Annotated in this window: 401 protein-coding genes, 7 tRNA genes, 3 rRNA genes and 7 pseudogenes (2 of these 418 cut by a window edge); 171 read left to right on the top strand and 247 right to left on the bottom strand. The window is 65.3% G+C overall.

Features of this window, described 5'->3' with window-relative positions; genetic code table 11:
• From WT26_RS14055 to WT26_RS14120, 14 genes are all read right to left on the bottom strand, one after another.
• On the bottom strand, window positions 1-261 hold the beginning of the coding sequence (locus WT26_RS14055; RefSeq protein WP_059731055.1) for an ABC transporter ATP-binding protein. 1,362 nt of this gene lie to the left of the window's left edge; 261 of the gene's 1,623 nt are visible here — the first part of the coding sequence; the start codon lies at window positions 259-261; its stop codon lies beyond the left edge, outside the window.
• Window positions 258-1,355, bottom strand: coding sequence for an ABC transporter permease (locus WT26_RS14060; protein ID WP_059532184.1), 1,098 nt, complete (start codon window positions 1,353-1,355; stop codon window positions 258-260). The genes WT26_RS14055 and WT26_RS14060 overlap by 4 nt, the downstream gene beginning before the upstream one ends.
• Window positions 1,356-1,403: 48 nt before the next feature.
• Entirely contained in the window at window positions 1,404-2,447 is a 1,044-nt protein-coding gene (locus WT26_RS14065; RefSeq protein WP_059532181.1) for a microcin C ABC transporter permease YejB, read from the bottom strand.
• A 48-nt stretch (window positions 2,448-2,495) separates the two neighbouring features.
• On the bottom strand, window positions 2,496-4,370 hold the full coding sequence (locus tag WT26_RS14070; RefSeq protein WP_069273131.1) for an extracellular solute-binding protein: 1,875 nt from the start codon (window positions 4,368-4,370) through the stop codon (window positions 2,496-2,498).
• A gap of 188 nt (window positions 4,371-4,558) precedes the next feature.
• Entirely contained in the window at window positions 4,559-4,918 is a 360-nt protein-coding gene (locus WT26_RS14075; RefSeq protein ID WP_069273132.1) for a hypothetical protein, read from the bottom strand.
• A 252-nt stretch (window positions 4,919-5,170) separates the two neighbouring features.
• Window positions 5,171-5,503 carry a cytochrome o ubiquinol oxidase subunit IV gene (cyoD, locus tag WT26_RS14080; RefSeq protein WP_069273133.1) on the bottom strand — a complete coding sequence of 111 codons (333 nt, stop codon included), beginning with the start codon at window positions 5,501-5,503 and terminating at the stop codon, window positions 5,171-5,173.
• Window positions 5,504-6,112: a cytochrome o ubiquinol oxidase subunit III gene (gene cyoC, locus WT26_RS14085; RefSeq protein WP_059532169.1), complete on the bottom strand. Its 609-nt coding sequence runs from the start codon at window positions 6,110-6,112 to the stop codon at window positions 5,504-5,506. It lies immediately after the preceding gene.
• On the bottom strand, window positions 6,112-8,118 hold the full coding sequence (cyoB, locus tag WT26_RS14090; protein WP_069273134.1) for a cytochrome o ubiquinol oxidase subunit I: 2,007 nt from the start codon (window positions 8,116-8,118) through the stop codon (window positions 6,112-6,114). Before cyoB ends, cyoC begins: the two co-directional genes overlap by 1 nt.
• Window positions 8,119-8,121: 3 nt before the next feature.
• Complete coding sequence (gene cyoA / locus WT26_RS14095; protein ID WP_069273135.1) at window positions 8,122-9,009, bottom strand: ubiquinol oxidase subunit II; 888 nt, start codon at window positions 9,007-9,009, stop codon at window positions 8,122-8,124.
• 201 nt (window positions 9,010-9,210) lie between these two features.
• A complete protein-coding gene (locus WT26_RS14100; RefSeq protein ID WP_069273136.1) occupies window positions 9,211-10,740 on the bottom strand; it encodes a complex I subunit 4 family protein in 1,530 nt (509 codons plus the stop codon).
• A gap of 495 nt (window positions 10,741-11,235) precedes the next feature.
• Window positions 11,236-12,288: a FecCD family ABC transporter permease gene (locus WT26_RS14105; protein ID WP_069273137.1), complete on the bottom strand. Its 1,053-nt coding sequence runs from the start codon at window positions 12,286-12,288 to the stop codon at window positions 11,236-11,238.
• On the bottom strand, window positions 12,285-13,259 hold the full coding sequence (locus WT26_RS14110; protein ID WP_231130451.1) for an ABC transporter substrate-binding protein: 975 nt from the start codon (window positions 13,257-13,259) through the stop codon (window positions 12,285-12,287). Before WT26_RS14110 ends, WT26_RS14105 begins: the two co-directional genes overlap by 4 nt.
• 5 nt (window positions 13,260-13,264) lie before the next feature.
• Window positions 13,265-14,056, bottom strand: a complete 792-nt coding sequence (locus WT26_RS14115) for an ABC transporter ATP-binding protein (protein ID WP_069273139.1) — start codon at window positions 14,054-14,056, stop codon at window positions 13,265-13,267.
• Window positions 14,057-14,058: 2 nt separating this feature from the next.
• Window positions 14,059-16,254, bottom strand: a complete 2,196-nt coding sequence (locus WT26_RS14120; protein WP_420480924.1) for a TonB-dependent receptor — start codon at window positions 16,252-16,254, stop codon at window positions 14,059-14,061.
• Between the two features lie 465 nt (window positions 16,255-16,719).
• Between WT26_RS14120 and WT26_RS14125 the strand changes: the two genes are divergently transcribed.
• Window positions 16,720-17,958 (top strand): tyrosine-type recombinase/integrase, encoded by a 1,239-nt coding sequence (locus tag WT26_RS14125; protein WP_069270302.1) that lies wholly within the window; start codon window positions 16,720-16,722, stop codon window positions 17,956-17,958.
• A gap of 79 nt (window positions 17,959-18,037) precedes the next feature.
• On the opposite strand, the gene WT26_RS14130 is transcribed toward WT26_RS14125, so the two are convergent.
• The 5 genes from WT26_RS14130 to WT26_RS14150 form a co-directional block, all read right to left on the bottom strand.
• The gene (locus WT26_RS14130) at window positions 18,038-19,120 is read right to left on the bottom strand and encodes a type VI immunity family protein (protein ID WP_069270303.1); all 1,083 of its coding nucleotides are present in this window, start codon (window positions 19,118-19,120) and stop codon (window positions 18,038-18,040) included.
• Between the two features lie 5 nt (window positions 19,121-19,125).
• Complete coding sequence (locus tag WT26_RS14135) at window positions 19,126-19,857, bottom strand: VRR-NUC domain-containing protein (RefSeq protein ID WP_069270304.1); 732 nt, start codon at window positions 19,855-19,857, stop codon at window positions 19,126-19,128.
• Entirely contained in the window at window positions 19,854-20,375 is a 522-nt protein-coding gene (locus WT26_RS14140; RefSeq protein WP_069270305.1) for a PAAR domain-containing protein, read from the bottom strand. Before WT26_RS14140 ends, WT26_RS14135 begins: the two co-directional genes overlap by 4 nt.
• A 605-nt stretch (window positions 20,376-20,980) precedes the next feature.
• Window positions 20,981-22,654: a hypothetical protein gene (locus tag WT26_RS14145; RefSeq protein ID WP_069270306.1), complete on the bottom strand. Its 1,674-nt coding sequence runs from the start codon at window positions 22,652-22,654 to the stop codon at window positions 20,981-20,983.
• Window positions 22,651-23,850, bottom strand: coding sequence for a hypothetical protein (locus tag WT26_RS14150; protein WP_069270307.1), 1,200 nt, complete (start codon window positions 23,848-23,850; stop codon window positions 22,651-22,653). Before WT26_RS14150 ends, WT26_RS14145 begins: the two co-directional genes overlap by 4 nt.
• A gap of 1,077 nt (window positions 23,851-24,927) precedes the next feature.
• Here WT26_RS14150 and WT26_RS14155 point away from each other — a divergent pair.
• The 10 genes from WT26_RS14155 (at window position 24,928) to WT26_RS14200 (ending at window position 37,400) form a co-directional block, all read left to right on the top strand.
• Complete coding sequence (locus WT26_RS14155; protein ID WP_015601714.1) at window positions 24,928-25,155, top strand: helix-turn-helix transcriptional regulator; 228 nt, start codon at window positions 24,928-24,930, stop codon at window positions 25,153-25,155.
• A gap of 23 nt (window positions 25,156-25,178) precedes the next feature.
• The gene (locus tag WT26_RS14160; RefSeq protein ID WP_069270308.1) at window positions 25,179-26,051 is read left to right on the top strand and encodes a ParA family protein; all 873 of its coding nucleotides are present in this window, start codon (window positions 25,179-25,181) and stop codon (window positions 26,049-26,051) included.
• Between the two features lie 5 nt (window positions 26,052-26,056).
• Complete coding sequence (locus WT26_RS14165; RefSeq protein ID WP_069270309.1) at window positions 26,057-27,748, top strand: ParB family protein; 1,692 nt, start codon at window positions 26,057-26,059, stop codon at window positions 27,746-27,748.
• Window positions 27,748-28,308 (top strand): DUF2857 domain-containing protein, encoded by a 561-nt coding sequence (locus WT26_RS14170; RefSeq protein WP_069270310.1) that lies wholly within the window; start codon window positions 27,748-27,750, stop codon window positions 28,306-28,308. Before WT26_RS14165 ends, WT26_RS14170 begins: the two co-directional genes overlap by 1 nt.
• 3 nt (window positions 28,309-28,311) lie before the next feature.
• On the top strand, window positions 28,312-29,466 hold the full coding sequence (locus tag WT26_RS14175) for an STY4528 family pathogenicity island replication protein (RefSeq protein ID WP_069270311.1): 1,155 nt from the start codon (window positions 28,312-28,314) through the stop codon (window positions 29,464-29,466).
• Between the two features lie 388 nt (window positions 29,467-29,854).
• Entirely contained in the window at window positions 29,855-33,256 is a 3,402-nt protein-coding gene (locus WT26_RS14180; RefSeq protein WP_069270312.1) for an AAA domain-containing protein, read from the top strand.
• A 174-nt stretch (window positions 33,257-33,430) separates the two neighbouring features.
• Window positions 33,431-34,231, top strand: a complete 801-nt coding sequence (locus tag WT26_RS14185) for a PFL_4669 family integrating conjugative element protein (RefSeq protein WP_069270313.1) — start codon at window positions 33,431-33,433, stop codon at window positions 34,229-34,231.
• A 5-nt stretch (window positions 34,232-34,236) separates the two neighbouring features.
• Window positions 34,237-34,767, top strand: coding sequence for a DUF3158 family protein (locus WT26_RS14190; protein ID WP_069270314.1), 531 nt, complete (start codon window positions 34,237-34,239; stop codon window positions 34,765-34,767).
• A complete protein-coding gene (locus WT26_RS14195; protein ID WP_015601755.1) occupies window positions 34,764-35,177 on the top strand; it encodes a single-stranded DNA-binding protein in 414 nt (137 codons plus the stop codon). The genes WT26_RS14190 and WT26_RS14195 overlap by 4 nt, the downstream gene beginning before the upstream one ends.
• Window positions 35,178-35,369: 192 nt before the next feature.
• Entirely contained in the window at window positions 35,370-37,400 is a 2,031-nt protein-coding gene (locus tag WT26_RS14200) for a DNA topoisomerase III (protein ID WP_069270315.1), read from the top strand.
• A 434-nt stretch (window positions 37,401-37,834) separates the two neighbouring features.
• On the opposite strand, the gene WT26_RS14205 is transcribed toward WT26_RS14200, so the two are convergent.
• Complete coding sequence (locus tag WT26_RS14205) at window positions 37,835-39,247, bottom strand: hypothetical protein (RefSeq protein ID WP_230461568.1); 1,413 nt, start codon at window positions 39,245-39,247, stop codon at window positions 37,835-37,837.
• A gap of 223 nt (window positions 39,248-39,470) precedes the next feature.
• On the opposite strand from WT26_RS14205, the gene WT26_RS14210 reads away from it, so the two are divergent.
• The 5 genes from WT26_RS14210 (at window position 39,471) to WT26_RS14230 (ending at window position 42,358) form a co-directional block, all read left to right on the top strand.
• Window positions 39,471-39,716 carry a hypothetical protein gene (locus tag WT26_RS14210; RefSeq protein WP_004538148.1) on the top strand — a complete coding sequence of 82 codons (246 nt, stop codon included), beginning with the start codon at window positions 39,471-39,473 and terminating at the stop codon, window positions 39,714-39,716.
• Between the two features lie 19 nt (window positions 39,717-39,735).
• Window positions 39,736-40,125 carry a hypothetical protein gene (locus WT26_RS14215; RefSeq protein WP_069270316.1) on the top strand — a complete coding sequence of 130 codons (390 nt, stop codon included), beginning with the start codon at window positions 39,736-39,738 and terminating at the stop codon, window positions 40,123-40,125.
• 138 nt (window positions 40,126-40,263) lie between these two features.
• A complete protein-coding gene (locus tag WT26_RS14220; protein ID WP_069270317.1) occupies window positions 40,264-40,977 on the top strand; it encodes an ABC transporter substrate-binding protein in 714 nt (237 codons plus the stop codon).
• A 114-nt stretch (window positions 40,978-41,091) separates the two neighbouring features.
• Entirely contained in the window at window positions 41,092-41,886 is a 795-nt protein-coding gene (locus WT26_RS14225; RefSeq protein WP_069270318.1) for a GTPase, read from the top strand.
• 112 nt (window positions 41,887-41,998) lie between these two features.
• The gene (locus WT26_RS14230) at window positions 41,999-42,358 is read left to right on the top strand and encodes a DUF3085 domain-containing protein (RefSeq protein ID WP_069270319.1); all 360 of its coding nucleotides are present in this window, start codon (window positions 41,999-42,001) and stop codon (window positions 42,356-42,358) included.
• Between the two features lie 98 nt (window positions 42,359-42,456).
• Here WT26_RS14230 and WT26_RS14235 read toward each other — a convergent pair whose 3' ends face one another.
• Entirely contained in the window at window positions 42,457-42,684 is a 228-nt protein-coding gene (locus WT26_RS14235) for a hypothetical protein (protein ID WP_069270701.1), read from the bottom strand.
• A gap of 475 nt (window positions 42,685-43,159) precedes the next feature.
• Here WT26_RS14235 and WT26_RS14240 point away from each other — a divergent pair, with 475 nt between their 5' ends.
• The 29 genes from WT26_RS14240 to WT26_RS14380 all read left to right on the top strand — a co-directional run bounded on the left by WT26_RS14240 (window position 43,160) and on the right by WT26_RS14380 (window position 72,256).
• Window positions 43,160-43,675, top strand: coding sequence for an STY4534 family ICE replication protein (locus WT26_RS14240; RefSeq protein WP_069270320.1), 516 nt, complete (start codon window positions 43,160-43,162; stop codon window positions 43,673-43,675).
• A 93-nt stretch (window positions 43,676-43,768) separates the two neighbouring features.
• Window positions 43,769-44,371, top strand: coding sequence for a DUF3275 family protein (locus WT26_RS14245; protein ID WP_015601026.1), 603 nt, complete (start codon window positions 43,769-43,771; stop codon window positions 44,369-44,371).
• A gap of 96 nt (window positions 44,372-44,467) precedes the next feature.
• Window positions 44,468-45,118, top strand: coding sequence for a hypothetical protein (locus WT26_RS14250; RefSeq protein ID WP_069270321.1), 651 nt, complete (start codon window positions 44,468-44,470; stop codon window positions 45,116-45,118).
• Window positions 45,119-45,179: 61 nt separating this feature from the next.
• On the top strand, window positions 45,180-46,289 hold the full coding sequence (locus WT26_RS14255; RefSeq protein WP_069270322.1) for a DUF6094 domain-containing protein: 1,110 nt from the start codon (window positions 45,180-45,182) through the stop codon (window positions 46,287-46,289).
• A gap of 96 nt (window positions 46,290-46,385) precedes the next feature.
• The gene (locus WT26_RS14260; RefSeq protein WP_069270323.1) at window positions 46,386-46,679 is read left to right on the top strand and encodes a hypothetical protein; all 294 of its coding nucleotides are present in this window, start codon (window positions 46,386-46,388) and stop codon (window positions 46,677-46,679) included.
• A gap of 81 nt (window positions 46,680-46,760) precedes the next feature.
• Window positions 46,761-49,028 (top strand): DEAD/DEAH box helicase, encoded by a 2,268-nt coding sequence (locus WT26_RS14265; RefSeq protein WP_069270324.1) that lies wholly within the window; start codon window positions 46,761-46,763, stop codon window positions 49,026-49,028.
• Window positions 49,029-49,314: 286 nt separating this feature from the next.
• On the top strand, window positions 49,315-50,988 hold the full coding sequence (locus tag WT26_RS14270) for a HEPN domain-containing protein (protein WP_069270325.1): 1,674 nt from the start codon (window positions 49,315-49,317) through the stop codon (window positions 50,986-50,988).
• A 267-nt stretch (window positions 50,989-51,255) separates the two neighbouring features.
• Window positions 51,256-51,495, top strand: coding sequence for a carbon storage regulator CsrA (csrA, locus tag WT26_RS35710; protein WP_069270326.1), 240 nt, complete (start codon window positions 51,256-51,258; stop codon window positions 51,493-51,495).
• Between the two features lie 135 nt (window positions 51,496-51,630).
• Window positions 51,631-52,233 (top strand): PilL N-terminal domain-containing protein, encoded by a 603-nt coding sequence (locus WT26_RS14280; protein ID WP_015601627.1) that lies wholly within the window; start codon window positions 51,631-51,633, stop codon window positions 52,231-52,233.
• On the top strand, window positions 52,230-52,862 hold the full coding sequence (locus tag WT26_RS14285) for a hypothetical protein (RefSeq protein ID WP_069270327.1): 633 nt from the start codon (window positions 52,230-52,232) through the stop codon (window positions 52,860-52,862). The genes WT26_RS14280 and WT26_RS14285 overlap by 4 nt, the downstream gene beginning before the upstream one ends.
• A 9-nt stretch (window positions 52,863-52,871) precedes the next feature.
• Window positions 52,872-53,603 carry a TIGR03759 family integrating conjugative element protein gene (locus tag WT26_RS14290; protein WP_015602028.1) on the top strand — a complete coding sequence of 244 codons (732 nt, stop codon included), beginning with the start codon at window positions 52,872-52,874 and terminating at the stop codon, window positions 53,601-53,603.
• Window positions 53,600-54,157, top strand: coding sequence for a transglycosylase SLT domain-containing protein (locus WT26_RS14295; protein ID WP_080485657.1), 558 nt, complete (start codon window positions 53,600-53,602; stop codon window positions 54,155-54,157). Before WT26_RS14290 ends, WT26_RS14295 begins: the two co-directional genes overlap by 4 nt.
• Window positions 54,141-54,692 carry an integrating conjugative element protein gene (locus tag WT26_RS14300; protein WP_015600312.1) on the top strand — a complete coding sequence of 184 codons (552 nt, stop codon included), beginning with the start codon at window positions 54,141-54,143 and terminating at the stop codon, window positions 54,690-54,692. Before WT26_RS14295 ends, WT26_RS14300 begins: the two co-directional genes overlap by 17 nt.
• Window position 54,693: 1 nt before the next feature.
• Window positions 54,694-56,853 (top strand): type IV conjugative transfer system coupling protein TraD, encoded by a 2,160-nt coding sequence (gene traD, locus WT26_RS14305; RefSeq protein ID WP_069270329.1) that lies wholly within the window; start codon window positions 54,694-54,696, stop codon window positions 56,851-56,853.
• Between the two features lie 19 nt (window positions 56,854-56,872).
• A complete protein-coding gene (locus tag WT26_RS14310; RefSeq protein WP_069270330.1) occupies window positions 56,873-57,619 on the top strand; it encodes a TIGR03747 family integrating conjugative element membrane protein in 747 nt (248 codons plus the stop codon).
• A gap of 180 nt (window positions 57,620-57,799) precedes the next feature.
• The gene (locus WT26_RS14315; protein WP_069270331.1) at window positions 57,800-59,488 is read left to right on the top strand and encodes an ATP-binding protein; all 1,689 of its coding nucleotides are present in this window, start codon (window positions 57,800-57,802) and stop codon (window positions 59,486-59,488) included.
• Window positions 59,482-60,321: a hypothetical protein gene (locus tag WT26_RS35715; protein WP_015602372.1), complete on the top strand. Its 840-nt coding sequence runs from the start codon at window positions 59,482-59,484 to the stop codon at window positions 60,319-60,321. The genes WT26_RS14315 and WT26_RS35715 overlap by 7 nt, the downstream gene beginning before the upstream one ends.
• Before the next feature lie 343 nt (window positions 60,322-60,664).
• Window positions 60,665-60,934, top strand: a complete 270-nt coding sequence (locus WT26_RS14325) for an RAQPRD family integrative conjugative element protein (RefSeq protein ID WP_231130452.1) — start codon at window positions 60,665-60,667, stop codon at window positions 60,932-60,934.
• Window positions 60,931-61,170, top strand: coding sequence for a TIGR03758 family integrating conjugative element protein (locus tag WT26_RS14330; protein ID WP_042583892.1), 240 nt, complete (start codon window positions 60,931-60,933; stop codon window positions 61,168-61,170). Before WT26_RS14325 ends, WT26_RS14330 begins: the two co-directional genes overlap by 4 nt.
• Window positions 61,171-61,186: 16 nt before the next feature.
• The gene (locus tag WT26_RS14335; RefSeq protein WP_069270333.1) at window positions 61,187-61,561 is read left to right on the top strand and encodes a TIGR03745 family integrating conjugative element membrane protein; all 375 of its coding nucleotides are present in this window, start codon (window positions 61,187-61,189) and stop codon (window positions 61,559-61,561) included.
• A 7-nt stretch (window positions 61,562-61,568) separates the two neighbouring features.
• On the top strand, window positions 61,569-61,988 hold the full coding sequence (locus WT26_RS14340) for a TIGR03750 family conjugal transfer protein (protein WP_069270334.1): 420 nt from the start codon (window positions 61,569-61,571) through the stop codon (window positions 61,986-61,988).
• The gene (locus tag WT26_RS14345) at window positions 61,985-62,662 is read left to right on the top strand and encodes a PFL_4703 family integrating conjugative element protein (protein ID WP_069270335.1); all 678 of its coding nucleotides are present in this window, start codon (window positions 61,985-61,987) and stop codon (window positions 62,660-62,662) included. Before WT26_RS14340 ends, WT26_RS14345 begins: the two co-directional genes overlap by 4 nt.
• Window positions 62,663-62,715: 53 nt before the next feature.
• A complete protein-coding gene (locus WT26_RS14350; RefSeq protein ID WP_418220258.1) occupies window positions 62,716-63,546 on the top strand; it encodes a TIGR03749 family integrating conjugative element protein in 831 nt (276 codons plus the stop codon).
• Window positions 63,536-65,002 carry a TIGR03752 family integrating conjugative element protein gene (locus WT26_RS14355; RefSeq protein ID WP_069270336.1) on the top strand — a complete coding sequence of 489 codons (1,467 nt, stop codon included), beginning with the start codon at window positions 63,536-63,538 and terminating at the stop codon, window positions 65,000-65,002. The genes WT26_RS14350 and WT26_RS14355 overlap by 11 nt, the downstream gene beginning before the upstream one ends.
• Window positions 64,983-65,411: a TIGR03751 family conjugal transfer lipoprotein gene (locus tag WT26_RS14360; RefSeq protein ID WP_069270337.1), complete on the top strand. Its 429-nt coding sequence runs from the start codon at window positions 64,983-64,985 to the stop codon at window positions 65,409-65,411. The genes WT26_RS14355 and WT26_RS14360 overlap by 20 nt, the downstream gene beginning before the upstream one ends.
• Entirely contained in the window at window positions 65,411-68,299 is a 2,889-nt protein-coding gene (locus tag WT26_RS14365; RefSeq protein ID WP_230461571.1) for a conjugative transfer ATPase, read from the top strand. Before WT26_RS14360 ends, WT26_RS14365 begins: the two co-directional genes overlap by 1 nt.
• Window positions 68,296-69,036, top strand: coding sequence for a DsbA family protein (locus WT26_RS14370; RefSeq protein WP_069270338.1), 741 nt, complete (start codon window positions 68,296-68,298; stop codon window positions 69,034-69,036). The genes WT26_RS14365 and WT26_RS14370 overlap by 4 nt, the downstream gene beginning before the upstream one ends.
• Window positions 69,037-69,239: 203 nt before the next feature.
• Window positions 69,240-69,737, top strand: coding sequence for a JAB domain-containing protein (locus WT26_RS14375; RefSeq protein ID WP_080485659.1), 498 nt, complete (start codon window positions 69,240-69,242; stop codon window positions 69,735-69,737).
• Window positions 69,738-70,219: 482 nt separating this feature from the next.
• The gene (locus WT26_RS14380) at window positions 70,220-72,256 is read left to right on the top strand and encodes a beta strand repeat-containing protein (protein WP_230461572.1); all 2,037 of its coding nucleotides are present in this window, start codon (window positions 70,220-70,222) and stop codon (window positions 72,254-72,256) included.
• A gap of 117 nt (window positions 72,257-72,373) precedes the next feature.
• On the opposite strand, the gene WT26_RS37320 is transcribed toward WT26_RS14380, so the two are convergent.
• The 4 genes from WT26_RS37320 to WT26_RS14390 form a co-directional block, all read right to left on the bottom strand.
• Window positions 72,374-72,838 carry a hypothetical protein gene (locus WT26_RS37320; protein ID WP_155123110.1) on the bottom strand — a complete coding sequence of 155 codons (465 nt, stop codon included), beginning with the start codon at window positions 72,836-72,838 and terminating at the stop codon, window positions 72,374-72,376.
• A 145-nt stretch (window positions 72,839-72,983) separates the two neighbouring features.
• Window positions 72,984-73,475: a hypothetical protein gene (locus WT26_RS37325; protein ID WP_155123111.1), complete on the bottom strand. Its 492-nt coding sequence runs from the start codon at window positions 73,473-73,475 to the stop codon at window positions 72,984-72,986.
• Between the two features lies 1 nt (window position 73,476).
• Window positions 73,477-78,663 (bottom strand): RHS repeat-associated core domain-containing protein, encoded by a 5,187-nt coding sequence (locus WT26_RS14385; RefSeq protein WP_080485695.1) that lies wholly within the window; start codon window positions 78,661-78,663, stop codon window positions 73,477-73,479.
• A gap of 69 nt (window positions 78,664-78,732) precedes the next feature.
• Window positions 78,733-82,104 carry a beta strand repeat-containing protein gene (locus WT26_RS14390; RefSeq protein ID WP_069270340.1) on the bottom strand — a complete coding sequence of 1,124 codons (3,372 nt, stop codon included), beginning with the start codon at window positions 82,102-82,104 and terminating at the stop codon, window positions 78,733-78,735.
• Window positions 82,105-82,348: 244 nt separating this feature from the next.
• On the opposite strand from WT26_RS14390, the gene WT26_RS38435 reads away from it, so the two are divergent.
• Complete coding sequence (locus WT26_RS38435) at window positions 82,349-82,849, top strand: hypothetical protein (protein ID WP_069270341.1); 501 nt, start codon at window positions 82,349-82,351, stop codon at window positions 82,847-82,849.
• A 30-nt stretch (window positions 82,850-82,879) separates the two neighbouring features.
• Window positions 82,880-83,923, top strand: a complete 1,044-nt coding sequence (locus WT26_RS14400; RefSeq protein WP_069270342.1) for a cytochrome-c peroxidase — start codon at window positions 82,880-82,882, stop codon at window positions 83,921-83,923.
• A 24-nt stretch (window positions 83,924-83,947) separates the two neighbouring features.
• Here the strand turns inward: WT26_RS14400 and WT26_RS14405 are convergent, their stop codons facing one another.
• Together WT26_RS14405 and WT26_RS14410 are read right to left on the bottom strand one after the other, a co-directional pair.
• Window positions 83,948-84,550, bottom strand: a complete 603-nt coding sequence (locus WT26_RS14405; protein ID WP_069270343.1) for a TetR/AcrR family transcriptional regulator — start codon at window positions 84,548-84,550, stop codon at window positions 83,948-83,950.
• A complete protein-coding gene (locus WT26_RS14410; RefSeq protein ID WP_080485660.1) occupies window positions 84,486-85,646 on the bottom strand; it encodes an iron-containing redox enzyme family protein in 1,161 nt (386 codons plus the stop codon). Before WT26_RS14410 ends, WT26_RS14405 begins: the two co-directional genes overlap by 65 nt.
• 296 nt (window positions 85,647-85,942) lie before the next feature.
• On the opposite strand from WT26_RS14410, the gene WT26_RS14415 reads away from it, so the two are divergent.
• The gene (locus WT26_RS14415) at window positions 85,943-87,043 is read left to right on the top strand and encodes a saccharopine dehydrogenase NADP-binding domain-containing protein (protein ID WP_069270344.1); all 1,101 of its coding nucleotides are present in this window, start codon (window positions 85,943-85,945) and stop codon (window positions 87,041-87,043) included.
• A 32-nt stretch (window positions 87,044-87,075) separates the two neighbouring features.
• Here the strand turns inward: WT26_RS14415 and WT26_RS14420 are convergent, their stop codons facing one another.
• The 8 genes from WT26_RS14420 to WT26_RS14455 all read right to left on the bottom strand — a co-directional run bounded on the left by WT26_RS14420 (window position 87,076) and on the right by WT26_RS14455 (window position 95,159).
• The gene (locus WT26_RS14420; protein WP_069270345.1) at window positions 87,076-88,266 is read right to left on the bottom strand and encodes a porin; all 1,191 of its coding nucleotides are present in this window, start codon (window positions 88,264-88,266) and stop codon (window positions 87,076-87,078) included.
• A gap of 141 nt (window positions 88,267-88,407) precedes the next feature.
• Complete coding sequence (locus WT26_RS14425) at window positions 88,408-89,586, bottom strand: NAD(P)/FAD-dependent oxidoreductase (protein ID WP_069270346.1); 1,179 nt, start codon at window positions 89,584-89,586, stop codon at window positions 88,408-88,410.
• Entirely contained in the window at window positions 89,583-90,974 is a 1,392-nt protein-coding gene (locus WT26_RS14430) for an NAD(P)/FAD-dependent oxidoreductase (RefSeq protein ID WP_069270347.1), read from the bottom strand. The genes WT26_RS14425 and WT26_RS14430 overlap by 4 nt, the downstream gene beginning before the upstream one ends.
• Window positions 90,961-91,263, bottom strand: a complete 303-nt coding sequence (locus WT26_RS14435) for a (2Fe-2S)-binding protein (RefSeq protein ID WP_060166342.1) — start codon at window positions 91,261-91,263, stop codon at window positions 90,961-90,963. Before WT26_RS14435 ends, WT26_RS14430 begins: the two co-directional genes overlap by 14 nt.
• Window positions 91,260-92,054, bottom strand: coding sequence for an ABC transporter permease (locus WT26_RS14440; RefSeq protein WP_069270348.1), 795 nt, complete (start codon window positions 92,052-92,054; stop codon window positions 91,260-91,262). Before WT26_RS14440 ends, WT26_RS14435 begins: the two co-directional genes overlap by 4 nt.
• Window positions 92,051-92,947: an ABC transporter permease gene (locus WT26_RS14445; RefSeq protein WP_069270349.1), complete on the bottom strand. Its 897-nt coding sequence runs from the start codon at window positions 92,945-92,947 to the stop codon at window positions 92,051-92,053. The genes WT26_RS14440 and WT26_RS14445 overlap by 4 nt, the downstream gene beginning before the upstream one ends.
• Entirely contained in the window at window positions 92,940-94,010 is a 1,071-nt protein-coding gene (locus tag WT26_RS14450) for an ABC transporter ATP-binding protein (RefSeq protein WP_069273142.1), read from the bottom strand. The genes WT26_RS14445 and WT26_RS14450 overlap by 8 nt, the downstream gene beginning before the upstream one ends.
• 75 nt (window positions 94,011-94,085) lie before the next feature.
• On the bottom strand, window positions 94,086-95,159 hold the full coding sequence (locus WT26_RS14455; RefSeq protein WP_069270351.1) for an ABC transporter substrate-binding protein: 1,074 nt from the start codon (window positions 95,157-95,159) through the stop codon (window positions 94,086-94,088).
• A 108-nt stretch (window positions 95,160-95,267) separates the two neighbouring features.
• Here WT26_RS14455 and WT26_RS14460 point away from each other — a divergent pair, with 108 nt between their 5' ends.
• The 9 genes from WT26_RS14460 (at window position 95,268) to WT26_RS14500 (ending at window position 106,847) form a co-directional block, all read left to right on the top strand.
• A complete protein-coding gene (locus WT26_RS14460; protein WP_069270352.1) occupies window positions 95,268-96,188 on the top strand; it encodes a LysR substrate-binding domain-containing protein in 921 nt (306 codons plus the stop codon).
• 70 nt (window positions 96,189-96,258) lie between these two features.
• Window positions 96,259-96,651 carry a hypothetical protein gene (locus WT26_RS14465; RefSeq protein ID WP_080485661.1) on the top strand — a complete coding sequence of 131 codons (393 nt, stop codon included), beginning with the start codon at window positions 96,259-96,261 and terminating at the stop codon, window positions 96,649-96,651.
• 188 nt (window positions 96,652-96,839) lie between these two features.
• Window positions 96,840-101,171, top strand: a complete 4,332-nt coding sequence (locus WT26_RS14470; protein ID WP_069273143.1) for a hypothetical protein — start codon at window positions 96,840-96,842, stop codon at window positions 101,169-101,171.
• 98 nt (window positions 101,172-101,269) lie between these two features.
• A complete protein-coding gene (locus tag WT26_RS14475) occupies window positions 101,270-102,049 on the top strand; it encodes a hypothetical protein (protein WP_069273144.1) in 780 nt (259 codons plus the stop codon).
• Window positions 102,050-102,218: 169 nt separating this feature from the next.
• Window positions 102,219-102,623 carry a TIGR03757 family integrating conjugative element protein gene (locus WT26_RS14480; protein WP_069270706.1) on the top strand — a complete coding sequence of 135 codons (405 nt, stop codon included), beginning with the start codon at window positions 102,219-102,221 and terminating at the stop codon, window positions 102,621-102,623.
• Window positions 102,620-103,561 (top strand): TIGR03756 family integrating conjugative element protein, encoded by a 942-nt coding sequence (locus WT26_RS14485; protein WP_069270355.1) that lies wholly within the window; start codon window positions 102,620-102,622, stop codon window positions 103,559-103,561. Before WT26_RS14480 ends, WT26_RS14485 begins: the two co-directional genes overlap by 4 nt.
• 86 nt (window positions 103,562-103,647) lie before the next feature.
• Complete coding sequence (locus WT26_RS14490; RefSeq protein ID WP_069270356.1) at window positions 103,648-104,985, top strand: integrating conjugative element protein; 1,338 nt, start codon at window positions 103,648-103,650, stop codon at window positions 104,983-104,985.
• A 2-nt stretch (window positions 104,986-104,987) separates the two neighbouring features.
• Complete coding sequence (locus WT26_RS14495) at window positions 104,988-105,329, top strand: hypothetical protein (RefSeq protein ID WP_069270357.1); 342 nt, start codon at window positions 104,988-104,990, stop codon at window positions 105,327-105,329.
• Window positions 105,330-105,341: 12 nt separating this feature from the next.
• The gene (locus tag WT26_RS14500; protein WP_069270358.1) at window positions 105,342-106,847 is read left to right on the top strand and encodes a conjugal transfer protein TraG N-terminal domain-containing protein; all 1,506 of its coding nucleotides are present in this window, start codon (window positions 105,342-105,344) and stop codon (window positions 106,845-106,847) included.
• Window positions 106,848-106,856: 9 nt separating this feature from the next.
• Here WT26_RS14500 and WT26_RS14505 read toward each other — a convergent pair whose 3' ends face one another.
• A complete protein-coding gene (locus WT26_RS14505) occupies window positions 106,857-107,276 on the bottom strand; it encodes a DUF3742 family protein (RefSeq protein ID WP_335622450.1) in 420 nt (139 codons plus the stop codon).
• A gap of 142 nt (window positions 107,277-107,418) precedes the next feature.
• Between WT26_RS14505 and WT26_RS14510 the strand changes: the two genes are divergently transcribed.
• From WT26_RS14510 to WT26_RS14520, 3 genes are all read left to right on the top strand, one after another.
• A complete protein-coding gene (locus tag WT26_RS14510) occupies window positions 107,419-108,177 on the top strand; it encodes a type IV toxin-antitoxin system AbiEi family antitoxin domain-containing protein (protein ID WP_069270360.1) in 759 nt (252 codons plus the stop codon).
• Window positions 108,170-109,090 (top strand): nucleotidyl transferase AbiEii/AbiGii toxin family protein, encoded by a 921-nt coding sequence (locus tag WT26_RS14515; RefSeq protein WP_069270361.1) that lies wholly within the window; start codon window positions 108,170-108,172, stop codon window positions 109,088-109,090. Before WT26_RS14510 ends, WT26_RS14515 begins: the two co-directional genes overlap by 8 nt.
• 237 nt (window positions 109,091-109,327) lie before the next feature.
• Window positions 109,328-109,729, top strand: coding sequence for a hypothetical protein (locus WT26_RS14520; RefSeq protein WP_069270362.1), 402 nt, complete (start codon window positions 109,328-109,330; stop codon window positions 109,727-109,729).
• A gap of 6 nt (window positions 109,730-109,735) precedes the next feature.
• On the opposite strand, the gene WT26_RS14525 is transcribed toward WT26_RS14520, so the two are convergent.
• Entirely contained in the window at window positions 109,736-111,448 is a 1,713-nt protein-coding gene (locus WT26_RS14525) for an MASE1 domain-containing protein (protein ID WP_069270363.1), read from the bottom strand.
• Between the two features lie 287 nt (window positions 111,449-111,735).
• Between WT26_RS14525 and mobH the strand changes: the two genes are divergently transcribed.
• Window positions 111,736-113,601, top strand: a complete 1,866-nt coding sequence (gene mobH, locus WT26_RS14530; protein ID WP_069270707.1) for a MobH family relaxase — start codon at window positions 111,736-111,738, stop codon at window positions 113,599-113,601.
• Between the two features lie 148 nt (window positions 113,602-113,749).
• Here mobH and WT26_RS14535 read toward each other — a convergent pair whose 3' ends face one another.
• Together WT26_RS14535 and WT26_RS14540 are read right to left on the bottom strand one after the other, a co-directional pair.
• Window positions 113,750-115,501, bottom strand: coding sequence for a hypothetical protein (locus tag WT26_RS14535; protein ID WP_069270364.1), 1,752 nt, complete (start codon window positions 115,499-115,501; stop codon window positions 113,750-113,752).
• Between the two features lie 114 nt (window positions 115,502-115,615).
• Window positions 115,616-118,606, bottom strand: a complete 2,991-nt coding sequence (locus tag WT26_RS14540; RefSeq protein WP_069270365.1) for a TrlF family AAA-like ATPase — start codon at window positions 118,604-118,606, stop codon at window positions 115,616-115,618.
• A gap of 349 nt (window positions 118,607-118,955) precedes the next feature.
• Here WT26_RS14540 and WT26_RS14545 point away from each other — a divergent pair, with 349 nt between their 5' ends.
• The 4 genes from WT26_RS14545 to WT26_RS35725 are packed head-to-tail and all read left to right on the top strand — an operon-like array spanning window position 118,956 to window position 125,350.
• Window positions 118,956-120,788, top strand: a complete 1,833-nt coding sequence (locus tag WT26_RS14545) for an N-6 DNA methylase (protein WP_069270366.1) — start codon at window positions 118,956-118,958, stop codon at window positions 120,786-120,788.
• Entirely contained in the window at window positions 120,775-122,088 is a 1,314-nt protein-coding gene (locus tag WT26_RS14550; RefSeq protein WP_080485663.1) for a restriction endonuclease subunit S, read from the top strand. Before WT26_RS14545 ends, WT26_RS14550 begins: the two co-directional genes overlap by 14 nt.
• The gene (locus WT26_RS14555; protein ID WP_069270368.1) at window positions 122,085-125,027 is read left to right on the top strand and encodes a type I restriction endonuclease subunit R; all 2,943 of its coding nucleotides are present in this window, start codon (window positions 122,085-122,087) and stop codon (window positions 125,025-125,027) included. The genes WT26_RS14550 and WT26_RS14555 overlap by 4 nt, the downstream gene beginning before the upstream one ends.
• Complete coding sequence (locus tag WT26_RS35725) at window positions 125,024-125,350, top strand: M48 family metallopeptidase (protein ID WP_080485664.1); 327 nt, start codon at window positions 125,024-125,026, stop codon at window positions 125,348-125,350. The genes WT26_RS14555 and WT26_RS35725 overlap by 4 nt, the downstream gene beginning before the upstream one ends.
• Before the next feature lie 277 nt (window positions 125,351-125,627).
• Here WT26_RS35725 and WT26_RS14560 read toward each other — a convergent pair.
• From WT26_RS14560 to cysS, 6 genes are all read right to left on the bottom strand, one after another.
• Window positions 125,628-125,721 (bottom strand) — tRNA-Ser (locus tag WT26_RS14560).
• A gap of 110 nt (window positions 125,722-125,831) precedes the next feature.
• A complete protein-coding gene (locus tag WT26_RS14565) occupies window positions 125,832-127,085 on the bottom strand; it encodes an aspartate kinase (RefSeq protein WP_027787050.1) in 1,254 nt (417 codons plus the stop codon).
• 339 nt (window positions 127,086-127,424) lie between these two features.
• Window positions 127,425-128,834 (bottom strand): tRNA lysidine(34) synthetase TilS, encoded by a 1,410-nt coding sequence (tilS, locus tag WT26_RS14570; RefSeq protein WP_069273769.1) that lies wholly within the window; start codon window positions 128,832-128,834, stop codon window positions 127,425-127,427.
• A gap of 46 nt (window positions 128,835-128,880) precedes the next feature.
• The gene (locus WT26_RS14575; RefSeq protein ID WP_034207712.1) at window positions 128,881-129,852 is read right to left on the bottom strand and encodes an acetyl-CoA carboxylase carboxyltransferase subunit alpha; all 972 of its coding nucleotides are present in this window, start codon (window positions 129,850-129,852) and stop codon (window positions 128,881-128,883) included.
• Between the two features lie 103 nt (window positions 129,853-129,955).
• Window positions 129,956-130,753, bottom strand: coding sequence for a DNA-3-methyladenine glycosylase family protein (locus WT26_RS14580; RefSeq protein WP_069273145.1), 798 nt, complete (start codon window positions 130,751-130,753; stop codon window positions 129,956-129,958).
• 43 nt (window positions 130,754-130,796) lie between these two features.
• A complete protein-coding gene (cysS, locus tag WT26_RS14585) occupies window positions 130,797-132,194 on the bottom strand; it encodes a cysteine--tRNA ligase (RefSeq protein WP_069273146.1) in 1,398 nt (465 codons plus the stop codon).
• Window positions 132,195-132,428: 234 nt separating this feature from the next.
• Between cysS and WT26_RS14590 the strand changes: the two genes are divergently transcribed.
• The 4 genes from WT26_RS14590 to WT26_RS14605 all read left to right on the top strand — a co-directional run bounded on the left by WT26_RS14590 (window position 132,429) and on the right by WT26_RS14605 (window position 135,186).
• Window positions 132,429-133,151, top strand: coding sequence for a tetratricopeptide repeat protein (locus WT26_RS14590; RefSeq protein ID WP_059532134.1), 723 nt, complete (start codon window positions 132,429-132,431; stop codon window positions 133,149-133,151).
• A 39-nt stretch (window positions 133,152-133,190) separates the two neighbouring features.
• Window positions 133,191-133,778, top strand: a complete 588-nt coding sequence (locus WT26_RS14595) for a peptidylprolyl isomerase (RefSeq protein ID WP_069273147.1) — start codon at window positions 133,191-133,193, stop codon at window positions 133,776-133,778.
• Between the two features lie 88 nt (window positions 133,779-133,866).
• Complete coding sequence (locus WT26_RS14600) at window positions 133,867-134,358, top strand: peptidylprolyl isomerase (RefSeq protein ID WP_006751616.1); 492 nt, start codon at window positions 133,867-133,869, stop codon at window positions 134,356-134,358.
• Between the two features lie 27 nt (window positions 134,359-134,385).
• Window positions 134,386-135,186, top strand: a complete 801-nt coding sequence (locus WT26_RS14605) for a UDP-2,3-diacylglucosamine diphosphatase (RefSeq protein ID WP_059532131.1) — start codon at window positions 134,386-134,388, stop codon at window positions 135,184-135,186.
• A 57-nt stretch (window positions 135,187-135,243) separates the two neighbouring features.
• On the opposite strand, the gene cysE is transcribed toward WT26_RS14605, so the two are convergent.
• Entirely contained in the window at window positions 135,244-136,017 is a 774-nt protein-coding gene (gene cysE, locus WT26_RS14610) for a serine O-acetyltransferase (protein WP_059532128.1), read from the bottom strand.
• Window positions 136,018-136,191: 174 nt separating this feature from the next.
• Window positions 136,192-137,010, bottom strand: coding sequence for an RNA methyltransferase (locus WT26_RS14615; protein ID WP_069273148.1), 819 nt, complete (start codon window positions 137,008-137,010; stop codon window positions 136,192-136,194).
• Between the two features lie 280 nt (window positions 137,011-137,290).
• On the opposite strand from WT26_RS14615, the gene WT26_RS14620 reads away from it, so the two are divergent.
• The gene (locus WT26_RS14620; RefSeq protein ID WP_021162664.1) at window positions 137,291-138,094 is read left to right on the top strand and encodes an inositol monophosphatase family protein; all 804 of its coding nucleotides are present in this window, start codon (window positions 137,291-137,293) and stop codon (window positions 138,092-138,094) included.
• Between the two features lie 79 nt (window positions 138,095-138,173).
• Here the strand turns inward: WT26_RS14620 and WT26_RS14625 are convergent, their stop codons facing one another.
• Both WT26_RS14625 and WT26_RS35740 read right to left on the bottom strand, forming a co-directional pair.
• Window positions 138,174-138,809: a LysE family translocator gene (locus WT26_RS14625; protein ID WP_059715811.1), complete on the bottom strand. Its 636-nt coding sequence runs from the start codon at window positions 138,807-138,809 to the stop codon at window positions 138,174-138,176.
• 100 nt (window positions 138,810-138,909) lie between these two features.
• Window positions 138,910-139,038 (bottom strand): annotated as a pseudogene (locus tag WT26_RS35740) (H-NS family nucleoid-associated regulatory protein); the annotation flags it as partial.
• Window positions 139,039-139,307: 269 nt separating this feature from the next.
• On the opposite strand from WT26_RS35740, the gene WT26_RS14630 reads away from it, so the two are divergent.
• Together WT26_RS14630 and WT26_RS14635 are read left to right on the top strand one after the other, a co-directional pair.
• The gene (locus tag WT26_RS14630; RefSeq protein ID WP_069270370.1) at window positions 139,308-140,711 is read left to right on the top strand and encodes a PLP-dependent aminotransferase family protein; all 1,404 of its coding nucleotides are present in this window, start codon (window positions 139,308-139,310) and stop codon (window positions 140,709-140,711) included.
• Window positions 140,712-140,782: 71 nt separating this feature from the next.
• The gene (locus tag WT26_RS14635) at window positions 140,783-142,018 is read left to right on the top strand and encodes an MFS transporter (RefSeq protein WP_069270371.1); all 1,236 of its coding nucleotides are present in this window, start codon (window positions 140,783-140,785) and stop codon (window positions 142,016-142,018) included.
• Window positions 142,019-142,090: 72 nt separating this feature from the next.
• Here the strand turns inward: WT26_RS14635 and WT26_RS14640 are convergent, their stop codons facing one another.
• A complete protein-coding gene (locus WT26_RS14640; protein WP_059588531.1) occupies window positions 142,091-142,456 on the bottom strand; it encodes a hypothetical protein in 366 nt (121 codons plus the stop codon).
• 14 nt (window positions 142,457-142,470) lie between these two features.
• A complete protein-coding gene (locus WT26_RS14645; protein WP_080485665.1) occupies window positions 142,471-143,493 on the bottom strand; it encodes an IS30 family transposase in 1,023 nt (340 codons plus the stop codon).
• A gap of 318 nt (window positions 143,494-143,811) precedes the next feature.
• Between WT26_RS14645 and WT26_RS35745 the strand changes: the two genes are divergently transcribed.
• From WT26_RS35745 to WT26_RS14655, 3 genes are all read left to right on the top strand, one after another.
• Window positions 143,812-144,168, top strand: coding sequence for a lysozyme inhibitor LprI family protein (locus WT26_RS35745; RefSeq protein WP_080485666.1), 357 nt, complete (start codon window positions 143,812-143,814; stop codon window positions 144,166-144,168).
• Between the two features lie 726 nt (window positions 144,169-144,894).
• The gene (gene mutS / locus WT26_RS14650) at window positions 144,895-147,510 is read left to right on the top strand and encodes a DNA mismatch repair protein MutS (RefSeq protein WP_069273771.1); all 2,616 of its coding nucleotides are present in this window, start codon (window positions 144,895-144,897) and stop codon (window positions 147,508-147,510) included.
• A complete protein-coding gene (locus WT26_RS14655; RefSeq protein WP_069273149.1) occupies window positions 147,491-148,768 on the top strand; it encodes a hypothetical protein in 1,278 nt (425 codons plus the stop codon). Before mutS ends, WT26_RS14655 begins: the two co-directional genes overlap by 20 nt.
• Here WT26_RS14655 and WT26_RS14660 read toward each other — a convergent pair.
• Entirely contained in the window at window positions 148,748-149,290 is a 543-nt protein-coding gene (locus tag WT26_RS14660) for an FKBP-type peptidyl-prolyl cis-trans isomerase (RefSeq protein ID WP_059662895.1), read from the bottom strand. The two genes, WT26_RS14655 and WT26_RS14660, sit on opposite strands and share 21 nt — an antisense overlap.
• 32 nt (window positions 149,291-149,322) lie before the next feature.
• Between WT26_RS14660 and WT26_RS14665 the strand changes: the two genes are divergently transcribed.
• The 3 genes and pseudogenes from WT26_RS14665 to WT26_RS37330 all read left to right on the top strand — a co-directional run bounded on the left by WT26_RS14665 (window position 149,323) and on the right by WT26_RS37330 (window position 151,037).
• On the top strand, window positions 149,323-150,543 hold the full coding sequence (locus tag WT26_RS14665) for a cupin domain-containing protein (RefSeq protein WP_069273150.1): 1,221 nt from the start codon (window positions 149,323-149,325) through the stop codon (window positions 150,541-150,543).
• 56 nt (window positions 150,544-150,599) lie between these two features.
• Window positions 150,600-150,844, top strand: a pseudogene (locus tag WT26_RS38925) (hypothetical protein).
• The gene (locus WT26_RS37330; RefSeq protein ID WP_041493100.1) at window positions 150,774-151,037 is read left to right on the top strand and encodes a hypothetical protein; all 264 of its coding nucleotides are present in this window, start codon (window positions 150,774-150,776) and stop codon (window positions 151,035-151,037) included. Before WT26_RS38925 ends, WT26_RS37330 begins: the two are co-directional and overlap by 71 nt.
• A gap of 112 nt (window positions 151,038-151,149) precedes the next feature.
• Here the strand turns inward: WT26_RS37330 and WT26_RS14670 are convergent, their stop codons facing one another.
• The 10 genes from WT26_RS14670 to WT26_RS14715 all read right to left on the bottom strand — a co-directional run bounded on the left by WT26_RS14670 (window position 151,150) and on the right by WT26_RS14715 (window position 160,200).
• On the bottom strand, window positions 151,150-151,926 hold the full coding sequence (locus tag WT26_RS14670) for an MBL fold metallo-hydrolase (RefSeq protein WP_059532108.1): 777 nt from the start codon (window positions 151,924-151,926) through the stop codon (window positions 151,150-151,152).
• Between the two features lie 4 nt (window positions 151,927-151,930).
• A complete protein-coding gene (gene bamC, locus WT26_RS14675) occupies window positions 151,931-153,076 on the bottom strand; it encodes an outer membrane protein assembly factor BamC (RefSeq protein WP_059662897.1) in 1,146 nt (381 codons plus the stop codon).
• A 111-nt stretch (window positions 153,077-153,187) separates the two neighbouring features.
• On the bottom strand, window positions 153,188-154,093 hold the full coding sequence (dapA, locus tag WT26_RS14680; protein WP_021162674.1) for a 4-hydroxy-tetrahydrodipicolinate synthase: 906 nt from the start codon (window positions 154,091-154,093) through the stop codon (window positions 153,188-153,190).
• Window positions 154,094-154,143: 50 nt separating this feature from the next.
• The gene (locus WT26_RS14685; RefSeq protein ID WP_059532103.1) at window positions 154,144-154,746 is read right to left on the bottom strand and encodes a class I SAM-dependent methyltransferase; all 603 of its coding nucleotides are present in this window, start codon (window positions 154,744-154,746) and stop codon (window positions 154,144-154,146) included.
• An 8-nt stretch (window positions 154,747-154,754) separates the two neighbouring features.
• Window positions 154,755-155,957: a tryptophan--tRNA ligase gene (locus WT26_RS14690; protein ID WP_069273151.1), complete on the bottom strand. Its 1,203-nt coding sequence runs from the start codon at window positions 155,955-155,957 to the stop codon at window positions 154,755-154,757.
• Between the two features lie 8 nt (window positions 155,958-155,965).
• Window positions 155,966-156,628 carry a site-2 protease family protein gene (locus WT26_RS14695; protein WP_021157698.1) on the bottom strand — a complete coding sequence of 221 codons (663 nt, stop codon included), beginning with the start codon at window positions 156,626-156,628 and terminating at the stop codon, window positions 155,966-155,968.
• 54 nt (window positions 156,629-156,682) lie between these two features.
• Window positions 156,683-157,315, bottom strand: a complete 633-nt coding sequence (locus WT26_RS14700; protein ID WP_069273152.1) for an L-threonylcarbamoyladenylate synthase — start codon at window positions 157,313-157,315, stop codon at window positions 156,683-156,685.
• 73 nt (window positions 157,316-157,388) lie between these two features.
• A complete protein-coding gene (locus WT26_RS14705; protein ID WP_069273153.1) occupies window positions 157,389-158,219 on the bottom strand; it encodes a 3',5'-nucleoside bisphosphate phosphatase in 831 nt (276 codons plus the stop codon).
• 95 nt (window positions 158,220-158,314) lie between these two features.
• Window positions 158,315-159,205, bottom strand: coding sequence for an alpha/beta fold hydrolase (locus WT26_RS14710; RefSeq protein WP_069273154.1), 891 nt, complete (start codon window positions 159,203-159,205; stop codon window positions 158,315-158,317).
• Window positions 159,206-159,336: 131 nt separating this feature from the next.
• Window positions 159,337-160,200 carry a ferritin-like domain-containing protein gene (locus tag WT26_RS14715; RefSeq protein WP_196774773.1) on the bottom strand — a complete coding sequence of 288 codons (864 nt, stop codon included), beginning with the start codon at window positions 160,198-160,200 and terminating at the stop codon, window positions 159,337-159,339.
• A 185-nt stretch (window positions 160,201-160,385) separates the two neighbouring features.
• Here WT26_RS14715 and WT26_RS14720 point away from each other — a divergent pair, with 185 nt between their 5' ends.
• The 3 genes from WT26_RS14720 (at window position 160,386) to WT26_RS14730 (ending at window position 162,337) form a co-directional block, all read left to right on the top strand.
• A complete protein-coding gene (locus WT26_RS14720) occupies window positions 160,386-160,910 on the top strand; it encodes a gamma carbonic anhydrase family protein (RefSeq protein WP_069273155.1) in 525 nt (174 codons plus the stop codon).
• 25 nt (window positions 160,911-160,935) lie between these two features.
• Entirely contained in the window at window positions 160,936-161,886 is a 951-nt protein-coding gene (hslO, locus tag WT26_RS14725) for an Hsp33 family molecular chaperone HslO (RefSeq protein ID WP_069273156.1), read from the top strand.
• Between the two features lie 103 nt (window positions 161,887-161,989).
• A complete protein-coding gene (locus tag WT26_RS14730) occupies window positions 161,990-162,337 on the top strand; it encodes a hypothetical protein (protein ID WP_069273157.1) in 348 nt (115 codons plus the stop codon).
• 92 nt (window positions 162,338-162,429) lie between these two features.
• Here the strand turns inward: WT26_RS14730 and ftsB are convergent, their stop codons facing one another.
• The 9 genes from ftsB to WT26_RS14775 all read right to left on the bottom strand — a co-directional run bounded on the left by ftsB (window position 162,430) and on the right by WT26_RS14775 (window position 173,294).
• Window positions 162,430-162,855, bottom strand: a complete 426-nt coding sequence (ftsB, locus tag WT26_RS14735; RefSeq protein ID WP_069273158.1) for a cell division protein FtsB — start codon at window positions 162,853-162,855, stop codon at window positions 162,430-162,432.
• A gap of 81 nt (window positions 162,856-162,936) precedes the next feature.
• Window positions 162,937-164,220, bottom strand: coding sequence for a phosphopyruvate hydratase (eno, locus tag WT26_RS14740; RefSeq protein ID WP_011352544.1), 1,284 nt, complete (start codon window positions 164,218-164,220; stop codon window positions 162,937-162,939).
• A 107-nt stretch (window positions 164,221-164,327) separates the two neighbouring features.
• The gene (gene kdsA, locus WT26_RS14745) at window positions 164,328-165,182 is read right to left on the bottom strand and encodes a 3-deoxy-8-phosphooctulonate synthase (RefSeq protein ID WP_059532088.1); all 855 of its coding nucleotides are present in this window, start codon (window positions 165,180-165,182) and stop codon (window positions 164,328-164,330) included.
• Window positions 165,179-166,837, bottom strand: a complete 1,659-nt coding sequence (locus WT26_RS14750; protein ID WP_021157687.1) for a CTP synthase — start codon at window positions 166,835-166,837, stop codon at window positions 165,179-165,181. The genes kdsA and WT26_RS14750 overlap by 4 nt, the downstream gene beginning before the upstream one ends.
• 139 nt (window positions 166,838-166,976) lie before the next feature.
• Complete coding sequence (locus WT26_RS14755) at window positions 166,977-167,807, bottom strand: alpha/beta fold hydrolase (protein WP_069273159.1); 831 nt, start codon at window positions 167,805-167,807, stop codon at window positions 166,977-166,979.
• 84 nt (window positions 167,808-167,891) lie between these two features.
• Complete coding sequence (locus tag WT26_RS14760; protein ID WP_069273160.1) at window positions 167,892-170,366, bottom strand: DNA internalization-related competence protein ComEC/Rec2; 2,475 nt, start codon at window positions 170,364-170,366, stop codon at window positions 167,892-167,894.
• A gap of 57 nt (window positions 170,367-170,423) precedes the next feature.
• On the bottom strand, window positions 170,424-171,212 hold the full coding sequence (locus WT26_RS14765) for a TatD family hydrolase (RefSeq protein ID WP_059532076.1): 789 nt from the start codon (window positions 171,210-171,212) through the stop codon (window positions 170,424-170,426).
• Between the two features lie 77 nt (window positions 171,213-171,289).
• Complete coding sequence (lolD, locus tag WT26_RS14770; RefSeq protein ID WP_081333734.1) at window positions 171,290-172,048, bottom strand: lipoprotein-releasing ABC transporter ATP-binding protein LolD; 759 nt, start codon at window positions 172,046-172,048, stop codon at window positions 171,290-171,292.
• Entirely contained in the window at window positions 172,041-173,294 is a 1,254-nt protein-coding gene (locus WT26_RS14775) for a lipoprotein-releasing ABC transporter permease subunit (protein WP_059532074.1), read from the bottom strand. Before WT26_RS14775 ends, lolD begins: the two co-directional genes overlap by 8 nt.
• A 162-nt stretch (window positions 173,295-173,456) precedes the next feature.
• Between WT26_RS14775 and WT26_RS14780 the strand changes: the two genes are divergently transcribed.
• From WT26_RS14780 to WT26_RS14805, 5 genes are all read left to right on the top strand, one after another.
• Window positions 173,457-174,521, top strand: coding sequence for a regulator (locus WT26_RS14780; RefSeq protein ID WP_155774656.1), 1,065 nt, complete (start codon window positions 173,457-173,459; stop codon window positions 174,519-174,521).
• Window positions 174,522-174,539: 18 nt separating this feature from the next.
• Window positions 174,540-176,237 (top strand): single-stranded-DNA-specific exonuclease RecJ, encoded by a 1,698-nt coding sequence (gene recJ / locus WT26_RS14785; protein ID WP_027786972.1) that lies wholly within the window; start codon window positions 174,540-174,542, stop codon window positions 176,235-176,237.
• 132 nt (window positions 176,238-176,369) lie between these two features.
• Window positions 176,370-177,474, top strand: a protein-coding gene (gene prfB, locus WT26_RS14795; protein WP_111941483.1) for a peptide chain release factor 2 whose coding sequence is annotated in 2 segments (ribosomal slippage) — window positions 176,370-176,450 and window positions 176,452-177,474 — 1,104 coding nt in all. Because the reading frame shifts where the segments join, the coding sequence is not laid out codon by codon here.
• 82 nt (window positions 177,475-177,556) lie between these two features.
• Window positions 177,557-179,083, top strand: a complete 1,527-nt coding sequence (gene lysS / locus WT26_RS14800; protein WP_059532068.1) for a lysine--tRNA ligase — start codon at window positions 177,557-177,559, stop codon at window positions 179,081-179,083.
• 254 nt (window positions 179,084-179,337) lie between these two features.
• Window positions 179,338-180,081: a glycine zipper 2TM domain-containing protein gene (locus WT26_RS14805; protein ID WP_069273162.1), complete on the top strand. Its 744-nt coding sequence runs from the start codon at window positions 179,338-179,340 to the stop codon at window positions 180,079-180,081.
• Window positions 180,082-180,214: 133 nt separating this feature from the next.
• Here WT26_RS14805 and iscX read toward each other — a convergent pair whose 3' ends face one another.
• From iscX to WT26_RS14865, 12 genes are all read right to left on the bottom strand, one after another.
• Window positions 180,215-180,424, bottom strand: a complete 210-nt coding sequence (gene iscX / locus WT26_RS14810; protein ID WP_039364760.1) for a Fe-S cluster assembly protein IscX — start codon at window positions 180,422-180,424, stop codon at window positions 180,215-180,217.
• Window positions 180,425-180,443: 19 nt separating this feature from the next.
• Complete coding sequence (gene fdx / locus WT26_RS14815; RefSeq protein WP_011352558.1) at window positions 180,444-180,785, bottom strand: ISC system 2Fe-2S type ferredoxin; 342 nt, start codon at window positions 180,783-180,785, stop codon at window positions 180,444-180,446.
• A gap of 89 nt (window positions 180,786-180,874) precedes the next feature.
• Entirely contained in the window at window positions 180,875-182,743 is a 1,869-nt protein-coding gene (gene hscA, locus WT26_RS14820; RefSeq protein WP_059731099.1) for a Fe-S protein assembly chaperone HscA, read from the bottom strand.
• Window positions 182,744-182,797: 54 nt separating this feature from the next.
• Window positions 182,798-183,325: a Fe-S protein assembly co-chaperone HscB gene (gene hscB, locus WT26_RS14825; protein ID WP_069273773.1), complete on the bottom strand. Its 528-nt coding sequence runs from the start codon at window positions 183,323-183,325 to the stop codon at window positions 182,798-182,800.
• A gap of 94 nt (window positions 183,326-183,419) precedes the next feature.
• Complete coding sequence (gene iscA / locus WT26_RS14830) at window positions 183,420-183,743, bottom strand: iron-sulfur cluster assembly protein IscA (RefSeq protein ID WP_011885413.1); 324 nt, start codon at window positions 183,741-183,743, stop codon at window positions 183,420-183,422.
• A gap of 63 nt (window positions 183,744-183,806) precedes the next feature.
• A complete protein-coding gene (gene iscU, locus WT26_RS14835; protein ID WP_006481982.1) occupies window positions 183,807-184,214 on the bottom strand; it encodes a Fe-S cluster assembly scaffold IscU in 408 nt (135 codons plus the stop codon).
• Between the two features lie 68 nt (window positions 184,215-184,282).
• Window positions 184,283-185,506: an IscS subfamily cysteine desulfurase gene (locus WT26_RS14840; protein ID WP_034188941.1), complete on the bottom strand. Its 1,224-nt coding sequence runs from the start codon at window positions 185,504-185,506 to the stop codon at window positions 184,283-184,285.
• Between the two features lie 65 nt (window positions 185,507-185,571).
• Window positions 185,572-186,111, bottom strand: a complete 540-nt coding sequence (gene iscR, locus WT26_RS14845) for a Fe-S cluster assembly transcriptional regulator IscR (protein ID WP_009691731.1) — start codon at window positions 186,109-186,111, stop codon at window positions 185,572-185,574.
• Between the two features lie 120 nt (window positions 186,112-186,231).
• Window positions 186,232-186,714, bottom strand: coding sequence for a low molecular weight protein-tyrosine-phosphatase (locus WT26_RS14850; protein ID WP_069273163.1), 483 nt, complete (start codon window positions 186,712-186,714; stop codon window positions 186,232-186,234).
• 101 nt (window positions 186,715-186,815) lie between these two features.
• Window positions 186,816-187,043 carry a hypothetical protein gene (locus WT26_RS14855; RefSeq protein WP_042584374.1) on the bottom strand — a complete coding sequence of 76 codons (228 nt, stop codon included), beginning with the start codon at window positions 187,041-187,043 and terminating at the stop codon, window positions 186,816-186,818.
• Between the two features lie 129 nt (window positions 187,044-187,172).
• Window positions 187,173-188,582, bottom strand: coding sequence for a lactate utilization protein B (locus WT26_RS14860; protein WP_059532054.1), 1,410 nt, complete (start codon window positions 188,580-188,582; stop codon window positions 187,173-187,175).
• 34 nt (window positions 188,583-188,616) lie between these two features.
• The gene (locus WT26_RS14865; protein ID WP_069273164.1) at window positions 188,617-189,339 is read right to left on the bottom strand and encodes a (Fe-S)-binding protein; all 723 of its coding nucleotides are present in this window, start codon (window positions 189,337-189,339) and stop codon (window positions 188,617-188,619) included.
• Between the two features lie 183 nt (window positions 189,340-189,522).
• On the opposite strand from WT26_RS14865, the gene WT26_RS14870 reads away from it, so the two are divergent.
• The gene (locus WT26_RS14870) at window positions 189,523-190,332 is read left to right on the top strand and encodes an IclR family transcriptional regulator (protein ID WP_069273165.1); all 810 of its coding nucleotides are present in this window, start codon (window positions 189,523-189,525) and stop codon (window positions 190,330-190,332) included.
• A gap of 70 nt (window positions 190,333-190,402) precedes the next feature.
• Here WT26_RS14870 and pbpG read toward each other — a convergent pair whose 3' ends face one another.
• Window positions 190,403-191,533, bottom strand: a complete 1,131-nt coding sequence (gene pbpG / locus WT26_RS14875) for a D-alanyl-D-alanine endopeptidase (protein WP_069273166.1) — start codon at window positions 191,531-191,533, stop codon at window positions 190,403-190,405.
• A 655-nt stretch (window positions 191,534-192,188) separates the two neighbouring features.
• Between pbpG and WT26_RS14880 the strand changes: the two genes are divergently transcribed.
• Complete coding sequence (locus WT26_RS14880) at window positions 192,189-192,755, top strand: phasin family protein (RefSeq protein WP_069273167.1); 567 nt, start codon at window positions 192,189-192,191, stop codon at window positions 192,753-192,755.
• A gap of 249 nt (window positions 192,756-193,004) precedes the next feature.
• Here WT26_RS14880 and lpdA read toward each other — a convergent pair whose 3' ends face one another.
• The 5 genes and pseudogenes from lpdA to WT26_RS39060 form a co-directional block, all read right to left on the bottom strand.
• Entirely contained in the window at window positions 193,005-194,765 is a 1,761-nt protein-coding gene (gene lpdA / locus WT26_RS14885) for a dihydrolipoyl dehydrogenase (RefSeq protein WP_069273168.1), read from the bottom strand.
• A gap of 116 nt (window positions 194,766-194,881) precedes the next feature.
• A pseudogene (locus tag WT26_RS38930) lies at window positions 194,882-194,953 on the bottom strand (ion transporter); the annotation flags it as partial.
• Window positions 194,954-195,041: 88 nt separating this feature from the next.
• Window positions 195,042-196,676 (bottom strand): dihydrolipoyllysine-residue acetyltransferase, encoded by a 1,635-nt coding sequence (aceF, locus tag WT26_RS14890; RefSeq protein WP_069273169.1) that lies wholly within the window; start codon window positions 196,674-196,676, stop codon window positions 195,042-195,044.
• A gap of 68 nt (window positions 196,677-196,744) precedes the next feature.
• The gene (gene aceE, locus WT26_RS14895) at window positions 196,745-199,441 is read right to left on the bottom strand and encodes a pyruvate dehydrogenase (acetyl-transferring), homodimeric type (RefSeq protein WP_069273170.1); all 2,697 of its coding nucleotides are present in this window, start codon (window positions 199,439-199,441) and stop codon (window positions 196,745-196,747) included.
• A 137-nt stretch (window positions 199,442-199,578) separates the two neighbouring features.
• A pseudogene (locus WT26_RS39060) lies at window positions 199,579-199,796 on the bottom strand (hypothetical protein); the annotation flags it as partial.
• Here WT26_RS39060 and fixL point away from each other — a divergent pair.
• The 4 genes from fixL (at window position 199,716) to WT26_RS14915 (ending at window position 206,268) form a co-directional block, all read left to right on the top strand.
• The gene (gene fixL / locus WT26_RS14900) at window positions 199,716-202,232 is read left to right on the top strand and encodes an oxygen sensor histidine kinase FixL (RefSeq protein WP_027786960.1); all 2,517 of its coding nucleotides are present in this window, start codon (window positions 199,716-199,718) and stop codon (window positions 202,230-202,232) included. The pseudogene WT26_RS39060 and the gene fixL overlap by 81 nt on opposite strands.
• Window positions 202,229-202,867, top strand: coding sequence for an oxygen response regulator transcription factor FixJ (fixJ, locus tag WT26_RS14905; RefSeq protein ID WP_006493245.1), 639 nt, complete (start codon window positions 202,229-202,231; stop codon window positions 202,865-202,867). The genes fixL and fixJ overlap by 4 nt, the downstream gene beginning before the upstream one ends.
• Window positions 202,868-203,120: 253 nt before the next feature.
• Complete coding sequence (gene folD / locus WT26_RS14910; protein ID WP_069273171.1) at window positions 203,121-203,978, top strand: bifunctional methylenetetrahydrofolate dehydrogenase/methenyltetrahydrofolate cyclohydrolase FolD; 858 nt, start codon at window positions 203,121-203,123, stop codon at window positions 203,976-203,978.
• 202 nt (window positions 203,979-204,180) lie between these two features.
• Window positions 204,181-206,268, top strand: a complete 2,088-nt coding sequence (locus WT26_RS14915; protein WP_069273172.1) for a M3 family metallopeptidase — start codon at window positions 204,181-204,183, stop codon at window positions 206,266-206,268.
• A 60-nt stretch (window positions 206,269-206,328) separates the two neighbouring features.
• Here WT26_RS14915 and dinB read toward each other — a convergent pair whose 3' ends face one another.
• A complete protein-coding gene (gene dinB / locus WT26_RS14920) occupies window positions 206,329-207,492 on the bottom strand; it encodes a DNA polymerase IV (RefSeq protein WP_069273173.1) in 1,164 nt (387 codons plus the stop codon).
• A gap of 132 nt (window positions 207,493-207,624) precedes the next feature.
• Between dinB and WT26_RS14925 the strand changes: the two genes are divergently transcribed.
• Window positions 207,625-208,317 carry an aspartate/glutamate racemase family protein gene (locus tag WT26_RS14925; RefSeq protein WP_069273174.1) on the top strand — a complete coding sequence of 231 codons (693 nt, stop codon included), beginning with the start codon at window positions 207,625-207,627 and terminating at the stop codon, window positions 208,315-208,317.
• Between the two features lie 124 nt (window positions 208,318-208,441).
• On the opposite strand, the gene WT26_RS14930 is transcribed toward WT26_RS14925, so the two are convergent.
• Window positions 208,442-208,518: transfer RNA gene (locus WT26_RS14930), tRNA-Met, on the bottom strand.
• A 183-nt stretch (window positions 208,519-208,701) separates the two neighbouring features.
• On the opposite strand from WT26_RS14930, the gene xth reads away from it, so the two are divergent.
• On the top strand, window positions 208,702-209,478 hold the full coding sequence (gene xth / locus WT26_RS14935; RefSeq protein WP_048024087.1) for an exodeoxyribonuclease III: 777 nt from the start codon (window positions 208,702-208,704) through the stop codon (window positions 209,476-209,478).
• A 19-nt stretch (window positions 209,479-209,497) separates the two neighbouring features.
• Here xth and WT26_RS14940 read toward each other — a convergent pair whose 3' ends face one another.
• The 4 genes from WT26_RS14940 to glnA form a co-directional block, all read right to left on the bottom strand.
• Window positions 209,498-211,606, bottom strand: a complete 2,109-nt coding sequence (locus tag WT26_RS14940; RefSeq protein ID WP_069273175.1) for a prolyl oligopeptidase family serine peptidase — start codon at window positions 211,604-211,606, stop codon at window positions 209,498-209,500.
• A gap of 89 nt (window positions 211,607-211,695) precedes the next feature.
• A complete protein-coding gene (gene ntrC / locus WT26_RS14945; protein ID WP_069273176.1) occupies window positions 211,696-213,204 on the bottom strand; it encodes a nitrogen regulation protein NR(I) in 1,509 nt (502 codons plus the stop codon).
• Window positions 213,205-213,250: 46 nt separating this feature from the next.
• On the bottom strand, window positions 213,251-214,393 hold the full coding sequence (gene glnL / locus WT26_RS14950) for a nitrogen regulation protein NR(II) (protein WP_059532024.1): 1,143 nt from the start codon (window positions 214,391-214,393) through the stop codon (window positions 213,251-213,253).
• A gap of 159 nt (window positions 214,394-214,552) precedes the next feature.
• Window positions 214,553-215,968: a type I glutamate--ammonia ligase gene (gene glnA / locus WT26_RS14955; RefSeq protein ID WP_059532021.1), complete on the bottom strand. Its 1,416-nt coding sequence runs from the start codon at window positions 215,966-215,968 to the stop codon at window positions 214,553-214,555.
• A 396-nt stretch (window positions 215,969-216,364) separates the two neighbouring features.
• Here glnA and WT26_RS14960 point away from each other — a divergent pair, with 396 nt between their 5' ends.
• Complete coding sequence (locus tag WT26_RS14960; protein ID WP_069273177.1) at window positions 216,365-216,829, top strand: rhodanese-like domain-containing protein; 465 nt, start codon at window positions 216,365-216,367, stop codon at window positions 216,827-216,829.
• Window positions 216,830-216,926: 97 nt separating this feature from the next.
• Here the strand turns inward: WT26_RS14960 and WT26_RS14965 are convergent, their stop codons facing one another.
• The 5 genes from WT26_RS14965 to hrpA all read right to left on the bottom strand — a co-directional run bounded on the left by WT26_RS14965 (window position 216,927) and on the right by hrpA (window position 225,026).
• Window positions 216,927-217,745 carry a competence/damage-inducible protein A gene (locus tag WT26_RS14965; protein WP_069273178.1) on the bottom strand — a complete coding sequence of 273 codons (819 nt, stop codon included), beginning with the start codon at window positions 217,743-217,745 and terminating at the stop codon, window positions 216,927-216,929.
• Window positions 217,742-218,569, bottom strand: a complete 828-nt coding sequence (locus WT26_RS14970) for an EI24 domain-containing protein (RefSeq protein ID WP_069273179.1) — start codon at window positions 218,567-218,569, stop codon at window positions 217,742-217,744. The genes WT26_RS14965 and WT26_RS14970 overlap by 4 nt, the downstream gene beginning before the upstream one ends.
• A 110-nt stretch (window positions 218,570-218,679) precedes the next feature.
• Window positions 218,680-219,654, bottom strand: coding sequence for a sterol desaturase family protein (locus WT26_RS14975; protein ID WP_059662937.1), 975 nt, complete (start codon window positions 219,652-219,654; stop codon window positions 218,680-218,682).
• Between the two features lie 16 nt (window positions 219,655-219,670).
• The gene (locus tag WT26_RS14980; protein WP_027786950.1) at window positions 219,671-220,660 is read right to left on the bottom strand and encodes a beta-propeller fold lactonase family protein; all 990 of its coding nucleotides are present in this window, start codon (window positions 220,658-220,660) and stop codon (window positions 219,671-219,673) included.
• A 169-nt stretch (window positions 220,661-220,829) separates the two neighbouring features.
• The gene (gene hrpA / locus WT26_RS14985) at window positions 220,830-225,026 is read right to left on the bottom strand and encodes an ATP-dependent RNA helicase HrpA (RefSeq protein WP_069273180.1); all 4,197 of its coding nucleotides are present in this window, start codon (window positions 225,024-225,026) and stop codon (window positions 220,830-220,832) included.
• A gap of 23 nt (window positions 225,027-225,049) precedes the next feature.
• Here hrpA and argA point away from each other — a divergent pair, with 23 nt between their 5' ends.
• Entirely contained in the window at window positions 225,050-226,429 is a 1,380-nt protein-coding gene (argA, locus tag WT26_RS14990) for an amino-acid N-acetyltransferase (protein WP_014896599.1), read from the top strand.
• Between the two features lie 50 nt (window positions 226,430-226,479).
• The gene (locus tag WT26_RS14995) at window positions 226,480-226,755 is read left to right on the top strand and encodes an oxidative damage protection protein (protein ID WP_006478357.1); all 276 of its coding nucleotides are present in this window, start codon (window positions 226,480-226,482) and stop codon (window positions 226,753-226,755) included.
• 123 nt (window positions 226,756-226,878) lie between these two features.
• Here the strand turns inward: WT26_RS14995 and WT26_RS15000 are convergent, their stop codons facing one another.
• From WT26_RS15000 to WT26_RS15010, 3 genes are all read right to left on the bottom strand, one after another.
• Window positions 226,879-228,276 (bottom strand): MFS transporter, encoded by a 1,398-nt coding sequence (locus WT26_RS15000; RefSeq protein WP_069273774.1) that lies wholly within the window; start codon window positions 228,274-228,276, stop codon window positions 226,879-226,881.
• Window positions 228,277-228,363: 87 nt separating this feature from the next.
• The gene (locus WT26_RS15005; RefSeq protein WP_069273181.1) at window positions 228,364-229,548 is read right to left on the bottom strand and encodes a CaiB/BaiF CoA transferase family protein; all 1,185 of its coding nucleotides are present in this window, start codon (window positions 229,546-229,548) and stop codon (window positions 228,364-228,366) included.
• Between the two features lie 9 nt (window positions 229,549-229,557).
• Window positions 229,558-231,318, bottom strand: coding sequence for an acyl-CoA dehydrogenase family protein (locus tag WT26_RS15010; RefSeq protein WP_069273182.1), 1,761 nt, complete (start codon window positions 231,316-231,318; stop codon window positions 229,558-229,560).
• Window positions 231,319-231,445: 127 nt separating this feature from the next.
• Here WT26_RS15010 and WT26_RS15015 point away from each other — a divergent pair, with 127 nt between their 5' ends.
• Together WT26_RS15015 and WT26_RS15020 are read left to right on the top strand one after the other, a co-directional pair.
• Window positions 231,446-232,348 (top strand): LysR family transcriptional regulator, encoded by a 903-nt coding sequence (locus WT26_RS15015; RefSeq protein ID WP_069273183.1) that lies wholly within the window; start codon window positions 231,446-231,448, stop codon window positions 232,346-232,348.
• A 145-nt stretch (window positions 232,349-232,493) separates the two neighbouring features.
• Window positions 232,494-232,568: transfer RNA gene (locus tag WT26_RS15020), tRNA-Val, on the top strand.
• Window positions 232,569-232,725: 157 nt separating this feature from the next.
• On the opposite strand, the gene WT26_RS15025 is transcribed toward WT26_RS15020, so the two are convergent.
• From WT26_RS15025 to WT26_RS15040, 4 genes are all read right to left on the bottom strand, one after another.
• Window positions 232,726-234,219 carry an ATP-dependent nuclease gene (locus tag WT26_RS15025; RefSeq protein ID WP_080485668.1) on the bottom strand — a complete coding sequence of 498 codons (1,494 nt, stop codon included), beginning with the start codon at window positions 234,217-234,219 and terminating at the stop codon, window positions 232,726-232,728.
• 77 nt (window positions 234,220-234,296) lie between these two features.
• The gene (locus tag WT26_RS15030; RefSeq protein WP_060076964.1) at window positions 234,297-234,548 is read right to left on the bottom strand and encodes a type II toxin-antitoxin system RelE/ParE family toxin; all 252 of its coding nucleotides are present in this window, start codon (window positions 234,546-234,548) and stop codon (window positions 234,297-234,299) included.
• 10 nt (window positions 234,549-234,558) lie between these two features.
• On the bottom strand, window positions 234,559-235,017 hold the full coding sequence (locus tag WT26_RS15035; RefSeq protein ID WP_004550170.1) for a hypothetical protein: 459 nt from the start codon (window positions 235,015-235,017) through the stop codon (window positions 234,559-234,561).
• Between the two features lie 112 nt (window positions 235,018-235,129).
• Entirely contained in the window at window positions 235,130-235,444 is a 315-nt protein-coding gene (locus WT26_RS15040) for a tyrosine-type recombinase/integrase (protein ID WP_230461573.1), read from the bottom strand.
• 191 nt (window positions 235,445-235,635) lie between these two features.
• On the opposite strand from WT26_RS15040, the gene WT26_RS15045 reads away from it, so the two are divergent.
• Entirely contained in the window at window positions 235,636-236,739 is a 1,104-nt protein-coding gene (locus WT26_RS15045) for an acyltransferase family protein (protein WP_230461574.1), read from the top strand.
• A gap of 70 nt (window positions 236,740-236,809) precedes the next feature.
• On the opposite strand, the gene WT26_RS15050 is transcribed toward WT26_RS15045, so the two are convergent.
• The 10 genes from WT26_RS15050 to hutH all read right to left on the bottom strand — a co-directional run bounded on the left by WT26_RS15050 (window position 236,810) and on the right by hutH (window position 249,068).
• Window positions 236,810-238,240 (bottom strand): aspartate aminotransferase family protein, encoded by a 1,431-nt coding sequence (locus WT26_RS15050; protein WP_069273185.1) that lies wholly within the window; start codon window positions 238,238-238,240, stop codon window positions 236,810-236,812.
• 28 nt (window positions 238,241-238,268) lie between these two features.
• Window positions 238,269-239,606, bottom strand: a complete 1,338-nt coding sequence (locus WT26_RS15055) for a glutamine synthetase family protein (RefSeq protein WP_069273186.1) — start codon at window positions 239,604-239,606, stop codon at window positions 238,269-238,271.
• Window positions 239,607-239,618: 12 nt separating this feature from the next.
• Window positions 239,619-240,425, bottom strand: a complete 807-nt coding sequence (locus WT26_RS15060) for a gamma-glutamyl-gamma-aminobutyrate hydrolase family protein (protein ID WP_069273775.1) — start codon at window positions 240,423-240,425, stop codon at window positions 239,619-239,621.
• A 567-nt stretch (window positions 240,426-240,992) separates the two neighbouring features.
• Entirely contained in the window at window positions 240,993-241,790 is a 798-nt protein-coding gene (gene hutG, locus WT26_RS15070) for an N-formylglutamate deformylase (protein WP_059528483.1), read from the bottom strand.
• Window positions 241,791-241,849: 59 nt separating this feature from the next.
• The gene (locus WT26_RS15075) at window positions 241,850-243,226 is read right to left on the bottom strand and encodes a formimidoylglutamate deiminase (protein WP_059904749.1); all 1,377 of its coding nucleotides are present in this window, start codon (window positions 243,224-243,226) and stop codon (window positions 241,850-241,852) included.
• An 8-nt stretch (window positions 243,227-243,234) separates the two neighbouring features.
• Window positions 243,235-244,458, bottom strand: a complete 1,224-nt coding sequence (hutI, locus tag WT26_RS15080; protein WP_059528477.1) for an imidazolonepropionase — start codon at window positions 244,456-244,458, stop codon at window positions 243,235-243,237.
• A gap of 4 nt (window positions 244,459-244,462) precedes the next feature.
• On the bottom strand, window positions 244,463-245,113 hold the full coding sequence (locus WT26_RS15085; RefSeq protein WP_069273188.1) for a HutD family protein: 651 nt from the start codon (window positions 245,111-245,113) through the stop codon (window positions 244,463-244,465).
• A 2-nt stretch (window positions 245,114-245,115) separates the two neighbouring features.
• The gene (gene hutU, locus WT26_RS15090; RefSeq protein WP_069273189.1) at window positions 245,116-246,804 is read right to left on the bottom strand and encodes a urocanate hydratase; all 1,689 of its coding nucleotides are present in this window, start codon (window positions 246,802-246,804) and stop codon (window positions 245,116-245,118) included.
• A gap of 40 nt (window positions 246,805-246,844) precedes the next feature.
• Window positions 246,845-247,540, bottom strand: coding sequence for a histidine utilization repressor (gene hutC / locus WT26_RS15095; RefSeq protein ID WP_059665965.1), 696 nt, complete (start codon window positions 247,538-247,540; stop codon window positions 246,845-246,847).
• A 4-nt stretch (window positions 247,541-247,544) separates the two neighbouring features.
• On the bottom strand, window positions 247,545-249,068 hold the full coding sequence (gene hutH, locus WT26_RS15100; protein ID WP_059528466.1) for a histidine ammonia-lyase: 1,524 nt from the start codon (window positions 249,066-249,068) through the stop codon (window positions 247,545-247,547).
• Window positions 249,069-249,285: 217 nt separating this feature from the next.
• Here hutH and WT26_RS15105 point away from each other — a divergent pair, with 217 nt between their 5' ends.
• Window positions 249,286-250,230, top strand: a complete 945-nt coding sequence (locus WT26_RS15105) for a glutamate/aspartate ABC transporter substrate-binding protein (protein WP_069273190.1) — start codon at window positions 249,286-249,288, stop codon at window positions 250,228-250,230.
• A 7-nt stretch (window positions 250,231-250,237) separates the two neighbouring features.
• Here the strand turns inward: WT26_RS15105 and WT26_RS15110 are convergent, their stop codons facing one another.
• Window positions 250,238-251,011, bottom strand: a complete 774-nt coding sequence (locus WT26_RS15110; RefSeq protein ID WP_069273191.1) for a 4'-phosphopantetheinyl transferase family protein — start codon at window positions 251,009-251,011, stop codon at window positions 250,238-250,240.
• Between the two features lie 263 nt (window positions 251,012-251,274).
• Here WT26_RS15110 and WT26_RS15120 point away from each other — a divergent pair, with 263 nt between their 5' ends.
• A complete protein-coding gene (locus WT26_RS15120) occupies window positions 251,275-252,216 on the top strand; it encodes a LysR substrate-binding domain-containing protein (protein WP_069273192.1) in 942 nt (313 codons plus the stop codon).
• 34 nt (window positions 252,217-252,250) lie between these two features.
• Here WT26_RS15120 and WT26_RS15125 read toward each other — a convergent pair whose 3' ends face one another.
• The gene (locus tag WT26_RS15125; RefSeq protein ID WP_069273776.1) at window positions 252,251-253,231 is read right to left on the bottom strand and encodes an acetyltransferase; all 981 of its coding nucleotides are present in this window, start codon (window positions 253,229-253,231) and stop codon (window positions 252,251-252,253) included.
• Window positions 253,232-253,562: 331 nt separating this feature from the next.
• Here WT26_RS15125 and WT26_RS15130 point away from each other — a divergent pair, with 331 nt between their 5' ends.
• Together WT26_RS15130 and WT26_RS15135 are read left to right on the top strand one after the other, a co-directional pair.
• Window positions 253,563-254,930, top strand: a complete 1,368-nt coding sequence (locus tag WT26_RS15130) for an MFS transporter (RefSeq protein WP_069273193.1) — start codon at window positions 253,563-253,565, stop codon at window positions 254,928-254,930.
• Window positions 254,917-255,966 carry a lactonase family protein gene (locus WT26_RS15135; RefSeq protein WP_069273194.1) on the top strand — a complete coding sequence of 350 codons (1,050 nt, stop codon included), beginning with the start codon at window positions 254,917-254,919 and terminating at the stop codon, window positions 255,964-255,966. Before WT26_RS15130 ends, WT26_RS15135 begins: the two co-directional genes overlap by 14 nt.
• A 23-nt stretch (window positions 255,967-255,989) precedes the next feature.
• Here WT26_RS15135 and WT26_RS35775 read toward each other — a convergent pair.
• Window positions 255,990-256,088, bottom strand: a pseudogene (locus tag WT26_RS35775) (helix-turn-helix domain-containing protein); the annotation flags it as partial.
• Window positions 256,089-256,099: 11 nt separating this feature from the next.
• Entirely contained in the window at window positions 256,100-256,684 is a 585-nt protein-coding gene (locus WT26_RS15140; RefSeq protein WP_059917729.1) for a hypothetical protein, read from the bottom strand.
• 593 nt (window positions 256,685-257,277) lie between these two features.
• Here WT26_RS15140 and WT26_RS15150 point away from each other — a divergent pair.
• Window positions 257,278-258,363: an endo alpha-1,4 polygalactosaminidase gene (locus WT26_RS15150; protein WP_230461575.1), complete on the top strand. Its 1,086-nt coding sequence runs from the start codon at window positions 257,278-257,280 to the stop codon at window positions 258,361-258,363.
• 112 nt (window positions 258,364-258,475) lie between these two features.
• On the opposite strand, the gene WT26_RS15155 is transcribed toward WT26_RS15150, so the two are convergent.
• Genes WT26_RS15155 through WT26_RS15165 form a run of 3 tightly spaced genes read right to left on the bottom strand, consistent with a single transcriptional unit; the run spans window position 258,476 to window position 264,021 of the window.
• Window positions 258,476-259,102 (bottom strand): hypothetical protein, encoded by a 627-nt coding sequence (locus WT26_RS15155; protein ID WP_042584432.1) that lies wholly within the window; start codon window positions 259,100-259,102, stop codon window positions 258,476-258,478.
• Between the two features lie 22 nt (window positions 259,103-259,124).
• Window positions 259,125-262,967 carry a tetratricopeptide repeat protein gene (locus WT26_RS15160; RefSeq protein ID WP_069270395.1) on the bottom strand — a complete coding sequence of 1,281 codons (3,843 nt, stop codon included), beginning with the start codon at window positions 262,965-262,967 and terminating at the stop codon, window positions 259,125-259,127.
• Window positions 262,957-264,021, bottom strand: coding sequence for an endo alpha-1,4 polygalactosaminidase (locus WT26_RS15165; RefSeq protein WP_418219980.1), 1,065 nt, complete (start codon window positions 264,019-264,021; stop codon window positions 262,957-262,959). Before WT26_RS15165 ends, WT26_RS15160 begins: the two co-directional genes overlap by 11 nt.
• A 776-nt stretch (window positions 264,022-264,797) precedes the next feature.
• On the opposite strand from WT26_RS15165, the gene WT26_RS15170 reads away from it, so the two are divergent.
• The 4 genes from WT26_RS15170 to pelG all read left to right on the top strand — a co-directional run bounded on the left by WT26_RS15170 (window position 264,798) and on the right by pelG (window position 270,302).
• Window positions 264,798-266,243 carry a PelD GGDEF domain-containing protein gene (locus WT26_RS15170; RefSeq protein WP_080485670.1) on the top strand — a complete coding sequence of 482 codons (1,446 nt, stop codon included), beginning with the start codon at window positions 264,798-264,800 and terminating at the stop codon, window positions 266,241-266,243.
• 55 nt (window positions 266,244-266,298) lie between these two features.
• Window positions 266,299-267,126, top strand: coding sequence for a lipopolysaccharide N-acetylglucosaminyl transferase (locus WT26_RS15175; protein WP_155123113.1), 828 nt, complete (start codon window positions 266,299-266,301; stop codon window positions 267,124-267,126).
• Between the two features lie 15 nt (window positions 267,127-267,141).
• A complete protein-coding gene (gene pelF, locus WT26_RS15180) occupies window positions 267,142-268,815 on the top strand; it encodes a GT4 family glycosyltransferase PelF (RefSeq protein WP_418219981.1) in 1,674 nt (557 codons plus the stop codon).
• A gap of 116 nt (window positions 268,816-268,931) precedes the next feature.
• Window positions 268,932-270,302, top strand: coding sequence for an exopolysaccharide Pel transporter PelG (gene pelG / locus WT26_RS15185; RefSeq protein WP_069270715.1), 1,371 nt, complete (start codon window positions 268,932-268,934; stop codon window positions 270,300-270,302).
• Between the two features lie 40 nt (window positions 270,303-270,342).
• Here pelG and WT26_RS15190 read toward each other — a convergent pair whose 3' ends face one another.
• The 14 genes from WT26_RS15190 to WT26_RS35780 form a co-directional block, all read right to left on the bottom strand.
• On the bottom strand, window positions 270,343-270,963 hold the full coding sequence (locus tag WT26_RS15190; protein ID WP_069273195.1) for an HAD family hydrolase: 621 nt from the start codon (window positions 270,961-270,963) through the stop codon (window positions 270,343-270,345).
• A gap of 76 nt (window positions 270,964-271,039) precedes the next feature.
• Window positions 271,040-271,645: a type II secretion system protein gene (locus WT26_RS15195; RefSeq protein ID WP_059957757.1), complete on the bottom strand. Its 606-nt coding sequence runs from the start codon at window positions 271,643-271,645 to the stop codon at window positions 271,040-271,042.
• A complete protein-coding gene (locus WT26_RS15200; protein ID WP_042584438.1) occupies window positions 271,642-272,031 on the bottom strand; it encodes a type II secretion system protein in 390 nt (129 codons plus the stop codon). Before WT26_RS15200 ends, WT26_RS15195 begins: the two co-directional genes overlap by 4 nt.
• A gap of 13 nt (window positions 272,032-272,044) precedes the next feature.
• Window positions 272,045-272,536, bottom strand: coding sequence for a type II secretion system protein (locus WT26_RS15205; RefSeq protein WP_069270716.1), 492 nt, complete (start codon window positions 272,534-272,536; stop codon window positions 272,045-272,047).
• A gap of 60 nt (window positions 272,537-272,596) precedes the next feature.
• A complete protein-coding gene (locus tag WT26_RS15210) occupies window positions 272,597-274,912 on the bottom strand; it encodes a type IV pilus secretin PilQ (protein ID WP_069270399.1) in 2,316 nt (771 codons plus the stop codon).
• Window positions 274,912-275,538, bottom strand: coding sequence for a hypothetical protein (locus WT26_RS15215; protein WP_069270400.1), 627 nt, complete (start codon window positions 275,536-275,538; stop codon window positions 274,912-274,914). The genes WT26_RS15210 and WT26_RS15215 overlap by 1 nt, the downstream gene beginning before the upstream one ends.
• Window positions 275,535-276,098 (bottom strand): hypothetical protein, encoded by a 564-nt coding sequence (locus WT26_RS15220; RefSeq protein ID WP_042584441.1) that lies wholly within the window; start codon window positions 276,096-276,098, stop codon window positions 275,535-275,537. Before WT26_RS15220 ends, WT26_RS15215 begins: the two co-directional genes overlap by 4 nt.
• Window positions 276,095-276,625, bottom strand: coding sequence for a membrane protein (locus WT26_RS15225; RefSeq protein ID WP_045567460.1), 531 nt, complete (start codon window positions 276,623-276,625; stop codon window positions 276,095-276,097). Before WT26_RS15225 ends, WT26_RS15220 begins: the two co-directional genes overlap by 4 nt.
• A complete protein-coding gene (locus WT26_RS15230) occupies window positions 276,622-277,503 on the bottom strand; it encodes a hypothetical protein (RefSeq protein WP_069270401.1) in 882 nt (293 codons plus the stop codon). Before WT26_RS15230 ends, WT26_RS15225 begins: the two co-directional genes overlap by 4 nt.
• Window positions 277,484-279,205 (bottom strand): GspE/PulE family protein, encoded by a 1,722-nt coding sequence (locus WT26_RS15235; RefSeq protein WP_059879295.1) that lies wholly within the window; start codon window positions 279,203-279,205, stop codon window positions 277,484-277,486. The genes WT26_RS15230 and WT26_RS15235 overlap by 20 nt, the downstream gene beginning before the upstream one ends.
• Window positions 279,206-279,223: 18 nt before the next feature.
• Window positions 279,224-280,426: a type II secretion system F family protein gene (locus tag WT26_RS15240; RefSeq protein ID WP_059715754.1), complete on the bottom strand. Its 1,203-nt coding sequence runs from the start codon at window positions 280,424-280,426 to the stop codon at window positions 279,224-279,226.
• A gap of 56 nt (window positions 280,427-280,482) precedes the next feature.
• A complete protein-coding gene (gene gspG, locus WT26_RS15245; RefSeq protein ID WP_059588556.1) occupies window positions 280,483-280,932 on the bottom strand; it encodes a type II secretion system major pseudopilin GspG in 450 nt (149 codons plus the stop codon).
• Window positions 280,933-281,116: 184 nt separating this feature from the next.
• Window positions 281,117-281,791, bottom strand: a complete 675-nt coding sequence (locus tag WT26_RS15250) for a response regulator (RefSeq protein ID WP_230461576.1) — start codon at window positions 281,789-281,791, stop codon at window positions 281,117-281,119.
• Between the two features lie 29 nt (window positions 281,792-281,820).
• On the bottom strand, window positions 281,821-282,501 hold the full coding sequence (locus WT26_RS35780; RefSeq protein ID WP_418220259.1) for an SCO family protein: 681 nt from the start codon (window positions 282,499-282,501) through the stop codon (window positions 281,821-281,823).
• A 550-nt stretch (window positions 282,502-283,051) separates the two neighbouring features.
• Between WT26_RS35780 and WT26_RS15260 the strand changes: the two genes are divergently transcribed.
• Window positions 283,052-284,185 (top strand): histidine kinase, encoded by a 1,134-nt coding sequence (locus tag WT26_RS15260; RefSeq protein ID WP_069270403.1) that lies wholly within the window; start codon window positions 283,052-283,054, stop codon window positions 284,183-284,185.
• A 32-nt stretch (window positions 284,186-284,217) separates the two neighbouring features.
• On the opposite strand, the gene WT26_RS15265 is transcribed toward WT26_RS15260, so the two are convergent.
• Window positions 284,218-285,003, bottom strand: a complete 786-nt coding sequence (locus WT26_RS15265; RefSeq protein ID WP_230380777.1) for a response regulator — start codon at window positions 285,001-285,003, stop codon at window positions 284,218-284,220.
• A gap of 310 nt (window positions 285,004-285,313) precedes the next feature.
• Window positions 285,314-285,532, bottom strand: a complete 219-nt coding sequence (locus WT26_RS37335; RefSeq protein WP_155774657.1) for a hypothetical protein — start codon at window positions 285,530-285,532, stop codon at window positions 285,314-285,316.
• Window positions 285,533-285,560: 28 nt separating this feature from the next.
• On the opposite strand from WT26_RS37335, the gene WT26_RS15270 reads away from it, so the two are divergent.
• Complete coding sequence (locus tag WT26_RS15270; protein WP_069270717.1) at window positions 285,561-286,193, top strand: lytic transglycosylase domain-containing protein; 633 nt, start codon at window positions 285,561-285,563, stop codon at window positions 286,191-286,193.
• Window positions 286,194-286,246: 53 nt separating this feature from the next.
• Here the strand turns inward: WT26_RS15270 and WT26_RS15275 are convergent, their stop codons facing one another.
• The 16 genes from WT26_RS15275 to WT26_RS15350 form a co-directional block, all read right to left on the bottom strand.
• The gene (locus tag WT26_RS15275; RefSeq protein WP_042584448.1) at window positions 286,247-286,756 is read right to left on the bottom strand and encodes a hypothetical protein; all 510 of its coding nucleotides are present in this window, start codon (window positions 286,754-286,756) and stop codon (window positions 286,247-286,249) included.
• 138 nt (window positions 286,757-286,894) lie between these two features.
• Window positions 286,895-288,100 (bottom strand): c-type cytochrome biogenesis protein CcsB, encoded by a 1,206-nt coding sequence (gene ccsB, locus WT26_RS15280; RefSeq protein WP_155774658.1) that lies wholly within the window; start codon window positions 288,098-288,100, stop codon window positions 286,895-286,897.
• 90 nt (window positions 288,101-288,190) lie between these two features.
• On the bottom strand, window positions 288,191-288,862 hold the full coding sequence (locus WT26_RS15285; RefSeq protein WP_059956561.1) for a c-type cytochrome: 672 nt from the start codon (window positions 288,860-288,862) through the stop codon (window positions 288,191-288,193).
• Between the two features lie 156 nt (window positions 288,863-289,018).
• Window positions 289,019-290,404: a hypothetical protein gene (locus WT26_RS15290; RefSeq protein WP_059956559.1), complete on the bottom strand. Its 1,386-nt coding sequence runs from the start codon at window positions 290,402-290,404 to the stop codon at window positions 289,019-289,021.
• A 156-nt stretch (window positions 290,405-290,560) separates the two neighbouring features.
• Window positions 290,561-292,258, bottom strand: coding sequence for a c-type cytochrome (locus tag WT26_RS15295; protein ID WP_230461577.1), 1,698 nt, complete (start codon window positions 292,256-292,258; stop codon window positions 290,561-290,563).
• Window positions 292,255-293,091 (bottom strand): hypothetical protein, encoded by an 837-nt coding sequence (locus WT26_RS15300; protein ID WP_059957826.1) that lies wholly within the window; start codon window positions 293,089-293,091, stop codon window positions 292,255-292,257. The genes WT26_RS15295 and WT26_RS15300 overlap by 4 nt, the downstream gene beginning before the upstream one ends.
• Before the next feature lie 45 nt (window positions 293,092-293,136).
• Window positions 293,137-293,955 (bottom strand): hypothetical protein, encoded by an 819-nt coding sequence (locus WT26_RS15305; RefSeq protein WP_059956555.1) that lies wholly within the window; start codon window positions 293,953-293,955, stop codon window positions 293,137-293,139.
• 64 nt (window positions 293,956-294,019) lie between these two features.
• On the bottom strand, window positions 294,020-294,514 hold the full coding sequence (locus WT26_RS15310) for a hypothetical protein (RefSeq protein ID WP_059656264.1): 495 nt from the start codon (window positions 294,512-294,514) through the stop codon (window positions 294,020-294,022).
• A complete protein-coding gene (locus WT26_RS15315) occupies window positions 294,511-302,988 on the bottom strand; it encodes an Ig-like domain-containing protein (RefSeq protein WP_069270404.1) in 8,478 nt (2,825 codons plus the stop codon). Before WT26_RS15315 ends, WT26_RS15310 begins: the two co-directional genes overlap by 4 nt.
• A gap of 17 nt (window positions 302,989-303,005) precedes the next feature.
• On the bottom strand, window positions 303,006-304,664 hold the full coding sequence (locus tag WT26_RS15320; protein WP_080485672.1) for a multicopper oxidase family protein: 1,659 nt from the start codon (window positions 304,662-304,664) through the stop codon (window positions 303,006-303,008).
• 66 nt (window positions 304,665-304,730) lie between these two features.
• Window positions 304,731-306,314, bottom strand: a complete 1,584-nt coding sequence (locus tag WT26_RS15325; protein WP_059737891.1) for a multicopper oxidase domain-containing protein — start codon at window positions 306,312-306,314, stop codon at window positions 304,731-304,733.
• 371 nt (window positions 306,315-306,685) lie between these two features.
• Complete coding sequence (locus tag WT26_RS15330) at window positions 306,686-307,543, bottom strand: hypothetical protein (protein WP_069273196.1); 858 nt, start codon at window positions 307,541-307,543, stop codon at window positions 306,686-306,688.
• Window positions 307,544-307,594: 51 nt separating this feature from the next.
• Window positions 307,595-308,251, bottom strand: coding sequence for a TerD family protein (locus WT26_RS15335; protein WP_059528411.1), 657 nt, complete (start codon window positions 308,249-308,251; stop codon window positions 307,595-307,597).
• A gap of 87 nt (window positions 308,252-308,338) precedes the next feature.
• Entirely contained in the window at window positions 308,339-309,355 is a 1,017-nt protein-coding gene (locus WT26_RS15340; protein WP_069273197.1) for a DUF475 domain-containing protein, read from the bottom strand.
• 45 nt (window positions 309,356-309,400) lie between these two features.
• Entirely contained in the window at window positions 309,401-310,147 is a 747-nt protein-coding gene (locus WT26_RS15345) for a VWA domain-containing protein (RefSeq protein ID WP_059904774.1), read from the bottom strand.
• A 30-nt stretch (window positions 310,148-310,177) separates the two neighbouring features.
• A complete protein-coding gene (locus tag WT26_RS15350) occupies window positions 310,178-311,260 on the bottom strand; it encodes a toxic anion resistance protein (RefSeq protein ID WP_069273198.1) in 1,083 nt (360 codons plus the stop codon).
• Between the two features lie 457 nt (window positions 311,261-311,717).
• Between WT26_RS15350 and WT26_RS15355 the strand changes: the two genes are divergently transcribed.
• Complete coding sequence (locus tag WT26_RS15355; RefSeq protein WP_069270407.1) at window positions 311,718-312,446, top strand: hypothetical protein; 729 nt, start codon at window positions 311,718-311,720, stop codon at window positions 312,444-312,446.
• Between the two features lie 56 nt (window positions 312,447-312,502).
• On the opposite strand, the gene WT26_RS15360 is transcribed toward WT26_RS15355, so the two are convergent.
• The 3 genes from WT26_RS15360 to WT26_RS15365 form a co-directional block, all read right to left on the bottom strand.
• A complete protein-coding gene (locus tag WT26_RS15360; RefSeq protein ID WP_069270408.1) occupies window positions 312,503-313,771 on the bottom strand; it encodes an amidase family protein in 1,269 nt (422 codons plus the stop codon).
• 39 nt (window positions 313,772-313,810) lie between these two features.
• Window positions 313,811-313,969: a hypothetical protein gene (locus WT26_RS37345; RefSeq protein ID WP_155123118.1), complete on the bottom strand. Its 159-nt coding sequence runs from the start codon at window positions 313,967-313,969 to the stop codon at window positions 313,811-313,813.
• Between the two features lie 71 nt (window positions 313,970-314,040).
• Window positions 314,041-315,210 (bottom strand): MFS transporter, encoded by a 1,170-nt coding sequence (locus WT26_RS15365; RefSeq protein WP_069270721.1) that lies wholly within the window; start codon window positions 315,208-315,210, stop codon window positions 314,041-314,043.
• A 187-nt stretch (window positions 315,211-315,397) separates the two neighbouring features.
• Here WT26_RS15365 and WT26_RS15370 point away from each other — a divergent pair, with 187 nt between their 5' ends.
• Window positions 315,398-315,970, top strand: a complete 573-nt coding sequence (locus WT26_RS15370; protein ID WP_069270409.1) for a TetR/AcrR family transcriptional regulator — start codon at window positions 315,398-315,400, stop codon at window positions 315,968-315,970.
• 552 nt (window positions 315,971-316,522) lie between these two features.
• On the opposite strand, the gene WT26_RS15375 is transcribed toward WT26_RS15370, so the two are convergent.
• The 5 genes from WT26_RS15375 to WT26_RS35790 form a co-directional block, all read right to left on the bottom strand.
• Window positions 316,523-317,545, bottom strand: a complete 1,023-nt coding sequence (locus WT26_RS15375) for an IS30 family transposase (protein ID WP_080485635.1) — start codon at window positions 317,543-317,545, stop codon at window positions 316,523-316,525.
• Between the two features lie 120 nt (window positions 317,546-317,665).
• Entirely contained in the window at window positions 317,666-318,061 is a 396-nt protein-coding gene (locus tag WT26_RS15380; protein ID WP_155774659.1) for a DUF3592 domain-containing protein, read from the bottom strand.
• Window positions 318,062-318,148: 87 nt separating this feature from the next.
• Window positions 318,149-319,384, bottom strand: a complete 1,236-nt coding sequence (locus WT26_RS35785) for a hypothetical protein (protein WP_231130454.1) — start codon at window positions 319,382-319,384, stop codon at window positions 318,149-318,151.
• Window positions 319,385-319,654: 270 nt separating this feature from the next.
• Window positions 319,655-320,998 (bottom strand): IS4 family transposase, encoded by a 1,344-nt coding sequence (locus WT26_RS15385; protein WP_155123136.1) that lies wholly within the window; start codon window positions 320,996-320,998, stop codon window positions 319,655-319,657.
• A gap of 97 nt (window positions 320,999-321,095) precedes the next feature.
• On the bottom strand, window positions 321,096-321,509 hold the full coding sequence (locus WT26_RS35790; protein ID WP_230461578.1) for a cupin domain-containing protein: 414 nt from the start codon (window positions 321,507-321,509) through the stop codon (window positions 321,096-321,098).
• A gap of 366 nt (window positions 321,510-321,875) precedes the next feature.
• Here WT26_RS35790 and WT26_RS15390 point away from each other — a divergent pair, with 366 nt between their 5' ends.
• Window positions 321,876-322,202, top strand: a complete 327-nt coding sequence (locus WT26_RS15390; protein ID WP_010095819.1) for an H-NS family nucleoid-associated regulatory protein — start codon at window positions 321,876-321,878, stop codon at window positions 322,200-322,202.
• Between the two features lie 474 nt (window positions 322,203-322,676).
• Here WT26_RS15390 and WT26_RS15395 read toward each other — a convergent pair.
• The 4 genes from WT26_RS15395 to acs form a co-directional block, all read right to left on the bottom strand.
• Window positions 322,677-322,766: transfer RNA gene (locus tag WT26_RS15395), tRNA-Ser, on the bottom strand.
• A 60-nt stretch (window positions 322,767-322,826) separates the two neighbouring features.
• Complete coding sequence (locus WT26_RS15400) at window positions 322,827-324,842, bottom strand: sodium:solute symporter family protein (protein ID WP_069273200.1); 2,016 nt, start codon at window positions 324,840-324,842, stop codon at window positions 322,827-322,829.
• Window positions 324,843-324,845: 3 nt separating this feature from the next.
• A complete protein-coding gene (locus tag WT26_RS15405; RefSeq protein WP_069273201.1) occupies window positions 324,846-325,190 on the bottom strand; it encodes a DUF4212 domain-containing protein in 345 nt (114 codons plus the stop codon).
• A gap of 83 nt (window positions 325,191-325,273) precedes the next feature.
• Window positions 325,274-327,256, bottom strand: coding sequence for an acetate--CoA ligase (acs, locus tag WT26_RS15410; protein WP_059528389.1), 1,983 nt, complete (start codon window positions 327,254-327,256; stop codon window positions 325,274-325,276).
• A 312-nt stretch (window positions 327,257-327,568) separates the two neighbouring features.
• On the opposite strand from acs, the gene WT26_RS15415 reads away from it, so the two are divergent.
• The 9 genes from WT26_RS15415 (at window position 327,569) to WT26_RS15455 (ending at window position 335,143) form a co-directional block, all read left to right on the top strand.
• A complete protein-coding gene (locus WT26_RS15415; protein WP_069273202.1) occupies window positions 327,569-328,465 on the top strand; it encodes a DMT family transporter in 897 nt (298 codons plus the stop codon).
• Window positions 328,466-328,585: 120 nt separating this feature from the next.
• On the top strand, window positions 328,586-329,236 hold the full coding sequence (locus tag WT26_RS15420; RefSeq protein WP_081333735.1) for a TIGR00645 family protein: 651 nt from the start codon (window positions 328,586-328,588) through the stop codon (window positions 329,234-329,236).
• Entirely contained in the window at window positions 329,233-330,756 is a 1,524-nt protein-coding gene (locus tag WT26_RS15425) for a fumarate hydratase (RefSeq protein ID WP_059642274.1), read from the top strand. Before WT26_RS15420 ends, WT26_RS15425 begins: the two co-directional genes overlap by 4 nt.
• A 185-nt stretch (window positions 330,757-330,941) precedes the next feature.
• Entirely contained in the window at window positions 330,942-331,418 is a 477-nt protein-coding gene (bfr, locus tag WT26_RS15430; RefSeq protein ID WP_011352652.1) for a bacterioferritin, read from the top strand.
• Window positions 331,419-331,456: 38 nt separating this feature from the next.
• Window positions 331,457-332,317: a glutamate racemase gene (murI, locus tag WT26_RS15435; protein WP_069273203.1), complete on the top strand. Its 861-nt coding sequence runs from the start codon at window positions 331,457-331,459 to the stop codon at window positions 332,315-332,317.
• Between the two features lie 427 nt (window positions 332,318-332,744).
• Window positions 332,745-332,981: a (2Fe-2S)-binding protein gene (locus WT26_RS15440; RefSeq protein ID WP_011352654.1), complete on the top strand. Its 237-nt coding sequence runs from the start codon at window positions 332,745-332,747 to the stop codon at window positions 332,979-332,981.
• Window positions 332,982-333,196: 215 nt separating this feature from the next.
• Window positions 333,197-333,934 (top strand): energy transducer TonB, encoded by a 738-nt coding sequence (locus tag WT26_RS15445; RefSeq protein ID WP_069273204.1) that lies wholly within the window; start codon window positions 333,197-333,199, stop codon window positions 333,932-333,934.
• A gap of 35 nt (window positions 333,935-333,969) precedes the next feature.
• A complete protein-coding gene (locus WT26_RS15450; protein WP_059528373.1) occupies window positions 333,970-334,701 on the top strand; it encodes a MotA/TolQ/ExbB proton channel family protein in 732 nt (243 codons plus the stop codon).
• Window positions 334,702-334,714: 13 nt separating this feature from the next.
• Window positions 334,715-335,143, top strand: a complete 429-nt coding sequence (locus WT26_RS15455) for an ExbD/TolR family protein (RefSeq protein ID WP_059528371.1) — start codon at window positions 334,715-334,717, stop codon at window positions 335,141-335,143.
• A 386-nt stretch (window positions 335,144-335,529) separates the two neighbouring features.
• On the opposite strand, the gene WT26_RS15460 is transcribed toward WT26_RS15455, so the two are convergent.
• Entirely contained in the window at window positions 335,530-336,504 is a 975-nt protein-coding gene (locus tag WT26_RS15460; protein ID WP_021163408.1) for a LysR family transcriptional regulator, read from the bottom strand.
• Between the two features lie 121 nt (window positions 336,505-336,625).
• Between WT26_RS15460 and WT26_RS15465 the strand changes: the two genes are divergently transcribed.
• From WT26_RS15465 to hemP, 3 genes are all read left to right on the top strand, one after another.
• Complete coding sequence (locus WT26_RS15465; protein WP_069273205.1) at window positions 336,626-337,498, top strand: pirin family protein; 873 nt, start codon at window positions 336,626-336,628, stop codon at window positions 337,496-337,498.
• A gap of 102 nt (window positions 337,499-337,600) precedes the next feature.
• Complete coding sequence (locus tag WT26_RS15470; RefSeq protein WP_027786893.1) at window positions 337,601-338,083, top strand: SRPBCC family protein; 483 nt, start codon at window positions 337,601-337,603, stop codon at window positions 338,081-338,083.
• Between the two features lie 142 nt (window positions 338,084-338,225).
• Window positions 338,226-338,471: a hemin uptake protein HemP gene (hemP, locus tag WT26_RS15475; protein WP_069273206.1), complete on the top strand. Its 246-nt coding sequence runs from the start codon at window positions 338,226-338,228 to the stop codon at window positions 338,469-338,471.
• Between the two features lie 246 nt (window positions 338,472-338,717).
• Here hemP and WT26_RS15480 read toward each other — a convergent pair whose 3' ends face one another.
• The 5 genes from WT26_RS15480 to uvrB form a co-directional block, all read right to left on the bottom strand.
• A complete protein-coding gene (locus WT26_RS15480; protein ID WP_069273207.1) occupies window positions 338,718-340,124 on the bottom strand; it encodes a 4Fe-4S binding protein in 1,407 nt (468 codons plus the stop codon).
• Complete coding sequence (locus WT26_RS15485; RefSeq protein ID WP_069273208.1) at window positions 340,121-340,963, bottom strand: FTR1 family iron permease; 843 nt, start codon at window positions 340,961-340,963, stop codon at window positions 340,121-340,123. Before WT26_RS15485 ends, WT26_RS15480 begins: the two co-directional genes overlap by 4 nt.
• A gap of 58 nt (window positions 340,964-341,021) precedes the next feature.
• Entirely contained in the window at window positions 341,022-341,354 is a 333-nt protein-coding gene (locus tag WT26_RS15490; RefSeq protein ID WP_059528363.1) for a cupredoxin domain-containing protein, read from the bottom strand.
• Between the two features lie 55 nt (window positions 341,355-341,409).
• Window positions 341,410-341,961 (bottom strand): iron transporter, encoded by a 552-nt coding sequence (locus WT26_RS15495; protein ID WP_021163417.1) that lies wholly within the window; start codon window positions 341,959-341,961, stop codon window positions 341,410-341,412.
• A gap of 220 nt (window positions 341,962-342,181) precedes the next feature.
• A complete protein-coding gene (gene uvrB, locus WT26_RS15500) occupies window positions 342,182-344,272 on the bottom strand; it encodes an excinuclease ABC subunit UvrB (protein WP_059665986.1) in 2,091 nt (696 codons plus the stop codon).
• Between the two features lie 265 nt (window positions 344,273-344,537).
• Between uvrB and WT26_RS15505 the strand changes: the two genes are divergently transcribed.
• Window positions 344,538-345,737, top strand: a complete 1,200-nt coding sequence (locus WT26_RS15505; RefSeq protein WP_069273209.1) for an amino acid aminotransferase — start codon at window positions 344,538-344,540, stop codon at window positions 345,735-345,737.
• An 85-nt stretch (window positions 345,738-345,822) separates the two neighbouring features.
• Here the strand turns inward: WT26_RS15505 and WT26_RS15510 are convergent, their stop codons facing one another.
• Window positions 345,823-346,611, bottom strand: coding sequence for a 3-hydroxybutyrate dehydrogenase (locus WT26_RS15510; protein ID WP_069273210.1), 789 nt, complete (start codon window positions 346,609-346,611; stop codon window positions 345,823-345,825).
• A 154-nt stretch (window positions 346,612-346,765) separates the two neighbouring features.
• Between WT26_RS15510 and WT26_RS15515 the strand changes: the two genes are divergently transcribed.
• Window positions 346,766-347,737 carry a potassium channel beta subunit family protein gene (locus WT26_RS15515; RefSeq protein WP_069273211.1) on the top strand — a complete coding sequence of 324 codons (972 nt, stop codon included), beginning with the start codon at window positions 346,766-346,768 and terminating at the stop codon, window positions 347,735-347,737.
• A gap of 143 nt (window positions 347,738-347,880) precedes the next feature.
• On the top strand, window positions 347,881-348,726 hold the full coding sequence (locus WT26_RS15520; RefSeq protein ID WP_069273212.1) for a 23S rRNA (adenine(2030)-N(6))-methyltransferase RlmJ: 846 nt from the start codon (window positions 347,881-347,883) through the stop codon (window positions 348,724-348,726).
• A gap of 16 nt (window positions 348,727-348,742) precedes the next feature.
• Here the strand turns inward: WT26_RS15520 and WT26_RS15525 are convergent, their stop codons facing one another.
• The 8 genes from WT26_RS15525 to WT26_RS15555 all read right to left on the bottom strand — a co-directional run bounded on the left by WT26_RS15525 (window position 348,743) and on the right by WT26_RS15555 (window position 355,463).
• On the bottom strand, window positions 348,743-349,123 hold the full coding sequence (locus WT26_RS15525) for a hypothetical protein (protein WP_042584679.1): 381 nt from the start codon (window positions 349,121-349,123) through the stop codon (window positions 348,743-348,745).
• A 112-nt stretch (window positions 349,124-349,235) separates the two neighbouring features.
• Window positions 349,236-349,382, bottom strand: a complete 147-nt coding sequence (locus WT26_RS35815; RefSeq protein WP_006478295.1) for a DUF3563 family protein — start codon at window positions 349,380-349,382, stop codon at window positions 349,236-349,238.
• Window positions 349,383-349,599: 217 nt separating this feature from the next.
• Window positions 349,600-350,004: a Cu(I)-responsive transcriptional regulator gene (gene cueR, locus WT26_RS15530; RefSeq protein WP_069273213.1), complete on the bottom strand. Its 405-nt coding sequence runs from the start codon at window positions 350,002-350,004 to the stop codon at window positions 349,600-349,602.
• A 203-nt stretch (window positions 350,005-350,207) separates the two neighbouring features.
• Window positions 350,208-350,320, bottom strand: a 5S ribosomal RNA gene (gene rrf, locus WT26_RS15535).
• Window positions 350,321-350,502: 182 nt separating this feature from the next.
• A 23S ribosomal RNA gene (locus WT26_RS15540) occupies window positions 350,503-353,383 on the bottom strand.
• Between the two features lie 292 nt (window positions 353,384-353,675).
• Window positions 353,676-353,751 (bottom strand) — tRNA-Ala (locus tag WT26_RS15545).
• Window positions 353,752-353,791: 40 nt separating this feature from the next.
• Window positions 353,792-353,868: transfer RNA gene (locus tag WT26_RS15550), tRNA-Ile, on the bottom strand.
• Between the two features lie 62 nt (window positions 353,869-353,930).
• A 16S ribosomal RNA gene (locus WT26_RS15555) occupies window positions 353,931-355,463 on the bottom strand.
• Together the 16S, 23S and 5S rRNA genes with 2 tRNA genes alongside form the textbook arrangement of a ribosomal RNA operon.
• A gap of 519 nt (window positions 355,464-355,982) precedes the next feature.
• Here WT26_RS15555 and WT26_RS15560 point away from each other — a divergent pair.
• From WT26_RS15560 to WT26_RS15575, 4 genes are all read left to right on the top strand, one after another.
• Window positions 355,983-357,200 carry a DUF2863 family protein gene (locus WT26_RS15560; RefSeq protein ID WP_069273214.1) on the top strand — a complete coding sequence of 406 codons (1,218 nt, stop codon included), beginning with the start codon at window positions 355,983-355,985 and terminating at the stop codon, window positions 357,198-357,200.
• Between the two features lie 204 nt (window positions 357,201-357,404).
• Complete coding sequence (locus WT26_RS15565) at window positions 357,405-358,250, top strand: response regulator transcription factor (protein ID WP_069273215.1); 846 nt, start codon at window positions 357,405-357,407, stop codon at window positions 358,248-358,250.
• A 78-nt stretch (window positions 358,251-358,328) separates the two neighbouring features.
• On the top strand, window positions 358,329-359,003 hold the full coding sequence (locus WT26_RS15570; RefSeq protein WP_069273216.1) for an energy-coupling factor ABC transporter permease: 675 nt from the start codon (window positions 358,329-358,331) through the stop codon (window positions 359,001-359,003).
• A 144-nt stretch (window positions 359,004-359,147) separates the two neighbouring features.
• Window positions 359,148-359,804 (top strand): BspC domain-containing protein, encoded by a 657-nt coding sequence (locus WT26_RS15575; protein WP_069273217.1) that lies wholly within the window; start codon window positions 359,148-359,150, stop codon window positions 359,802-359,804.
• Window positions 359,805-359,887: 83 nt separating this feature from the next.
• On the opposite strand, the gene WT26_RS15580 is transcribed toward WT26_RS15575, so the two are convergent.
• Window positions 359,888-361,042 carry a M14 family metallopeptidase gene (locus tag WT26_RS15580; protein WP_059531224.1) on the bottom strand — a complete coding sequence of 385 codons (1,155 nt, stop codon included), beginning with the start codon at window positions 361,040-361,042 and terminating at the stop codon, window positions 359,888-359,890.
• Window positions 361,043-361,131: 89 nt separating this feature from the next.
• Complete coding sequence (gene yaaA / locus WT26_RS15585) at window positions 361,132-361,914, bottom strand: peroxide stress protein YaaA (RefSeq protein WP_069273218.1); 783 nt, start codon at window positions 361,912-361,914, stop codon at window positions 361,132-361,134.
• 57 nt (window positions 361,915-361,971) lie between these two features.
• On the opposite strand from yaaA, the gene WT26_RS15590 reads away from it, so the two are divergent.
• Both WT26_RS15590 and WT26_RS15595 read left to right on the top strand, forming a co-directional pair.
• Window positions 361,972-362,451, top strand: a complete 480-nt coding sequence (locus WT26_RS15590) for a putative toxin-antitoxin system toxin component, PIN family (protein ID WP_059531218.1) — start codon at window positions 361,972-361,974, stop codon at window positions 362,449-362,451.
• Between the two features lie 33 nt (window positions 362,452-362,484).
• A complete protein-coding gene (locus tag WT26_RS15595; RefSeq protein ID WP_069273219.1) occupies window positions 362,485-363,657 on the top strand; it encodes a pyridoxal phosphate-dependent aminotransferase in 1,173 nt (390 codons plus the stop codon).
• Window positions 363,658-363,715: 58 nt separating this feature from the next.
• Here WT26_RS15595 and WT26_RS15600 read toward each other — a convergent pair whose 3' ends face one another.
• Window positions 363,716-364,372, bottom strand: a complete 657-nt coding sequence (locus WT26_RS15600; RefSeq protein WP_069273220.1) for a glutathione S-transferase — start codon at window positions 364,370-364,372, stop codon at window positions 363,716-363,718.
• 193 nt (window positions 364,373-364,565) lie between these two features.
• On the opposite strand from WT26_RS15600, the gene WT26_RS15605 reads away from it, so the two are divergent.
• On the top strand, window positions 364,566-365,357 hold the full coding sequence (locus tag WT26_RS15605) for an oxepin-CoA hydrolase, alternative type (RefSeq protein ID WP_059666948.1): 792 nt from the start codon (window positions 364,566-364,568) through the stop codon (window positions 365,355-365,357).
• A 136-nt stretch (window positions 365,358-365,493) separates the two neighbouring features.
• A complete protein-coding gene (locus WT26_RS15610) occupies window positions 365,494-366,186 on the top strand; it encodes a glutathione binding-like protein (protein WP_059666952.1) in 693 nt (230 codons plus the stop codon).
• Between the two features lie 66 nt (window positions 366,187-366,252).
• Here WT26_RS15610 and WT26_RS15615 read toward each other — a convergent pair whose 3' ends face one another.
• The 28 genes from WT26_RS15615 to WT26_RS15750 all read right to left on the bottom strand — a co-directional run bounded on the left by WT26_RS15615 (window position 366,253) and on the right by WT26_RS15750 (window position 392,999).
• Window positions 366,253-366,729 carry a MaoC family dehydratase gene (locus WT26_RS15615; protein ID WP_069273221.1) on the bottom strand — a complete coding sequence of 159 codons (477 nt, stop codon included), beginning with the start codon at window positions 366,727-366,729 and terminating at the stop codon, window positions 366,253-366,255.
• Window positions 366,726-367,187 (bottom strand): MaoC family dehydratase, encoded by a 462-nt coding sequence (locus WT26_RS15620; protein ID WP_069273222.1) that lies wholly within the window; start codon window positions 367,185-367,187, stop codon window positions 366,726-366,728. The genes WT26_RS15615 and WT26_RS15620 overlap by 4 nt, the downstream gene beginning before the upstream one ends.
• A gap of 44 nt (window positions 367,188-367,231) precedes the next feature.
• Entirely contained in the window at window positions 367,232-368,365 is a 1,134-nt protein-coding gene (locus WT26_RS15625; RefSeq protein WP_069273223.1) for an acyl-CoA dehydrogenase family protein, read from the bottom strand.
• A gap of 10 nt (window positions 368,366-368,375) precedes the next feature.
• On the bottom strand, window positions 368,376-369,572 hold the full coding sequence (locus WT26_RS15630; RefSeq protein WP_059688504.1) for an acyl-CoA dehydrogenase family protein: 1,197 nt from the start codon (window positions 369,570-369,572) through the stop codon (window positions 368,376-368,378).
• Between the two features lie 54 nt (window positions 369,573-369,626).
• Window positions 369,627-370,049 (bottom strand): DUF1178 family protein, encoded by a 423-nt coding sequence (locus WT26_RS15635; RefSeq protein ID WP_048020504.1) that lies wholly within the window; start codon window positions 370,047-370,049, stop codon window positions 369,627-369,629.
• A 136-nt stretch (window positions 370,050-370,185) separates the two neighbouring features.
• A complete protein-coding gene (locus WT26_RS15640; protein ID WP_059531193.1) occupies window positions 370,186-370,776 on the bottom strand; it encodes an NUDIX domain-containing protein in 591 nt (196 codons plus the stop codon).
• A gap of 36 nt (window positions 370,777-370,812) precedes the next feature.
• Window positions 370,813-371,109 (bottom strand): DUF2818 family protein, encoded by a 297-nt coding sequence (locus WT26_RS15645; protein ID WP_059666944.1) that lies wholly within the window; start codon window positions 371,107-371,109, stop codon window positions 370,813-370,815.
• Window positions 371,109-372,563, bottom strand: a complete 1,455-nt coding sequence (gene nuoN, locus WT26_RS15650; protein ID WP_196485585.1) for an NADH-quinone oxidoreductase subunit NuoN — start codon at window positions 372,561-372,563, stop codon at window positions 371,109-371,111. Before nuoN ends, WT26_RS15645 begins: the two co-directional genes overlap by 1 nt.
• 36 nt (window positions 372,564-372,599) lie before the next feature.
• Window positions 372,600-374,090 (bottom strand): NADH-quinone oxidoreductase subunit M, encoded by a 1,491-nt coding sequence (locus WT26_RS15655; RefSeq protein ID WP_048020502.1) that lies wholly within the window; start codon window positions 374,088-374,090, stop codon window positions 372,600-372,602.
• Window positions 374,091-374,107: 17 nt separating this feature from the next.
• On the bottom strand, window positions 374,108-376,162 hold the full coding sequence (gene nuoL / locus WT26_RS15660; protein ID WP_069273224.1) for an NADH-quinone oxidoreductase subunit L: 2,055 nt from the start codon (window positions 376,160-376,162) through the stop codon (window positions 374,108-374,110).
• A 17-nt stretch (window positions 376,163-376,179) separates the two neighbouring features.
• Window positions 376,180-376,485 carry an NADH-quinone oxidoreductase subunit NuoK gene (gene nuoK, locus WT26_RS15665; RefSeq protein ID WP_006478272.1) on the bottom strand — a complete coding sequence of 102 codons (306 nt, stop codon included), beginning with the start codon at window positions 376,483-376,485 and terminating at the stop codon, window positions 376,180-376,182.
• Window positions 376,486-376,504: 19 nt separating this feature from the next.
• Window positions 376,505-377,155, bottom strand: a complete 651-nt coding sequence (locus tag WT26_RS15670) for an NADH-quinone oxidoreductase subunit J (protein WP_021162815.1) — start codon at window positions 377,153-377,155, stop codon at window positions 376,505-376,507.
• A 111-nt stretch (window positions 377,156-377,266) separates the two neighbouring features.
• Window positions 377,267-377,755 (bottom strand): NADH-quinone oxidoreductase subunit NuoI, encoded by a 489-nt coding sequence (nuoI, locus tag WT26_RS15675; RefSeq protein ID WP_009691265.1) that lies wholly within the window; start codon window positions 377,753-377,755, stop codon window positions 377,267-377,269.
• 10 nt (window positions 377,756-377,765) lie between these two features.
• The gene (gene nuoH / locus WT26_RS15680; protein ID WP_069273225.1) at window positions 377,766-378,836 is read right to left on the bottom strand and encodes an NADH-quinone oxidoreductase subunit NuoH; all 1,071 of its coding nucleotides are present in this window, start codon (window positions 378,834-378,836) and stop codon (window positions 377,766-377,768) included.
• Window positions 378,837-381,167 (bottom strand): NADH-quinone oxidoreductase subunit NuoG, encoded by a 2,331-nt coding sequence (nuoG, locus tag WT26_RS15685; protein WP_069273226.1) that lies wholly within the window; start codon window positions 381,165-381,167, stop codon window positions 378,837-378,839.
• An 81-nt stretch (window positions 381,168-381,248) separates the two neighbouring features.
• Window positions 381,249-382,559 (bottom strand): NADH-quinone oxidoreductase subunit NuoF, encoded by a 1,311-nt coding sequence (gene nuoF, locus WT26_RS15690; protein WP_006478267.1) that lies wholly within the window; start codon window positions 382,557-382,559, stop codon window positions 381,249-381,251.
• Window positions 382,556-383,041, bottom strand: coding sequence for an NADH-quinone oxidoreductase subunit NuoE (gene nuoE / locus WT26_RS15695; RefSeq protein WP_006478266.1), 486 nt, complete (start codon window positions 383,039-383,041; stop codon window positions 382,556-382,558). Before nuoE ends, nuoF begins: the two co-directional genes overlap by 4 nt.
• 187 nt (window positions 383,042-383,228) lie before the next feature.
• Window positions 383,229-384,482, bottom strand: a complete 1,254-nt coding sequence (locus tag WT26_RS15700) for an NADH-quinone oxidoreductase subunit D (RefSeq protein ID WP_006478265.1) — start codon at window positions 384,480-384,482, stop codon at window positions 383,229-383,231.
• A 9-nt stretch (window positions 384,483-384,491) separates the two neighbouring features.
• Window positions 384,492-385,094 carry an NADH-quinone oxidoreductase subunit C gene (locus WT26_RS15705; protein ID WP_039370593.1) on the bottom strand — a complete coding sequence of 201 codons (603 nt, stop codon included), beginning with the start codon at window positions 385,092-385,094 and terminating at the stop codon, window positions 384,492-384,494.
• Between the two features lie 21 nt (window positions 385,095-385,115).
• Window positions 385,116-385,595: a NuoB/complex I 20 kDa subunit family protein gene (locus tag WT26_RS15710; RefSeq protein ID WP_006398799.1), complete on the bottom strand. Its 480-nt coding sequence runs from the start codon at window positions 385,593-385,595 to the stop codon at window positions 385,116-385,118.
• 62 nt (window positions 385,596-385,657) lie between these two features.
• The gene (locus WT26_RS15715) at window positions 385,658-386,017 is read right to left on the bottom strand and encodes an NADH-quinone oxidoreductase subunit A (protein ID WP_006398798.1); all 360 of its coding nucleotides are present in this window, start codon (window positions 386,015-386,017) and stop codon (window positions 385,658-385,660) included.
• Window positions 386,018-386,170: 153 nt separating this feature from the next.
• Window positions 386,171-386,255 (bottom strand) — tRNA-Leu (locus WT26_RS15720).
• Window positions 386,256-386,367: 112 nt separating this feature from the next.
• Window positions 386,368-386,748: a preprotein translocase subunit SecG gene (secG, locus tag WT26_RS15725; protein WP_027786867.1), complete on the bottom strand. Its 381-nt coding sequence runs from the start codon at window positions 386,746-386,748 to the stop codon at window positions 386,368-386,370.
• 72 nt (window positions 386,749-386,820) lie between these two features.
• Entirely contained in the window at window positions 386,821-387,576 is a 756-nt protein-coding gene (tpiA, locus tag WT26_RS15730; RefSeq protein ID WP_034184885.1) for a triose-phosphate isomerase, read from the bottom strand.
• 154 nt (window positions 387,577-387,730) lie between these two features.
• Window positions 387,731-388,750, bottom strand: coding sequence for an NAD(P)H-quinone oxidoreductase (locus WT26_RS15735; protein WP_069273227.1), 1,020 nt, complete (start codon window positions 388,748-388,750; stop codon window positions 387,731-387,733).
• Window positions 388,751-388,903: 153 nt separating this feature from the next.
• On the bottom strand, window positions 388,904-391,051 hold the full coding sequence (pnp, locus tag WT26_RS15740) for a polyribonucleotide nucleotidyltransferase (protein ID WP_059666951.1): 2,148 nt from the start codon (window positions 391,049-391,051) through the stop codon (window positions 388,904-388,906).
• Window positions 391,052-391,341: 290 nt separating this feature from the next.
• A complete protein-coding gene (rpsO, locus tag WT26_RS15745) occupies window positions 391,342-391,611 on the bottom strand; it encodes a 30S ribosomal protein S15 (protein WP_006398792.1) in 270 nt (89 codons plus the stop codon).
• Window positions 391,612-391,739: 128 nt separating this feature from the next.
• Window positions 391,740-392,999 carry a branched-chain amino acid ABC transporter substrate-binding protein gene (locus WT26_RS15750; protein ID WP_069273228.1) on the bottom strand — a complete coding sequence of 420 codons (1,260 nt, stop codon included), beginning with the start codon at window positions 392,997-392,999 and terminating at the stop codon, window positions 391,740-391,742.
• A gap of 174 nt (window positions 393,000-393,173) precedes the next feature.
• Between WT26_RS15750 and WT26_RS15755 the strand changes: the two genes are divergently transcribed.
• The 3 genes from WT26_RS15755 to WT26_RS15765 all read left to right on the top strand — a co-directional run bounded on the left by WT26_RS15755 (window position 393,174) and on the right by WT26_RS15765 (window position 396,289).
• Window positions 393,174-393,674: a hypothetical protein gene (locus WT26_RS15755; protein WP_069273229.1), complete on the top strand. Its 501-nt coding sequence runs from the start codon at window positions 393,174-393,176 to the stop codon at window positions 393,672-393,674.
• Between the two features lie 381 nt (window positions 393,675-394,055).
• Window positions 394,056-394,697 (top strand): carbonic anhydrase, encoded by a 642-nt coding sequence (locus tag WT26_RS15760; protein ID WP_069273230.1) that lies wholly within the window; start codon window positions 394,056-394,058, stop codon window positions 394,695-394,697.
• 41 nt (window positions 394,698-394,738) lie between these two features.
• Entirely contained in the window at window positions 394,739-396,289 is a 1,551-nt protein-coding gene (locus WT26_RS15765; RefSeq protein ID WP_069273231.1) for a SulP family inorganic anion transporter, read from the top strand.
• Between the two features lie 71 nt (window positions 396,290-396,360).
• Here WT26_RS15765 and WT26_RS15770 read toward each other — a convergent pair whose 3' ends face one another.
• The 6 genes from WT26_RS15770 to WT26_RS15795 all read right to left on the bottom strand — a co-directional run bounded on the left by WT26_RS15770 (window position 396,361) and on the right by WT26_RS15795 (window position 403,352).
• Complete coding sequence (locus tag WT26_RS15770; RefSeq protein ID WP_059531165.1) at window positions 396,361-397,905, bottom strand: 2-isopropylmalate synthase; 1,545 nt, start codon at window positions 397,903-397,905, stop codon at window positions 396,361-396,363.
• A gap of 302 nt (window positions 397,906-398,207) precedes the next feature.
• Complete coding sequence (gene pssA / locus WT26_RS15775; protein ID WP_069273232.1) at window positions 398,208-399,077, bottom strand: CDP-diacylglycerol--serine O-phosphatidyltransferase; 870 nt, start codon at window positions 399,075-399,077, stop codon at window positions 398,208-398,210.
• Between the two features lie 15 nt (window positions 399,078-399,092).
• Entirely contained in the window at window positions 399,093-399,737 is a 645-nt protein-coding gene (locus WT26_RS15780; RefSeq protein WP_011352710.1) for a phosphatidylserine decarboxylase, read from the bottom strand.
• 127 nt (window positions 399,738-399,864) lie between these two features.
• Window positions 399,865-400,881 carry a ketol-acid reductoisomerase gene (gene ilvC / locus WT26_RS15785; RefSeq protein WP_021162800.1) on the bottom strand — a complete coding sequence of 339 codons (1,017 nt, stop codon included), beginning with the start codon at window positions 400,879-400,881 and terminating at the stop codon, window positions 399,865-399,867.
• 104 nt (window positions 400,882-400,985) lie between these two features.
• Window positions 400,986-401,477, bottom strand: a complete 492-nt coding sequence (ilvN, locus tag WT26_RS15790; protein ID WP_011352712.1) for an acetolactate synthase small subunit — start codon at window positions 401,475-401,477, stop codon at window positions 400,986-400,988.
• A 111-nt stretch (window positions 401,478-401,588) separates the two neighbouring features.
• Window positions 401,589-403,352 carry an acetolactate synthase 3 catalytic subunit gene (locus WT26_RS15795; RefSeq protein WP_059531160.1) on the bottom strand — a complete coding sequence of 588 codons (1,764 nt, stop codon included), beginning with the start codon at window positions 403,350-403,352 and terminating at the stop codon, window positions 401,589-401,591.
• A gap of 355 nt (window positions 403,353-403,707) precedes the next feature.
• On the opposite strand from WT26_RS15795, the gene WT26_RS15800 reads away from it, so the two are divergent.
• The 11 genes from WT26_RS15800 to WT26_RS15850 all read left to right on the top strand — a co-directional run bounded on the left by WT26_RS15800 (window position 403,708) and on the right by WT26_RS15850 (window position 413,113).
• Window positions 403,708-404,271, top strand: coding sequence for an RNA polymerase sigma factor (locus tag WT26_RS15800; RefSeq protein WP_021162797.1), 564 nt, complete (start codon window positions 403,708-403,710; stop codon window positions 404,269-404,271).
• Window positions 404,268-404,696 (top strand): DUF3619 family protein, encoded by a 429-nt coding sequence (locus WT26_RS15805; RefSeq protein ID WP_069273233.1) that lies wholly within the window; start codon window positions 404,268-404,270, stop codon window positions 404,694-404,696. The genes WT26_RS15800 and WT26_RS15805 overlap by 4 nt, the downstream gene beginning before the upstream one ends.
• 26 nt (window positions 404,697-404,722) lie before the next feature.
• Window positions 404,723-405,475: a DUF3106 domain-containing protein gene (locus WT26_RS15810; protein ID WP_069273234.1), complete on the top strand. Its 753-nt coding sequence runs from the start codon at window positions 404,723-404,725 to the stop codon at window positions 405,473-405,475.
• A 6-nt stretch (window positions 405,476-405,481) separates the two neighbouring features.
• Window positions 405,482-405,982 (top strand): RDD family protein, encoded by a 501-nt coding sequence (locus WT26_RS15815; RefSeq protein ID WP_069273235.1) that lies wholly within the window; start codon window positions 405,482-405,484, stop codon window positions 405,980-405,982.
• 163 nt (window positions 405,983-406,145) lie between these two features.
• Complete coding sequence (locus WT26_RS15820) at window positions 406,146-407,084, top strand: UDP-2,3-diacylglucosamine diphosphatase (protein ID WP_069273236.1); 939 nt, start codon at window positions 406,146-406,148, stop codon at window positions 407,082-407,084.
• Window positions 407,085-407,112: 28 nt separating this feature from the next.
• On the top strand, window positions 407,113-408,147 hold the full coding sequence (locus WT26_RS15825) for a glycosyltransferase family 4 protein (protein ID WP_059531147.1): 1,035 nt from the start codon (window positions 407,113-407,115) through the stop codon (window positions 408,145-408,147).
• Complete coding sequence (locus WT26_RS15830; protein WP_059531144.1) at window positions 408,144-408,680, top strand: diacylglycerol kinase; 537 nt, start codon at window positions 408,144-408,146, stop codon at window positions 408,678-408,680. Before WT26_RS15825 ends, WT26_RS15830 begins: the two co-directional genes overlap by 4 nt.
• 206 nt (window positions 408,681-408,886) lie before the next feature.
• Entirely contained in the window at window positions 408,887-409,645 is a 759-nt protein-coding gene (locus WT26_RS15835; RefSeq protein WP_059531141.1) for a TetR/AcrR family transcriptional regulator, read from the top strand.
• Complete coding sequence (locus WT26_RS15840; protein ID WP_059531138.1) at window positions 409,642-410,223, top strand: TIGR00730 family Rossman fold protein; 582 nt, start codon at window positions 409,642-409,644, stop codon at window positions 410,221-410,223. The genes WT26_RS15835 and WT26_RS15840 overlap by 4 nt, the downstream gene beginning before the upstream one ends.
• 22 nt (window positions 410,224-410,245) lie before the next feature.
• The gene (locus WT26_RS15845) at window positions 410,246-411,007 is read left to right on the top strand and encodes an SDR family oxidoreductase (RefSeq protein WP_059531135.1); all 762 of its coding nucleotides are present in this window, start codon (window positions 410,246-410,248) and stop codon (window positions 411,005-411,007) included.
• A gap of 228 nt (window positions 411,008-411,235) precedes the next feature.
• Window positions 411,236-413,113: an ArnT family glycosyltransferase gene (locus tag WT26_RS15850; protein ID WP_069273237.1), complete on the top strand. Its 1,878-nt coding sequence runs from the start codon at window positions 411,236-411,238 to the stop codon at window positions 413,111-413,113.
• A 49-nt stretch (window positions 413,114-413,162) separates the two neighbouring features.
• On the opposite strand, the gene WT26_RS15855 is transcribed toward WT26_RS15850, so the two are convergent.
• The 17 genes from WT26_RS15855 to WT26_RS15930 all read right to left on the bottom strand — a co-directional run bounded on the left by WT26_RS15855 (window position 413,163) and on the right by WT26_RS15930 (window position 430,365).
• Complete coding sequence (locus WT26_RS15855) at window positions 413,163-413,789, bottom strand: DUF924 family protein (protein ID WP_069273238.1); 627 nt, start codon at window positions 413,787-413,789, stop codon at window positions 413,163-413,165.
• A complete protein-coding gene (locus WT26_RS15860; RefSeq protein WP_069273239.1) occupies window positions 413,786-414,517 on the bottom strand; it encodes an alanyl-tRNA editing protein in 732 nt (243 codons plus the stop codon). Before WT26_RS15860 ends, WT26_RS15855 begins: the two co-directional genes overlap by 4 nt.
• 104 nt (window positions 414,518-414,621) lie before the next feature.
• Entirely contained in the window at window positions 414,622-415,032 is a 411-nt protein-coding gene (locus WT26_RS15865) for a group II truncated hemoglobin (RefSeq protein ID WP_006398765.1), read from the bottom strand.
• 43 nt (window positions 415,033-415,075) lie between these two features.
• Window positions 415,076-417,721: an ABC transporter permease gene (locus WT26_RS15870; protein ID WP_420480925.1), complete on the bottom strand. Its 2,646-nt coding sequence runs from the start codon at window positions 417,719-417,721 to the stop codon at window positions 415,076-415,078.
• On the bottom strand, window positions 417,718-418,335 hold the full coding sequence (locus WT26_RS15875; RefSeq protein ID WP_059531121.1) for a DUF4126 domain-containing protein: 618 nt from the start codon (window positions 418,333-418,335) through the stop codon (window positions 417,718-417,720). Before WT26_RS15875 ends, WT26_RS15870 begins: the two co-directional genes overlap by 4 nt.
• 159 nt (window positions 418,336-418,494) lie before the next feature.
• A complete protein-coding gene (gene sugE, locus WT26_RS15880; RefSeq protein WP_059732977.1) occupies window positions 418,495-418,815 on the bottom strand; it encodes a quaternary ammonium compound efflux SMR transporter SugE in 321 nt (106 codons plus the stop codon).
• A gap of 132 nt (window positions 418,816-418,947) precedes the next feature.
• Window positions 418,948-419,235, bottom strand: a complete 288-nt coding sequence (locus WT26_RS15885) for a DUF333 domain-containing protein (RefSeq protein WP_069273779.1) — start codon at window positions 419,233-419,235, stop codon at window positions 418,948-418,950.
• 129 nt (window positions 419,236-419,364) lie between these two features.
• Entirely contained in the window at window positions 419,365-420,063 is a 699-nt protein-coding gene (kdpE, locus tag WT26_RS15890; protein ID WP_027786844.1) for a two-component system response regulator KdpE, read from the bottom strand.
• The gene (locus WT26_RS15895) at window positions 420,056-422,899 is read right to left on the bottom strand and encodes a DUF4118 domain-containing protein (RefSeq protein WP_059666934.1); all 2,844 of its coding nucleotides are present in this window, start codon (window positions 422,897-422,899) and stop codon (window positions 420,056-420,058) included. The genes kdpE and WT26_RS15895 overlap by 8 nt, the downstream gene beginning before the upstream one ends.
• Window positions 422,900-423,061: 162 nt before the next feature.
• The gene (kdpC, locus tag WT26_RS15900) at window positions 423,062-423,643 is read right to left on the bottom strand and encodes a potassium-transporting ATPase subunit KdpC (protein ID WP_059666933.1); all 582 of its coding nucleotides are present in this window, start codon (window positions 423,641-423,643) and stop codon (window positions 423,062-423,064) included.
• Between the two features lie 25 nt (window positions 423,644-423,668).
• Window positions 423,669-425,753, bottom strand: a complete 2,085-nt coding sequence (gene kdpB / locus WT26_RS15905; protein ID WP_059531108.1) for a potassium-transporting ATPase subunit KdpB — start codon at window positions 425,751-425,753, stop codon at window positions 423,669-423,671.
• Between the two features lie 46 nt (window positions 425,754-425,799).
• The gene (gene kdpA, locus WT26_RS15910; protein WP_069273241.1) at window positions 425,800-427,605 is read right to left on the bottom strand and encodes a potassium-transporting ATPase subunit KdpA; all 1,806 of its coding nucleotides are present in this window, start codon (window positions 427,603-427,605) and stop codon (window positions 425,800-425,802) included.
• Window positions 427,602-427,694: a K(+)-transporting ATPase subunit F gene (gene kdpF, locus WT26_RS15915; RefSeq protein ID WP_006752209.1), complete on the bottom strand. Its 93-nt coding sequence runs from the start codon at window positions 427,692-427,694 to the stop codon at window positions 427,602-427,604. Before kdpF ends, kdpA begins: the two co-directional genes overlap by 4 nt.
• Window positions 427,691-427,813 (bottom strand): hypothetical protein, encoded by a 123-nt coding sequence (locus WT26_RS38815; protein WP_256976802.1) that lies wholly within the window; start codon window positions 427,811-427,813, stop codon window positions 427,691-427,693. Before WT26_RS38815 ends, kdpF begins: the two co-directional genes overlap by 4 nt.
• A gap of 176 nt (window positions 427,814-427,989) precedes the next feature.
• The gene (locus WT26_RS15920) at window positions 427,990-428,964 is read right to left on the bottom strand and encodes a quinone oxidoreductase family protein (RefSeq protein ID WP_069273780.1); all 975 of its coding nucleotides are present in this window, start codon (window positions 428,962-428,964) and stop codon (window positions 427,990-427,992) included.
• A gap of 176 nt (window positions 428,965-429,140) precedes the next feature.
• Entirely contained in the window at window positions 429,141-429,533 is a 393-nt protein-coding gene (locus WT26_RS15925) for a methylglyoxal synthase (RefSeq protein ID WP_069273242.1), read from the bottom strand.
• A gap of 52 nt (window positions 429,534-429,585) precedes the next feature.
• On the bottom strand, window positions 429,586-430,365 hold the full coding sequence (locus WT26_RS15930; RefSeq protein ID WP_069273243.1) for an SDR family oxidoreductase: 780 nt from the start codon (window positions 430,363-430,365) through the stop codon (window positions 429,586-429,588).
• Between the two features lie 171 nt (window positions 430,366-430,536).
• On the opposite strand from WT26_RS15930, the gene upp reads away from it, so the two are divergent.
• The 14 genes and pseudogenes from upp to WT26_RS16000 all read left to right on the top strand — a co-directional run bounded on the left by upp (window position 430,537) and on the right by WT26_RS16000 (window position 442,410).
• Window positions 430,537-431,187, top strand: a complete 651-nt coding sequence (upp, locus tag WT26_RS15935) for a uracil phosphoribosyltransferase (RefSeq protein ID WP_069273244.1) — start codon at window positions 430,537-430,539, stop codon at window positions 431,185-431,187.
• Between the two features lie 197 nt (window positions 431,188-431,384).
• Window positions 431,385-432,113 carry a YebC/PmpR family DNA-binding transcriptional regulator gene (locus WT26_RS15940; protein ID WP_011352741.1) on the top strand — a complete coding sequence of 243 codons (729 nt, stop codon included), beginning with the start codon at window positions 431,385-431,387 and terminating at the stop codon, window positions 432,111-432,113.
• A gap of 104 nt (window positions 432,114-432,217) precedes the next feature.
• Complete coding sequence (gene purD, locus WT26_RS15945; RefSeq protein WP_021161100.1) at window positions 432,218-433,495, top strand: phosphoribosylamine--glycine ligase; 1,278 nt, start codon at window positions 432,218-432,220, stop codon at window positions 433,493-433,495.
• Window positions 433,496-433,610: 115 nt separating this feature from the next.
• On the top strand, window positions 433,611-434,531 hold the full coding sequence (hemF, locus tag WT26_RS15950; protein ID WP_069273245.1) for an oxygen-dependent coproporphyrinogen oxidase: 921 nt from the start codon (window positions 433,611-433,613) through the stop codon (window positions 434,529-434,531).
• 41 nt (window positions 434,532-434,572) lie between these two features.
• Entirely contained in the window at window positions 434,573-435,274 is a 702-nt protein-coding gene (locus tag WT26_RS15955; protein ID WP_230943521.1) for a nicotinate-nucleotide adenylyltransferase, read from the top strand.
• Between the two features lie 4 nt (window positions 435,275-435,278).
• Window positions 435,279-435,725, top strand: a complete 447-nt coding sequence (rsfS, locus tag WT26_RS15960; RefSeq protein ID WP_059531086.1) for a ribosome silencing factor — start codon at window positions 435,279-435,281, stop codon at window positions 435,723-435,725.
• A 25-nt stretch (window positions 435,726-435,750) separates the two neighbouring features.
• On the top strand, window positions 435,751-436,221 hold the full coding sequence (gene rlmH, locus WT26_RS15965; protein ID WP_006484265.1) for a 23S rRNA (pseudouridine(1915)-N(3))-methyltransferase RlmH: 471 nt from the start codon (window positions 435,751-435,753) through the stop codon (window positions 436,219-436,221).
• A 51-nt stretch (window positions 436,222-436,272) separates the two neighbouring features.
• Window positions 436,273-436,907, top strand: a pseudogene (locus tag WT26_RS15970) (Maf family protein).
• Between the two features lie 8 nt (window positions 436,908-436,915).
• Complete coding sequence (rng, locus tag WT26_RS15975) at window positions 436,916-438,385, top strand: ribonuclease G (protein WP_059531080.1); 1,470 nt, start codon at window positions 436,916-436,918, stop codon at window positions 438,383-438,385.
• A gap of 85 nt (window positions 438,386-438,470) precedes the next feature.
• Window positions 438,471-438,869 (top strand): hypothetical protein, encoded by a 399-nt coding sequence (locus WT26_RS15980; RefSeq protein WP_059956308.1) that lies wholly within the window; start codon window positions 438,471-438,473, stop codon window positions 438,867-438,869.
• Window positions 438,870-438,946: 77 nt separating this feature from the next.
• A complete protein-coding gene (locus WT26_RS15985; protein ID WP_069273246.1) occupies window positions 438,947-439,285 on the top strand; it encodes a YggL family protein in 339 nt (112 codons plus the stop codon).
• A 301-nt stretch (window positions 439,286-439,586) separates the two neighbouring features.
• Window positions 439,587-440,546: a PRC-barrel domain-containing protein gene (locus tag WT26_RS15990; protein WP_069273247.1), complete on the top strand. Its 960-nt coding sequence runs from the start codon at window positions 439,587-439,589 to the stop codon at window positions 440,544-440,546.
• A complete protein-coding gene (locus WT26_RS15995) occupies window positions 440,543-441,811 on the top strand; it encodes an MFS transporter (RefSeq protein WP_059664651.1) in 1,269 nt (422 codons plus the stop codon). Before WT26_RS15990 ends, WT26_RS15995 begins: the two co-directional genes overlap by 4 nt.
• 41 nt (window positions 441,812-441,852) lie before the next feature.
• Window positions 441,853-442,410, top strand: coding sequence for an FUSC family protein (locus tag WT26_RS16000; protein ID WP_069273781.1), 558 nt, complete (start codon window positions 441,853-441,855; stop codon window positions 442,408-442,410).
• Between the two features lie 61 nt (window positions 442,411-442,471).
• Here WT26_RS16000 and WT26_RS16005 read toward each other — a convergent pair whose 3' ends face one another.
• From WT26_RS16005 to WT26_RS16020, 4 genes are all read right to left on the bottom strand, one after another.
• Complete coding sequence (locus WT26_RS16005; RefSeq protein WP_069273248.1) at window positions 442,472-442,852, bottom strand: RcnB family protein; 381 nt, start codon at window positions 442,850-442,852, stop codon at window positions 442,472-442,474.
• A gap of 105 nt (window positions 442,853-442,957) precedes the next feature.
• Window positions 442,958-444,742 (bottom strand): lipid A export permease/ATP-binding protein MsbA, encoded by a 1,785-nt coding sequence (gene msbA / locus WT26_RS16010; RefSeq protein WP_069273249.1) that lies wholly within the window; start codon window positions 444,740-444,742, stop codon window positions 442,958-442,960.
• Window positions 444,743-444,798: 56 nt separating this feature from the next.
• The gene (locus WT26_RS16015; protein WP_059716004.1) at window positions 444,799-445,806 is read right to left on the bottom strand and encodes a hypothetical protein; all 1,008 of its coding nucleotides are present in this window, start codon (window positions 445,804-445,806) and stop codon (window positions 444,799-444,801) included.
• Window positions 445,803-447,263, bottom strand: a complete 1,461-nt coding sequence (locus WT26_RS16020; RefSeq protein WP_230461580.1) for an O-antigen ligase family protein — start codon at window positions 447,261-447,263, stop codon at window positions 445,803-445,805. The genes WT26_RS16015 and WT26_RS16020 overlap by 4 nt, the downstream gene beginning before the upstream one ends.
• A gap of 111 nt (window positions 447,264-447,374) precedes the next feature.
• Between WT26_RS16020 and WT26_RS16025 the strand changes: the two genes are divergently transcribed.
• Together WT26_RS16025 and WT26_RS16030 are read left to right on the top strand one after the other, a co-directional pair.
• Complete coding sequence (locus WT26_RS16025; protein ID WP_059716002.1) at window positions 447,375-448,166, top strand: glycosyltransferase family 2 protein; 792 nt, start codon at window positions 447,375-447,377, stop codon at window positions 448,164-448,166.
• Between the two features lie 2 nt (window positions 448,167-448,168).
• Window positions 448,169-449,014: a beta-1,4-mannosyl-glycoprotein beta-1,4-N-acetylglucosaminyltransferase gene (locus tag WT26_RS16030; RefSeq protein ID WP_069270431.1), complete on the top strand. Its 846-nt coding sequence runs from the start codon at window positions 448,169-448,171 to the stop codon at window positions 449,012-449,014.
• Between the two features lie 18 nt (window positions 449,015-449,032).
• Here the strand turns inward: WT26_RS16030 and WT26_RS16035 are convergent, their stop codons facing one another.
• Genes WT26_RS16035 through dnaE form a run of 3 tightly spaced genes read right to left on the bottom strand, consistent with a single transcriptional unit; the run spans window position 449,033 to window position 454,733 of the window.
• Window positions 449,033-449,971 (bottom strand): glycosyltransferase family 2 protein, encoded by a 939-nt coding sequence (locus WT26_RS16035; RefSeq protein WP_069273250.1) that lies wholly within the window; start codon window positions 449,969-449,971, stop codon window positions 449,033-449,035.
• On the bottom strand, window positions 449,964-451,142 hold the full coding sequence (locus tag WT26_RS16040) for a glycosyltransferase family 9 protein (RefSeq protein ID WP_059715999.1): 1,179 nt from the start codon (window positions 451,140-451,142) through the stop codon (window positions 449,964-449,966). The genes WT26_RS16035 and WT26_RS16040 overlap by 8 nt, the downstream gene beginning before the upstream one ends.
• A 57-nt stretch (window positions 451,143-451,199) precedes the next feature.
• Entirely contained in the window at window positions 451,200-454,733 is a 3,534-nt protein-coding gene (dnaE, locus tag WT26_RS16045) for a DNA polymerase III subunit alpha (RefSeq protein ID WP_069273251.1), read from the bottom strand.
• A gap of 216 nt (window positions 454,734-454,949) precedes the next feature.
• On the opposite strand from dnaE, the gene WT26_RS16050 reads away from it, so the two are divergent.
• Both WT26_RS16050 and gluQRS read left to right on the top strand, forming a co-directional pair.
• A complete protein-coding gene (locus WT26_RS16050) occupies window positions 454,950-455,813 on the top strand; it encodes a sulfurtransferase (RefSeq protein ID WP_069273252.1) in 864 nt (287 codons plus the stop codon).
• 22 nt (window positions 455,814-455,835) lie between these two features.
• The gene (gene gluQRS / locus WT26_RS16055; protein WP_069273253.1) at window positions 455,836-456,732 is read left to right on the top strand and encodes a tRNA glutamyl-Q(34) synthetase GluQRS; all 897 of its coding nucleotides are present in this window, start codon (window positions 455,836-455,838) and stop codon (window positions 456,730-456,732) included.
• 168 nt (window positions 456,733-456,900) lie between these two features.
• Here gluQRS and WT26_RS16060 read toward each other — a convergent pair whose 3' ends face one another.
• From WT26_RS16060 to purT, 3 genes are all read right to left on the bottom strand, one after another.
• Window positions 456,901-458,433, bottom strand: a complete 1,533-nt coding sequence (locus WT26_RS16060; RefSeq protein ID WP_081333737.1) for a DEAD/DEAH box helicase — start codon at window positions 458,431-458,433, stop codon at window positions 456,901-456,903.
• Window positions 458,434-458,727: 294 nt separating this feature from the next.
• Window positions 458,728-459,108 (bottom strand): MliC family protein, encoded by a 381-nt coding sequence (locus WT26_RS16065; protein ID WP_059531031.1) that lies wholly within the window; start codon window positions 459,106-459,108, stop codon window positions 458,728-458,730.
• A gap of 69 nt (window positions 459,109-459,177) precedes the next feature.
• Window positions 459,178-460,392 carry a formate-dependent phosphoribosylglycinamide formyltransferase gene (gene purT / locus WT26_RS16070; RefSeq protein ID WP_069273255.1) on the bottom strand — a complete coding sequence of 405 codons (1,215 nt, stop codon included), beginning with the start codon at window positions 460,390-460,392 and terminating at the stop codon, window positions 459,178-459,180.
• Between the two features lie 224 nt (window positions 460,393-460,616).
• Between purT and WT26_RS16075 the strand changes: the two genes are divergently transcribed.
• Window positions 460,617-461,159, top strand: coding sequence for an META domain-containing protein (locus WT26_RS16075; protein ID WP_069273256.1), 543 nt, complete (start codon window positions 460,617-460,619; stop codon window positions 461,157-461,159).
• 201 nt (window positions 461,160-461,360) lie between these two features.
• Window positions 461,361-461,373, top strand: a pseudogene (locus WT26_RS38440) (DNA translocase FtsK) (its annotated part continues 4,506 nt past the right edge of the window); the annotation flags it as partial.

A 461,373-nucleotide genomic window follows, 5' to 3' on the forward strand; every position in this document is an offset into this window, starting at 1 on the left:
CATCTCGCGCTCGCTCTTGCCAGCCAGGTCCTGCCCCGCGAAGCGGATCGCGCCGCTCACGTCGGCGTCGCGCAGCAGCCGCAGGATCGACAGCGCGGTCACGCTCTTGCCGGAGCCCGATTCGCCGACCAGCGCGACACGTTCGCCGCGGCCGATCTCGAGCGTCACGTCGTCCACCGCGACCGTGTCGCCGAAGCGCACATGCAGATGCTCGAGCGCCAGCAGCGGCTCATGCTGCGTCGATACGACCGGTTCGCTCATCGCTGGCCTCCCGCCGCGCGCACCGAATCGGCGATCCGCGTATCGAGTGCGTTGCGCAGCGCGTCGCCCATGAAGGTCAGCAGCAGCAGCGTCGTGACCAGCACCCCGAAGGTCGACAACGAGATCCACCATGCGTCGAGGTTGCCTTTGCCCTGCGCGAGCAGCTCGCCGAGGCTCGGGGTCGGCGGCGGCACGCCGAGCCCGAGGAAATCGAGGCTCGTGAGCGCGAGGATCGAGCCGCTCATCCGGAACGGCAGGAACGTGATCACCGGCGTGAGGCTGTTCGGCAGCACATGGCGCCAGATGATCTGCCAGTTCGTGAGCCCCATCGCGCGCGCCGCGCGCACGTAGTCCTGCGTGCGGTTGCGCAGGAATTCGGCGCGCACGTAGTCGGCGAGCCCGATCCAGCCGAACAGCGACAGCAGCACGATCAGCAGCAGGAAACTCGGCTCGAAGATCGACGCGAAGATGATCAGCAGGTACAGCTCGGGCAGCGAACTCCAGATCTCGATCAGGCGCTGCCCGACGATGTCGATGCGCCCGCCGAAGAAGCCCTGCACGGCGCCCGCGGCGATCCCGAGCAGCGTGCCGATCACGGTCAGGATCAGCCCGAACTCGACCGACACGCGGAACCCGTACACGAGCCGGGCGAGCAGGTCGCGCCCCTGCGCGTCGGTGCCGAGCCAGTTCGCGCGCGACGGCGGCGCGGGGTTCGGCACGTCCGAGAAGTAGTTCAGCGTGTCGTAGTAATAACGGTTCGGCGGGTAGACGACGAAGTTGCCGGGCGCCTCGAGCCGCTTGCGCACGTACGGATCGAGATAGTCGGCCGGTGTCGGGAAATCGCCGCCGAAGGTCGTCTCCGGATACGCATGGAACAGCGGGAAATAATACTGGCCGTCGTAGCGCACGACGAGCGGCTTGTCGTTCGACCAAAGCGGCGCCGCGAGGCTCGCGGCGAACGCGACGACGAAGATCACGAAGCTCCAGTAGCCGAGGCGCTGCTGCCTGAAGCGCTGCCATACGCGGCGCGCGGGAGACGGCGACACGCGGGCGCGCGCCGCGTCGACGCGGGACGACACGACGGCCCGGTTCATCGCGCACCTCGCCCGGTGACGCCGGGCATGCAGACGGACGGTTTCATGTCAGCGCTCCAGGGTGTCGAATTGAATGCGCGGATCGACCCACACATAGCAGAGATCGGAGATCAGCTTGGTCGCAAGGCCGATCAGCGTGAACAGGTACAGCGTGCCGAGCACGACCGGATAGTCGCGCCGCACGACCGATTCGTACGACAGCAGCCCGAGGCCGTCGAGCGAGAACAGCGTCTCGATCAGCAGGCTGCCCGTGAAGAACGCGCCGATGAACGCGGCCGGGAAGCCGACGATCAGCGGCAGCATCGCGTTGCGGAACACGTGCTTCCACAGCACGTTGCGCTCGGAGAGCCCCTTCGCGCGCGCGGTCAGCACGTATTGCCGGCGGATCTGGTCGAGGAACGCATTCTTCGTGAGCATCGTGACGACCGCGAAGCTGCCGACGACCGACGCCGTGATCGGCAGCGCGATGTGCCACAGGTAGTCGAGCACCTTGCCGACGAGCGACAGCTGGGCGAAGTTGTCCGATGTGAGCCCGCGCAACGGGAAAAGCTGCCAGAACGAGCCGCCGCCGAACAGCACGAGCAGCAGCACGCCGAGCACGAAGCCCGGAATCGCATAACCGACGAGCACGACAAGGCTCGTCGCGACGTCGAACGGCGAACCGTTGCGCACGGCCTTCGCGATGCCGAGCGGCACCGAGATCAGGTACGTGAGGAAGAACGTCCACAGCCCGATGCTGATCGACACGGGCAGCTTCTGCACGACCAGCGACCACACGCTCTGGTGGCGGAAATAGCTGTCGCCGAGATCGAAGCGCGCGAAACGCTTCAGCATCAGCCAGTAGCGTTCGAGCGGCGGTTTGTCGAAACCGTACAGCGCCTTGAGCTGCGCGAGCTGCTGCGCGTCGACGCCGGTGTGCGCGCGCATCCCGAACGGCACCGCGCCCTGCTCCGTCGCGCCCTTGCGCAGTTCCTGCACGGCCTGCTCGACGGGGCCGCCCGGCACGAACTGGATCACCGCGAACGTGAGCGTCAGCACGCCGATGAGCGTCGGGATCATCAGCAGCAGGCGTTTGAGGATGTAGCTCCACATAGGTGTCGACTCGTGATCTGTGGCCGGTTGAACGAAGGCCGGCGCGGCTCAGTGATCGGGCTTCGCCCACCACGTCGACACGACCCAGCCCTCGGCCGAATAGTACAGCGGCAACGTCTGAGGATAGGCAAGCGTGCGCTTGTACGCGATCCGGTGCGTCGTGCTGTACCACTGCGGGACCGTGTAGTAGCCGTGCATCAGCACGCGGTCGAGCGCGTGTGTCGCGTCGAGCAGGTCTTCGCGCGTCTGCGCGGTACCGAGCGCATGCAGCAACGCGTCGACTGCCGGCGACTTCAGCCCGATGACGTTGTCGGAGCCCGGCTCGTCGGCGAACTTGCTGGCATACCGCGAGTATTGCTCGGCGCCCGGCACCTGTACGCCCGGCAAGCGGATCGGCGTCATATCGTAGTCGAATGCGTCGAGACGCTTTTGCAGCAGCGCGAAATCGGCCGTCCGAAAGCGTACCTCGATGCCGAGCTTCGCCAGATTGCGCTGGTAGGCTGCCACGATCCCCTTGAAGGGGGACCCTGCATCGTCCAGGATCTCGAACGTGAAAGACTCGCCTTGCGCATTGCGCAACGCGCCGTCGCGATAAGTCCAGCCCGCCTGCGCAAGCAGCGCCCGCGCCTTCAGCAGGTTCGCGCGCAGCGAATTCGGCGGGTTCGTGTTCGGTTGCACGACCATCGGGCCGAATACGGCCGGGTCAAGCTGCGCGCGCAGCGGTTCGAGCAGCTTCAGCTCACCCGGCCCCGGCAGACCGGTGGCCTGCAGGTCGGTGTCAGCGAAATAGCTGTCGAGGCGCGTATAGGCGCCATAGAACAGTTGGCGATTCAACCATTCGAAGTCGAGCGCAAGGTCAAGCGCCTGGCGCACACGCACATCGCGAAACAGCGGCCTGCGCAGGTTCATGAAGAATCCCTGCATGCCCGCGCCGTTGTGTTGACGGAATTCGCGCTTGATCAACTCGCCGCTGTCGAAGCGCTTGCCGACATCCTGCCGTATCCAGTTGCGCGCGATGTTCTCGACAAGTACGTCATATTCACCTGCCTTGAATCCCTCGAGGCGAGCAACGCCCTCTCCGTACAGCTTGTAGACGATCCGCTCGAAGTTGTTGGTGCCCACTCGCACCGGCAGGTCGGCCCCCCAGTACGCCGGGTTACGCCGGTATGTAATGTTGCGGCCGTTGTCGTAGCGCTCGATCAGGTACGGCCCGCTGCCGATCGGCTGCTCGAACGCGAGCTGGTCGAACGGGATGCGCGAGCCGTCCGTGCGCAATCCCCACTTGCGCGAGAACACGGGCACGCCGCCGGCGATCAGCGGCAACTCGCGGTTACTCCGGCGGAATTCGAAACGCACCGTGGCCGGGTCGACGATCGCCGCGCGCGCGATGTCGCCGAAGTACGCAGCGAACTGCGGCGCGGCCAGCTTGCTCTTCAGTGTGTCGAATGAATGCTTGACGTCGTCGGCCGTGACCGCGTCGCCATTGGAAAAGCGTGCACGCGGATTCAGGTGGAACCTGACCGAACGGCGATCCGGCGCGATGTCGATGTCGTCGGCAAGCAGCCCGTACGCGGACGCCGGCTCGTCCGAGCTGCCGGTCGCGAGGCTCTCGAACAGCATGTCGATGCCCGGCGCGGGGTTGCCGCGCATCGTGAACGGGTTGAACTTGTCGAACGACGTCAGCCGGTTCGGGTTCGCGAGCACAAGCGTGCCGCCCTTCGGCGCATCGGGGTTGACGTAGTCGAAATGCGTGAAGCCCGGCGGATACTTCGGCTCGCCGTACTGCGCAATGGCGTAGGCCGCGTGCGCGGCGCTCGCGGCAAGCACGGCCTGCATCAGCAGCGCCGCCGCCGCGCGGCCGGCAACCCGCACCGCGCCGGAACGGGCGCGCGCGGCGGCGGCCCGGGGCGAACCCTTCGTCATAAAGTCCTGTCGATCGATTGAGGGTGGCAACGTCCGCGCATTCTACCCATTCGGATCGGTCTGACACCATTCGGCATTTGCCCATGTTTTCGGCCCAAGCCGGAAACACAAGCAAAAACCCCACGCTCTTCGACAGGCGTGGGGTTCGTCGGCAGCCGGAACCGCCCCGGCGGCGGCGCGCCTGCAGATCAACGCCAGCCGTTGTGGCGGCCGCGATCGTGATCCCAGTGGCCGCGGTCGTCCCAGTCGCGATGGTGGCGGTACCACTCGTCGCGGCCCCAGTAGCGACGGCCGTCCCAGTAACGGTCGCCATGCCAGCCGATCACGATGGTCGGCGCAGGCGCCGCGTACACGGGCGCGCCATACACCGGCGCAGGCTGATAGACGACCGGCGGCGGAGGCGGCGGCGCATATACAGGTGCGGGCGCGACGTAGACCGGTGCCGGAACGCCGAGATTGATCCCGACATTGACTCCCGCCATTGCTGCGCCCGACACGAGCAAGGCCGTCATACCGGTCAGGAGCGAGGCAATACGCAAGGTCTTCATGGATTCCTCTTCTGGTTGTTTCGTGGGTGATTGGACTATAGCGGCATGCAACGCGCGCGCATATTTCAAGTTTGTAAGAACTGATGCGCGGCATCGCAACCGGGAAGCCTGCGCTAACGTCTTGTAATATTCACACCCCGTGCCGCATCGGTGCGGCCCGCGCGGCGGCGCAAACGCGCCGCGCGCGGACGGGCAATAAAAAAGAGCGGCACATGGCGTGCCGCTCTTCTTGTTTCGGGAACCGCCGCCGCGTTACCGCGACATCATGTTCATGCTGACGTTGTGCATCACCCACAGCGTGCCGACGATCAGGATTGCCGCGGTCAGCACCGTGTAGCTGAACGCCATCACGTTCCAGCGCTGGCTCGACGAGCCGTTCATGTGCAGGAAGTACACGAGGTGCACGACGATCTGCACGAACGCGAGCACGGCCAGCGCGATCAGCGACGCGTGCGGCGACAGCACGCCGCCCATCACGAGGCCGAACGACGCGGCCGTGAGCAGCACCGACAGGATGAAGCCGGCGACATAGCCGCCGACGCTGCCGTGCCCTTCTTCGAGTTGAGACGAATGCGAATGGGCCATTTAGATCACGCTCGCGAGATAGACAAAGGAAAACACGCAGATCCACACGATGTCGAGGAAGTGCCAGAAGAGGCTCAGGCACGTCAGGCGTCGCAGGTCGCGATCGGTCAGGTCGCCGCCGCGAAACACGATCTGCCCGGCGAGCACGATCATCCACAGCAGCCCGGCCGTCACGTGCAGCCCGTGCGTGCCGACCAGCGTGAAGAACGCCGACAGGAACGCGCTGCGCTGCGGGCCCGCGCCTTGCGCGATCAGATGGGAGAACTCGCGCAGTTCCATCACGAGAAACGCCGCGCCGAGCACGAACGTCACCGCGAGCCACGCGAGCAGCGCGCCGCGCCGCTGCTTGTACGCGGCGAGCATCGCGAACCCGTACGTGATGCTCGACAACAGCAGCGCGGCGGTTTCCACCGCGACGCCCGGAATGTCGAACAGGTCCTTCGCGGTCGGCCCGCCCGCATACTGCTGGCCGAGCACCGCGAACGTCGCGAACAGCGCGGCAAAGATCACGCAGTCGGTCATCAGGTACAGCCAGAACCCGAACACCGAATGCGACGGCGGATGGTCGTCGTGCTCGAGCAGGGTTGCGCTCAAGGTTTTCTGCAACATCAGTTGGCCTCCAGTTCCACGTCGTCGACGCGCGCGGTCACGCGCTGCGTCGGCTGCTTGTCTTCGGTCTTGCGCACCGTCGACGCCGGGATGTAATAACCGTCGTTATCGCGCGAGCTGTAGATCACGAGCGTCGCGACGATCCCGACGAGCCCGCCGATCGCCATCCACCAGATGTGCCACACCAGCGCGAAGCCGAGCACCAGGCTGAAGACACCGACGAACAGGCCTGCGCTCGTGTTCGACGGCATGTGGATGTCGCGGTACGCCGCGCGCTTGCCCTGCCCTTCGCCGCGAGCCTTCATGTCCGCATACGCGTCGAGCGTGCGCACTTGCGGGATCACCGCGAAGTTGTAGTCGGCCGGCGGCGACGAGGTCGCCCACTCCAGCGTGCGGCCGCCCCACGGATCGCCCGTCGTGTCGCGGTATGCCGGCAGGTTGCGGTTGCGGATGCTGACCACCAGTTGCAGCAACTGGCACGCAATGCCGACCGCGATCAGCACGGCGCCGAATGCGGCGACCAGCAGCCACGTGTGCCAGGCCGGGTTGTCGTAGTGGTTGAGCCGGCGCGTCATGCCCATGAAGCCGAGCACGTAGAGCGGCACGAACGCGACGTAGAAGCCGACCTGCCAGAACCAGAACGCAGCCTTGCCGAGCTTCTCGTTCAGCTTGAAGCCGAACGCCTTCGGGAACCAGTAGTTGAAGCCCGCGAGATAACCGAACAGCACGCCGCCGATGATCACGTTGTGGAAGTGCGCGATCAGGAACAGGCTGTTGTGCAGCACGAAGTCCGCACCCGGGATCGCCATCATCACGCCGGTCATGCCGCCGATCGTGAACGTGACCATGAAGCCGATCGTCCACAGCACGGGCGTCGTGAATTCGATCCGGCCGCGATACATCGTGAACAGCCAGTTGAACACCTTCACGCCGGTCGGGATCGCGATGATCATCGTCATGATGCCGAAGAACGCGTTCACGTTCGCACCCGAGCCCATCGTGAAGAAGTGGTGCAGCCACACGAGGAACGACAGCACCATGATCGCGCAAGTCGCGTACACCATCGTCTTGTAGCCGAACAGCGGCTTCTTCGCGAACGTCGCGATGACTTCCGAGAAGATCCCGAACGCCGGCAGGATCAGGATGTACACCTCCGGATGGCCCCACGCCCAGATCAGGTTCAGGTACAGCATCGCGTTGCCGCCGGCTTCGTTCGTGAAGAAGTGCATGCCGAGGTAACGGTCGAGGCCGAGCAGCGCGAGCGTCGCGGTCAGGATCGGGAACGACGCCATGATCAGCACGTTCGTGCAGAGCGCGGTCCACGTGAACACCGGCATCTTCATCAGCGTCATGCCCGGCGCGCGCATCTTGATGATCGTCACGAAGAAGTTCACGCCCGTCAGCAGCGTGCCGACGCCCGATATCTGCAGCGCCCACAGGTAGTAGTCGACCCCTACCCCCGGACTGAACTGCAGCTCCGACAGCGGCGGATACGCGAGCCAGCCCGTCTGCGCGAATTCGCCGATCACGAGCGACACGTTGATCAGGATCGCGCTGACGGCCGTCATCCAGAAGGAGAGCGAGTTGATGAACGGGAACGCGACGTCGCGCGCGCCGATCTGCAGCGGCACGACCAGGTTCATCAGGCCGACCATGAACACCATCGCCATGAAGAAGATCATGATCACGCCGTGTGCCGTGAAGACCTGGTCATAGTGGTGCGGCGGCAGGTAGCCGGGCCCGTTGTACGCGAGCGCGAGCTGCATGCGCATCATGATTGCGTCGGCGAAGCCGCGCAGCAGCATGATCAGCGCGACGATGATGTACATCACGCCGAGTCTCTTGTGGTCGACCGTGGTCAGCCATTCCGTCCACAGCCATTTCCACCGGCCGGTGATCGTCAGCGCGGCGAGAATGCCCAGCACGACCAGCCCCATGAAGGCGCCTGCCCCCATGATGATGGGCTGATCGAACGGGATCGCCGAAAGTGTGAGTTTGCCGAACATGCGTTACCCCTTCGTGCCGCAGGCGGCGTCCTTCAGGTCGAGGACGTGGCCATCGTTGTATTTCGCGATGATGTTGTGGAAGAGCCGCGGATCGACCGACGAGAAGTAGCGCACCGGCGCCTTCTCGCTCGGCTGCGCGACGGTGCCGTACACGGTCGCGTCGAGCCGGTCGGGCGAGGCCTTCACCTTCTGCACCCATGCATCGAACTGTTCGCGCGGCTCGGCGAGCGTGCGGAACTTCATGTCGGAGAAGCCGCGGCCGCTGAAGTTGGCGGACGTGCCCGCGTAGTTGCCGGGTTCGTCGGCGATCAGGTGCAGGCGCGTCTGCATGCCGGCCATCGCGTAGACCTGGCCGCCGAGCTGCGGAATGAAGAACGAGTTCATCACCGAATCCGACGTGATGCGGAAGTTCACCGGCGTGCCGACCGGAATCGCGAGCTGGTTCACCGACGCGATGCCGAGTTCCGGATAGATGAACAGCCACTTCCAGTCGAGCGCGACGACCTCGACATCGATCGGCTTCACCGACGACTCGAGCGGCTTGTATGGGTCGAGCTCGTGCGTGGTCTTCCACGTGAGCACGCCGAGGAACAGGATGATCAGCGTCGGCACCGTCCAGATCACGACCTCGATCGCGGTCGAGTGCGACCAGTTCGGCGCGTAGGCGGCGCTGCGGTTCGATGCGCGGTAACGCCACGCGAACCACAGCGTGAGCAGGATCACCGGCACGACGACGATCAGCATCGCCCAGGTGGACGTCGCGATCAGCGCTTTCTCGGCGGCGCCGATGCTGCCTTTCGGATTCAGCACGTCGAGGTTGCAGCCGGACAAACTCAAGGTCACGGCGAGCGGCAGCAGTCTCGACGCGCCTTTCAAAGCCTTTCTTTTCATTACACAGCCTGGTTGTCTATGAATCCATCCACGCCCGATGCGCATTCGATCCACGAAAGTGGCGGCATCTTACGGCGACTGGATTTGCTGAAAATCAACAAATGCGGCAAATGACCATTGCAGAATTTGCTGTGTGTCAGATTGTCGCGGGGCTGCGACGCATGCGCGCAAGCAGCACCCTGCACACATGTGTCGCGGCGATCAGCCGTGCGCCGATGCCACGAACGAAGACCGTGCCGGCGTCGTGCCCTCCGCGTCCGGCACCTTCGATTGGCCGGCCTCGTCGATCAGACGCGCGACCGTCGGATCGATCGCGTCGGTGAACGGCTTCGGATCGATGCCGACCGCCAGCACGACCAGCGCGAGCGACGCGAACATCACGATCTCGCGCCGGTTCAGGTCGGCGAGCTTCGCGATCCGCTGGCTCGCGACCTTGCCGAACACGACGCGCTTGAGCATCCACAGCGTGTACGACGCGCTGAGGATCAGCGTCAGTGCCGCGATCGCGCCGATCCAGAAGTTGAAGCGGATCGCACCCATGATGACCATGAACTCGCCGACGAAGCCCGACGTGCCCGGCAGGCCGACGTTGGCCATCGCGAACAGCACCGTGAAGGTCGCGAAACGCGGCATCACGCCGGCGACGCCGCCGTACTCCGCGATCGCGCGCGTGTTCGTGCGGTCGACGAGCACGTTCACGCACAGCAGCATCGCGCCCGCGACGAAGCCGTACGACACGAGCTGCACGATCGCGCCTTCGACGCCGATCCGGTTGAACAGGAACAGCCCGAGCGTGACGATGCCCATGTGCGCGACCGTCGAATACGCGAGCAGCTTGCCGAGATCGGTCTGGGCGAGCGCGATCAGGCTCGCGTAGACGATCGCGAACAGCGACAGCGCGATCACGGCCGGCGCGAAGAAGTGGCTCGCGTCGGGCGTGACCGGCAGCGCGAAGCGCAGGAACCCGTAGCCGCCGAGCTTGAGCATCGCGAGCATCAGCGCCGCGCCCGTCGGGCCGTCGGTGTAGACGTCGCTCAGCCACGTGTGGACCGGCCACATCGGCACCTTGACCGCGAAGGCGGCGAAGAAGCCGAGGAACACCAGCAACTGCGGCGCGAAGCCGAGCTGCAGCGTGCGCCACACGGCCATGTCGAACGTGTGCGACTGCGCGTACAGGTACAGCATCGCCATCAGCAGCAACAGCGAGCCGGCGAACGAGATGAAGAAGAACTTCACGGCCGCGTACACGCGACGCTCGCGCCCCCACGTGCCGATCAGCAGGTAAAGCGGGATCAGCGTCGCCTCGAAGAAGATGAAGAACAGCAGCCCGTCCTGCGCGACGAACACGCCGACCATCAGCCCTGACAGGATCAGGAACGACGCGTAGTACTGCGCGACGCGCACCGTCACCGACTCCCACGATGCCACGACCACCACGAGCGTCGTGAACGCGGTCAGTACGACGAGCCACAGCGACGCGCCGTCGATGCCGACCCGCCATCCGGAATTGAATGCCGCCAGCCAGTTGCGGCTCTCGACGAACTGCATCGCGGACGAGTGTGCGTCGAAACCGGCGACCAGCGGAACGACGGCCGCAAGCCCCACCAGCGCGCCGGCGAGCGCGATCAGCCGCGTTCGACGTGGATGATGGTCGGAACCGGCGCGCAGCAGGCACGCGCCGAACAGGATCGGAGCCCAGATGGCCAGGCTCAGGAAGGGGAAATCATGCATGTCAGTAAAGCCCTGAGAGTGCCGCGCGCTGGATCGGGGACAGGCGCAACGAAAGGAACGAAATAGACTTGAAAGGTATATTTCGTGGATCACCGGTGTCGGGCAAATGTAAAGCGGCATCATGGAAAAGCTTGATGCCGCTCAAACGCGATCGGGTTAACCAGCATAAAACGATTGATTATTTTCTGCAGCGCAGCAAGCGTGCGCTGCAAGAACCTGCGCCAAATCGTTGATTTTCTTGTATTTATTTGTGCGAAGCTGCAACGGCAATGCACTCGATCATGGCCGGGATACGGCATTTTCGAGACGAGGAGTCGTCAGCGTATCCGGCAGATTGCGCTTGGTGAAATTCATCGCATCAAAATTCGGGCCGCGTTTTCTTACATCTATATTTTCATTTTTATTACGCATTGGCCGGACGGAAGGTTACTTTCGCCGCATTTCATTCCCGGCTGCGCCGGTTGCCGCGCGATCGTCTGCGCGGCGCCTGCGCAGTCAACTCCGCCGCAGCAACACGACGAAGAACAGGCTGCCGAACATCGCGGTCACGATCCCGATCGGCAGATCCTCCGGCGCCGCGAGCGTGCGGGCGGCCACATCGGCCCATACGAGCAGGATCGCGCCGGTCAGCGCGGCAACCGGCAGCAGCCTGCCGTGCTCGGCGCCGACGACGCGGCGGCACAGATGCGGCGTCACGAGCCCGACGAAGCCGATCGCCCCGCTCACCGCCACCATCGCACCGGTCGCGAACGACGCGACGACGAACACCTCGCGCCGCATCCGCGCGCTCGGCACCCCGAGCGCGGCCGCGGCCACGTCGCCCGACATCAGCGCATTCAGTTCGCGGCGCCTTGCAATCAGCGCGCCGCCGGCAAGCACCGCGCATAGGGCCGGCACCGGCAGCAGATCCCAGCGCGCGAGCCCGACGCCGCCGAGCATCCAGAACAGCACCGACGACGCGGCGCGCTGATCGCCGAGATACAGCAGCAGGTTGCCGAACGCGGCCATCATGAACGACACCGATACGCCCGCGAGCAGCAGCCGGTCCGATTCGAGCCGGCCGCGCCGGTAAGCGAGCGCCACGACGCAGGCCGTCGCCGCGAGCGCGCCCGCGAAGGCGGCAGCCGACAGCGTGAACGGACCGAACGCGGCGCCGAAGCCGAGCGTCGCGGCGACGGCGCCGAGCATCGCGCCCGCGCTCACGCCGAGCAGGTGCGGATCGGCCAGGCGGTTCGCGGTCGCCGCCTGCAACGCGACGCCGACCGCTGCCAGCGTCGCGCCGACGATCGCGGCGAGCAGCGCGCGCGGCATCCGGATCAGCCAGACGATGCTGTCGTCGCCGAGGTTCCCGCCGGGCTGCGCATCGAGCGGCGCCGCATGGCCGAACGCGGCCGCGACGTGCGCGACGACGATCCGCGCAACCTGTGCCGGCGCGATCGACGCTGCCCCGAACGCGGCCGACAGCACGACCGACACCGCCAGCAGCACGGCGAGCAGCGGCAGCGCGATGCCCGCGCGCAGCCGCGCGGCCCGGACCGGCGCGCTCATCGCGGCGCGCGCGCGAACGCGGCCGGATACAGTGCGCGCGCCAGCGTCTCGACGGCCGCGACGTTCTCGGGGCCCGGCGTCGCCGCATCGTAGGGAATCACGATGAAGCGCCGGTCGCGAATCGCGGCCACGCGCGCCAGCGCCGGCTGGCTCATGAGGAAGCGCATCTTCTGCGCGGCCGTCACGGCCGAATAGTCGACGATCACGATCACCTGCGGATCGCGCGCCACCACGCTTTCCCAGCTCACCTGCGTCCAGCTGCGCGGCAGGTCGGCCATCACGTTGCGCGCGCCGGCCGCCGTCAGCAGCGCGGTCGGCATCGCGAGCGCGCCGGCCGTCATCGGCTTGTCGGTGCCGCTGTCGTAGACGAACACCCGCGGCGGCGGCCCGGCGGTGGCGACCGTGCGCGCGACCGCCGCGAGACGCGCGCGCATCGCGGCCACGACCTGCGCGGCGCGCGCGTCGACGCCAAAGATCCGGCCGAGATTGTTCAGGTCGCGGAACACGTCGTCGAACGACGCGGCCGCCTGCTTCATCACGTGCGAGCACGATTCGGTCAGCTCGTACGTCCGGATGCCGAACGGCGCGAGGGTCGCCGGCGTCACCGGGCCGCCGACATGCATCCCGTAGTTCCAGCCCGCGAGATAGAAGTCGGCACGCGCGGCCGCCAGCACCTCGAGCGACGGATACTGGCTCGCCAGTTCGGGCACGCCGCGCAGCGCGTCGCGCACGCGCGCGGTGCCCGTCTTCCAGCCGCCGATGCCGGTGTAGCCGACGAGCCGGTCCTTCAGGCCGAGCACGAGCATCATCTCGGTCAGGTTCACGTCGTTGCTCACCGCGCGCGTCGGCGCGCGGTCGAACGTCACGTCGCGATCGCAACTGCGCACGGTGACGGGATAGGCGCTGGCGTGCGCGGCGGCGCAGCCCAGCGCGACGGCGGCGAACAGGCGCCGCAGGACGGGGATCGGCATGTGGGTCATTCCGGATGAAGCGGCGTGATGCGCGGCCGGCCCGTGACCGGATGGCGATCGACGAGCGCGACGACGCCGAACACGTCGCGCAGCAGCGCTTCGGTCAGCACGTCGGCCGGCGCGCCCGATGCGACGACCCTGCCGTGCGCGAGCACGTGGAGCCGGTCGCAATACGCGGCCGCGAGATTGAGATCGTGAATCGTGGCGAGCGTCGCGATGCCGAGGCGCCGCACGCGCGCGAGCAGTTCGAGCTGATGGCGCAGGTCGAGATGGTTGGTCGGTTCGTCAAGCAGCAGCAGTTCGGGCTGCTGCGCGAGCGCGCGAGCCAGCAACGCGCGTTGCTTCTCGCCGCCCGACAGCGACGCGAACGGCTGCGCGCGCCGCGCCAGCAAGCCGACGTCGTGCAGCGCGCGCTCGACGATTCGCGCGTCGTCCGCCGTCTCCGCGTCGAACGGCCGCTGGTGCGGCGTGCGCCCCATGCCGACCAGTTCGTCGACCGTCAGCCCGAAATCGTCGGGCGTCTCCTGCTGCAGCACCGCGATGCGCTGCGCGACCGCGCGCGGCCGCATGCGCCACACGTCCTGCGCGTCGAGCGCGACACGGCCCGCATCGGGCCGTGCGTAACGGAACACGCAGCGCAGCAGGCTCGTCTTGCCGCTGCCGTTCGGGCCGACCAGCCCGACGAACTCGCCCGCGCCGACCGCAAGCGACACCGTGTCGAGCACGGTCGGCACGCCGGCAGGCGACCAGCTCACGCGATCGATCGACAGCATCGGTGTCGGCGTGCGCACCGTCATTGCTAGAAGCGCATCGTCGCGACGAGCTCCGCCGAGCGCGACGGGCCGAGCAGCCATTGCTCGCCGCCGTTCGACGTCGTCACCGCGTACGTGCGGTTCGCGAGATTGCGCAGGTACAGCGCGAGATCGACGCGCGGCGTCGCACGCCACAGCAGCGACGCGTCGAACACTGTATACGACGGGATCGACACGCGGTTCGCGTCGTCGCCGTACGTCGCGCCGACGTAACGCATGCCCGCGTTCGCCTGCCAGCGCTCGGCAAACGCCCAGCCGAGCCACAGGTTCGCCGTCTGCTGCGGCACGTTGGCCGGCGCATTGCCGGCGCGCGACACCGTCGCGCCGCCGACCTTCTGGTCGTACGCGTCGTAGCGCGCGCGCAGCAGCGCGACGTTCGCGTCGATCGTCCAGCCGTGCGGCAGCCGCGCGCCGCCCGTCAGCTCGATGCCGCGCGACGATTGCCGGCCGACCTGCCGGCGCAGCGCGGGGTTGAACGGATCGGCGCTGAGCAGGTTGCGCTTCGTGATGTCGTACGCCGCGAAGGTCCAGTACGCGCGGCCGTCGAGCAGCGTCTGCTTGACGCCGGCCTCCCACTGTTCGCCGGTTGCGAGCCGGTAGTTCGCCTGCGACGCGGACAGCGTCAACAGCGAGCCGAGGCCCTCCGCGCCCGTCGTGTACTGCGCATAGGCGCTGAGCGTCGGCGCGACTTCGAACACGAAGCCCGTGCGCCAGCCGACGTTCGCGAAACGCTTGTCGAAGCCGGCGCCGCTCGCCGCCTGCTCGCGGCTGAATGCAATGTGGTCGTAGCGCAGGCCGCTCACCCATGCGAGCCGCGGCAGCACGTCGAGCCGGTTCTCCGCGAACACCGCGGCCTGCCGCGCCCGTGTGCTGAATTGCGGCACCGTCGGATCGGGGCTCGCGAACGAGCCGGGATCGAAGCCGTGCGCGGGAACCGTCGATTCGCCGCCGTACGGCGAATTGTTGGTGCCGCTGAACGTGATCTGGCTGAATTCCGTGCCGACGACGAAGCGGTTCGCGCGGCCGAACAGCGTGCCGTCGAAGCGTGCGCTCAGCCGATCGCCGATCTGCCGCTGGTGATGGCCGATGTCCAGATAGTCGCCGCGCGTGACGAGGCCCGTCGCGGCGTCGAGCGCGTACGATTCGGCATTGCGCCAGTGGCGGTTCGACGTCAGGTAGTAGAGCTGGTTGTCGATCGTCACGCCGGCCGTCGGCCGGTAGCGGGCCGACAGGCGCGTCCACTGGTCGTAGTAGGCAATCGTCGCATCGCCGACGTCGTAGTTGAGCTTGCGCAGCGACGGACCGAGCACGCCGTTCGGTGCCGGCACGCCATAGTAGGTCGCCGGCATCTGGCGGCCGTAGTCGAAGTCGAGCGTCAGCGTGAGCTTCGCGCTCGCGTCGAACTTCAGCGCGCCGCCGACGGCCGTCGTATGCGTATCGGCCCGCTCGGCGAGACCGTTCGCGCGCGCATCGCTCGCGTAGAAGCGGTAGGACAGCCTCGGGCCGAGCGCGCCCGTCGTATCGAACGCGACGCGCTTGCCGCCGCCGGTGTCGACGCCCGTCTGCAGCGTCGTCTCGCGGACGGGCTGCGGCCGCTTCGGCACCACGTTGACGACGCCGCCGATCGCGCCCTCGCCATACAGCACCGACGCCGGGCCGCGCAGCACCTCGATGCGCTCGACCGACCACGTGTCGAACGGAAAGGTGATCGTGCCCGCGGCGGGAAGGAGTCGTACGCCGTCGAGCAGCGTCATCACCGATTCCTGGCCGCTGAAGCCGCGCACGCTGAGCGCAGTGCCGCCGTTGCCGGGCGCGGCCGCGCTCGAAAAGCCGGTCGCGCGGGTCACCGCGTCGAGCACCGTGCGATCGCCGCGTGTCGCGATCGCCTCTGCCGTGACCGACTCGACGCTCGCCGGGGTGTCGAGACTCGCGAGCCCGAGCCGCGAACCGGTGTCGAGCACGCGCGACAGCGGATCGAGCGGCGCCCCTTGCGCGGTGACGTCGATCGTCGGCAGCGCGTGCGGCGCGGCATCGGCTGCCGCGGCCTGCGCTGCAAGCGCGCCGGAAGTGGTCATCGCGCAGGTCAGCATCGTCGTGCAACCCCGCCGCGTGTGAGCCAGCCACGCCCCGCGTCGGCGCGGCGGGCTGCGTCGACGCGCCGGTGATGGTGTTGTTCTCGTCACTTCGTATCGGTCTTCGTGTGGTCTCGCCGCGCGCGAAACCACGCATCGGCAGCTGGCGCGCCGGTCGGCGACGCAATCTTCCGATGATACATTATATCGTCACCAACTGTCAGGCAATTGTCAGCCGGACGGCACCGGCGAGCCCATGAGCAAAGGAGCGGCTGCGGGACGCAAATGGAGGACGAGTGAAGAAGCTTGGCCCATGCGGCCAGCCGGAAAAAGAAAAGCCCCGCAAGTCCGAGAACTTGCGGGGCTTATTCCGCCATTTCTGGCGGAGACGGAGTAATTTGGCGGAGAGAGAGTCCCACATTGTGAAATCCAACAACCTCCAGTGAGTTCCAAAAATCCTTTGGTATCAAGCAGCTAACGATGTTTCGGGGCAGCTTTCAGTCCGCAAACATCCGCGCAAAACCAAGGGAAGCCAGGAACCATTTGATAGTCAATCTGTAAGTCTAGGAGGTTGGTATGCGGATTCTCAATAGGCTCACCGCCGTACAAGTCACGCGCACAAAAAAACCGGGCTTCTATTGCGACGGCGGTGGACTATACCTGCAAGTTACCAGAACGCAAGCAAAGTCGTGGTTGTTCCGTTACATGCGGGGCGGAATATCTCGCGGAATGGGACTGGGGCCTGTTCATACGGTATCGCTGGCCGAAGCCCGTATCAAGGCGCAAGACGTACGGCGAATGCTACTAAACGGTATTGATCCTCTCGAAGCAAAGAGGGCGACACGCCAACAAGAGCGGCGCGAGCGTATGAAATCGCTACCGTTCCGCGATTGCGCCAGCCAGTACATCGAAGCCCATCGCCAATCATGGAAGAACAGCAAGCATGCAGCTCAGTGGGAAAGCACGCTTACGACCTACGCGTACCCCATATTCGGCGACATGCTCGTTTCCGAAATTGACACCGACGAAGTCGTGCAGGCGCTCGAGCCGATCTGGGCCACCAAAACCGAAACAGCAACTCGTCTTCGTGGACGAATCGAAGCCATTCTCGCCTGGGCTACGGTCCGGCGTTATCGCGCAGGACTCAACCCTGCACGATGGAAAGGACATCTCGACCAATTGCTAGCCAAGCCCTCGCGTCTGCAGAAAGTCCAGCACCACGCTGCCCTTCCCTACAGCGACGCCCCCGGCTTCATGAAGTTGTTACGGGCTCAGGAGGGAACGGCAGCACTCGCCTTACAACTCGTCATCTTGACAGCCAGCCGCACGAACGAAGTGATCGGCGCACGTCGCGCGGAATTCGATCTTGCGGCCGGCGTCTGGACCATCCCTGCCGAACGCATGAAGGCGAAGCGGGAACATCGCGTGCCGCTCTCCACCGAGTCGGTGAAACTGATCAGACCTCTGCTCGAAGCTGGTATTGGCGAGTTCGTGTTTCCGGCCAGCACGCCAGGCAAACACCTATCGAACATGGCCATGCTCCAGCTCCTCAAGCGGATGGAACGTGAGGATCTGACGGTGCATGGGTTCCGCTCCACGTTCAAGGATTGGGCGCGCGAAACCACCGGCTATCCGCGGGAAGTTTCCGAGGCTGCCTTGGCGCACGTCATCGGGGATCAAACCGAAGCCGCGTATGCCCGGGGAGATCTGTTCATGAAACGTGCCGGTCTTATGCACGATTGGGCCAACTACGTGACAGGTCATGTGGCGCTTCACTCCGTTGCTCCCGAGCCCGCAGCATCAGCTGTTTCGTGATCGTGGAAACTCCGCCGACTTCCACGTCGGCGGTAATACGAGCGACGAAATAAATCACGGCAGCTATGGATGACATCGATCAGAGGCGGTCCGCAAGCACACTTTCCGGGGTCAACGCAGGAAGCCCCAACACTGCGGCCTTGTAGGCCAAGAGCTGATCCGATGGCACATCGTATCGACGCAGCCAGCGGTCGCCAGCAGCAGGACTCTTGTACAGCGGGGCTTGCGTACCGCCGAGACCAATCTGCAATTGCCATAGCGAATCGACGCGAACGTCTTTCAGCGCATGGTTGGCGATCACGTAGTTCGCCGGCAACACGGGCGTCCCCTTCTCGTCGACGGATGCGCCCGACTCCGGCCGCGGGCCGGCCTGAATCGCGACACCACTGTCCAGGTCGTAGAACGCAAACCAGTCGCGTGGCAATTCATTGCGCAGCGCTGCGATGCCACCCACTTTCTCGAGCATCTGTTGGTTGATCGCGGTCAGCCAACTGACGGTCTTCAATTTGTCGCGTAGATGCAGGGCATTCTGGATCGGGTCCCCGACATCCAGACCGCTGAAGCGTGTGGATAACCAATATTCGGTCGGTGTATTGGGTTCCGGCTGCGCGTAGCTGAGATTCGCCGCGTAACCGGCGTATCCGCTCGAAACCTTCAGGCGCCGCGCACACTCCACGAAAAGCTGCTGGAACACCGTGGGATGCTCGGCGACGTGCAATACCGGCATGGAGAACGTCAGCGCGTTCGTGCCGTAATCGGGATGCTGCTCCTGCCGAGCGGTCAAGCCGCTTACCCGAAATTCCCAAAAGCTGGCGTCGATGGCCTTCTCGCCCGACGTCACATAGACGCCCAGCCCCTCATTCGATTTACCGACCGTGAACACCTTGGGATCGAGTTTACCGTTCTTGAGCGGTATCTCCCGTTTTCCGTCCTGCCATAACCACGTGAGTCGATCGCTGGCCACCACTGAGTAGGCCTCGAAACACTGTGCGATCTCGTTCCGAACAGCAGGATCAGCCGCATGCGGGAAAAACAATGCGGCGCGGATCACCAGCGCAGCGCCGATGTAGTCGTGCGGCATGCGCGGCTCCAGCAGTGCGCCCGGTATCAGCGCATCCTTCTGGTGAGCACGTGCCCATTCGATGAAATGTGGATCAGCCATGTCAGTCAGGGAACGATAGGGGTAGGTGGTACCGGCAAGCCCCATCCCGGGGTGCCCGGCGCGGGCCGCTGATTCAGGAGCGTCTTCATCTGACGCTCAAGCGAATCCAGCATGTCGGACATCGGACTCGTCGCCGGTTCCTCCTCCCCTGCCCGCTTCCTGCTGCATCCGCACGTCGTCGGGTCGAGCACGGTCACCGTGGCGTTGCGCCCCGCGATCCGGCGGTAGTCCCTCAATTGTGCCGCATCGCGCGGATCGGGCGGGAACTTCATCTCGACGACCGATCGAAGATTGTCCTGCGTCGGCGGCTTCGTCGGGTCCTTGACGACCACCACATCGGGACGACGGATGTTGCCAACGCCCGGCTCGTAGCCCTTGCGCCCGCCCGGCCAATATTTCTCGATCCAGCCAGGCAGGTAACCGTGCGGTTCGAGCGCGTTGGACGAACTCATAATCGGCGACGGCGGCGAGTCATCCATGTTGTAGTTGATCTCCGGCTTGTAGGGGCTTTGAAAGTTCATCGCCGCGTCGCGCTCCTTGAGCTTGCGACGCACGCATTGCTGCTTGAGCGATTGGCCCTTCAGCCCGACATCGGGCTCGTCGTTGCACTGGCAGATGGCCCCACACAGAACGGCCCGATCCTTTGGAGTGAGATCGTTGTCGAGTTGAACGATCGTGGTCTGACCTTCGCCCGGCGCCATGCCACCAGACACCCTGCCACTGCCGTAATCGCTCATGATGCCGACGAGCCGTGCCCGAAGAGCAGCGAAGCCGGCTCATCGGCTTCGTGCCATTGCGTGTAGCCGTTGCTGTCCGTCACGCCGGACATCAACGCGCCGAGCGATGTGCGCAACGTGTAGGCATGGCCCTTCGCCGGAGCGCCAGTGGCCGCATCGAGCACTTGGAAACGGCCGCGAAACGCGCGCGACGATGGATCTTTTTCATAGACCGCCGTCGTACCACCCATTGGATTGCCGGCGCCGCCCGTGATCTCGGCCGTCGAATTGTGCTGTGAGGCGATCAGCTCGGCACCGCATGCCGTTTTATCACCCTCGGTCGCCGGCGGGCGTCCGTCGAAGGTCATGCCTAACGGTTTAGTGCTGACGATCGGAAAGACGCCACCGCAGCGCGGACACGAAACCATGTCCCCAAGCATCGCCATCGGCTTGCCGTCCATCATGTCGGTGGGTGAGCACTTCTGCACGACGCCACCGTGCGATGTGCGGTCGCCTTCCCGTATAAATGCGAACCCCATCGATTCACTCCATTGAATGAGAGGGGTTGCTACTTTACCTCAGACGATTGGTACACAACGCGGTTTTGTCAAATTCCGCTGGATCTCGGCTGATGATTCGATGCGGCATGGATTGAAAAAACGGATGTCCGCATAGCCGGTTGATACCGCCGTTCTCTGCTGCATGCCAAAAGTTGGGCACGCTGACCGTGCCGTGCTCGGTGGACGCATTTCGCCCCTCAGCGGTCGGTCGTCACCGAGCGTCTGCGATGGCACGCTTGCAAGGTACAACGACCGTTCGCTCATTTAGGCACGGTTGGCTCCGATGCATCGCTCCTTGCAATCCAGCAATTCACAACGTGTATCCACACTCGTCATGACCAGCGTCTTCTCTCGATCGAGCACTGCAAAGTTCACGTGTCCAGAACGCTGCGTCACACGGACAATGCGTGTTTTGGCGGCCATACGTACGATCCGCGTGCCGGCCGTGAGCCAGTCACCAAGCCCTTCCGCTGTTAATCGCCGTCGCGAGCGGTTTCTCCAAAAAGAACTCAGCCGCGCGTGGCCAAACAGCAGACCGTAAGCACCCCGCGCTACCAACACCCCCGCCCATGCACCCTGATGCATCACGGACCGGTCGCCAGGGCGGCATTGGCCTTTGATAAAGCCACCTGGGCGTTGAGGTTATTCGCCTGCGCAGTTAGAAGTGTCGTCTGCTGGTTCGTCGCTGCGATTTTGCTTTGCTCGTCGGGCGCCTGTGCGTTAGCGGCGGCCTGCGCCTGGGCTACCGCCAGGTTGTTCTGGGCAGTTACGAGAGCCAGTTGTCCGGCTGGACCAGCGCTCAGCGCGTTGGCTTGGGCGGTGGCGAGGTTGGCCTGAGCGGTGGCGAAGGCCGTCTGGGCGGTGTCCGTCGCCGTTGCGGCCGCCGTCGTCGCATTGGCTTTGGCTTGGGTCAGGGCGGTTTCAGCATTGATCTGAGCCGCTTCGGCTTGGGTTCGGGCCAGCTTGGCCGCGGCGACCTGAGCAGGAATGGCAGCGATCTGCGTGGTGGTGCTGGCCGTCTGGCCCACTGCTGCAGCGGCAACAGCCGTCTTTTCGGCGATCTCAATCGAGGTCGGATTACCGTTGGTATCGAGGCTGATCGCGGCGAGCTCGGACTTAAAGGTGCCCCCGGTCATAGGCACGATGTACATCTGCCCAACCTGCAATACCCGGGCGTCGGGCTTGACAGGCAGGCTCTCGTAGTCCGCGAGCTTGTGTCCTGGCTCCAGGGTCTTCTTGCAAGGGGTGCCGGTGCACACCATCAAACGTCCCAGTCCCGCCACTCTCACCGGTACGCCAACCTTGATGTCGGGGGTGGCCGGCGGGGGCGCGGAAGTCCAGCCGCCGGTATCGCCATCGGGCCTGTAGATGGCTACCGACACGTCGAACTTACTTACGTCAAGCGTGGGTTTAGGACCACTGAGAAGCGTTCCCGCCCTCGGCGTGTCGACGAACCAGTTAACCCATTTTTGCGCGGTACCTTCGTCCATCTGGAACGCGTGGTCAGACTTGAACACGTCTCCCCTCGGCGGCCAAACGACCGTCTGCACGTCCTGGACGACTTTCAAGGTTGTGGTCAGATTGGCCTGATCTGCGGTGAGCTTGGCGGTTTTGTTTGTGAGATCCTCAGCCGCCATTCGTAGGGCCTGCCTCTGCGAGGGATCGGTCTGGATCGCGGTGACGAGCTGAGTCACCCGGGTAGTTGCGTCCGCAACCGCCTTGTTGTCGGCGTCGACAATGTCGCTGAGCGAGAGGATCTTGGGCTGTCCCTTGAGTTGCTTCGGATTGAGCTTGGCATGCGCCTGTTTTACAAGGTCCGTGCAGTCAAAGTACGGCTTGGACGTGTCCAGCCCGCCGGCCACAGCGGCGATCTGTGCCACCGAAGTAACCAGCCCGGTGATCACCGCAGCCGTTTGATCCGTTGACTGCGCGTTCAGGCTTGTGCTGACGCCATCTGCGCCCAGGCCCGCAGTGATGTCGCTCGTGGCCCAGTACCCGTCCGAGGACAGAACGTATTGCATGGTCGGATCAAGCGCCTTGCCCTGGGCGACGGCGACCGAGACTTTGACATTCATGGTTCCTTTGCAGCTCTGTACCTGCCGGGTGATGGTCAAGGTGTACTGCGTCATTGGCAGGTTCCAAGGGACGCCCTTTGGCGGGGCGGCGTTCGGATCGAGCTTGGTCACCTTGATGCTGGAGGCGCAGCCGCACAACGCTACCCCTAGTGCCAAGAGCAGGCTCAGATTTCGCATCATCATAGGACTTTCCCTATCGTTGCCTTCGGAGCGCGGCGCGGCGCGGCGGCGGCTGCCCGGCGCGCATTGCGACGCCCCTGTCCCATCATCGCACGTGCTCCCAACTGCCCCTGCGACACATGGTTGCCGTTGAGAATCTGAACCCCATCGGAGTCATGGTACTGGGCGTAGCCACCCGGTCGCGCACTGAACGGCTGGAGCGGAAGGCGACAGAAGTTTGTTGCGGCCGATTTGCCGTTGCGGCCGAAGTAGCGCTGGGTGACGAAATTCGAGACCTTGACCGTGCCGATCAGGTACGAATCCATTTCGGTCGCATCGCACACCTCTAGCTCGAAGGCGACGGCAATCGCATCGGGGTTCGTGGGATCAGGCCCGGCGACTCGCAAGCTGGCCTGCGGGTCGGCAAGCAACTCCAAGACCTCGTGCGACAGAATGACGGACCATTCCAGGTTGCGTCGGTCGCACGCATCCAGGAAGACGAAGCCAAACGGAACGCCGGGATTAGTAAGGTAGTGGTGGCCGAGCAGACTATCGATGCCGCTGCTGGGGTCCTGAGCCTCGTCGCCCAGATAGATGATCGCGTCTTGGGCGGCGTCGATCTGCACTGTCGACTGGGGCGATGTCATTTGTTGAGCGACGAGGATCGTGGTGGCGCCCCACTCAGGCTGGAAATCGCGGTTGATCTGGATCTGGATAGCCGCCAAAGTTGCACCAAGTTCAGCATCCGTGACGCTGGACAGATTGCCGATGACAAGACGGGCCGGCACCCCTGCCGACTGAAAGACCGGACTTGGCGCAATGGCGGCCTCACCACTGGCTTGCGCCATCGCCACTGCCGCGTTGGCCCCCCAAGGGAAAAGAGTCTTCAGCTGGTTGAAGGCATAGGGCAGGAACAGTGCCGAGCCAATGAGGAAAAAGACGCTCACGGCGCCAAGCAGGGTTTTGACTGAAATGACGTCACCGCTCAGCGCCAGACCGAGCACGAGGTTTCCCGTTGCCCAAAAGAACGACGCGATCATGATCGCGCCAAGGGCGCCGCTAACGCGGCTGTAACTGGTGGCGTCCGTGGCGCTTCCGTCGGGGGCCTTTTCTTTAAGCATGTCGTTCAGCCGCCTGCCGAACGGCACAGAACCGAGGAAGCCAACGACCGGGAGGTTGAATGTCGCGAAGACGAGGCACCAAAGCCACCACGGACTCATCGATGACCTCCAGTCATTTGGTTTACTGGTCTTTTAGAAAGGGTAGCACGACCAATATTTCTCCAGAAAATATTGTCGACGCATCGTCACGCACGTGGGGAACCGAATACTTTTCGCGCATCTTTTCGTTAGGTCGACACGACTATGCCGAATCCATAGCTTCCCGAAGCTTGAGATGGACGTGTGGCGCGCGACAGAACGGAAATCGTGAAAGTTTGGAAGGTGGAAACTGCAATCGGTTGCGTTAAATGTTGTCGATCTTCGCGTCAGAGTTATCGGGTTCGCTCAGGTCGTGGCTTTCTGCGGTTGACTGTTCCTGGCCCGTTCTGCGACATCCCAGCCCCACGCAGATGCTCAGAATTGGAGCATTGGATCTAGAGTGATCCATGAGTACGAATACTCGTCAAGTCATCCTCACTACGTTTATTGCAGGTGAACGTCTTGTGCAGGCCAAGCGAAATACATGGCATCTCGACATCCATTCGCGCGCATTTCGCCGTCTTCCGTCATCGTTCTTTGAACTCGCTCACAGTGCACGCAACATCGGCGAATTAGATAGAATGATCCACTCTGGAAACGCTTCCTTCATTCCGTGTCGGCATCGCGCAATACCTAGGGTTCGATGAGCGTCGTACCTGTCGGGCAAGGAGTATCTGTGCACCGCTGAAGTCAAGAAGGTAGAAAAATGGATAAGACCAAACATGAGCATACGAGGGCTTTAAATCTCGCGGTCCCAGTGATCATCAGACCGCGCATTCCTAACCGGCTCATATCCCACAGTGTGGGCAAGCGCATCGATTCGAACCCCGTTCTTGCGCAAACGAGCGAGCCACCGATTTCCGCAGTGTCACGCGCGAGATCAGGCACCCGCTATGATTCGCTCCCGGCCTACGAGCGACAGCGCATCGATCCATAGCCACTCCACATCCCTCTGCGGACCTCTCCACGTGCTCCCGTTCGGCGGCAGCACTATAGGGTCGTGCCGCGCTCCGGATTGGTGACGGTATCGCGCATCGGTTTGCCTTCCCATACCAGTCACCCCCAACCCGCGCCACCGAGCGCCAAGGAGTGACTGCTATGCCGCGTCTCATCGAGCCCAACGCGCCCGCCGACGAACTCGTCGAACACTGCATCCTCCGCCGCAAGGACGTCGAACGCCGTACCGGCTTCAAGCGTTCGCACATCTACAACCTCATGCATCAGGGCAAGTTTCCCCGAGCGATTCCGCTGGGCGCCCGTGCCGTCGGCTGGGACTCGCGGGAAATCGATCAATGGATCGAAGAACGCAAGCAACAACGCGCTTGACGACGCGCACAAGGTGATAGGCCATGCTTGTCGTCTCCCTGATTTCCACCAAGGGCGGAGTCGGTAAAACGACGACGGCCGCCAATCTGGGCGGCTTTGCCGCCGACGCGGGGCTGCGGGTGCTGCTGCTCGATCTGGACGTGCAACCCACGCTATCGAGCTACTTCGCCGTGAAGGCGCGCGCCGAGGCCGGCGCCTACGAATTACTCGCGGTCAACGACACCGATCCTACCCGACTCATTTCGCATACAGCGATCGCCAAGCTCGATCTGATTCTGTCCAACGACGACCGCGGCCAGTTGAGTTCGCTGCTGCTGCATGCGGCCGACGGACGGCTTCGCTTGCGCCATCTGCTGCCGGCGTTCCGTCCGCACTACGACTTGATGTTGATCGACACGCAAGGCGCACGCAGCGTGCTGCTCGAAGCTGCCCTGCTCGCGTCGGACCTCGCGCTGTCGCCCGTTACACCGGAACTTTTGTCCGCCCGCGAATTCCGGCGCGGCACGCTGCGATTACTGGAGGACATCGCGCCGTACCGACACCTGGGTATCACGCCGCCGCCGTTGCATCTCTTGATCAATCGCATGCCGGCCGTGTCGCGCAACGCACGCCTCATCCGGCAAACGCTGCGCGACCTCTTCGTGGCACGGACCGACGTGCGCGTGCTCGCCACCTGCGTTCCCGCGCTCGAAGCGTATCCGCGTGCGTCCACGCTGGCGCTGCCCGCCCATCGTGTCGAATATCGCGCACCGTCCGGCCGTGTCGCGCCCTCCGCTCTCGCCACGATGCACGCGGTGAGCGACGAGCTCTTTCCGGCCTGGCGCGAGCGCTTCCATCAACTCGCGAATCGGCTGGCACCCTCCACGCCGACGACGTCCGCCACGGACAAGGACTGACGTCCATGGCCGCGCTCACGCCCGACGACATGGCCGCGAAGCTGCTCGCCGAAGGCTTTGAGCGAAACGGCCCCGTAGCATCTGCGCTGACCGACCCGATCGCCGACACACCGATGGTCGTGACGCTGGAGCAGTTGCGGCCCTACGAGCTCAATCCGCGTGTGACGCGCAATCCACGCTACGACGATCTGAAGGCGTCGATCCGCGAACGCGGACTGGATGCGCCACCAGCGATTACGCGCAGGCCGGGCGAGTTCCATTACATCATTCGCAATGGCGGCAACACACGCCTGGCGATCTTGAACGAGCTGTGGACGGACACGCACGACGAACGGTTCTTCCGCATCCCGTGCCTCTTTCGCCCCTGGTCGCCGCGCGGCGAGATCGTCGCGCTCACCGGCCACCTCGCCGAGAACGAATTGCACGGTGCGCTCACTTTTATCGAACGTGCGCTCGCGGTGGAAAAGGCACGCGAGTTGTATGAGCAGGAAAGCGGCGCGCCGCTCTCGCAATCGGAACTGGCCCGGCGGCTGACCGGCGATGGCTATCCCACGCCACAACCTCACATCAGCCGCATGCAGGAAGCCGTGCGTCATCTGCTGCCGGCCATCCCGACATTGCTCTACGGTGGTCTCGGCCGACCGCACGTCGAAAGGCTCGTCGCGTTGCGTCGCGCGGCGGCACGCACATGGGAGCAGCGCGGGGGCGAGGGCGCGGAGTTCGCCGCGGTGTTCCAGGAGGTGCTCGCACTCTTCGACGGCGACGTTGCCGGCTTTGCTGTGCAGCGCATGCAGGATGAATTGATCGGGCAGATGGCCGAACGGCTCGGTGTGGATTACGACGTGCTGAGCCTGGACCTCGAGGAATCCGAGACTCGGCAGCGTGCCCTCGCCCGGGAACCCACCGCACCACCGGACGCCGCTTCGCCCCACGCCCGAAAAATCTCACCGTCGCCCGACGCGAGCCCCCCTTCAACGACGGCCGTTTCCTCTACGGGCGATGCTGCCGCGCCACCACCGATGGCGCCATCGCCCTCGACACCGCCCGAGCCACGGCCATCGTCCATGCCGAATGACGATGTCGGGTCCGTGCAGCAGCACGTGGTATCGCCGGCGCCCGACACGGGACGATTGCAAGCGCTCCGACAACTGGTCGCCGAGCATACCGGCGACGCCACGCCCTCCGATTTCGCCACGACCGTGATTCAGGCCGTGCCCGTGCAAGCAGGCGGGCTCTATCCGATTTCGGACGTATGGGCCATCGCGCCCACGCTCGACGATCCGCTGCCCTTACGCACCCACATCGCACAACTCGCGCGCGAGATCGCCGCCGAGGCCGACATGGATGCCTGTGTGGTCGCGACCGACCAGGGCATCGGCTACCGCATCGACGAGACGCACGTCCATCGCACGTCACCGTTGCCGTTTTTCGCACGCGCCGTGCGCGGACTGCTGCTCGCCCTCACGGGAGTGGCGTCCGAAGGCCACACCGCCTCGGCGGAATCGGCCTTCGCCAGTCTGCGCCTGGCCGACGATCTGGCTCCCTTGCTGCTGGGCGGCACCGTCGCGCATCCGCTGACGCGTCTGAGCGATGCCGCTCTCGTGAAACTGTATCGACTGGTACGTCTCGCCCGCCGCCTGCGCGACCATCTCAACGCTCCACCCGGCGCAGCGGAAGGCACGCATGGAGCATCCTGATGTCGGCACCCCACCCGTTGAACCAGGCCGTGATTGCCCAGGCCCTGCACGATCTTCGCCACGGCCAACTGCGCCGCTGCAAAGCCATGGGCTTTGGCGACGATGCGCTTGAGGCGCTGAAGCACCCGGAGATGGTGAGTCTTCTGGTCAATGCATCGGTGGCCTGGTGCAAGGTCCAGGTCAACGGCGATGTCCTGCGTCGCTTGCTGCATCAGGCCCGCGACGTCGAACAGGAGATCGAGGCCGTCGACCGCATGCTCCGTCTCGGCGCCAGCACCGAGATGGTGAGCCAGTTCTACGGCCTCACGCATCAGGAGGTTGCCCTGCGTCGCGATATGCTCGGCATGCCCAAGCGCAAGGGTCGCTGGCCGGTGCTGACCGAGGCGCAGGAGAAAGCCGTCTGGGAGCATTGGCAGCCGCGCATCGAGGCCGAAGACGTCGATCCGCACGACGACAGGACGATGCTGGATCTCTGCATGGATACAGCCGAAGCCTTGCATCTGCCGATGGCGGTCCTCTGGAACGCGATGCAGGGATGGATTGCCGAAGGGCTCGTATAAACCATGGTGGCACGCCCTGCCGACCCGTCTGGCAAACCGGCGGCACGGTCAGGTGATGCCGTGCTGTTCAGCGGCAACCGGCACGAAACCGTGCCGCGTGCACTCTTTCTCGATCGCCGGCTGACGCCGCTCGAACGCAACGCGTGGCAGGTGATCCGATGGCAACTGCAACGCGACGGCATCACCGCGTTCCCTACCTACGAAGAACTCGCACCGTATCTCGCGTCAATGCCCTGCACGAACAAGGCATCGTCGGAGACGGTTGCCCGCGCCCTGACCATCCTGCGACTGACGCGATGGCTGAGCCTGGTCCAGCGTCGCCGCGACACATCGACGGGGCGCCATCAGGGCAATCTCTATGTGCTGCACGACGAACCGCTGTCGCCGTTCGAGGCCATCCAGCTCGACGTGGAGTATCTCGACCTCATCAGCCGCGCACTGAGCCACGCGAGCAAAGCGATCCAGTCGATCGGCTATCACGTTCTCGAGGAACTGGCGACCGATTCGCTACTGACTAGTTGTGTGTTACCCACGCGGTTGCAGATCATCACGCAACGATTGACGCAACAGGGCCTGCACGACGAGACCGACGACTCGATCGACGATGCAGCGCTGCAGGCGCGCAGTTATCCACAGCACGCATCCGAAGACGGTGAAACTCGCCGCCTTCGGATGCGTGGCGAACGGCCTTCGGATGCCGAACACGGTCGAAAACCCGCGGCAGAAGCCCCTCTTCGGAATCCGAACGCGGACCGTACAGTACGTATAAAACCTTCTTCTGATGTACTTACTCCTGTACCGCACGCGCGCGAAGCGCTGCGCTTACCGTCTCGCTTCGCGACATTGCGCACCGAGCAGCAAAACGGTGCGCTGGCCGCCCTGCAACAGGTCGATCCCTCGCTGCGCCAGGCTGTGCTCGATGAATGGCAAGCGCGGCTCGACACGCACGCGGTACGCAAGCCCGCCGGTTATCTGTTCGGCATCATCGGCAAGGCACTGCGCGGCGAATTTCAGGCGTGGCGTGCACCGCCGAGCACGTCACCTGCGCCACCGACCATCACCACGCCGCCTACGCGAGCGGCCGATGCCGGCGTCGTGCAGCAGCACCTCACGCACCTTCGCGCGCTCTTGCGTTTGCCACCCGACGATTCGAGATGAACGTCTCGTCTCGCGTAGGTTCCATCGCAGGCCACGGGAGGCTATACCACTGGTATAGCTCGGCCGATATCGAAGCAAGCCCAAGTGTTTCTCCGCGTTGCCTCTCCGCACAGCGTCCAATCTGACCATGCCGTGCCGATGCCGTCGTGATCCACCGAAGGCTATACCACGGGTATAGCTGTACAGCCTCTGCCATGCCGCGCCTGTTAGCGGGCGCGTCCTCACGTTGCCCACGCGTGGCGGCCAGCACGCTCGCTGGTACTGGCATAATGGCCCCGTCAGCGGGGACGCCCGGTTGCCATGGCAGGCACCATGACATCGCTTCGCCCATCTGTCTTCACGCCTGTCGTCACCATGCGCCCCACCCCGGATCACCGCGAGGCAGGCCTTGAACAACACGAACGACGAACCTCTGCGCGTCCTGCGGTTTTGGCGCGACCTGGAAATCTTCAATATCCCGACCACGCCGACGGCGAAGGACAATACGCCGCAAATCAAGGTCAGCACGCTACGGCGCCGCGGCCCACACGCCACGCTGCCGTGGCATCGCGACGAATTCGCGCCCACCGAGCAGCATGCGTTCCTGCACGTCGTCTACGTGGGCGTCGCCGACGTGGAGGATCTCGCCCGCCTGGTGTTGCGCGGCATCCTCCCCAACGATGACCTCAGCGAACGCGAAATCCAGCGGGTGAGCGGCCAGGGGTGGCTCGCCGCTTTCGTCGTCAATGAGCACGGTGTACCGCTGCCCAGCAGCTACCTGGCCGCAGGCTACGCGCACGGCGTCGATGCATTTCGCGAGACGGGTACGCTAGAGAACGTCAACGCGCGCCTGCAGCGTGCACAGGAAGAATTTGCGCAGCGCTGCCATCGCCTGGCACCGGCGAACGGAAACGACGAAAGCACCGCGTCCCCATCGGGTACGCCGCTGCGCTGGGATGAGCTTGAGATCGAGCGCGAGGTGGTCTGCGCACTGCTCGGCGAGGGCGCCAAAAAAGCCACGCTGGACTGGCGTGTCGTCGTGCGCACCAGCCGGATCAAGCGCAGCAAGCTCAAGGACAATCAGGAAGCGGCCACCGAGTTCCTCAACTCGTTCTACCTGGACGATCTCGACCGGCTGATCGATCAAGCCGAAAAGCAACACCCGTTCGGCGCCGCGCTCACCCGTTATCTCGGCGCGGCGATCACGCCTGAAGGACGGGTGGACATCCTCACCGAACACGCCACGATGGCGCACTTGGTCAGCGCCGCACGCCTGCCGTCGGCTCGTTGGCCCGCACCCTCCAAGTACCCGCTCGTGCTCGCTCAACAGGCGGCCGTCGCAGAGGTGTTGCGCACCCTGAGCCCCGACCGCGGCATCCTCGGTGTGAACGGTCCACCCGGCACCGGCAAGACGACCCTGCTCTGCGATGTGATCGCGGAGATCGTCACCGAACGCGCACAGCGGATCGCGAAGCTTGCCAAACCCGCAGCCTTGTTCGAAGAGTCGGTGCAAATCGCCGGCATGAAGTTCTCGCCGCTCAAGCACGACGTGATCGACGGCACCTCCATCGTCGTCACCAGCAACAACAACAACGCCGTCAAGAACATCACGCAGGAATTGCCCGCGCGCGCCAAGATCAGCGGCGAATTCGAACCGGTCGCTTACTTCGACGAGGTGATTCGCGAAATCTTCCGCGCGCAGAAAGTGCTTGACGACGAAAAGCAGCCCATCGACGGCTGGGGCGTCATCGCTGCTGCGCTCGGCAATGTCAGCAATCGGCGATCGTTTACCGCGGGCTTCTTCCGTGACGAACGCAAGGATAAGCAACCGGCCACCGTTGCTGGCACAAAGACCGATGCGCCGGAGGACGATGGCAACGACGACGCGGAAGAGACCACGACGAACGACGCGCCTCAGAACGCCAAACCACGTGACGACCGGCCGCCGACGATGAAGCAGATCCTGGAAGCCGCCAGCGAGGATTACCCCCGCTATCAGGCCGAATGGAAAGCCGCAAAACGCGCGTTCCTCGACGTGTACGCCGAGGTCGAGAAGCAGCGCGCCGTGCTGGTCGCCGCCGAGCAAGCCGCGCGCGAGCTGGATCGCAGCCGTGTGCAACAGGAAACGCTTGAAGCATCCCTCGAAGCAATTGCGGACACGATCGCCGCGAGCGAACAGGCGCTGGCCGCATCGCGCACACAGCAGGCCGACCTCCGTGCGTTGATGCAAAGCCATCAGGCGATCCTCGCGCAGTGCGAAGCGGCTTATTTGCCCTCGCTCTGGGATCGTCTGATGCAATGGTTCGGTCGCGAAACACCCCGCATGATCGTGCGACGCCAGGCACTTGAGGCACCCACGCGCGCGCTGAGCGAAACCACCGCGGCGCTCAGCGCGCTCAGCCGCGACATCGCGCAATCCGAGGCCGCCCTTCAACGCGAGCGCGAACAGCATCACACCGTATCGCGCGCGCTGGCGACCCTGATGCGCCAGCGCCAGGTTCACCAACAGGCTCTCGATGCGGGCTATGCGACGGGCGCGAAACATTTTCCGGATGACGCATTCTGGTCCTTGCCCTCCGACACCCGTCATCGCGCCAGCATTGCGGTGAGCCCGGCGCTCGATCACCTGCGCGCGCGGCTGTTCCTTGCCGCCGTCGAACTGCATCGCGCCACGATCCTCGCCACGGCCGGCAAATTCATCGGCAACCTGCGCGTGGTGAATCGCATGCTTACCAACACGCTGCAGGACAAGCTGCCCGCCGATCAACGGCCGCTCCTGTGGGATGTGCTGTTTTTCGTGGTGCCCGTCGTGTCCACGACGCTCGCCTCGTTCGATCGCCTGTTCGTCGGCCTGGGACAGGACAGTCTCGGCTGGTTGCTGATCGACGAAGCGGGCCAGGCCACGCCACAATCGGCGGCCGGCGCAATCTGGCGCAGCCGTCGCGCGGTCATCGTCGGCGATCCGCTGCAGGTCGAACCGGTCTTCACCGTGCCCTTGCGCCTCACCGAAGCGTTGCGTCGCCGGCATCAGGTCGATTCGGCCTGGTCGCCCGCTGACGAGTCGGTGCAAACGCTCACTGATCGCATCACGCCGTTCGGCTCCTGGGTCAGCGCATCGGCGGACGGCGCCACGGGTGATCACCGCATCTGGACCGGCATGCCGTTGCGCACGCATCGACGCTGCGACGATCCCATGTTCTCGGTCGCCAACCGCATCGCCTACGCTGGGCAGATGGTGCAGGGGAGCGTCGATGATGCAGGACAACCGCTTCCCACGCCGTTTTCCTGTGTCCTGGGCGAGAGCGCTTGGTTCGACGTGGCCTCCACGCGCGTGCGCCATCCGGTGTCCGAGGACGAACTGGACGTGCTGCGCCAGTGCCTCACCGCCTTGCGGCGCGAACCGGCGCGCGGCGAGGACAACAAGCCGGCTCGCGTCTACGTCATCTCGCCCTTTCGCAAGGTGGCGAACGCCTGCGGGGATGTCGTGCGACGCGGGAAATTCGAGGGCATCGATGTCGGCACCGTCCACACGTTTCAGGGCAAGGAAGCCGCCATCGTCTTCCTCGTGCTGGGTACGGCGCCCGGCAAGAAAGGCGCGGGCGCACGCGCGTGGGCAACCGGTGCACCGAACCTGCTCAACGTCGCCATCACCCGCGCCAAGTGCCGCCTGTACGTGATCGGCGACACGCAACAGTGGGGCGGTCTGGACTATGTCAGCGAACTGTACGCCGCGCTGCCGGTGGTGCGTCGGCCGTCCAGCACGCAGCCATCCACGCCAGCAGAAGACACACCCTCCCTCTTCGACGCGTAACGCGCGTCGCACGCATCAACCCACAGCGGTCGTGAGCTATACCAGTGGTATAGCTCGCTCCGTCGTGCGCATCGTCGGCCCTAATCCGGCCGCCGCGCCCTGCCCTTTGTTCACTGACGGCCTTCCCTTCGATCGTCATCGTGACACCCGTCCTTCCTTGCGACGAGTGTCCCCATGGCCAACGATCCCTCTTCCCTGCAACTGAACCTCGGTGCGCTGCGCAGCGCGATGCAACTGACGCTGCACACACATCATGCGGCGCGCATCTGGCACGGACGAACGGCCGCCGAAGGACGGCCCGGCATCATTGGCCTCAACGGCTTCGTTGCGATCATGAACAAGATGAAACGCGGCGCCGAACAGGACGATCCGTATTCCGATTGGTGGATGCTGCGTGTCGAGGACAAACTCGCGCAGACCAAGGCCACCCTGCAAACCCTGCGCGAACAGGTCGATCAGGCGCTGGCCGACGTGCCGCCAGCGTTGACGCTCGGCGACAACCTCAACATCCAGCCGGTGCGAGTGCCACTCTTCATCAATGCGCAACTCGGCTTCATGGCCGTGTACTTGCTCGCCGACTACGACGATCTCGCGCGACGTCTGATCCTGGCGCACCACACCGCGATGATCGACCGACGCACACTGGAGCGCTGGCTCAACGACGGCGCGCATGCGCTACGTAGCCTTTTCAGCCTGGCCCAGCAATACCGCTACTCCGGCACGCAGCGCGACGACTTCGCCGCGAACAATGCCGCCGCACGCGCCGCGCGGGAGAAATTCGGCGAACTGCCGCAAGACGTACTTGAAGGCACGCGCCGCTCGCGCTTTGCACCACCCATCGTGCATCGCAGTGGTCTGGCGCAGCGTCCATCATCGACCGCGACCACAACGGAACCGGATGCGGCAACCTCAGACGCATCGGCTGCGATGCCCGCCGACGATAGCAACCATGCCGACGATGCGGAGGCATCGTGAGCACCATGCACGAGGCCGTTGGCGCAACGCGTCGCTTTGTGCCGCTGGAACAGACAGCCTTCCAGCGACTGGAACACGCGGCCTACCTAAAAGGCCTTTTAAAACCTTTTAAAGGTAAGGGGGATCTGGACGTCTGGGCCAGCCAATGCGAGGCACTGCGCGACGCGCTCATCGCCCTGGCCGAACGAACTCTTCTGCCGCAAGTGCGTCGCCCACCGTTCGATCGACTGCCGGTCTATCTGGCCCAGCAGCACACTGGCGCAGGCACGACCTTCCTGCGCTGGCGCAACCTTGACCGTTCGGCGATGGGCGTCGCGTTGTGGGACGCATTGCTCGACGATTCCCACACACCCGCTGCGTTGATCGACGACCTGTACGCGATGGAACTGCAGCGCATCGCACTCAACATGCAAATCAGTCTGCTCCACACCCTCGCCCGCCAGGCGCACACCGGCGTCGCCGCGATGGCGCACGCCGACGACCGCTACTACCACCGTGTCGCGCGACACACCCACTCGAAGGAGTCTTCATCATGAGCATCCGTTTTATCGGCGAAGGCAACATCGGCTCTGCGCCGGAGTTTCGCGAATTCCCACACGGCAACGACGATCCCGATCGTCTGCTGCGCCTGAACGTGTATTTCGACAACCCCGTTCCCGTGAAAGACGGTTACGAGGATCGCGGCGGCTTCTGGGCGCCGGTGCAACTGTGGCACGACGAGGCCGAGCATTGGGCGACGCTCTATCAGAAAGGCATGCGCGTGCTGGTCGATGGTCGCATCGTGCAGGACAAATGGACCGACAAGGACGACAACCCGCGCGTGACCTTTGTGATCGAGGCACGCAGTGTTGCCATTCTTCCTTATCGCATCGAGACGATCGCGCTCAGCCCCAAACCGGGACGGGAAGCTGATAACGAAGATCGGACAGACGCACCGGACAACTAGTCGCCCACCGTTATACCAGTGGTATCACCGACGACCCGCGAGCGCCTGCGCCAAATGACCGGCGCTCGCTATGCACCAGCCATCCGGATCATCCTCCAATACGGCCGCCCGGCAATTCCGTTTTCGGCTCTGTATTCGCGCATCGCACTGCCATCGTCATCACTGTCATGGTGATGGTTCGAAGGTGTCGCAGTGCGCCTCTTTCTGTGTGAGAAGCCTTCGCAGGGCAAGGACATCGCCCGCGTACTCGGTGCGAAGCAACGCGGCGATGGTTGCTTTCACGGTGACGCCATCACGGTCACCTGGTGCATCGGGCATCTCGTCGAGGCGGCCGAACCCGACGCCTACGGTGAGCAGTACAAGTCATGGTCCATCGATCAACTGCCGATCATCCCTGATCCGTGGCGCATCGAGATCAAGCCAAAGACGGCGGCGCAGTTAAAGATCGTCAAGGCGCTGATCGCGCAGGCCGACGAACTCGTCATCGCGACCGATGCCGATCGCGAAGGCGAAATGATCGCCCGCGAACTTCTCGAGTTATTCAGTTATCGCGGTCCCATTCAGCGGCTGTGGCTGTCGGCATTGAACGACGCATCGATCCGGCAGGCACTCGGCGCGCTGCGACCCGGTTCCGAGACGCTGCCGCTCTATCACGCCGCGCTGGCGCGTTCGCGCGCCGACTGGCTGGTCGGCATGAATCTCAGCCGCCTCTTCACGGTACTGGGGCGACAAGCCGGTTACGACGGTGTGCTGTCGGTCGGCCGTGTGCAAACACCGACGTTGCGCCTGGTCGTCGATCGTGATCGCGAGATCGCGCGCTTCGTGTCCGTGCCGTTCTGGACCATCGAACTGGCGCTCTCCTCGAACGGCCAGCGTTTCACCGCGCACTGGCAGGCGCCGGACGGCAGCACCGATGACGCCGGACGTTGCCTGCAGCAACCCGTGGCCCAAAGTGCGCTCGCGACGCTTCAGAACGCGCGCGACGTTGAAGTGATGTCCGTCGACACTGAACGCATGCGCGAAGCGCCGCCGCTGCCGTTCGACCTCGGCACGTTGCAGGAAACATGTTCGCGACAGCTTGGACTCGACGTCCAGGAAACGCTCGATATCGCACAGGCCCTCTACGAGACGCACAAGGCGACGACCTATCCACGCACCGATTGCGGCTATCTTCCCGAAAGCATGCTGGCCGATGTTCCCACCATTCTCACGGCACTGGTGAGGACCGATCCCTCGTTGCTTCCATTGATCGCCACGCTCGATCCGACACAGCGCTCGCGTGCATGGAACGACGGAAAGATCACCGCGCACCACGGCATCATCCCGACGCTGGAACCGGCCAACCTCGCCGCCATGTCCGACAAGGAACAAGCCGTCTACCGATTGATCCGTGCCCATTATCTGGCGCAGTTCCTGCCCCATCATGAGTTCGACCGCACCGTCGCGCAGTTCGCGAGTGGGCCGGAACGGCTGACTGCGACCGGCAAACAGATCGCGGTGATCGGCTGGCACAGCGTGTTGAATGAACCGGCATCGAACGAGGATACCGGCGACGACAGCGAGTCGCCGCGTAGCCAAACCTTGCCGCCGCTGGAAAACGGCACACGCTGCGCGATGGAACAGGTCGAGGTCAAGGCACTCACCACGCAGCCACCGCGCCCGTACACGCAAGGCGAACTGATCAAGGCGATGAAGGGTGTCGCGAAACTCGTCAGCGATCCGCGCTTGAAACAGATCCTCAAGGACACGACCGGCATCGGCACCGAGGCCACGCGCGCCAGCATCATCCAAGGACTCATTGCCCGCGGCTATCTGCTCAAGAAAGGTCGCGCCGTGCGTGGGTCGGATGCGGCGTTCACGTTGATCGACGCGATCCCGGCCGCGATTGCCGATCCCGGCACCACTGCAATCTGGGAACAGGCGCTCGAACGCATCGAAGCAGGTGACATGACGCTCGACGCGTTCGTGACACGCCAAGCAACGTGGGTCACGCAGCTCGTGCAGCACTATGCGCAGACGACGCTGGCAATCAAGCTACCGCCATCGCCACCCTGTCCGCTGTGCGGCAGCACGATGCGACAGCGCACCAGTCAGCGCGGTCCATTCTGGTCCTGCACGCGTTACCCCGATTGCAAGGGCACCCTGCCCGTTGAAAAGTCCAAGACGAAACGTCGTGCCGCAGACACACCCCGCCGTGGCCACTCCTTCGGTCACGACGACTGACACGCATTCCCCCTAGCCACCGACCTTCTGCGAGGTGTGCGCACGCCGCGCGCGTGCGAAGGTACTCATGTCTCCAATCCTATGGAATACGCTGATCCTGTTTCCGGCTGGCCTGCCGAGGGGTCCCCTGACTGCATGCCTGACGTGCCGTCAGGCGACCCGTCGCGGTCCTGTCTGATCGCCGCCGGCGCCCACCGGCGAAACAATGGGCTCCCTTTGTGCGCGGATGTGCGCCAGCATGTACCGGCTCTCGCCACGACACGAGCCGGGTGCATCGCTGTGAACGAACGACAGGCTTACGGCAGCTGTGCTTCGATCGCAGGACACAGTGGCTACCTCCTCTTAGCCGGACGTTCACGCGTCCGGCTCACTGTTCACGCATCGACATCAGATACTACGTCCTCCGCGCATGTCCATCCCGCCGCTTTCGAGGACTATTGCTCCAACAAGGTGATTCGCTCGACGAGGCGCAGAAGCAGTTCATTCGCCACATCGTTCTTGACGTTATGGCGCCCGTGCGGTTGCGGAACGACCACCGACGCAATCTCCGATACCGACAAAAATTGCGCGTAGTTACTTTCTGTTGCTGCCCCGGCAGTCAAGCATGCCTCTTTGCCAAGCTGGGACGCCAACAGACCACAATCACCGCACACGACAGCTCGCTTGCTCTCGTGCCGCTCGCCCGGTGCATAGAAGGATCGATCCGACAGTACGAAGCTCCAATCACCCTTGTTCGATTTGCGTACGGTTTCAATCTTGGTCCGATCACACGTCGGACAGCGCCACGCGTCATCTACCGCCTTCCAGTGCTTGGCAAACGTGACCTTGGCCAAATAACCGATATCCCCCTCACGTGGTCGCACGCGCGGACGTTTATGAGCCACACGCCGCCACGCACTCACGTCCTCGGGCGGAGGCCGACGTTTGTCGCCGGCCAATTCGTAGATCGCACCCGGAACGCCATATGCGCTTTGAAGATACTCCGCATGCTGACGCACGTTTTCCGCCCGCTGCATGTACGGGAGTTCCTGATACCAATGCGTGTTGCTGGCCGCAATGCTCGCGATACGCTCGACGATCTTGAGCCGCAATGCAAACGTCTGCTCATGACCATGCCAGATGCGCGCCGCCTCCTTCACGTCGATCTCGTGAGGACTATTAGGACCCGGGCGAACGAATCGCCGGATTTCCTGCGGGGAATACGAGAAGTCCTTGTGGGTACCTACAGCCGCCTTGGCCGTGGGATCGGCCGCATTGCAGTCATCACAGATGAAGGCGTTGTCATAGGCCGACACCATCTGCGAGGCACGCGCAGCAAAGCGCTTCGCGAATTCGTCGGCGACGATGACTTTCTGCGCCTTGCATTGACGCTCGAATTCCACCTTGACGAGATCCTTCATGTGGTCGTGATGCTCGACCAGCCGGCACATCAGGTGTCCGTGGGTGTTCAGGCGAACGATCTCCGGCTTGGATCGCCCGCAGGCTGGGCACGTCCACTCCATCGGGGTACACGCCCACCCGAAGGTCATATCGACGCTCTCCGCGCCAAAGCGTTCGGCAAGTGTGCGCGTCAACGGAGACATGATGCCGTCCAGCGACACGGCGCCACTTGCCACCCGATCAAAAAACCGTTGCTTCGCCTCCTCATAGGAGGTCTCGCCATCTTCAAGGTCCATCCGATTTTTCCTTCCTGACTGAGCGTCGGCTCTTTCCCCATTCATTCCCATCGAACCTGACGACGCACAAGTGTACAGGGATGGCCGCTTACCTTCCTCAGCCCCACGACCATCAATGCGTCTGCAGCCGAATGCCCATTCCTGTTCGCGCTCGATGATGAACTGCTTCATGTTCATGCCGTACGCGGTCGATTCCTTCGACCTGTGCCCAGGCAGCCGATGGTCTTCAAGGTTGCGCTGCGTGTCATCGCAGTGACCGCCCACCAGTCCGCTTCGCATCGCTCGCCGCGGACGCTCATCCGCACCGGATGACGATGCTCGTGTTCCCTCGACCGGATGTCACTGCATCCCGTCGGGATGGGTGGCTGCCCTCTGCCCCTGAAAGGAGTGATTCATGGCTACCCCGTGTGTTTCACCGTGCTCCACCCCGCTGACGAATCCGCACTTCGGTGCGCTCGCCTGGCGATACACCGGCAAGCGATTGCCGCTGCATGTCCTTCGCAGCGTCGCCGGCTACTACATCGGCACCGCCGATGACGAAGGTCCCATCTCGCGCGAGTCCGTCGAGTATTTCCCGACACGCGATCTCGCCGAACGCGCACTGGTCGCCGGTTGCTGGACCCAGCGCTTTGTTCCCTGACAGCCCGTCGAGGTGATCCATGCATCCGAACCATCACGATGTCTTTCGTGCGCTCGCGGAAGCTGAAGCGCGTGAACGTCATGCCACCGAGGCCTTTTTCGAGGCATGGAAGCACGGCGTGGAGCTGGCCGGTGTGCGGTTCTTCGGCCAGGGCACACGCGAGGCGTTCGATCGTGCCCTCACCAAATGGGATCTGTGTCCCAACATTGGCCTGATCAAGAAAGCGATCGGTCCGATGAGTTCCGGCGAAAAAATCTTTCTCGCCGCGATGGTGAGTGTCTACGACGCACGCGACGGCGGTGCGCTGCTGCGCCGCGTTGGCGTCCAGGGTCTGTCCGATCTCGGCGGCCTGGACGCCCAGCGGCGTGAGGTAATCGCTTCGCTGCTTCTGCATTACGCCGGCTGGTAAGGTGTTTTCCGCGCCGCGTCCCGTGGCGTGTCATCCACCGGCCTGCCCGTCCATGCGGACGATCGCAGGCCTTTCGTCCCTTGTCGGGTTTCCATGCCCGGTGGGGATGGGAATCCGCCTTTCATCCTGGAGGTTCCCATGGCCGATCACGGCAATCCTTTTCGTCGCGGCTATCACGCACTGACCGTTCGCCGCATGCTCTGCATCACCGAGGACGATGACGTCCCGCCTTGTTATCGCCCGCTGCATACCTCGCAAACACATCTGTCTGATCTCGCAGTGCAATGTCATCCATGCATCTTCAATGCGGACTACGCACTCGTCACGGAAGGTCAGGCCATCCCGGACGACCTCGACGCGCAGTGCCGGCAATCCGGCATCGTCCGCATGACGGTGTATGAAATCACGGGCCGCGTGGGCGACACGCGGATGCATATTGGCGATGTCTATTCGCTCGAGGCGGCCCAACGCACGGTCGAACAGATCCGGTTCGACACCGGCGTGTTCAGTCGGTGCTGGGAAATCAGCAGTGGTCATCTGAGCGAGGATGGCTGGCGCTATCTCACCCGCTTGGCCGATGCCGGCCAACCCAGCGGACTGTTGTTCGAGGCGTTTCGCATACCCGCGACCCACGCCATCGGTTGCAAGCTGATCGCGACGCCGTGGACCGATGAACACCTGCGCGCGGTGGACGTGCAAACCGCCGCCGAACTGCGCGAGGAGCATCGCGAAGCGGGCATGCCCGATACGCTGATCGATCTGTTACATCAGGCCGGCGAGGCCGACGTGCGCGTCCTGATCTTCGATGCCGATGCGCGTCCGCTCGACGGTCTGCCGTTGTTCGGCTTCTGAACGGCGTTTCAAACGTCTTTCTTTCCCGACGCGTTCGCGTCGTTTCTCCCCTGGGGGCGCGCAGCCCCGACGGGGCGGCGTCCCTGGGTTCCCCCTTGCTCAAGGAGCTTCCCCATGGACCATGCTGCCCTTCGTACCCAATTGCCGGCGCTCGTCGGCCCCTTCCTTCCTCGCAATGTGCGGTCGTTCAACTTTCGCATCTACGACAATCAACCCGCCGTTTCCGCGCTGGGTTTCGTGATCGATCCGCAGCCGTTCGAAGGCAAAGTCATTGCCAAGACCGATCACGCCCTCATCGTGCAGATCGCACGCGCCCAGTTCGCCATCGTTGCTCGCCATCTGGCGAGCAACGATCCGGAGGAAGGCGCCAAGGTCGCGGTCACGCCGTATGCACGGCACCACTTCGACGGCACGCGTCTGGATGCGCCCGTCGAAGAAACTCGCAAAACGGCGGACGGCCAGACGTACACCATCCAGTCAGTCATCCTCGGCGGATCGACGACCAAGCTGCCTGTTCCAAAACCGCAATGCCCTGAGCTCGCGGCGCTGATCGAACAACTGGAGCAGTTACCTGCACCTGATCGCTTTCGACGCATCAGCCATCTGCTGGTCGATGCTGGTGCATGCGAGTTTGTGTCCGTCGATCCTGAGCCGGACGACACCACACCACCGTCGATCGCGTTTTCGGTCGACACCGCGAAGTTCAGCGGACAGGTGACGATCCGGTACGCCTACGGCATGGACCTCTACGTGATCGAATTGCGTCGCGACAGCAAACTCATCGAGCGTGTCGAGGAGATTTCCTTCGACATGCTCGGCGAGATGCTCGAACGGCTGATCGATGATGGCCACTGGCGGCAGATTCGCATTGATGTCCTCGCCCAACCCTCGCGCAAGCGGTGTGCGTGATCGACACGCCTCCACCACCCGGGCGGGCTTTCCTCGAATGAGGAACGCCCGCCCTCCGTTCCCTGCCGCACACACCGCGGCATCCCACCTCACTTTCACAGGAGCCTGCACCATGCTGCGATTTACAGCAACCGATCTGCGACCGGTGCTTCTCGAAGCCCGCGAGCGCCAATGTTCCGTTTTGCTGGTCAAAGATCATGGCGTGTATTTCATGGCCGAACACGGCGAAGTCAATCCGGCGGGCCATCGACGTCACATCGGCTATGCGTTGGAATGCAATCCCAACAAGGATGCGTTCGGTACCTGGTACGACCGTGCGCACGACGAACTGGGCGGCGACGATTTTGCCGAACACTTCGATGCGAACAACCCGCTGTTCATACGAGTCATCAACGACGGCTACGACCTGACGGTTCGCGCGACATCCAGCCACCTGCTGCTGGAAGTCGTGGAGCCAGCCACTGACGCCTAACCATCCTGACTCCAACCTCTCACATCGAAGCCCCTCGCAACAGAGGGGCTTTTTGCTGCGGCTTTTGTGCGGCGCGCACCATCGTACCGCTAGCTGTTTCAACTCGCGTTCAAACGTTTGAGCGCGAGTGCAGGTCGCTCCGTCAGGCTCGCGCGATAGTCACCGTGGTAATCGAACGATGGCGCGGGCGGCTGATCGGCGTACCAGAAGTTCGTAAATGCCGCCACATCAGGCGCGCAATACCAATGCGCGGCGCCGCTTTCATCCATGGCCCACCAGACCGCCGACTTCGGCGCCTGCTTCCAATCCACCTTGTCGTGGGGCATGTCGACCTCCTCGCGATGCATGTACCGATCACATCGACCCGATGCGCGATCGTTATCATGCGGATGCTTTGGAAACACCAGGTAAGCGATAGCACTGCGAGCTCGCTGAGTGTGCGTTTCGATCCCGATACGGACGCTCCAATGTCGTGCGGTTTATCGGATGACCCAATGCGAAGCAGCGTCGTGTCGGTTTTCCGCTCGCCAGAGTTTACGCCTGTACGCAAGCTTCGCGCATGTTCCGCTGCTTCGTCAGCGACATGCCCAGGTCGCCACGATCTTCAAGGCGACGCCGGAGATTTCCACTCCGTTGATCGAGCCCGTTCGCTTTCGGCATCCACGCGCGAACAACCATCGGCCTCGATGGTGATGCCACGGTCGTCCATCCGGATCACGTCATCCCATTCCTCACCCACGCGGGGTACCACACCTTCCGCGGGAATGGTGTGTCTCCGCATCAGTTATCAGGAGATTCACCATGACCACGTCGTCCACCGATAAGACGTACTTCGATCTTCACGTGACCGGCCTCGGTTACGTCAATCGCATTCGCGAGGTCAAACCGCGCAAAGGCGATGCATTTCTCGCCTGCGACATTGCCGCGCTCAACGGTCCCAGCGACGAACCCGAATACCGCTACTTCGACGTGCGCGTCTCGGGCGCCGATGCCCAACATCTGATCCGCCGCTGCGAAGAGGCCGTCGAGGCTAAACGCAAGGTGCTGATCGGCTTTCGCCTTGGCGACCTCTGGCCCGACCTCTTCACCTACACGAAGGGGAAGAACGAGGGCAAAACGGGCGTGAGTCTGAAAGCCCGGCTGCTCTTCGTCAGCTGGATCAAGGTTGACGGCCAGCTCGTCTATAAGGCCGAAGCCAAAGCGGCGAACAACGCCCGCGAGGACGCCCCCGTCTCGCAGGAAGACACATCGTCGGTGGATTCCCCTGCCACCGACGATGCTGAAATCTCCGCACCAGCCATGGCCGCCTCGTTCTGACCGCACGGGCCCAGGTGTTACTGGGGCCTTCTCTTACCGCCCGGTGTCGTCATCTGCCATCGATGGCGACGCCGCTTCATGAGGATGCCTCCCATGATCACGCTCTCCGGCCAATTGGCCATCAAGACCATCCACGGGCGCAACGGCGACTTCAATGTCGGTCGCCTTGCCACCTCCATCGGCGAGTTCGTCATCAAGAACGCCGAACTCGATCAATACGCCGAAGGCAAGTACGACGGCGATTTTCTCGTCACGGAAATTTTTCCGTGGACCTATCCCACCGGCGGCCGCATGGTCATCGAAATCCGTGCACGACTCGGTGGCATGACGCTGTCCGCCGCGGACGCACTGAGCCGCGACGAAGCGAGCGCCTTGAGTCCGCAGGAAGTCGATCCGATCGATGAGGAAACGTCCGCCACACCACCGGTACCCACCACGGGTTCGACCAGCGCGGCGCACGATCCGCTCATCGATACGACGCCGTTTGGCACGAAAGCGCCAGCCGCGCAGCACGCTGCGAGTGCCGGCCGTGCCAACGACGAAAGCTTGTTCGGCGCACTCTGGCCACTCGGCGACATCGTCAAGCTCGATGCCACCGTCGACCGGCGCCTGCTGCGTCAGCAGCGCGATCGGCTCGGCGCACTGGGTTACGAATTCGCACCACTCTCGCAGGATTGGCACCGCCTCGCCGCTTGATCGCTTTCTCCCCTGTTCCGCTCCTCCCCCGTTTGGGGCAACCGCTCGCTCCCCCGGCGACGTTGCCCCTCTTTTTTTTCTCTCAAGGACATCACCATGCCTACCTCCCTTGCTTCGCGTACGCTCTACCCCATCGACGAGTGCCCGGATCTGATGGCCGACGCCTGCGTGGGTGACGATCACGGCGAACTCGTCTTTCTGTCCGTCTGGGCGCGCGACACCGCAATCCAGGCCTTCCTCGCCCGTCTCACGCTCAGCCCCAGCGAACAGGGTCTCGACCGGTTCCATCTCGTCACGGATCAGGGCGTGTCGGTGCCCGTCATCGTCGGCAATGTCGAACGACTCGACAAGCGCAGCACGCGCGCGTTTCGCCGCACGCTGTTCGGCTCACTCGTCAACCTGTGGCTGTTCGACAAACGCTGCGTGAAGCCCGACAAGGCGAATGCGACGGCGCTCGCACTGCTGCCGCGTACCACGGTGTCAAGCACCGAACGGCTCTGGTCGCTGGTGCGCGATACCTGCCCCTTGCCATTGCTCGATCACTGGCACGACACCGTGCTCGAACTGCTTACGCACGGCGACATGCTGAGACGTCTGCCGCTGGCCCTCGGGCCGCTCGACGGTTACCGGCTGGCGATCGACGTGCCCGTATTGACGGCGGCGCTCGGCGAACGCATTCGCGAGGGACGCCTCTCGGCATCGCCCTCCGAACCCGCCGTCACGGCACCGCTGGTGTGCGCGGCCTGATCTCCCACGGGACATGCATCGTCGCATGCCCTCATCGTTCCTTCTCTTCAGGAGTATCCCCATGGCTCTGATGTTTCCGCGGCTGGCACGCAATTTTGTGAAAGCCGGCTATTTCCCCACCGACGAAGGCACGCTCGAACGCGTGCTCTTGGCACTGGCCCCCTCCACAGGGCCGATGTGCATCCTCGATCCATGCGCCGGCGAAGGCGTCGCGATCGCCGAAGCGGCCCATGCGCTCGGGCGTGACTGGGTACGCGTGTACGCCGTAGAGTACGACGCCGAACGCGCTATCCATGCCCGGCAACTGGTCGATCGCTGCCTGCACGGTGACCTGATGGACACGATCATCAGCCGCCAAACCTTCGGTTTGCTCTGGCTCAATCCGCCCTACGGCGATTTGAGTCGCGATGCGAACGGCAACCTGGGCTACCAGGGTCAAGGCCGTGCGCGTCTCGAGAAACTGTTCTATCAACGCACGCTACCGCTGCTGCAATACGACGGCGTGCTCGTATTCATCGTCCCCCACACCATCCTCGATGCCGAGCTGGTCGGTTGGTTGACACGTCACTTAGCGGATCTTCGCATCTACCGTGCGGTGGACACGCAGTTCAAACAGGTGGTGATCCTCGGTCGTCGCGTGCGACAGCGCGACCAGGCCGTCGACGGCGCCAAGGCGATACGCAGCCATTTGCTGGCGATCGGTCATGGCGACGTCGATGCGGACGAGCTGCCGGAGGCATGGTCCTTCGAGCCGTACACCGTACCGGTATCGCCCGCCGAGCCGGAGCATTTCTACCGGGTCACGCTCGATCCGGCGCAATTCGAAGACGAAGTGCAGCGCCTGCAAGGGTTGTGGCCGTCCGTCGACACGCATCTGGGCGCCGCGCAGCAAACTCTGCGTCCGCCGGCACGTGCATTGTCGCAGTGGCATCTCGCGTTGGCCCTCGCGGCCGGCGCGATCTCTGGCGTGGTGACCTCCAAGACCGGCAAGGTGCTGGTCGTGAAGGGCGACACGCACAAGGAGAAGACGCTGCAGACGGAATACACCGAGCGTGACGACGGCTCCATCGCCGAAACGCGCATCCTCACCGACAGGTTCGTCCCCATCATCCGCGCCTGGGACATGACACCGGGCTCGCCGACGCGCGGCGACGTACTCACCATTCGCTGATTGTCGCCCACCGACGACACGTCGCTTTCATCCACCCACCGGGGTCACCGTACCCCGCCGGGGTGCTGTGACCTCTTTCATCAACAGGAGGCATCCATGGCACTCGAATCCTTATCGCCCGCGCGCTTCACTCCCGGTCGTCTGATCATGACGGCCGGCGTCGATACGCTGATCCATCAGGGACGGCTCAATCCACTGCCTTACCTGCGTCGTCATCTTTGCGCTGACTGGGGCGAACTTTGCGACGCCGATCGCCGCAGGAACGACACCGCGCTCACACACGGCGACCGTTTGCTGTCGTCCTATCAGGTCACGCCTGACATGACACTGTGGATCATCACCGAATGGGATCGCAGCGTCACCACACTGCTCTTGCCATCGGAATACTGAGTTCCTCTTCGTTCCCCCTGGGGCAGGTCATCGCCCCACAGGGACGGTGCATGCCCCTTTCTTTTCCAAGGAGTTTGCACCATGTCGCTCGATACACTTTCCGATGCGCCCGAACAGGGCGATCTGCTCGAAGCAGCGGCCTCGCCGCTTACGCTGTCTCTGCAGGATTTCGTCACCGAGTTTGGCGACGAATTGCTGGAGGCCCTCAACAGCGCCAACCCGCCGGTCTACGCCGGGCAACCTCGCGCCCATCGTCAACTCGTCCTCGCCGGTCTCAAGCGCCGCTTGTTCCCTGCCCAGGCTGATGTCGTCCATGCCGTCACCGAGCTCCTGATCGAACGCCACGAGCGTGCGGCGATCGTCAATGGCGAAATGGGGTGTGGCAAAACGACCGTCGGCATCGCCACCGCAGCGGTGCTGCACGCGGTAGGCTATCGCCGCACGCTCGTGCTCTCGCCGCCGCATCTCGTCTACAAATGGCGGCGCGAAATTCTCGAAACCGTCGCGGGTGCCAAGGTGTGGGTGCTCAATGGCCCGGACACGCTTGTCAAGCTGATGACGCTGCGTGAAGCGTTGCATGTGCCGGCACAAGGTCAGGAGTTTTTTGTGCTGGGCCGTGTGCGCATGCGCATGGGCTTCCATTGGAAGCCCGCGTTCGTGCATCGTCGCACCGTACACGGCTCCATCGGTGCCTGTCCGCACTGTGGCGACATCATCACCGACCTCGACGGCGAACCGATCAACCCGATCGAACTCGATGCCGAGGACATCCGTCGCAAGTGCGCGCACTGCGCGTCACCGCTCTGGACGCTGATGCGTCCACGCACGGTGTCCGCCAACGATCAATCGACCGCCGTGCTCAAGGCGCTCAAGCGTATTCCGACCATCGGTGAAGTGACCGCACAGAAGCTGATGAAGCAATTCGGCGAGGCGTTTCTTGCGTCCATGCTCGGCGACAACCTGTTCGAGTTCATCAACCTGATGGACGAGCACGGTGAGCTGGTGTTCTCCGACCGTCAGGCCCAGCGCATGGAACGCGCGATGGCGAACATGGAGTTCGGCTTCGGCGAAGGTGGTTATCAGCCCTCCGAGTACGTCAAGCGCTATTTGCCGCAAGGCACGTTCAACTTGCTGATTGCGGACGAAGCGCACGAGTACAAGAACGCGGGTTCCGCACAGGGCCAAGCCATGGGCGTGCTCGCCGCCAAGGCGCGCAAGACGTTACTGCTCACCGGCACATTGATGGGCGGCTACGCCGATGACCTCTTTCATCTTTTGTTCCGGTCGTTGCCGGGACGCATGATCGAAGATGGGTATCGGCCGAATCGCCAAGGCAGTCTGACATCGGCCGCGATGGCTTTCATGCGCGATCACGGCGTGTTGAAGGACATCTATTCGGAGAGCACGGGTTCGTCGCACAAGACGGCCAAGGGCTCGAAGATCACGGTGCGCACGGTCAAGGCGCCCGGGTTTGGTCCGAAGGGCGTATTGCGTTGCGTCCTGCCGTTCACGGTGTTCCTGAAACTCAAGGACATCGGCGGCAACGTCCTACCACCGTATGACGAGGAGTTTCGCGACGTCGCGATGACGTCCGAACAAGCCTCAGCCTACCGGCAGTTGTCGGGCACGTTGACGATGCATCTCAAGCAGGCGCTCGCCAAACGCGATACGACCTTGCTCGGCGTGGTCCTCAACGTGCTGCTCGCTTGGCCCGACACGTGTTTTCGGTCCGAGACGGTGAAGCATCCGCGCACGCACGCGATGCTGGCGTTCACACCCGCGCAATTCGGCGATCTGGACGTCATGCCGAAAGAGCGGGAACTCATCGACATCTGCCGACAGGAAAGAGCCGCCGGTCGCAAGACCTTGGTCTATAGCGTTTATACGGGTACGCGCGACACGGCGGCCCGGCTGAAGACGTTACTCGAGCAGGAAGGCTTCAAGGTGGCGGTGCTGCGCGCAAGCGTGGACGCCTCCCGCCGCGAAGACTGGATCGCCGAGCAGCTCGATCGCGGGATCGACGTACTGGTCACTAACCCGGATCTCGTGAAAACCGGCCTGGATTTGCTGGAATTCCCGACCATCGTCTTCATGCAGTCCGGGTACAACGTCTACACGCTGCAACAGGCCGCGCGTCGTTCCTGGCGCATCGGCCAAAAGCAACCGGTGAAAGTGATCTACCTCGGCTACGCCGAGACCTCGCAGATGCACTGCCTTGCCCTGATGGCGAAGAAGATTGCTGTCTCACAAAGCACCTCGGGTGATGTGCCCGATTCCGGCCTGGATGTGCTCAATCAGGACGGGGATTCGGTCGAGGTAGCACTGGCCCGTCAGCTGGTAACAACGTGACCGTCCTTTCTATGCCGCTAACCCGTTTCGGGCTAGCGGCTTTTTTCTTCTGCTGAGATTTGTGAGGAGATGAAGGTCGCCTATCGCACCATACCGTCATCAGGAAAGCCTTCGCCGCAGCGGCTGCTTGCCGCGTGAGACCGTTTCTCCTCTATCCATGATCGACGCCTTCCGGCAACCAGTACGTGTGCATTCTGTCAAACTACGAATTCTGAGCCTTTAGTGAGCCCATCTCAGCGATGCGAAGTCAGCTCCACGCCTCAAGGAACCGATACGGCTATAGAACATGATATTCACCAAAGAACATACCCACTCGGTGGAGTTCCATCACGACGAACTCGGCAGCCTCGGTGAGGGGAAACTATCTTTCGGGGGTGGCACGCCAGTACGCGGTCGATTGCCGCTGACGAGCCCGATACCGCATTCCGATACGGAGTATTTGCTTGGCGTGGTGCAGGCAATAGCCGAAAACGGGAAGTCATACACGCTGCACGGGTGCAAGGCGTATGGCTTTACGATCTACGCTGACTTTTTGATAGTCGGGAATGTTCTGGACGATGGGTTTCGGAGCGTATCCATTCGATACAGCGACATATCCGAATGGTTTATGCAATGGCGTCGCATCGAAGGAAAAGTCGGCGAGACGCTCACATGGTCAGAACTACCGCAACAGATATCTGTGGATTTTGAGGATGGCAAGCGGCAATTCAAACTGACCACGGAATACGAGAGCGACCTAACATCCAAAGGCGAAGATCATGTGCTTCACGAGCACATCGAGTTCGCACTTGAGCAAACGGGCGGCGTGCTCACGCTAGATGATGCGAAGGGCAAGGCCATGGAGGTCGCCCGCCTACTCTCCATCCTGATCGCTCATCCGGTGTCGATCGTGGACATCCACGTACAGACCGTCGATACGAATCGATTCCATCGGCTTTACTTCCCTACGTTCCGGTCAGTCGATCGAGATACATCCGACAGTACGTTCGTACGCAGCTGCTTTACGCAAAAACATGCTCTCGACGATCGATGGCAGACAATATTTCAAAACTACTATCGATCTCCGCACCGTAGCGTGCGCTGGACCCGTCTCGCAGGGATGCAACGTTACGAAGGCTTTTGGGAATACAAGGCGCTTGGATACATCAGCTTGCTCGACAGCTACGTCAGTCACTATGCCGGACGTGGAAAGAAATCCCTAACGCCGCCCAATCCGAAAAAGATGAGCGCGCTTGAGGGCGAACTGGTCCAGATGTCGCCCAAACTCGGTGAAACGACGATCAAGTCGATACTTGATGCCGTCAACCGAATGTTTTCGTTTAGCCAAGAACCGAAATTCCCCGAGAAGTATCAAGCAACCATCGCGGCTACCGACGCGGATATCGTAAAGATCATCAACATCGCGGAACGCGACTTCCGGCTGATCAAAAGGGTCCGTGACAAGATTGCGCATGGCGATGATATAGGACTGGAAGACGGCGACCTTGAGCAGATCGGCACGGTCGTCAGCAGAATCGAATTGCTGTTGACCTACTGGGCCTACATCGACTTCGGCCTGTCGAAAACCGACTTTCTCGAGGGCTTGAACAACCCGCTCTGCCGTCTACGCCGACTCAGCCAGATCGATGAGAAACACCTCGCACGCGTATCCGAGACAGCGGAGTTCTTCCAGGTTTCGCCCGAGGTATTTCGCACGCTATCGTCACGCAAGGGGCTTGGAGTCTTCACCTGCTTTTTGAAGGGACCCAACCACGAGATCGAGTTTTCTGATCACTTCCAGCAAAAGCACCTGGACTGGCAGAACGCGCGCCACACGGGCATGTCCACATTCGAGCAGATCTTCGATGTGGAAGCCGGGATAGTCCGGCATGTGCCTCATCTCTTCATCGAATGCGGAGACGAAAGTATCGAGTTTCACGGCGCATATGTCTTCGACAAATCGCGCCTGAGTCAAGGATGACTCACACGCCCACATGGCAGCGATGTCATAGGCCGTGATGCTCGGTGAAGACACCGGCAGCGACTCTGGTGGCGTCAAACGGATACACTAAAGGCTGTCCGTCCACTTCCGGTCCCTCGGTTATCGCGGGACCTCTTTTTTTTCGCTCGCCTGGCGCACGGCCGCCAAACCCGCGACCTTGCTATAGGCTGGGCGCTTTCTATACCTTCGTGCTTACCAGTGTCCAGGGAAGGCCCCATGCAACCATCGTCCGGCACACCGCGCGGCATGCTTATCTTGTCCCGCCATCCGCAAGAAACACTGCACATTGGCGACGAGATCACCGTCACTGTCCTTGGCGTTCATGGCAATCAGGTTCGCCTCGACATCCAGGCCCCTGCCCACGTCGGCGTCCATCGCGAAGAAATCTACCGGAGCATTCAGGCGGAGAAGCGCGCCGCGGCCAATGCATCATCCACCCATCCTCCGGTCATCGTTCGCCGCGCACGCTCCAGCCACCACGAGTAACCGCCCAGGCGCGGGACAACCTGCACATCGATACGACTCGCCCACACAATCGGGCGTTCGGTCGATCCGTTTTGACACGTGCACCCAGTCGCGCAAACGACGACTGTCACGGCATCGCCATGCCGAGGTCATCGTATGCCGTCACCCTCTCACCGCCGTGTGGCACGCAACGCGCTGCGTACCATCGCCGTTGCCGCCGCGACGACGTGCGTCACCGCATGCGCCACGTCCGCCCCACCAAACGCGACGCCGCCATCGATATCGATGGCGACACGTGAGCCTGCGTCACCGCCAGCCATTCCGGTCGTCCGCTACGGTCGCTACACGCTGATCGAGCTGGTGCCGGACGACGGTCAGCGCGATCTGATGCAGCAGGTGATCAATCTCACGATCCCCTCCGCCGCCAACGCCACGGTCGGCGATGCCCTTCACTATGTGCTGCGGCGCTCGGGCTATCGACTCTGCGACGAGCACGCCGACACCACCGTCGTGCTATACGCCCTGCCTCTGCCCGCTGCGCACGAACATCTGGGGCCCATCACGTTGCGCGACGCGCTGCAACACCTCGCCGGGCCACGCTGGACCTTACTCGTCGATGACGAAACGCGCGAGGTGTGCTTCGCGCCGCAGCCCGACGATCACCCCACCTCGCCGGCGTCGTCCGCCTCATCACCCGATGCTCCGGTGCCGCTGAGGGATGCCGATCCGATCAACGATTCCTTGGGAGGCCCGCAATGATCGTGTCACCCCGCGGACGGCGCTTGCTTTGGATGGCCGTGGCGAGCTGCGCCGCGGCCATCGCCACGCTCGTGATCGTCGATCATCGCCGACTAGCCCATCTCGCCCGCACGTCGCCGAGCTATGCATCGCACACCGACGTGCGCCTACTTCAGCAACGACTCGACGCGTTCGATGTCGCGCTGACGCGCTTGCAACACGCTCCATCGAGCGTCGCGCAGGCGACGTTCGATGCCACGCGTCAGACGTTCGACGCACGACTCAGCAAACTGGAGCAGCTTTCCACCACAACGGCAACCACGGATACCGTCAACGCGCTCGATGCGCGTGTCCATCAGCTTGAAACTCGCCAGATCGCCTCGGCACAGACTACGAGCAAGGTGGCGACATCGCGGCATCATCACGTCGCACCGCCTGCGCCGCGTCTGCCACCCTTCGCTATCTTGGGCGAAGAACAGCGTGGTGGTCAGACATTTTTGACCATTGCGCCGCCGCACTGGCATGCGCTCGGCGACGTACATCTGCTGCAACCCGGTGATAGCGAGGGCGACTGGCAGCTCGAAACGCTGGACGGCTATACGGCCACGTTCCACGTCGACGGCCAGATCCAACGTCTGCCGATTCGGTGAGGTCGTGTCATGGCCCGTATCGTTACACTACGCTTCGTCTGCATCGCCGCTTTGCTGCCGAGCATCCTGAGCGTCGCGGGCACGGTGACCGCGCAAACCCGAACCGCTGTGAGCGCATCCGCAACGGCTATCGAACGAGCTTCGCCCATTGCCGCATCGGATGAAGCCCGCGCCCATGCGTGGGGACTCGATGTCGCCGAATGGAGCCGCTACCAGCAGTTGATGCGGGGACCACTCGGCATCTATTCGCCGAACCTCGATCCACTCACCGCGCTGGGCATCGAGGCCCGTTCGGACGCCGAGCGGCAGCACTACGCCGAATTGCAGGTGCACGCCGAATCGCAGCGGGTGCAGAAGGAACTCATCTACCAGCACGCCTACGACGCCGCGTGGAAGCGGCTGTATCCCGATCAGCTGCCGGTGCATGCGCTGACGTCGCCCTCCCGCCCCGATCTATCCCTTGCACACACGGGACGGCTGGCCGTCTTCGTGAAGGACGACTGCCCGACCTGCGATGCCCGCGTGCGACAACTTCAAACATCCGGTGCCGCATTCGACATCTACATGGTCGGCAGTCGCGGCGACGATGCGCGTATTCGTGCGTGGGCGCAGCGCATCGGCATCGATCCGGCCAAAGTCCGCGCACGCACCATCACCTTGAATCACGATGCCGGGCGTTGGCTGATGCTCGGTGGGCAAGGCACCTTGCCTGCGGTGCTGTCCGATACGGGGTCGCCATGAGAGGGGCACTAGCCCGTAAGATGCGCCGACATGCGTGGCTCAGCCTGCTCGGTTGGTTCAGTATGCCCACCGCGGCCGTCACGCTGCCGCCACCCGCCTATCAGCTCGCGGCCCACAACGCCGGAGTGCCATCGGTGGTGCTGTTCGCCGTCGCACTGCAAGAAAGCGGCATGCGTCTCCAAGGCCGGCTCATCCCCTGGCCGTGGACCTTGAACATCGCAGGCACCGCCTGGCGCTACCGCACACGCGCCGAGGCATGCCGTGCGCTGCGCGTGGCGTTGCCGATCGTGGGCGCCACGCATGTCGACGTCGGTCTCGCGCAGATCAACCTCGGCTTTCAACACGAGCGCTTCGCCGACCCGTGCGACGCCCTCGATCCGTATCGCAACCTCGACGCCGCCGCATCGATCCTGCACGAGCAGCACATCGCGGGCGAAGACTGGCTCGTCGCCGTGGGGAGGTATCACCGACCGGCGGGCGGGGCATTGGCCACGCACTATCGCCGCCAAGTGGCTGTGCGTCTAGCGCGCGTGCTCGATGCTGCCTATCCGTGATGGGGAGTCGATCGTGAAGCTTGCTCATCGCTTTGTGTGTGTCGCGCTACTGGGACTTGTATGCATCGCATCTGCGCAAGACCTGATCGTCGTCGGCGACGATGGCGGCGTGTCGGCGCTGCCGTATTACCGCGCGCTCAACCTGTTGCCCGACACGCCGGCCGCCATCACACCCGCTGTACCGACGACACCGCACGCACCGTATCGCGAAGCCGATCTGTTGCCCGTGCATTCGGCGCGCCTGACTCCGGGGCGAGTGACACCGCGCACGCTTAGCGCGCCCGGCCTCTCGCCCTTTTTTCTGATTGGCGACGACCGCCCTTCGCGTGCCTGGCTGCATGCCCGCGGTGACACGCTGCGTGCGATGGGCGCCATTGGTCTAGTCGTGAACGTCGGTTCGGCCGAAGGACTCGCCGCCCTGCGACGCGATGCGCCGGGTCTCACGCTAGTCCCCACCTCCGGCGACGACATCGCAATTCGCCTGGGCCTCTCGCACTATCCCGTGCTCGTGACCGCCACGGGCATCGAACCATGACATGGCGCAGGAACACGCCGTCGAGGTGCTGTTGCGGCCGGCGGTCGAGCTTTACACCGTGGCCGTGTGTGCGCTCGGCGCAACGCTGTGCGTGGCGGCGCCCTGGTCACTCGCGCTGACGCCCCGTTTCGGTCTCGTCTCGGCGTTCGCCTTCGGTGCGCTGGGTTATCGCCGCTGGCAACAGGCACGTGTCATCCTGCGCTACCGCCGTCACATCCGCCGCTTGCCGCGTTACGTGATGGCGAGCCGCGATGTGCCGGTGAGCCAGCAGTGGCTCTTTATCGGCAAGGGCTTTCGGTGGGAGCCGCACCATACGCACCGCCTGGTACAGACGTATCGACCGGAGTTTCGCCGATACGTCGAACCCCCACTCGCCTGGCGGCTCGCACGTCGGCTCGAAGCGAAACGCGAATTCGTGCCGTTGCCGCTCTCGGCGCTCGCACGCGCCACCGCCTGGGATCACCCGCTCAATCCTGTCCGCCCGTTGCCACCTGTCGGTGGCCTGCCGCGTCTGCACGGTATCGAGCCGGTCGAAATCGACGTGACATTGCCGCTGGGCGAGCGCGTGGGTCATTCGCTGGTGCTCGGTACGACCCGCGTCGGCAAGACGCGCCTGGCCGAACTCTTCATCACGCAGGACATCCGACGCGTGCGCAACGGCCAGCACGAGGTCGTGATCGTGTTCGATCCGAAGGGCGATGCGGATCTGCTCAAGCGCATGTACGTCGAGGCGAAGCGCGCCGGACGGGACGGCGAGTTCTACATCTTCCATCTGGGTTGGCCGGATATCTCCGCCCGCTACAACGCGATCGGCCGCTTCGGGCGGATCTCGGAAGTCGCCACGCGTGTGGCCGGGCAATTGTCCGGCGAAGGTAACTCGGCCGCGTTCCGGGAATTCGCCTGGCGGTTCGTCAACATCATCGCGCGTGCATTGGTGGAACTGGGACAGCGGCCCGATTACCTGCTGATCCAACGGCACGTGATCAACATCGATGCGCTCTTCATCGAGTATGCGCAGCACTTCTTCGCCAAGGCCGAACCCAAGGCGTGGGACGTGGTCGTGCAACTGGAAGCGCGGCTCAACGAGAAAACCATTCCCCGGCACATGGTCGGGCGCGAGAAGCGCGTGGTCGCGATCGAGCAGTATCTGTCGCAGGCCCGCGTATTCGATCCGGTGCTGGATGGCTTGCGTTCGGCGGTGCGCTACGACCGCACCTACTTCGACAAGATCGTGGCGAGCCTGCTGCCGCTCCTGGAAAAGCTCACCACCGGCAAGATCGCACAACTGCTTGCGCCCGACTATCGCGACCTCGCCGATCCACGCCCGATCTTCGACTGGATGCAGGTGATTCGGAAACGCGCAATCGTGTACGTGGGTCTGGATGCGCTCTCCGATGCCGAAGTCGCCGCCGCAGTCGGCAACTCGATGTTCTCGGATCTCGTGTCGGTGGCCGGGCACATCTACAAGTTCGGGGTCGATGATGGCCTGCCGGGCGCCGCAGTCGGCGCGCAGATTCCGATCAATGTGCATGCGGATGAATTCAACGAACTGATGGGCGATGAATTCATCCCGATGATCAACAAGGGTGGCGGCGCCGGCGTGCAAGTGACGGCCTACACGCAAACCCTCTCGGACATCGAGGCGCGCATCGGCAACCGCGCGAAGGCCGGCCAGGTGATCGGCAACTTCAACAACCTCTTCATGCTGCGCGTACGCGAAACCGCGACCGCCGAACTGCTCACCCGGCAGTTACCGAAGGTTGACGTCTATACGGCCTCGGTCGTGAGCGGCGCCACCGACAGCTCCGATCCAAAGGGGAAAACCGCTTTCACCTCCAACACGGTCGATCGCGTCAGCGCCACCTCCGTGCCGATGATCGAACCGGCGCATGTGGTTGCGTTGCCCAAGGGGCAATGTTTCGCGCTGCTGGAGGGCGGCAACCTCTGGAAGATTCGCATGCCGTTGCCTGTGCCCGATCCGGACGATGCAATGCCGGAGAACCTGCAAGCCATGGCGCGTGCGATGCGCCAGCACTACACGGATGCGGGCGATTGGTGGGAAAGCACCGGTATCGAGGACCTGCAACAGCCCACGCTCCCGGCCGATCTGCTGGACGATTTCCGGCAGATGACCGCCAACGACGTCGACGCGGCCGCGTGACGGTTCCGATATCACTGCCATGACCGATCCCGCCACCACCGCCCAACGCCAGCAGGTACACCAGCAAGGTCTGATTGCGCAGATCGTCACGCTGCCCTTTCGCTTTCTTGGTGTGCTGATTGGTTCACTCTTTCTCGCGGTGCTGATCGAATGGGTAGGCATGCTAGTGCTGTGGCACGATCAGGGCTGGCATCACGCGCAGGCGATGCTGCATCACGAGACGGAGCAGCTCGCCGCGGATTTCTTCGACAGCCTGTTGGTGCACGAGCCCGCGCATAGGGCGCAAGTTTGGCTTGATGGCGCTTACCGGATGATCATCGTCAAGACGGGCCTCCTTGCCTGGATACGCGACGCTGATGCACAGACCCATGCCAACAGCATGAAGGGCACCGACCTGCGTCACTACCTGGGTCTTGTCGCCGTCCACCTCGAGGACTATCTGCTCGCCGCGCTCTACACAGGCCTGACGTTCCTCGTGCGGCTACTGGTGCTGATCATGGTGTTGCCGCTCTTCATCATCGCCGCGTTCACCGGATTCGTCGACGGTCTGGTGCGGCGGGATATCCGGCGTTTCGGCGCCGGACGAGAATCCGGATTCCTTCATCATCGGGCCAAGGCGACCGTAATGCCGATGACGGTACTACCGTGGATCATTTATCTATCGCTACCCTTCTCCACTAATCCTCTTTTTGTTCTACTTCCCTGCTCTGTACTGCTCGGCTTATCGATCGACGTCACCGCCGGTACGTTCAAGAAATATCTATAGAATCGATACGCTGCTTTCTTCGCTGAGCGCATATGCCTCGACTGACCCGTTCCGAGCGTTGAAAAGGCCAATCTCGATCGGCATCGTGTGACCCCTTGCGACTTGTACTGCTAACATGCCGGCTGGGGATCCCAAGAAACAAGCGGTGAGCCGCGTGGCACGTGTGAATCGGAGAGGAAAGTGAAAGTCTGCTATTTGGGAAGGCGGAGTGCGCGCCGCAATCCGGCGCCACAGGAGGACGGCGATGTCATCGAGCTCCTTTGGGATAACTGGGACGACTACGGCTATAAGACCAGTTTCGCGACTACCTGTCGTTTGGGCGGCAAACTCGTCGACATTGGTGCAATCCGTCTGCTTATCGGCGACCTTACAATGTCCGTCACTGCGCTAGATGAACTGCGCAAAGCTGGTTGGGATGGCACCTTTCCGGCGCCCGGCCTTGATTACATATCCGTCCCACAGGAGATCACCTTCTACCAACAAGTAAAGGCTCACCTTGGTGGCGCGGTAGCAATGAAGGTGGCCCGCGCACTGCGTGACGCCAGCTTGCTGGTTCGTAGCCTGGATGGAGCCGCCCAGAAGCTGGTTGCCACAGAGGGTTTTAAGAACTCCTTGCAACGCGAGCGAGGAAGCGTGACCGCCTATCTCGATGGCTGGAAAGTACTCGAAGACTTGGCCATTGCCGTACAGGATTTCAACTTCAATTTCAGGGACGTCTACAACGCGATATCGACGTTGACACTCAATTTTGATGCGGCGGCTCTTTTGCCGCACGACATCAACGTGATGATCGGACCCAATGGCGTCGGGAAGTCTCGTGTGCTTCATCAGATGGTCCAGTGCTGGACTAATCCTGATCACGCGGAAGAGGAAGCTGGGTTCGCAGAACAACCAAACCTCAGTCAGATTGCGGTTGTCTCGTACAGTCCTTTCGAACGATTCCCCGTCGACATGGATGGTATCAGTGTCCAAGATAAGGACATTTACCGCTACTTCGGCTTCAGGGGCAGATCGGGCGAAGCCCGCCGAATTCGGATCTCGCATGAATTTCCCAAGATAACTGCCGCGCAGTCATTGGTTGCCTGCCTCGCAGACGACCAGAAGTACAAAGCGATCGAAGACTGGGCGCGCAAGGTAAGTACGGTCGAGACTGTGCTACGCACCGCGTTCCAATTCGATTTTGCAGCGGTGGAAGTCGAATCCGGGAAACGCGTCCGGTCACTTTACGCCGACGTGAATGGTGTGACCGGGGACACGCATGTCGACTTTGATGGTCATCGCTATGTTCCAATCGCGACCCACACCATGAACCACGCAAATCCTCAGCGCATCCTTGAAGCTTGCGTGGCAAAGTCGGGGGTGGCGTTCTTCAAGGATGGCACGCCGATCGAACTCAGTTCAGGCCAACGTCTCTTCGCATACATCGTGATTGACCTGCTCGGGGCTATTCGACGCAATAGCCTCATTTTGATCGATGAGCCTGAGCTGTTTTTACACCCCACCCTAGAGATTCAGTTCCTTGAGATGCTCAAGGAAATCCTTGCCAACTTCAACTCAAAAGCCCTTCTGGCGACCCACTCGGAAGTCATCGTTCGCGAAGTTCCGGCCGACTGCGTCCATGTTTTTGAACGCACCGACGACGGCTTAGTCATCAAACATCCGCCGTTTCAAACCTTCGGCGGCGACATCCAGCGAATCTCGTCTTACGTCTTCGGCGACAATGCAGTGTCAAAGCCTTTCGAGAAATGGCTGAAGCACCAACTCGAGGAACACGGCTCAGCGAAGTCCCTCATCGATGCGCTGGGAGATAACCTCAACGAAGAGCTGCTCGTGCAGATCAAGTCCATGGACGATGACAACGTATGGTGATGAAGCTACCGATGCCGGCGTTCGATAGTGTGCAGCTTGTGAAAGATGTCGTCGACGAACGAGCCGGGGGAGTCAACGCCACTTTCTTTAACAATATTAAGGATGAGTGGTGCGAACGCGTTCAGGAATATATCGACAACGCCGGCACACCGCCGACGGTTGGCACATGGCCCGCAATCCAAACTAAAAAGAAGTCCTTCCTAAACCTCTACCTGTCACCTGCGCCCGGCTCAGTGCAATCCCCGATACTCAAGTCGATGCGCAAGCACGACTTGACAGTATGTCCAGCATGCGGCGAGCTCGGTCGTCCCAACACACTGGACCACTATCTTCCGAAGGGTAAGTATCCTCACTTTTGCATAACGCCCGTCAATCTTTTTCCGATGTGTGACGCATGCCAGGATGCAAAGGACACAAAGGTGGGCAACGCACAGTCGCCTCGATTCTTCGTTCATCCGTACTTCGACACTTTCGTTGGCCAACAGGTACTTCACCTCGAAATTCACCCTCCTTTTGATGCACCATCCTTCACGCTCGGTGCATCGCCAGACTTGAACGCAGATCACGCAGCGCTCATCAGAACACACGTTCGAGAGCTGGAAATCGAAACGCGATATGCATCATTCTTCCGCAACCAATACCGCCGCTTGCTGCGACTGGTCGGCGCGATGCGGACGAGCGGCCAAAATGTCGAACAAACATTGGCTACATTCAAGCAGGGCGTTGCCGATCCATCCCTGAACACATGGGAACACGTGTTCTATGCCGCCGTCCTAGGCAATCCCGATCATCTCGACTATCTCGCGAACGAGCCGCTTCCACAGTACTTATAGGCCTCCGCAATCCGTACGCATCTGCCATGGAGGTGTTCCATCGACGCGAAATCAGCCGATTGATCACGCGGCCGTGCGCCCAACCGACATAGGGTGCGACATTACGGCCAGCTATGCTTATGTCAACGTGCGTGGTTGCCCCTTCCAATATGCAGGAATAGCGTCTTGTGAAAACGGGTAGACGGCGATAGCGGATTGTCGACTGACGCAATGAGCCGGAAGCGCCAACCTGCAGCCATCCTCGACTCCCAGGACGACAGGGATGGCATCCCTAACGACATCCACGACAACGCGACGGCTGGCTTTGGCATGGGCCGTCGCCACATGCCTCGGCGGCAGCGGTATGCGTGCGCACGCAGCCGACACCGCGTCCGAATCCGCACAACTCGCCGCCATCGCGCGCCAGCTCGACACCATCGATCGACTCGCGACGCAAAGCGAACAGCTCCCCGATAGCGACAGCACGCACGAGCACTTCGACTACGCACGCCTGCACGCCGACATCGCCCGCGTGCGCGAAGGCGTCCAGGACTACCTGAGTCGGCGTCGCCCGCTACCGCGTGATCCGTCCACGCTCGTCGGTCACTATCGCGTGAGGACGGATGCGCCATGAACCTCACGGGCGATCAATTGACCGCGTTCCAGAGCAATGGTGGTTTCTCGCCCACCGACTGCTCGGTGCTGCTCGTCAGCGTCGTCTTCGTCGTGGTGCTGATCTGGGGCGTATGGGCGCTGCGCACTGCGTATGCGGGCTGGGCCGCACGGCGACTCTCCAACGCGCAGTTCCTCGGTGTCGCCGCACGCTTCGCCGCGATGTACGTGGTGCTGACCTTTCTTCTGCTTTCCTGACCTCGGACGTTTCCCCATGGCTACGCGTCTCCGTTCTTGCACCCTCGTACGCCGCCTCGTCCGTAGCACGTGCGCGGGCGCTGTTTCCGCCTTCGTCACAATGCCCTTGCTGGCCTATCCGGGATTGCCCACGCTCGAAGATCCTTCGCGCGGCGCCGGCAACGGCATCCTGCAGACGCTGCAGAACTATGGCTACGACATCGTGATGCTGGTGGCGTTGCTGATCATCGCCTCGATGTTCATTGGCGTGTGTTACCACGCCTACAGCACGTATTCGGAGATTCACACCGGCCGCAAGACCTGGGGCCAGTTCGGTTTGACGGTGGCCGTCGGCGCGCTATTGCTGGTGGTGGGCATCTGGCTGCTCACCAAGGCCACTGGCATTTTGTGAGTCGCCCATGCCGAACGAGATCGACACCCTTCGCGACGGCACCGTGGCGTTCCTGCCAAATCGCCTGAACCGACAGCCCGTCATCGTGCGGGGACTCACCGCTGACGAACTCTGGATCACCGTCGGCCTCTCCGCGATCGCGGGCATCGTGCTTGGCATGCCGCTCGCGTGGCTCACACGCAGCATCGCCATGGCGCCGACCACGATCATGGCAAGCATCGCGACCGGCATCGTCGCGGGCGGCACGCTGCTGCGCCGACAGAAACGTGGGCGCCCGGATACGTGGCTTTACCGGCAGTGGCAATGGTGGCTGCTCTGCCATGCGCCGTTCGTGTCGCGCTGGATCGGTGCGCGAGCGCTGATCGTGCGCTCCGGTGCATGGACCGTTCGCCGTACGACGCTCACGACACGCGGAGGCGTGCGATGAGTCGCTTTCGCAACGAAGTGGCGCGGCTGGATGCGCACGTGACCACCCTGCGTCGTGTCGTCACGGGTCTCTTCGTACTCGTCTTGGCCCTCGCGATCGGTTGGTGGAATGCACCTCGCCAGCTCACCATCCACATTCCGCCGGACCTGCGCTCGGGTAGCACGCGCAAATGGTGGGAAGTGCCGCCCTCGTCCGTCTACGCGTTCGCCTTCTATGTGTTCCAGCAACTCAACCGCTGGCCGACCAACGGCGAAGAGGATTACCCGCGCAACCTCCGCGCGCTCACCGCGTATCTCACGCCCTCGTGCAAGGCGTTTCTGGACAGCGACGTGGCGTACCGGCGCGACAGCGGCGAGCTGCGCAACCGGGTCCGCGGCATCTACGAGATTCCCGGCCACGGCTATGGCGATGATCCCGGCTTTCATGTGAAGGTGCTTTCCAACGATGCCTGGCTCGCCACGCTCGATCTCGCCGCCGATGAGTATTACGGCGCCGAGCAGGTCAAGCGCGCCCTCGTGCGCTACCGGCTGAAGGTCGTGCGCATGGACATCGATCCAGAGAAAAACCCGTTCGGACTCGGCCTCGACTGCTACGCCTCGCCACCCGAACGGCTCGCGCTGCCGACGCCCACCCCACCGGCCGCCGCATCGGGCGCCAGCGGAGTTCTGCCATGACACGACGACTGTTTCGTTCACTGGGCCTGCTCGTGGTGCTCGCGCATCTTGCGATGTCGCCCGCGCACGCGGTGGACGTGATGCATTGGGATCGCCTGCCGCTGGCCGTGCCGCTGATCGTCGGCCAGGAGCGGGTGGTCTTCATCGATCGCGACGTGCGCGTCGGCGTGCCGGCCGCGATCGCCGATCATCTGCGCGTGCAGAGTGCCGATGGTGCGATCTACTTGCGCGCCAGTGCGCCGATCGAACCTACCCGCCTGCAACTGCAAGATGTGGCCAACGGCACGCTGATCCTGCTCGACATTGCCGCACATCCTGCTGCGCCCAAGGAGGCGCCGCTGGAGCCGGTGCGGATCGTCGTGGACCATCCACCGTCCAGCAAGTCGGCGCAAACGCCAACGCGCGACGATGATGCCAACGACAACGCGACCAAGGCCCTCGATACACCGGTCCCGGTGCTACTCACGCGCTATGCCGCGCAAAGCCTGTATGCCCCGCTGCGCACCGTGGAACCTGTCGACGGTATCGCATCGGTGCCCGTCGATCGCACGCTGCCGTTGGACAGTCTGCTCCCCACCGTGCCCGTGAGCGCGTCGGCCTGGGCCGCGTGGCGGCTCGATGACGAATGGGTCACTGCGGTTCGGTTGACCAACACGTCCGCGCAGCACCTCGATCTCGATCCGCGCGCGTTGCAGGGCGATTTCGTGGCCGCCACCTTCCAGCATCCCGACCTCGGACCGGCCGGCGACGACACCGATACCACCGTCGTGTATCTCGTCACACGCGGTCACGGCTTGGCGGGTTCGCTACTGCCCACGGTCAGCCCGATCGACGTGCATCCGACGGCGCCGTCCACGACCGAAGGAGCCGGCGATGAAAAGTAACGGCCTGCTCAAATGGCTAGTCATCCCCGTACTGGTGCTCGCGGTGTGGGGGCTGATCAAGACGTGGACAGCACACCACGCGCCGCGCGCGGCATCGAACGTCGCGTCCGACACGCTGACACCCGCGGAGCTCAAGGCCCTCGGCATCGAAGGCGATACGCCGCACGACACGGTCGCCACGCTGGTCGGTCAGGTGAAAGCGCTGCGCGGCGAAATCCAGGCGGCGGTCAACGACAACCAGGCGCAGCGCGCGGAGAACGAGCGCCTGCGTCAGCGCGAAAGCGACATCGACCAGCGCATCCAGAACGCGGTGAACGCCGAGCGCGATCGCCTGCACGACGAACGCAACCAGGCGCAAAGCGACCAGCAACAGACGCAAGGTCTGCTGCAGGATCTCGAACACCGCCTCGACACGCTCGATCACAAGAATGGCACTGATCTGCCGGTGGGCCTGGGATTGCGCGAGGTCGATGGCGCCGGCTTCGCGGGCGGCGAGATGCAATGGACCGAACCGGCCGACAAGACCCCGCAAGGCACGAAGCGTAACGGTGCATCATCCGCCCCCTCGACCGGCGCGGTTGGCGGTTTCGGAGCGGCCGACACCATGCCCGCGCAGCAGACACTGCCGTCGAACGACACGACGAACCCGGGCGATGGAGCGACTGATAAACCGCACCTGCGTCCGGTCTACACCGTGCCCGCCAATGCCACCTTGATCGGTTCGATCGCGATGACTGCACTGATCGGGCGCGTGCCCGTCGACGGCACGGTCAACGATCCGTATCCGTTCAAGGTGCTGATTGGCCCCGACAACCTCACCGCCAACGGCATCGATCTGCCGGATGTCGCGGGCGCGGTGGTGAGCGGTTCGGCATCGGGCGACTGGACGCTCTCGTGCGTGCGCGGACAGATCCGCTCCATCACCTTCGTGTTCCGCGACGGCACGATTCGTACGTTGCCCGCGAACGATCACGGGTCGAACAGCGACACGGCAAGCAACACCACCAGCAACACCACCAACGGCGCCGCGACCACGCAAGGCGGCCTGGGCTGGATCAGCGATCCCTATGGCATTCCGTGCGTCGCGGGCGAGCGGCGCAGCAACGCCGAGCAATACCTGGGTTCGCAAGCGCTGATCACCGCGGCGGGCGCGGGTGCGGCATCACTCATTCCCAAGGGCAGCGACAACGTGTCCTACGTATCGAGCAACGGCAACACGCTCGGCACCGTCGGTATTTCCGGCAACGAGGCGATGGGTCGCATCTTGGCGGGCGGCGTGCAGGAGATGTCGCAATGGGTCAACAAGCTCTACGGCCAGGCTTTCGCCGCCATCTACGTGAAGCCCGGCGCCAAGGTGGCCGTCCACATCGATCAACCGCTCACCCTCGACTACGACCCGAAAGGCCGCAAGGTCAACTACCGAACGGGAGGTTCGCATGCACCGGATCTCGACTAGCGCCCTGATCGCCGCCTGCCTCGTGCTGCTTGCCGGCTGCGCAACCACGAAAGACAAGGTCTTGCCGCACGGCGACGCCACGATGCTGGACATCTGGAATCAGCAGACCGGCGGCGCGAACGCCGCGCAGGCCACGAGACAGGTGATGGATGCACGCGAAGCGCTACGTCGACCGCTGACATCCGCAGACCAAGCGACCGCCCCCGGTGATAACGCGAGCTACACGCGTACCGCCGAAAACGAAATCAGGTCGCTCTTTCATCGCCTGCCCAACCCGGACATGGTGATGTACGTGTTTCCGCATCTGGCCGGTACGCATCCCACGCCGGTACCCGGATACAGCACCGTGTTTCCGTTCTACGAGCGCGTGCACTACACGATGCCCGGCGAACGGACGGAGTCGTACTGATGGGCTGGCTGCCGCCCTGGGCTACGCTGCGCGAGCGCCTTCTGCCCCGTCGCGATCCGAAGGCCGAGATCGACCAGGACAACGACTCTGCGTGGGAAACCTATGCGTCGCGCTTGCGCGCCCACGGCATCCCTCTACCGGGCGCATCGATCGGCCGCCCTCCGGCTACAGTGGCCGACGAACAGGCGCTCTACGACGTTGCCCCGTCCTTCGTCGAACTGCTGCCCTGGGTGGAGGTCCTCCCTGCCTCGCAAAGCATGCTGCTCGAGGATGGCGTGTCGGTCGCCGCGTTTTTTGAGCTCACGCCGGTGGGCACCGAAGGTCGCGAGCCGGCGTGGTTGATGCAGGTGCGCGATGCGGTGGAGAACGCGTTGCAGGATGCCTTCGATGAGCTGGACGATCACCCGTGGATCGTTCAGTTCTACGCGCAGGACGAAACCGCGTGGGAGGTGTACCTCGACACGCTCGATGCCCACGTGCAACCCCGCGCCAGAGAGACCGCCTTCACCCGTTTCTACCTGCGCTTCTTCGCGCATCACCTGCGCGCGATCGCGACACCCGGCGGGCTGTTTCAGGACACGACCGTCACGCAACTGCCGTGGCGTGGGCAGTCACGGCGTGTGCGCATGGTGGTGTACCGGCGGGATGCCGACGGCACGGCACGCCGCGGTCTCTCGCCCGAACAAGCGCTCACGTCGGTGTGCGATCGCCTGAACGGCGGGCTGGCCAACGCCGGCGTGAAAGCGCGACGCCTGTCCGCCGCCGAGATTCACGCCTGGCTGCTACGTTGGTTCAATCCGCATCCCACGCTGCTCGGTGACACCGCCGAGGATCGCGAGCGGTTCTATCAACTCGCCGCCTATCCCGACGAGAGCGATGACGGCGAACTGGAACTGGCGAGCGGCACCGACTTCGCACAACGGCTGTTCTTCACGCCACCCCGTTCGGACGTCCAAAGTGGGCTGTGGTCGTTCGACGGCATGCCGCATCGCGTGATCGTGCTCGACCGGCTGCGCACGCCACCTGCCACCGGCCATCTCACCGGCGAGACACGCAAGAGCGGCGATGCGATCAACGCGCTGTTCGACCAGATGCCGGAAGACACCCTGATGGCGATGACGCTGGTCGTCACGCCGCAAGACACGCTCGAAGCACATCTCAATTACCTGAGCAAGAAATCGGTCGGCGAAACGCTCGCGTCCGAGCAGACGCGCCAGGACGTGCAGCAGGCGCGCACGCTGATCGGCAGCGCCCACAAGCTCTATCGCGGCGCGGTCGCGTTCTACCTACGAGGACGCGATCGTGCCGAGCTCGATGCGCGCACGCTGCAGCTCACCAACGTGATGCTGGGCGCCGGCTTGCAACCGGTGCGCGAAGACGACGAAGTCGCACCGCTCAACAGCTACCTGCGCTGGTTGCCGTGCAACTACGACCCGGCCAAGGATCGGCGGCAGTGGTATACGCAACTGATGTTCGCGCAGCACCTCGCGAACTTGGCACCGGTGTGGGGACGCAGCCAGGGGACCGGGCATCCCGGCATCACCCTGTTTCATCGCGGCGGCGGCACGATTACGTTCGACCCGCTCAATCGCCTCGACCGGCAAATGAACGCGCACCTGTTCCTGTTCGGACCCACGGGTTCGGGCAAGTCGGCGACGCTCAACAACCTTCTCGTCCAGATCACGGCCATCTACCGGCCACGGCTGTTCATCGTGGAAGCGGGCAACTCGTTCGGGTTGTTCGGCGACTTTGCGCAACGGCTCGGCTTGACCGTGCATCGGGTGCGGCTATCACCCGGTTCGGGCGTGAGTCTCGCCCCGTTTGCAGATGCGCACCGTCTGGTCGACACGCCGAGCGACGTGCAGACGCTCGATGTCGATGCGCTGGACGAACCCGCGGCGGGTGCGCCGGACGGCGACGAGCAGCGCGACGTGCTGGGTGAACTCGAAATCACCGCGCGCCTGATGATCACCGGCGGCGAAGACAAGGAAGAAGCGCGCATGACGCGGGCCGATCGCAGCCTGATCCGCCAGTGCATCCTCGACGCCGCCCATCGTTGTGCGCGTGACCAGCGCTCCGTGCTCACCCGCGACGTGCGCGATGCCTTGCGCGAGCGCAGCCGCGATGCGTTGCTGCCCGAGGTGCGACGTGCACGCCTCCTGGAAATGGCCGATGCGATGGACATGTTCTGCCAGGGCGTGGATGGCGAGATGTTCGACCGGCCGGGTACACCCTGGCCCGAAGCCGACATCACGATCGTCGATCTCGCCACCTTTGCACGCGAGGGCTACAACGCGCAGCTTTCGATCGCCTACATCTCGCTGATCAACACGGTCAACAATCTCGCCGAGCGCGATCAGTTCCGGGGCCGGCCGATCATCAACGTGACGGACGAAGGCCACATCATCACCAAGAATCCGCTGCTCGCACCGTACGTGGTCAAGATCACCAAGATGTGGCGCAAGCTCGGCGCCTGGTTCTGGCTGGCGACGCAGAACCTCGACGACCTGCCGAAGGCCGCCGAGCCCATGCTCAACATGATCGAGTGGTGGATCTGCCTGTCGATGCCACCGGATGAGGTCGAAAAGATCGCGCGTTTCCGCGAGTTGAGTCCCGCGCAGAAGGCGCTGATGCTCTCGGCGCGAAAGGAAGCGGGCAAGTACACCGAGGGCGTCATTCTCTCGCGTTCGATGGAGCTGTTGTTTCGCGTGGTGCCGCCGAGCCTGTATCTCGCACTCGCCATGACGGAACCGGAAGAAAAGAACGAGCGCTACCAGTTGATGCAGCAGTACGGCATCAGCGAGCTGGACGCGGCGATGCGCGTGGCCGAACGCATCGATCGCGCACGGGGCATCGTCATGCCGACGCTGGCGGACGTCGCGCCATGACGCCGTGGCATGCCCTCAAACACACTTGGCGCGACGCATCGCGCTTTCGTCGACGCGTCGTCCTCAGCACCGTCGTGGGGATCGCCTTCTTGACAGTGAGCGTGACGCTCGTCGGCGTGCGGCATCGCTCGCCATCCACCGCCACGCCGCCATGGGTCTATGGCAACGTGCACGCACGTTACACCCTCATCGAGTATGCCGATCTCGAATGCCCGTATTGCAAGGCGTATTTCCCGGTACTGAAGGCGTGGATCGATGCGCATCCCGAGGTGAACTGGCAGTGGCAACACCGTCCGCTTGCCATCCATGAACCGGCGGCGACCCGTGACGCGTGGCTGGCCGAGTGTGCCGGGCGAACGAACGGCAACGAGGGATTCTGGCAGGCCGTGGCGTGGATCTATGCGAACACGCGCGGGAACGGCCAAGGCTTACCGGCGTCGGCGGCATTCCCGGAGACCTCACCGAAACTCAAGGCATGCCTCGACAACCCCGCCGTCGGCGACGCGGTGCAAGCCCAAACGGAGGCGGCCGGCCGTGCGGGTATTGAGGCGACACCGACGGTGAAACTGGTCGACCATACGTCCGGCAAAGCGATCGTGCTGGAAGGCACCGCCGAAGGTGATGCGCTGCTGTCTGCCATGGATTGGCTCGCCGACTCTCCGCAGGCCAGCGCGCCTCGTGCGTCCACCACCGTCAGCCCTCGAACGCGAATCAACAGTTCATCGGATACCCCGTAGCCAGCGGTCTTCCAGGCTACGCACGGCGTGCACCGTGTGACCGCGCCAGCCCGCGTGCATCGTCTTGGCGGGCACTCGTTCAACAACGAGTGATGCATCGTATTTCGTCGCTCCGATCGGAGCATGATCGTCCCACACCGCGGGAGAGAATCTCTCCCGTGCGGCGAGGCCCTCCTGCGTTTTTTTCATTCAGGAGGTTTCTCGTGCTTGCGTCCCTCTCACGTGTCGATCGTCCATCGCTGACCTCATCCGCCCTGACGTCAGCGGATCACCAACTCATCCAGGATGCCATCGCGGTGCTGGAACGGCGTCTGTTCCAGCGCGGACCGGCGCTCACCCGCCCGCAGGAGGTGGTCGATTACCTGCGGCTCACCCTGACGCGAGAAGATCGCGAGGTTTTCACGGTGGTCTTTCTCGACACGCGCCATCGCGTGATCGCCGTGGAGCCGCTGTTCTTCGGCACCATCGATGGCGCGCAGGTCGCGCCCCGCGTCATCCTGCATCGTGCGCTGCTTCTCAACAGCGCCGCCCTTATCGCGGCCCACAATCATCCGTCGGGCGCTACGGTGCCGAGCGACGCAGACCGCGCGTTGACCTCCGAACTGACGGCCCTGCTCCGACGGGTCAATATCCGGTTGCTCGACCATCTCATCATCGGTCAGGGCGAGCCCTTTTCCTTTGCCCAAGCGGGCCTGCTTTAACTCATCGAGCGCCCCTCACGGGGCGCCCTCTTTCGCTATCTCCCACTGTGCAGCCTTTCTGAGAACGAGAGGCGCATGGTGTGGCCACCTCGGCATGAATACTCGGCGATCCGATCCACAACCTGGCCGTGCAGAAAAGCCGGTGGCGACGGCATGCGGTTTTCTCGCCGCAACAGCGGTGTTTTTTCGGCGTACTGGGAAGCATCTTCCACCGCCGCATGACGCGTCCGCGCACACGACGCGGTGATGTTCGTCGGCCCGATCCCGGAGTGCATGCCATGATGGTTCACGCCCACCGTTCGCCGTGCGTCGCGCACAGCCGCACACATCTGCCGAGGCTTTCCCACCGGCACAGGGTCCTCGCCCTCAGCCTCGCGCTCTTGCCGCTTACCCACCCTGCGTTCGCGCAATTCACGTGCGTCGATACGAGTGGCTCGCCTCGCGGTGCCTCCGCCACCTACGCGACGGATACAGCGTGCGGCATGGGCGCGGTGGCCAATGGCACGAATCCGCAAGACGGAGCGGCGACAGCGTTCGGCTATGGCGCCACCGCCAGCTATAACGGCGCGACGGCGATTGGCGCAAATGCCGTGGCCGCATACAACAACGATGTCGCTGTCGGCCCCGGCGCAAGTGCGAATTCCGCGCCGAATGGTGGCGGTGCAGGCGCCGTCGCCATCGGTACGGCGTTTGCGCAGGGTACCGCGGCCGTGGCAATCGGTGGCAACGCCTATGCGAACGGCGACAGTGCCATCACCCTAGGCAACGGGTCAGCCCATGGCAACGGCGCCGTGGCGATTGACGCGTTTGCGACGGCCAATGCATCCACGGCCCTGGGGCACCTCGCACAAGCGATGAACCCCTTTGACGTGGCGCTCGGTGCGAATGCCATCACCGCAGTCCCGAATACCGGCACGACGACATTGTTCGGCATCACCTCTGCCGGGACACCGACGGGCGTCGTCTCGGTGGGCGCCGCCAGTGGCTCAATGATCTTTCAGCGACAGATCCAGAACGTTGCGCCGGGTGTCATTAACGCCGCCAGCACGGATGCGATCAATGGGAGCCAGCTGTACGCCGTTGCGGGAGGCGTCGATAACCTCGGTCAATCTGCGGCGAGCGTGTTGGGCGGATCAGCGATCTACAGCGCAGCCAGCGGCCAAATCACCGGCACGTCGTTCGTGATTCAGGGCACCCCTTACGCAACCGTCAGCGATGCTTTCGCGGCGACGGATACCGCGATCACCACGAATCGCACGCAGCTCACCGACCTCACGACCAGCATCGTCGGCGGCACGATCGGCCTTCTGCAGCAGACCGGCGGCGCACCAGGCAACGGAACGCTGACGCTAGGCGCTCAGACCGGCGGTACAACCGTGAATATCGCGGGGACGGCCGGCCCCCGTCAGCTCACGGGACTCGCGCCCGGCGCAGTGTCGGCCACCAGCACCGATGCCGTGACCGGCGCGCAGCTCTACGCCGCCACGCAAACCGCAAGCGGCGGCTGGACGTTGGCAACGTCCGCTACTGGCAGTGGCCAGGTCAGCGGTAGTGCCGCTCAAAACATCGCAGCCAACGGAACCGTGACAGTAACGGCCGGCAACAATGTGGCGCTCACGCAGAACGGCTCGCAGATCATAGTTGGCACCAGCACAGCACCAACGTTCGCGTCCGTGACGACGTCCGGTCTCACACTCTCATCCGATTCCGCCGCGAACATGGGCGGCAATGTGCTCCATAACGTCGCGCCCGGCGTGGCCGCCACCGACGCGGCGACGGTCGGGCAATTGACGGCCGCCCTCAGCGCCGGTAGCGCCAATGCCGTGCAATACGACACTGCCGCCCACAACAGCGTCACGCTCAACCCGGGTGGAACACCCGCACCTCTTCACAACGTCGCGGCGGGTACGCTGTCGGCGACCAGCACGGATGCCGTCAACGGCAGCCAGCTTTATGCGACCAATCAGGCGATGAACCAGGCACAGACTGTCGCCAGCAGTGCGATGACGATGGCCGCCTCTGCCAACACCACCGTCAACAACGTGGTCGCGGGCCACGCCGGACTCGTGCAAACGGATGGCACGATGATCACCGTCGGCAAGAACGATACCGCAACACGTGTCGACATCAGCGGTCCCGACGGTACGCGTCCATTGACGGGGCTCGCGCCCGGCGTTACACCGAATGATGCAGCGACGGTCGGTCAGGTCCGAACCAACAGTCAGCTAGTGCTTGGCCAGGCCAACGCTTACACCGATCGGGAGTTCAACATGCTCGATAGGCGCCTGGATGCTCTGGGCGCTGCAGCGATGGCTGCAACGTCATTGATTCCGAACGCTCGGGCCGAGGGAAAGTTTCAATTGGCCGCCGCAGCCGGTACGTATGGCGGTGCGTCAGCGCTAGCCGTAGGCGCCAACTACTGGGTTTCGAATCGCGTTTTACTCAACGCACACATTTCCCAGGGAGTTGGAGATGGTGCAAGAACGGGGGCGTCAATCGGAGCGACCATCGGTTTCTAACTCGCAACCGAGAGCCATCAAACTGAGACATCCGCTCACGATGGGAGTTCTTCGACAGCTTCATCAAGCAACTTTGTTTTTATGCATTTGCAATTTGGATAAAGTCTTGCCATATCGTCAAGGGCCCGAACTTCTAGTTATCCCTTTTCCAACGCTCTCGAAGTACTGCCTACTCTTCGCTGGATACCGACTTTGCAGCATCGTGAATACTGCATCCGCCTCATCCTTCTTACCCTCGCGCTCAAGCGCATAGGCAATAACGGAGTCGTGGATAAGCTCAAATGCCCTATCTCGCTTAGGCGCAAGATGAAATACAGACCATCCATATATAGGAAAAGGGAATTTCCAAGAATCTACTTCGGCGGAGTCAATAAGATTTGCGACCTCAAAATCATTGACCACTTTGCTCCAGTCAGATTTATGCGCCGCCTCAAATCCATCTTTTTGAATATCATAAAGTAGCTTGACTCGCAATTCATTTTGCCACACTTGGCTGCACATCATAGACGCGCACAACACTATTAACGTCGAGCAAACGAAACCCAATATAAAAGCGGAAAAATATCTTAGTTGCTGCGCCATTATTGACATCCATTGCTCACGCATTGATCGCATTTATTCTGGAACCGCAACAACTCCGGTGCGTCTTAAGGCGTTTCGGGAGGCACACATGGAACTTGACCTCCCGAACACTCTTTGTAGTCCGCTAGGCAAGGCAATAGGCATACTACTTGCCACCCTTCTCAGCGATTGGCGCATTTAAAGTAGAAAGCGTCTGCTCCGCAACTCCCTCGAAGTATTCTTTATTCTTTGATGGATTCTTCTTTATCAATTCATTATAAATCTTATCTGCACCATCAAGGTTTCCTTGCTTTTGCATTGAATAGGCCTCTATCGAAAGATCGGAAATTAAAAATGTATCGTCCGGATCTTTGGCGAAACCGGTCAGACGCCAAGCGTGAAGCGGATAGCCGATGCCCCACGTCCTGGGACCGACTGTCAATGCAATCTCGCTCGCAGAATGGAATTGCCCACTTGCTAGCGCCCAATTATTGGCTTGCGCAGCTCGCGCTCCTTCCAGTCTCAGCGCATAAGCAGCCCTGATCTTCAACTCATCTTGCCAAGTAAAGCTCGCTAGACTTGAGAAGAACAGGCACGCATAGGCGGCCAGAACCGCCCCAACTAGCCCACTTAATGTGTGAGTTAAGATAGTTCGCACTTCATTTCTCTCCTCTGCCACCTGAAGCCATACAGGTCCTCATCTTTGCCTCGCACTGCGCCCATTTTTTCAGCCCGCTAGGGTCTTGCGGTGGCGGGTCCCTCCAGTTTTGCGGATCGCCATTATCTTCACTCATGCATTTCCGGAAGTCAGCGTTACAGCACTCATCCCCACCGCCTTCGGACGCGTTACACGCCCCTTCTGAAACGACTTTACAAAACTTGTCCTTCAATTTACGCGTTAACCAACCATCGTTCGGATTTTTAAGGTTCTTGCACCATTCTGTACGTCCGGAGTCTTCGTCATCGCCAGGGCACAAACCAGTGGGATCGATTAAATCGATTGGATCCCCGTTAACATAGGCATAGAAGCTCAATTGCCCACCACCGAACGTGATCGGGTCCTCACTGATGAAGCCTGGAAAGAGCGGGCTGTAGTAGCGGGCGCGGTAGTAGTAGAGACCAGAGACGTCGGCCTCGCGACCGGTGAATTGGTACGGATTCTTAAACCCTGTCGTCGTGTCACTGGGCGTCACATTGCCGTAAGGATCGTAGCTGTATTGCTGCTTGAGCGCGCCGTTTGGATCGGTCAAGGCAATCGTGCTGTTGATTTGGTCTGTCAGGAAATACGTCCGCCCTGTCACATCGCTTCGTGCAAAATGCTCATCGATCCCCAGCCCCACCAAAATCGGATTCACCGTGCTGCCCTGCATCTCCTGGACCGCATTGTTGCCGTCATACAAGAACTGCGTTGCCGTACCCTGCACCGTCTTGCTGATTCTGCGTCCAAGCGCATCGTAGGCATAACTGAGCTGAGCCACACCATTCTGACTCACCTTCACCAATTGATTCCGTGCATTCCACGTATACGTGTTCGTGCCATCGTTGGTCAGGTTGCCATTCGCGTCGTAGCTCAATGCTTGACCGTTGAAGCTTGTCTTCCGGTCATTGAGGTCGAACGTCGCCGGTTGCGTCGTCGCCGTCGGCAGCACATCCGTGGCAAAGGTGCCGCTCTTGCTGATAATGCGTCCATCGGCATCGTAACCGTAGGCCAGATTGCCCAGCGTGGTGCCGTTGCCCTGGGTGTACGTAAGCCCCGTCAACTCACTGGCGGTGTCGTAGCCGTAGGCGACAGTAATGCCGTTAGGCAGCGTCAGCGTGCTCCGGCGGTTGTCCGCGTCGTAGGCCAGTTGCACCGTTTCGCTACCCTGCGTAATGGCCGTCAGGCGATTGGTGTTGTCGTAGGTGTAACTGGCTATGGCTTGCGCAGCAGCCGTCATGCTCGTGCGACGCCCCGCCGCGTCGTAGGTGTAGCTGATGCTGCCCTGCGGACTACTTGTGCCCGTGATGCGATCCAGCCCGTCGTAGCCCCAGCTCAATGTGCCGTTGATGGAATCTGTGAGGCTTGTCAGGCGATCGCCAGCGTCGTAGCTGGCCTGGACACCAGAGCCGTCCGCATAGGACACCAAGCTCTTACGATTGAGCGCGTCGTAGCTAATATCCGTCACCTGCCCTTTGCGGTCAGTGTGTGTAAGCACGTTACCCATTCCGTCATAGGTCCACGACTCGCTTTGGTTCATGGCATCCGTGCGAGTGATGAGGCGATTACGGTTATCGTAGACGTAATGGATGACACCGGTGTTGGGCAACGCTACGCTCAACAGATTGCCGTTGCCGTCGTAGCCCTGCGTAGTCGTTTGGTTGAGCGCATCCGTGGTTGATACAACACGATCATTGGTGTCGTACTGCGTCAGCGTGACATTGCTCAGTGCATCGCGCGTGGCGATGCGACGGCCCAACGCATCCACCACATAACTCGTGGTGCGGCTCAACGGATCGGTCACGCTCTGCAAGTCGTAGCCCCGATAGGTGTACGTCGTCGTGTTACCTAACGCGTCTTGGACGCTTGTGCGCTGACCGGCCGCATTGCACTGGATTGTTGTGCTGTGGCCCAGCGCATCGGTCATTTGTGTCAGACATCCATTGGTATAACCAAAGTTGGTCGTATGGCCCAACGGATCGGTCTCCGAAGCGATCTCGCTGTAGTCGCTGGTGTACGTGAAGCGGGTGGTCACTGCATTCGACGTGCCGGACAACCGCGTCACGCTGAGGACATTGCCCAGCGCATCGTAGGTGTAGGCCTTGGTGCGGCCGAGCGCATCGGTTTCACTGTCCACCAGCCCGGACGCTTCGCGCTTGTACGTCGTGGTCTGCGCCAACGAAGTGCCGTAAGCCAGCGTGTCACTGCTGGGATAGCCGCTCACCGGATCAAAAACCACCTGCTCCTGGTTGCCGTTCGTATCGGTGACGGTAGTAACCGCGTTGTTGTTGCTGGTGGTGTAGGCAAACTGGTAGGCCGTGTTATCCGCGTACGTTTGCTTGGTCACCCTGCCATTGGCGTCGTACTGATTGCTCACCCATACATGACCACGGCGATCCTGCATGGTGAGCATGCGGTTGTTGCCATCGTAAGTGTATTGCTCCGTGGTCTGGTCCGGATAGGTGACCGTGGCGAGACTGCCGGCACTGTTGTAGGCGTAGTTGAGGGTGCGACCACTGTTGTCGGTAGCGCTGGTAACACGGTTGCCGCTGTCGTAGTTGAAGGTGATGCTGCGGCCGCTCGGCGACACCATCTGCTCGATCAGGCCACCGTTGTAACTCAATTGCACCTGGTTGCCGTAGCGATCCCGAATCCATCGCAGTTGATTCGGCACCTCGTTTTGGAACGCGTACTGCGTACCGTCCTTCAGCGTGATTTGCCAATACTCGCCGTACGGCGTTTGGGTGAAGAACTGCAGGGTCGCCCCGTAGTAGGAGGAATTCGTACCCGTGTGTTCCCACACCGTACCGGCCGGGAACGGCCACTGGGCTGCGCCACTCACCAGATTGAAGGTGATGCCTTCCCCGCACGGCAGCACCAACACCGGGGGCGAAGTGGCGGGGCTACCAAAATTGGTCGCATTCTTCGTATACAGATGCATGCCGAAGTTGGCGTTCATGCCAATACCGAACACATGCGAATTGGGATCGGCCGAGCTGTAGCCGCGCTCGAGCGCCAACGGCATCACATCGTTGATCGCCATGTCGTTCCAGCGATGGAAGAAGATGCCGGTCTGCAGATCGACAGGCTGCACCCTTTGCGCATTACAGATCAGTTGCGACGTATTGCTGTTGGCGCTGCCCATGGAACCACCCGCGCCCAGCGCCCACACCAGCCGAACGCCCGGATCGGGGGCCAAGTGCTGCGCATCGGCCGTCACGTGGCCAGCACCGTACATTTGCCAACCTTGCTTCAAGTCATACACCCAGAAGTTGGCCATCGCGTTCGGGCGGGCGTGTCCGTAGTTGGGATACACCACCCGGATACCTTTGGACGCCTCCGGGGTCAGCCCCTGCACCACCGCGTCGCCCGGTTGGATGGTGAAGTACATCGGGAAGTTATCGGGCAACGGAAACGGCGCGTGATCCACCGGTGTAGGTACCAACGCGATATGCGTCAGCACGTGGCCGTTGCGATCCTTGAACACGGCGCCTGCCGGCACGTGCAGTTCCAGCCCCGGCATGTCCGGATGGGTGAGTACCACTTCGCGCGTGGTCGGCGCGGGCAAGGTGATGTCGTCGCGCGGCAGAATGCGCGGCAGGTACATCACGAACGGCATGTGTGTGATGGCGTGGGCCTTCACGTCCGCACCGACCTCGAAGCGGCCGTAATGCACCGTGTCATGACTGGCACTGTCGCCATCGACGAAGACCGGCTGGCGGCCAGCGGGCACGTTCTGCAGCACGAAGACACCGCGTGTATCGGTACGCACTTGGATGTCGCCGATACTGACCGTCACGTTGGCGACGGGCGTTTCATCGATCTGGCGAACCTGCCCGATCACGGTGGTCGTGTCGTGCGGGAGGTGGGCTTCCAGGGCACGCGTATCGGGCAACACCTGGTGGGGTGCATAGAGACGCCAGTGGGCTCCTGTGAAGTCCGGTGCATTGTTCTTACCGGGGTAAAACGCGCCATCGCGAACGACTCCTTTTGCGCGGCACAAGTCATTGCCGGAGCAACTTGCGTGGCCCTCGCCCGCCATGACGACCAACGGCGGTGTGTTCGCATCGTCGGAGGAGGCAGCTCCTGGTCTTGCGCCTTGGCCCGCGACCACCACGCCCGTTTCGTTGGCACTGAGAGTCGTGAAGCCGATCGCGGTGTACGGCACGTCACCGCCTTGTGCGGTATGCAGGCCTTTCACGAACAAGGTGTAGCGCGATCCTGGGTACAGATCGTCAGGCAATTGCACAAACGCCAAGCGGCCACCTTCGGCACCCACGACCTGCACCGGCACCGCACCCTCGGGACCGAGCAGAGTCACGGTGCGCGTATTCAACTGATGCAGATCCATGGGGACGGCAAAGTGCACGACGAGTGGCCCGTGGATCGAGGCACGCGTGCTGTCTTTCGTTGGAAAGGTGGCGGCGATGACGTTGTTGGGCGTCGGCGGCGCCTGCGTGGCATCGGTGCTCAGCGAGGGTGATTTGAATTGCAACGCGTTACTCAGCGCGTGACCGCTTGCGTCAACACCGCCCTCGATACGCACCGAACCGTCCGGCTGCAGTTCGGCGTGTCCATTCAACCGAACCGATGCTACGTCTTGCAGCGGCGTTGCTTCACGCGACTCCGGTCGCCACAGCAATGCCGTGGTCGCCGGTGCGCCATCGGTTCCCCAGCCGCCGGCCATCACCGCATGACCATCCGGCAACACGGTGAGTGTATGTCCCGCACGCGCCGGCAAGCCGATGTTACCCGTACGCACGAAACGTCGGGACGTAGGATTGAACCATTCGCCGTTGTCGAGCACACGGCCCTTGGCATCGACACCGCCCCACAGCAGCACTTCACCACCGGGCATCACGGTGACCGACGCAAAGCGGCGGATCTCCGGCAAGGGCACTGCGATACGTTGCGCGCCGTTGATCAGATAGGCCACACCTTGTGCACCGTGAACGTCCAGTTCGCGTCCGTCCGGTAACCATGCATGACGAACGTCGGACGACGCCGGCAACACGTAGGCGTGTCCCGCCGTGGTGACACGCTCCGGCTCGGTCGCAGGCGGCAATGCCAAGGCAACGGCACTGAGCATGGCGACACCCACCATGCTCACGATACTCGGCAGTCCCAGGGCCTTCCCTGTGGTTTTCATGGCTAACATCCTCATCCCGCTTGAACGGCGAATGCCCGCTGTGACGCGGCGATCCACCGCTGACCTGATTTACTGTGAGAGCAACGTCATTTGACTACTGCACGATGGACCGCCCCATGCGCACGACACTTCCACCGTATAGGTGCCCGTGGCAGGCAGGTTGGACAAATTGATCGACTGCGTGCCGCTGGCGGTAAAGCTCGTGTAGTAGCCGTTCACCGTGACCGTGCTGTTCGGGCTGTAGACGCGAACGGACATCGGTTGGCCGGTTACACCCGAAACCTGCAGGGCGTAGTTGCTGCCCGCATTGGCATTGAAGGTATAGCGCTGCCCCTGGTTTTCATTCACGTTAAGCTGGATCGGCGAATTCACCGTCAAGGCCGACCCCACGATTTCCGACATCAGCGAAGGCGTAAAGCCGATCACGCTGTTTGAGCTCGGTGGCGTCACCACGACGGTGTACGTACCGGCGACCAGATTCCACAAGTCCGCCGTGCAATTGACATTCGATACCGCGCAGGAGAACGACACGACTTGCGCACCGCTTGGGTTGTAGACATACACCCCGAAGCCGCTGCTGCTTCCCGTAATGCTGAGATTGTTGAACGTCAGATCGAGGTTGTCGCCCGCTGCCGCAGTGAAAGCCATGTAAATGTTTTGGCCACCCGCATTGGCGGTATAGGTGGGCGATGTGGCATTGACCGTGAGATTACCGTCCACGCCCGGTAACAACGTCAGCTGACCACTGCACGTGGGACCGCCCCATCCGCACGACACCTCCAACGTGTAGGTGCCGGTGGCAGGGAGGTTGGGCAAATTGATCAACTGTGTACTGGAAGTGGTGAAGGTCGTGTAGTAACCGCTCACGGTCACCGCGCCGTTCGGGCTGTACATGCGTACGGACATTGGCTGCCCGGTTACGCCGGACAACTGCAAGGCATAGGTGTCGCCCGCATGGGCGTTGAACGTATAGCGCTGCCCCTGGTTTTCATTCACGTTGAGCTGGACGGGTGCGTTGACCGTCAAGAGCGAACCGGTGATTTCCGACATCAGCGAAGGCGTAAAGCCGATCACGCTGTTCGAACTTGGGGGCGTCACCACGATCGTGTACGTCCCGGCGACCAGGTTCCACAAGTCTGCGGTGCAATTGACGCTGGATACCGCGCACGAGAACGACACCACCTGCGCGCCGTTCGGGTCGTAGACATACACGCCGAAGCCGCCGCTGCTTCCTGTAATGCTCAGATTGCTGAAGGTCAGGTCGAGGTTGTCGCCCGCGGCGGCATTGAAGGCCATATAGATGTTCTGGCCACCCGCATGGGCGGTATACGTTGGCGCTGCGGCATTGGTCGTCAGGTTACCGCCCACACCGGAGAGCAAGGCCAGTTGACCGCTGCACGAAGGACCGCCCCATCCGCACGACACCTCCAGCGTATAGGTACCGGTGGCAGGCAGATTGGGCAGATTGATCAACTGCGTGCCGCTGGTGGTAAAGGTCGTGTAGTAGCCATCTACCGTCACCGCGCCGGTCGGGCTGTACATCCGTACGGACATGGGTTGGCCGGTTACGCCGGACAACTGCAAGGCATAGGTGTCGCCCGCATGGGCGTTGAAGGTATAACGTTGCCCCTGGTTTTCACTTACGTTGAGCTGGACGGGTGCGTTGACCGTCAAGGACGGCCCCACGATTTCCGACAACAGCGAAGTCGTGAAGCTGACAACACTGCTGGAATTCGGTGGCGTCACCACGATCGTGTACGGGCCGGCGAGCAGGTTCCACAAGTCGGCCGTGCAATTGACGTTCGATACGGAACAGGAGAACGACACGACCTGAGCGCCGTTGGGGTCGTACACGCTCACCGAGAAACTGTTGGTGCTTCCTGTGACGCTCAGGTTGCTAAAAGTGAGATCGAGGTTGGCGCCCGCGGTAGCGTTGAAGTTCAAATAGGTGCTTCCGCCACCGGCAGGGAGGGTGTAGCTGTTGCTGCTTCCGTTGGCCACCAGCGTGCCTGACGACAGCAACTGGATTTGCGCCGAGGCCGTCACGCCGCTATCGGGGCTAATGATCAGTTGATAGGTTCCGGTAACCGGCAGCGGTGCAAGATTGAGTGTGGCGCTGTTGGAGGTGGCGCTCGATGCATACATCACCTGGTTGCTGTTGTAGACGGCGTATCGCACCACCTGGCCCGAAGGACTGGTCGAGGTATTGGATATGGCCAGCCACAGCGTCTGCGGTGCGAAGATGAAACGCAGGGTTTCACCGGGAACCGACGTCACGACGTTTGTGGGCACACCCGCCGCCAGCACGGCGTCCCGCTGCACACCGACCGTCAATTGCGCGCTGGCATTGCTCGGCGTGAACACCACCAAATAGGTGCCCGCTGCACTCAATTGCGGCAAATGAAGCGATGGCGCACTGCTGGAGACGCTGCCTTGCGCAACGAGCTGATTGCCCGGCGCGTAGACGGCGTAACTGATTGAGCTGGCGCTGCTCACGATCGAGTTGAGTTGCAGGCTGATCCAGTCGCCTTCGTTCGCGTTGAACACCATCGCGCCAGTCTGGCCACCCGCGGCGATATTCAAATTCGCACTGCTGCCCACCGTGACATACGCCGTACTGGTGACATTGGCGGCGCTGATGCCGCTGGGTAACACGATCACGGGATTCGCACTGACCGCCTGCCCATACGGCGTGTTGATCGTGACGAATCCGCTCGCATCACCGGCGGTGATCGTGTATTGAATCTGGGCATCGCTGATGGACGCGAACGAGGCCACACCGCGGTTGCTCAACTGCATCACGGTTTGACCTGCCACCGGGTCCAGGTGCGTGCCCGTGACGGTGAGGGTGCTGCCGATCGATACCGCCAGCGGACTCACCTGGGTGATGCTCGGTGGTGCGCCCGTGTCGTCAACCGTGAAAGGCGTGGCGCTGCTTGCCGTATGGCCACCTGTCGTCACCGTGATGGGTCCGGTGGTGGCGCCACTTGGCACACTGGCGACCAATTGCGTCGACGTCGCGGACAGCACCGTTGCCGGTGTGCCATTGACGCTTACCGTATCGTTGGCGGCGTTGCTGTCGAACCCCTGTCCTTGAAGGGTGACTTGCGTGCCTGCCTGGCCATGGGTGGGCATGAACGAGAAGATCGCCAGTTGCCCGGCTGACAGCGGCGCACTGACCTGGCCCGCCTGTCCCAGGCTGTTATAGCCATACTGGACACTGGTGCCCGTATTTGCAGTCATCCCGACGATGCGGCCGTTGGCGTCGTACACGTAGCGTGTGGATTGCGCCTGCGCGAGGCCCCCTGTCAGCAGTAGGAGGCCAAGAAATCCGATGAGACTTGCGCGAAACCATCGGTCGAGCCGGCGTCGACACACCCTTACGCTCGATCCATCCCGGCCACCGTCCACCGTCCGCCTGCCGTTCCCCAGCGCCACCATTGCACAGTCCTTTCTGCCGCTCCATGGAAACGGTCAGCCTGATCTCAACGCATGAACCCCTAGCCACCCCGTGTGAACACGGTGTGAAACCATCCCTTGATCGCACCACAAGCAACGTGAAGAGTCTGTGAAGAAACTCCCCCGTGGCAGACGTCCCTTCGTTGTGCTCTGATGACGCTGCTTCGCGGCCAGCTCAGTGGCATCGACGCGACGCGCTCTGCATCCATCGCATCACGAGGGGACCATGTACCGCTTAGGACGTCTGACGCTCGCCGTCACACTGGGAGCACTGCTCGCTGCCTGCAACCAACCGACCACTCCCGCCGCATCCCATGCCTCGACCGCATCCAGCGGTCCCGCCAAGCCGGCCACTACCGCCGACGAAAACACCTGGGGCAACTACCTCGCCGAACAAGGCCGGCTGCACGGCAAAGACGTGGCGATGCACCCGTACATTTACGTGATTCCGGGAGGCGATAGCGTCGCGGCCACGGCCCGACGCCAGAACGAAACCGACTCCGTGGTGCACAGCATTGGCCCGATCCTGATGCCGGGCGGCATGCTGATCGTGGGTGGACCTGATCCCAAACAGACCACCGCATTTCTCACCGACGTCGCTAAGCAACTGAAGACCGATACGCTGCAAGGCATCGTGGTCTTAGTGGTCAGCGATGCTTCCGAACAGGCGGCGGTGTCCAGCACACTGAAGGCCAGTGGCGCGACCGTGCGCGTTGTGGCCATGTAACTTCGGGACATTTCAGGAGTTCAGCGCAGGATGTCGCAGATACGCTGGTTCGGATGGCTCTGTGTTGGCGTACTGGCGAGCACGCTGGCCGTTTTCGCGCCGCACCCGACGGCGCACGGATCATCGGATGCGTCGTTGCTTGCACAGCGCGTCGCACTGGGCAAGCAGCTCTTCAACGATCCATCGCTGAGCGCCGATGGCAGCGTTCGCTGTGCCTCCTGCCACATGCCCGAAAAGAGCTATACCGATGGACGAGCCACAGCGGTCGGTGTTTACGGACGTGTCGGCACACGCAATACACCCAGTCTCCTCTCCGTGGAAATCGCCAGGGAAGGCGTTTTTTTCTGGGATGGACGACGCACGTCGCTTGAACAGGCCGTCCTTGATCCGCTCACCAATCCGGTAGAAATGGGACTCCCCGATCAAACGCAAGTGATGCAGCGGATTGCACAAAACAGCGCTTACCGCGCGGCGTTCGCGCAGGCGTTTCCGACGCACAGCGATGCGTTCACGCCGGATGACGTCGGCGTGGCGCTTGCCGCCTACATCCGCTCGCTGACATCAACCCAGAGCGCCTTCGACCATTACGGGCATGGCGATCGCGCGGCCTTGAATCCCCGCGCGCAACTCGGCCTTGCCCTCTTCCAGGGCAAGGCCGGTTGCGCGGAATGCCACCGGCTCGAAGGTGCATCACCAACATTCACCGATCACGCCTATCATCGAACGGGCGTGGGTTTGGATGGCATCACGGCGAATCTGCCCACTCTCACGGAAGGCGTCATCGCGCGCTCACTGCAGGGCGGCGCGATCGGCGATCGTGTCGCAACGCATGAAGACGAAGCGCAACTTGGGCGCTTCAACGTCACACTGGAGCCCGCGGATATTGGGCTGTTTCGCACACCCTCGTTACGTGGCGTGTCCCGCACAGCTCCTTATATGCACGATGGCAGCGTGCCGACGCTCGACGATGCGATCGATCGTGAAGTCTATTACCGCAGCCTGCAGGCCGGTCGGCCGTTGAATCTGAGCGTGGAAGAACGGCTCGATCTCGCCGAATTCCTGCGATCGCTGTGAGAGCGACGGACGCCAACCTTCTCACTACGTGGAGCGCTGACGGGCCTCAGCCAACAGCGCTTGCGTGGCTCGCCACGCATGACGCGCCGTGCGTGGGTCACGAAACGCGCGCGCGTGGGCCGTCGCGCCATCGATCAACATGAGGATCACGCCGGCGAGCCGCTTCGTTTCACTGGCATCAAACTCGCCTTGCAAGACGCCTTCGAGCAATGTCAGGAGGGCCTTCTTGTGACGCACCGCGACCTCCGACAGCTCCGGCTCGCTTAGACCGTATTCGCCGATCGCACGCTCGAACAGGCATCCAGTGAAGACCTCGCTCGTAAACCATTCTTCATGCCAGTCGAAAAACGCCTTCAGTTTGGCATCGACACCTTCCACGGTGGCGATGCGCGCAGTGAGCTCCTCGATCACACCACGGTGCCTCCATTCGAGCACTTCCCTGGCCAACGTCTCCCTTCCTTCGAAGTTGTTGTACATCGACTGGAAGGCCACCCCGGCCTCCCGCGTAATCTGACGCACGCTGACCGCATGAAAGCCGTAGCGGCCGAAAAGCTCCGCGGCTTTACCCAGTACCTTGGTTCGTGCTCTGCGACGGGCGAGTTCGTTCTTTTCGTGGGTGATGGTCATGATCGTCCCCGGCCGGTGGGCTCGTCATCGACGACAACTGTCGGCTCAAGGCATCGTAGTAGTCGCCACAACTGGCGAGCCGGAGCATACACCCCACCCACACCGCGGACATGGCACGTGGTTCACGCTTCGTCAGTGGCCGGATCACGTTTTCGAGCCAGCCTTCACCGTGTACATCGTCGACCGTGATGTGTTCGTCGTAATAGCGCGTAGTCGATGGTCCCAGGCCGAGCCGGCGGCACCCGGCGATGAGCTTGCGATACTGAGGCGGGTCGAGCAGTTCCGTGGCCGCCATCACGCCCAGCAGTTTGAAATAGTGCTGCCGGTTCAGGGCGCACAGCATGAAGAGGTTGTAGCCGCGCAGTCCCTGCCACGTCAGTTGCGAGGCGAAGTCATCGCCCGAGCGCATGATACCGACGTCGGTCAACAGTTGCCGGAACATCTGCACATGACTGTGCTGCGGATCGCCCCGCCCCACCTCGTCCCAAAAATTCGACGCAAGCTCCTTGCGAGCCTCCGGTTGCGAACCGATCATCGCCATCACGATCAGGTCGAAAAACCGGACGTTCAGCACCGTGTCACTGCAAAAGAACCGTTCGAGCTGTGCACGCGTCGCGTGCGTTTCAAGCATGTCGAACAGCGGATGATGGGACGCCGCATGCGCCTGGACCGCACCCCGCAACGCGTCGATCAACGCGTCCGGCGAATCGAAGACAGGGGCCGCGCCGATCCGCTGGTATTCGGCCGCCAGCCACTGCCGTTCGATCGTGACGCGTAGCCCGGTCAACAGCGGATCGAACTGGTTGGCCACCGCCGGCGTCGCCGGATCGGCCACATGCAAATCGTACAGGGCGAACAACACCCGATGCACGTCGGCCAAGGCCGCCTCGTCCTGCTCTCCGAAGGCGCGACGCAGCCATGCGGCGAGACGTGACTGCAATCGTGCCGCGAACCGATCGTCACCGTGTACGCTCCAATGGACGCGCGGGCACCGCGTCAACGCGACAATCGCGTCACCGACCGGCAGGGCCAGCAGTTCGGCCCATGACATCGATGGCATCTTCGATCCGGTCTGCGTTTCCCAATCCGTGAACATCGTGTGGCGCCCTCCTCGGTGATGGTCCCAATCCCCGCACAGACTGGATCAAGTGTTCTAGACACATCGTCCGTCTCGTGCCCTCACATGGCGATGCCGTCTTGGCCAGCGCGCACCGCGCCCTAACCAAGAAGGGCGAACTTGCCCGATCTCTCCGTAACAAAACACGACGCCTGTCACAAAAATGACATGTAGCCATTGACAGCTCCGACCGGAAGGTCCGAACTGGCGCCATCACAAAAATGGATCAATCGTTCTAGTCTTTAAGGGCCCTAGGGCCTTTCCGGAGGCGATGCATGAGCGAGACATCGGCAGTGGAGGATGCGGGTGCGGCGCACGGATCGCTGGTCGAATCACGCGGTCCTCTATCGCGTGTGGCCGCGAGCCGGGTGATGGTCGCGGCGTTGGCGCCTCGCGTCGTGGGGCAGCATGTGCGGGCCGCGTTGCGCGCCCTCCGTGACGGCGAGGCCTACGGCACGAAAGCGGTGCTGGAACCAACGCGCGACGAATTGCGCGCCCTGCTCGGCGACGCGGCGGATGCGGCGTATGCCGCAGGCGAGCGCCCGAACTGGAAACTCAGCGCACTCGTCAGCATCAACCCTTCGTACGGCGCCGTGAAAATCGTCGGCTCGCACAGCTACAACCGTCAGCATGGTGACCTGCGATCCACGTCGACGGTGCTGCTCTACGACAAACTCACCATGCAGGCGGTGGCAATCCTCGATGGCTCGACCTTGTCGGCCCAACGCACCGGCGCGTATGCCTCCGTCGTCATCGATAAGTTGTTGTCCCAGCGTGCGCGCTTTTCGGTGTTTCTGTTTGGCGCGGGGCGCGTCGCGCAAGCCGTCGTCGAGGATCTGCAAGCCCATCATCCCGAGCGCATCGACACGCTGTACATTCGAAGTCGCACGCAAGCCAGTGCCGAAGCGTTCGTCGCACAGCTCGCGCCGCACGTGTCGTTTCCACTCGTCGCCGCGCCCACGCTCGACGCGCTCCCCGATTGCACGCTGATCGTCACCGCCTCGAACGCCAACGCGCCGCTGTTCGAAGCCTGGCAGGTCGGCGACGCATCGATCGTGTTGCACCTGGGCGGCGATGAAACGCCGGACGAACTGATCCGCTACATGCTGGAAGCCGGCACGGTGATTTGCGATGACATCGACACCGTCGCACATCGCCGCTCGCAGAGCTTGCCGCTGTTCTTCGCGCGCACCGGACGCTCCCTGGAGTCGATGGCTAACGCGTATCAGGTACGCAATCTATGGCAGATCATGGACGAGGACACACCATACCGCTTTCCTGCGCTCGTGACGTGCGTGGGTCTACCCGTGCTGGATCTGTATCTCGCCCAGCACGTGTACGAGACGGCACGAGACGCGGAAGCGTGTCCGGGCTGACGCCTGCCGTGTCCATCGATCGATGGTCGCGTTCAGAAGCGATGCCGCACGCCGGTCGCGACAGTGAACTGCGTGTTGGTCGAGGACGCACCCCCAGCCGTCGTCATTGCGGCGATCGGCCGATAGTGCCCGCCGACCAACGTCGTGCCATCGCCCAGCGCCTTCTGATACCCCGCGGTGACGTAGAGCTCCGTGCGCTTGGACAGCAGATAATCGATGCCTAGGTTGATCTGGTGCCAGGTGGGCTTGAGGTCCGCGCCGCCCGTGCCGGGCAAACCGGTCACGCGGCCTTCAGTGAACGTGTAGTCCGCGACGAGCATCCACGGCGCACTGAGCCGGTAACGCAAGTTGGCATCGACGTTGGTAAGCTTGCGCGCCGCGCCGTCGTTGTAGTCGAGCTGCACACGACTGACACCGAGTCCCACGGTCGCCGGTCCCCACACCACATTACCACCGAGTGCCGCGATGCGTTGGCGTGCCACGCCACCGTCAATCCCATAGAAAAATCCCGAGCTGTAATCATCCCCTGTCGTCGAAGACGCACCACCCACGGCACCACTCGTATTGCTGGTGGCATTCGGGTGATTCAACTGCATGTAGCCGCCGCCGATCGACACCGGTCCTTGCGTGGTGTTAATGGCGAGCGCCCACGCGCTGTTGTTGGCGAAGCCTTGTGAGCCGCTGCCAGACGCCTGGTTGCTGAAGCCGTAGAGCGCATCGACACGCCAACCGGCGAACGCGTCGGAACGGAACTTCACCGCGTTGTTGATGCGGAACGACTGATCGAGGTTGTCGTTGTCGCCGACGTGCGTGGACGGTATCCAGAAACCGGACCCGAAATACGGTGCAACGAGATCGGCCAGCGGATCGTACTGGCGCCCGAACGTCAGCGCGCCGACGTCCCGCTTGGCGAGCCCTACGAAGACTTGTCGACCGAACTCGCGCCCGCCTTGTCCGAGTGTGCCGTTAGTCGAATAAAAACCGCTTTCGAGCGTGAAGATGGCCGAAAGTCCATCGCCGAGATCCTCATTCCCTTTGACGCCCCAACGATTGCCGCCGAGCTTGCCGGAACTCTCCTGCCACAGCGAACCACCCTTGACGTTGTGGGTGTAGGTGATACCGGCATCGATGATGCCGTACAAGGTGACCGTGCTTTGCGCCATGGCGCTGGAGGCAAGCAACGACAACGCGCTGCCCGCCACGATGAAACGTCCGTGTTTCATGGTGGTGATGTCCCCGTCGTGAGGTGGTTGATGAACCCTTCGTCGCGCCGCGATACGCGTGGCGCGATCTCCTGTCATTCGCATACCTAATCGATAGGCATTCGCGCGGTGCTGGTATCCATCCGTGCGGACGCTGCGGCGTTACGCGGCAGCGCCGGTCATGCCCGGTGGCGCCGTGGCGTGTCCCTCCTCACGGGCGCTCGCTTCGTCAAAGCGATCAACGCGAAAGGCCTCAATAGGCAACGACGCACGCCCCTCGCTGATGAGTTCCGCCAGGAGCTGCCCGACGATCGGCCCGAGCTGAAAACCGTGTGCCGAAAACCCGAACGCGTGGAACGCCGACGGTGATGCGCGGCTCGGCCCGATCACCGGCAGCCCGTCGGGCAAAAACCCTTCGGTGCCCGACCAGAAACGCACGGCACGTGCGGTGCGCATCACGGGAAAGAGATCGATCGCCGTGCGGGCGGCCTGTGCCAAACCCTCGAGCGCGAGCGACGTGCCGTTCGACTTGAGATCGACCGCCGCGCGATGACCGCCGCCGATCAGCACGGTGCCGTTGGGAAATTGCTTGAACGAGAGCGAACGCCCCGCCGACCCCACCACCGGCCCCACGAACGGCGCCATGCGCGCCGTCACCATCAGCATCGAGCCGTTGGACTGCAGCGGCACGGCATCCCCGAGCGCCGCGGCCAACCGACCGCCCCAGGCACCGGCCGTATTGACCAGCGTGGGCGCGCGATAGCACCTCCCGTCCGAGGTGCGTACCGTCCACAGTCCCTGCGTATACGTTGGCATCGCAGCGGTCATGCCTTGATGGATCAGCGCACCGCAGCGCTCGGCCTGACGCTGGAACGCCAGCGTGGTCGGATACGGCGACGCATAGCCATCGTCCTCCACCAGCAAGCCGCCCACACAGTGCGGGGCCAGCGCCGGCAAGCGGTCGTAGAGTTCATCGACATCGATCACGCGTTCGAGATATTCGAGTCCCAAGGCCGCCACGGTGCGACTTCGCGTGCGCAAGCGTTCGAGTTGTGCCTCGTTTTCGGCGACGCGGATCTGCCCCACCGCTTTGAAGCCGCCGTCACTGCCCACGAGATCGGGCAAGGTTCGCCACAGTCGTTTGGCTGCGATCGACAGCGGCAATTCGGGCAACGCACGGCCGAGCGTGCGTACGCCGCCGGCATTCACGCCCGACGCATGCCGTGCCACGTAATCCTTCTCGATCACACGCACGGTGATGCCGCGCCGCGCCAGGTGCAAGGCGGTCGAACAACCGATTAGGCCGCCGCCGATCACCACCACATCCGTCGTTCGAGTCATCGCGTTGACTCCGGCGCATCGAGCAGTCCCGCGAGCTCACTGAGCGGTACCGGCACGACCGGGGGACGCTGGCGCAGCGGCAACGGTATCGCTTCGCCGCACGCCGCATCCGCCATAAGATTCGCCAGCGTCGGCGCACAGAGTCGCCCCTGGCACGGTCCCATCCCGCAACGCAGGGCGCTTTTCACCTGATTGGGATCGCGGCTTCCGCCGTCGATGACGTGCTGCACGTCGCGCACCCGCACCTCCTCGCAGCGGCAGATCAGCGTGGCGTCGTCCGTCGGCACGAGGCATTCGTCGGCGGGGCGATACAGCGTGTCGAGGAACGGCCGCACCGCCGCGTCGCGCGCGAGATCGCGCTGCAAGCGCCGGCTTGTCGCGGCGAACGTGTCCTCGCCCACTTTGCCGAGGTCATGCGCAATCGCCAGCGCCGCCAAGCGACCGCGTGCCGGCGCCGAGGCCGCGCCCGTGATCGCCGCCGCATCGCCCGCGACGAACACGTGTGACTGCGAGGTTCGCCCATACGCATCGGCCACGAGATGCCAGCAGGCCGTGCGGGCATCCCAGCGGCGTTCACAACCCGCGGCGAGCGCGGCATGGATATGCGGCACCACGCCTTGATGCAGGAACAATCCTGTCACGCTCTCCAACCGTCGACGCCGTCCCCGATGCTGGAATTCAACCGCCTCCACCGTGTCGCGACCGAGCGCGCGCAGATCGCGCACGCCGGTGAACACCGGTGTCCCGGCGCGACGCACCTGCCACAGCAAGCCGAGGCCGCGACGCAGGTACGCGGGCGTACGCATCGCCGCCGGGAGATGGGGCGCGGCCTGCACGTAGTGCATGAACGGTGTGGTGTCCAGCACCGCACGCACTGGCACACCCGCACGCCGATACTGCAGGGCGACGAGATACAGCAAGGGACCGGAGCCCGCGAACACGGGATCGCGATGCACGAGGCCTGCCGTCTTCATCAGAATCTGCGCGGCACCGGCCGTCATCACGCCAGGCAAGGTCCAACCGGGCAGCGGCCACGGGCGTTCCATCGCTCCGGTGGCGAGCAGGAGCCGACGGGCGCGCACGCGATGCGCGTGCCCCTCCACCGAGAACGCCACCTCGCCATCCCCCGCCACCCACCACACCGACGCACCAGGCCGATAATCGACACCGCACGCCCGAAATCGCATCGCGAGTTCGTGTCCCGTCACGGAACCGGGATCGAGTCGCGCATGGCGATCGGCGTGCTGCTCGATGCCGCGATAGATTTGCCCACCCGGTGCGGGTTGCTCGTCGAGCACGAGCACCGAGAGATGCCACTCGCGCGCCGCCACCGCCGCACCCATGCCGGCCGGCCCCGCGCCAACGATCACCAGGTCATACGCGGTCATGCGAGCCTCCCAACGTGATGCGTAGGCCGGCACGCACCGGCGTCAGACACGTGCGGCACCCCGGTTGACCGTCGATCTCGGCGACGCACTCGAAGCACACACCCATCAGGCAATACGGTGCACGCGGCGCGTGCGATACGGCCGAGCGTCGCCACGGCGTTGGCAACTGCACGGTGAGCAAGGCGGCGGCGACGGTGAAGCCATCGGGAACCGCGACGGGTACGCCATCCACGAGGATCGTGACCGTCCGCGTCGCCGCGGTCGGTGTCGAAAACAGCGGCGCGCTCATCGTGACCCCGCGAAGAGACGTTCCAGCCCGATCAGGCGATCGATCACGAGGATCAGCCCCAGCGCCCCGACGATCAGCAACGTCGAGATGGCCGCCACGGTGGGATCGATGGAATCCTCGATGCGCAGGTACAGGCGAACCGGCAGCGGTGTCATCGTGGGCGAAGCGATGAATACGCTCATCGTCAGCTCGTCGAAGCTGTGGATGAACGCCAGCAGCCATCCGCTCGCCAGTCCCGGCACCAGCAACCGCAGCGTAATGCGCCGGAACACCGTCCACGTGGACGCCCCCAACGACATCGCCGCCTGTTCGAGCGACCGATCGAGATCGCCCGCCGACGTCAGGCACAACCGCAACGCATACGGCAGCACGATGAGGGTGTGCGCGACGACCAGGCTCGCGAAGCGGCCGTTGAGGTCCAGATCGGTGAAGAAGCGCAGGAACGCCACGCCCAGCACGATGTGCGGGATCAACAACGGCGACATCAGCACGCCATGGATGGCGGTGCGTCCGGGAAACGCCCCGCACGTCAACGCCAACGCGGCCGGTACGGCGAGCAGCAGGGCAAGGCTGGCCGAGGTGACGCCCAAACCGAGACTGGTGCGCAAGGCCGTGACGAATTCCGGCACGCGCAGCAGCGCGCGATACCAACGCAGCGAGGCGCCATCGAACGGCATCGCCAGATACCCCTTCGCGGTGAAGGACACCAGCACGATGACGATCAGCGGTGCGGCGAGAAACAGCAGGAAGAGCGCGTGAAAACCGAGCGCCAAGAGTCCGTTCTTTCTCATGGCGTGACCTCCTCCATCGCCACCGGCAGAGGTCGATGCGATCGCGTACCGCGTCGCTCGCCGAGGCGTTGCCATGCAACGAGGATGGCGAGGTTCGCCACCAACAGGGCGAGCGCGAGCGCCGCGCCTTGCGGCCAGTCCATCGTGCCGAGGAACGCATCGTAGATCGCGGTGGCCACGACTTTGAGGCGTCGCCCGCCGATGATCGCGGGCGTGGCGAACGAGGTGGCGGCGAGCGAGAACACGACCACCGCGCCCGAGGCAATGCCCGGCACGATCTGTGGCAACACCAGACGCCGGAAGATCCACCACTCGCTCGCGCCGAGCGAGGCACCGGCCCGTTCGACATCCGGATCGCAACGCTGCAAGGCCACCCACACCGCGACCACCACGAACGGCACCAGTACATGCACGAGGGCGATCACCATGCCGGTCATCGAATACATCAGCACTACGGGACCGTCCGCGAGCCGCAGTGCCTGCAACACGCGACTGACGAACCCATCGCCGCCCAGCAACACGGCCCAGCCCAACGTGCGCACCACGACCGAAATGAGGAATGGCGCGAGGATCGCCACGAGACAGAGGCTTCGCCACGGCGCACGCATGCGCGAGAGGATGATCGCCTCCCACGTACCGAGCACCACGCACACGCCCGTCACGGTCGCGGCGAGCGCGAATGTGCGCGCGAAGATGACGTGGAAGTACGGGTCGCCGAGGACGGCGACGTAGTTCATGCCGCCGAGCCCCACCCACGTTGCATGCGCGGCATCGGCCACCCGCAGACTCAGCAGTAGCGTGGCCGCGAGCGGCACGGCGAGCAGACCTCCGCAGAACACCAGTGCTGGCGCGCTCAGCGCATACGCCGGCCAACGACGAGACGCGTCATGCATGGGAACCTCCTTCGACGATGCGCAGGTCCTCCGGCTGCCAGTGCAGACCGACGCATTGCCCCTCCTCGATCGGCGCCGCACCATTCTGGCAGCGGGCGAGCAACGTCCCCAAGGGACTCTCGACTTCATAGAGCCAGTGATCCCCACCAAAGAGACGCATGCGCACCGTGCCGGTCAGGTCGCTGGTCGCCGCGGCGACGGGGCCGGGAATCAGCGCGATCTTCTCCGGACGCAGGCTGACGCGAATCGGTCCCGTCGCCGATGACGCCGAGACAAACGCAAACCGATGCCCGCGTGTGGCGACGATGGCCGCACCGTTGGCGTCCTGTTCGAGCTGCGCATCGAAGAGATTGGTTTTGCCGAGGAACGTCGCGACGAATGCGGTGTGCGGACGATCGTAGACCTGCCGTGGCGGGCCCACCTGTTCGAGGCGTCCCGCGTTCATCACGGCAATGCGATCGCTCATCGCCATCGCCTCGGCCTGATCGTGCGTGACCATGATCGTCGTCGTGCCGATCGTGCGCTGGATGCGGCGCAATTCCACTTGCATGTCCTCGCGCAGCTTCGCGTCGAGGTTCGACATCGGTTCGTCGAGCAGCAGCACCGGCGGCTCGATCACCAAGGCACGCGCGAGCGCCACACGCTGTCGCTGGCCACCGGACAACTGCGCGGGATAGCGATCGCGCAGGCTGCCCAGGCGCACCAGATCGAGCGCGTGCGTGACGCGACGGGTGCGCTCGGACGCCGGAACACGCCGGGTTTCCAGGCCGAAGGCGATGTTCTCGCCCACGGTCATGTGCGGAAAGAGCGCATAGGACTGGAACACCACGCCAAGACCGCGTGTACTCGGCTTCGTGCCGGCGAGGTTGCGTCCATCGAGCTGGATCGCGCCGGACGTGGGTGCGACGAAGCCCGCGATCATCTGCAGCGTGGTGGTCTTGCCGCAGCCGGACGGCCCGAGCAGCGAGAGAAACTCGCCGCGTTCGATCGCGAGCGACACGTCATGCACCGCGATCGCATGCAGGTAGCGCTTGGACAGCGCCTGAAGTTCAAGAAAAGCCATGAGGGTTATCGAAAAGCATGCCGACACCGTCCGCGTCCGCGAACGTCATCGGCCGGTTGGCCCGCGCGTGGGCAATCAGCGTTCGATCTCGCGCGTCCAGCGCGCGGTCCAGGCTGCACGCTGCGCGTTGACGGTTTTCCAGTCGACGGGAACGAGATGCGCCACGGCGTCGGCGCCGTACACGACGGTTTTCGCCACGGCGGGATCGAGCGTCACCGTTTGGTTGGTGGGTCCCCACCCGGCTTGCGCGGCCAGGATGCACTGCACACGGGGCGAAACCAGGTCCTGCACCAGCGTCTGGGCGAGTGCGGCATGCGCGCTGCCGTTGACCACACACGCGGTCGTGAGCAAGGCCTGCGCGCCCTCCTTCGGCACGACGAACGCGACCGGAAAGCCGGTGCGTGCCAACGCCAGCGTGCGGCCGCTGCCCCACACGCCCAGCACCACCGCGCCGGTCTGAAAGAGTTCGGAGATCGTGCCGGAGGCGGTTTCGAAGCTCAGCACTGACGGTGCAACGTGCCGGGCCATGTATGCGAATCCCGGATCGATGTGTTGCGCGTCGCCGCCTTCGACCCGCGCCACGGCCAGCAGCGTTTGCAGGCCGTAGGTGTTGCTGATCGAGGGCACCAGCACACGCCGGTGAAAGCGGGGATCGCCCAGCGCCGTCCACGACGTGGGCGGCTTCCAACGCTGCTCGGCGAAGAGCTTAGTGTTGTACGCCAAGCCCGTGGCGACGATGCCGATGCCCACCGACATCCCTTCGCCGTTGACCTTGGCAATGCCGTAGACGTCCGCATACACGGGAGACGGCGTGAGCGGTTGGCACAGGCCCATCGTGACGGCTTGCTGCATCGGGCCATCGTCGAGTATCGCGACGTCGATTTGTGGATGCGCGCGCTGCGCCTGCAGGCGCGCCAGGTTGGTGGCCGAGGTACCGGCCACGTAGGTGATCGACACGCCATGCGCCTGCGCGAACGGCGCCAGCACCTGCGTGCGAAACATCGTTTCGGATGAACCGCCGTAACCGGCGACGACCAACATCGGCGCGGCCGCGATGACGCCTTGCCATCCGGTGATCGCTAGCGCACCGATCGCCACGAACCAACGGCGACAGCGCGCGCAATGCGACTTCCCTGCCTCCTTGCGCATGATCTTCTCTGATAGAAAAAGCTATGGAAATCAGAGCATAAGAAGCCAAAAACGATCGCGTCAAAGTCGAAAAATGCGACAATTCATGCCAAAAATCTATGAACTATCATGTCCTCCGTCAGTGTTCGGCAACTGGAAGCTTTTCGCGCGGTCATCCTCACCGGCTCGGTCACGGGCGCGGCGGACCTGCTGCATCTAACGCAGCCCACCGTCAGCAAGCTGCTCGCGGAACTGGAGTACCGCACGGGCCTCGTCCTATTCGATCGCGTGCGACAACGGCTCGTGCCGCGGCCGGAAGCGCATAGCCTGTTCCAGCGGGTCGACAAAACCTTCGCGGCGCTGGAAGAAGTGACGCGCGATGCGCGGAGGTTGGCACACGGGCAAAGCGGTCACTTGCGCATCGTGGCGATGCCTGCGTTCGGACTCAGCGTCTTGCCACGCGCGGTGGGCGCGTTCCTGCGTGAGCGGCCGGATGTCACGGTGGACTTCAATATCCGCGCCTCGACCTATGTCACCGAATGGGTCGCCAACCGCCAGGCGGATGTGGGGTTTGCAACGGCGACACCGGTGAGTTCCGGTGTGACGTTGCAACCGTTCGAGCGCTTACAAGGCGTATGCGTGCTACCGGCCAATCATCGGCTGGCTGGGCAAGCCGTGATTCGGCCGAAGGACCTGGAGGGCGAGCGGTTCGTGTCGTTTGGGCGCGACTCGGCGTTCCGACATCGCATTGACGAGGTGTTTCGGATAGAAGGCGTGGCGCGGCGCATCGTGATCGAAGTCGGTTACGCGGCGGCGGCATGTTCGCTGGTGGCGAACGGTACCGGTGTAGCCATCGTCGATCCGCTCTCCGCGCTCGATGCGTGGCGTGCAGGCGGCCTCATGCTCGCGCCGTTCGATGCCAACGTGCCATTTGTCGTGGATACGGTATTTCCGGCTGGCGTCGCGACCTCGGTGCTCGCGGAGCAATTCTTGGATACTGTGAAAAGTACGCTGCAGCAACTCACGCACGAAGTGGCGAACGCCTGCTGAGCCCGAGACTGGGGGCCGCTTCGCCATGACGACAAGACATCGGAAGCGAGAAGCCACCATGAACCGACAAATGCTGATGACTGAGCGTTACAGCCCCGCAACTTTGCAAAGCGCAGCAATCGTTATCCTGGTCTTTTGCGCGAGCTTCGCCACATCGTACGTGCACGCTGAAGACTCGACGGGATGTCGGCGGCTTGCCGAGGTCAGCAATGGCCCCGACGACAGTTTCAGGCCGCCTCTTTCCGCCACGGTGACCGGCACAGGGCGCGCACATTTCTATTCGGCTCCCGCCTCTCAGTGCATTGAGAAACGTACGTTCCTCGTTCCCGGAGACGCAGTCACGGTCTACAAACCGTACAAGAAGTGGTATCAGGTCATGTACGTGAGCAAGACTGGCGAGGACTTTGAAGGATGGGTGGAGGAAGATCGTCTGCGTCTAGGTAGCCACCTTGGCGGCGACTAGCTGTAGCGCCTGGTGTCGAGATAAGCCGGGACAGGAGGCCACGTCATCGGCTTTCGCGGGCAATTCCCTACTCAAGAATCACTATCGCGAAAGGCCGGCTCAGGTGGCCGAATCGCGCTTCCAAAGACCCGAACATTGCCACATCGTAGAATTCAACTCTAGATAAATCCAATCCGTCGGGGGCTCAATTGGATGCGAAGCGCGTTGATAACGTTGCGGACGTGACCTTGCCAACGGTCATTCCAAATAAAAATGCAGGATTTGTCGAACTTGATCGAAAGTTCGAGGTTTATAGCGACGAAGAGTCCGCTGATGAAGCTGCAAGACGGAGCTATGTGGCCGAACTCGTCGGTCGTCAGTATCAGCTTGATTGGCAATCTCTTCTGACCCACCGGCTCGTTGTTGTTCTCGGTGAGCCGGGCAGCGGAAAGTCGGAAGAGTTGCGCTCCCAATACCGCCGCCATCCCGATAGCTTCTTCCTGAAACTCGAGCAACTGGTCACCGAAGACATCGACACCATCCTGTCGGACGAGGAGCTTGACCGTTTCAAGCGTTGGAAGGGGGCAAGCGCGTCCGCGTTGTTTTTACTGGACGCAGTTGACGAGTCGAAGCTCAAGCGCGACGACGACTTCATCATCGCGCTCGACAGGCTTAGCAAAGCGCTAGGCCCTGCTCGCTACCGGGCTCGGCTGATCATCAGTTCGAGAATCAGCGAGTGGCGACCACAGACTGACCGTGAGGCAGTTCGAGAGCGGTTTGCACCCCCTAGTGACAACAGCACGTCACATGCCGGCGACGGCGAGATTTTAGTTACGACGATGCTCCCGCTTACGGCCGGGCAGGTTCGCTTATTCGCGGAAAACAGAGGTATCCGGGACGCGCAGCGTTTTCTAGACGCTTTAGGCAAGCATAACGCATGGCCCTTTGCCGGTCGTCCACTAGACGTTTCCAACCTATATGCCTATTGGCGGGAAAAAGGAACACTGAGCGGCTTGACGGCATTGACGGAGTACATGGTCAAAAAGCTGCTTGCCGAGGTGTCAAACAAAGAGAAGAGCGACCCGCTGACAGCCGAGCGAGCGAGAACCGGTGCTGAATACCTCGCTGCCGCTGCAGTGCTATGCAAGAATCTCAAATTCGAAGTTCCGGACGATGGTCATATCTCCGACCTCAAGCGCCTTTCACCTGAACTGATTCTTCCCGGCGATTGGACGCCACATGAGAGGCGGGCGTTATTGGACCGTGCGATATTCGACTCTGAAAGTCGCGGGGCTCTGTCATTCCACCATCGGTCGCATGTCGAATATCTTGCCGCCTCCTGGATTGAGCGGCTGATGGAACACAACGGCCCCTTCGAGGCGCTGCAAGATATTTTGTTTGTCCAAGCCGACGGCGCAATGACCTTGCGCGCATCCCTAGCCCCGGTCGCAGCGTGGCTGGTCAACTCTGATGGGATGCCTTGGCGCGCTAGGTTGGCGAACCTGTTAGTGGAGACGGCACCAGAAATTCACTTTCACTGGGGCGATCCAGCGGCTCTACCGATTCAATATCGCAAGCGAGTCCTTGAAGCCATTGTGCGCAAATACCGTGGCCGTGACTATGTCGCTATCGACGTCAGCCTTGAAGCGCTGGCTCGGATCGCGGACGCCGGCCTTGCGGAAGACATCTCGACCTACCTTACTGACCGAGGCGTGTCCGATTCGCTGAAGGCCGATTTGCTGATGATCATCATGGAGGGAAAGCTTCCTGATTGCATCGACAGCGTGCTCAAGCTGTTCGAAGACGAAGAGACGTCGGAGTCCCTGCAACGCTATGCCGTCCTTGCCATTCGCGACGCGGGCACGACTGAGCATCGGCGACGACTGTCAGAGAGCTGTCAGCGACTGGAATACATTGACAATAAAACAATCGGATATCTGTTTGAGACGCTATTCCCCGCGTGTATTTCGGTGGAAGAGGCGCTCGGACTGCTACAGCGAGCGACTTCGGTCAGTCGTTATGAGATCGAGTTCTTGAACGCCGTCAAAGCTCAGTTGGCTCGGTCCTTCGATGACACGAATGCGATGCTCTTTCTGCGTGGCTTTGTCGGCATGATGGCACGCGAGCCGATGAGTGTCGCGCGACGTGTGTCGGAACAGTATCACTGGGTGTCCGAGTTGCTGCCTCTATGTCTATCGGCAGCGCTGGCTCATCCGAAGCTCTCACAAGGAGATATCGACACGATATTTGAGGCTGTGTTGTACGTCGAGCATGCCATCATGTACGACAGTCAGGGCCATGATGACGTGAAGGAACATCGAGCAAAGATACGCGATGCGTTTGCGAAGAATGCCGAGCTCCGGCGGGCGATTTTTTGGAAGCGGGTCGCACGGTACCGAACATCGCAGAACGGGAAAGAGCCTCCGAGCCACATGCTCGACCCGCACGTCAGTCTGCTGCCGTGGACATCGTCCGATGTTGACTGGATGGTCGTCGACAGTCTCGAACGTGCTGACGACCGCGATCGGAAAGTGGCCATCGAAGCAGCGCTCAGCATATTTTGGACAATGCGTAAACCGCTCCTTGCAGTGGTTTGGGAGCTCCGTCAAGTCTTTGCCCATCGAGACCTCCGGCCACTTGTGCTTAAGCACTTGCGCAATCGGATAGTCGCGCCGATTTGGCTGCGATACAACAAGTACGTAAGCAATCGTCTGCTTGATGTCCATTGGTGGACGATGCGTCGTATAGAGATTATGCGGCGGAAGAACGCAGTCAAATCGCAGTTATGGCTGTGGACCCACCTGCCCGGAGTCCGCTCCGGCAAATATCCGCTGGCTATCCGGTACCTCGTCGAACCGATGCAAGATACCGGAACGTCTCAATACGGCGTCTCGACATGGAAAAAGGTGCGCTCGAGATGGGGAGCCACGCTTACCTCCGCCGCGCAGGAAGGGTGCACCAACACCTGGAAGACGTTTTCGCCGCAGCTTCCCTATGAGCGAAAAGAGAAGAATTCGGTCGACGGTCGCGTAGTGCTCGGCCTTATTGCTCTTCAGACGGCGTGGGAGGCAGGTTGCTTGGAGATCAACCACTTCAACGGCACGGACGTGAGCCGCGCGGTGAGGTACGCCTGCAGTGAACTCAACGGGTTGCCAGATTGGTTCGAGGCTGTGGCGGATGCATGCCCCGACGAAGTCGCGAACACGTTAATGCTCGCTATCGACGCCGAATTCAAGTACCCCGCGGACGCGCCGCTTGTCCACGAGGTGCTTGCCAAATTGGCCGGAGCCAAGTCACCAACTATCGCAGCGGCCAATGCGGTACGTCATTGCCTGTCGCAGTGCGACCCGCTGAATCAGCGTGTTCTTGAACAGGCCACAACAACCCTCCTTCGAACTGGAAGCCGCTGTTACGATGATCTCTTGGCGCTCGCATCTTCACGGGTGCAGCTATACGGTGTCGGCGAGGGCCGATGGCTAACGTGGATGAGCCTATGGCTCCGATTAGACGCCATCCCAGCAGTTCGATACCTTGAAACCGCCATACAGGGTTGCAGCGCCGACGACGCTGATGAGTTAGTCATTCACCTTTGTTCCATTCTTGGCGGAAGCTACGGTACGGCATTACCCATGGGCCGCGCCTCCTTTCTCGCTCCGTCATCGCTGGCGCTTCTGATTCCTTTGGTCTGTCGCCATGTTCGTAGAACAGATGACATCGACCGAAACAACAAGGGCGCGTATTCTCCGCTGCCACGGGACGATGCCCAGGATTTCCGTGCCCGATTGTGGGAAGTTCTGCGCACCTCCGATTCTGACGAAGCCGACACGGTGCTCCAAGGCTTCCTCGACGAGGACTCGGTGCCGACGGAACGCGATTGGGTGCTGAGCATCTTGGAGACGAGAAAAGGGAAACAAGCCGATCCCGCCGCATGGCTCCCCGAGGACGTTCAAGCGTATGGCACGCACTATCGGCACCGGCCTCGCTCTGACTATCAACTGTACCAACTGGCGACGCGTCTCTTGCTGGACATCAAGGCAAACGTCGAGATTTCCGAGAATGCGACAGACCGACTGCAGGTTCGCAAGGAAGACAAGGAGGTGCACTTCCAGGGCTTCCTCAAGCGCCAACTTGACCAACGGTCGTTGCAGTGGTTCGCCGTGACGCAGGAAAGTACCATTGACCTCAACCAACGGCCCGACTTGCGCGTCGAGATTCCAGGCATCAGCGCGCTACCTGTCGAAGTGAAATTGGCGAACCTCGACCATTGGACCGCTGAAAAGCTGCTTGAGCGTCTCGAGGTTCAACTGGTTGGTCAATATCTACGTGCATCCGGTGTCAACTACGGCGTATATGTCGTCGGTAACACCGAACCCAAACGTCAATGGCAACGCCCTGGCGACAAACAACTGATCGGTTTTGCAGAGCTTGTCTCGTTGCTTCAGGCGAAAGCCGAGACGTTGATATCGGAGCGCTCACAGAAGGTCCATGGACTGAGCGTCATTGGTATTGACTTTTCGGACCCCCGAGAACGGCGCGCGTAAGCCAGCGATGCGTACGGTCGCTGATATCTTAAGAATGATTTATCTTTCAAAACGATATGCGAAGACTTCTTCGATATGCTCGCTATCTGCGCCGCCCCATGGACACCCTGCTGCGCGAGACCGATCAACGTATGACGGGCGGCCTATGGATCGGTGATCCGCCCACGCGTCTTCGTCTGGAAGATCTCACCGAAGGCATGCTGGTATTTGGTGTTGGCACTTCGGAACAGCGCGGTCCGAAAACGGCGCAAAAAATTCGCGCACTGATTGAGTACGGCTCGTCGGGTCCCTATGTCCATGTGGGCATTATCCTGTTGGACAGCGAAACGGGCTGCCTGAAGGTGTTCGAAGCTGGGGCATCCGGCGTACAAGCCTGTTCTCTCGATACGTTTCTCGGCCGCTATCGCTACATCGCCGCCTACGAACAACCCGCACTGCTGCCGAGCGGATCGATCGAGGCAGCACGTCGCTTCGCGCGCCGCACGGTCGATGTCAAAACGCCCTACTCGCGCCTGGGTGCCTTGCTCGCGCCGCTACGACAATGGCGCCACCAACGACGCGTATGGAAGTGGCCGGATAACGATCCTACGTGGTCGAGTCGGCGACATGGCGCGACCCCTCATGGACGTCGCCATTATTTCTGTTCGCAGTTCGTGATCGACACCATCCGGGCCGCCGGCGTGCATGGCTTTGAAACGAATTTTCTGAAGTCCACCTGTTACACCCCCATGATGCTCGCCGAGAGCCCCGGGCTTCTTCGATTCATCGGATTTGTTGCCGAGCGGTACGAGGTGCTCGATCCACGAGACCCTGTCATTGCGGGAACCGTCTACGCGCGCCATCCCCATCTGCGCGCCAAATGGGCCGAACCCTCATGATGTAGCTCGAATGCAGGCAGATTTGCCTGTGCGCACGTGTGAACAAATCGGTCCTCGCCGACTTCCTATTCTTTGCTGTCTGGAGTGCCTCGTTCCTGTTCACTAACGGCTCGACTTCGCTGCCCGGGCTCTCCACATGCGCGTCACCCGTCTGTCGCCTCCATCGGTCATGCACACTACCATCGGGTTCCTGATTGCGATGCCGCTTTGCACGGCGACCTTTGCCTCCGAGACCACCGTGGTCGTCACGGACCATCTCCATCCCGTGCATCATGCCGACGATGCACGCGTGATCGAGTTGGATGCTCCGTCGCGAATCGAGGCCACGCTAGCTGTTGGCTTGCCCACCGACCCACACCAGGCCGCTAGGGTAGTCCAGCAGCGCCTCAAGGATGGCAATGGCGAGTTGGCACGGCAACTCGCCGTAGCCTATCAGGGCGTAGTGGCCGCGTGGAATCTCGGCGTCACGACGGTCCCAGCCGTGATTGTCGATCGGCATTACGTGGTCTACGGCGACACGGATGTGCCACATGCGGTGGCACGAGTTAAAGCGTATTGCGAGGCGCATCCATGAAGCCCTCGCTGCGTCACGGGGTCTGGTGGAGCACAGCGATCGGACTGCTCGGCACAACGGTTTCCGCGCTCGCGATCGATACCGCCATGCTGATCTCGTCGGTGCTGTCACCCGATTGTCTCGCATGGCGCATCGTTGGCGTGTGCTACTGGTTGTCGTGCTCCGCCTTCGGTTGCACGGTGCAGACCTCCGTGAAAGTGCGCCACTACGTGCCGGACGCCGTGGTGTCGAGCTACAGCCGAACCGGTAGCAATCCGTGGACCGACGTCTCCTTGATGAGTGCATCACTACCCTTCCCGCAAGGCGGCGGCAACGGGACGACGAACCAAACCCACGAAAACAATCTCGCTGTTTTCAAGAATGCCGACGTAATCGGCCACCCCGGCATGGCGGCTTTCAGCCGTTTCGCGAGCCAGTTCGGCATGACGTGTTCTGGTGCTGGCGTACCGTTTGATCCGTACCTGCTCAGCACCCTCGATACGGTTGCCTGGCGTTACGGCATTCCCGAGAGCGTCTATCCCGAGTCGCTGACACCCGGCGTGCGCGAGATCGGCGGTCGCCTGAGCGCCGATTTTTGGGGCAGCGTCTATCCGCGCGAAGGCTTTCTGCATCAGGTCAACGATTTCAAAAGCGCCGCCGTGGTCGCGCAGCGCGCGGGCGATATCGTCACGCGCCCCGGCCAGCCGCACGTGTACCAGTCCTTGCTGGCTCAACCTTACGACGGTTACTGGCCGGCCGGCCCGCTGGTCGAAAGCGACATCCGCACCGGCAAATGGCAACCGCTGGTTCCGCAACTGTCGATGACCTGTGCGGTGTTTCCCAACGCACGGCCCGCGATGCAAGCCACTGACGGCGGTTACGCCTGGACGCTGTGGCGCCCCTATACCTGCTGCAAGCGCATGGGCCAGGTTTTTCTTGGCAGCACCGACGTGGAGTGATCGCGCCTATGAAACGACCGTCGATGTTCCCGCGTCGCCTCTCGTCCGCTCGCACGGTTGCGTTCGGTGCAACATTGGCGCTCGCCATGGCACTCACCAGCGATGCGATCGGTCAGGGCAACCCTTCTATCGGCACGTCCGGCAGCGTGCTGGGCGATGACGTGCTGTACACCATCGGCGGCGGCAGTGCGGTCGCGATGAGCCCGAGCGCGAACATGCAAAGTCTCGGTGTGGGACTCGGCTGGAACAACAACCTGATCTGCGGAAACCTCAGCCTGTCGGACACGCTGCAGAATCAGTTGAACGGCATCACCAACGGTTTCCAGACCATCATGAGCCAGGTGATCCAGAACGCCACCAGCGCGGTCGCCTCGTTGCCGGCGTTGATCATCCAGCGCGCTGATCCGGGACTCTACAACCTGCTCACCAACGGCATCCTGCAAGCGCGGCTGGACTTCGACCGCTCGAAGGCTACCTGCCGCGCGATGGCGAACAAGATGGCGGATCTTGCCGGCGGCACGCTCGGCTGGGACCAACTCGCACAAGGCCAGGCACTCAAGACTGCCGTCTCGAACACGCAAGATGCCGTAGCCGCGACCGAACAGGCCGAAAGCCAACGCGGCAACGCGGGCGTACCGTGGATCGGTGGCGGCAACGCGGGCGGTGCCGGCCAGTCGTCGATCAAGGTCGTCGGCGATGTCACGCGGGCGGGCTACAACCTGCTGAATGGCCGTGCCATCACCGACACCTCGTCCATCGATGCCAGCACCTGCGGCAACCGGCTCACCTGCACCACCTGGAGCTCGCCCGATGCCGCGGCGACATGGGCAACGCGCGTGCTCGGCGAGCAGGAGGAACGCACGTGCGACAACTGCACGAGCACGCAAACCACGCCGGGTGTCGGCCTCACACCGCTGATCCAGGAGGAATACGACGCGAAGCTGAAGGCACTGCAGGACCTGATCTCGGGCGCCAAGACCACCACGTCCGATAACCTGCAGGCGGCCGGCAGCGACGCGTTACCGATCACGCGTGGCGTGATCGAAGCGCTGCGCGATGAACCCGATCAGTCGGTACTGACGCAACGTCTCGCGTCGGAAGCCGCGCTTTCCAGCGTGCTGGAAAAAGCCCTGCTGCTCCAGCGCACGCTGCTCACCGGCAGCAAGGAACCGAACGTCGCCGCGAACCAGTTGGCCGAACAGGCGATCACGCAGAACAACGACACGCTGGAACGGGAGATCACCAACCTCAAGAACGAGCTGGACTTGCGACGCGAACTCGCAGGCAACGCCACCGCGTGGATCGTGGCGCGGCAATACACGCGGGGCGAAGGGTCGCGGGGCATCTTCCAGGGCGATACGGTGCCGAACCGGCTCGACCGGTTGCAAAAACCCGCGAACAGCTCGAAGGGTACGGGACCGTGATCATGCGAACACGTCACTGGCCACGTATCGGCAGCTCACTCGTCACCGCACTGGCGATGTTGCTTGCGATAACGGTCGTGATGATCGCCATCCACGCGGTCGGCGTCCGTATCGTGGGCAACGTTGCCGCCTGGCAGCGCTGGTTGCACATGCACGCGTGGATCTTCAGGCTCTGGCGGCTCGCACTCTACGTAGCGATCCTGCGCGGCTGGTGGTGGATGCGTACGCGCGTCCACCAACGCGATCGTTCGCCTGACGCACGGCGCCGACTGATGCGCGCCGAAATCGCCGCCGTGTTTGCCATCGTCCTGACGGAACTCGTCGCCCTGCGCGATCCGGTTTGAGCGAGTAACGCCATGATGCTCACCACCACCGATTACCTCGAGTATTACCTCACCCTGGTGGGTTGGCTCGTTCACAACGGCATCTGGAACGTGCTGGTGACCAGCGGCGTGTTTGCCCTGCCCTTCGCCGCCATCGTGATACAGGAATGGCTGCGCGCACGCGGCGAAGGTGCGGACGAAGGCAACAAGGGCGTACTGTCGGCGCTGCGCATCGAGAACCGAGTGTATGTCGCGATCGTCGTGATCGTGTTTGCTGGCATACCCTTCGTTCCCGTCAATCTCAACACCCTCCAGTTCGATCAGACGCGATCGCAGCAATGCCAGGTCGATGCGCCAAAGCCGGCCAATACCGGTTGGAATACGGTCTTCACGACGCTCAACAACCAGAGCGCCCGCGTGCCGGTGTGGTGGTTCTTCATGCACGCGCTATCGAAAGCGATCACCGGCGCCGCCGTCGCATCGATTCCCTGCGGCGTGGACCTGCAGCAGATCCGCATGGACATCGACAGCACACGCATCAACGATCCGGTGCTGACACAGGAAGTGGCCGATTTCACGCACGACTGTTACGGGCCAGCGCGTGCGAAGCTGTTCATGAATCGGCCCACGTTGAACGACGCACAGATGGACGAAGTGAACTGGATCGGTTCGAACTATTTCGTGAATACGGCGGGCTACTACGACAATTACCATTCGAGTACTCCGCGCACCGCGTGGCCCTACGATGCAACCCGTGATGCGGGGCTCGCGCAAGTCGCCTCCGGCGGCGGCTACCCGACGTGCCGGCAATGGTGGTCGGATGCCGGCATCGGGCTGCGCGCGCGATTGCTCCAGCAGGTCGATGCCGATCTGCTGACGCGAATCGGCCAATGGGCAGGATTTCTCAGCGCCGCACAGGTTGACGACGACGTGATTCGCACGATCGTCGCGCCGCGCCAGCAGGTGCTCAGCCAGGGACAGGTCTACACGGATTACGGCGGACAGATCGGCAAGACCTTGCCGAATGCCATCACGCGCGGCGCGGGCGATCTGGGCCTCACGGTCGGCTCGTTAGGATTCTTCCCGGCGATGGACGTCGTGCGGCAGGCGTTGCCGATGGTGCTGTCGTTCCTGAAGATGGCGTTCGTGATCTGCTTGCCGCTCGTGCTTGTCATCGGCACCTATGATCTCAAGGCGGTGGTCACGGCAAGCTGCGTGGAATTCGCGCTGTTCTTCCTGGACTTCTGGTTCCAGCTCGCGCGCTGGATCGACAGCACGATTCTCGATGCGCTCTACGGTCACGGTTCGCCGCACGAATCCTTCAATCCGCTGATGGGGCTCAACAACGCAATGGGCGATATGCTGCTGAACTTCGTGATGGCGGCGATGTTTCTGGTGTTACCGGCGTTTTGGGTTACGTCGCTGGCATGGGTCGGCGTTCGTGCAGGAAATTTCGCGCAGATGCTTACCGCAGGGACCGACGATTCCAAATCGGCGGGCAGCAAAGGTGCTGGTGCTGCGATGAAAATCGTGAAATAGCCGACGTGCTCATTCGTCGTCTTGCGAACCCGGATCAATACGGGTATCCCCACGATACAAACCGTATCCGCTGAGACCGTTACGCCACTGTGGCCTTTCTTCGTCGGAAGTGTCGTCCGCATGCTGAGCCAACCACGCGGCGACAATGGCAAAGACTACAAGCAGCGCCAACCAGAACGCCGCGTAGAACACAGCGACGAGCACAAGCAGCTTCACAGCCCACGACACCATTTTCGCTGCGCCGACGGGCAATCCCTGCATGGTCAGCCATGCCAAGGCGCGACGATCCTGTCGTGCCAGCCAGCGCCACGTTTGCCCAGCCCACTCGCCGAACCGGTGAGCCCAGGACGGTCTCGATGGGGTGGTCATGGTGGTTTCCCTCCAGGAATGGGGTCGTTCCGCCGTGGGTAGAACCCGCCGTTTCATCATAGGTTATGAACTGGAACGGCGCGTGACTGGCTCTCGACAGTCTGATTAGATTTCGTCGTGAAAATATAGTTTCCTTGGATTTATCCGTCAACTTTCAATCAACCGATGCCCATCCGATTAGAACCTGTCGTAAAATTCGCTCATGGAGCGACTTCCCCGACATCAGCTAATCAAGCGTCTGCAGACGGGCGTACCCCGCGGTGCGCCGTTCGATCTTGCTGCGCTGAACCAGCTCGGGGTGTCGAACCAGCTCGCCGCCCGGTACGTGAGCAGCGGCTGGCTGGTTCGTCTGGCATCCGGGGTGTACGCCTTTCCCAACGATGATTTCAATCTCCACGCCACGCTCCGGTTCCTGCAGCAGCGTGTTCCTGGCCTGCACGTCGGCGGCAAGACGGCCCTTGCCTGGCAGGGAGTGCGGCACCAGCTCGGGCGGCGAGAAACCCTGGTGCTGTGGGGCGATGAGCGTTTCGCGCTGCCGACATGGTTCACCAGCCGTTTTCCAGCGCGCTACGTGTACGCGCGTCTGTTCGACTGGGCCGATCCCTCCCTCGCCACCCGAACGCTTGTCACGCCGCCCGATGTGCCGGACGACGTTCAGGTCGCAGTCCCCGAACGCGCGGTGCTCGAACTCCTGTATGACGTGGGCGTTCGCGAAGGCCTGGAGGACGCCCATGCAGTATTCGAAGGCCTGCGCAGTCCGCGCAAGGAACTGCTCGGCCAGTTGCTCGCCTGCTGTACCAACGTGAAAACCGTTCGGCTGTGTCTGACCTGGGCGCGCGAGACCAATCTGCTCGATGTCGATGCATTGCTTGCTCAGTTCCAGCTTCCCACCGGTAGCGACCGGCGTTGGATGAGCCGGCTTCCCGACGGCACGCTGCTCGTACTGAAACCCCATGGATAAATTCTTTGCCGACACCGTCCGGCTGCTGCTGCGCATCGCACCGGACGTCTTTGCCAACGATCTCTTCGCAATGAAGGGTGGCACCGCCATCAACCTGTTCGTGCAAAACATGCCGCGTCTGTCCGTCGACATCGATGTCGTCTATGTGCCTCGGCAAACGCTGCGCGACGAAGCGCTCGCGGCCATTCAACGGGAACTGGCTGCCATCGAACAACGACTGGCTCCGCAAGGACTGCGCACGCGCCTCGTCGGTAGCAAGGATCTCAGCGATACCAAGCTCATCGTCGAAAACGAAACCAACCAGGTCAAGATCGAAGTCAACACCGTCTTTCGCGGCAGCGTCCTGCCCATCGAACGGCGCGCGTTGTGTGCGCGAACGACCGAGCAATTCGCAACGGAACTGGAGTTGCCCGTGCTCGCGCCCGATGAACTCTATGGCGGCAAACTCGTTGCGGCCCTCGATCGCCAGCACCCCCGTGATCTGTTCGATGTCTGGCAACTTTATCAATCGGGCGGGCTGACCGAAGGCATGATCGAGTGCTTTGTTGTATATGTCGCTGGCCACAATCGACCCATCCATGAAGTGCTGTTTGGCCGCGACAAGAACATCACGCGCGACTACGACGGCGGCTTCGTCGGCATGACCGAGGTACCTTGCAGCCTGGACACCCTGCTGGAAACCCGCCAGCGGCTGCGACAGGAACTGCCGGCGCACCTGACGCCCGCCCAACGACAATTCCTGCTTGGCCTGGCGCGCGGTGAGCCGGACTGGTCTTTTCTCGCCGTTCCTCACGTTGCCGAACTGCCTGCGCTTCGCTGGAAGCTCGCGAATCTCGACACCTTTCGTCAACGGCGCCCGGTCGTCTTCGCGCAACATGTCGAAGAACTCGAAGCTGCCTTTGCCCGCCATTGAGATCGAGGGAAAACGGCATCCGCGCGCCCAAAAATGTGTAGCGAACGTGAAGCATGGTGATCGGCATCGATCTTTGCCGTCATGGCTAACAAAACGCTGAGACGAGTGATATCAGCCTCAACATGCCCCCTGGTACAGTCTGCGCTCCCGGTAGGCAACTACCATTCCACCAAGAAGGGGAAGCGCATGTCCTGTACTCACGGAAGCCTTTCACGCACGCTCGCACTGGCTGGATGCATGGCGATCGGCATGACCTCCGCTGCATTCGCACAGACCATCACGCCTGCCACGGGCTTGGGGCAATCCTGGCCCAACGCGACGGATCAAAGCCGCAGTCCCCACTGGCACGTCTACGTGTTTCGCTTGAATGGCATCAAGTATGTCCAGATCAACGATCTGAACGGGACCGTGCATGCCGCCGTTGGCACGGCGGGAGGGACTTCGGTGGTATTGCCCATGGGCACCGACGCGCCCAACGTACGCACGGACGCTGCGCCTGCATCGAACGCCACACAGACCGTCTTTCGCGATAGCACGACCACCGTTACGGCGTCGCCTCAGAGCAGCGGCACGACCGTGTTCACGGTCGCAACGATCTGCCAGGACCCGTATAACTGCGGTGGCGGCGGTAGTCCGTAAGAGTGTTCAGTGAACCCACAAGCGCAGCGGCTCCGGTTCACCCCCGGAGCCCTCGACATCCTGCTGCACGTCGTAAAGCAGCATGGTCATGCGGACACCGTTCTTCATCGCGCGCTCGTGCAATGTGCCGTCGAAGATGCGCGCATGCGCGTGCAGTTGGTCGACGTCCAGTACGCTGGCGCCGAGCTTTGTCGCAATCTGCTTGCGGTCCGTCGACCGCACCACGGCGTTCGCAATGCGGTCGTCGTCGTACGAACCTTCCACGCGCAACACCAGCCAGCGCTTTCCGCGCGTTTCACCACCCCGCAACGTCACACTGACACGCGAGCACGCCAGTCGCCTCGTGATCAGCACGACCCCTTCGCAGGCACTTCGATACGCCGCACCCAGCACCGACGTCGACATACGGGCGAAGCCACGTCCGCTGATCACGCAGCGGTAAGCAATCCCCGCTTCGTCCAAGGCGCGTGCAATCGTTTGACTCAGCGCCGCGGGTAATCCCCTGTCTCTCCATGCCACCGGATGCAAAGTTTCCGCGAGGGCGTATACGCGTTGCTGCGTGTCGGCCAGTTGCCGCTGGTACGCATCCATGTCCGAACTGGGCACGACCCGGCGCAGTTGCTGCATCAGACGGCTGTTGATCAAATACAAACTGCCGGCAAGATATTCCAGCGCCTCGGACGTCTGTCGTCGCCGCTGCTCAGCCACCCGAAGGCCCTGTCTCGCCATCCGCTGAAGATGGATGCCCTCACGTCGCTTGAGCTCATCCTGCCGCAACTGGACGCTGATCCGCGCACCCGTGGCCATGAGGCAGGTAATCGCGAGCGCGATGAACGCCTGCGCTTCCAGGATCCGCGGATCAGGACGCGACTCCGTCGTGAGGCATGTACTGACGACGGCGAGGGCTCCGCCAACGACCGCCGCACGCCAGCCGTATTTCAGGGTGAACCACGCCACCGGGAGAAACATGGCCATCCGTGCGATCTGCCGCATATCGTTGTCGCCGTGAAGACTGACCACCGACAACACGGTGATCGATGGCACAACGAACAAAGCCACATCGATCGCCATTCGACTGGAGACGACGCGGTGCAGTCGGCTCATCCATCCCTCAGCACAGGCATCCAGCTTCATCATCAGCACCACCGGCACCGTCCCGAGAATAGCGATGTAGTTGCCGATGAAATACCCCACCGCCATCACGGGTCTCGCGTGAAAGGATGCAGTGTGAATAAACGAAATCGCCAGGTAGCTGTAGACCGTCCCGATCATTGTCACCGTCAACACACATAGCATCAGGACTTTCATATCGACGAGATGCGGCGCCGGGAACAATCGCAGCTTACGGCGACACCACGCCACGACGGGCATCGCGAGCAGGATCGGTGGAATGCAACGGACACTCACGAATGCGAGTCCATACAGGTCCCGACAGGACCACACTTCGTACGCGTTCGGCAAGGCCTCGGCGAGAAGAAGCGCCGGCCAGTAGCGGAATGGCATCACCAACAGACAGGACAGACGCAACCCGGATCGAAGTGCCCAGTGACCATCCGAGACGGGATGCATGGCGATGTAGGTCAACGCGTATCCCATCGCGACGGCGAGCTGCTTCAGCCAGCCGCGTCTCCACCCTCCATTCCCCATTCCGTGCCCCTTTGGCGAGATGTGGTGATGCCTGAAGTGTTCCCCGGTCAGGCCGTCCGGATATCGGCCCATTTTTCAAATCTTTGAATGGGGGGCGTGAAATTTTCGTGGTGATGCCCTTGGCGCGACCGTGTCACCGCCCCCATCGCACGCGTCCACACCACCGATCCACCAACAAAATGGGCGGCCCCGATGCCGACTTTCTGCGGCATGTTCTACAGATTCAGATGTATCTCCAAATGGCTGCGGCAAGGGCGAAAAGGCCAAGGGTGTCAAGGGAATGGCGCACAAGGGGAATGGCCCTACCCGAAACGGTGAAAAGGCAAAAGGCCACCGGCTACCAAACTATCGATTCGATCATGTTCTCGCTGTTCCATCGTCAAAAGGAAAAGGCTCCGCCGCCCTCCCCGGCTCCCGCACCTGCGGCAGCGCCAAAAGGACTGCTGCGCCCGGAACCCGCGGTCACGCTGCTGGCTGCGCCTCGCCGGCAGAAGCTGCTGGAACACATCTGGCAACGCACGTCGCTGTCGCGCACGCAGTTCGCGTCGCTCTATCGCGCGCCAATCGAACGGTATGCCGCGCTGGTCCAACAATTCCCTGCCTCCGAAAGCCATCACCATGCCTATCCCGGCGGCATGCTGGACCATGGACTGGAGATCGTCGCCTATGCGCTGAAGCTGCGGCAGTCGCGCCTGCTGCCGGTGGGAGCACCGCCCGAAGTGCAAGCGGCACAGGCCGAAGCCTGGACAGCGGCAACCGCTTACGCGGCGTTGCTGCACGACATCGGCAAGATCGCTGTCGATCTCGATGTCGAATATGTGAACGGCGCGCGCTGGCATCCGTGGCACGGACCACTCGCTCACTCGTATCGTTTCCGGTACCGGAAAGACCGCAGTTACCGCCTGCATGAAGCAGCAGCCGGATTGCTCTACACGCAGATTCTCGATCGCCACATCATGGACTGGCTCAGCGGGTTTCCCGAGCTGTGGCCCGCGTTGCTCTACGTGCTCGCCGGTCACAAGGAACGGGCCGGTGTACTCGGCGAACTCGTCACACAGGCCGACCAGGCGTCCGTCGCGCAGGAATTTGGCGGCAATCCGCAGAAGGCGTTGCTAGCACCGAAACAGGCGCTACAACGCAAGCTGCTCGACGGACTACGTCATCTCGTGCGCAACGAACTGAAGTTGAACCAGCTCCAGGCGTCGGATGGATGGCTGACGCAGGACGCGTTGTGGCTCGTCAGCAAAACGGTCGCGGACAAGCTGCGCGCCCACTTACTGGCCCAGGGTATCGAAGGCATCCCGGACAGCAACCCGACCGTGTTCGATGTGTTGCAGGAACACGGCATCGCGCAGACGACACCGCACGGCAAGGCGATCTGGAAAGCCACCGTCGCCAGCGCGAATGATTGGACGCACGACTTCACGTTTCTCAAGCTCGCGCCAGCGTTGATCTGGGATGCAGGCGAACGACCGACGCCGTTCGCCGGAACAGTTAGCGTTGAAGCTGAGGCAGCAGCAATCGACCATTCAAAACCTGCGACAACGGCTGCGACCAGCACGTCCTCGACCAGCCCCACCACCATCTCGCCAACGCCGTCAGACACGAACGTACAAACCCGTAGTACATTGGTGCCCGCCGATACGGTCGATGCCCTCCTCGACCTGCTAGCTCCCCCAACATTCACCTCTGCGGAAGCGCTGGCTGAAAGCGCATCGAATGCCGCGGCGCCGGCAACCGAAACAACAACCACGACGACATTGCCGACCGAGCCCTGGCCTCCATCGGTGTCGCATACGACTGAAGAGCCTTCCGGAGAACATTTCATGGCGTGGCTGCGCCAGAGCATCCAGACGCGCCGACTCGTTATCAACGATGCGAAGGCGCTCGTGCATACGGTCGAGGGTATGGCGTATCTCGTCAGTCCCGGCATCTTTCAGCGGTACGCGCAGGAACATCCGGAAATTTCCCGCCTTGCGAAACAACAAAAGCAAACCGATTGGGAATGGGCGCAGAAGCGCTTCGAGCAACTGCACCTGCACCGCAAGCAGGACAACGGATTGAACATCTGGACCTGCGAGGTGACGGGGCCACGCAAATCGCGGCGGCTACATGGCTATCTACTAAAAACCACGTCACCCCTCTTTGTGGACACCCCTCCCGACAACCCCTACTTGAAGGTTGCCGTCCACGAGCAAGCGTCGTTATGTAATGAAAATTCTTGAGGCAACGCTCTTAAAATCGCCCGATCAGCCTATAGAGGCGCATCGCACTGAAGCTTGCTGCTATACCGAGAGTCGGTCATAACGGCCTAGCCCCTGAGGCAATGGCACTGCAACGCCTTACTGCATGGCACCGGCACGACTCGAGCCGCTATCGTTGAATGATGCGTCGCAGTGGCTCGTTGATCGCAGCAAACGCAGCAATCACGCCATCAAAAATAAAATCCAGTGCCGATCCATATCCTCTGTTCACACTCGCCGTATCAAAACCAAGCTCCTCGAGCCTCTGCAAGCTCTCTCCGACGTCATGGGCATCCGCAATTCGAAGATCGTTGTTGATGAACAGCGCGGCGAGACGTGGGTTTCGAGCAGACCTTCCATCCGGAGGAGCGCCGCCAAAAAAAGCATCAAGCGCCTCGTCATTGGCATCCAGGTTCTCCGCGATGTTTAGCAAAAGCTGCAGCAGCCTGAGGCTCCCGAGCCCCTTGACCTCATCCCGCGGAACACCTGCGGCCTCCAGGATGCGCCGCAAGTAACCATCCGGGATGCGCTGCCAGATCTCGTGAATGGACTTGCAGCGAGAAAGGAAAGCCTGCTGTGACATTTCTCGCGGGGACACCTGCGCGAGGCGAGCGAGCATTGGATAGTGCAACCAACCGTTCGCCTCAATCTCGGCTCGCTCTATGCCGATCAATTCGACCGCTTGCTTCTCCTGTCCGAAGGCCGCCCCCAGAGCCGAGAGGTGATCACCCAAGGCGAGCAATTGTTCGAGAAAGCGTTCCGTTTTCCCGACAATGTGCTCTTCTTCAAGATCGCGCCGGGCAATCTCCTCTGGGCCCAACGCAAAAGCGTATGCATGCAAAATCTCTCGATCGGGCTTCGGCTTGTACAGTTCGCGTAGCGACACCTTAATCATGTTCCGCCCGACTCGGCGACAGTCCGTGAAAGCCCATTGCCCAAGATAGGAAGGACTGCAGTGCCAGTGACCATATACCTTCACGGGCACGCTCTTATAGAAACGGTTCTGTTCGTAACGTTCGAGAAATCGATCGTCGAGATAAACGCTGGTCGCATCGACCATGGCGTTCGCGATATCGCGAGTCATCGGCCCTTCAATGCCCGGCCACACCAGCCCGTCTGCCGTCTGCTCAGGGCACAGTTCACAATCGACGACCTCAACCGACGCCCACACCTGGAGCAGCAAGCCACCGTCGTGCTCCTGCAGACTCACGGTGCACCACCCTCCTTCCGCCTCCTTCTCCGCGTGGCTCGTTTCGCCCATCCATTCGCGCAGCTCCCAACGATCATCCAGGAGCGTCTCATAGAAGAGTACGCGCACACCACGTGCGCCACGCATCCAGAGATAGCGCCGTAGATACTCGTTGGACATTTTCCAACTGATATTGCGGGACGCCTGAAAATAGTACTGACCCGAAACTTCCCCCTCCGCGATATCGAATTCAGGGAGTTCCAAATCATCATAGACAAGCCGTTGCGCCTCGTTCCCCAGGCAACGAGGCGTCAGGCCGAGCGCCATCCAGACCTTCTCCGCAAGATTGTAAGTGTGGAACGAACCGCTTCCCCACGACGCCACAATGTATTCATTCCCATCCACGCTCGGTGCAAAATCCCTCGATGCGCCTTTGCGCCCCAACACAGGCACCGAGAATGCAACCGTTCCCTCATTGGAGTCGGAGACGATTGGCAAGTCATCGCCATCATCGGCGACGACAGCCATCAGCATGTGTACGTATTCTCGATCTGGGCCATAGGGATCGTGTTCAAACCGGTTGCTGACTTCTACCCTCGTCCCAGGGTCTTTGCCGATAGGCTCCAGAAGCTCGCGCAGACGCGTCGGTACAAATGCAGGCGGAAATGGAAAATTCCCCAAATAGTCAATCATCTACAGCCCCATAGCGTTGTCGGATGCGGAACCCATCGGGGTGGTGCACATGTTTAACGGAATCGAAGCCCCGCATCTCAATGCAGTGATCGGGCAACGATGCCTATCTTGCTATTATTCAAGACCAACGCGCAGACGCTTGGCACGCTCTTTGAACGCCCGCTCACCACCTTCCAAGATGTCGCACACGTGCTGCCGAATGCGCGCATTCTCGAGTGAACCACACTCATAGGCGATGGATGGCAATTGTCCTGGTCGGTGTGGCCCGCACTTTGCGACAATCACCTGATCGGCATCTGTGTTGACCACAAGGTTCGCGTTGTGAGTGACGATGATGATCTGCCGACGCTGCTTCGCTAAACGGAAACGTTGGACAAGCTCCTGGAAGATCGACTGCGGGTCCAGGTTCTCTTCCGGTTGATCTATGATCAATGGACGCACGTCCTCTGCGTCTATAGCAAGGTAGAGCAACAGCAGCACGATGCCACGAGTGCCCGGTGAAAGCTGTTCGATGTCCACACCGTCATATTGCAGACCATAGCCGACTGAAATGTGGTCCGTACCGAAGAGCCAATCAGCAATTTGTCCGGCCCATACACGGGGGTCTTCGCCCTCCGGACGATGAAGCTTGAGATTCTCCTCATTGGCCTTCGCAAATTCCAGTAAGGCGTTCGCTGCCTGCTCCGCATTTCCCGTGCACCATGCGGGTAACAGACTCTCCTTGGCTACCCGCGACAACTCCCCCCGCCCTTTAAATGGACCAGCTGTGCGAAGGTCCAGCAATGCCTCTCCTGCGCTGGCCCATGCATCAACATTGACTTGGCGTCGAACCGAAAACGATAGTTTGGACAATGATCCTTCAGCTTCATCAATCCGAGTCTTGATCGGGGCATACAGCGTCTGAAGCTCCGCTTCCTCCTCCTCAATAGCTTGGAAAATTCCCTTATAGGCCTTTCGACGCGCCTCAATCAGAACCCGGATACGCTCGTCCGCGCCCCCGATATGCGCAATCTGCTGGATCACCTTTGCGAGTGCTGCCTCTGCCTTGGTAATTCTCTCGGAAAGGTTGGCAAATCGCTTTGCATTCTGGACATCAACACCAACCAGGTTGCGCAGACGAAGGAGCTCTCGTTCGAGCAAAGACAAAGTTTGTAAATCCAGTTGGGCGTCAGCCGCAATTAAAGGTACTGCGGGATCGACATTCGGCGATTCTGTCACGTCGCCCGACAGTGCAGTTCCTTGCAACGTATCAATTGACGCTTTTGCCTGCTTGATTCGCGCTTCAAGCAGCACATCGACATCACCTGTGAAATCCAGTTTGAATGCATCCCAATCGGTAGCTGTCAAGCCAGCGTCAGCGCGCTCCTCCTTCACCTCAGCCAGCCATTGCGGCGCTTGTCGCACTCGGAAATCCTGGACGTCTGCCTTCAAATTGAGCAATGATTGGTGCCGACGCTTTGCACGGTCAACCTGCTGGCGCTTCGCTTCGACCGCCTGCGATACCTCTTCATACCGTTTGGCGCGCTCCTCGCTACCTTTCGGGACCAGAGACTGGCGCTCCTTCTTATCGTTCTCGATGGATTTTTTCTTCTCATCGCGATCTTTTTCGAGAGCCTTCAAACTCGCCTTCTGGACCCTCTCGGCCGTCAGCGAACCCGACGCCTTACTGAGCGCATCTTTTTCACGCTCTCGTTGCTGCCAGGATGACTCGAGACGAACGTCCAACAGTTCGCGAAACGACTCTGCGCCCAGACGGTCTGTCGTCGAATGTGCATTGAAGATGACCTGTTCGATTTCCTTGATCAAGGCGTCATCCAGCCCCTCCGCGGAACATAGCTGATCGACGAACTGTTGAGACAGATATTGGACGCGAGGATCATCCAATAGATCCTCCACATCCGTCTGCGTCAGGAGATTACCGGTCGTTTCGCCGGACTCCCAATGGAGATCGGCCCTGCAGTCCTCCAGATGCTCCTCTGCTCGTCGGATGAACGACTTGTCACTGAGGTGTTTGGATAAAGCCAGCCCACCCGCAGCGATCAGATCGGCAAGCGCAGTTTTTCCAGACCCGCGTGCGCCAATTACCGCGACGAGTCCCGAATTCAACGGGATGGTACCGCGCGGCAACCAGGGCGCGTTGCTGACGGACAGTGTCTTGATGGTGTGGCTCTGCAATGCCCCGCGCATAGGCTCAGGGCCAACATGGACGCGCGCCTCAGGTTCAATGCACGCCTGCCGCAGCGTCTCAAACGTTAGATCGCCCTTGATCCAACACAAACGGCTTTGGTCAGGTTCACCAACCCGGGAAATTTCGTGAGCATCCGAGCCGTGCAAACACGGCTTACATCCGTTCCATTCCCTTTCGAGCTCCTCGACTGTGACCTTTCCCCTGCCCAGCCAGAACTCGATCTGCTTCGGGTTGGCACTAAATATGATATGGGCAAACCCCTCTATTTCCTTCCGCTGTGCATTGAACGAGCCAGAGCTATCGCGCAAGCCAGAAGTGCCATCTTTTTCGCCACCGGCGACAGCAATCAATGCGTGACTACGAACCCATTCATTCTTTTTCCACGCCTGCCGTAGCTGCTCGAAGTTGACCTTGAACTGATTGGCGCCCTCTGACAAAGCAGCCTTGTCGTCCGAGAGTCCATGGCGATATGCCTTACCTAGCCTTATCAAGTCCGCCGTTTGACAGCGGTAATTGTGGCCTTGGTACATGAATTCGAGCTCGAGTAAAAACCGGTTGATCTGCTCGATATGGTCTGCTGGAGAAGGATCGAACAACAGGTGCAGGTTGATAGCCGCCGCCTTTGATGTCTCGATCCCAAGTCGCAATTCCACGTTTGGAAAGATGAGACCCACGCCGGCAAGGCGCCCTTGCCGCTGATACTCACGTACTTCGAGATACCGCTCAATGCTGAAATAGTCAGTGATTCCGACGGCCCGAATCGGCGGATCAGCAACCTCGATCTTCTCAAGGTACGTGTTCCACGCCGCTTTACCAATGTATTGATCATTGAGCGCCGTACCGGGCGTGTGGATGTGCGGTTCCCAACGATGCCAGATCGACCCTCTTTCGCTTTCTACATCGAGTGTTTCGGCCATAAGCACGCTCTCTTGGTTGTTGTTCAGCGGCGCGACCGCGTTTTAAGCGGAACGCATCGACGTCACACCCTCGCTTGAGGTTTGCTCAACCCTTCCTGCCATCAAAGCTTGTCAACCTGGAGGAAGAGACCTGCGTGACTAGGATCTGCCATTAGCGGACGGTGCGCGTCGTCGTGGCGACGGCACCGTATCAACCTGCTCCCAGCACCGAGCCCGGTAATGCCCCCTAGTAACCCAATTAGTTGCATCCCCTGCGGTCACTCGCTTCACCCCGGAGCCACCGCCCAACCTTGCCGACGTCTGTAAAAAACACTTGACCCCAAGCTAGTTTATAGCAAATATAACAAACATGACAAATAACCTTGAAATTCCTGAGCTCCTTAGGAGCATCCGCGCGCAGCTTAGCTTGACCCAGGAAGAGCTTGCGGCACGTCTTGGCGTATCTTTCGCCACCGTCAATCGGTGGGAAGGTGGCCTTTCACAACCCCAACGAGCTCCGATGGCCGCGATTCGGGCGCTCGCACAGGAGGCGCAACTGGAAAATACACCGGCATCTGTCGCGAACAACAACACGCCTCCCCGCCGTCGTGGTCGAGGGGTGACGGCGGCTCCCACGACTAAGCCGATGGAACAAATGCTGTGGGACGCTGCCTGCTCGATACGTGGCGAGAAGGACGCAGCAAAGTTCAAGGATTATCTGCTGCCGCTGCTGTTCCTGAAGCGCCTATCTGATGTGTTCGATGACGAGATCGAGCGCCTCGCAGAGGAATATGGTGACCGCGCTACAGCATTGGAGATTGCTGAGTCGGATCATTCGCTCCTGCGCTTCTACCTGCCGTCGGAATCGCGCTGGGCTGTCATCAGCGGACGTGAGGCTTACGAATGGCCGGTTGACGAGCGGGGACGGTCGACCGCCCCCAAGGATATCGGCGAGCACCTGACCAAGGCCGTGCGTGCCGTGGTTAAACAGAATCCATCGCTCTCCGGCGTGATCGATGTCGTCGACTTCGGCGCCGAGCGCAACGGCGAGCGCGACATCAACCCCGCGAAGTTGCGCGGTGTGGTGGAGACCTTCTCCGATCCGCGCTACCGCTTGGGATTGGCGGATGTACAGCCGGACTTCCTGGGGCGTGCCTATGAATACCTGCTACGCAAGTTCGCTGAGGGGTCGGGTCAGAGTGCTGGCGAATTCTTCACGCCGACCGAGGTGGGCTTCCTGATGGCTCACATCATGCGGCCGAAGCCGGGTGAAACTTGCCATGACTATGCATGCGGCTCGGCGGGGTTGCTCATCAAGCTGCAGCTCGTCGCCCGCGAACTTGATCCGACCAGCAAGGTGCCGCTCAAGCTCTCCGGCCAAGAACTTCAGGCCGAAAGCTACGCCGTTGCGCAAATGAACGCAATCATCCACGACATGGAAGTGGAACTCGCGCGCGGTGACACGATGATCAATCCCAAGTTCCGTAATGCCGACGGGACGATTCGTCAACACAACATTGCCGTCGCAAATCCGATGTGGAACCAGCCGTTCGCATCGGACTTGTTTGCCAACGATCCGTTCGACCGCTTCCGTACCGCTGGCGGCATCACTAGCGGCAGGGGTGACTGGGCTTGGTTGCAGCATACGCTTGCCTGCATGGATGACGACGGCCGCGCCGCCGTCGTGCTCGATACGGGCGCCGTAACGCGCGGCTCAGGCTCGAAGAACGAGGACAAGGAGCGAAACATTCGCAAGTGGTTCGTCGATCGTGACCTGATCGACGGCGTGATCCTCTTGCCTGAAAACCTCTTTTACAACACTACGGCCGCCGGCGTGATCGTAGTGCTGCGCAAGAAGAAGCCTGCCGACCGACGCGGCAAGATCATCTTGCTCAACGCGAGCAGACGCTTCAGGAAGGGGCGACCGAAGAATTACCTTCCGGAGGAAGACATTCGCTCGCTTGCGGCGATGTATCTCAAGGGGGAGCCGGTCGAGGGCGAGGTGGCGGTAATCACCAATGAGCGGGTCCAGGAAGCTGACTACAACTTGAGCCCGAGCCGGTGGGTGGGACAGAACGGAACAGCCGAGGTGGGTTCCGTGCAAGATCTCCTTTCCGAGTTGGTTCGGCTCGATGGGCAGACGCACGGACTGACAGAAAATCTTGCGAAGCTCTTGTCGGGAGTGGCTGATGGGACTGCTTGACACCGTGTTTCCAAATGGCCGTCGTTGGACTCGGGTGGGTGACTGCTTTGAAGTCACTCGCAAACCGCGTGGATTGAATATGGCTGACCATGACTCCCTCCCGTTCGTGCCGATGGAGGCCATTCCACAAGGGGGGCACTACGAGCCGCGGTATGACACAAAACTCAGCTCGCAGATCACCAGCGGTACTTACTTCGAACAGGGCGATGTCCTAATCGCGAAGATCACCCCATCTTTCGAGAACGGCAAGCAGGCGTGGGCCAGAGGACTGCCGACCCCGTTTGGATATGCAACGACGGAAGTCATTCCGCTACGTCCGAGCGCTCCGGGCTATGACAGGCGGTTGCTGTTCTTCTACTTGCTGCATCCGGACATCCGCTCCTACGTCTCGGAGCGAATGGAAGGTTCGACCGGGCGGCAGCGCGTGCCCGAACAGGTTTTGCTGGATTTGCCTTACCCGGAATTACCACCCGAAGAGCAACGTCCCATTGCCGATGCGCTGGAGCAGATCACGCAGCAAATCGAACTCGAAGACCGCAGCGCGCGAACTGCCGAGGCGCTGAAGCACGCCGCCATGCGCGAGCTGTTCACACGCGGCTTGGGCGGAAAGCCACAAAAGGAAACCGGGATCGGATTAGTGCCAGAGAGCTGGGATGTCGTACCTCTAGGTTCGCTTGGAAAAATCGGCAACGGCTCGACGCCGAAGAAATCGGTCCATGATTACTGGGAGGGCGGCACCTTCCCGTGGCTGACAAGTGCAAAAGTATACGACCGAGACATCGAAGCGGCCGGCCAGTTCGTCACGAAGACTGCGCTAGACAAATGCCACCTCCCCATCGTGAAGCCCGGAGCTGTACTCATAGCGATTACTGGCCAAGGCAAGACGCTAGGACATTGCGCGGTTCTAAGGATCGAAGCGACGATCAATCAGCACGTGGCGTATCTCCAAACCAACACCACTATGGCCGATCCTAGATTCATTCGGGGATACCTGGAAACACAGTACGACTACCTGCGTCAGGTGGCGGCCGGGGGCGGTAGTACGAAGGGTGCGCTAACCTGCGCATTCTTGCGAAGTCTTCCCCTGCCATTGCCCGAAATAGATGAGCAGCGCGAGATAGTTGTCGTCCTCGATACCATCGACCGCAAGATCAACCTGCACCGCAAGAAGCGTGCGGTGCTGGAAGAGCTCTTCAAGTCGTTGCTGCACAAGCTGATGACCGGCGAGATTGCCGTATCGGATCTAGACCTATCAGCGCTAGCCCTTGTTCCCATGCAACAAGAGGCGATCGCAGCATGAGCAGCCTCAAATTCAGCGAAGCGGGAACGGTGCAATTCCCGATGGTAAAGCACGCCGTCGAGATCGGCTGGGCGCCGATCGCCCCGGAGGACGCTCGCGTCAAGCGAGGCGGTGAGGCAGGGGCGTTCTTCCGAGACGTGCTGGAGACCAAGATTACGGCTTTCAATCCGTGGCTCACCGCCGACGCAGTGCGCTCCGTTGTGGAAACGCTAGACGCGCTGCCAGCCAGCATCGAGGGCAACCGCGAGCTGCTCGCATGGTTGCGGGGCGAACGGCAGTGGTACGACGAAGCGGAGAAGCGCCATCGCGCCGTGACGCTGATCGATTTCGAACACGTCACGGATAACGCATTTCATGTGACATGGGAGTGGAAAATCAAGCCGCCGGCCCGCAAGGGCAATCGGGCCGACGTGATGTTCCTCGTCAACGGAGTCCCCGTGGTCATCGTCGAACACAAGAACCCGAAGGACGGCGACGGCATCGAGCGCGCGATCAAGCAGTTGCGCCGGTATGAATTAGAAACGCCGGAGCTTCTCGCCACCCCGCAATTGTTCAACGTCACCCACCTGATCGACTACTGGTACGGCGTGACGTGGAATGCCAATCGGCGCGACATGGCACGCTGGAAGCAAGCGCCCGAGGAGAGCTATCGCTTCGCGGTGCAAGCCTTCTTCGAACGCCATGACTTTCTGCGCACCTTGCAACACTGGATACTGTTTTATGTGCAGGATGGCGAGACCCGCAAATCGGTACTTCGCCAACACCAGCGCCGGGCCATCGATGCCATTCTTGATCGCTGCGCCGACCCTGCCAAGACACGAGGTCTTGTGTGGCACACCCAAGGTTCCGGCAAAACGTTCACGCTGCTGACCGCCGCGCGCCTGATCCTCGAAAACAAGCCGCGTTTCGCCAACGCGACCGTGATCCTGGTGGTGGATCGCACCGAACTGGAAGGTCAGCTCAAAGGCTGGGTCGAACGATTGCTTGGCGAAATGCAACAAGAGGACATCGCCGTTGCCCGTGCAAAGAACAAGGCCGAACTGCAGTCGCTGCTGGACGCCGATTTCCGCGGCCTGATCATCTCGATGATCCACAAATTCGAAGCGATCCGCAAAGACAGTTGCCTGCGCGACAACGTGTATGTCTTCATCGACGAAGCACACCGTTCGGTCGCCAAGGATCTTGGCACCTACATGATGGCTGCGGTGCCCAAGGCGACCATCATCGGCTTTACCGGCACACCCATCGATCGCACCTCGCAGGGCGAAGGCACATTCAAGATTTTCGGCGCGCAGGACGAACAGGGGTATCTGGACAAATACTCGATTGCCGAGAGCATCGCCGACGAGACGACGCTGCCAATCAAGCACGTGATGGCGCCCAGTGAGATGACGGTGCCCGTCGAGCAATTGGACAAGGAGTTCTTCGCATTGGCCGAGAGTGAGGGCGTCACCGACGTGGAAGAGCTCAACAAAGTGCTCGACCGTGCGGTGGGGCTGCGCACCTTCCTCACAGCCGATGACCGCATCGAGAAGGTGGCCGCGTTCGTGGCCGAGCACTTCCAGGAGAACGTACTGCCGCTGGGCTACAAGGCCTTCGTCGTAGCGGTGAACCGGGAAGCCTGCGCCAAGTATAAGAAGGCGCTGGACCAGCTGTTGCCGCCCGAATGGACGGCGCCCGTCTACACGCAGAATGCAGCCGATGTAGTGGATCGGCCGTTAGTCGCCAAGCTCCAACTTTCGGATGAGCAAGAGGAACAGGTCCGCCTGCTGTTCAAGAAGCCGGCGGAGAATCCCAAGATATTGATCGTCACGGACAAGCTGCTCACCGGCTACGACGCGCCGCCGCTGTACTGCCTGTACCTCGACAAGCCGATGCGCGACCATGTGCTGCTGCAGTCGATCGCACGTGTAAACCGTCCGTACATCGATGCCAATGGCGTGCAAAAGCGCGTCGGCCTCGTCGTCGACTTCGTGGGGGTGCTGCGTGAGCTGAAGAAGGCCCTGAAATTTGACTCTGACGATGTCAGCGGCGTCATCGAGGACCTCGATGTGCTGCTCGTCGACTTCCAGCAAAAGATCAACCGGGCTGAGAAGGATTACCTCGACGCAGGTGAAGGCGGCGGCGCTGACGAACGCCTCGAGCGTCTCATCTATGGCCGTTTTCTGGCCCCCGAAGCGCGTAAGGCCTTCTTCGAGGCCTACAAGGAAATCGAGACGCTCTGGGAAATTCTCTCCCCTTCTCCCGAATTGCGCGACCATATCGCAACCTACAAACAGCTTAGTCAATTGTATGCCGCGGTTCGCAACGCCTACGCAGAAAAGGTGGGGTTCGTGGCCGACCTCGCCTACAAGACGCGCCGCTTGATCGAGAGCAGCGCGACGCAAACTGGTTTGGGTCGCCTCACCAAGAGCGTCACCTTCGACGTCCAAACGTTGGAGTCACTGCGCGGCGAAAAGGGTTCGGATGAAGGCAAGGTCTTCAACCTAGTCCGAGGCTTGCAGCAAGAGATTGACGAGAGCCCCGCAACCGCCCCAGTGTTGCAGCCGCTCAAAGACCGCGCGGAGCGCATCCTCAAAGACCTGGAGGAGCGCAAGACAACTGGGCTGGCTGCCATGGATATGCTGGCCGCTCTCGCGACGGAAAAAGAAACAGCGCTGAAAGCCGCACGGGACAGCGGACTATCACCGCGAGCCTTTGCGGTTTATTGGGTTCTTCGCTCGGAAGCCTATCTTCAGCAAACCAGCCTCGATCCGATGGACATCGCCCGCGAAGCGGAGAATCTGCTTGCCCGCTTTCCCAATGCGGCGGCCAACACCGACGAACTGCGGCGTTTCCGCGCCTCGCTCTACAAGCCGCTGCTTGCTTTGTCACAGGAGGATCGCGCCCGGGCCGTCGACTTGATCGTCAAGTTGATCCTGAAGGAGGAGAACAATTGAAGTCATCGCTTTATCCGAGCCAACAACTTAGGCAACGCGCCCTGGCGTGGTCGGTGAAGCTGCGAGTTCGTCCCCGTGTCATCCGTATTCAGGAAATGAAGCGCAAATGGGGATCGTGCTCGTCAACGGGCATCATCACGCTTGCGATGGATCTAGTCGACCGAGAGCAGGGGTTTCAAGACTATGTAGTCGTGCACGAGCTGCTTCATCTTCGATACGCCACTCATGGACGCGTGTTCAAAGCGCTGATGAGCGCACACGTACCAGGCTGGCAACGGTGGGAGGAAACCGGCCGCAGTAAGGTCACATCACATGCTGGGTGAGGACGGCTCCCGGCGACAAGATCACCCGCGGGACGCGTTGTATTCGCGGCAGCGCAGCGCCGCGTTTTGGCCAACGACTGGGGGCTCCGCGAACGGCTATTCTCATGCCCCTCCAGCACCTGCAGTATCCTTGTGCCTAGGAACCCATGGAGGTTGACCGGATTTTCGGCTGGGACGGGCTGTTGAAGCGCCGAGTGTTTTGCTAGTCGCTTTGATAGTGACCGCCAAACAAAAACCCCGCAGAGCCTAGACTCTGCGGGGTTTCGCCGCCATAAACTGGCGGAGACGGAGGGATTCGAACCCTCGATCCAGGTTTTGGCCCAGATGCTCCCTTAGCAGGGGAGTGCCTTCGACCTCTCGGCCACGTCTCCCAAACTTTCGCTCGCACCAGGGAGGCAGTGCGACGAGAACGAAATAATATAGGGTTTCGAACCGCACGTCAATTTCCGTGATGCATTTTCTTCAATGCATCACGGAAAATTCACGATGCCTGGTCGAGTTCGAATGCCTTGTGCAACGCGCGGACGGCCAGCTCCATGTATTTCTCGTCGATCAGCACCGAAATCTTGATTTCGGACGTCGAGATCATCTGGATGTTGATGCCCTCTTCCGACAGCGTGCGGAACATCTTGCTCGCGACGCCCACGTGCGAACGCATGCCGACGCCGACCACCGACACCTTCGACACCTTCGGATCGCCCTGCACCTGCTCGGCGTTCACGTGGCCCTTCACCTGGTTGGTGAGGATGTCCATCGCCTTCTGGTAGTCGCCACGGCCGACCGTGAACGTGAAGTCGGTCTTGCCCTGGACGCTCTGGTTCTGAATGATCATGTCGACGTCGACGTTCGCATCCGCGACCGGGCCGAGGATCTGATACGCGATGCCCGGCTTGTCGGGCACGCCCATCACAGCAATGCGTGCTTCGTCGCGCTGGAACGCGATGCCGGAAATGACTGCCTTTTCCATGGTCTCGTCTTCTTCAAAAGTAATCAGGGTGCCCGAGCGCATTTCTTCGTCGAGCGCAATCAGCGGATCGGTCAGGCTCGACAGCACGCGCGTCTTCACCTGGTATTTGCCGGCGAATTCGACCGAGCGGATCTGCAGGACCTTCGAGCCGAGGCTGGCCATTTCCAGCATTTCCTCGAACGTCACGCGATCGAGGCGTCGCGCCTCTTCGACGACGCGCGGGTCGGTCGTGTAGACGCCGTCGACGTCCGTGTAAATCAGGCACTCTTCGGCACCCAGCGCAGCCGCGACCGCCACCGCCGATGTATCCGAGCCGCCACGGCCCAGCGTCGTGATGTGGCCGTCCGGATCGACGCCCTGGAAGCCCGTGATGATCACGACCTTGCCTGCATTCAGATCGGCCTTCACGCGCTCGTCATCGATCGAATGAATGCGCGCTTTCGTAAACGCGCTGTCCGTCTTGATCGGTACTTGCCAGCCCGCGTAGCTCACGGCCTCGACGCCGATTTCCTGCAGCGCGATCGACAGCAGGCCGACGCTGACCTGCTCGCCGGTCGACGCGATCATGTCGAGCTCGCGCGGGCTCGGCTGGCTCGAAATCTCTTTCGCAAGACCGAGCAGACGGTTGGTTTCGCCGGACATCGCCGAAGGCACGACCACCATCTGGTGCCCGGCCTGATGCCATTTTGCGACGCGTTTCGCGACGTTCTTGATGCGCTCGACCGAGCCCATCGAAGTGCCGCCGTATTTGTGTACGATGAGTGCCATTGTCGTTCTGAACTGGAGGAGAAACCGCACGGGCGCGCTGGGCAGGCCGCGTAGCCGTTCGGTCACGCGGCTTGTGGCTGTGGACGGACGACGAGGGGGACGGCTGGGACGCAACACGCAAGCGTGACGGATTTTGCCCGGAAGGCCGATCAGGCCGCGCAAACCGGGTACGTCACGCGGAAAACCTGCACAAATCGCTCAAAAATCGAGCCGAGCAAACGACCGAGCGTACCCGATCGATGTCCGATTGACAAGCCGGACGCCGTACCGGCGGCCGCTCCGGCGCTGTTTACCAAATGGTGAAAATCGGCGCGGCATCGCCCCTCGCCCGGGCACCCTTCATGCGATCAGCAGGTCGGGACGCCATTCGATCCGGCGCCAGGCGCCGCCGCCATCGACGTCCCCGCCCTCGCGGTTCACGCCGAGCCGCGGCACGTAGATCAGCCGCTCGCCCACGAACAAGAGCGGCACGTCGCGCTGCCAGGCCGGCACGCCGCGCTCCTGGAACAGGTTCTTCAGCGTACGGCCCGGACCGCCCGGCGACGTGCGCATCCGCTCGCCGCCCGCGCGGGCGCGCACCGCGAGCCGCACGCCGCGCAGCAGCGCGTCGGGCACCGCGTCCGCGTCGCCGGGCGCGGCCGGCGCGAACACGAACGTGCCGCGCCACGCCGGCAGATGCCAGACCTCCTGCCCGCTCCACGTGCACGTGCATTCGGGGCGCGGCGCGCCGCTGCCGTCGTCGGCCGGCTCGCTGCTGTCGCCCGCTTCCCAGTAGACGACATCGCGATAAAGCCGCAGGCATTGCCCCGCGTGATCGACGCGCAACGCATGGGCGTCGTGTGCGGCACGCAACTGCCGCATCATGTTGGCGAGCCGGGCGGCCGACGCGCCCGGCAAACCGAGCCGGCGCATCCAGAAGCGCAGCAGGTTCGCGCCACGCGTATCGTCGAACGCGACCAGTGCCTCGCGCGACAGCGCCTGCCCGTCATCGCGCGCGGCAACGGCGAAGTCGAGTTCAGCCAGATCGTCGAGCAGCCGCTGGGCGGCGGCCGCGTGCTGGGCCGCGCGGCCCAGCGCGTCGCGAAAGCCCGGAAAATGCACGGCCAGCGCCGGCAGCACGTCGATGCGCAGCGCATTGCGCGCGTAACGCGTGTCGTTGTTCGATTCGTCGTCGATCCAGTCGAGCGCGCGCTGCGCCGCATAACGCTCGAGTTGCGCGCGCAGCAGTCGCAGCAGCGGGCGCACGCGCTCGACGCGCGCCGCTGCCGGACGGTAACGCGGCGCCATCGCGGCAAGCCCCGCGATCCCCGCGCCGCGCAACAACTGCAGCAACACGGTCTCGGCCTGGTCGTCCGCATGTTGCGCAAGCCACAGCGTGGCCGCGCCGTGACGTTCGCACATCTCGTCGAGCGCCGCGTAGCGCCGCTCGCGCGCCGTCGCTTCGACACCGAGGCCGCTGTCGCGCGGCACGTCGACGCGCATCGATTCGAATGCGACGCCAAGCCCCGCCGCGCTCGCCTCGGCATGCGCAACCCACGCGTCGGCGTTCGCACTCAGCCCGTGATGCACGTGCAGCGCGACGCAGCGCGACGCGCCGGCGACGCGCACGGCCGCATCGAGCAACACCGTCGAGTCGAGGCCGCCGCTGTACGCGATCGCGATGCGCGCATCGGGCGGCATGCCGGAAAGCGCAACGCCGACCGCGTCGAGAACGACGCGGTCGGCGGAGAATTCGGTCGGTGGGATCACGATGGAAAAGCGCGCACGCGGGCGCACTGCGATGGACGCACGCGGGTCATGCGCCCGGCGTGGTTTCCTTGAACTTGCCGTAGGCCATCAGGCGCTCGAAGCGGCGCTCGCGCAGCGCATCGATGCTCATGCCCTGGAACTGGCGCAGCGAATCGGCGAGCGCGCGGCGCAGCAGCGCTGCCATGCCCTTCGGATCGCGATGCGCGCCGCCGAGCGGCTCGTTGACGATCTTGTCGATCAGGCCGAGCGCCTTCAGGCGGTGCGCGGTCAGGCCCAGCGCTTCCGCGGCTTCCGGCGCCTTCGCCGCGCTCTTCCACAGGATCGACGCGCAGCCTTCCGGCGAGATCACCGAGTAGGTCGAGAACTGCAGCATCATCACGGTATCGGCCACCGCGATCGCGAGCGCGCCGCCCGAACCGCCCTCGCCGATCACGGTCGTGATGATCGGCGTCTTCAATTCGGCCATCACGTACAGGTTGCGGCCGATCGCCTCCGACTGGCCGCGCTCTTCCGCGCCGATGCCCGGGTACGCGCCCGGCGTGTCGACGAACGTGAAGATCGGCAGCCCGAACTTCTCGGCGAGACGCATCAGGCGCTCGGCCTTGCGATAGCCTTCCGGACGCGGCATCCCGAAGTTGCGCGCGGCGCGCTCCTTCGTGTCACGGCCCTTCTGGTGACCGATCACCATGCACGGATGGCCGCCGAAGCGCGCGAGACCGCCGACGATCGACAGGTCGTCCGCGAATGCGCGGTCGCCATGCAGCTCGTGAAAATCGGTAAACAGTTCCGCAACGTAATCGAGCGTGTACGGACGCTGCGGATGCCGCGCGATCTGCGAAACCTGCCACGGCGACAGGTTCGCGTAGAGGTCTTTCGTCAGTTGCTGGCTTTTCTTCGACAGCCGCTCGATTTCTTCCGAAATGTCGACAGCCGAGTCGTCCTGCACGAATCGCAGCTCTTCGATCTTGGCCTCGAGTTCGGCGATCGGCTGTTCGAAATCCAGAAACGTGGTCTTCATGTGTTCGAATCCTTGGGTCTTGCGGCAGCGCGTATTCTACCCGCGCGGGCGACGCTCAAAACCGGCTCTCAACTATTGATGTTTAAAACCCGATAGCCGCCGCTCAGGCGTCGGCGTCGGGCGCATCGAGGCTGCGCCACATGTACCAGGTCGCGACGGTGCGCCACGGTTCCCAGTTGGCCGCGACTTCACGCGCCTCGCTGCGCGTGACGGGTTCCCCGCTGAAGTAATTGACGCTGATCGCGCGGATCAGGCCCGGATCGTCGAGCGGCAGGACATCCGGCCGCGACAGGTTGAAGATCAGGAACATCTCGGCCGTCCAGCGGCTGATGCCGCGGATCTGCGTGAGTTCCGCAATCACGTCCTCGTCGTCCATCGACGTCCATTTGTCGACGTGCAGCGCGCCCGACACGAAATGCTGCGCGAGATCGAGGATGTATTCCGTCTTGCGCTTCGACAGCCCGCACGCGATCAGCTTGTCCGCGCCGAGCCGGATCACCGGCTGCGGCGCGAGTTTCGGACAGGCATCCCCGATGCGCGCCCACAGCGACTGCGCCGACGGCACCGAAATCTGCTGGCCGACGACCGATCGCGCGAGCGTGACGAACGGGTCGCCGCGCTTCACGAGATGCGCGGGACCGAACTTCGGAATCAGTTTCTTCAGGATCCGGTCGCGCTTGACGAGGTCGGCGCATGCCTTGTCCCAGTATGCGGGTCGCACGACGACGTCGACGCCGTCGATCTGCGCCGGCTTCGCCGCCGGCGGCTGCGTGTGACCGTTGAGCGCGCCGTTCGGCACGGCGCGCGTTGCGTCCGTCTTCACCGGCGGCACGCGCTTGGCTGCCGGACGCGCGGCGACCGGGGTCGCGCGCCTGACCGGCGCTTTTCTGGCCGTTGCCATCTTGCCTCCTACCTGACGGATCGGTCAGTGGAACGCACCGCGCTCATACGCGACGCCATTCGGTCGATCCGCCCGGTTTGTCTTCAAGTGCGATACCGGTCTCGAGCAGTTCCGCCCGGATCCGGTCCGCTTCGGCATAGTCCTTCGCCTGCTTCGCCGCGACGCGCGCGGCGATCTTCGCCTCGATCTCGTCGGCGGCGAGCCCGCCCGCCTGCGCGGCACCCGACGCCTGCTGCAGGAACGCGCGCGGTTCGCGGCCGAGCAATCCCAACAGTGCCGCAAGCTGCTTCAGCTGGCGCGCCAGCGCCGCGTCGCGCGTGCGATTCACCTCGCCCGCCAGCTCGAACAACGTCGCCACCGCGACCGGCGTGTTGAAGTCGTCGTTCATCGCGGCCGCGAAACGCTGCGCGTGCGGCTCGTTCCAATCGAGCGCCGCCGCATCCGGCGCGACGTCCTTCAGCGCGGTGTAGAGGCGCGTGAGCGACGCGCGCGCATCGTCGAGATGCACGTCGCTGTAATTGAGCGGCGAACGATAGTGCGTGCGCACGATGAAGAAACGCATGACTTCCGCGTCGTAGCGCTCGAGCACTTCACGGATCGTGAAGAAGTTGCCGAGCGATTTCGACATCTTCTCGTTGTCGACCTGCACGAAGCCGTTGTGCATCCAGTAATTGACGAACGTCTGGCCGGTCGCACCTTCGCTCTGCGCGATCTCGTTCTCGTGGTGCGGGAATTGCAGATCCTGCCCGCCGCCATGGATGTCGAAATGTTCGCCGAGCAGCGTGCAGCCCATCGCCGAGCACTCGATGTGCCAGCCCGGGCGGCCCATCCCGTACTTCGACGCCCAGGACGCGCCTTCCGGATCTTCCGGCTTCGCCCGCTTCCACAGCACGAAGTCGAGCGGATCTTCCTTCGCGTCGTTCGCGGCGACGCGCTCGCCGGCGCGGAGATCGTCGAGCGACTTGCCCGACAGCTTTCCGTAGTTCGCGAACTTGCGCACCGAGTAATTGACGTCGCCGTCGGTCGCCTGATACGCGTAACCGTTCGTCTCGAGCGTCTCGATCATGCCGAGCATCTGCGGAATGAACGCCGTCGCACGCGGCTCGATGTCGGGCCGCTGGATGCCGAGCGCGCTTTCGTCGTCGTGCATCGCGCCGATGAACCGGTCGGTCAGCGACTTGATCGTCTCGCCGTTCTCGACCGCGCGGCGGATGATCTTGTCGTCGATGTCGGTGATGTTGCGCACATACGTGACCCGGTAACCGATCGCACGCAACCAGCGCTGGACGAGGTCGAACACGACCAGCATGCGCGCGTGGCCCACGTGACAATAGTCGTATACGGTGATTCCGCATACGTACATCCGCACTTCGCCGGGCTGGCGCGGCACGAAAACTTGCTTGTCACGCGCGAGCGTGTTGTAGATGCGCAGTGATTCCATAGAGATGAACCGTGAGCCGAAGGAAACCGCCCTGGCGAAGCTCGCCCAGCATGCGAAACGATCGAGCCGCCGCCGCGGCATCGTGCCGCGCGTCCTCGATATCACATGGGGCGGTCAGGCTGCAAGCACAGCGGTGACGGCCACGAGAGGCATAAGAAAGACTGTCTGCCGCTCGCCGGAACGCGCAGACGTTTTGTTAGAATGGCTCGGAGTATAACATTCCGATTTACGCCTATGAAACCTCATCGCGGCCGCGCGCAGAGCGCTGCGACCCTCGTTGCGACCACCGTCATGGGCGTCGCGCTGACGCTTTTCGCGGCCCCGGCGGCGCATGCGCAGAAAGCCCCGGCCACCGCCGACGGCACGCCCGAAATCGACGCGTCGATCGCCGGCAAGCAGTGGAAGCAGGCGCTCGCGCAGCTCGACGCGCGCATCGCGTCGAACCCGCACGACCTGCAGGCGCAGTTCAAGCGCGGCACCGTGCTGGCCCGCCTGAACCGCGACGACGACGCGATCCAGCAGTTCGTCGCGATCACGCAGGCGTACCCCGAACTGCCCGAGCCGTACAACAACCTTGCGGCGCTTTACGCGAAGCATGGCCGATACGACGAAGCGCGCACCGCGCTCGTCACGGCAACGCAAGCGAACCCGAGCTACTCGCTCGCGTACGAGAACCTCGGCGATCTTTACCTGCGCCTCGCGGCCGAGTCGTACAAGCGCGCGCAATCGCTCGGCCGCACGAGCGGCGCGACCGCGCAGCGCCTCGCCGATCTCCAGAAGATCGTGTCGCCGCCGAAGGCCGCGCCGAACGCCCGCGCGGCCGCACCGGCCACGCGCGACTACTCCGACCGCGCCGCCGCGAACGTGAGCACCACCACGCTGCCGATGTCGCCGACGTTCCAGTTCAGCGGTCCGTCGGGCGCACTGGCGGCGCCGTACGTCGCGCCGTCGCAATAAGCGGCGCGGCCTTCTTTCCCTCCCAACCTGAGGATCGCAATGAAACGTCTGTTGCTGGCGCTTGGCGGCGCCGCCCTTCTCGCGACCGCGACCGCGACCGCACCTGCGTTCGCGCAATCGGCTACCGCGCACCCCGTCGTGCAGCTGAAGACCTCGCAGGGCGACATCCGCGTCGAGCTCTACCCGGAGAAGGCGCCGAAATCGGTCGCCAACTTCCTCGATTACGTGAAGGCCGGCCAGTACAACGGCACGATCTTCCATCGCGTGATCAAGGGCTTCATGATCCAGGGCGGCGGCTACAAGACCAACTTCGAGGAGAAGCCGACCCGCGCGCCGATCCCGCTGGAAAGCCGCAATGGTCTGAAGAACCTGACGGGCACGATCGCGATGGCGCGCACGAGCGATCCGAACTCGGCCACCGCGCAATTCTTCATCAACACGGTCGACAACAGCGGCCTCGACTATCCGAACCCGGACGGCAACGGTTATGCGGTGTTCGGCAAGGTCGTGTCGGGTCTCGACGTCGTGAAGAAGATCGAAGGCGTCGCGACGACCTCGCGCGGCCCGATGCAGGACGTGCCCGCGCAACCGATCGTGATCGAATCGGCGAGCATCGTCTCGAAGTAAGAACCTGCCGGCACGTCCGGCGCCTCACGCGGCCGCGTCGCACGACCGGCCGCGTGCCATTTAAACCGCCTCACCGAAGGAATTCATCATGGTTGAACTGCATACGAACCACGGCGTGATCAAGCTCGAGCTCGACGCCGCGAAGGCACCGAAGACGGTAGAGAACTTCCTGAACTACGTGAAGAAGGGCCACTACGACGGCACCGTGTTCCACCGCGTGATCAACGGCTTCATGATCCAGGGCGGCGGCTTCGAGCCGGGCCTGAAGCAGAAGCCGACCGACGCGCCGATCGACAACGAAGCGAACAACGGCCTGAAGAACGACAACTACACGATCGCGATGGCGCGCACGAACGATCCGCACTCGGCGACCGCCCAGTTCTTCATCAACGTGAACGACAACGACTTCCTGAACCACTCGTCGCCGACGCCGCAGGGCTGGGGCTACGCGGTGTTCGGCAAGGTCGTCGAAGGCCAGGACGTGGTCGACAAGATCAAGGGCGTCAAGACGGGCAACGCCGGTTTCCACCAGGACGTGCCGGCCGACGACGTCGTGATCGAAAAGGCCGTCGTGGTCTGACGAACAGTACGTAACGGAGGCACTTCGATGTTGCAGGAAAGTCCGCCGCGAAGCGTCTCCGCGGGCGTGCCGGGCGAGCGCGAATACGCGCAAGCCGCACGCCCGTTCCTGTTTCTCTCCGATCTGCACCTGAGCGAAGCGATTCCGAAGACGGTCGCCGCATTCGAGCATTTCGTGAAATACACCGCCGACAGCGCCGACTCGGTGTTCATCCTCGGTGATCTTTTCGAATACTGGATCGGCGACGACATCCTCGACGACGATCCGTTCGCCGCCCGCATGGCCGCGCTGATGCACACGTTCTCGGAACGCGGCATCGCGCTCTACGTGATGCACGGCAACCGCGATTTCCTGCTCGGCCGGCGCTTCATGAAGGCAGCCGGCGCGATGCTACTGCCCGATCCGTCGCTGATCATGGCGTTCGGCCAGCGCATCGTGCTCGCGCACGGCGACGCGCAATGCACGGCCGATCGCGGCTACCAGCTGTTCCGCCGCTTCGCACGCAACCGCGTCGCGCAATGGCTGTTTCTCGCATGGCCGTTCCGCTGGCGCCGCGCGCTCGCGCAGCGCATGCGCTCGAACAGCGAAGCGGGCCGGATGCGCCCTGCTTCGGCGATTTACGATGTCACGCGTGAGGGGGTGGCCGCCCTGTTCCGGAAAAGCCGCGCGAGCGTGATCATTCACGGCCACACGCACCGCCCCGCGCGCCACAGCGAGCCGGGCGGCATTCGCTGGGTGTTGCCCGACTGGGATCTCGACCACGGCAAGCCGCGCGGCGGTTACCTGCGTGTCGACGCGGAAGGCATCCACGCGATGCCGCTCGACTGACGCGGCCACCGCCGTCGAACCGACCTGTTGCGCCGGCTGCGACCCGCATCGATCACATTACGCCTGGCGCTCGACCGTCTTGCCTTCCAGCACGGCCGACAGCCGGCGCAGATCGAGGCGCGCCGCGTCGGCGCCCTGCAGCGTTTCCAGATGCGTGCCGAGCCGCTCGAGCGCCGCGACGATCTCGTCGACACGGCGGCTTTCCTTCGCAGCGTGATCGATCAGGCCGTGGATCGCGAGCGACATCGGATCGTCGGCGTTCGGCGTGATCCCGTATGCGAAGAATGCCGCGCGCTCGGGCTGCGGCTTCGGCTGTGCCGGCATCACGATGCGCGCCGGATTGCCGACTGCCGTGCCGCCTGCCGGCACCGGCTTCACGACGACCGCGTTCGATCCGATCTTCGCGCCCGCACCGACCGTGAATCCGCCGAGCACCTTCGCACCCGCGCCGACGATCACGCCGGCCTCGAGCGTCGGGTGGCGCTTCGCGCCGCGCGTGAGCGACGTGCCGCCCAGCGTCACGCCCTGATAGATCGTGCAGTCGTCGCCGATGATCGCCGTCTCGCCGATCACGACACCCATCCCGTGATCGATGAACACGCGCCGGCCGATCGTCGCGCCGGGGTGGATTTCAATGCCGGTCAGGAACCGGCCGGCCTGTGACGCGAAACGCGCGAGCCAGTAGCGCTTCGCGCGCCAGCATGCGTGCGCGAAACGATGCAGCACGAGCGCATGCAGCCCCGGATAACAGGTCAGCACTTCCCACGCACTGCGAGCGGCGGGATCCCGCTCGCGAATCGTTGCAACGTCTTCGCGCAGTCTCGTGAACATGATGTGGTCTGGGAAAAGGCCGGCGCGCATCGCCGGCAATGACCGGCCTTTATCGCACCGGCTGCTTTGTATATGACGTCCGGCGATTGTAGGGCGAGTCGCGCACGGCCGCACGACGTCGCGCGTTTCTCCCCGGCGCCGGCGCGGGTATTCGCGCGGCGGCCCCGCGGCGCGTCAGGCGTCGCGGTCCGGCGTGCGCGATTTCAGCAGGATGTGCTTTGCGACACCGCGCAGGATATTGACCTCCTCACGCTCGAGGCCCGTGCGCGCGAACAGGCGCCGCAGCCGCGGCATCAGCTTCTTCGGGTTGCGCGGATCGAGGAAATCGAGCGCGATCAGCGCGTTCTCGAGGTGCACGTACATCCGCTCGATCTCGTCGCTCTGCGCAAGCGTGCCGGCTTCCGGTTGCGGCAACGATGCGTTCGCGCGTTCGAGGAACGCGATCCGCAGCTCGTACGCGAGCACCTGCACGGCCTGTGCGAGATTCAGCGAACTGTAGGCCGGGTTCGCCGGGATGTGCGCGAGCGCGCTGCACAGCTCGACGTGCTCGTTCGCGAGGCCCGTGCGCTCGTTGCCGAACACGAGCGCGATGTCGCCCGCGCCGACCTGTGCGGATGCCTGCATGGCGGCCGCGCGCGGCGCGAGGCGCGGCGGCCCGTATTCGCGCGTACGCGCGGTCAGCGCGATCGACCAGTGCACGCCTGACAGCGCTTCACCAAGCGTCGGCACGACATGCGCGGATGCGAGGACGTCGTCCGCGCCGCTGGCCATCGCGATCGCCTCGGGATCGCTCTGGACATGCGGCACACGCGGCGCGACCAGCACCAGACGCGAGAAACCCATCGTCTTCAGCGCGCGGGCGGCCGCGCCGACGTTGCCGGGATGGCTCGGCTCGACGAGCACGAAACGGGTGGACGTGAAGCCGCCGGACGGCGGCCGGGACGAAGCCGCGCCCGACTCGGACGGCGCGGCGGTGATCTGCGGGGTTTCCACTACGATACGACTCGGTTCATCAGAATGGCAGTATGGTATCGCCATCGCTACGGCAAACCCACTCGTCCGGACGGATAGTGGGGGTTTCCCCGTATTCCGGTCGCCTGAAACCGCCAAAAATCGGGTAAAATCATGCCTTTACGCGTCGCGCTCCGTGCGACGCGGGTCGTACCCCGTTCTTTGTCAATTCGCGTCTCACCTCGCCTGCCACGCTAGCGCCGTGCCGGGCGGTTGTTCCACTTCGTGGCGGCCCGTGCCGCCGGCTACAGGATCCAGGCTCATGCATCCCATGCTCAACATTGCTGTCAAGGCTGCGCGCCGCGCCGGACAGATCATCAACCGCGCGTCCCTCGATCTCGACCTGATCGAGATCCGCAAGAAGCAGCAGAACGACTTCGTCACCGAAGTGGACAAGGCCGCCGAAGACGCGATCATCGAGACGCTGAAGACCGCCTACCCCGACCACGCGATCCTCGCCGAGGAATCGGGCGAATCGGAGAACGAATCCGAATTCAAGTGGATCATCGATCCGCTCGACGGCACGACCAACTTCATCCACGGCTTCCCGTACTACTGCGTGTCGATTGCGCTCGAGCACAAGGGCGTCGTCACGCAGGCCGTCGTCTACGATCCGAACAAGAACGACCTGTTCACGGCCACGCGCGGCCGCGGCGCGTACCTGAACGACCGCCGCATCCGCGTCGGCCGCCGCGACCGCCTGTCGGACGCACTGGTCGGCACGGGCTTCCCGTTCCGCGAAAAGGACGGTCTCGATGCATATGCGCGCCTCTTCACCGAAATGACGCAAGCCTGCACCGGCCTGCGTCGTCCGGGCGCAGCGGCACTCGATCTCGCGAACGTCGCGGCCGGCCGCCTCGACGCGTTCTTCGAGCAAGGCATCAACGTGTGGGACATGGCAGCGGGCAGCCTGCTGATCACCGAGGCCGGCGGCCTCGTCGGCAACTACACGGGCGATGCCGATTTCCTGCATCGCCATGAAATCGTCGCGGCAAACCCGAAGATCTACGCGCAGATGATCCCGATCCTGAACCGTTACACCCGCGTGCATCCGGCGGCGGAATAACGGCGCCCGCGCGCCGCAGACGGCCCGGGTCCGCCCTGCGCGGGCCCGGGCCGTTTTCCATTCCGGGCCGGCCGAAACGCTACGCGAGCGAGCGGATGAAGCCCGCCGCGAGCACGCAGTAGAACAGTCCGCAGAACAGGCCGAACGGCTTGCGCGTGCGCGCGAAGAACGGCCCCGCCGAATGCGACGAGAACGCGAGCGCATACGTCGTGAACACGATGAAGCCGAGTGTCGCGCAGCCGGCGACGAGCACGAAGCTCGTCCACGCCGACGCGTTCGCCGACAGCCCCAGCGTCGTCACGGTCAGCCACGACAGGATCGCCTTCGGGTTGGTCAGGTGGATGCCGAGCCCCTGCAGATAGAACCTCGCCAGGCTGCCGCGCCGCGCCTGCGCATCGGCCTTCAGCGGATCGCGCGTCGAGTACGCGGCGCGCACCGCCTTGTACGCGAGCCACAGCAGGTAGCCTGCGCCGAGGATCTTGAGCCACATGAGCAGCACACCGGACGACAGCAGCATCGCGGACACGCCGGCCGCCGCCGTCACGCCCCAGCAGAGCGAGCCGGACATCACGCCGGCGGCCATCGCCAGGCCGGGCGTGCGCCCGTGATTGAGCGACACGTTCGCGATCGACAGGTTGGCCGGCCCCGGCGTTGCCGTGCCGATCAGGTAGACGGCGAACGCGACGCCGAAGCCGGAGAAGTGGGCGAAGTTCATATCAGCGAGCACCCGCATGCAGACGGCGCCGATGCGCCGATCTTGTTTGCCGAACAGTCGATCGAGACTGATGAAGCATCGTCGCGAAGATTCCCTTCATTCATGTGGACGCCCCGATCAGGAACATCGTCCGATCGCGGCCGGCAATCCACCGGGGTTCCCGCCCACGCCCGCTCCAGGCGGCGCCGGATGCCGGGTCGCGATACTTTGCAATCGCCGGAGCACGACGACTGACTCCTGGCTTTCAGATCGTCATAAGTCGGCATGTGGTTTCCTCCGGATCAAAGTGTGTTCGCTACCGCTTTGCGCCATCACCGTCCCCGCGACAGCACGCGCCCCCTTGCCGCTCCTCTCGACCATCGCATTTCCAAAAGACGGTGGCCCCGATTATTCGACTAGAATCCGTGCGAGGGAATGAACAGAACCGAACAATCACCTCCAAAGTGTTCAGCCATTTTCACTGAACACTTTGGCCGAAGTCCTTGACGGTGGCGTCCGATGAAACTCGCGCTCGACACGACGACCGGCGTTCCGCTGACCGAACAGCTGGTCGACCAGATCGAACGGATGATCCGTTCGCAGCAATTGCGCGGCGGCGTGAAACTGCCGTCGATCCGCAAGATGGCGGCCGATCAGAAGATCAGCCGCTTCCCTGTCATCGAGGCATACGATCTGCTCGCTGCCCGCGGCCTGATCCGGCCGCGCCACGGCTCCGGCTTCTACGTGACCGACCGGCGCGACGCCGGCGCGCTCCCGGGCGGCACGGACCCGCGCGTCGCCGAGGAGGAAACGAGCCACATCCTCAGGCAGTTCGCGTCGCTGGACGATCGCGTGAAACTGTCGAGCGGCTTCGTGCCGGCCGCGTGGCGCGACGTCGACGGCATCGCGCAAGCGGTGCGACACGTCGTGCGCGGCGACACGGCGAACCTCGTCGACTACGCGCAGCCGCAGGGCGATCCGCTGTTGCGCCAGCAGCTGTGCCGGCACCTCGCGCCGCTCGGCATCGACGCCCAGCCGCAGCAGATCCTCGTCACGCACAGCGCGAGCCAGGCGCTCGATCTCGTCGTGCGCCTGATGCTGAAGCCGGGCGACACGGTGTTCGTCGAGGATCCCGGCTACTTCAACCTGTTCGGTTTGCTGAAGCTGCACGGCGTGAAGCCCGTCGGCGTGCCGCGCCGCGCGACGGGGCCGGACATCGAGGCAGCCGAGGCGCTGCTGCGCGAACACCGCCCGAAGCTGTTCTTCGTCTCGACCGTGCTCCATAACCCGACTGCGACGAACATTGCCCCGCCGATCATGTTCCGGCTGCTGCAGCTCGCGCACCAGCATGGCTTCGCGATCGTCGAGGACGATGTCTACAGCGATTTCGAGGCGAGGCCGTCGCAGCGGCTCGCGACGCTCGACCAGCTCGAACGCGTGATCTATGTCGGCGGGTTCTCGAAGACGCTGTCGTCGTCGCTGCGGGTCGGCTATCTGGCCGCGCGACCCGACCTGATCAACCATCTCATCGACCTGAAGGCCCTCACCAGCATGGGTGGCGCACGGATCGTGGAAAGCATCGTCGCGCTGCTGCTCGAGCGCGGCACGCACCGCAAGCACGTGGAGCGGCTGCGCCGGCGCCTCGCGCAGGCGTCGGCGCACACGGTCGCGCGATTGCGGCAGGCGGGCTGGCAGGTGTACGCGCAACCGAACGGCGGGATGTTCGTGTGGGCATGCGTGCCGGGTGTCGACGATTCCGCGCGGCTCGTCGAACTCGCGCGCACACTCGGGCTCGATCTCGCGCCGGGGCGCGATTACCGGCCGAACGGCGACGCCACGCCGTGGGTCCGGCTCAACGTGGCGGCGGCGAGCGATCCACAGGCGGCGCCGTTCATCGACGCGGCGGGAACCCTGGGCAGGTGAGCTGGACGGTGCTTGACCGATCAGTAGCCGGTCCGTAGGATGGCCGCGACCGATGCGACTCGCGGATCGCCATGACACGACAAGATTCCTATCGTTCCCTGCTGAACATCCCGGGTTTGTCGCCTTTACTCGTCGCAGCGACCTGCTCGCGCCTCGCCGGACGGATGTTCGTTCTTACCCTGGTCCTGTTTGTCCTGGCGCGGTTTTCGTCGCCCGAGCTGGCCGGATGGTTGACGTTCGCTGCAATCGTGCCCGGCTTGGTCGTCAGCCCCGTTGCGGGTGCGATCCTTGATCGCGTAGGGCCAACAATCGCCGTGCGGATCGACTTCATCGCCAGTGCCATCTTCGTTGCGGCCGTCAGCGTCGTCGGCTGGAGTGGTTCGGCCGACCCTGTCGTGCTGGCCGTGCCGGTGGTCTTGTATTCCCTCACGGGTCCATTGGGTGCAGCCGGCACACGAACGCTGCTGCCCCGCGTGGTTCCGCCTGCGGCACTTGACCGGGCGAACGCGCTGGACACCGCGATTTATGCGGTTGTCGACGTCGTGGGTCCTGCGCTGGCCGGCGTGATGGCCGCTTCGCTGGGGCCTGCGGCGGCGATCTTGCTGATTGCCACCGCCTACGCCAGCGCAGCGGTATTTCTGTCATTCGTTCCGCACCTGCCTGGACTGGTCCGCTCGCGGGCGTCGATCTGGCGGCAGACGATGGAAGGCATCAGGATGGTTGCCGCGCAACCGACACTTCGGGGGCTCGCGATTTCCTATTCGTTGTACCAGGTCACTTGGGGCGCGCTCATTGTGGTCGTCCCGACATTTGTCGCCGAGCACGTTTCCAAGGGCGCAGCCAGTTCGATTACCGGCTTGATGTGGACCACGGTCGGTGCTGCAGGTGGCGTGAGCGCCTTGCTTGCCGGTCATCTGCGTACGGTCGACCGGGAGCGTCGAATCATGGCTGTCGGCATGGCTGCGACCGCAGCGGCCGCGTGGCCGGTTGCAGGCGAATTCGGACTCGGCGGGCTGGTCGCCGCGCTGATCGTCGTCGGCATCGCATCCGGCCCTATCGATGTCGCATTGCTGACGCTGCGTCAGCGGCGAACGGACCCTCGGCAACTCGGCCGGGTCATGTCCATCTCGATGAGCCTGAATGTGGTGGGGTTTCCAATTGGATCGGCCATCGCCGGAACGTTGACCGCCACTTCATCTTCGGCAGCGCTGATGATGGCCGGAATCGCATCCGCGATGGCTGCACTCGCGACTTCGGCAATCCCGCACGAGATCGCTCAGGTCCGGACCGGGAAAGAATCCGGTTAGCCATCGTCAGTGCCCGCTCGAATCGGGATGCGACGCGTGCCTGTACCCTATCTGGCAAGGCCCTGCCCGGATTCACTTGAACTTGCCGAAATCCACTTCTTCTTTGACGAACTTCCCCGTCAACAGGAGTGCTCGTTCGATGTCCGCGATTATGGACAAGTTGTTGATCGACGCGGTGACGAACAATCCCCAGATGTCGTCGTCTATTTCATAGTGGCCCCGCGCATACGTCCAATAGCTGAAATAGCGATCCTGAAACAATGCGACCCGGGGATCATCAAGGCCGTCAGGATGCGGCACTTGGACGGAATGCAGTGCATCCTGCAGGATCGCAGCGACGTTTGGAAAGTGATCCGAGCGATGGTCTTCAAGTACCTCGACCAGAAGATCGCTGCCGTGATATACCGGCCGAACCCGGAATCGAATCAGGTTTGTCATGGCGATCTCAAGAATCAAGTGCAACGTTTCGCTAATCCAGCGGCAGCCAATTCAATGGCCATCGCCTCTTCCGGCGTTTTCCAGCCGAGGGTTTGACGAGGACGGCCATTGAGCAATTTGGCGATGTCGTTCAACTGCGTTTGCGTGACGCCCGACAGGTCCATGCCCTTGGGCAAGAACTGGCGCAGCAAACCGTTGGTGTTCTCGTTGCTGCCTCGCTGCCAAGGCGCGTATGGGTCCGCAAACCAGATATCGAGATTCAGCCGCTCGGCCAGTTCGACATGACAGGTCATTTCCGATCCACGGTCATACGTCAGGCTCTCGCGCAAGAACGCCGGCAACTTCTTCATCTGGCGCGTGAAGCCTTCGAGTGCATCCTTCGCCGTACAGCCGTCCATGCGGCACAGCACCACGAAGCGTGTCTTGCGCTCGACCAGCGTGCCCACGCAGGAGCGATTGAAGGCGCCCTTGACCAGATCGCCTTCCCAATGCCCCGGCGATTTACGCGTTTCGATCTGCTCAGGCCGGTGAATGATGCGCAGTTCTTCCGGTACGAAGCTCTTGCGGGCAAGGGTCTTGCGCGGGTTGCCGCGCGCAGGCTTTTCCTGGCGAAGCGCCTCGATCATGGCTTGCTTCAAGCCACCACGAGGATGGGTGTAAATCGCCGCGTAGATCGTTTCGTGGCTGACGCGCTGGTCGGGGCTGTCTGGGTGCATTTCGCGAAGTCTGGCAGCAATTTGCTGCGGCGACCAGCGCCGATAGACCAGTTGATGATGCACATGCCAGTACAGCGCGCTTGCGGCAAGCAGTTTGCGCGGCCGCCGGCTTCGCTCGCGCCGCGTGCGGTAGGCCTTGGCCGCGACCGACGCGTCATAACATCGCGCAGACTCAGCGCGGTTGCGCGCCAGTTCTCGCGTGACGGTCGATGCGCTGCGTCCGAGCAGTCGGGCGATCGCGCGCACGCTCACGTTCTTTCCGCTTTCGATCATGATCACCGCACGTTCTTCCGCGCTCAGGTGGCTGTAGCTTTTCTTCATCGCAACACCCTATCTCAATACAGGTGTTGCACTTGAAACTAGAGTCTAAGCATGGCTCCCTTTCTGTTTCTGTGCACCGGTGTAGAACGACCGCTTGTGGCCGGCAGAGGACGACTCGGACAATCAATGTGTTGCCTTAGCGAACAAATATCCGCCAAACTGGGTATGGCACGCGTTCTCCATAAGGTCATTCCCGACCGACCGAACTATTGGCCCGTATGGAAGAGCATCGTCCTTCGCATGTAGACGACGATACGACCAGCTCCTTATACCATAGAGCTTCCAGAGTCATACCATCACCAATCCATTGAAGGCACCATGAAAAAAATCATTTATTTAGTGTTTTTATTGCTACCCGCGACTTCATTTGCTGAAGCGTGCATCAGCGGCATGAATGTATACGACGATTTATCTTGCACGCTCCACGCTCTCGATAAATCAAAAAAAGATCTCAATGCAATTTATCAGAAAATATATGCATCCACACAATACAAGGATGAGCTGGAGAAATCACAGAAGGCCTGGCTCAATTATAGAGAAAAGCAATGCAATGGCTATATTGCAGCCGAGGCCTCGCAATCCCAAGGCGCCGGCCCCGGCCTGATTACGAAAGACTGTCTCGTCACGATCACCAGGCAGCGAGTTGACTATTTGAAAACTCTTCTCAAAAGATAGCAGACCGAAAATGAAGTCAGCAAACCGCATCGAGATCCGGCTCGTCGAGCACGATCTCCTGCCCTCGTTCGCGGATCTGCAAGTGTGAGACCGGCGTGGTCGTCCGCGCCGCCATCTGCCATTAGAACAGACCCACTGGCTGCGCCGCATCATCCCGGCTGGAACGGACAATTCGTTCCGGTCGACGCCCTTTTATGACCTCCAGCAACCGTATATTGGAGCGGCATGGCCTCGATGTGGACGCGCCGGAGCAAGGGTGATCATCGAGGTAGAGCAGCGTATGAGGGCGATCATGCTGCCTACCTTCAAGCCTTCCCGACCTCGCGCGAACACCCATCGTCCGGCCCTTGCGAACCACCCATCCCGACGTTGGTCGATCGGATAGCAGCCCGCAACGCACGCGCCATGTAAACTATCGCCTATTGCGCACTCCGGCTCCAACTGGCCGGTCACGATCATATCGAGGGTTCGGCGCCGCCGCTTTCACGAATCCGGCCGATTCACGACAAGCAACCGGCGGCCCCCGAATGAACCCCGAACATGCGCGGGACGAACGTTATCCCGCCCAAAACCAACCGATTACGCTCATTTTTGATGGAAAACACGCCCGTCAGCAACGAAACCCCAATGGACTCGCAATCGCTCAAGGGCACGCCCGCCGCGGCCGCGAGCGATACGCAGTCGTCCGCGGCCCGCGCCGTCGCCGGGCTCGAAAACCACACGCCAATGATGCAGCAGTACCTGCGCATCAAGGCCGACCATCCCGACACGCTTGTCTTCTACCGGATGGGCGACTTCTACGAGCTGTTCTTCGAAGATGCGGAAAAGGCCGCACGCCTGCTCGACCTGACCCTCACGCAACGCGGCGCATCGGCCGGCACGCCGATCAAGATGGCCGGCGTACCGCACCACGCGGTCGAACAGTATCTCGCCAAGCTCGTGAAGATGGGCGAATCGGTCGCGATCTGCGAACAGATCGGTGATCCCGCCACGTCGAAGGGCCCCGTCGAGCGCAAGGTCGTGCGCGTCGTCACGCCCGGCACGCTGACCGATGCAGCACTGCTGTCCGACAAGAACGACGTTTACCTGCTCGCGATGTGCACGGGCCACAACAAGCGTGGCGTCGCGGTCAATGTCGGCCTCGCATGGCTGAACCTCGCAAGCGGCGCGCTGCGGCTCGCAGAAATCGAACCCGAGCAGCTCGCTGCCGCGCTCGAGCGCATCCGGCCGGCCGAGATCCTGACGCCGGACGGCGCAACCGACGCCGTGCCGGCAGGCGCAGGCGCAAGCAAGCGCGTGCCGGCGTGGCACTTCGACATCGCGTCGGGCACGCAGCGCCTGTGCGACCAGCTCGATGTCGCGAGCCTCGACGGCTTCGGCGCGCACTCGCTGACGAGCGCGTGCGGCGCGGCCGGCGCGCTGCTGCTCTATGCAGCGGCCACACAAGGCCAGCAGTTGCGGCACGTGCGCAGCCTGAAGGTCGAAAACGAAACCGAGTACATCGGGCTCGATCCGGCCACGCGCCGCAACCTCGAACTGACCGAAACCCTGCGCGGCACCGAATCGCCGACCCTGTATTCGCTGCTCGACACCTGCTGCACGACGATGGGCAGCCGCCTGCTGCGTCACTGGCTGCATCACCCGCCGCGCGCGTCGGTTGCCGCGCAATCGCGCCAGCAGGCCATCGGCGCCCTGCTCGATGCGCCGGCGAACGCGAGCCTCGATGCGCTGCGCAGCGCGCTGCGCCAGATCGCCGACGTCGAACGGATCACCGGGCGCCTTGCGCTGCTGTCCGCGCGCCCGCGTGACCTGTCGAGCCTGCGCGACACGTTCGCCGCCCTCCCGGCGCTGCGTGAGCGCATCAGCGCGATCGTCGCGAACGCGGACGCACTCACCCGCGTCGACGCGGCACTCGCACCGCCCGCCGAATGCCTCGACCTGCTGACGAGCGCGATCGCGCCCGAACCGGCCGCGATGGTGCGCGACGGCGGCGTGATCGCGCGCGGCTACGACGCCGAGCTCGACGAGCTGCGCGACATCTCGGAGAACTGCGGGCAGTTCCTGATCGATCTCGAAGCGCGCGAGCGCACGCGCACCGGCATCGCGAACCTGCGCGTCGAATACAACAAGGTGCACGGCTTCTACATCGAGGTTACGCGCGGCCAGACCGACAAGGTGCCCGACGACTATCGCCGGCGCCAGACGTTGAAGAATGCCGAGCGCTACATCACGCCCGAACTGAAGACTTTCGAGGACAAGGCGCTGTCCGCGCAGGAACGCGCGCTGGCGCGCGAGCGCGCGCTGTACGACGCCGTGCTGCAGGCACTGCTGCCGTTCATCCCCGAGTGCCAGCGCGTCGCATCGGCGCTCGCCGAACTCGACCTGCTCGCCGCATTCGCCGAACGCGCCCGCGCGCTCGACTGGGTCGCGCCTACCTTCACCGACGAGATCGGCATCGAAATCGAACAGGGCCGCCACCCGGTCGTCGAGGCACAGGTCGAACAGTTCATCGCGAACGACTGCCGGTTCGGCACCGAGCGCAAGCTGCTGCTGATCACCGGCCCGAACATGGGCGGTAAGTCGACGTTCATGCGGCAGACCGCGTTGATCGCGCTGATGGCTTACGTCGGCAGCTACGTGCCGGCCAGGTCGGCATGCTTCGGCCCGATCGACCGGATCTTCACGCGCATCGGCGCGGCGGACGATCTCGCGGGCGGCCGCTCGACGTTCATGGTCGAGATGACCGAAGCCGCGGCGATCCTCAACGACGCGACACCGCAAAGCCTCGTGCTGATGGACGAGATCGGCCGCGGCACGTCGACGTTCGACGGCCTCGCGCTCGCGTGGGCCATCGCGCGCCATCTGCTGGCGCACAACGCGTGCTACACGCTGTTCGCGACGCACTACTTCGAGCTGACGCAACTGCCGGCGGAATTTCCGCAAGCGGCCAACGTCCACCTGTCGGCCGTCGAGCACGGCCACGGCATCGTGTTCCTGCACGCGGTCAACGAAGGTCCGGCCAACCAGAGCTACGGCCTGCAGGTCGCACAGCTCGCAGGCGTTCCGGCGCCCGTGATCCGCGCCGCGCGCAAGCACCTCGCGTACCTCGAACAGCAGTCGGCGTCGCAGCACACGCCGCAGCTCGACCTGTTCAGCGCGCCGCCGGTGGCCGCCGACGATCTCGAATGCGCGGACGCGCCGGCCACCCCGAGCGCGCCCCACCCCGCGCTCGAAAAACTGCGCGACATCGATCCCGACGATCTCAAGCCGCGCGAGGCGCTCGACCTGCTGTACGAACTGCGCACGCTGGTCCGGTCGCACGATGCCGACGGGCACGCGTAAGCGCGCGGCGGCCGGCCGGCTCGTGCACGCAGCCGTCGCGCTCGCCGCGGCGGCTGCGCTCGCGCTTTCCGGCGCGCTCGCCCAGGCGGCGCCCGCGAAGCGCGCCGGCGCGCCCTATTCGTTCGCGGTCGTCTCCGGCGTGATCGCGTCGCCTGCGGACGAGGTCGCCGCCCAGCGGCTGCTCGATGCGATCGCGCGCGAGCGCAATCTCGCGTTCGTGGTCTATGCGGGCGATCTCAAGGGAGCCAGGGAAGCGTGCCGCGATGCACTGTATTCGCAGCGCGGCGCGATTCTCGACGCATCGCGCGTGCCGCTCGTGTTCGTGCCCGGCCGCGACGACTGGGTCACCTGCAACACGGCGGCGGGAGGCGGCTACGACCCGGTCGAGCGGCTCGATTTCCTGCGGCAGACGCTGCTCGCCGATTCGGCACTGCCCGACCCCGGCGCGCTGCCGATCACGCGGGAAAGCGAAGTCGCACGGTTCCGGCCGTATCGGGAGAATGCACGCTGGATGCGCGACGACATCGTCTACGTCGCACTCAACGCGCCGGCGCCGAACAACCATTACCTGACGGCCGGCGGCCGCAACGGCGAATTCGAGGACCGCATCATCGCGAACGGTTTCTGGATCGACCACGCGGCCGAATACGCGAAGCGGCGCGAAGCGCGTGCGATGGTGGTGATGTTCGAAGGCGATCCGCAGTTCGAACGCTATGAACGCGCGGAACGCTTCGCATGGCTGCGTTTCAACCGGCCGCGCGTGCGCGACGGCTTCCGCGAGTTGAAACGAACGCTGGTGAAGGCGGCGGCGACGTTCCGCGGCCCGATACTCGTGATGCACGCGAGCGGCGAAGCACTGGCGAACGGCTTCGCCATCGATCGTCCGCTGCGTACCGACAATGGGGAACTCGTAGGCAACCTGACGCGCGTCGCGATCGGACCGCGCCGGCCTGCCAGTCAATGGGTGAAGGTCGGCGTGTCGCCGGCACGGCAGACGATCTTCAACGTGAGCCTGCAGGAAGTACCGAAGAACCTGCCCGTGCCGCCGGCCTTGCCGGCCGCACCGCACGACGACGTCCCGCTGCCGCAGATGCCGGAAATCCCTGCATTGCCGGCGCTACCCGACGCGTCGTCGGTCGCGCCGCCACTGCCGGGCGACAGCAGGGCGCCGAATGACGCATCAGGCCCCGCGCCGGCGCCCTACTTCACGGCTCCGACGCAAGGCGCGCCCGCCAGCTCAGTGCAGGGTACGCCCTGACGGCGCTTCGCCGTCTTCGTCATCGTCCTCGTCGACGATCTCGAGCCCTTCCGCGCCATGTGCGTGCTCATGCTCGATTTCGTCTTCGGTGGCTTCGCGAACGTCCTTCACGGTCAGTGCGAAACGCAGCGCCATGCCCGCCAGCGGGTGGTTGCCGTCGAGCACGACCTTGTCTTCGGCGATATCGGTGACCGTATAGATCAGCGAATCGACTTCCTCGTCGCCGTCTTCCGGCGTGCCTTCGAACTGCATGCCCACTTCCAGCGGCTCGGGAAAACGATCGCGCGGCTCGATCTTCACGAGTTCGGGATCGTAGTCGCCGAACGCGTCCTGCGGCTCGAGCTGGACCTGCGCCTCGTAGCCCGGCTCGTGGCCGTCGAGCTGTTCCTCGATCTTGGGGAACGTGCCATCATAGCCGCCGTGCAGATAAACCATCGGCTCGTCACTTTCCTCGATCAGATTGCCCTGTGCGTCCGACAGCTTGTAAGTGACCGACACGACGGTGTTTTTTGCGATTTTCATCCAATTCTCCCAAATACAAGTCTCATTATACGATGCGCAACCGGTCTCAAGCCGAACCGCGGGATGCCGCTGCCGCCCCGCTCGGCGCGCCGCCTTCCGATCTTCCCACGCCGCTGCTCGGCGGTCTTACGCCGACGCAATTCATGCGCGGCTACTGGCAGAAGAAGCCGCTCCTGATCCGCCAGGCGATCCCCGGCGTCGCGTCGCCGGTCTCGCGCGACGCGCTGTTCGAGCTCGCCATGGACTATGACGCGGAATCGCGACTGATCACCCATTTTCGTAACAAGTGGCAACTGACTCACGGCCCGTTCGAACCGGGCTCGCTGCCGGCCGTCACGCGCAAGGCCTGGACCCTGCTCGTACAGGGGCTCGACCTGCACGTCGACGCGGCGCGCGCGCTGCTCGACCGCTTCCGCTTCATCCCCGACGCGCGGCTGGACGACCTGATGATCTCGTACGCGACGGACGGCGGCGGCGTGGGCCCGCATTTCGATTCATACGACGTCTTCCTGCTGCAGGTCGAGGGCCGGCGCCGCTGGCGCGTCGGCGCGCAGAAGGACCTGTCGCTGCAGCCGGACGTGCCGCTGAAGATCCTCGAAAACTTCGAGCCGAGCGACGAATGGGTGCTGGAACCCGGCGACATGCTGTACCTGCCGCCGCACATCGCGCACGACGGCGTGGCCGAAGGCGAATGCATGACCTGCTCGATCGGCTTCCGGGCTCCGTCCGCAGGCGAACTGGGCGCCCAGTTCCTGTACTATCTCGCGGAGCGTGGCGGCCTGCGGGACGGGGGCGGCGACGACCTCTACCGCGACCCGAAGCAGCCGGCCGTCGACACGCCCGCGCAACTGCCTCCGGCGATGGTCGAGCGCGTTGCCGAGATCGTCGACGCGATTCGCTGGCGCAAGCGCGACGTCGCAGCGTTTCTCGGCTGCTACCTGAGCGAGCCCAAACCGAACGTCGTTTTCGACCCGCCCGCGCGCCCGTTGTCCGAGGCCGCGTTCGTCACGCAAGCGTCACGTCGCGGCGTGTGTCTCGACAGAAGGGCCGCATTGATGTATAACGCGCGCTCGTACTTCATTAATGGCGAGGAAGGATCGCTCGGGCAGACCAGCGAATGGCTGCCCGAACTGGCCAATCAACGCCAGATGGAGGCGAAACGGTTTGTAACACTATCCCGGGCTCCCTCAATGACAGCTTTATTGCACGAGTGGTATCGTGCGGGCTGGATACGGGTCGGAAACCGGAATTAGTGTGAGTCGCCCCGTATGCCCGTACGGATCAAATTCTGTATGGGAAAGACAACGTATTGACCCCGCATTTGTCGACGGTCGATAGGAAAGTGCATATAATTTCCGCCCAAGCCGTAGGGAAGATTCACGCTCTAGAAGTGCATCTCCACCAGCGGCCCAGGTCGGTGTTGGAGCACATTACCGGTATTGTTTCGCGCTGTTGCTTACTTTAACCATAAAAGGACGTGATCATGAAGAAATCCCTCCTCGTAGCTTCCCTGTTGGCTGCTGTTGCACTGGCTGCTTGCAACAAGAGCGCTGATCAAGCTGCTTCGTCGGCTGCAAGCGACGCGGCTGCTGCTGCTTCGACGGCTGCTTCGGCAGTTGCTGGTGCTGCGAGCGACGCTTCGGCTGCTGCTTCGTCGGCAACGGCTGCTGCGAGCGATGCTGCTGCTGCAGTGGCGTCGGCTGCTTCGGCAGCGACGGCTGCTCCGGCTTCGGGCGCAAGCCAGTAAGCCTCAGCGTCAGCTGAAAAAAACCGGCCCGAGGGCCGGTTTTTTTACGTCTGCCGTTTTCGCGCCTGTCGCCCGGCAGTCGTATCGGGCCGCCACAGCGGCGCTGCCCCGCTCACCCGAGCGCCAGCCAGTCGAAGCCCGTGTCCTGCGTGGCCACGATCACGTCCTCCCCGTTCGTCCCCAGTACGCCGCCAAACGCCTGGCGGACCAGTTCCGGCAGGTTGTTCTGCTGGCTCAGGTGCGCCCCGACCAAGTGCCGGAGGCGGCTGCGCTCGAGCGACGCGAGGATGTCCGCCGCCGCGTCGTTGCTCAGGTGGCCGTGGTTGCCGCCGATGCGTGCCTTCAGCGACTGCGGATAGCGGCTCGCGGCCAGCATCGCGGTGTCGTGGTTGGATTCGAGCACCAGCGCGTCACAGCCGCTCAGGACGGCCGTGATGTGCGGCGTGGCCATGCCGACGTCCGTCAGCACGCCGAGCCGGCTGCAGCCGTCCATAAAGACGAACTGGAGCGGCTCGCGTGCGTCGTGAGGGACCGTATAGGGCATCACGGCCAGATCGCGTATCGCGGCCGTCTCGTCGCCCCACAGCACGTGGAGGTCGACGTCGGCCTCGTCCGCGCCGACCGCGCGCGCGGTGCCCCAGCTCATGTAGAGCGGCAGCGACGCCCGGCGGGCGAGCGTCAGCGCACTACCGACGTGGTCGCTGTGTTCGTGGGTAATCAGGATCGCATCGAGATCGCCGATGCAGAGATTCAGACGGCCGAGCCGACGCTCGACCTCCTTGGCGGAAAAGCCGCAGTCGAGCAGCACGCGGGTGGTCGTCGTGCCGCTCGAGGCCTCGACGACCAGCGCGTTGCCTTCGCTGCCGCTTCCGAGGCTGGCGAATCGCACGCGCTCAGTTCAGCTGCGCGTGGAGCAGCGAAATGATCCGCTGCGCGTCCGACGAGTTGTCGACCTGGCCGTTTGCGCCGATCACCGCGACCTGCGTGCCGCCGTTGCCTTGCGCACGCACGTTGACCAGGAATTCCTTGCCCGGCTTCGCGGCCGCCGGGCCGCCGTAGAACAGCTTGCCGAACAGGCCGTCACGCTTCAGCTCTTCCATCGAATTCGCATAGCGCACGGTGTACACGCCCTTCTCGCGGTCGCGATTGTCGACCGTGAAGTTGGTCCGGTCGAGCGCCAGGCCCACTCGCAGCCACGCACGGTCGAACGACTCGGCCAGCTGCAGCGTCGCCGCGCCGTTGCTCGTGTCGCTGACCTGCGCCGGCGCCGTCGCGGGGCGTGCATCGGTCAGCAGCTGCTTTGCCTGCGCATCGGTCAGGCCGAACTTCTGCATCAGCTTCGACAGGAACACGGCTTCCAGCACCGGGTTGCGCGGACGCTCCTCCCAGCGCGACGACGTGCCGCCCTGCGGGCCGACCATCATTTCCTCCATCGCGCTGTGTGTGATCGAGATGTCGGTGTTGCCGTCCGACGTGCGGTTCACGAGCGTACGGAAGCGGTCGCGCGTGCCGGACGAGTAGGCGAAATCGATGACCTTGCCGATCGTGCGGCGGAACCAGTCGTCGGGAATGTTCGCACGGTTTTCGGCCCAGTCGGTGGCCATGATGCCCGTCGACGGTGCATCGGTCTTCAGCGAGAAACCGTTCTCCTGCCAGAACTCCTTCAGGATCGGCCACAGCTGCTCGGGCGTCCGGCCGTCGACGACGAGCCAGCGGCGGTCGCCGTCGCGCTCGATGTGCATGCCGAGCGGATCCTGCGCGCTCGGGATGCCGTCGGTGGCGTTGCCGGCCTGGGTCGTGACCCGCGGCGGCAGCGTGCCGAGGCCGGCGTTGCTCGGCGGCGCGACGAACTGCTGCGTCGTCGGTACCGGCTTCAGGTCGCTCGGCACCGCGAGCGGCGGCGCCGAACCGGTGTTCTTGTAGTTGACCCGGTCGGGGGCCAGATAGTCGTTCAGCGTATCGCAGCCGGCGAGCGCGCCCAGCGCCAGCGCCACCACCGACATCTGGATGGCGCGAGAGGAAAAGGCGAAACGTTTCATGAAATCCTTCGTCTTGCTAGAACGCTCGTCAGGAGCGGCGCCGGACGGAGCCGGCCGGTGCGGGTTGATCAGGGTGCGAGCCGGCGGCCGCAGGACGCGGCCGCCCTGGCATCAGGCGAGAACGCCGGCCTCGACGAGGGCCGAACGCACGGCATCGTGGCAACGCTCGTCGAGCGCCGTGAGCGGCAGCCGGATGCCGCCCTGCATCTTGCCCATCGCCTGCAGCGCCCACTTCACCGGAATCGGGTTCGCCTCGATGAACAGGTTCTTGTGCAGCGACAGCAGCTTCATGTGCAGTTCGCGGGCCGTTTGTACGTCGCCGGCCAGCGCCGCGCGGCACAGTTCGCTCATCGCACGCGGTGCGACGTTCGCCGTGACCGAGATGTTGCCGTGGCCGCCGAGCAGCATCAGCGCGATCGCCGTCGGATCGTCGCCGCTGTAGATCGCGAAATGCTTCGGTGCGGCCTTGATCAGGTGCGCGGCGCGATCGATGTTGCCGGTCGCTTCCTTCACGCCGATGATGCCCGGGACTTCCGCGAGGCGCAGCATCGTCTCGTTCGCCATGTCCGCGACCGTGCGGCCCGGCACGTTGTACAGGATCACCGGCAGGTCGACCGCTTCGGCGATCGTCTTGAAGTGACGGTACATGCCTTCCTGCGTCGGCTTGTTGTAGTACGGCACGACCTGCAGCGTCGCGTCCGCGCCGACAGCCTTCGCGTGCTTCGTCAGCTCGATCGCCTCGGCGGTCGAGTTGCCGCCCGCGCCCGCGATGATCGGGATGCGTTTCGCCGCATGCTCGACCGCCGTGCGGATCATCAGGATGTGCTCTTCGACGTTGAGCGTTGCCGACTCGCCGCTCGTACCGACCACGACGAGCGCATCGGTGCCTTCCGCGATATGCCAGTCGATCAGTTTGCGAAACGCCGGCAGGTCGAGACTGCCGTCTTCGAGCATCGGGGTGACGATCGCGGGGATGCTGCCGCGGATTTGAATGCCGTCTTGGGTGCCGTTAGCCATGAAACGCGATTGAGAGATTATGTACCGGTAAACGTTGAGATTGTAGCGGATTAGCCGGGCAGTTCGTAACGTGGAATTCCCGCCCCCGCCTTCGGGGTCGCGCCCTCGCGTACTGCGCAGAGACGCTGGACGAACGCCTCGCGCGGCGCGGCGACGAACCCGTCCTCGTACGCAACCACCCGCAGGCGGCCGTGCACGGCGTCTAGCAGCTCGCCCGGGGCGAGCAGGAACGCGGGGTTGGACGGTTTACCGACCGATTCGTTTCCTTGCGCGAAGGTTTCGTAGATGAGCACGCCGCCCGGCGCCACCGCATCGAGCAGATGGGGCCAGAGCGGGCGATGCAGATAATGGGTGACGATCACCGCCGAAAACGGCTCGCCGGCCGGCAGTGGCCACGGCGCGCCTTCGAGATCGGCGTCACGGGCGTCGACGCCCGGAATCGCTCGCAACGCGGCCAGCGCGACCGGGTCGCGGTCGAGTGCGACGACCGGGTGCCCGTGCGACGCGAACCAGCGCGCATGACGGCCGCCGCCCGCGGCGACATCCAGCACCGCGCCGCCTGCCGGCACGAGCCGCGACCATTGCGCGACCCAGCGCGACGGCTCGGCCTGGGCGACGTGGCCGCCCGCGGCGGCGATGACGGATGCGCTCATGCGGCTGATCAGTTGTACGACAGGCCCATCGCGTCGCGCACGTCGCGCATCGTTTCCGTCGCGTACTTGCGCGCCTTGTCGCAACCGTCCGCGACGATCGCGCGCAACAGCGACGGATCGTCCATGTACTTCTGCGCACGCTCGAGCATCGGCTGCTGCTCGCGCAGGATGCCTTCGACGACCGGCTGCTTGCAATCGAGGCAGCCGATGCCCGCCGAACGACAACCCTTCTGCACCCAGTCGTGCGTCGCTTCGTCCGTATAGACCTGGTGCAGCTGCCACACCGGGCACTTGTCCGGATCGCCCGGATCGGTGCGGCGCACGCGCGCGGGATCGGTCGGCATCGTGCGGACCTTCTTCGTGATCGTCTCGACGTCTTCACGCAGGCCGATCGTGTTGCCGTACGACTTGGACATCTTCTGCCCGTCGAGACCCGGCATCCGCGATGCTTCGGTGAGGAGCGCCTGCGGCTCGACGAGGATGATCTTGCGCGCGCCTTCGAGATAACCGAACAGGCGCTCGCGGTCGCTCATCGACAGGCTCTGCGATTCCTGCAGCATCGCGCGCGCCTGTTCGAGCGCCTCGTCGTCGCCCTCCTGCTGGTAAGCGTTGCGCAGCTCGTGATAGAGCTTCGCGCGCTTGCCGCCGAGTTTCTTCGCGGCGTCGAGCGCCTTCTCCTCGAAACCCGGCTCGCGGCCATACAGGTAGTTGAAGCGGCGCGCGATCTCGCGCGTCATCTCGACGTGCGGCACCTGGTCTTCACCGACCGGCACGAGCGAGCCGCGATACAGCAGGATGTCGGCCGCCATCAGCACCGGGTAGCCGAGGAAGCCGTAGGTCGACAGATCCTTGTCCTTCAGCTTCTCCATCTGCTCCTTGTAGGTCGGCACGCGCTCGAGCCAGCCGAGCGGCGTGCTCATGCCGAGCAGCAGCGCGAGTTCGGCATGCTCGGGCACCTTGCTCTGGATGAACAGCGTCGCCTGGGCCGGATCGATGCCGGACGCAAGCCAGTCGATCAGCACGTCCCACACGTTCTTCTCGATGACCTCGGGAGTCTCGTAGTGCGTCGTCAGCGCATGCCAGTCGACGACGCAGAAAAAGCACGGGTACTCGGACTGCAGCTTCACCCAGTTTTTCAGCACGCCATGGTAATGACCGAGGTGCAGCGACCCGGTGGGTCGCATGCCGGAGAAAATACGTTCAGGGAACATGATTGTCGTTAGAAAAGCGAGGCGAATGGGGAGAGGATAGCGCTCAGGACGGCGTAGCCGACGTTGACGAGCGGGCGCAGCCAGAAGTTCGTCAGCACGCCCGTCGCGACCAGCACGAGGACGATGATGAAACCGTACGGCTCGATGCGCGACAGCGCGATCGATTGCTTCGTCGGCAGCAGCGCCGCCAGGATGCGGCCGCCGTCGAGCGGCGGCAGCGGAAACAGGTTCAGCACGCCCAGCACGAGGTTCGCGCTGACGCCGGCAAACGCCATCCGCGTGAAGAACGGCTCGTCGATGCCGACGGCCGGCAGCACGAGCGTCAGCACGCCCCAGATCAGCGCCTGAACGAAGTTGCAGGCCGGCCCCGCGAGCGATACCCACAAGCTGCCCCAGCGCGGATCGCGCAGGTTGCCGAACGACACCGGCACCGGCTTCGCATAGCCGAACAGGAACGCGCCGCCCGTCAGGAAATACATCGCGAGCGGGATCGCGATCGTGCCGAGCGGATCGATGTGGCGCATCGGGTTGAACGATACGCGCCCCATCATGTAGGCGGTGTTGTCGCCGAGCAGGCGGGCGGCGTAGCCGTGCGCGGCCTCGTGCAGCGTGATCGCGAAGATCACGGGCAGCGCGTAGACGGCGATGGTCTGTATCAGGGAAGCATCCATATCGCGTTATTGTAACAAGCGCAATCGCACGGACACGGAAGGAACGGCGCGGGTTCACGCCGCCGTCAGCCCGAACGGCTCGAGCGCGCCGCGCCCCGCGCGCACGAGCTCGGGCTCGTCGCCGGTGAGGTCGATCACCGTCGACGGCTCGCGCGGGCACGCGCCGCCGTCGATCACGAGATCGACCTGTTTCTCGAGCCGCGCACGAATGTCTTCGGGATCGTTGAGCGGCTCGTCGTCCGGCGGCAGGATCAGCGTCGTGCCGAGCAGCGGCTGGCCGAGCGATTCCAGCAACGCGAGCGTGATCGCGTGATCGGGCACGCGCAACCCGATCGTCTTGCGCGACGGATGCGACAGCCGGCGCGGCACTTCCTTGGTCGCCTGCAGGATGAACACGTACGGGCCGGGCGTCACCGACTTGATCTGGCGGTACTGGCGGTTGTCGACCATCGCGAAGTTGGCGAGCTCCGACAGGTCGCGCACGAGCAGCGACAGGTGCTGCTTCTCGTCGAGGCCGCGAATCCGGCGCACCCGCTCGACCGCGTCCTTGTCGTCGAGATGGCACGCGAGCGCATAGCTCGAATCGGTCGGCATCGCGATCACGCCGCCCTTGCTGACGATCTCCACGGCCTGCTTGATCAGGCGCGGCTGCGGATTGTCCGGATGAATCCTGAAGAACTGGGACATGGGGATGGATAAAGAGGGAATGAACGGGGGGCGCGCCGCAGCGGCGACGCGCGCGGCCGGCCCGCCGGGGGCGTCAGAGCCAGCGCTCCCAGACCGGTGTCAGGTCGGGCGGCAGCGGCGGCAGGCTGCCGAGCTCGACACGGCCCTCGCCTGGCGCATGAAAATCCGAGCCGCGCGATGCCTCGAAGCCGAAGCGGCGTGCGACGTCCGCGTATTCGCGGTACTGGTCGGGCGTGTGGCTGCCCGTCACGACCTCGATCGCGCGGCCGCCCAGATCGATGAACTCGCCGAAAAACGCGTCGAATTCGACGGGCGCATAGCGATAACGGCCCGGATGCGCGATGACCGCCTCGCCGCCCGCGCCGCGGATCCACTGCACGGCGTCGGGCAGCGTCGCCCAACGGTGCGGGACGAACCCGGGCTTGCCGTCGCCGAGCAGGCGATCGAATACGTCGGACGTCGATTCGGCGTGGCCGTTCTCGACGAGAAACCGGGCGAAATGCGTGCGCGAGATCAGGTCGGGATTCGATACGTACTTCAGCGCGCCTTCGTATGCACCGGGAATGCCGAGCGTGGCAAGCTGCGCGCCGATCGCCACGGCGCGCGCCGCGCGGCCATGGCGCGTGCGATACAGGCCGTCGACGAGCACCGGATTTGCCGGATCGACGTTCAGGCCGACGATGTGCACGGTGCGCGACGCCCACGTGACCGAAATCTCGACGCCACTCAGGTAGCGCATGCCGAGCGCTTCCGCTTCGCCGCGCGCCGCCGCCTGGCCGCCGATTTCGTCGTGGTCGGTCAACGCCCACAGGGTCACGCCGCCGGCATGGGCGCGGCGCGCGACGTCGGCAGGCGACAGCAACCCGTCGGAAACATTCGAATGGCAGTGGAGATCGGCGTTCATTGTCGGCATGGCAGGTAAGGCTTCATTCTACTGCAACGCGGCATTCCGCCGCCGCCCCTCCCCCTTTCCGCCCCGCTGCGCGCCGGCCGCGAACGCTACGCGCAGAACGCCTCGATCAGCGCCGCGATCTGCTCGGGCTGGTCGTGATGCACCATGTGGCCGGCATCCTCGACGAGCTTCTCGCGCCAATCGGGGAACGCATTGAAACGCGCCTTGAATTCCGGCAGCGGGATGCCGCCGGCCAGATAGGCGAGCGTCGGCGAGTTGACGGCCTCGACGTGCAGCACCTTCGCGCGCACCTGCGCCCAGGTCGCCATCACTTCGTCGAGCCGGTACAGCAGCGGGCCCGGCATCTTGTGCGCGGGGTCGGCCAGCAGGTGGTAGAGGCCGTCGTCGCCGCGCTTCGACCAGTGCGCGGCAAGGAACGCGGCGCGGCGCGGGTCCAGCCGCGGATTGGTCCTGGTCAGGCGCGCCGCCACGTCGTCGAGTGACGCGTAGGGCTTCAGCGCCGACGGCTCGCGCAGGCCGTCGAGCCAGCCGCGCAGCCGGCGCGGCGCCTGCTCGGCCCGCGCGGGCGCGAGCCCGAAACCCTCCAGATCGACCACGCGCCGCACGCGCTCCGGCCGCGCACCCGCATACAGGCACACGACGTTCGCACCCATGCTGTGCCCGACCAGGTTGACTTCGCCGGCCGGCGCGTAGTGGTCGACGAGCGCATCGAGGTCGCCCAGGTATTCGTGGAACCAGTAGTGGCCGCCGCCCTGCCGCGCGACCGGCCAGTCGGACAGCCCGAAGCCGCGCGCATCGGGCGCGATCACCTGCCAGTCGCCCGCGAGCGCATCGACGACGAACTGGAACGACGCCGCGACGTCCATCCAGCCGTGCAGCATGAACAGCGTCGGCGCATCGGGCCGGCCCCAGCGCCGGACATGCAGCTGGACGCCGCGCACCGTGACGAAATCGGAAACAGAACTCGAGGCACTCATTGCAGCCGCTCAAAAAAAGAATGGTCGTTCGATTATAACGACGCCGCCGCGCAGGCGCGTGCCGCGATCGTCACGCGTGTCGAGGCACTCCTCTAGGCGCCGCCGCCCTGCCTGACGGGTAATGCCGTCGATCAGGCTCCTTCCCGCGTCGCGGCGTCGTCCTGCGCCGCGAGCGCGTCCAGCTCGGCGGGCTCGAAGCCGGCGCTGCGGCGCGCATCGAAATTGAACGGGCCACGCAACCGCGGCGCATGGTATTGCTCGGCGAGCTGCCGGTAGGTCGGTACGGGATCGCGGCCGGCTTCGTCGCACAGATGCCGGAACCAGCGGTTGCCGATCGCGACATGGCCGATTTCGTCGCGCAGGATCACGTCGAGGATCGCGGCCGACGCATCGTCGCCCGCCTGGACGAGCCGCGCGCGGATCGGCGGCGACGCGTCGAGCCCACGGGCCTCGAGCGTACGCGGCACGAGCGCCATGCGCGCAAGCACGTCGCCCTTGGTTCGCTCGCACATTTCCCAGAGGCCGTTGTGCGCGGGAAAATCGCCATACGCATGGCCGAATTCGGCGAGCCGGCCGGCCAGCAACGAAAAGTGATACGCCTCTTCAGCGGCGACCTTCAGCCAGTCCGAGTAGAACGCGTCCGGCTGGCCGCCAAAGCGCCACACCGCATCGAGCGCCAGGTTGATCGCATTGAACTCGATATGGGCAAGCGCGTGCAGCAGCACGGCGCGCCCTTCGGGCGAACGCATGCTGCGGCGCTCGAGCTGGCGCGGCTCGACGAGCGGCGGGCGCGCCGGGCGCCCGGGCAGGTCGGCCGGCTCCGGCAGGACGAGCGACGGGGCGATCGCCGCCCGCCCGGCCAGCAGCGCGTCGTACAGCGTGTGCACCCGGGCAGCCTTCGCGGCGGGCTCGGGCGTGCGCAGGGCGTCGAGCGCGGCGCGGCGCACGCAGGTCGACGCGTCGGAATCGACGGATGAAGAACGCACCATGTTCATGACCGGGGCACCGTTGAATGCGCGTCGGGAGCCGCCGCGCGCAACCGTTTACAATACGCGCTTGTACTGCTGCGACAGGCGCGGCGCGAAACGCGTCATTCTACCGACGCCTGCCGAACGATACCGCCTTGCATGAAACCGGACTCGGCGCTCAAGCGCCGGGGCCGATCGACAAAGGAGACAATGTGACGATCTACAAGCTGGGCGATACGGCCCCGACGATCCACGAAAGCGTATTCGTCGCCGATACGGCGGCCATCATCGGCAAGGTCGTGCTCGAGGAGAACGCGAGCGTCTGGTTCGGCGCGACGATTCGCGGCGACAACGAGACGATTACCGTCGGCGCGGGCAGCAACGTCCAGGAAGGTGCGGTCCTGCACACGGACCCGGGCTTTCCGCTGATGATTGCCGACAACGTGACGATCGGGCACCAGGCGATGCTGCACGGCTGCACGATCGGCGAAGGGTCGCTGGTCGGGATTCAGGCGGTGGTCTTGAATGGAGCGGTGATCGGCCGCAACTGTCTGGTTGGTGCCGGCGCGGTCGTGACGGAAGGCAAGACGTTCCCGGACAATTCGCTGATTCTCGGCGCACCGGCGAAAGTCGTGCGCGAGCTGACGGCGGAAGACGTCGCGCGGCTGCGCACGAACGCGAAGACGTACGTCGAGCGGCGTGCGCATTTCAAGGAGCAACTCGTGCGGATCGGGTGATTCGCACGGATTTCAAGGAAGAAGAGTGAGCGACCAGTTACAGAAATTCATGTTCAATGCGGCGCCCGTGCGCGGCGAGATCGTTTCGCTGCGCAATACGTGGCAGGAAGTGCTCTCCCGCCGCGACTACCCGGCCCCCGTGCGCACGGTGCTCGGCGAGATGATGGCCGCGTGCGCGCTGCTGTCCGCGAACCTGAAATTCAACGGCACCCTGATCATGCAGATCTTCGGCGACGGGCCGGTCCAGATGCTGGTCGTCCAGTGCGGTTCGGATCTGTCGATGCGGGCCACCGCGAAGTTCGCCGGCGACGCCGCCCAGACGATCGGCGACGATACGAGCTTCGCATCGCTCGTCAATGCAAGCGGTCACGGCCGTTGCGTGATCACGCTCGACCCGGCCGACAAGTTGCCGGGCCAGCAGCCGTACCAGGGCATCGTGCCGCTGAACGGCGTCGACGGCCCGCTCGAATCCGTCTCGCAGGTACTCGAGCACTACATGCATCACTCGGAGCAGCTCGACACGCGGATGTGGCTCGCGGCCGATCGCGACCGCGCGGTCGGCATGCTGCTGCAGAAGCTGCCGGGCGACGGCGGCATCGTGCCGCGCAACGCCGAAACCGATACCGATACGTGGGAACGCGTCTGCACGCTCGGCGGCACGCTGTCCGCCAAGGAACTGCTCGAGGTCGAACCCGAAGTCGTGTTCCGCCGGCTGTTCTGGCAGGAAAACGTGCAGCACTTCGAGCCGGCCGGCACACGCTTCCAGTGCTCGTGCTCGCGCGAGAAGGTCGGTGCGATGCTGCGCATGCTCGGCCGCGAAGAAGTCGACAGCGTGATCGTCGAGCGTGGCCACGTCGAGATCCATTGCGAGTTCTGCAATCAGCGCTATGAATTCGATCCGGTCGACGTCGCGCAGCTGTTTGCCGCGCCCGAACTCGCGAGCGGCGTGACGCCTGCCGCCGAGCAACGTCACTGAGCCGCACGAGCACGCACCCGCCGGCGCGCGGGCGCATAATGACGCACGAGCGTCGAGCGCGTGCCCCCCGCCGCCGGTCGCCGGCGCGCTGCTGGAGAAGGACATGAATCGCCTGTTTCGCCCCCTGTTGCTGACGAGCGCCGCAGCCGCCCTGCTCGTCCTCGCCGGTTGCGCGGTGCAGCCGGCCTCCACGATCCTGAGCCGCCTGCCCGAACAACGCGCGTCCGGCCAGCCGGTGACGTTGACGCCTGCCGAACGCAAGCGCTATGACGAGATCGACCAGCAGGTGCTGCGCGAACAGGACGACGCGATCGCGACCGAAGCCGCGATTCGCGCGTGGTCGTACTACACGCCGCCGCCCGTCACGTACTATGGCGGTTACTACGGCGGCGGGTGGGGGCACGGCTGGGGCACGGGTATCAGCTACGGCTACCCGGGATGGTGGTGGTAAGCCCTTCAACGGCTCGATTGCTGATCGGCAGGAAATAAAAAAGCGCGGCATTGAATTGGCCGCGCTCTTTCAACAGGCTCGCATCACCGCAATCAGTGATGAGGCTGCTTCCCCTTGTCGCCGCCATGATGCCGAGACGGCTTCGCGATCGACTGCGGATTCGGCACGACGCGCACCGGCGCCGCGGACACGGCGCCGCGCGTCGACGTATTCGACGGCGTGTTGTTCAGCGGCGCGGCCGGTGCATTCGGCGACACGAACTGCACGAATACCTCGCCGTCCTTCACCATGCCCATCTCGTAGCGCGCGCGCTCCTCGATGGCCGCGGTGCCGCTCTGCAGATCCTGCACTTCGCCGGCGGTACGCTCGTTGCGCAGCTTCTCGTCCGCATTCTTCTGCAGCTGGTCGTCGAGCTGCTGACGCAATTCATGCACCCGCAGCCAGCCGCCGTGTCCCCACCATAGGGGGTACTGAATGAGCGCCAGCAAGGCAATCAGGACGACAGTGACAAGCCGCATGTAAGAGACGCAGATATAAGAAGCGCCGCTCCGCGCACATGCACAGAGCGGCGTCGATATGACGAACCCGATAGTAGCGCGTTAGCGCAGGTTATAGAAAGCCGATTTACCCGGGTAGCTCGCAATGTCGCCGAGATCTTCCTCGATGCGCAGCAGCTGGTTGTACTTCGAAATACGGTCGCTGCGCGACAGCGAACCCGTCTTGATCTGACCGGCGTTCAGGCCGACCGCGATATCCGCGATCGTCGAATCTTCCGTTTCGCCCGAGCGGTGGGAGATCACGGCCGTGTAGCCTGCGCGCTTCGCCATTTCGATTGCCGCGAACGTTTCGGTCAGCGTACCGATCTGGTTGATCTTGATGAGGATCGAGTTCGCGATGCCCTTCTCGATGCCTTCCTTCAGGATGCGCGTGTTCGTGACGAACAGGTCGTCGCCGACCAGCTGCACCTTCTTGCCGAGGCGGTCGGTCAGCAGCTTCCAGCCTTCCCAGTCGCTTTCGTGCATGCCGTCCTCGATCGACACGATCGGGAACTTGTCGGCGAGCGTCGCGAGGTAGTCGGTGAATTCGGCCGACGACAGTTGCAGGCCTTCGCCCGCGAGCTGGTACTTGCCGTCGTGATAGAACTCGGATGCCGCGCAGTCGAGCGCGAGCAGCACGTCTTCGCCCGCACGGTAGCCGGCCTTCTCGATCGCCTGGAGGATCGTCGACAGGCACTCGTCGTTGCTGCCGAAGTTCGGCGCGAAGCCGCCTTCGTCGCCGACTGCCGTGCTCATGCCGCGGTCGCTCAGGATCTTCTTCAGTGCGTGGAACACTTCCGCGCCGCAACGCAGGGCTTCACGGAACGTCGGCTGGCTCACCGGGACGATCATGAATTCCTGGATGTCGAGGCTGTTGTTCGCATGCGCGCCGCCGTTGACGATGTTCATCATCGGCACCGGCAGCTGCATCGCGCCCGAACCGCCGAAGTAACGGTACAGCGGCAGGCCTGCCTCTTCGGCGGCTGCCTTCGCGACGGCCATCGACACGGCCAGCATCGCGTTCGCGCCGAGGCGCGACTTGTTGTCGGTGCCGTCCAGCTCGAGCAGCGTCTTGTCGAGGAACGCCTGTTCCGACGCGTCGAGGCCCATGATGGCTTCGGAGATTTCGGTGTTGATGTGCTCGACCGCCTTCAGCACGCCCTTGCCGTTGTAGCGGCCGGCTTCGCCGTCGCGCAGTTCGATCGCTTCACGCGAGCCGGTGGACGCGCCCGACGGCACCGCCGCGCGGCCCATCGTGCCCGATTCGAGCAGCACGTCGCATTCGACGGTGGGGTTGCCGCGCGAATCCAGAATCTCGCGGCCGATGATATCTACGATTGCACTCATGGGTTTCCTCTGAGAATGACGATGGATTCTTCAAACTGCGACGGCGCGCGCGCCTGAACCGCTTTCGCTACTGACGCGCGAAACCGTCGCAAGGTTCATTCGATCTTTTAATTGAAATCGTTTTCCAGGAACGGATGGCGCTTCACCGCCTGGTCGAGCGTGACGAGGGTCTCCAGCAGCGCGCCCATCCGGTTCAGCGGTACCGCGTTCGGGCCGTCCGATTTTGCCTCGGCCGGATTCGGGTGCGTTTCCATGAAGAGGCCGGCGACACCCGTCGCGACCGCCGCACGCGCGAGCACCGGCACGAATTCGCGCTGGCCGCCCGAGCTCGTGCCCTGCCCGCCCGGCAACTGCACCGAGTGGGTCGCATCGAACACGACCGGCGCGTTCGTCTCGCGCATGATCGCGAGCGAACGCATGTCCGACACGAGATTGTTGTAGCCGAACGAGACACCGCGCTCGCACGCCATGAAGCGGTCTTCCGACAGCCCCGCTTCACGTGCGGCGTCGCGCGCCTTGTCGATCACGTTCTTCATGTCGTGCGGCGCGAGGAACTGGCCCTTCTTGATGTTGACGGGCTTGCCCGAGCGCGCGCACGCCTGGATGAAATCGGTCTGGCGGCACAGGAACGCGGGCGTCTGCAGCACGTCGACGACCGACGCGACCTGCTCGATCTCGTCGATCGAATGCACGTCGGTCAGCACCGGCAGGCCGAGCTGGCGCTTCACCTCGGACAGGATCCGCAGGCCCTCGTCCATTCCGAGGCCACGAAACGACTTGCCCGAGCTGCGGTTCGCCTTGTCGTACGACGACTTGTAGATGAACGGCACGTTCAGCTTCGCGCAGATTTCCTTCAGGCGGCCTGCCGTGTCGATCGTCATTTGCTCCGATTCGACGACGCAGGTACCCGCGATCAGGAAGAAAGGCTTGTCGAGACCGACCTCGAAATCGCACAGCTTCATGCTTGTACTCCGCGCGCTTGCTTGTTGGCGAGCGCGGCTTCGACGAACGACTTGAAGAGGGGATGACCGTCACGCGGCGTGGACGTGAATTCCGGGTGGAACTGGACGCCGACGAACCACGGGTGCATCGAACGCGGCAGCTCCATCATTTCCGGCAGATCCTCGCTCGGGGTACGGGCGCTGATGATAAGGCCGCCGGCTTCGAGCTGGGGCACGAAGCGGTTATTGACTTCATAACGGTGGCGATGGCGTTCGTTCACGTCCTTGCCATAGATTTCTTCGGCCATCGTGCCGGGCTTGATCGGGCAGCGCTGCGAACCGAGGCGCATCGTGCCGCCGAGGTCGGATTCCTCGGTGCGCGTCTCGACCTTGCCGTCACGGTCATACCACTCGGTGATCAGCGCGACCACGCGTTCCGGCGTGTCCGGCTCGAACTCCGTGCTGTTCGCCTGCTTCAGGCCGACGACGTCGCGTGCGAATTCGATCACCGCGAGCTGCATGCCGAGGCAGATGCCGAGATACGGCACCTTGGCCTCACGCGCATAGCGGATCGCCGCGATCTTGCCTTCCGTGCCGCGACGGCCGAAACCGCCCGGCACCAGCACGGCGTCGAGGTGCTTCAGGCTGTCGACACCGTTCGACTCGATCTCTTCCGAGTCGATGTATTCGATGTTGACCTTGGTCGACGTATGCAGCGATGCGTGGCGCAGCGCCTCGATCAACGACTTGTACGACTCGGTCAGGTCGACGTACTTGCCGACCATGCCGATCGTCACTTCGTGCTTCGGGTTCTCGAGCTTCTCGACGAGCTCCGACCACATGCTCAGGTCGGCGTCCTTCGGCGACAGCTTCAGTTCCTCGCAGATGATCCGGTCGAGGCCCTGGTCGTGCAGCATCTGCGGAATCTTGTAGATGCTGTCGGCGTCCCACACCGAGATCACGGCGTCTTCCGGCACGTTCGAGAACATCGAGATCTTCTTCGATTCGTCGTCCGGAATGCGGCGGTCCGCACGGCACAGCAGCACGTGCGGCAGGATGCCGATCTCGCGCAGCTTCTGCACGCTGTGCTGGGTCGGCTTCGTCTTCAGCTCGCCGGCCGTCGCGACGTACGGCACCAGCGTCAGGTGCACGAAGCACGCGCTGTTGCGGCCGAGGCGCAGGCTCATCTGGCGCGCGGCTTCAAGGAACGGCAGCGATTCGATGTCGCCGACCGTGCCGCCGATCTCGACGATCGCGACATCCGGCTCGCCGCAGGTGGCCGATGCCGCCCCGCGCTCGATGAACGCCTGGATTTCGTTCGTGATGTGCGGAATGACCTGCACGGTCTTGCCGAGATAGTCGCCGCGGCGTTCCTTGCGGATCACCGATTCGTAGATCTGGCCGGTCGTGAAGTTGTTGGCCTTGCGCATCTTCGTGCTGATGAAGCGCTCATAGTGGCCGAGGTCGAGGTCGGTCTCCGCCCCATCTTCCGTCACGAACACTTCGCCGTGCTGGAACGGGCTCATCGTGCCGGGGTCGACGTTGATGTAGGGATCGAGTTTGAGGAGGGTGACTTTCAGACCGCGCGATTCGAGGATCGCGGCGAGGGAAGCGGCGGCAATACCCTTGCCAAGGGAAGAAACTACGCCGCCGGTGACGAAAACATATTTGGTCATCGCTGGATGCTCGCGGGAAAAACGGATTATACCGTAAAGCCCGCCCTTCTCTCAGCAATTGACTCGATGATCGCGCCCTTTCGCGCTGTGCCGCGCCAGCCGAGCATGACGCGTCGGATGTGGGCGGCCGGGCCGCGTTTCAGGCGTCGTGCGCGGACACGGCGCCCCCTTCTTCCGCGCGCAGCATATTCAGCATCCGCTGCAATGCGCGGGCGGTCTCGAGCGGCCGCTCCATCGGGAACAGGTGGCTGCCTTCCAGCCATTCGACGCGGCCGCGCGCCGCGCGCCGCGTCGCATCGAGTCCGACCTGGCGCACCTCGCGCGAACGCGTGCCGGCGAGAAAACCGAGCGGCACCGGCGCGCCGTGTGCGAGCCTCGGGCCGAGCGTATGCGGCAGCGTCCGGTAGATCAGGTATTCGACCTGCCGGTCGAACGCGAGCGCCCGCTCGCCGTCGGCACCGGCCTGCGGAATCCCGTAGTCGATGTAGTCGGCCAGCATCCGCTCGTCCCAGCGGGCGAACGCCGGTTTCTCGCGGAAGTGCCGCCAGACTTCGTCACGGCTCGCCCAGCGCGTGCGCCGGTTGCGCGTCGCGGCCGCCGGCGACAGCCGCTCGTCGAGCCCCGCCCACTGGCTCGCACGCAGTGCACCGGCCCGCCACCCCGCGATGATCGGCGAATCGATCATCACGACGCCGCGCACCCAATGAGGCTTCTTCAGCGCAGCCATCAGCGACAGGTAGCCGCCGAGCGAATGGCCGACGAGCCAGACGGGACGCTCGTAGCGGCTGCCGATGTCGTCGAGCAGTTGCTCGACGAGATGCGGCCAGTCGCGCGTCACCGGGTAGCGGCGGTCGTGGCCGATCCGTTCGATGTAGCGCAGCTCGTAGTCGTCGGCCAGTTCGGCGAAGATCGTGCGATACGTCGACGCCGGAAAGCCGTTCGCATGCGAGAAATGGAGGATGTCCTTCAAACGCCGATGTCTCCTTTGTGGACCCGAGCTGGCGCTTCAGCGCTGACTCAGCTCCCATGCAAAGCCGTCATCCCGCCAGGCGCGTCACCGGTCCATCCAGTAGCGGCGCTGCGCATCGCGGTGAAGCTCGAGCGCGAACCTTCCGTCGGCCGGCGCGACGTCGAACCGCACGGCGCCGTCGCGATCGGTGCGCGGCAGCGGAATCCCGCGCGCCTCGTAACGTGCGAGAACCGCCCGGTGCGGATGTCCGAAACGATTGCGATAGCCTACAGGAAATACCGCGACGCGCGGCCCGACCGAATCGAGGAAAGGCTCGATCGACGACGTACGGCTGCCGTGATGCGCGACGACCAGGATCTGCGCGGCGAGCGCGTCGCGATCCGTGTCGACGAGCCGGCGCTCGACGCGCGCCTCGATGTCGCCCGTCAGCAGCGCGGACGTCCCGCCCGCGTCGATGCGCAGCACGCACGACTGCCCGTTCGTCGCGCCGCCGTCGGGGCCGCCCTGCGGCCAGAGCATCGTGAACACCACGCCGTCCCAGGTCCAGCGCTGCCCGGCCGCGCACGGCAGGCGGCTCGCGACGCCGGCCGCCTGCGCGTCGCGCCACAGCCGGTTGCCGGCCGGCATCCCGCCCAGCAGCTGACGCACCTCGACCGCCGCATAGACGGCGGGGGCGCCGCCGGCGTGATCCGCATCCGCGTGGCTCAACACGAGCGTGTCGAGATCCCGGATGCCGCGGGCGCGCAGGAACGGCGCGACGATCCGCGCACCGGCATGCGTCGACTCCGCGCCCGGTCCCGCGTCGAACAGCAGCGTCCGGCGCGCGGTCTCCACCAGCACCGACGCACCCTGCCCGACGTCGAGCACGGTCAGCCTGAACCCGCCTTCCGGCGGCCGGTCCGGCGCCGGCGCAACGAGCGGCAGCCACGTGAGCGGCGCAGCCCAGCGCAGCGGCCAGCCGCGCGGCATCAACGCCCATGCGACGCCCACGCAGGCCAGCGCCAGCACCGGCCAGTCGGGCATGCGCAGCCAGAACACACTGCGCGGCCAGTCCGCGAGCCGTTCGAGCGCCACCATCATCGGATCGAGCGACATGCGCGCGAGCCGGAAAGCGGCGGCGTCGAACGGCGCCGGCAGCGCGATGCCGGCCAGCACGATCGGCGTGACGACGCTGCTGACCCAGGGAATCGCGAACGCGTTGCCGAACGGGCCCGACAGGGATATCTGCGCAAACCAGGCGGCCGTCAGCGGCGCGAGGCCGATCGTCACCGCGTACTGCACCCGCGATGCTTCGGCCACGCGGCGAACGACCCGCCGGCGCCATGCGCGCAGCCGCTCGCCGAACCCGGCGCCGTCCGGCTCGGCGCCGGGCTCCTGCACGGCGCGCCAGCCCGACACGGCCAGCAGGATCGCGGCGACCGCCCCGAACGACAGCCAGAACCCGGCCGACAGCACGGCCCACGGATCGGCGAGCAGCACGCCGCCAAGCGCTGCGCACAGCACCGCGGACGCCGGCACGCTGCGCCCGGCCAGATACGCGATGCCGCCGGCGGCGATCATCCACCACGCGCGCTGCGCCGGCACGTTGAAGCCGGCAAGCGCCGCATAACCGGCCGCGGCCGTCAGCGCGGCGAGCGCGGCGACCCAGGGAGCCGGCACGACGAGCACGGCGGCGCGGCCCCGCCAGCGCAGGCGGCGCCAGACCATCGACACGAGCCCGCCCGCGATCGCGCCGACGAGCCCGACATGCAGGCCGGAGATCGCGACGAGGTGGCTCGTGCCCGTGTTGCGCAACACGCGCCAGTCGTCGTCGCCGATGCCCGACTGGTCGCCGATCGCCAGTGCGGCGACGATGCCGCGATGATCCGCGTGCTGCCCGAGCGTCGCGACGATGCGCGTCCGCAACCGGTCGCGCAGCCGATCGATCGACGCCTGGATGCCGCGCGCCCGCGCATCGAGCAGCGCCGCGCGCTGCGGCGCGCTCACGTAGCCGAGCGCGCGAATCCCCGCGCCGAGCCAAGCCGCCTCGCTGTCGCGCACGCCGGGATTCGCTTCGCCGTGCGGCCGCTTCAGCCGCACCGTCAGGCGCCAGCGCTGCGCGGCGCGCAGGTCCGGAGCCGCCGCCGGTTCCGCGCGCGCACCGTAGGTGCGCCACGACAGCCGGATCAACGGCGGGAAACGGGCCAGCCCCGCATCGTTGGACTCGACCGCGAACAGGAACCGTGCGCCTGCGTCGTCGACGACAGGCAGCCCCTTGATTACACCCGTGACCGTGATGTCGCGCCCTTCCCACTCGACGGGCAACGCGTCGCGCAGCCGCCACTCCGCCCGCCCGGCCGCGTACCCGAACCCCACGACACAGGCCGCCGCGGCCCACAACGTCCAGCCGAGCGCGGCAGTCGCCCGCGTCCGCGGCCGGCGTCGCGCGCACCCGATGCCGGCCGCCGCGAGCGCCGCCAGCACGGCCGCGCCGCCCAGCCAATGCGCCACGCCCGGCAGCGCCGCCTGCCGCTGCAGTACGACCACGCCGAGCGCGAACGCGATCCACCACACGCGCATCGCGCCTCCTCGTCGACCCGGCGACGCCGTCGAGAATCGGGCGCCTTCGAGAAACGATTATGCGGACGAAAGGGCGAGTCGCGGCAGCGCGGCGAGCGCGTTAGCCGAAGTGCATAGGGAGAGCGCGCCGGCGTCGATCCCGCGCAGTTCGGCGAGCACGTCGCCGATGCGCGGCACCTGGTCGGGCGTGTTGCGGGATTTGTATGCCCACTCGGGCGCGATGTCGGGCGCGTCCGTCTCGACGACGATCGCGTCGAGCGGCAACTGCGCCGCGAGCCGGCGGATCTGCAACGCACGCGTGAACGTCACGTTGCCGCCGAAGCCGAGATGCAGCCCATGCGCGAGATACGCTTCGGCCTGCTGAAAACTGCCGTTGAACGCATGCGCGATGCCGCGCCGCACGCCGAAGCGGCGCAGCCCGGCCAGGACGCGGTCCTGCGACTTGCGCACGTGACACAGCACGGGCAGGTCGAATTCACGCGCCAGCTTCAGCTGCCCCTGGTAGAAGAACTGCTGCCGCGCTTCGTCGAGCCCCGGCACGAAATAGTCGAGTCCGATCTCGCCGATCGCGACGAAGCGCGGATCGTCGAGGCTCGCCTCGATTTCCATGCGCAACCGGTCGAGATCCTCGTCGCGTGCGCGCGGCGTGTACATCGGATGGATACCGAGCGCGTAGACCGCGCCCGGCGTGCGTTGCGCAAGCTCGCGCACCGTCGTGAAGTTGTCGCGCCCGACGCTCGGGATCACGATACGCGACACGCCGGCCGCGCGCGCCGCCTGTACGACCGCGTCGCGGTCGGCGTCGAACTCGGCGGCATCGAGATGGCAGTGCGTATCGATCCACATGTCAGCGTTCGCGTGGCCGCTCCCGGCGAACGCGCCACCCGTCGGGCAGCGGCGCGCGCGAGGAGCGCGGGTTCATGTCAGACCGGCAGCGCCGGCTCCTCGTGCAGCACGCCGTCGCGCAGCCGCATGATGCGGTCGCAGCGCGCGGCGAGATCGGGATCGTGCGTGACGATCACGAAGCTCGTTTCGAGCGTTTCCGACAATTCGAGCATCAGGTTGAACACCGTATCGGCCGTCGTGCCGTCGAGGTTGCCGGTCGGCTCGTCGGCAAGCACGCAAGCGGGCTTCGTGACCAGCGCGCGCGCGATCGCGACGCGCTGCCGCTCGCCGCCCGACAGCTCGCCGGGCCGATGCTTCGCCCGCGGCCCGAGACCGACGCGCTCCAGCATCGCCTGGGCCTCGGCACGCGCGGCCTCGGTCGTCATCCGGCGGATGCGCAGCGGCATCGCGACGTTGTCGAGCGCGGTGAACTCGGGCAGCAGGTGATGGAACTGGTAGACGAAACCGAGCGCACGGTTGCGCAATTCGTTGCGCTCGCGCTCGGCGAGTTGCGTGAACGGCTTGCCGAGCAGCGACACCTCGCCCGCGCTCGGCTCGTCGAGCCCGCCCAGCACGTGCAGCAGCGTGCTCTTGCCGGAGCCCGACGCGCCGACGACCGCCAGCTTCTCGCCGCGCCGCACCGTCAGCTCGGTATTGTCGAGCACCTGCACGTTGAAGCCGCCCTGCACGAACGCCTTCGTGATCCCGCGCGCCTGAAGCACGTATTCCTGCATACCTGCCGAATCCTGTTTGTTGTGTTGTCGTGAATCCGCGAATGCGGTCGCGCGATCATTCATAGCGAAGGGCCTCCGCCGGCTTCACCTTCGCCCCGCGCCAGCTCGGATAGAGCGTCGCGACAGCCGACAGCGCGAACGCGATCAGCCCGATCCGGATCACGTCGCTCGCGACGAGTTCGGACGGCAGCTCGCTGATGAAGTACACGGACGGCGGCAGGAACTGCACACCGAACAGGTGCTCGATCATCGGGATCAGCCACGGGATGCTCCATGCGATCAGGCAGCCGAGCGCGACGCCCGACGCCGTGCCGACGAAGCCGATCGTCACGCCCTGCACGACGAAGATCTTCATGATCGACCCCGGCTGCGCGCCGAGCGTGCGCAGGATCGCGATGTCGGCCTGCTTGTTGGTCACCGTCATCACAAGCGACGACACGAGGTTGAACGCGGCCACCGCGATGATCAGCGTGAGGATGATGAACATCATCCGCTTCTCGATCTGCACGGCAGAGAACCACGTCTTGTTCTGCTGGGTCCAGTCGCGGATGTACAGGCTGCCCGACAGCGTATGCGACAGCTCGACCGCCACGTCCGGCGCCTTCTGCATGTCCTTCAGACGCAGCCGCACGCCGGTCGGCGCGGCCATCCGGAACAGCGCCTCGGCATCGCGGATGTTGATCATCGCGAGCGTGCTGTCGTATTCGTAGTGCCCGGACTCGAACACGCCGACGACCGTGAACTGCTTCAGCCGCGGCATCATGCCGGCCGGCGTGATCGAACCCTCCGGCGCGACGAGCGTGACCTTGTCGCCGACCGTCACGCCGAGGTTGCCGGCGAGCGCATTGCCGAGCACGATGCCGAACTGGCCCGGCACGAGCGCGGCGAGCTGGCCGGCCTTCATGTCCTTGCCGATGTCCGACACCTGCGGCTCGAGCGTCGGCTCGACACCGCGCAGCATCACGCCGCTCACCGCGTCCTGGCGAGTGAGCAGCGCCTGTGCGTCGACGTACGGCGCCGCGCCGATCACCGACGGATTGCGGCGTGCTTCCTGCGCGGTCAGCTGCCAGTCGGGCATCGAGCCCGTCGGCGAGAACACCTCGACGTGCGCGAGCACCGACAGCATGCGGTCGCGCACTTCCTTCTGGAAGCCGTTCATCACCGACAGCACGACGATCAGCGCCGCGACACCGAGCGCGATCCCGAGCATCGACACGAGCGCGATGAAGGAAATGAAGCCGTTACCGGTCGTGCGTTTGCCGGCGCGCGTGTAGCGCCAGCCGATCTGCCATTCGTACGGAAGTTTCAAGCGAATCCTTTCTGCTGGTTACGGCGGGGAGGCGCCCCGCGGCCGGACCGCCGCCCGGTGGCGGCCACCGGCCCGGGCACGGTCGAAAAACGGCCGCCGGACGCGAACGGGCCGTCAGCCGGCCCGATCACGCGCGCAGTTTGCCATACAATGCGCACCATCATGCACGACCGACGCCTCCATTTTCTCGTTCCGTTCGCGCTGCCGTCGGCGGCCGATGCGGCCTCGTCCCTGCACACGCTGGACAGCCCCGCGCTCGAAAAGTTGCTCGCCCGCGCGAGCCTCGTCGAGCGCGTGACCGGCGAGGACTTCCAGCGCACGCTGCCGCACGAGCGCTGGCTGGCCCGCCGGTTCGGCGCGTCCCAGGGCAACGCCGCCGACGAGGCGCCGCTCGCGCCCTACATGCTGCTGGCGGACGGCGGCGATCCGGGCACCCGGGCCTGGGCCTGCGTCGAGCCCGTCCACGTCGAAATCGCGCACGACCACCTGGTGCTCGTCGATCCGGCGGCCCTCGCGCTCGACGACGGCGACGCGGCCGCGCTGCTCGCGGTCGCCCGGCCGCTGATCGAGGAGCTCGGCGTACGGCTCGAAGCCCCGAACCCGTCACGCTGGTACCTGTCGAGCGAGCAGCTCGCCCGGCTCGCCGGCGCCGCGCCGCTGCGCGCAAGCGGCCGCAACATCGAAATCTGGCTGCCGCACGAGGCGCATACGGGCGAACGCTCGCGGATGTGGATGAAGCTGCAGAACGAAGTGCAGATGGCCTGGTTCCAGCACCCGGTCAACGAAGCGCGCGAAGCGCGCGGGCTGCCGGCCGTCAACTCGATCTGGTTCCATGCGCAGGGCACGCTGAAACCGGTCGGCCAGCCGTTCGCGCGCGTGCTCTCCGCATCGCCCGCGGCGCTCGGCCTTGCGCGCGCCGCACGGGTCGACGCCTCGGGCGTGCCCGCCGCATTCGGCGCACTGCCGGCCGCCGACGGCACGACGCTCGTCGAACTGCCGGCGCTGACCACCCCGTTCATCGAGCAGGACTGGGCGCGCTGGCACGACGGACTCGCCGCGCTCGAGCGCGACTGGTTCGCGCCGGCCCTCGCCGCGCTGCGGAACGGCGAGCTGGCGGGCGTCGATTTCACGCTGTGCGGCGACACGAGTTCCGTGACGCTGCGTGCGACGCGCTCGGATCTGCGCAAGTTCTGGCGCCGCCGCGCGCTGGCCTCCCTGTTCGAATAACAAGCACACCCACCCCGTATGACCCGGATCGTTACCCGCCCCGTCGCGCCCGCCGACGCCGAAGCGCTCGCGCGCCACGGCCTGCATCCCGTCCTCGCGCGCCTGTACGCGTCGCGCGGCGTGCAGTCCCCCGCCGACATCGAGACCGCGCTTGCGCGGCTCGTCCCGCCCACCGAGCTGAAAGGCTGCGCCGACGCGGCGTCGCTGCTCGCCGACGCGATCGCCGACAAGCGGCGCCTGCTCGTCGTCGCCGACTACGACTGCGACGGCGCGACCGCCTGCGCGGTCGCGGTGCGCGGCCTGCGGATGTTCGGCGCGCAGATCGACTACCTGGTGCCGAACCGCTTCGAATACGGCTACGGCCTCACGCCCGAGATCGTCGAACTCGCCGCCGCGCGCAAGCCCGACCTGCTGATCACCGTCGACAACGGGATCGCGAGCGTCGCGGGCGTCGAAGCCGCGAACGCGCGCGGCATCGACGTGCTCGTGACCGATCACCACCTGCCCGGCGACGCGCTGCCCGCCGCGCGCGCGATCGTCAACCCGAACCAGCCGGGCTGCGCGTTCCCGAGCAAGCACCTCGCCGGCGTCGGCGTGATGTTCTACGTGCTGCTCGCGCTGCGCGCCGAGCTGCGCCGCCGCGGCGCCTTCGCGAGCAAGGAAGCCGAGCCGCGCCTCGACGGCCTGCTCGACCTCGTCGCGCTCGGCACCGTCGCCGACGTCGTACGGCTCGACGGCAACAACCGCGTGCTCGTCGCGCAGGGGCTGCAGCGCATCCGCAACGGCCGCATGCAACCGGGCGTCGCCGCGCTGTTCCGCGCCGCCGCGCGCGAAGCGCGCACGGCATCGGGCTTCGACCTCGGTTTCGGCCTCGGCCCGCGCCTGAACGCCGCCGGGCGGTTGTCCGACATGTCGCTCGGCATCGAGTGCCTGATCACCGACGACATCGGCCGCGCATGGGACCTGGCGCAGCAGCTCGACGTGATGAACCGCGAGCGCCGCGAGATCGAAGCCGGCATGCAGCAGCAGGCGCTCGCCGATCTCGCCGACGTCGACCCGGCCGACGCGTGCACGATCACCCTCTTCAACCCCGAGTGGCACCAGGGCGTGATCGGCATCGTCGCCGGGCGGCTCAAGGAAAAATTCCACCGCCCATCGTTCACGTTTGCGCACGCGGACGACGAAGGCAAGCGGGTCAAGGGTTCGGGCCGGTCGATCGCCGGCTTCCACCTGCGCGACGCGCTCGACCTCGTGTCGAAACGCGAACCGGACCTGATCGTCGCGTTCGGCGGCCACGCGATGGCGGCCGGCCTCACGCTCGACACCGAGAACGTGCCGCGCTTCGCCGCCGCGTTCGAGGCGGTCGCACGCGAATGGCTGTCCGACGACGCGCTCGCCCGCGTGATCGAGACCGACGGCGAACTCGAGGACGCCTACTTCACGCCGCAGTTCGTCGGCCTGCTCGACGAGGCCGTCTGGGGGCAAGGTTTTCCGGCCCCGCTTTTCTCGGGCGAATTCGACGTCGTGTCCCAGTCGCTCGTGAAGGAAAAGCACCTGAAACTGCAGCTTGCACGCGGCCGCCAGCGCTTCAACGCGATCTGGTTCAACCACACGGAGCCGCTGCCGGAAAGCGCGCTGGTCGCGTACCGGCTTGTCGCCGACACGTGGAACGGCGTCACGCGCGTCCAGCTGATCGTCGAACACGCGGCCGGCTGAGCGCGCCCCGTACCGCGCGCCGCCTCGTCCGGCGGGGCGCGGACGAGCGCGCGCCCCTTCCCGGCGTCACCGGGAGGCCCTCCCGATCGGCTATAATTCCGCTTTTTTACGAAGCAAGAATAGCGAACGATCATGGAAGCGGAACGTCTCAACGCGATCGAAAGCTCCCTGCTCGACCTGCGCAATCGCGCGGGCGAGCTTCGGGGGTATCTTTGACTACGACGCCAAAGCTGCGCGTCTGACCGAAGTCAACAAGGAACTCGAAGACCCGAACGTCTGGAACGATTCGAAGAACGCCCAGGCGCTCGGTCGCGAGAAGAAGCTGCTCGAGGGCGTCGTCACGACGCTCACCGCGCTTGACGGCGACCTGCGCGACGCGCTCGACCTGTTCGAGCTGGCCCGCGAGGAAGGCGACGAAGACACCCTCGTCGCGTCGGAAGAAGACGCCGCGAAGCTCGAGGCGCGCGTCGGCGATATCGAGTTCCGCCGGATGTTCTCGAACCCGGCCGACCCGAACAACTGCTTCATCGACATCCAGGCCGGCGCCGGCGGCACCGAGGCATGCGACTGGGCGTCGATGCTGCTGCGCCAGTACCTGCGCTACTGCGAGCGCAAGGGCTTCAAGGCCGAGGTGCTGGAAGAGTCCGACGGCGACGTCGCCGGCATCAAGAACGCGACGGTCAAGGTCTCGGGCGAATACGCATACGGCTTCCTGCGCACCGAAACGGGCATCCACCGCCTCGTGCGCAAGTCGCCGTTCGATTCGTCGGGCGGCCGCCACACGTCGTTCTCGTCGGTATTCGTCTATCCGGAAATCGACGATTCGATCGAAGTCGAGATCAACCCGGCCGACCTGCGCATCGACACGTACCGCGCATCGGGCGCGGGCGGCCAGCACATCAACAAGACCGACTCCGCGGTGCGGATCACGCACATGCCGACCGGCATCGTCGTGCAGTGCCAGAACGACCGCTCGCAGCACCGCAACCGCGCCGAAGCGATGGCGATGCTGAAGTCGCGCCTGTACGAAGTCGAGATGCGCAAGCGCCAGGCCGAACAGGACAAGCTCGAATCGAGCAAGACCGATGTGGGCTGGGGCCATCAGATCCGCTCGTACGTGCTCGACCAGAGCCGCGTGAAGGACCTGCGCACGAACGTCGAAATGAGCAATACGAGAGCCGTCCTCGACGGCGACCTCGACGACTTCATCAGCGCGAGCCTCAAACAGGGCGTGTAAGCGCCGCGGCGCGGCCTGGCCGGGTCGCGCCCCCTTGCCCTTCCCGTTTGCGTTGCCGCACCCACTCCGAATTCCGACCATCATGACCGAACCGACCCAAACGCAGCCCGCCGTCACCGCGGACGAAAACCAGATCATCGCCGAGCGCCGCGAGAAGCTGCGCGCCCTGCGCGAGCAAGGCGTCGCCTACCCGAACGATTTCCGGCCGGCGCACCACGCAGCCGACCTGCAGGCGAAATTCGCCGACTCGGACAAGGCCGCGCTCGAAGCGAACCCGGTCGAGGTGTCGGTCGCCGGCCGCATGATGCTCAAGCGCGTGATGGGCAAGGCGAGCTTCGCGACGGTGCAGGACGGTTCGGGCCAGATCCAGTTCTTCGTGACGCCGAACGACGTCGGCGCGGAAACCTACGACGCATTCAAGAAGTGGGACCTCGGCGACATCGTCGCCGCGCGTGGCGTGCTGTTCCGCACCAACAAGGGCGAACTGTCGGTCCAGTGCAAGGAACTGCGCCTGCTGTCGAAGGCGCTGCGCCCGCTGCCGGACAAGTTCCACGGCCTGTCCGACCAGGAAATGCGCTACCGCCAGCGCTACGTCGACCTGATCGTCACGCCGGAAACGCGCGACACGTTCCGCGCCCGCACGAAGACGATCGCATCGATCCGCAAGTTCATGGACAACGCCGAGTTCATGGAAGTCGAAACGCCGATGCTGCACCCGATCCCGGGCGGCGCAGCGGCAAAGCCGTTCGTCACGCATCACAATGCGCTCGACATGCAGATGTTCCTGCGCATTGCGCCGGAGCTGTACCTGAAGCGCCTGATCGTCGGCGGCTTCGAACGCGTGTTCGAGATCAACCGTAACTTCCGGAACGAAGGCGTGTCGCCGCGTCACAATCCGGAATTCACGATGATGGAGTTCTACGCCGCGTACACCGACTACCGCTGGCTGATGGACTTCACCGAGCAACTGATCCGCCAGGCGGCGATCGATGCGCTCGGCACCGCGACGATCCAGTACCAGGGCCGCGAACTCGACCTCGCGAAGCCGTTCCATCGCCTGACGATCACGCAGGCGATCCAGAAGTACGCACCGGACTACACCGACGGCCAGCTGTCGGACGACGCGTTCCTGCGCACCGAACTGAAGCGCTTCGGCGTCGACGTGTCGCAGCCGGCGTTCCTGAACGCGGGTACCGGCGCGCTGCAGCTCGCGCTGTTCGAGGAAACGGCCGAAGCGCAGCTGTGGGAGCCGACCTTCATCATCGATTACCCGGTCGAAGTGTCGCCGCTCGCACGCGCATCGGATACGGTGCCGGGCATCACCGAGCGTTTCGAGCTGTTCATGACCGGCCGCGAAATCGCGAACGGCTTCTCGGAGCTGAACGATCCGGAAGACCAGGCCGCACGCTTCAAGAAGCAGGTCGAGCAGAAGGATGCGGGCGACGAGGAAGCGATGTTCTTCGACGCCGACTACATCCGTGCGCTCGAATACGGGATGCCTCCGACCGGCGGCTGCGGGATCGGTATCGACCGTCTGGTGATGCTGCTGACCGACAGCCCGACGATCCGCGACGTGCTGCTGTTCCCGCATCTGCGCCGCGAAGACTGATCCGCCGCGCCCGCGCGCCCTGCGGCGCGCACGCGTCAGCTTTGTAACGACGCGTAAATCCCGCCTGCCGGCGTCCGCCGGCAATCGCTCCTTCCCCCTTTTATCTCGGCCTCACGCCGGCTTTTGCCCGGTCTGGTGCACGCCCGTTCGCAAACTCCGGCAGCGAATCGTTACAACTTGATACGGCGGCCGCCCTGTGCCTGGACGACACTCCTTTTGCAAAACAACGCACGATTGCGTGCGAGGAGAGCAAAATGGACAACCAGAATCAGACCACGCCGCAAAAGCAACGCCTCCACCCGCTCATCGCCACCGCCGCCGGCGCCGTCATCGTCGCCAGCCTCGCGGCGACGGCTGCGATCACGGGCATCTTCCCGAAGGCCAGCAGCAGCAATGCACAGAACGGCCAGACCCAGGCCGCGCTGATCGCATCGCAGCCGGCCGTCGATACGGCGGCGGCAGCCAGTGCGGCACGCGCTGCGCAAGCGCAGCAGCTCGCGGCCGAGCAAGCGGTGCAACAACAGCAGGCGCCGGTCGCCCAGGCCCAGCCTCAACCGGCTCCGCGCCCGGCGCCGACGCACCATCGCCGCCATACGTCGACGGCGCCGCGGCCGCCTGAGTACGCGCAGCAGGGCGGCGGCTACGCGCAGCCGTCTTCGTCCTATTGCCAGAGCTGCGGCACGGTCGTCGCGATCACGCAGACGCGTACGCCGGGACAGAGCTCGGGGATCGGCGCCGTGGGCGGCGCTGCAGCCGGCGGCCTGCTCGGCAACCAGTTCGGCCACGGGAACGGCCGCACCGCGATGACGATCATCGGCGCGCTGGGCGGCGGTCTCGCCGGCAACCAGGTCGAGAAGCAGGTGCGCGCGGAAACCGACTATCAGGTGCAAGTGCAGATGGAAAGCGGCGCGACGCGCACGTTCACGTACCACAACCCGCCGCCTTTCGGCCAGGGCCAGCGCGTGCGGATCGAGAACGGCACGCTGGTCGGCGCGTAATCGCCTGGTCGCATCGGTCCCCTGCCCGCGTGTCGTGCGCGGGCAACGTGACCCGGAAACGAAAACGGCTCGTGATCGCTCACGAGCCGTTTTTCTATTCCGAACCGCTTGCGCCATCAGGCGCCCGCCGTGCTCAGTCTTCGTCGTCGAAGTCCGATTCGTCGATCCAGTGGGCCTGGATCGCTTCGAGGATCTTCTCGCCCGAGTGCTTGGGATCGTCGTTGAAACCGTCGAGTTCGAGCACCCACTGGCGCAGGTCGACGAAGTTGATCCGCTGCGGGTCGATGTCAGGGTGCTTGTCCGCCAGCGCAATGGCTATTTCACGCGAATCGGTCCATTTCATCGCCTGCCTCCGGTTTAGGTCAGTGGTTTTCCTTCGCGTGGTTGATCGAGTACTTCGGAATCTCGACCACCAGGTCCGAATCTTCCTTCACGATCGCCTGGCACGACAGGCGCGACGTCGGCTCGAGGCCCCACGCCTTGTCCAACAGATCGTCCTCGTCCTCCTCGGACGGCGTCAGATCGTTGAAGCCCTCGCGGATCACCACGTGGCACGTCGTGCACGCGCACGACTTCTCGCATGCATGCTCGATCTCGATCCCGTGTTCGAGCAGGTTGTCGCAGATACTCTTGCCGGGCGTCGCGTCGATCACCGCGCCATCCGGGCACAGTTCGACGTGAGGCAGCACCACCAGTTGAGGCATGTCCGTTCCGTCAGTCAAAGGTGCGGCGCCAGGCGCCGCACGGTTCAATATCGCGCGGGCCGTGACCGGCCGACGCGCAGTTCGTGAGTTCAGATCTCGTCGAGCCGGCGGCCCGACAGCGCGCGCTTGATGCTCTTGTCCATCCGGCGCGCCGCGAATTCGTCGGTACCGTCGGCCAGCGCCTTGGTCGCCGCTTCGATCGCGTTCGTATCGTCGCCTTGCGCGACCGCGCGCAGCGCCGCGGCCAACGCATCGACCTGCGTGCGCTCGTCAGCATCGAGCAGCTCGCCGTCGGCCGCCAGCGCGGCCTGCGTCGCCTCGAGCATCCGCTCGGCCTCGACCTGCGCTTCGCGCAGCGCGCGGGCGCGCATGTCGATTTCGGCGGTCTTGAAACTGTCCTCGAGCATCTTCGCGATGTCGTCGTCGGCGAGGCCGTACGACGGCTTCACGACGACCGACGCCTCGACGCCCGAATGCTGCTCACGCGCGAGCACCGACAGTAGCCCGTCCGCGTCGACCTGGTAGGTCACGCGAATGCGCGCGGCGCCGGCCGTCATCGGCGGAATGCCGCGCAGCTCGAAGCGCGCGAGCGAGCGGCAGTCGGCGACGAGCTCGCGCTCGCCCTGCACGACATGGATCGCCATCGCGGTCTGGCCGTCCTTGAAGGTCGTGAATTCCTGCGCGCGTGCGATCGGAATCGTCGAGTTGCGCGGGATGATCTTCTCGACGAGGCCGCCCATCGTCTCGACACCGAGCGACAGCGGAATCACGTCGAGCAGCAGCCAGTCGTCACCGCTGCCGCGATTGCCTGCGAGCAGGTCGGCCTGGATCGCCGCGCCGAGCGCGACGACCTGGTCCGGATCGAGGTTCACGAGCGGCGGCTGGCCGAAATACTTCGCGACCGCGTCGCGAATCACCGGCATGCGCGTCGCGCCACCGACGAGCACGACGCCCTTGATGTCGGCCGGCGTGACCTGCGCGTCGCGCAGCGCCTTGCGGGTCGGCGTGAGCGTGCGCTGCACGAGCGGCTCGACGAGCGACGCGAACGTGTCGTGCGAGATCGTCTGCACGAGATGCGCACCGCCCGACAGCGTGACGTCGAGCGACGCCTGCGGCTCGGACGACAGCGCTTCCTTCAGCACTCGCACACGGTCGAGCAGCAGGCGCACGTCCTCGGGCGCGAGCGTCTTCGCATCGATGCCGGCCTGCGCGAGCACGTGACCGAACAGCGCGTGGTCGAAATCGTCGCCGCCGAGCGCGGAATCGCCGCCCGCGGCCAGCACTTCGAACACGCCCTTCGTCAGCTTCAGGATCGACAGGTCGAACGTGCCGCCGCCGAGGTCGTACACCGCGTAGAGGCCTTCAGCCCCGTTGTCGAGACCGTAGGCAATCGCCGCGGCGGTCGGTTCATTCAGCAGGCGCAGCACGTTGAGGCCCGCGAGGCGCGCGGCGTCCTTGGTCGCCTGGCGTTGTGCTTCGTCGAAATACGCAGGCACCGTGATCACCGCGCCGACGAGGTCGTCGCCAAGCGAATCTTCCGCGCGATAGCGCAGCGTCGCGAGGATCTCGGCCGACACTTCGACCGGGCTCTTCACGCCGTCGACGGTGCGGATCTGCACCATGCCCGGCGCCTCGACGAATTCGTACGGCGCGTTCGCCGCGCCTTCGACTTCGGCCTTGCCGCGCCCCATGAAGCGCTTGACCGACACGATCGTGTTGCGCGGATCGGTCGCGGCCTGCTCCTTCGCTTCGTGGCCGATGCGGCGGCCGCCCTTTTCGAGGTAGCGGACCACCGACGGCAGCAGTACACGGCCTGCTTCGTCCGGCAGTACCTCCGGCACGCTGTTGCGCACGGCCGCGACGAGCGAGTTCGTCGTGCCGAGATCGATCCCGACGGCGAGTCGCCGCTGATGCGGCGCCGGCGCCATGCCCGGTTCGGAAATTTGCAGTAAAGCCATCTTGGTTCGTTCGGGCGCTCGGCCCGTTTGCTGCGCGTGCCGCGAGGCACGCGGTTAAGTTTCGAGGCGCTCGATCTGCGCGCCCACTTCCGACGCGACCCGTTCGATGAACATCAGCTGGCGCACTGCCTCGGCGGCCGCCTGATCGGCGCCGCTGTCGAGCAGCGTACCGAGACGCTCCACGCGAATGCGCCGCTCTTCGCGCAACTCGGCGAGCAGCGCGTCGAGCGCGTCGACATTGCGGGCGGCCGCGGCATCCTTGATGCCTTCGCGCCACTCCATCTGCTGCATCAGGAACGCAGGCTCCATCGCAGTGTTGTTTTCCGCACCGATGTCGACACCACGCAGGGACAACAGATACGACGCGCGCTTCAGCGGATCGCGCAGCGTGCGATACGCCTCGTTCGCGCGGGTTGCCCATTGCATCGCGATGCGTTTCTGCGCATCGCCGGCCGCCGCGAAGCGGTCCGGATGCACCTGCGTCTGCACCGTCCGATAGGCGGCGTCGAGCGCCGTCTCGTCGAGCGCGAATTGCGCCGGCAGGTGAAACAGGTCGAAGTGGCTGTCTTTCAGCGAAACCATCGTCGCGTTCAATTCCGGTTCGTCGCGCGGCAAACGCCGCACATTAAAAAGGCGGCCCGTGCCGCCTCTTGCCCGCATCGCGCGGAGATCCGCGTCACACGCGGAACGATTCGCCGCAGCCGCACTCGTCCTTCACGTTCGGGTTGTTGAACTTGAACCCTTCATTCAGGCCTTCGCGGGCGAAGTCGAGCTCGGTGCCGTCGATGTACGCGAGACTCTTCGGATCGACGACCACCTTCACGCCATGGCTCTCGAACACCTGATCCTCGGGAGCCAGCTCGTCGACATACTCGAGCTTGTACGCGAGCCCCGAGCACCCGGTCGTGCGAACGCCAAGCCGCAGGCCCACACCCTTGCCGCGACGGACGAGGTATTTCTGGACGTGCTGTGCTGCTTTTTCGGTCAGTGTAATTGCCATGATGTCCTTGCCGCGGCGCGCCGATCGCGGTGCGCGGCGTTCCAGCTGGTCGCTCGATGCCGCTCAGGCTGCTGCCTGATCGCCTTCCTTGGTGTCGTGGCGCTTCTTGTAGTCGGCCACGGCTGCCTTGATCGCATCTTCCGCGAGGATCGAGCAGTGAATCTTCACCGGCGGCAGCGCGAGTTCTTCGGCGATCTGCGTGTTCTTGATCGACAGTGCTTCGTCGAGCGTCTTGCCCTTCACCCACTCGGTGACGAGCGAGCTCGACGCGATCGCCGAACCGCAACCGTACGTCTTGAACTTCGCGTCTTCGATCACGCCGTCCGCGCCGACGCGGATCTGCAGCTTCATCACGTCGCCGCAGGCCGGCGCGCCGACCATGCCCGTGCCGACCGTGTCGTCGTCCTTCGCGAACGAACCGACGTTGCGCGGGTTTTCGTAGTGATCCAGAACCTTGTTGCTGTAAGACATGACTCAGACTCCTTGACTCGTTACGTCTGCGTGCGCGAATCCGCCCGCGGGTATGTTCAATCCGGCGCTCAGTGTGCGGCCCATTCGATCGTCGACAGATCGATGCCTTCCTGGTGCATTTCCCAGAGCGGCGACAGTTCGCGCAGCTTCGCGATCTTGCTGTTCAGCAGGTTGATCACGAAATCGACTTCCTGCTCCGTCGTGAAGCGGCCGACCGTGAAGCGGATCGAGCTGTGTGCCAGCTCGTCGTTGCGGCCGAGCGCACGCAGCACGTACGACGGCTCCAGCGACGCCGACGTGCATGCGGAGCCCGACGACACCGCGACGTCCTTGATCGCCATGATCAGCGACTCGCCTTCGACGAAGTTGAAACTGATGTTGAGGTTGTGCGGGACACGGCGTTCCATGTCGCCGTTCACGTACGTTTCCTCGATCTGCGACAGGCCGCGCAGCAGCTTGTCGCGCAGCATGCGGACGCGCTCGTTTTCCGTCGCCATTTCTTCACGTGCGATGCGGAACGCTTCGCCCATGCCGACGATCTGGTGCGTCGGCAGCGTGCCCGAACGCATCCCGCGCTCATGGCCGCCGCCGTGCATCTGCGCCTCGATGCGCACACGCGGCTTGCGGCGCACGTACAGCGCGCCGATGCCCTTCGGGCCGTACGTCTTGTGTGCCGAGAACGACATCAGGTCGACCTTCAGCTTTGCGAGATCGATCCCGACCTTGCCGGTCGACTGGGCGGCGTCGACGTGGAACACGATGCCCTTCTCGCGGCAGATTTCACCGATCGTCTCGATGTCCTGGATTACGCCGATCTCGTTGTTCACGTGCATCACCGACACGAGGATCGTGTCCGGACGCAGCGCGGCCTTGAACACGTCGAGGTCGATCAGTCCGTCATCCTTCACGTCGAGGTAGGTGACGTCGAAGCCGTCGCGCTCGAGCTCGCGGCACGTGTCGAGCACGGCCTTGTGCTCGGTCTTCACCGTGACGATGTGCTTGCCCTTGCCCTTGTAGAAGTTCGCGGCACCCTTGATCGCGAGGTTGTCCGACTCCGTTGCGCCGGACGTCCAGATGATCTCGCGCGGATCCGCGTTCACGAGCGCGGCCACCTGTTCGCGCGCTTCCTCGACCGCACGCTCGGCATCCCAGCCGTACGCGTGGCTGCGCGATGCCGGGTTGCCGAACTGCTCGCGCAGGTACGGCACCATCTTGTCGACCACGCGCGGGTCGACCGGCGTCGTCGCGCTGTAATCCATGTAGATGGGCAGGTGGAGAGTCTCTTGGGTCATCTGTCGCTCCGGGAATTCTGTGCAGGGACTATGTGCGTTATGGGGTATGGCGGGCGCCTTCGCGCTCACGAACTCGCGATGTTGAACACCGAATTGGGACCGAGCGGCATCGTGCGCACCGGCTCGGCCGGTGCGGCGACGGGCTCCGGCGTGCGGCGATCGCGCAACACCGCAGGGGCGCCCTCGCGTGCGCGCTGCTGATCGACGAGATCCTGCAGCGACACGGAGTCGAGGTATTCGACCATCTTCTGGTTCAGCGTCGACCACAGCTCGTGCGTCATGCAATGGCCGTCGGGCTGCTTCGAGCCGTCGCACGTGCCTTTGCCGCCGCACTGCGTGGCGTCGAGCGGTTCATCGACCGCGATGATGATGTCGGCGACGGTGACGTCCTGCGCGCGACGCGCGAGGTTGTAGCCGCCGCCCGGGCCGCGCACGGATTCGACGATTTCATGCCTGCGCAGCTTGCCGAACAGCTGTTCGAGATACGAGAGCGAAATCCGCTGGCGCTGGCTGATGCCTGCAAGCGTCACCGGGCCCTGCTCCTGGCGCAGTGCCAAGTCAATCATCGCCGTGACGGCGAAACGGCCTTTGGTGGTGAGTCTCATGGTGTCTAGGGGACTGCAATCTTGACGATTTTGGTCAAGTATAAATATTTGACGTTTTTAGTCAAGTATCCATGTCTTTGAAAGGGTATTCGCGAAACGGTTAATGAAAACCGGCCGAAGTCAGCGCGGCACGCGCTGGCGCAGGGTGTCCAGCAAGCCGCGGCACGCGGCCTCACATTGGTCGAGCACCCGCTCGAAGCCCTGCGCGCCGCCGAAATAAGGGTCGGCAACCTCGGACGCTGTCGCGCCGGACGCGAATTCCATCAGCAGGCGCACCTTGTCGAGATGCTGCGGCGGACAGCGGCGGCGCAGCTCCGCGAGATTCGCCTCGTCCATCGCGAGCAGCAGGTCGAAGCGCTCGAAATCCGCCGCGCTCACCTGTCGTGCGCGCAGCGCCGACAGGTCGTAGCCGCGCGTGCGTGCCGCCGCCTGGGCACGGACGTCGGGCGGCTCGCCGACATGCCAGTCGCCGGTGCCGGCCGAATCGATCGCGATCCGGTCCGCCAGCGCGGCCGCATCGACCTGGTGACGCATCACGCCTTCCGCGGTGGGCGAACGGCAGATGTTGCCGAGACAGACGAAACAGATCGAAACGCGGGTCATCGCACTATCGGAAAGCCGCGGCGAACCGCGCGGGAGAAGAGCACGCCATTATACAAAGGCGACCGGAATCGCGCCGTCGCGCCACGCGACGGCGACCTGCGTCAAAGCGCCTTGGGTGCGGCGAGCACGACACCGCCGGCTGCGGCGGGCAACGGCTTCGCCACGTCGTCGACCAGCCCGAACGACACCGCACGCGCCAGTTCGGCGGATGCCTGGTGAACCGCGAGCGGGCCACGCGACGGCGCGTCGCCGACGGCGTGCAGATAAGCGGCAGCCGCGAGCGGAACGACGATTGCCAGCGGCCAGTACATCGATATTGTCTTTTTCATGATGCGGACCTCCTTGACCTCGTACCCCGAAACCCAATTCCGGGGACTACAGACGAGATTCTATAGACCGCATCTATCGAGATAAATATCCAAATAGCGAACGCACTGTTGTCGCCGGATGAACAGTCGTCAGCCGAGGTGGCTTTGCGACGCTGCGTACAGCTCGCGGAACGTGCGCCCGGTCGGGGTCGGCATGTCGCGCGTATCCATCCAGCCGCCCATCATCGGCAGGCGCCGCAGCGTGCCGCCGGCGCCCAGCCGCTCGAGGACGCGCACCGCAAGCTTCGTCGTCAGCGCGTACAGCATCGGCCGCCGCGCGACGAAACCCCATGCAGCGAGCGCCGCCCGCTCGCGCCACGGCCGCAGGTGCCGCTCGACCTGCTTCTCGCGCAGCGTGCGCAACAGATGCGACAACGGAATCCCGGCCGGGCAGACGCTGTCGCATTCTCCGCAAAGCGTCGCGGCCTGCGGCAGATCCAGCGCGCGATCGAGCCCGACGTAGCTCGGCGTCAGCACGGACCCCATCGGCCCCGGATAGACCCAGCCGTACGCATGGCCGCCGACCTTCTGGTAAACCGGACAATGGTTCATGCATGCGCCGCAGCGGATGCAACGCAGCATCTCCTGGAACTCGCCGCCGATCAGCCCCGTGCGGCCGCCGTCGACGAGCACCACGTAGTTGTGCTCGGGGCCGTCCTCGTCGTCCGGCCCGCGCGGCCCGGTCAGCAGCGAGAAATAGTTCGACGTCTTCTGCCCCGTCGCGGAGCGCGGCAGCAGGCGCATCGCGGTCGCGAGATCCTCGAGCGTCGGCAGCACCTTCTCGATACCCGTCACCGCCACGTGCACGCGCGGCATCACCGTGCACATCCCCTCGTTCCCTTCGTTCGTCACGATCGCGACCGAACCGGTCTCGGCAATCACGAAGTTGCCGCCGGTCACGCCCATGTCGGCCGACATGAAATGCGGGCGCAGCACCTCGCGCGCCTCCCGCGTCATGTCCGGAATCTCGGTGAGCCGCTCGCGGTGGTGCGTGCGCGCGAACAGGTCGGCGATCTCGTCCTTGTCCTTGTGCACGACGGGCGCGATGATGTGGCTCGGCGGCTCGTTGTCGTTGATCTGCAGGATGTATTCGCCGAGATCCGTCTCGATCGACTGCACGCCCATTTCCGCGAGTACCGCGTTCAGGCGCATTTCCTCCGACACCATCGACTTGGTCTTGATGACCTTCTTCACGTCGTGGCGGCGCGCGATGTCGGCCACGAGCCGCGCCGCGTCCGCCGTCGTTTCGGCGAACAGCACCGTCGTGCCGCGCCGCGTCGCCTCGCGCTCGAATGCCTCGAGCCACACGTCGAGGTTCTCCAGCGCGCGGTTGCGGCGCGCCTTCAGCGCGGCCCGCGTGGCCGGGAAGTCGATCGCGGTCATCGCGTCGGCGCGCGCGGACACGAACTTCGTCGACAGCTTCTTCAGGTTCTGCTGCAGGCGCTGGTCGGCCAGCTTCTGGCCGGCGCGCGCCTTGAAATGCATCGATTGGACTTGCATCGCGGTATCGGGGAAAAGTGAGCGGAACCGGGCGTCAGACGTCGCCCGCCAGCACCTGCGCGACGTGCAGCACGCGCGTGTCGCGGTCGCCGGTGCGGCGCAACCGCCCTTCGATGTTCAGCATGCAGCCGAGATCGCCGAGCACGACGGCGCCCGCGCCCGACGCGCGCACGTTCGCACACTTCTCGTCCGCGATGGCCGCCGAGATGTCGCCGTACTTCACCGCAAACGTGCCGCCGAAGCCGCAGCAGTGCTCGCAGTCCTTCATCTCGGTGACCGCGACGCCGCGCTGCGCAAGCAGCGCGCGCGGCTGTGCCTTCACGCCGAGCTCGCGCAGGCCCGAGCACGAATCGTGATAGGTGACGGGCCCCGTGAATTCACCCGGCGCGAGCGAGACCTTCGCGACGTTCGCCAGGAAATCGGTCAGTTCATGGACCCTCTGCTGGAACCGCGTGTAGCGCCCCATCAGCTCGGGGTCGTCGCGGAACAGGTCGCCGTAGTGCGCGCGGATCATCCCGCCGCATGAACCCGACGGCGCGACGACGTAATCGAACTGCTCGAACTCGCGCAGCGTCTTTTCCGCGAGATCGCGGGCGAGCGCGCGGTCGCCCGAGTTGTAGGCCGGCTGGCCGCAGCAGGTCTGCGCGGGCGGCACGATCACCTCGTAGCCGGCGTCGCGAATCAGCTTGAGCGCCGAAAAACCGATTTCCGGACGCATCAGATCGACCAGGCAGGTCACGAACAAACCGACTCGCATACGTGCTCCTTCGAGAAAACGGCTCTCATTATCCGCCGTTTGGCCGGCGAGACCAACGCCGGCTCGCGTGCAAGCCCGCCCTGCGCGAAACGAGGACTTCCTCGAACGGCGTTCGCTTTTTTCACGATACGAGATACAATCGTTGCAACACCGCTTGCCGCGTCAACCGATTTCTCCCCCGACATGAGCCAACCCACCCCGGATTCCAAAACGTCGATCCAGGTGATCGAACGCATGATGCGGTTGCTGGACGCGCTCGCCGCGCACAGTGACCCCGTGAGCCTGAAGGAACTTGCGCAGCGCACGGAGCTGCACCCGTCTACGGCGCACCGCATCCTCAACGACATGGTGACCTGCCGCCTCGTCGACCGCTCCGATCCCGGCACGTATCGCCTCGGCATGCGGCTGCTGGAGCTCGGCAACCTCGTGAAGGCACGCCTGTCGGTACGCGACGCGGCGCTGATGCCGATGCGCGAGCTGCACCGTCTCACCGGGCAGACCGTGAACCTGTCGGTGCGCCAGGGCGACGAGATCGTCTACATCGAGCGCGCGTATTCGGAGCGCTCGGGGATGCAGGTCGTCCGTGCGATCGGCGGCCGCGCGCCGCTGCACCTCACGTCGGTCGGCAAGCTGTTCCTTGCAGCCGACGAAACGTCGCGCGTGCGCGCCTATGCGACGCGCACGGGGCTGTCCGGCCACACGCAGAACAGCATCACCGATATCGCGAAGCTCGAGCGCGAGCTGACGATCGTCCGCCAGCAATCGTGCGCACGCGACAACGAGGAACTGGAGCTCGGCGTGCGCTGTATCGCGGCCGGCATCTACGACGATTCGGGCAAGCTCGTCGCGGGCCTGTCGCTGTCGGCGCCGGCCGATCGTCTCCAGGATGCGTGGCTCGGCCAGTTGAGCCGTACTGCCCTCACCATTTCGGAATCGCTCGGCTACCGGCCGGAAAACGCGAAGGAACTGGACGGCCTGCAGCGGCAGGCCTGAACCGCCGCCGCGCGATTCATTGGACGAAAAAAAGCCCCGCGACGCGGGGCTTTTTGCTGGATGCGGCTTTTCAGGTGCCGCCGTTCGACGCATTGGCCGCCGTCAGGCGCTCGCCGCCGCCGGCGTCGAGCCAGTTGCGCAGGCGCGCCGCGTCGGCGAAACGCGAATACTTGCCGAACGAATCGAGCAGCACCATCACCATCGGCCGGCCGTGGATCGTCGCCTGCATCACGAGGCATTCGCCCGCTTCGTTGATGAAGCCCGTCTTCTGCAGACCGATGTCCCACGAGCCGTTGCCGCGGATCAGCGCGTTCGTGCTGTTGTAGGCGAGATTGCGCTTGCCCGTGTACACCTCGTAGCTGCGATCGGTCGAGAACTGACGGATCATCGGGTACTGGTACGCCGCATTGACCATCTTCACCAGATCGCGCGCGCTCGACACGTTCGAGCTCGACAGGCCGGTCGAATTCTCGAAATGGGTATCGGCCATGCCGAGCGACTTCGCCTTCGCGTTCATCGCGGCGATGAACGCCGGACGACCGCCCGGGTAATAACGCGACAGCGCGGCGGCCGCGCGGTTTTCCGACGCCATCAGCGCGATGTGCAGCATGTCTTCACGCGACAGCACCGAGCCGACCGACAGGCGCGAGCCCGTGCCCTTCTCGTAGTCGCGATCTTCGTCGGTGACTTCGATCTGGTCGGCCATCGGCGCCTTCGAGTCGAGCACGACCATCGCGGTCATCAGCTTCGAGATCGACGCGATCGGCACGACGGCGTGCGAATTCTTGTCGAACAGCGGCTCGCCGGAATTCTGGTCGACGACGTACGCGACGCTCGAACGCAGCGCGAGCGCGTCCGGCGTGTCGTGCAGGCCGAACGCCTGGCCGACGCTCTGCCGGCGCGGCTGGAACGCGACCTTGCGAACCGCGCCGTGGTGGCGCACGTTCGCGGCAAGCGTCGCGCGCTTGCGTGCCGATTTCGCGCGCGGCGCGTCGTCGGCGGACGCCGATTTCACCGACTTCTTCGCGGACGAAGCAGTCGCTTTCTTCTTGGCGGCTTGCTGGGTCTTCGCAGTGGCGGCAAAAGCGTCAGCGGGCGTGACGGACGCGGTGGTCGCCAGCAAGGCGACAGCGACCGACACAGCCGTGCCGAGCGTCATGCTCTGCAACAATCTGCGCGGTGAAAACGATTCGGCTTTCATTGGGGTCTGGACAAAGCGGGCGGGAGGTTTCCGCAAGTGTAGTTAAAGCTGAAAAAAAGAGCAATATTAGGCACTTACCGATCGTCGTTAAACCGGAATGTAAGCGTCATCGAAGCTTCGATCGATCGACACCCCCGCCCCCATCAAAAAAAATCATGACGGGTGCACAGCCCCACAGTGCTCGTATCCCGATTACCCCTCGGTTAATTGAGATAACGTCACTTCGGAGGCGATTTAAAGCGGGGAAACTACGTATCCGGCGCTCGGAGCGCCAAACTGCGCGCGTGTCGGGCCCTGGCGAAGGCACTTCGCCCCGAGCCGCACGAAACGGCGCGCTTTTCGACAAGAACAAGAGCACAACGTTCCACCCCCCTGTCAGGTTTACCTGCGCGCGATCCTGGTGCGGCCGACGTGCGCGCGGTGCGTGCGCACCATGTGGGAAAGCGCGTGGAACCGTTTCCTTAACGCGACGATAACTCGTTGTTTTATCGATAATTTGTCGCGATTGTGCAACGCACAAAAAATACTTGACATCCGTTTTCTCTGCCCTAAAATAGGCCTCATTGCTGCGTTGCACAAAGCACGCGCATCCGAGGTTCCCCGTCGTAGTGCCCTTTACCCTGCGATCGACGCGATCGCTTTTCAGGAGCTGGACATGTCCTTGCTGACCCCCGAGCAAATCGCCGCTGCACAGAAAGCCAACCTCGAAAGCCTGTTCGGTCTGACGACCAAGGCGTTCGAAGGCGTCGAAAAGCTGATCGAACTCAACCTGCAGGTCGTGAAGTCGACGCTGGCCGAAGGCCAGGAAAACGCACAGCGCCTGCTGTCGGTGAAGGACGCACAGGAACTGATCGCACTGCAAGCCAGCCTGTCGCAGCCGGTCGCGGAAAAGGTGCTGTCGTACGGTCGTCACCTGTACGAAATCGCATCGTCGACGCAAGCCGAGTTCGCGAAGGTTGCAGAAGCGCAATTCGAAGAGCAGAACAAGAAGGTCCAGGCACTCGTCGACAACGTCGCGAAGAACGCCCCGGCCGGTTCGGAAACGGCTGTCGCCGCACTGAAGTCGGCACTGAACGCCGCGAACACCACGTACGAAACGGTTCAGAAGGCCACGAAGCAAGCCGTCGAAATCGCTGAAACGAACTTCAACGCCGCTGCTGCCGTCGCAACGAAGGCTGCCAGCGCCGCTGCATCGCGCCGCGCAACCAAGCCGGCTGCGTAAGCCAGCGCTTCCGTCGCTCCGGAAAGGCCGCGCCCAGCGCGGCTTTTCTTTTTTGGGGCGCGACCGACGCGGCTGCGGGAGCTCGACGGTCCTGTCGGCTCCGCTGCATCCGGTCCTTGCGCGATCATCCGGACAGCGTCGCCCCGCCCCCGACTGAACAAACGCAAAAAACGGCGCTTCCCCGATTTGCGGGAAGCGCCGTTTTGCTGTGCCGGCGCGCGGCGGCGCCGGCGGCATTGCAGCGATGCGTTACTTCTTGCGCTGCGGCGGCAGGTCCGTACAGACGCCTTCGTACAGTTCGGCGGCCATGCCGACCGATTCGCCGAGCGTCGGGTGCGGATGGATCGTCTTGCCGATGTCTTCCGCGTCCGCGCCCATCTCGACGGCGAGGCACACTTCGCTGATCAGGTCGCCCGCGTTCAGGCCGACGATGCCGCCGCCGATCACGCGATGGGTTTCCTCGTCGAAGATCAGCTTCGTGAAGCCTTCGTCGCGGCCGTTCGCGATCGCGCGGCCCGATGCGGCCCACGGGAACACCGCCTTGCCGTACTTGATGCCTTCGGCCTTGCACTGGTCTTCCGTCTTGCCGGCCCACGCCACTTCCGGATCGGTGTAGGCCACCGACGGGATCTGCAGTGCATCGAAATACGCCTTCTCGCCGTGCGCGGCTTCCGCTGCGACGTGGCCTTCATGCACGGCCTTGTGCGCGAGCATCGGCTGGCCGACGACGTCGCCGATCGCGAAGATGTGCGGGACGTTCGTGCGCATCTGCTTGTCGACGTCGATAAAGCCGCGATCCGTGACGGCGACGCCCGCCTTGTCGGCGCCGATCTTCTTGCCGTTCGGGCTGCGGCCGACCGCGACCAGCACGAGGTCGTAGCGCTGCGCTTCCGCCGGGGCCTTCTCGCCCTCGAACTTCACGTAGATGCCGTCTTCCTTCGCTTCCGCGCCGACCGTCTTGGTCTTCAGCATCACGTTGCCGAAGCGCTTCGCGTTGTACTTTTCCCAGACCTTCACGAGATCGCGGTCCGCGCCCATCATCAGGCCGTCCATCATTTCGACGACGTCGATCTCGGCGCCGAGCGTCGAGTACACCGTCGCCATTTCGAGGCCGATGATGCCGCCGCCGATCACGAGCATGCGCTTCGGCAGCTGGCGCAGTTCGAGCGCGCCGGTCGAATCGACGACGCGCGGGTCTTCCGGCATGAACGGCAGCTTCACGGCCTGCGAGCCCGCCGCGATGATCGCCTGCTTGAACCTGACGACCTTCTTGCCGTTTTCGCCCTGCACTTCCATGTGGAACGGATCGACGAATGCGCCGACGCCCGTGACCACTTCGACCTTGCGTGCCTTGGCCATGCCGGCGAGGCCCGTCGTCAGTTTCTTGACGACGCCGCCCTTGAAGTCGCGCAGCTTGTCGAGATCGATTTCCGGCTTGCCGAACGTGATGCCGTGCGATGCGAGCGCCGCGGCTTCCTCGACGACGAGCGACGTGTGCAGCAGCGCTTTCGACGGGATGCAGCCCACGTTCAGGCACACGCCGCCGAGCGTCGAATAGCGTTCGACGAGCACCGTCTTCATACCGAGGTCGGCTGCGCGGAACGCGGCCGAATAGCCGCCGGGGCCGGCGCCGAGCACGAGCATGTCGCACTCGATGTCGGCGGCGCCGGCATAGCTGCCTGCCTGCGGCGCGGCCGCCGGAGCGGCTGCGGGCGCGGCCGGCGCTGCGGGCTTGGCCGGCTCGGCGGCCTTCGCGGGCGCCGCGGCAGCGGCTGCCGCTTCGACGATGGCGATGACGGTGCCTTGCGAGACTTTCTCGCCGGCCTTGACCTTGACTTCCTTGACGGTGCCGGCGACGTCGCTGGGCACTTCCATGGAGGCTTTGTCCGATTCGAGCGTGATGAGCGTCTGCTCTTTTTCGATCACGTCGCCCGGCTTCACGTTGACTTCGATGACATCGACGCCGCTGAAATCGCCGATATCCGGAACCTTGACTTCGATGAGACTCATTACTGTCCCCTTCTTGATTAGCTGCAGACAGAGAGAGGGAGAAACTCGCGAGTGAACTACGGCCTGACTGGAGAACGGGGGCATGGGCAGAACCACCTTTGCCGTCCGCCCAAGGACGCGCCTTTCTTTTGGTTACTTTTCTTTGGCAAGACAAAGAAAAGTGACCGCCGCCCCGCGCAGGGGCGACGCTAGCAGACCGTCATGAAAGCCAGTTCAACGACGAGGCGCGGATAACCGACAGAAAACCCACGCCCCTGCGAGAAACGCCCACGCTCATCAAAGAATCACTCGACGGAAGTCGCCCAGGAGCGCGCCGAGATACGCATTGAACCGCGCGGCTTCCGCGCCATCGATCACGCGATGGTCGTACGACAGCGACAGCGGCAGCGTCAGGCGCGGCACGAACTGCTTGCCGTCCCACACCGGCTTCATCTGCCCGCGCGACAACCCGAGGATCGCCACTTCCGGCGCGTTGATGATCGGCGTGAAATTGGTGCCGCCGATCCCGCCGAGCGACGAGATCGAGAAGCAGCCGCCCTGCATCTGGTCCGGCTTCAGCTTGCCGTCGCGGGCGGCCTTCGACAGCTCGGCCATTTCCTTCGCGATATCGACGAGCCCTTTCTTGTCCGCATCGCGGATCACCGGCACGACGAGGCCGTTCGGCGTGTCCGCGGCAAAACCGATGTGGTAGTACTGCTTGAACACCAGGTTGTCGCCGTCGAGGCTCGCGTTGAAGGTCGGGAATTTCTTCAGCGCGGCGACGACCGCCTTGATCACGAACGCGAGCATCGTGAACTTCACGCCCGCCTTTTCGTGCTCCTTGTTCAGTTGCACGCGCAGCGCTTCGAGCTCGGTGATGTCCGCTTCGTCGTTGTTCGTGACGTGCGGAATCATCACCCAGTTGCGATGCAGGTTCGCGCCCGAGATCTTCTTGATGCGCGACAGCGGCTTCGCCTCGAACGGGCCGAACTTCGAGAAATCGACCTTCGGCCACGGCAGCAGGTTCAGCTCGCCGCCGCCTGCCGGCGCGGCTGCCGCGCCCGGTGCCGCGCGCTGGCCGGTCATCACGCCCTTCACGAAGCCCGTGACGTCTTCCTTCGTGATACGGCCCTTCGGACCCGAGCCCTGCACGCGCGCGACTTCGACACCGAGTTCGCGCGCGAACTTGCGCACCGACGGCGATGCGTGGCTGGCGCGGTATTCGCCCGACGGCGCGGCGGCCGGTGCGGGTGCCGCAGCCGGAGCCGGCGCAGCCTTCGGCGCGGGCGCCGCGGCGGCCGGGGCCGGAGCGGCTGCGGCCGCCGGCGCGCTCGCCTGCGGCGCCGCTGCGGCGGCCGGCGCACCTGCGGCTTCGAGCAGCACGATCAGCGTGCCTTCCGACACCGAATCACCCACCTTGACCTTGATTTCCTTCACGACGCCCGCTGCCGGGCTCGGCACGTCCATCGTCGCCTTGTCCGACTCGAGCGTGACGAGCGACTGCTCCTTCTCGACCGTGTCGCCGACCTTCACGCCGATCTCGATCACCGGCACGTCCTTGTAGTCGCCGATGTCCGGCACCTTCACTTCGAGCGTGCCGCCGGCTGCTGCCGGTGCGGCAGCCGGCGCCGGAGCGGGCGCCGCCGCCGGGGCCGCGGCCGGCGCAGCCGCGCCGTTGGCCTGCGCCGCGGCGGCGCCTTCGAGCAGGATGATCAGCGAGCCTTCCGACACGGAATCGCCCACCTTGACCTTGATTTCCTTCACGACGCCGCCTACCGGGCTCGGCACGTCCATCGTCGCCTTGTCCGACTCGAGCGTGACGAGCGACTGCTCGGGCTCGACCGTGTCGCCGACCTTCACGCGCATCTCGATGACCGGCACGTCCTTGTAATCGCCGATGTCCGGCACCTTCACTTCGATCGCTTGACTCATCTGTTTCTGTCTCCATGGCCGCGCGCGCTCCTCGCGGGAGCGACGCGCGGCATCACACGGCGTGTGCGTTAAACGGTCATCGGGTTGGGCTTCGACGGATCGAGGTTGTACTTGGCGATCGCGTCCGCGACCACCTTGCGCTCGATCGTGCCCTCGTCGGCCAGCGCGTTGAGCGCGGCGACGGTGACCCAGTGACGGTCGACTTCGAAGAAGTGACGCAGCTTCTCGCGGGTATCCGAGCGGCCGAAACCGTCGGTGCCCAGCACGACGAAGCGGCGATCGATCTGGCCGCGGATCTGGTCGACCAGCGCGCGAACGTAGTCGGTCGACGCGATGACCGGGCCCTGCGTGTCCTTCAGGCACTTCTGCACGTGCGACAGGCGACGCTCCTCGGTCGGATGGAGCAGGTTCCAGCGCTCGACCTGGTGGCCTTCACGCGCCAGCTCGGTGAAGCTCGGCACGCTCCACAGGTCGGCGGCGACACCCCAGTCGTTCTTCAGCAGGTCGGCGGCAGCGATCACTTCGTTGAAGATCGTGCCCGCGCCGAGCAGTTGAACGCGCGGCGCCTTCTTGTCGGCGTCGGCCTTCCTGAACGCGTACATGCCCTTGATGATGTCGGCCGCCACGTGCTCGCCCTGCGGAATCGCCGGGTGCTCGTAGTTCTCGTTCATCACCGTGATGTAGTAGTACACGTCTTCCTGGTCCTGCACCATGCGGCGCAGGCCGTCCTGGACGATCACCGCGAGTTCGTAGCCGAAGGTCGGGTCGTAGCTCACGCAGTTCGGCACCGATGCCGCCCACAGGAGCGAGTGGCCGTCTTCGTGCTGCAGGCCTTCGCCGTTCAGCGTCGTGCGGCCCGCGGTACCGCCGAGCAGGAAGCCGCGCGAACGCATGTCGCCCGCGGCCCATGCCAGGTCGCCGATCCGCTGGAAGCCGAACATCGAATAGAAGATGTAGAACGGCACCATGATCTCGCCGTGCGTCGAATACGACGTCGCCGCCGCGATCCAGTCGCACATGCCGCCTGCTTCGTTGATGCCTTCCTGCAGGATCTGGCCGGTCTCCGATTCCTTGTAGAACATCAGCTGGTCGGAATCTTCCGGCACGTACTTCTGGCCCTGCTGGTTCCAGATACCGATCTGGCGGAACAGGCCTTCCATGCCGAACGTACGCGATTCGTCCGGGACGATCGGCACGACGCGCTTGCCGAGCGCCTTGTCCTTCAGCAGGATGTTCAGGATCCGCACGAACGCCATCGTCGTCGAGATCTCGCGGCCCTCGCCCGTGCCCTTCAGCAGCGGTTCGAACGCGTCGAGCGCCGGCACCGGCAGCGACGTCGCCTTCTCGCGGCGATGCGGCAGGTAGCCGCCGAGATCCATGCGCTGCTTGCGCATGTATTCGAGTTCCTTCGAGCCTTCCTCGAACTTCAGGTACGGCACGTCGGCGATCTGCTCGTCGGTGATCGGCAGGCGGAACTGGTCACGGAACTTCTTCAGTTGCTCGACCGGCAGCTTCTTCTGCTGGTGCGTGATGTTCATCGCCTGGCCCGATTCGCCCATCCCGTAGCCCTTGATGGTCTTCGCGAGAATGACGGTCGGCGCGCCCTTCGTGTTCGTGGCTTCGTGGAAAGCCGCGTAGATCTTGTGCGGATCGTGGCCGCCGCGGTTCAGCGCCCAGATGTCGTCGTCGGACCAGTCCGCGACGAGCGCCTTCAGTTCAGGCGTGTTGAAGAAGTGCTCGCGCACGAACGCGCCCGACTCCGACTTGTACGTCTGGTACTCGCCGTCGACGACTTCCATCATGCGGCGCATCAGTGCGCCCGTCTTGTCGCGGGCGAACAGCGCGTCCCAGCGGCTGCCCCAGATCACCTTGATCACGTTCCAGCCGGCGCCGCGGAATTCCGATTCCAGTTCCTGGATGATCTTGCCGTTGCCGCGCACCGGGCCGTCGAGACGCTGCAGGTTGCAGTTGATCACGAACACGAGGTTGTCGAGCTTTTCGCGGCTCGCCATGCCGATCGCGCCGAGCGATTCCGGCTCGTCCGTCTCGCCGTCGCCGAGGAATGCCCACACCTTGCGGCCTTCCGTCTTCGCGATGCCGCGCGCTTCCAGATACTTCATGAAGCGTGCCTGGTAGATCGCCATGATCGGGCCGAGGCCCATCGACACGGTCGGGAACTGCCAGAAGTCGGGCATCAGCCACGGGTGCGGGTACGACGAAATGCCGTTGCCGTCGACTTCCTGGCGGAAGTTGTCGAGCTGCTCTTCCTTCAGGCGGCCGAGCAGGAATGCGCGCGAGTACACGCCCGGCGACGAGTGGCCCTGCACGAACACGAGATCGCCGCCGTGCTGCTCGGACGCTGCGTGCCAGAAATGGTTGTAGCCGACGTCATAGAGCGTCGCGGCCGACGCGAACGACGCGATGTGGCCGCCGACGTTCGTGTCCTTGCCTGCACGCAGCACCATCGCCAGCGCGTTCCAGCGCGTGTACGAACGGATGCGGTGCTCGATGTCCTGGTCGCCCGGGATCTTCGCCTGGGCTTCGACCGGAATCGTGTTGATGTACGGGGTATTGGCGGAGAACGGCAGGTGTTCGCCGTGCATGCGGGCGAATTCGATCTGCTTTTCGATCAGGTAATGCGCGCGGCCGGTGCCCACGGAGGAGATCACGCCATCGAGCGACTCCAGCCACTCGACGGTTTCTTGCGGGTCGTCGTCATGTTCGGCGGCGACATATTTCATCACTTCGTTCGGTACAGCGGACATTCTCGTCTCCTGGGGTCCTGGAATGTGAGGATCGCTCTCGTGCAGACGACGCGACGCGACCGGCTGCGGGCAAGCTCCAGCGGATTGTAATGAGCGTGCGCGGGCCTGCGCAACAAAATTTTCGAATTGTGAGATCTTTTCTCGCAATGCGAAATATTGCTGCGCTGCACCCATATTTCGGGGCTCTCCGGCGGGTCCCGGCGGAACAAATCCGTTTCCGTTCAACATATCCGGTATAGGTTTTCCATGTATTGCGCTGCGCTACAATCCTGCCATGTTGACCGATCGGCTTTTCGCACGCTCGGCGCGACCGTCGGGCCCGCCGGCGGAGTCGCAGCCGTCCCGTTGGCACCACGGACCGTGGTGGTCCAATTCCTATTTGCTGACGCCACTGCTGTCGATCCTCGTGTTCCTGGTGGTGATGAGCCTCATCCTGTGGAGCCTCAACCGCCGCGAACAGCAGCAGCAGGAAGACACCCTGTTCCGTAACGTCGCGTGGGCGCAGCAGCAGATCCGCCTGTCGATGACGGGTGCGCAGGAACAGCTCCAGGCATTGTCGCGCGATCTCGCGTCCGGCCGTCTCGACCAGAACGCGTTCCAGATGGCCGTCGCGGACGTGATGCAGACGCATCCGGAAATCCTCTACCTGAACTGGTACACGTCGCCCGGCGTGCAGCGCTGGCCGACCGTGCATCCGCCGCTGCTCGGCCAGCGGCTCGCGAAGCCCGGCGAAGCGCAGATGCAGGACGCCGTGCGCGGCGCGTACGACGAGGCGCGCAGCACGCGCCGCCAGGCCTATTCGCCGCTGATCTACGACGACTTCGGCAACGGCTTCATCACGCTGCAGACGCCCGTGATGCGCGGCGACCGCGAGTACCTCGGCTCGATCGCCGCGGTGTTCTCGGTCGAAGGCATCCTGAAGCACGACATCCCGCAGGAGCTGTCGTCGAAGTACAAGATCTCGATCACCGACGCGAACAACCGCGAGTTGTCGTCCACGTCGACGCGCCCGCGCCTGCCGCGCGACTCGCACTACGACCTGCCGCTCGATCCGCCCGGCCAGGGGCTGACCGTGCGCGTGTACGCATTCCCGCAGCTCACGAACCTCACCAACAACACGCTCGTATGGCTCGTGGCGGGCCTGTCGTGCTTCGTGCTGTGGAGCCTCTGGAGCCTGTGGAAGCACACGCGCCAGCGCTTCGAGGCGCAGCAGGCGCTGTACGCGGAAGCGTTCTTCCGCCGCGCGATGGAGAATTCGGTGCTGATCGGCATGCGCGTGCTCGACATGCACGGCCGCATCACGCACGTGAACCCCGCGTTCTGCCGGATGACGGGCTGGGACGAGACCGACCTCGTCGGCAAGGTCGCGCCGTTTCCGTACTGGCCGCGCGACGCCTACCCGGAAATGCAGCGCCAGCTCGACATGACGCTGCGCGGCAAGGCGCCGAGCTCGGGCTTCGAGCTGCGCGTGCGGCGCAAGAACGGCACGCTGTTCCATGCGCGCCTGTACGTGTCGCCGCTGATCGACAGTTCGGGCCGCCAGACCGGCTGGATGTCGTCGATGACCGACATCACCGAACCGAAGCGTGCGCGCGAGGAACTCGCGGCCGCGCACGAGCGCTTCACGACGGTGCTCGAAAGCCTCGACGCCGCGGTGTCGGTACTGGCCGCCGACGAAGCCGAGCTGCTGTTCGCGAACCGCTACTACCGCCACCTGTTCGGCATTCGCCCGGACGGCCATCTCGAGCTGTCGGGCGGCGGCTTCGACCGCGCGCAGGCCTCGTCCGACTCGATCGACATGGTCGACGCGTTCGCGGGCCTGCCGGCCGCCGCGCTGACGAGCAGCACGGCGGACGCGCAGGAAGTGTACGTCGAGAGCATCCAGAAGTGGTTCGAGGTGCGCCGCCAGTACATCCAGTGGGTGGACGGCCACCTCGCGCAGATGCAGATCGCGACCGACATCACGACCCGCAAGAAGGCGCAGGAACTCGCGCACCAGCAGGAAGAAAAACTGCAGTTCACGAGCCGATTGATGACGATGGGCGAAATGGCGTCGTCGATTGCTCACGAATTGAACCAGCCGCTCGCTGCGATCAACAACTACTGTTCGGGCACGCTCGCGCTCGTGAAGAGCGGCCGCGGCACGCCGGAGACGCTGCAGCCCGCGCTGGAAAAGACCGCGCAGCAGGCGCTGCGCGCCGGGATGATCGTCAAGCGGATCCGCGAATTCGTGAAGCGCAGCGAACCGAAGCGCCAGCCGGCGCGGGTCGCGGACATCGTCGCCGACGCGGTCGGGCTCGCCGAAATCGAGGCCAGGAAGCGCAGGATCCGGATCGTCACGGAAATCCTCGCAAGAATGCCTATTATTTATGTCGACCCCGTGCTGATCGAGCAGGTGCTCGTGAACCTGATGAAGAACGCGGCCGAGGCGATGGCCGACGTGAAGCCGGCGTCGGCGGACGGCGTGATCCGCGTCATCGCCGACATCGAAGCGGGATTCGTCGACATCCGCGTGATCGACCAGGGCCCGGGCGTCGACGAAGCGACCGCCGAGCGCCTGTTCGAACCGTTTTACAGCACCAAGTCCGACGGCATGGGCATGGGGCTGAACATCTGCCGTTCGATCATCGAATCGCATCGGGGGCGTCTGTGGGTGGTCAACAACGTCGAGCCGGATGGCCGCATTTCCGGCGCGACGTTCCACTGCAGCCTGCCCATTGGGGAACCCGCTGATCTCGGCCAAGGGGGGCGCGAGGCATCGGCATCACATACCGTTACGGGAGAACTATGAATAGCCCTGTCACCACCACTCAGGAAACCGTCTTCGTCGTCGACGACGACGAGGCCGTACGGGACTCGCTGCGCTGGCTGCTGGAGGCGAACGGCTATCGCGTGCAATGCTTCTCGAGCGCCGAGCAGTTCCTCGATGCGTACCAGCCGGCGCAGCAGGCCGGCCAGATCGCGTGCCTGATCCTCGACGTGCGGATGTCGGGCATGAGCGGTCTCGAGCTGCAGGAACGCCTGATCGCCGACAATGCCGCGCTGCCGATCATCTTCGTCACGGGCCACGGCGACGTGCCGATGGCCGTGTCGACGATGAAAAAGGGTGCGATGGACTTTATCGAGAAACCGTTCGACGAAGCCGAGTTGCGCAAGCTCGTCGAGCGGATGCTCGACAAGGCCCGAAGCGAAAGCAAGAGCGTCCAGGAGCAGCGTGCCGCGAGCGAACGCCTGTCGAAGCTGACCGCGCGCGAGCAGCAGGTGCTCGAACGGATCATCGCGGGCCGCCTGAACAAGCAGATCGCCGACGATCTCGGCATCAGCATCAAGACGGTCGAAGCGCACCGCGCGAACATCATGGAAAAGCTCAACGTCAACACGGTGGCCGACCTGCTGCGCCTCGCGCTGTCGAAGAAGCAGGCCTGAGCCCCGTCGCGGCCCGGCTGAGCCTGCCGGGCCCGCGCGCCGCCCCGCCCCGACGCGGCCTGACCGCAGGGCGGCGACTTCACTTTCGGGCGGCAGGCGATCCTGCCGCAGGCGATCCCGCGGCCCGCCGATGACGCTTTCCGTGTATTCACTGTCGGACGACGGCAGGCGACCGGTATAATTGCGTGCTTTGCTGCGGCGCACCCCGACGCGCCGCACGCCCGCATTCCAACTTCCCGGCAGGACCACCACCATGACAGCCCTCCTCATCGACGGCAACGCCCTCTCGAAGACCTTGCGCGCGCAGGCCGCCGAACGCGCCGCCGCCCTGACCGCACGCGGCCACCAGCCCGGTCTCGCGGTGATCCTCGTCGGCGCCAACCCGGCGAGCGAAGTCTACGTGCGCAACAAGATCAAGGCGTGCGAGGACAACGGCTTCTTCTCGCTGAAGGATGCGTACCCGGCCACGCTGTCGGAAGCCGACCTGCTCGCACGCATCGACGAGTTGAACCGCGACCCGAAGATCCACGGCATCCTCGTCCAGCTGCCGCTGCCCGCGCACATCGACAGCCACAAGGTGATCGAGGCGATCGCGCCGGAGAAGGACGTCGACGGCTTCCACATCGCGAACGCCGGCGCGCTGATGACCGGCAAGCCGCTGTTCCGCCCGTGCACGCCGTACGGCGTGATGAAGATGTTCGAGGCGCACGACATCCCGCTGCAGGGTGCGAACGCGGTCGTGATCGGCCGCTCGAACATCGTCGGCAAGCCGATGGCGATGATGCTGCTCGACGCCGGCGCGACCGTGACGATCTGCCACAGCAAGACGCGCGACCTCGCCGCGCACACGCGGCAGGCCGATGTCGTGGTCGCCGCGGTCGGCAAGCGCAACATCCTGACGGCCGACATGGTGAAGCCCGGCGCGACGGTGATCGACGTCGGCATGAACCGCGACGACGCGGGCAAGCTGTGCGGCGACGTCGACTTCGCGGGCGTGAAGGATGTGGCGGGCCACATCACGCCGGTGCCGGGCGGCGTCGGCCCGATGACCATCACGATGCTGCTGATCAACACGATCGAAGCCGCCGAGCGCGCCGCCGCGGCCGCTTGACCATCCCCCTCCCGCCGGCGCGCGTCTGCGTGCCGGCATCCGGCCGGCCGCCGTCGGGCGTGTTCCGGCCCCGCGCCAATCGCGCCGTTAGAAACTAACGATTGGAAAGCGCGCGATGCGCCCCAATAATGTCGATATCGGGCGCTCCGCCGCGCCCTCCCCTCCATCACCCCGGTTCATCCGGCAACAGACAGGGAGTCTTATGTCCGCCAGCGCCAACACCAACCCGCTTCTCGACTTCTCGGGCCTGCCCCGCTTCGGCGAGATCCGCCCGGAACACGTGACGCCCGCGCTCGACACGCTGCTCGATGCCGCCAACCGCGCGGTCGAGACGGCAAGCGCGACCGCGACGCCGGCAACCTGGGCGGATGTCGTCGAGACGGTCGAGCACGCGACAGAGCCGCTCGGTCGCGCGTGGGGCATCGTCGGCCACCTGAACGCGGTCGCCGATACACCCGAACTGCGGGCCGCCTACGGCGAAAACCTGCCGCGCGTGACCGAATTCTGGTCGAGCGTCGGCCAGAACCTCGCGCTGTACGAGAAGTACAAGGCGATCGCCGCGAGTGCCGAATACGCAACGCTGTCCACCGAACGCAAAAAGATCCTCGACAACGCGCTGCGCGACTTCCGCCTGTCGGGCGCCGAGCTGCCCGAGGATCAGAAGCCGCGCTTCGCCGAACTGCAGGAACAGCAGGCCGCGCTGTCGAAGGCCTTCTCCGATCACGTGCTCGACGCGACCAACGCGTACGCCTACATCGTGCAGGACGACGCAGAACTGGCCGGCCTGCCCGGCGACGCGATCGAGGCCGCCCGCGAAGCCGCGCAAAAGGACGGCAAGGAAGGCTGGAAATTCACGCTGCACTTCCCGTCGTACTTCCCGGTGCTGCAATACGCCGACAACCGTGCGCTGCGCGAGACGCTCTACCGCGCCTATGCGACGCGCGCGTCGGAACTCGGGCCGCAGTACGGCGACGGCAAGGCCGAATGGGACAACACGGCGATCGTCACCGATGCGCTGAAGCTGCGCCGCGAAGAAGCGCAGATGCTCGGCTACCGCAACTTCGCCGAAGTGTCGCTCGCACCGAAGATGGCCGAGTCGCCGCAGCAGGTGATCGCGTTCCTCGAGGATCTCGCGACGCGCGCGCGTCCGCATGCGGAAAAGGACTGGGACGAGCTGCGCACGTTCGCCGCGAAGGAACTCGGCCTCGCCGAACTCGCGCCGTGGGACATCGCCTACGCGGCCGAGAAGCTGCGCCAGCAGCGCTACGCGTTCTCGGAGAACGAGGTCAAGCAGTACTTCCCGGAGCCGGCCGCGCTGAAGGGCCTGTTCACCGTCACCGAGACGCTGTTCGGCGTCCAGATCAAGCCGGACGATGCGCCGGTGTGGCACAAGGACGTGCGCTTCTTCCGCGTCGAGAACCGCGACGGCTCGCTCGTCGCGCAGTTCTATCTCGACCTGTACGCGCGCGAAGGCAAGCGCGGCGGCGCGTGGATGGACGACGCGCGTTCGCGCGCGAAGCGCGGCAGCACCGTGCAGACGCCGGTCGCGTACCTGACCTGCAACTTCTCGGCACCGGTCGGCGGCAAGCCCGCATGCTTCACGCACGACGAAGTCATCACGCTGTTCCATGAATTCGGCCACGGGCTGCACCACATGCTCACGCGCGTCGACGAGCTCGGCGTGTCGGGCATCAACGGCGTCGAATGGGATGCCGTCGAGCTGCCGTCGCAGTTCATGGAAAACTTCTGCTGGGAATGGGACGTGCTGTCGTCGATGTCGTCGCACGTCGACACGGGCGCCGCGCTGCCGCGCGAGCTGTTCGACAAGATGATCGCCGCGAAGAACTTCCAGAGCGGGCTCGGCACGCTGCGCCAGATCGTGTTCTCGATGTTCGACATGCTGCTGCACGTCGACTTCGACCCGGCAGGCGCCACCGGCGTGACCGCCTTCGCGCGCGAGATCAACGAACGCTATCACGTGATCCCGCAAGCCGCGTTCTCGCGCTGGCCGAACACGTTCAGCCACATCTTCGCGGGCGGCTACGCGGCCGGCTACTACAGCTACAAGTGGGCCGAGGTGCTGTCGGCCGATGCGTACGCGGCGTTCGAGGAAGCGGCTGCCGCGAGCGGCAGCGTGCTCGACGCGGCGACCGGCACGCGCTATCGCCGCGAAATCCTCGAGGTCGGCGGCAGCCGCCCGGCGATGGATTCGTTCAAGGCATTCCGCGGCCGCGAGCCGCAGATCGATGCGCTGCTGCGCCACAACGGGATGGCCGCACCCGCGCACTGAGCGCCCCGCCCGTTTTGCACGCATCGATGACGACGGCACCGCAATGCGCGGTGCCGTTTTTCATGACGCCGGCGGCTCGGGTTCGAACAGCGAGAACTGCCCGTGGCGCTCGGCGGTATCCTCGTCGATGCGCACGCCGACGCCGAGCAGCCGCACCGCCTGCGCACGCCGTTGCAGCCCCTTCGCGAGCAGCGTGACGGCCGTATCCGCATGCGTCGCGTCGGCCACGCACTCGACCGTCGTCCGCTGGAAATCGGCAAAGCGGATCTTCACGTACAGCTTGCGGATCGAGCGCGCGGCGCCCGCCCGCGCGATACGCGCGTCGAGCTGGACGGTCAGCTTGCGAATCTCGGCCGCGCACTGCTCGAGCGTCGTCAGGTCGGTGACGTAGGTCGTCTCGACGCTGACCGACTTGCGCTCCTGGTCGGCCTGCACCGGCCGCTCGTCGATCCCGCGCGACAGTTCGTACAGCCGCCGCCCGAACGCGCCGAATTCACGGTGCAGGTCGATCAGCGGCCAGTCGCGCAATTGCGCGCAGGTCTGGATGCCGAGCCGGTCGAGCCGCGAGGCCGTCACCTTGCCGACGCCGTGCAGCTTGCGCACCGGCAGCGCCGCGACGAACGCGTCGATCTCGTGCGGCCGCACGACGAACAGCCCGTCGGGCTTGTTCCAGTCGGACGCGATCTTCGCGATGAACTTGTTCGGCGCGACGCCGGCCGACACGGTCACGCCGACCGTATCGTGCACGCGCTGGCGGATCTCCCGCGCGATCAGCGTCGCACTGCCCTGGCAGCGCTGCGACCCGCTGACGTCGAGGTACGCCTCGTCGAGCGACAGCGGCTCGACGTCGGGCGTGTAATCGCGATAGATCGCCATGATCTGCCGCGATGCCGCGCGGTACTTGTCCATCGCGGACGGCAGGATCAGCAGGTCCGGACACTTGCGCATCGCCAGCGCCGACGACATCGCCGAATGCACGCCGTAGCGCCGCGCCTCGTAGTTGCAGGTTGCGATCACGCCGCGCTGGTCGGGCCGGCCGCCGACCGCGAGCGGCCGGTTGCGCAGCGACGGGTCGTCGCGCATCTCGACCGACGCGTAGAAGCAGTCGCAATCGCAATGAATGATCTTGCGCATGCGCGGCAGCGCGTCGCCCGGCGGCGGCGTGCTCGGTTCGGCAGGCGGAATGATGGTCGGGTTCACGGTGCCGATACTGTACAAAAACACAGTGCCGGTTTCAACTGCCGCGTGCTGCCACGCACGGCCGCTCCGTACCGGCCGGCTTCGCGCGAAGCGTATCGCCGGGCACGCGCTCGCGCACCTATACTCGCGGCGATACAGGAAACGGGAAAGTTGCGAATGAAGACGATCGGACTGATCGGCGGGATGAGCTGGGAATCGTCGGCCGAGTATTACCGGATGATCAATCGCCATTCGAAGGCGCTGCACGGCGGGCACCACAACGCGAAGAGCGTGCTGGTCACGGTCGATTTCGCGGAGATCGAAGCGCTGCAGCGCACGCACGACTGGGCCGCGCTCGGCGAACGGATGGCCGGCGCCGCGCGGCAGCTCGAAGCGGCCGGCGCCGATCTCGTCGTGCTGACGACCAACACGATGCATCGCGTCCACGCCGCGATCGAAGCCGCGGTGACGCTGCCGTTCCTGCATATCGCCGATCCGACCGGCGAAGCACTGCTTGCGGCGGGCGTCTCGCGCGTCGGCCTGCTGGGCACGCGCTACACGATGGAGTTGCCGTTCTACGCGGAGCGGCTGCGCGGGAAGTTCGGGCTCGACGTGCTCGTGCCGGACGAACGCGGGCGCGACGACGTGCACCGGATCATCTACGACGAGCTGTGCCACGGTGTGGTCGACGCGGGGTCGCGCGCGACGTACGTGACGATCATCGAGGAACTGGCGACACGCGGCGCCCAGGCAGTGATCCTCGGCTGCACGGAAATCACGCTGCTGATCGGCGCGGACGACTCGCCGCTGCCGGTGTTCGATACGACCGCGCTGCATGCGAAGGCGGCGGTCGAGTGGGCGGCGCGTTGACCCATACGCACCCATACGCTGCTCGCGCGAGACGCGCGCAGAAAACAAAAAACCCGGCACGAAGCCGGGTTCCTGTCGACGAAGCGCGCATCGGTCACTTGCGCCGCACATCGTCTGGTGTGCTTGGTTGCGGGGGTAGGATTTGAACCTACGACCTTCGGGTTATGAGCCCGACGAGCTGCCAGACTGCTCCACCCCGCGTCAGAGAAATAAATTATAGGGTTATTGCGTAGTCACGTCAACAACTCTTTGTCATTTTTCTTTCTCGATCGGTCGCTGGCCGCATCACGGCGACATCGTCGATGCGACGCATCGCGCGCGCCGGCGCGCCACGCTCGCGGTAAGATGGCGGCCTTCGAATACATGCCGCCACCGCACCTGTCCATGAAAATCGCCACCTGGAACGTCAACTCGCTCAACGTCCGCAAGCAGCACGTACTCGACTGGCTCGCGCAAAGCGGCACCGACGTGCTGTGCCTGCAGGAACTGAAGCTGCCGGACGAGAAATTCCCGCGCGCCGATCTTGAAGCCGCTGGCTACCGCAGCTGGTTCACGGGCCAGAAGACCTACAACGGCGTCGCGATCCTCGCGCGCGACACGCTGTCCGTCGACGAATCGGACGTCGTGCGCAACATTCCGGGCTTCGACGATCCCCAGCAGCGCGTGATCGCCGCGACGGTCGACGGCGTGCGCATCGTGTCCGCGTATTTCCCGAACGGCCAGGCACCGGACTCGGACAAGTTCGTCTACAAGATGCAATGGCTCGACGCGCTGCAGGCGTGGCTGCGCACCGAGCTGCAGCGCTACCCGAAGCTCGCGCTGCTCGGCGACTACAACATCGCGCCGGAAGACCGCGACGTGCACGACCCCGCGAAATGGGAAGGCCAGAACCTCGTGTCGCCGCAGGAGCGCGCCCACTTCGCGCAACTGATCGAACTCGGCTTCGTCGATGCGTTCCGCCGCTTCGAACAGCCGGAGAAGACCTTCACGTGGTGGGACTACCGGATGATGGCGTTCCGCCGCAACGCGGGGCTGCGCATCGACCACGTGTTGCTGTCGCCGGCGCTCGCGCAGACCTGCACGTCGTGCGAGGTCGATCGCACGCCGCGCACGTGGGAACAGCCGTCCGACCACACGCCCGTGGTCGCGGTCGTCGGCTGACCGGGCAGCCCGCGCGCGTTCAGCGCCGCGCGGGCGCCGGCCCGAGATGGGCCCACAGGAACCCGAATTCCGCCGCGTCGGCTTCCGCGCGTTCCAGGTCGTCGGCACTGCCGTGGCCGCCGTCGGTGTTCTCCCAATACCACACCCGTTCATGGCCCAGCGCATGCATGCGCGCGGCCATCTTGCGCGCATGCGCGGGATGCACGCGGTCGTCGCGCGTCGATGTCGTCAGCAGTAACGGCGGATACGCGACGCCTTCGCGCACGCGGTGATACGGCGAATACGCGGCCAGCGCCGCAGCTTCGCGCGGATCGTCCGGATCGCCGTATTCGTCGAGCCACGCGGCGCCCGCGTGCAGCTTCGGATAGCGCCGCATGTCGAGCAGCGGCACGCGGCAGAGCACCGCACCGAACAGCTCCGGCCGCTGCACCATGCACGCGGCCACCAGCAGCCCGCCGTTGCTGCCGCCCTCGATGCCGAGCTGTGCGGCGCTCGTCACGCCGGTCGCGGCCAGATCCTCGGCCACCGCGATGAAATCGTCGAACGAACGCTGACGATGTTCGCGCTGCGCGTCGACGTGCCAGCGCGGCCCGAACTCGCCACCGCCGCGGATGTGCGCGAACGCCATCACGCCGCCACGCTCGAGCCATCCGATGCCGAACGCATCGCTGTAGCCCGGCAGGTTCGGGATCGCAAAGCCGCCGTAGCCCGACAGCAAACACGGCCGCGCGACGCGCGTGGCGCCTTCGGCCGGATCGAGTGCATCGCGCGGCCCGATCAGCGTGTACGGCACCATCGTGCCGTCTTGCGAGCGCGCGCTCGCGCGGCGCACGACGAGCCCCGTCGCGTCGAACTGCACCGGCGGCCGGTCGAGCAGCACGCGGCGCGACGGCGCATCGTCCGCGCGGTCGGCCAGATCCGCCAGCCAGCATTCGGGCGGATCGAGATAGGTGTCGACGTCGACGTACACCTCGTCGTTCAGCGTCGGCTCGACGGGCTCGACGTCGATCTGCGCGTCGCCCGCCCACTCGAACGGCCGCGCATCCCATGTCCACGTACCGTCGTCGGCCTGTCGCGGTTGCCACAGCATCGTGCGGTTGTGCACGTCGTCGAGCCAGCTCGCGATCAGCGTCGTGCGCGTATGCGTCCACGTGCACGCGGACGTCGTCGGCTGCGGCGCGAACAGCGTCGTGAGTTCGCGCGACCCGGCCAGGAACGCCTGCTCGCGGATCGCCAGCAGCGAGCCGCCCGCATGGCGCACGCCGCCGCAATCCCAGTCGAGGCGCGGCTCCAGCATGAGCCAGCCTTCCCAGAAGCCGACCTCGACATGGGTCGGCACGTCGTAGCGCGCCCACTCGCCCGCGTCGGTCAGCCGGTACGCATGCGCGTCGAAGAAGTCGACGCTGCGCCACGCGACGTGGCGGTTGTCGATCGGATCGAACCCCGCGCCCGCGCTGATGTCGTCGGGTTCGCCGCTGAAGACGACGGGCGCATCGGCAAGCGCGGTGCCGCGCACCCAGCGCCGCGCTTCATACGGATAGCCGGCCGCGGTGGCGTGCGCGTCGCCGCGATCCCAGCTCACGTAGACGGTATCGCGATCGATCCAGCCGACCGTGTGATGCCCCGGCGCGTCGATCGTGAAGCCGCCCTCGACGAAACGACGTTCGACGAGATCGAATTCGCGCACGACGACCGCGTCGGCACCGCCCGGCGACAGCGACAGCAGCGCGCGATCGCCGTCCGGATACAGGATCGCGTCCTGCTCGAACACCCACGATTCGCCCTCCTCCGCGCCGAGCGCGTCGACGTCGAGCAGCGTTTCCCACGCCGGCCGGCCCGCACGCCAGTCGTCCCAGCGCGTGCGGCGCCACAGCCCCTTCGGATGGAGATCGTCCTGCCACAGGTCGTAGGCCCAGTCGCGCCAGCGGGTTGGAATCACCGGGCGTTCGCGCGGCAGGTACGCTTTCGCGAGGCGCGCCGTCAGCGCGCGATACGCGTCGTCGTCACGCAGCGCGGCGCGCGTGCGCGCATTCTGCTCGTCGACCCACGTGCGGGCGCGCTTGCTGTCGAGCGCTTCGAGGAAACGGAACGGGTCGGCCCCGGCGGGCCAGCGGAAGGAATCGGACATTGCGGATGGGCGGAATGGCAAACTGCGTGCAAACCGCGATTATGTCCGATCGCGGCATGCGCGATGCCCGCGCATGCCGCAAATCGTGCTCAGGGCTCCAGATGGAGTTCCTGGATCTTGCGCGTGATCGTGTTGCGGCCGATGCCGAGGCGCTCCGCGGCCTCGACCTTGCGACCGCGCGTGAAGTCGAGCGCCTCGCGGATCACGGCCGCCTCGAAGCGGCGTGCGAGTTCGTCCATCACGTCGGCCGAGTTCTCGCGCAACAGCCGCGCAACCTCGGTGCGCAAACCGTGCTCCCACACCGGATAGCCGGCCGGCGCGCTGCCGTTCGGCGCAGCGGCGGCCGGCGCGCCCGTCACGCCGGCGATCGGCGGCAACGCGCTCGCGTCGCTGCCTGCCGCCTGCGCGTCGGCCGCGTCGCCCACCGCGACGACCGGCGCGCCGGCCGGCACGAGGTCGGGCGGCAGGTCCTTGATCTCGACCGTCTGCGCGGGCGCCATCACGGTCAGCCAGTTCGCGAGGTTCTCGAGCTGGCGCACGTTGCCGGGAAACGCGAGCGACGTCAGGTAGGCCAGCGCCTCGTCGGACACGCGTTTCGGCTCGACGCCGAGATCGCGCGCGCTCTTCTGCAGGAAGTGGCGCGTGAGCAGCGCGATGTCCTCGCTGCGCTCGCGCAGCGGCGGCAGGCGCAGCCGGATCACGTTGAGCCGGTGGTAAAGGTCCTCGCGGAACAGGCCCTGCCGCACGCGCGATTCGAGATTCTGGTGCGTCGCGGCGATCACGCGCACGTTCGCGCGCAGCGGGTTGTGCCCGCCGACCCGATAGAACTGCCCGTCCGACAGCACGCGCAACAGGCGCGTCTGCAGGTCGAACGGCATGTCGCCGATTTCGTCGAGGAACAGCGTGCCGTTCTCGGCCTGCTCGAAGCGGCCCTGCCGCGTCGTCTGCGCGCCGGTGAACGCGCCGCGCTCATGGCCGAACAGCTCGGATTCGAGCAGATCCTTCGGAATCGCCGCGGTGTTCAGCGCGATGAACGGCCCGTTCGCACGCGGGCTGTGACGGTGCAATGCACGCGCGACGAGCTCCTTGCCGGTGCCCGATTCGCCGGTGATCAGCACGGTCGCGGCCGAGTGCGACAGGCGGCCGATCGCGCGGAACATGTCCTGCATCGCGGGCGCCTGGCCGAGCATCTCGGGCGCCTCGGCCACGCGCTCGTCCTGCGGCACGCCGCCGCGCAGGCTTTCTTCCACCGCGCGGCGAATCAGCTCGACCGCCTTGTCGACGTCGAACGGCTTCGCGAGATATTCGAACGCGCCGCCCTGGAACGCCGCGACGGCGCTGTCGAGATCGGAGAACGCCGTCATGATGATGACGGGCAGGCCCGGCAGGCGCTCGTGCATCGCCTGCAGCAACTCGAGGCCCGAGCCGCCCGGCATCCGGATGTCGGATACGAGCACCTGCGGCGTCTCGTGGTCGAGCGCGGCCAGCGCGTCGCGCACGTTCGCGAAGCTCTTCGTCGCGAAGCTGTCCCGGGCGAGCGCCTTTTCAAGCACCCAGCGGATCGATTGGTCGTCGTCTACTATCCAGATCGGCTTCATAGGTCGGTCAGATATTGGTGAATCCGGTGAATCGCCATGCCGTCGCTCAATGATCGAGCGGCAGCAGGATCTGAAATTCGGTACGTCCGGGCCGGCTTTCGACCTCGATCGTCCCGTCGTGCTGCTGCACGAACGTCTGCGCGAGCGTCAGGCCGAGGCCGCTGCCGTCGTCGCGCCCGGACACGAGCGGATAGAAGATCCGGTCGCGGATGTCTTCCGGGATGCCGGGTCCGTTGTCGATCACGTGCAAGTCCAGTGCCAGCCGGTACAGGCGCTTCGCGATCGTCACCTTGCGCGCGATGCGCGTGCGCAACTCGATCTTCGCGTCGCCCTGCGCGATCCGTTCGCGCAGCGCCTGCGCCGCGTTGCGCACGATGTTGAGCAGCGCCTGGATCAGTTGCTCCTTGTCGCCGCGCAGGTCCGGCACGCTCACGTCGTAGTCGCGCTCGATCGTGAGCCCGCGCGGGAATTCCGCGAGCATCACCGCGCGCACGCGTTCGCAGACTTCATGAATGTTCACGTCGCCGACGATGTGCGGATGCCGGTGCGGCTCCAGCAACCGGTCGACGAGCGTCTGCAGGCGGTCGGACTCCTTGATGATCACCTGCGTGTATTCGCGCAACTCGCCGCGCTCGCGCTCGCCGAGTTCGAATTCGAGCAGCTGGGCCGCGCCGCGAATGCCGCCGAGCGGGTTCTTGATCTCGTGCGCGAGGTTGCGGATCAGCTGCTTGTTGACCGCGGTCAGGTCGTGGATGCGCTCCTCGCGATCGGTGCGCGACTGCCGTTCGTTCTCGAACAGCTCGACGAGCACGAAATCGGGCGCGGTCTCGAGGAAGCCGACGATCGCGTGCACGTGCAGCGGTTCGCGGCCGGGCCGGTCGAGCACGGTATCGAGGTGCGTCGCGTGAAAGCGTTCCTCGCCGATCGCGGTGATCGTCGACGCCAGTTCGTTCGCGTTCGGGAAAATCTCGCCCCACGGCCGCTGCGCGAGCTGCCGGCGCGAGATGTCGAGCATCGCCTCCGCGGAGGGGTTCGCGAACGCGATCCGCAGCGTCTTGCGGTCGAGCACGATCACGACCGTCGGCAGCGCTTCCAGCCCCGCCAGCAGGCCCGAGCGGGCGAGCCGCTCGTCGTCCGTCAGTCGCTCGGGCTGCCCCGTTTTCGCCTTGATCAGATTCTTCAGAACCATCGCGTGCTTGTCGCGCCTCAACGGGCCAGAAAAGGAAAATCACCGGAACAAAAAAGGGACGGCTGAACGCCGCCCCTTTCAGACTCCGCCGCCCCCGCCGCCAGCCGCGCGGCGGGAACGAACCGGCAAGACGGCGCTGAATCGAAGCGCCATCGCCGATTACAGCGAGTAGTACATCTCGAACTCGATCGGGTGCGTCGTCATGCGGAACTTCGCCAGCTCCTGCTCCTTCAGCGCGAGGTACGCATCGATCATGCCGTCCGTGAACACGCCGCCGCGCGTCAGGAACTCGCGATCCTTGTCGAGCGCTTCGAGTGCCTGGTCGAGGCCCGCGCAGACGGTCGGGATCTTTGCATCCTCTTCCGGCGGCAGGTCGTACAGGTTCTTGTCCGCTGCTTCGCCCGGATGGATCTTGTTCTGGATCCCGTCGAGGCCGGCCATCATCAGCGCCGTGAAGCACAGGTACGGGTTCGCCATCGGATCCGGGAAGCGCGTTTCGATACGGCGGCCCTTCGGGTTCGACACGTGCGGAATGCGGATCGATGCCGAACGGTTGCGCGCCGAGTACGCGAGCTTGACCGGTGCTTCGAAGTGCGGGACCAGACGCTTGTACGAGTTCGTCGTCGGGTTCGTGATCGCGTTCAGTGCACGGGCGTGCTTGATGATGCCGCCGATGTAGAACAGCGCCAGTTCCGACAGGCCGGCGTAGCCGTTGCCCGCGAACAGGTTCTGGCCGTCCTTCCAGATCGACTGGTGAACGTGCATGCCCGAACCGTTGTCGCCGACGACCGGCTTCGGCATGAACGTCGCCGTCTTGCCGTACGAGTGCGCGACGTTGTGGATGATGTACTTCGACCATTGCGTCCAGTCGGCGCGCTGCACCAGCGTCGAGAACTTCGTGCCGATTTCGTTCTGGCCCTGGCCCGCCACTTCGTGGTGGTGCACTTCGACCGGGATGCCGAGCTGTTCGAGCAGCAGGCACATTTCCGAACGCATGTCCTGGAACGTGTCGACCGGTGCGACCGGGAAGTAGCCGCCCTTCGTGCCCGGACGGTGGCCGGTGTTGCCGCCTTCGAATTCCTTGGCCGAAGACCACGGCGCTTCTTCCGAGTTGATCTTCACGAAGCAGCCCGACATGTCCGTGTTCCACTGGACCGAGTCGAAAATGAAGAATTCCGGTTCCGGACCGAAGTAGGCCGTGTCGCCGATGCCCGTGCTCTTCAGGTACGCTTCGCCGCGCTTCGCGAGCGAACGCGGATCGCGCTCGTAGCCCTTGCCGTCGGCCGGCTCGACCACGTCGCAGGTCAGCACGAGGGTCGACTCTTCATAGAACGGGTCGACGAACGCGGCGTTCGGATCCGGCATGAGCAGCATGTCCGACGCCTCGATGCCCTTCCAGCCGGCGATCGACGAGCCGTCGAATGCATGGCCGCTTTCGAACTTGTCTTCGTCAAACGCCGAAACCGGCACCGACACGTGCTGTTCCTTGCCGCGCGTATCCGTGAAGCGGAAATCGACAAACTTGACGTCCTCGTCCTTCACGAGCTGCATGACGTCGGCGACGGTTTTACTCATAACCTCTTCTCCTGATTGAACAATTCCGGCGGACTGGGAACCGCCTCGTTTATCGAGCTGACCGGGGTCTTGCTTTGGCGCAGCGCGCCCCGATTCGACCGAATTCTATATAGCAGCTTCCGTGCCACCTTTGCGAACGACGGGCGCAAATCGCGCCGGGGCTCGCCGCGACGGCGCTACGCCGCGCAATTTCGGGGCCTTGCCGGTTCATCGCAGGCACCCAGATGGTGCACCCCATCGTGCGCGGCATCCCGAATGAATCATTATGGTGCATTTCACGCATTTTGCACCCTTTTGGTGAGCACGCGCGCCGTGCACGGGCCGCGTGGCGCACGGGCATCGCGCGGCAGGCGGCGCGCTAGAATGTTCGTTTGACCGATACGGAGACTCCCTGCCATGAGTACGCTCGACCAGCTTTACGCGAAGGCCGACGAACGCCGCGCCCAAGGCGCGCTCAACTACGCCGGGGCGCTGCTGCCGGCCGAAGCCTTCGAACTGCTGCAGCTCGATCCGTCGGCGCGCCTCGTCGACGTGCGCACCCGCGCCGAACTCGACTGGATCGGCCGCCCGCTCGTCGGCGACGGCCAGTACCTGCACCTCGAATGGACGCGCTACCCGGGCGGCGTGCCGAACGCCGAATTCGTCAACGAGCTCAAGGCGGCCGTCGAACCCGGCACACCGGTGCTGTTCCTGTGCCGCAGCGCCGCGCGCTCGAAGCTCGCCGCGGTCGCCTCCACGCAGGCCGGATTCACGAAGGCGTTCGACCTGCTCGAAGGCTTCGAGGGTGCGAAGGACGCCGAAGGCCACCGCAAGACGGTCGACGGCTGGTGCTTCCGGAAACTGCCGTGGATCGGCGCCTGACGGCGCACGCGCGCCGCCTGCGTCACCGTCGAGCCGGGCGATGACATGCCGATGACGGGCCGCGTTGGTGAACGACTGCGGCCCGTTGCGTTCCCGCTTACGACGCGCGCGTCACTTCGGGCTCGACGACGTCGCCGCCGAGCAGGTGCACGCCTTCGCGCAGCTTCACGTACGCGGCCGCGACCGCTTCCGGCTCGCCCTTCACACCGAGGTCGATGTGACGGCGCGCGTAGATCCCGCCGCGCTCCGCATCGCCCACGCTCGGCAGGCTGAACACGCGCACGCCCGGGAAATCGCGCTCGATGCGCTCCATCAGCGGCGTGAGCGTCGATTCCGGCAGCTCGAACACGTACAGCGAGCGCTCCGCGTGCGGCGTCGCGTGATGCAGGTGCGCGTACTTCGTATCGAGCACCCATTCGATCATCGGCCACGCCATCACCGGGAAGCCCGGCACGAAATGCAGGTCGCCGACCGAGAAACCGGGAATGCGGTTGTAGCCGTTCGGGATGATCGTCGCGCCCACCGGAAACACGCCCATGTTGAAGCGGTGCTGATTCTCCGGGGAATCGAAATCGACCGGTGTGGCCGGGTCGGTGTGCGTTTCGCGGATCCGCTCCGAAATCAGCACCTTCGCTTCCGGATGCAGCTCGAGCGGCACGCCGAGCGCGGCGGCCGCGCACTGGCGCGTGTGGTCGTCCGGCGTCGCGCCGATCCCGCCCGTCGAGAACACGATGTCGCCCGACGCGATCGCACGCGCGAGCGTCGCCGTGATGCGCGCCGGATCGTCGCCGACGTATTCGGCCCAGTCGAGCGCGAGGCCGCGTGCGCCGAGCAGCTCGATGACCTTCGCCAGATGCTTGTCCTGCCGGCGGCCCGAAAGGATTTCGTCGCCGATGATGATGATGCCGATGCTCATGCCTGCCCCATGTCGATTGCGGTGGCGCGCGAACTCGCACGCAGGTCCTCCAGCGCGCGCAGGCAGTAATGCCCGAACCACAGCGCCGAGAAGACGAGGATGAAAGCGTAAACCCAGATCATGGCCGCCGCGACGAACGGGAACAGCACCATCATCCAGACCGACGATACCCACACGAAGGTCGGCACGGTGCCGAGCAGCCCGGTCGCGACGCCGATGCCGATCAGCGGCCAGCGGTGCCGCCGCACGAGCGCCCGGCGCTCGTCGCGGCTCGCGTGCAGCGCGAGCGCGTCATAGGTCATCACCCGGTACGTGAGCCAGCCCCAGATCACCGGCGGCAGCAGCGCGAAGAACGGCGGAATCAGCCACAGCGGGATCGTGACGACCAGCACGACGACGCCGGCCAGTGCCGCCCCCAGCGAATTGAACACGCTGCCGAAGAAGGTGCCGCCGCGCTTCGGCTCGAGCGCCGCGAACTGCCGGTTCGACAGGTGCTTGATCACGACCGGCATCGAAATCGTCGCGATCAGCAACAGCACGGTCAGCACGATCAGCGGAATCGCGAGCGACACGACCACGAACGGCGCGACGACCGCATGCAGCTGCGACATGCCGATCGCGTCGAACGCGCGGTACAGCATGGCCGTCAGCACGAAGCCGTCGAGTGCGCCGCGTGCGAGGTCCAGCAGCGTCTGCCACGAGAACCACAGCACGACGCCCCACAGGACGGCCGAGACGACAAACGGCATCAGGGTGAGCCAGAGCATGCGCGGATGCAGTGCGCTCGCCAATGCCCGGACGAAGGAACGCAGCAAGTCGTTCATGCGAGCCTGTATCGACGGAGAAAAACGGGGAAAGGATAAACCACGCGGCCCGCATGCGCCAAAGCACATGCGGGCCGCGTGGGAGAGCCGCTCAACGTGGGAAGGCCGGATCAGGCCGACGCCGCGCCGCGCTTGGCGGGGAACAGGCGCCGGAAGATCCGCACGAACGCGAGGCCGTGCTGCGCCCAGAAGCCGTCGCCGTAGGACACGCCCTCGACCTGGTCGCGGATGCCGGTCGGCTCGACCGTACGGTTCCACGACGCGGTGCCGAACATCATGTCCCACCACGGGAACAGCACGCCGAAGTTGCAGCCGTACTTCGTGCCTTCGTGGCCGTAGCCGACCGCATGGTGGCGCCGATGGAAGATCGGGCTCACGAACAGGCGCTCGCCGAGCCAGCCGAACGACAGCCGCGCATTCGTGTGCTGAATGCTCTGCATGAAGTTGGTGAACGCGGTCAGCACGACGAACTGCGACGGCGTCACGCCGATCACGAGCGCGATCGCCGCGAAGAAGCACGACTGGATCACGTCGTCGAGCACGTGGTTGCGGTCGTCGCACCACAGCGACATCTGGCGCTGGCTGTGATGCACGGCGTGCAGTTCCCACCAGATGCCGAACTTGTGCTGCCAGCGGTGATACCAGTAGCCGGCGAAATCGAGCACGACGAGATAGATCGCGAACGCGACGATCGGCTTCGAGGTCACGCCCGGCCACAGGTAGTCGAGGTTGACGTTCGCGACCCCGTGCAGGCGCAGCCACGCCTGGAAGTTGTCGAACAGCGGCTGCAGCGCGAAGAAGAAGAACAGCGAATAGATGCCGAGCTTCGCGATCGCGGTGTAGATCACGTCGACCCGCACGGCACGGCGGTTCGTCCAGCGCTCGACGGGCAGCAGCGCCTCGAGCGGGCGCAGCAGCACGAACATCAGCACCATCTGCAGCGCGCCGACGATCACCCAGTACAGCGCGTCGTAGGTGTCCTCGTCATAGTCCATCAGGTTGAACTTGAAGAGGAGCGGCTGCACGACGTCGACGTACAGCCAGGTCTGGATGTCCGATACGAACGCATCGATCAGGTGCAGCATCGTTCGCCCCCGCCCGTCACGCGCCGTTCGCGGCGCGCCACGGCGCGCGGTCGTAGAAGTAGATCCCGTGCGGCGAACGGCCGACGGCGATCGTCTGCACCAGCTTGCGCGACGCCAGGTCGATGATCCCGACCTTCTTCGCGAAGCGGAACGTCACCCACAGCGTCTTCTTGTCGGCGGACAACTCCATGTCGTCCGGGCCCGGCAGCAGGCCGGTGATGTCGCCGACGTTGGTGAGCGTGTTCTCGTCGATGATGCTGATCGTGTTCGCGACCCGGTTCGTCACCGCGACGTGCGTGCCGTCGGCGAGCGAACGGAAGTTGTGCGCGCCCTTGCCGGTGTAGATCTGCTTGACGACCTTCTGGTTGCGCCAGTCGACCACCGCGACGTAATCCGCGCCCGTCATCCCGACGAGCAGGTACTTGTCGTCCGGCGTGAGCCACAGGCCGGCCGGCACCTTGCCGACCTTCATCTTCCACTTGACCGTCTGCGTCGGCAGGTCGATCGCCGCGATCTCGCCGGACACCTGCAGCGACACGAGCAGCGTCTTGCTGTCCTTCGTGAACGCGAGGTGGCTCGGCATGACTTCGAGCGGCACGCGCTTCACGAGCTTCAGGTCGCGGCCGTCGTAGCCGTAGATGTCGACGCGGTCGAGGCGCAGGCCGGCGGCCGCGAACCACTTGCGGTCGGGCGAGAAGCCGAGCTGGTAAGGATCGTCGATCCCCTCGACGGTGCGCTGCAGCTTGCCCGTCTTCGGATCGAGGAACATCAGGCTGTTCGAGACCGAATTTGCAACGATCAGCGACGAATTGTCGGGCGTTGCCATCAGGTGGTGCGGTTCCTTGCCGGTCGGCATCGTGCCGACGACCTGACGCGTCTGCTGGTCGATCAGGGAAAGCGTCGCTTCGGCCGAATTGAGGATGATCACGTTATTCGCGTGGGCGGCGGGCGCCAGCACGGCGGCGGCCAGCGCGAGCGTGCGGCCGAGGGAAAGGAAAGTGCGCATGAAGACTCACGTCGTGGAACAAGCGTCATTGTAAAACGGACGACCGCCCCCGCCGGTTGACGGAAACGGACGTTGCGCCACTTCGACGCAGGGCCGGCGGCGGCGTTCCCGCGCGCGCGAAAGATTCCCGCGCGGGGCGCGCCGCCGGCCGGCGGCCGGGACTAAACACCTAGCGCTGCATCGACTCCCAGACCTTGTGCAGACGCTTGACAGAGACAGGCATCGGCGTGCGCAGTTCCTGAGCGAACAGCGAAATCCGCAATTCCTCGAGCAGCCAGCGGAATTCCGCGAGCCGCGGATCGGCGACGCCGCCGCGCTGCGATACCGCGCGCTGGTACTGCTGGGCAAGCGGCAGCAGGTCGGCCGACTGCTTCGCGTCGCGCGCCGGATCGGCCTTCAGCTTGTCGATCCGCAGCGCGATGCCCTTCAGGTAGCGCGGGAAGTGCGCCAGTTGCGCGTAGGGCGTATCGATCACGAAGCGCTTGCCGACCAGCGCGGCAAGCTGCTGCTGCAGGTCCGCGTGCGCCTGCGCGAACGGCTTCGCCTGCGCGAGCTTCTTCACGAGCCCCGCGTATTCGGCCAGGACCTGCCCGACCAGCCGCGCGATTTCCTGCGCGAGCAGGTTCAGGCGGCTTCGGCCCTCGTCACGGCGCGCGTGGAAGCTCGCGTCGTCGTCGGGCAGCGGGTCCTGCAGGCACGCGCGGTCGAGCGCCGTGTCGATCAGCTGGTCGCGCAGTTCGTCCTGCGTGCCGAGCGACATGTACTGCATCGCCATCTCGCGCAGGCCCGGCAGGTTCTTCTCGAGGAACTTGATCGGCTCCTTCAGCTGCAGCGCGAACAATCGCCGCAGGCCGGCCCGGTGGATGCGCGCGGCCTCCTCCGGCGAATCGAACACCTCGACGTCGCAATGCGTGCCGCGATCGACGAGCGCCGGGTAGCCGTACAGCGTCTGGCCGCGCCGGCGGATCTCCAGCAGCTCGGGGAGCTTGCCGAAATTCCAGGTCGTCAGGTTCTCGTACAGCGCCGTCGCGCCGGCTTCCGCCGGAGCGGCGGTCTGCGGCGGTGCGCCCTTCCCGATCTTGCCGCCGCTCTTGCCGCCCTGCGCGGCGCCCGCGCCGGCGGACGGCGCCGCGGACGGGGCCGCATCGGCGTCGCCGCCGGCCGTGATCGTCGACGCCGCCGCGATCTTCTGGAACTGCTGCTGCGCCTGCGCGCCCAGCTCCTGGCGCAGCTGCGCGAGATTGCGCCCCATCGCGAGCTGGCGGCCGTGCTCGTCGACCACCTTGAAGTTCATGAACAGGTGCGCGGGCAGCGTCTCGAGCTTGAAGTCGGCCGTTTTCATCGCGACCTGCGTCTCGCCGCGCACATCGGCGATCAGCGCCTCGACGAGGCCGCCCGCGCCGAAGCGCTCGCGGCCCATCCGCTCGACGAAGCCGGCCGCGTACTCGGGCAGCGGCACGCAGTGCCGGCGCAGCTTCTGCGGCAGCGACTTCAGCAGCAACTGCACCTTTTCCTTCAGCATCCCCGGCACGAGCCACTCGCAGCGGCGCGCGTCGACCTGGTTCAGCGCATACAGCGGCACCGCGAGCGTCACGCCGTCGCGCGGCGTGCCCGGCTCGAAGTGATACGTGAGCGCCATCTCGACGCCGGCCATCGTCGCGCGCTTCGGGAACAGCTCGGTCGTCACGCCCGCCGCCTCGTGGCGCATCAGGTCGTCGCGCGACAGGTACAGCAGGCGCTGCCTGTCCTCCGGCTGGCCACCCTGCTTCACCTCGTCGCGATACCAGCGCTCGAACGCGGCCCCCGTGTGGATGCCCGCCGGAATCGCCTGGTCGTAGTACGCGTAGATCAACTCGTCGTCGACCAGCACGTCCTGCCGGCGCGACTTGTGCTCGAGCTGCTCGATGTCGGCGAGCAGCTTGCGGTTGTGCGCGAAGAACGGCAGCTTGGTGTCGAATTCGCCTTCGACCAGCGCGCCGCGAATGAACAGCTCGCGCGCCCGCGCCGGATCCTGCTTGCCGAACGCGACGCGCCGGCGGTGGTAGATCGGCAGCCCGTACAGCGTCGCGCGCTCGAACGCGCTGACCTGCGCGGGGCGCTTCTCCCAGTGCGGCTCCGACAGCGATTTCTTCAGCAGGTGCGCGCCGATCTTCTCGACCCATTCGGGCTCGATCTTCGCGAGGCAGCGTGCGTACAGCCGGCTCGTCTCGACGAGTTCGGCCGCCATCACCCAGCGGCCGGCCTTCTTCGCGAGCGCCGAGCCGGGCCACAGGTAGAACTTGATCCCGCGCGCGCCGAGATAGTGCGGATCGTCGTCGGCCTTCAGGCCGAGGTTGCCGAGCAGGCCCGTCAACAGGGCCAGATGCACCTGCTCGTAGGTCGCCTCGACCTCGTTGAGCCGCCAGCCGTGCTCGCGCACGACCGTCAGCAGCTGCGAATGGACGTCGCGCCATTCGCGCAGCCGCAGGTGCGACAGGAAGTTCTGCCGGCATGCGTCGATCAGCTGACGATTCGACTTCTTGTGCGCGACGGCCTCTTCGAACCACGCCCAGATCTTCAGCCACTGCAGGAACTCGGAACGCTCGTCGGCGAACCGGCGGTGCGCCTGGTCGGCCTGCTCCTGCGCCTCGATCGGCCGGTCGCGCGGGTCCTGCACGGACAGCGCGCTCGCGATGATCAGCACCTCGCGCAGCGACTGCTGGTCGCGCGCGGCGAGAATCATCCGGCCGACGCGCGGGTCGAGCGGCAGCCGCGCGAGTTCGCGGCCGAGCGGCGTCAGCGCGTTGTCGTCGTCGACCGCGCCGAGTTCGTTGAGCAGTTGATAGCCGTCCGCGATCGCGCGGCCGGGCGGCGGTTCGAGGAACGGGAACGATTCGATCGCCGTCAGGTGCAGCGACTTCATCCGCAGGATCACCGACGCGAGCGACGAGCGCAGGATTTCCGGATCGGTGAAGCGCGCGCGCGCCTGGTAGTCGCTTTCCTCGTACAGGCGGATGCAGACGCCGTCGGCCACGCGGCCGCAACGGCCCGCGCGCTGGTTCGCGGCAGCCTGCGAGATCGACTCGACCTGCAGCTGCTCGACCTTGTTCCGGTACGAATAGCGCTTCACGCGCGCGAGGCCGGTGTCGACCACGTAGCGGATGCCCGGCACCGTCAGCGAGGTTTCGGCCACGTTGGTCGCGAGCACGATCCGGCGCGCGTTCGACGCCTTGAACACCTTGTCCTGGTCGGCCGCCGAAAGCCGCGCGAACAGCGGCAGGATCTCGGTGTGCGGCGGATGGTGCTTGCGCAGCGCCTCGGCCGCCTCGCGGATCTCGCGCTCGCCGGGCAGGAACACCAGCACGTCGCCGGGGCCTTCGCGGCACAGCTCGTCGACCGCGTCGACGATCGCGTCCATCAGGTCGCGCTCGGTTTCGCGCGCGGTCTTCACGCGATCGCGGCCGCCCGTGCCCTCGGCGTTCTTCACCGCCGGGCGATCCTCGGCTACCGGCCGGTAGCGCATCTCGACCGGATACAGCCGCCCGCTCACCTCGATCACCGGCGCGGGACGTTCGTCGGTGCCGAAATGGCGTGCGAAGCGATCGGCGTCGATCGTCGCGGACGTGACGATCAGCTTCAGGTCCGGCCGCCTCGGCAGGATTTCCTTCAGGTAGCCGAGCAGGAAGTCGATGTTCAGGCTGCGCTCGTGCGCCTCGTCGATGATCAGCGTGTCGTACGCCTTCAGCAGCGGATCGGTCTGCGTCTCGGCGAGCAGGATCCCGTCCGTCATCAGCTTGACGGACGCGCCCGGCGCGAGATTGTCGGTAAAGCGCACCTTGTAGCCGACCACTTCGCCGAACGGCGTGCCGAGTTCCTCGGCGATCCGGCGGCCGGTCGACGATGCGGCCAGACGGCGCGGCTGCGTATGGCCGATCAGGCCCGTGCCGCCGGCGCCGAGGCCGCGGCCGAGATCGAGACAGATCTTCGGCAGCTGCGTGGTCTTGCCCGAGCCGGTTTCGCCGCAGACGATGACGACCTGATGACCGGCGATCGCGCGCGCGATTTCGTCGCGCTTGCCCGACACGGGCAGGCTTTCGGGGTAGGTGATCGGCGGAACGGGATTCGGCGGGACGGTGGCGCGCGGCGGACGCTCGCGGCGCGGCGCGCCGGACTCGCGCGGCGCATCGCGCCGTTCTCGTTGCGGCTCGCGCTGCGGCTGGGCCTGCGACTCGCTGCGTCGCTCGCGTTGCTGCCCGCGCTGCGGATTGCCCGTCGGCGCGCGTGACGTCCGGTCCTCAGGCTGGCGCGCGTCGGCCGCACCATCCGGGTGCTTCGCCGACGGCGTATTGGCCCGCGTCGGCGCGGGACTTTTAGAAACATTCGACATGGGGGCGCATTATAATCCCGCCCATGAATTCCCAAACCGACCTCCCCCCCGCCCAGACCGGCGCCGCGACGCCGCCGGCCGCCGACGATTCGGCCGCCAGTCACGCGCAGTTCGTCGACTGGATGCGCTCCGTCGCGCCCTATATCCACAAGTTCCGCAACAGCACGTTCGTCGTGGGGTTCGGCGGCGAGGTGGTGCAGCAGGGGCTCCTGAACGCGCTCGTGTCCGACATCGCGCTGCTGCAGGCGATGGGTATCCAGATCGTGCTGGTGCACGGCTCGCGCCCGCAGGTCGAGGAGCAGCTGAGCCTGCACGGTGTCGAATCCGAGTTTTCGCACGGGCTGCGCATCACCGATGCGCGCGCGCTCGAATCCGCAAAGGAAGCGGCCGGTGAGGTGCGTCTCGACATCGAGGCCGCGATCAGCCAGGGGCTGCCGAACTCGCCGATGGCGCACGCGCACATCAGCGTCGTGTCGGGCAACTTCGTGACCGCGCGGCCGGTGGGGATTCTCGACGGGGTCGATTTCGCGCATACGGGCATCGTGCGCAAGATCGACGCCGAGTCGATCCGTCATTCTCTCGCGAGCCGCAAGCTCGTGCTGCTGTCGCCGCTCGGCTTCTCGCCGACCGGCGAAGCGTTCAACCTGTCGATGGAAGACGTCGCGTCGGCCGCCGCGATCGCACTGCGCGCCGACAAGATCATCTTCCTGACCGAAGCGCCCGGCATCGTCGACGACGAAGGCGAGCTGGTGCGCGAAATGTCGCTCGACGCGGCCGCCGAGCTGCTCGATTCCGGCAACGTCCAGGGCGACGACGCGTTCTTCCTGAAGCACTCGATCCGCGCATGCCGCGGCGGCGTGACCCGGGCCCACCTGATCCCGCAGTCGCTCGACGGCAGCATGCTGCTCGAACTGTTCCTGCACGACGGCGTCGGCACGATGATCTCGTACGAGAACCTCGAGAGCCTGCGCGAAGCGACGCCGGACGACGTGGGCGGCATCCTGTCGCTGATCGAGCCGCTCGAGTCGGACGGCACGCTGGTGCGCCGCGGCCGCCACCAGATCGAACGCGACATCGACCACTTCTCCGTGATCGAGCACGATGGCGTGCTGTTCGGCTGCGCGGCGCTGTATCCGTACCAGCAGGAGAAGATCGGCGAGATGGCGTGCCTGACGGTCGCGCCGGAAGCGCAGGGCTCGGGCGACGGCGAACGCCTGCTCAAGCGCATCGAGCAGCGCGCCCGCGCGCGCGGCCTTACGCACATCTTCGTGCTCACGACGCGCACCGAGCACTGGTTCCTCAAGCGCGGCTTCGTCAAGGTCAGCGTCGACGACCTCCCCGAAGACCGCCGCAAACTCTATAACTGGCAGCGCAAGTCGCTCGTGCTGATGAAGCAGCTCTGAGCGCAGGCACGACTGCCCTCCCCCCAGTTCGATTACAGGAGAAGTACACGATGGCTCGAATGATCCAATGCGCGAAGCTCGGCAAGGAAGCCGAAGGCCTCGATTTCCCGCCGCTGCCGGGCGAACTCGGCAAGCGCATTTACGAGAGCGTCTCGAAGGAAGCGTGGCAGGGCTGGCTCAAGCAGCAGACGATGCTGATCAACGAAAACCGCCTGAACATGGCCGACCCGCGCGCGCGCCAGTACCTGATGAAGCAGACGGAAAAATACTTCTTCGGCGACGGCGCGGACCAGGCGTCCGGCTACGTGCCGCCGACGGAAGGCTGACGCGGTTCGAGCGGCCGGCTTCGGCCGGTCTTGCAGCGAAACCGAAAACGGCACCGTGCGACGCGCGGTGCCGTTTTCGTTTTGGGGGGCGACTTCCGGCGGCGACAGCGCGCGCCGCGCCGCTCAGCCGGCCGGCTTCAGCGCACCGCCGTCGCCCGCCTGCTCCGGCCCGCTCGCCGCGTTGTCGGCGCCCCATTCGGCCGCGTCGCTGCGTTCGGCCGTCGACAGTTCGTCCGCGCGATACCCGGTGCGATTCAGCAGCGCGAGCATGCACACGAGCGACACGAACGCGTAAAGCCCCGATGCGACCGCGACGCCGACGATGCTGCCGGTCGCGTTGAGGATCGCCTGCGCGAGCACGGGCGTGCCGCCGCCGACGACGAGCGCGCTCAGCTGATACGCGAGCGACAGGCCCGTGTAGCGGATGTTCGCCGGGAACACGCGCGCGAGCACGCCGCCGACCGCGCCGTAGAACATCGCCGACGGAATCGTCGAGATGCACATGCCCGCGACAGCGACCCAGTACGAACGCGTCGCGAGCGCATGGAACATCACCGGCATCAGCACGATTTCCGGAATCAGGATCCAGCACATCGCGCGGCGCATGTCGATCTTCGACACGAACCACGCGCCGACCGGCTGCATCAGGAACTGCACGACGAGCGAGATCGACAGGATGCCGAGGAACGTGCCCTGCGCGTAACCGAGTTCCTTCGTCGCCCACGACAGCGCGAACGTGCTGCGGAAGTACGTGACGTTGATCACCGGCAGCGTGCCGGCCGCGAGCAGCACGACGACCCAGTGATCGCGCACGACGTCGCGCAGCGGCAGCTTCACGGTGCGCTTGCGCGCGAGCACGCGCTGCATGTCGGCCGACTCCTCGAGCTTCAGCCGGATCACCATGCCGATGATCACCAGCACAGCCGACAGCAGGAACGGAATGCGCCAGCCCCACATCAGGAACGACGGTGTCGGCAGCGCGCTCAGCGCGAAGAACGCGGCCGTGGCCAGCAGGTTGCCGGTGGGCGAACCCTGCTGCGCGAACGCCGCGTACAGGATGCTGCGATGCTTCGGCGCGTTCTCGCTCGCGATCAGCACCGCGCCGCCCCACTCGCCGCCGACCGCGATGCCCTGCAGCACGCGCAGCGCGACGAGGCCGGCGGGCGCCCACACGCCGATCGATGCATAGCCCGGCAACAGGCCGATGCCGGTCGTCGCGAGCCCCATCATCACCAGCGTGATCACGAGCGCGGTCTTGCGGCCGACACGATCGCCGAGATGCCCGAACACGATGCCGCCGAGCGGCCGCGCGGCGAAGCCGGCCCAGAACGTGACGAACGCAAGCAGCGTCGCGACGCCGGGATCCATCGTGCTCGAAAAGAACACCTTGCCGAACACGAGCGCCGCGGCCGTGCCGTAAATGTAGAAGTCGTACCACTCGATCGTGGTGCCGACGAACGCCGCGAAGGCGGCGCGGCCGGGCCGCGGGTTCGCGGCGGGAAGGGATTGCGGTTGGCTCATCGATGTCTCCATGTCTGTGATCGGTGGCGCGACTGTCGCGCGCCTTTTCCGGATGGCCGGGCTGTGCCGCCGGCCGGCGGCCTCGCGTCAGTCGGGCGCCTTCAGCACACCGGCGTCGAGCAGTTGCTGCTGGAGCGCGGGATCGACGCCGAGGCGATCGAGCACCGCGCGCGTGTCGCCGCCCAGCGCGGGCGGCGGCGAACGATAGGTAGCCGGCGTACGCGACAGCTTCACCGGCGACGCGGTGCCGCGATACGCGCCGATCTCGACGAACAGGTTCCGGTGCAGCGCATGCGGATCGTGCGCGACGTCGGCCACCGTTCGCACCGGCCCGCACGGCACGCCGGCCGCCATCAGGTCGCGCGCGAGCGGCTCGCATGCGTGCGCGGCGAGCCGCGCTTCCAGTTCGGCCTTCAGCTCGGGACGGTGCGCGCAGCGGCTGCGGTTGTCGACGAAGCGTGGATCGCCCGCGAGCGCCGGCACGCCGAGATGCGTGACGAGCCGCGCGAACTGCCGGTCGTTGCCGATCGCGAGGAAGATCGGCACGGTCGCCGTGCGGTAGCTGTCGTATGGCGCGATGTTCGGATGCGCGTTGCCGCTGCGCGCCGGCACGCGCCCCGAACCGAAGAAGTTCGGCAGGTGCGGATGCAGCAGCGACACGCCGCAGTCGTACAGCGCGATGTCGATCGACTGCCCGCATCCGCTTTTCTCGCGCTCCGCGAGCGCCAGCAGGATGCCCGCGAGCGCATTGAGGCCCGTGACCATGTCGACGATCGGCAGACCGATGCGCGTCGCGTCGCCATCGCGCTCGCCGTTGACGCTCATCAGCCCCGCCATCGCCTGGATCACCGCGTCGTAGCCGGGCAGCCCGCCGAGCGGGCCCGCTTCGCCGAAGCCCGTCACCGCGCAGTGGATCAGGCGCGGGAAGCGCGGCTGCAGGTTGCGCGCGTAATCCATTCCCCAGCGCGCGAGCGTGCCGGGCTTGAAGTTCTCGACGAGCACGTCGGCCTCTTCGAGCAGGCGCCACAGGATCGCGCGCCCCTCGTCGCGCGACAGGTCGAGCGCGAGCCCTTCCTTGTTGCGGTTCACGCCCATGAAGTACCACGCGGTATCGCCGAGGAACGGCGGCCCCCAGCCGCGCGTCTCGTCGCCGCCCGGCGGCTCGATCTTGACCACCGTCGCCCCGTGGTCGGCGAGTGCCTGCGTGCAGTACGGGCCGCCGAGCACGCGGCTCAGGTCGACGACCTTCAGGCCGTCCAGTGCGCCTTGCACGCGATGCGGTCATCGTTCGACCTCCGGCAGCAGGTCGAGCGCTGCGTCGAGCGACACCGGCGCGCCGCGCAGCAGCGCGTCGACCGTCGCCGCCTCGTCGTGGCACGCGCGGCGCGACGGCGGCGCAAGCGGGTCGACCGGCAGCAGCTTGTGGCGCACGACCAGGTGCGCGAGCGCAAGACGGCGATGGTCCGGCGCCGTGCATACGCCCTCGCACGCCATCAGCACGGCCGCGCTTGCGTAGTACAGCGCGGACGCGGCCTGCCGCACCCCTGCGTCGTCGCCGCTCGCCGCGACCTGCGCGAGCGCATCGGTTGCGCGCGCGAGCACGCGCCTGAACACGGTGCGGCTCGCGTCCGGCAACGGCGCCTGGCCGAGCCGGTCGGCGAGGAACGCATGCAGCGCGTCGAGCGCCTGCTCGCGCTGCGCGGCCCGCGCGACGTCCAGCGCGACGATGTTGCTCGTGCCTTCCCAGATCGAGCCGAGATGCGCATCGCGCACGATGCGCGCGTCGCTCCACTCCTCGATGTAGCCGGTGCCGCCGCGCACTTCCATCGCATCGCCCGTCACGCGGCGCGCATCGCGGCACGCGCGGAACTTGATCAGCGGCGTCAGGATCCGCACGCAGCGCGCGGCCTGCTCGTCGCCCGCATCGGCCTGCGGCAGCAGCAGCGCGATCTGCATGAACATCGCGCGCGCGGCCTCGGCCGGCAGCAGCATCTTCAGCAACTGGCGCTGCATCAGCGGCATCTCGATCAGCTTGCGGCCGAACGCCTCGCGGTGCGCGGCGACGTGCAGCGCCTCGTTCAGCGCGCGCCGCATCAGCCCCGCCGCGCGCACGCCGTTCGACAGCCGCGACATGTTGATCATGTCGGCCATCTGGTGAAAACCGCGGCCGATCTCGCCGATCAGGAAAGCCTGCGCGCCTTCGAGCGCGATCTCGCCGCTCGCCATCGACCGGCTGCCGAGCTTGTCCTTCAGGCGCACGATCCGGTAGCGGTTGCGCGTGCCGTCCGGCAGCGTCTTCGGCAGCAGGAACAGTGCAAGGCCCTTGATGCCGTCCGGCGCGCCGTCGGGCCGCGCGAGCACCATCGCGAGATCGGCGTCCGCGTTCGAGCAGAACCACTTGTCGCCGGTCAGGCGCCAGACGGTCTCGCCGTGTGCATCCGTCTCGCGCGTCGCCCGCGTGGCGATCCGGCCGACGTCGGAACCCGCCGCCTGCTCGGTCATGAACATCGCGCCCTGGTACAGCGTGTCGAAGTCGCGCGACGCGAGCCTCGGCAGGTAGCGCGCGACGAGCGCCGGATCGCCGAAGCGGCGCAGCGTACGCGTCAGCGAATCGGTCATGCTGACCGGGCAGCACAGCCCGAATTCGGCCTGCACGAACAGGAACGTCAGCGCGTACTTGACGAGCGGCGATGCCGGGACGCGCTGGTGGCTCAGCGACGCGAGCCCGAGTTCGGCATACGCGACACGTTCGAGCGCGACATACGCGGGATCCTTGTCGATCCGCTGCACGGCCTCGCCGCGCCGGTTGCGGTGCTCGAGCACCGGCGGATGCTTGTCCGCGCGCGACGCCCATTCGTCGAGCTCGCCGCTGACGCGCGCGCCGAGCGCGTGCAGCTGCGGTTCGAGTTCCGCATATCGCGCATCGCCGAGATGGAGCCTCAGCAGCACGCCCAGATCCGGATCCGCGATGAAGAAATCGAGGCCCCGGCTGTCGGGGATGTTGGATGCGCCGGTGGTCGGCGCGCGATCGATGTCGTTCAAGTCGGTGTCTCCTGCCCATGCCAAGCGGTCCGATCAGCGTAGGCCCGCGATCGATAAGCGTCCAATACAGGATTTATCCGGTACGATAGATATCGCTTATCGATGCCGAAGCCAGGGGGAAGAGGCGATGGAACTGAAGCAGCTTCGATATTTCGTGGCGGTCGCCGAGGAGCTGCATTTCGGGCGCGCGGCAAAGCGCCTGTTCATCTCGCAGCCGGCGCTGAGTTTCGATATCCGCAAGTTCGAGGACGCGCTCGGCGTGCAGCTGTTCTCGCGCACCAACAAGACCGTCGCGCTGACCAACGCGGGCGAGGTGCTGCTCGGCGAAGCGCGCCGGCTGCTGCTGCAGGCGGCCGAGGCCGAGCGCCTGACGGTGCGCTCCGCGTCCGGTCTCGCGGGCCGGCTGCGGATCGGCTTCGTCCATTCGATGCTGTATCGCGGGCTGCCCGATGCGGTGCGGCGCTTCGAGGCCGACTATCCGGGCGTCGAGGTCGTGCTGAGCGAGATGAACACGCAGGCGCAGGTGCAGGCGATCCAGCGCGGCCAGATCGATCTCGGCTACGCGCACTGGGGCCACTTCCCGCCCGAGGTCGAATCGGCGCCCGTCTATGCGGAACCGTTCGTGTGCTGCCTGCCGGCCGCGCACCCGCTCGCGCGGCGCAGGCAGGTCGCGCTCGCCGCGCTGGCCGCGGAGCCGTTCATCCTGTTCCCGCGCGAAGCGGCGCCGCACTATCACGACCTGATCATCGCGCAATGCGTGAACGCGGGATTCAGTCCGCTGATCCGTCACGAAGCGCGGCTGTGGCAGACGATCCTGTCGATGATCGAGTTCGGGATGGGTATCGCACTGGTGCCGCGCGTGCTGCAACAGGTGAAGAGCGACCGGCTCGCGTTCCGGCCGCTGAAGGATGCGTCGCTCGAATCGCGCACGCTCGCGCTGAAGCGCAGCGGCACGGCCGAGCCGGTTGCGCTGCGCTTCGCCGACTATCTGCGCGCGTCGATCGATGCGCTGCCGGTGCTCGCGGGGTGAGCCGCGCCGGTGTCGCGACGGCGTGCCGGCTGGCGTTCGTCACGAACTTCGAGGCCGTCCACGACACGAATGTGCGTGCCCGTAAAAATATTTGCAGAAAGTGCTTTACGAACCCGAAAAAGCCTGACATAATTTCAGCTTCTTTGGGCGGTTAGCTCAGCGGTAGAGCACTGCCTTCACACGGCAGGGGTCACTGGTTCGATCCCAGTACCGCCCACCAAAGAATTCGCCGCTTGTGGCGACGCGTCAAACGCTGGATCGAGCAGTTCTCTCCGGCGCCAGCGCAAAGCCACTAGGCAAAGAAAAAGCCCTGCGCTCGCAGGGCTTTTTTTTCGTCCGCGCAGGAGTAGCTACTCAACGCAGCCCTCCCTATACAACTACTCGTTCGCGAGTCCCGCCTTTATTGCGGCCACCAGCTGCCTCGCCTCATCGCCATTTTTTCCGAACCACGCCGAAGTAAGCCTGTCCCGAAGCTTCCAAACTTCGATACCCAATTCCTCGGCAAGCACGGGAAACACCTTCTTCGCAAACTTGCTCCCCACCAAACCGACGCCGGCAACCTTTGCACGATCGAATGCCTCACTCACCCCATTGAGAAGACCATCAGCGGCAGCGACGTTCTCTTCCGCTAGCATCAGCTCTTCCGGGGCACAATTCCCGGGCAACGAAAAAACATGCTTCTCGGGTGCCGGACCGATATCCGGGTCGCGCACCCCAACCGCCCTCACCCCCTCACCCCGGAACGTCTGAACCAGCTGGTAAACCTCATGGGTATTTCCAACCGGAACGATGCATGTGTTGCGCAACATCGCTCGATCGCAGCGCTCCAAGATATCCGTCAAGAATCCCTGAGCCATGACATCTTCAACCAGGATCAGATCTTTGTTCGTCCTCACCACACTAGACAGCTCACGAGCAGCAGTAATGAACGGAACGCGAGGGATCACATCCACCCCTACTTTTCTTCGCACCACCAAAACCCGCGCCTCTTCGGGCAGGGTCTCGAACAACTCCGCAGAATGGGTACTCAGAACAATCTGATGCCCCTTCCGCCGCGCAACGTTCATGAGATACCACGCCAGCCCACGTTGCGCGTCGGGATGCAAAGTAATCTCCGGCTCTTCCAGCAAGATAAGAGCGCGCGCAGGCAGAGCCTCAATCGCCCGCATCATGCGAATGACTTTCTGCTCGCCGGCCCCCATATGCGGCTCCGCATAACCGTACCCACCTCGATTCACCAACGGCAGATCATCGGTCCAAGGCCCAACCTCAAAGCCAACGGTATGCATCGTCCCGTCCAAGTATGGAACCCCCAACACTTTGGATATGGAATTGAGCAATGGAGGGTCAAACTTCGCGCTTGCCTTGATTTCAATCTGCGATCGAAAGACATGCAATCGATCCTTACGCTCGATTCGAGGCGCGAAAGTTGAGATCCCAAAAAACTGCACATGTCGCGCCGGATTATTCCGCCGCGGGTAACCCCAACGCGTGCGCTCTTTTACGTAGGGAATCGATAGGCCGGGGGCATCATTCCAGAAGCTAAACGTCACGGATGATCCAGCATCAAATGCCGGCGTTTCATCTTTTATAGCGGCGCGGACCCAATCGCCGATTTTGTGATGCCTACCGCCTTCGTTCTTCACATAGGCGGCAGAACACAACTGCAGAATAGTGGTCTTCCCCCCGCCATTCGCACCAGCGATCGCAGTTACCGGCCACGAGAACTCCAAACCAGCCGTCATACCTCGCACTGCTTGGACCTTGACTGACTTCAGGATGTTGCCAAAGAGTCCATTACGAGCAGCCGGATTACCCCAAATCTTCGAGATTTCCTCGCATTCTTTTGCAATGTCTGCATCCGTAGCCATGGAACAAGTCCTAGTATTTATTGATTGGCGATAGTCGCAAGAACCACGGTACTAGAATCTTGGCACCTGAACAGAACTTAGGGCCAAAGTTGCCGCGCATGCTTCACGCGCAGAATCTCTACCGCGTCTGTTTCAATGCTGTACAAGACAACGTAATTGTGATGCACCACCATCTCTCTCGTTCCGGAAACCCGCCCGGCTCGGTACAACCTCGGGCGAACCCTCAACCCCTCAACCTTTTCACGAATCATCTGCACCAAGGCTAATGCGGCATCCGAATCATCCTCCCCGATGTTCTCCAAAATGCTCAACAGGTCTTCCTCGGCCATCGGCCGCCACTTAAGTCTTAGCACGCTTCCCCTTTCGCATCGCTTCGACGCGGGCCAGAGCCTTTTTCATTACGTCCTCATGCTCGATACTCGGGCGCGGGTCGTCGATCGACGCCTGCACCTGCTCGCGCAACCATTTGTCATAGGCCGCCGCGTTCGCGTGCGTCTGCTTCATCGCCGCCGCACGATCCGGACGGCTCGAACGCTCGATCTCGACCTCATCCGGTCGCCACGCTTCGAGCGAGAACCGCCCCGACTGCAACCCTAGCTCGCGGATCACCTCAAGCGCCTTGACAGGGTTCCGAAACGCTCGCGGCCGACGATTGTTCGACGTGACCAGCACGGCCGTTCCGGCCGTCCGCGTCTCCAGCTCGACGTAGAATGAACCGCCCTCGGCTTTGAGAACAGCCGACAGGACACCGCCCGCATGTGCGGCGGCAGCAGCCTGAGACACATCTAACGTTTTCATGGCACAACCTTTAGTAGATAACGGCACGATCTATAATACATCGTGCCACAGTCAATAGCATTCCGCCCCCTTTATTTGACGTAAAACCTCATCCAGTCTTCTGCACCTACACCTAGGCGTGCAGCGTTCGCACCGCCTCGTGCCCCATATGTGGTGCCAGATGCGCATATCGTTCCGTCACCGTGATTGACGAGTGCCCGAGCAAATCCTTCACGACGTACAGCGACACGCCCGCCATGACGAGCCACGAAGCGAAGGTGTGGCGCAGGTCGTGCACTCTGAAATCGTCAATCCCCGCGCGAGCGCATGCGGCGCGGAACCCCTTCTGAATCGTGGTGATGCGATCGCCCGACGCCACCGCGAACACCCACGGCGAACGAGGCACCGTCACCCGCACCCATTCGCGCTGGTCCCTCAAAGCCGCCATCGCCTCATCGTTCAGGGCACCACGCGGCGCTTGCCGTTCTTCGTATCACCCGGCTCCAGCGACAAAACCGCCCGATCGAAATCCACTCGCGACCATTCGAGCTTCAACATCTCGTTTTGTGCGGAATGGCGCGATTTCCGACCTCTCAGCACTCACCTGCCCACCCAATGAAGGACAGCGGGTAATATCGCATGCTTCCGACGCTTTCCCGCAGGCAAGAAATGGCAACAACACGACGATACGAATCGATACAAGTGCTGCGCGCGCTCGCGGCACTCGGGGTGGTGGCGTTCCACACCGAAGGAAACGTTGGCACGTATGGATGGGCCTCTCGCATCGTTCCGCACATTTCAAGATATGGCGAGCTCGGCGTTGACGTTTTCTTCGTCATCTCGGGTTTCGTCATTGCGCTCGTCAGCTATGGAGAATCCCGGGGTGTGCAGTCGGCACGGCAATTCCTGGCTGCCCGAATCGCACGCATCGTGCCGCTATACTGGACGCTCACCGCCCTGTTCGTCGCCCTTCTCGCCATCGTGCCAACTGCCTTCGGGCACGCCCGTGTCGACCTCTGGCATGTGGTCACGTCATTCCTGTTCCTGCCTTCGATCAACTGGGCCGGAATCATCGCACCGGTCATCAACGTCGGTTGGACGCTCAACTACGAAGCGTGGTTCTACGTGGTGTTCGCAGCCGCGATGTGCGTCACCCGCCGCCCGCTGATCGCGGTTGCGGCGTTTCTCGGCTTCACGTCGCTGCTTCGGCTCGCGCACGGCTCGGGCGTGCCGTTTCTCGTCTATACAAACCCCATCGTGCTCGAGTTTGTCGCGGGCTGCTGCATCGGCACCTGCTATGCGAGAGGAAAGCGAGTGCCGCTGGCCGCCGCGCCGATTGCGCTGCTGGGCGCCATCGCGCTCAGAACGATGTACGCGCCAACGCTGACCGACGACAACCGGTTCATTGTGTTCGGCCTGCCGGCATTCGTCATTGTGGTCGTCGCGCTCGCCCTCGAAGCGCGCATCCGCTGGAACGGTTTTTTCAGCAAACTGGGCGACGCGTCCTATTCGCTCTATCTGACACATGTGTTGTCGGTGCCGGTCACGCTGAAGGTCATTCAGATGATCGACCGGCAGCACCGACTGCCCGGCGACCTTGTCTGCGCGGCAGTGGTGATCAGTTCGATTCTCGTGGCTTTCGTTTGCCACCGGTTGCTGGAACGACCGATGACACGATCGGTCGGACGCTGGTTGTCGCGACGTGCCGATGCGCCGAACACCGCCCCTCGCATAACGGCCTAGCCCGGTCTCAGGTGGCTGGCGGCGCGGATCGAACGTGACCGCCGCCGCAAGACATGACGTCCCCGCAGCGTCATCCCCCCACCCGCTGCGCCGTCGCATCGAACGCCCGCTTCGCCTTGTCGACGATCTCGTCGACCTCCGCCTCGCGAATCACGAGCGGCGGCGACAGCAGCATCCGGTCGCCGGTCGCGCGCATGATCAGGTTGCCGTTGAAGCAGAAGTCGCGGCAGATCGTGCCGACCTCCCCGCCATGCTCGAAGCGCACGCGCCGCGCCGGCTCGCGCGCGAGCTGAACGCCCGCCACGAGCCCCGCTCCCGCAATCTCGCCGACGATCGGATGGTCGCCCAGCGCATCGCGCAGCCGGCGCTGGAAGTACGGCCCGATGTCGTGCTTCACGCGCTCGACGATCCCCTCGTCGCGCAGCAGCTTCAGGTTCGCGACCGCGACGGCCGCCGCCACCGGGTGGCCCGAGTACGTCATCCCGTGATTGAATTCGCCGTGCTCGATCAGCGCCTGCGCGACCCGGTCGTGCAGCGCCACCGCGCCCATCGGCACATAACCGCTCGTCAGCCCTTTCGCGAGCGTCATCAGGTCCGGCTCGAAGCCGAAGTGCTGGTGCGCGAACCATTCGCCGGTGCGCCCGAACCCGCCGATCACTTCGTCGGCCACCAGCAGGATGTCGTACTTGCGGCAGATCCGCTGGATTTCCGGCCAGTACGTCGACGGCGGGAAGATCACGCCGCCCGCGCCCTGGAACGGCTCGCCGATGAACGCCGCGACGTTCTCCGCGCCGAGTTCGAGGATCTTCGCCTCGAGCTGCTGCGCGCGCGCGAGGCCGAACGCTTCCGGCGTCTCGCCGGCCTGCGCCTCGCCGAAGAAATACGGCTGGTCGATGTGCACGATGTGCTCGACCTTCGACGGCATCTGCTCGTGCATGTAGTCCATCCCGCCCAGCGTCGCGCCCGCGATCGTCGAGCCGTGGTAGCCGTTCTTGCGCGAGATCACGAACTTCTTCTGCGGCTGGCCCTGCACGCGCCAGTACTGGTGCACGAGGCGCAGCACGGTGTCGTTGCCTTCCGAGCCGCTGTTGCAATAGAAGAAGTGGTTGAAGCCGGCCGGCGTGACTTCCGCGAGCATCGCGGAGAGTTCGATCACCGGCGGGTGCGTGGTCTTGAAGAAGGTGTTGTAGAACGGCAGTTCCTGGATCTGGCGATACGCGGCGTCGGCGAGTTCCTTGCGGCCGTAGCCGACGTTCACGCACCAGAGGCCGGCCATCCCGTCGATGACCTTGTTGCCGTCCGAGTCCCACAGGTAGACGCCGTCGGCCTTCACGATCACGCGGCTGCCCGCGCGGTTCAGCGCACCCATGTCCGAGAACGGGTGGATGTGGTGCGCGGCGTCGAGCGCGCGGTATTCGGCGGTCGAGCGCGCCTGCGTCGTGCGCGGTGCGGCGGCCGGCGCGGCGGGCTGGATCCAGGCAGATTCGTTGCGATCGGTCACGTGTCCTCCGGAGTGCGGTGGTGCGCGCTCACACATGCAGCAGCAGATGTCTGCGCTCCCACGAGCTGATCACCCGGAAGAACGCTTCGTATTCGGTGTCCTTCAGCGCCAGGTAGGCCTTCACGAACTTGTCGCCGAGAATGCCGGCCAGCGGCGTGCACGCCGCCATCAGCGAGATCCCCTCCTCGAGGTTGCGCGGCAGCTGGTACGGCAGGTCGTAGCCGTCGGACGCGATCGGCTCGGTCGGCGCGAGCTGCTGCGACAAGCCGAGATAGCCGGCGGCGAGCGTCGCCGCGAACGCGAGGTACGGATTGCAGTCGACGCCCGGAATCCGGTTCTCGATGCGGCGCGCCGACGCGCCCGACTGCGGGATGCGGAAGCCGACCGTACGGTTGTCGTAGCCCCACTGCACGTTGATCGGCGCGGCCATGAAACGCGACAGGCGGCGGTACGAGTTGATGTACGGCGCGAAGATCGGCATCAGCGCCGGCGTGTACTTCTGCAATCCGGCGAGATAGCCGCGAAACAGCGGCGTCACGTCGCCTTTCGCATCGGCGAACAGGTTGCGGCCGGTTTGCGGATCCGCGAGGCTCTGGTGGATGTGCATCGCCGAGCCCGGCTCGTCCTGCATCGGCTTCGCCATGAAGGTCGCGTACATGTTGTGACGCAACGCGGCCTCGCGCACCGTGCGCTTGAACAGGAACACCTGGTCGGCCAGCGACAGCGCATCGCCGTGCACGAAGTTGATCTCCATCTGCGCGGCGCCGACTTCATGGATCAGCGTCTCGATATCGAGCCCCTGCATCTCGCAGTATTCGTAGATGTCCTCGAACAGGGAATCGAACTCGTTGACGGCCTCGATCGAATACGACTGCCGGCCGGTTTCCGCGCGCCCGGTGCGGCCGACCGGCGGACGCAGCGGCAGGTCGGGATCGGCGTTCATGTCGACGAGATAGAACTCGAGCTCGGGCGCGACAACCGGCTGCCAGCCTTTCGCCTTGTACAGGTCGAGCACGCGGCGCAACACGTAGCGCGGCGAGATCTCGACCGGCGAGCCGTCGAAGTGCACGCAGTCGTGAATCACTTGCGCGGTCGGGTCGACGGCCCACGGAATCAGGCAGATCGTCGACGGATCGGGCACGCACACCATGTCGGGATCGGTCACGCCGGTCAGCGTGCCGTCCTCCGGATAGTCGCCGGTGACGGTCTGCACCATCACGGCCTGCGGCAGACGCATCGATTCGCCGGATTCGAACTTGTTGCGCGGAATGATCTTGCCGCGCGCGATGCCGGCCATGTCGGGAATGATCGCCTCGACTTCGGTGATGCGGTGCTGTCGCAGGAATTCGCTCAATTCGGGTTGCATGATCGGCCTCTATCAGTCGACGTCGGATGCGGCCGGCGACGGCGTCGCGCCGCCGGCCGCATGAATGCGATGCGTCATGCGCGCGCGGCACGCCGCACCGAATGCCGCGAAGATGTCGCGCGACAGCGGCTGTTCCGCGTAGCGCCATTCGGGATGCCACTGCACGCCGAGCGTGAACGCGCGCGCGCCGCGCACGCTGACGGCCTCGACCAGTCCGTCGGGCGCGCTGGCCTCGACGACGAGCCCGGCGCCGAGCTGCGCGATGCCCTGGTCGTGCAGCGAATTGACCGTCGCTTCATGCGCGCCGCGCGCGATCCGCTGCAGCAGGCCGCCCGGCGCGAACTGCACGACGTGCGCGGGGCCGTACTGCCGTTCGAGCGGATCGGCCGGCCGCTCGCGGTGATCGTCGAAGCCGGTCGTCGCGTGCAGCCGCTGATGCAGCGTGCCGCCGTAGGCAACGTTCAGCTCCTGCATGCCGCGACAGATCGCGAGTACGGGCACGCCCGCTTCGATCGCCGCGCGGATCAGCGGCAGCGCGGTCGCATCGCGCGCGGGATCGTGCAGCGTGTCGGGCGCGCTCGCGGCACCGCCGTAATGATGCGGCTCGACGTTCGAGTAACTGCCGGTCAACAGCAACCCGTCGACCGCCGCGACGATCGCATCGGCCGGCTGGCGCGCGCCGAGCGCGGGCAGCACGAAGGCAAGCGCACCCGCGCCGTCGACGAGCGCGGCCAGGTACTTCTCCCCCGCCGTGTGGTTCGGATGCGCACCGCGCAGGATGCGGTCGGCGGTCACGGCTACGATCGCGCGCGCCCTCATGATCGCGTCTCCCGAAGCATCGGCGCGCGCACGCGCAACGACGCGCCGCATGCGTCGCGCTGCGGTATGCGGTGCGGCCCGGAACGGATGAGGCAAACGGCGCTAGGGCAACAACGATGCGCTGCCGTCGCACTGCACCGCGCTGAACACGTGGGCGGCCACGAGGTTGAAGCGGCGCAGGCCGCAATGGGACATGGCGGTGAGGCGAGGCTCGCTGGACAGGGCGGAATGCGTGCCGCGATCAGCATGCCGGATCGGCCCGGCCTGAGGCGGCGCGCCCGCCGACGGACTTCGCGTCCGGCGTATCGAAAGGCTGGCGGCTTTCACGATCGTACTCGACTGACGGATGAACGCTGAACACGTATCGCATTGCAGTGCACGGTTCAACCCGTGCAGCGACACGCAAGCAAGCCGTCGTTTGTGACGACTTCCTGACATTCAGCTTATATCACCTAAAAATTGCGTCAAATTTTCAGGCGTTCGCGTCGGTATTAACCCTGACAAAAACAATGGCGGCATCGATCCGCAGAATCGATGCCGCCTCGTGCAATGCGCCGCCCGTCGCGTTCAGCGATGCGCGAGCGCGGTTTCGACGAGCGTCTGCAATAGCGGCACAATCCGCGCCGCACGCGCTTCGTCGTACGCGTAAGGACGCGTCTCTTCCATGTAGGTGATCTGCGAGAGCTCGAGCTGCACGGCCTCGACGCCGGTCTCGGGCACGCCATAGTGACGCGTGATGTAGCCGCCCTTGAAGCGCCCGTTCGCGACGGCCGTATAGCCGCCATGTTCGAGCACGCGCGCGGCGAGCGCCTCCGCCAGGCCCGGCGCGGCGCTTGCGCCGCTCGACGTGCCGAAGTTGAAGTCCGGCAGGCGGCCGTCGAAGAAGCGCGGCACGTGCGAGCGGATCGAATGCGCTTCCCACACGAGCACGCGGCCGTGCTCGCGCTTCAGGCGCGCGACCTCGCGTTGCAGCGCGTCGTGATACGGCCGCCAGTAGCGATCGCGGCGACGCATGATCTCGTCGTTGCCGGGCAGCGCGTTCGCCGGATACAGCGGCGCCTTGTCGAACGTATCGACCGGCACGAGCCCTGTCGTGTCCTGCCCCGGGTACAGGTTCTCGTTGTCGGGCGGACGGTTCAGGTCGACGACGTAGCGCGCATGCGACGGGACGAGGATCGATGCGCCGAGGCCGGCCGCGAAGCCGTACAGCCGTTCGAGATGCCAGTCGCAATCGTCGACGAAACGCGCGTCGGCCGTCATCGTCGCGGCGATGTCGTCGGGGATGTGCGTGCCTGCGTGCGGAATCGAGATCAGCAGCGGCAACGTGCCCTGCTTCAGCGTGAATACAGCCGGTTGTTCAGTCATGTCGCATCACCGTTGAAGGTCTGCCGGCGCACGCAGGCGGCGTGCGCCGGTTGCGCGCGTCAGCGCAGCAGTTGCGCCAGTGCGGCGCGGTAGTCGGCATACGCGACGGCTTCGTCGCGATGGCGGCGGCCGCTCACGACGCGCTCGCCGCCCGTGTAGACGTCGAGCACCGGCGTCTCGCCGTGCTCCGCGAACACGATACCCGACAACCACGACGTGCTGTCGTGTTCGGCAATCGCCGGATGATCGGGATCGAGCACGAGCCAGTCGGCACGGCACCCTTCGCGCAGCGCACCGACACGCCGCCCGCTGGCCTGCGCGCCGCCCGCGAGCGACGCGTCGAACAGGCGGTCGGCGACATGCGCCTGCGTGTCGCTCGCCAGCACGTTGCGCGCGCGGTGCACGAGCCGTTGCCCGTATTCGAGCAGGCGCAGCTCGGCACGCCAGTCGACCGACGCATGGCTGTCCGAGCCGACGCCGATCACGCCGCCTTGCGCGAGATAGTCGACGGCCGGGAACACGCCGTCGCCGAGGTTCGCCTCGGTCGTCAGGCACAGGCCGGCGACCGCGCGACGCTGCGCGAGCGCGGCCGTTTCGGCCGCATCGACGTGCGTCGCGTGCACGAGACACCAGCGTGCGCCGACGTCGAAGCGATCGAGCAGCCATTGCACGGGGCGCGCGCCGTAGGCACGCACGCAGTCGTCGACTTCGGCCGTCTGCTCGGCAATATGGATATGCACGGGCGCGTCGTCGGGCAACCCGTCGAGCAGCACGCGCAACCCGTTCTCGGACACCGCCCGCAGCGAGTGCGGTGCGACGCCGTAGCGCAGCCCGCCATGCTCCGGCGCCGCGCGACGCATCGCGTCGAGCAGCTCGAGCAGGCCGTCGGGCGTATTGATGAAGCGGCGCTGGTCGTCGCGCGGCGGCTTGTTGCCGAAACCGGCGAACTGGTACGACACGGGCAGCATCGTGATGCCGATGCCGGCCGAGCGCGCGGCGTCGACCACGCGCGTGCCGAGTTCCGCGATCTGCGGATAACGCGAGCCGTCCTGCGCGTGATGCACGTAGTGGAATTCGCACACCGACGTGTAGCCGCACTTGAGCATCTCGACATACAGCCAGCGCGCGATCGCGGCGAGCGCGTCGGGCGTGATCTTCAGCGCGAAGCGGTACATCAGGTCGCGCCAGCTCCAGAAGCTGTCGGCCGGATTCGCGCGGTATTCGGTGAGCCCCGCCATCGCGCGCTGGAACGCGTGCGAATGCAGGTTCGGCATGCCGGGCAGCACCGGCCCGGACGCACGCGCGACGCCTGCCGGGGCGTCGGTGTCGGGCGTCACGCCGGTCAGCGTGCCGGCCGCGTCCCAGCGCAGCAGCACGTTACGGCGCCAGCCGTCGGGCAGGTACGCATGGTCTGCGAACAACAGGGTGTCGGTCATAAGGCTATCTATCCATTCATCCGGCGAAACACGGTCGTGCCGCCGCGTACGACCTGCTCGCACAGCGGCCGGCCGATCCAGTACGCGAGCTCCGCCAGCGAGCCGACCGACCACGCGGCGAAGTCGGCCTGGCGGCCGACCTCGAGCGCGCCGTGGCGATCCGCGCGGCCGAGCGCCGCGGCCGCGTGGCGCGTCACGCCCTGCAGCACTTCGGGCACCGTCATGCGGAACAGCGTGCAGCCCATGTTCAGCGTCAGCAGCAGCGATTCGAGCGGCGACGTGCCGGGGTTGTGATCGGTCGCGAGCGCGATCGGCACGCCGTGCCTGCGCAGCAGCTCGATCGGCGGCAGTTGCGTCTCGCGGATGAAGTAGTACGCGCCGGGCAGCAGCACGGCGACCGTGCCGGCCGCCTTCATCGCCTCGATGCCGGCTTCGTCGAGAAATTCGAGGTGATCGGCGGACAGTGCGCGATAGCGTGCGGCGAGTGCCGTGCCGCCCGCGTTCGACAGTTGCTCCGCATGCAGCTTCACGGGCAGCCCGCGCCGCGTCGCGGCTTCGAACACGCGCTCGGTCTGGGCGAGCGAAAAGCCGATGCGTTCGCAGAACACGTCGACCGCGTCGACGAGCCCCTCGTCGGCCAGCGCCGGCAGCATCCGGTCGCACACTTCGTCGATGTATGCGTCCGCGCGGCCCGCATATTCCGGCGGCAGCGCATGCGCGCCGAGGAAGGTCGTATAGACCGTGACCGGGAAGCGCTCGCCGAGCTGGCGCGCGACGCGCAGCATCTTGCGTTCGCTCGCGAGGTCGAGCCCGTAGCCCGACTTGATCTCGATCGCGGTCACGCCTTCGGCCAGCAGCGGCTGCAGCCGCGCGGCGGCCTGCACGAACAGCGTCGTCTCGTCGGCCGCGCGCGTCGCGCGCACCGTCGACACGATCCCGCCGCCCTGCCGCGCGATCTCCTCGTAGCTGACGCCCGCGAGGCGCTGCGCGAATTCGTCGGCACGCGTGCCGCCGTACACGAGGTGCGTATGGCAGTCGACGAGGCCCGGCGTCACCCACGCGCCGTGCAGATCCTCGCGCCGCCAGTGGGCATAACCGTGCGGCAGCGCGGACATCGCGCCGAGCCAGGCGATCGTGCCGGTTTCGTCGACGGCGATCGCCGCGTCGTCGATCGTCTCGTCGGGATGGCCGTGCGGACACAGCCTCAGGTGATGCCAGACAGTCGGTTTCATGCAATCAGTTCGTATCGGTAGCGTCGAGCGACACGGCGAGCAACGCGCCGCTACCGCTCACGACGACGTCAAACGCACGCCGCGGCCCGTCGAGCCGCAACGTGTCCATTTCTTCCAGTGTGTAAGTTGCGCCGTCGAGCGCGACCTGCACCGTCCCGTTCGCGCAGAACAGCAGCACGGTGTCCGCGCGCGCGATGCGATGCGTGCCGGCGCGCCACGCGGCGACCGACCCGTGCGCCGTCGCGCGGCGCGTCATCAGGTTGAAGTCGCGCGTCGCGCCGTCGTGCAGCGTCGCGTCGATCGCCGCCTCGCCCGCGAAATCCGCGCGGGCCAGCGGTGCGTCGAGCACGTGGCGTGCGCCGCCTTCCTCGGCGAGCGTCATGCCCGCGCCGGACAGCAGCACGAGCGTGCGGTCGATGCCGTCGAAACGCGAGAACGGGCCGGCCGTGCCGACGTCCGCGACGCTCACGCGCCACGCGAACGCGTCGAGCGCGGCGCCCGGCGGCGCCCCGAAGGAAGTCCCCTTGGGGAAATGCGCGGCGATCTCGCGCGTCACGCCGCCGCCGTTCTTCCATGGCGACGCGACGAGATCCGCTGCGCGGATCATCGCGGCGGCCGGCGCCACGTTCGCCGGCGCCTGGTGGAGCGCCGTCATGCTCAGCGGCCGAGCATCGGCAGCTTCAGGCCGGCTTCGCGGGCCGTCTGCTGCGCGAGTTCGTAGCCGGCATCCGCATGGCGCATCACGCCCGTCGCCGGGTCGTTCAGCAGCACGCGGCCGAGACGCTCGTGCGCTTCGGCGGTACCGTCGGCGACGATCACGACGCCCGAGTGCTGCGAGAAACCCATGCCGACACCGCCGCCATGGTGCAGCGACACCCACGATGCGCCGCCCGCGGTGTTCAGCAGCGCGTTCAGCAGCGGCCAGTCGCTCACGGCGTCCGAACCGTCCTTCATCGATTCCGTCTCGCGGTTCGGGCTCGCGACCGAACCGGTGTCGAGGTGGTCGCGGCCGATCACGATCGGGGCCTTCAGTTCGCCGTTCTTCACCATTTCGTTGAACGCCTGGCCGAGGCGATAGCGATCCTTCACGCCGACCCAGCAGATCCGCGCCGGCAGGCCCTGGAACGCGATGCGCTCACGCGCCATGTCGAGCCAGTTGTGCAGGTGCGGATCGTCGGGGATCAGCTCCTTCACCTTCTGGTCGGTCTTGTAGATGTCTTCCGGATCGCCCGACAGCGCGACCCAGCGGAACGGGCCCTTGCCTTCGCAGAACAGCGGGCGGATATAGGCCGGCACGAAGCCCGGGAAGTCGAATGCGTTCTCGACGCCCATTTCCAGCGCCATCTGGCGGATGTTGTTGCCGTAGTCGAGCGTCGCCGCGCCGCGCTCCTGCAGCGTCAGCATCGCGCGCACCTGGACGGCCATCGACTGCTTCGCGACCTTCACGATGCTCTGCGGATCGACCTTCTGCGCTTCGCGCCATTGCGCGACGGTCCAGCCTTGCGGCAGGTAGCCGTTGATCGGGTCGTGCGCGCTCGTCTGGTCGGTCACGCAGTCCGGCGTGATGCCGCGCGTGACGAGCTCCGCGAACACGTCGGCCGCGTTGCCGAGCAGGCCGACCGACACCGGCTTGCCGGTGCGCTTCGCTTCGTCGATCATGCCGAGCGCCTCGTCGAGCGTCGTCGCCTTCTTGTCGACGTAGCGCGTCTTCAGGCGGAAATCGATGCGCGTCTCGTCGCATTCGACCGCGATCATCGAGAAGCCGGCCATCGTCGCGGCCAGCGGCTGCGCGCCGCCCATGCCGCCGAGGCCGCCCGTCAGGATCCAGCGGCCCGACGGGTCGCCGTTGAAGTGCTGGTTCGCGACCGAGAAGAACGTTTCATAGGTGCCCTGAACGATGCCCTGGCTGCCGATGTAGATCCAGCTGCCGGCCGTCATCTGGCCGTACATCATCAGGCCCTTGCGGTCGAGCTCGTGGAAGTGGTCCCAGTTCGCCCAGTGCGGCACGAGGTTCGAATTGGCCAGCAGCACGCGCGGCGCATCCTTGTGCGTGCGGAACACACCGACCGGCTTGCCCGACTGGATCAGCAGCGTCTCGTTCTCCTCGAGATCCTTCAGCGACGCGAGGATCTGGTCGTAGCATTCCCAGTTGCGCGCCGCGCGGCCGATGCCGCCGTACACGACGAGCGCATGCGGGTGCTCGGCGACTTCCGGGTCGAGGTTGTTCTGGATCATCCGGTAGGCCGCTTCGGCCAGCCAGGTCTTGCAGACTTTCTCGCTGCCGCGCGGCGCGCGGATCGTGCGCGTCGGGTCGAGACGGGGATCGATGTGTATCGGATGGTTCATGACGACTGCTCCCGAGGGAAATAATATCAAATAGTAGGAATCAGAAATGCCCGGTGAAGCGATAACGGCTGCCGGGATGCCACAGATTCGCCACCGAGGCGACGACGCCCTGCGACCAGGTGCGCCGATGTAAAACCAGACACGGCTCGACGTCGTCCATCCGCAGCTGCTCGCGCCGCTCCGGCGCCGGGGCCGCCGCTTCGATCCGGTACTCGACGCGCTGCAGCGGAGCCGCGCGCATCAGGTACAGGTTCGGCGTCGTGTTCGTGAAATCCTGCTCGGCGTAATCCGGCGCGACCGCCGGATTCACCCACCGCTCTTCGAGCTGCACCGGCTCGTCGTTCTCGAAATGCAGCACCTGCGAATGAAACAGCGTCGTGCGCACGGCCACCTGCATCTCGTCGGCGAGCACCTCGTCGGCGCGGATCGTGTCGAGGCCGAGCACGCTCGCGCGATACGCATGCCCGCGCGCGCCGACCTCCTCCGAGATGCTGCGGATCGCCACCAGCGTCGACTCGTACTTCGGCCGCGCGACGTAGGTGCCCGCGCCCTTCATGCGCGTGAGCACCTGCTCGGCCGTCAGCTCGCGCAGCGCGCGGTTGACGGTCATGCGCGCCACCTTGAACTCGCGCGCCAGCTCGTTCTCGGACGGCACCTGGTCGCCCTCTTCCCACTCGCCTGCGTGGATGCGGGCCAGGATGAAATCCTTGATCTCCTGGTAGACCGGCGCGCTCATGGGCTTACTGTTCCGACGCGAACGAGAACGGCGCGACCTTCGCGAACGCACGCTCGCCGACCAGCTTCGCGATCACCGCGATGTCCGGTGCGAAGTAGTGGTCGAGCTCGTAGTGCGCGACCTTGGCGCGGATCGTTTCCATCACCGGCGCGAGCTTCGGGCTCGTGTGGTACGGCGCGCGCAGGTCGACGCCTTGCGCGGCGGCCAGCAGTTCGATCGCGAGGATGTGCTTCGTGTTGTCCGCGATGTCGGCGAGCTTGCGCGCGGCGAACGTCGCCATCGACACGTGGTCTTCCTGGTTCGCCGAGGTCGGCAGCGAGTCGACCGACGCCGGGTGCGCGAGCGTCTTGTTTTCCGATGCGAGGGCGGCTGCCGTCACGTGGGCGATCATGAAGCCCGAGTTCACGCCGCCGTCCTTCACCAGGAACGGGGGCAGGCCCGACAGCGTCGCGTCGATCAGCAGCGCGATGCGGCGTTCGGCCAGCGCGCCGATTTCCGAGGCGGCCAGCGCGAGGTTGTCGGCCGCGAACGCGACGGGCTCGGCGTGGAAGTTGCCGCCCGACAGCACTTCGCCGGTGTCCGGGAAGATCAGCGGGTTGTCCGACACGGCGTTCGCTTCGACGAGCAGCACGTCGGCCGCGTGGCGCATCTGGTCCAGGCACGCGCCCATCACCTGCGGCTGGCAGCGCAGGCTGTACGGATCCTGCACCTTGTCGCAGTCGCGGTGCGACTGGTTGATCGGCGAGCCTTCGAGCAGGTCGCGATACGACGCGGCCGCGTCGATCTGGCCTTGATGGCCGCGCAGTTCATGAATGCGTGCGTCGAACGGCTTCACCGAACCGGCTGCCGCGTCGACCGACAGCGCGCCCGCGACGAGCGCGGTGCGGTACAGGTCTTCGATCGCGAACATGTTGTCGAGCGCCAGCGCGGTGGATGCCTGCGTGCCGTTCAGCAGCGCGAGGCCTTCCTTCGCCTGCAGCGTCAGCGGCGCGAGGCCCGCGACGCGCAGGCCGTCGAGCGCGCTCGCGCGCTCGCCGCGGATGAACACTTCGCCGACGCCCAGCAGCACGGCCGACATGTGCGCGAGCGGCGCGAGGTCGCCCGATGCGCCGACCGAGCCCTTCACCGGGATCAGCGGCAGCACGTCCGCGTTGAACAGCTTGATCAGCGCGTCCATCACTTCGCGGCGGATGCCCGAGTGGCCGCGGCCGAGGCTCGACAGCTTCAGCGCCATCAGCAGGCGCACCGACGAACGTGCCATCGGCTCGCCGACACCGACCGCGTGCGACAGCACGAGGTTCTTCTGCAGCAGTTCGAGCTGGTCGTGCGGGATGTGCGTGCTCGCCAGGCGGCCGAAGCCCGTGTTGATGCCGTACGCCGGCTCGCCCTTCGCGGCGATGTCGGCGACGGCCTTCGCGCCGGCGTCGATCTTCGCGAAGCTGGCCGGATCGAGCGCCAGCTGCACGGATTCGCGTGCGATCTTGCGCAGTTGCGGGAGGGTCAGGTGGCCGGGGGTCAACGTAATCATGTGAGCAATCCTGTCTAGACAAGTTCGGAGTGGTTTGAAGTGTAGCCACCTGAACTTGTCTAGACAACCCGTTTTTCACCGATTTCGACTTGGGAGTTTCCCTGATGCCCGGAATGGTCCGCAGGCCGGCGCACGCTGGGTCGGTATTTATCACATGTTGCGATTATTTTTGTCTTGGCAACATACGATTCATATCATCCGCCGCGGAGAGACCGCCATGAACACCCCGTCCCGTTCGTCTCCTTTGTCCGCTTTGTCCGTTATCACCGCCCTGCTCGCCCGCTGCACGTTCGCCGCCGCCTGCGCCGCGGCCTGCGCGCCGCTCGCCGCGGAGCCGCTCTCCGGCACGCTCGAGAAGATCCGGCAAAGCAACCTGATCTCGATCGGCCACCGCGAAACGTCGGTGCCGTTCTCCTACGTCGACGCGAACGGCAAGGTCATCGGCTTCTCGCAGGACCTGTGCGACCGCGTGATCGCCGCCGTGAAGGCGCGCATCGGCAAGCCCGACCTGCAGGTGCGCTTCATCCCCGTCACGTCGCAGAACCGCATCCCGCTCGTGCAGAACGGCACCGTCGATCTCGAATGCGGTGTCACCACGAACCTCGCCGCGCGTCACGCGCAGGTCGCGTTCTCGACCACCTTCTTCGTCGCGACGACGCGCCTGCTCACGCGCACGAGCTCGGGCATCCGCGACTTCCCCGACCTCGCCGGCAAGACGGTCGTGACGAACCAGGGCACGACGTCCGAGCGCCTGCTGCGCAGGATGAACGAGGAAAAGAAGATGAACATGCAGATCATCAGCGCGAAGGACTACGGCGAAGGACGCCTCACGCTCGAATCGGGCCGCGCGGCCGCGTACATGATGGACGACGTGCTGCTCGCGGGCGTGCGCCAGCTCGCCGCGAAGCCGGCCGACTGGCAGATCGTCGGCACGCCGCAGTCGTCGGAGGCCTACGGATTCATGCTGCGCAAGGACGATCCGCAGTTCAAGGCGCTCGTCGACGGCGTGCTCGTGCAGTCGATGAAGCGCGGCGAGATCGATGCGCTGTACGACAAGTGGTTCATGAAGCCGGTGCCGCCGAAGGGGCTCGCGTTCGACTTCCCGATGAGCGACGTGATCAGGGCGCGCTACGCGGCACCGAACGACGCACCGCTCGAATGAGCGGCGCTCACGCACGCGTCCACGCGATGCACGCCGCGTAGCCGGGTGCCGCGTCGAGCCACGCCGCGTCGAACGCCGCGACGCCGGCGGCGGGCGCGGCGGGCGAGACGACCTCCACCGCCGGCGTCGCCGCATCGCGCGGCGGCACGACCGCGAACGCCCGCAACCCGCCGACGATGCCGGTGCCGAGTGCCTTGAGCAGCGCTTCCTTCGCCGCCCACACGCGCATGAACGCCGCCGCGCGCGCGGTGTCCGGCAGCGCGTCGAGATAGGCGGCTTCGCCGGGCGCGCAGACTTCGCGTGTCAGCGCGCGCCAGTCGGCCGCGCGGTCGCAGCACTCGATATCGACGCCGACGCGGCCCGCGGGCACCCACGCGAGCAACGCATGATCGCCCGCATGCGACACGTTGAAATCGAGCGACGGATGATGCGGGTGATGTGCGGGATCGAGCGCCGGGCGGCCGGCTTCGCCGACGACGAGCGCCACCGCGTGCGGCGCGATGCCGAGCTGCGCGCCGAGCACGTCGCGCAGCGCGACGCGCGTGCCCGCGCTGCGCACCGCGTCCTGCGAACGCAGAAAGCGGCCCGCCCGTGCGCGTTCGGCGTCGCTCAACGCCGCATACGCGGGCGACACGAGCGGCACCTGCCAGTCGAAATCGACGCGCACGACCTGCACGCCCGCGCGGCGCGCGGCCGCCGGCACGTGGAGCGGATGCGCACGATAGGCACGATGCGCGGCGTGCGCGTCGCAGGCGGAATCGGGAGCGGACGGGAGGGTCATCGACGCGGGACCGGCAGGACGAAAGGTCCGATGTTAATCGATCGCCGTGCGCGCGGCGCGGTTCCGCCGCGCACGACCGTGCCCGCCGGCGCATGCCGCGCCCGCGCCGCCGCGTGGCGCGCATGGACGACGCCCGGCGCATCGGCCGGCAGCGCGCCGGCCGTCCCGTTCGAATTCGTCATCGAGTCACCTCGCCCCGGCCGAACTTGACGCATCGCGCAAACTCGACCAATCTTGCTGCTCCGTTCGCATGAGTCACGCGCATGTCAACGCCGCTCGTCCGTCTCCCGTCGCTCGACCTCGTCCGCGGTTTCGTCGCCGTCGGCCGCCGCATGAGCATCACGCTCGCCGCGCAGGACCTGTGCGTCACGCAATCGGCGGTCAGCCGCCAGGTGCACGCGCTCGAAGCGCATCTCGGCGTCGCGCTGCTGCAGCGCGGCTACCGGAAGATCGCGTTCACGCCGGAAGGCGAGCGCCTGTTTCGCGTCGCCGATGCGGCACTGCACGGCCTGCAGGACACCGTCGCATCGCTCGCCGCCACACGCGAGCGCCAGCCCGTCACGATCACCGCGAGCATCGGCGTCACCGCGCTGTGGTTGCTGCCGCGGCTCGGGCGGCTGCAGGCGCGCCTGCCGGAGATCGACCTGCGCGTCGCCGCGAACGACAAGGTACTCGATTTGCGCGCCGAAGGCATCGACCTCGGCATCCGCTATTGCCCGCGCGACCGCGCGCCGGCCGGTGCGCTGCACCTGTTCGACGAGATCGTCGTGCCGGTCGCGCACCCGGCGCATGCGGCGCGGCCGATCGCGGATGCCGCCGCGCTCGCGGGCCACGTCCTGCTCGAATTCGACGGGCCGCCGCAGCCGCAATTGCAATGGCGCACGCACCTGCTCGCGGCCGGGCTCGGCGACGCACGCCCCAAAGGCGTGCTGCGCTTCAACCAGTACGACCAGGTGATCCAGGCCGCGATCGCGGGCCAGGGCGTCGCGCTCGGGCGGCTCGCGCTCGTCGCGCCGATGCTCGCGGACGGGCGGCTCGCGGTGCTCGGGCCGCACCGGCCCGCCCCGCAGAACGGCTACGCGTACTGGCTGTTCCAGCACGATCCGGCACCGCGCCGCGAAGTCGCCGAGGTACGCGACTGGATGCTCGCCGAAGCAGCCGAATGCGACGCGGCCGTGCGTGCGCAGGCTGCCGTGCAGGGGTAACGCTCACCTGCGTGCGGCCGAACGCGACGCGACGTCAGTCCAGCCGGAACGCCGCCTCGAACCGCTCGGCGAACGCGTCGAACTCCGTTTCCGGCAGATGATTGATGCCGCCCGCGCGCTTGCGCCCGCCGCCGGTCGGAAAACCGCGACAGAACTCGTCGGCGCCGAGCGGCCGGCCTTCGGGCACGCGCACGCTGACGACGAGCCCGCCGTCCGCGCGCGGCGACAGCACCGCGAGCGCCGCATGCGGCGCGTTGCGCATCCGCTCGTTCGCGAGCATGCCCGTCGCGCGCCGCGCCCACGGATAATCGGGCATCCGGACCAGCGTCGCACCGGGCACCTCGCGCAGCGGCGCGAGCGCGCACGCCCGAGCCATGTCGTCGCGGTAGCCGTCGCGCAGTGCGGCAAACACGGCCGTCTCGCGCACGAACTCGAGCGGGTCGACGCATGGCAGCATCGCGTCTGCGAGTGCCGCCGGGTCGAAATGCAGATCGCCGACACATTCGCCGTACGCGTTGTAGTTCAGGTAGAGCCCCAGTTCGGCGAGCGTGCGCGCATGCGCCGCGTCGATCCCGTGCTCGCGCGCGAGCGCGTCGCCGAGCGCCGGCAGTTCGTCGCCGAATGCCGCGACGATCGCCCAGCGCACGTGCCGGCCGCCGAGATAACGGTTCACGATCGCGCTCGTGCAGACGTCGGCCGCCGTGTCGATATGTGCTTCGAAGCGCGGATCGTCGGGCAGTTCACCCGCGAAGTGATGATCGAAATAGCGGACCGTCGCGCCGTCGCGCAGCAGCCGCGCGCAGGCATCGCGATTCTGGTCGTGCGACACGTCGAGCACGGTGACGATGTCGCCCGCGCGCGCGTCGACCCGCGCCAGCAGGCGCACGTCGCGCTTCACACCGGTCACGAGCGTGCCGCGCACGCCCTCCGCGAGCCGCAGTTGCTGAAGCGCGCACAGGCCGTCCGCGTCGCCGTTGAAGGCGAAAAAGTGGCGTCCGCCGTCGAGTCCCTGCATCGTCCGTTTCCCTGTTCTGCAACGCGGCATGGCGCTGGAGCCGCTGCCGGTCGCGTCGATCACCCGATATTTTGACGCGACGGCGAGCGCGGCCGTCAATACCGCGCCGCAGGTGCAGCGGCAATCCGGTGCCGACACGCCAACCATGTCATACGTCATCAGATATCAAATCCACGCTTCCAAGCCGGCTCGAATCCAGAAATCCGCAACTTCTCGGGTAAACCCGCGACCCCGGCGAGCGTGCCCGCGCGTACCATGTCATACGACGACATACTACACGGCCTCGCCGCGCCGGCGTCCGAAACGCCTGCCGCCCCGACCGGAGACACGCTTGAACCCGCCCTCGCCCGCCCTGCCCGGACGCGACCCGCTCGCGTCCGCCGTCTCGAAAGTGAAGTGGCATGTGCTGCCGCTCGTGCTGATCATGTTCATCGCGAACTACATCGACCGCGTGAACGTCGGCTTCGTCGATCGCCACCTCGAAGCGTCGATCGGCATCGGCGCGGCCGCGTACGGCCTCGGTGCCGGGTTGTTCTTCGTCGGCTACGCGCTGTTCGAGGTGCCGTCGAACCTGCTGATGCAGCGCTACGGCGCCCGCGTGTGGCTCGCGCGGATCATGGCGACGTGGGGCATCGTCGCGGCCGCGATGGCGTTCGTGTGGAACGACACGTCGTTCTACGCGCTGCGCTTCCTGCTCGGCGCGGCCGAGGCCGGCTTCTTCCCCGGCGTCGTGCTGTACCTGTCGCAATGGCTGCCGCCGCAGGAGCGCGGCAAGGCGATGGCGATCTTCCTCGGCGGCTCCGCGTTCGCGTCGGTGCTGTCCGGGCCCGTCACCGGTGCGCTACTGTCGATCCGCGGCTTCGGTCTCGAAGGCTGGCAATGGATGTTCCTGATCGAAGGGCTGTTCTCGGTCGCGCTGTGCGGCGCGAGCTGGCTGCTGCTGAAATCGCACATCCGCGACGCGACGTGGCTCACCGCCGACGAACGCACGGCGCTGCAGAACGCGCTCGACGAGGAACGCGCGACGCGCGACGTCCGTTCGAACGTGCCGGTGCGCGCCACCGCGCTGCTGCGCGATCCGCAGATCATGCTGTTCTGCTTCCTGTATTTCTCGATCCAGCTGACGATCTACGCGGCCACCTTCTGGCTGCCGACGATCATCCGCAAGATGGGCGGCCTCACCGATTTCCAGGTCGGCCTGTACAACACGATTCCGTGGATGATCGCGATCGGCGCGATGTACGGCTTCGCGGTGCTGTCGTCGAAATGGAAGCATCCGCAGCGCTGGCTCGCGTTCGCGCTCGTGCTCGCCGCGTGCGGGCTGTTCGCGTCGACGTCGCACGATCCGGTCTGGTCGTTCGCGTCGATCTGCTTCGCCGCGCTCGGTTTCAAGGCCGCGTCGTCGCTGTTCTGGCCGATCCCGCAGGGCTATCTGGACACGCGCGTGGCCGCGGCCGTGATCGCGCTGATCAACTCGGTCGGCAACCTCGGCGGCTTCGTCGCGCCGACGGCGTTCGGCTATCTGAAGCAACATACGGGTTCGATCACGGGCGGGCTGTATGCGCTCGCGATCGCTTCGCTCGTCGCCGCCGTGGCCGCGCTGTTCGCGCGCACGCATCGGCGCAGCGATCCGCCGCGCGGCCTGCCGGCCGACGAACCGCTCACGTCCTCCACGATGCTCCGCCATGCCGAACACTGACCGCCTGACCGTCGTCGTCTCGAACGCCGCCGATGCCGACCTCGCCACGTTCTCCCTCGCGGCCGACGGCACGCTCGCGCCGCTCGGCCGGCATCCGGCCGGCGATGCCGTGATGCCGCTCGCGCGCTCGGCCGACCGGTCGCGGCTGTACGCGGCGACGCGCGGCGAGCGGCCGTCGATCGTCGCGTTCGACGTCGATCCGGGCGGCGGCGCGCTCACGCGCGTCGCGTCGGCCGCGATCGACGCGAGCCATGCGTACCTGTCGCTCGATCGCAGCGGCCGCTGGCTGCTCGGTGCGTCGTACGGCGGAAATTCGCTGAGCCTCTACGACGCCGCGCGCGTGCGCGACGGCGACGGCACGCCGCTGCAGGTCGTGGGCGGCATCGCGAACGCGCACTCGGTGATCGTGTCGCCGGACAACCGTTTCGCCTATGTCGGCTCGCTCGGCTCGGACCGGATCTTCTGCTTCGAGCTGGCCCACGACATGCGCGGCCTGCGCGCGATCGAGCGCGGCGAGGCGCGCGTCGAACGCGGCTTCGGGCCGCGCCACCTGCAGTTCGCGCGCGACGGCCGTGCGCTCGTCGTCGTCAGCGAATTCCAGGCCACGCTCGCCACGTTCGCGCGCGACCCCGACACCGGCCGGCTCGGCGATGCGCACATCACGCCGCGCCCGGCGATGCTCGCGCCACTCGCGCCGGGCCATGCGCGGCCGCCCGCGCCCACCGAACCCTCCGTCTGGGCCGCCGACCTGCACCTGAGCCCCGACGGGCGTTTCGCGTACGTGTCGGAGCGCACGACGAGCCGGCTCATCTGCTATCGCCGCCATGCGGACGGCACGTTCGAACCCGCGCACGCAACGGCCACCGAGACGCAGCCGCGCGGGTTCGCGATCGACCCGTCGGGGCGCTGGCTCGTCGCGTGCGGCGAGCGCTCGGAGCATGTGTCGGTGTATGCGATCGCGCCCGAGAGCGGCGCGCTGTCGCCGCACGCACGCGTGCCGGGCGGGCGCGGCGCGAACTGGGTCGCGATCGTGTGACGCGGCGCGCCACCCGTCATCGCTCAGCGCCGCTCGCTCGGCGCGACACCCGTCCAGCGCTTGAACGCCCGCGTGAAGTTCGCGCGATCCGTATAGCCGACGCGCGCGGCGATCTCGTCCACCGGCCGGACGATCACCACACGTCGAGGCGGCGGGCAATCGCGCGGGCCGCGTCGACATCGCCGTTGCGATAGGCGGCGCGAGCGGCCGCCGCGGTGGCCGCCCATTCTTCCGGGGATGGATTGGCGCGCAACCGCACGGCAACGCGCGGCAATGGGGCGAGCTGTTCCCGCAGGCGTACGATCAGCTGGCAGCAAGGAGACGCCGCCAAAGCCGCCGCGGGGTTCAACGCAGCCTCGGCGAGCGCGGTCACCCAGCTGACCGCCGCGTCGTGCCGCGCCGCTTCGAGGTGCGGCAGATAACGCGCATCGCCCGACAGTGCCGCCAGCAGCGCGGCCCAATGCCTGCCCCGCCAGCCGAAGTGCCGGGTCAGGTCAGCGAGAAGCGCATCGTTCAACGCGGACAGACTTTGCCGGCACACGTAGTGGAAATCGAGGGGCTCGTACCGCACGCGCGGATAGTCGCGCAGCATGTGCGCGAGTTCGGCGCCGGCCTCGACGACGTCCGTCAGCCATGATTGAGCCGAAGCGGGCCGATTCAACCGGAGCGATGGAACGTGCAAGAGCAGGCGGGCGACGTCGTCGTACAGGTAGTGCATGGCAGATCTCATTGTCACGGGAGCCGGAGTCGGCACGTTCGCGCGCGCGAATCGCTGGGGGTCGTATCGCCCGGCGCGCGGCGCACAGGCCGACTTGTAACAGAAACCGTAACGAGTGGTAATTCCTGCTCGTTCATACGAAATCCGCAGCATGCGGCGCGACGCACCGGCATCGCGCCGCATCGCGCTTTTCCGCGCCCAATCCTCTGTTCTTACGTGCTGTTACGCGGCATACATTTCGTTACTTTGGTAAAAATCCTGCTCGGTTAAAGTCGATCCTCGATTGATTTAAATCATCCGATTTAATTATCAATTTGCCTTATCAATAACAATCTTGCTCTCTCCAACAGCCCGGCGCGCGGCGATTGCGTGCGACGGCGGAGAGTTGGCGGCGTCCAAAGCCGCCACGCGTTCGGCTCTGTCGGTGTCACGGCAGGCCCGTCGAACGTCGCTTGCCGATCCCCTGATTGCAGCTGCGCACCCTCACGGGCGCCGCGTCGTCGCGCGCGCCGTTTCGTCGCGGCGTTGTGTCGGGGGGTGTCCTCCGGTTGCGCGCAACCGGCCTCCGCACCACATTGAACAGGAATCAACCGATGCGAAAGATTGCCCCGTTGGCTCTCTCCCTGATCCTCCCCGCCATGCTGGCCGCCTGCGGCGGCGACGACGGCGGCACCCAATCCGCCAGCGCCCTGAAGTGGAACGGCGGCTGGGGCGGTTCGAGCTCCACGTCGTCGACGGGCTCGACCTCCACGACGTCCACGTCGACGTCGACCTCGTCCGGCACGACGTCCGGCTCCACGACGACGACGACCACGACCGCGACGAGCGGCCCCGGCTTCCCGGTTTCCGGCCCGTGGATGACGTACTACGGCGACGCGTCCGGCCTCGACCTGAACCGCGCGGCCACCACGTACCGCGTGATGGACATCGACCTCGATCCGGGCGTCGGCAACTTCACCGCCGCGCAGGTCGCGACGTTGAAGAACAACGGCCAGAACAAGGTGCTGAGCTACCTGAACCTCGGCTCGTGCGAGCACTGGCGCGACTACTGGAACAGCGCACCGAGCGGCTTCGTGTCGTGCGGCGCGAACACGGCCGCACAACGCGGCGCGTATCAGGGCTATTCGGACGAGACGTGGATGAACGTCGGCAACGCCGACTACCAGAACCTGATCCTCAACTACGTCGCGCCGCGCCTCGTCGCGCAGGGCGCGGACGGCTTCTATCTCGACAACATGGAAATCGTCGAGCACGGCACGTCGACCACCAACGGCCCGTGCGACGCGTCGTGCAGCCAGGGCGGCCTCGACCTCGTGCGCAAGCTGCGCCAGAAGTATCCGAAGCTGCTGATCGTGATGCAGAACGCGACCAGCGACGTGACGCGCCTCGGCACCACCGGCGGCGTGAAGTACGCGAGCCTGCTCGACGGCGTCGCGCACGAAGAGGTGTACAAGCCGAGCTACGACCAGGGCGCGGAGCAGGAACTGCTGAACTGGAAGAGCATGAACCTCGCGCCGGGCGGCCATCCGTTCTGGATCGCGACCGTCGACTACGTCGGCTCGTGCACGAACACCGTCGACGCGTCGAGCGCATACACGTCGGCCCGTTCGCACGGCTTCTCGCCGTACGTGTCGGACGCGAGCGCCGGCCAGGGCACGGTCTGCTACTGGGGCTTCTGATCCGCCATGATGCGTCGCGCGCGCCACGCGCGTGACGCGCCGGAGGCCGGGCGCCCCGCCCGCCTCCGGCTTCACACCTCCATGCGGCGCCCGCCCGGGCGCCGCTCGCACGCTACGACCGCGCGCGCCGCTCGCCGGACCCGACGACGGGCGTCAGCAACTGCCGCACCAGCCCCTGCGCGACGCTCGTCGCCGCATCGCGGCTCCAGCCCGTGCGGCTCGCGGTGCCGCTCCACACCACCGCGCCGGTCTGCAGGTCGATGATCTGCAGCGCGATGCCGATCGCCGGCTCGCCGTCGACCCCGACCTTGTAACGCCACTCGTTCACCGCGCCCGTCAGCCCGTAGCGCAGGTGGTTGTCGGTCGCCCACTTCTTCGCCTTGCCGACGTCCGTGCCGGTCCAGTCGACGAACATCCCGTCGTCGCCGGGCGCGCGATACTCGCGCACGTCGGTGTAGCCCTGCGCGCGCAGGAAGCCCGCGACGATCGACGCCGCGCGCTGGCCGGCGTTCGCGGTCTCGGTGTTGTTCTCGATCGGCAGCACGGCCCAGCCGGTGTTCGCCATGCGCAGGTCGCTGTGGCCGCCGTTCGCCTCGAACGGCGACACGGGGCCGCTGTCGACCTGCGCGCAGCCGGCGAGCAGCGCGCCCGCCGCGGCCAGCGCCAGCCACCAGCGGCGGGCGGTCCTTGCGTGCCGCGCCGGCTTGTCCGCCGCATGCGGCGATGCGCTCTCGTTCATTTCGCTCTCCTTGCTTGACGGGTCAATACATCCAGCGATAGCGGATGCCGACTTCGGTGAAGGGCGTCGACTGGTTCGCCGACGCGCTGGCATGGGTGACGTAGAGGCCGAGCTGATCGTGGCCGAGCACGCTGCCGACGGCGCCCGCCGTCACGCGCTCGCCCCACTTCGCATTCGAGTCGTACAACGGGCCGACCTCGAGGAACGGCCGCCAGCGGCGCGAATAGCCGTCGAGCAGCCCGTTGCCGAAGCCGCCGAGCAGCGCGACCTGCGTGAAGTTTCGCGGCACGAACAGCGGCGACGTCAGCGGCACGCCGTTCGGCGCCATCTGCCGCAGCAGCGCGCCCGGCGTGCCGTTCGCGGTGTAGTCGCCGCGCGTGACGGCGACGCGCACCGTGAAGTCCGGATACGCGATGCGCAGCTTGTAGCCGCCGTCCGCGGTGATCAGCGTGCCGTGGCCGAGGTACGAGCGGTCCTGCCCGAAGAAGCGCGCGTATTCGACGCGTGCCCGCGTGAACACGTGCGGGTCGGGCTGGAACGCGACCGCGCCGACCACGTCGTCCTTCACGCCGCCGACCTGCAGCTGCGCCGATTCCGTCGCTTCCTGGTTGCGCCCGAGCGAATAGCTGAAGCTCAGCGGCCGGCCCTCGAACAGCGCGCCTTCGATGCGCACCGTCGTGAAGTCGCGCAGCGCATTGCGGCGGCCGAGCACGAGCGCTTCGCGATCGATCGTGCCGTAGCGGCGCAGCACACCCTCGAAGTTGCGGTCCTTGCCCGGCACGCCGGGCAGCGACGCGTCGCCGTGCTGCGCGCGGTCGACGTAGCGGAACGCGAACGCGAGCGTCGGCGTGATGCGCACGCCCGCGCCGATGCTGGTCTCGTAGAACAGCAGCGGCCCCGTATGCAGATACCGGAAGCCCGGCGCGATCGCCTGCGCGGTCGGCATCACCGCATCGACGTAGGTCGCATGCATCGCGTCGTTGTCCGGCAGCAGGTTCTGCGCCTGCGCCGCATCCTGCTGCGCCGCTTCGACGCGACCCACGCGCTGCTCGATGGCGATCTTCGTCGCGACCGGCATCGGATCGGCCGGATCGTCGAGCATCTGCGACAGCGTCGCGGCATCGTCGTTCGCGAGCGCGAGCGCGGCCTTCGCGTACGACGGCTGCGACAGGTGCTGCGTGTAGCGCCACGCGAGCCAGTCGCGCTCGAAGTCGTACGCGTCGTGCGACTGGCTCCACGCGAGCAGCGCTTCGTTCGCGATCGCCGAATAGCGCTCGTCGCGGCGGGTCAGCGACTGCGCGGTCGCCGGCGGCAGCATCGACAGGTCGCCGAGATCCGCCGCCGCCTTCGACGCCGCCGCCGCACCCGCCTGCTCGTCGCGGCGCAGCAGCTCGATCAGCAGCCGCTTCGACGCATCGCCGCCCGCGAAGCGGTCGGTGAGCGCGATGAAGCGCACGCGCGCCATGTCGTATTCGTCCGGCGTCATCCGCGGCGGCCGGCGCTGGTCGATCCGCTCGCGATGCAGCTTCTTCCATGCGGTGCGCCGGATCTGCCACGCCTCGTCGGTCTGCCCGTCGAGCTCCAGCGCATCGGCGACCGTCAGCCGCCACAGCATGTCGTCGCGATGCGACGGCAGGTTCAGGCGCAGGAAATGCAACGCGGCGCGCGCATCGCCGAGCTGCAGGTAGGCCGCCGCATACGCGGCCGCGAGCGGCGTGTCGGCGCTCGCGCGCGACCGGTACGCGCGCAGCGCGGCGCGCAGTTCGCTCGCGCTGCCCGCGTCGTTCAGCAGCCAGATCAGCGCGACCTGCGCATTCGCGTTGTCGGGCTGGATGCGCAGCACCGCGCGCACGTCGTCGATCGCCCGCGCGGGCTCGCCGACGAGCCGCCAGTATTGCGAGCGCGCCATCAGGTATTCCGGATCGCGTTCCGCGGCGGCCGCCTGCGCGGGCGTCAGCGAATTCAGCAGCGTCGCGATGCGCTCGTACGCGCGGGCGCGCGTGTAGTAGTACACCGCGCGCCGCAGGTCGCGCAGCTCGCCGGTGCGGCGGTACGCAAATTCGGCGACGCGGCCTGCGTCGAGCGGTTGATCGTCGAGCGCGTCGATCATCTGCTCGAGGTCGCCCGGCGTTTCGCGGCCGCCCTTCAGCAGGTGCCGCGAACCCTCGACGACCACGTCCGGCTTGCCGGCCAGCTTGCCGAGCGTCGCATACAGCCGCCAGTACGCGTCGGCGTTCGGCGCCGTGTCCGCCGCAGGCTTCGCCTTCTCCAGCGCCGCGAGCGCCTCCGCATAGCGATGCTGGCCGTACAGCGCCACCGCGATCTTCGTCGCATACGCCGGGTTCGGGCCGTAGTCATGCTCGAGCGTCTGCCAGGTGCGCAACGCCAGCGCGTCGTCGCCGGTGCGCTCCGCGAGCGCCGCGGTGCGTTCCAGCACCGGCTGGCGCAGCGCGCCGTGCGCCTGCATCGCGAGGAAGCGGATCGCCGCGCCCGGGTCGGCGCGCCCCTCCTGGATCGCGACGTACGCATCGATCCATTCGAGCTGCTTGCGGCGATCGACCTTCGCGCCGCCGCGCTCGAGCTCGTGCTGCATCGCGGCCAGCAGCGCGCGATCGTCGCGCAGCGCGGGCGCGTGCCGCAGCACTTGCTGCCACGACGCTTCGTCGTTGCGCGTCTTCGCGAGCCACAGGTATGCATCGAGCGCGACGCGCGGCCGGTTGTTCCAGGTCGCGACCTGCGCGAGCCGCTCGTGCCACACGACGGAATTCGGGTCGCGCGCGAGCGCGTGGCGCGCGACCTCCTCCGCTTCGCGCAGCTTGCTGTTCTGCAGGTAGACCTTGAACGCGAGTTCCTCGTCGGACGGCGCGGCCTCGTCGGCCGATTCGTCCGGCACCTTCGCCGCCTGCGCAACACGCACGATATGCGGCTCGTCGCTCCAGCGCCATACCGCGAGCGTGAGGCGCGGCGCGTCGGCCGCGTCACTGCGCGCCGCCGACGGCGTCGCGTCCGCGCGCTTGCCCGCGCCGTGCAGGTTCATGAGCTGGCTCGTGTAGTCGGAGGCCAGGTCGGGGCGGCCCGCCGCCATCGCCAGCGTGATCAGGAAGCGCAGCGTGCGCGCATCGGTCGCGAGCTCGCCGACGTGCTCGCGCGCGGCGAGCATCGCGTCGCCGAGCAGGTTGCCGCCCTGCAGCGCGCGCAGCCCCGCGAAGAACAGCGCGCGCCGCTCGGCTTTCGACGTCGCGCGCTCGCTCGCCGCGAACGCCGCGTCGGCGGCCTCGCGGTAGTGCCCGCCCGCGAGCTGCGCGGCCGATTCCTTGTTGAGCCAGAAGATCGCGCGCGCCGGCTCGCGCATCGCGAGGCGATGGTAGCAGCGCGCGGCGAGCCCGCCGTCGTTCAGCGCGGTCGCCTTGACCGCGAGCATCTGCAGCTGCGCCGGCGACAACGGCGCGTTGAGCGCATCGTTGAGCAGCGCATCGAGCCGCGCAATGCGGCCGATGCGCTCGGGCGCGCCTTCCGGCAGCGCATAGAGCCGCTGCTCGGCGAGGCCGATGCCGGACAGCAGCGCGCGCAGCCTGACGTCGGCGTCCGGCGACGCGCGCAGTTGCGCGACGAGCCGCTCCGCATCGTCGTAGCGGCCTTCGGCGATGTATTCGTGCGCGAGTTGCTCGACGGCATGCGCGTTGTTCGGGTCGGCGCGCAGCCACGCGCGCAGATACGCGACGGTGAGCATGTCGGTCTCGCGGCTGTCGAGCAGCGCGCGTTCGAGCGTGCCGCGCGGAAACACCGCGACGAGCGACAGCGCGACGGCCGCGCCGAAGCCCGCGATGCCGAGCGGCGAAACGAGTCGTTTGCGGTCAGATTGCACGGTCGGCCCCCATGTCGACGAATGGCGCGGGGCCGCCCGCCGGCGCAGCGTCGCGGCGTTGCGCGCGCACGGCCTCGCGCGCCGCGAGCGCCGACGCGCGCAGCCCCTGCGCGAACGCGCCGACGCCGACGACGTCGAGCGCCGGCCCGGTCACGTATGGAATCACGCCGGCCGCGCGGATCCGCGCCGCGGTGTCGCGCGCGCACGCGTCGTCAGCCGGCGGGCAATAGTCGATCGACACCACCGGCAGGCCGTACGCCTTCGCGGCGCCCACCTGCAGCATCAGCCACGCGCGATCGGCTGGCGTCACTTCGGTATAGCGCTGCTGCGCCTGGCTCCAGCCGCGATAGAGCGACTCGAACGCGACCGCATACACGCTCGCATGCACGCGCGGCAGCAGCTCGAAGCCGCGGTTCAGGATCAGCCGCGCGGACGGAAAGCGCGCCTTGATCGCGTCGATCACCGCGACCACGCCCGCTTGCTGGCGCGCGCGCTCGGCATCGGTCTTCGCGATGAGCTGGTAGGAGTCCAGCGTATCGAGGAAGAAGCCGCGAAAGCCGCGCGCCCACAGCGGCGCGATCACGTGCTCGACGTAGAACGCCGGCCATTTCGGCATCGACTGGTCGACCACCGCCGAGCCCCACGCGCGATTCTCGCCGCGCAGCCATGCCTTCGGGATGTCCTTGAAATACCTGCGCGCGGCCGTCACTTCGCCGACGCTCACGTAGGCGAGCCACGTCGTGCGCGACGTGTCGGCCGCACCCGGATCGAAGTCGCTGTCGGGCTCGACGACGACGCTGTCGAATGACGACAGCGCGATGACCGGCACATGCGCGCCGTAGAAGAACGCGAAGGTGGGCAGCGGCGCGACGGCCGCGCCCGCGCGCGCTTCGCCCGCGTCGGCCGTGGCAAGCGGCGCCGCGAACGTGGTGGCGGAATCGGCTGGAAGCGAAGCCGTGTCGAGAGAAGCGGCCTGCGCCGACGCCGACAGCGGCGCGAGACACGCAATGAGCGCCCTCGCGCCGACCAGGCGACGTCGAATCCTCCCCAACATGACCATGCCCCCCGGGCCCAACGGCCGTTGGCTTTGCACTGCGTACCCCTGTGCTGTCATTCTTGCGTCGCGGCGCGCCCTCCCTGTTTCCGTGTCTCGTCTGCACACGAACGCGTCGCGCTATCGAATCGATCACGCATGAAAGCGCGATGCCTTCGATGAAGAAATAGACCAAGACATTTCGAAGATCAAGGCGCGAACCCGGCAGGAACACGAAACGTCGGGGCGGACTTTCCCGTAGTGCACGCGGGCGACGCGAACCCTTTCAGTACGCTGTTGCACATCTGTTACGCGCCACCGCAAACTGGCCTGCGCCGTGCGCCGACGGCCGGCGTCGACGGCAATGCGCGATCCCGTTGCACGCGCACCCGGCAGATGCCGCCCCACATGTGCGCGGCAAGCCGCGCCGGCCTGCGGTGCACCGATATCGGTTCCGATGTATCAGCCATGAAACGAAATACGCGCGATTCAGCGTGTTCGACGCCCCGGCGCGTGGGTCGTCCACCCATGCGCAAGGTAGCCCGATCACTGGTACGTTATTTGCGTCTCCGCGAGGGACAGCATCGACGGCGCAGGCCGTCACCCTATCGGGGACCGGCGTCGGCTACGACGCCGGCGTCGAGACCTGCGGCGGCCAGCCGAATCCCGGCATCGCGCTGCCCATGGGCGGCGCGTTGCCGATTCCTGACCCGGCATCGTGAGGCCCGGGATGACGGCAGGCACACGGCCCACACGGCCGCGACACACGACAACGATCCGGATGCGCGAGGTAAGCGATGGCGATCGACTCCAAATCGACACGACTCGGCGCGGGCATGAACGCACAGGCCGACGCGCCGCCGCGCATGCCGCGCCCCGGCCTGCGCGCGCGCTTGCTGCGGCGCGTGTCGGCCGCGCGTTTCGCGTCGCTGCTGCCGCGTGATCACGCGGCGGCGTATGTCGCGCTCGAAACGCTCGTGCTGTCCGTCGCCGTCTTCGCGCTGTGCCGCGTGCTGTCCCCTGCCGATCCGCTGCTGATCGGCAAGGCGTTCCCGTGGATGTGGCTACTGCCGCTGTTCGTCGCGCTGCGCTACGGCACCGTCGCCGGCCTCGGCGGCGGCGTGCTGCTGGGCGTCGCGTGGGGAGTGTTCTATGCGCGCCTGCCGCTCGCCGACGTGTTTCCGCGCGACTTCTTCGTCGGCGGCTTCATCACGATGCTGATCGCCGGCCAGTTCAGCGACACGTGGGCCGCGCGGCTGTCGCAGGCACGCGTGTCGAACGACTACCTGAGCGAACGCCTGTCCGTGCTGACGAACAACCAGTACCTGCTGCGGCTGTCGCACGACCAGCTCGAACAGGACTTGCTCGTTCGGCCGTCGACGCTACGCGACGCGCTCGCGCGGCTGCGCGAGATGATGCTGCACGACGCCGCCGGCGCGCACGCGCCGCTGCCCGGCGCACAGCGCTTTCTCGACACCGTTGCGCAGGCGTGCCAGATCGAGGCCGCGCAGATCCACGCGCTGCACGACGGCGTACCGGCCGCCGTGCCCGTCGCCGCGACCGGTGCGCCGTTCGATTTCCACGCCGACGATCCGCTCGTCGTCGCCGCGCTCGACGAGCTCGCGCTCGCGCACCTGCAGTCGCTCGACGCGCGCGACCGCGCACACACCCGCTATGTCGCGTGCGCGCCGCTGATCGGCGCCGGCGACGAAGTCATCGGCGTGCTCGTCGTGTCGCAGCTGCCGTTCCTCGCGCTGACCGCAGAGAACCTGCAGCTGATGTTCGTGATGGGCAGCTACTACGCGAACGGCGTGCATCACGCAGCCGTCACGCGAGACGTGCTGCAGGCGTTCCCGGATTGCCCCTACGACTTCGCGCTCGAATATGCACGGCTCGCCGACCTGCAGCGCACGAGCGGCATCGCGTCGTCCGTGGTGCGGCTGCAGTTCGGCGCGAGCCGCCAGGCGCAGGCGATCTTCGATCACGTCGAGCGGACCAATCTCGACTTTCACGTGCAGTGGGTCGTGCGTGCCGGCGGCACGTGCGCGCTGGTGTTCCTGATGCCGCTGTGCGACGAGGCCGCCGTGGACGCACAGCTGCAACGGATCGAAACCGACGTGCGCAACCGCTTCGGCCTCGGCTTTGCGGACGCGCGCATCGTCGCGCGCTGGGCACCGCTCGCCGGCGCGCCGTCCGACGGCGCGCTGCGCCAAATCCTGGCCGACCGTGATGACCTCGCGTGACCCTGCCCCGCGGGCGTCGCGCAACGCCCGCGCCCACACCACCCGCGCCGCGCCGTTGCGACGGAGACCGACGTGGCCGGGCGGGCGGGCGCTGCTCGCGACGTGCGAGGCCGGCCGCTTCGTGGTCGACGCGATCGTGCGCCTCGCCGTGCGCCTGCACGCGTTCGCGTTTCCGCATCTCGACGAAGGTGCGCTGATCGCGCTCGTGCGCGAGCCGCAGTTCGCGCCGCACCTGCTCGCGACGCTCTCGTATGCACAGGAGCATCAGGTGAAGGAAGGCCTGCTGAACCGGCAGGCGGCGGTCGGCCGCCGCGTGACCGCGCTCGTCGCGATGCAGACGATGCCGGTGCGCGCCGCCAGCCCGATCCTGCACGGGCTGCTGAACGATCCGGCCGACGACGTGCGCCTGCTTGCATACGGCATGCTCGACAAGAGCGAGAAGCGCGTCACGCAGCAGATCGACGTCGAACGTGCACGGCTCGCGCGGCGCCTGTCCGACGACGAACGCTGCCGCGTCGACAAGACGCTCGCCGAACTGTATTGCGAGCTGGTCTATGCGCGCCTCGTCGAAGGCGACCTCTATCGCAACGCAATCGAGCAGGGCGACGCGCACGCGGTGCGCGCGCTGCGCCACCAGCCGCTCGACGGCGCACTGTGGCGGCTGCGCGGCCGCCTCGCGTTCGAGACCGGCCGCCTCGACGACGCCGACGCGATGCTGAAAAAAGCGATCGATTGCGGCTTTCCGCGCATGCGGGTGCTGCCCTATCTCGCCGAGATCGCCTACCTGCGGCGCGACTACGCGGCGGTGCGGCGCTGCCTCGACGGCCTGCCGGCGGTGCCGCCTCACCGGCTCGCGCCGATCGCCGACTACTGGAATACGTGACGAGGAACGTCCACCATGATGCGCGACTCCGGTCTCGACACACACCCCGGCAAGCGGCCGGCCACCGTCACCGATGCGCTCGGCAACGTGCTGCCGCGCGCGGCGTGCGCGGACATCGGGCTGCTGCTCGAGGGCACCTATCCATACGTGAGCGGCGGCGTGTCGTCGTGGGTGCACGAGATCATCCGCGCGTTTCCCGAGTACACGTTCGGCCTGTGCTTTCTCGGCAGCAAGCCGGACGACTATCCGAAGATGTCCTACCCGCTGCCGGCCAACGTCGTCCACCTCGAGGTTCATTACCTGTACGACGCCGATCCGCCGTCCGGGCCGGTGCGCAGCGTGCCCGGCAACCGCGACGCGTTCGAGCGGATCGCGCTGCTGCACGAACAGCTCCGGCGGCCCGCCGACGCGCCGCTCGACAACCGGCTCGTGCGGCGCGTCGTCGACGACCTGACCGACGAGCACCGGCTCGACGAGGCGCAGTTCCTGTACAGCCAGGAAGCGTGGACGTTCCTCACCGACCAGTATCGCGCGTACTGCAGCGACCCGTCGTTCTCCGACTATTTCTGGTCCGTGCGCCTGATGCACCGTCCGCTGTGGCAGCTCGCGCGCATCGCCGAGCAGCTGATCCCGATGCGCCTGTATCACGCGGTGTCGACCGGCTACGCGGGCTTTCTCGGCGCGTTGCTGCGGCACCGCCAGGGGCGGCCGCTGCTGATTTCCGAGCACGGCATCTACACGAAGGAACGCAAGATCGAGCTGTTCCAGAGCCAGTGGATCCGCGACAACCGCAACCTGATCGAATACGACGCGTCGCATATCGGCTACTTCCACGAGATGTGGGCCCGCTTCTTCGAGGCGCTCGGCAAGATGACCTACGCGGCCGCCGACGACATCGTCGCGCTGTACGAAGGCAACCGGCGCCGCCAGATCGTCGACGGCGCGCCGCCGCCGAAGACGCACACGATTCCGAACGGCGTCGACCTGCGCCGCCTCGCGCCGCTGCGCCGGCTGCGGCCGGCCAAGGCGCCTAAGGTGCTGTGCCTGATCGGGCGCGTCGTGCCGATCAAGGACGTGAAGACCTTCATCCGCGCGATGCTGACCGTGGTGCGGGCGATGCCGGACGCCGAGGCCTGGATCGCCGGGCCGGAAAGCGAAGACCCGTCGTACGCGGCCGAGTGCCGCGAACTGATCGACCGCCTCGGCCTCGCGGGCAAGGTGACGCTGCTCGGCATGCAGCGCATCGACGAGTTGCTGCCGAAGATCGGCGTGCTGGTGTTGAGCTCGATCTCGGAGGCGCTGCCGCTCGTGATCCTCGAGGCGTTCGCCGCGGGCGTGCCGGTCGTCACGACCGACGTCGGCGCGTGCTGCGCGCTGATCCACGGCTCGGACGCCGACGATGCCGCGCTCGGCGCCGCGGGCCGGCTCGTGCCGATCGCGGACCCGGTCGCGCTCGCGCACGCGGCGCTCGCGCTGCTCGCCGACGACCACGCGTGGCGCGCGGCGCAAGCCGCCGGCATCGCACGCGTCGAGCGCTTCTATTCGCAGGAGCGGATGGTCGGCGCCTATCGCGCGCTGTACTCGATGCTGGCCGGCGCGCCGGACCGGCACATGCCGGACGCGGGACGCGCGGCCGGCGCCGCGTCGGCGTGTCCGTACGCGGGCACGCGGCCAGCGGCGCACGGCTAGTGGCGCGCGGCGAGTGGCTGGCGGCGCGCGACAGGCGCCGCGAACGAAGGGCTTGCGCCGGTCGCCGGCGCGCCGCCGCGAGCGACGGCAACCGGCCCGGGACGAAGGAGCGATCGATGTCAGCCATCGGAATCAAGCTGCGCCGGCTCGCCCGGCACAATTCGCTGCTCGGCGTCATGCGCGCGTATACGTATGCCGGGCTGGTCGGCGCCGGGCCGTGGATCTGGTCGATCGTCGGCATCCTGCTGGTCGGGCTACTCGGCGCGTCGCCGCTGTTGCCGAACGCGATCGTGTCGGATTTCCAGGTGTCCGCGACCTACCTGATCGCCGCGAGCCTGATCGTCACCGGCCCGATGCAGCTCACGCTCACCCGCTTCACGAGCGACCGCCTGTTCGACCGGCAGCTCGACGCGATCCTGCCGAACTTCACCGGCGCGCTGCTCGCGGTCACGGCCGGCGCGATCATGCTGGGCCTGCTCGCCGCCGGCTTCGCGTTCGACGCGCAAAGCGCGCTGTACCGCGCGCTGATGGTCACCGGCTTCGCGCTGCTGTGCGACATCTGGATCGCCAGCGTGTTTCTCGCGGGGCTCAAGCAATACACCGGCATCCTGCGCGCGTTCTTCGTCGGCTACGCGGTGACGACGGTGGCCGCGGTCGCGCTGAAGCGCTTCGGCCTCGAAGGGCTGCTGTACGGTTTCGTGCTCGGCCAGACGCTGTTGCTGCTGTTGCTGCTGATCCGCGTCTACGGCGGCTTCTCGGCGTCGCGCGTGGTCTCGTTCGACCTGCTGCGGCGCGCGCATCACTATCCCGCGCTGCTGCTGATCGGCTTGCTGTACAACCTCGGCATCTGGATCGACAAGATCATGTTCTGGTATTCGCCGAGCTCCGGGCAGGCCGTGATCGGATCGTTGCATGCGTCGGTCATCTACGACATCCCGATCTTCCTCGCGTATCTCGCGATCACGCCGGGCATGGCGGTGTTCATGCTGCGCGTCGAGACCGAGTTCGCGGCGCATTACCGCGCATTCAACACCGCGATCCGCGAAGGCGGCTCGCTGCAGCAGATCGAGTACGCGCACGACGCGATGGCGCAGTCGCTGCGCAGCGCGCTGTTCGACATCGTCAAGGTGCAGGCGCTGACCGTGCTGGTCGTGCTCGCGACCGGCCCGCTGCTGCTCGAGGCGATGGGCATCTCGCGGCTCTACATGCCGCTGCTGTCGGTGCAGGTGATCGCGACCAGCCTGCAGATGGTGTTCCTCGCGATCATGAACAGCTTCATCTACCTCGACCGGCAGCGGCCGGCGCTCGCGCTGATCGCGATGTTCTGCGCGCTGAACGGATGCCTGACCGCGGCGTCGCTCGCCGCCGGCCCGGTGTTCTACGGGTACGGATTCGCGATCGCGCTGCTCGTCGTGGTGCTCGTCGGGATGAGCTGGCTGGACCGGAAGCTCGATACGCTCGAATACGAGATCTTCATGCTGCAGTAAGCGGCGCGCACGCGCCGCGAGCTGCCATCCACGCAAGGCGTCACGCGTCGATCGGCGGCATCGGCCCTTGCCCGCGGATCCACGACCAGTTCGCGAGCTCGGCCATTTCCTTGTCACCGCGGCTGTCGCCGTACGCGAACAGCTGCCGCGGCGGATGCTCGCCCCACCACGCGCGCAGCCGCACGACCTTCTGCGGCCCCCAGCAGTTTTCACCGTCGAGCCGGCCGGCAAACGTGCCGCGCTCGAACGCGAGCCGCGTCGCGAGCACCGCATCGAAGCCGGCCGTCTTCGCCCACTTCTCCAGGTACAGCGACGGCGACGCGCTCACCAGCACGACTTCGTGCCCGCGTGCCCGGTGCTCGCGAATGCGTTCGAGCATTTCCGGACGCACGAGGCCCGGCAGGTCCGTCGCGACGAAGCGGCACGCGGCCGCCTCCAGCGCGTCCTCGCGCACGGGCCCGAACGCGAACGACGCGAACTTCGCTTTCGCGTCGCCGCGCGACAGCAGCCCGGCCTTCATCGCGACGATCCACGGCAGTGCACGGAGCCCGGCCCATGCGAAGCGCGGCGTGCCGACCGCATAGCGGACGAAATGGCGGAAGCTGTCGGTCGTCGTGATGGTGCCGTCGAAATCGAATGCGGCAACGATGCGGTCGGTCATGAAAATCAGTCGGGAAGTCGTTCGGAAGCCCCCGAAGATAACAGAGACTTCGCCGCGCGCGCCGATCCGCCGCGCGTCACCGCAACCCGGACCGCTGCTGCCCCGGCAGATACCCGCCGAACCCGGACAGGCTCGGCGCGCTGGCCGCCGCATCGGACGCGGCCTGCGCGGCGGCCGGCGCCGCATCGCCGGCCGGCATGGCCAGGCCCGGCGCGAGGTAAAGGAACTTCCACTTCGCGTAGGTCTCTTCGCCGTCGAAATCCGCGTATTGCCGCGGAAAGCCCGCACGCTTGACGGTGGCCCGGTCGACGCTGCTGTAGACGCCGTAGAAGCGGTCGGCTCGCCACAGGAACATCCAGTCGGCCCGGCCGGTCAGCGGGTCCGGATACGCGCGCCGCAGATGATGCATCGGCTTCGGGAAGCGGGTGTCGTCCACCAGATCGTCGACGCTCGCCGGGTACGCGCGGGCCAGGCCGTAGTAGCGCACGATCGCCCTGCGGTACTGGTCGCCGGCGAACAGCAGCTGCTTCTCGTCTTCGCGGCGCCGTTGCAGCGCCCAGACGTCCAGCGCGCCGGCCAGCGCGATCGACATCAGCATCAGCGCGAGCAGCAGCGCGAGCAGCACGAGCCCGCGCTGACGCGCGGCATGCGCCCGGCACGCGGCCCGGCCGGCCGCGCTCATCGCGCCGCTCCCGCCGCGTGCGGCGGCTCGCCCTGCGCGCTGCTCGCGGGCGCCACGTCGTAGACCCCCGGCTTGGTCTCGTCCGGCGATGCGATCACCGCCCATTTGTCGTCGCCGTTCACGGGATCGACCGGGACCACGCGCAGGTAATGCCTCGCGACCAGTTCGTCGAGCGTCTCGGGATACTGGCCGTTGTCGCCGAAGTACTGGTCGATCGCGTTGCGCATCACCGCGATGTTCTGCTGCCGGACCTGCTCCTTGCCGCGTTCGATGCTGTGCAGGTAGCGCGGCACCGCCAGCGTCAGGAGCAGGCCGATGATGGCCATCACGACCACGATTTCGATCAGCGTGAAGCCGTGCGATCCGTGCATGCGAGCGGGTTTCATGATGGGTGCACCGTCACCATTGTCTGTACGGGATGCCGTTGATGCCGACGCGCGCAGATTTCGACGTCACGTCGAACACGTCCTTGCCGGCCGCGTCGGTTCCGGACAATGCGCCGGACGATTCGCCGGACGCCCCGCCGGCCGCCTGATCCGGCGGCTGGCCGTAGGCGCGCACGTTCCAGGTCTCCTCGGCCGGCGTATCCGGGTCGCCGGTGAAGAACGGATCGCGCGGCACGCGGCGCAGGAACATCAGCAGGCCGCCCTTCGGGTCCCGCGCGTCCTTCACGCCCGTCACGAGCACGCCCAGCGACGGCGGATAGCCGGACGCCTCCGCGTCCTTTTCGATCTTCCCCGCGTCGCTCGCGTCCTTGTACGCGTCGAGCGCGGTGCGGATCTCGCGCAACGCGGCGCTCAGCTCCTTCTCCTTCTGCCGCTGCACGACCAGCTCGGAAAACGGCATGATCGCGAGCGCGAGGATGCCCACGAGCGCGAGCGTGATCACCATCTCGATCAGCGTGAAGCCGCGCCGGGCGTGACGCCCCGTGCCGTTCCGGGTGGCCACGGCTCAGTTCCCGTTCTGGATCGGATGCAGCGGGTTTTCGTTCGGGATGTCGCCCGCCGGCATCTGCAGCGTCGACGGCGGCGGCGCGGCGGCGGCCGGCGCCGCGGCTGGCGCCGGGGGTGCCGACGGTGCCGACGGTGCCGCAGGCGCCGGCGGCGCGACCGGCGTCACGGTGGCGCCCGGGGCCGGTTCCGCTTCGTTGCCCGCCGGCTCGGCCGCCTGCGCCGCGCCCTGCGCGGGCTCCGCCGCCTTCGCGGGCGCCGTCGCCGGCGCGGGCTGCTGTCGCGAGAAGCGCCCGCCGTACGGCTCCGGCGGCGGCGTCGTGCGCGGTGCGGCCGGCATCTGCCCGAACGCGCCGGTCTCCGGCGACGGCAGCGCGCGGGTCGCCGCCGCGCCCAACGCCGAAGCCGCGCTCGCGCCCGACGTGCCGCCGCCGACGCTGCCGGGCACCGGCCGCGCCTTGGGCCGCGCGGCCGGCTCCGCGGGCGCTTCCGCGTTCAGCGCCACGGGATCGAGCCGCAGCTCGTCGGCGTGCACGTTGACGTCGGTGCCCGACCACACTTCCTGCGTGTCCGCGTCCGCCGCGACCTGCGGCCGGACGATGTGCGGTGTGATCTGCAGCACGATCTCGGTCTTCTTGTGATCGCCTTCGTGATCCGAGAACAGGCGGCCGAGCAGCGGCAACTGCCCGAGCCCCGGCACCTTGTTCGCGTTGCGGCGGTCCTCGTCCGAGATCAGCCCGCCCATGATCTGGGTTTCGCCGTCCCGCAGCCGCAGGCTCGTCGACGCGCTGCGCGTGCCGATCTGATACGCGAGCGAGCTGAGCCCCTGCGAATTGCCGCTCTGGATCGTATTGGTGATGTTGCTGACCTCGAGATTGAGCTTGATGCCGACGTCGCCGTCGCGATACACCTGCGGCTCCACCTCGAGCTTGATGCCGACGTCGAGGTACTGGATCATCTGCGTGAACGACGGGCCGCTCGTGCTCGGCGTGCTCGAGCTCGAAATCACCGGCACCTTGTCGCCGATCATGATGCGCGCCTTCTCCTTGTTGCGCGTGCGGATGCGCGGGCTCGCGAGCAGGTTCGCATCGGTGTCCGTGAGCTTGAAGTCCGCGGTGGCGGACAGGCCGCTCACGTTCAGCGCATTGACCGGCAGATGATGCAGCGCGCCCCAGGTATTCACCGTGCTCGGCGTCGACACGGTGAACGAGCTGGGCCAGTTGATGCCGAGCTGCGACATCCGCTCGTGCGACACTTCCAGCACCTCGACTTCGAGCATCACCTCCGGCTCCGGCAAGTCCTGCGCGGCGATCATCTCGTCGGCCACCTTGATCATGTCCGGCGTGCCGCGAATCGTCACGGTGTTCGCGCGCTCGTCGATCACGACTTCCTTCACTTTCAGCAGGCTCTTCAGCAGCGACTGGATCTGCTTCGCGTCGACGTTCGACAACTGGAACGTGCGCACCTTGAGCTCCTGGTATTCGAGCTCCTTCGCCGGCGTCGCCGGGTAGATGAACAGCGTGTTCGCGTTCATCTGCTTCTTGTCGAGCTGGTTCTGCAACAGGATCATGTCGACCGTGTCCTGCAGCGACGCGTTCTGCACGAAGATCGTCGTCTTCAGGTCGGCCCGCACGTCGCGATCGAAGATCACGTTCAGTCCGGACGTGCGCGACAGCGCCTCGAATACCATCCGCACGTTCGCGTCGCGGAACTGCAGCGACACCGGCGTGCGCATGATCGACGAAGCGGCGAGCTTGTCGTCGCGTTCCGCGTGCTGCTGCCGGCGCTTTTCGTCGAGCTCGCGCTGCATCCGCAGCGCCATCGCATTGGCCGGGTTCTCGACCAGCACGCGATGCACGCGATCGGCCGCCTGCGCATACGAGCCGCGCTTCATCATCCGGTCGGCTTCCTGCAGGATCGCCAGGTGCTTGCGGTCCTGCTCGATCATCGTGCCGATCCTGCGCGCACGCTCGCTGCGCGGATCGAGCTCGGTCGCCATGTAAACGGAGCGGGACGCGGCGTCGAACTGGTTGTCCTGGCGAAGCCGGTCGGCGTTGTCGAGGAGTTCGTTGATTTCGGCGTCGCGGTCGTGCATCGCGTCGATCTTCACCTGCGCGTTGGTCGGATCGTCGTGGAGGTTCGGCACGTGCGCGCAACCGCCGCATGCGAGCACCGCCGCGGCGATCGCCAGCGCGCGTTTCGTCGCGATCCGGCTCGCCGGCGCGCAACGGGAATCGAACGGGGTGACAGGCGCGACGCATGTCGATGAACCGCTGTTCCCGTCGCGGCGCGCCCCCCGTGTGCGTGAGGTTTTCATCACTTTGCCTCCACTGGAATGGACACCACCTGCGTCTGGTTCAGCGGCAGATAGGTCAGCACCACGTTCGACGCCGACACGGAGTCGACACGGTACTGGCCATCGATCACGTCGCCGGGCGACACGATCAGCAACTGATCGCCGTTGCTGAGAAACACCTGCGGCTTGTCCGCCTTTGCATCGAGTTCGCCGACGTAGGTGAACGGCACCGGGGGTGCCGTCGGCGGCGCCGGGCGCGCGGTGGGCAGCGGCGCCTCGACGGGCGGCGGCGGCAGCCACGACGATGCGGTGAACGGATCGTTCGCCGATTCGACGGACACCGGCGCGCGCAACGCGGCGAGTTTCTCCCGCGGCGTCGCCGCCGGCGTGGGCGCGTCGACCTGTGCGCCCGACGCCGCAGACGCCGCGGACGCCGCTTGCGCGATTGCTCGAGACGGCGGCGCGCGATGCCCGGCAACCGGCCGCGCGGGCGCGCCATCGCGGTGCAGGCGGTCGAACGCCGCGCGCGGCGACGGCGCCGGCGACGCCGCGACCAGCATCCGATACCCGACGACGCCGGCGACGATGCAGCACACCGCCAGCGCGATGCGCATGACGGCGGCGGGTTTCACGGCGAGCGGCTTCATGGCTGCGCGCTCCGGTAGACGAGCTCGAAACGCACGCGCGCGTCGAGCACGTTGCCGTTCACGGCGGGGCGCGCGACGTGGATTTCCTGCAGCGCTGCATTCGGCACGTTGTTGAGCACCCGCGCGACGAACTGACGGATCGCGCCGTACTGATCCTTGACGGGCAGCAGCACCTGATAGCGCGCGAAGCGCGCGCCCGAGTCGGTCGTCACCTGATACTCGGCGGCCCCGAGCGTCAGGTGGCTGTCGCGCGCCTGCGCGAAGATCGCGGCGATGTCGTCCGCGCTCTGCGAAAAGCGCGGAAACAGGTCGGGCAGCGCGTCGAGCGCGACCGCTTCCGCCGCCGCGTGGCGCTCGCCCGCCGGATGGCTGCGCGCCGCCCGCGCGAGCCCCGCCGGGTCCCGCATCGCGCGCGTATCGGCTTCCACGTTCGCGACGGCCGCGTACAGGACGGCCGCCGCGCCGAGCATCAGCACGCCGGCGAGCCCCGGCAGGCCGAACGCGCGCCGCAGTTCGTAGCGCACCGTGAGCAGCGCGTCGCGCAACCGGGCCGCGTTCATGATTTCCTCCACACGGCCGTGACCTGGAAACGCACCGGCTTGCCCGGCACGTTGTCCTCGATCACGTGTCCGTTGAGCACCGCTTCGCGCAGCAGCACGCTCGCCTGCAGATACTTCAGGTAGACGACCATCGCGTCGAGGTTCTTCGCCTCGGCGGTGATGCGGATCTGGCTCTGCGCCGGGTTCTGGTCGATGCCGATCAGCGCGACGTCGTGATCCGGATAATCCTCGACGATCGAAAAGAGGTCCTGCCACGGCACCGTCAGTTCGCGCAGGATCGCCTGGCCCTGCTTCTCCGCGAGCTTCGCCGCCGGGGTCGGCGGCGGCTTCGCGACGTGCCGCTGCGCGAACGTCCGATGGCGGACGGCCTCCACCGCCGCCTGCGCGCGATCGTTTTCCGCATACGCGTGCCACAGCCGCGCGCCGCACGCGATCAGCAGCACGGCGGCGACGGCCAGCAGGATCATGCCGCCCGGCGCGGCGCGCGCACGGCGCCGGCCGAAATCGATGTCGACGAGCGGAATCATTGCGCCACCTCCATCAGCCGGCGCGCGAGCGACCCGTCGAGGGCCGGCTGCGGCGGGCGGATCGCCGCCGCGAAACGTTCGGCGAACGGCGCTGGGTCCATGTCGATGCCGCACAGGTAGATCCGGCAGTCCTCGCGCCTCAGGCCCGCCCGCGTCGCCGAACGCTCGAACAGTTGCCCGGCGAGTTCGGCGAGCCGCGACGCGTCGCCCGCATCGCCCGCGAACAGGCGCTGCGCGTCGTAGGCGGCCCAGCCGCCGCGCTCGATCATCACCGCCTGCATCAGCTCGCCCGCGACGAACAGCAGCAGCGCATCGCCTTCGCACCCCGCCGCGATCCGGTTCAGCAACTGCGGAAGACACGCCCGCAGGCTGCGGATGCGAATCGCGCCGGCGGCGCACGCTTCGTGCATGCCGTCGTGCAGCGCGCGCGGCATCGCGCTCACGAACAGCGCACGGCCGCCGTGCTGCACGCACAGGCGCACGACCAGCGCATCGCCGTCGATCCCGCAGGTGTCCGAGAAATGCGCGCGCGCGACGGCGTCGAGCTCGCGCGCGCGCAACGTGCGGAAGTCGCCGCGCAGGATCGCGTGGTTGCACCAGAAATCGTCGAGCACGACGTATGCACTGCGTATCATCGGCGCCGCGGCCGGCGCCGCCTCGCCCTGCTGCCCGGCGCCGGGCAGGGAGCCGAGCGCCACGCGCAGCGCGTCGAGCACGCCCGGCTCGGTGCCGAACTGCGCATCGGGAATCGCGACGCTGACCGGCTCGGCGGCCGGCGCCCGCTTGCGCAGGTACCACCGTCCGCGCGTGCGGGCGCCGACGACGACCTCGCGCGCGCCGACGCCGATCGCAACCGGACTATTCAACCATCGTGACACGGTTGATCTCCTCGAGTGTCGTTTCGCCGCGCCTGACCAGCTCGATCGCCGCCGTGCGCAGCGTCGTCATCCCGCCGCGCAGCGCCGCCGCCTTGATGTGCCCGAGCGGCGCGCGCTCCGACAGCAGCTGCCGCAGCTCGTCGTTCATGCGCAATGCCTCCGCGATCGCACGCCGCCCGCGATAGCCGCTGCCGCGGCACATCGCGCAGCCCGCGCCGCGGCGAAACAGGTAGCTGCCGGCCGCGTCCGGGTCGATGCCGGAGCGCGCGAGCGCGTCCGCGTCGACCGTGTCCTCGGCCAGGCAATCCGGGCAGCACTGGCGCAACAGCCGCTGCGCGATCACGCCGTTGAGCGCGGACACGAAGCTGTACGGATCGACCTCCATGTTGGTGAAGCGGCCGATCACGTCGAACACGTTGTTCGCATGCACGGTCGTGAACACCTGGTGCCCGGTCAGCGCGGCCTGCACGGCGATCTGCGCGGTTTCGGGATCGCGGATCTCGCCGACCATGATCTTGTCCGGGTCGTGCCGCAGGATCGAGCGCAGCCCGCGTGCGAACGTCAGGCCCTTCGCTTCGTTCACAGGAATCTGCAGGATTTCGCCGAGCTGGTATTCGACCGGGTCCTCGATCGTCACGATCTTCTCGAGGCCGTTGTTGATCTCGGTGAGAATCGCGTAGAGCGTCGTGGTCTTGCCGCTGCCGGTCGGCCCCGTGACGAGCAGCATCCCGTACGGCATCGACGCGATTGCGCGCATGAAGCGCGTGTCGGCCGGCTGAAAGCCGAGCGCCTCGAGCGTCAGGCCGCCCGCGGCCTGCGACAGCTGGTAGCGGTCGAGAATCCGCAGCACCGCGTCCTCGCCGAACTGGTTCGGCATGATCGACACGCGGAAATCGATCTCGCGCCCCGCGTACAGCGCCTTGAAGCGCCCGTCCTGCGGCACGCGGCGCTCCGCGATATCCAGCTCGGAAATCACCTTCACGCGCGACAGCACCTGGTCCGCGACGTCGCGCCCGTCGATGCGGCCGACCACGGTGAGCACGCCGTCGACGCGGCACTTGATCATCAGCCCGTTCGCGCGGCATTCGAGGTGGATGTCGCTCGCCAGCATCTTGAGCGCATCGTAGATCGTCGAGTTGAGCAGCCGCACCACCGGGCTGTCGTCGCTGCTGATGCCCTGCAGCGTCAGCGCGAGCGACGCCGGATCGGCGGTGCGCTGGATCGGATCGTCGAACGCGAGCGAGTCCATCGCGCGCACGTCCTTCTCGCGCACGGTCAGGTACGCGTTGAGGTCGCCCGCGCTCGCGAGCGCCCAGCCGTACGGCACCGCCGGCCGCGCGCGCATCCGGTGCTCGACCCAGCCGCGGGTGCGCGCATCGAGCGGATCGGCGACGGCGAACAGCAGCGCGTTGCCGTTGTCCGGGTGGCGGAAGCACACGCACAGCCGCGCCGTCGCGTCGACGAACGGCACCACGTCGAAATCCGGTTCGAGCCGGCTCAGCTCGCGCATGCCGATCGGCTTCATCCGGAATTGCGCGGCGAGCTGCGTGCGCAGCTCGTCCGCGCCGAGCGACGTGCGCGCCATCAGCTCCTCGAGCGCGCGAATGCCGGAACCGTGCCGCTCGGCGAGCGCGCGCAGCGTGTCGCGCAGGTCGGCGCCCGCGTCGGGGAGTGCTTCCGATGGTGTGGTGACGGTATCCACGTGCGTGCCCCAAGCGGTCTACTGAATGCTCGACGCGATCTCGAAGATCGGCAGGTACATCAGCACGACGATCCCGCCGATGACCACGCCGATCACGATCATCATCGCGGGCTCGATCAGCCGCGAGATCAGGTCGATCGTGCGCGCGACCTGCGCTTCCTGGAACGCGGCGATCCGGTCGAGCACGCGGCCGAGGCCGCCGGTTTTCTCGGCCACCGTCAGCAGCCGGTACGCGATCGCGTTCGCGAGGCCGGCCTGCTGGAATGCGTCGGAAATCCGGGCGCCGTTGCGCACCTGCTGCAGCGCGAGCGCGAGCGCGGCCCGGTCCGCGCCGCCGACCAGGCCGCGCGCGAGGTCGAACGCGCGCACGGCGGGAATGCCGCCGTCGACCAGCATCGCCGTCGTGCGATAGAACTGCGACTGGCGAAACACGCGGAAGTGCTGCCCGATGCCGGGCAGCGCCAGCAGGCGATCGGCGATCCAGATCCGCAGCGCCGGCCGGCGCAACGCGAGGGCCGTCGCCACGGCCAGCACCGCGAGGCCGATGCCCAGCCCGGCGCCGTGCGCGTGCACCATGCCGCCCCACGCCATCAGCAGGCGCGACATCAGCGGCAGTTCGCGCCCGCTGTGTTCGAGCAGCGTCGCGAACCGGGGCACGACGAAGCCGAGCAGGAACAGCACGACGGCCGCGCCGACGAACAGCAGGACCGTCGGATAGATCGCCGCCGACACCACGCGCGCGCGCAGCTCGTGGAGCGTCGCGCTGTTGCGCGAATAGCGCGTCAGGCTGCCGGCGAGCCCGCCGGTCTGCTCGCTCGCCTTCACGCACGCGACCAGCACCGGCGGGAAGACGTCGCTCGCATGCTCGAGCGCCGCGGACAGCGACTGCCCCTCTTCCAGTTGCCGCAGCAGGTCGCGATACACCTGCGCGGACGCCTCGCGCCGCTCGTTGCCGCCGAGCGTGCGCAGCGCGTCGACGACGCCGACGCCCGCGTCGAGCAGCGCCGCGAGCTCGCGCGCGAACAGCTCGACGTTCAAGCGCGCGCCCGGCATGCCGAGCCGGTTCGCGCCGCGCCGCTGCCGCCGCGCGTCCGCGCTCACCGACACGACGCGAAAGCCGCGCGAGCGCGCGAGCGCGCTCGCGCTCGCCGGCGAATCGCTGTCGACGCGAAGCGTCTGGACCGAGCCACTCGTATCGAAGACACGCAGCACGAACTTCACGTCGACTCTCCTTGCCAGAGCCCGCTCACGGCAGGCGCGAGCACCGCGCCTGCCCCCTACCACGACGAGATCGTCACGTTCTCGCCGGTGCCGCCGCCGCGCCCGTCCTTGCCGAGCGAGAACAGGTCGTAGTCGCCATGCTCGCCGGGCGAACGATACTGGTACGGCCGATCCCACGGGTCCACCGGCACGGCCTTCTGCAGATACGGGCCGCTCCACCGCTGCGCGTTCTGCGGCTTGTTCACGAGCGCGTCGAGACCTTCCTCGGTCGTCGGATAGGTGCCGACGTCGAGCCGGTACTGATCGAGGGCCTGGCCGAGCGACACGATCTGCGCGCGCGCGATCTTCACGTTCGACTTGCCGACCTGTTCGAAATACCGTGGCGCGACGAGACCCGCGAGCAAGCCGATGATGACCATCACGACGAGCAGTTCGAGCAGCGTGAAGCCGCGGCTTGCGCACGCGCGGCAAAGCGGCGCGGCGCCGAGCCGCACGTGCCCCGGCACGCCGGGCTGGATCGAGGACGATTCGTCGCGCACGGCTGCCTCCCTGTAGCGACCCGCCGCTTCAGCAGCGCTGAAGCCCTTGAATGCATTCTTGTTCAGGTCGATACGGGCCAGAAGTAGGGAGTGCCGTCCATCGGCATGGGTAAAGCCCCCCCAGTTGCTCCACCCGTTTTTTGGCGGGTTTTCACACCCGGTCGTCGTCGCTCAGCGCGAGCACGCCGATGTCGATCGCGAAGTGGACGAGGCCGGCGAGGTTCGCGATGCCGAGCTTGCGCATCAGGTTCGCGCGATGCTTTTCCACCGTCTTCGGGCTGAGCTTCAGGCACTCGCCGACCTGCCGGCTCGTATGACCTTCGACGACGAGCCGCAGCACCATGCGTTCGCGGCCGGTCAACGCATTCCACAGCCGCGCCTTGTGCGCCGACTCGTCGCGCAAGCCCTGCGCGCATGCGCGGGATCGATACGCGTCGAGACTGACCACGCACTTGCCCTGCATCACGAAACGCATCTCGCGGACCAGATCGGCGAACGACGCATCCTTGACCACGTAGGCGGCCGCCCCGGCGGCGAACGACTCCTGCACGTGACCTTCGCTGCGGTGAACGGTGAGCACGATGATGCGCGCATGCGGCGCATCGCGCCTGATCGCCGCGATCGCCTCGAAGCCGCTGCCGCCCGGCATCGACAGGTCCATCAGGATCAGGTCGGGCTGCGTGAGCGCGGCGAGGCGGCAGGCCTCGTATCCGCCGCTCGCCTCGCCCACGATGCAGTAGTCGTCCAGCTCGGAAACCATGCGGCACAGGCCGACGCGCAACAGATGCTGGTCCTCGACCACCAGCACGCGAGTCTTCTTGTCCAATTTCGTCGCTCCTTGCCGGACGCGCGCGGCTAGTCCGACGCGACGACGTCGCGATAGGCCGCGAGCAGTTCCGACGGCGTCGCGAAGCCGTCGATGCGCATCCATTGCCTGCCTGGCGCGGCGCGCAGGAATGCCACCGGTGCGTGATTCATCTTGTCGCCGCGGTACACGTTGAACGCGCGCTGCGCGGCGATGCTCGCGTCGACCGTGCCGGTGTAGTGCTGCCACTCGGGGCCGGCCCCGAATCTCGCCGCATAGGCCCGCAGCCGCGCGGGCGTGTCCTCTTCCGGGTCGATCGAGATCGACACGATGTGCACCTTGTCGAGGTCGCTGCCGAGCTCGCCCTGCAGCCGCTCGAGCGTCTGGCTGATCATCGGGCAGATGGTCGTGCAACTGGTGTAGATGAACGTCAGGATCACCGGCCGGCCGTCGTTCAGCTCGTCGACTAGCGACACGGTCTTGCCGTCGTCCCGCACGAGTTCCACCGGCGGCAATGCATAGTCGGCCATCGAGTGCGTCGTGCCGGGCGCGACAGCGTGATGCATGTGCATGTCCGCGCTTCCGGCAGTGCTTTCCGCAGCGCTTTCGGTGGCGCCTTCGGCAGCGTTCCCGACGGCGTTGTCGATCGCGCTTTCGGCGGCTTCGCCGGCCGCCTTTCCGCCGGTGTTCGCCGGAGCCGCGTCGGGCGCCTGCTCGGCCGGCGTCTCCATCATGCTCCCGGCATCGTTCTCGTTGGCGCTGCCGGCAGCGTTCCGTTGAGCATCCTCGGCCGCGTCGCGGGTCGCATTCTCGGTCGCATTCGCGGCGGCGCTCGGCGCCGCGCTCTCGGTCGCGCTCTCGGTCGCGCTCTCGGTCGCGCTTCCGGCCGCGCTTCCGGCCGCGTTCTCCATGACGCTTCCGGCGACGCTCTCTTCAGGCGCGCCCCACGCCGCAGCCGCGGCAAGCGCGGCGCCCGCGAGCAAGAATGCGCCCGCCGTCGATTTCGCAGTCCCTTTCATATCCGTCTCCCTGGCGATAAGCGAGGCCGCGAAGGCTTCTCCACCTCGCCAGTGCAGTGTCCGGAATCTGTCCGCAACGGTCATTGGATGACGCCCCCCAAAGGCCGGTAGGGTAAGTCCGCTTGGTGGATTACCCGTCGTCCGCAGCCGGGATGCCCCCCACGCCGCGCACCCGCATTCACCCGATTGCTGGATGCGCCGGTCGCGGCCTAGAATCACAGCGAAATTGCGGTTTCCTGATAACGCAGCATCGGGAGCTCTCATGCGTGAACGCCAGCCCGAAGGACCGCAGATCAGGCTGCTCGACCTGATCGACGCGATGCGCAAGCTTCGCAGCGCGGTCCGTCCAGGCGATCGCGGCGCGGGCATCGTCACCGATGCGCGCGGGGCGGCGCTTGCCATTCTCACGCCCGACGGCGTCTTCGTCTGCGTGAATCGCAGCGCCGCGGCGCTGCTCGGCTACTCGAACGACGATCTCGTCGGCAAGCATCTCGCCGACCTCGCGCCCGACGACACCCATGCCGAATTGACGGACGAATTGTCGACGAGCGCCCGCAGCCCGTTTCACTCGTTCAGCGCGACGCTCTGCGGGCGCACCGGCCATCCCGTGCCGCTCCTGCTGCATCAGCAGCCGCTCCCCGCCGGGGACGCGGGCGCCGGCATGCTGCTGACGCTGTTCGAGGAACCGCTGAGCTTCGAGATGAAGCCGCACGGCCCGTCCGAATCGCTCGACGCAAATGCGCGCGCTTGCCAGACCTGGTTGATGCTGGGTCAGCAGAAGGAGCGCCACCGGCTGAGCTCGGAACTGCATGACGGCATCGGCCAGGCCTTGACGCTCGTCAAGCTGATGAACGAGGACGCGCTCATGCGCCTGCGCCGCGGCGACATCGACGAGGCCGCGAGCCTGCTCGACGCCACGGTTCAGCGCATCCGCGAGACGATCGGCGACGTGCGGCAGATATGCGGGGAACTGCGGCCGCTGATGCTCGACCAGCTCGGCCTGCCCGCGGCATTGGCTTCGTTGTGCCGGCGCATCGAGCGCGACACGGAAACGCTATCGGTCACGTTCAATTGCGACGTCGACGACGACGACGTGCCCGAGCATCTGAAAGCGGACATGTTCCGGGTCGCGCAGGAGGCGCTCAACAACATCGTCAAGCACGCGCAAGCCAGCGAAATCTCGCTCGGCCTGCAGCACGTCGCGGGCGGCCTGCTGCTGACGATCCAGGACGACGGCGTCGGCTACGAGCACCGCCCGCTGGCGACGGAAGACGCGCGCATGACCGGGCTCGGCCTGATCGGCATGCAGTACCGCGTCGAGTCGCACGGCGGCACGTTCTCGATCCGGTCGTCGGCCACGAGCGGCACGCTCGTCTCGGCGACCTGGATGCTGTGACGCGACGCGCGCCTGGCGCGCAGCCGTGCCGCTCAGCCGTCCGCCTCGCCGAGCGGATATTCGCGCAACGGCGCCCTCGCATCGGCGTCGCCCGCCTGACTGCCGTGGCCGGTCGAGTGAGCGGGCACGTCGTTCGCGTTGGGCTCCGCGCACTTCGCCGCCAGCGACGTCAGCAGCCCCATGTTCATCGCGACGAGCACCAGCTCCGTCAGGTTCGCGATATGGAGCTTGTGCATCATGCTGGCGCGATACTTCTCGATCGTCTTCGGACTCAGGTTCAGGTACTGGCCGACCTGCCGGTTGGTGCGCCCTTCGGCGATCAGCTTCAGCACGCTGCGCTCGCGCGCGGTCAGGATGTCCCAGGCCGTCTTCGGCGCGGGCATTTCGCGGCCGGTCACGAACGAATCGACCATGTACCCGTACACGTCCGCGCTCAGGTGCTTCTTGCCCTGCATGACCGTGCGCATCGCCAGCAGCAGCTCGTCGAACGACACGTCCTTGAGCACGTAGCCGTCGACGCCCGCACGCAGCGCTTCCCGCACATACTCCTCGCTCTGGTGCACCGTCAGCGCAACGATGCGCACCTGCGGCGAGCGCCGCTTGATCGTTGCACTGGCATCGATGCCGTTCATCCCGCGCATCGACAGATCGATCAGCATCAGGTCCGGGGCAAGCGCGAGCGCCTGCTGGCACGCCTCCTTGCCGTCCCTCGCCTCGCCGACCACCTCGTAATCGCCTTGCGCGCACAGCATCGAGCGCAGGCCGCTTCTCAGCAGATCATGGTCTTCTGCAATTACCACGCGACATTTGGTGTTCACGTCTTCCACTCCCGGTTGCCCCCCTACCCGGTCGCTGCGGAACGTTCGATATGGCCATGTCGTATCCGCAGGGCCGGCAACGCTAGCTGGGTATCGTTCTCAGTCCTGATTTATCCATGCACTTGCCTCCGCAACCGACTGTCATGTCGCTCGATTGAGCAAGGTTCGCGCCACGGCCCGGCCTGCCAGCCCCAGCCGGGGCCCGGGCGCGGTACGGCCGCCCGTAAACGACCGGGGTTCGTCCGGTGTGTTTCAGGAATGAATCCTTTTGGGGCCTTTCTCCGGATTAGTGCGACTACGGATAGCGGAATTACCACTCGTTTTTCGCGACCGGCGAAAATGATTGAATCGCGACAACATAAAAGCCGGAATAAACCGGATGGCGCACCGCAAGAATCGTAATCGGCGCCGCTCGATTTTCATTACCGCCTATTACCGATGTAACAATCTTGCACAACCCGTCACGTCCGGCGATACGTGCATCGAAGTGTAGGGAGGCGCCCCATTGCAGCACGGATTTTTCGTACACCACAATTCAGGTGCAGGAGATCCGGAAGATGCACCACTGCCTTTCATCCCGCCTGGGAAACGCCATCGTCGCCGCATGCGTGGGGCTCGGCGCCGCATGGCCGTGCGGCGCATGCGCGGAGATATTCGGTGAGGTCACGAGCAGCGGCGTCATCGTGTTGACGAACGAGCCCGGCAAGGCCGGCCTGAAGGTGATCGTCGCGGGCCCGCCGGCCGCCGGGCCGGACGCGCCGCGCGCGTCGTCGAAACCGGCCGACGGCGCCGTGCTGTCGCGGTTCGCGGACGTGATCGAGGAAGCGAGCCATGCGTTTCGCGTTCGCCCCGAGCTCCTGCGCGCGGTGATCGACGTCGAGTCCGGCTACAACCCGAAGGCGGTGTCGGACAAGGGCGCGCTCGGACTCATGCAGTTGATGCCCGACACCGCGCGACGCTTTTCGCGCGGAGACATGCTCAATCCGCGCGAGAACGTGCTGGCCGGCGCGCAATACCTGAGATTCCTGCTCGACCTGTTCAAGGAGAACGTCGAGCTCACGCTGGCCGCATACAACGCCGGAGAGAGCGCGGTGATCCGCGCCGGCTATCGCATCCCGGCGTTTGCGCAGACGCGCCTTTACGTGCCGCGCGTGCTCGCGCGCTACAAGCAGCTGCTGGCCGCGAACTAGCCGATGCGCGGTGCGGACGCCGTGCGAACGGTAGCATCACCCCGTTCAGCCGCTCAAGGAAACGCGGGAATGGTCGGGTCCTCGCCCTCGAGGTGCGCCTCCGCGTGGTGAAGCTTGATCAGGTCTTCGATTTCATGCACGCGGTCCTTCGCGACGTCGATCATCATCAGCAGCTCGCCGCGCTCGATCCCTTCCTCGAACCGCTTCAGGCGCGTATTCGGCACGTCGACGCCGATCATCGACGCCGCCCATGCGCCGAAGCCGGCGCCGGACAACGTGATCGTCACCACGGCGCCGCCGGCGATCGGCAGGCCCGCCGGCGGAAAGGCCAGGGCGAGCAGCGCCATCACCATCCCGGTCGCACAGCCGACGGCCGTGCCGCGCGCCAGCGACGGCAGCAGGTCGCTGCGCTGCGCCAGCGTCGCCGTCGGCAAGCCGTCAAGCACGGTGTGGCGGTTTGCAACGACATGGATGTGCCGCCACTCGACCCGTTGCAGCAGGAGCTCGTTCACGATCAGATGCGCGCACTGCGGCGTCGGCAACAGAAAATAGATGCGTCTCACGGCTCCTCCCCCTACCTTGCGTCACGCATGCACGGATGCACCCGATGACATTCTCGTCCGGCGCGCCGCCCGCTTGAAGTGGGAACACTCGCCGACATGCATGGGTAGAACACGGTAGACGGCGCCATGCGCGCCGCGTCAAAGCTGCCCGTAGCTGTGGAGCCCCGACAGGAACAGGTTGACCCCGAGGAACGCGAACGTCGTGACGATCAGCCCCGTCAGCGCCCACCACGCGGCGGCCGTGCCGCGCAGCCCCTTCATCAGCCGCATGTGCAGCCACGCCGCGTAGTTCAGCCACACGATCAGCGCCCAGGTCTCCTTCGGGTCCCAGCTCCAGTAGCCGCCCCACGCCTCGGCCGCCCACAGCGCGCCCAGGATCGTCGCGATCGTGAAGAACGCGAAGCCGACCGCGATCGACTTGTACATCACGTCGTCGAGCACCTCGAGCGTCGGCAGGCGATCCGCGAGCACGCCGCGCTCCTTCATCAGGTACGCCACCGACACCATCGCCGACAGCGCGAAGCTGCCGTAGCCGATGAAGTTCGCGGGCACGTGGATCTTCATCCACCAGCTCTGCAGCGCCGGCACGAGCGGCTGGATCTGCTGCGCATCGCGCGCGACCGAGTACCACATCAGGAAGCCCACCGCCGCGCTGATCACCAGCAGCACGAACGCGCCGAGCGAGCGCGTGCCGTAGTGGCCTTCGTAATACAGGTAGAGCAGCGCGGTGATCAGGCTGAACAGCACGAACACTTCATACAGGTTCGACACCGGAATGTGCCCGACGTCCGCACCGATCAGGTAGGACTCGTACCAGCGCACCATCAGGCCGGTGAAGCCCATCAGCACGGCGACCCACGTGAGCTTCTGGCCGATCGCGGCGGCGGACGCCGAACGCGCGAGCAGGCCGATCCAGTAGAACACCGTCGCGAGCACGAACAGCGCGCTCATCCACAGGATCGCCGACTGGCTCGACAGGAAGTACTTGAGGAGGAACGCCGAATCGGCGCGCGCGAGATCGCCCTGGTAGATCTGGATCGACAGCAGCGCCAGCACGGCGATCGACGCCATCATCAGCCGCGCGGGCTTCCAGCGCCAACCGAGCGTGACGAGCGCCGGCACGGTGCCGATCATCACCGCCTTGTCGTAGTAATCCATGTGCGCGTTGTAGTGCACGAGCGCATAGCCCGCGCCCACCACGAGCGCCAGTGCGAACAGCCAGTCGACGATGTCGAGACGCAGCAGGAACGGGCGCGCGCCGTGTGGCGCAAGCAGCGGTTCGGCAGCCAGTCGCCGCTGCCGCGGCTGGCGGACCAGCGCCGCGCCGCCGCGAGAGGAGTGCATGATCTTCATCGTCGTCACCGTGGCGGAACCGCGTACCGCGGGAATAAAAAGCAGTGCCCCGCCCCGGGGGGAGACGAAGCACTGAAATGTTCAGCGGTCCTCGGGCGGACTCGCCGACGCGTCGGCCTCCGGCGGAAACGCCTCGACGTACGCCGCCACCGCGCGCATGTCGTGCTCCGACATGTTCGCGCACACCTCCTTCATGACCGTGCCGCGCGGCCGGGTGTCCGTTTCGCGGAAGATCCTGAGCTGCTTGATCACGTAGTCCGCATGCTGGCCTGCAAGACGGGGAAACCGGCTGACACCCTCGCCGTGCTGGCCATGACAGCTGATGCACGCCGACACGCCCTTGTCCGGCAGGCCCGACTCGAAGATCGCCTTGCCCGCGCTGATCAGCGCGAGATCGCCGGCGTCGCCCAGCGTCGTGCTCTGGCTGGAGAAATACGTGGCGAGCTCGTCGATCTGCGCGTCGGTCAGGTGCGTGAAGCCCCACATGTACCGCTTCGCATTCGGATCGGCCCGCGTGTGGAGCTTGAAGTCCGTCAGCTGATCGACGAGGTATTCCTTGCGCTGCCCGGCGAGCTTCGGAAACATCGGCGACACCGACACGCCGGTCGCGCCGTGGCAGTTCGAGCACACCTGCAGCGCGATGGTCTTGCCCGCCACGGCCGGGTTGTCGACTTGCCGCGAGCGCTCCAGGTCGTGGCACGCCGACCCGGCCAGCAGCATCGCAAGCGACACGAGATGGGCCATCTTGTTCATGTCACGAACCTCCTTGCCGCAATTTTTGCCGCCCTCTGAAACGATTCCGTTCGGCGACGGTGCGCATGCGCACCGACACGCGATGCGAGATGCGCGCCGCCCTCCCGTTGCGCGTGCTCCAGTCGGCCACGCGCACGGGAAACGCCGGACGGGAGGTCAGAACGAAGCGACCCATAGGTACAGGAACAGCGTGTCGTTGTCCCTCGCGTTGCGCCCGTTTCCGTCATAGTTGGTCGTCGCGCCGAGGAACTTGGTGAAGTGCGTGTATTGCAGGCCGACGCGCACGTATTGCACCGGTATCCAGAAGATCTCCGGCGTCCAGCCCTGCGTGTTCGGATGGAAGTTCGCGCTGGCCGCGTACAGCGTGCTGTCCGGCGTGCCCGTCGTGTTGAAGAACGACAGACTGACGCCGTATTTGTTCTGGTAGATGTACGACGCCTTGAGCCGCAGCGAGTTGAGGTTCGCCGCCGTGTTGTCGCTCACCACGAAGTTGTTCGGGTCGTGAATGTTCTCGCGCACGTAGCGCGCCTGCGCGGTGATCGTGTGCGGCTCCAGCAGGTATTGGTACTGCGCGTCGAAGCCATAGTCGCGATAACGCGTGACGCCGGTGCCGAAGATCGGGAAATTGTTCGGGTCGTTCGGATAGATGTTGACGCTGAACCCGAACGCGCCAACCATCAGGCTGTGAGGGCCCCAGTCGTGCGTCAGCGCGATGCGCGCATACGGGTTGTAGCCGCGCAGATAGACCTGCGGGTGGTCAGGGTTCCCCTCCTTGTTCCCGTGGCTCAGGAACGACCAGATGCCGTCGGCCGTGCTGTACGCGGTCAGCTCGGCATAGACCGTCTTGTTCCAGTACAGGTACGCGCCCGTGCCGACAGCCTGCATCGAGAGGCTTCCCTCGATCACCGGCAGGTTCGGGATCTTCGCGACCGGGCTGATCGTCGACGAGATGTACGGATAGCCCCATGCCGGCGCGGTGTTGAACACGTCCTGCACGGTCGGGTTGTTGTGCACCGTCACGCCGAGGATCAGGTCGTTCGCGGCGGACATGATCCGGTCGACGAAGCGGAAGTCGGTGTTGTCCGATGCCCAGTGGCCTTTCCATTTTCCGCTGCCGTCCTGGTGATCGTAGTTCGTATAGGTGAACTGCGCGAAGCCGCCGATATGGTCGGTGATCTTCCCGGCGAGGAACACGCTCGCGAAGTCGAAAATCGGCTGACCGTTCTTCGGATTGATCGGATTGCCGCCGGCGTCGCTGTTGGCTCTCGTCGTGCTCAGGTCGCCTATCGCCATCGCGGCGAGCGGAATCGTGCGCTCGCCGAGCGTATAGCCGTTCAGCTTGAACAGGCGCCCGTACGGCGTGAGCTCCGGAAATTGCCCGCCGGCATGGCATGCGACGCAGCTTTGCCCGGTCTGGCGCGCGAAGATCGGCAGCGCGTGCGCCGCGGAAAACTGCAGCAGCGCGAGTGCCGCGAGCGCGATCATCCAGCCTCGACGAAGCCATTGATGAGGTGCGCCACGGCCGACAAGAAAGTTCGTCATCGCAATTCTCCCCCAGCACCCTGTGTCGCCACGCTCCGGCGCAGCATGCGAGCATCGCGCGATATCTTCATTGTGCAAGGCGCCAAGTAGAACCGACATGGGGCAACCTCCTCTTGTCGCGTGCTGATCTCTACCCGATCAACGCACGGCGGCCGCTCAGGGGACGATCCAGCCGCCGTCCGCCGAGAGCTTCATGCGATCCGGCCCGGCGAACCGGACGATATAGCCGCCCTTCGACGCGAAGCGCTGCCCGGGGGCAAGCGTCAGGCGCGGGTAGTAGCCCGTGAGGATGCGGCGCTCGAGCATGTCCTCGATGCGCTCGACGAGATACTCGCGCACGAACGCGTCGACCAGATGGCTGAGCGTCTCGGCGAGCAGGCCGCATGCGAGATACGTGTCCGCCTGCACCTGCGGCGCGACCATCGGAATCTGCCGGATCGTGAACCAGCCGAACGCATAATCGACGCGCACGCGCCGCCCCTCCGGCAAGTCGAACGGGTACGCGATGCGCGTCACGCCGCGCCAGCTTGGCGGTAGCGGCGTGTTGTCGAGCCCGCCGAGCAGCCCCGACATGAAGACCGTGTCCGACGCGGGCGGCACGTGGTCGAGCGCCGCGATGTCGGGTGGCCGCAGCCACAGCACGAGCACGTCGTCGCGCGGCATCCGGTGCAGCGCGTGCGCGACGCTGTCGCCGGGCGCAAGCGCGCGGTTCGACACCGCGAAGCCGCGCCCTTTCAGCGCGGCAGCCAGCGCTTGCGCGCCCCGCTCGCCGTTGTCGCCCGCGCGATAGACCTGCCACACCGTCTTCACGGCTTTCGCAGCCGGCCTCGCCCCGGCCTCGTCCAGGATGCGCTTCGCGATCAGCTCCGACTCGAGCAGCACGCCCTTCGAGAAGTACACCGAATAAAAGTCGTGATCCGTTTCGACCGGCACCTCGACGTTCGGAAAAAGGCAAGGCACGGCCTCCTGCTCGCAGAAATCATGGACCGGCGCCCAGTTCCTGCCGCCGAGCCCGGACACCACCGCCAGCACCGGTTGCCGCGCGAGATCCTGTCGCAGCTGCTCATGCCACGTGTCCGGCGGTCCCTTGAGTTCCCACACATGCAGTTCCCAGCGGCGATTGACCATGAACATCATCTTGCGCGTCGAGCGCAGCGGCGGCGTCGCGCCGAACGGAAACGCGTTCTTGTCCGCGAAGTAGTGCCGCAGGACGTCGAGCATGCCCGCGCGCTTCACCGGGTCCGCGTCCGGCGTGATGATCGTCGCGAAATGCAGCACCGCGTCCGCCACGCCCGACGGCCTGCGCTGGTCGAGGCGCTTGAGGTAGCCGGTCAACGCGGCCATGTCGGCATCGCCGAGCGCGTACCGCGGCATCAGGTTGCCGAGCGGCTTGCCTTCGGAATCGATCCCGTCGCGCACGGCTCTCGCGAGCAGCGCCTCCGTGTACGGCTCGCGATCGGTGCGCATGCCGGGAACGTACGGAATGTCGAGATCCTCGGCGGTTTGCGCGCGCGGATGGACCAGGTAGCGCCACGTGATCGGCGGGATCGTGTTGTTGCCTTCCTTCGAGCCCAGGCCGCTGCGCCGATGACAATTGATGCATGCGGCGGCGGCGCCCTGCAGGCGCACGCCGTCCTTGTGCACCGCTTCGAGCGGTTCACCCGAGCCCAGGAGGCCGCGCTGGAAGATCGCCTGCCCCACGTCCGCCGCCGCCGGCTCGCCGCAGCGCGCAGCGCCCGCCGGCATGATCAGCGCAGCCAGCAGCGCGGCCAGCTGCGCGCCCCGCGCGAGCATGCGCGACGCGCGCGTGCAAGGCCGCGCGAGGGCGCGCAGCCGCCCCCGGACGCCGTTCATGGCCGTGGCGTCGGCCGGCCGGTGCGCGACTGCCGCGGCGTCACGTCGGCATCGATCGAAACCGGACGGCGCCGGTCCGTCGAGACCGGCCTGGCGAAGATCGCATCGTCGAGCGGCGGATTCAGCGACACCTTGTCGATGACCAGCGTGTCCTTGTTCGGCGACGCCGCCGCGCCGGTGACGATCTTCAGCGGTATCCGCAAGCCGTCGATGGTCCGGTAGTCGCTGTAGTTCACGTCGACGGTCACCGCGCCGCGCGGCCCGCGCACCTCGCGGTCGACCCTCACGTCCAGAAACGTCTGCGCGTCGATCCACACATGGCGCAGCGCGCCCGAAGGCAGCTTCACCGCCAGGCGATACACATTGCGCCCGTCGATCCGGTCGACGCCGTCGAGCGCCACGCCGACGCCCTTCGCGTCATGATCGACCAGCGGCCCGTCGATCACCTGCTCGTCGCGCGCGGACACCAGCTCTTCCATCGTATAGGGCCGCACGCTCGCGCTGCCGCCTGCGTTCGCGCCGAGCTTCCAGCCTTCGTGGCCATCGAACGCACGCACGCCCTTCTGGCCGAACACGGTGATCTCGAAGCGCGTCTTGTTCGGCCGTTTCATCGCGAGAATGAACGGCATGTCCCGCACGGGCGCGTTCGCGCTGTCCACATGGCCGGACCAGACCATCGTCCGGATCTTGCGCCATGCGTCGAGCCCGCCGCGCGCCGCGACGTTCTTCTCGACGATCTGCTCCGCCGTCAGGTCATTCCCCGGCATTTGCCCGCACGCGCACAAGGCCGCCGTCACGCAGCCGGCGAACACCCACGCTTCGATTCGTCTCATGGCCTCCTCCCCCCTCCGTTCGGATGCCTGACCGGTGGCTGCCGGCTAACGGCTCGCCGCCTTCGCGACGGTGAGCGGCGGCTTGCCGAACATCGCATCGTCGGCCGGCTCGTTCAGCGCGACGTGCTCGATCGTAATCTTGCGCGTTTCCTTGACCCCGCTCACGACGGTCTCGAGCGTATGCGGGACGACGACGCCGTTTTCCTTCTTGTAATCGCGATAGAAGATGGCGACACTGTGCGTCCTGCCGTCGAGCACGCGCGGCTCGCCTTCGATCTTCCGTTCGAGAAAGGTCGACGCATCGACCCACAGGCGCCGCTGCGCCCCGTCCTTCGTCGTCAGCTTCAGCACGTACGCGCGATGCCCTTCCACCTGCTCGGTGCCGAGCGCCTGGATCGTCGTGCCCTTGTTCGCGTAGTCGATCAGCGGACCGTCGAGCTCGGCCGACGCCGCGGCCGACTTGAGCTGGGCCGGTGTATACGGATCGACCTCGTTGCGTCCGAGATAAGGCCGCACGGTCCAGCCTTTTTCGCCGTCGAACACCTGCAGCGCCGTCTGCTGCTCGAACACGATCTCGAGCCGGCTCTTGTGCGGACGCTTCAGCGTCAGCGTGAACGGCAGCCGGACGTTCTTCTTGCCGCCCGCATCGAGCTGCCCCGTCATCTTCATCGTCGACACCGCGCGCCACGCCTGCAGCCCGCCGCGGGCCGCGACGTTGCGCTCGACGATCTGCGCGGCGCTCAGATGCGAGGCCGACGGTGCTTGCGCATTCCCCGCCGCCGAAGCCGCAAGGGCGGCCTGGCCGCAGGCCAGAAAACCGGCGACGCACGCCACCGGGATCGACCTGAAAAGAAACCGGTTCATGACTTTTTCTCCTCGCAGGCAGGCCGCCGGCTTGCACCGCGCGGCCGGCTGCGCGTGGGTGTGGTTACTCGACCACCAGTCCGTCGATATGGAGCGAACCGATCAGCACGCTGACCCGGTCGCCGCGCTTGATCGGCTCGCCCTTGTTGGAAAACACCATCCAGTACTCCTGGCCAACCTCCAATTGGCCCGACTGCCGCAGCGCGCCGATCTGGTCCATCACCGGCACCACGAGCATCGCGTGGCTCGCTTCGCCGTACAGGTAGGCGGCCGCCCGCTTGTCGGCGAGCGGCAGCGCCTTGCGTGGATCGGTCACCCGGTAGCTGAAGCGGATCAGGTTGCCCGACGCGGTGCTGCGCACGTGCAGGTCGTCGACGCCTTTTGCGAGCTGGTAATAGGCCCGCGCCTGTCGCGGCAGGCTCACGGGCAGGTACGGCGAGTGCTTCTGGACCGCCGGCGCGCCCTGCCCGGCCGCGGCCGGCTGAGGCCGGACCGCGGCGAGGCACGCGCCGAGCGCGAGCAGCAGCGCCGTCGCCGCGCGGCAGGTCGAACGTTTCATGGCAGCGTTCCCGTGATCGCATTGAGCGTCGCCGCCGCCGGCGCGAGCACCTGCGGAATGAGGCCGGCCGGGGCTTGCGGCGGGTTCACCTGCGGCGGTGTCGGCGTTGCCGGGATAAGCCCCGCCGCCGGCGCGAGGACCTGCTGGATGAGGCCCGGCAGGCCGAGCCCCGGGCCGCTCGGCTGGCCCCCCAGCGCGAGCGGGTCGATCTGGCTGCCCGATTGCACGAACTCGACCGCGCCGATGTCGTACCTGCCGAATTGCGGCCTCGGCGTGCCGAAGATGTCGTGATTCGGCGCGCCGGCCCCCGTGGCGGCGCCGATCGCCGGCGACGTGCTCTTGATCGAGTAGTTGCCCATCATCACGTTGTAGCCCGTCTGGCCCGGCAACAGCGCCTCATTGAACAGCGACAGCGGCCCGTACGACATGTTGATCCACTGGTTGCCTTCATCGGGCGTCGCCGTCGGCATCAGGCCGAACAGCGGGTTCGGCAACACCGCGTCGGCAATCCCCGGCGGCACGGCAAAGCCGTTTCCGCCCGCTTCCGGCGGCACGCGCGAGCCGTTGCAGTATTGGCGGACCGTCTGCGGGTTTTGCGCGCGGTTGCTCGCGGCGTAACCCGTCGTGCTGGTCAGGATCGAAAACTGCGGGTTCATCGTCAATCCCGATTGATGGTTGGCAGGCCCGGTGTCGCCGTATGCGCCGATGTCCCAATAGACCGGCGGAGTCGTGCCGCCCGTCACACAGAAGCCTGTCGACGTCCCCTTCTGGTTCAGGCTCGGATTCAACGTCACCGCGTTCTGCACGCCGGGAATGTTCGGGTTCGGCTGCGCGCTCACCGAGATATAGAACGAGCGGTTTTGCCAGAATACGTTGTTCCTCAGCACCGGGTTCGAGAACTTCGTGCAGTTCGGCTCGTTCGCAGGACACCTCACCGTCCCCGTGAAGTTCGCGGGCGGGATGAACGCGGCCTGCAGGAGCTGCGAATTGGGCGCAACCTCCAGCCCTGCCGGCTGCGGCGTCGACGTCTCGATGTAGCTCGTGCACGTCGTATCCGCGCTGTTCGGGCTGGTCGTGCATCCCGGCGGCAGCACGTTCGATTGCGAGGCCGCCGGCGTATTGAACAGCACCCCTGCCGACGCCGTCGCATCGTTCGCGATCACCGTGTTGTTGATGAAGTTCACGCGCACCGCGTCCTGCAGCGACACACCGCCTCCCGACCAGCCTGCCACGTTGTCCGCGATGATGTTGTTGATCACGCTGACCTGATGCCAGTTGCTCGGGTTCGCGAGGCTGCGCTGCACGTCGGTGCCGTTCACGTTCTGCAGCCGCAGGCCGCCGCCCTTGCCGCTTTCCGCGGTGTTGCCCATGATCAGGTTGCCGTCGATCACGAGGCCCGGGCCGACGCCGTCGGACAGCTGCGGCGCGCAATCGACGTCGACGGTCGAGCTCTCGCAGAACGTGCCGTCCGGGGGCACGCCCTGCGCGATGATGCCGCCGCCGTACGTCGGGAGCGTCGGGTTGTTGCTCTGGTTGAACAGCACCACGTTGTGCGACAGGTCGCCGTTGTAGCTGAACCCGAAGTGCGCGACGCCGCCGCCGTCACCGCTGCTGATGTTGCCGCATACCCAGTTGTAGTTGAAGTGGTAGTAGTCGGAACCCGAGCAGAAGGTCACGCCGCCCGCCGCCGACGGCGTGGTCGAGTTGATTTCGTCGCCGTACGCAGCGTTCGACGTGACCGCGTTGTGATGCACGTTGACATGGGTGTTGTACTTGAATGCCAGCTGCGTCACGCCGTCCGATGCGATCGTGCCGTCCGGCACCTCGACCTGGCCGATCGTGATGCCGCCCGTGAGCGTGCCCGCGTTGCTCGTCACCCGGTTGTTCGACACCTCCGTGTAATGGTTCCAGCCGTGCAGGAAGATCCCGCCGCCGCCTTGCGAGCTGTTGGTGAACGTGATCCCGTCGATGCGCGACGGATTGCACAGGAAGTTGCTGTAGTTCGGGTTGTTCGGGTCCGTCGTGCAATCCTTCGTCGTGAGCGGCGTGCAGATGCCGTTCGCGGTGCAGTTCGTGCTCGGCCGCACGCCCTTGGCCAGCACCGTGATGCCCGCGCCCTCGTACGCACCCATCAGCGACGGCTCCATCAGCAGTTCGCCCAGGTTGCCGTTGAGGTTGGCGTCCCAGCCGACGGTCGGCTCGAACGGTATCGCGTCCGCATGACCCTGCATCTGCGTCGAGCACGTGTAGGCGTTCGTCGGATCGTACGGGTTGTTGGCCGGCCCGATCGGCTTCGTCGGGTCATAGGCCGTGATCGGCCCGCCGTCCAGCGACACGCCGAACAGGCAGTCGACCAGCCGGCGCCACGGGTCCAGCTTGCCCGACGGATGCGTGTTCGCGTTGACCGTCACCGACGGCGCGCCGACGCCCTGCAGCCGGACCGGCTTCCACATCACCAGCATCTCGTTGTACGTGCCCGGACCGACGACGATCAGGTCGCCCGCGCTCGCATTGTCGATCGCGTTCTGGAGCGCGTTGTTCGCGCCGTTCTCGCCGTTGACGAAGGTCGGCGGCTTGCCGCCGATCGTCACGGTCACCGTGTCGATCGACCGCTTGCCGTTGCCGGCCGTGATCACGAGCTCGCCGCACTGGGTCGCGGGCGCGCCCATCTGCTGGATCGTGCAGGTCGACGCCGGCTTCATCAGCGGCGGGATCGCGAGGCTCAGGTTAGGCACGGTGACGACGATCTGCGTATCGCTCCACGACACGACAGGCGCATTGACGCCCGCGATCGTGACCGATCCCGTTCCCTTCGTACTGCCAAAGCCGTAGTGGCGCGTAATGAACTTCTGGTTGAACGGCGCCGTGGACTGGCTCGGTCCCGTGTACGCGTTGTTCGGCACTTGCTGGTCGCCCAGCGCCTTGATCGTCAGGCGATGACCGGGCGCGCTCACCCACGGGCCCGCGCCGCCGCCGCTCGCATCGCCGGTCACGCTCGCGATCGCGGGCGTCGCATCCGGATACGCGCAGTCGGGCTGGTTGTATCCGTCGGCGAAGGCCTGCACCGGCACCACCGGCGTGTCCATGTATTGCGTCTGTCCGGGCATGAACGGAATCTCGTAGCAGAACTGGCTGTATGCCGGGTTGTACAGCGGATCGGTGATCGTCTTGCCGGGGTTCTTCGGGTCGGGAATCGGGCCCGGGTCGTTCATGCACGCGACCATCATCGTCGGCGCGTAGCCGGTCGGGTTCGGAGGATTCACTTCCCAGGTCGAGAACGTCAGCCCGTTGTAGATGCCCCATTGATCCGAATACGTGCGCGAGATTTCGTTGCCGGAAAAGTCCTTGAACGAAATCGGCACGTTCGGCACCGCGAACTTCTCGCCGAACTGCGGCGAATACGGATCGAACTCCGACGAGAAGTCGTCGAGCATGAAGCCCGTGTAGTGCGAGGAAACATGCGTCGAGCTGAAGATCCAGAACTTCGCGAGCACCGACTCCTCGTCGGTGAGCACCACTTCCTTGCGGTCGCACAGATGCCGCGACGCACCCGCGAACGGCGCCACCTCCTTTGAGCCCGGGAAGATGCTCATGTAGTCGGGCACGATGCGCAGCTCGCCGACGCACGGCCAGAACCGCTCGACGCTGCCGGTGTCGCCTTCGGCATGCGGCGTCGAACCGAGGTCCGTGGTCGGGTTCTGCGCATTGTTCCTGTTGTAGGTCGAGTTCACCGCGGCCTGGTCGGGCAGGATGTAGACGTTGCCGATCCCGCCGAACTGCTGCGTCACCGGCGCGATGTAGTTGTCGCCGATCAGGATGTTCTTGTCTTCCTCCTTCACCAGTTCATAGCCCGGCGGCACGATGATCTCGACCACGTACTTGCCGGGCGGCAGCATCGGCGTGCCGTCGACCGGGTTCTTCCCGACGCAGATCGTGCAGTTCGACGCAACCGGCTTGCCGGTCGAATCCGTCGCGGTCACGCTCGGGAACTTGTATGCGCCGTCATACGGCGCCGGCTGGATCTGGTTGAACACGTGCATTCCGTCGTAGCACTTGAATTGCGCGTTCGCCGGCAGCTGGCGATGCTGCGGATCGAGCCAGTTGGTGCTGTTCTGCAACGTGAAGTAGAACGGGTCGCTCGTGTTCTGCCCCGGGCAGTTCATGTTCGGCGTCACGCCGTCGGCGCGGAAGCCCTGCGCCCAGTCGTCCCAGCTCGACGTCCTGGTCGTGTCCACGAGCGTCAGGTTGGCGGTGCCGTCCGCGGCCGTGCCCTCCTGGTACAGGTTCACCGTGACGTTCGGCACGTCGGGCGTCCACTTCGTGTGGATCAGCAGCGTCGGATCGTCGAACGGCCGCGTCGACGCATAGATGACCTCGCCGCGAATCCCGCCGTTCTCGCCCTTCGCAAACGGCGTCTTGCCGTACTCGATGAACGAGTTCTGGCCCGAGAAGCCTTGCCACGCCTCCGACGTCACCCACGGCGGATCGACCCGGCCGGTCGAGCCGCTGCCGGTCGACGCGCAGTCCGCGTCCGCGCAGTACTTCGCGCCCGGCACCTGAAGATTGGACGGCACGGGTACGGCTTCGACCGTGTTCGCGAAATTCTTCGCAATCGTCGAGTTCCCGCTGCCCGGCACGCCGGTGCCGTCGACCGGGCCGCCCGCGTCATACACCACGTGCGTGCCGGTCGGCTTGAAGCGCGTCATGTCGTCGTCCACCACATACCAGTTGAACAGCGGAAACACTTCGTTGAACGGCGCATAGCCGTTGGCGTCGGTCGCGTTGAACACCGAGAAGCTGCCGTCGCGGAACCGCAGGTTGACCGAAGCCAGCGCGATGCCGGGATCGTCCGGATGCGAGATGCCGTCGCCATGCAGGTCGATGAAGGTGCGCGTATAGAGGTTCGTCTGCCACTGCAGCACCGGAATGTCGCCGAGATCGACCGTCGTGCTCCCGTTGGCGGCAGGAAGCTGGACCGCCTTCGCGAGCCCGTCGACGATCTGGTCGTTCCACTGGTCGAACACCGTGATGCGCGTCGTGCCGTTCGGCAGGCCGCTGATCGTGAACTTGCCCTGCGCGTCGCACTTCGTGAAGCCGTAATCCTCGCCGTCCGGGTCGCCGACGCTCACGTAGCACTGCGAGAAGGCCAGCGAATCGTGCGACCCGCTGCCGTACAGGTTTTCGTTCGGCGGGCGGCTGTAGTGCAGGTTCGTGATGCGGCCCGTGATCGTGTTCGCGCATGGGCCGGTGTCGCACAGCCCCGTCTTCGCCGCGTTGGTTCTCCTCGCGTTGATGATCTGCGGATTCGCGAAGCCGATCGACACGTGATAGCCTGCCGGCCCGAACTCCTGGAAGTACGCAGGCCCGCCGACCTTGATGAACGCGTCGTGCGCCTTCTGTCCGTCGAGCGTATTGGTCTGCAGCCATTCCTCGCCGCGGCCGATCCGGTCGGCCGCCGGCGTCGCGATCACGCCGTAGCGGCCCGGCATCAGGTTCGCGATCACGGCCTGGCCGACGAGCGGCGACAGCGTCTTGCCGTCCGACTCGTACTTCGGGCAGGTCGGAATCATCCCGACCAGCCCGTCGGTCGCCGGCGTGATCGGGCAGGCATTGAGCCCGGTGAGCGGGTCGATGGTGCCCTGCAGCGAATTCGACAGCGGCATGTTGAACATGTCGTAGCTCATCTGCCCGGTCGGATCGCCCGTGCCGCCGGCGTCGTCCCAGAGCTTGATCTCGAACCCGCCGAGGCCCGGTTCGCGCGCGCTGCCGAAGCCGTCGGACCCGCCGCTGACGTCCACTTCGCCGTTGAGCGGCGCATCGTCCTCGAACACGAACACCGAAAGCTTCGCGGTCGGATACGGCGTCTGCGTCAGCAGCACGTTGAGCTGCCCCGCTTGTCCCGCCGCGGTCTGTCCTGCCCGCGCGGCCGCGATCTGCGCGGGCGAGATCGGCGCGCCGCCCATGCTGTGCCCGCACTTGCCGGTGCCCGGCGCAAAGTCCGCGCCGCTCGGGCCCGACGGGCAGTCGAGCGCGATGCTGAACTGCCTCGCGCCGTTGTACGGAGCACCGCCGGCGTTCGAGAACGTGTTGCCGGCGTCGCCGGGCATGATCGAGATGTAGTAATGCTTGGTCGGATCGAGCGCCACGTACTTCGGATCGACCGCCGTCTGTTGCGTGACGTTCGCGCCGGTGCGGCACACGCCGTTGCCGACGTCGCACACGGTCGGCAGGTGCGTATTCGACACCGGGTCGTACACGGTCTGCCCGGATTCGCACGCGACCACGCCGACGCAGCCCGCGGCCACCACCGGCATGTAGCTCGTATGGAAATTCGTGCCGAGGCTCGGGACCGGCAGCGGCGGACAGTTCGCGGGCCGCGACGTCGCCGAGTTCACCTGGCAGGCCGGATCGATCTGCATCGTGCGGTCTTCCTCGATGATCCAGCGATAGTCGGTGAGCTTGACCGCCTTGTTGGGCGCGACGGCGTCCGGCGCCATGCTCGGCGCATCCATCACGTTCACGACGAGCCCGCTGCCGGGATTGAAGGTCACGGTCACGGTGCCGGTCGTCGTGCTCGTCTGCTTTTGCGTATTGGTGACGTTGTACTGGAACGTCACCGTCTGCGCGGACGCGCTGCTGCCGGCAAGCGGCGGCGTCGTCGGCGTGGCGGTAAACGATCCGTCGGGGTTCAGCGTGACGGCGCCGTTCTGGGCCGTCCCGACGAGCTGCGCCGTGAGCGGCAGCCCGGCCGGGTCGCTCGCGCTGGCGAGCACGCCGGGCGCGCCGACCTGCAGCCGCGACGCGATGTTGCTCGTGAAGCTGGCGTTGCCCGCTGTCGGCGTCGACAGGCAGCCATTGGCCGCGGTGCAGGCGGTCAACGTCACCGTCGCCGTCACCGGCGGCGTGCCGTTCGTCGACTGATAGACGAAGCTGTCGTTCGCCGCGCTGCTCGACAGATAGGTGAACGTGCCGTCCGTGTTCAGCGTGAGCGTGCCGGTGGCGGGCGCCGTCAGCACCTTCACGCCGTAGACGCCGGAGTCCTTCGCGATCACGCCCTTGGCCGGGTCCGACACGGTCAGGGTCGTGCCCGGCACGAAGAAGTAGTTCGCGCCCGCGGCCGTCGGTGTTTCGCCGAGACCGGGCGTCGCCGACGGCAGCGCGTTGTTGACCGCGATGTAGCCCTGCATCCCGCCGTCGCGCTGGTTGTTGGTCGACAGGCTCAGCTCGCGGTCGTACACCGGCAATGGCCCTGCAGCCGGCGCGGTCAGCATCACGTCATACGTCTTGCCGGCGGCCATGAACACCGAGTTCTGGATGCGCGGGTTGCCGGGCAGCACGTTGCCGTCCTCGGCGACGAGCGAGAACCCGGGAACGGATGGATTGCCCGTCTGCGCGCCGACCACGGCCGGAATATGCATGCGCAGGCCGGCGTTCACGAAGCGCACGAGCACCTGCCCGGTCGACGCCGGCACGGTCGCGCCCGGCGCAAATGCCGACGCGTTCGGGTTCGTGCGGTCGAACGCGACGCCGTTGATCAGGTAATAGCGCGGATCGTAGTTCACCACCGGCGGGTAGCAGGTGCCGAACGATACGGACTTCGAATCGCCGCATCCGCCCGGCTGACCGGACCATGCGGCGGTTTCGCTGAAGCCCTTGGTCGCGACGGCCGCGGCGACCGCCGCGTTCTGCACCGGATCGATCTCGCTCATCACGAGCGGCACGTCGGCGTCATAGCAGGTCGCCGTATTCGGATAGGCCTGGTTCGTCGACGCGCAGGTCGAGGCGGCGACGCTCGGGCTCTTCACGACCAGCACGCCGTAGAGGCCCATCGGCCCCTGGATCGACGGGTGCGTGCCCGACTCGAGCAGATAGGTGCCGGGTTTGAGGTTCGCCCACGTGAGCGTCGTGTACGCCTTCGGATCGACCGTCGGCGCCACCTCGGTGCCGAACGATTCGATGCGCGGCCCTTGCGCGGGCGGCGTAAACGCGGCGGGTGGCGCCGAGTACGGCGTCGGGGGGGCCGTAGTCGACGATACGATCGGCCAGGTCGTCGCGGTCTGCGTCGGATGCACCGGACCCGGCTTGGTCGTCGGTGCATTCCCCAGCCCACCGCCCAGTTGCCCGACGATGACGAGCGAGGTCGGCACCGGGGCCGGCAGGTTGTTCGTCAGGTTGATCTGCAGCTGCCCGGCCGGCACGGTGATCACCACCGGCGACCAGTTCGCGCCGGCGGCCGGATTCGCCGCCGCACAGGTGGCGTTCGCGGCCGGCACCGTCGCGTTGGCGGCCGACGTGCACGCGTAGCCCCACATCGGCACGGACTGCCCGTCCGGCATCAGCGCGGTGGAGGCCTTCGCCGTCAGATTGACGACCGCCTGCGCGAAGCATGCCTCGCCGGCCGTCAGCAACATGGATGCCGCGACCCCTGCCTTGAACAGGCCGAAGAGCGTCGCTGTGAGCTTGGTGGATCTCATCGCCTTTCTCCCCACCCCTAATTGGATTCGTCGATCGGAAATACCGGAGGATCGACGAGCATCATCATCATCATTCCGCCCGGGAAGATGTTGTTCGTCGTGATCTCGCGCTCGTTATGCGAGTGCCACATGAATGCGAAGCCTGCTTCCGTCGCTGCCGGGTTCAGTTGTATCCCGCTGGGCGGTGTCGTACCTGTCGGAGACGTCGCGCGCGTGGTCGCGTCCGGTCCGAGATAAGGGCTGCCGCCATACCAGAAGCCGTTCGTCAGGATGTGCGAGTCCGGCAGCGTGACCGGGCCGCCGCTGCCGACCTTGCCGAACGGCGCCTTCTCGAGCGCCTTGCCGTGGTCCTGGCACCACTCGTAGTAGTTCGGCGCGTCGCGCGGGGCCGGCGGGTTCGAGGCCGTCGTGTAGTAGCCGTTCGCGTCCGGGATGCAGACGCTGCCGTCGCCCGCGTAATGGCCGTAGACGTCCCAGTTCAGGCCCTTGCCGGTCCAATAGAAGATCCCGTCCATCGTGAGGCCCGGCGTCGTGGTCGTCGTGAACAGCAGCGGGCCGGCCGGCAGTTGAGCCGCCGCCGGATTGTTCGGGTCGGCCGCGCTCAGCAGCAGGTTGCCGTCGCGCGCGAGCACCCGCACGTGGTTGCCGTGCTCGTGGAACGGATGCTGCCAGCGGCCCGTGCCGATGATCCGCAGCAGCACCAGCTCGCCCGGATGCATGTGCGGGTTGCCGTTGTACGGCTGGTGCGGATACTGCGGCGCGTAGTTCGGGTCCATGTCGTCCGGCATCGAGCGGCCGTTGACCATGAAGTACGCCGGATGGTAGGGCTCGGTCGCAACCGTCATGCAGCCGGTCGGCTTCGTGCACGTGGTGTTCGCCGCGACCTGCTGTTCCGCCTGCTGATGGATCTTCGGATCCATTTCGGAGAACTGAAACAGATACTCGCGATCGTAGCAGGCCGCGCTGTTGTCGAAGGCCGCCGGCGCGTTGCGGAAATCGTGCTGGCCGAAGGGCCTGCCCGTATCCGGGAGCGCCATGCAGCCCGCCGTGTTGGCCGACGTGTTCGGCAGCACGATGATCGCGCCGTACAGCCCCATCTCGACCTGCAGGTCGCCCTGCGTGCCGCTGTAGTACGTGTGCGTGCCCGGCGTCGCAGCGACGAACGTATAGGTGACCGTCCCGCCGTGCGGCGCCTCCTGCGTCAGCAGTCCCGGCACACCGTTGCCGGCCGCCGCGCCGCTGCAGGTCTTGCCGTCCGGGCTCAACGTCCCGGCGCATACGTTGAACCCCGGAAACAGGATCGACGTGTTGCCGGCCGCGACGGGAAGATTGTTGGTGAGCGTCACGGTAATGATGTCGCCCTGCCTGACGATCAAGGTCGGGCCGGGGATCTGCATCGTCGGACAGGTCGCGCCGGCGATCGTCGACGGCGAGAAGACCAGCGGCGTCGCGCTGTTCGCCGCGCAACCGTAGCCCCACGAATAGACGCTCGTGCCGTCGGGCTGCGTGATGCGGGCTTCCTCGGCGCTCAGGTTGAAGACCTTGCCGGTGATGCCCGGCGCGGCGGCCTGCGCATGCATCGACAGCAGCGCGGCGAGCGTCGCGACGACGACGCGCGCGAGCCGTCCAAGGTGCGCGAGCGTCTCGGTCCACGCGCGGTGAGTGATGTGTCCCACGGTCGTTCTCCTCAGTGCAGGAGTTCCCGGTCGGGCCCGCCCGATCCAGCAGGCGGGCCTTGGCCCTCAAAGAGTGCAATGCTTCGTGATCGGATCCACCGCGCTGCAGATGTGAACCTCGGTCATCAGGCCGCCGAAGTTTTCCTGATCGTTCGACAGGTGATCGAGGTTCGGCGTGTACAGGTAGAAAATCTGGCCCGAGTGGTATTTCGTCTTGTCGCTGGCGTCGAGGATCAGGTCGAGCGACTCGCCGCCGCCGAGCGTGATCGAATTCGTGTCGTAGGCCAGGTTGTTGCCGGCCATGTCGCGCAGCATCCGGGCGTTGATCGCGATCACGTGCATCGGGATGCCGAGCGACGCCAGCGTCTGGTATTCGGTCACGTCGAGATCCGAGATCCGCAGCAACGCCCTGCCGCCGGCCGGGATGTTGATCAGCGTCGCCAGTGGCTGCGACGGATGCATCGCGGCATCCGACGACGGCGTCGACATCGGCCCTTCGGTCACCGTGTCCGGATAGCTGCGGCCGTTCAACAGGAAGAACTTGTCCTTCATGTCGGTGAACGGCTCCGGATTGAACGTCATGCCGACGAAGTGGAAGTTCGGATCGAAGCCGTGGATCTGGACCGGGTACTCGACGTCGTATGCGGTCGAGCCGTCGCCGTCGTTGTATGCGTACAGCGACAGCGTCGCCGGGCTGGTCGGCGGAATGTTCGGGTTGGCCGCGCGCACGAGCCCGGTGTCCTGCTTGGGCAGCGGCGTCGAGCAGAGAATGTCGTTTCCGCAGCGCGTGCGCAGGTCGGATTGCTGGGTGACCAGCGACTCGTACAGCGACACGCCCGCGGGCACCCGGTCCTGGCGCGGCCGCACGTAGATCTGGCCGACCATGCCCATCTGCAGGTGCTCCGGCGGCGTGATGTGGCAGTGCCAGAAATAGGTGCCCGCATCCGGCGCGAGGTAGTAGTACGTGAAGCTCGCGCCGATGTTGATCGCGACCGACGCGTCCGGCACGCCGTCATAGAACGACGACGCATTCGGGTAGCCGTGGAAGTGCACCGTGTGCTTTTCGAACAGGTCGGGACGCATGATCATCCCGACGTTCGTGAGCGTGAGGAAAAACTCGTCGTCCTCGTCGATCGCCATCAGCGGCGCCGGCTCGTTGCCGTTCATCACGCCGATGTCCATGATCGGGCGCGGATCGACATGCCCGGTCAGCGCGCCGCCCGCGTCCGGATCGGGCGCGAGGCCGACCGCGCCGTTGTAGGTCGGGTCCGTTCGCGGATCGCCGACGGTGTTGAACACCGACGCGAACTCCGTGCCGGGCAGGCCGGCCTTGATGTCCGCCAGGCCGGACAGCGGACCGAACGCGAACAGGTAGGTCTGCACGCCATTGGCCATCGTCGCGTAACCGTCGCCGCCCGAGATCTGCTGGCACTTGATCGCGCCGTTCACGGCACCGGTCGCGGTGGAGGTCTGCCCCGTATAGGTCGGCTTGGTGTAGGCCGGCTCGCCCGCGCCGAGCGGCAGCGCGGTCGGATGCGACGGCGTGGTGAACGGGCATTGGACACGGAACGATTGCGCGAACGACGGAACGGCGAACAACAGGAGCAACAGTGCCGCCACACTGCTGCAGTACGTGCGGGTGCTGAACATATGACCTCCATCCTTGGGGTCAACCAGCGATACGCGCTGGACGTCATGCTCGGTTGCGAACGCGGGCCGGCGACGTCTTCGCAATGACCCGTAGCTGGATTGTGCAGAGGCGCACGCAAGCCCGGGATGGGTCACCCCCCTACTTTTCGGGTAGGGGGGACCCAGCGCGTCGATGGGTCGTGTTGTCCGGAACGAAGGCTGGCGCGCGTTCCGATGGCCGCAGGCAGTCAGTCGCGCGCGACGGGTGCGTCGAAGGGATATGGGCGCGGCAAGGCCGCTTTCATTCTTGTTTCAGGGAATTGGGCGTCGCGCCGGCCGGCGCGCACCCGGTGCGGCGTGTAGGGATGCGAGCGGCGCTCGCCCCTCGCCGCTCAGCCGCGCGGTCGCGCCGCGGCCGCCGCCGGCAGCACGACGTTCATCAGGTGATCGGCACGCGACAGCAGATCGGTCACGCGCTCGTCGAGCCCGCGCAATTGCGCAGGTTGCATGCGAATCTGCTGCACCGCCTGCCCGACGATGTTACGGCGGTCGAACAGCGTGCGCTCGACGCCCGCGTCGTCCGGTGCGCGCACGACGTCCGACACCGCGCTCAGCGCCGCGAGCACGACCACGAGGTTTTCCTCCGCATGGCGAACCTTCGCGGCGAGTTCCTCGGTGCGGCGCGGAAAGAAGCCGAGCGACTGCTTGAGCGCACCGAGCGCCGCGCGGTAATCGACGTGGCCGGATGACGGACGGAACCAGCGTTCGAACATGCCGGCCTTGCGCGTCGCCTGCGCGAGCATCCCCGCCATCATGTCGGCCGCGCCGAGTTCGTTGAATTCGCGCGTGGCGGCCGCGACGGCTTCGACGAGGTTGCCCGCGCTTTCGAGCGCGGTGTCGCCGATCGTCGCGACCGTCGCGAGCTTCAGCGGCACCAGTTGCCGGATATGCCGCTCGATGCGCGGCGCGTAGTCGGGATAGAGATTCGGGAAGCTGGCCTGCGCGGCGCGGAAGCACGCTTCGAGCTGCGGATGGTTCGATTCGCCGAATACCGCGCGGCCGACTGCCTCGGCTGGCGCGGCGCGCGCTGGCCGCTCGGGCGCCGGCCCGAAGTCGAGCGCCTGCGGCGCCGGCCGGTCGGCCGGCCGCGATGCGTCGGCCGGCGGCGCATCGAACGCGAGCCGGCCCGGCGTGCGCGCGGGCGCGCCGTCGAAATCGAGCGGCTTCGGCTCGTCAGGCTGGCGGGTCATCGGTGCATCCCGCCCGGCGCGCCGGTGGTCCGTGCGCCGGGCTGCGGCGAGTCAGACCGCGCCGCCGTACGCGCGCACGAAGTCGCCCAGGCCGCGGTTGTAGCCGGCGCCGACCGCCTTGAACATGAAGTGGCCGTCGCGGCGATAGAAGCTGCCCACCTGCACCGACGTCTCCATCGAGAAGTCTTCCTCGAGCGCATACTTCGCGATCACTGCGCCCGACACCTCGTCGGCGATCTGGATGTAGCTGTTGCGCACCTGGCCGAAATTCTGGCGACGCGCCTCGGCCTGGTCGATCGTCACGACCACCGAGATTTCCTCGATGTCCGCGGCGAGCTTCGTCACGTCGATGAAGATCACCTCGTCATCGCCGCCGCCGCTGCCCGTGCGGTTGTCGCCGCTGTGCACGACACCCAGGCACTTCGATGCGGGCATCCCGCGCTTCGGGAAATCGTCGCCCGGCTGGATGAAGGTGTCCTTGCGCTCCATCGTGCGCACTTCGCTGTTGTAGAACACGAAATGCTGATCCGAGATCAGCTTCGGATTACCCTGCGCGTCGTACTTGCACAGGAACACCGACACGTCGAGATCGAAATCCGTGCCCGTGTCCGTCGCGTTCGCGTCCCAACCGAGACCGATGCGGAACTTCTGCGTGCCGGGCGCTTCCTTCGACAGGTTGACGCGACCGCCTTTCGACAAATTGATCATCTGAACCTCTTCTGCTGGAATCCGCCGACCACCGGCGGTAACCCGGGCTGCCCGCGGCAGCCCCTCGTCAATCGGTGCCGCGCACCGTCACTTGCCGCCGGCCGTCGCGCGATCTTCCTTGCGCTGCACGACGATCGACGACCACACGGCCGCGGCGATCATCGCCGCGCCGACCAGGCCCGTGATGACCTCGGGCACCTCGAACTTCACGCCGAGGAACATGATCGTTGCGAGCGCACCGATCGCCCAGAACGCGCCGTGTTCGAGATAGCGATACTGCGCGAGCGTGCCCTTCTTCAGCAGCACGAGCGTCATCTCCCGGATATAGGCCGCGCCGACGCCGAGGCCGAGCGCGATCAGGAAGATGTTGTTCGACAGCGCGAATGCACCGATCACGCCGTCGAAGCTGAATGACGAATCGAGCACCTCGAGATACATGAAGCCCGCGACGCCTTCGCGCACCACGCGCGTGCCCGTTTCCTCGCCGCCGATCAGGTCGCCGATGCCGTGCGCGATCACGAAGCTGATCACGCCGAACGCACCCGCGAGCAGGAAGGCGACCTGTTCCGCCGACGGCACGTAGAACGACGCGACGATCACGATCGCGAGCGTCAGCGCCACTTCCAGCGCGGTGATGCGGCCGAGATGGCGCATCGGGCCTTCGAGGAAGCCGATCCAGTGCTCGTCCTTCTCGGTGTCGAGCATGAACTTGAAGAACACCATCAGCAGGAACGCGCCGCCGAACGCCGACACCTGGTGATGCGCGGAAGTCAGGATCGCCGCGTACTTCTCCGGCGACTCGATCGCGAGCGTCAGCGCATCCCACATGCCGATGTGGCCGATCACCGCGACGATCAGCAGCGGGAACACGAGCCGCATGCCGAACACGGCGACCGGCAGGCCGAACACCATGAAGCGGTTGCGCCACTTCTCCGACCAGTTCTTGAGCACGGAGGCGTTGACGACCGCGTTGTCGAGCGACAACGAGATTTCGAGCACGCACAGGACCGCGACGATCAGCATGTCCTTCACGCCGCCGAGGAAATACGCGGCGACCAGTGCGAGCGCCGTGAGCGACAGCGGGATCTTGAAGTCTTTCAACATGATGTGGGGTTTCGAGTTTCGGGAAAAATGACGTGCGGGCCGCGCTTACTTCGCGCGCACCCAGTCGCAGAATTCCTGCGTGATCAACTGTTCGTAGATCTGTTCGTCGCTGATGTCGAGCGATTCGAGATGCAGGAAGCCGACGTTCGGCATCTCTTCCGCGATTTCCGCGAGGAAGCCGAATTCGCTCGGGTCGCCGACGCCGACGAGCGACCAGTACAGCGGGTAGTGCTGCGACTCGGCCAGCAGCTGGCGCACGCGCTTGCGATCGTTCTTCGGGTTCTGCCCGTCGGTGACGAACAGCACCCACGCGGGCAGATGGCCGTTGACCGGCGCGGCAGCCGCCGGCACGGGCGTCTCGTCCGCGCCGCCGAACAGCCGGCTCAGGAAACCGCGCTTTTCCTCGCGCTTCGGCGACGGCTCCGGCGCGCGGAAGAAGAAGTCGACGATGTCGTTCATCACCGGCGCGTACTGCGTGCCGCCCCATTTGTCGATCCGCGCTTCGAGCACGTGGTCGGAAATGTACGAGCCGTAGTTGTCCGGCGTCGCGGTCGGCAGCCGGTTGAAGCCTTCGGTGAAGGTCCACGTGTCGACTTCGCCGTTGTCGTCGAACTTCAGTGCGATGCCGAGGATCCGGTCGTGCGTCTCCTGAATCACGCCCGACTGATAGAGCGGCTTCGCGGAGCCGGAGATGTCGAGCGCCGCGCCGACGCGCACGACGGGCGGCTTCAGGATCTGGCGTTTTTCGAGGACGATCGCGACCTTCGCCGCGCGTTTCTCAAGCGTAATCATGCGGTGTTCTCTCAGTTCTTCTCAGTTCTCTCAGTTGTGCTTCGGAGCGAATCGGGTGATCAGGTCCTGTTCGAGCTGGCGCAGGCGCGGCGCGTCCTGCTCGCGCTGGCGCTTGCCGTCGGCGATGATCTGCGTGATGTCGTCGAAGGCGCCGAACAGCTGCTGCTGCGCGTATTCGAACGTGTCGGTCGAGATCACCGGACGCTGGCCGAGCTTCGCGACTTCCTGCGCGTTCTGGCGATTCAGGTCGGCCTGCGCGCGGATCGCCTCGTCGGCCGCGTCGTACGTCGCGTTCGCGAGCGCCGCCGCGCGCTTCGTGCTGAGCTGCTCGAGGTAGAGCGCGAACGCATTGGTCCACGCGGGGATCAGCACGGTCTTGATCGTCATGAACTTCGACGTCAGCGTGCGTTTCTGGTCCTGCTCCATGCGGATCTGCGGCGCGAGCTGCTTCGACATCAGCATCGCGCGGTCGAGGTCGTCGAGCTTGCTTTCGAGCGCGTCGACCTTGCGCTTCACGTCGAGCAGGCGTTGTGCGGCGAACGCGTCGTCCGCCGGCTGCTGGCCGGCCGCGAGATGCGCACGCAGCGTCGCGAGCGCCGTTTCGCCGTGCGCCTTCGACTGCGCGAGCTCCTGGTGCAGCGCGTAGTTGTCGTTGTACATCCGCTCGAGCTCGTCGATGCCGGCCTTCTGGCGCCGCGCATGACTCTCGAGCTCGACGACGAGCGTATCCATCCGCTTGCTCACCGATTCGTATTGCGACAGCAGCTTCTCCTTGGTCGAGCGAAACAGCCGCGTGACCTGCGTGAGCAGCCCGCCCTTGTCGGCGCCGCGCGGATCGAGCCCCTTCGCGGTCGCGATCAGTTCGTTGAGCTTGTCACCGAACTGGTCGGCATCCGACGCGCGGACGCTCGCGAGAATCTGCTGGGAGAAGGCGGCGATCCGCGTGCCCTGCGTCGCGCCGAGCTGGTCGATCTCGTCGACGGTGATCAGGCGCGCGGCGTCGGCCGCCGGCGGCATGGCGACGGCGGGCGACGTAACGACGGGAGACGAGGACGGAATGGAAGGACGGACGCTGACCGCATCGGAGTTCTTGTCGTCGAATAGCGGCTTCATGTGGCTACCACGTTTCCTTTTCTGCTTTCTGCTGCGTGTTGTCGTGCGCGCGAGGCGCGCATCCGCGATTGCCGCCGTGCTCTCTCACGGGCGGCAGACGGACAATAAATGGGGTGAATGCCCTGCGTCAAGAGAATGCTTTCATTTTGCATTCATTGACGAAGCGAAACGTCGGGAACCGTGAAGGGAGAGGAAGTTTCTTCCGGCGGAAAGCAGGCCCGGCGGGCTTGTGACAAGGGCGTGACGGCTTGCGGCGATCGGCACGATTGAAAGCGCCTTGAAAGATTTCGGGCGCTGCGCGTCGATCGGCCATTACGGATCACCGACCGCGTGACGCGGGGCTGCGGGGCGACATGTTTTGAAGGACGGCTGGATCGGCGGCATTCGCCGCGCATTCCCAAAGCCGTCGTCGGCCTTTATATTCTCGCGAATTCGCGAAATTTGTACGGGACAAAGAATGAACGGTTGGGTTGTTGCGCTGGCCGGCGTCGTCATCCTCTACGTGCTGCTGCGCGTGCTCAGGCGGCCGCAGGCGCCGCGGGCGACCGAAGCGGCAAAATCCGCCGCGGACGATACCCCGCCGCCGTCGTTGCCTGCTCAACTGAAGCGGACGCTGACCGGCCAGCCGGACGTCGCCTCGATCGATCGTGTCGTGGTCAACGCCATGGTCCAAGTGGCTGCGCTTCGGCGCGACATGACCGCGTTGCTCGTCGAATGCGGCGCGCTCGACCCGCGCGTTCGCGACGAGAACGAGCGCCTCCTGCCCGAGTCGCCGGACCTGGTGATCAGCGTCCCGTTGCGCGCAATTCCGAGCGCCCTGATCGCCCGGCTATGGGATAACCCGGTCGACAACCTGCAGTTCTCCGCACACGTGACCTGGCGCAATCGCGGATACGTCCACGGTGCCTACGGGAATATCGCCGCTCTTGAGCAGGCGTTCGACGCATGGCTGGACGCCGCGCCGGGATGGCACGGCGTCGGCCAGGAACGGGGCAGCTATATCGCCGGCGCGTTCTTCACCGACGAGGTCGTGCTGCATATGGAGCGCGATTACCTCGACACCTCCGTCGCCATCGACGTCGTATCGCGTGACGTATTGACGCGCGACGTGCACAGGCAGCTCGCTGAATTGCGTGCGCACGTGAGCAATCACTCCACGGTCGACGCGAACCGGCTCGACCCGTAACCGCGCCCCGCGCATCGCGCTCACGCATGGGTCCGTCGCTGCACCGAACCCGACGATCAGGCCCGAACCGCAGGCGGTTCCACGCCGCCGAGCAACCGTTCCAGCGAAAGTCCGATCGCGAGCACGTCCCTGTCTCCGCCCGGCAGCCCGGCGAACTCGATCCCGACCGGCATGCCGTCGTCCGCGCGTCCGGCGGGCAGCACGATGCTCGCCATGCCGGCGCAACTGCCGAGCCCGACGTTGCGGCCCAGTGCGTCGAACGCGTCGATCGTGCGCCCGCCGTCGATCGTCACGCCGGTTTCCTCGCCGATCCGGGGCGCACGCACCATGGCAACCGGAAACGCGAGCACGTCCGCGCGATGCTCGCGCATGCCGGCGGCAACGCTCGACGCGAGCGCATTCCGCTCGCGCAACGCCGCCTCGTACGCTTCGCGCGTGGGCGTGTGCGGCGGCAGGACCATCGCATCCATCAGGTTCTTCGTATTCGACCCGAGCGTCGCGTACAGATCGTCGAAAGCAACCCCCGCTTCGTGGCGTCGAAGGAAATCCGCGACGCTGCTGCGCAGTTCGGCGGCCACGATCGTCCCGACGATGCCGGCCGCGCGCGCCACCTCGTTCAGCGAGCCGGCGATTTCCACGACGGATACGCCCGCTTCGCGCAGGCGCGCCAGTGCATGCCGCGCGACCCGCTCAACTTCGGGATCGAGCTCCGCCCAGAGCGCCGCCGGGACGGCGACGCGCATCTCGGTCACGGGGCGCGGCTCGATCGCACGCGCATCGCGCGCGGCAATCCGATCGAACAGGACGAGATCCTCGACGAAGCGGGCAAGCGGGCCGACCTGATCGAAGTTGCGGCTCAACGGCATGATGCCGTCGTCCGGATAGCGTCCGCGGCTCGGGCGAAAACCCGCGATCCCGCAGAAGGACGCCGGCAGGCGAATCGATCCCCACGTATCCTCGGCCACCGCGAGCGGCGCCATCCGGGCCGACACCGCGGCGGCCGAGCCGCCGCTGCTGCCGCCCGGGCTGCGCGCGAGATCGTACGGATTGCGAACCGCCCCGAAGGTTTCGTTGTTGCTGGTCCAGCCGAACGACAGCTCGTGCAGATTGGTCTTGCCCATGACGATCGCCCCTTCCTCGCCGAGCAGGCCGATCACGCCGGCGTCGGCGGACGGCCGGAAGCCCGACAGGGACAGCGTGCCGTTCGACGTCGGCAGCGCGCGCGTATTCACGCTGTCCTTCACCGGAACCGGCAAGCCATGGAGCCGGCCGAGCGCGCCGCCGCGCCTGCGCCGTTCGTCGGCCGCGCGGGCCGCCTGCAGCACCGCATCGCGATCCAGCGTACGAAATGCGTTGAGCGTGCTTCAGCGTTCGACTTGCTCGAGCAGCGCCGTCGCATACCGTTCCGCGGTGATTTCACCGCGCTGCATCGCGGCGACGGCCGCGGCCGCGCCGAGGCCGAGCAACGCGGCGTCGCCCGGCGATGCGGCCTGCGTGACGCCCTCTGCATTGTCCTTGTCCATCTGTTTCTTCTCCGTCGATTGTTCGGAAATCCGATTCCGGCGCCGCCAGCGCGGCGCTGAAATCCCCCCGTTCAATGCGCGGGCCGTCCGGCCACGCGGCGATCGCTCCGATGCCGCACGATCGCGAGCACCAGTCCCACCAGCACCAGCAGCATCAATGCGCCGCCATAGAAATTGGCGACCTTCAGCAAGCCGAGCCGCTGCGTCATATAGCCCGCGAGAATCGCCGGCAGGCAGTTCGCGAGATAGCTTTCCACATAGAAGGCCGCCATCAGCCCCGCGCGTTCGTGCGGCTGCGCGAGCGGCATCACGCTGCGCACCGCGCCTAGAAAACCCGCGCCGAAGCCGACCCCGGCGATCACCGAGCCGACCAGCAGGATCGCCGTCACGCCCAGATCGGCGCCCGCGAGGATCGCGGGAATGCCGATGAGCAGCGCCAGCGCGCCGACGATCAGCACCGGCAGCGGCTTGCGCACGCGCACGACCAGGACGGCCGCACCGCCGCTCAACGTCAGCGCCGCGACGCTCAGCCCGCCGAACCAGACCGACGCCGCGCCGGTCACCTTGCCGATCAGCGACGGCATCAACGACAGATAGAAGCCACCGAGCGCCCACACCGCTATGTTGATCGGCGTGATCGCCAGCAGCTCGGCCCTGGCGGCCGGCGGCACCGAAATGCTCGGCCGCAGCGACTTCAGCGCGCCGGGCCGGCCGCCCGCCGTTTCCGGCGTGCGCCACGTCTGCAACAGCTGAAACGCGAACAGCGCCAGCAGCAGGACAAATGCGAGATGCAACGGCGCCGGCGCCAGTTGGGCCAGCGCGGTCGATCCGAGCACCCCGAGCGACATGCCGCCCATCGGCGCCAGCCCGTTGGTGAACGCGCCCCGCTCCCGGTCGAGGTCGATGAGGGCGGCCGCCACGGACGCGGTGGCGAGCCCGGTCGCCACGCCCTGCAGCACCCGGGCGGCGATGAGCCAGCCCGGGCCGGCCGCCGCCAGAAACAGCCCCATCGCGCCCATTTCAAGCACGAGCGCCGCGCTGATCACCGGACGCCGGCCGATATAATCGGACAGCGCTCCCGCCACGATCAGCGCAGACAGCAGCGACAGCGCATACACCCCGAAGATCAGCGTCAGCAGCATCGGCGAGAAATGCCATTGCGCCTGATAAAGCCGATAGAGCGGCGTCGGCACGCTCGACGCGGCCAGATAGCCCACCAGCGTGATCGTGTGGGTCGTCATCGCGGAAGCCGTCGCAGCGGGCGCCGCTCCGGCAGGTGCTTCGGTTTGGGTGATGTTCGACATGGGCCAGCCGGCTCACTAAAGCAAAGAATGCGCTTTAAGATAGCGATGATCGAGCACAAATGCAAATATTTTGCTTTAGCAGCGTTCGTTGTTGGATGTGTTGCATGAAGGAATTGAATCGACCATGACGACGAGAAAGGGATTGAGGCCGGGTGGTCGCAGCGCGCGTGTGCAGGAAGCCGTGCATCGCGCAGTCCGGGGCCTCCAGCAGGAACACGGCCGGGACGGCCTGACCGTGCCGGCTATTGCGGCGCGCGCCGGCGTGACGCCGTCCACCATCTACCGGCGCTGGGGCGACCTGCCGCAGCTGCTTTCCGACGTGGCCGTCGAGCATCTCCTGCCCGACAGTCTTCCGCCGGACACGGGTTCGTTTCGACAGGACATGGAGCACTGGCTGGCCCAGTATCTCGAGGAGATGTCGTCCGAGGTCGGCCGGACGCTGCTGCGCGACGTGCTGAGCAGCGCCGATCCGCTCAATGCGGGGCAATGTGCGCGCTGTGTCGAGGAACAGCTGGACCGCATGCGCGAGCAGGCGCTTGCGCGCGGGGAGACGCCGCCGGCTTGCCAGACCCTGATGGATTACGTCATCGCGCCGCTGGTCTACCGGATCCTGTTCGCGGCGGAAGCGCCGACGTATGCGTTTGCGCAGACGCTGCTGGATCGGGTGCTGGCGCGGGTCGTCGAGATCGAGACGTAAGGCGGGAAGCCGATTCAAACCCTGCAATACGCAAGCAATAAACCGGCCGTCCGGACAACGGGTTTCATCAGGCATCCCGTCCGGCATTTGCACAGTGCCGCTGTATAACAATATTCAATGCGGCGTTCATGAAAAGAAGACATTTTCTCGCGCTGTCCATCGCGACGGCGTCCGGTCTGACGGCCGGGTGCAAGGGTATCGGCCCGATCACCGACCGGTGGCTCGAGGATTCGAAATACGACGAAACGCTGTCTGCATTCCTGATTACCCAGGACGGCAAGAAACTTGTCGTGCTCGGCAGGTCACTTCGGTCATGTACACCGTGCCACCGCTGTCAAAGCCTTTTGTCGCACCGGTTCCGCCAACGCTGCGTCCACGGACATTGAGCTTCGGTAGCTCAAGCTTACCTAGCTTGAGCCATTTGAGAACGGGAAGAGACAATCCGACCCCGACGCCCGCGTATTTGAACTGCTCAGGCTGGCCCGATGGTGGATCTAACACGATGACGCCGCCCGAAGCAAGAAGCAGTTCAATACCTGGCGATCTCAAGAATCAAGTGCAACGTTTCGCTAATCCAGCGGCAGCCAATTCAATGGCCATCGCCTCTTCCGGCGTTTTCCATCCGAGGGTTTGACGAGGACGGCCATTGAGCAATTTGGCGATGTCGTTCAACTGCGTTTGCGTGACGCCCGACAGGTCCATGCCCTTGGGCAAGAACTGGCGCAGCAAACCGTTGGTGTTCTCGTTGCTGCCTCGCTGCCAAGGCGCGTATGGGTCCGCAAACCAGATATCGAGATTCAGCCGCTCGGCCAGTTCGACATGACAGGTCATTTCCGATCCACGGTCATACGTCAGGCTCTCGCGCAAGAACGCCGGCAACTTCTTCATCTGGCGCGTGAAGCCTTCGAGTGCATCCTTCGCCGTACAGCCGTCCATGCGGCACAGCACCACGAAGCGTGTCTTGCGCTCGACCAGCGTGCCCACGCAGGAGCGATTGAAGGCGCCCTTGACCAGATCGCCTTCCCAATGCCCCGGCCATTTGCGCGTTTCGATCTGCTCGGGCCGGTGAATGATGCGCAGTTCTTCCGGTACGAAGCTCTTGCGGGCAAGGGTCTTGCGCGGGTTGCCGCGCGCAGGCTTTTCCTGGCGAAGCGCCTCGATCATGGCTTGCTTCAAGCCACCACGAGGATGGGTGTAAATCGCCGCGTAGATCGTTTCGTGGCTGACGCGCTGGTCGGGGCTGTCTGGGTGCATCTCGCGAAGTCTGGCAGCAATTTGCTGCGGCGACCAGCGCCGATAGACCAGTTGATGATGCACATGCCAGTACAGCGCGCTTGCGGCAAGCAGTTTGCGCGGCCGCCGGCTTCGCTCGCGCCGCGTGCGGTAGGCCTTGGCCGCGACCGTCGCGTCATAACATCGCGCAGACTCGGCGCGGTTGCGCGCCAGTTCTCGCGTGACGGTCGATGCGCTGCGTCCGAGCAGTCGGGCGATCGCGCGCACGCTCACCTTCTTTCCGCTTTCGATCATGATCACCGCACGTTCTTCCGCGCTCAGGTGGCTGTAGCTTTTCTTCATCGCAACACCCTATCTCAATACAGGTGTTGCACTTGAAACTAGAGTCTAAGCCTCCTCCCCCCCCCCTGCTCCAGTATCGTATTTCCACTCGCTTTCTCTCAGTGTCTTTATCCACATGGTTTATCCATACCTCGGCCGGAATGACTGGCCTGTCAACCCAGCATAAAGGAACGCGATCGCAAACACGGCCGATATAAGAGTCTCAAGCCACATGTTGGTAAACGTATCGACTTTCGCTGTTGCAAGTGGCTTGGTCGGATCGTAGCGGACAGGAACAGAATCGCCGACTTCCACTGAGACAAAGCTCCCGGGAAACGATACATGCTCGCCAGCTTGCGTCACAAAGGAAATCTCGGGGTGACGCTCGCCATAGTCCAGTCGGACGACCGTACCTTGCGTTGCAACCGAAGATTTAATGAAGGTCAGCTTGTCGCTGAGCGAAATCAGCGTCCAGACAGCTGCGCACAGGCCGATCATCAATGCGACGTAATTGAACTTGTGTGCTTTACTGGTCACTGTTTTTTTCTGATATTAAATGTCATCCTCAAACTTCCCGACATGCCTCGCGAGACCTTGCGCGGTTTGCCAAGAATGACGTCAACTCTACGCTTGTTCCAATCTGCACCTGGCGCTTACCGGAAGATGGCGACGTTTGCGAATTGTCTTCGGATTGGTGGTCATTGCCAGAAAAGCGCACTGTTGGCACCAATGACCACGTCTGATCGTATTCGGCGTCGCGAACCAACGATGCCCGATATGGCATTCCCACTCGAGCCTCGTGCTGGAATTCACATACTCCGTCGAGATGCATTGACCGCCGCGCTCGGCAGCAATCGTCCGCATCAGTTCGATACCGAGCTTCAAAGAACTATAACTACACACACGACACCACCTTCCCGCAACGATCGCTCCCGGCACCGCCGACCAGCGATGACCATGTGCACACGCCCATTCAAGTTTTGTCGCGGCGTTCTTGTAGGCACGCGAAAGGCACCGGCCACCATGTGCTTTCGCTAAGCTGCGCATATCGGCGATGTCATATACGTTGCCCTTGTTCTGGCATCTCGGGCACCACGATCCTCGAAAGATCTTCGCTCCCTGCGTTTCCCATTCGTGACCATGCTCGCAACGGAATTGATAATACGCATCGTTTCCGGCGTATTCGGTCGCGAGGCACACGCCACCTCGTCCCAATGCGTGAGCCCGCATTACCTCAAGGCCGTCAGCGCGACGATAAGCTACTGACTTTTTCACGTTGGCGCATTGCCGACACCATGCACCTCTCGTCACATCGAGACCGACCGTCTCCCATTCGTGCCCTTCCGCACACCGAAAGCGATAGCGATCTGCAAGTTTTGTGTAGGTCGTCGACAAGCATTTCCCGCCGCGATCCCGCGCGGCCGCACGCAGGCGTTTCATCCCGTCCGGATCGGTCATCCGCTTCGAATGCTCCGAACGGGCACACAACACGCACCATGATCCTTTCTGCAAGTTGCTGGCTGTCTTCTCGAAGACATGTCCTTCACGGCAGACAAACTCGTAGCTAGCCTTACGACCAGCATAACGGTCCGACAGGCAGCGACCACCTGCTTTGCGAGCCACTCGGTCCAGATACAACAGAGCGTCCTGGTCACGGCAGGCTGGACACGCCACGAGCGTGTACAGCAGATGCGACCCGGAACGACTCAGCTCATGTCCTCGTCGACATCGGAATCGATATTGCGCATTCCACCCGTGCCATTCCGATTCGAGAAGCTTGAGGCCGTAAGGCAACAGTGCTTGGCGCAATCTTTTCAGTTGGTCTACGGGCAACTTCGACAACTCCGCTTTGTCCGGCACCGGCTCCTTCTGCAGTGTTCTGTCGGTGCCTCGTATCGGTCAGGAATTTCCGTACGATATTGTTTGCCATTACCATAACTGATCCTGTCCAAAATCGATCCACCAAACAAACGATAGAACCACGGACCCACCCTCGAAACTCGAACATCTGCGTCACTTGGGCAGATTCTGATATGCCATCTTCAATATGATATCTCGATATTGCGGATACTTCCCCAATAACTCAGATTGAGTAAGAATTCTATAATCAGCATCGTCAAAGCCATCGGCTTATACACAATTGTCGGCGTGACCGCCGGCACGTAACTTTTGCAATGTCTTGGCGGCGACATGAACCTCTTTGAGTCCGAGCCAGATGGCTTTCGCACCGGGTTCGCCGTCGCCCTTGCGGCCGAGGAATCCGCCCAGGCGCGCGATCAAGCGCAGCACCTCGTTGAGCTTGGGCTGGGCCGGCTGCTTGACGTCGGTGAGCAAATACGCGCCGCGAATTTCATCGGCATCGAAGAACAGTTCGGCATCGAGATCGGGGCAACTGCGGCCCAGGCGCATTAGATGGGTGATCCGCCACGCCACCACCAGAAACAGTGCCAACGCGCGCTCAAGTCGTTCAATCGTGCCCAATTGCAACGCCTCGACTCGGCAGCCGTTCTTCAGCACGTTGAACAAGATCTCGATTTCCCAGCGCGCCCGATACCAGTCGATCAGTTCAATCGCTTCCGGCAGCGTCGTGGCTTCGCGGTTGGTCAGCAAGCGCCATTCGATCGGCTTGACGCCGCTTGGTGCATCAAACTCACGCGCCACCAGACACGTGGCCGCTACGCTTTGACCAACACCTGCCGGCAGTTCGATGCGCCGCAACCATACGTGCTGACGCACTTGGCGCGCCTTCACGCCGTGACGCGAGCCCATCGTGAAGGCAATCTCGCCGAGCGGTGCGCCTTCTGTCGTCGCCGCCCACAGCTTCGCTGCCTCGGGCAGCGCACGGTCGTGGGTCGAGCGAATCAGCCAATCCGCCGGCGTGTCCAGCTCCTGCGCCCGCACCATCAGTGCGAGCATGTCCGCCTCGCGATCAGCGACGTACACCAGTCGCGTGTGCGGCAAGCTCGCTGCCGTTTCCGCCACCCGCTCGTAGCCCTCGATCCAGCGCAGGCTTTCCTTGAGGCCGCCGCGCTTGCCCTGCGCGTCCTTGGGCTCACGCGCCCACATCCACGCGTCAAGCACGCCCAGCGGCACCCGCTCGGGCGTCACCGCGTAGGTCGGATGCAAATACATCCCGCGCTGCGCCTCGTAAGACAGCGGTCCGAGGCCCATTGCCTGCCGGCCGTTGAAATCCAGTTCCGTGGTGTCCTGCAGGCACAGCACGACCGACTGGGCTGCCATGCGTTGCTCGGTCTGCCGCCAGTGCGGCTCCAGAATCGCTCCCCACTCGACCTCGTCGTTGTCGAAGAAGCGGTACGCCCCCATCGTCTCGCCCCAGCCCCGACACGCCTGCGGCACGCCGGCCGTCGGCTTGGCCGCCAATCGTTCCATCAATGTCCTCGCTCGCTTGTTCAAGCGCGCGTCGCCAAGGTCAAGGTCGGTAAATTCAGTTTCCGTCCAGTACGGTGCTTCCAGGGCCAAGGCGTTCACGCAAAAAGCGAGAGTAAACGCGACGCGCCGAAAGTTTACAAGCCCCGCGCGCTCTTATTGCTCGACGACGGTTTGTTCCGGCCTACGGTTGCGGAGGCCAGGCTTGTGTATAAGACGATGCGTCAAAGCCCGGCACAACTGCGCAACTGACCAAAGTGTAATCACCTGAATCAACCGATGCCCCGAAAATCCACCCTCCACGCATGACTACAGAGAGTACCTCCCCACGTTCCAGGTTAGGGCCGATACGGGTCGTGCGATATTTTCCCGTCTCATCGATGACATGCATAGTCATCGGATCGCCTGAATGGTAATACCATATTTCATCTGATTTCATCTGATGAAAGTGGGACGGGCTGTCATGTGTCACCATGAAATAGATCCCGCTATAATTTTTCCTTTCAGCACCGCTCGCTGTTTTTCGGAAAATATCCGATCCGAACGCGTATCTGAAATACCCCCCTTCAGGATGAGGCTCTAGACCCAGCTTCTCCATCCAGAATTCCCTCGACTCCTGATGTCTGATGCCATTTGCCTTCGACATAACGTTCCCTGCAGATATCATAAGAAGTGTTGCAAAAATTGAAACGACAGTGACTCGTGCAATTACCGCCACCGCCCCTCTACTCATCAATTTATTTTTTTTGCCAACATACGATGTGGTGTTAGTTGAAATTTATACAACATCGCGAGACGGCAGGTGCACGGGGGAATAGTAACGCTGCTGATCCTACACGATGATATCGACAGCTATGAAAATCGCCAACATGAACTTGTGTCATCCTTGAAATATCGGAAATTTTCATTGTGCGCGCCCGGTCCGCTATCATCTCGTAGGTTTAGAATTGCTCTATGTTCAATCGTGACCACTGACCTTCAGAATCTCCAAGCGCAACTGCGTGAATTGAATACCCGTCTTGCGGACGTCAAGAAGGACGAGAAGCAAGCATATTTGGCAGCCGTTCAGGAGCGCGTTGCGCTGTACGGCATCACGGAAGACGAATTGCTGAGGGCAGCGGGCTTCCGGAAGTCGCGCAAACAGCGGGCGCCAGCGAAATACTACGACTCGTCCACGGGCAAAACGTGGTCCGGCCATGGTCCGCGCCCGAAATGGCTCGAAGGGAAGAACCTAGACGACTACCTGATCGACCGGGCGGGGAAGCCGTGGTGGCCCGGAGAAGACGCGTAGAACCTGGCACGAACCTCGGTCGCTATCGGTTCGACAGGACATACAGCGGCAATCCGCGTGCAGGTTCGCCGTGATATGCGCCGACTGCTGCGTCGACGCCGCAATCCCTTCCGCGCTTGGCGAAGTGACCTGGGCCTGGAACTTGGTCCGATACTCGGCTATCAGCTTGTGGGCCAGTGTGATCGCCTCTGCTCGGTCAGAGGTCGTAAGGCTTGCTGGAAAGCATTGGTCGCCAGATTGCCATTCTTCAGGCGCGGCCAAAGGTGCCGCACTTTATCCGGGATACCAATGCGAAGGTGATAAACCGAGCCCTCCAGGCGGAGCCCATTTGGGAGAGATTGCATGTCGTCCACCCACGTATTTTGACACGCGAATTGACATGCTGAATTGACATACCCGGAAAAGCAAAAGCCCCGAAACCCTTACCAGTATTGGACTTTCCTTTACTGGCGGGGCTTTCGGGGCCTTATATTCTGGCGGAGAGAGGGGGATTCGAACCCCCGATAGGCTTTCACCTATACACGCTTTCCAGGCGTGCGACTTAAACCACTCATCCATCTCTCCGGGAAGAGCGAGAGTATAGCAAACTCTTGCGGCGCCCCGCCACTCCCTCGTGCACACCCGTCACGGATGGCGAATGTAGTCGACGAGCGCACGCGTGTAATCGTCCGGCCGGCGGTCGAGCAGGCTGACGACGATCGCCACCGCGAACCCCGCCGGCACCCCGAACACGCCCGAGCTGATCGGTTCGATCCCGAACCACGTGCGCCCCGCGAATCCCGTCAGTTGCGTGAAGTACGGATAGGTCGACACGATGTAGTACACGCACACCGCGAGCCCGGTCACCATCCCGGCGATGGCGCCGCGCGTCGTCGTGCGCTTCCAGAAAACGCCGAGCACCAGCACCGGAAAGAAGCTCGAGGCCGCCAGCGAGAACGCGGCGCCGACGAGAAACAGGATCTTCCCCGTATTGAGCGACGCGACATACGACGCGAACAGGGCGACACCGAGCAGCAGCACCTTCGAGATCGTCACGCGCCGCTGGCTCGACGCGTCGGGCGCGACCATGCAGTAGTAGACGTCGTGCGACAGCGCGTTCGCGATCGTCAGCAGCAGCCCGTCCGCGGTCGACAGCGCCGCGGCAAGCGCACCGGCCGCGATCAGTCCCGACACGACGTACGGCAGCCCCGCAATCTCCGGCGCGGCCAGCACGACCATGTCCGGCTGCATCTGGATTTCCGACCAGTGCACGATGCCGTCGCGAATCACCTCGACGACGCTGATCAGGTCGGGCTCGAAGTGATGCCATTGCGTGACCCATGCCGGCAATTCCGCGAACGGCCGCCCGACGAGGTTCGCGAGGATCTCGTACTTGATCAGCACCGCGAGCACCGGCACGCTCAGGTAGAACAGCGCGATGAAGAACAAGGTCCACCCGACCGAGCGCCGCGCCGACGCGACCGACGTGGTCGTGTTGTAGCGCGTCAGGATGTGCGGCAGGCTCGCGGTGCCGAGCGACAGGCACAGCAGCAGCGCGAGGAAATTCCGCTCGCGCGGCTTGCGTTCGTCATCGCTCGCGGCGGGAAACGGCTCGTGCATCGGTACCGGCGGCTCGGCACGGGCCAGCAGGTCGTCACGCGCCTGCGTCCACGCGACCCGCGCCGCCGCCGGATCGCGCGGAAAGTCGGCCAGCTCGCGCTCGCGCTGGCTGATCTCGCGCAGCGGCCCGTTGTGGCGCCGCAGGTCGGCCAGCTGGTCGGCGAGATGCCGGCGTGCATCCGCATACGACGCAGGCAGCCGGTCGAGCCGAGTCTGGATGTCAGCGGCTTGTCGTCGATACGCGTCGCGCACCTGTTGCTCGTCGCGCGAATCGCGCACCTGCGCCTCGCGCGCCGCGACGCGCTCCATCAGCTTGCCGTAGCTGAACTGCGGCACCGGGCCGAGCCCGTTCTTCATCGCGATCAGCGACACCGGAATCAGGATCGCGCTGATCAGGATGATGTACTGCGCGACCTGCGTCCAGGTGACCGCGCGCATCCCGCCGAGAAACGAACACACGAGAATGCCCGCGAGCCCGCAGAAGATCCCGATCGCGAAATCGACGCCGATGAAGCGCGTCGCGATCAGGCCGATCCCCTGGATCTGCGCGACCAGGTACACGAACGAACAGAGGATCGCCGCGCCGGCCGCGAGCGCACGCACGGCCGTGCTCGAAAAGCGCGTACCGAGAAAATCGGGAATCGTGTAGCGCGCGAGCTTGCGCACATAAGGCGCGAGCAGGAACGCGACGAGGCAGAACCCGCCCGTCCAGCCCATCACGTACGCGAGCGCATCGTAGCCGGTCGCGTAAAGCGAGCCGGCCAGGCCGATGAACGACGCGGCCGACAGCCAGTCCGCCGCCGTCGCCATCCCGTTGAACGCGGACGGCACGCGCCGCCCGGCCACGTAGTATTCGACGAGATCGGACGTGCGCGACAGCAGCCCGATCACCGCATACACGGCGATCGGCACGAACAGGAACACGTAGCCGATCCAGACGCCGGAGCCGGTGGCGCGCTCGATCCGCCACATCAGCAGCACGAATCCGAGAAACCCCAGCGTGTAAAGCGCATACGCGCGGATCAATCGATGCGTCAGCATCCGTCAGCGCCCGCCACGCGTGTCGCCGGCCTGCGCCGCGTACGCGTCGTACGCGCGGCGCAGCGTGCGGTCTGCGCGTTGCATCAGCCCGATGTACGCGACGATCAGCACGAGATACACGAGAATCGCGCCCTGCGCGCCGACATAGAACGGCAGGCTGAACCCGGCGAAGCGCACGCTCGCGAGCGCGGGCCCGAAGAACGGCACGATGAACGACACGGCGAAACCGATCGCCATCAGCACCGCGATCAGCGCGACGTTGAAGCGCCAGTAACGTGCGTGGGCACGCGCGAGCGGTTCGGGAACGGGCGGTGGCGCGGCAGGCGCGGATCGGGTCGGAACGGTCATGCCGTTATGTAACAAAAAGCCCCTGCGCGGGCAATCGGGATTGCCGCGCAGGGGCTCGTGCGCGTGATGCGCAACCGGTACGGTCAGCGCACTTCGGCGAGCTGCTCGAGGATGGCCGGATTCTCGAGCGTGGACGTGTCCTGCGTGATCGCTTCACCCTTGGCGAGCGAACGCAGCAGGCGCCGCATGATCTTGCCTGAGCGCGTCTTCGGCAGGTTGTCGCCGAAGCGGATGTCCTTCGGCTTCGCGATCGGCCCGATCTGCTTGCCGACCCAGTCGCGCAGCGTCTTCGCGAGCGCCGCGGCCTCCTCGCCTTCCGGGCGCGAACGCTTGAGCACCACGAACGCGACCACCGCCTCGCCCGTCGTGTCGTCAGGACGGCCGACCACGGCCGCCTCGGCCACCAGCTCGTGCGCGACCAGCGCCGATTCGATCTCCATCGTGCCGAGCCGGTGGCCCGACACGTTCAGCACGTCGTCGATCCGGCCCATGATCGTGAAGTAACCGGTGTCCTTGTCGCGCACGGTGCCGTCGCCGGCGAGGTATAGCGTGCCGCCGAGTTCTTCCGGGTAGTAGCTCTTCCTGAAGCGCTCCGGGTCGCCCCAGATCGTGCGGATCATCGCCGGCCACGGGCGCTTGACGACGAGAATGCCGCCTTGCCCGTTCGGCACGTCCTGGCCGGTTTCGTCGACCACCGCGGCCATGATGCCCGGCAGCGGCAGCGTGCACGAACCCGGCACGGTCGGCGTCGCGCCCGGCAGCGGCGTGATCATGTGGCCGCCGGTCTCGGTCTGCCACCACGTATCGACGATCGGGCAGCGCGCCTGGCCGACGTGCTTGTGATACCACATCCAGGCTTCCGGATTGATCGGCTCGCCGACCGTGCCGATGATGCGCAGGCTCGACAGGTCGTAGCTCTTCGGGTGCACCTTGTCGTCGGCTTCGGCGGCCTTGATCAGCGAACGGATCGCGGTCGGCGCGGTATAGAACACGCTGACCTTGTGGTCGCCGATCATCTTCCAGAAGCGGCCGGCGTCCGGCCAGGTCGGCACGCCTTCGAACACGACCTGCGTGCCGCCGCAGGCGAGCGGGCCGTACGTGATGTACGTGTGGCCGGTGACCCAGCCGATGTCGGCCGTGCACCAGAACACGTCGGCCGGCTTCCAGTCGAAGGTCCACTTCATCGTCTGCGCGGCCCACAGCAGGTAGCCGCCGGTGCTGTGCTGCACGCCCTTCGGCTTGCCGGTCGAGCCCGACGTATACAGGATGAACAGCGGATGCTCGGCGCTCACCCATTCCGGCTCGCAGGTGTCGGATTCGGCGGCCGTGAGTTCGTGCATCCACAGGTCGCGGTCGGCATGCCAGTCGATCTTGCCGCCGGTGCGGCGATAGACGATCACGCTCTTCACCGCCTCGCAGCCGCCCAGCGCGAGCGCCTCGTCGGCGATGCTCTTGAGCGGCAGCGTCTTGCCGCCGCGCGCCTGCTCGTCGGCCGTGACGAGCGCCGTCGCGCCGACGTCGACGAGCCGCTCGTTCAGCGACTTCGCGGAGAAGCCGCCGAACACGACCGAGTGCGTCGCGCCGATGCGCGCGCAGGCCTGCATCGCGACGATGCCTTCGATCGACATCGGGATATAGATGACGACGCGGTCGCCCTTGCCGATGCCGCGTTTCTTCAGCGCATTCGCGAAACGCGACACGCGCGCGAGGAGATCCGCATAGGTGACGCGCGTGACGGTGCCGTCGTCGGCTTCGAAGATCACCGCGACGCGCTCGCCGTTGCCGGCTTCGACGTGACGGTCGAGGCAGTTGTACGACGCGTTCAGCTCGCCGTCTTCGAACCACTTGTAGAACGGCGCGTTGCTCTCGTCGAGCACTTTCGTGAACGGCTTGTGCCACGCGAGGCCCTCGCGCGCGAGACGCGCCCAGAAGCCTTCGTAATCGCGCTCGGCCTCGGCGGCGAGCGCCCGGTAGGCCGGCATGCCGGAAATGGTCGCCGCCTGCTCGAGCGCCGCGGGCGGCGCAAACTGGCGGGTTTCGTGAAGAACCGATTCAATCGCAGACATCGACTACCCCTTGGTGAACATGAATCCTCTGCATGGCGGCGCGATCGTGCGCGCCGCGCGTCTTGGCCGGCGCATGCGCGCCGCTGTCTCCTACCCACCATCCGCGCGCGACCCGAAGGCCGCCGCGCGATGCTGCGCCGCACCACGTCGCACGATGGCGACCGGGCGACCCGACAGTGTCCACAATAAGCGCTCCAACTTACCCGTCACTTACGCGGCACGGCCGTTTCGCCGGGCGGCGCCGCCTGCAGCTTTACGCTGTAACGAGCGCGACCCTACAATCCTAACTGAACTCGCCTTCCGGATTCCAGCTTGAATCGCTACGCTTTCTTTCTCGTTCTGTCGATGCTGTTCGTCGGCAGCAATGTCGGTATCGGCAAATCGATCGTCGTCTTCGTTCCCGTCGCCATCCTCGCCACACTGCGCTTCGTGATCGCGATCGCCGTGCTGTGGCCGCTGTTCAGCCCGGTGAAGATGCGCACCGTCAGGCGCGGCGAATGGCTGAACCTGTTCCTGCAGGCGTTCTTCGGCACCTTCATGTTCACGCTGCTGATGCTGAACGGCGTGCAGCGCACGAGCGCGGTCGCGGCCGGCGTGATCACCAGCACGATTCCGGCGATCGTCGCGCTGTTCGCGTGGCTGATCCTGCGTGAAAAACCGAACGGCCGTGCGCTGGTGTCGATCGCGCTCGCGATCGCCGGCGTCGTGACGATCAACCTCGCGAACGGCAGCGCCGCCGGGCACGGCGCGTCGTCGTCGCTGACCGGCAACCTGCTGATCCTCGGCGCGGTGTGCTGCGAATCGATCTACGTGATCCTGTCGCGCCGGCTCACGCAGACGCTCGCGCCGATCGACATCTGCGCGTACACGCACCTGTTCGGCCTGTGCCTGATGCTGCCGCTCGGCGCGACGGCCATGTGGCATTTCGATTACGCGAGCGTGCCGGCCGGCACCTGGGCGCTCGTCGTCTGGTACGGCCTGTCGGCCAGCATCTTCTCTTTCTGGCTGTGGATGAAAGGCATCCGGCACGTGCCGGGCAGCCTCGCGGGCGTGTTCAGCGCGGTGCTGCCGGTCGCCGCGGCCGCGTACGGCATCGCGTTCCTCGGCGAGCGCCCGACCCTCGCCCACGGCATCGCACTCGCGTGCGTCGTCACCGGGATCGTGCTCGCGAGCCTGCGTGTGAAACGCACCCCGCCCGTCGCGCCCTGATCCGTCCCCGGCGCCCCGCCCGGTCGCGGGGCGCGTCACTGCAGTCGCGCCGGCCGACGCGTTACAATAGCGCGCCTTTCCGAATTACTACCCCCCGATACACGCCTCCGTTCGCCCATCATGTCCGCCTCGCAGACCGACCCGCATTCGCCCGTCCGTCCCGTCGTCCGCCGCATGCGTCCGCTGCCCAGACTAATCTTCATGAGCCGCTGGCTCCAGGTTCCGCTATACCTCGGCCTGATCGTCGCGCAGGCCGTCTACGTGTTCCTGTTCCTGAAGGAAGTCTGGCACCTGCTGTCGCATGCGACCAGCCTCGACGAAATCAGCGTGATGCTCGCGGTGCTCGGCCTCATCGACGTGGTGATGATCTCGAACCTGCTGATCATGGTAATCGTCGGCGGTTACGAAACGTTCGTGTCGCGCCTCGGCATCGAGGGCCACCCCGACGAGCCCGAGTGGCTCGACCACGTGAACGCGGGCGTGCTGAAGGTGAAGCTGTCGATGGCGCTGATCAGCATTTCGTCGATCCACCTGCTGAAGACGTTCATCAACCCCGACCAGCACACGATGCACGCGATCATGTGGCAGGTGATCATCCACGTGTCGTTCCTGGTGTCGGCGCTCGTGATGGCGTGGGTCGACCGCCTGACGACGCACACGCACCCGGCCCATTTCCACGAGACGCGCGCCCCTGCCGCTGCGTCCCGCAAGCCGGCGGAACATGCCGCCGGCAACGCATTCCCCACTGTCCCCACAGAGTCTCAGCCATGACCGTCATCAAACAGGAAGACCTGATCCAGAGCATCGCGGATTCGCTGCAGTACATCAGCTACTACCACCCGCTCGACTACATCCAGGCCCTCGGCCGCGCGTACGAGCTGGAAGAGAGCCCGGCCGCGAAGGATGCGATCGCGCAGATCCTCACGAACAGCCGCATGTGCGCGGAAGGCCGCCGCCCGATCTGCCAGGACACCGGCATCGTCACGATCTTCGTGAAGGTCGGCATGGACGTGCGCTGGGACGGCGCGACGATGGGCCTCACCGACATGATCAACGAAGGCGTGCGCCGCGGCTACACGCACCCGGACAACGTGCTGCGCGCGTCGATCGTCAATCCGCCGGAAGGCGCCCGCAAGAACACGAAGGACAACACGCCGGCCGTGATCCACTACGAGATCGTGCCGGGCGACAAGGTCGACGTGCAGGTCGCGGCGAAGGGCGGCGGCTCGGAGAACAAGTCGAAGTTCGTGATGCTGAACCCGTCCGACTCGATCGTCGACTGGGTGCTGAAGACGGTGCCGACGATGGGCGCGGGCTGGTGCCCGCCGGGCATGCTCGGGATCGGCATCGGCGGTACCGCCGAGAAGGCGATGCTGATGGCGAAGGAATCGCTGATGGAGCCGATCGACATCCAGGAAATCATCGCGCGCGGCCCGAAGGACTGGGTCGAGGAACTGCGTGTCGAGCTGCACGAGAAGGTCAACGCACTCGGCATCGGCGCCCAGGGCCTCGGCGGCCTGGCAACCGTGCTCGACGTGAAGATCATGGCGGCACCGACGCACGCGGCATCGAAGCCGGTCGCGCTGATCCCGAACTGCGCGGCCACGCGCCACGCGCACTTCGTGCTCGACGGCTCGGGCCCGGCCAAGCTTGAAGCACCGTCGCTCGACGCATGGCCGAAGGTCCAGTGGGAACCGAACACGGAAACCAGCAAGCGCGTCGACCTGAACACGCTGACGCCGGAAGAAGTCGCCAGCTGGACGCCGGGCCAGACGCTGCTGCTGTCGGGCAAGATGCTCACCGGCCGCGACGCTGCGCACAAGCGCATCGCCGACATGCTCGCGAAGGGCGAGAAGCTGCCGGTCGACTTCACCAACCGCGTGATCTACTACGTCGGCCCGGTCGATCCGGTGCGCGACGAAGTGGTCGGCCCGGCCGGCCCGACGACGGCCACGCGCATGGACAAGTTCACCGAGACGATGCTCGCGCAGACCGGCCTGATCTCGATGGTCGGCAAGGCCGAGCGCGGCCCGGTCGCGATCGACGCGATCAAGAAGCACAAGGCGGCCTACCTGATGGCCGTCGGCGGCGCCGCGTACCTCGTGTCGAAGGCGATCCGCGGCGCGAAGGTGCTCGCATTCGAAGACCTCGGCATGGAAGCGATCTACGAGTTCGACGTGCAGGACATGCCGGTGACCGTCGCCGTCGATTCGTCGGGCACGTCGGTGCACCAGACCGGCCCGAAGGAGTGGCAGGCGAAGATCGGCAAGATCCCGGTCGCCGCAGCGTAAGCGCGAACGCCCGAAAGGCCGGACACCTGTCCGGCCTGGGCGGCCCCGCCTCGGCGGCCCCGCCTTTTTGCTTCTCATTCTCATCCCGCCGCGTTGGCCGCTCGGACGAGCGCCGGAAGCTTGGCATTTCGCTTTCGAGCGATTATCTTTCGGTTTCTGAAGCCCCACTGAACAAGGAACAAGCCATGCAAGGCGACAAGAAAGTCATCGAATATCTGAACGCCCAGTTGAAGAACGAACTCACGGCGATCAACCAGTACTTCCTGCATGCGCGCATGTACAAGCACTGGGGCCTCGAGAAACTGGGCAAGCACGAGTACGACGAGTCGATCGGCGAAATGAAGCACGCCGACTGGCTGATCGAACGCGTATTCATGCTCGACGGCCTGCCGAACCTGCAGGACCTGCACAAGCTGCTCGTCGGCGAGGAAACCGAAGAGATCCTGAAGTGCGACCTGAAGCTCGAGCAGATCTCGCAGTCCACCTGCAAGGAAGCGATCGCCTATTGCGAATCGGTTCGTGACTACGTGTCGCGCGAGATCTTCGAAAAGATCCTCGACGACACCGAAGAGCACATCGACTGGCTGGAAACGCAGATCGACCTGATCGGCAAGGTCGGCCTGCAGAACTACCAGCAAACGATGATGGGTTCGCCGGAGTAAGCGCGCTCCACCCTTCCCGCCATCGCCACCCGCCTTTCATGTCGACACCATCCGTTATCGCCGCGACGGCCACGACCGTCGCCCCCATCGGCATCTTCGATTCAGGGCTGGGCGGCCTGTCGGTACTGCGCGCCGTGCGCGCGCAGCTGCCCGACGAATCGTTCATCTACGTCGCCGATTCGCACCACGCGCCTTATGGTCCGCGCGATGAGGCGTTCATCACGGAACGCACGCTGGCAATCGGCGAGTGGCTGGCTCGCGAAGGGGCGAAGGCGCTCGTCATCGCCTGCAACACCGCGACCGCGCGCGCGATCGCCGCGATCCGCGAACACCTGCCGATGCCGCTCGTCGGTGTCGAGCCGGGCATCAAGCCGGCCGTCGCCGCGTCCGCGAGCGGCGTCGCGGGCGTCCTCGCCACGCAGTCGACGCTGAACAGCCCGCGCTTCCAGGCGCTGCTCGACCGCTACGGCGCCGGCCGCCGCTTCATCTGCCAGCCCGGCCACGGGCTCGTCGAGGCCATCGAGCGCGGCGACACGAATTCGCCCGCATTGCGCGCGTTGCTCGACAGCTACCTGCAGCCGATGCTCGACGACGGCGCCGATACGCTGGTACTCGGCTGCACGCATTACCCGTTCTTCACGGAAACGATTCGTGACCTTGTGGGCGACCGCCTGACGATCGTCGACACGAGCGACGCAATCGCGCGCCAGCTCACGCGAATTCTCGACGAGCGCAGCCTGCGTGCGCCGGCCGGCACGCGCGCGGCGCCGCCGCGCTTCTGCTCGACCAGCGACGGCCGCCAGTTGCAGGTACTCGCATCGACGCTGCTCGGTCTCGCCGCACCGGTCGAATCCGTCACCATTTCCTCGCCGAACGCACACGGGTGCACGGCCGCCTGACGCCCTCATCCGGCCCCCTTCTCCGTCAGTAACCCCTTAGGGCCTGTTCACGCTAATAACGGGCTTGCGCTGGCCGCCAGAAGGGCCGAGCGCGAGGAATGCGACGCAGCGAATACTGGACGTATTCGCAAGGAGCATGACGCGGCGATCGGCCCTTCTGGCGGCCAGCCCCACGAATGAATTTTCAAGATCAGGGGAACGTGCCTTGCCGGCCGTATTGCGGCGTCGGGCGTCGCTTGTTTGGCCCGGCCAAACGGCGCTCCTTCCTCCTTGCACTACGGCCGGCAAGGCACGTTCGCAAGCCCGTTATTAGCGTGAACAGGCCCTAAGGGTCTGGTTTTGTTACAAAAAAGCCGGATGCGGGCTTGTCAACGTCCGCAAAATTAATGATAATAATTCGCATTAACGTTAGCTATCGCAACTCACCATGATCGTCTGCGTGTGCAAGTCTGTTTCCGATCGCAAGATTCGCGCGTCCCTCGCAGAGGGCGTGAACTCTTTCGATGAACTCCAGTTCGAGCTCGGCGTGGCCACGTGCTGCGGCAAGTGCGAGGAGTCCGTACGCGATCTCATGGCCGAACAAGGCGTCTGCGCAAGCCAATGCGGCGTCGAGCACCACGCTCACCCGATCCCGGTCACGTTCTACGAACGCAAGGCTGCCTGACCGGCGCCGAGTTTGTGTGCGGCCCAGGCCGCATTCTTGTTTTGACCGTCAGCAAGCCACCGTATGCGCGAGCCAGCGGCTTACCTGCCAAGGAGCCTGTGATGGAATTGCTGATCGGATTTGTGACCACCGTTTGCATCTCGCTGCTGATCTTCCGCAAGTGATGCCGATTCACCCGCCGCGCCCCGGGTGCGACATCGTTCTTTCAAGCTAACATGCAGGCTTCGCATTCCGCTCCTGCCGGCGTCTTGCCGGCCGCACCACGTATGAATCCCCGAGTGATCGTCGTCGCCGTCGGTGTGCTTGCCGCACATGCGATCATGCTGACGGCCGCCTGGCTCCATCGCAACGCGCCGCTGGCGAAAAACGTCGAGGTTCAGTCGATCACCGCGCAACTGATCACGCCTGCGCCGATCGCGCAGCAGGTCGCGGCCGAATCGATTCCGCAACCGACCCCGCCCAAGCCCACGCCGCGCGTGAAGCCGAAGGTCGAGCCGAAGCCGGTGCCGAAGGTGTCGAAGCCGACGCCGCAGCCGGTTGCGCCGTCGCCCGTGCCGTCGCCGACACCCGCCCCCGCGGCCGACCCGACGCCTGCGCCTGCGCCTGCCGCACCGGCTGCCGCCGCGCCGTCGGCCGCGCCCGGCCCGGCGCGCGAGACGATGCAGGTCAGCGCGCCGAAGAATGTCCCGACGCTCCAATGCGCGTTCGTGAAGCCCGACTATCCGTCGATGTCGCGCCGCCGCGGCGAATCGGGCACCGCGTACGTGCATTTCGTCATCGGCGTGACGGGCAAGATCGAAAGCGTCCAGCTGCAGAAGAGCAGCGGCTACCCGCGTCTCGACGAAGCCGCCCTCGCCGCGATGCGCGCGTCGACGTGCCGTCCCTATATCGAGAACGGCCAGGCGATCCGCGCTGCCCGTACCCAGCCCTACAACTTCGGGCTCACCGACTAACACTGCCTCATCCGGAAGATTCGAAAGGAATAAAAATGCAAAGCTACGGTATCGCGCACGTCTGGGCGCAAGGTGATTTCGTCACGCGCGCCATCGCGATCACGCTGCTCGTGATGTCGGTCCTGTCGTGGATCGTGATCGTCATCAAGGGCTGGAACGTGATCCGCCTGAACCGCCTGACGAAGAACGCCGAACAGGCGTTCTGGCATTCGGACGACTTCGACGACGGCATCAAGAAGCTCGGGCTCGCCGCCTCGACGCCGAACGACAACCCGTTCCTCGCGCTCGCGCTGTCGGGCAAGGAAGCCGCCGATCACCACCACCAGACGCAACCGCACCTGCACGACCGCATGGACGTGTCGGACTGGGTCACGCGCTGCCTGAAGGACACGATGGACGAAGGCATCTCGCGCATGCAAAGCGGCCTCGCGATCCTCGCGTCGATCGGCAGCACGGCGCCGTTCGTCGGCCTGTTCGGTACGGTCTGGGGGATCTACCACGCACTGCTCGCGATCGGCGCATCCGGCCAGACGTCGATCGACCAGGTCGCGGGCCCGGTCGGCGAATCGCTGATCATGACCGCCTTCGGCCTGTTCGTCGCGATCCCGGCCGTGCTCGGCTACAACGCACTCACCCGTGCGAACAAGGGCGTGGTCAGCAAGCTGCGCCGCTTCGCGCACGGCCTGCACGCGTATTTCGTGACGGGCGCGAGCCTCGCATCGTCGTCGACGCGCGACGGCCTGCGTCTCGCGACGCGCGCCAGCTGAGACGGGGTGAACCATGGCAATGAACACCGGTTTCAGCGACGATGACGACGATGCAGTGATGAGCGAGATCAACATGACGCCGCTCGTCGACGTCATGCTCGTACTCCTGATCATTTTCCTCGTGACGATCCCGGCGATGCAGCATGCGGTGAAGATCGACCTGCCGCATGCCAGCAGCCAGCCCGTCGACGAGAAACCGCAGACGGTCGACGTCGCGATCCAGGGCGACGGCACGATCCTGTGGGACGACCACACGGTCACGCGCGAACAATTGCAGCAGCGCATCGCGGAAGCGGCAAAACGCACGCCGCAGCCGGAGTTGCACCTGCGTGCGGACCGCAAGGTTGCCTACGAACACGTCGCCGAGGTGATGTCGGATGCGCAGGCCGGCGGTTTGACGAAGCTCGGCTTCGTGACCGAGCCGACCGCAAAAGCGAAGTAACGCACGCGCAATCGGGCGCTCGCCGAATGCACCTGTGACCGGCCCTACCCAATCGGCCGCACACAAAGTAAAAGGCCTTCATCGCCAGATGAAGGCCTTTTTTCATGCGCACGCGGGCGCCTTCGGGCGGCGGGCTCTTTGGCGGTATCGGTTGCGCCTCGAGCAACGCAAATGCGACTCTGCCGTGGTCTGCACGGACTGCGCGTTCTGCCCTATCTGGCTCACAATATATGCGGCCACCTGATTTCGCTCAGAACTTCCTTCACGAAATGGGATTTCAATATAGGCCTGCACGCACGCGCATTCAAGGTTCCGGCGATTGAAACTTGCGATTGCAGGCGACGCTTCAATGACAAAACAAATTTGCCTCGCCGTGCACGCCGTGTTCAGGTCGCCGAAACATCGGCAGCCGCTTCCTTCTTCGCTCGCTCCGGACACCCCGGCTCCTTGTAAGCGCCGTGATCGAGCTTCTCGACCAGATAGTCGACAAACGCACGCACCGCGGGCGGCATCCCCTGCCGCGACACGAACACCGCGTACAGTTGCGGCACGGGCAACGTCCAGCCCGGCATCACCGGCGACAGTTGCCCCGCGCGCAGCGCGTTGCCGTACATCATCTCCGGCAGCGCCGCGATGCCGAGGCCATCGAGCACGGCTTCGCGGATCGTCATCAGGTCGGCCGTCACCAACCGCGGGTCGTGTTCGTGCACGTGACGCGTACCGTCCGGCGCGATCAGGTTGAACACGTGCCGCCCGTCGACGCTCGGCGTATCGAGCGTTTCGAATCCGCTCAGGTCGTCCGGCACCAGCGGCGGCGCATTCTGGCTCAGCAGGCTCGGCGCGCCGACCAGCATCTGCTCGGTGCGCCACAGCGGCCGCACGACGATATTCGCGTTCTGCGGCGGCTCCGAGCGCACACGCAACGCGACGTCGATCGAATCCTCGAACAGGTCGATCACGCGATTCGTCACGCGGACGTGCACCTTCACCTCGGGATAGCGGCGCAGGAATTCGGGCAGGATGCGCGACAGCATCGTCTGCGACAGCGTCACGGGCACACTGACGCGCACCGAGCCGCGCGGCGACGCGCGCAACTGCTGGACCGCGTTCATCGCAGCCTGCGCTTCGGCCAGCATCGCCTGGCAGTGCTGGTAGAACAGCTCCCCCGCCTCGGTCAGCGCGAGCTTGCGTGTGGAGCGCTGCAGCAGGCGCACGCCGAGCGCCGCCTCGAGTTCGGTCAGGCGCCGCGACAGGCGCGATTTCGAGATGCCCAGCACGCGCTCCGCGGCCGAGAAACCGCCATGTTCGACGACCTGCGAAAAGTACATGAGGTCGTTCAGGTTGTGTGCATCGATATTCATCTCATCGTTCCAATTTCAGAACAATCCATTGCGAACTGAGCTGAATTAATAGGCAAACCGGCCAATATAATAGCGCTATGTTTCAAAAATGACGCTATTCCATCTTTCCGAGGCCTGCCGCATGTCGACCGATCGTTCCCTTGACCGCACGTACCCCGCACTTCGCGCGACCGAAGGCGGCGGCTTCGTGGTTCACCGCCCGTTCCCGACCCGGCTGCTGATGGATTTCGATCCGTTCCTGCTGCTCGACGAAATGGGCCCCGTCGACTACGCGCCCGGCGAAGCCAAGGGCGCCCCCGACCATCCGCATCGCGGCTTCGAGACCGTGACCTACGCACTCGACGGGCGCTTCTGTCATCGCGACTCGTCCGGCCATGCCGGCACGCTCGGCCCGGGCGACGTGCAATGGATGACGGCGGGCGCCGGCGTCGTGCACAGCGAGATGCCGGATCCAGAATTCGCGCAGGCTGGCGGCCGCTCCCACGGCTTCCAGCTGTGGGTCAACCTGCCGCGGCGCGACAAGCTGATCGCGCCGCGCTACCAGGAAATCCCGGCCGATCGCATCCCGAGCGCCACGTCGCCGGACGGTCTCGCGCGCGTGCGCGTCATCGCCGGCGAAGCATTCGGCGTCCGGGCGGCGATCGAGACGCGCACGCCGATCCTCTACCAGCATTTCACGCTCGAACCGGGCGCGACGGTCACTCAACCGGTGCCCGCCGGCTATCGCGTATTCGCGTACCCGATAACCGGCACCGGCCTCTATGGGCCTGACCGGCAGGCAATCGACGCCCGCCACTTGGTCACCTATCGCTGCGACGGCGACGCGGTCACGTTTTCCGCCGGCACGGAGCCGCTCGACCTGCTGCTGATCGGCGGCGTACCGCTCAACGAGCCGATCGTCCGCTACGGCCCGTTCGTGATGAATACCGAGGAAGAGATCCGGCAGGCGGTCGTCGACTACCAGACGGGGCGCATGGGCCGCATTGCATCCTGAACCGTGTCGATTCGGGGACGCAGGTGCCGCGATCGCGCGGAATTTGCGTCACAATAACTTCTTGATCCATGTGGCGCCCGCCACCAGAAGGAACCCGTCCCCTTGAACTTCGAACACCTGATCCAGATCAACTCCGACGATCCGGCCGTGCCCACCCTCACCCGCGACCAGCTCTGGGAAGGTCTCGTGCTGCGCGCCGAACAGCCGCAACTGTTCGTGCTCGGTCTCGACAGCTGCGTCGTCCACGAACGGACGGAGACGACGCTCGAACGTGAACTGCACTACGGTCACGCGACCGTGCGCGACCACGTCACGTTCACGCCGAATCAACAGGTCCGCTACGACATCCGCGCCGCCGACGGCGAGATCGGCGGCTCGCTGACGATGACGATCGAGGAACGCGACGACCACGAGCTGTTCCTGCGTTTCGAGTACCGCACGACGCTGGTCGTCACTGACGACAGCGAAGACGCGCGCCAGACGCACGGGATCGTCAAGGAGGCGTACCGCACGTCGGATATCGACACGGTCCGCCTGATCCGCGAGTATGCGCAAGGCCGCAAGGATCCCGATCCCTTGCACTGATGCGACGGCGGCCGCCGCATGCGGCCGCCTCTTTGATTCGTCCTATCAGATTCAAGGTTTCGATCGATAAAGAGTTTTTGTAAATGGGAATAGTTATCATTTAGAATTCATTCCATCGTATCGACAGTCACCGATCAACCGAATGACCGACACCATGCGCCCGACCACGCTGACCTTGCGCCGCCCGATCGGCACCGCAGGCAGCAGCCGCCAGAAGACGGCAGCGGTCACCACGCCGGCGAAGCCCGCCGGCAACCGCGATGCAGGCACGCGGGTCGTCAGCAGCGATGCGCTGCTGCAAGGCCAAAGCCACGTCAGCATCGCGCATAACGGAGAGACCTATCAGTTGCGCGCCACGCGGCTCGGCAAACTGATCCTGACGAAGTAACGACCGAGTATTGTGGGGACCACCTCCCTGAGAGGTGTTGGGCATTAGCCAGCGTAACGGCTTGCACGCGAGATCTAGACCCCTTCGTGCAAACACACTCAAGCAGCCGTTGCAGCAAGCCAAGCCACTTTTTTGGTTCTCGCAGCAAAGACAAAAGCGACACGTCGAAGGACGTGTCGCTTTTTCATTTCATGCACGGCATGCGGCGCGGCGGTCTGCGCACAGGCCTGATTCGGTCATCTTTGGTCAGAAACGCGCGAAGCCCCAGAACATCAGCCACCATGCGCTGTCGATGACCGCAAGCGCAACGGCAAACCATGCGAACGCGGCCGCGCGGCGCGGCAAGGCCGCATAGCGCCCCGTCACTTTCCACGCGAGCCATGCACTCCATGCGTTGGCGCCGACCAGGATCGCGATGCGTACATCGGTTGCCCAACCGAGCGGCACGTGCTCGGCACGCAGCAGCGACAGCGTCGTGGCCGACAGGCCAAGAAACACGCCCGCCCCCGCGATCGGGATCAACGCCTGCGCGAGATGATGCAGCCGCACGCGCTCGAAGCGCCCGAGCATCAGCGTGGCGCCGGCCAGCAGCACCAGCAGCGCCGTGCCGTACACGAGCCCCGTGCCGACGATGTAGCTGACGACCAGCCCGCCGTCGAGCCAGGAGAAGACGTCGTTGCGATCCGGATAATGCGTGAGCAGGAACCACGGTGCATTGGTTTCGAGCGGCCACGTGATGTCATGGTCGATCAGCCAGCCCGCGAGCCATTGCTTGATCTGCACGAACCACGGGCTGACGGTCCAGTGGAACGCACCGATCGCCACGCCGAGCAGGCCGTACAGGATCAGCGCGGTGTCCCACGGGTTCGCCTTTTGCGCGCCGAGATTCACGATTTCGTCGGACGGCGAGCGCGCCGACAACGAGATTGCATCCCGGTGCCCGCTGCAGCGGCCGCACATATGGCAGTCCGCCGCGCCCTGCATGTTGCGCAACGGCACGAGCGGCGCGCAGTTGATCGGAATCACACGATGGCCGTGCTCGCCGTTCTTGTACGAACGGCGCCATGCATCCTCGTCGACCTTGTAGCGCATCGGCGCGAGCCGCGCGAGCAGCCCGAACACGCCGTTGACCGGGCACAGGTACTTGCACCACACGCGCTTCTCGCGGCCGTACAGTACGCCGATCACGATCGCGCCGACGGTCGAGCCGCCGAGCACGAACAGCACCGCGAGCGGGTACTGGTACACGCTCACCATCTGCCCGTAGATCGTCGTGAGCCCGAACGCGACGAACGGCCAGCCACCCCACCGTATCCAGCGCGGAATCGGGCCGCCCCGGCCGAACCTGCTCGCGAATTCGGTGAGCGCGCCCTCCGGACACAGCACGCCGCACCAGACACGGCCGAGCATCACCATCGACAGCAGCACGAACGGCCACCAGATGCCCCAGAACGTGAATTGCGCGATCAGCGTGAGGTTGCTCCACAGGTGCGCGGAGTCGTCCGGCAGAGGCAACACCGCCGGCACGATGATCAGGAACGCATAGACGGCGACGACGGCCCACTGGATGCCGCGGATCAGCGCGCCGTGGCGCTGCATCCACTGGCCCGCCTGCGCGAGCCAGCCTGGTCTTGCGCCGGCGACGGTACTCATGCGGCGCGCCCCGCGGCTGCGGCCGGGCGGCGGCTCGCACGCTTCATCAACAGCCAGACCACCGCCCAGTACACCGCGTACGCAACCAGGTTGGTCAGTGCCGGGTGCGCGCGATAACCGGTCAGCGTCGCGACGAGCGAGCCGAACGTGCCCGAATCATCGAGGATCGCGGACGTGTCCCACACCTGCGAAATGCCGAGCGGCAGGATTTCCTTGTCGATCAGCTTGTCGACGCCGGTCTGGAACAGGCCTGCGCCGAGGAACAGCAGCATCACTTCGGTGACGCGGAAGAAGTGCCGCCACGAGAAGTACTTGCCGCCGAGCTGCAGCAGATAGAACGTGAAAAATGCAAGGCCGAGGCCGATCACGACCGCGAGCATCTGGCTGCCGTCGACGTGGCCCGACTGGCCGAAACCGAGACCGTACAGGAAGATCACCGTCTCGCTGCCCTCGCGCGCGATCGCAAGCGCGACCAGCACCGCGACGCCCCACCAGTTCGAATCGCGCGTGCTCTGCTGAAGCGATTGCTCCATGTCGCGCTTCAGCGTGCGGCCGTGCCGGCGCATCCACAGCACCATCTGCACGATCAGCACGCATGCGATCAGCACCATCGCAGTCTGGAAGTAGTCCTGCGCGTCACCGGACAGCACTTCGGTGAAACCGACCAGCGCGGCGCCGAGGCCCACGGCCATCAGCAAGCCGACACCGACGCCGGCCCACAGGAAAGGCAGGCCGCGGCGTGCGTCGTCGTCGCCGTTTTTCAGCCATGCATAGAGAATGCCGACGACGAGCAGCGCTTCGACGCTCTCCCGCCAGACGATGAACAAGATCTGACCCATCGATACCTCCTGACGCGCAGAACACCGGGCAGGTGAGCCTGCGCGCAGATAAAACGTGTTACTTCGCGACGATCACGCCCTGCGCCTGCTGGTGGAAATCGTCGAAAAACTTGTATTCGCCCGGCGACAGCGGCGCGACGACCACGAACGAATCGGCACCCGGGGCGAGCACCTTCTCCTTGCGCAGCTGGACGCTCTCGAATTCGGCTGCGCCCTTGCCGGTGTTCCTGATCTCGATCTTGAAGCGCTGGCCGGCCGGCACTTCGATGCGGGCGGGATTGAGCTTGCCGTCCGTCATTTCGAGCTTGAACGTCGGCAGATCGGCAGCGTATGCTGCGCCGGCAAGCCACAACGCAGCGGCTGCGGCAACGATTTTCTGGGGAATTTTCATTCTGGTTTCTCTACGCCGACGGCGCGCCGAAGCACGCCGTCCGTGATGCCGCCGATCAGTAACCGCCCTTCTTGCCGATACCGGCGAACGGGAAGTCGTACTCGAGGGTAATGGGCTTGAACCATGCGCCCACGCCCGTTTCCTTGTCGATGTGACGACCGAACGCCATGTGGCCCGTCTGCATCGGCGGCTTGACGACCATCGTCAGGTGATACTTGCCCGGGCCGTTCAGCTTCACGTTGTCGCCGTAATGCGGGCCGTCGCTCGCGACCATGCCCATCAGGTCGCCTTCAGCCTTCCACTTCGTGTCGCCCTGCTTCGTCAGCTTGTACGTGACCTGCAGGTACGGCATCCAGTCTCCTTCCGCGAAACCCGTCGGGTTGTTCTTGACCGCGTGGATGTCGGCCTCGAGGTGGATGTCGGAATCCGACGCCTTGCGCATCATTCCTTCCGGGTCCATCGTGATCGGCTGCAGGTACACCGCGCCGATTTCCATGCCGCCCTGGATCTGCTGCTTGCCGATCGGATATTCGGCCGCCGAGGCCGACATCGCGGCAAGCGCCGCCGCTACCGCAACCGTCGTGCGGATGAACGAAGAACCCAACATGGACACTCCTTGTTATTTGATCTGGAACCATGCGGACCGACCGCCAGGCCCGCCCGCCGAAAACACTAACGCGACGAATAACGTTAATGCGAACAATTCTCAATAATTGCGAAGTTTAGCACCGAACCTGTTCCGGAACAAACGACGAGCCATGTAAACCCCTGATCCGACAAGGCTTACAGGCTCGTTACCGCAAGGTTTCTGTGACGTATGGAAAGATTTACCGGCCGCCGTTGACGTGATCGCCGACGTTCGCGCCGAACACACGCTCACGCAGCAGCGCAAGCTGGTCGCGGGTCGCGGCAGCCTTCTCGAACTCGAGGTTCTTCGCGTAGTCGGCCATCTGCTTCTCGAGGCGCTTGATTTCCTTGGCGAGCTGCTTTTCCGACATGTCCTCGAACTTCGCACGCTGCTGGGCTTCCTTTAGCTCGGCGCGTGCCTCGTCCGCGTTGTAGACGCCGTCGATGATGTCCTTGATGCGCTTCACGACACCGCGCGGCGTGATGCCCATCTGCTCGTTGTAGGCAATCTGCTTCGCGCGGCGCCGCTCGGTCTCGCCGATCGCGCGCTTCATCGACTCGGTCATGTTGTCCGCGTAGAGGATCGCCTTGCCGTTCACGTTCCGTGCGGCCCGGCCGATCGTCTGGATCAGCGAGCGCTCCGCGCGCAGGAAACCTTCCTTGTCCGCGTCGAGGATCGCGACCAGCGACACCTCGGGAATGTCGAGCCCTTCGCGCAGCAGGTTGATCCCGACCAGCACGTCGAACGTGCCGAGCCGCAGGTCGCGGATGATTTCGACGCGCTCGACCGTGTCGATGTCGCTGTGCAGGTAACGCACCTTGACCCCATGGTCGGCCAGGAACTCGGTGAGCTGTTCGGCCATGCGCTTCGTCAGCACGGTGATCAGCACGCGCTCCTCGGCCTTCACGCGCGCGTTGATCTCGGCGAGCACGTCGTCGACCTGCGAGCTCGCCGGCCGCACTTCGATTTCCGGATCGACGAGCCCCGTCGGCCGCACGACCTGTTCCGCGATCTGCCCGGTCACGCGCTTCTCGTAGTCGGCGGGCGTGGCCGACACGAACACGACCTGGCGCATCTTGCGCTCGAACTCGGGGAACTTGAGCGGCCGGTTGTCCAGCGCCGACGGCAGCCGGAACCCGTAGTTGACGAGGTTTTCCTTGCGTGCGCGGTCGCCGTTGTACATGCCGTTCAACTGGCCGATCAGCACGTGCGATTCGTCGAGCAGCATCAGCGCGTCGGGCGGCAGGTAGTCGACGAGCGTCGGCGGCGGATCGCCGGGCGCCGCCCCCGAGAAATGCCGCGAGTAGTTCTCGATGCCCTTGCAGAAGCCGAGCTCCTGCAGCATCTCGAGATCGAAACGCGTACGCTGTTCGAGGCGCTGCGCCTCGACGAGCTTGCCGTCGCGGTGAAAGAACTCGAGCCGCTCGCGCAGTTCGTCCTTGATCGTCTCGACCGCGCGCATCACGGTATCGCGCGGCGTCACGTAGTGCGACGACGGATACACGGTGAAGCGCGGAATCTTCTGCCGCACGCGGCCGGTCAGCGGGTCGAACAGCTGCAGCGTCTCGACCTCGTCGTCGAACAGCTCGACGCGCACGGCCAGTTCGGCGTGCTCGGCCGGGAAGATGTCGATCGTGTCGCCGCGCACGCGGAACGTGCCGCGCTGGAAATCCTGCTCGTTGCGCGTGTACTGCATCGCGATCAGCCGCGCGATCACGTCGCGCTGGCCGAGCTTGTCGCCGGCGCGCAGCGTCAGGATCATCTGGTGGTATTCGGACGGATTGCCGATACCGTAGATCGCCGACACCGTCGCGACGATCACGACGTCGCGGCGCTCCATCAGGCTCTTCGTCGCCGACAGCCGCATCTGCTCGATGTGCTCGTTGATCGACGAGTCCTTCTCGATGAACAGGTCGCGCTGCGGCACGTAGGCCTCAGGCTGGTAATAGTCGTAGTAAGAGACGAAATACTCGACCGCGTTGCGCGGGAAGAACTCCCGGAATTCCGAGTAGAGTTGCGCGGCAAGCGTCTTGTTCGGCGCGAACACGATCGCCGGGCGGCCGAGCCGCGCGATCGTGTTCGCCATCGTGAAGGTCTTGCCCGAGCCCGTCACGCCGAGCAGCGTCTGGAACGACAGGCCGTCCTCGACCCCTTCGACGAGCGTGTCGATCGCGGTCGGCTGGTCGCCTGCGGGCGGATACGGTTGGTACAGCTGGAACGGCGACCCTTCGAAGGTCACGAATTTCGATTCGTCGAGCGCGTCGCCGGTTTCGGCATGATGTTCGGACATGGAATGCGGCCGGAGCGAGGGCAAAAGAATCATTCTAGCGCTTCGCGGCCGGGCGAACTGCTGTCGGCTCCTGACGCGCGACGACCGCCGGGAACCGCGATTCCCGGCCGAATTTCGCCGCCGAAACGCCGCCCCCGGCAGCGCGAATTCGCTACAATGTCAGGCTGCTGCGCTTTCCGGCGTCGTGCCTGCCCGCGCGCGGTCCCCGCGCCCGCCGCCCCGCCCGTTGAAAGCCTGACCCTCTTTTCACTACTGCCGAATCATCATGTCGCTCTTCTCTGCTGTCCAGCTTGCTCCCCGCGACCCGATCCTGGGCCTGAACGAAGCCTTCAACGCCGATGCGCGTCCGACCAAGGTCAACCTCGGCGTCGGTGTGTATACGAACGAAGAAGGCAAGATCCCGCTGCTGCGCGCGGTTCGCGAAGCAGAGAAGGCGCGGGTTGAAGCGGGCCTGCCGCGCGGCTACCTGCCGATCGACGGCATCGCCGCCTACGATGCGGCCGTGCAGAAGCTGCTGCTCGGCAACGATTCGCCGCTGATCGCAGCGGGCCGCGTGGTCACGGCCCAGGCACTGGGCGGCACGGGCGCGCTGAAGATCGGCGCCGATTTCCTGCGCACCGTGAACCCGAACGTGAAGGTCGCGATCAGCGATCCGAGCTGGGAAAACCACCGCGCGCTGTTCGAAGCAGCCGGCTTCGAAGTCGTTGCGTACCCGTATTACGACGCTGCCACCAACGGCGTGAACTTCGAAGGCATGCTGTCGGCGCTGAACGGCTACGAAGCCGGCACGGTCGTCGTGCTGCACGCGTGCTGCCACAACCCGACCGGCGTGGACCTGACCGAAGCGCAATGGCGGCAGGTCGTCGACGTCGTGAAGGCGCGCAACCTCGTGCCGTTCCTCGACATGGCCTACCAGGGCTTCGGCGAGAACATCGATGCCGACGCTGCGGCCGTGCGCCTGTTTGCCGCCGCCGACCTGAACGCATTCGTGTCGTCGTCGTTCTCGAAGTCGTTCTCGCTGTACGGCGAACGCGTCGGCGCACTGTCGATCATCACGTCGAGCAAGGAAGAAGCGACGCGCGTGCTGTCGCAACTGAAGCGCGTGATCCGCACGAACTACTCGAACCCGCCGACCCATGGCGGCGCCGTGGTCGCAGCGGTGCTCGCATCGCCGGAACTGCACGCTTCGTGGGTGCAGGAACTCGGTGAAATGCGCGACCGCATCCGCGCGATGCGCAACGGTCTCGTCGAGCGCCTGAAGGCAAGCGGCGTCGATCGCGACTTCAGCTTCATCAATGCGCAGCGCGGGATGTTCTCGTATTCGGGCCTGACCTCGGCGCAAGTCGATCGTCTGCGCGACGAGTTCGGCATCTACGCGGTCGGCACGGGCCGGATCTGCGTCGCCGCGCTGAACACGCGCAACCTCGACGTCGTCGCCAACGCGGTCGCGGCCGTCCTGAAGTAATTCGCCGGCACGCAAGACGGCATCTTTCGGTGCCGTCCCGCCGACGTGAAAAACGCGCTCCACGGAGCGCGTTTTCTTTTGCGGCTTACTGCATGAACCAGCCGTGGCTGACCACGACCGACTGGCCCGTGAGCGCGGCGCTCGGGAAGGCCGACAGGAACAGCACCGTCTGCGCGACGTCCTGCACCGTCGTGAACACGCCGTCGACCGTATTGCCGAGCATCACCTTCTTCACCACTTCCTCTTCGCTGATCCCGAGCTCCTTCGCCTGCTCCGGAATCTGCTTGTCGACCAGCGGCGTGCGCACGAAGCCCGGACACACGACGTGCGAGCGCACGTTGTGCTTCGCGCCTTCCTTCGCCAGCACGCGGGCCAGGCCGAGCAGCCCGTGCTTGGCCGTCACGTACGCCGACTTCAGCGGCGACGCTTCGTGCGAATGCACCGAACCCATGTAGATCACGACACCGCCGCGATCGTCCTTGTACATGTGCTTGAGCGCGGCCTTGGTCGTCAGGAACGCACCGTCGACGTGGATCGCCTGCATCTTCTTCCAGTCGGAGAACGCGTAGTTCTCGATCGGGTTGACGATCTGGATGCCCGCGTTCGACACGAGGATGTCGACCGAGCCGAACGTTTCGGCCACCTTGTCGATACCGCTGTTCACGGCGTCCTCGTTCGTCACGTCCATCGCGACGCCGATCGCCTTGCCGCCCGCCTTGACGATCTCGTCGGCAACGGCGTTCGCGCCGTCCTGGTTCAGGTCGGCGATCGCGACGGCCGCGCCCGCTTTCGCGAGCTCGAGTGCGATTTCCTTGCCGATGCCGCTCGCGGCGCCCGTCACCACCGCCACCTTGCCGCTCAAATCCGCTGCCATGCACGTCTCCTTCGATCTTGGGTCAATAAAGCGCCGGTCCGCCGCGCGGGTGCGCGATCGTCGGCGGGCCAGCCGCCATTGTGCACGATCGGCCCCGCCGTTCGCGCGCAAAACGTCTAAGCTTAAGGTCGGTTCTGTCACGCGGGAGATTCGCATGCACTATCGACGGCTAGGCCGCTCCGGCCTGCAGATCAGCGAGCTTTCGCTCGGTTCGTGGGTGACGTACGGCAACCAGGTCGACCAGCGGGCCGCGCGCGAATGCCTTGCCGCGGCACGCGACGCAGGCGTCAATTTCTTCGACAACGCCGAGGTCTACGCCGGCGGCAAATCCGAGGAAATCATGGGTCACGCGCTCAAGTCGCTCGACTGGCCGCGTGTCAGCTATATCGTGTCCACCAAGTTCTTCTGGGGGCTCGCCGAAGCGCCGAACCAGTATCACACGCTGAACCGGAAATACCTGCTGAACGCCATCGACGACTCACTGCGCCGGCTGCAACTCGACTACGTCGATCTCGTCTATTGCCATCGCCCCGATCCGAACACCCCGATCGAGGAAACTGTCTGGGCAATGAGCGACATGATCGTGCGCGGCAAGGCGCTGTACTGGGGCACGTCGGAATGGAGCGCCGACGAAATCCGCGCTGCCTGCGAGATCGCCGAACGGCATCACCTGCACAAGCCGGTTGTCGAGCAGCCGCAGTACAACCTGTTCCACCGCACGCGTGTCGAACGGGAATATGCACGGCTCTACGACGACTACGGTCTCGGCCTCACGACCTGGAGCCCGCTGGCATCGGGCCTGCTCACCGGCAAGTACCGTAACGGCGTACCGCCCGGCAGCCGCGCGCAGTTACAGGGTTACGACTGGATGCGCGAGAGGCTGATCGACCCGGCCCGCAACGATATCGTCGAAAGGCTTGGCAGTGTCGCCGCGGAGCTCGGCTGCAGCACCGGCCAGCTCGCGATCGCGTGGGTGCTCGCGAATCCGCACGTGAGCTCGGTCATCACGGGCGCGTCGCGGATCGAGCAGATCGGCGACAACATGCGCGCGCTCGACGTCGTGGCAAAGCTGACGCCGGACGTCCTGCAGCGCATCGAGGATCTGGTCGGCAACGCGTACGAATAGCAGGAGACCGTCGGCCACTCGCGTACAATACGCAGCCCGCATCGACGCCCGCCTCGCCAGCAGCGCCTGGCCGACAGCACCTGGTCGGCGGTACCCGATCAACAGGTTTTCATCGATTCAACTTTCGTTTCAGGCAGCCCGCCATGCTCAGTTATCGTCACGGTTTTCACGCAGGCAACCACGCGGACGTGCTCAAGCACGCCGTCGTCGTCCAGCTGCTGCGCTACCTGAACAAGAAAGACAAGTCGTACTGGTACATCGACACGCATGCAGGTGCCGGCGTGTACTCGCTGCGCGACGGTTACGCGGCAAAGACGTCGGAATTCGACACCGGCATCGGTCGCCTGTGGAATGACAAGAATCTGCCGCCGGTGCTGGCCGAGTACCTCGACGAAGTACGGGCACTGAACGACGACGGCGAATTGCGCTACTACCCCGGCTCGCCGTATCTCGCCTGGCGGCTGATGCGCGAGCAGGACCGCATGCGACTGTTCGAAATGCACACGACGGAAATCGACGTGCTGCGCCACAATTTCCGCGATGCGGGGCGACGCGCGATGATCTTTGCCGGAGACGGCTTCGAAGGCATCAAGGCGCTGCTGCCGCCACCGCCGCGACGTGCACTCGTGCTGATCGACCCGTCCTACGAGGACAAGAAGGATTACGCGCGCACGGTGACTTGCGTGACGGAGTGTCTGAAGCGTTTCGCGACGGGCTGCTATGCCGTCTGGTATCCGCAGGTGACCCGGACGGAATCGCAGCGTTTTCCCGAGCAGTTGAAGCGTCTGCAACCGAACAACTGGCTGCACCTGACACTGACGGTGTCGAATCCGCCCGCTGACGGACTCGGTCTCTACGGCAGCGGGATGTTCATCCTGAATCCGCCTTTTACCCTCGCCGCGAATATGAGGGAAACGCTGCCCTACCTGGTCGAAACGCTGGGGCAAGATGGCGGCGCCCGGTGCGAGATCGAGCACCGGAGCAACTGAGCGACGCGCCGACCGGCTACGGCTGGCGCGGCTGGGGTTGCGGCAACGGGAGTGGTTGACCGGCAGGCGGCGCACTCCATCCCGGAACGTTGATGTACGGCGCGACGAACACCGGAATCGACGAATTCGGCGCTTGCTCGGCCGGCGTCCGCATTCTCGCGGGCTCGACGATCGGTTCGCGCGACAACGGCGCGGTCTGCAAGATGAGTCCGCCCTTGCCATCCTGGATGCCGCGTTGCGTATCGAGAATCAGCGGCTGCGAGGCCGTCGCGGCAAAACCGGCCAGTGCGTGAATGAACAACGCGCCGGCCAGACCAACGCGCGCAAGTGATACTCCGTACCCATCAGCGATACGCAAGCGCATGATTTTGCCCTTCAGGTTGTAAAACAGGCCCATACCATAACGCCATGCGGCCGGCTTCACCAGATACATCGCACAAAAAACAAAGCCCCGTCAATACGGGGCTTGCTTTATGTCCGGCGCAATCGGCGCCTGATGGCGACTCCGATTACAGCGAGTAGCCGTTGGTTTCGAGCGAGCGGATGCGGCTCTCGAGCTGGACGATGTCCGACGACGTGGCAAGGTAAGCCTCGCGGCGTTCACGTTCTGCGGATTCGAACCAGTTGCTCAGCTTTTCGACGATGTAGGCGATCATGACGTTCTCCAAGGAAGGGGGGACCCCTGGTGAATCGGAATTCAGGGATTTCCCGTATAGGGTTATCCCGAATTATAACGATGCCGCACCAAGATGCTAGTGAAATGGTTGCATGCCAGCCATTCCAAATTGGAATGATTCGCAAGGGATATGACGCAACCCGTTGATTTCATTGAAATTGCAACATCTCCCCTGCTCGCCCCCTTGAGGCCATGCACTATTCTGGTTCGGAAACGGGGGCAGCAAGGCGCGCCAAAATCGGGCATTCGGGCCGATCGTCGCCACTGCAGTGCGCGGCCAGGTCAACCAGCGTATTGCGCATGTCGCTCAACTCCGCGATGCGCTTGTCGAGTTCGGCCACGTGCTCGAGCGCAATCGACTTCACTTCTGAGCTCGCGCGGGAACGATCTTGCCAGAGCGTCAGCAGCCTGCGGATGTCCTCGACGAGAAAACCAAGGCGTCTGGCCTGACGGATGAAGCGCAGGATGTGAATTTCGTCCGCGCCGTAGATCCGGTAGCCGGAGTCGCTCCGCTTGGCCGGTATGAGAAGACCGACCTGCTCGTAATAGCGGATCATTTTTGCGCTGACTCCGGATTCGCGCGACGCGTCGCCGATATTCATTCCACACCCTCTCGTCGAGTACGCGTTTCGATTCGCGAAGCACCGCCCTGTGTGTTCCCGGCGGCATCCTGATCGTATCAAATCATGCCGGTTCGTTCCGGGCAGGGGCCGCTCCATGGACGTTAGAGGGGGCACCGTGCCATTTCCGTCACTGGAAATGCAAAAACCCCCGCCTGATCGGGCGGGGGTTTCTGGCTTAGGGAGCCTGACGATTACCTACTTTCACACGGGAATCCGCACTATCATCGGCGTAGAGTCGTTTCACGGTCCTGTTCGGGATGGGAAGGGGTGGGACCGACTCGCTATGGTCATCAGGCAAAGAGGGTTGTTGTGCTGGCTTCGCAGCACAACCAATCTTGGAAGAAGCAGTAATTGAGGTTGTGAGCTGTATCTCACACATACGCGGCACTTCAACCGCAGTACGTCGAGTGCCTCGCACTCGACGCTCGATATCCGTAAGCGCTGAAGCGCTAACGGCTATCGAGACAGCCTTGTTATAGGATCAAGCCTTACGGGCAATTAGTATCAGTTAGCTGAACGCATTACTGCGCTTACACACCTGACCTATCAACGTCCTGGTCTCGAACGACCCTTCAAGGGGATCTAGTCCCCAGGGATATCTCATCTTAAGGCGAGTTTCCCGCTTAGATGCTTTCAGCGGTTATCTCTTCCGAACATAGCTACCCGGCGATGCGACTGGCGTCACAACCGGTACACCAGAGGTTCGTCCACTCCGGTCCTCTCGTACTAGGAGCAGCCCCCTTCAAATATCCAACGCCCACGGCAGATAGGGACCAAACTGTCTCACGACGTTTTAAACCCAGCTCACGTACCTCTTTAAATGGCGAACAGCCATACCCTTGGGACCGGCTACAGCCCCAGGATGAGATGAGCCGACATCGAGGTGCCAAACACCGCCGTCGATATGAACTCTTGGGCGGTATCAGCCTGTTATCCCCAGAGTACCTTTTATCCGTTGAGCGATGGCCCTTCCATACAGAACCACCGGATCACTATGACCTGCTTTCGCACCTGCTCGACTTGTCGGTCTCGCAGTTAAGCACGCTTATGCCATTGCACTATCAGCACGATTTCCGACCGTACCTAGCGTACCTTCGTACTCCTCCGTTACGCTTTGGGAGGAGACCGCCCCAGTCAAACTGCCTACCATGCACTGTCCCCGACCCGGATCACGGGCCAAGGTTAGAACCTCAAACAAACCAGGGTGGTATTTCAAGGACGGCTCCACCGAAACTGGCGTTCCGGTTTCATAGCCTCCCACCTATCCTACACAGATCGGTTCAAAGTCCAATGCAAAGCTACAGTAAAGGTTCATGGGGTCTTTCCGTCTAGCCGCGGGTAGATTGCATCATCACAAACACTTCAACTTCGCTGAGTCTCGGGAGGAGACAGTGTGGCCATCGTTACGCCATTCGTGCAGGTCGGAACTTACCCGACAAGGAATTTCGCTACCTTAGGACCGTTATAGTTACGGCCGCCGTTTACCGGGACTTCAATCAAGAGCTTGCACCCCATCATTTAATCTTCCGGCACCGGGCAGGCGTCACACCCTATACGTCCACTTTCGTGTTTGCAGAGTGCTGTGTTTTTATTAAACAGTCGCAGCCACCAGTTTATTGCAACCCCTTCACCCTCCTGGCGCAGGCCAGTCAAGCTACAAGGGCGTACCTTATCCCGAAGTTACGGTACCAATTTGCCGAGTTCCTTCTCCCGAGTTCTCTCAAGCGCCTTAGAATACTCATCTCGCCCACCTGTGTCGGTTTGCGGTACGGTCATCGTTAGACTGAAGCTTAGAGGCTTTTCTTGGAACCACTTCCAATTGCTTCGCTCCCGAAGGAGCTCGCGCCACACCCTTGAATCCTGCGCCCGGATTTGCCTAAGCGCCTTCTCCAATGCAGCGACCGGGACTTCCAACACCCGGACAACCTTCCGCGATCCGTCCCCCCATCGCATCTAACGACGGTGCAGGAATATTGACCTGCTTCCCATCAGCTACGCATTTCTGCCTCGCCTTAGGGGCCGACTCACCCTACGCCGATGAACGTTGCGTAGGAAACCTTGGGCTTACGGCGAGGGGGCCTTTCACCCCCTTTATCGCTACTCATGTCAGCATTCGCACTTCCGATACCTCCAGCACCCTTTACAAGGCACCTTCGCAGGCTTACGGAACGCTCTCCTACCATGCGTGCAAGCACGCATCCGCAGCTTCGGTATATAGCTTAGCCCCGTTACATCTTCCGCGCAGGACGACTCGATCAGTGAGCTATTACGCTTTCTTTAAAGGGTGGCTGCTTCTAAGCCAACCTCCTGACTGTTTTAGCCTTCCCACTTCGTTTCCCACTTAGCTATATTTGGGGACCTTAGCTGGCGGTCTGGGTTGTTTCCCTCTTGACACCGGACGTTAGCACCCGATGTCTGTCTCCCGTGATTGCACTCTTCGGTATTCGGAGTTTGCTATGGCGGGGTAATCTGCAATAGACCCCCCAACCATGACAGTGCTCTACCCCCGAAGGTGAGACACGAGGCACTACCTAAATAGTTTTCGGAGAGAACCAGCTATTTCCAGGTTTGTTTAGCCTTTCACCCCTATCCACAGCTCATCCCCTAACTTTTCAACGTTAGTGGGTTCGGACCTCCAGTACGTGTTACCGCACCTTCATCCTGGCCATGGATAGATCACCTGGTTTCGGGTCTACGCCCAGCAACTGAACGCCCTATTCGGACTCGCTTTCGCTACGCCTGCCCTATACGGTTAAGCTTGCTACTGAACGTAAGTCGCTGACCCATTATACAAAAGGTACGCCGTCACCCCTTACGAGGCTCCGACTGTTTGTATGCATGCGGTTTCAGGATCTATTTCACTCCCCTCCCGGGGTTCTTTTCGCCTTTCCCTCACGGTACTGGTTCACTATCGGTCGATCACGAGTATTTAGCCTTGGAGGATGGTCCCCCCATCTTCAGACAGGATTTCACGTGTCCCGCCCTACTTGTCGCACACCTAGTTCTTTCATACTGTTTTCGCCTACAGGGCTATCACCTGCTATGGCCGCACTTTCCAGAGCGTTCGGCTAACAATACAAATAAAGAGTGCAAGGCTCATCCCATTTCGCTCGCCACTACTTTGGGAATCTCGGTTGATTTCTTTTCCTGCGGTTACTTAGATGTTTCAGTTCACCGCGTTCGCTTCGCATGGCCTATGTATTCAGCCATGGATACTCCAAAAGGAGTGGGTTTCCCCATTCGGACATCTACGGATCAAAGCTTGTTTGCCAGCTCCCCGTAGCTTTTCGCAGGCTACCGCGTCCTTCATCGCCTGTGATCGCCAAGGCATCCACCACATGCACTTGTTCGCTTGACCCTATAACGAGTCTGTCTCATCGACAGTCGCTACAGGTTGAGTTCTCGCGTTGTGCCGTATTCCAAATTGAGCCGAACATGAAGTTCGAATCATCTTGAGATACATCGATACAATCACAACCCGGATAGTTTCCACGTCCATCTCAAGACGCTTCCGCTATCCAAATTACTTACTTCTTCCAGATTGTTAAAGAACGACAGCCGATACTTACTACGTATCACTCTGACTGGCTCAATCGCCAATGCAAAATTCTCGGTTCGCTTTCGAACCAAGCACTTCGCATTGAAGATTGTGGTGGAGGCAGACGGGATCGAACCGACGACCCCCTGCTTGCAAAGCAGGTGCTCTCCCAGCTGAGCTATGCCCCCATGTGTACAGATTTGCCTCAGGTGTACTAACGCCAGACAATGGTGGGTCTGGTTGGATTCGAACCAACGACCCCCGCCTTATCAAGACGGTGCTCTAACCGACTGAGCTACAGACCCCTGAGTCTGTCTCTAATTTACAGCCGATAAGCGTGAGCGCTCAACTTTGCGAGAAGCTCTGGAAAGGAGGTGATCCAGCCGCACCTTCCGATACGGCTACCTTGTTACGACTTCACCCCAGTCATGAATCCTACCGTGGTGACCGTCCTCCTTGCGGTTAGACTAGCCACTTCTGGTAAAACCCACTCCCATGGTGTGACGGGCGGTGTGTACAAGACCCGGGAACGTATTCACCGCGGCATGCTGATCCGCGATTACTAGCGATTCCAGCTTCATGCACTCGAGTTGCAGAGTGCAATCCGGACTACGATCGGTTTTCTGGGATTAGCTCCCCCTCGCGGGTTGGCGACCCTCTGTTCCGACCATTGTATGACGTGTGAAGCCCTACCCATAAGGGCCATGAGGACTTGACGTCATCCCCACCTTCCTCCGGTTTGTCACCGGCAGTCTCCTTAGAGTGCTCTTGCGTAGCAACTAAGGACAAGGGTTGCGCTCGTTGCGGGACTTAACCCAACATCTCACGACACGAGCTGACGACAGCCATGCAGCACCTGTGCGCCGGTTCTCTTTCGAGCACTCCCGAATCTCTTCAGGATTCCGACCATGTCAAGGGTAGGTAAGGTTTTTCGCGTTGCATCGAATTAATCCACATCATCCACCGCTTGTGCGGGTCCCCGTCAATTCCTTTGAGTTTTAATCTTGCGACCGTACTCCCCAGGCGGTCAACTTCACGCGTTAGCTACGTTACTAAGGAAATGAATCCCCAACAACTAGTTGACATCGTTTAGGGCGTGGACTACCAGGGTATCTAATCCTGTTTGCTCCCCACGCTTTCGTGCATGAGCGTCAGTATTGGCCCAGGGGGCTGCCTTCGCCATCGGTATTCCTCCACATCTCTACGCATTTCACTGCTACACGTGGAATTCTACCCCCCTCTGCCATACTCTAGCCCGCCAGTCACCAATGCAGTTCCCAGGTTGAGCCCGGGGATTTCACATCGGTCTTAGCGAACCGCCTGCGCACGCTTTACGCCCAGTAATTCCGATTAACGCTCGCACCCTACGTATTACCGCGGCTGCTGGCACGTAGTTAGCCGGTGCTTATTCTTCCGGTACCGTCATCCCCCGATCGTATTAGGACCAGGGATTTCTTTCCGGACAAAAGTGCTTTACAACCCGAAGGCCTTCTTCACACACGCGGCATTGCTGGATCAGGGTTGCCCCCATTGTCCAAAATTCCCCACTGCTGCCTCCCGTAGGAGTCTGGGCCGTGTCTCAGTCCCAGTGTGGCTGGTCGTCCTCTCAGACCAGCTACTGATCGTCGCCTTGGTAGGCCTTTACCCCACCAACTAGCTAATCAGCCATCGGCCAACCCTATAGCGCGAGGCCCGAAGGTCCCCCGCTTTCATCCGTGGATCGTATGCGGTATTAATCCGGCTTTCGCCGGGCTATCCCCCACTACAGGACATGTTCCGATGTATTACTCACCCGTTCGCCACTCGCCACCAGGTGCAAGCACCCGTGCTGCCGTTCGACTTGCATGTGTAAGGCATGCCGCCAGCGTTCAATCTGAGCCAGGATCAAACTCTTCAGTTCAAACCTGTTACTGTTTTCGGTTCCGTAGAACCGGTCGCTCACTCAAAGCTGACAGGTAAATGAATTACTTCATAAACCTGACTTACTTTAGTGTGAGACTCTTGATACTTTCGCTATCTGATCCGAGGATCAGCTCGCTGTCATCAAGCGCCCACACTTATCGGCTGTTAATTTTTAAAGAGCAATCTGCGAGGAACTTCGTGTTTCTCAGCAGCGCTGCGTTTTCAGCAGCAGAGAAGCGAGATTATGAACCGTGTTTCGCAGCTCGTCAACAACTTTTTTACAAACTTCGTTGCGACTGCGGGGTTCATCTGCCTTCCCCCTTCCGCGCCGCGTTTCCGTTAGCGCGAAAGAGGCGTGATTCTAAGCACCTCCCACGTTCCGCGCAAGGGGTTCGAAGCGGTTTTTTACATAGTCCCTGATTCGGGCACACTCGATGCCGCAGCGCGAGACCGCTTACTGTGCGCAGAACGGACTAGAATGTGAGGTTCTTCGCCTCTTTCTATATACGTCTTTAATATGCGCCAGCGAATCGCCAAACGCCTCCCCCCCGATGCCGACAAACTGGTCGGTCTGTCGCTTGCGCTCTTCGCGTCGGGCAGCCGCATCGAGGATCGCTTCTGGGAAGCGAAGCTCGACGCGCTGCTCGCCAAGATTGTCCGCAACGGCAACCAGACCACGCTCGACGCAGCGCTCGACCATCTTCAGCAAAATCATCCCGACGCCTATGGTGCGCTCGCTGACATGGCCGAGACGCACAGCGAGTCGATGGTGATCGAGCACGACGGCCAACCGTTCGACGCGCTGCTGGTCGCCGTCCCGGTTCTCGCATGGACGCGCTACATGATCCCGTCGGGTCCGCTGAAGACGGACACCGCCGAAGCCCTGCGCACGCACCTGCAGGCTCACGTCCTTGCGAACCGCACCCTCGTCGGCCTGGCACCGTTCCTTTACAGCATTGACCAGTTGCCGCGGCACCACGTCGAAACCTACCGGCTGGCCCAGCAGCTCGCGCATGCAGCGATCACCCAGCACGCGCCCAAACTCAGCTTCGGCGACCTGCCTGAAACCTCGCCGATCCTGGCCGACCCGCGCTTCCTGCTCGCCGTCGTCGCCGCGCCCGCCGGCGCGCCGCTGTTCCGGTGGCAAGAGGAAGAGCACGGCTCCCGGATCGAACGTGGCCAGTGCCTCGAGCAATGGACGGCCCAGGGCGGCCCGAACCTGTCGATCGCCCTGCCCGGCTGCGAATTCGAATGCCTGCTTCCGGACGCGTACTATTCCGCTTGCCGGGATGCGGACGAACGCGTGCGTCCGCACACGGTGCGAACCGCCATTCGTTATCTTTTCGACACACTTGGTGCAGCACCGCAAGAGCTGCGCGCGGTGGTCGCCGGCTTCGGCGAACGCCGGATCGACGAGTATCGCGTCGGCTTCACGCGGCGTGCCAGCAACGACGTAATCTACGGCGTCGTCTGGCCGCTCTACGGTCGTGAAAATGGGGACGTGGCGACCGATGACAGCGCGCTCGAAGGCGAAGCGCCGATCGAAGGACCGCTCGAGGAAATCGTGAGCCTGCTGAAGGAATGCGGCGTAACCGACGTCCGGCGGCACGCGGGCCGCTTCGAACCCGAATACTGCGACGACTGCGGCGTGCCGCTCTACGCAGATCCGCTCGGCGAAATCGTCCACGCGGAAATGCCGGAAGACGCGTCACCCGCCCAGCCGCACTTCCACTGAACCCGCCGCGTCTCCCGAACGGCCGGCTCGTCGAAAGCCGCTCCTGGTTGCCATCGGAGCGGCTTTTTTCTTGTCCTAAAAAAATTTCTGACTTTTCCTAAGCCTTTCAGCCAAGCAGACATCGTGTAAGGTCTTTGTCATGATCGAGCTCGAGACATGACACCAGCAGCTCGGTGCGACTTACAACCTTACGGAGGTCAGACTATGCGGTTCCTGATGCTCAATTCAGACGCCGAGCGGCGTGACGGACTGAAGGCTCTGTTGCGGCAGATCGACCGTCACGCCAGCATCAACGATGCGCCCGACAGTTTTCAGGCGCGCAGGCTGCTGCGCAACCAGCGTTTCGACCTCGTCGCGATCGACTGGCTCGACGTCGGCCGACTCAGCGAGCTTCAGGCGCTCTGCAGCGCGTGCTCGCCTTCGCCTGCCGCAGTCCTGATCGACGACGCCACGCCCGAAACCGTCCGCGGCCTCTTCAACTGCGGCGTCACCGGCGTGATCCCTCGCTCGACACGGCCGCACCTGATCGTCCGCGCATTCGAAATGGTGCTGCTCGGCGGCCACTACATCCCGCCGATCGCTCTCAACCTCCTGCCTTCGCTGCTCGTGACCCGTCACGAAGCGCACGTCCAGGAGCTCGCCGGGTCGATTCCCCGCCGTTCGGCCACCCGCGTGCTGTCGCCACGCCAAGCCCAGATCATGCGCTTCGTCCATATGGGCAGCACCAACAAGATGATCGCCCGTACGCTCGGCATCAGCGAAGGCACCGTCAAGATCCACCTCGCCAGCATCTTCCAGCAACTCGGTGCCGCCAACCGCGCCGCCGCGGTCGCGATCTACAACGGCTGGCTGTCGCCCCACCTCGAAGTCCTGTTGTCGAGCCGCGACGGCACGCGCCGGCCGGTGCTGGGCGAACGCGGGCCGGTGTCGCTGCGCGCCGTGCGCGACAAGCACGACAAACACAAGTACCCGTCGCCGGCTGCGAACGACGGCATGCAGAAGACGCTCCACGCCGCCGAACCGCCCGCCCGGTTCCGCCGCGATCGCTAGGGTTGACCGTATCGCGATCGCGACGGTCGACGTGCGAGCGAATTCCCATGTTTGATGTTCAACGAGTAATATGGACGCATGGGTTTTCTCTTCACACCGCTTCCGCTCTGGGTTGGCATCGGTGGCTGGATCGCCGCCGTGGCCCTGCTCGCGCTCGCGATCTGGAATCGTCCCTTCGTGCGCCTGCAGGACGCCACGCTCCAGCACGTGTGGCTTGCGCTCGTCACCGCCATTACGGTCCTCTGGGCCTCGAATGCGTGGCTCGAAGACGGCATCGTCATGCATCTGCTTGGCGCGACGCTGCTCGTCACACTGTTCGACTGGACACTCGCATTGATCGCGATGGGGGTCGTGACGGTAGTCGCCGCGATCATTTTCGACGCGCCCTGGCAGGGCATTGGCCTGACCTATCTGATCTACGGCGCATGGCCCGTCGCGGTATCGTCGTTGCTGCAGCGCGCCGCACTCGCATGGCTGCCGCACAATCTCGCGTCGTTCATCACCGGCCAGGGATTCCTGTCGCCGGCCATCGCGATCATCGCGGTCGCCGCTGCCGCGGCCGGAGTCCAGCTCGCGCTGGCGGACGGCACCGCCATCGTCATTCCGGCCGGCTATCTGCTGAACACCGCATTGCTCGCACTCGGCGAAGCGTGGTTCACCGGCATGGCGACGGCACTCATCGCCGTCTATCGCCCCGCATGGGTCACGACCTTCGACGTCCGGCGCTATCGCCTCGGCGGCCCGCGCGCGTAAGCGTGCGCCCGCGGCAACAATCTTGCGGGTTCTTGCGTCATCGCGCTGCTTCCCCGACGCGGGAGAGCACCACGTCTACAGTCACGCGACTTTTTTACGCTAAGATTGAACTCCGGTTCTTCATCGGGCATCTATACGTGCCCGATGTCTCATTCGCTCCTCACCAATAACCAGATGGACAGCTCTCCTGCGTCGCTCCGGATTTTCCGGGCGCTCGGCAAGCTGGCAGCCTGTATTGCGGGCCTGTCGCTTGCGCTTCCGACACCGGCATTCGCCGACCTGCTCGACCAGCGCTCCGAACTGATCAACAAATTCGTCAACGAAATGCATGCCGATCCGCTCGCCGCCGATTGTGCGGCGCACGGCAGCTTCATCGCGAGCACGTCGTCGGCGTTCGACCGCGTCGACTTCGCGCCGAACGCATTCGACAGCGGCAACGCGACGATCACGCCATGGAACGACTCGTTCGACCAGGGCAAGCAGCGCGTGAAGGTCGACAATATCGTCACTGTCGACGGACTCGGCATTCACAGCGACGGCAGCGCCCCGACGCCGCTGAAATTTCGATGCGGCTATGTCGGTCAGCAAATGCTCGCATTCAGCTGGAACGACCCGGTTCCACCGCTGAAGCCGCGTGCCGAACGGCCTGCGCCGTCGAAGAAGAGCGTCAAGGGCAAGTCGGCGAAGGGCAAGACCAAGGCGAAAGCGTCCGGACGCACCGCCAAGAAGGCTTCGGCAACGAAGCGATCCACGCCCCAGAAGAAGGCCGTGAAGAAGAAGTCAACGGCGAAGAAGTCCTGACACGACGGGACGACAACGGCAGACAAAAAAAGCCGGGACATCCAGTGATGCCCCGGCTTTTTCTTGCCCCGCCGAAAACGCGCTTACGCGAACGTGTCGACGTGCACCAGGATCGCCGCCAGCATCGCCGCGCCAAGCGCCGCGCTTCGCTCGCCGTTCCAGCCGACTCGCTCGTCCGGCAGGTTCGCGTTGTCCTTGAACGGCATCTCGAGCGTCAGCGACAGGCAGCCGAACTGGTGGCCGATGTACTTCGACGCGAGCTTGAGCGCGTCCTCCTTGTACTTGCTCGCCGCATAGCCGTGCTCGGTCTGGAAGTCGGGGCTCGCAACCTTGAACGCTTCGATGAATGCGGTCTGCTCCTTGCCCTGCTGCTCGGTAAAGCTCGGCAGCATTTCCGACCCGGCAACGAACACGTACGGCAGATCCTCGTCGCCGTGAATGTCGAAGAACATGTCGCAGCCGATCGCATGGATCGCATCGCGCACGGCCAGCACCTCGGGGCTGCGCTCGGCATCGGGCGCCATCCACTCGCGGTTCAGGTTCGCGCCCGCCGCATTGGTGCGCAGGTTGCCATGCACGCTGCCGTCGGGGTTCATGTTCGGGACGATGTGGAACGTCACGCGATCGTAGAGCTTGCGCGCGACCGGATCGCCGGCCCAGTCGCCCCATCCGGCCAGCCGCTTGACGAGACCTTCGACGAACCATTCGGCCATCGACTCGCCGGGATGCTGGCGCGCGATGATCCATACCTTCTTCTTCGGTACGCCGTCGGTCTCCGGCGTACCGAGCGTCAGCAACGACATCGGACGACCTTCAACCGTGCGACCGAGCTCGACGACGCTCGCCTGCGGCAACTGCTGGACCGCGCCGAGAAATGCCGCATGACGCTCTTCCGAGTACGGTTCGAAATACGCGTAGTAGATGCTGTCGAATTCCGGCGTATGGTCGATCGTCATCGTCTTGCCGTCGAACGTCGTCGGCACGCGGAACCAGTCGACCCGGTCATAGCTCGCCACGGCGCTGTAATTGCGCCAGCCCGACGGATACGCACATTCGGCGGCATTCTCGAACGTCATCACGCAGCGCTCGCCGCGCGCGCCCGTCAAGCGGTAGTAAAACCATTGCGCGAATTCCGAGCGGTTGTCACCGCGCACGCGCAATCGAATCGCATCGGGGCTGTCGCACGACACGACGTCGATTGCGCCCGCGTCGAAATTGCTGGTGATCGAAAGGGCCATCTGTCTCTCCTTGGGCGACCGGAACAGGCGGTGTAGCGCTTGCCCGGCCTCATTCAGGCGCCGGCCGTCTCGTGAACGGCCGGCAGGGGTCACTCGCCGACTCGCCGGCGATATACGTAAGTCGAATCGTTCGACGCAGCCTCATCGAACGCGTAGCCTTCAGTCGCGAATGCCTTCAGCGCCTTCGGGTCGGCAATCCGGTTCTCGACGATAAAACGCGCCATCAGGCCGCGCGCACGCTTCGCATGGAAGCTGATGATCTTGTAGCGGCCGCCCTTCCAGTCTTCGAACACCGGCGTGACGACGGGCGCGGCCAGCAGCTTCGGCTTGACCGACTTGAAGTATTCGGTCGATGCGCAGTTGACGAGCACGCGCGCCGCGCCGCTGCGCGTTTCGAGCTGCTCGTTCAGCGCCCGCGTGATGCGGTCGCCCCAGAACGCGTACAGATCCTTGCCGCGCGCGTTCGCGAAGCGCGTACCCATCTCGAGACGGTACGGCTGCAGCAGATCGAGCGGACGCAACAGCCCGTACAGCCCCGACAGCACGCGCACGTGCTGCTGCGCATAGTCGAGATCGGCGGACGACAGCGATTTGGCGTCGAATCCTTCATATACGTCGCCGTTGAATGCGAGCACGGCCTGCTTCGCGTTGGCCGGCGTAAAGGTCGGCGACCAGTCCGCATAACGCTGGAAATTCAGGCGCGCAAGCGGATCGGAGATATCCATCAGCGTCGCGATGTCCTGCGGCGAGAGCTTGCGCAGGCCGTCGATCAGCTCGGACGCGTCGTCGACGAATGCAGGCTTCGTGTAAGACTGGACGTGTGCGGGCGTATCGTAGTCGAGGGATTTGGCGGGAGAGAGAACGATTATCATAGAGGCTCGCTGGCACGCCGTGCCTTGCGGTCAGACGAAAACCACCGATTGTAACGAATGACCCGCTCTCCCGCCCCGCATGCCGCGCATCGCGTCGTGCTCGACTCGAATGTCTGGATCGACATCCTCGTATTCGACGACCCCGCTACGCGCCCGATCCGCGCCGCGCTCGAACGCGGTACGCTTGCCGCCGTGATCGACGGCCGCTGCCTGACCGAACTCGAGTATGTGCTCGACTATCCGCAGTTCCAGGCGCGCGCCGTCGACAAGGCGGCCGCGCTCGCGACCGTCGCCCGCCTGGCGAGCCTCGTCGAGCCGCCGGCCGTCGACGCCGACGCGCCGCCGCTGCCGAAGTGCAAGGACCGCGACGACCAGAAGTTTCTTGAACTCGCCCGCGCCGCCCAGGCCGAGTGGCTCGTGTCGAAAGACCGCGCGCTGCTGAAGCTCGCGAAGCGCACCGCGCGCGATTTCGGCTTCCGGATCGCGCAACCAGCCCCCTTTGCCGAGGCCTGCGCGCTCGACGCCACGCCGGCTTGACGCACGCAACACCACCCGATTTCGACCGTATCGATGAACGCTCCTTCAGACATGCCAACGACCCCCGTTTTCCCTTCGCGCCTGCCGAACGTCGGCACGACGATCTTCACGGTCATGAGCGCGCTTGCAGCAGAAAAAGGCGCCGTGAACCTCGGCCAGGGCTTTCCGGATTTCGACTGCGATCCGCGCATCGTCGATGCGGTTGCCGCCGCGATGCGCGACGGGCACAACCAGTATCCGCCGATGGCCGGTGTCGCGCCGCTGCGCGAGGCGATCGCGGACAAGATCGCGCAGGTCTACGGCCGGCGTTACGATCCGGCGACCGAAATCACCGTCACGGCCGGTGCGACGCAGGCACTGCTGACCGCGATCCTGTGCACGGTGCATCCGGGTGATGAAGTGATCGTCGTCGAACCGACCTACGACAGCTACCTGCCGTCGATCGAACTCGCGGGCGGCACACCTGTGTTCGTCACGCTGGAAGCACCCGACTACGCGATTCCGTTCGATCGTCTGGCGGCCGCAATCACGCCGAAAACGCGCATGATCCTGATCAACACGCCGCATAACCCGACGGGTACCGTGTGGCGCGAGACGGACATGCGCAAGCTCGAAGCGATCGTGCGAGGCACCAACGTGCTGATCCTGTCCGACGAGGTCTACGAGCACATGGTCTATGACGGTGCGCGCCATGAGAGCGTCGCCCGCTATCCTGAACTCGCCGCGCGCAGCTTCATCGTGTCGAGCTTCGGCAAGACCTATCATGTGACGGGCTGGAAGGTCGGTTATGTCGCAGCCCCGGCCGCGCTGACCGCGGAATTCCGCAAGGTCCACCAGTTCAACGTGTTCACGGTGAACACGCCGATGCAGGTCGGGCTCGCCGACTACCTGCGCGACCCGGCACCGTACCTGACGCTTGCCGACTTCTACCAGAAGAAGCGCGACTTCTTCCGGGCCGGCCTCGAGCGCACGCGCTTCAAGCTGCTGCCCTGCACGGGCACGTACTTCCAGTGCGTCGATTATTCGGCGATCAGCGACCTGCCGGAAGCGGAATTCTCGAAGTGGCTCACGTCGGAGATCGGCGTGGCCGCCATTCCGGTGTCGGCGTTCTATCACGAGCCGCACGAATCGGGCGTCGTACGCTTTTGCTTCGCGAAGCAGGAAAGCACGCTCGCGTCCGCGCTCGAACGGCTCGCGAAGCTGTAAGCAAGCCCGCGCCGCCCGAACCTGCGCGGCGCAGGACAGCGTCAAGCGAACGCGACGCTCACGGAAGCTTGCCGTTCGCCGCCGCGAGATACGCCTTGCGATCTTCGGCGACGCGCTGCGCGGCCGGACGCTCGCCGACGATCTTCGCATGCGCTTTCCAGTCGATGCCCGCGTCGAGCAGGAAATCGCGTCCGAAAATGGCCTTCGTCGCCATCCCGATGACCGGCAGATGAACCCATGCGGCGATGTCGGCGAGGCCGAACGACTCGCCGAGCACATACGGCGAAAATTGCGTCATCTGTTTGAACGCATCGATCGCGCGCGGCAGACGCCTTTCGACGTGCGCCTTCATCCCGTCGCTGACCTTGCCGCCGAAAAACGCTTCCGTATAGACCTCGCGCGCCACCCATTCGAGATACAGCTCGAGCGTCTCGACCAGTTCGCGCACCTTCGCCGCCTCAAACGGGTCGGACGGGAAAATCGGCTTGTCCGGATAACGCGCCGCCAGGTATTCGATGATCACCTGCGACTCGAACAATGCGCCTTCTTCGGTCTTCAGGAACGGAATCTTGCCGAGCGGCGAATCGGCGAGCCGGGCCGGATCGCTGATCGGCAAACCGCACACCGACTCCTCGAACGGAATGTCGTGCTCGAGCAGGACGAACTTCACCTTGTTGTAATAGTTGGACAACGGAATACCGCACAGCTGTAGCATCGGAGTCTCCTTCCCCGCGGGGATGTGGCCGGGCCGATGCCCGGCGTATCGGGATTCGGCGCGCTGAAAAGCACGTTCGTGCTAGTCTAAAGCAAGTATTACGTCCGTCACGACAACATTACATCCGCTACGGCATCGGCCGCATCAGCGCGCGCGGCGCCGCAGCCCCGCCATCCGATGGAGACACGCTCGCATGAGTGCTGAACTGCTGGCCTCGCGTCCGCCCGAGAGCGACTCGACGCTCGTCCTCACGCTATCCAATCCCGGCGCACGCAATGCGCTGCATCCCGACATGTACGCGGCCGGCATCGAGGCGCTCGCCACCGCCGAGCGCGATCCCGGGATTCGCGCTGTCGTGCTCACCGGCGCCGATCGCTTCTTCTGCGCGGGCGGCAACCTGAACCGGCTGCTCGACAACCGCTCGAAGGATCCGTCCTACCAGGCCGACAGCATCGATCAGCTCGCCGCATGGGTGACGGCGATCCACGCTTCGACGAAGCCGGTGATCGCGGCGGTCGAAGGCGCCGCGGCCGGCGCGGGCTTCTCGCTCGCGCTCGCGTGCGACCTGATCGTCGCTGCGCACGATGCCAAGTTCCTGATGTCATACGCGCGTGTCGGCCTGACACCCGACGGGGGCGGGTCGTGGTTCATCGCCCGCGCATTGCCGCGCGCGATCGCGGCCGAGATCCTGTTCGAAGGCAAACCCGTCGCAGCCGAACGTCTGCACACGCTCGGTGTCGTCAACCGGCTCGCCGTGCCGGGCACGGCGTTGACCGACGCGCTGGCATGGGCCGATACACTCGCCGGCATCTCGCCGAACGCGCTCACGCGCATCAAGTCGCTGCTCGACGACGCAACGACGCAACCGCTCGACGCGCATCTCGGCACCGAACGCGATCATTTCGTCGCGTCGCTGCATCATGCGGACGGGCTCGAGGGCATCACCGCCTTTCTCGAGAAGCGCCCGCCCCGCTACAAGCGCTGATCACGAAATTTTCGCTCGCACGCTGCGTCGAACGGCGCGCGGCGGCCGCCGGCAGCCTGCGTCGATCCATGCTCTAATGACCGCCTGTCGCGGCGCTGCCAGCGCCGTTCTCGCGCACGCAACGAAGGAGTTCACGATGATCGACGTCTATAGCTGGGCGACCCCGAACGGCCACAAGGTGCACATCATGCTCGAGGAAACGGGCCTCGCGTATCGTGTCCATCCGGTCGATATCGGCGCAGGCGACCAGTTCAAGCCGGAATTCCTGAAGATCAGCCCGAACAACAAGATCCCCGCGATCGTCGATCCGGACGGCCCCGGCGGCAAGCCGATCTCGCTGTTCGAATCGGGCGCGATCCTGATCTACCTCGCGGAGAAAACCGGCAAGTTCCTGCCGACCGATCCGGCCGCACGCTACGCAACGCTCGAATGGCTGATGTTCCAGATGGGCGGTGTCGGGCCGATGCTCGGGCAGGCGCACCACTTCCGCCTGTATGCGCCGGAGAAGATCGAGTATGCGGTCAACCGCTACACGAACGAGGCGAAGCGCCTGTACAACGTGATGGACAAGCGTCTCGGCGAATCCGAATATCTCGCGGGCGACACGTACACGATCGCGGACATCGCGACGTTCCCGTGGACACGCTCATGGCAGAACCAGGGCATCGTGCTCGACGAATTGCCGAACGTGAAGCGCTGGTACGACACGATCGCCGCACGACCGGCCGTCGAGCGCGGTGTCGAAGTGCTTGCGTCGATGCGCAAGGCGCTGCAGGACGACAAGGCACGCGAGGTGCTGTTCGGCGCAACGCAATACGCGAAGCACTGAACGTTACGGGCATCGCGCATGGGGCCGCACATCGCGCGACGCCCGATGCGCGAGCCCGCCGGCACTTCAGAAATAGTGCCGCGTGACGAACTCGGCCGCACACGCGAGCAGCGGCGTCTCGGCACCTTCGACCTGCATCGACACGGCCCACGTCGCCTGGACGCCGCCCTTCTCCACGTCGGTGGCGTTCTTTACGGCAAACAGCGCGCGCACACGCGCGCCGACCGGCACCGGCTTCAGGAACCGCACGCGGTTCAGCCCGTAGTTCACGCCCATCTTCTGCTCGAAACGCATCGCGTCGGCCATCAATGCCGGAATCAGCGACAGCGTCAGGAACCCATGGGCGATCGGCCCGCCGAACGGCGACTCGCGCCGCGCGCGCTCGGGATCGACGTGAATCCATTGATGATCGCCGGTCGCGTCGGCAAACCCGTCGACGCGATGCTGGTCGATCGCGATCCAGCCGCTCGCGAGCGGCTCGGCGCCGACGCGTGCCTGCAGCGCCTGCGCCGACGCGATCAGCGGCAAGGCCGCCGCCGTCACGCGCTCGCTCCGGCCGGATGGCGCAGCCCGAAGATCACCTTGGTATGCACGGTGATCACCGTCTCGCCTGCGGCGTTCACGCCGACCCATTCCGTCGACACGATGCCGCGGTCGGGCTTGCTCTCCGACACGCGCTTGTCGTGGACCTTCTGGTACATCGTGATCGTATCGCCCGCACGCACCGGCTTGAGCCAGCGGATCGAGTCGATGCCCGGCGAGCCCATGCTGGTCGAACCCGGCAGCACGTTGCGCACCAGCATGCCCATGAACACCGAACACGTATGCCAGCCGCTCGCGACAAGCCCGCCGAACGGCGAGGCTTCCGCCGCCGCCTCGTCCATGTGAAACGGCTGCGGGTCGTAGCGTTGCGCGAACGCCTTGATGTCGTCGGGTTCGAACGTGTAACGGCCCACTTCGGTGGTGCTGCCGACCACCAGATCTTCGTAACTGATGCCCACTCTAGTCTCTCCTTGGTTTGCGCGCGCACGCGCCGTATTTGCCGCTATGCCGCGTCGGCCTGCGCGAAATCGGGCAGTGCCGCGATGCGCGCAAGATGATGATCGGTGTCGCCGAGCGTCGTCTCGATGATCGTCAACCGCTTGAACAGGTGCGCAGCGGCAACCTCGTTGGTCACGCCCATGCCGCCGTGCAGTTGAACGGCCTGCTGGCCGACGAAACGCGCGGCGGCGCCGACGCGCGCTTTCGCGGCCGACACGGCCTTGCGCCGCGCGTCGGCATCGCCGCTCGCGTAGCGTACGGCTGCCAGGTAGGTCAGCGAACGTGCCTGTTCGGCATGGATCAGCATGTCGACCATCCGGTGCTGCAGTGCCTGGAAACGCGCGATCGGCATGCCGAACTGTTCGCGCGTCTTCGTGTATTCGACCGTGGCGCGGTTCAGTTCGTCGAGCGCACCGACCGCCTCCGCGCACAGCAGGAACGTCGCGTAATCGGCGATCCGCTCGAGCGACGCCGCATCGCGTTCGCCCCCCGCGAGCCGGCGCGCGGGCGTATCGTGCAGCCGGATCGTCGCGGCACGCTGGCCGTCGATCGTCCGGTAGTCGACGACGTCCGCGCCCGCCGCGCCGCGCTCGACGGCAAAGAGGCCCACCGCGCCGTCGTCGAGCCGCGCGGGCACGATCCACACGTCCGCTTGCGCGCCGTGCTGCACGATCGACTTGACGCCGGTCAGGCGCTGCGCGCCGTCCGGTCCGCTCGCGCGCGTGTCGAGCGCGAACAGGTCGTAGCGCGCATGCGGCTCGTGGAATGCGACCGCCACACGTTTGCGCCCCTGCGCGACCGCCTCCAGCAGCGCGGCATCCTCGCCGGCGCCGGAGCCGGCGATGCGCAAGGCCTCGACGCCCACCGCCGTTGCCCAGTAGGGCTCGATCACGAGCGCGCGGCCGAGTTCCTGCATCACGACCAGCATGTCGACCGGGCCGCCGCCGAAGCCGCCCTGTGCGTCCGGCACGGGCAGCGCGGTCAACCCCAGTTCCGTGAATGCCTGCCATTGCGCGTCAGATACGCCCGCGTCGCTGCGCACGATGGCCTGGCGCGCTTCGAAGCCGTATTGCTCGCCGAGATAACGGCGCAGCGCATCGGCGAACTGCTGCTGCTCATCGGTAAAGCTGAAATCCATATGCCGCTCCTCACAGTCCGAGAATCATCTGCGCGATGATGTTCTTCTGGATCTCGTTCGAACCGCCGTAGATCGACGTCTTCCGGTAGTTGAAGTAGTACGCGGCCAGCGGCGCCGCGTCGTCATCGCCGGCGATGCTGTGCTCGCGCCGGCCGTCGAGGAACGGAACGTCGAACGGTGCGGCGAGCGGGCCGATCGCGTCGACCATCAGCTCGGTCAGCGCCTGCTGCACTTCCGTGCCCTTGATCTTCAGCATGGACGCCTCGGGGCCCGGCCCCTTCCCGCTCGTCTCGCGGCTGACGACGCGCAGCACCGTCACCTCGAGCGCCATCAGCTCGACCTCGAGCGCCGCGACCTTTGCGGCGAATACGGGATCGGCAAGCAACGGCTTGCCGTTCTTGCGCTGGTTCGACGCCACGCGCTTCAGGAACGCGAGTTCGCGCTTCGACGCGCCGACGCGCGCGATGCCGGTGCGCTCATGGCCAAGCAGGTATTTCGCGTAGGTCCAGCCACGATTCTCGTCACCAACGAGATTCTCGACCGGCACCTTCACGTCCTCGAAGAACACTTCGTTGACCTCGTGGTCCTCGTCGAGCATGACGATCGGGCGCACCGTGATGCCGGGCGTCTTCATGTCGATCAGCAGGAACGAGATGCCCTCCTGTTTCTTCGCGGCCGGATCGGTGCGCACGAGGCAGAACATCATGTCGGCGTACTGGCCGAGCGTCGTCCAGGTCTTCTGGCCGTTGACGACGTAGTGATCGCCTTGGCGCTCGGCGCGCGTGCGCAACGACGCGAGGTCGGATCCCGAACCCGGCTCCGAATAGCCCTGGCACCACCAGTCCGAGCCGTCGAGAATGCGCGGCAGATAATGACGTTTTTGCGCTTCGCTGCCGTATTTCATCAACACCGGCGCGACCATCGATACGCCGAACGGCAGCACGGTCGGTGCACCGATCCGCGCGCACTCCTCATCCCAGATGTGCCGTTGCGTCGCGTTCCAGCCCGGGCCGCCATATTCAACCGGCCACGCGGGCGCGGACCAGCCGCGCTGGCCGAGAATCCGGTGCCAGCTCGCGAAATCCTCGCGGTCGAGTCGTTTGTGATCGAGTACTTTGGCGCGCAGTGCGTGAGGCAGGTTGGCCTCGAGCCAGGCGCGGACGTCGACGCGGAACGCGTCGTCGGCGGGGGAATAATCCAGATCCATGCGCAGTGTCTCCTGACCGCGGCCATCCAGCCCGGCAAGGACTCACTGCATACGTCATTGCAGCGGTTCTTTCAGCGCGGCGGGAATCGGCAGCGGCATCACGTCGATGCCTTCTTCGGCCAAGGATTGCGCATCCTCCGGCGTCGTGACGCCACGAATGCTGCGTGCCGGCGCCTCGTTGTAATGGATGCGCCGCGCTTCCTCGGCGAAGCGCTCGCCCACATTCTCGGTTTTCTCCAGCACCTCGCGCAGTGCTCGCATCACCTGCGCCTGCATTGCGCGCGGATCGGCCGGCTGAGCCTGCGTCGCACCCGACAGATTCAGGCGCGGCGCCGACGGCAGACGGTTGACCTCGGTCGTTCCGCACACCGGGCATTCGACCAGCTTGCGGGACAACTGCGCTTCGAATTCATCGGCGGAAGCGAACCAGCCTTCGAACCGATGACCGTGCGGGCACTGCAAATCGAGGACCTTCATGCTGAATCAGGGCGTGTGGCGAGTGTAGCGCAAAAAGCGGTTTTGTGAACGATCGTGCTAAACCGACGCCCGCTGCTGCGGGCGCCCGATGTCATTGAATTGTAGCGCGGCGCCTGTCGCGCCGCTGACGCTGCCTTCAGGGCGTCAGGACCGGCCCGAGCGGCCACGTACCGGACAGCACCTTGTCGAGCCACATCGTACCGATGATTGTCTTCACGTCGGAAATCTGGCCGGTGCGCACCCATTCCTGCAGATCGGCCGGCGTCGCGGTGAAGGTCTCGAGGAATTCGCCTTCATCGAGCTTGCGCTCGCCGGCCGTCAGCCCGCGCGCCAGGTACAGGTCGATGAATTCGGTCGAGTAAGAAATGATCGGATGAATGCGGGCCAGGAACACGTACTCGCGTGCGGTGTAACCCGTTTCCTCGCGCAGCTCGCGCACCGCGCAGGCGAGCGCGCCTTCGTTCGGGTCGAGCTTGCCGGCCGGGAATTCGGCCATCACCTTGCCGATCGGGTAGCGAAACTGGCTTTCCATCAGCACGCGGCCGTCGTCGAACAACGGGATCACCATCACCGCGCCCGGATGCTGGACGTATTCGCGCGTGGCTTTCTTGCCGTCCGGCAGGCGGACGATATCGCGCTTGAGCTTGAGGAACGCGCCGTCGAAGATCGCCTCGCTTTCGAGGCAGGTTTCGGTCAGTGCGGCGTCGTGATTGGGTAGTTCGGCCATCGGCGGCTCCGGGAATGAGCGCGACGGCCGAAGCCGTCAGCGTCGTTTGACGAGATACTGGAACGTGAAGCCGGGAAACGCGAACACGACGAAAAGACTGAACGTGATCGCGTAGAACTGCCAGCCCTGTTCGAAGCGGTTGCCGGCGCGCGACTCGAGCCAGAAGCCGAGCGCGCCAACGATGAAGTACAGCACGATCAGCTCGCCGATCCGCACCCACCCGCTCTTCTTCGTCGCGCCGAACGGCACGACGGCGAAGAGGCGTTGGTTCAGGAACGGCAGGTTGGCGCAGACGAACGCCAACAGCACGATAAACCAGCCGGCTGCCGACATTACAGCGGCAGCGTGTGGCGAATTGCCTGCAGGCAGGCCGTCAGCAGCGGGCTCGGGATCAGGCCGAGCACGACGACCGCCAGGCCGTTCAGCACGAGGATCGTACGCTTGCAGAAATCGCCCGTGATCGGCGTTGCATCCTGCGGTGCATCGAAGTACATCAGCTTGACGATGCGCAGGTAGTAGAACGCGCCGAACAGCGACGTGATCACGGCCAGCACGGCCAGCCACGTGAGGCCCGCGTTGACGGTCGCCTCGAGCACCGCGAGCTTCGCGTAGAAGCCGACGGTCGGCGGGATACCTGCCAGCGAGAACATCATGACCATCATCACGAACGCGAACACCGGGCTGCGCTTGTTGAGGCCCTTGAAGTCGTCGATCGTTTCGGCTTCGAAATCGCGGCGTGCGAGCAGCATCACCACGCCGAACGAGCCGAGCGTCGTGATCAGGTAGACGATCGCGTAGAACATCGCCGAGCTGTATGCATTCGCCGGCGCTGCCGCGTCGCCCTTCACGATGCCTGCGAGCAGGCCGAGCAGCACGAAGCCCATGTTCGAGATCGCCGAGTACGCGAGCATCCGCTTGATGTTGCGCTGGACGATACCGGTGATGTTGCCGACGATCAGCGACAGCGCGGCGAGGATCACGAGCGCGGTCTGCCAGTTCTGCGCGAGCGGCAGCAGGCCCATCACCAGGAAACGCAGGCCCCACGCGAACGCAGCAACCTTCGGGCCGCCGCCGACGAACAGCGTCATCGCGGTCGGTGCGCCCTGGTAGACGTCCGGCACCCACATGTGGAACGGCACGGCGCCGAGCTTGAATGCGATACCGGCGACGATGAATACCACGCCGAACATCAGCACGGCTGCGTCGGTGTTGCCGCCGACCGCCTTGTACACCTCGCCCAGCTCGAGCGAGCCGGTCGCGCCGTACAGCATCGAGATGCCGTACAGCACGAAGCCCGACGCGAGCGCGCCCAGCACGTAGTACTTCATCGCGGCTTCGCTCGACTGCGCGGCGTCGCGGCGCAGTGCGATGACTGCGTACAGCGACAGCGACATCAGTTCGAGACCGAGGTACAGCGTCAGGAAGTTGTTGCCCGACACCATGACCAGCTGGCCGAGCAGCGAGAACATGCCGAGCAGGAACACGTCGCCGCGGAACATGTCGCGATCCTCGAGGTACTTGCGCGAATAGACGAGCGAGACCGCGAAACCGAACGACACGACGGCCTTCATCGTGCTCGCGAACGAGTCGACGACGACCATCTTCGAGAAGAAGTAGTACTGCTGCGGGTCGAGTGCCTGCACCGCGAACCACACGCCGGCGACGACCGACGATACGACCGCGATCAGGTAAGTCAGGCGGCGGCCGGAAGCACCGGTAAAGGTGTCGTTCAGCCATGCGACGACGATGGCGGCCATCACCAGCGCGTCAGGCAACAGGACATTCATAGGAGCGTTCATGATCTTGATTTCCTCCGCTCGCGATTACTGCGCCAGCGGCAGCTTGGACTGCGCGACATGGGAGAGGAGGTTTTCCACGGAAACGTGCATCACGTCGGTGAAAGGCTTCGGATACAGGCCCATCAGCAGCGTGAACGCGGCGAGCACGGCCAGCATCAGGAATTCGCGACGGCCGATGTCCTTCAGCTTGGCAACGTGATCGTTCGCCACCGCGCCGAAGTACACGCGCTTGTACATCCACAGCGTGTAGGCAGCGCCGAGGATCAGCGTGAACGCCGCGCCGAATGCGATCCAGAAGTTGTACTGGACGGCCGCGAGAATCACCATGAACTCGCCGACGAAACCCGACGTGCCCGGCAGGCCGCAGTTGGCCATCGAGAACAGCATCGCGAAGGCCGCGAACTTCGGCATCACGTTGACGACACCGCCGTAATCGGCGATCTGGCGCGAGTGCACGCGGTCGTACAGCACGCCGATGCAGAGGAACATCGCGCCCGACACGAAGCCGTGCGAGATCATCTGGACGATCGCGCCTTCGACGCCGAGCTGGTTGAAGATGAAGAAGCCGAGCGTGACGAAGCCCATGTGCGCGATCGACGAATACGCGACCAGCTTCTTCATGTCGGCCTGCACCATCGCGACGAGGCCGATGTAGATCACCGCGATCAGCGACAGCGTGATCACGACGGGGGCCAGGAAGTGGCTCGCGTCAGGCGTGATCGGCAGCGAGAAGCGCAGGAAACCGTACGCGCCGAGCTTCAGCATGATCGCGGCCAGCACGACCGAGCCGCCCGTCGGCGCTTCCACGTGCGCGTCCGGCAGCCACGTGTGCACCGGCCACATCGGCACCTTCACCGCGAACGCGAGGAAGAACGCGATGAACAGCAGGATCTGGGGCGTCATCGCGATCTTGGCGTTCTGCCACGTCGCGAGGTCGAACGAATGCGTTTCCGTGTACAGGTAGATCAGCGCGACCAGCATCAGCAGCGAGCCGGCCAGCGTGTACAGGAAGAACTTGAATGCCGCATACACGCGGTTCGGGCCGCCCCACACGCCGATGATGATGTACATCGGGATCAGGGTCGCTTCGAAGAACACGTAGAACAGCAGGCCGTCGGCCGCCGAGAAGACGCCGATCATGATCCCGGACAGGATCAGGAACGCCGCGAGGTACTGCGCGACGTTCTCGGTGATCACTTCCCATGCGGCGATCACGACGATCACCGTGATCAGCGCGGTCAGCACGACGAACCACATCGAGATGCCGTCGACGCCGAGGTGATACGCGATGTCGAAGCGCTCGATCCAGGTCGACTTCTCGACGAACTGCAGCGCAGCCGTGCTCGAATCGAAGCCCGTGATCAGCGGGATCGTGACCGCAAGGCCGAGCAGCGAACCGATCAGTGCGATCCAGCGGGCCGTCCCCGGATTTTTGTCATTACCCACCGCAAGCACGAGGAGGCCGAAAACGATCGGCAGCCAGATCGCGGTACTGAGAATCGGAAAAGCGTGCATTAAAGTTGTCCCCCGCCTTATTTGCCGCCGAGCGTTACAAACAGGGTCAGGAGCCCCAGCATGCCGATGATCATGGCGAACGCGTAGTGATAGATGTAACCGGATTGGAGGAAGCGGATCACGCTGGCGAACCAGCCGATGAACCGGGCGCTGCCGTTGACGAGGCCGTCGATCACGACGACGTCACCTTCCTTCCACAGGCCGCGGCCGATCGCCACCGAACCACGGGCGAACACCACTTCGTTGATCTTGTCCATGTAGTACTTGTTGTCCAGCAGCGTGTAGATCGGGCCGAACGCGCGGCGGATCGACGCCGGCAGATCCGGACGCTTCAGGTACAGGAACCAGGCGACAACGACACCGGCGAGCGCGAGCCAGACCGGCAGACCCGACACCGAGTGCAGGCCCATGCCGACCCAGCCGTGGAACTCTTCGGCCATCTCGGCCAGCGCCGGGTGGTTTTCGCCGATGAAGATGACCTTGTCGAATGCGACGCCGTGCTGGAAGAAATCACCGAACAGCATCGGGCCGACCGCGATCGCGCCGATGATCACCGACGGAATCGCCAGCAGGACCAGCGGCACCCACACGACCCACGGGGTCTCGTGCGGCTCGTGCGCGTGGTCATCATGACCATGGCCATGACCGTGGTCGTCGTGGCCGTGCGCGGCCGCCATGCCCATCGGCGATTCCGGATGCTTCGGCTTGCGGAAGCGCTCTTCGCCGTGGAACACCAGGAAATACATGCGGAACGAGTACAGCGCCGTGACGAACACGCTCGCGACCACCGCGAAGTACGCGAAGCCCGAACCCGGCAGGTGCGACAGCTTCACCGCGTCGATGATCGAGTCCTTCGAGTAGAAGCCCGAGAAGAACGGCGTACCGATCAGCGCGAGCGAACCGATGAGCGACGTGATCCACGTGATCGGCATGTACTTGCGCAGGCCGCCCATGTTGCGGATGTCCTGATCGTGGTGCATGCCCATGATGACCGAGCCGGCGCCGAGGAACAGCAGCGCCTTGAAGAACGCGTGCGTCATCAGGTGGAACAGCGCGACCGGGTACGCGGACACGCCGAGCGCGACCGTCATGTAGCCGAGCTGCGACAGCGTCGAATACGCGACCACCCGCTTGATGTCGTTCTGGATGATGCCGAGGAAGCCCATGAACAGCGCCGTGATCGCGCCGATCACCGTGACGAACGACAGCGCGGTGTCCGACAGCTCGAACAGCGGCGACATGCGCGACACCATGAAGATGCCGGCCGTCACCATCGTCGCCGCGTGAATCAGCGCCGAGATCGGGGTCGGGCCTTCCATCGAGTCCGGCAGCCACACGTGCAGCGGGAACTGTGCCGACTTACCCATCGCGCCGATGAACAGGCAGATACAGGCCACGGTCAGCAGGCCCCAGTCGGTGCCCGGGAAGTGCAGGCTCGCGAGTTCAGCGCGCTTCGCGAACACTTCGCCGTAGTTCATCGAGCCGGCGAATGCGAGCAGCAGGCCGATGCCGAGCAGGAAGCCGAAGTCGCCCACGCGGTTCACGAGGAACGCCTTCATGTTCGCGTAGATCGCGCTCTCACGCGTGAAGTAGAAGCCGATCAGCAGGTACGACACCAGACCCACCGCTTCCCAGCCGAAGAACAGCTGCAGGAAGTTGTTGCTCATCACGAGCATCAGCATCGAGAACGTGAACAGCGAGATGTACGAGAAGAAGCGCTGGTAGCCGTCTTCTTCCGCCATGTAGCCGATCGTGTACACGTGCACCATCAGCGAGACGAAGGTCACGACGACCATCATCATCGCGGTCAGCGAATCGACGAGGAAGCCGACTTCGAGCTTCAGCGAGCCGACGTTCATCCATTCGTAGACGGTCGCGTTGAAGCTCGCGCCGCCCATCACGTCGAAGAAGACTTTCGCCGACAGGAGGAACGCGATCATTACGCCGAAGATCGTGATCCGGTGTGCGCCCTTGCGCCCGACTGCGTTCCCGAACAGCCCCGCAATCAGCGAGCCGGCCAGCGGAGCGAGCGGAATCGCCAGCAGCAGGTTTTCATTGAGTGTCGTTGACATAACAGCGTTGCCTGAAATTAACCTTTGAGCTGATCGAGATCCTCGACATTGATCGTGTCGAGCTTACGGAACAGGGTCACCAGAATCGCGAGGCCGATCGCGGCTTCCGCTGCGGCGACGGTCAGCACGAAGAACACGAAGATCTGGCCGTGCACATCGCCGAGGTAATGCGAGAACGCGACGAAGTTGGTATTCACCGCCAGCAGCATCAGTTCGATCGACATCAGGATGATGATGACGTTGCGGCGGTTCAGGAAGATCCCGACGATCGCGATCGCAAAGAGGATCGCGCCGAGCACGAGGTAATGAGCAAGAGTCAGCATGGGTTTTCCTTTCCTCCGCTTAGCCGTTGGTGCCCGAACCGGCTTCGCTCTGCGCCGTTTCCGGCTGCGGCTTGTCCGCTTCCATCTTCACGAGGCGCACACGGTCGTTGCGGCGCACCTTGACCTGATCCGACACGCGCTGGCGCTTGCTGTCCTTGCCCTTGCGCTCGGTCAGCCCGATCGCGGCAATGATCGCGACCAGCAGCACGAGGCCGGCGATTTCAAACGCGAAGATGTAGTCGGTGTAGATCACCTTGCCGATCAGTCGCGTGTTCGACCAGTTGGCCATCTCGCCCGTCGCCATCGCGTGCACCGTCTGCGTGTCGCCGTAGCCGCGCCACAGGATCAGCGCGGTTTCGATCACGATGATCGCGCCGACCACGGTCGCCATCGGAACGAAGCGCTTGAAGTCGCGGCGCAGGTAGTCGATGTTGATGTCCAGCATCATCACGACGAACAGGAACAGCACCATCACGGCGCCCACGTAGACCAGCACCAGCAGGATCGCGAGGAACTCCGCTTCCAGCAGCATCCAGATCGCGGCGGCGTTGAAGAACGCCAGCACAAGGAAAAGCGCAGACGCCACCGGGTTGCGCGAAGTGATCACCTTCAGCCCTGATACCACCAGGAGCAGCGCGAAGATGTAGAACAGTACGGTCGTGAATTCCATGATTACCGGTTCATCGTTAGGCCATAGTCAGGCGCGGCTTGCGGAACGCTCTCGCGAGCCGCACCCGTCGCGGCGGCTCGGCCCGTTGCCGGGCCGGCACTGCAAACACAATCAACGATACGGCGCGTCGGCAGCCTTCGCCGCGGCGATGTCCTTCTCGTAGCGATCGCCCACCGCGAGCAGCATTTCCTTCGTGAAATACAGGTCGCCGCGCTTTTCGCCGTGGTACTCGAGAATCTGCGTCTCGACGATCGAATCGACCGGGCAGCTCTCTTCGCAGAAACCGCAGAAGATGCACTTCGTCAGGTCGATGTCGTAGCGCGTCGTGCGGCGCGTGTTGTCCGCGCGCGTTTCCGATTCGATCGTGATCGCCATCGCGGGGCACACGGCCTCGCAGAGCTTGCACGCGATGCAGCGCTCTTCGCCGTTTTCATAGCGGCGCAGCGCATGCAGCCCGCGGAAGCGCGGCGAAATCGGGGTCTTCTCTTCCGGGAACTGCACGGTGAACTTGCGCTTGAACGTGTAACGACCGGTCAGCGCGAGCCCCTTCAGCAGCTCGGTCAGGAAGAAAGTCTTAAAGAAGTGTTGGATAGCCGTCATGATTTCGTCCTTACTTCACCACCCAGATGTTCAGCGGCGACATCATCCAGCAGCCGACCACGACCACCCAGATCACCGTGACGGGCAGGAACACCTTCCAGCCCAGGCGCATGATCTGGTCGTAACGGTAGCGCGGGAACGTCGCGCGGACCCAGATGAACACCGACAGCAGTGCGAAGACCTTCAGCACCAGCCAGAAGATGCCCGGGATGAACGACAGGAATTCGAACGGTGCGTCCCAGCCACCGAGGAACAGCGTCGCAGCCAGCGCCGAGATCACGATCATGTTGATGTACTCGGCGAGGAAGAACAGCGCGAACGCCATGCCCGAGTAATCGATCATGTGACCGGCAACGATTTCCGACTCCCCTTCCACCACGTCGAACGGGTGGCGGTTCGTTTCGGCGATGCCCGAGATGAAGTACACGACGAACGCCGGCAGCAGCGGCAGCCAGTTCCACGACAGGAAGTTCACGCCGTGGCCGGCGAAGAAGCCGTGCTGTTGCGAACCGACGATTTCCGACAGGTTCAGGCTGCCGGCCGTCATCAGCACCAGCACCAGCGCGAAGCCCATCGAGATTTCGTACGACACCATCTGTGCCGCGGCGCGCATCGCGCCGAGGAACGCGTACTTCGAGTTCGATGCCCAGCCCGCGAGAATCACCGCATACACGCCGATCGACGAGATCGCCATCGCGTACAGCAGGCCCGCGTTCACGTTCGCGAGGACCGCTTCGGCCTGGAACGGGATCACGGCCCACACGGCGAACGCCGGCACGACGGTCATCACCGGCGCGATCAGGTACAGCCAGCGGCTGGCGGCGCTCGGCTGAATGACTTCCTTCAGCAGCAGCTTCAGCACGTCGGCGATCGGCTGCAGCAGACCGCCGGGGCCGACACGGTTCGGGCCGAGACGCACGTGCATCCAGCCGATCAGCTTGCGTTCCCACAGAATCAGGTACGCGACGCACAGCAGGATGACGACGGAGACGACGAGGATGCGCACGATGGCCCACACCGTCGGCCATGCGAAACCGAGAAGCTGGGACCCGCCCGCGTTGATCGTATCGAACAAGCTCATTTACGCCTTCTCCACCACCAGTTCACCGGACAGGCTGCCGAGCGCTGCGCCGGCAGGCGTTGCCGCCGACACGCGAACGACCGTCTCCGCAAGATTCGCGTCGCGCACGGCCGGCAACTGCACCGCACGCTCGCCCTGGCGCACGCGCACCGCGTCGCCTTCCTTCAAGCCCAGCTTGTCGAACAGCGCGGCCGGCAGCGCTGCGGCATTCGCCGCCTTCGCGGCGGCCGTCAGGTGCAGCGCACCTGCACGGCGCACGAGCGCGTCGGCGTGATAGATCGGCACATCGGCCAGGCGCTCGAAGCCGCCGTTCGCGGCATTCGCGGCCGCGCGCACCGGCGCGACCGACGTCTGGTTCGACAGGCGGCCCGCGACGCCGGCGTCGCCGAGCGCAGCGAGACGCACTTCTTCCGCGGTCTCGTACTCGAAGTTCGGCAGGCCGAGCAGGCTGCCGAGCACGCGCAGCACCTTCCAGCCCGGACGCGTGTCGCCGAGCGGGCGCACGACGCCGTTGAAGCTCTGCACGGTGCCTTCCGCATTCACGTACGTGCCGGCCGTTTCCGTGAACGGCGCAACCGGCAGCAGCACGTCGGCGTAGTCGAGGCCGTGCTTGAACGGCGACATCACGACGACCATTTCCGCCTGGTTCAGCGCGGCCAGTGCCTGTGCCGGATCAGCGGTGTCGAATTCCGGCTCGACGTTCAGCAGCACGTAGCCCTTGCGCGGCTGCGCGAACGCTTCACGTGCGTTCAGGCCGCCTTCGCCCGGCAGTGCACCGACGACGTGCGCGCCGACCGTGTTCGCCGCTTCCGTCAGGAAGCCGAACGTGGCGCCGGTGTTGTCGGCGATCCACTGGGCGACAGCGTGCAGCTTCGCGAATTCCGGATGGCGGACCGCGACGTTGCCGAGCAGCACCGCACGGCGTTCGCCGTTCGCGAGCGACTGGGCGACAGCTTGCGCAGCCGGCGATGCGGTGACGCCTGCCAGCGCGTCGGGCAGCGCGACGCCGCGCAGTTGCGCGACCGCGGCAGCGATGCCGGCCAGCTGGTCGAGCCATGCCGACGGCGCGGCAACGATGCGCTGCGCGGTCGGGATCAGCGAATCGTCATCGGTCGCGTGCAGGAAGTGCAGCTTCGCGCCGTTCTTCGCAGCCTGACGCAGGCGCGATGCGAACAGCGGGTGGTCGCGGCGCAGGAACGAACCGACGACGAACGCGGCGTCCACGTTCGACAGATCGGCGATCGGCATGCCGAGCCACGGTGCGCCCTGGACGGGCGCCGAGAAATCCTGCTGACGCAGACGGAAATCGACGTTCGGCGTCTTCAGTTCGTTGGCGAGCTGCTTCACGAGGAACAGCTCTTCAGCCGTGCTGTGCGCGCTCGCGAGCATCGCCAGCGCGTTCGCGCCGTGATCCGCGGCGATACCCTTCAGGCCCTTCGCGACGTATTCGAGCGCGGTCTGCCAGTCGGTTTCGATCCACTGGCCGCCCTGCTTCAGCATCGGCTTCGTCAGGCGCTCTTCGCTGTTGAGGCCTTCGTACGAGAAGCGGTCCTTGTCCGAGATCCAGCATTCGTTGATCGCTTCGTTCTCGAACGGCAGCACGCGCATCACGCGGTTGTTCTTCACCTGCACGACGAGGTTCGCGCCGACGGAATCGTGCGGGCTCACCGACTTGCGGCGCGACAGTTCCCACGTACGGGCGCTGTAGCGGAACGGCTTGCTGGTCAGCGCGCCGACCGGGCACAGGTCGATCATGTTGCCCGACATTTCGGAGTCGACCGTCTTGCCGACAAACGTCGTGATTTCCGAATGCTCGCCGCGGCCCAGCATGCCGAACTCCATCACGCCGGCGATTTCCTGGCCGAAGCGGACGCAGCGCGTGCAGTGGATGCAGCGCGACATCTCTTCCATCGAGATCAGCGGGCCCACGTTCTTGTGGAACACCACGCGCTTTTCTTCCGAGTAGCGCGACGACGACTTGCCGTAGCCGACCGCCAGATCCTGCAGCTGGCATTCGCCGCCCTGATCGCAGATCGGGCAGTCGAGCGGGTGGTTGATGAGGAGGAATTCCATCACCGACTGCTGCGCCTTCACGGCCTTGTCGGATTGCGTATGGACGATCATGCCGGCCGACACGGGGGTCGCGCAGGCAGGCACGGCCTTCGGCATCTTCTCGACTTCGACGAGACACATCCGGCAGTTGGCCGCAACCGACAGTTTCTTGTGATAGCAGAAGTGAGGAATGTACGTATCCGCCTTGTGCGCAGCCTGGATCACCATGCTGCCTTCGGGCACCTCGACCTTCTTGCCGTCTATTTCAAGTTCAACCATGATGGTGAATGGTCCTTAACCTATTTCCGCCCGTTCGCGCCTTCGCCCGACCGTGCGCTCAAATTCCGCAACCGGTTCGCTTCAGGCTGCCGCCGCGTGCGCGTGGCCGCCGACCATGCAGTGCTTGTGCTCGACGTGGTACGCGAATTCGTCCCAGTAGTGCTTGAGCATCCCGCGTACCGGCATCGCCGCCGCATCGCCGAGTGCGCAGATCGTGCGGCCCATGATGTTCTCGGCCACCGAGTTCAGCAGGTCCAGATCTTCCTGGCGGCCTTCGCCGTGCTCGATACGGTTCACGACGCGATACAGCCAGCCGGTGCCTTCGCGGCACGGCGTGCACTGGCCGCACGATTCCTCGTAGTAGAAGTACGACAGGCGCAGCAGCGAGCGCACCATGCAGCGCGTCTCGTCCATCACGATCACCGCGCCGGAACCGAGCATCGAGCCCGCCTTCGCGATCGAATCGTAGTCGAGATCCGTCTGCATCATGATGTCGCCCGGGATCACCGGTGCCGACGACCCGCCCGGAATCACGGCCTTGATCTTCTTGCCGCCGCGCATCCCGCCGGCGAGCTCCATCAACGTCGCGAACGGCGTGCCGAGCGGCACTTCGTAGTTGCCCGGACGCTCGACGTCGCCCGACACCGAGAAGATCTTCGTGCCGCCGTTGTTCGGCTTGCCGATCTCGAGGTAGTTCTGCGGCCCGATGGACAGCAGGAACGGCACGGCGGCGAACGTCTCGGTGTTGTTGATCGTGGTCGGCTTGCCGTACACGCCGAAGCTCGCCGGGAACGGCGGCTTGAAGCGCGGCTGGCCCTTCTTGCCTTCGAGCGACTCGAGCAGCGCCGTTTCCTCGCCGCAGATGTACGCGCCGTAACCGTGGTGCGCGTGCAGCTGGAACGAGAATTCCGAGCCCATGATGTTGTCGCCGAGGAAACCCGCGGCACGCGCTTCATCGAGCGCGGCCTCGAAGCGTCGATACACTTCGAAGATTTCGCCGTGGATGTAGTTGTAGCCGACGGTGATGCCCATCGCATACGCGCCGATGGCCATGCCTTCGATCAGCGCATGCGGGTTCCAGCGCAGGATGTCGCGATCCTTGAACGTGCCCGGTTCGCCTTCGTCCGAGTTGCAGACGAGATACTTCTGCCCCGGGAACTGGCGCGGCATGAAGCTCCACTTCAGGCCGGTCGGGAAGCCCGCACCGCCACGGCCACGCAGGCCCGACGCTTTCACGTCGGCGATCACCTGCTCCGGCGGAATCTTTTCTTCGAGAATGCGGCGCAGCTGCTTGTAGCCGCCGCGCGCAACGTAGTCTTCGAGATGCCAGTTCTCGCCGTTCAGACCAGCGAGGATCAGCGGTTTGATGTGACGGTCGTGGAGGGACGTCATTTCGAGAGCTCCTCAAGCAGCTGGTCGATCTTCTCGCGGCTCATGAAGCTGCACATTCTGTGATTGTTCACCAGCAGCACCGGCGCATCGCCGCACGAGCCCATGCATTCGCCTTCCTTCAGCGTGAACTTGCCGTCGGGCGTGGTCTCGCCGAAGCCGATGCCCAGCTTCTGTTTCAGGTAGTCGGCAGTCGCTTCCGCGCCACCGTGCGGGCCGAGCTGGCACGGCAGGTTCGTGCAGAGCGTGATCTTGTGCTTGCCGACCGGTTTGAGCTCGTACATCGTGTAGAACGTCGCGACTTCCTGCACGGCAACGGCCGGCATGCCGAGATAGTCCGCGACGAACTGCATCAGTTCGGGCGACAGCCAGCCGTGCTCTTCCTGAGCGACGGCCAACGCCGACATCACGGCGGACTGTTTCTGATCGGCGGGATACTTCGTCAACGCTCGATCGATTTCCTTCAGGCCTTCAGCTGAGATCATTTTCAGACACGACTCTTTCAATTCCTACCGAACGAACAACCTGCCGCACACTGGGGTGCATGGACGGCAGACCTGGCGCTCACTCTGTTGACAGCTTGCGAAGCCGCGCCGGTTCAGCGCATGCAGCATGTGACTTCGCGTGTGACTTACCGCTCGCCGCCCGCGAGACAAACGGGCGGCGCAACCATTAGCGATCGATTTCGCCGAACACGATGTCCTGCGTACCGATGATCGTGACGGCGTCGGCGATCATGTGACCGCGCGCCATTTCGTCGAGCGACGCCAGGTGCGCAAAACCCGGCGCGCGAATCTTGAGGCGATACGGCTTGTTGGCACCGTCCGACACGAGGTAGATGCCGAACTCACCCTTCGGATGCTCGACCGCCGCGTACGCTTCGCCTTCCGGCACATGGAAACCTTCGGTGAAGAGCTTGAAGTGGTGAATCAAGTCTTCCATGTTGGTCTTCATGCCGACGCGCGACGGCGGTGCAACCTTGTGATTGTCGGTCATCACCGGGCCCGGATTCTTGCGGAGCCACTCAATACACTGTTTCGCGATGCGGATCGACTGGCGCATTTCTTCGACGCGAACCAGGTAGCGGTCGTAGCAATCGCCGTTCACGCCGACCGGCACGTCGAAATCCATGCGATCGTACACTTCGTACGGCTGCTTCTTGCGCAGGTCCCAGGCGATGCCCGAGCCGCGCAGCATCGGTCCCGTCAGGCCCATCTGCAGCGCACGTTCCGGGCTGACCACACCGATCCCGACCAGACGCTGCTTCCAGATCCGGTTGTCGGTGAGCAGCGTCTCGTATTCGTCGACGCACTTCGGGAAGCGCGTGAAGAAGTCGTCGATGAAGTCGAGCACCGAGCCGCTGCGCGCTTCGTTCATCTTCGCGAGCGCCTTCTCGTTGCGAATCTTCGACGCCTTGTATTGCGGCATTGCGTCAGGCAGGTCGCGGTAGACGCCGCCCGGACGGTAGTACGCCGCGTGCATCCGGGCACCGGACACCGCTTCGTACACGTCCATCAGGTCTTCGCGTTCGCGGAATGCATACAGGAACACGGCCATCGCGCCGACGTCGAGTGCGTGCGCGCCGATCCACATCAGGTGGTTCAGCACGCGCGTGATCTCGTCGAACAGCACGCGGATGTACTGGGCGCGCTCGGGCACTTCGATGCCGAGCAGCTTTTCGATCGCGAGCACGTAGCCGTGCTCGTTGACCATCATCGACACGTAGTCGAGACGATCCATGTACGGCACGGACTGGATGAAGGTTTTGGATTCCGCGAGCTTTTCCGTCGCGCGGTGCAGCAGGCCGATGTGCGGATCGGCACGCTGGATGACTTCGCCGTCGAGCTCGAGCACGAGGCGCAGCACGCCGTGCGCTGCCGGGTGCTGCGGGCCGAAGTTGAGCGTGTAGTTCTTGATTTCTGCCATGACGCCCCCTTAATGTTTCAGACCGCCATAACGATCCTCGCGGATCACGCGCGGCGTGATTTCGCGCGGCTCGATCGTCACCGGCTGGTACACGACCCGCTTCTCTTCCGGGTCGTAACGCATTTCGACGTAGCCCGACACCGGGAAGTCCTTGCGGAACGGGTGACCGATGAAGCCGTAGTCGGTGAGGATGCGGCGCAGGTCGGGGTGGCCTTCGAACACGATGCCGTACAGGTCGAACGCTTCGCGCTCGTACCAGTTCGCGGAGGTCCAGATGTCGACCAGCGATGCCACGATCGGCAGGTCGTCGTCCGGCGCGAATGTGCGCAGGCGCAGACGCCAGTTGTTCGTGACCGACAGCAGGTGCGACACGGCCGCGAAACGCGGGCCGTCGTAGGCGCCGTCGCCGAAGGTCTGGTAGTCGACGCCGCACAGGTCGATCAGCTGCTCGAAACGGAGCTTCGGATCGTCGCGCAGCGTCTTTGCGACTTCGAGGTAATCGCTCGCCTTCACGACGAGCGTCAGTTCACCGATCGCTTCGGTGAGGCTCACCACGCGCGCGCCGAGCGCGGCTTCGAGGTTTGCCTTGAGGGTCTCGATTTTGCTTGCCATATTGAGGGGACGCTCGGGGCTTTATTGACGGGCGATGGTATTGGTGCGGCGGATCTTCGCCTGAAGCTGGATCACGCCGTAGACCAGCGCCTCGGCCGTGGGCGGACAGCCCGGCACGTAGACGTCGACCGGCACGATCCGGTCGCAGCCGCGAACCACCGAGTACGAGTAGTGGTAGTAGCCACCGCCGTTCGCGCACGACCCCATCGAGATCACCCAGCGCGGCTCGGCCATCTGGTCGTACACGCGGCGCAGCGCGGGCGCCATCTTGTTGCAGAGCGTGCCGGCGACGATCATCACGTCCGACTGGCGCGGGCTCGGGCGGAACACGACGCCGAACCGGTCAAGGTCGTAACGGGCCGCGCCCGCATGCATCATTTCGACGGCGCAACACGCGAGCCCGAACGTCATCGGCCACAGCGAGCCGGTACGCGTCCAGTTGATCAGCTTGTCAGCCGTCGTGGTGACAAACCCTTCCTTCAAGACCCCTTCGATACTCATTTGCTTTCCACTCCAGACGAGCGACCGAGCGTGGCCGCCCATGCAAACCGGCGATTAACCCATCACTCCCAGTCGAGGCCGCCTTTCTTCCAGATATAGGCAAAGCCCAGCAGGAATTCGAGCAGAAAAATCATCATTGCGATGAAACCCGGCCAGCCGATATCCCGGAGCGCGACGCCCCACGGAAACAGGAATGCGGTTTCGAGATCGAAGATGATGAACAGGATGGCGACGAGGTAGTACCGGACGTCGAATTTCATCCGGGCGTCTTCAAAGGCTTCGAAGCCGCACTCGTACGGTGCGTTCTTCTCGACGTCCGGCTTGTTGGGACCAAGGAGCTTGCCGATGCTGACCAGCGCTATACCTAAACCAGTGCCCACGAGGAGGAACAACAAGACGGGGTAATAGGCTGCGAGGTTCAAGGCAATCCTCTATCGGTTGGTTCTGAGCGTCCGGAGAATACCACTTCCGGCGGAAGGAATCATTTCGGAGTGCATGCGATCGCAAGACAACCGCAAGCACACCCCAGAAATGAAAAATGCCAGCCACTAGAAGCGGCTGGCATTGAGTAACTTTGGTGCCGACGGCGAGACTCGAACTCGCACAGCTTTCGCCACTACCCCCTCAAGATAGCGTGTCTACCAATTTCACCACGTCGGCACTGCATGCAACCGGGGTTGTAACTACTTGTTTCCCGCGAATCGCTTCAAGAATTAAATTCTAACCCGAGTTCCGGAATTGTTCAACGCACAATCGCAAAAAATTTAACTTTTTATTTCGGGACGTCCTGGCCCGGCGCGCTCGCAGCCGAACCCGCAACGGCGGCGGATGCCGCGACTACCGGCGCCGATGCTGCAGGTGCCGATGCCGGCGCAGTCGCTGCCGTGCCGAGCACGCCGGCCGACGGCGTCGACTTGTACGAGCCGAGGTACGTCAGCGCCAGCGTCGCGACGAAGAAGATCGTCGCGAGAATGCCCGTCGTACGCGACAGGAAGTTCGCCGACCCCGTGGCACCGAACAGGCTGCCCGACGCGCCGCTGCCGAACGCAGCGCCCATGTCGGCACCCTTGCCGTGCTGCAGCAGCACGAGACCAATCACACCGAGTGCAGACAGCACCTGCACCACAATAATCAGCGTCTTGAATAACAGCATCACACCCACCCGATTGGATCGGGCGACCGGAACGGCCGGCCGCCCTCATGGTTCAATTCGATCTCGGACCGCTTAGCGCGCGGCCCGGCAGATCGCCAGGAAATCTTCCGCCTTCAGCGACGCGCCGCCGATCAGGCCGCCGTCGATGTCCGGCTGCGCGAACAGCTCTTCCGCGTTGTCCGGCTTCACGCTGCCGCCGTACAGCACGGACACGTCCGCCGCACCCTTTGCCGCGAGACGCGCACGCAGGAACGCGTGCACGTCCTGCGCCTGCGCCGACGTCGCGCTCTTGCCCGTGCCGATCGCCCAGACCGGCTCGTAAGCGACGACGATGCGCGCGGCCTCGTCGGCCGTCAGCACGGCCAGCACCGCGTCGAGCTGCGCACCGACCACCTGCTCGGTCGCACCGGACTCGCGCTCGTCGAGCGTCTCGCCGACACACACGACCGGCGTGAGCCCCGCCGCGAGCGCGCGCTGGGTCTTTGCGGCGACCGTCTCGTTGCGCTCGCCGTGATACGCGCGACGCTCCGAATGACCGACGATCGCGTAGCGTGCGCCGAACTCCGCGACCATCGCGGCCGCCACTTCGCCGGTGAACGCACCCTGCTCGTGCGCCGACACGTCCTGCGCCCCCCAGGCGACACGGCCGCCGTCGAGCTGCGCCTGAACCTGCGCGAGATACGGGAACGGCACGCACACGCCGACCGACGTTTCGGCCGCCACCGCGCCCGCACCCTGCACCACTTCGTTCAGCAACGCCTGGTTGCCGGCCAGCCGGCCGTGCATCTTCCAGTTGCCGATCACACGCTTAGTTCTCTGTTTCGACATCGTGTCTGTCTCGTCATCGACAGGCCGGCGACCGGCCGTCAGGTTTGATCTGGCGAAGCAAACCGGCGATTTTACTGCGCACGGCTTGAACCGGTCAAACCGCGCATGTCAAGCCCGGCCGACCAGCTGTGACCGGCAAGGCGCGGCCGGCCGGTCAGCTGTTCGCGCCCCAATCGAGCATGATCTTGCCGGTATGCTCGCTGCTTTCCATCAGCGCATGCGCCTGCGCGGCATCTGCGGCCGGCAATACACGATAGATCACCGGCTTGATGCGGCCATCGGCAATCAGCGGCCACACGCGCGCCTTCAGTTGCGCGGCGATCTGCGCCTTGAACTCGACCGGACGCGGGCGCAGCGTCGAACCCGTGATCGTCAGCCGGCGACGCAGGATCTCGCCGAGGTTGACGTCGGCCTTGGCGCCGCCGAGCAGCGCGATCAGCACGAGACGGCCGCCATCCGCGAGCGCGGACAGTTCGCGCGGCACGTACGAGCCTGCCACCATGTCGAGGATCACGTCGACGCCGCGATCGTGCGTCAGCGACTTCACGACCTCGACGAAGTCTTCCGTCTTGTAGTTGATCGCGCGCTCGGCGCCGAGCGCCTCGCACGCGCGGCACTTGTCGGCGCTACCGGCCGTCGCGAACACGCGAAAGCCGAGCGCATGCGCGATCTGGATCGCCGTCACGCCGATGCCGCTCGAGCCGCCCTGCACGAGCAGCGTCTCCTGCCCGCCGCCCTCGCCCGCGCCGAGCTGCGCACGGTCGAACACGTTGCTCCACACGGTGAAGAACGTTTCGGGCAGCGACGCGGCTTCGATATCGGTGAGGCCGCCGGGAACCGGCAGGCATTGCAGCAGCGGCGCGACCGCGTACTCGGCATAACCGCCGCCCGCGAGCAGCGCACACACACGATCGCCCAGCTTCAGGCCGAACGGGTTCAGCGCCGCGTCGGACAGGTCGCCGCCGACGATCTCGCCCGCAACCTCGAGGCCCGGCAGGTCCGACGCGCCCGGCGGCGGCGCATACGCGCCCTTGCGCTGGAACACGTCGGGCCGGTTCACGCCGGAAGCCGCCACCTTGATCAGCACTTCGCCGCGCTTCGGTTCGGGGCGCGGACGCTCCGCGAGTTTCAGCACGTCGGGGGCGCCGAATTCGATGATTTCGATGGCTTTCATGGCGATGGTCGCTCCGGGATCGGGATCGGAATCGGATGGGCGTGCCCGTGCGCGGCACGGGCACGTGGCCGGCGCTGCTGCGCCGCACAACGATGCTACAGAAAAAACGGCCGGCACGCTTTCGCACTGCCGGCCGTTGGTCCGCCTGCCCGCTTACTGCTGCGGCGGCGTGTCCGACTGTGCCGCTGCCGCTGCTTCATTCAGCAGCGCCTTCGCCGACAGGCGCACGCGACCCTTTTCGTCCGTCTGGATGACCTTGACCTTCACTTGCTGGCCTTCCTTCAGGTAGTCGTTGATGTCCTTCACACGCTCGTTGACGATTTCCGAGATGTGCAGCAGGCCATCCTTGCCCGGCAGCAGGTTCACGATCGCGCCGAAATCGAGCAGCTTCAGAACCGTACCCTCGTACACCTGGCCGACTTCGATCTCGGCCGTGATGTTCTCGATGCGCTTCTTCGCTTCGGCCATGCCGTCGCTGTTCGTGCTCGCGATCGTCACGACGCCGTCGTCCGAGATGTCGATGGTCGTACCCGTTTCTTCCGTCAGCGCGCGGATCACCGAACCGCCCTTGCCGATCACGTCGCGAATCTTTTCCGGGTTGATCTTGATCGTGATCATGCGCGGCGCGAATTCCGACAGTTGCGTGTTCGCACCCGAAACCGCCGACGTCATCTTGCCGAGGATGTGCATGCGGCCTTCCTTCGCCTGCGCGAGCGCGACCTGCATGATTTCCTTCGTGATGCCCTGGATCTTGATGTCCATCTGCAGCGCCGTCACACCTTGCTCCGTGCCGGCCACCTTGAAGTCCATGTCGCCGAGGTGATCTTCGTCGCCGAGGATGTCGGTCAGCACCGCGAACTTGTTGCCTTCGAGGATCAGGCCCATCGCGATACCCGCGACGTGCGCCTTCATCGGCACGCCGGCGTCCATCAGCGCGAGGCAGCCGCCGCACACCGACGCCATCGACGACGAACCGTTCGATTCGGTGATTTCCGACACGACGCGGATCGAGTAGCCGAATTCGTCAGCGCTCGGCAGGCACTTGACCAGCGCGCGCTTCGCGAGGCGGCCGTGGCCGATTTCGCGACGCTTCGGCGAGCCGACGCGGCCCGTTTCGCCGGTCGCGAACGGGGGCATGTTGTAATGGAGCATGAAGCGTTCGCGGTACTCGCCTTCGAGCGCGTCGATGATCTGCTCGTCACCCTTGGTGCCGAGCGTCGCGACGACCAGCGCCTGCGTTTCGCCGCGCGTGAACAGCGCCGAGCCGTGGGTACGCGGCAGCACGCCCGTGCGGATCTCGATCGGGCGCACGGTGCGCGTGTCGCGGCCGTCGATACGCGGCTCGCCGTTCAGGATCTGCGAACGGACGATCTTCGCTTCGATGTCGAACAGCACGTTGCCGACCGTGGCCTTGTCGGCCGCTGCCGTACCGGCTGCCTGCGCGTCTTCCTCGAGCTTCGCCGAGGTCGCCGCGTAAACTTCCTTCAGCTTCGTCGAACGCGCCTGCTTGTCGCGCAGCTGGTAAGCGGCGAGCAGGTCGTTCTGCGCCAGCTCGGTCACGCGTGCGATCAGCGCCTCGTTCTTCGGCGCCGGCTGCCAGTCCCACTCGGGCTTGCCGCCTTCGCGCACCAGTTCGTGGATCGCGTCGATCGCGACCTGCATCTGCTCGTGGCCGAACACCACGGCGCCCAGCATCACCTCTTCCGACAGCTGGTCGGCTTCCGATTCGACCATCAGCACCGCACGTTCCGTACCCGCGACGACGAGGTCGAGGCTCGACGCCTTGATCTGGTCACGCGTCGGGTTCAGCACGTACGCGTTGTCGATGTAGGCGACGCGCGCGGCACCGACCGGGCCGTTGAACGGCAGGCCCGACACAGCGAGCGCAGCCGATGCGCCGATCAGCGCGGGGATGTCCGCCGGGATTTCCGGGTTCACGGACAGCACGTGGATCACGACCTGGACTTCGTTGTAGAAGCCTTCCGGGAACAGCGGGCGCAGCGGACGGTCGATCAGGCGCGACGTCAGCGTCTCGTGCTCCGACGGACGGCCTTCGCGACGGAAGAAGCCACCCGGGATCTTGCCGGCCGAGTAGGTCTTCTCGAGGTAGTCGACGGTCAGCGGGAAGAAATCCTGGCCCGGCTTCGCCGACTTCGCGCCGACGACGGTTGCCAGCACGACGGTGTCTTCGACGTCGACGATCACGGCGCCGCTTGCCTGGCGGGCGACTTCACCGGTTTCGAGGCGCACCTTGTGCTGGCCCCACTGGAATTCCTTCACGACCTTGTTGAACATGGACATGGTTGCTCCTTTGTATTCATGCATTTCATTCGCCGCGCCGGCCATCCCGCGCGGCGGCGTCCCGACCGAATCACCCGGAGCAAGGTGTGTTTTTTATGCCATTCCAGCGCGGCACTCGTGCAGCGACGCGCTGGAATGACACAAATCCTGCCCCGGTACCGGTCGTGGCGGCGGCCCCGCACGAACGTGCCGGACAGCCTGCGATGCGTGTGACGCTACGCACCGCGCAAAAACAAAATGCCTGTATCAGCGGACTGACACAGGCATCTTGCTGGCGGCAATCGCCTCGATTACTTACGCAGACCCAGCTTCTCGATCAGTGCGCGGTAACGGTCGGCATCCTTGCCCTTGAGGTAGTCGAGCAGCTTGCGGCGACGGCTCACCATGCGCAGCAGGCCGCGGCGGCTGTGGTGATCCTTCGCGTGGGTCTTGAAGTGACCCGTCAGTTCGACGATACGTGCGGTCAGCAGTGCGACCTGGACTTCGGGCGACCCCGTGTCGTTCGTACCGCGGGCGAACTGAGCAACGACTTCCGACTTCTTGATATCTGCAACAGACATGAGATTTCCTTGGTTTCTACTTGGTTTCTACTTTCTAACTGAACAGGCGGACACGGAAGAATGGCCGTGCCGTGACTTACAACCGGCGGGCATTGTAGCACAACTCCGCAACGATCCGAACCGCTTTGTCACGGGCGCGTCATCGAGCACGTCGACGGCGCGTCCGTCTGCGGCGGCGGGACCGCCAGCACGGTGCGAAACCCGTAGCCCGATCCCTCGTTGTCGAAGCGCACGCCCGGCGTGCCGGCCTTGTCCATCTCCATCACATAAAGGGGCTGGATCAACTGATGGTCCTGCGGGCGCATCCGCGACGCGTGGAAGCCGTCGTCGAACGACAGGCCCTCGAGCGCGCGCGCGACCGCCACCGGATCGGCCGAGCCGGCCCGGTTCATGGCCGCCGCGACCATCTCGACCATCAGGCTCATGCGGCGTACCGGATAGTCGTCCTGGGCAGCCGGAAAACGGTTCCGGAACGCCCGGTAGAACGCGTCGGATTTCGCGCCGCCGGCGTTCGGATGCCAGTCCGCCACGGCGACGACCCGCCCGACACCGGCGTCGCCGAGCGCCGCCGGCGCGCCGAGGCTGTTGCCGTAGAACGTATAGAACCTCGCATTCAGCCCCTGCTCGCGCGCCGCCTTCACGAGCAGCGTGAGGTCGTTGCCCCAGTTGCCGGTCACGACGGCGTCCGCGCCGCTCGCGCGGACCTTCGCGATGTACGGCGAGAAATCCTTGATCCGGCCGATCGGGTGGAACTCGTCGCCGGCGATCGCCACGTCCGAGCGCCGCGCGGCCAGCGCCTGCCGTGCGAGCGTGCTGACGTCGTGGCCGAAACTGTAGTCCTGGTTCAGCAGGTAGACCTTGCGCAGCGCGCGGTCGCGCGCCATCACGTCCGCGAGTGCGGCCATCCGCATGCCGGCGTGCGCATCGAAGCGGAAATGCCAGAAACTGCAGCGCGCGCCGGTCAGCGCCGGATCGTCGGCCGAATAGTTGAGGAACAGCATCCGGTTGTCCGGATCGCGCGCGTTCAGCTTGTCGAGCGCCGCGACGAGGGCGGCCGCGACGGCCGAGCTGTTGCCCTGCGTGACGAAGCCGATATGGCGATCCGCGGCCGCGCGCAGCTGCACGAGCGCCTCCTCGGGACTGCCCTTGCTGTCGAGCACGACGAGTTCGAGCGGGTGCGCGCCGTCGCGCAGCTTCACGCCGCCCGCCGCGTTCACCTGCTCGACGCCGAAGCGCAGGTTGCGCTCGACCGCCGCGCCCGCGTTCGCGAACGGGCCCGACATCCCCTCGATCAGCGCGATCCGCACCGGCTCGCCGCCGGCAAATGCGGACGACACCAGCATCCACCCCGCGCTCAACGCGAGCGCGCACCGCTTCCATATCTGCATCGGCTTGCCTGCCCCCGAATCCGCGTGAGAAGCGCGGATCATAGGCCCGGGCGCCCCGCGCGGGCAAGCGCGCGAGCGCTCGCGCGATCCCGCACCGAATTTTTCCGGGCCGCGCGCCGGAATGCGCGGTCCGTGATACAACACGCGTATTCCCCGTGATTCTTGGAGAAACACATGCGTATTCGTGTCCCGGTACTGCTCGCCAGCGCCGCCGCGCTGCTGGCCGGTTGCGCGCAACCGTGGCAGCAATACCAGGCCGGCCAGGACGAGTCGGCGATCGTCGCACGCATGGGCCCGCCGCGCGAGATCTACGACCTGCCCGGCGGCGGCAAGCGCCTGATGTGGCCGACCCAGCCGATGGGCGAGATCACCGTCGCGGCCGACGTCGACGGGTCCGGCAAGATCGTCAACGTGCGCCAGGTCCTGCAGCCGAGCGAGTTCTATCGCGCGGAGATCGGCAAGTGGACCAAGACCGACGTCCTCGTCAACTTCGGACGCCCCGTCGAGACGTCCTACTTCCCGCTGATGAAACGCGAGGTGTGGACGTACCGGTATCTCGAGGACAACGTCTGGTACATGATGTACAGCTTCTACTTCGACCCGCAGGGCATCCTGCGCATCACGCAGAAAACACCCGACCCGTTGCACGACCCCGACCGCCGCAATCTTTTCTAAGCGCGCGGCGCGATTCCAGCGCATTTCCGCAACGGCCATTCACGAATTATTGCGAGAATGGCCTTTCTTTTTTACCGCCACCCTATTTAATCTCAAAATAGAGCAGCAATCCTTTCCGGACCAATGAAGTTCAATAACCATTAACCGGAATCCCCCGCCACACATACCTCCGCGAGAAATCGTATCGGCGATGCATCGAATGCATCAAGCTGGTGCAATCCATGCACTATCTCGATTTAATTTGAAACAATTTGTTTCATTGCCCCCTTGATCTAGGGCATACCCCTAATATCAGTCGAAATTCAACCTTTCAATTCAGAAAGCATCCTAATCCGTCCGTTTCGATGGATTTTCATTTGCTTTCATCAAAAAGGAGTCCTCATGAATCGCCCCAAGAGCATGCTGGTTGCCAACATCGCCTGGGCCCGCGAAACGCGTGAACACACGCCCGGCTTCTTCGACGCGCTCGCGCGCGGCCAGAACCCGCGCGTGCTGTGGATCGGCTGCGCCGACAGCCGCGTGCCGGCCGAAACCATCACGCACTGCGCACCCGGCGAGCTGTTCGTCCATCGCAACATCGCGAACTTGTTCCATCCCGACGACGACAATTCCGCCAGCGTGCTCGAGTACGCGGTGCGTGTGCTGAAGGTCGACCATGTGATCGTGTGCGGGCACTACGGCTGCGGCGGCGTACGCGCATCGCTGCTGCCGCCGCCGTCCGACCTGCCGCACGTCGCACGCCGCATCGCGCCGCTGTGCGCGCTCGCGCGCCGGCACCACGACACGCTCGCCGGCCTCGACCCCGCCGCGGCCGCCGACCGCCTCGCCGAGCTCAACGTGCTCGAACAGGTGCGGCTGCTGCGCGCGTCCCCGATCGTGCGGGGCCGCGAACGGCCGCCGCTCGTGCATGGCTGGATCTTTTCGCTCGCGGACGGCCGCCTGCAGGAACTCGACTCCGGCTACGCGACGCAGCCGGCGGACGCCGCGCCCACGCAGGCGGCGCCCGCACCGGCGCTCGGCTGAACCCCATCCCGACCCACACGCCAACGAAACCGCCCCCGACCATGAAACTGAACCAGCGCCTGTCCACCCTGCCGCGCGACATCGTCGCCGGCGTCGTCGTGTTCCTCGTCGCGCTGCCGCTGTGTCTCGGCATCGCCAATGCATCCGGCGTCGAACCGTTTGCCGGGCTCGTATCCGGCATCGTCGGCGGCATCGTCGTCGCGCTGCTGAGCGGCTCGTCCCTGTCCGTCAGCGGGCCGGCCGCCGGCCTCGTCGTGATCGTCGTCGAAGGTATCGCACAACTCGGCAGCTTCTCCGCATTCCTGCTCGCGGTGCTGCTGTCCGGCGTCCTGCAGTTCGGGTTCGGCATGCTGCGCGCCGGCCGCTTCGCAGCCTATGTCCCTTCACCCGTCATCAAGGGCATGCTCGCCGCGATCGGCCTGCTGCTGATCGTGAAACAGATTCCGTTCGCGTTCGGAATCGGCGGCTCGGCCGCGCAACCGCTCGCCGCGCTGCCCGGCCTGAGCGCCGCGTGGATCGCGGCGGCGATCGCGCTTGCGTCGCTCGCGCTGCTGATCGCGTGGGACACGTCCGCGCTGCGCCGCTTCGTGCTGGTGCGCTCGGTGCCGGCTCCGCTTGCGGTCGTCGTGCTGGGTATCGGCGCCACGCTCGTGCTCGGCGCGCTGGCGCCCGCGCTCGCGCCCGGCGCCGCGCACCGGGTCGCGCTGCCCGAACTCGGCTCGTTCGCGGCCTTCGCGGCGTCGCTCAAGCATGCGGAGCTCGGCCCGAACTTCGCGCAGCTCGTCAATCCGGACGTGTGGCGCGTCGCGATCACGCTCGCGGTCGTCGCGAGCCTCGAGACGCTGCTGAGCCTCGAAGCCGTCGAGCAGATCGACCCGAAGCGCCGGCCGACCCAACCCGATCGCGAACTGAAGGCCCAGGGCGTCGGCAATCTCGTCGCCGGCGCGGTCGGCGGGCTGCCGATCACGTCGGTGATCGTGCGCAGCTCGGTGAACGTCAACGCGGGCGCGCAAAGCCGGATGTCCGCGATCGTGCACGGGATGCTGCTGCTCGCGAGCGTGTTCGCACTCACCGGCCTGATCAACCTGATCCCGCTCGCGAGCCTGGCCGCGATCCTGATCCACACCGGCTTCAAGCTTGCGAAACCGGCGCTGTTCCGCTCGGTGATGAAACAGGGGCCGGCCGCGTTCGTACCGTTCGCCGCGACGATCGCCGGCGTGCTCGCGATCGACCTGCTGTTCGGCATCGCGCTCGGCCTCGCGTGCAGCGTGCTGGCCGTCGCCGTCGCGAACCTGAAGAGCCCCGTGACGCTCGCGCAGCACGACGACCACTTCCTGCTGTCGTTCCGCAAGGACGTGTCGTTTCTCGGCAAGGTACAGGTCAAGCATCACCTGCGGCACATTCCCGATCGGGCCGCGGTGATCATCGACGCGACACGCGCCGACTACATCGATCACGATGTGCTCGAACTGCTCGACGCGTTCGTCGCCGATGCGCCGCGACGCGGCATCGCCGTCGAGTTCCGCCGGCCGTGCCCGCCGCCTCGCGCCGCCGCGCGGCGCTGGCAATTCCGCTCGCCGACCGCGGAGTGAGCGGGCGCGGAATGAAAAAACGCCCCGGCGGCGCAGGGCCGCACGGGGCGTTTCGATCGCGCGCGACGCGGTTACGAGCGCTGCGGATTGAGCTTGTCGTCCTTCGAATGCAGCTTGTTCAGCGCGGAGATGTACGCCTTCGCGGATGCGGCGACGATGTCCGGATCGGTGCCGACGCCGTTGACGATCCGCCCGCTCTTCGACAGCCGGACAGTCACTTCACCCTGCGCCTGCGTACCGGTCGTGATCGCGTTCACCGAGTACAGCAGCAGCTCGGAACCGCTGCCGACTTCGCTCTCGATCGCATTGAACGTCGCGTCGACCGGACCGTTGCCGCGCGCCTCGCCGGTCACTTCCTTGCCTTCGACCCCGAACACGACCTTCGCGTGCGGCTGCTCGCCCGTTTCCGAGTGCTGCGACAGCGACACGAACTTGAAGTGCTCCTGCTCGTGTGCGAGCGCCGATTCCTCGGACACGATCGCGATGATGTCCTCGTCGAAGATCTCGGCCTTGCGATCGGCCAGATCCTTGAAGCGCATGAACGCCGCGTTCAGTTCGCTTTCGCTGTCGAGCGACACGCCAAGCTCCTGCAGGCGCTGCTTGAACGCGTTACGGCCCGACAGCTTGCCGAGCACGATCTTGTTCGCGGTCCAGCCCACGTCTTCCGCACGCATGATCTCGTAGGTATCGCGCGCCTTCAGCACGCCGTCCTGGTGGATGCCCGACGCATGCGCGAACGCGTTCGCGCCGACCACCGCCTTGTTCGGCTGCACGACGAAGCCGGTGATCTGCGACACGAGCTTCGACGTCGGCACGATCTGCGTCGTGTCGATGCCGACGTCGAGGCCGAAGTAGTCCTTGCGGGTCTTCACGGCCATCACGATTTCCTCGAGCGACGTGTTGCCCGCGCGCTCGCCGAGACCGTTGATCGTGCACTCGACCTGACGCGCGCCACCGATCTTCACGCCGGCGAGCGAGTTCGCCACCGCCATCCCGAGGTCGTTGTGGCAATGCACGGAGAAGATCGCCTTGTCCGAGTTCGGAATGCGTTCGCGCAGCGTCTTCACGAGGTTGCCGTAGAGCTCGGGCACGCCGTAGCCGACCGTATCGGCGATGTTGATGGTCGTCGCCCCTTCGGCGATCACGGCTTCCAGCACGCGACACAGGAAATCGAGGTCCGAACGGCTGCCGTCTTCCGGCGAGAATTCGACGTTGTCGGTGAACTGGCGCGCGAAACGCACCGCGAGACGCGCCTGCTCGAACACCTGGTCCGGCGTCATGCGCAGCTTCTTCTCCATGTGCAGCGGCGACGTCGCGATGAACGTGTGGATCCGCGAGCTGTTGGCCGGCTTCAGCGCGTCGGCCGCACGCTGGATGTCCTTGTCGTTGGCCCGCGCCAGCGAGCAGATCGTGCTGTCCTTCACGAGACCGGCGATCGTGTGGATCGCGTCGAAATCGCCGTTCGAGCTGGCCGCGAAGCCAGCCTCGATCACGTCGACCTTCATCCGCTCGAGATGCTTCGCGATGCGGATTTTCTCTTCCTTCGTCATCGACGCGCCGGGCGATTGTTCACCGTCACGCAACGTCGTATCGAAAATGATCAGCTTGTCTGTCATGGGGGGCTCCAGGGCTCTTTGTTCGGAGGTACAACGAGATGGATTCGCGCCACCGCTGGCGACGCTCAACAACAGACGAGGCTTGACGGAGGGCGGGAACGGTCAGCGCGGCAGGCGCGCCGAAGCTGGCGCGCGTAGCGGCGCACCGGCTAGAAGGAGGGGGAGGCGGGAAAATGCAGTCATGCCGACGACTATAGCGGCATTCCGTTGGGCGCGCAATCGGACGACGCCCGAAGCGCGCGTGGAAAAAGGGGCGCAAAAAACGGCGGCCCGCAGGCCGCCGTTTCGGAACGTGTCGCGCGTCAATGCTCGCGCTGCGACGAGCGCGCGGGGTTCGCCCGCCCGCGCACGGCCATGTAGGCCCAGAACACGTAGCCGGACAGCCCGTACAGCACGAACAGGCAGAACAGCATCAGCGGCGGGTCGGACGACACGAGCACGAACGCGACGACGACCAGCAGGATCGCCGCGAACGGCACGCGGTGCCGCACGTCGAGCGCCTTGCCGCTGTAGAACGGCGCGTTCGACACCATCGTCACGCCCGCGTAGATCGTCAGCACGAATGCGACCCACGGCAGCCAGCCGAGCTTCATCGGCACGCGGTTGTCGGTGGCGAGCCATACGAAGCCCGCGATCAGCGCGGCGGCGGCCGGGCTCGGCAGCCCCTGGAAGAAACGCTTGTCGACGACGCCGATGTTCGTGTTGAAGCGCGCGAGGCGCAGCGCGGCGCCCGAGCAGTAGACGAACGCGGCGAGCCAGCCCCAGCGGCCGAGATCCTTCAGCACCCACTCGTACATCACGAGTGCCGGCGCGACACCGAACGACACCATATCCGACAGGCTGTCGAACTGCTCGCCGAACGCGCTCTGCGTATGCGTCATGCGCGCGACGCGCCCGTCCATCCCGTCGAGCACCATCGCGACGAAAATCGCGATCGCGGCGATCTCGAAGCGCACGTTCATCGCCTGCACGACCGCGAAGAAGCCGCAGAACAGCGCGGCGGTCGTGAACGCGTTCGGCAGCAGGTAGATGCCGCGCGTCTTCAGGAACCGCTGGCGCGCGGCGCGGCGGCTCTGCGGCGCCGGATCGGGCGCCATCACCTTGTTGCGGCGGAACGGGCGTGGCGTCTGGCCGGCGCCGTTGCGCGGCCGACGCGGTTTGAATGCGGCCATCGTGCGCCCCGCCGCTTACTGTTCGAGTTCCGCGAGGATCGTCGACGACGCGTAGACCTTCTCGCCGATCGACACCTTCGCGCGGCTGCCGAGCGGCAGGTACACGTCGACGCGCGAACCAAAGCGGATGAAACCGTAGCGCTGGCCGCGCGACAGCGGCTCGCCGGCGCGCACATAGCAGAGAATCCGGCGGGCGACGAGGCCGGCGATCTGCACGGCGGTCACGGTCTTGCCGCTCGCCGTCTGGATCACGACCGCGTTCCGTTCGTTCTCGGTGGACGCCTTGTCGATCGCCGCATTCAGGAACGCACCCGGGAAGTATTCGACCTTGGAGATCGCGCCGTCGACCGGCGAACGCTGCGAATGGACGTTGAAGACATTCATGAACACGCTGATCTTCAGCGCTTCGCGGTTCGCGTACGGGTCCTGCGCGGTCTCGACCGCGACGATGCGGCCGTCTGCCGGGCACAGCACCGCGTTCGGCTGCGCCGGGATCGGGCGCTGCGGATCACGGAAGAACTGGACGACGAAGACGAGCAGCAGCCAGAACGGCCACGCGAAGCCGAAGCCCCCGACGGCATGGATCAACAGCGCGATGACGGCTGCAATCGCGATGAACGGCCAGCCTTCGCGCGCGATGATCGGATGAGGATAGTTCATGGATTCGTTCTGTGTTCGGTGAATTGCAAAGCCCGTAGGATAGCAAAAGCCGCCCGGGGCACTGCTGCCTTCGGGCGGCTTTTTGGTACCGGCCCTCTATTCGAGGGGCCGGAACAGCACGCGGTGCTTAGTTCTTCGTCTGGTCGACGAGCTTGTTCTTCGCGATCCACGGCATCATCGCGCGCAGCTTCGCACCGACCTGCTCGATCTGGTGCTCGGCCGTCAGGCGACGGCGCGACTGCAGCGTCGGCGCGCCTGCCTTGTTCTCGAGGATGAAGCTCTTCGCGTACTCTCCCGTCTGGATGTCGGTCAGGCACTGCTTCATCGCCTTCTTCGTCTCTTCCGTGACGATGCGCGGGCCCGTCACGTACTCGCCGTACTCGGCGTTGTTCGAGATCGAGTAGTTCATGTTCGCGATGCCGCCTTCGTAGATCAGGTCGACGATCAGCTTCAGTTCGTGCAGGCACTCGAAGTACGCCATTTCCGGCGCGTAACCTGCCTCGACCAGCGTTTCGAAACCGGCCTTGATCAGCTCGACGGTACCGCCGCACAGCACGGCCTGTTCGCCGAACAGGTCGGTTTCGGTTTCTTCACGGAAGTTCGTCTCGATGATGCCGGCACGGCCGCCACCGTTCGCCGCGGCGTACGACAGCGCGATGTCGCGTGCCGCGCCCGACTTGTTCTGCGCAACCGCGATCAGGTGCGGCACGCCGCCACCTTGCGAGTACGTGCCGCGCACGGTGTGGCCCGGTGCCTTCGGCGCGATCATGATCACGTCGAGGTCGGCGCGCGGGATCACCGCGCCGTAGTGGACGTTGAAGCCGTGTGCGAATGCCAGCGCCGAGCCCTGCTTGATGTTCTCGTGCACTTCCTTCGCGTACACGTCGGCGATCTGCTCGTCCGGCAGCAGCATCATCACGACGTCGGCGCCCTTCACCGCTTCCGCGACTTCCTTGACCGACAGGCCGGCGTTCTCGGCCTTGCTCCACGACGCGCCGCCCTTGCGCAGGCCGACCGTCACGTTGACACCGCTGTCCTTCAGGTTCAGCGCGTGTGCGTGGCCTTGCGAGCCGTAGCCGATGATCGTGACTTGCTTGCCCTTGATGAGGGAGAGGTCAGCGTCTTTGTCGTAGAAAACGTTCATGATGGTTCCTTCGCTAATTCAAAAATTCAACAATTCGTTCGGATGGAGTACTGCGGGCCGGGACATGACGGCGCACCCGGCGTGCCACTTTGGCAATGTCGGCATCACACCTTCAGGATGCGCTCGCCGCGTCCGATGCCGGAGCTGCCGGTGCGCACGGTCTCCAGGATCGCGCCCGCGTCCAGCCCCTGGATGAATGCGTCGAGCTTGTCGCTCGCGCCCGTCAATTCGATCGTGTAGGTCTTTTCGGTCACGTCGATGATGCGGCCGCGGAAAATGTCCGCCATCCGCTTCATTTCTTCGCGCTCCTTGCCCACTGCACGTACCTTGATCAGCATCAGCTCGCGTTCGATGTGTGCACCGTCGGTCAGGTCCACCACTTTCACCACCTCGATCAGGCGGTTCAGATGCTTCGTGATCTGTTCGATCACGTCGTCGGAGCCAATGGAAACGATGGTGAGCCGCGACAGCGATTGGTCTTCGGTCGGCGCCACCGTCAAGGTTTCGATGTTGTAGCCGCGTGCGGAGAACAGGCCGACCACGCGCGACAGCGCGCCCGGTTCGTTCTCCAGCAGGACGGAAATGATGTGTCTCATGTTCGCTTCTTCCAGAATGTGTCCGTGTCAATTCACTCGCGCCGCGCGCCGCCGCGTGCCGCACCGCCCTTCGTGAAGGCGGCCGCTTCGGCCCAGGCACGCGTCGCGCCGTTACAGGTCTTCCGATCCGAGCAGCATCTCGGTGATGCCCTTGCCGGCCTGTACCATCGGCCAGACGTTTTCGGTCGGATCGGTCTGGAAGTCGAGAAACACGGTGCGGTCCTTCAGGCGCAGCGCTTCCTTCAGCGCCGGCTCCACATCCGAGGTCTTTTCGATCCGCATGCCGACATGGCCGTACGCTTCGGCGAGCTTCACGAAGTCAGGCAGCGCATCCATGTACGAATGCGAATAGCGCTTGCTGTATTCGATCTGCTGCCACTGGCGAACCATGCCGAGATAGCGGTTGTTCAGCGAAATGATCTTCACGGGCGTGTCGTACTGCAGGCAGGTCGACAGTTCCTGGATGCACATCTGGATCGAGCCTTCGCCCGTGATGCACAGCACGTCGTCGTCCGGGTGCGCCATCTTGACGCCCATCGCTGCCGGCAGGCCGAAGCCCATCGTGCCGAGGCCGCCGGAGTTGATCCAGCGACGCGGCTTGTTGAAACGGTAGAACTGCGCCGCCCACATCTGGTGCTGGCCGACGTCCGAGCACACGAACGCATTGCCGTCCGTCAGCTCCCACGCCTTCTCCACCACGTACTGCGGCTTGATGATCTCGCTTTCGCGGTCGTACTTCAGGCAGTCCTTCGAGCGCCAGCCCTCGATGTCCTTCCACCATTGCGCGAGGGCCTCGGTGTCGGGGCCATGCTCGGCCGTCTGCAGCTGCTCGATCAGCTCCTTCAGCACTTCCTTCACGTCACCGACGATCGGGATGTCGACCTTCACGCGCTTCGAGATCGACGACGGGTCGATGTCGATGTGGATGATCTTGCGCGGACGCGACGCGAAGTGCGCCGGATCGCCGATCACGCGGTCGTCGAAGCGGGCGCCGATCGCGATCAGCACGTCGCAGTGCTGCATCGCCATGTTCGCTTCGTAGGTGCCGTGCATGCCGAGCATGCCGAGGAATTTCCTGTCCGACGCGCGATAGCCGCCGAGGCCCATCAGCGTGTTCGTGACCGGGTAGCCGAGCAGGTCCGCGAACTGGTTCAGTTCGCGCGACGCGTCGGCGAGGATGATGCCGCCGCCCGTGTAGATGTACGGACGCTTCGCCGTCAGCAGCAGCGACACGGCCTTGCGGATCTGGCCCGAATGGCCCTTCGTGACCGGGTTGTACGAACGCAGCGACACGTTCTTGACGGGCTCGTACTGGCACGGCGTCTTCGAGATGTCCTTCGGGATGTCGATCAGCACGGGACCCGGACGGCCGGTGCGGGCGATGTAGAACGCCTTCTTGACGGTTTCCGCGAGGTCGCGCACGTCCTTCACGAGGAAGTTGTGCTTCACGCACGGACGCGTGATGCCGACGGTGTCGCACTCCTGGAACGCATCCTGGCCGATCGCGGCCGTGGGCACCTGGCCGCTGATCACGACCATCGGGATCGAATCCATGTACGCCGTTGCGATGCCGGTCACCGCGTTGGTGACACCGGGGCCCGACGTCACGAGGCAGACGCCGACATTGCCGGTGGAACGCGCATACGCATCGGCTGCGTGCACGGCCGCCTGTTCGTGGCGCACCAGCACGTGCTGAATCTTGTCCTGCTTGTAAAGCTCGTCGTAGATGTAGAGTACCGAGCCGCCGGGGTAGCCCCAGATGAATTCGACGTTTTCATCGGCCAGTGCCTTCATGAGCACGGTGCCGCCGATGGAGTCGCTATCGGGAGGGGAAAGGGGTTCCGACGTGGAGAATTCCGCGCTGGGCATGTTCATTTTGACCTTTCGAATTTTCGGCAAAAAATTGATCGGGTGCTCTCTGCCGGGCTTGTGGCTCGGGTTCAAGCGGCGCGTCCAGTTTGAAGGGCAGGCTTCTTGGGCCAGCCTCAAATGAGACCATCACTTCATGTTGCGAATCATTGACGATAGCGGGTCGCGAATGGGTCGTCAAGCAAAATATCCCGCAGCGCATCATGGGCGCCGCCCGGCAGCCCGCCGCCGCTGCTCGCGCGCAACGTGCTTCGCCCGCCCCGGTGCCAAGCGGCACGAAAATTTGATAGCATCCGCGGGTTTTACGAAATTTTTCGACCTTTTACACCACGCAGCGGCCCGCAGCGCATACCTTCACGGAATGGCATCAGACAAGGAACTCGCCGACTTTCTGGCGGGCGTCGAAAGGCGCGCGTTCAAGCAGGCTGCGTACGCCGTGCGTGACGACGATGCGTCGCTCGACATCGTGCAGGACGCGATGATCAAGCTTGCGGAGAAATACGGCGACCGGCCGGCGGCCGAACTGCCGCTGCTTTTTCAGCGGATCCTGCAGAACGCGATCCACGACTGGTTCCGCCGGCAGAAAGTCCGCAACACGTGGGTCACGCTCTTCTCGTCGCTGAACAACACCGACGACGACGACTTCGACCCGCTCGAAACCCTCGAATCCGCGGACGACAACGCGGGCGTCGAAAGCAGCGAGCACCGCCTCGAACGAGAGCAGGTTCTGGCCCTGATCGACGAAGAAATCCAGAAACTTCCGGCGCGTCAACGGGAAGCGTTCCTGATGCGTTATTGGGAAGATATGGATGTCGCCGAGACTGCCGCCGCAATGGGGTGCTCCGAGGGCAGCGTCAAGACGCACTGCTCGCGAGCCACCCACACCCTGGCGCAAGCGCTCAAGGCCAAAGGAATCACGCTATGAGCTCCGCTCCCGCAAATCGAGAACACGAATTCGCGCTGAAGGTGCGCCGCGCGCTGGACGAGCGCGCGGCCGACCTGCCTGCCGCGACCACCGACCGCCTGGCCGCCGCCCGCCGGGCTGCGCTCGCCCGCAAGAAGCCCGAGCCCGTGGCGGCGCCGGTGTTCGTCCCCGCGTTCGCAGGCGCGGCCGGCGCCTACGGCCCGGTGGTCACGCCTGCGCGCCAGCCGGTGTCGCTCGCGCGCCGCCTGCTGCGCGCGTGGCCGCTGGCACTGCTGCTCGCGGGGCTCGTCGGCATCGCCTACTGGGAAGACATGCAGCGCACCGCCGAACTCGCCGACATCGACGCGGCGATGCTCAGCGACGACCTGCCGCTCAACGCGTATCTCGATCACGGGTTCAACGCGTATCTGTCGCGTGCGCACTAACAGACAATAACGAGGGGATCGCACGGGTGAGTCAGAAGCGCGGCCTGGCCGTATTTTTCGGATGCGTAATCGCGATCGCCGTTTCCTACGTCGCCACGTACCCACGATTCCACCCGCAACCCGAGGCGGTCGCCGTCGCGACCAACGCGCCTGCGCTCGCGTCGGCCGCCATCGCGCTGACCGCCGACCTCGCCCCGCTGCCCGCTGCCGCCGGTCCGCTGTCCTGGGCGCGCCTCACGCCGGCGCAACACGCGGCACTCGCGCCGTTCGCCGACCAGTGGGACGGCTTCAGCGACGCGCGCAAGCGAAAATGGCTGAAGATCGCGTCGCGTTTCGCGAAGTTGACGCCCGATGACCAGAAGCGCCTGCAGGACCGGATGACCGAATGGGCGCGGATGACGCCCGAGCAGCGCCGCGTCGCGCGCGAAAACTACCAGAGTGCGAAGGAGCTGTCCGCGCAGGCGCGCGAGCGGGCCTGGAAGGCGTACCAGCAACTCCCCGAGGAGCAGAAGGAACGGCTCGCGGCCGCCGAGCGCCGCCGCCGGCCGAGCGTCGTCAGCGCGCCGCCGACCGTCGCCGACCGTGACGTCCGCCGCCTCGTGAACGCGCACGAGCATCCGGCGAGCGGCGCGAGCGTCGTGCTGCCGGCGCCGCCCGCGCCGAGCAGCGCCGCCGCCCCGCCGGTAGTCGCCTCGGCCACCGCCGGCGCAGCCCCGACGACGGCCGCGCCGGCGCCGGTGTCGCCCGCCGACGCCCCCTCGCTGTTCAAGGGCTCCTGAGCGGCCGTGCCGCGCACGAGCCCGTCTCCAGCCACCCCGCCGTCCGTGCGGCGGCGTCTCGCCGCGCTGCTCTACGAAGGCGTGCTGCTGTTCGGCGTGGTGTTCTTCGCCGGGCTCGCGTTCAGCCTCGCGACGCAGCAGCGCAACGGCCTCGTCCATCACAACCTGCTCGCCGCCTGGATCGCGCTCGTGGTCGGCGCGTACTTCGTGTGGTTCTGGACCCACGGCGGCCAGACGCTGCCGATGAAGACGTGGCGGCTGCGGCTCGAGTCGTCGAGCGGCCGGCCGCTGAGCGCCGGCCATGCGCTCGTCCGCTATGCGCTCGGCTGGCTGTGGTTCCTGCCGCCGCTCGCGCTGCATCCGCTTCTCGGCCTGTCGGTACCCGTCACGCTCGCGCTCGCCGCCGCGTGGATCGTCGTGTGGGCCGGCGCGGCCCGGCTGCATGCCGGCCGCCAGTTTCCGCACGACCGGATCGCACGCACGCGCGTCGTCGCCATGCCGCGCTGACCGTCGCCGCCCCCGGACCGGCCGCCCGCCGCCTTCGCGCGGCGCTCGAAAATTCACCCCTGAACGGCGCATGCGCGCCGTAATAAGAACGTCTCGTGACTGTCACGGCACAGTCACGCCCGCATGGCGGAATGCCGGTAATGTCAACCGGCGCGAGTCATGCATGGGCCAGAAAACGTCTGCGACCTCCCTGTTCCGTCACCCTCTCGGCGCCCGCGCCGCCACCGCCTTCCTGTCCGGCTCGGCCGCGGCCGACGCCCTCTCGGCACATGAACTGCCCGACGCGTCCGCCACGCAGCGCGACGATCACGAGCCGTCCGCGCATCGCTACCGCACCATCTGGCTGTCCGACATCCACCTCGGTTCGAGCGGCTGCCAGGCGCCGTACCTGCTCGATTTCCTGCGTCACAACGATTCGGAGTACCTGTACCTCGTCGGCGACATCATCGACGGCTGGCAACTGAAAAAGGGCTGGTACTGGCCGCAGGCACACAACGACGTCGTGCAGAAGATCCTGCGCAAGGCACGCAAGGGCACCCAGGTCGTCTACATCCCGGGCAACCACGACGAAGGCGCGCGGCAGTTCTGCGACCTCGCGTTCGGCGACATCCAGGTGCGCGGCGAGGCGTTCCACACGACGCTCGCAGGCAAACGTTTGTGGATCGTGCACGGCGACCTGTTCGACGGCGTGATCCAGCACGCGAAATGGCTCGCGTACCTCGGCGACACGCTCTACACGCTGATCCTCGTGCTGAACCGCTGGTTCAACCGGATCCGCAGCCGGCTCGGCTTCCAGTACTGGTCGCTGTCGCAATACCTGAAGCACCAGGTCAAGAACGCAGTCAACTTCATCTCGCAGTTCGAGACCGTGATGACCGACGAGGCGCGCCGCCGCGGCTGCGACGGCGTCGTGTGCGGGCACATCCACAAGGCGGAGATCCGCGACATCGACGGCGTGCTGTACTGCAACGACGGCGACTGGGTCGAGAGCCTGTCCGCACTCGTCGAAACGATGGAAGGCGAACTGAAGATCGTCTACTGGACGGTGATGCGCACCGCGCCGTCGGAAACCACGTCGCGCAAGGCCAAGGCCACTGCCTGACACAACCGCACTACAGGACATTGCCGCGATGAAGATCATGATCGTCACCGACGCGTGGGAACCGCAGGTCAACGGCGTCGTGCGCACGCTGAAGAGCACGTCGCGCGAACTCACCGCGCTCGGCCACCGCGTCGAACTGCTGACGCCGCTGGAATTCCGCACGGTGCCCTGCCCGACCTACCCCGAGATCCGCCTGTCGATCCTGCCGTACCGCAAGCTGCGCGCACGGATCGATGCGTTCGCCCCCGACGCGCTGCACATCGCGACCGAAGGCCCGCTCGGCCTCGCCGCGCGGCGCTACGCACGCTCGCGCAAGCTGCCGTACACGACCGCGTATCACACGCGCTTTCCGGAATACGTGCAGGCGCGCTTCGGCATCCCGCTCGCGGCGACCTACCGCTTCCTGCACTGGTTCCACGGCCCGTCGCTCGCGGTGATGGCGCCGACGCCGGTCGTCAAGCAGGATCTCGAGAAATTCGGCTTCACGAACGTCGTGCTGTGGACCCGCGGCGTCGACCTCGACGTGTTCCGGCCGATGGAATCGAAGGTGCTCAATACCGCGCGGCCGATCTTCCTGTACGTCGGCCGCGTCGCGATCGAGAAGAACGTCGAGGCGTTCCTGCGCCTCGACCTGCCCGGCTCGAAATGGGTCGCGGGCGAAGGTCCCGCGCTCGCGGAGCTGAAGTCGCGCTATCCGGAGGCAAACTATCTCGGCGTGCTGTCACAGGCCGAGCTCGCGAAGGTGTATGCTGCGGCCGACGTGTTCGTGTTCCCGAGTCGCACCGACACGTTCGGCCTCGTGCTGCTCGAGGCGCTCGCCTGCGGCACGCCGGTTGCCGCCTATCCCGTGACGGGCCCGATCGACGTGCTCGGCGAAGGCGACGCCGGTGCGATGCACGAGGACCTGCAGGAGGCCTGCCTCGAGGCGCTGAAGATCGAACGCACGACTGCGCGCGCATGGGCCGAACGCTTTTCGTGGCGCGCGGCGTCCGAGCAGTTCGCGTCGCATCTGAAGCCGCTGCCGAAGACCGCGTACTCGCCAGCAGAAGGTGCCGCCGTTTGAAACGAGACCTGAACGACCAGACCCCGCCCCCCGACACCACGCCGCAACGGCACCGTCCGTTCGACGAGGAAGAGCCGCATGCCGATGCGGACGTGCACGCGCACGAGCCGCTCGGCCCCGACGATCGGCTGACGCCGCTGCCGCCGAACCCGTACAAGCGCCACCGCGGCATCACGCGCGCCTGGTACGCGCTCAAGCATTCGCTGAACGGCTTTCGCGTCGCGATCCGCGAGGAGAGCGCGTTTCGCCAGGAACTCACGCTCGCCGCGCTGATGCTCCCGATCGGCGCGTTTGCGCCGGTGCCGGCCGCGTCGCGCGCGCTGCTGATCGCGTCGGTGCTGCTGGTGCTAATCGTCGAGCTGCTGAACTCGAGCGTCGAGGCCGCGATCGACCGCATCTCGCTCGAACGCCACGAACTCTCCAAGCGTGCGAAGGACCTCGGCAGCGCAGCCGTGACGGTCGCGCTGTTCGCGTGCGTGACGACGTGGGGCTTCGTGCTCGGCCCGGTCGTCGCACACTGGCTGGGCTTCTAGACAAGCACCGGGCGCACGCGCCGCGCACCGCCCCCGTGCGGCGCTGCACCATGCGCCGTAGGGGGCCGCGCACACGAAATGCGCCCGATGTGGCGAAACCCCGGTTTATAATCGTCCGCTAGACATAGAACAGCAACCCGCGCCGGACGAATCACGCAGCATCGATTGCAGCGCCCGCCAGTCCGGCACACACAGGGCCGGACGACATGGAAGCGAAACCTCCCCGCCGCACCCGCGAACGGATTCTCGAGTTGTCGTTGAAACTCTTCAACGAGATCGGCGAGCCGAACGTCACGACCACGACGATCGCCGAGGAAATGGAAATCAGTCCAGGCAACCTGTACTACCATTTCCGCAACAAGGACGACATCATCAACAGCATCTTCGCGCAGTTCGAGCAGCAGATCGAACGGCGGCTGCGCTTTCCCGAAGATCACCGTCCGACGATCGACGAAACCTGGTCGTACCTGCAGTACATGGCCGATTTCATGTGGACCTACCGGTTCCTGTATCGCGACCTCAACGACCTGCTCGCGCGCAATCGCACGCTCGAGACGCACTTCAAGCAGATCATCAGCCACAAGGTGCGCTTCGCTCGCGAGATGTGCGAGCTGCTCGTATCCGACGCCGAGATGGTCGCCACACCCGCCGAGATCGAGGTCATCGCCACCAACATGGCCGTCATTTCGACGTACTGGCTGTCGTATCAGTACGTGATGCATCCTCGCAAGTACAACGACCAGGACGCGATCCGCGAGGAACTGCACCAGGTCAGCATGCACGTGATCTCCGTGATGGCACCGTACCTGCGCGGCCGTTCGCGCCAGCTGTTCGACGACCTGGTCTCCGGCAAGCTGCCGAAGCGCCAGTTCACCGACTACCTGCCGCCGCGCGACGGCTCGCCGCGCCCGGCCGGCAGCCCCGTCTCCACCGGGCAGGCCCCCGCCAAGGATGCCAAGCAATGAAGGCGGTCTGTGTTTACTGCGGCTCGTCGCCCGGCGTGCGGCCCGTCTATGCCGACGCCGCGCGCGCATTCGGCCGCGCGCTCGTCGACGCGGGCCTCACGCTCGTCTACGGCGGCGGCCGCGTCGGCCTGATGGGCGTGATCGCCGACGAAGTGATGGCGGCCGGCGGCCGTGCGGTCGGCGTGATCCCCGAATTGCTCGTCGACAAGGAAGTCGGTCATACGGGGCTGTCGGAACTGCACGTCGTACCCGACATGCACCACCGCAAGAAGATGATGGCCGACCTCTCGGACGCGTTCGTCGCGATGCCCGGCGGCGCCGGCACGCTCGAAGAGCTCTTCGAGGTCTACACGTGGGCGCAGCTCGGCTATCACCGCAAGCCCGTCGCGATCTACAACATCGATTCGTTCTACGATCCGTTGATCGCGCTGCTGCGCCATACGGTCGACGAAGGCTTCATGCGTCCGGCCTATTTCGACGCCCTGTGCATCGAATCCGAACCCGTCGAGCTGATCGAGCGACTGCGTCGCTACCAGCCGCCCGCCCGCGACAAGTGGGCGCCCGACGCGGCCAAGTAACCGTCACCGGAACCCGCACGCGATGACCGCACCGTCCGACCGCAAGGCCGTCCTCATCACCGGCGCGAGCCGTGGCATCGGTCGCGCGACCGCCGTGCTCGCGGCTGCGCGCGGCTGGGACGTCGGCGTCAACTACGCGCGCGACGCGGCGGCGGCCGAACTCACCGCGCAGGCCGTCCGCGACGCGGGCGGCCGTGCATGCGTCGTCGCGGGCGACGTCGCGAACGAAGCCGACGTCGTCGCGATGTTCGACACCGTCACGGCCGCATTCGGCCGCTTCGACGCCCTCGTCAACAACGCGGGCATCGTCGCGCCGTCGATGCCGCTCGCCGACATGCCGACCGACCGGCTGCGGCGGATGTTCGACACCAACGTGCTCGGCGCGTACCTGTGTGCGCGCGAAGCGGCGCGCCGGCTGTCCACCGACCGTGGCGGTCGCGGCGGCGCGATCGTCAACGTATCGTCGATCGCCTCCCGGCTCGGCTCGCCGAACGAATACGTCGACTACGCGGGCTCGAAGGGCGCGGTCGATTCGCTGACGATCGGTCTTGCAAAGGAACTCGGCCCGCACGGCGTGCGCGTCAACGCGGTACGCCCCGGCCTGATCGAGACCGAAATTCACGCGAGCGGCGGCCAGCCGGGCCGTGCGGCCCGCCTCGGCGCAACGACGCCGCTCGGCCGCGCGGGCGAAGCGCAGGAGATCGCCGAAGCGATCGTCTGGCTGCTTGGCGACGCGGCGTCCTACACGACGGGTGCGCTGCTCGACGTCGGCGGCGGCCGATAGCCCTGCCGCTGCGACTGAATGTCGCACCCCGCCCCTTCCCCTTGCCCCGCCTTACATCGCGACAAATCTCCACAATTCCGCAACAGATTGTGTAAACATCCGTAACAGTTTCGTGGTCTACTAGCAGGCACTTCGACAGCCGGCGTCGCCGCCTGTCCGTCGCCGCCGGCGCGCGGCTCCTATTGCCCCGGGCGCATGCCGCCGGGCGGCTCGACCAGAGATCTTTCCATGCAGGGTTCCGCAGCGCCCAGCCGGCGACGCACGTCTGTGCCCGCCCCGGCTCAGCACGTCCGCGCATCCGCCGAAACCGGCCTCGCCGGGCCCGTCCAGGACGCAAGCGCGTCCGCCGCGACAGCGCCCGCGCGCAGCCGCGTCGCACGGGTCGGCTGGCGCGCATGGCTGTTCGTCGCCGCCGTATTCTGCGCGTACGTGCTGCCGGGCGTACTCGGTCACGATCCCTGGAAACAGGACGAAACCTACACGTTCGGCATCATCCAGCACATGCTCGAGACGGGCGACTTCGTCGTGCCGACCAATGCCGGCCTGCCGTTCATGGAAAAGCCGCCGCTTTACGCGTGGGTCGCGACCAGCCTCGCATGGCTGCTGCAACGCGTGATGCCGCTGCACGACGCGGCGCGACTCGCGAGCGCGCTGTTCGCCGCGCTCGCGTTCGGCTTCATCGCGCGCTCGGCGCGCATCGCCAGCCGCGCGGACACCTGGTTCGACCTGAAGGTGATCGGGCCCGTCGCGCTGTGCGCTAGCAGCCTCGTCGTCATCAAGCACGTGCACGACATGATGACCGACGTCGCGCTGTTCGCCGGCACGGCAATCGGCTTCAGCGGGCTGCTCGAACTCGTGATGCAGCACGTCGCGCGCGCACGGCACGCGCAGCTCGGCCTGCCGGTCGAGTCGGGAAACCGCTGGGCCGCACCGATCTTCGGCGCGGGCGTCGGCATTGCCCTGATGGCGAAGGGTCTGTTCGTGCCGCTCGTGTTCGCGGCCACGCTCGTCGGCGCGCTGGTGCTCTATCCGGCCTGCCGCACCCGCTCGTTCGCACGCGCGCTCGGCATCGCCGCGCTCGTGTTCGCGCCGTTCGCGCTCATCTGGCCGATCGCGCTGTTCATGCGCTCCGAGACGCTGTTCATGACGTGGTTCTGGGACAACAACGTCGGCCGCTTCTTCGGCTTCTCCGTCCCCGAACTGGGCGCGGAAAACGACAAGCCGTTCTTCATCCTCCGCGCGTTCCTGCTCGTCGGCTTCCCGGTCGCGCCGCTCGCGATCGTCGCGCTCGCGCGCGGCGTGTGGCGCGACTGGCGGACGCCGCGCGTCGCGCTGCCCGTCTTGTTCACCGGCGTCGGGCTGACGGTGCTGGTGGTATCCGCGACGTCGCGCCAGCTCTACATCCTGCCGTTCTTCGCGCCGCTCGCGCTGGTCGCCGCGCAGGCCGTCGAACGCCTGCCGCGCCGGCTGCATCTCGCGTGGGATTACCTGAGCCGCATCCTGTTCGGCACGGTCGTGGCGCTCGCCTGGGCAATCTGGGCGGTGATGGCCGATCCGGCCGCATCGCGCGCGGACCTGGCGCCGCTCGGCCGCTGGCTGCCGCTCGACTGGACGATGCCGATCGAACCCGCGCTCGTGACCGGCGCGCTCGTGCTGACCGTCGGCTGGCTCACGCTGCTGCCGAAGCTGCGCGCGACGGGCCTCTGGCGCGGCGCACTGTCGTGGGGCGCCGGCGCACTCGTCGCATGGGGGCTCATCTACACGCTGCTTCTGCCGTGGCTCGACGTCGCGAAGAGCTACCGCTCGGTGTTCGACGACCTGAACGCGCATCTCGCGCTCGAATGGAACGACGGCGACTGCATGGCGAGCCTGCACGGGCTCGGCGAATCGGAAGCGCCGATGCTGTACTACTTCTCCGGCATCCAGCACACGCCGATCGACGACGCGAAAACGACGCGCTGCACCTGGATGATCGTCCAGGGCGTGCGGTCCGTCGATCCGGCGCCGGGCAGCGAATGGAAATTGTTCTGGTCGGGCGCGCGCCCGGGCGACAACGACGAACTGCTGCGCGTGTACGTGCGCACGCCCGAGCAGCACCTGCAGTGACGGTGGTTGAAGGCGCGTCGCGCCTTCAACCCGCGCCGCCGCCCACCACTCAGAACGACGACCCCGGCTCGCGCAGGAACGCGGCCTCCTCCGCGGTCGACTCGCGACCGAGAATCGCGTTCCGGTGCGGAAAGCGGCCGAAGCGCGCGATCACGTTCGCATGCGCCAGCGCGAAATCGTGATACCCGGCGCACCCCGCCTCCTCCCTGATCCCCTCGCACAGGCGCACGGCCTCGCGCTGGCTCTCGACCGACTCGTCGTGCTCGAACGGCAGATACGCAAACGCGCGGTGATGTCCGCTCGGCAGGCCGGCATCCCACCCCGCGGCGACCAGCCTGCGTGCGACCGCGAGCGCCTTCGGGTCGGCGGCAAACGCGCGCGGCGTACCGCGATGGATGTTGCGCGAGAACTGGTCGAGCACGACGATCAACGCAAGCGCACCCGGCGGCGAGCCGGCCCAGTGATCGCATCCGCCGTCGCACGCCGCCTCGAGCAACGCGCCGTAGCGCTCGCGCAGCGCTGCATCGAGCGCCGCCCCGCCGTTGAACCAGACCTTGCGCGGGTGGCCGAATTCCGCCGAGCCGGGCGGGCCGAACCAGAAATCCAGCACGTCGCGGGCGCGCGGATCGAGCGCCGCCTCGTCGCCGTGCGTGTTGTTCGTGTCATTCACCGTCATGCAAACTCCAGGACAAGGCGCCGGGTGCGCGCGCTCTTCTTTTCCAGTTTCGCGATTCGCAGCTCGCCGATTTCGGCCGTGTTGCGCACATGCGTGCCGCCGCACGGCTGCAGGTCGACATGCTCGATGCGCAGCAGCCGCACCCGGCCGAGGCCCATCGGCGGCTTCACGCTCATCGTGCGCACGAGGTCCGGCCGCCCGGCCATCTCGTCGTCGGTGATCCACTCGGTCGTGACCGGGTGCGCGCCGGCCACCAGGCCGGCGAGGCGCCGCTCGACATCGTCGCGGTCGATCGCGTCGGATGTCGCGAAATCGAGGCGGACATAGTCGGCCGTCACGCTGCAGCCGTCGACCGCGTACGGCAGCACCGCGCACATCAGGTGCGCGGCCGTATGCAGGCGCATGTGGCGATAGCGGCGCAGCCAGTCGATTTCGGCGACCACGCGCGTGCCGGGCACGAGCGCCGCGACATGCGCCTCCTGCCCCGGTGCAGGCACGTGCACGGCATCGTCGGGCGTCGCGCCGTCGAACTTCGCCTTGCGCGTATCGGCGATCGCGATCGCGCGGCCGTCAGGCAGCGTCAGCGTGCCGGCGTCGCCGGCCTGGCCGCCGCCGAGCGGATAGAACACGGTGCGGTCGAGCCGGATGCCATCTTCACCGACGGCCAGAACGACCGCATCGCATTGCGTCAGGTACGCGTCTTCGCGAAACAGCGCTTGTGTCGTCATCTGGCAGGTCTCGTCATGAATGGGGAACGATCATTGTCGGCGCGCGGCGCGGCCGCCGCCCAGACGCACTCCGGACGGCAACCGGGCGACGGCGTACCGGTCGGTCAACCGGGCCGGTTGCGCATCCAGTCGGCCGTATCGTAAAACGAATGCATGAGCCGCTCGCGCAGCGGTTCGGGCAATCCGACGTCCTCCATCGCCCACGCCATGCAGCGCAGCCACTGATCGCGCTCGACCGACGCGATCGGGAACGGAAGATGCCGCGCACGCAGCCGCGGATGGCCGAACCGGCTGATGTAGTGGTCGGGGCCGCCGAGCCACCCGCACAGGAACCAGAACAGCTTGTCGCGCGAACCGTCGAGCGACGCCGGGTGCAGCGCGCGAATCTGCGCGAACTCGGGCTCCAGGTCCATCAGGTCGTAAAAGCGGTCCACCATTTCGCGCACGCGGGCTTCACCGCCCACGAGTTCGAACGCCGTCGGCTGCGACGGCGCATCGTCATTCACATCGGTCATACGGATAGTCGGAAAACGGGATCTTCGGGGCCGCCGGCGACGCTCATGCGTCGCGCAGCGACTGCAGCGCGGGGCGCCGCAGCACATTATGCAGGCTCAGCCAGCCGGCCGCACCGGCGCACGCGACGCCGGCCGCGATGCCGGCCGGCACGAGCCACGGATCGACGGCGAGCTGGAAGTCGAACACGCGCGACGCGAGCACCCAGCCGACCGCGATCGCGCCCGCCGACGCCAGCGCGCCGGCCAGCGCGCCGACCACGACGAATTCCGCGCGCTGCACCGCATTGACCTGCGCCCGCGACGCGCCGAGCGCGCGCAGCAGCGCAGCCTCGCGTACCCGCTCGTCGCGCGTACCGGCCAGCGCCGTGTAGAGCACGAGCACACCGGCCGCGAGCGTGAACGCGAACAGGAACTGCACCGCACCGACCACCTGCAGCATCATCCGCTGCAACTGCGCGAGGATCGGCGCGACGTCGATCGCGGTCAGGTTCGGGTAGCGCGCGATCAGCGGATCGAGCAGCGCGGCGTCCGATGCCGGCAAATGGAAGCTCGTCAGGTACACGGCCGGGAAATCCTTCAGCACCGGCGGCGGCATCAGCACGAAGAAATTGACGCGGAACGAGCCCCAGTCGAGTTTGCGCACGCTCGTGATCGGCGCGTCGACCGTCAGCCCCGTCACGTCGAAGCGCAGCACGTCGCCCGGCTTCACGTTCAGCGTCTTCGCGAGGCCGGCCTCGATCGAGATCTGCGGCGTGGCCGCGGTGCCGAACCAGTCGCCTTCGACGATCCGGTTGTCGGACGGCAGCTCGGTCGTATAAGACAGGTTGAACTCGCGGTCGACGAGCCGGCGCGCCTCGTCGGACGGGTAGGCATCCGGATTCACCGGCTTGCCGTTGATCGCGACCAGGCGGCCGCGCACCATCGGCGCGGGCACCGCGTCGCGCACACCGTGCGCGGTCAGATAGGCCGCGACGTCGGCACGCTGGTCGGGCTGGATGTCGATCAGGAACTGGTTCGGCGCATCGGGCGGCGTCGACTGCCGCCAGCCCGCGACGAGGTCGTTGCGCGTGATCGCGATCAACAGCAGGCACATCAGGCCGAGCGCGAGCGCGGTGATCTGCAGCGCGCCGGCCGTGCCGCGCCGGTGCAGCGACGCGAGCGCGTAACGCCAGCCGACGCCTGCGGCCACGCGCGCATTGCGCACCGCCCGCGCGGCGGCGAACAGCACGAGCCGCGCGATCAGCGCGAAACCGACCAGCGCGCCGGCGAAACCGCCCGCGACGATCAGCCCGAGCTTCAGGTTGCCGGCGGCCACGATCAGCAGCCCCGCGAACAGCACGACGCCGATCGCATACGCGGCCCACGCGGTGCGCGACGCGTCGCCCCACTCGCGCCGCAGCACGCGCACCGGCGGCACGCGCGTGAGCGGCACGAGCGGCGGCAGCGCGAAGCCGAGCAGCAGCACGAGCGCGGCGCCCACGCCGATCAGCGCCGGCCACAGCGTGGGCGGCGGCAGCACCACGTCGATCAGTCCGCCGAGCGCCGCGAGCAATGCCCAGTGGCCGCCGTAGCCGAGCACCGCGCCCGCGGCACCGGATACGATCCCGACGCCGGCGAATTCGAGCGTGAACAACGCGCCGAGCGTGCGGCGGCTCACGCCGAGGCAGCGCATCGTCGCGCAGCCGTCGAGGTGGCGCCGCATGTAGCGCTGCGCGGCCATCGCGATCGCGACCGCCGCGAGCAGCGCGGTGAGCAGCGCGACGAGCGTCAGGAAGTGGCGCGCGCGATCCAGCGTCTGCCGCACCTGCGGCTGGCCTTCCTGCAGCGACTCGAGACCGGCACCGCGCAACTTCCCGCCGTCGACGCGTGCGTGCGCATACGCTTCGAAGCGCGCGACCGCATCGGCGTCGCCCGCCACCAGCAGGCGATAGGTGACCCGGCTGCCGTAGCCCGTGAGCCCCGTCGCGGCGAGTTCGTCCGCGCGCATCATCAGCCGTGGCGAAAAATTGACGAACGAAAACCCGCGATCGAGTTCGCGGGAGATCGATGCGGCGACCTTGAACGTGCGCAACCCGACGCGCACCGTATCGCCCGCCTTCAGGTGCAGCGCATCGAGCAGCGCCGGATCGGCCCACACGGTGCCCGGCGCGGGAATCCCGTCCGCCTTGCGCGCGGGCGCGCCCCCGGCCGGCAGGATCTCGACCGCGCCGCGCAACGGATATCCGGGCGACACGGCCTTCACGGCCGCGAGCCGTGCGGGCGGCGCGTCGCCGGTCGCCTCGCCGACGGTCGAGCCGATCATGCTCGGGAAGATCGCGGTCGTCGCGGTACGCAGGCCGAGCGCGCGGGCCTGCCGGTCGAACGACGGATCGACGGGGCGGTCGGCCCGCACGACGAAATCGGCGCCGAGCATCTGGCGCGCATCGCGCTCGAGCCCCTGGCGCAGGCGGTCGGCGAGGAAGCCGACGCTCGTCAGCGCCGCGACCGCGAGTACCAGTGCAAGGACCAGCAGCGTCAGCTCGCCCGCGCGCCAGTCGCGCGCGGTCATGCGGGCGGCCTGGCGGATCAGGTCACGCAGGCCGAAGCGGCCGGCATGCGCCGCGCCGGCCGCATCATCACGCCGACCGGATGGCCGCCCCACGGATGGCCGCCCCACGGTTGGCCGCCCCACGGATCGCCGCCCGGTCAATCGCGCTTCCCCCCGATCGAGTTCAGCCGCGACACCATGTGGTTCGCCATGCCGCGAAAGCCGCCCGAGACACCGCGCCACAGGCGCGGGAGCGCCCACGCGGAAGCCGCGATGAAGGCGGCGAGCAGCACCAGGAAGGCGAGCGGGACGAAGAACGCGAGCACGAGCCCGCCGACCACGAGGCCGTCCTCGGTCGACGAGGCGACCCAGTTCGAAATCGGTTCGGGAGACAGGTTGATCAGCGCGCGCGTGCCGGCCTTCGCCACGTGCGCGGCACCGGCGAGCGAACCGCCGGCGAGCCCCGCGACCGCGAGCACGGTCGGATCGGCATGGCCGAGCGCACCGGCCGCGAGCACGGCGCCGGCCGGGATGCGGATGAAGGTGTGCACGGCATCCCACAGCGAGTCGAACGCGGGAATCTTGTCGGCAAGGAATTCGGTGACGGCGAGCACGGCCGCGGCGCCGATGACCCACGGCGACATCAGGACGGCCAGCGTATCGGGCAGGTGCAGCCAGCCGAACCGCGCCAGCAGGCCGGCGATCAGCACCGTCAGGTACAGGCGCAGGCCGCTCGCCCACGCGAGCCCCGCGCCGAGCGAAATGGCTTCGATCATGGCCCTCTCCTTGCGCGTGACGTGCGCGTCGCCGATCGATTCTGGATATGGCCGGCCGCGCGGCGCGTGGCGCGCGACGCAACGGCATTCAGGCCCGAATGCGTTCCATTATAGACAGGCTCGCCGCGCGTCCGGCGCAAATCCCCATGAGGAAAAACCTCAGGCAGCCGACGACAGCTTGAGGCCGATCAGCCCCGCGACGATCAGCGCGGCACTCGCGACGCGCGCGACGGTCAGCGCCTCGCCCATCATCACGATCCCGAACACGAACGCACCGACCGCGCCGATGCCCGTCCACACCGCATACGCAGTACCGAGCGGCAACTGCCGCATCGCGACCGCGAGCAGCCCGAAGCTGGCCAGCGCCGTCACGATCGTAAACACCGACGGACCGAGCCTCGTGAAGCCGTCCGACGATTTCAGGCCGGCCGCCCAGGCCACTTCCAGCAAACCGGCGATCAACAACCATACCCACGCCATCTCGACGTACTCCGTATCGGATGGGGCCGTCCCCGTTGAAGCGAATGTCCCGGGGTCGTCCCCGGGCGGCGCCGAGTATAGCAAGCGGCCGGCGGATGCGACGGCGCGGCATCGCCGCGGCGCGCGGCGCGCTCACTTCGATACGCGCTTCGGCGTGGCGCCGCCGACGCAGCGGTCGTCGCGGTACAGCGCCCACTCCTCGCACACGCGGCCGTCCTTGAACACGCACATGCCGACGTCGCCGCCCGGCGTGTTGCGGATCGCATGGCGCCCGCCGAGCTTCACGCAGTTCACCGACGCCGGATTGGCCAGCGCGGCCTTCGGCGCGGGCGACGCCGGCTGCCCGGGCGGCAGCGGTTGCGCGCCTGCGCCGGACGCGGCGAGGGCCAGCACACAGGAGAAAGCCAGACGGACGGTCATCGCATGCTCCTCGTTCGGTTTGCGCAACGGCCAGCATAGCGGGGAATCGGCTGCCGGTGTGCGACTTCGGGGCCGGTTCAGGCGGATGGCACGCCGACGCCCGGGCGGGCGGCTCCCCGGGCGCGGCGCTCAGGCCGCGCCGACAAGCCGGTATCCGACGCCCGTCTCGGTGACGATGTACTCGGGCTGCGCCGGGTCGCGCTCGAGCTTCTGGCGCAGGTGCGCCATGTAGATGCGCAGGTAGTGGTGGCTTTCGACATGCGACGGCCCCCATACGTCGCGCAGCAGCTGCCGGTGCGTGAGCACGCGCCCCGCGTGGCGCACGAGCGTGGCGAGCAACCGGTACTCGAGCGGCGTCAGGTGCACGATCTCGCCGTCGCGCCACACCTGGCGCAGCGCGAGATCGACCGTCACGGTGCCGAAGCTCACCTTCGGCGACTCGTTCGCGCCGCCCTGGTTGCGCCGGCGCAGTTGCGCGCGGATCCGCGCGCGCAGTTCCGACACGCCGAACGGCTTGGTCAGGTAATCGTCGGCGCCCGCGTCGAGCGCCGCGACCTTCTCCTCTTCCTGCGTGCGCGCGGACAGCACGATCACCGGCACCTCGGACCAGCCGCGCAGTTCGCGGATCACGTCGAGGCCGTCGGTATCGGGCAGGCCGAGGTCGACGATCACGAGATCGGGCTTGCGCGTCGCCGCGTCGATCAGCCCCTGCTTGCCCGTCTCGGCCTCGAACACCGCGATGTCCTCCTCCTCGAGCGCGGCACGCACGAAACGGCGGATCTGCTTTTCGTCCTCGATCAGGACGACGGTCAGGCTGGGTTCACTCATGGTCTGGCAATGACTCGGATGGGGACGACGCACCCGGCACATCGGGTTCGTCGTCGGATACGGCAGGGGCGGCCGGCGGCGTCTCGACCGGCAGCGTGAACCAGAAGCGCGCGCCCGTCACGTGGCCGTCGGGCGCGGTGCGGTTGAGCGCGCCGATTTTACCGCCGTGCGCCTCGACGATCGCGCGGCAGATCGCGAGGCCGAGCCCGATGCCCGGCGTCGCCGACTCCTTCTCGCCGCGCGTGAACTTGTCGAAGATCCGCGTTTCCATGCCGGCCGGCAGGCCCGGGCCGTAATCGTCGACATGCACGCGCACGAACGGCAGCCCGTCTTCGGATACACGCTCGGCGCCGATCTCGAGCGGCGTATCGGGCGGCGTGTACTTCGCCGCGTTCTCGAACAGGTTGGTAAACAGGCGCTCCATCAGCACCGCGTCCATCTGCAGGAGCGGCAGGTCGGCCGGCAGCACGACGCGCGCGGGATGGCGCGAAAGCACGCGCTTGCATGCGGCAAGCGCCGCGCCGACGGTTTCCTCGAGCAGCGACCACTGGCGCTTGAGCTGCAGGCTGCCGGCCTGCAGCCGCGCCATGTCGAGCAGGTTCGTGACGATGCCCGTCATCCGCAGCGCCTCGTCGTGAATCGCATCGACGAGTTCGCCCTCGCGCTGCGCGAAGCGCTCGGCCGCCGCGGTGTCGCCGCCCTGTGCGGCCGCGCGTCCGTTCGCGAGCATCGACGAGAAACCGACGATCGTCGTGAGCGGCGTACGCAGGTCGTGCGAGATCGCCGACAGCAGCGAGTTGCGCAGCCGCTCGGATTCCATGTTGACGAGCGCGTCGCGCGCGATCTCGACGTAGTGCACGCGTTCGAGCGCGAGTGCGATCTGCGCGGCGAAGGCGTCGAGCATCCGCTGCTGCTCGGGCACCTCGAGTTCGCGCGGTTCGCGCGACGCGACCGCGAGCACGCCGCGCGTGCGCATCGGCGCCTTCAGCGGCAGGTACAGCGCGACCGTCGCGGGCAAGGTATCCGTGCCGCGACCGGCCGGCTTCTGCTGGTCGTACACCCACTGGCCGACGTCGCTGTCGAGGTCCGCGCCCGTCAGCGTCACGGCCGCGTCGGGCTCCTCGATCTTCTGCCGCACCTTGTCCGCGCTGTCGGGCAGCAGGAACGCGACGCGCGCGCGAAACACCTCGCCCACGTGGCGGCTGCCGATCTCGACGATCTGCTCGGTCGTCAGCGCCGCGCCCAGCTCGCGCGCCATCGCGTAGATCGCGCCGGTGCGGCGCTCGCGGCGCTGCGCGACGCTCGCCTGGCGCGTCAGCGTCGACGTCAGGTGGCTGATCACGAGCGACGTCAGCAGCATCCCGAAGAAGGTCAGCAGGTATTGCGTGTCACTGACCGAGAACGACATGCGCGGCGGCACGAAGAAGTAATCGAACGCGGCCACCGACAGGAACGACTGCAGTACGCCCGGGCCGCGCCCGAGCCGCACGGCCGAGAACACGACGCCGAGCAGGTACAGCATCACGAGGTTCGTCAGGTCGAGCCGCTCGGACACGAGGCTCGCGACGACCGTGATCGCCGCGCAGATCGCGGCCGCATACGCGTAGTGCCGCGGCGGCGAGCGATGCGTGCCGAACTGCGCGAACGCGTCGCGCCAGTCGCGCGCACGCGCGTCGAGCGGCGCGGCGCGCGCCTCGTCGCTCGCGGACGCACGGATCAGCATCAGGTCGACGTCGCCCGCGCGTTCGGCGAGCTGCTCGCCGAACGGCCGCACGAAGCGGCGCACGAGCCCGACCTTCGGCGAGCCGCCCGCGACGACCTTCGACACGTTGCGCACCTTTGCATAGCCGATCAGCGCGGCGACCGCGTCGGCGCCGGCGAGCGTGGCCGTCTCCGCGCCGAGTTCGGCGGCGAGCTTCAGCGCGTCGAGCGTACGCTGCCGCCGCGCATCGGGCAGCCGCTGCAGTCGCGGCGTCTCCACATAGACGGCGATCCAGTCGGCCTTCAGGCTCGCGGCAAGCCGCGCGGCCGCGCGCACGAGCGTCGGCGCCTCGGGGCCCGGCCCGACGCATACGAGCAGCCGTTCGCGCGCCTGCCAGATGCGCTGGATCGAGCGGTCGGCGCGGTATTCGCGCATCTGCGCGTCGACGCGATCGGCCGTGCGCCGCAGCGCCAGTTCGCGCAGCGCGATCAGGTTGCCCTTGCGGAAGAAGTTGCGCACCGCGCGCTCGGCCTGCTGCGCGAGATAGACCTTGCCGTCGCGCATCCGCTCGAGCAGTTCCTCGGCCGGCAGGTCGACGAGCGTGACTTCGTCGGCCGCGTCGAATACGCGGTCGGGCACCGTCTCCCACACGCGGATGCCGGTGATCGCGCCGACCACGTCGTTCAGGCTTTCGAGGTGCTGGACGTTGACGGTCGTATAGACGTCGATGCCCGCGTCGAGCAGTTCGTACACATCCTGCCAGCGCTTCAGGTGCCGCGCGCCCTGCACGTTCGAATGCGCGAGTTCGTCGACGAGGATCAGTTGCGGCTGGCGCGCGAGTGCGCCGTCGAGATCGAATTCGGCGAGCGTGCGGCCGCGATAGTCGATGCGCGCGAGCGGCAGCACGTCGAGACCGTCGAGCAGTGCCGCGGTTTCGCTGCGCCCGTGGGTCTCGACGATGCCGACGACGACGTCGACGCCTTCCTGCAGGCGCTGGCGCGCGGCCTGCAGCATCGCGTAGGTCTTGCCGACGCCGGCCGATGCGCCGAAGAAGATCTTGAGCTGGCCGCGCCGCTGCTTTTCTTCGTCACGCTGCAGCTTGTCGAGGAGTTGGTCTGGATCGGGACGATTCATGCGTCAGAAAGGCGGAGCGCCCGGATGCGCGCGAGTACGAGCATTGTTGTTCCAAATCGCCGCAAAAGGCAAAGACGGCGCAAGCGCCGTCGGGAAAAGGCGCGTCCGGCGCGGGGCTGACCGCGCCGGACGCCGGTTGTCGCCGGAAGCCCGGACGTGCGCTCAGTGCGCGGCCTGCGCCGCATCGAGCGCGAGGTTCAGCTTCAGCACGTTCACGCGCGCCTCGCCGAACACGCCGAACTGGCGGCCCGTCGTGTTCGCGGCGACGAGCTGCGCGACCGCGTCGGGCGCCAGGTTGCGCGCCTTCGCGACGCGCTCGACCTGGTACGCGGCGGCGGCCGGCGTGATCTCCGGATCGAGGCCGCTCGCCGACGCCGTCACGAGGTCGACCGGCACGGGCTTCGACATGTCGGTGCCCGCGTCGCGCAGCGCCGCGATGCGCCCCTTCACCTGGTCGGCGAGCGACGGGTTCAGCGGGCCGAGGTTCGAGCCGCCGGAGCCGGTCGCGTTGTACGGCATCGGCGCCGTGGCCGACAGCCGGCCCCAGAAGTACTTCGGCGCATCGAACGGCTGGCCGATCAGCGCGGAGCCGACCGGCTTGCCGTCCTTCTCGATCAGGCTCCCGTTCGCCTGCGACGGGAACACGGCCTGGCCGAACACGGTCATCACGGCCGGGTAAGCGAGGCCCGTCACGGCGGTCAGGACGACGAAGAGCACGACGAGCGGGCGAATCAACGTTTTCATGATGTTTCCTTCGATGGCGGCCGGTTCAGGCCCAGCCGAGTGCAGCGAGCGTCATGTCGATCAGCTTGATGAACGGGAACGGCAGCAGCACGCCGCCGAGGCCGTACACCAGCAGGTTGCGGCGCAGCAGCGACGCGGCGCCGAGCGGCCGGTACGTGACACCCTTCAGCGCGAGCGGGATCAGCGCGACGATGATCAGCGCGTTGAAGATCACCGCCGACAGGATCGCGGAGGCCGGCGACGTCAGGTGCATGATGTCGAGCACGCGCAGTTGCGGGTACGTCGTCACGAACGCGGCCGGGATGATCGCGAAGTACTTCGCGATGTCGTTCGCGATCGAGAACGTCGTCAGCGAGCCGCGCGTCATCAGCATCTGCTTGCCGATCTCGACGATCTCGATCAGCTTCGTCGGGTTCGAGTCGAGGTCGACCATGTTGCCCGCTTCCTTCGCGGCCTGCGTACCGGTGTTCATCGCCACCGCCACGTCGGCCTGCGCGAGCGCCGGCGCGTCGTTGGTGCCGTCGCCCGTCATCGCGACGAGGCGGCCCGCCGCCTGGTGTTCGCGGATCGTCGCGAGCTTGGTTTCCGGCGTCGCTTCCGCGAGGAAATCGTCGACGCCCGCCTCCGCCGCGATCGCCGCGGCCGTCAGCCGGTTGTCGCCCGTCACCATCACGGTCTTGATGCCCATCTTGCGCAGCTCCGCGAAGCGCTCCTTGATGCCGCCCTTCACGATGTCCTTCAGCTCGATCACGCCGAGCACGCGCGCCGCCCCCTCATGCAGGTCGGCCACGACGAGCGGCGTGCTGCCGCGGCGCGCGACCTCGTCGACCGCGCGGCGCACTTCTTCCGGAAAGCGGCTGCCGTGCGTCTCGACGTAGCGGCGGATCGCGTCGGCCGCGCCCTTGCGGATCTCGCGGCCGGGGAGGTCGACGCCGGACATCCGCGTCTGCGCCGAGAAGCCGAGGAACGTCGCGTGCAGTTGCGCCATGTCGCGCTGGCGAATGTTGAAACGTTCCTTGGCCAGTACCACGATGCTGCGGCCTTCCGGCGTTTCGTCGGCCAGCGACGACAGCTGCGCGGCATCGGCCAGCGCTTCCTCGGTCACGCCCGGCGCCGGCACGAACGTCGATGCCTGACGGTTGCCCAGCGTGATCGTGCCGGTCTTGTCGAGCAGCAGCACGTCGACGTCGCCGGCCGCTTCCACCGCGCGGCCCGACGTCGCGATCACGTTCGCCTGCATCATCCGGCTCATCCCGGCCACGCCGATCGCGGACAGCAGCCCGCCGATCGTCGTCGGGATCAGGCACACGAGGAGCGCGACGAGCGCGGTGATCGTCACGACGTGGCCGGCCTTCATCGCGTCGACCGAGAACATCGAGAACGGCAGCAGCGTGGCCGTGGCCAGCAGCATCACGATCGTCAGCGCGACGAGCAGGATCGTCAGCGCGATCTCGTTCGGCGTCTTCTTGCGCTTCGCGCCTTCGACCATCGCGATCATCCGGTCGAGGAACGCCTCGCCGGGGTTCGCGGTGACCTTGACGACGATCCAGTCGGACAGCACGCGCGTGCCGCCCGTCACCGACGAGAAGTCGCCGCCCGATTCGCGGATCACCGGCGCGGATTCGCCGGTGATCGCCGATTCGTCGACCGACGCGACACCGTCGACCACCTCGCCGTCGGCCGGGATCACGTCGCCGGCCTCGACCAGCACGACGTCGCCCTTGCGCAGGTCGCTCGCGGTCGTGATGCGGATCGGCGACTTCGGATGCGGCTCGTTGAGCTTCTTCGCCATCACGTCCTTCTTCGCGCTGCGCAGCGACGCGGCCTGCGCCTTCGAGCGCCCTTCGGCGAGCGCTTCGGCGAAGTTCGCGAACAGCACGGTGAACCACAGCCACAGCGCGATCGCGAGGATGAAGCCCGCCGGCGCCTCGGCCTGGCCGGCGAGCGCCGCGATCCACAGGATCGTGGTCAGGATGCTGCCGACGTACACGCAGAACATCACCGGGTTGCGGAACTGCGTGCGCGGCGTGAGTTTCTTGAACGAGTCCACGATCGCCGGGCGCAGCAGCGCCGGATCGAACATGGACCGTGTTGCGGAATGTTGAGTCATTGCGATCTCTTCAATCTCTTGAGTCTTTTCAACGTGTCGCCGCGCGTCATGCGCCGAGCCACATCATCAGGTGCTCGACGCCCGGGCCGAGCGCAAGCGCCGGCACGTAGGTCAGCGCGCCCACCAGCAGCACGGTGCCGAGCAGCAGCACGACGAACAGCGGGCCGTGCGTCGGCAGCGTGCCGCTCGTCACCGCGATGCGCTTCTTCGCGGCCAGCGAGCCGGCGATCGCCAGCACCGGCACGATCGTGCCGAAGCGGCCGAACCACATCGCGATCGCGGTCATCCAGTTGTAGAACGGCGTGCCGACCGTCAGGCCCGCGAACGCGCTGCCGTTGTTGTTCGCGGCCGAGCTGAACGCGTAGAGGATTTCCGAGAAACCGTGCGGCCCCGGGTTCGCGATGCCGGCCTTGCCCGCATCGGCGAGCACGGCGATCGACGTGCCGACCAGCACCAGCAGCGGCGTGAGCAGCACGACGATCGACACCATCTTCATCTCGTACGCCTCGATCTTCTTGCCGACGTATTCGGGCGTGCGGCCGATCATCAGGCCGGCCACGAACACCGCGAGCAGCGCGAACACGAGCATCCCGTAGAGGCCGGAGCCGACCCCGCCGTAGATCACCTCGCCGAGCTGCATCAGCAGCATCGGCACGAGGCCGCCGAGCGGCGTCAGCGAATCGTGCATCGTGTCGACCGCGCCGCACGACGCGGCCGTCGTCGCGACCGTGAAGATGCCGGTCTGCGCGATCCCGAAGCGCGTTTCCTTGCCTTCCATGTTGCCGCCCGGCTGCAGCGCACCCGTCGACTGGTCGACATGCAGCGCGGCGAGCGTCGGGTTGCCGCCCTGCTCGGCGCTCACCTCGACGCCGATCGCGAGCACGAACGCAACGGTCATCGCCGCGAGCACCGCGATGCCCTGCCGGCGGTCGCCGATCGTCCGGCCGAACACGAGACACAGCGCGGCCGGGATGATCAGGATCGAGAAGACCTGCAGGAAGTTCGCGAACGGCGTCGGGTTCTCGTACGGGTGCGCGGAGTTCGCGTTGAAGAAGCCGCCGCCGTTGGTGCCGAGCATCTTGATCGCTTCCTGCGACGCGACCGGGCCCATCGCGAGCGTCTGCTTCGTGAGCGGGGTCGGCACCGTGACCGCGTTGCCCTTGTCGTCCTTCACCGGATTGCCCTGCGCGTCGAGCTTCGGCGCCGCATAGGTGCTCGCCTGCAGCACCGGCACGTCCTGGTACGCCTTCATGTTCTGGATCACGCCCTGGCTCATCAGCAGCGCGGCGATGATCATCGACATCGGCACGAGCACGTACATCGTCACGCGCGTGAGGTCGACCCAGAAGTTGCCGATCGTCTGCGCGGTATGACGCGCGAAGCCGCGGATCAGCGCGATCACGACGACGATGCCGGTTGCCGCCGACAGGAAGTTCTGCACGGTCAGGCCGAGCATCTGCGTCAGGTAGCTGACGGTCTGCTCGGGCGTGTAGTCCTGCCAGTTCGTGTTGGTGACGAAGCTGACGGCCGTGTTGAACGCGCCGTCGACCGTCATCGCGCCGAATTGCTGCGGGTTGCCGGGCAGGAAGCCCTGCAGGCGCAGCAGGCCGTAGAGGAACAGCGCGCCGAGCGCGTTGAACGCGATCGTCGCGATCGCGTACTGCTTCCAGTTCATCTCGCTGCCGGGGTCGACGCCGGCGACGCGGTACAGCGCGCGCTCGAGCGGCCCGAACACGCGCACGACGCGCGAGCTGCCGTCCATCACCGACGACAGGTAGCGCGCGACCGGCACGGCCGCCGCCAGCAGCACGACGACGAAGAGCAGTATCTGAAACAGGTTGTTCGCGTTCATTCGATGTCCTCCGCGCGCAGCAGCGCAAAGACGAGATACGCGAACAGCAGCGCCGTCGAGGCGCCCGCCAGCCAGAGCATCCAGGTCATGCCCGCCCCCCGCGACCGTATTGCACGAGCTTGTCGCAACCGGCAACCAAACCGAGGATCAGCGCGGTGAAGAGCACCAGTGCGCCGATGAAAACCCCATCCATTTTTCTGTTCTCCATCGTCGAAATCAGACGACTAGAACCTTATGGGAACGCACGTAAAGGACGGGTCAAAGGTCGTCGGGGGCGTGTAAAAAACGCGTAAACGAAAAGGCGGGGGAAGGCGGCGGGACAGGCGGCGCCGCAGCGCCGCCCGGGGAGACGCGCGCGCCGGCCCGGCGGCCGGCGCGGCGGCGTCAGGGAACGAGGATCGTCGAGCCGGTGGTCTTGCGCGCTTCGAGATCTTCATGCGCGCGCCCGACTTCCGCGAGCGGATAGCGCTGGTTGATGCTGGTTTTCACCTTGCCCGACAGGATCACGTCGAACAGCTCGGCGGCCGCGGATTCGAGATCGGCGCGTTTCGCGATGTACGAGAACAGCGTCGGTCGCGTGAAGAACAGCGAGCCGCGCGACGAGAACTCCTTCGAATCGATCGCGGGCAGCGGGCCCGACGCGTTGCCGAAGCTGACGAAGTAACCGAGCGGCGCGAGGCAGTCGAGCGAGCCGATGTAGGTGTCCTTGCCGATCGAGTCGTAGACGACCGGCAGCAGCGCGTCGTTCGTGATCGCCCGCACTCGCTCCGTGAAGTTCTCTCGCGTGTACACGATCGGATGGTCGCAGCCGTGCGCCTTCGCGAGCGCGGCTTTCTCGTCGGAGCCGACCGTGCCGATCACGGTCGCGCCGAGCGCCTTCGCCCATTGGCACACCAGCAGGCCGACGCCGCCGGCCGCCGCGTGGATCAGGATCGTGTCGCCGGCCTTCACCGGGTACGTGCGGCGCAGCAGGTAGTGCGCAGTCAGGCCCTGCAGCATCACCGATGCCGCGTCTTCATAAGTGATCGCGTCGGGCAGCTTGACCACGCGATCGGCGGGCAGTACGCGCTCCTGCGCATACGCGCCCGGCGGCTGCCCGACGTACGCGACGCGGTCGCCCGCCTTGAGCGCGGTCACGCCTTCGCCGACGGCCGTCACCTCGCCCGCCGCCTCCATCCCGAGACCGCCGGGCAGCGGCTGCGGATAAAGGCCGGTGCGGAAATACACGTCGATGTAGTTGAGCCCGACCGCGTGCTGCCGAATGCGGACTTCACCCGCCTTCGGCTCGCCGACCTCGACATCGACCCACTTCATCACGTCCGGGCCGCCCGGCTGGTCGTATCGGATTGCTTTCGGCATCGTTTCGCTCCTCGTTTCGTCTTCAGTCACGGAAAAGTTCAGGCGCTGGTGGGCGAGCCGCCCGTCGGCACGCATCGCAACGGCCGATTCTCGCGCGTCGTCACGATTCGTGCATCGCCCTGTCGGCGGCAGGGGTAATTCGGGGTCGCGTGCGGGATGCGTGCGGCCGGCCGCACCTAGCCGGCCGCACCCATCTTCCTCATCAGATCGTCGAGCAGCATCCGCGCCGTCGCGACGTTGGTCGCGACCGGCACGTCGTGCACGTCGCACGCGCGCACGAGCGCGGTGATGTCGGGGTCGTGCGGCTGCGCGGTCATCGGGTCGCGCAGGAACACGACGATGTCCACGCGGCCGTCCGCCAGTTCCGCACCGATCTGCAGGTCGCCGCCGAGCGGCCCCGACAGCTTGCGCTCCACCTCCAGCCCGTGCGCGTCCGCGATGCGGCCGCCCGTCGTGCCGGTCGCGACCAGCCGGCATTGCGCGAGCGTCGCGCGGTATTCGCCCGCGAGCGCGACGATCTCGTCCTTCTTCGCGTCGTGCGCAATCAATGCGATGCGGGGTTTGCTCATCTCCAGGTCCTTCGGTTCGTTGTCGTCGTAAAAGCCGGCCGCGCGGCGCGCGTCAGAACGTGCCAGGATACGCGCCGCCGTCGAGCAGCCAGTTCTGCCCGGTGATGTAGCCGGCATGCACGCTGCACAGGAACGCGCAGGCCGCGCCGAATTCGGCACGCGTGCCGAGGCGGCCGGCCGGAATGTCCTTCGTACGGCGCGCGCGCATTTCGTCGACCGTCACGCCCTGCGCCTTCGCCGACGCGGCGAGCGTGGTCGCGATCCGGTCGGTGTCGAACAGGCCCGGCAGCAGGTTGTTGATCGTCACGCCCTGCCCCGCGACCTTGCGCGACAGCCCCGCGACGAAGCCGGTCAGCCCCGAGCGCGCGCCGTTCGACAGCGCGAGCACGTCGATCGGCGCCTTCACGGCCGAACTCGTGATGTTGACGATCCGGCCGAAGCGGCGCGCGATCATCCCGTCGACGGTCGCGCGGATCAGCTCGATCGGCGTCAGCATGTTCGCCTCGAGCGCGCGGATCCAGTCGTCGTGCGAGAAGTCGCGGAAGTCGCCGGGCGGCGGGCCGCCCGCATTGTTCACGAGAATGTCCGGCTGCGGGCACGCGGCGAGCGCGGCCGCGCGGCCTTCCGGCGTCGTGATGTCGCAGGCGACCGCGGTCACGGCGACGCCCGACGCCGCGCGGATCGCGTCCGCGGTCGCCTCCAGCGTGTCGCGCGTGCGCGCGACGATCACGAGGTTCACGCCCTCGGCGGCCAGCGCTTCCGCGCAGCCGCGACCGAGCCCCTTGCTTGCCGCGCACACGAGCGCGGTCTTTCCTTCGATGCCGAGATCCATCGTCGATATCCGTTGTTGATTGCGGCGCGCCGGCCGGCGCGCGGATTGTCGTGAGACGTCGATATTAGCCGGATCACGCGGCGCGCCTTGGTAAAATTGCGTCATTGCGCGCAGACGGGCCCGCCGCCCGCCTGCCGTCCCGAACCCCTTTTGCGCCAGCGCGCCCCCGTCATGAAACAGGACAGCCGTTTCCCGAATCTCTTCATCACCGATCACCCGCTGATCCAGCACAAGCTCACGCACATGCGCGACAAGGACACGTCCACCCGGACGTTCCGCGAGCTGCTGCGCGAAATCACGCTGCTGATGGGTTACGAGATCACCCGCAACCTCCCGATCACGACCAAGCGGGTCGAAACCCCGCTCGTCGCGGTCGACGCGCCGGTGATCGCGGGCAGGAAGCTGGCGATCGTGCCGGTGCTGCGCGCGGGCATCGGGATGTCGGACGGCCTGCTCGACCTGGTGCCGTCCGCGCGCGTCGGCCACATCGGCGTGTACCGCGCCGACGACCACCGCCCGGTCGAATACCTGGTGCGCCTGCCGGATCTGGAAGACCGCATCTTCATCCTGTGCGACCCGATGGTCGCGACCGGCTATTCGGCCGTGCACGCGGTCGACGTGCTGAAACGCCGCAACGTGCCGGCCGCGAACATCATGTTCGTCGCGCTGGTGGCCGCGCCCGAAGGCGTGCAGGTGTTCCAGGACGCGCACCCCGACGTCAAGCTGTTCGTCGCGTCGCTCGATTCGCACCTGAACGAGCACGCGTACATCGTGCCGGGCCTGGGCGACGCGGGCGACCGCCTGTTCGGCACCAAGAACTGAGGCCCGGCACGGCCCGCGGCGGCCTGCCCGGCCGTTCGGCCATGCGCGGCGGCCCCGATCCGGCGGTCGCCGCGTGATAAAATCTCGATCCACTCGACACGCGCGGCCCCGCGGCTTCATGCCCGCCGATACGGCCGCCGACTCAACGACACATTGAAACAATCGCCCGCGCTGCGCGCCCGGGCACGGAGAAAGGTATGGCTGGTCATTCGAAATGGGCCAACATCAAGCATAAGAAGGCAGCGGCCGACGCGAAGCGCGGCAAGATCTGGACTCGCCTGATCAAGGAAATCCAGGTCGCGGCACGCCTCGGCGGCGGCGACGTCAACTCGAACCCGCGCCTGCGTCTCGCGGTCGACAAGGCGGCCGACGCGAACATGCCGAAGGACAACGTCAAGCGCGCGATCGATCGCGGCGTCGGCGGCGCGGACGGCGCGAACTACGAGGAAATCCGTTACGAAGGCTACGGCATCAGCGGCGCGGCGATCATCGTCGACACGCTGACCGACAACCGCACCCGCACGGTCGCGGAAGTCCGCCACGCGTTCTCGAAGTTCGGCGGCAACATGGGCACCGACGGCTCGGTCGCGTTCATGTTCGATCACGTCGGCCAGTTCCTGTTCGCACCGGGCACGTCGGAAGACGCGCTGATGGAAGCCGCGCTCGAAGCCGGCGCGAACGACGTGAACACGAACGACGACGGCTCGATCGAAGTGCTGTGCGACTGGCAGGCGTTCTCGGCGGTGAAGGACGCGCTCGAGGCCGGCGGCTTCAAGGCCGAACTCGCCGAAGTGACGATGAAGCCGCAGAACGAAGTCGAATTCACCGGCGACGACGCGGCGAAGATGCAGAAGCTCCTGGATGCGCTCGAGAACCTCGACGACGTGCAGGACGTGTATACGAACGCCGTCATCGTCGAGGAATGAGATGCCGGCCGCCGCGCACCCGTTGCGGCGGCGGCCCGATCGAATCCGCGGCCGGCGCGCCTGAGCGTGCCGGCCGCCCTGTTTTCTAGTCTGCGGGGAATCCCATGAAACTACTCGTCGTCGGTTCCGGCGGCCGCGAACATGCGCTGGCGTGGAAGCTCGCGCAGTCGCCGCGCGTCCAGATGGTCTACGTCGCGCCCGGCAATGGCGGCACGGCGCAGGACGAGCGTCTGAAGAACGTCGACATCACGGCGCTCGACGAGCTCGCCGATTTCGCGGAAAGCGAAGGCGTCGCGTTCACGCTCGTCGGGCCGGAAGCGCCGCTCGCGGCCGGCATCGTCAACCTGTTCCGCGCACGCGGCCTGAAGGTCTTCGGCCCGACCCGCGAAGCCGCGCAGCTCGAGAGCTCGAAGGATTTCGCGAAGGCGTTCATGAAGCGCCACGGCATCCCGACCGCCGAGTACGAAACGTTCTCCGACGTGGCCGCCGCGCACGCGTACATCGACGCGAAGGGTGCGCCGATCGTCGTGAAGGCCGACGGCCTCGCGGCCGGCAAGGGTGTCGTCGTCGCGATGACGCTGGAAGAAGCGCATCAGGCCGTCGACATGATGCTGTCGGGCAACAAGCTGGGCGACGCCGGCGCCCGCGTCGTGATCGAGGAATTCCTCGACGGCGAGGAAGCCAGCTTCATCGTGATGGTCGACGGCAAGCACGCGCTGGCGCTGGCTTCCAGCCAGGACCACAAGCGCCTGCTCGACGAGGATCGCGGCCCGAACACCGGCGGCATGGGCGCGTATTCGCCCGCGCCGATCGTCACGCCGCAGATGCACGCACGCGTGATGCGCGAGATCATCATGCCGACCGTGCGCGGGATGGAGAAGGACGGCATCCGCTTCACGGGCTTCCTGTATGCGGGCCTGATGATCGACAAGGAAGGCAATCCGCGCACGCTCGAATTCAACTGCCGGATGGGCGACCCGGAAACGCAGCCGATCATGGCGCGCCTGAAGAGCGATTTCTCGAAGGTCGTCGAGCAGGCGATCGCGGGCACGCTCGACACGGTCGAGCTCGACTGGGACCGCCGCACCGCACTCGGCGTCGTGCTGGCCGCGCACGGTTATCCGGACGCGCCGCGCAAGGGCGACCGCATCAACGGGATCCCGGCCGAGACCGAACAGGCGGTCACGTTCCATGCGGGCACGACGCTCGACGGCGACAAGCTGACGACGTCCGGCGGCCGCGTGCTGTGCGTGGTCGGCCTCGCCGATTCGGTGCGCGAAGCGCAGCAGCATGCGTACGACACGATCAACCAGATCAATTTCGAAGGCATGCAGTACCGCCGCGACATCGGCTTCCGCGCGCTCAACCGCAAGAGCGCGTAACGTCGCAACCGCCGCCGCCTCGCGCGGCGGCGCAGGCTCCTCTGCCGGGGTTCGATAGAATGCCCGGCAGATGCCTTTTTTACGCCCGCTTCGCGCGGGGGCACCCAGTCCAGACATGACCGATTCGACCTACGACGTGACGCGCGTGCGCACGTACCTCCAGGGCCTGCAGACACGCATCGCCGACGCGCTCGGCGCGCTCGACGGCACGCCGCTCGCGACCGATGCGTGGCAGCGCGGGCCCGGCGAGCGCCTGCGCGGCGGCGGCTGCACGCGGATTCTCGAAGGCGGCCGCGTGTTCGAGCGCGCGGGGATCGGTTTTTCCGACGTCGCGGGCGACGCGCTGCCGCCGTCGGCGAGCGCCGCGCGCCCGCAGCTGGCCGGCCGCGGCTTCGAGGCGCTCGGCGTGTCGCTGGTGCTGCACCCGCGCAATCCGTACTGCCCGACCGTGCACATGAACGTGCGGATGCTGATCGCGACGAAGCCCGGCGAGGCGCCGATCTTCTGGTTCGGCGGCGGGATGGATCTGACACCGGTTTATCCGTTCGAGGACGACGCGCGGCATTTCCACCAGACCTGCAAGGACGCGCTCGATCCGTTCGGCGCCGAGCTCTATCCACGTTTCAAGACGTGGTGCGACGAGTATTTCTTCCTGAAGCACCGCAACGAGACGCGGGGCGTCGGCGGGATCTTCTTCGACGATTTCTCCGAGCCCGGATTCGAACGCTCGTTTGAGATGATGCAAAGCGTCGGCGACGCGTTCCTGAACGCGTACCTGCCGATCGTCGAGCGTCGTGTCGCGCTGCCGTACGGCGAGCGCGAGCGCGACTTCCAGGCTTACCGGCGCGGCCGCTACGTCGAATTCAACCTCGTGTTCGACCGCGGCACGCTGTTCGGCCTGCAAAGCGGCGGCCGGACCGAATCGATCCTGATGTCGATGCCGCCGGTCGCGAACTGGCGCTACAACTGGCAGCCCGAGCCGGGCTCTCCGGAAGCGCGCCTGAGCGAGTTCCTCGTGCCGCGCGACTGGGTCTGAGCCCGCCGCGCCCCGCCGCCTCAAGAACAGGACACGTTTTTCTGGACACCACCACCCGCCCCGCCCCGCTGCCGCGTCGTATCGGCCTGCTGGGCGGCACTTTCGACCCGATCCACGACGGCCATCTCGCGCTCGCGCGCCGGTTCGCCGGGCTGCTCGGCCTGACCGAACTCGTGCTGCTGCCCGCCGGGCAGCCGTACCAGAAGCGCGACGTGTCGGCCGCCGAGCACCGGCTCGCGATGACCCGCGCGGCCGCCGGCTCGCTGTCCCTGCCGGGCGTGACCGTGACCGTCGCCACCGACGAGATCGAGCACACCGGCCCGACCTACACGGTCGAGACGCTCGCGCGCTGGCGCGCGCGGATCGGCCCGGACGCGTCGCTGTCGCTGCTGATCGGCGCCGACCAGCTCGTGCGCCTCGACACGTGGCGCGACTGGCGCACGCTGTTCGACTACGCGCACATCTGCGTGTCGACGCGCCCGGGCTTCGACCTGGGCGCGGCGCCGCCGGACGTCGCGCGGGAGATCGCCGCGCGGCAGGCCGGCGCCGACGTGCTGAAGGCCACGCCGGCCGGCCGCCTGCTGATCGATACGACCCTTTCGTTCGACATCGCCGCGACCGACATCCGCGCCCACCTGCGCGAATGCATCGCGCGCCATGCGCAAATGCCCGACGCATCGGCCGAGCATGTGCCGGCCGCCGTATGGGCCTATATTCTTCAACATCGCCTCTACCATTCCTGAATCCATGGATATTCGCAAACTGCAGCGCGTGATCGTCGACGCCCTCGAAGACGTCAAGGCGCAAGACATCAAGGTGTTCAACACCAGCCACCTGACCGAACTGTTCGACCGCGTGGTCGTCGCTTCGGGCACCTCCAACCGCCAGACCAAGGCCCTCGCGTCGAGCGTGCGGGACAAGGTCAAGGAAGCCGGCGGCGACATCGTCAGCTCCGAAGGCGAAGACACCGGCGAATGGGTGCTCGTCGACTGCGGCGACGCGATCGTGCACATCCTGCAGCCGGCCCTGCGCCAGTACTACAACCTCGAGGAAATCTGGGGCGACAAGCCCGTGCGGATGAAGCTCGGCGGCGGCAAGGGGAACGGCTTCGCCACGGCCAGCGAAGGCGACGACGACGAGGAAGAAGCCGCGCCCGCACGCCCGGCGCGCAAGACGGCCGCCCGCCGCCGTTGAACCCCGAGTCGTTACGCGTCTCCCGATGAAGCTTTTCATCCTTGCGGTCGGCCACAAGATGCCGGGCTGGATCGCGTCCGGCTTCGACGAATACACGAAGCGGATGCCGCCGGAACTGCGCATCGAGTTGCGCGAGATCAAGCCCGAACTGCGTTCGGGCGGCCGCAGCGCCGAAAGCGTGATGGCGGCCGAGCGGCAGAAGATCGAGGCCGCGTTGCCGAAGGGCGCGCGCCTCGTCGCGCTCGACGAGCGCGGCCGCGACTGGACCACGATGCAGCTCGCGCAGGCGCTGCCCGGCTGGCAGCAGGACGGCCGCGACGTCGCGTTCGTGATCGGCGGTGCCGACGGGCTCGATCCGGAGCTGAAGGCACGTGCCGACGTGCTGCTGCGCATCTCGAGCATGACGCTGCCGCACGGGATGGTGCGCGTGCTGCTCGCCGAACAGCTTTACCGGGCGTGGAGCATCACGCAGAATCACCCCTACCACCGCGCATGACGTGTCGTCCTCGAGACGCGCGCCTCGCGCGCTCACCGAGATAACGACACCATGCCGTCCAGCACACGTCCCCCGCGCTTTTCCCGACCCTTTACCTCGCTTCACAAAGCCCGCGCCGCCAGGAGCTGCTGCAGCAGATCGGCGTACGCTTCGAGCTGCTGCTGCCGCGCCCCGACGAGGACGCCGAAGCGCTCGAGGCCGAACTGCCCGGCGAAGCCGCCGATGCCTACGTGCGGCGCGTGACCATCGCCAAGGCCGAGGCCGCGCGTGCGCGCCTCGTCGCGAGCGGCAAGCCGGCTTCGCCGTTGCTGGTCGCCGATACGACCGTGACGATCGACGGCGCGATCCTCGGCAAGCCGGCCGACGCCGACGACGCGCTCGCGATGCTCACGCGCCTCGCGGGCCGCGAACACGCGGTGCTGACGGCCGTCGCCGTGATCGATGCCGACGGCGAACTGCTGCCGCCCGCGCTGTCGCGCTCGTCGGTGCGCTTCGCGGCCGCGTCGCGCGATGCGTATGCACGCTACGTCGAATCGGGCGAGCCGTTCGGCAAGGCCGGCGCGTACGCGATCCAGGGGCGCGCCGCCGAGTTCATCGAGCGGATCGACGGTTCCCATTCAGGTATCATGGGTCTGCCCCTTTTTGAGACCGCGGCGCTGCTGCGCGCCGCGCGCGTCGCCTTCTGAATCCCACCATGAACGAAGAAATCCTGATCAACCTCACGCCGCAGGAAACGCGGGTCGCACTCGTCCAGCAAGGCGCGGTGCAGGAGCTTCACGTCGAGCGCACGCTGTCGCGCGGGCGGGTCGGCAACATCTATCTCGGCAAGGTCGTGCGCGTGCTGCCCGGCATGCAGTCGGCATTCATCGACATCGGCCTCGAACGCGCGGCGTTCCTGCACGTCGCCGACATCTGGCATCCGCGCCTCGCGGGCGAGCCGCAGTCGGGCACGCCGCACCAGCCGATCGAAAAGACCGTGTTCGAGGGCCAGACGCTGATGGTCCAGGTGATCAAGGATCCGATCGGCACGAAGGGGGCACGGCTGTCGACGCAGGTCAGCATCGCGGGCCGCACGCTCGTCTACCTGCCGCAGGAGCCGCATATCGGCATCTCGCAGAAGATCGAGAGCGAGGCCGAGCGCGAGGCCGTGCGCGCGCGGCTGACCGCCGTGATCCCGCCGGACGAGAAAGGCGGCTACATCGTGCGCACGATCGCCGAGGATGCGACCTCCGACGAACTCGCCGGCGACGTCACGTACCTGCGCAAGACGTGGGCGACGATCGTCGGGCAGGCGCAGCGGCTGCCGGCGACGAGCCTGCTGTACCAGGATCTCGATCTCGCGCAGCGCGTGCTGCGCGATTTCGCGAACGACGACACGACGCGCATCCAGGTCGATTCGCGCGAGACCTACCAGCGCCTGTCGGAATTCGCGGGCGAGTTCACGCCGGCCGTGAGCCCGAAGCTGCACCACTACACGGGCGAACGGCCGCTGTTCGATCTGTACAACATCGAGACGGAGATCCAGCGCGCGTTGTCGCGCCGCGTCGACCTGAAGTCGGGCGGCTACCTGATGATCGACCAGACCGAGGCGATGACGACGATCGACGTGAACACCGGCGGTTACGTCGGTGCGCGCAACTTCGACGACACGATCTTCAAGACCAACCTCGAGGCCGCGCACACGATCGCGCGGCAACTGCGGCTGCGCAACCTCGGCGGGATCATCATCATCGACTTCATCGACATGGAAAACGCCGAGCATCGCGACGCGGTGTTGTCCGAGCTGAAGAAGGCGCTGTCGCGCGACCGCACGCGCGTGACGGTCAACGGCTTCTCGCAGCTCGGGCTCGTCGAGATGACGCGCAAACGCACGCGCGAATCGCTTGCGCACGTGCTGTGCGAACCGTGCCCGACCTGCCAGGGCAAGGGCCAGGTGAAGACGTCGCGCACCGTGTGCTACGACATCCTGCGCGAGATCCTGCGTGAGTCGCGGCAATTCAACCCGCGCGAATTCCGCGTGATCGCCGCGCAGCAGGTGATCGACCTGTTCCTCGATGAGGAATCGCAACATCTCGCGATGCTGATCGACTTCATCGGCAAGCCGGTGTCGCTGCAGGTCGAGTCGAACCTGAGCCAGGAGCAGTACGATATCGTGCTGATGTGACGCACGGCGCGATGCCCTGTCGACACCCCGCCCCGCGCGGGTTGGTTACAATCCCGCGCTGAGTCCGCACACGGGTAACCGCGCCATGAAGTCCATCATCGCATCCACATCATTCGTCGCCGCGCTCGCGTTCGCGAGCGTGCCGGCAACGGCCGAAACGTCGGCCGCCGGCGACGCGTCGCAGCAATCGTGCGCGATCGCGACCGTCACCGGTGTCGGCGGCTCCGCGCAAAGCCTGCGCGAATACCTCGCGACCCCGGAAAAGTATCGCTACCTCGCCGACAATCCGCTCGACTGCAAGGTCTCCGAAGACAGCCGCACGTCCGGCTGCACCGGCGTCACGTATCTTCGGCACGAGCGGGTCAGCGTCTACGACGACAGCGACGCGCAGACGCTGGTCGTGGTCGCGCGCGTGGAGCTCGAGCGCGGAACCTACCCGGTGATCATCTCCGTGCCCAGGAAGGATGTGCAATGCGTAAAGTAAAGTGAAGTGAACGGAACGCACGCGCTCCCGCCGCACGAAGCCTCTTTTTCCATCCCTACAGCATTTAATCAAGTACCATGAGCAAGCAACACAACCGCCGCCAGCGCAAGAAACTCCACATCGGCGAATTCCAGGAGCTGGCCTTCTGCGCATCGGCCCAATACCGCACCGAGCTGAGCGACCTCCAGCGCGGCGAACTGATCGACGCATTCATCGACTTCGTCGAAGCGAACGGCCTGCTGACCGTCGCGTCGGCGGACGAAGGCATCGGCGCGTACGTGATCTCCGGCGCACCGCGCGGCACGACGACCGACGCGGACCGCGAATCGGTTCGCGGGTGGCTCGAGGCCCGGCCCGAACTGGCCGACGTCGCCGTCAGCGACTTCACGGACGCCTGGTATCCGGAGGAGGCGTAAGCCTTCGCGCGTGCGTCGCGCAGATCGACGCACACGCACCCCGGGCCGGCCGCTGCGGCGCCATGTCGCACGGCCCGGTGCGCCGGCCTTCCGGCTCCGGTCGCCGCGATGCGGCGACGCCCGCGCGAACGCCGCCGCACGCGGCTCTCACGCGCCGATTCGCGTCGATCGCCCGGCGTTCTTCGGCCTTTCCCGCGAGACACGTTAAAATCTCCCCTCGCGTGGTGCGCCGCCCGCACCCGCCATCCATATCGCCAGCCGCGTGCCCTCGGGCCGCCCCCGACCCATGGAGTGAGTGTCAATGAGCGGCGGACTTCCGTTTCCCGCATCCCGCAAGTCGTTGCCGTCCTCGACGGTCTTCCTGATTCTCGGCGCCGCCGTGCTGCTGTCCGGCTGCGGGCTGCTGCCGGTCCAGAATCCGCCCGCGCCGATCAGCGAGGCGCTCGTCGAACCCGTCGAGGAAGCCGCCGGCGAACCGCTGACGATGCCGCCCGTGCCGGCGCCGGTCCGGCCGGAAGCCGAGGCGCCGAAAAAACCGCACCGCGAAGTCACGCGGCCGAAGCCCGTGCAGCGCCCCGAATCGCCGCCGCCGGCGCCACCCGCGCCGGCCCCGCTCGTCGCGACGCGCCCCCTCGACCGTACGCAGATCCACGCGCTGCTCGACAGCGAAGTCGCGCGCCGCAACGGCAAGGTGATCGGCCGCGCGGTCGACATGGTGACCGACGCGAGCGGCAAGCCGCGCGAGATGGTCGTCAACCTGCAGGGCTTCATGGGTGTCGGCGACCGCAAGGTCATCTTCCCGTGGAACGTGTTCCGCTTCACGCCGGGCGGCAAACAGGAGCCGATCGTGCTCGACGTGCCGTCGGGCGACCTGCCGCCGGCCGCGCGGCCCAAGGCCGTGCCGCTGTCGGGTTCGGCCGCGGCCTCGCCCGCGACGCGCCTGCCGTTGCTCGACAGCGACGTCGAGCGTCCGAACGGCACGAAGATCGGCCGCGTCGTCGACGTGCTGATCGACCGCGCGTCGCAGCCGCAGGCTGTCGTGCTCGACCTCGGCGGCCTCGTCAACACCGACCGCCGTTCGATCGCCGCAAGCTGGGGCGCGCTGCGCTTCGTCACGCGCGACAAGGCGCTGCATCCGCAGCTCGACCTGAACGACGCACAGATCAAGGCGTCGCCGCCCTACGCGGCCGACAAGCCGATCGTCGCGGTCTACCCGCCCGTTGCCCCGGCACCGGCTTCGTCTGCGAGTGCGACCCGATGACGATCAAGCATTCCGTCAGCGTACGCAGTCTCCGGTCCCTCGACTGGCTCAACTTCTTCGTTGCAAACGTTCAGACAGGGTTCGGGCCGTTCATCGCGTCCTACCTCGCGTCGCACAAGTGGACACAGGGCGAGATCGGCATGGTGCTGTCGATCGGCACGATCAGCGCGATGGTCAGCCAGGTGCCGGGCGGCGCGGCCGTCGATGCGCTGAAGAACAAGAAAGGCGCGGCCGCGTGGGCGATCGCGGCCATCATCCTGTCCGCGGTGCTGCTCGCGTCGAGCCCGACGATCGTGCCGGTGATCGCCGCCGAGGTGTTCCACGGTTTCGCGAGCTGCATGCTCGTGCCGGCGATGGCCGCGATCTCGTTCTCGCTCGTCGGCCGCGCCGACCTCGGCGACCGGCTCGGCCGCAACGCGCGCTGGGCATCGATCGGCAGCGCGGTCGCGGCGGGCCTGATGGGGCTCACCGGCGAATACTTCTCCGCGCGCGCGGTGTTCTGGCTGACCGCCGTGCTGGCGCTGCCCGCGCTGTTCGCACTCGCGATGATCCAGCCGACACACGAAGTGATCCCGCAATCGTCGCAGCCCGACGACCACGGCGACCGCGACGAATCTGGCGAACGCGAAACACTGCTCGAACTGCTGCGCGACCGCCGGATGCTGATCTTCGCGGCGTGCGTCGTGCTGTTCCACCTGTCGAACGCGGCGATGCTTAACCTCGCGGCCGGTGAAGTCACGGCCGGGATGGGCGAGAACGTACAGCTCGTGATCGCCGCGTGCATCATCGTGCCGCAGGCGATCGTCGCGATGCTGTCGCCGTGGGTCGGCCGCTCCGCGCAGCGCTGGGGGCGCCGGCCGATCCTGCTGCTCGGCTTCTCCGCGCTGCCGGTGCGCGCGCTGCTGTTCGCGGGCGTGAGCAGCCCGTATCTGCTGGTGCCGGTGCAGATGCTCGACGGCATCAGCGCCGCCGTGTTCGGCGTGATGCTGCCGCTGATCGCGGCCGACGTCGCGGGCGGCAAGGGCCGCTACAACCTGTGCATCGGGCTGTTCGGGCTCGCGGCCGGGATCGGCGCGACGCTCAGCACCGCGGCCGCCGGCTACGTCGCCGATCATTTCGGGAATGCCGTCAGCTTCTTCGGGCTCGCGGGCGCCGGTGCGCTGGCCGTGCTGCTGGTCTGGCTCGTGATGCCCGAAACGCGCGTCGAGAACGGCGACGCGGCGGCCGACGAACCGGCCGCCGCATCGCCCGAACAGGCGCACTGACGCCCGCTCGCCGCCGTTACCCGCTTTCAGGCCAACGCATGATGGATACGATCAGGACACTCAACGAAGCCCGCCAGCAGATCCAGCAGTCGATCTTCGATCTGTTCAAGGGGCTGTCATTCGGCGAACGGCTCGCGCAAGGCGGGCTGATGGCGGTGCAGGCCGTGTGCGGCGCGTGCCTCGCCTACGTGATCGGCCATGCGCTGCATACCGAGCAGGCCGTGTGGGCGGCGATCACCGCGATCGCCGTCACGCAGCACAACTACTCTGACACGATGTCGCTGTCGCGCGACCAGTTCGTCGGCGCGATGGTCGGCGGCGTGCTCGGCTTCGCCGGCGCGGCGCTCGGCGGCGACCGTCTCGTCGCGTATGCGATGACCGTCGCGGTCGTGATCGTCTGCTGCTGGTGCCTGAACGTCGGCAGCGCGGCACGGCTCGGCGGCGTAACCGCGACGATCGTGCTGCTGTTTCCGGGCAACGGCCCGCTGTGGGACATTCCGCTGATGCGGCTCGGTGAAGTGACGCTCGGCACCGTGTGTGCGCTGGGCGTGTGCTGGGTGATGTCGAAAATCGAGCGCCGCTGGCTGGCGCGCACGTAGCGCGGCAATGGGGAAGGAAGGTTTCGCCGGACGCTGGCACGCCCGGCTTGGCGAGCGGCGCTTACGGCCCGACTCGCAGCACGATGCCGGAACCGATCTGCACCAGCAGGTGATCCCCGCCGACGCCGACCCATTGATAGCCGCGCGGCGGCGGGCTCAGGTGATAACCGCGCCAGTCGTCGATCACGTACTGGCGATCGCGGAACTCGGGGGGAAGCCGGTCGCCCTTGTGCCACTCGCGGCGCGGCTGGTCGGCCCAGCGCGGCGGCACGTCGTCCTCATGGCGCATCTGGCCGGGCGGCATATGCTTCGGTCCATGACCATGCTTCATCCCGGGGCCGCCGTGGTGGCCATTCCCGTCCTCGTCCTGGGCCATCGCGAGCGGCGCCGTGAAAGTCGCCGCGATCAATGCGACAAACATCATGCGGTGCGTCATCTTCATGCGTTTCCTCCGTGTTGTTCGGTCGAATGAAACGACTGCGGACTGCGCCGTGAAGACTATCACGCCGGCGTGACGGCAGACGCGCGGCGGCTCGCCGCGCGCCCGTCAGGCCGCCTGCTGCTGGTACTGGATCCGGTGCAGGTGCGCGTAGAGGCCGCCGTGGCGCAGCAATTCGTCGTGACTGCCCTCTTCGACGATCTTGCCGGCCTCGAGCACGAGGATGCGGTCCGCGCGCTCGATCGTCGACAGCCGGTGCGCGATCACGAGCGTCGAGCGGCCTTCCATCAGCCGCTCGAGCGCGGCCTGCACGTGGCGCTCCGATTCCGAGTCGAGCGCCGACGTCGCTTCGTCGAGAATCAGGATCGGCGCGTCCTTGTAGATCGCACGCGCGATCGCGAGCCGCTGGCGCTGGCCGCCGGACAGCCGCATCCCGTTGCCGCCGACGAGCGTGTCGAGCCCGTCGGGCATCGCGGCGACCGCATCGGCGAGGTTCGCGGCCTCGAGCGCGGCCTGCACGCGCGCGCGGTCGGGCGTCTGCCCGTACGCGACGTTCGCGGCGATCGTGTCGTTGAACAGCACGACGTCCTGGCTGACCATCGCCATCTGGCCGCGCAGCGCGTGGAGGTCGTAGTCGGCCACCGGCACGCCGTCGACCAGGATCGCGCCGTCGGTCGGGTCGAAGAAGCGCGGCAGCAGGTTCACGAGCGTCGTCTTGCCGCTGCCGGACGGGCCCGCGAGCGCAATCATTTCACCCGGCGCGACCTTGAACGAGATGCGGTCGAGCGTCGGCCGCTCGGCCGCGCCGTAGTCGAACGACACGTTGCGGAATTCGATCTCGCCGCGCGCATGCGGCAACAGCCGGCCGCCGCCCTGCGGCTCGGCCGGCTCGTCGATCAGCCCGAAGATCAGCTCGGCGGCCGTCATCCCGCGCTGCAGCGGCTGGTTGACGTCGATCAGGTGCTTGAGCGGCGAGATCACCAGCAGCATCGACGTGACGAACGCGACGAAGCCGCCGACCGTCGTCTGGTCGTTCGACGACTGCACGACCGCGATCGTGATCACGACCGCGAGCGCGATCGACGCGAGGAACTGCGTGAGCGGCTGAGCGAGGCCGCCGGACACCGTCATGCGCATCGCGTAGCCGCGCAGCCGTTTGGCCATTTCGCTGAAGCGCGAGATTTCGTACGGCTCGCCGTTATAGACCTTGACCACCTTATAGCCGGCCACCGCCTCCTCGACGACATACGACAAGTCGTTGGTCAGCATCTGCTGATCGCGGCCGAGCCGACGCAGGCGGCGGTTGATCTTGCTGACGAGCCAGCCGATGCCCGGCAGGATCACCGCGACGATCAGCGTGAGCCGCCAGTTCAGGTAGAACAGGTAGCCGAGCAGGAAGATCACCGTCAGCGAATCGCGCACCAGCGTCACCATCACGCCCGTCAGCACCGACAGGATCTGGTTGACCTCGAACACGATCGCGTTGATCACCGTGCTCGCGGTTTCGCGCTGGAAGAACGACGCGCCGGTGTTGACCATGCGGGCGAACATGTCGAGACGCATCTGCAGCAGGATCCGGTTCGACACGTACGCCAGCAGATACTGTGACGCGTACTGCGCGGCGCCGCGCGCGAACGCGAGGCCGATCACGGCGACCGGCACGAACCACATGGCCTGGCGGCTGCCGTTACTGCCGAAGCCGTGGTCGAGGAGCGGCTTGAGGAGTGCCGGAATGCCGGCGTCTGTCGCCGAACTGACCGCCATCGCCAGCACGCCGAGCAGCAGCACGCCGGCCAGCGGGCGAACGTAGGCCCACAGCCGCTTGCCGACCGCGGAGGTTTGTGTGTCCCCGTCGCCGACTGGCTTTCTGAGACCGGATTGGTGCTTGCTCAAGACGATCCTTTGATGCGAATGACGAAGAGCCCGGGAAGCTCCGTGAATGGAGCGGATTATAAGGCGGATGGGCCCCCGAGCTCGAACGCGCGCCGGATCTGCGCATCGAACACGTCCGCCTCCCGATGAATCATCTGTCGGTATGGCTCGAATTCAGCCGAGCAGCGCTCGAAATCGCCGAAAATCGCGTCGATGACGTGGCCGAACTGCTCGACGAACCCGCTCGCCTTCGGCTCCAGCTTGTACTTGTCCGGAATCGGCACATCCACCGGGTTGCCGGCCGAGCCGTGCCGGGCCGTCACCACGCAGCAGCCGTGCACGGCTGCCTCGCGCGGCAGACGGTCCCGGCCCGGGTGGTGTCCGAAATCGATATAGACCTTCGCCGCGCAGAACGCGTCGGCAAGCTGCTCCCGGTTCAGGCCGCGCAGCGGCTTGAACTGCCATTGCGGATAGGCGCGCATCAAACGCTCGGTGACGGGCCGTCCCTTGCTCGGGTTGTACAGGATCACGTCGTCGTGCCGAGCGGCCGCTAGCCGCTGCGGCAACGCCGCCAGATAGTCGGGCGCGGTGTAGACCGGAATCGAGTCGGTCAGCGGCAGCACCGAAAAACCGCGTGCCGCGAGATACGTCTGCGCATGGTGACTCTGCGCAAAGTGCTTCAGATGCCGCAACGCGCCGATTCCACCCAGCGGTCGCTTGCCCTTGATCCACGCCTTGAAATAGCGGAAGCGGTCGCGCAGCGGGTTTCCATAGCGCACGCACGTGTAATTGTTCAGCGACATCCACCAGATCGCCGCGTCGGCGCGCTTCACGCGCAGCGCGTTGGTCGGCATGATCTCCGGAAACACAATCAGCTCGCCGCGCTCGTCCGCATACGCCTCCACCGGGACCGCGTACTTGCGATACGGCTCAGGTGTCTCGAATGCCCGATCGAACGGGCTATACACGATCGCCGCCGGCTGGCCGAGCCGGTTCAGTTCGGCGACGAGCTGATGCAGCGCCTCGGGGCCGGCCGTCATCGCGCCGCCCGGGCAAACGACCTTGACTTTGGTATATCGATTCATCCGTGTGCCACCTCGGTCGTGCGCGATGCTGCCTGCCGCGCCGCGCCCTCGCCCGCCAGCACCTGAGCACCGAGGCACGCGATCATCAAGCCATAGAACGACGCCGTGTATTTCAGCGTGAACATTTCGAAACCGACACTCATCACCATCACGCAGACGATATAAATCAAGCCGAGCCGACTCGCCCTCTTCACGGCATCGTCGGCGGCATGGCATCGCCGCGCGAAAACCACGAGCGGAATCAGGAATTGACACAGGACCGCGACACCGCCGGCCACGCCGGAGCGCAGCAAGTTCGCCAGCAGTTCGTTATGCGGGCCGTGCTCGATCGCGATCGCCTGCGATGGCGGCGCGATCGACGCGATCCACGGCTGGCCCAGAAACGCGAGATAGCCGGTGTCGCCGTAGCCGCCCCACGGACGGTGCTTGAACAGTTCCCACGAGATGTGCCACATGGTCAGACGCAGGCCAGCCGACGTGTCGCGCCGCGTACCAGTGAGCCACTGGCGAATCTCGTCGTAACCGCTGAGCAGGCGCGCGGCGATTTCATGATCGAAAATCGGCACGGCGGCCAGTGCCGCGATACAGACCAGCAGCCACCACAGTCTGACGGAGCGCCGGTTCAGCCACAGCCACAGCGCAAACACCACCGGTATCACATACCATGCGGTGCGTGTACCGGAACCGATGATCAGCGCGATACCGACCAGCACGCCGAGCGACTGCCACGCCGCCAGCATCTTGCCTCTGACGCCCGGCGCGACGCGGAGGGAGAACAGGCAAAAGCCGGTCAGCACCAGCCCATACACACCGAACGTATCGGTATCGACGAAATAAGTCGCATAGCGCCCTCCCCACTGCTGGGAGGCAGCCGGATTCAGCCACACCTCGATCAGCATCGCAAACAGGCCGAGCGGCGCGGCGTAGCCGACGATGCGCGCAAAGTCGATGCGGCGCTGATGGAAATACAGAAGAATCGGAATCGCGAGCAGCATTCGCATGGGCGCGTCGAACGCCTTCAGCACCCATTCGTGCCGAAACAGCTGTCCGATCGCGAGCGCCACGATCGGCGCGGCGAGCGCAATCATCAACGGCGCGAAACGGCGCCATTGGCCGCGCGCTTCGGCCCACCAACCAGGACCATGCAGCAACGCCAGCAGCAACATGACGAATAAAGCGGTATTGGTCGCACCACGCCAGCTGAGATATCCGGCTACACCCAGTCCCGCTGCCAGCGCCGCCGCGAGATCGCCCCACCGGCAACCGGGTGCGAGGTCGTGCTGCGTCCCGTTCCGGCACCAGGCGCCAAGCCGCAGACGATCGAACAACATGCTCATTGATTTCGGATATCGCAAGATTATTGCCTGAAATAACCAGCCGGAGAATAGCACACGGGCTTCCGGCCGACGTAGCGGCGCGCCCGACGCACCGGCGCCGACGATCGTGGGGATCGCCACGCGCTTCGCCGAGGCCGTGCTGCTGCCGGCATCGCAAACGCCCGCGCTTGCTATACTTGCGCGAGCTTCGCCGACCCTGCCAGACCTGCCTCGACCCGAGCATCACATCTCATGAGCGACCGTTTCGCCGCCCCCACACTCAGCGCCATCGTGATCACCAAGAACGAGGCGCGCGATATCGGCGCATGTCTCGCGTCGCTGCGGCCGTGGGTCGACGAAATCATCGTGTTCGACTCCGGCAGCACCGACGGCACGCAGGCGATCTGCCGCGAGTATGGCGCGATCGTTCATGAAACCGACTGGCCCGGCTTCGGCGCTCAAAAGCAGCGTGCGCTGGATCAGGCCCGCGGCACATGGGTGCTTTCGATCGATGCCGACGAGCGCGTTCCGCCCGAGCTACGCGACGAAATCCTCGCCTGCATCGCCTCGCCAGGTGCCGAACTCTACGATCTTCCGCGCCGCTCCAATTACTGCGGAACCTGGATTCACCACAGCGGCTGGAGTCCCGACTATGTGAAGCGCCTGTTTGTGCGCGGCCGGGCGCGCTTCTCCGACGATCTCGTGCACGAACGCGTGATCGGCGACGACGGCGCCCGTTGCGCGCGGCTGACGACGCCGCTGCTGCATTACACGTACCGCGATTTTTCGGAGGTGCTCGGCAAGATCGACAGCTACTCGAGCTATAGCGCCGCCCAGAAAGTCGCACGCGGCAAATCGGGAGGTTTGCGCCGCGCGGTGCTGCACGGCCTGTGGACTTTCATCCGTACTTATGTCGTCAAGCTCGGCTTCCTCGACGGCAGGATGGGATTCATCCTGGCCGTGTCGAATGCCGAGACCTCGTACTACCGCTATCTGAAGATGATGTTGCTCGGCGACGATCGCAGCAACCACCCGCAAGCCTGAACATGACCCGCCCAAAGATTTACGACTGCTTCTGCTATTTCAACGAGGACATGCTGCTCGAGCTGCGACTCGAAACGCTGTGGGACCACGTCGACTATTTCGTGATTTCCGAAGCGGTCTATACCCAAACCGGCAATCCCAAACCGCTGAATTTCGACATCGAGAAATTCGCGAAATACCGCGACAAGATTCGCTACCTGGTGGTCGATCATTTCGCACCGGGCGCGCGCAGCGCGTGGAAGAACGAGAACTATCAGCGCAACTACCTGATCCATGGGCTGCACGACGCACAGCCTGACGACTGGATCCTGGTGTCGGACCTCGACGAGATTCCGTATCCGTCCACGATTCGCGCATACGACCCGCGCTACCGCCGCGGCGATTTTCAGCAGCATGCGTATGCGTATTTCCTGAACAATCAGCTGGTACAGGATGATGGCCGGCCCGCGATCTGGGCCGGCTCCAAGATCACGACGATGCGTCAGGTCGAACGGTTTTTCGGCAACATCAACGCGGTGCGCTCATACAAGTCGTCCGGACCGTTGCGTTCGCTGCGCCGCGCATGGTTCCGGCGCTTCGAAGTGCAGCGCTTGACGCCGGGCGGCTGGCATTTCACGTGGGTGCTATCGCCGGAGAAAATCTTGCTCAAGATGGAGAGCATCGCCGATCAGGCGTTCGTGCGCGACCAGCACAAGAACCTCGCTTATATCGACGCACAGATCCACAGCGGTCGGGACCTGCTCAACCCGAACAGCCGCTACGTCGCGCAAACGCCCGATGCCGAAAGTTTCCCACCCTATCTGGCCGCGCACAGCGAACGTTACGCGCAATGGCTGAGGCCGGTCTGAGCGGCCTCAAACGCATGCTCAGACGCTGCTCTTCTCGCCGGAGCGCGCATCGCGCTCGGCGAGCGGGACGAACTGCAGCTGCGCCGGCAGGTTCGGCTCCCAGGCCTCGAGATCGAGCGTCGGATAACGACCGAACGCATACATCAAACGCTTCAGGCGGCTCTTCAGGCTAGGCACCGGCACGTTCGGCAGCGCGTCGCGCGGATTGCCCGCGCCATCGCGCATGTACTTCTTCTTGAATTCGCGCGGCGAAATACCCCACTTCATCAGGAACTCGCGGCCGCCGCGATTGCGCTTGATACGCCCGGTGCTGCGGCAGCTGAAGTGATAGATGCGGCTTTCGCCGACGATGCGGAACACACGGCAACCGACCAGCCACAGTTTGATCAGGAAATCGTTGTCGCTGCTCATGCCCGGTCCGAACTCGATGCTGTAGCCGCCGACGCGGTGCCACAGCTCGCGGCTCACAAGCGTCGGCTGCGATGCGACGCCGTCACGATCGACGGTCTTCAGCTGCTTCGCATGCGCGAGCAGGCCGGCTTCGTCGAAGGTCTGCGGGTCCGTGCCGAACGCGCCGACCGATACCAGATCGTTCCCGGTCCGCGTCGGCTCGATCAGATGCGACGACAGGTATGCGCACGAGTGGTCGAGTCCGCGCAGCGCGTTTTCAAACGCGAGATCCCAGCCCGGCGTGCAGAACATGTCGTCGTTCATGTAGACGATCCAGTCGCGCGTCGCGAGCCTCGCCACGTCGTTCAACGCGATGCACACGCCTACGTTGCCACGGCTCCACGTATGCGCGATGCCTTGCTCACGCACCCAGTCGAGCGTACCGTCGGAGCCGTCGTTCACGTGCACGACGATCTCGTGCTCGTAGGCCGAATGCCGCCGAATGCTGTCGATGCACAGCTTCAAATACGGCAGGTTGTTCCAGGTCGGAATCAGAATGCTAAACATGCTTGTTCTCTCTCGCTATTGCATCGACGCGCACCATGGCGTCAGGCGCCGGCACGTTCAATAATTCGCCCGCGGCCCGGATCACGCGGGCCGCGCTGAGCGTGGTCAGGCATTCGCTCAGGCTCTCCAGGCGCTGCTCGCACCCTTCTTTAAGACACGGGACGCAACTGCCTTCGCCCTGCAGCAGATAGACGTTGCCGTGTCGCGCCGTCCCCTTGCGTTGCCACGGGTTGACCGCCGCGGCCCATCCGTGAGGCCACGGCCCCCAGCGCACCGGATCGGACGGCCCGAACAGCGCCAGCGTCGGCGTACCGGTGGCCGCCGCGATATGCGTGGCGCTCGTATCCGGGCCCACGTACAGACGCGCGCGTCGAATCATCTCGGCGCTTTCCGCCAATGAAAGCTGCCCGACCCGATTCAGCACGATGCCCGACAACCGGCCGGCGATCTGCTCCGCATAATCGCGCTCGGCCGGCGCCGGTCCGCCGCTCAAAGCGATCGCGAATCCTTGAGCGTGCAACCAGGTAGCGAGCTCGACCCAACCGTCCAGACGCCACAGCTTGTATGCGTACATCGGGAATGGATGCAGCACCACGTACGGCCGCCCCTGCAATTCGCCGGCGCCGTCGAAACGCTGTTCGAAACGCGCGACTGCCGCAGCGCCGCGGCCGACGGCGGGAGGTACCACGTCGGCGAGCGGAGTGATGCCGAGCCCGCGCGCCAGCAGCAGGCCGCTATTGACGGTATGCAGATCGCTGTCGTCGACGACATGGCGATCGAGCATCCAGCGGTTGAACCGCGTGACGCGCTCCGGCGCCAACAGACCGATGCGCTTGCGGCCCGCGAACCAGCAGTAGAACCGCGCACGATCCGAACTGATCGCGGCGCACGCCAGATCATAGCGACGCCAGATCCGCGCCGCATCGGCGAAACGCTCGCCGATGCCGGTACGTTGCGCGACCGTGATCACGCGCCGAACATCCGGATTGTTCTCGAGCACGCCTTCGGTACCGCGGAACACGAGCATGTCGATCTGCGCCTGGGGCCAGCGCACCTTCAGCGAACGCACGAGCGGCGTCGTCAGCAGCACGTCGCCGATGCGGCGCGTGCAGACGACCAGGATCGTGCGCGGGGGGCGGTCGTTGGGAAACAGGTCCAAAACTTGATCCATAAATCGGCTGAGCCTCGTTGGTCTCCGTTGGCAATCGGATCGGTATGCTCAGCCCGTTCAATACGTGATTTCGACGACGCTGCCGTCGAACGCCGCACGCAGCTCCGCGAGCAGCACGTCGCTCGGCTTCACGCGCCATGCGTCGCCGAGGCGCATTTCGCCTTGCGCCCGCGCGTTGCTGTAGTGAACCTGCACCGCGAGCCCGTTCGGCAGCGGCGCCTGCGGGCGGCGGCCGCCGTCGCGCCCGCCGCCGCGCGGCGCGGGCGCTTCGACGGCGTTCGCCGCAGCCGGATCGTCCTTCGACACGTGCGGCTCGAGCACGCGGCGCAGTGCGGCCGCGTCGGCGTTGCCGTTCATCGTCAGCCGCACGGCCTGCGCATAACGGCTACGCGCGCGTTCGAGATCCATCACCGTGTCGGCCGTGAAGCGGATACCGCCCGTGAATGCATCGTTGCGCGCCTGCCCCTGCACGATCAGCAGTTCGTCTTCCTTGAACAGCGCCTTGTTCGCCTCGAACTGCTCGTTGAAGATCGTGATCTCGCACTGGCCCGAGCCGTCGTCAAGCAGCGCGATCAGCATCTTGCCGCGCTGGGTCATCTGCGTGCGCAGCGAAGCGATGATGCCGGCCACGAGTTTGTCGCGCCCTTCCTTCAGATCGCCGACCTTCTGCCGCACGAAGCGGCGCACCTCATCGCGATACGCATCGAACAGGTGGCCGGACAGGTAGAAGCCCAGCGCGCCCTTTTCTTCCTGCAGGCGGCGCTTGTCGTCCCACGCGGGCTCGTCGACGAGCGCATGCGCATGCGGCGACTCGGCGCCCATGTCGAACAGGCCGGCCTGCATCGCGTTCGCCTCGGCCTGGTCGGCCGCTTCCATCGCCAGCGGCACCGACGCGATCAGCTGGGCACGGTTCGTATTCAGCGAATCGAATGCGCCGGCGCGGATCAGCGCCTCGACCGTGCGGCGGTTGACGACGCGCCGGTCGATCCGTTCGCAGAAGTCGAACAGGTCGGTGAATGCCTTTTCCTCGCGGGCGCGCAGGATTTCCTCGATCGCGTTCTGGCCGCTGCCCTTCACGGCGCCGAGGCCGTAGCGGATCGTGCGCGAGCGCTTGCCGTCGGCTTCCGCGACCGGCTCGAAGCGGTAATGCGACTGGTTGATGTCGGGCGGCAGCACGACGAGGTTGTTCACGATGCAATCGTCGAACAGGATCTTCACCTTGTCGGTGTCGTCCATCGCGAGCGTCATGTTGGCCGCCATGAATTCGGCCGGATGGTGCGCCTTCAGCCACGCGGTGTGATACGCGAGCAGTGCGTAGGCCGCCGCGTGCGACTTGTTGAAGCCGTAGCCCGCGAACTTCTCCATCAGGTCGAAGATCTCGTCGGACTTCTCGCGCGTGAGGCCGTTCTTCGCCGCACCCTCGGCGAAGATCTCGCGATGCTTGGCCATCTCCTCGGGCTTCTTCTTGCCCATCGCGCGACGCAGCAAGTCCGCGCCGCCGAGCGAGTAGCCGCCGATGATCTGCGCCATCTGCATCACCTGCTCCTGATAGACCATGATGCCGTAGGTCTCTTTCAGGACGGGCTCGACGCGCGGATCCGGATAGTCGACCTTCTCGCGGCCGTGCTTCCGTGCGCAGAAGCTCGGGATCAGGTCCATCGGGCCCGGACGGTACAACGACACGAGCGCGATGATGTCCTCGAAACGGTCGGGCTGCGCATCCTTCAGCATGCCCTGCATCCCGCGGCTTTCCAGCTGGAACACGGCGACCGTGTTGGCCTTCTTCAGGATCTGGAACGAGGCGGGATCGTCGAGCGGCACCTGCGCGAGCGACCAGTCGGCCTTCGACGGATCGAGGCGGCGGATGTAGCGCTCGGCCCAGTCGAGGATCGTCAGCGTCGTGAGACCCAGAAAGTCGAACTTCACGAGGCCGACGGCTTCGACGTCGTCCTTGTCGTACTGGCTGACCACGCCGCCGTCGTCGCCCTGCGTGTACAGCGGGCAGAAATCGGTCAGCTTGCCGGGCGCGATCAGCACGCCGCCCGCGTGCATCCCGACGTTACGCGTGAGGCCCTCGACGCGCTGCGCGAGGTCGAGCAGCTGGTGCACTTCGTCCTCGTGGTCGTAGCGCTCCTGCAGCTGCGGCTCCTCCTTCATCGCGTCGGCGATGGTCACGTGCTTGCCCGGCTTGAACGGGATCAGCTTCGCGACGCCGTCGGTGAACATGTAGCCGAGGTCGAGCACGCGGCCGATGTCGCGCACCGCCGCCTTCGCGGCCATCGTGCCGAAGGTGGCGATCTGCGACACGGCGTCCGCGCCGTATTTTTCCTTCACGTACTGGATCACGCGATCGCGGCCGTGCTGGCAGAAGTCGATGTCGAAGTCGGGCATCGACACGCGTTCCGGGTTCAGGAAACGCTCGAACAGCAGGTTGTAGCGCAGCGGGTCGAGATCGGTAATGCCGAGCGCGTACGCGACCAGCGAACCGGCGCCCGAGCCGCGACCCGGGCCGACCGGCACGCCGTTGTTCTTCGCCCAGTTGATGAAGTCCGCGACGATCAGGAAGTAGCCGGGAAAGCCCATCTTCGTGATGGTCCCGCACTCGAATTCGAGGCGCTTGTAGTACGTGGCACGCTGCGCGTCGCGTTCGGCTTCGGCCGGATACAGCTGGGCGAGACGCGTCTCGAGCCCTTCCTTCGACAGCTGGACCAAGTAGTCGTCGAGCGACATGCCGTCCGGCGTCGGGAACAGCGGCAGCTTCGGCTTGCCGAGCTCGAGCTTCAGGTTGCAGCGCTTCGCGATCTCGACCGTGTTCGCGATCGCCGACGGCAGGTCGGCGAACAGCGCGGCCATGTCGTCCTGCGTGCGGAAATACTGGTCGGTCGTGAAGCGCTTCTGGCGCCGCGGATTCGCGAGGATGTCGCCTTCCGAGATGCACACGCGCGCCTCGTGCGCGGTGAAATCGTCGTCGGTCATGAACTGCGTCGGGTGCGTCGCGACGACCGGCAGCTTCAGTGCCGCGGCGAGCGTCGCGGCCTGCTGGATGTACGCCTCGGCGCCCGGCTGGCCGTAACGCTGCAACTCGATGTAGAAGCCGCCCGGGAACACCTTCGACCAGCGCTCGGCGTGACGGCGCGCGGCTTCTTCATTGCCCGCGGCCAGCGCGAGCCCGATATCGCCCTGTTGCGCGCCCGACAGCGCGAGCAGCCCCTGCGCGAGCTCGCCGTCGAGCCAGCTCGCGTCGAGTTCCGCACGGCCGCGGTACTGGTTCGTGAGCCACGCCTTCGACAGCAGCTCGCAGAGATTCAGGTAGCCGACCTTGTCCTTGACGAGCAGCAGCAGGCGCGACGGCTTGTCGCGGTCGTCGGGATTGGCGATCCAGACGTCGCAGCCGGCGATCGGCTTGATGCCCTTGCCGCGGGCTTCCTGGTAGAAACGGACGAGGCCGAATGCGTTGCCGAGATCGGTGAGCGCGAGCGCGCCCTGACCGTCCGCGGCCGCCGCCTTGACGATGTCGTCAATGCGCACGATGCCGTCGGCAATCGAGAATTCGGAGTGAACGCGAAGATGGACGAAGCGGGGATCTGACATGGGCGCTATTGTAGCCGCCCCGCCGCGCAGGCTGCCCAAAAAATGCCCGCTTTGGCCGTTCGGCCGATGCACGCGGCGACGCGTCGCGCGGCTGGCCGATCGGCCAGATACCGATGCCCGCGCCGTTTGCGGGATAATACGGGTTTTCGAATCAACGCCCCGGCTTCGCACCCTTTTTTGCGGGCCGCCGTGCGGCCGTTTTCCCGTCGGACCATCATGACCATCGTCAACCTCGCCGCCTATCACTTCGTGTCGCTCGACGCGACCGAGCAATGGCGCCCGCTCGTCACCGCCCGCTGCAACGAACTCGGCCTGCGCGGCACGATCCTGCTCGCGCCGGAAGGCATCAACCTGTTCATCGCCGGCACGCGTGAAGCCACCGACGCGTTCATCGCGTACATCCGCCACGATCCGCTGTTCGAGGGCAAGTTCGCGTCGCTGCAGTTCAAGGAAAGCCTGTCCGATTCGCAGCCGTTCCGCCGGATGCTCGTGCGCCTGAAGCGCGAGATCATCACGATGAAGAAGCCGGCGATCAAGCCGGAACTCGGCCGCGCGCCGTTCGTCGACGCGCGCACGCTGAAGACGTGGCTCGACCGCGGCCACGACGACACGGGCCGCCCGGTCGTGATGCTCGACACGCGCAATGCATTCGAAGTCGACGTCGGCACGTTCGACAACGCACTCGACTACCGGATCGACAAGTTCAGCGAATTCCCGGAAGTGATCGACGCGAACCGCGCCGACCTCGAAGGCAAGACGGTCGTGTCGTTCTGCACGGGCGGCATCCGCTGCGAGAAGGCCGCGATCCACATGAAGGAAATCGGCATCGAGAACGTGTACCAGCTCGAAGGCGGGATCCTGAAATACTTCGAGGAAGTCGGCGGCGCGCACTATCACGGCGACTGCTTCGTGTTCGACTACCGCACCGCGCTGAACCCGCAACTCCAGCCCACCGAGAACGTCACGTGCTTCGCGTGCCGCGCGGTCGTCACGCCGGAAGCGCAACAGTCGCCGAGCTACGTGCCCGGCCAGTCGTGCCCGGCCTGCCTGAACGCCGCCAGCGACGTCCGCGCGGCGTAAGCGCGTTCCGGCCCGCCCATCGATGAACGGCTATCGCGGCCGCTTCGCGCCGTCGCCCACCGGCCCGCTGCACTTCGGCTCGCTGGTCGGCGCGCTCGCGAGCTGGCTCGACGCGCGCGCGCACGGCGGCGCATGGCTCGTGCGCATCGAGGATCTCGACGGCCCGCGCACGGTACCCGGCGCGGCCGACGACATCCTCGCGACGCTCGCGCATTTCGGGATGACGCCCGACGAGCCGCCCGTCTGGCAAAGCATGCGCGAGGCCGATTACGCGGCCGCGCTCGAGCGGCTCAAGGCGGCGGGGCTCGTCTATCCGTGCGGCTGCACGCGCAAGGAAATCGCCGACTCGCTGCGCGCCGCGCACGAGCGCCACACGACGCTCGCCTACCCGGGCACCTGCCGCACCGGCCTGCACGGCAAGCCCGCGCGCGCATGGCGGCTGCGCGTGCCGGACGGCGCTGCCGCGATCGTCACGTTCGACGATCGCTGGCAGCACACGCAAACGCAGAACCTCGCGACCGAAGTCGGCGATTTCGTGCTGAAACGCGCGGACGGGCAATGGGCGTATCAGCTCGCGGTCGTCGTCGACGATGCCGATGCCGGCATCACGCACGTCGTCCGGGGCGCCGACCTGCTCGACTCGACCGCGCGCCAGATCTACCTGCAGCACTGCCTCGGCGTGCCGACCCCGCGATACCTGCACGTGCCCGTCGTGGTCGACGCGAACGGCGAAAAACTCAGCAAGCAGACGGGCGCGACCGCGCTCGAACGCGACGATCCGCTGCCGGCACTGCAGGCTGCGGCCGCGCATCTGGGCCTCGCGCCCGACCACGGCGCGCTGCCGGGCGCAACGCTCGATGCGTTCCACGCAGCCGCAACGGCCGCGTGGGCGACGCGCTTCGGGCCTCGGGCGAACTAGCTCGCGCGCCGACGCGGGCGTCGCCCTGCGCCGCCGCAATCGATCCGGCACCGATTCTCAGCGATTCCGGGACGGCCTTGCGCCGCCGCAAATGAAAAACGGGCACATGCTGCCTGCATGCGCCCGCCTCGCCGCGACCTTTCGATCGCGGCCGATCGCTTGTTACGCTTACGCCGACGGCTTGCGCGGCATCCCGAACCCGCCGAGCAACGCAGCGACCTGACGCTTCGGCCCCTTCTTCTCGGGCTGCTGCGCAGGCTGCGCGTCGTCCCGCTGCTTCGCGGGCGCCGACGGCTCGTACGGCTTCAGGAAGAAATCGTCGACCGGCGCTTCGTGGCGACGGTGATGGCCACGCTCGGAGCCGCCCGGGCGGCGTCCCGACGCACCGCGATGTTCGTCGCGTTCGCGACGGCCGCCCCGTTCGCCGCCGCGCTCACTGCCGCGCTCGTCGTGACGATGGCGCGCCGGCTTGTCGAGCGTGAGCGTCTGCATTTCGAGCGGACGCTTGATCAGCTTCTCGATATCGGCCAGCTGCTTGCGCTCGTTCGGGCTGCACAGCGACAGCGCGTCGCCCGTCGCACCCGCGCGGCCGGTACGGCCGATCCGGTGCACGTAGTCTTCCGCGCTGAACGGCAGGTCGAAGTTGATCACGGCGGGCAGTTCGGCGATGTCGAGGCCGCGCGCAGCCACGTCGGTCGCGACCAGCGCCTCGATCTCGCCGCGCTTGAACGCGTCGAGCGCCTGCATCCGCTCGATCTGCGTCTTGTCGCCGTGGATTGCCGACGCGACCACGCCGTCGCGCTCGAGATTGCGCGCCAGCCGGCTTGCGCCGATCTTGCTGTTGCAGAACACGATCACCTGCTTGAGCCCGCGATCGCGCAACAACTGCACGACGGCCGCCTGCTTGTCGCCTTCGGCGACGTCGTAGACGATCTGCGTGACGTTCGCGTTCGTCGAGTTGCTGCGCGCGACTTCGATCGTCTGCGGATTGCGCAGGTAGGTCGATGCGAGCTTCTTGATTTCCGGCGAGAAGGTGGCCGAGAACAGCAGTGTCTGGCGCTCCTTCGGCAGCAGGTTCAGGATGCGCTGCAGATCGGGCAGGAAGCCCATGTCGAGCATCCGGTCGGCCTCGTCGAGCACGAGCATCTGCACCTGGCCGAGGTTCGCCGTCTTCTGCTGCACGTGGTCGAGCAGGCGGCCCGGCGTCGCGATCAGGATTTCGACGCCGCGGCGCAGTTCGGCCATCTGCGGGTTCATGTCGACGCCGCCGAACACGACCGCGCTGCGCAGCGGCGTGTGCTTCCCGTACGCATGCACGTTCGCCGCGACCTGGTCGGCGAGTTCGCGGGTCGGCGTGAGGATCAGCGCGCGCACCGGGTGGCGCGCCGGTGACGCGCTCGTGTTGGCCTGCGGCAGCAGGCGCTGGAGGATCGGCAGCGAGAAGCTCGCGGTCTTGCCGGTGCCCGTTTGCGCGGCGCCCATGACGTCGCGGCCGGCGAGCACGACCGGAATGGCCTGCGCCTGGATCGGCGTCGGCGTCGTATAGCCCTGCTCCGCAATGGCTTTCAGGATATCGGCGGCAAGGCCGAATTGATCGAAGGTTGCGTCGACGGGCTTGGCGACAGAATCGGACATGGTGGCGTTTCGCTCAAAAGGCGCGGCGGGGACATCGTGCGTCAGGCCAGCCGGGCCTGCGCTCATCACAATTCGGAAATAGACGGAGCCGCGGCGCGCCGCGCGGCGCCGCTCTGGCGCGATGGACCATCAGGGCCCAGGGCCGTGCGGACTCCGTTCGGCGCGAATGCCGGCGGAAAGGGGCGTATTGTAGCACTGCGCGGCCACGTGTCCGTGACAGCCGGGCGCAGCGGTCAAACCGGGCATTCAAACCCGGCGCTCAAACCCGGCACTCAGGCGCCGCGGCCGGCGCAACGGTCCGCAAGCAGGTTCGGTCCGGATTCGGCCGGGAATCCTCCCCGGCAAACCGCCCCGCCCGCATCACCCCTTCTTCTTTTTCTTCTCGACCTGGACACAGTCGCCCAGCAGCGGCGGCGCATTCTGGTCGGCGATCTCGTCGCGCAGCGTCGCCTCCTTGCCCTTCGTCCACCACGTATAGCGGCCGGCCTGGTAGCGCGCGCCGGACGCCGACACGGTGTCGACGAACAGCATCTGCTTCCCGTTGACCGGCACGAGCGCGAAGCTCTGGCCGTTGCCCGCGAGCCAGTACGACACGCGCACGGGCTGTTTCTGGTTCGCGCACTGGTAGACGGCGAACTGGCGCGAATCGGCATCGATCTCTTCGACGGTCAGTTGCGCGGCATGCGCGACGGAAACGGCGGTGCCGGCGAGCAGGAGCCCGGCGAGGGTTTGACGAATCATGCAGGTCCTCTCACGAGACGTTGTTGCGAGGAGGCGCGCCCGCGCGGGCGCGCCGGTGTTCGCGCGGCGTCAGCGCCCGGAAACGGGCTTGACGGCCGCCGCGGCACGCTTCGCGCGCTCGCGGGCCTCGTCGACGGTCGCGCCGGTCGCCAGCGCGACGCCCATGCGCCGCTTCGCAAAACTTTCCGGTTTGCCGAACAGGCGCAGGTCGGCACCCGGCACGGCCAGCGCGTCGCGCACGCCCTCGAACGCGATACCGCGCTCGTCGAGGCCGCCATAGATCACCGCCGACGCGGCCGGCGAGCCGAGCGTCGGATCGACCGGCAGCCCGAGAATCGCACGCGCGTGCAGTTCGAACTCCGACTGGCGCTGCGACGCGAGCGTGACGAGGCCCGTGTCGTGCGGCCGCGGGCTCACCTCGGAGAACCAGACTTCGTCGCCGCGCACGAACAGTTCGACGCCGAACAGCCCGCGCCCGCCGAGCGCCTCGGTCACCTTGTGCGCGATCTCGCGCGAGCGCGCGAGCGCCGCCGCGGACATCGGCTGCGGCTGCCACGACTCGACGTAGTCGCCCGCCACCTGCACGTGGCCGACCGGCTCGCAGAAATAGGTGCGCGTGGCGTTGGTCGCCGGATCGATCGCGCGCACGGTGAGCTGCGTGATCTCGTAGTCGAAATCGACGAAGCCTTCGACGATCACGCGGCCGTGGTTCACGCGCCCGCCCGCCATCGCGTACTGCCACGCGGGTTCGACGTCCGCTTCGCCGCGCACGACCGACTGCCCCTTGCCCGACGACGACATCACGGGTTTCACGACGCACGGCATGCCGATCTTCGCGACGGCCGCGCTGAACGCTTCGAACGAATCCGCGAACGCATACGGGGACGTCGGCAGGCCGAGCTCCTCGGCGGCGAGCCGGCGGATCCCTTCGCGGTTCATCGTGAGCTGCGTCGCGCGCGCGGTCGGGATCACCTCGGCGAGACCGGCCGCCTCGATCGCCGCGAGCGCGTCGGTCGCGATCGCCTCGATCTCAGGCACGATCAGGTGCGGGCGTTCTGCCTCGACGATCGCGCGCAGCGCGGCGGCGTCCGTCATGTCGATCACGTGCGCGCGATGCGCGACCTGATGGCCCGGTGCGTCCGGGTAGCGGTCGACCGCGACGACTTCGACGCCGAGCCGCTGCAACGCGATGATGACTTCCTTGCCGAGCTCGCCGGCGCCGAGCAGCATGACGCGCGTGGCCGAGGGTGAGAGCGGCGTACCGAGCCGCTGACCGATCTGCATGTGATTACCCGCTTCTGGTGGAGGACGAAAACGACTGCGATGCTACCACGCGCATCGACGCCGGTCCGGCCGCGTTCGGGCCGCATTCGGGCCGGTTTCGCGTCGCCGCGCGCGACGCGCCGGCGGGCCGAGAACGTTTTCGTGTGCGCACGGTCGCCTCGCCTGACGCGGGGCGGGTGCGTTACTCTTACGCCTTGATCAGAATCCGATGAGGAACGAGGCTCATGTCCCACCTGTTCGCAGCCGCACACGCACGCACCGGCCTGCTTCGCCCGTTGCGCGCGCCGCTCTGCGCGTTGACGCTTGCCACGCTTCTCGCCGCCTGCGCGATGCCGACCCACCCCGATTCCGCCGCCCCCGCGCCCGACCCGTACAACCCGGCCGCCGTCCAGCTGCTCGACGACACGAGCTGGGAACTCACCAGCTGGCTGAACGCCGACGGCACGCAGCGCGCGATCCCGCACGGCGACAACGGCGAGCCGATCAAGCTCGCGCTGTCGACCGAGTCGGGCATCCGGCGCGCGAGCGGGTTCTCGGGCTGCAACCGCTACATGGGCACCTATGCGATCAAGAACGGCCTGTTGAGCTTCGGGCCGCTCGCCGGCACGCGGATGGCCTGCGCCGGCACGGGCGGCCAGCTCGAACCCGCGTACCTCGATGCACTCGCCCACGTCGACAAGACCGGCGTGCAGATGCGCGCACCGCAGCAGCTGCTGCTCGTGACCGACGACGGCGCGACGCTGACCTTCACGCGCCGCGGCCCGTAATGCCGCGGACCGTGTGGAAGGCGTCTAGCCGACCGCGTCTGGCCGACCGCGTCCGGCTAACCGCGTCCCGCCGCGTGAAGCGTCACGCACGCGCGCCCCACGGCGGCGCGTCTGATCGTCTTTTAAAGTCTTCTGCATCGTCAGCCGGTTAAACTCGGCGGGTCGCGCCCCGCGCGCCCCTCCCCACTCCTGTTTCAAAGCATGCACACGGTTG

Origin of the sequence: Burkholderia cepacia (assembly GCF_001718835.1) — a bacterium.
GTDB classification, from domain to species: Bacteria; Pseudomonadota; Gammaproteobacteria; order Burkholderiales; family Burkholderiaceae; genus Burkholderia; species Burkholderia cepacia_F.

Bases quoted from the DNA above. Each gene is read 5' to 3' on its own strand.
- WT26_RS15855 (WP_069273238.1), bottom strand. From the start codon at position 413,789: ATGACGGTGAATGACACGAACAACACGCACGGCGACGAGGCGGCGCTC.
- WT26_RS14420 (WP_069270345.1), bottom strand. From the start codon at position 88,266: ATGAAACACGGACGTTTCATCGTGGCGGGCAGCGCGTTGTCGTTGCTT.
- WT26_RS14105 (WP_069273137.1), bottom strand. From the start codon at position 12,288: ATGAGCGCGCCGGTCCGGGCCGCGCGGCTGCGCGCGGGCATCGCGCTG.
- aceF (WP_069273169.1), bottom strand. From the start codon at position 196,676: ATGAGTCAAGCGATCGAAGTGAAGGTGCCGGACATCGGCGATTACAAG.
- gluQRS (WP_069273253.1), top strand. From the start codon at position 455,836: ATGAACGGCTATCGCGGCCGCTTCGCGCCGTCGCCCACCGGCCCGCTG.
- kdpA (WP_069273241.1), bottom strand. From the start codon at position 427,605: ATGAACGCGAACAACCTGTTTCAGATACTGCTCTTCGTCGTCGTGCTG.
- WT26_RS14475 (WP_069273144.1), top strand. From the start codon at position 101,270: ATGGACACCCTGCTGCGCGAGACCGATCAACGTATGACGGGCGGCCTA.
- WT26_RS14290 (WP_015602028.1), top strand. From the start codon at position 52,872: ATGGCCCGTATCGTTACACTACGCTTCGTCTGCATCGCCGCTTTGCTG.
- WT26_RS14515 (WP_069270361.1), top strand. From the start codon at position 108,170: ATGGATAAATTCTTTGCCGACACCGTCCGGCTGCTGCTGCGCATCGCA.
- WT26_RS15605 (WP_059666948.1), top strand. From the start codon at position 364,566: ATGAGTGCTGAACTGCTGGCCTCGCGTCCGCCCGAGAGCGACTCGACG.
- nuoG (WP_069273226.1), bottom strand. From the start codon at position 381,167: ATGGTTGAACTTGAAATAGACGGCAAGAAGGTCGAGGTGCCCGAAGGC.
- WT26_RS14600 (WP_006751616.1), top strand. From the start codon at position 133,867: ATGGTTGAACTGCATACGAACCACGGCGTGATCAAGCTCGAGCTCGAC.
- WT26_RS15525 (WP_042584679.1), bottom strand. From the start codon at position 349,123: ATGGGCCTGTTTTACAACCTGAAGGGCAAAATCATGCGCTTGCGTATC.
- WT26_RS14520 (WP_069270362.1), top strand. From the start codon at position 109,328: ATGGCGATCGGCATGACCTCCGCTGCATTCGCACAGACCATCACGCCT.
- bfr (WP_011352652.1), top strand. From the start codon at position 330,942: ATGCAAGGCGACAAGAAAGTCATCGAATATCTGAACGCCCAGTTGAAG.
- WT26_RS15460 (WP_021163408.1), bottom strand. From the start codon at position 336,504: ATGAATATCGATGCACACAACCTGAACGACCTCATGTACTTTTCGCAG.
- WT26_RS16030 (WP_069270431.1), top strand. From the start codon at position 448,169: ATGACCCGCCCAAAGATTTACGACTGCTTCTGCTATTTCAACGAGGAC.
- WT26_RS15015 (WP_069273183.1), top strand. From the start codon at position 231,446: ATGGAACTGAAGCAGCTTCGATATTTCGTGGCGGTCGCCGAGGAGCTG.
- iscR (WP_009691731.1), bottom strand. From the start codon at position 186,111: ATGAGACTCACCACCAAAGGCCGTTTCGCCGTCACGGCGATGATTGAC.
- WT26_RS14510 (WP_069270360.1), top strand. From the start codon at position 107,419: ATGGAGCGACTTCCCCGACATCAGCTAATCAAGCGTCTGCAGACGGGC.
- WT26_RS14870 (WP_069273165.1), top strand. From the start codon at position 189,523: ATGAGCCAACCCACCCCGGATTCCAAAACGTCGATCCAGGTGATCGAA.
- hutC (WP_059665965.1), bottom strand. From the start codon at position 247,540: ATGAGCGCGCCGGTCTACCAGGAGATCAAGGATTTCATCCTGGCCCGC.
- WT26_RS15655 (WP_048020502.1), bottom strand. From the start codon at position 374,090: ATGCACGCTTTTCCGATTCTCAGTACCGCGATCTGGCTGCCGATCGTT.
- WT26_RS14145 (WP_069270306.1), bottom strand. From the start codon at position 22,654: ATGATGATGCGAAATCTGAGCCTGCTCTTGGCACTAGGGGTAGCGTTG.
- WT26_RS14130 (WP_069270303.1), bottom strand. From the start codon at position 19,120: ATGGCTGATCCACATTTCATCGAATGGGCACGTGCTCACCAGAAGGAT.
- ccsB (WP_155774658.1), bottom strand. From the start codon at position 288,100: ATGCACTCCTCTCGCGGCGGCGCGGCGCTGGTCCGCCAGCCGCGGCAG.
- WT26_RS15800 (WP_021162797.1), top strand. From the start codon at position 403,708: ATGGCATCAGACAAGGAACTCGCCGACTTTCTGGCGGGCGTCGAAAGG.
- WT26_RS14365 (WP_230461571.1), top strand. From the start codon at position 65,411: ATGGGCTGGCTGCCGCCCTGGGCTACGCTGCGCGAGCGCCTTCTGCCC.
- WT26_RS14700 (WP_069273152.1), bottom strand. From the start codon at position 157,315: ATGTCCCAGTTCTTCAGGATTCATCCGGACAATCCGCAGCCGCGCCTG.
- WT26_RS15845 (WP_059531135.1), top strand. From the start codon at position 410,246: ATGACCGCACCGTCCGACCGCAAGGCCGTCCTCATCACCGGCGCGAGC.
- WT26_RS16025 (WP_059716002.1), top strand. From the start codon at position 447,375: ATGAGCGACCGTTTCGCCGCCCCCACACTCAGCGCCATCGTGATCACC.
- WT26_RS15985 (WP_069273246.1), top strand. From the start codon at position 438,947: ATGAGCAAGCAACACAACCGCCGCCAGCGCAAGAAACTCCACATCGGC.
- uvrB (WP_059665986.1), bottom strand. From the start codon at position 344,272: ATGTCCGAACATCATGCCGAAACCGGCGACGCGCTCGACGAATCGAAA.
- WT26_RS14480 (WP_069270706.1), top strand. From the start codon at position 102,219: ATGCACACTACCATCGGGTTCCTGATTGCGATGCCGCTTTGCACGGCG.
- WT26_RS14100 (WP_069273136.1), bottom strand. From the start codon at position 10,740: ATGCATGATTTCCCCTTCCTGAGCCTGGCCATCTGGGCTCCGATCCTG.
- WT26_RS14210 (WP_004538148.1), top strand. From the start codon at position 39,471: ATGGCTACCCCGTGTGTTTCACCGTGCTCCACCCCGCTGACGAATCCG.
- WT26_RS15045 (WP_230461574.1), top strand. From the start codon at position 235,636: ATGCTTCCGACGCTTTCCCGCAGGCAAGAAATGGCAACAACACGACGA.
- WT26_RS16060 (WP_081333737.1), bottom strand. From the start codon at position 458,433: ATGAGCGCAGGCCCGGCTGGCCTGACGCACGATGTCCCCGCCGCGCCT.
- cyoC (WP_059532169.1), bottom strand. From the start codon at position 6,112: ATGTTGCAGAAAACCTTGAGCGCAACCCTGCTCGAGCACGACGACCAT.
- nuoE (WP_006478266.1), bottom strand. From the start codon at position 383,041: ATGATCTCAGCTGAAGGCCTGAAGGAAATCGATCGAGCGTTGACGAAG.
- WT26_RS14975 (WP_059662937.1), bottom strand. From the start codon at position 219,654: ATGCTGCACCTGATCGATGCGTTCGTATCGGACATCCAGACCTGGCTG.
- WT26_RS15580 (WP_059531224.1), bottom strand. From the start codon at position 361,042: ATGGCCCTTTCGATCACCAGCAATTTCGACGCGGGCGCAATCGACGTC.
- WT26_RS15510 (WP_069273210.1), bottom strand. From the start codon at position 346,611: ATGGCAGCGGATTTGAGCGGCAAGGTGGCGGTGGTGACGGGCGCCGCG.
- WT26_RS15205 (WP_069270716.1), bottom strand. From the start codon at position 272,536: ATGGTGATCACGCTCGCGCTCGTGGGCATCCTCGCGCTCGCGATCATG.
- WT26_RS15570 (WP_069273216.1), top strand. From the start codon at position 358,329: ATGGGTTTTCTCTTCACACCGCTTCCGCTCTGGGTTGGCATCGGTGGC.
- WT26_RS15875 (WP_059531121.1), bottom strand. From the start codon at position 418,335: ATGATCGAAGCCATTTCGCTCGGCGCGGGGCTCGCGTGGGCGAGCGGC.
- WT26_RS14165 (WP_069270309.1), top strand. From the start codon at position 26,057: ATGGCCGCGCTCACGCCCGACGACATGGCCGCGAAGCTGCTCGCCGAA.
- WT26_RS14405 (WP_069270343.1), bottom strand. From the start codon at position 84,550: ATGACCATCACCCACGAAAAGAACGAACTCGCCCGTCGCAGAGCACGA.
- cyoA (WP_069273135.1), bottom strand. From the start codon at position 9,009: ATGAAAAGAAAGGCTTTGAAAGGCGCGTCGAGACTGCTGCCGCTCGCC.
- WT26_RS15370 (WP_069270409.1), top strand. From the start codon at position 315,398: ATGACGACGAGAAAGGGATTGAGGCCGGGTGGTCGCAGCGCGCGTGTG.
- WT26_RS14325 (WP_231130452.1), top strand. From the start codon at position 60,665: ATGCGTGCGCACGCAGCCGACACCGCGTCCGAATCCGCACAACTCGCC.
- WT26_RS14495 (WP_069270357.1), top strand. From the start codon at position 104,988: ATGCGAACACGTCACTGGCCACGTATCGGCAGCTCACTCGTCACCGCA.
- WT26_RS15060 (WP_069273775.1), bottom strand. From the start codon at position 240,425: ATGAGGGCGCGCGCGATCGTAGCCGTGACCGCCGACCGCATCCTGCGC.
- WT26_RS14175 (WP_069270311.1), top strand. From the start codon at position 28,312: ATGGTGGCACGCCCTGCCGACCCGTCTGGCAAACCGGCGGCACGGTCA.
- hemP (WP_069273206.1), top strand. From the start codon at position 338,226: ATGACCGACACCATGCGCCCGACCACGCTGACCTTGCGCCGCCCGATC.
- WT26_RS15000 (WP_069273774.1), bottom strand. From the start codon at position 228,276: ATGAGCCAACCGCAATCCCTTCCCGCCGCGAACCCGCGGCCCGGCCGC.
- WT26_RS15625 (WP_069273223.1), bottom strand. From the start codon at position 368,365: ATGGATTTCAGCTTTACCGATGAGCAGCAGCAGTTCGCCGATGCGCTG.
- WT26_RS14695 (WP_021157698.1), bottom strand. From the start codon at position 156,628: ATGGATGCTTCCCTGATACAGACCATCGCCGTCTACGCGCTGCCCGTG.
- WT26_RS14630 (WP_069270370.1), top strand. From the start codon at position 139,308: ATGAAACTCGCGCTCGACACGACGACCGGCGTTCCGCTGACCGAACAG.
- WT26_RS15440 (WP_011352654.1), top strand. From the start codon at position 332,745: ATGATCGTCTGCGTGTGCAAGTCTGTTTCCGATCGCAAGATTCGCGCG.
- WT26_RS15630 (WP_059688504.1), bottom strand. From the start codon at position 369,572: ATGGATCTGGATTATTCCCCCGCCGACGACGCGTTCCGCGTCGACGTC.
- WT26_RS15400 (WP_069273200.1), bottom strand. From the start codon at position 324,842: ATGCTGACGCATCGATTGATCCGCGCGTATGCGCTTTACACGCTGGGG.
- fixJ (WP_006493245.1), top strand. From the start codon at position 202,229: ATGAATAGCCCTGTCACCACCACTCAGGAAACCGTCTTCGTCGTCGAC.
- WT26_RS15110 (WP_069273191.1), bottom strand. From the start codon at position 251,011: ATGACCCTCCCGTCCGCTCCCGATTCCGCCTGCGACGCGCACGCCGCG.
- pnp (WP_059666951.1), bottom strand. From the start codon at position 391,051: ATGTCCATGTTCAACAAGGTCGTGAAGGAATTCCAGTGGGGCCAGCAC.
- WT26_RS14925 (WP_069273174.1), top strand. From the start codon at position 207,625: ATGAAGACGATCGGACTGATCGGCGGGATGAGCTGGGAATCGTCGGCC.
- hutI (WP_059528477.1), bottom strand. From the start codon at position 244,458: ATGAAACCGACTGTCTGGCATCACCTGAGGCTGTGTCCGCACGGCCAT.
- WT26_RS37330 (WP_041493100.1), top strand. From the start codon at position 150,774: ATGAAGAAATCCCTCCTCGTAGCTTCCCTGTTGGCTGCTGTTGCACTG.
- WT26_RS15210 (WP_069270399.1), bottom strand. From the start codon at position 274,912: ATGAAAACCTCACGCACACGGGGGGCGCGCCGCGACGGGAACAGCGGT.
- WT26_RS14295 (WP_080485657.1), top strand. From the start codon at position 53,600: ATGAGAGGGGCACTAGCCCGTAAGATGCGCCGACATGCGTGGCTCAGC.
- WT26_RS14260 (WP_069270323.1), top strand. From the start codon at position 46,386: ATGGCACTCGAATCCTTATCGCCCGCGCGCTTCACTCCCGGTCGTCTG.
- nuoK (WP_006478272.1), bottom strand. From the start codon at position 376,485: ATGCTGACTCTTGCTCATTACCTCGTGCTCGGCGCGATCCTCTTTGCG.
- WT26_RS14450 (WP_069273142.1), bottom strand. From the start codon at position 94,010: ATGGCTTTTCTTGAACTTCAGGCGCTGTCCAAGCGCTACCTGCATGCG.
- WT26_RS15980 (WP_059956308.1), top strand. From the start codon at position 438,471: ATGAAGTCCATCATCGCATCCACATCATTCGTCGCCGCGCTCGCGTTC.
- WT26_RS14970 (WP_069273179.1), bottom strand. From the start codon at position 218,569: ATGAACGACTTGCTGCGTTCCTTCGTCCGGGCATTGGCGAGCGCACTG.
- dapA (WP_021162674.1), bottom strand. From the start codon at position 154,093: ATGGCTAACGGCACCCAAGACGGCATTCAAATCCGCGGCAGCATCCCC.
- hscB (WP_069273773.1), bottom strand. From the start codon at position 183,325: ATGGTTTCGCTGAAAGACAGCCACTTCGACCTGTTTCACCTGCCGGCG.
- WT26_RS15925 (WP_069273242.1), bottom strand. From the start codon at position 429,533: ATGAGCAAACCCCGCATCGCATTGATTGCGCACGACGCGAAGAAGGAC.
- lysS (WP_059532068.1), top strand. From the start codon at position 177,557: ATGACCGAACCGACCCAAACGCAGCCCGCCGTCACCGCGGACGAAAAC.
- WT26_RS14215 (WP_069270316.1), top strand. From the start codon at position 39,736: ATGCATCCGAACCATCACGATGTCTTTCGTGCGCTCGCGGAAGCTGAA.
- WT26_RS15075 (WP_059904749.1), bottom strand. From the start codon at position 243,226: ATGACCGACACCCTGTTGTTCGCAGACCATGCGTACCTGCCCGACGGC.
- WT26_RS14760 (WP_069273160.1), bottom strand. From the start codon at position 170,366: ATGCGCGTGTGGTGGATCGCGTTCGCGCTCGGCGTGGTCGTACTGCAG.
- cueR (WP_069273213.1), bottom strand. From the start codon at position 350,004: ATGAATATCGGCGACGCGTCGCGCGAATCCGGAGTCAGCGCAAAAATG.
- WT26_RS15455 (WP_059528371.1), top strand. From the start codon at position 334,715: ATGGCAATGAACACCGGTTTCAGCGACGATGACGACGATGCAGTGATG.
- WT26_RS15215 (WP_069270400.1), bottom strand. From the start codon at position 275,538: ATGAAGCCGCTCGCCGTGAAACCCGCCGCCGTCATGCGCATCGCGCTG.
- WT26_RS14355 (WP_069270336.1), top strand. From the start codon at position 63,536: ATGAAAAGTAACGGCCTGCTCAAATGGCTAGTCATCCCCGTACTGGTG.
- WT26_RS15565 (WP_069273215.1), top strand. From the start codon at position 357,405: ATGCGGTTCCTGATGCTCAATTCAGACGCCGAGCGGCGTGACGGACTG.
- pbpG (WP_069273166.1), bottom strand. From the start codon at position 191,533: ATGAAAGCCGAATCGTTTTCACCGCGCAGATTGTTGCAGAGCATGACG.
- WT26_RS14730 (WP_069273157.1), top strand. From the start codon at position 161,990: ATGAATCGCCTGTTTCGCCCCCTGTTGCTGACGAGCGCCGCAGCCGCC.
- hutG (WP_059528483.1), bottom strand. From the start codon at position 241,790: ATGACTGAACAACCGGCTGTATTCACGCTGAAGCAGGGCACGTTGCCG.
- iscX (WP_039364760.1), bottom strand. From the start codon at position 180,424: ATGAAATGGACCGATTCGCGTGAAATAGCCATTGCGCTGGCGGACAAG.
- WT26_RS15885 (WP_069273779.1), bottom strand. From the start codon at position 419,235: ATGACCGTCCGTCTGGCTTTCTCCTGTGTGCTGGCCCTCGCCGCGTCC.
- eno (WP_011352544.1), bottom strand. From the start codon at position 164,220: ATGAGTGCAATCGTAGATATCATCGGCCGCGAGATTCTGGATTCGCGC.
- WT26_RS14075 (WP_069273132.1), bottom strand. From the start codon at position 4,918: ATGAAGACCTTGCGTATTGCCTCGCTCCTGACCGGTATGACGGCCTTG.
- WT26_RS15480 (WP_069273207.1), bottom strand. From the start codon at position 340,124: ATGAGTACCGTCGCCGGCGCAAGACCAGGCTGGCTCGCGCAGGCGGGC.
- WT26_RS14445 (WP_069270349.1), bottom strand. From the start codon at position 92,947: ATGCATGACGCGTCTCGTCGTTGGCCGGCGTATGCGCTGAGCGCGCCA.
- WT26_RS14605 (WP_059532131.1), top strand. From the start codon at position 134,386: ATGTTGCAGGAAAGTCCGCCGCGAAGCGTCTCCGCGGGCGTGCCGGGC.
- WT26_RS14270 (WP_069270325.1), top strand. From the start codon at position 49,315: ATGATATTCACCAAAGAACATACCCACTCGGTGGAGTTCCATCACGAC.
- iscU (WP_006481982.1), bottom strand. From the start codon at position 184,214: ATGTCTTACAGCAACAAGGTTCTGGATCACTACGAAAACCCGCGCAAC.
- WT26_RS15140 (WP_059917729.1), bottom strand. From the start codon at position 256,684: ATGCACTACCTGTACGACGACGTCGCCCGCCTGCTCTTGCACGTTCCA.
- WT26_RS15425 (WP_059642274.1), top strand. From the start codon at position 329,233: ATGACCGTCATCAAACAGGAAGACCTGATCCAGAGCATCGCGGATTCG.
- rsfS (WP_059531086.1), top strand. From the start codon at position 435,279: ATGGATATTCGCAAACTGCAGCGCGTGATCGTCGACGCCCTCGAAGAC.
- sugE (WP_059732977.1), bottom strand. From the start codon at position 418,815: ATGGCGTGGGTATGGTTGTTGATCGCCGGTTTGCTGGAAGTGGCCTGG.
- WT26_RS14580 (WP_069273145.1), bottom strand. From the start codon at position 130,753: ATGGCAACGGCCAGAAAAGCGCCGGTCAGGCGCGCGACCCCGGTCGCC.
- WT26_RS14715 (WP_196774773.1), bottom strand. From the start codon at position 160,200: ATGAACATGGTGCGTTCTTCATCCGTCGATTCCGACGCGTCGACCTGC.
- WT26_RS14655 (WP_069273149.1), top strand. From the start codon at position 147,491: ATGCCGACGGGCACGCGTAAGCGCGCGGCGGCCGGCCGGCTCGTGCAC.
- WT26_RS14410 (WP_080485660.1), bottom strand. From the start codon at position 85,646: ATGTTCACGGATTGGGAAACGCAGACCGGATCGAAGATGCCATCGATG.
- WT26_RS14460 (WP_069270352.1), top strand. From the start codon at position 95,268: ATGTCCTCCGTCAGTGTTCGGCAACTGGAAGCTTTTCGCGCGGTCATC.
- WT26_RS15195 (WP_059957757.1), bottom strand. From the start codon at position 271,645: ATGAGCGCGGCCGGCCGGGCCGCGTGCCGGGCGCATGCCGCGCGTCAG.
- WT26_RS15035 (WP_004550170.1), bottom strand. From the start codon at position 235,017: ATGAAAACGTTAGATGTGTCTCAGGCTGCTGCCGCCGCACATGCGGGC.
- WT26_RS14765 (WP_059532076.1), bottom strand. From the start codon at position 171,212: ATGTGGATCGATACGCACTGCCATCTCGATGCCGCCGAGTTCGACGCC.
- cyoB (WP_069273134.1), bottom strand. From the start codon at position 8,118: ATGTTCGGCAAACTCACACTTTCGGCGATCCCGTTCGATCAGCCCATC.
- WT26_RS15170 (WP_080485670.1), top strand. From the start codon at position 264,798: ATGGCGATCGACTCCAAATCGACACGACTCGGCGCGGGCATGAACGCA.
- WT26_RS15340 (WP_069273197.1), bottom strand. From the start codon at position 309,355: ATGTTGAAAGACTTCAAGATCCCGCTGTCGCTCACGGCGCTCGCACTG.
- WT26_RS14710 (WP_069273154.1), bottom strand. From the start codon at position 159,205: ATGAGTGCCTCGAGTTCTGTTTCCGATTTCGTCACGGTGCGCGGCGTC.
- pelG (WP_069270715.1), top strand. From the start codon at position 268,932: ATGTCAGCCATCGGAATCAAGCTGCGCCGGCTCGCCCGGCACAATTCG.
- hrpA (WP_069273180.1), bottom strand. From the start codon at position 225,026: ATGTCGAATGTTTCTAAAAGTCCCGCGCCGACGCGGGCCAATACGCCG.
- kdsA (WP_059532088.1), bottom strand. From the start codon at position 165,182: ATGAAGCTGTGCGATTTCGAGGTCGGTCTCGACAAGCCTTTCTTCCTG.
- WT26_RS14505 (WP_335622450.1), bottom strand. From the start codon at position 107,276: ATGATGAAACGGCGGGTTCTACCCACGGCGGAACGACCCCATTCCTGG.
- WT26_RS15560 (WP_069273214.1), top strand. From the start codon at position 355,983: ATGCGCCAGCGAATCGCCAAACGCCTCCCCCCCGATGCCGACAAACTG.
- cysS (WP_069273146.1), bottom strand. From the start codon at position 132,194: ATGGAATCACTGCGCATCTACAACACGCTCGCGCGTGACAAGCAAGTT.
- mutS (WP_069273771.1), top strand. From the start codon at position 144,895: ATGATGCAGCAGTACCTGCGCATCAAGGCCGACCATCCCGACACGCTT.
- WT26_RS14245 (WP_015601026.1), top strand. From the start codon at position 43,769: ATGATCACGCTCTCCGGCCAATTGGCCATCAAGACCATCCACGGGCGC.
- WT26_RS14310 (WP_069270330.1), top strand. From the start codon at position 56,873: ATGACCGATCCCGCCACCACCGCCCAACGCCAGCAGGTACACCAGCAA.
- WT26_RS15450 (WP_059528373.1), top strand. From the start codon at position 333,970: ATGCAAAGCTACGGTATCGCGCACGTCTGGGCGCAAGGTGATTTCGTC.
- traD (WP_069270329.1), top strand. From the start codon at position 54,694: ATGGCGCAGGAACACGCCGTCGAGGTGCTGTTGCGGCCGGCGGTCGAG.
- WT26_RS15990 (WP_069273247.1), top strand. From the start codon at position 439,587: ATGAGCGGCGGACTTCCGTTTCCCGCATCCCGCAAGTCGTTGCCGTCC.
- yaaA (WP_069273218.1), bottom strand. From the start codon at position 361,914: ATGATAATCGTTCTCTCTCCCGCCAAATCCCTCGACTACGATACGCCC.
- WT26_RS15375 (WP_080485635.1), bottom strand. From the start codon at position 317,545: ATGAAGAAAAGCTACAGCCACCTGAGCGCGGAAGAACGTGCGGTGATC.
- murI (WP_069273203.1), top strand. From the start codon at position 331,457: ATGTCGACACCATCCGTTATCGCCGCGACGGCCACGACCGTCGCCCCC.
- WT26_RS14235 (WP_069270701.1), bottom strand. From the start codon at position 42,684: ATGCCCCACGACAAGGTGGATTGGAAGCAGGCGCCGAAGTCGGCGGTC.
- WT26_RS14170 (WP_069270310.1), top strand. From the start codon at position 27,748: ATGTCGGCACCCCACCCGTTGAACCAGGCCGTGATTGCCCAGGCCCTG.
- folD (WP_069273171.1), top strand. From the start codon at position 203,121: ATGACAGCCCTCCTCATCGACGGCAACGCCCTCTCGAAGACCTTGCGC.
- WT26_RS15645 (WP_059666944.1), bottom strand. From the start codon at position 371,109: ATGTCGGCAGCCGGCTGGTTTATCGTGCTGTTGGCGTTCGTCTGCGCC.
- WT26_RS14150 (WP_069270307.1), bottom strand. From the start codon at position 23,850: ATGAGTCCGTGGTGGCTTTGGTGCCTCGTCTTCGCGACATTCAACCTC.
- WT26_RS14880 (WP_069273167.1), top strand. From the start codon at position 192,189: ATGTCCTTGCTGACCCCCGAGCAAATCGCCGCTGCACAGAAAGCCAAC.
- WT26_RS16065 (WP_059531031.1), bottom strand. From the start codon at position 459,108: ATGATTCGTCAAACCCTCGCCGGGCTCCTGCTCGCCGGCACCGCCGTT.
- WT26_RS14380 (WP_230461572.1), top strand. From the start codon at position 70,220: ATGGGCGCGGTGGCCAATGGCACGAATCCGCAAGACGGAGCGGCGACA.
- WT26_RS15995 (WP_059664651.1), top strand. From the start codon at position 440,543: ATGACGATCAAGCATTCCGTCAGCGTACGCAGTCTCCGGTCCCTCGAC.
- ftsB (WP_069273158.1), bottom strand. From the start codon at position 162,855: ATGCGGCTTGTCACTGTCGTCCTGATTGCCTTGCTGGCGCTCATTCAG.
- WT26_RS14250 (WP_069270321.1), top strand. From the start codon at position 44,468: ATGCCTACCTCCCTTGCTTCGCGTACGCTCTACCCCATCGACGAGTGC.
- WT26_RS15420 (WP_081333735.1), top strand. From the start codon at position 328,586: ATGTCCGCCTCGCAGACCGACCCGCATTCGCCCGTCCGTCCCGTCGTC.
- WT26_RS15850 (WP_069273237.1), top strand. From the start codon at position 411,236: ATGCAGGGTTCCGCAGCGCCCAGCCGGCGACGCACGTCTGTGCCCGCC.
- WT26_RS14485 (WP_069270355.1), top strand. From the start codon at position 102,620: ATGAAGCCCTCGCTGCGTCACGGGGTCTGGTGGAGCACAGCGATCGGA.
- WT26_RS14330 (WP_042583892.1), top strand. From the start codon at position 60,931: ATGAACCTCACGGGCGATCAATTGACCGCGTTCCAGAGCAATGGTGGT.
- WT26_RS14490 (WP_069270356.1), top strand. From the start codon at position 103,648: ATGGCACTCACCAGCGATGCGATCGGTCAGGGCAACCCTTCTATCGGC.
- hutU (WP_069273189.1), bottom strand. From the start codon at position 246,804: ATGAACCATCCGATACACATCGATCCCCGTCTCGACCCGACGCGCACG.
- WT26_RS14190 (WP_069270314.1), top strand. From the start codon at position 34,237: ATGCACGAGGCCGTTGGCGCAACGCGTCGCTTTGTGCCGCTGGAACAG.
- xth (WP_048024087.1), top strand. From the start codon at position 208,702: ATGAAAATCGCCACCTGGAACGTCAACTCGCTCAACGTCCGCAAGCAG.
- WT26_RS37345 (WP_155123118.1), bottom strand. From the start codon at position 313,969: ATGGACAAGGACAATGCAGAGGGCGTCACGCAGGCCGCATCGCCGGGC.
- WT26_RS14550 (WP_080485663.1), top strand. From the start codon at position 120,775: ATGGGACTGCTTGACACCGTGTTTCCAAATGGCCGTCGTTGGACTCGG.
- mobH (WP_069270707.1), top strand. From the start codon at position 111,736: ATGTTCTCGCTGTTCCATCGTCAAAAGGAAAAGGCTCCGCCGCCCTCC.
- WT26_RS16040 (WP_059715999.1), bottom strand. From the start codon at position 451,142: ATGGATCAAGTTTTGGACCTGTTTCCCAACGACCGCCCCCCGCGCACG.
- WT26_RS15300 (WP_059957826.1), bottom strand. From the start codon at position 293,091: ATGAGACGAATCGAAGCGTGGGTGTTCGCCGGCTGCGTGACGGCGGCC.
- WT26_RS15325 (WP_059737891.1), bottom strand. From the start codon at position 306,314: ATGTTCAGCACCCGCACGTACTGCAGCAGTGTGGCGGCACTGTTGCTC.
- purD (WP_021161100.1), top strand. From the start codon at position 432,218: ATGAAACTACTCGTCGTCGGTTCCGGCGGCCGCGAACATGCGCTGGCG.
- WT26_RS35780 (WP_418220259.1), bottom strand. From the start codon at position 282,501: ATGGAGACGCCGGCCGAGCAGGCGCCCGACGCGGCTCCGGCGAACACC.
- cyoD (WP_069273133.1), bottom strand. From the start codon at position 5,503: ATGGCCCATTCGCATTCGTCTCAACTCGAAGAAGGGCACGGCAGCGTC.
- WT26_RS14465 (WP_080485661.1), top strand. From the start codon at position 96,259: ATGCTGATGACTGAGCGTTACAGCCCCGCAACTTTGCAAAGCGCAGCA.
- WT26_RS16000 (WP_069273781.1), top strand. From the start codon at position 441,853: ATGGATACGATCAGGACACTCAACGAAGCCCGCCAGCAGATCCAGCAG.
- WT26_RS14435 (WP_060166342.1), bottom strand. From the start codon at position 91,263: ATGAGCGCGCCGCTGTTTTCGACACCGACCGCGGCGACGCGGACGGTC.
- recJ (WP_027786972.1), top strand. From the start codon at position 174,540: ATGACCCGGATCGTTACCCGCCCCGTCGCGCCCGCCGACGCCGAAGCG.
- WT26_RS15520 (WP_069273212.1), top strand. From the start codon at position 347,881: ATGCTCAGTTATCGTCACGGTTTTCACGCAGGCAACCACGCGGACGTG.
- nuoN (WP_196485585.1), bottom strand. From the start codon at position 372,563: ATGAATGTCCTGTTGCCTGACGCGCTGGTGATGGCCGCCATCGTCGTC.
- WT26_RS14860 (WP_059532054.1), bottom strand. From the start codon at position 188,582: ATGCAAGTCCAATCGATGCATTTCAAGGCGCGCGCCGGCCAGAAGCTG.
- fixL (WP_027786960.1), top strand. From the start codon at position 199,716: ATGTTGACCGATCGGCTTTTCGCACGCTCGGCGCGACCGTCGGGCCCG.
- WT26_RS14980 (WP_027786950.1), bottom strand. From the start codon at position 220,660: ATGCGCACTTTCCTTTCCCTCGGCCGCACGCTCGCGCTGGCCGCCGCC.
- WT26_RS15485 (WP_069273208.1), bottom strand. From the start codon at position 340,963: ATGGGTCAGATCTTGTTCATCGTCTGGCGGGAGAGCGTCGAAGCGCTG.
- WT26_RS15895 (WP_059666934.1), bottom strand. From the start codon at position 422,899: ATGAATCGTCCCGATCCAGACCAACTCCTCGACAAGCTGCAGCGTGAC.
- WT26_RS15760 (WP_069273230.1), top strand. From the start codon at position 394,056: ATGAATCGCCCCAAGAGCATGCTGGTTGCCAACATCGCCTGGGCCCGC.
- WT26_RS15295 (WP_230461577.1), bottom strand. From the start codon at position 292,258: ATGAACGGCGTCCGGGGGCGGCTGCGCGCCCTCGCGCGGCCTTGCACG.
- WT26_RS15405 (WP_069273201.1), bottom strand. From the start codon at position 325,190: ATGACCGTTCCGACCCGATCCGCGCCTGCCGCGCCACCGCCCGTTCCC.
- WT26_RS14335 (WP_069270333.1), top strand. From the start codon at position 61,187: ATGGCTACGCGTCTCCGTTCTTGCACCCTCGTACGCCGCCTCGTCCGT.
- WT26_RS15220 (WP_042584441.1), bottom strand. From the start codon at position 276,098: ATGAACGCGGCCCGGTTGCGCGACGCGCTGCTCACGGTGCGCTACGAA.
- WT26_RS37320 (WP_155123110.1), bottom strand. From the start codon at position 72,838: ATGGCGCAGCAACTAAGATATTTTTCCGCTTTTATATTGGGTTTCGTT.
- WT26_RS15105 (WP_069273190.1), top strand. From the start codon at position 249,286: ATGAACACCCCGTCCCGTTCGTCTCCTTTGTCCGCTTTGTCCGTTATC.
- WT26_RS15200 (WP_042584438.1), bottom strand. From the start codon at position 272,031: ATGAAACCCGCTCGCATGCACGGATCGCACGGCTTCACGCTGATCGAA.
- WT26_RS15920 (WP_069273780.1), bottom strand. From the start codon at position 428,964: ATGCCGAAAGCAATCCGATACGACCAGCCGGGCGGCCCGGACGTGATG.
- WT26_RS15780 (WP_011352710.1), bottom strand. From the start codon at position 399,737: ATGAACTATCCTCATCCGATCATCGCGCGCGAAGGCTGGCCGTTCATC.
- WT26_RS15635 (WP_048020504.1), bottom strand. From the start codon at position 370,049: ATGAAGGTCCTCGATTTGCAGTGCCCGCACGGTCATCGGTTCGAAGGC.
- WT26_RS15755 (WP_069273229.1), top strand. From the start codon at position 393,174: ATGCGTATTCGTGTCCCGGTACTGCTCGCCAGCGCCGCCGCGCTGCTG.
- WT26_RS14565 (WP_027787050.1), bottom strand. From the start codon at position 127,085: ATGGCACTCATCGTACACAAATACGGCGGCACTTCGATGGGCTCGGTC.
- rlmH (WP_006484265.1), top strand. From the start codon at position 435,751: ATGAAGCTTTTCATCCTTGCGGTCGGCCACAAGATGCCGGGCTGGATC.
- WT26_RS14850 (WP_069273163.1), bottom strand. From the start codon at position 186,714: ATGACCCGCGTTTCGATCTGTTTCGTCTGTCTCGGCAACATCTGCCGT.
- WT26_RS14995 (WP_006478357.1), top strand. From the start codon at position 226,480: ATGGCTCGAATGATCCAATGCGCGAAGCTCGGCAAGGAAGCCGAAGGC.
- WT26_RS15260 (WP_069270403.1), top strand. From the start codon at position 283,052: ATGCGTGAACGCCAGCCCGAAGGACCGCAGATCAGGCTGCTCGACCTG.
- WT26_RS16015 (WP_059716004.1), bottom strand. From the start codon at position 445,806: ATGAATCGATATACCAAAGTCAAGGTCGTTTGCCCGGGCGGCGCGATG.
- WT26_RS15705 (WP_039370593.1), bottom strand. From the start codon at position 385,094: ATGGCAAGCAAAATCGAGACCCTCAAGGCAAACCTCGAAGCCGCGCTC.
- tpiA (WP_034184885.1), bottom strand. From the start codon at position 387,576: ATGTCGAAACAGAGAACTAAGCGTGTGATCGGCAACTGGAAGATGCAC.
- WT26_RS14135 (WP_069270304.1), bottom strand. From the start codon at position 19,857: ATGAGCGATTACGGCAGTGGCAGGGTGTCTGGTGGCATGGCGCCGGGC.
- WT26_RS14625 (WP_059715811.1), bottom strand. From the start codon at position 138,809: ATGAACTTCGCCCACTTCTCCGGCTTCGGCGTCGCGTTCGCCGTCTAC.
- WT26_RS15735 (WP_069273227.1), bottom strand. From the start codon at position 388,750: ATGAAAGCCATCGAAATCATCGAATTCGGCGCCCCCGACGTGCTGAAA.
- WT26_RS14185 (WP_069270313.1), top strand. From the start codon at position 33,431: ATGGCCAACGATCCCTCTTCCCTGCAACTGAACCTCGGTGCGCTGCGC.
- WT26_RS14205 (WP_230461568.1), bottom strand. From the start codon at position 39,247: ATGAAGCAGTTCATCATCGAGCGCGAACAGGAATGGGCATTCGGCTGC.
- WT26_RS38815 (WP_256976802.1), bottom strand. From the start codon at position 427,813: ATGGAGAACAGAAAAATGGATGGGGTTTTCATCGGCGCACTGGTGCTC.
- WT26_RS15025 (WP_080485668.1), bottom strand. From the start codon at position 234,219: ATGGCTACGGATGCAGACATTGCAAAAGAATGCGAGGAAATCTCGAAG.
- WT26_RS14230 (WP_069270319.1), top strand. From the start codon at position 41,999: ATGCTGCGATTTACAGCAACCGATCTGCGACCGGTGCTTCTCGAAGCC.
- WT26_RS15710 (WP_006398799.1), bottom strand. From the start codon at position 385,595: ATGAGTATCGAAGGGGTCTTGAAGGAAGGGTTTGTCACCACGACGGCT.
- WT26_RS14620 (WP_021162664.1), top strand. From the start codon at position 137,291: ATGCATCCCATGCTCAACATTGCTGTCAAGGCTGCGCGCCGCGCCGGA.
- purT (WP_069273255.1), bottom strand. From the start codon at position 460,392: ATGCAGATCGGTCAGCGGCTCGGTACGCCGCTCTCACCCTCGGCCACG.
- WT26_RS14345 (WP_069270335.1), top strand. From the start codon at position 61,985: ATGAGTCGCTTTCGCAACGAAGTGGCGCGGCTGGATGCGCACGTGACC.
- WT26_RS14690 (WP_069273151.1), bottom strand. From the start codon at position 155,957: ATGTTCCCTGAACGTATTTTCTCCGGCATGCGACCCACCGGGTCGCTG.
- WT26_RS15290 (WP_059956559.1), bottom strand. From the start codon at position 290,404: ATGACGAACTTTCTTGTCGGCCGTGGCGCACCTCATCAATGGCTTCGT.
- dnaE (WP_069273251.1), bottom strand. From the start codon at position 454,733: ATGTCAGATCCCCGCTTCGTCCATCTTCGCGTTCACTCCGAATTCTCG.
- WT26_RS15190 (WP_069273195.1), bottom strand. From the start codon at position 270,963: ATGACCGACCGCATCGTTGCCGCATTCGATTTCGACGGCACCATCACG.
- WT26_RS15355 (WP_069270407.1), top strand. From the start codon at position 311,718: ATGAACGGTTGGGTTGTTGCGCTGGCCGGCGTCGTCATCCTCTACGTG.
- WT26_RS16050 (WP_069273252.1), top strand. From the start codon at position 454,950: ATGACCATCGTCAACCTCGCCGCCTATCACTTCGTGTCGCTCGACGCG.
- WT26_RS15310 (WP_059656264.1), bottom strand. From the start codon at position 294,514: ATGAAACGTTCGACCTGCCGCGCGGCGACGGCGCTGCTGCTCGCGCTC.
- hscA (WP_059731099.1), bottom strand. From the start codon at position 182,743: ATGGCTTTACTGCAAATTTCCGAACCGGGCATGGCGCCGGCGCCGCAT.
- WT26_RS15465 (WP_069273205.1), top strand. From the start codon at position 336,626: ATGTCGACCGATCGTTCCCTTGACCGCACGTACCCCGCACTTCGCGCG.
- WT26_RS14350 (WP_418220258.1), top strand. From the start codon at position 62,716: ATGTCGCCCGCGCACGCGGTGGACGTGATGCATTGGGATCGCCTGCCG.
- rpsO (WP_006398792.1), bottom strand. From the start codon at position 391,611: ATGTCTGTTGCAGATATCAAGAAGTCGGAAGTCGTTGCTCAGTTCGCC.
- WT26_RS14660 (WP_059662895.1), bottom strand. From the start codon at position 149,290: ATGAAAATCGCAAAAAACACCGTCGTGTCGGTCACTTACAAGCTGTCG.
- WT26_RS14555 (WP_069270368.1), top strand. From the start codon at position 122,085: ATGAGCAGCCTCAAATTCAGCGAAGCGGGAACGGTGCAATTCCCGATG.
- WT26_RS14940 (WP_069273175.1), bottom strand. From the start codon at position 211,606: ATGTCCGATTCCTTCCGCTGGCCCGCCGGGGCCGACCCGTTCCGTTTC.
- nuoI (WP_009691265.1), bottom strand. From the start codon at position 377,755: ATGACGGCTATCCAACACTTCTTTAAGACTTTCTTCCTGACCGAGCTG.
- WT26_RS14590 (WP_059532134.1), top strand. From the start codon at position 132,429: ATGAAACCTCATCGCGGCCGCGCGCAGAGCGCTGCGACCCTCGTTGCG.
- cysE (WP_059532128.1), bottom strand. From the start codon at position 136,017: ATGTTCACGAGACTGCGCGAAGACGTTGCAACGATTCGCGAGCGGGAT.
- WT26_RS15860 (WP_069273239.1), bottom strand. From the start codon at position 414,517: ATGACGACACAAGCGCTGTTTCGCGAAGACGCGTACCTGACGCAATGC.
- iscA (WP_011885413.1), bottom strand. From the start codon at position 183,743: ATGGCAATTACACTGACCGAAAAAGCAGCACAGCACGTCCAGAAATAC.
- WT26_RS15125 (WP_069273776.1), bottom strand. From the start codon at position 253,231: ATGCAGGGACTCGACGGCGGACGCCACTTTTTCGCCTTCAACGGCGAC.
- WT26_RS15600 (WP_069273220.1), bottom strand. From the start codon at position 364,372: ATGCTACAGCTGTGCGGTATTCCGTTGTCCAACTATTACAACAAGGTG.
- WT26_RS15490 (WP_059528363.1), bottom strand. From the start codon at position 341,354: ATGAAAATTCCCCAGAAAATCGTTGCCGCAGCCGCTGCGTTGTGGCTT.
- WT26_RS14635 (WP_069270371.1), top strand. From the start codon at position 140,783: ATGACACGACAAGATTCCTATCGTTCCCTGCTGAACATCCCGGGTTTG.
- WT26_RS15350 (WP_069273198.1), bottom strand. From the start codon at position 311,260: ATGAAGCCGCTATTCGACGACAAGAACTCCGATGCGGTCAGCGTCCGT.
- WT26_RS14855 (WP_042584374.1), bottom strand. From the start codon at position 187,043: ATGAAAAAGACAATATCGATGTACTGGCCGCTGGCAATCGTCGTTCCG.
- WT26_RS14415 (WP_069270344.1), top strand. From the start codon at position 85,943: ATGAGCGAGACATCGGCAGTGGAGGATGCGGGTGCGGCGCACGGATCG.
- WT26_RS14965 (WP_069273178.1), bottom strand. From the start codon at position 217,745: ATGAGCATCGGCATCATCATCATCGGCGACGAAATCCTTTCGGGCCGC.
- WT26_RS14360 (WP_069270337.1), top strand. From the start codon at position 64,983: ATGCACCGGATCTCGACTAGCGCCCTGATCGCCGCCTGCCTCGTGCTG.
- kdpE (WP_027786844.1), bottom strand. From the start codon at position 420,063: ATGAGTGAACCCAGCCTGACCGTCGTCCTGATCGAGGACGAAAAGCAG.
- WT26_RS15225 (WP_045567460.1), bottom strand. From the start codon at position 276,625: ATGATTCCGCTCGTCGACATCGATTTCGGCCGGCGCCGTGCGCGCGCC.
- WT26_RS15940 (WP_011352741.1), top strand. From the start codon at position 431,385: ATGGCTGGTCATTCGAAATGGGCCAACATCAAGCATAAGAAGGCAGCG.
- WT26_RS15640 (WP_059531193.1), bottom strand. From the start codon at position 370,776: ATGGCCGAACTACCCAATCACGACGCCGCACTGACCGAAACCTGCCTC.
- WT26_RS14390 (WP_069270340.1), bottom strand. From the start codon at position 82,104: ATGGTGGCGCTGGGGAACGGCAGGCGGACGGTGGACGGTGGCCGGGAT.
- secG (WP_027786867.1), bottom strand. From the start codon at position 386,748: ATGCTGTTATTCAAGACGCTGATTATTGTGGTGCAGGTGCTGTCTGCA.
- nuoH (WP_069273225.1), bottom strand. From the start codon at position 378,836: ATGAGCTTGTTCGATACGATCAACGCGGGCGGGTCCCAGCTTCTCGGT.
- ilvN (WP_011352712.1), bottom strand. From the start codon at position 401,477: ATGAGACACATCATTTCCGTCCTGCTGGAGAACGAACCGGGCGCGCTG.
- WT26_RS15750 (WP_069273228.1), bottom strand. From the start codon at position 392,999: ATGCAGATATGGAAGCGGTGCGCGCTCGCGTTGAGCGCGGGGTGGATG.
- hutH (WP_059528466.1), bottom strand. From the start codon at position 249,068: ATGATTACGTTGACCCCCGGCCACCTGACCCTCCCGCAACTGCGCAAG.
- WT26_RS15135 (WP_069273194.1), top strand. From the start codon at position 254,917: ATGCCGAACACTGACCGCCTGACCGTCGTCGTCTCGAACGCCGCCGAT.
- WT26_RS15335 (WP_059528411.1), bottom strand. From the start codon at position 308,251: ATGATCAATTTGTCGAAAGGCGGTCGCGTCAACCTGTCGAAGGAAGCG.
- csrA (WP_069270326.1), top strand. From the start codon at position 51,256: ATGCTTATCTTGTCCCGCCATCCGCAAGAAACACTGCACATTGGCGAC.
- WT26_RS14430 (WP_069270347.1), bottom strand. From the start codon at position 90,974: ATGACCGCGTATGACCTGGTGATCGTTGGCGCGGGGCCGGCCGGCATG.
- WT26_RS15700 (WP_006478265.1), bottom strand. From the start codon at position 384,482: ATGGCAGAAATCAAGAACTACACGCTCAACTTCGGCCCGCAGCACCCG.
- WT26_RS15315 (WP_069270404.1), bottom strand. From the start codon at position 302,988: ATGAGATCCACCAAGCTCACAGCGACGCTCTTCGGCCTGTTCAAGGCA.
- WT26_RS15155 (WP_042584432.1), bottom strand. From the start codon at position 259,102: ATGAACGAGAGCGCATCGCCGCATGCGGCGGACAAGCCGGCGCGGCAC.
- WT26_RS15515 (WP_069273211.1), top strand. From the start codon at position 346,766: ATGCACTATCGACGGCTAGGCCGCTCCGGCCTGCAGATCAGCGAGCTT.
- WT26_RS14645 (WP_080485665.1), bottom strand. From the start codon at position 143,493: ATGAAGAAAAGCTACAGCCACCTGAGCGCGGAAGAACGTGCGGTGATC.
- WT26_RS14500 (WP_069270358.1), top strand. From the start codon at position 105,342: ATGATGCTCACCACCACCGATTACCTCGAGTATTACCTCACCCTGGTG.
- WT26_RS14220 (WP_069270317.1), top strand. From the start codon at position 40,264: ATGGCCGATCACGGCAATCCTTTTCGTCGCGGCTATCACGCACTGACC.
- WT26_RS38435 (WP_069270341.1), top strand. From the start codon at position 82,349: ATGTACCGCTTAGGACGTCTGACGCTCGCCGTCACACTGGGAGCACTG.
- glnA (WP_059532021.1), bottom strand. From the start codon at position 215,968: ATGAGTAAAACCGTCGCCGACGTCATGCAGCTCGTGAAGGACGAGGAC.
- pelF (WP_418219981.1), top strand. From the start codon at position 267,142: ATGATGCGCGACTCCGGTCTCGACACACACCCCGGCAAGCGGCCGGCC.
- lpdA (WP_069273168.1), bottom strand. From the start codon at position 194,765: ATGAGTCTCATCGAAGTCAAGGTTCCGGATATCGGCGATTTCAGCGGC.
- nuoL (WP_069273224.1), bottom strand. From the start codon at position 376,162: ATGTCAACGACACTCAATGAAAACCTGCTGCTGGCGATTCCGCTCGCT.
- WT26_RS15590 (WP_059531218.1), top strand. From the start codon at position 361,972: ATGACCCGCTCTCCCGCCCCGCATGCCGCGCATCGCGTCGTGCTCGAC.
- WT26_RS15365 (WP_069270721.1), bottom strand. From the start codon at position 315,210: ATGACGACCCACACGATCACGCTGGTGGGCTATCTGGCCGCGTCGAGC.
- WT26_RS15670 (WP_021162815.1), bottom strand. From the start codon at position 377,155: ATGGAATTCACGACCGTACTGTTCTACATCTTCGCGCTGCTCCTGGTG.
- WT26_RS14685 (WP_059532103.1), bottom strand. From the start codon at position 154,746: ATGAGCGCATCCGTCATCGCCGCCGCGGGCGGCCACGTCGCCCAGGCC.
- WT26_RS15030 (WP_060076964.1), bottom strand. From the start codon at position 234,548: ATGGCCGAGGAAGACCTGTTGAGCATTTTGGAGAACATCGGGGAGGAT.
- WT26_RS15040 (WP_230461573.1), bottom strand. From the start codon at position 235,444: ATGGCGGCTTTGAGGGACCAGCGCGAATGGGTGCGGGTGACGGTGCCT.
- WT26_RS14425 (WP_069270346.1), bottom strand. From the start codon at position 89,586: ATGACTCGAACGACGGATGTGGTGGTGATCGGCGGCGGCCTAATCGGT.
- ilvC (WP_021162800.1), bottom strand. From the start codon at position 400,881: ATGAACGTTTTCTACGACAAAGACGCTGACCTCTCCCTCATCAAGGGC.
- WT26_RS14110 (WP_231130451.1), bottom strand. From the start codon at position 13,259: ATGCCGATCCCCGTCCTGCGGCGCCTGTTCGCCGCCGTCGCGCTGGGC.
- WT26_RS35715 (WP_015602372.1), top strand. From the start codon at position 59,482: ATGGTGATGAAGCTACCGATGCCGGCGTTCGATAGTGTGCAGCTTGTG.
- WT26_RS15165 (WP_418219980.1), bottom strand. From the start codon at position 264,021: ATGTTGGGGAGGATTCGACGTCGCCTGGTCGGCGCGAGGGCGCTCATT.
- WT26_RS14440 (WP_069270348.1), bottom strand. From the start codon at position 92,054: ATGAGAAAGAACGGACTCTTGGCGCTCGGTTTTCACGCGCTCTTCCTG.
- WT26_RS14640 (WP_059588531.1), bottom strand. From the start codon at position 142,456: ATGACAAACCTGATTCGATTCCGGGTTCGGCCGGTATATCACGGCAGC.
- upp (WP_069273244.1), top strand. From the start codon at position 430,537: ATGAAACAGGACAGCCGTTTCCCGAATCTCTTCATCACCGATCACCCG.
- WT26_RS14195 (WP_015601755.1), top strand. From the start codon at position 34,764: ATGAGCATCCGTTTTATCGGCGAAGGCAACATCGGCTCTGCGCCGGAG.
- WT26_RS15575 (WP_069273217.1), top strand. From the start codon at position 359,148: ATGTCTCATTCGCTCCTCACCAATAACCAGATGGACAGCTCTCCTGCG.
- WT26_RS15330 (WP_069273196.1), bottom strand. From the start codon at position 307,543: ATGACCCGCCAGCCTGACGAGCCGAAGCCGCTCGATTTCGACGGCGCG.
- WT26_RS15820 (WP_069273236.1), top strand. From the start codon at position 406,146: ATGGGCCAGAAAACGTCTGCGACCTCCCTGTTCCGTCACCCTCTCGGC.
- pssA (WP_069273232.1), bottom strand. From the start codon at position 399,077: ATGGCCGCATTCAAACCGCGTCGGCCGCGCAACGGCGCCGGCCAGACG.
- WT26_RS14400 (WP_069270342.1), top strand. From the start codon at position 82,880: ATGTCGCAGATACGCTGGTTCGGATGGCTCTGTGTTGGCGTACTGGCG.
- WT26_RS14155 (WP_015601714.1), top strand. From the start codon at position 24,928: ATGCCGCGTCTCATCGAGCCCAACGCGCCCGCCGACGAACTCGTCGAA.
- WT26_RS35790 (WP_230461578.1), bottom strand. From the start codon at position 321,509: ATGGAGAAGCTGGGTCTAGAGCCTCATCCTGAAGGGGGGTATTTCAGA.
- WT26_RS14915 (WP_069273172.1), top strand. From the start codon at position 204,181: ATGTCCGCCAGCGCCAACACCAACCCGCTTCTCGACTTCTCGGGCCTG.
- WT26_RS16075 (WP_069273256.1), top strand. From the start codon at position 460,617: ATGTCCCACCTGTTCGCAGCCGCACACGCACGCACCGGCCTGCTTCGC.
- nuoF (WP_006478267.1), bottom strand. From the start codon at position 382,559: ATGACGTCCCTCCACGACCGTCACATCAAACCGCTGATCCTCGCTGGT.
- WT26_RS14750 (WP_021157687.1), bottom strand. From the start codon at position 166,837: ATGACCAAATATGTTTTCGTCACCGGCGGCGTAGTTTCTTCCCTTGGC.
- WT26_RS14265 (WP_069270324.1), top strand. From the start codon at position 46,761: ATGTCGCTCGATACACTTTCCGATGCGCCCGAACAGGGCGATCTGCTC.
- WT26_RS14115 (WP_069273139.1), bottom strand. From the start codon at position 14,056: ATGACGGTGCGCACGCCGACACCGATGCTGTCGATCGATCGCGTGAGC.
- WT26_RS15305 (WP_059956555.1), bottom strand. From the start codon at position 293,955: ATGAACCGGTTTCTTTTCAGGTCGATCCCGGTGGCGTGCGTCGCCGGT.
- WT26_RS15120 (WP_069273192.1), top strand. From the start codon at position 251,275: ATGTCAACGCCGCTCGTCCGTCTCCCGTCGCTCGACCTCGTCCGCGGT.
- aceE (WP_069273170.1), bottom strand. From the start codon at position 199,441: ATGTCCGCTGTACCGAACGAAGTGATGAAATATGTCGCCGCCGAACAT.
- WT26_RS14160 (WP_069270308.1), top strand. From the start codon at position 25,179: ATGCTTGTCGTCTCCCTGATTTCCACCAAGGGCGGAGTCGGTAAAACG.
- WT26_RS14705 (WP_069273153.1), bottom strand. From the start codon at position 158,219: ATGAACGCCGATCTCCACTGCCATTCGAATGTTTCCGACGGGTTGCTG.
- WT26_RS14285 (WP_069270327.1), top strand. From the start codon at position 52,230: ATGATCGTGTCACCCCGCGGACGGCGCTTGCTTTGGATGGCCGTGGCG.
- WT26_RS15805 (WP_069273233.1), top strand. From the start codon at position 404,268: ATGAGCTCCGCTCCCGCAAATCGAGAACACGAATTCGCGCTGAAGGTG.
- WT26_RS15505 (WP_069273209.1), top strand. From the start codon at position 344,538: ATGTCGCTCTTCTCTGCTGTCCAGCTTGCTCCCCGCGACCCGATCCTG.
- WT26_RS14525 (WP_069270363.1), bottom strand. From the start codon at position 111,448: ATGGGCCGATATCCGGACGGCCTGACCGGGGAACACTTCAGGCATCAC.
- WT26_RS14255 (WP_069270322.1), top strand. From the start codon at position 45,180: ATGGCTCTGATGTTTCCGCGGCTGGCACGCAATTTTGTGAAAGCCGGC.
- fdx (WP_011352558.1), bottom strand. From the start codon at position 180,785: ATGCCTCAACTGGTGGTGCTGCCTCACGTCGAACTGTGCCCGGATGGC.
- WT26_RS14240 (WP_069270320.1), top strand. From the start codon at position 43,160: ATGACCACGTCGTCCACCGATAAGACGTACTTCGATCTTCACGTGACC.
- WT26_RS14665 (WP_069273150.1), top strand. From the start codon at position 149,323: ATGCGCAACCGGTCTCAAGCCGAACCGCGGGATGCCGCTGCCGCCCCG.
- WT26_RS15055 (WP_069273186.1), bottom strand. From the start codon at position 239,606: ATGCAACCCGAATTGAGCGAATTCCTGCGACAGCACCGCATCACCGAA.
- lolD (WP_081333734.1), bottom strand. From the start codon at position 172,048: ATGAATGATCGCGCGACCGCATTCGCGGATTCACGACAACACAACAAA.
- WT26_RS15765 (WP_069273231.1), top strand. From the start codon at position 394,739: ATGAAACTGAACCAGCGCCTGTCCACCCTGCCGCGCGACATCGTCGCC.
- glnL (WP_059532024.1), bottom strand. From the start codon at position 214,393: ATGGTTCTGAAGAATCTGATCAAGGCGAAAACGGGGCAGCCCGAGCGA.
- WT26_RS14060 (WP_059532184.1), bottom strand. From the start codon at position 1,355: ATGAACCGGGCCGTCGTGTCGTCCCGCGTCGACGCGGCGCGCGCCCGC.
- WT26_RS16035 (WP_069273250.1), bottom strand. From the start codon at position 449,971: ATGTTTAGCATTCTGATTCCGACCTGGAACAACCTGCCGTATTTGAAG.
- WT26_RS14540 (WP_069270365.1), bottom strand. From the start codon at position 118,606: ATGGCCGAAACACTCGATGTAGAAAGCGAAAGAGGGTCGATCTGGCAT.
- WT26_RS14545 (WP_069270366.1), top strand. From the start codon at position 118,956: ATGACAAATAACCTTGAAATTCCTGAGCTCCTTAGGAGCATCCGCGCG.
- WT26_RS15445 (WP_069273204.1), top strand. From the start codon at position 333,197: ATGCAGGCTTCGCATTCCGCTCCTGCCGGCGTCTTGCCGGCCGCACCA.
- WT26_RS15085 (WP_069273188.1), bottom strand. From the start codon at position 245,113: ATGACGGCGCTCCACCAGGCGCCGGCGAACGTGGCGCCGGCCGCCGCG.
- WT26_RS35745 (WP_080485666.1), top strand. From the start codon at position 143,812: ATGAAAAAAATCATTTATTTAGTGTTTTTATTGCTACCCGCGACTTCA.
- WT26_RS14805 (WP_069273162.1), top strand. From the start codon at position 179,338: ATGGACAACCAGAATCAGACCACGCCGCAAAAGCAACGCCTCCACCCG.
- WT26_RS14865 (WP_069273164.1), bottom strand. From the start codon at position 189,339: ATGCGAGTCGGTTTGTTCGTGACCTGCCTGGTCGATCTGATGCGTCCG.
- WT26_RS15835 (WP_059531141.1), top strand. From the start codon at position 408,887: ATGGAAGCGAAACCTCCCCGCCGCACCCGCGAACGGATTCTCGAGTTG.
- WT26_RS15825 (WP_059531147.1), top strand. From the start codon at position 407,113: ATGAAGATCATGATCGTCACCGACGCGTGGGAACCGCAGGTCAACGGC.
- WT26_RS15150 (WP_230461575.1), top strand. From the start codon at position 257,278: ATGCGAAAGATTGCCCCGTTGGCTCTCTCCCTGATCCTCCCCGCCATG.
- WT26_RS15610 (WP_059666952.1), top strand. From the start codon at position 365,494: ATGATCGACGTCTATAGCTGGGCGACCCCGAACGGCCACAAGGTGCAC.
- WT26_RS14595 (WP_069273147.1), top strand. From the start codon at position 133,191: ATGAAACGTCTGTTGCTGGCGCTTGGCGGCGCCGCCCTTCTCGCGACC.
- WT26_RS15840 (WP_059531138.1), top strand. From the start codon at position 409,642: ATGAAGGCGGTCTGTGTTTACTGCGGCTCGTCGCCCGGCGTGCGGCCC.
- WT26_RS15495 (WP_021163417.1), bottom strand. From the start codon at position 341,961: ATGTTGGGTTCTTCGTTCATCCGCACGACGGTTGCGGTAGCGGCGGCG.
- WT26_RS14535 (WP_069270364.1), bottom strand. From the start codon at position 115,501: ATGATTGACTATTTGGGGAATTTTCCATTTCCGCCTGCATTTGTACCG.
- WT26_RS14300 (WP_015600312.1), top strand. From the start codon at position 54,141: ATGCTGCCTATCCGTGATGGGGAGTCGATCGTGAAGCTTGCTCATCGC.
- WT26_RS14575 (WP_034207712.1), bottom strand. From the start codon at position 129,852: ATGAAGACCACGTTTCTGGATTTCGAACAGCCGATCGCCGAACTCGAG.
- WT26_RS15865 (WP_006398765.1), bottom strand. From the start codon at position 415,032: ATGACCGATGTGAATGACGATGCGCCGTCGCAGCCGACGGCGTTCGAA.
- WT26_RS14960 (WP_069273177.1), top strand. From the start codon at position 216,365: ATGAGTACGCTCGACCAGCTTTACGCGAAGGCCGACGAACGCCGCGCC.
- WT26_RS14225 (WP_069270318.1), top strand. From the start codon at position 41,092: ATGGACCATGCTGCCCTTCGTACCCAATTGCCGGCGCTCGTCGGCCCC.
- WT26_RS15270 (WP_069270717.1), top strand. From the start codon at position 285,561: ATGCACCACTGCCTTTCATCCCGCCTGGGAAACGCCATCGTCGCCGCA.
- WT26_RS14280 (WP_015601627.1), top strand. From the start codon at position 51,631: ATGCCGTCACCCTCTCACCGCCGTGTGGCACGCAACGCGCTGCGTACC.
- argA (WP_014896599.1), top strand. From the start codon at position 225,050: ATGAATTCCCAAACCGACCTCCCCCCCGCCCAGACCGGCGCCGCGACG.
- WT26_RS14840 (WP_034188941.1), bottom strand. From the start codon at position 185,506: ATGACCCAAGAGACTCTCCACCTGCCCATCTACATGGATTACAGCGCG.
- kdpF (WP_006752209.1), bottom strand. From the start codon at position 427,694: ATGACCTGGATGCTCTGGCTGGCGGGCGCCTCGACGGCGCTGCTGTTC.
- WT26_RS14140 (WP_069270305.1), bottom strand. From the start codon at position 20,375: ATGGGGTTCGCATTTATACGGGAAGGCGACCGCACATCGCACGGTGGC.
- ntrC (WP_069273176.1), bottom strand. From the start codon at position 213,204: ATGAAGCCGATCTGGATAGTAGACGACGACCAATCGATCCGCTGGGTG.
- WT26_RS15595 (WP_069273219.1), top strand. From the start codon at position 362,485: ATGAACGCTCCTTCAGACATGCCAACGACCCCCGTTTTCCCTTCGCGC.
- WT26_RS14125 (WP_069270302.1), top strand. From the start codon at position 16,720: ATGCGGATTCTCAATAGGCTCACCGCCGTACAAGTCACGCGCACAAAA.
- acs (WP_059528389.1), bottom strand. From the start codon at position 327,256: ATGTCTGCGATTGAATCGGTTCTTCACGAAACCCGCCAGTTTGCGCCG.
- WT26_RS16005 (WP_069273248.1), bottom strand. From the start codon at position 442,852: ATGAAGATGACGCACCGCATGATGTTTGTCGCATTGATCGCGGCGACT.
- WT26_RS14370 (WP_069270338.1), top strand. From the start codon at position 68,296: ATGACGCCGTGGCATGCCCTCAAACACACTTGGCGCGACGCATCGCGC.
- WT26_RS15770 (WP_059531165.1), bottom strand. From the start codon at position 397,905: ATGACAGACAAGCTGATCATTTTCGATACGACGTTGCGTGACGGTGAA.
- hemF (WP_069273245.1), top strand. From the start codon at position 433,611: ATGACCGATTCGACCTACGACGTGACGCGCGTGCGCACGTACCTCCAG.
- bamC (WP_059662897.1), bottom strand. From the start codon at position 153,076: ATGAAACGTTTCGCCTTTTCCTCTCGCGCCATCCAGATGTCGGTGGTG.
- WT26_RS14070 (WP_069273131.1), bottom strand. From the start codon at position 4,370: ATGACGAAGGGTTCGCCCCGGGCCGCCGCCGCGCGCGCCCGTTCCGGC.
- WT26_RS14340 (WP_069270334.1), top strand. From the start codon at position 61,569: ATGCCGAACGAGATCGACACCCTTCGCGACGGCACCGTGGCGTTCCTG.
- WT26_RS14065 (WP_059532181.1), bottom strand. From the start codon at position 2,447: ATGTGGAGCTACATCCTCAAACGCCTGCTGCTGATGATCCCGACGCTC.
- WT26_RS14385 (WP_080485695.1), bottom strand. From the start codon at position 78,663: ATGAAAACCACAGGGAAGGCCCTGGGACTGCCGAGTATCGTGAGCATG.
- WT26_RS15930 (WP_069273243.1), bottom strand. From the start codon at position 430,365: ATGGATCTCGGCATCGAAGGAAAGACCGCGCTCGTGTGCGCGGCAAGC.
- WT26_RS14780 (WP_155774656.1), top strand. From the start codon at position 173,457: ATGCACGACCGACGCCTCCATTTTCTCGTTCCGTTCGCGCTGCCGTCG.
- kdpB (WP_059531108.1), bottom strand. From the start codon at position 425,753: ATGACTCAACATTCCGCAACACGGTCCATGTTCGATCCGGCGCTGCTG.
- WT26_RS15795 (WP_059531160.1), bottom strand. From the start codon at position 403,352: ATGAACATGCCCAGCGCGGAATTCTCCACGTCGGAACCCCTTTCCCCT.
- WT26_RS15285 (WP_059956561.1), bottom strand. From the start codon at position 288,862: ATGAACAAGATGGCCCATCTCGTGTCGCTTGCGATGCTGCTGGCCGGG.
- kdpC (WP_059666933.1), bottom strand. From the start codon at position 423,643: ATGAAAACGTTGATTCGCCCGCTCGTCGTGCTCTTCGTCGTCCTGACC.
- rng (WP_059531080.1), top strand. From the start codon at position 436,916: ATGAACGAAGAAATCCTGATCAACCTCACGCCGCAGGAAACGCGGGTC.
- WT26_RS35815 (WP_006478295.1), bottom strand. From the start codon at position 349,382: ATGATCGCCTACATCGTCGAAAAGCTGAGCAACTGGTTCGAATCCGCA.
- WT26_RS15345 (WP_059904774.1), bottom strand. From the start codon at position 310,147: ATGATTACGCTTGAGAAACGCGCGGCGAAGGTCGCGATCGTCCTCGAA.
- WT26_RS14455 (WP_069270351.1), bottom strand. From the start codon at position 95,159: ATGCGCAAGGAGGCAGGGAAGTCGCATTGCGCGCGCTGTCGCCGTTGG.